Raw genomic sequence first — 447,932 nt, 5'->3', positions numbered from 1 at the left:
TCGGGGATGCGCGGCAGTCTCCTGCGCGCATCCCCGGTGCCCGTGCTCCTCACCCCGTCCGGCTTGTCGACCTTGGGATCGGTGGTCACGGCGGTCATGAAGAGTGCCTCACTACTGCTGCATCGTCTGCTGCGCCTTTTCCAGGCGCGCCTTGACTGACTCGGTCGTCACGGGCGTGCCGGCCGCGGCGTCCGCGAACAGCTCCTTGACGGCCGTACCCACCGCGGTCTCGAACTGCGACTCGTTCGGCACCTGCGGCAGCGGGGCCGCGCTGGTGGCGAGGGTGTCACGCAGGACCTTCAGCTCGGGAGCGGAGAACGCGGCGTCGGACTGGGCGGCCTTGACGGGCGGGATCGATCCGTAGGTCTTGCAGAGGATCTTCTGCTCGTCGTCGCTCGTCATGAACTTCACGAACTTCTTGGCACCGTCGATGTTCTTGGTGTTCTTGAACACCGCCATGTTGATGCCGGCCACCATGGAGTTGGTCTGCTTGCCCGTGCCGGGAGCACCCGACGGGACCGGGACGGGAGCGACGCCCCAGTCCTCCGGCTTCATGCCCTGGGCGGCGAAGGTGGTCGCGGCGGCCTGCCAGAGGACCATGGCCGTCCGGCCCTTGGCGAAGTCGGTCAGCGACTGGTTCTGGGCGTACTCGGCGTTGCCCGGGGCGATGATCTTGTCCTTGGCCATGAAGTCGACGTACTGCTTCACTGCCGCGACGGCGCCGTCGGACGTGAAGTCCGCCTTGCCCTGCTCGTCGAAGAAGTCGGCACCGTGCTGCTGCCCGAGGGCGAAGGCCTGGTGGATGTTGTTGGAGAGGTTGGCGCCCTCGGCGCCGAGGGCCCACTTGCCGTCCTTGGAGAGCTTCTTGCCGTCCGTGACGAGCTGCTCCCACGTGGCGGGCGGGGTGCTGATGCCCGCGTCCGCGAACATCTTCTTGTTGTAGTAGAGCGCGTACGACAGCGAGTAGAGGGGCACCGCCGCCGGCGGCTCGCCCTCCTTGCCGGCCGAGGCGACCGCCGAGTCGATGAAGCGGTCACGGCCGCCGATCGCCTCGAAGTTCTTGTCGTCCCAGGGGAGCAGTGCCCCGGTGGCCTGGAGCGACGCCGACCACGTGTTGCCTATGTTCAGCACGTCCGGGCCCTGTCCTGACGTGGTGGCGGCGAGGATCCGGTTCAGCAGGTCCGCCCAGGGGACGACCTCCAGCTTCACCTTGATCCCGGTCTCCTTCTCGAACTTCTTCAGTTCGGGGGTGAGGATCTTCTTGTCGGCCTCGATGCTCGGACCCTGGTTGGACGCCCAGTACGTCAGAGTCTTCGGGGACTCGTTGCTGCCTCCCGCCGACGACGTCCCGCCCCCGCAGCCGGTGACTCCGGCGGCGACGGACATGGCGAGGGTGACGGCTGCTGCGGCTCTGAGGTGACGCATGAAAGGTGGCCCCTTTCCGGGGAGGGCGGGGTCCGGGAGCCGAACCGCCCTTCCGCTCTTAATTTAAGATGTGATTTAAGAGGTGAGGAAAGTGCGCGTCAAGTGCTGGGGCCGGGGTATGTTGCCGGGACGAAGGGAGCACCATGGCTGAGCGCAGCAGACGGACCGTGCGTGACCTGCGAAGGGGCAATCGGGCGAGGGTATTGCAACGGTTGTATGTCGACGGCCCGTTGAGCCGTCAGGAGCTCGGCCCCGCGACGGGGCTGAGTTCGGGATCCATCAGCAACGTGGTCGCCGAGCTGGCGTCGGAGGGTCTCCTGGAAGAGGCCGGCATCGTGGACTCCGACGGTGGGCGCCCCCGCACCCTGCTGCGCATCGCCCCGGACAGCGGGCTGTTCGTGGGCATCGACATCGGTGAGACGCGGGTCCGCGTGGAGCTGTTCGACCTGTCGCTCACGGAACTCGCCCGGACCGACCGCCTGCTCGCCCAGCACGGGTACGACGTCGAGCGCATCGTCAGTCATGTCCGCACGGGCGTGTCCGACGTCCTGCGCGACGCCGGCGCCGACCCCCGCATGCTGCTGGGCATCGGGATCGGGGTGCCCGGCATCATCGAACGCGACGCCCCGGAGGCGATGGGAGGTCCCGGCGCCGTCGTGCACGGTCAGACCATCGGCTGGAGCGCCGTGCCCTTCGAGCGGATGCTCCGTGAGGCCGTGGACGTCCCGCCCGAGGTGCCGTTCTTCATCGACAACGGCGCCAAGACGCTCGGGCAGGCCGAGATGTGGTTCGGGGGAGGGCGGGGCGCCGGCGCTGCCGCGGTCGCACTCATCGGCTCCGGCGTGGGCGCGAGCGTCAACCGGGGGAACATCCTCGACGAGGACCTCTCCGACGCGGCCCTGGAGTGGGGCCACACCACCGTGCAGCTGAGAGGGCGGCGGTGCCGCTGCGGCTCCATCGGCTGCCTGGAGGCGTACGCGGGTGCCGAGGCGATGCGCGAGCGCTGGCAGGAGGCCGGCGGCCCACTGCCCGCCGACGCGGACGACGAGACGGCCCTCGCCGCCCTGCTCGCCGCTGCCTACCCGGACGCCGCCGAAGGTGTCCCGGACCCCGTCGCGGTCTCGATCCTGGACGAGACCGCGGAATGCCTCGGCGCGGCACTGGCCGACCTGGTCAACCTCTTCCTGCCCGAGCGCATCCTGCTCGGCGGCTGGGCCGGCCTGCTGATCGGCCCCCATCTCCTCCCGGACATCCGCCGGTACGCCCAGGAGTACGCCCTCCGCCACGCGGTCGCCCGCACCACGATCGACCTGGGGCACCTGGGCCCCGACGCGGTCACGGTGGGGGCCGCGACCCTGCCGCTGTCCGACTTCCTGGCACGCGGCGGAACCCGCCCCGCACCCGTCCACGTGGCGCCGGCGCCCGAGGCGCCCGAGCGCTCACCCGCCTCGATGATGCGGGCCCGCGGCCGTACGGCCACGAGCTGAGGGACATGAGGGCGTGAGGCCGCGGTGGGTGCCGACATCCCTCGCCTCCCGCGTGCCCGGGGGAGGCGGTGTGGCCTACGCGGAGTCCCGTACCACCAGCACCGGTTCGAAGACGACCGACGTCACGGGGCGGTCGGGTGCCGCCAGGCGGTCCAGCAGCAGCGCGCTCATCTCGGCCGCCATGTCCTCGACGGGCTGACGGATCGTCGTGAGCGGCGGCCTGCACGCGACGGCGGCGCTGCTGTCGTCGAAGCCGATCACCGCGACGTCCTCCGGCACCCGTCTGCCGTGATCCCGCAGCACGTGGCAGGCTCCGGTCGCCATCAGGTCGTTCCCGGCGAACACCCCGTCCACGTCCGGGTGTTCGGCGAGCAGCCGTTCCATGGCGGCCTCACCGCTCTCCTGGGTGAACTGCCCCTCGACGGAGGGCGCCGAACCGTGACCGTGGCGCTCCATCGCGTCCCGGAACCCCGCGAGCCGCTCCTGGGCCGCGAGTACGTTGAGCGGCCCGCTGATGGCCGCGATCCTGCGGCAGCCGCGTGCCACCAGGTGTTCGGCCGCGAGCCGGGCGCCCTCCCGATGGGCCAGATCCACATAGCTCATGCCCACCGGCCGTGCGGGGCGCGCGTACAGCACCGCGGACAGGCCCGCGTCCGTGATCATGCCCGGCAGCGGGTCCCGCGCGTGCGTCGACACGATCAGGGCGCCGTCCGCGCTGCCCTGACGCAGATACGACACCACTTCCTCCCTGGCGCGTGACGTCTCGGCGAACATCAGCACCGGATGCATCCCGCGAGGCCGGAGGTAGTTGACGACTCCCGTCACCACCCGGCCGAAGAACGGGTCGGCGAACACCTGGGCCGTGAAGGACCCCTCCGGGGCGGTCACGGCCCCGTCCTCGTCGTCCGGTTCGGCCCCCGCACCCGACACCACCAGGGCGATGGCGTCGGTGCGCCGGGTGACCAGGGAGCGGGCCGCGCGGTTGGGCGCGTAGCCAGTGACCGACACCGCCAGGCGCACCGCTTCCTGGATGGCCGGATCGACGTTCCGCACGCCGTTGATGACCCGAGAGACAGTGGCGCGCGAGACGCCCGCGGCCTTCGCCACGTCCTCCAGGGTGGGCGCCGCACCGGTCGGCCGCAGAGCATCCGTCATGAGCGCATTTATAGCATCGTGCGGGCACCCGGATAGAGCGCTCTCCCGCGAGGAGGTGTCCGCGATGACCTCGCGATCCCGGTCGGCCACCGGGTCGTGCGCCGGAGCGCGTGCGAGGCGGGTATGGGCCCTTCACTTGTCACCGGCCTTTGCCTGCCCATAAGTTGGCCGCTTGCGACGTGTCCTACTGCCAGTGGGGGAGCCTGATCATGGCCGCGAACGGACGGCACCGCAGATACCAGCCCAGCCGCATCAACCGTGCTTCGCTCACGGTGACGGCCGGAGGAGCGGGCATCGCGCTCCCGCTGCTCACCGCCGCCTCGGCCGGCGCCGGCTCCATCGACGTCTGGGAGAAGGTGGCCGCCTGCGAAGCAACCGGCAACTGGCACATCAACACGGGCAACGGCTACTACGGGGGACTGCAGTTCACCCGGTCGACCTGGGCCGCCTACGGCGGCACGGCCTACGCCCCCCGGGCCGATCTGGCCACCAAGGGCCAGCAGATCGCCGTCGCGGAGAAGGTGCTCGACGGGCAGGGCCCGGGGGCCTGGCCCACGTGTTCGGCGCGCGCGGGGCTGAAGCGGGGCGACGGCACGCCCGACGTCCTCCCCCAGTCGCGTCCCGGCGCCGAGCGCGTCGGGACCGCGCGCGACAAGACCTCCGGCGCGCCGAAGGGCACGGCCCGTGACGCGGCGGCCAGGACATCGCCGACGTCCGTGCCCGGCAAACGCGACTCGTACACGGTGGCGCACGGGGACTCCCTCTCCGGCATTGCCTCCGCCGAGCGGGTACGGGGCGGATGGCAGCGTCTGTACGCCGCCAACCGTGCGGTGGTCGGCTCCGATCCCGACCTCATCCTCCCGGGCCAGCGGCTGTCCCTCGATGCCGCCGCGACGCCGAAGACCGCTCCGAAGCCGGCCACGGCCGCCCCGCAGCGGAAGGCCGCACCGGAGAAGCCGGCCCCGAGGCAGAAGGCCACCGAGAAGACCGCACCCGGAACCACTGCTCCGAAGGCCGCGCGGAAAGCCGCCCCGGAGCCCGCCGCCCGCAGCGAGAAGAAGACGGCCCGTCCGCACTCCGGATTGACGGCCCCCGTGACGGCACGGACCGGGACCCCTTACCACCAGGCGGGTTCGTGGTCGAGCGGCTATCACACGGGCGTGGACTTCCCCGTACCCACCGGCACCTCCGTGAAGGCCGTCGCATCGGGAAAGGTCGTCTCGGCCGGCTGGGCGGGCGCGTACGGCTACGAGATCGTCATCCGGCACAGCGACGGCAGGTACAGCCAGTACGCCCACCTCTCCTCACTCCACGTCCGCGCCGGCCAGCAGGTGGGCGGCGGCCAGCGGATCGCGCGCTCGGGATCCACCGGCAACAGCACCGGGCCGCACCTGCACTTCGAGATCCGCACCGGTCCCGGCTACGGATCCGACGTCGACCCCCTCGCCTACCTCAGGGCGGGCGGCGTCAGCGTCTGAACGGCCCCTGTCCGGTCCGCTAAGTCGTCCCGGCGGGACCGGCCCCCGGTGGCGGGCTGTCTCCCGGTGAACTCCACACGCCCGCTGCCGTGGTCCAGGGGGAGGGTCAGCGGCAGGGAGAGCGCTGTGGGCGCCGGGAAGGGCGCCGGCAGACGCGTGCCCGAGCGGGCCGCAGGCTTCGCCGGTTCCGGCAGCTTCACCTCGGGAGGCGAGCCGGCCTCCTCCGCCCCGTCGACCGCGGGCTCCGGGTCACCCGTCCCGGTCTCCGGTGGCTCGGGGGTTCGAGCCAGGGTGCCGGCGGGCTCCGGCGAGCGCCGCTCCCGGCTCACCCGCTCGGTGGTCAGCAGTACCAGACCGGCCGCGGCCAGCGCCCCGCAGGCCAGGGCGAGCAGGGTTCCCGTCAGGCCGTAGCGGAACTGTTCCCCGAACAGGGTGATGCCCACCGCCGCGGCGACCACCGGGTTGACCACGGTGACCGTCGCGAGCGGCGCCGTGAGGCCCGCGCCCCGGTAAGCGGCCTGGGAGAGCAGCAGTCCCGCGGCAGCGAGTCCCGCGATCACGAGCAGGGTGGGGAGCCCGGAGCGCACCGACCCCGAGGTCCACTCCACCGCCACGGTCTTCGTGAACACCGATGCCATACCGAAGGTGATCCCCGCGCCGGTGGCGAGCACCACGCTGCGCGGCATGGGCCGGTGCAGCCCCTTGGCGAGGACGAGCACGACGACCACGGCGCCCGCCGTCCCTGTCGCCAGCATGAACTGCTCCCGCCCGGCCAGCGAGTGCGATCCCGCGCTCCCCGTCAGGGCCAGCAGCCCCGCCAGGCCCACCGTGGCCATCACCGCACCCCGCCACGCCGTGCGGCCCGCCCTGCGGTGCACGAAGACCGCGGCCATGGGCAGTGCGAAGACGATCGTGAGCGCGCCGAGGGGCTGTACGAGGCTGAGCGGTCCGTACGCCAGTGCCACCACGTGGAGGAGCGCCCCGACGCCGTTCAGGCCCACGGCCACCCACCACGCGCGGTTGCGCAAGGGCGCGTACGGGCGGGTGCCGTCGGCTGCGGCCACGCGCTCCTGGACGATCGCGCCGGCCGCGTAGGCGACCGCGGAGACCAGTGACAACAGCACGGAAAGCGCGAGGGAACTCATGTACACCACGATGTCCCGTCGGAGCCGCCGCGTCGTCGTCCCTGAGGCGGCGATTCGGCGTACTGCTCCAGTAGTACGTACATCACTCCTGGGTCCTCCTCCCGACGGTAGTCCTCCTGGCCCGAGGGCTCAGAAGTTCCCGCAGGAGGTGACGCCGTGCGGCCGCGCCGTAGCGCCAAGTATCCGAAAGCTATGCGAATCGCCCCGGCCGACGTGATCGGCAGGGGCGAGCGGAGGTGTGCGGCGCGCGCTCAGGTGCTGAGCTGGAACTCGGCGCGGATGCGCTTCCCCACGGGCACCCGCTCGGCGGTGAGACGGTCGCAGAGCGCGACCACTATCTCCATGCCGTGACCCCCGAGGCGGCCGGGGTCGGGGGAGTAGAGGACCGGGAGCGCCGTACTGGTGTCGTACACCGTGACGCTGATGCGCCGGGCGTTCCCCTCGAGCTCGAGCAGATAGGGGCCGTGGCTGTAGCGGTCCGCGTTGGTGATGAGCTCGCTGACCGCCAGCATCAGGTCGCTTCGCGTGTGTTCACCGAGGACGGCGAGCCACTCCGAGACGAGCCGCCCCAGGAAGCGGTCGGCGAGGGCGCGGGCCTGTGCGATGCACCCCGGCTCGCCGTCGAACACCTCGGCAATGAGCAGAACATCGGAGGACGACGACCCCTGACAGGTGTCGTCCGGCCGTGAAGTGGCCTGTTCGTTCATGTGCTCCAGCCAAGGCGCCGCAGGGGAGGTCAGGGACCTCTTCTCGCCGTTCGTCTACCCGCGTCGAGAGATCCCACTCCGGGGGATCTCTCCAGATCTTACGCACGCGGCGGAAGCCGTACCACGCTCACGAAGAAGTCGTCGATCTGGCGCACCGCGCCGATGAACTGCTCCAGGTCGACCGGCTTGGTGACATAGGCGTTGGCATGCAGCTTGTAGCTGCGCAGGATGTCCTCCTCCGCCGAGGACGTGGTGAGGACCACAACGGGGATCAGGGCGAGTTCGGGGTCGGTCTTGATCCGCTCGAGCACCTGCCTGCCGTCGTACCTCGGCAGATTGAGGTCGAGGAGCACCAGATCCGGACGCGGGGCGTCGGCGTACTCGCCCTGGCGGTAGAGGAAGTCCAGCGCCTCCTGACCGTCGCGCACCACGTGGAGGGTATTGCGGATCTTGTTGTCCTCGAAGGCCTCGCGGGTCATCAGTTCGTCGCCGGGGTCGTCCTCGACGAGCAGGACCTCGATGGGCTTCACGGCGTCGTTCACGGGGCGTCTCCCGACCGGGGGGTCAGTGCGGCGGGGGCCAGCAGCTCCGCCGTGGTGTGTGTGGGTGCCTCCGGAAGGACGGGCAGAGTGAAGTGGATCAGTGTGCCCTCGGAGGGTGCCGGGTCCAGCCAGATCCGGCCACCGTGGAATTCGACGATCTTACGGCAGAGCGACAGTCCGATCCCGGTGCCTTCGTACTCGTCCCTGCCGTGCAGCCGCTGGAAGATGATGAACACCTTGTCGGCGAACTCCGGCGCGATGCCGATGCCGTTGTCGGCCACCGTGAGGTGCCAGTTCTCGTCCTCCCGCACACAGCCGACGGTGATCCGGCACGGTACGTCGGGCCTGCGGAACTTGACCGCGTTGCCGATGAGGTTCTGCCAGACCATGGTGAGGGACGTGGAGTCCCCGAGCAGCTCCGGCAGGGCGTCCTCGCGGACCACGGTGGCCCCGGACTCCTCGACGGCCAGGGTCAGGTTGGACATCGCCCGGTCCAGGGAGCTGCCGAGGTCCACAGGCTTCCAGGTCTGCTGCACCCTGCCCACCCGCGAGAACGTCAGCAGGTCGTTGATGAGCACCTGCATCCGCTTGGCGCCGTCGACCGCGAAGTCGATGTACTGCCTGGCGCGGTCGTCCAGCTCGGCGCTGTAGCGCTTCTCCAGCAACTGGCAGAAGGACGCCACCTTCCGCAGCGGTTCCTGCAGGTCGTGGGAAGCGACGTAGGCGAACTGCTCCAGCTCGGAATTGGAGCGGCGCAGCTCCGCGGTCTGCTCGGCGAGCAGCGTCTCCCGCTCCTGGGACTCAGCCAGCTCGGCCACCAGGCGCCGGCGCATGTCCTCGGCCGCGGCGGCCACCGCCCTCACGTCCGACGGACCGCTCACCTCGATCCTGCTGGAGAAGGCACCCGACCGCACGCGGTTGGACGCGGCGGTCAGCGCGTGCAGCGGCCGGCCCACCACGCGGTGCAGCAGCAGGCTCAGCGACACGATGGTCAGCACGAAGCCGAGGACGAGAGCGACGAGGACCCGGTCGCGCGTCCTACGCGCGTCGCCGAGATCGGCACGGGCGTGGTCCCGTGCTTCGTCCAGATGACTCTGCTGGGCGGTGTAGAGGACGCGCAGGGCGTCGAACTCCGCCTTGCTGCGCAGGATCGGTCCGGACGACGCACCGGTGGGCCCGCTCGCGCGCACGGCGGCGATGAGCGGCTCCGCGTGCTGGGTGCGCCACTCCTGGGCCGCCTCGGCGATCCGGTCCAGGTCCTCGGCGTAGGGCTGCTGGTGGCCGATCAGCGTGCGGACCCTGTCCATCCGCTCCCGTTCCGCCTGCCTGCCCGCTTTGTAGGGCTCCAGGAACGACTGGTCGCCGGTGAGCGCGTAACCGCGCACCCCGGTCTCCTGGTCGAGCAGCGAGTTCTGCAGCTGGAAGGAGGAGGACCGGGCGGGCTGGATGCGGTCCACCAGGTCGGTGGTCCGGTCCGAGATGCGGGACAGTACGAGCCCGCCGACGACGAGGCACCCGCAGACGACCACCACGAAACCGGCGAGGATCAGATGGACCCAGTTCTGTACCGACAGCCGCGCTATCGGACCGGGCCGTACGGCCGATGTGTCTCCGGTGGTCATGACGTGGCCCTCCAGCCCAGATGGAGGACGGCGACGTCGTCCGCCAGTCCGCCGTACGGCGCCGCGCTCGCGGTGGCCTCCGCGACCAGTGAGTCCACGAACGCGCGCGGTTCCAGCGCTCCGTTCTTCGCTGCCATCGCCAGAAGTCCTTCCTCGCCCAGTCGTGACTTGGGCCCCGTACGCCCCTCGAAGAGGCCGTCGGTGAACAGGACCAGCTCGCTGTCGGGTGACAGCTCCAGCTCCGTGATCGTCCAGCGGCCCGCGCCGGGCAGTAGTCCGAGCGCCATGCCCATGTCGGGCTCCACCCAGCCGACGTCCGTGCCGCGCCGCCGGAGCAGTCCGGGGTGCCCGGCGCGCGCGATGTACACACGGTCCCTGCTCGGCGGGAACACCAGCGTCGTCACCGTGGCGAAGACATGGGGATCCGAACGCTCGGCGACGAGTATCTCCTCCAGGAGACCGATCTTCTCGAGCTGGTTCACGCCGGTCAGCACGGCGGTGCGCCACGCCACCCGGAGACAGACCCCGAGGGCGGCCTCCGCGGCACCGTGGCCCGACACGTCGCCGATCACCGCGTGCACCGCGCCGTCGGCGGTCTGCACCACGTCGTAGAAGTCACCGCTGAGCAGTCCGTGGGCGCGTCCGGCCTCGTAGCGGGCGGCGACCCGGAAGCTGTCGTCCAGCAGCAGCGGAATGGGCAGCAGGGCGCGTTCGAGCCGGGCGTTCTCCTGCTCGATCAGTCTGCTCGTCCGCATGGCGGCGGCCGAACGCTCGGCGCTCTTGCGCTGGAGGGCGTAGCGGACGGCACGGCTCAGGGACTCGGGATCGATCCGGCCCTTCACGAGGTAGTCCTGGGCGCCGTGCGCCACCGCGGACAGTCCGGTCTCGGACTCGGCCATGCCCGTCAGCACGACGATCGCGGCGTCCGGCGCCGATCCGACGAGCCGGCGGACGGCGTCGGGTCCGTTCACGTCCGGAAGGTGGAGGTCCAGCAGTACGCAGACCGGCGTGCGGCAGGCGAGCAGGAACTGCCGGGCCTCGGCGAGCGTCTTGCACCAGGTGAGCGGGGCGTCCAGGTCGCTGTCCGTGAGCATCTCCTCGACGAGGAGCGCGTCACCCGCGTCGTCCTCGACCAGGAGAAGAGTCGCGTCGATGTCCCAGACGGACATGTCGGCGGGGGTGAGCGGCCCGTGCTGCTCCGGGATCCGGCTGAGATCTGCCACGCGCGCAGGGGTGTCCAACGGCTCGGTCACACTCCACTCCCTCCGACGGACGGCTCGGGACACCCACGGCCGTTTCGGCAGGAAGCATATGTGACCGGGGCCCGGCATCAGGCCGGGCCTCGGTCATTCGGATACGTACGCTCTCGGGTCAGGCTTCGACGCTCATGCCGGCACGCAGCCGCGTCACGATCCGGCTGAGGAGCCGGGACACGTGCATCTGGGAGACGCCCAGCTCAGCACCGATCTGGGCCTGGGTCATCTCCATGCCGAAGCGCATCTGGACGATCTTGCGCTCACGGTCGTCCAGCTGCTGCAGCAGGGGGGCCAGTGTGTGCAGGTTCTCGACGCTCTCCATGGCCGGGTCGTCCTCGCCGAGCAGCTCGGCGTAGGCGCGCTGCTCGCTGCCCGACTCGCTGTCGGCGCTCGGGGTGTCCAGAGATCCGGCCGAGTAGCCGTTGGCGGCGACCAGACCCTCGATGATCTCTTCCTCGGAGAGGTCCAGGTGCGCGGCGAGCTCGGCGACCGTCGGGTCGCGGTCGAGCTTGCCCGACAGGAGCTCCTTGGCCTTGGCCAGTTCGACCCGCAGCTCCTGGAGCCGTCGCGGCACGTGCACGGACCAGGTGGTGTCCCGGAAGAAGCGCTTGATCTCACCCACGATGTAGGGCACCGCGAACGTGGCGAACTCCACCTCGCGCGACAGGTCGAAGCGGTCGATCGCCTTGATCAGGCCGATGGTGCCGACCTGGATGATGTCCTCGGTGTCGTCCCCGCCCCGGTTGCGGAACCGCGAGGCGGCGAAACGCACCAATGAGAGATTCATCTCGATCAGGGTGTTGCGCGCGTACTGGTACTCGTGGGTCCCCTCCTCCAGGGACTGGAGCCGGTCGAAGAACAGCTTCGACATCGCGCGCGCGTCCTGCGGGGCCACCTTGCCGGCGTCCTCGATCCACGGGAGAGCGGCCGCGCCGGAACCCTTGCCCGCCTCGTCGCACTGCGTCGCCGCCATGCCGATCGCTTCGGTGGTTCGCACTGCCGTCATGGTGTCGCCCTCCCTGGAACCCGATGTGGTGATCCGCGCATGCCCGGCTTCGCAGGTCTCATGCCTGCGCATCCCGAAGTTTTTCCACGCGCCCTCACATCCTCGGGCCGTCGGATGCCGGTGCCGCCATCGGTCGCAGGGATTCGACACGTTTAGGGGGGATTTGAGCACCCTCTTTCCCAGGGGCGTGTGAGGAGCGCCTCATTCCGGGCACGAGTGGTGTTCCCGGAGAACAGAAGGAGGGGCCGTGAGCGATATCGGCGCGGCAGGGCAGAGGACGGTCACGACCAGGATTCCCGCCCGGCTGGACCGGCTGCCCTGGTCCCGATGGCACTGGATGATCGTCATCGGGCTCGGCACCGTCTGGATCCTCGACGGACTCGAGGTGACGGTCGTCGGGAACATCGCCAGCAGGCTCTCGGAGGAGGGAAGCGGACTGGCCATCAGCGGTGCCCAGGTCACCGGCATCGCCGCCGCGCTCTACGTGGCGGGAGCCTGTAGCGGAGCGCTGGTCTTCGGCTGGCTCACCGACCGCTTCGGGCGCAAGAAGCTGTTCCTCATCACCCTCGCCGTCTACCTGGCGGCCACGGCGCTCACCGCGGTCTCCTTCTCGGCCTGGTGGTTCTTCCTCTTCCGCTTCCTCACCGGCTTCGGGATCGGCGGGGAGTACGCGGCCATCAACTCGGCCATCGACGAACTGATCCCCAGCAAGTACCGCGGGCGGGTCGACCTCATCATCAACGGCAGTTTCTGGCTCGGGGCGGTGGCCGGCTCCCTGCTCTCCGTTGTGGCGCTGGACAGCGACATCTTCCCGAAGGACATCGGCTGGCGGCTCACCTTCGCACTCGGCGTCGTCCTCGGCCTCGTCATCCTGCTGGTGCGCCGGCACGTGCCCGAAAGCCCGCGCTGGATGTTCATCCACGGGCGCGACGAGGAGGCGGAGAAGCTCGTCGACTCGGTGGAGCACGAGGTCGAGGAGGAGACCGGAACCCGCCTGCCGCAGGCGGAACCCGCCATCACCGTCCGGCAGCGCAAGAGCATCGGCTTCGGGCTCATCGCCCGGACGGTCTTCCGCTCCTACCCGAAGCGGGCGGTCCTCGGGCTCTCCCTCTTCGTGGGCCAGGCCTTCCTCTACAACGCCATCACCTTCGGGTTCGGCTCGATCCTGGTGACGTTCTTCGACGTGTCGAGCGGCACCACCGGCTACTACTTCGCGGTCATCGCGTTCTGCAACTTCCTTGGGCCGCTCCTCCTCGGCCGCCTCTTCGACACGGTCGGACGCAAGCCGATGATCGCGGGGACCTACATCCTGTCCGGTCTGCTGCTGTTCGGGACGGCGGCACTGTTCGGGGCCGGGTGGCTCACCGCCGTCACCATGACCGGCTGCTGGTGCCTCGTCCTCTTCGTCGCGTCCGCGGGGGCCAGTTCCGCCTACCTGACCGTCAGTGAGATCTTCCCCATGGAGACCAGGGCGATGGCCATCGCGTTCTTCTACGCCGTGGGCACGGCCGCCGGAGGCATCACCGGCCCCCTGGTCTTCGCCGACCTGACGGGCAGCGGCGAGGTGGGCGACACGGTCCTGGCGTTCTGCATCGGGGCCGCTCTCATGGTCGCCGCCGGACTGGTCGCCTCCTTCTTCGCGGTCGCGGCCGAGCAGAAGTCCCTTGAGGACATCGCGACCCCGCTGTCGGTCAGTGAGGACAAGGGATGACGGCCGAACGGGACTGGGGCCTCTCGTTTGGATCATGCCGGGCTCGCGTGCCCCGGCCCCGCACCTCGCGGCGTTGTCCTCGGTCCGAGTCATGGCAGACTTGACCGGGGCATTCGGCCCGTGGCGCGCCGGCCCCCACCGGCTCCCCGCCGGACCCCCTCCCCACCGAAGCCCCGCCGAAGCCCGGCGGCGGCGCGAGTGACGAGTGACAGAGGAACGGCAATGACGGTGACAGAGGACAGCCCGGAGCTCGCTCCCGGTACCGACGAGTTCGGTCCCGGTGTCGACCCGGAGAGGCTGGCCGTCTGCCTGAGCGTGCTGGACGAGCTGAACACCATCGAGGTGGACCACCCCGACGCCGTCGCCGTGCGCCGGGCCACCGCGGGTATCTACCGCACCGTGAAGCAGCGCCGGCGCCAGGAGCGGCGTGCCGCGAAGACGGCGCACGACAAGGCCGTCACCGAGGCCACGGCGACCGGTTCCGCCGAACGCATCGACGACGAGACGCAGGGGGTCCTCCCGTCCTCCTCGGCCACCGCCGAGATCGCGGGCATCCTCCAGCGCCCGCGGTCCTGCTACATCTGCAAGACCCGGTACGTCGAGGTGGACGCCTTCTACCACCAGCTCTGCCAGTCGTGCGCCAAGGAGAACCGGGACCGGCGCGACGCACGGACGGACCTCACGGGACGCCGCGCCCTGCTCACCGGCGGCCGGGCGAAGATCGGGATGTACATCGCGCTGCGGCTGCTGCGCGACGGCGCGCACACCACCATCACCACACGCTTCCCCAACGACGCGATCCGACGCTTCAAGGCGATGCCCGACAGCGACGACTGGATCCACCGCCTGAAGATCGTCGGCATAGACCTGCGCGACCCGGCCCAGGTCGTGGCCCTCGCCGACTCGGTCGCCGCGGAGGGCCCGCTGGACATCCTGATCAACAACGCCGCGCAGACCGTACGCCGCTCCCCGCAGGCCTACAGCGAGCTGCTCGGTGCCGAGTCCGCGCCGCTGCCCCCGGGGGAACTCCCCGCCGCCGAGGTCATCGGGACGTTCGGCAGCGGCACGGTCGACCGGGTGGCGGCCCTGCCCGCGGCGCGGCAGGAGAGCCAGGGGCTCAGCGCGCAGGACGTCACGGATCTCGCGCTGGTCACCGGGTCCGCCTCACCGGCGCGCATCGCCGCCGGCACCGCGATCGACGCGGGCGGCCTGGTCCCGGACCTGCACGACACCAACAGCTGGATCCAGACCGTCGAGGAGGTCGAGCCGATCGAGCTCCTCGAGGTCCAGCTCTGCAACTCGACGGCGCCCTTCATCCTGATCAGCCGGCTCCGCCCGGCGATGGCCAGGACAGCGTCGAAGCGTGCCTACGTGGTCAACGTCTCCGCGATGGAAGGCGTGTTCGGCCGTGGTTACAAGGGCGCGGGCCACCCGCACACGAACATGGCCAAGGCGGCGCTGAACATGCTGACCCGGACCAGCGCGCAGGAGATGTTCGAGAAGGACCGCATCCTGATGACGGCCGTGGACACCGGCTGGATCACGGACGAGCGCCCGCACCCCGACAAGATGCGCCTCGCGGAGGAGGGCTTCCACGCCCCCCTCGACCTCGTCGACGGCGCGGCGCGGGTCTACGACCCGATCGTCCGCGGCGAAGAGGGCGAGGAGCTGTACGGCTGCTTCCTCAAGGACTACGCGCCCGCCGGCTGGTGACCGCTGGTCCCCTCCGGCAGCTCTGATCCCTCCCGCTCCTCCCGCGTTTCGTGCCCCTCCCGCGCCCTCGGTGTCTTCAGCACCGCAGGTCACGCAGGTGCACCGGCACCACGGCGGCGGGCCCGAATTTGCGGGCCCGCCGCCGTTCCTGTTGGCTGAAAGTGATCCAGGCCACACGTTCTGTCGAGCGGGATGGCGCTCATTTGGTTAGTCTGAGATGAACGGACGCCACCAAGGAACCCACAAAACTTCCTCGGCCGTCCCGGGACAGGTCTTATGCAGTCCGACGTCCCGCCCCGTACCGGCGCCACCGCGACCGAACTGTTTCTGCCCCTGCCCTCAGAGGGCGGTCGACACGGTTCTCACAGCCGCAGCGTCGCCACCGCCCCGGGGATACGCGACACGAAGGAGTCCGCGGTGACACCTGAGATGACCAAGAGCGAGACGCGCCCGGCCGATCCGGCGCGGGAGCGGACCGGCCGGCCCGAGAAGCTTCGGAACATCGAGGTCTGGGCCCGGTCGGCCCCGATCAGGCTGGCCGGATACGAGGACGACCTCGCCGAGCCGCACATCCTGCCCGGCATCGACTGACGCTGCGGTCGCCCCGTACGGCGCTCGGCTCCGGCCCCCGTCTCCCGACGGGGGCCGGAGCCCTGTCGGGCCAGCCCGTGATCAGGCCGCCCCGTCGTCCGGCCGGAGCGGAAGCGGCCTTGCCATCGGTCGCATGAAGTCGCGCACGTAGGTCCGTTCCCACCAGCGGCCGGTCGCACGCAGTTCCCGCACGTCCGTGAAGCGGTAGTGGAAGACCCTGGCCCGGATGTGCGCGGGCGGCCCCTCGGGGAACGGGTTGTGGCCCAGGAGCCGCAGCGTGTCGCGGTCGCCCCGCAGCAGCCGCTCGACGAACGGCCCGAACCAGGGGCGCGCGTACGCGGGGGAGAGCGCCGCGAACCACATCATCCAGTCGAGCCGCAGGTGGTACGGGGCGAACTGGCGAGGAAGCCTGCGCGGGTCGCCGGGTTTTCCGCGGAAGCCGTATTCGAGCCAGCGCGTCCCCTCGTGGACCACGGGCTCACGGGTCCCCTCGACCACCACCTCCAGCCGCATCCTGCTGATGCTCCCGAAGGCCCCGTAGGTGTTGACCAGGTGCAGCGGGTCGAACGACCGGTTCATCGCCTGACGGCGGGAGGCGAGGTTGCGCGCCGGCCGGTAGCTGAGCAGCACGACCAGGGCGGTGACCCCGCACACCACCACCTCGTACCAGAGCGGTGGCGCGGCCTGCGCGGGTGGGGAGCCGGCGATCGGTGACCAGTCGACCGCGGCGAGGGCGAGCACGATCGTCAGCCAGTTCAGCCACGCGAAGTTCCCCGACAGGACCAGCCAGAGCTGGGTGGCCACCATCAGCCCCGCCGCGCCGCTCGCCACCGGCTGGGGGGTGAACAGCAGGAACGGCACCACCAGTTGGGTGACGTGGTTGGCCGCGACCTCCAGCCGGTGGACGGGTCTCGGCAGCCGGTGGAAGAACCAGCTCAGAGGGCCTGGCATGGGCTGCGTCTCGTGGTGGAAATCCAGACAGGTCAGCCGGCGCCAGCACTCGTCCCCCCGGATCTTGATGAGTCCCGCCCCGAACTCGACCCGGAAGAGCAGCCAGCGCAGGAGCCAGAGGACCAGCACCGGGGCAGCCGTGTCGGCGTTGCCGAGGAACACGGCGAGGAACCCGGTCTCCAGCAGGAGCGATTCCCATCCGAAGCCGTACCAGACCTGGCCGACCTGGACGATCGACAGATACAGCACCCAGGGCACCGCCCACAGGGCCATCGCGGCCCCCAGCGGAAGATGTGAGTCGGCCCCGGCCAGGAGGGCGAGCGACACCGCGGCGCCCGTCCACGCGACCAGGGCGAAGAAGCGGTCGGAGTAGTGCAGCCGGAACAGCCCCGGAGCCGCGCGCCAGGACGTGCTCCGCAGGAGATCAGGCACGGGCAGCATGCCCCGGGCGCCGATCAGCGCCCGGAACTGAAGCGCGGCGGCGACGAACGCGACCAGATACACGGCGGCCAGGGAGCGCTGGAAGACCAGCCTGCTCAGCCAGTAGCCCTCGGCGGTGAACCACTCCATCGCCTCCAGTATCCGGCGCGCGCCCTTCCGTCAGGCGGCCGACACGGAGCGGCGCAGCACGTTTCCGAGCCGGCGCGCGTACCACCGCTGGGCGAGCGGCACGAGTGGGCCGGCGAGCCGTGCGTACCACCGGGCGGGCCGCGAGAAGGCCGTCACGGTGAACCAGACGGTGCCGTCGTCCGCGAGCTCCACGACGAAGCTCTCCTCGCCGCGTTCGGGGTGCCGCGCGCGGGTGCCGTAGGCGAAGCCGGTGCGGTTGTCCTCGTACACAGCCCAGACGACCTCGCAGGGAGCGGTGACGCGGAACCGTCCGAACCCCGCCGATACCTCGACAAGGACTCCGGCCGCCGCCCGGGCCGCAGAGGCGCTCACACCTGCCCCGGCCGCCCGGTGCACGCGCCACTCGGTGACAGCGGTGCCCGCAGCCTCGAACTCCGCCCGTCCCCTGCCGACGGGGGCCCTGTGGTGCAGGTGGTGGTATCCCTCAGGGAGGGGGCCGAGCCGGGTGGCTCCGACCTCGGGGTAGGTGAGGGTGCTCATGCGGTTCCGCCTTCCGGCCGGGTGAGGTCCTGGAGCCGGCGCCGGGCGAGCAGCGCGCAGAGCGCGAAGCCCAGTGCGTTGCCGAGTCCGTGCGTGGCGGCCATCCAGGTCAGTGTGGGGTGGGGCAGCCCGGTGGCCTCGCCGAGCGCCCAGCTCAGCGCGAGCACCATCGTCGCCACGAGTACCGCGGCCGAGACGGCGAGCAGGACGCCCGTGGTGCGGTCGCGGCCGGGGGCACGTGCGGTGCGCCAGGTGAGAAGGGCGACGGTCCACATGCCGGCGGTGAGGACGACCGCCCCGGCCAGCTCGGTCCCGTCGCCGGTGAAGTAGCCGACGAGGACGAGCAGGGTGCCGGACGGCACGCTCAGGGCGGCGAAGCGGCCTGCCGGACCGTCCTCGGTCCGGCAGACGAGTCCGGCGACGAGGGCGGCGGCGAACCCGGCGAAGTGGAAGTGCGGCACCGTCAGCGCGAGGATGCCGAGCTCGAATCCGAACAGTGCGTGGCCGGAGCGCTCGGCCACGAGAGCGAGTGCGGCGACCGACGGGGTGACGAGCGCCGTGAGCAGTGCCACGTCCGCGGGACGCGCGCGGCGCGTGCGGGCCAGGCGCAGCGGGGCGTGGGCCGCGAGGGCCAGTGTCCCGAGTGCGTAGCAGAGGGCGAGTGCGCCGGCGGTGGTGCCGCGCGGGAGCCACAGGGACAGGGCTCCGGGGATCGCGAAGAGGGGCCACAGCCGTCGGATGCGGTCCAGTCCCGGGTCCCCGGCGAGCCGGAGGCCCAAGGGCACGATCACCAGCATGCCCAGCATCACGATGAGGCCGACCAGTACGGACACCGCGCCCACCCCCGTCTCGCGTCGGCGAACTGAATTGAACGCGTTCAGTTTCTGCTGTGCCGAGCATAGTGTTTGTTCTGAACGCGTTCAAGTGCGGTTCGGTCGAGGAATCGGGCAAATAATGGCAGAGTGGCGCATATGGATGATCGGGCGGGTGCCCTGTCACTCCCGGACGACTGGCCCGCCCACCCGGATCTCAGCCTCGCCCTGAACCGAATGGGCAGCTTCGACTGGGATCTGGACAGCGGCCTCATGCACATGGACGAGCCCGCCCTCGACGTGTTCGACCTGCGAGCCGACGAGTACGACGGCGACCCGGCGACGCTCGGACAGCGCGTGCCCACGGACGAGGCGGTCCGGCTCGACGCAATGGTCTCCCAGGCGCTGAAGAGCGGCCGGAGCAACTACGGCGCGTACTTCCGCCGCACGCGGCCCGACGGAACCCTGTGCTGGACCCACACCCAGGGGTTCATCCGCCGGGACGGCACCGGCCGGCCCCGCCGGATCATCGGCATCGTCCGCGACGCCACCCAGGAGCTGGCCGAGTCCACGGCGCGCCGGACGGTCGACGAGGAACGCCGGCGGCGCACCAGCCTCGTCGAGGGCACCACGGCCGCCCTGGCCCACGCGCGGACGGTCAAGGACGTCACCGAGGTCCTGAAGAGCTCCCGGGGTCTCGCGAACCTCGGGGCTACGAGCCTCGTCATGGGCCTGCTGGAGTCCGGCCGGATCCACCTCGTGGCCGACGGCCCCGAAGGGGCGTTCGTGCAGGGCACCCGCTACACCCGGGTGGACGAGCCGTACCCGATGAGCGAGGTGATCCGCACGCTCACCCCCCGCTTCATCGAGAGTGCCGACGACTTCGCCACCTCGTACCCGATCCTCTGGCCGAACATCAGCCACCTCGGGATCACCGCCGCCGCGTACATGCCGCTGATCGCGCAGGCCCGTCCGATCGGGGCACTCGGGCTCCTCTACGGCGACAAGGCCGGATTCACGGCCGACGAGCGGAATCTGCTCGTCGCCCTCGGCAGTTCGATCGCCCAGAGCCTCCAGCGGGCCATGCTCTACGAGCAGGAGCACGACCTCGCCGAGGGCCTCCAGCAGGCGATGCTGCCGCGCCGGATCCCGGAGGTGCCGGGGGCCCAGGTCGCCGTCCGCTACCGCTCCGCCCGGCTGGGCCGCGACATCGGCGGCGACTGGTACGACATCATCGCGCTTCCCGGCGGCCGGGTCGGTGCCGTCATCGGCGACGTGCAGGGGCACGACACGCACGCGGCGGCCGTCATGGGCCAGCTCAGGATCGTGCTGCGCGCCTACGCCGCCGAGGGCCACAGCCCGGCCACGGTGATGGCGCGGGCCTCCGTCTTCCTCCACGAACTCGACACCGACCGCTTCGCCACCTGCACCTACGCCGAGGCCGACCTGACCACCGGAGTGGTTCAGCTGGTCCGGGCCGGGCACGTCGACCCCGCTCTCAGGGACGTGGACGGCAGTTGTCGCAAGCTGCCCGTGGACGGCGGGCTGCCGCTGGGGCTCTCCGCCGAGTTCGGGCGGCTCGAGTACCCGGTCAGCACCGTCGACCTGGACCCGGGCCAGACGATGATCCTCTACACCGACGGCATGGTGGAACTCCCGGGAACGGACCTCGACGACGGCATGCGGCTGCTCGCCTCGACCGTGGCCGACGGTCCGGAGGACCTGCAGAGGCTGGCCGACAGACTCTGCGAGGTCGTCGACGAGCGCGGTGGCGAGGACGACATGGCGGTGCTGCTCCTGCGCCGTAACGCCGCCCACGCCCCGCACCCGGGCGGCCGGCTCCAGCAGCACGTGGCGCAGAACGACCCGGAGGCCCTCAGTTCGTGCCGCCACATGATCCGGGCCGCGGTACGCGCCTGGGGCGCCAAGGAGCGCGCGGACGAGGTCGAACTCGCCGCCGACGAGCTGATCACCAACGCGCTGATGCACACCGACGGAGGCGCCATCGTCACCATCCGGGTGCTCACCGGACCCGAACGGCGTCTCAGGGTCGACGTCGAGGACCGCTCCAGCGCGCTGCCGCGCCGCAGGGACGCGGGGGAGTCCGGGGTCTCGGGCCGCGGCCTCATGCTCGTCGACCGACTGGCCGATGTCTGGGGAGTGGAGTCCCGGGGCAACGGCAAGTGCGTGTGGTGCGAGTTCCTCATCCAAGGGCACCGGTAGCCCGCCGTCCGGGCGCCGAAAGACTGTAACAGTACGTAACATGCTCATGCTTGACCGTAACTGACCTGTGGGGATTGACTTCGATCCCGACGTTCCGTTGTCGACGACGCGAGGCCCCGTTGAGTACCGAGCTCCTGGCACCTCTTGATCTGGCTTTCTGGCACCTCGAAACCGATGCCCATCCGATGCACCTCGGCGCTCTGGCCGTGTTCGAGGCCGCGCCCGGTGCGCAGCCGCGCGAGCTGCTCGAACTGCTCGGAACCCGCGCCGCCGCCATCCCCCGGCTGCGCATGCGGGTGCGCGACGTCCTGCTCCCCGTCGGGGGCGCGGCGTGGTTCACCGACAAGGACTTCGACGTGCACCGGCACGTCAAGCGGATCGTGCTCAGCGGGGACGACTTCATGCCGCAGGCGACGCGGCTCGCCGGTGAGCTCATGGAGCAGCCGCTGGAAAGGGGCCTGCCCCCCTGGCAGATGTACCTGCTGGACAGCGTGGGCGACGGCCCGTTCGCCGTGCTCGTCAAGCTGCACCACGCCCTCGCCGACGGGATGCGGGCCGTTGCCATCGGCGCCGGCATCTTCGACCAGATCGCGTCCGCCGCGGCCGGCCGGGGTGCGGTGCGCCGCCTGAACCCGGTGCCGCCCCGTTCGTGGCTGCCCGGCCCGTACGAAGCCGCGGGGATGGCGCTGGACCGGCTCGGCGACGTACGCCGGGCGCTGGGAGTCGGGGCGTCCGTCGTCCGGGCCAGCCGGCTCGACCTCCGCGGATCGACGGCCCTGACGGCGCGCTCCAGCGGGACGCGCCGGCTGGCCACCGCCGAGCTCGACGCCGGCACGGTGCAGCGCATCCGCCGTACCGAGGGTGGCACGGCCAACGACGTCCTCCTCGCCCTGGTCGCCGGAGCGCTCCGCCGCTGGATGCTCGAACGGGGCGAGGCCCTCCCGGGCGTGGATCCGCGCGCCCTCGTGCCCGTGTCGCGCCGCCGGCCGGGTGGCGCGGCGACCGGCAACAGGCTCTCCGCCTACCTCCTCGGGCTTCCCGTCGGAGAACCCGACCCCCGCGAGCGTCTGCGACTCGTACGTACGGGGATGGACCGCAACAAGGCGGCCGGGCCCCTGCGCGGGGCGGGCGCGGTCGCCGTACTGGCCGATCAGCTGCCCGCGCTGGCACACCGGTTCGGTGCGCCGCTGGCCGGAAACGCGGCCCGGATGCTCTTCGACGTCCTCGTCACCAGCGTGCCGCTGCCGCGGTCGGCCCTCTCGCTCGGCGGCTGCCCCCTGCGCGCCGTCTATCCCATGGCGCCGCTGGCCTGTGGCCAGTCGCTCGCCGTCGCTCTCTCCACCTACGGCGGACGGGTACAGGTCGGACTCGTGGCCGACGGCAAGGCGCTCCCCGACCTCGACCGGCTGACCGCCGCGGTGCACGAAGAGCTCCGCGAACTGCACGCTCTCCTGCCGACGGTGCCCGCTCCCGCGTGACAGCACGCGGTCGCGGGGCCGGACCCGCGCCGGGACGCGCCCACGCCGACGCACCCCGCACGGCCCACGGGACGACGAGCGGCCCGGTGGGCGTCCGCGCGCCCGTTGCGGCAGGCTGGGGGCATGCCCGAACTGCCGGAAGTCGAAGCCCTGCGGGACTTCCTCGACGACCACCTGGTCGGCAAGGAGATCGCCCGCGTCCTCCCGCTCGCGATCAGCGTCCTGAAGACGTACGACCCGCCGCCGGCCGACCTGGAGGGATCCACCGTCACCTCCGTGACCCGGCACGGCAAGTTCCTCGACATCGCGGCCGGCCCCCTCCACCTGCTCATCCACCTCGCGCGCGCCGGCTGGCTGCAGTGGAAGGACAGCTTCCCCGCGACTCCGCCACGGCCCGGCAAGGGACCGCTCGCGCTGCGCGTGCAACTCGCCGGGGGCGACGGCTTCGACCTGACGGAGATGGGCACCACCAAGCGACTCGCCGTCCACCTGGTACGCGACCCCGCCGACGTCCCCGGGGTCGCACGACTCGGCCCCGACCCGCTCGCGGACTCCTTCGACCGGGACGCGTTCGCGACGCTGCTCGGCGGGGAACGCCGGCAGATCAAGGGAGCTCTGCGGGACCAGTCGCTGATCGCGGGCATCGGCAACGCCTACAGCGACGAGATCCTGCACGTCGCGAAGATGTCGCCCTTCAAACTCACCACGTCCCTCGGCGACAACGACATCACCCACCTCTACCACGCGATGCGCACGACGCTCCAGGAAGCCGTCGAACGCTCCCGGGGCGTCGCGGCGGGCCGGCTCAAGGCCGAGAAGAAGAGCAGCATGCGCGTCCACGGCCGTACCGGCCTGCCCTGCCCCGTCTGCGGTGACACCGTGCTGGAGGTGTCGTTCAGCGACTCCTCGCTGCAGTACTGCCCCACCTGCCAGACCGGGGGTAAACCCCTCGCCGACCGCAGGCTCTCCCGCCTGCTCAAGTAGCCCGCCCGGTCAGCCCCGCCGGCGTACCCGCTCCAGCCACCGGGGCCCCTGCGCACCGGCCGTCGAAGGTGCGGCGCCGGCCGGCATCCGGTGCGAGTAGGCCACCAGCCGGTCCACCACCTCGTCGAACTCACGCACCTGGATCACACACACGGAACACCACGTCAGGTGCTCCTCGAAACGAAAGGCGTCGGCAGCCCCGAGCACCCCGAGTGCGTAGGCTCCGGCGTCGCGGTGAGGTTCGATGGCGCGCATGCACTCAGGTACGCGACGGACCCGGGAATCACTCAAGCCGCAGCACCCGGACAGCACGTGGTCTCCTCCCCGCGGATCAGGGCTCCGGAACCGGGGGGTGCGAGCGCGGCGCGATTCGTACAAGAGGCCCTAAACTCCGGCCTCATGCTGCGCGTACTCGCCGTCGACGACGAAGAACCCGCCCTGGAAGAGCTCCTCTACCTCCTGCGCGCCGACCCCCGCATCCGCAGCGCCGAGGGCGCCACCGGCGCGACCGAGGCGCTGCGCCGCATCGGCGGAGCCGTCGACGCCGGACCGGACGATCCCTCGGCGATCGACGTCGTGTTCCTCGACATCCACATGGCGGGCCTGACCGGACTCGACGTGGCCCAGCTCCTGGCCGGTTTCGCCGCACCTCCGCTGATCGTCTTCGTCACCGCGCACGAGGGCTTCGCCGTGCACGCCTTCGACCTCAAGGCGGTCGACTACGTCCTCAAGCCGGTCCGCCGCGAGCGCCTGGCCGAAGCCGTACGCCGCGTCGCCGAACAGGTCGGCGAACGCACCGCCCCCGTCCACGACACCGCGGCCGGCCAGGTCGCGGTGGAACTCGGGGGAGTCATCCGCTTCGTGCCCGTCGACGACATCGCGTACGCCGAGGCGCAGGGCGACTACGCCCGTCTGCACACCGCCACCGGCAGCCACCTCGTCCGCATACCGCTCACCACCCTCGAGGAACGCTGGCGCTCCCGGGGATTCGTCCGCATCCACCGTCGCCACCTCGTGGCGCTGAACCGCATCGACGAACTCCGGCTCGACGCGGGCAGCATGAGCGTCCGCATCGGGGCGGCCGAACTCGCCGTCAGCCGTCGGCACACCAGGGCCCTGCGGGACCTCCTGATGCGGCAGACCGGCCGCTGACCTGGGCCTACCCGACCCCGGCCCCTTCCCAGCCGGCCCCCGCGCCGCCTACACTCCGGGCCCATGTCCGCAGAGAGCACGCCCCGGCGCGAGGTGGTCACGGGCGAGCCCCGGCGGGTGCGTCCGCTGCCCCGCTACCGCGCACAGTCGGAGATCGACGAGCAGACGGCGCTCGGCGGCGCCTACGTGCGTTCGCTGATGCGCAGCCAACTGCGGGCCGGACTGACCGCCTTCGCCGTGCTCGCGCTCGTCGCCGGCACACTGCCGCTCGTCTTCGAGGCGCTGCACAGCAACACCGTCGTCTGGGCGGTGCTCGGATTCGCCACCTACCCGCCCCTCACCCTGGCCGGCTGGTGGTACGTCCGCAGGGCGGAACGCAACGAGCGCGACTTCGCCCGGCTCGTGGAAGGACGCCCCGCACCGTGAGCACCCCGGGGCATCCGGCAGCGGTGGCCGCTGTCGCCCTCGTCGTCCTGGCCACCGTCCTCGTGGGCGGCTTCGGGCTGCGGATCTCCCGCACGACCTCCGACTTCTACGTCGCCTCGCGCACCGTGCGGCCGCGCCTCAACGCCGCGGCGATCAGCGGTGAGTACCTCTCCGCCGCGTCCTTCCTCGGTATCGCGGGCCTGGTCCTCGTGCACGGCCCCGACATGCTCTGGTACCCGGTCGGGTACACCGCCGGTTATCTGGTCCTGCTGGTCTTCGTCGCGGCGCCACTGCGCCGCTCGGGGGCGTACACCCTCCCCGACTTCGCGGAGGGGCGGCTCGAATCGCGGCAGGTCCGCCGGCTGGTGAGCGTGTTCGTCGTGGGTGCGGGCTGGGTGTACCTGGTGCCGCAGCTCCAGGGCGCCGGGCTCACCCTGAAGACCCTCACGGGCGCGCCCGGCTGGCTCGGCGACGTACTCGTCGCCTCCGTCGTCGTGATCGCCGTCGCGGCCGGGGGGATGCGGTCGATCACGTTCGTCCAGGTCTTCCAGTACTGGCTGAAGCTCACCGCGCTCCTGGTGCCCGCGATCTTCCTCGTCATCGCCTGGCAGGGCGACGGCCGCCCCCGTGTGACCTTCGACGAACAGATCTCCGTCTTCCGGGCCGACCATCCGCTCTACGCGACGTACGGGCTGATCGTGGCGACCTTCCTCGGCACGATGGGGCTGCCCCACGTCGTCGTCCGCTTCTACACCAGCCCCAACGGCCGCGACGCCCGCCGCACCACCGTCGCCGTCCTCGCCCTGGTCGGCCTGTTCTACCTGCTGCCCCCCGTCTACGGGGCCCTGGGGCGGCTGTACGCGCCCGAGCTCATGCACGGCGGTGACGCCGACGCCGCGGTGCTGCTGCTGCCCGCCCGGGTCATCGGCGGCCTCGGCGGCGATCTGCTCGGCGCGCTCCTGGCGGGCGGGGCGTTCGCGGCGTTCCTGTCCACGGCCTCCGGGCTCACCATGGCCGTCGCCGGTGTGATCACCCAGGACGTCCTGCCCTCCCGGGGGGTACGGCACTTCCGGCTGGCCACCGTCCTGGCCATCGCGGTCCCGCTGGCGGGCTCGCTGCTGGTCAGCCGCGTGCCCGTCGCCGACGCGGTGGGCATGGCCTTCGCGGTCTCCGCATCCTCCTTCTGCCCGTTGCTCGTCCTCGGCATCTGGTGGCGCCGCCTCACCCCGCCCGGCGCCATCGCCGGACTGCTGCTCGGGGGCGGCTCCGCCCTGCTCTCCGTGGCCATCACCGTCAGCGGGGCGGTGCGCCCGCCGGGCTGGCCGCACGCCCTGCTGGCCTGGCCGGCCGTGTGGTCCGTACCGGTCGGCTTCCTCGCCATGGTCCTGGTCTCCCTCGCCACCCCGGGCCGCATACCGCCGGGCACCAACGCCGCCATGACCCGCTTCCACCTGCCGGAGGCGCTCACGTCGGGGCGCGGCCGGTGACCGGGGCAGGGGTCGCCGCCATCGCGGTGCTGGCCCTGCTGCTGTTCGGCACTGGATTCCTGCTCGGGCGCACCGCCCGCCCCGTGCGCACCAGCGACGTGGGCACACCCGTCGAACACGCCACCTTCGAGACCCTGCACACCGCCTCTCTCGCCGCGCCCCCGCTGCGCGCCGGGCTCACGGAGGAGAGCGCGCGCCGCTCCGCGCGGGGGCTGCGCTCGCTGCTGGGCACGGACGCCCTCTGCCTGACCGACCGCGACCGGGTGCTCGTGTGGGACGGAGAGGGTGAGCACCACGGCAAGGACGTGATGCACCACGTCGAGGGCCTGCTGGCCAGCGGCCGCGACACCGCCTTCCACACCGACTGCGGTGACGTCGACTGCCCGCTGCGCTGGGCCGTCGCCGTGCCCCTGACGGTCGATCACCGTGTCCTCGGCACCCTCGTGGCCTACGCGCCCCGCGAGTCGGCGGTGCTCGCCAGAGCCGCGGGAGAGGTGGCCCGCTGGGTGTGCGTACAGCTGGAACTCGCCGAGCTCGACCGGTCCCGCACGCAGCTCATCGAGGCGGAGATCAAGGCGCTGCGGGCCCAGATCTCCCCGCACTTCATCTTCAACTCCCTCGCGGCCATCGCCTCGTTCGTCCGAACCGATCCCGAGCAGGCGCGTGAACTCCTGCTGGAGTTCGCCGACTTCACCCGCTATTCGTTCCGCCGGCACGGTGACTTCACCACCCTCGCCGACGAACTGCACTCCATCGACCAGTACCTCGCGCTGGTCCGGGCCCGATTCGGCGAGCGGCTGTCCGTCACCCTCCAGGTCGCCCCCGAGGTCCTCCCCGTCGCGCTGCCGTTCCTGTGCCTCCAGCCCCTGGTGGAGAACGCGGTCAAGCACGGTCTGGAGGGGGCCGTCACCCACCTGCGGGCACCCGGCACGATCCGGGGCGGAGACGCTCCGATCCGCATCACGATCAGTGCGCTGGACGCCGGTGCGGAGGCCGAGGTGGTCATCGAGGACGACGGGACGGGGATGGATCCCGAGCGCCTGAGGCAGATCCTGCGGGGCGAGGGCGGCACCTCCAGCGGTGTCGGCCTGCTCAACGTGGACGAGCGGCTGCGTCAGGTGTACGGCGACGACTACGGGCTCGTCATCGAGACGGGCGTCGGCGCGGGGATGCGGATCACGCTGCGGATCCCCAAGTACCGTGCGGGAGTGCACGGTTCGTGATCCGCCCGCGGCCACCCCCGCGCGCTTCCGGTGTCTCAGTACAGGTGGACGGCCAGATGACCGAGGGGCAGCCCGAGCTGCCACGCCGGCGTCCAGACCTGCGCCTCGCCGTCCTCGGTGCCCAGCGGCTCCCACTGCTGCGGACCGATGGCGTCGAGGTCCGCGGCCAGCAGTTCGGTCTCCTCCAGCCACCGCCAGGCCGCCCGCGCCATCACCAGGTCGGGATCGGTCCGCCCGTCGGCGGGGGTGGGCCGCTCCAGAGCCTCCAGCCGGGCGCAGACCCATCTGCGCCACGCCGCGCCGTACGCGGTGAGCAGCCGCAGCTCGTCCACCCGCACGGCGGGCAGTTCCTCGGCAGCCGCCCCGTCGGAGAGGAAGATCGTGAGGGCGAGCGCGTCGCGCCCCGCCCGGAACTCCAGGGTGGTCGGCTCCATGAGGTCACCGGTCACGAGCAGTTCGTCGGCGATGTACTCGGAGTACATCCATGCCATCGGGACCGGCAGCCCGCCCCCGCCGGTTTCGTCGCAGTAATCGGGACGCATCCCGTCTCGCCTCTTTCGTCTACTCGGCACCGGCCACACGCAGCATTGAACCGGGGGCGCGTGCCCCGCGTGGGCAGAAGGGCAGGATCCGTCGGGAGATTCGAGGTGTGATGACCGCCGACCGCGGCGACGACCCGCACGTACGGCAGTCGCTGGGCGCCTACGTGCTCGATGCCCTGGCCGCCGGCGAGAGCGCTCCGGTCGCCGCGCACCTCCAGAGGTGCGCCGCGTGCGCGGCCGCCTATGTGGAGGTCGCGGAGGCGGCGTCCCTGCTGGGGCTGGCGGACGAGGAGGACCTGCTCGAGTAGCCGGGAAGGTTGCGCGACAGGACGCGCAGCGCGTAGTACGAACGGGACTTCACGGTGCCGGCCGGTATCCCGAGTGCCAGCGCCGTCTCGCCCACGCTGAGCCCGCGGAAGTAGATCTGCACCAGCACCGCCCGGTGCTCCGGGCTCAGAGTCCGGACGGCTTCACGGACGTCCAGCGAGCGGGCCGCGGCCTCAGCGGTGTTGTCGCGGGCGGGCGCCGTCTCGAGGACCACGTCACTGACCTCGGCCGGCCGCGCCTGGCGGGACCGCCTCGCGTCGATGGCCAGGCGCCGTGCGACGGTGAACAGCCACGGCCGCATCGACTCGTAGGGGGCGTCGAACGCTTCGGGGTGCTGCCAGGCGCGTACGAGCGTCTCCTGCAGCAGGTCCTCGGCCCGCTGCCGGTCACCGAACGTCAGCCCCAGCAGGAAGTGGAGGAGTGCGGGGCCGTGTTCGCGCTGCATCCGGGCGAGGGCCCGTTCATCTGTCGTCGCGGTGATCATGGTGAACGTCCTTTCCCGAAGAGGCCCCTGACGCCTCGCTCCCGCCTGGCGTATACGAACGCATCAAGGCGCGGGGGAACAGGCGGTGCACCGAGGCGTGCGCCGAGCGGTCGCACGGAGCGGCGAATGGTGCGGTGAACGGTCACCCGACTCCGATACGGCCGATTCAGGTACTTCGTCATTTTTGTCCTTGACTCGGCGGTATGGATATATGTGTAGTCGGGTGGCTGAAACTGTCCGACCTGGGAGTCGTGCTGATGACGAAGCGCATCCGACCGAGTGCGGCGATCGCCGTCGCCGGCCTGCTCGCCACGGCGACGGCCTGCTCCGGCCCGCCCTCATCGCCCCCCGGCTTCGCGGGCCGTCATCTCACCGCCGTGCACGGCGCGAACGGTGCGGGCGGTGGCGGGGGAGGTGCCTTCACGCTGCTGGCCGCCGGGGGCATCCTGCCGGACACCCCGCTCATCGACCGGGCGGCACAGGACGCCGACGGACAGGGATACGACTTCCGCCCGATGCTGAAGGGTGCGGCCCGGGCCGTCTCGAAGGCGGATCTGGCCATCTGTCACATGGAGACGGTGTACGGACAGCAGGGAGGCCCGTACACGGGCGCTCCCGCCTTCATGTCGCCGCCCGAGGTCGCGACGGCACTGCGCGCCACAGGCTTCGACTCGTGCTCCACCGCGTCCGACCACAGCCTGGACGACGGCGCCAGGGGTATCGGACGGACGCTCGACGCCCTGGACGAGGCAGGCGTCGCCCATACCGGCTCAGCCCGTTCGGCGGCGGAGGCGTCCCGCCCCGCCCTGCTCGGAGCGGGCAAGGGCAAGGATGCGGCGAAGGTCGCCCATCTCGCCTACACCTATGGCACCTCAGGTGCCCAGATGCCGGCAGGACAGCCGTGGGCGGTCGGTCTGATCGACAGGGCGCGCATCGTCGCGGACGCGAGGAAGGCCCGTGAGGCCGGTGCGGACGTGGTGGTCGTCTCCCTGCACTGGGGCACCGAGTGGCAGGACGCACCCGACGGCGCCCAGCGCACCCTCGGCCGCGAACTGACGGCCTCCGCCACCGGCAGGCGTCCCGACATCGACCTGATCGTCGGCACCGCTCACGTCCCGCAGGCGTACGAGAAGGTCAACGGCACCTGGATCGTCTACGGCACGGGCAACCAGATCGCCGGTCCCACGGCCGATCACGACGGGGCTCAGGACCCGCGGGCCGGGGAGAGTTCCATGGGCCGCTTCACCTTCGCGCCGCCGGCGAAACCCGGGGAGCGCTGGACCGTGAGCAAGGCCGAATTCGTACCGCAGTGGTTCGACCCGGCGGCGGGCCGGATCGTCGGCCTCGCCCCGGCGTCGGTCGAGGCGGGTCCGGGAGGCGCTGACCTGCCCGGGATCCACGACCGCATCGAGCGCGTCGTGCTCAGTCGCGGCGCCGGCCAGGACGGACTCGTCGAAGGACGCTGATCTGCGGGCGGAGACGGGCCCTGCCGGCCGGAGGAGCCGCTAAGGCACCACGGTGACCGGCCAGCGCCCGGCCTTCACCAGGCGCACCGCGACGGAACCGACGAAGCGGTGCCCGGCGGACTCCGACGCGCCCACCACCACGGCGTCCGCCTTCAGTTCGTCGGCCGCCGTGACCAGTCCGTTGTACGGATCACCACGGAACGTGTGGAACTCCCAGCGGACGCTCCATATGTCCTTGAGCCGCTCGGTCGCGCTTCTGATCTCGTGCACCAGTCCCTCCGCGACCTCCCCGGTGGCGTCGCCGACCGGCGCTCCTAGGGCGGCGCCGGCCGCCATCACCGGCTGGACGTAGACGAGTGCGAGCATCGCGTTCTGCCGACGTGCCAGGCCCGCGGCATACGCGGCGGCCCGCATCGAGGACTCGGAACCGTCGAGGCCCGCGACGATCACCTTGGGGCCGTCCGTGCCGCGCTCGAAACGGTCTTCATGCTGCTCTTTCACGGCCCCGAGGGTAGCCGCTGCCCTCGCGCGCGCCGCCGCCGCCTCCACCGGGGGCGCGGCCCGCCGGAGCCACCGCGTGTGCACTGCATCCATCGGGTGCAAAACGTGACATCCCATGTGTCGGCGAGTGGTGCGGGCGCAACTCCGTGCGAGCAGTTGTTCATGAAGCATGATCAGATTTCAGCGGACCGTCGCACCCTGCTGCGTCTTGGCCTCGCCCTGGGCGCCACCACGGCCGTGCACATGATCGCGGCGGATCCGGCGGGCACCCCCGCGCGCCCGGGCGGCGAGCCGCCGCCGGCCCCGGCGGCGGGGCCTCCGGCCAGTGCCCAGGCGGGTCCGGGTGACTACCGGCTGCGGCCCATGACCGCGAGCACCCCGTCCCGCTTCCGGCCCGCCCCGCCGCCCATCCGCACCCGGCCGTTCGAGGAGCTGCCCGAACTGGGGGACGACGCCATGGTCCTCAGCTTCGACGACGGCCCCGACCCGCGGTACACCCCGGACATCCTGGCCGTCCTGCGCCGGTACGACGTCCGCGCGATGTTCTTCCTGTGCGGAGAGATGGCGGCCGACAACCGGGATCTGCTCCGCGAAATGGCCGACGACGGCCACGTGGTCGGAAACCACAGCTGGTCCCACCCGCTGATCCCGAAGCTCTCGAGGGCCGGCATCCGCAAGGAACTGGGCAGCACGAGCGAGGTGATCGAGAAGACACTCGGCGCACCGCCGCTCTGGTACCGGGCCCCCTACGGCGCGTGGAACCGCAACTCATTCGAGATCGGCGCCTCGATGGGCATGGAGCCGATGGCGTGGACGGTCGACACCCTGGACTGGACCGAGCCGGGTACCGACACCATCGTGCGCAGGGTCAAGAAGGGCGCGGCGCCGGGCGTGGTGGTCCTCTCGCACGACGCGGGCGGCAACCGGTCCCAGAGCGTCGCGGCCCTGCGGCGGTACCTGCCCGCGCTCATCGAGAGGGGGTATCGCCCGACGGTCCCGCGGCGGGTCTGAGTGCGGGGGAGTACGGCGGCGGGGCGTGCCGCGTGTCCGCCACCGCCCCGGGGCGGACTCGGGGCCCTGGGGCGGGCCCGGGCGGGGTGAGCACCCGGGCACCTGTCAGCGCGTCTCGACGAGCCGGGCGAACACCACCACGTTGCCGTCGTATCCGTTGGCCTTGGTGTAGCCTCCGCCGCACGTGATGACGCGCAGCTCGGCGTGCCCGGTGTCGCCGTACACCCGGGGGCCCGGGAAGTCGTTCTTGGCGAACACCTCGACGCCGTAGATCTCGAACACCGCGGTGCGGTTGTCGTAACGGGACACCTCGATGTGCTGCCCCTTGCCGAGCGAGCCGAGTCCGTAGAAGACGGCGGGGCCCGCCAGGTTGTCCACGTGGCCGACCAGGACGGAGGTTCCACGCTGGCCGGGTGCGATGCCGTTCTGGTACCAGCCGACGAGGTTGGGGTCCTGGGCGGGCGGTGCCTCGATCCAGCCGGCGGGGTCCAGACTGACGTCCACGATCGGGGCGTCGACCTGGATCGAGGGGATCTGTACGCGCTCGGCCGGGGCGTACGCCAGGGGCTGCACCGGCTCGCCGTCGGCCGGGCCGGACGGAGGCGTGTCCCGCGGGCCGGCCACCGAGGCCGCGGCGGCGGGTTGCGGTGGTCCGGGTGAGGTCTCGGCGCCGTTGCGCATCAGCGCGAGCCCGGTGAGCATCACCAGGGCGATCGCGCCCCACGGTGTGTACCTGATCCGCTCCCCGCCCCACTGGTCCCGGCCCATGGTTCTCCCTTCGTCGCGACATCGCCACGCTAGGCGGGGGCATTCGGGGCGGCTATCGGAGAAGGGCGAACGGGTGGGGCCCACCGCACCGTCTTCTCTTCGGAGTAATGAGCGCATAAAAGTTCTGACAGTCCGTGACCTGCGGGTCCGTCAGATTTCGGGTACATCCCGCGGCGTGTCGGCTGCCGACGTGGACCAGCGCCGACGTGCGTGGCTCGCGGCATGTGGTGAGGGTTCGTCATGGGATGCGTTCTCTTCGACAGATCCCGGAGAATCAGGACTCCGGGGCGCGCTTCCCGCTGGAGGTTCAACGATGCGTGCTTCACGCGCTCTCGCGGTGACCGCGACCGCCTTCGCGGCGGTCGGGCTGGCAGCCCCGCTGGCCGCCGCCGGCGGCGGCCCGGGCAGCAACCCGAGCAACTTCCCGACCAACGTCACCGTCAACCCGTCCTCGGTCCACCAGGGCGCCACGATGCAGGTCAGCGCGGAGGGCTGCGGCCGTTCCGGGGGCAAGGTGTGGTCGAACGCCTTCCCGACGGTGAACCTCTCCCCGGGCCGGGTCGGTTACGCCACGGCACACATCCGCAACGACGCGACGCCGGGGCAGTACAGCCTGTCGGTGCGGTGCAACAACAGTGACAACAACTTCGGTGGGGGCAACGGCGGCAACGGGGGTGACGGCGGCAACGGCAACGACCGCGGCAACGACCGGGGCAACGGCAACGGCAACGGCAGCGACCGCGGCGACCGCGGCAACGACTCCGGCAACCGCGGTGACCAGAACGACTCGGTCGCCACGGCCCGCTTCACCGTGCTCCCGTCCCGCGGCGCGCAGGGCGGCCTCGGTGGTTCGATGGGTCCCAGCTCGGTCGAGATGCAGGTGGGCGGCGGACTCGTCGCCGCGGCAGCCCTGGGTGGTGCCGTCTTCGTCGTCCGTCGCCGGATGAGCAATGCGGCGATCTGACGCGTCGAACCTCCTGCCCGGCCCGATACGCCCGTCGCCCCGAGTCCTGGACCAGGACCCGGGGCGACTGTCGTATGCGGGGAAGAGTGCCGTGCCGTCAGTGCTGACGGCCGGTGCGCCGCTTGCGCAGGACATGGAGCGCGCCGGCCGCAGCCGACGCCACCAGAGCCGACCCGGCGGCGATCTCCGCGGGGTCCATGGTGTCGACGCTGCCACCGAGGCCACCCAGCACCCCGTTGGGAGAGGCGGTGGAGCTGGTGGTGGGCGAGGTCGTGGGGGCGCTGGTCGAGCCCGAAATCGTCAGGTTCGCCGACCGGGTGGTCGTGCCGCAGCGGAAGGTCACCTCGTAGACAGCACCGCTCCTGGCCTCCCGGTCGACCGTGGCGGTCGCCGACCTGCCCCGCGGGATGGTCGTCGTGTCGAACACACCCGAGAACGCGGTCGCGTCACTGGTGCAGCCTACGGCGCCGAGGGTGACCGAGCCTCCCGGGGCGACCGTCGAGGGGGTGATGGTGGGAGTGAACGAGGTGGACGTGCCGCCGGTGAGCGAATGGGCCGATGCGGCAGGTGCCATCGACAGGAAGGCGGCGGCGCCCAGCAGGGCGACGGGTGCGACACGTATCGCGCGCATGGTGAATCCTCCGGGTCCCGAGGGGCAGCCGCGGAACGGGTTTCCGCGAGGTATGAGAAATGCACCTCGATTGCCGAAACGGTAGAAGCGCCGCATATCACCCGCGATCGGGGTCAGGCGAATGGGGCAGCCTTGTCCCCCGGCCGGCGGACCGGGCCGGGGGACCGGTGGGGCCCGATGCGTACCTATCCGCCCGTGGCGCGGGGGAACAGGTCGACGAACGGGGCGGTCGTCGCCGAGATGCCCCGGCCGAAGGGGGCGTCGAAGTCCCAGATCAGGAAGAGCAGGAAGGCGATGAGGACGCTGAAGAGGCCGGCCAGCAGCAGTTCGCGGAAGGTTCTGCGGATCTGGAGCGTGAAGATCAGTCCGACCGTGACCAGGGCTCCCGTGATCAGGCCGAACCAGACGACCCCCGGCATGGTCGCGCCCGCGTTCTGCCCCCGCGACCCCCGGGCGTCGTCGACGGCGGCCACCTGGTCCACCAGTGGCTGGTAGGCCTGCCCCTCGTGGTCCGTGCGGGGCTTGTACTCGGTGACGTCGGCACGCACCCGGTCGAGGAGCCTGGTGCCCTCCTCGGTGAGCGCCCCGTGATCCGTCATGTACCTCCATTCGTCACCCACGACATGTGCCACGTAGGCGTCGACGTCGCTGCGGATACGGTCGCGGACCTCGGCCGGGTAGACGGCCGACCGGGCGCTGACCTCGTGCAGGGCCTGTGCCTCCAGGCGTACGGACTCCTGGGCGGCGCTGCGGCCCTCCCAGACACCGGCGATGGCGAGGCCGAGGACGATCGCGTAGACCACGCCGATCATCATCGTCATGTACTCGATGACGTCGGGCGTCTCGGAGGGGTCGTCGTCCTCCGCGATCCGGCGGTTGCTGAGGACTGCGATGGTCAGGACGACGGCACACGCCGACGCCATGGCAATGGTCAGAACAAGCCATTCCGACATGGGATCCCTTCCTGGGTCAGCGGGACGAGCGGGGGCGCAGCACGGCCACGGCGAACACGGCCGGTGCGGTGATCAGAAGGGTGAGAGACACCAGTGACGGTCCGGACCGGGGTGTCTTGCGGGGTGGCTTGCGGTAGGTCGGCAGCGCCACGGGTGCCGGCGGTGCGGGGCGTGCGCTGGGCGGAGGCGGTGCGGGTTTCGGCTTTGGCGGAGGTGGCGGTGGCGCGGGTGGAGGGGGAGGTTCCGGCGCCGGTGCGGGCGGAGGTGGCGGCGGGGGTGGAGGCGGTGGCGGCGGGGGTGGAGGTGGCGGAGGGGGAGGGGGAGGGGGAGGCGGGGGCGGTGGGGGTGGAGGCGGCGGCGCCGGTTCGGGTTCGGGCTCGGCGATGACCGCCGTGCACCGCCCTTCGCCCGAGACGGCGATGGACGATCCGTCCTCCCCCTGCCCGATGGAGGCCACCGCGCAGTCGTCACCGAAGGCGGGCGGGGGGACGGCGAGCAGCACGAGCAGGGTGGTCGCTGTCAGCCGCCATATGCGTGATCCGTACACGCCGGGGAGCATGTTCCCCGCAGCCGCCGGACACGCGGCCGACGGAGGTGATTCGCCTGATGGTGGGGACATTCGGCGACTCGCGTTTGCGCCCGGCAAAAGTTTCTCGGTGAGGTATTGAACACCTGGACCCCACCCGCCCGTACCTAGGGCCACGAAAGGCGCGGACTCGCGTCCCGGACGGCAGAAGGACTACGGGAGTCGACATGAATACCTGGCGGAACGCCTCTCTCGCGGTGACCGCGGCGGCCCTGTTGGCGCTGACGACGGCGTGCGGTCAGGAGCAGGGCACCGCGTCGCCCAACGGCCAGTCGGTGGGCAACGCGGCCGCCCAGCAGCCGGCCGACAGCGGATACGGCTCGGACGGCGGCTACGGATCCGATGTGGGGGCCGACAGCGCACCCAAGGAGGCCGGCCAACTCGCGGTGTGGGACAGCAAGAAGCTCGGCGAGGTGCTGACCGACAGCGAGGGCTTCACGCTCTACCGCTTCGACAAGGACACCGCCGAGCCGCCCAAGTCGAATTGCGAGGGCGACTGTGCCAAGACGTGGCCGGTGGTCTCGGCGGGCAACGCCACGGCCGCCGCGGGAACCGATGCCGAGCTCATCGGGGAGGTGACGCGCGCCGACGGCACCAAGCAGCTCACCGTCGGCGGCTGGCCGATGTACCGCTACGCGAAGGACACCGGCCCCGGGGAGACCAACGGCCAGGGCGTCGGCGGCACGTGGTTCGTCTCGGCTCCCGACGGGAAGAAGGCGGTGGCCAACGCGGACGGAGCGGGTGCCGATCAGCCGGCCGATCTCGCGGGACTTTCGGTCCGAAAGGATCCGAAACTCGGCGACATCGTGGTGGACAAGCGGGGTATGACGGTTTACCGCTTCAAGAAGGACTCGGCGTGGCCGATGAAGTCCGCCTGCACAGGTGAGTGCCTCAAGAAGTGGCCGGTGGTCAGTCCCGTGTCGAAGAATGACGTCGACGGAGTCACCACGAAGGGATTCGTCACCTTCAACCGGCCCGACGGCATCAAGCAGCAGTCGATCGACTGCTGGCCGGTGTACACGTTCTCCGGTGACGCGAAGCCGGGGGACACCAACGGTCAAGGCGTCGGGGGCACATGGTACGCGGTCTCGCCCGAGGCGAAGCTCGTGGGAGCCCCGAAGTAGCCGCCGGAAGACCCCGCGGTGCCGGTCCGTCGCCGCATGCGCACGCGCAGCGACGGACCGGCCGCACATGCCTGCGGTGTGTGACCAATAACGGATCTCTAATTTCCGTTTCCACTCGCTCTCCTGGCGGTCGATCAGTAGCCTCTGGTCAACACTGACCATGAACATGGCCGGATCGCCGTGGCGACTTGTTGGAGACATCGATGGAGCGTCCCGCCTGGGCACCGCAGGGCATTGACATCTCGGTGCCGAGCGTGTCTCGCATGTACGACTTCTATCTGGGCGGTTCGCACAATTTCGAGGTGGACAGGGAAGCGGCCCGCAAGGCCATGGAGTTCATGCCGGGACTGCCCAAGGTCATGCAGGCGAATCGCGCGTTCATGCGGCGGGCCGTGCAGTACGCCACCGCTTCGGGCGTCCATCAGTTCCTGGACATAGGCTCCGGTATCCCGACCTTCGGCAATGTGCACGAGGTCGCCCAGGCCAACGACCCGGAATCCCGGATCGTCTACGTCGATCACGACCCGGTCGCGGTCGCGCACAGCCAGGCGGTCCTGGAGGGCAACGAGCGGGCGGTCGTCGTCGCCGCGGATCTCCGCGCGCCCAAGGAGATCCTGGAGAACCCGGAGATCAACGGCCTTCTCGATCTCGACAAGCCGGTGGCGTTGCTGCTGGTCGCGGTCCTCCACTTCATCGAGGACGCCGACGATCCCTACGGCGCGGTCGCGGAGCTGAGCGCGGCACTGGCCCCCGGCAGCCTGCTGGTCCTGACCCACGCCTCGTACGAGGGAATCCCCCTCTCCCAGGAGGAGGCGGGCGGGACGGTCGGCGTCTACCGCAACATCCGTAACCCGCTCGTCATGCGGACCCGCGCCGAGGGCGCCCGCTTCTTCGAGGGGTTCGAGATGGTCGAGCCCGGCCTGGTCTCCATGCCCGACTGGCGCCCCGAGTCCCCCGAGTCCCGTGCGCAGGAGGACCCCTTCGCCTTCTCGGGCTTCGCCGGGGTTGGACGCAAGGCGTGAGCATTCCCGCCCAGTCGTCCGGCGCGCCGGACGCGGAACCCGACGGCCCAGAAGGCCGCCTACGGAGATTCGCCACCATCTGGAGCCGGGCGATCTTCCCCTCCACGGCCACCTCCCTGACCCGGCCGGAGTTCGAGGAACACCTGCTGCCGCTCGCCCGGGAGCTGGACCGGGCCCTGCACGCGCGGGTCTTCGACGCCACGCCCGCACACGGTGTGGGGGCCTCCCTGGTCGCCGCACACTGCACGGACCCCGACGCGCTGAGTTCCACGCTCGGCGTCGTCGACTCCTACCTCGTGCTCTACTGCGGCGGCAACGGTCCGGTCGAGCTGTCGACGGAGGACAGCCGGGCACGCTGCGCGCGCATCCAGCACGCGCTCGCCGGCGGCTTCAGTCAGGCGCTTCGCGAGCGGACGCTCGCCGAACAGGAGGCGATCGCCCGCTCGGCCCTCACGGCCCGCTCGCACGCCGAGCAGGCCCTGCACGCCACCGAGGCACGCTTCCGCGCGGTCTTCAAGGACGCCGCCGTGGGGATCGGCATCGCCGATCTCGACGGGAACATCCTGGAGATCAACGACACCCTCACCAAGATGTTCGGCGGTCTGGAGAACCACGTCCGCAGCCACAAGGTGAACGAGTGGGTCCACCCCGAGGACTCGCCGCACGTCTGGAAGTACTACGAGGAACTGGTGCGTGGCGAGCGCGAGCACTACAGCGTCGAGAAGCCGTACTACCGCAACGACGGCACGGTGCTGTGGACCAACCTCACCGTGTCCCTGCTGCGGGACGCCGAGGGCCGGCCCGAGTACCAGCTCGCCCTGATGGAGGACACGACCGAGCGACGGCTGCTCAACCTGCGCCTGCGCTACGAGGCCACGCACGACGCGCTCACCGGTCTGCCCAACCGCACGCTGTTCTTCGAGCGGCTCGAGAAGGCGCTCGCACCGAGGGACGGCATGCGCTTCGGGCTCTGCTACCTCGACCTGGACGGCTTCAAGGCGATCAACGACAGCCTGGGCCACGCTGCCGGGGACCGGCTCCTGGTCGAGGTCGCCGACAGGCTGCAGAGCTGCGCGACCGCCCCCGGCGAGATGGTGGCCCGGCTCGGCGGCGACGAGTTCGTCGCCCTCACGACCGGACCGGGCACCCAGGACGAGGTCCACGAGCTCGCCGGCCGGATCCTCTCGGCGCTCGCCACGCCGGTCCGTCTCGACGGCCGGGAGCTGACGGTACGGGGATCCGTCGGCGTGGTCGAGGGTCCGTCGGGCGAACGCTCCGCGGCGGAGGTGCTGCGGAGCGCCGACATCACGATGTACCGGGCCAAGGCGGCGGGCGGAAACCGCTTCGCGCTCGCCGACGCCGAGGCCGACGCCCGCGCCATCACCCGGCACGGGCTCACCACAGCCCTGCCCACGGCGCTCGACCGCGGCGAGTTCTTCATCGAGTACCAGCCGCTGGTGCACCTCGGTGACGGAAGCGTGCACGGTGCGGAGGCGCTGGTCCGGTGGTGCCATCCCCAGCACGGGGTGCTCGGCCCGGACCGGTTCATCCCGCTCGCCGAGCACACCGGGCTGATCGTGCCGCTCGGCCGCTGGGTGCTGGAGGAGTCCGTACGGCAGGCGAACTTCTGGCAGGAACGTCACACCGACGGCGGCCCCCTGCGCATCAACGTCAACCTCTCACCGACGCAGCTGCACCATCCCCGGCTGGTCGCCGAGACCGTGGACGTCCTGGAGCGCTCGGGCCTGGAGCCGGGTGCCCTCTGCCTGGAGGTCACCGAGTCCGCGCTGATCGGTGCCGACGACGATCTGCTCAAGCCGCTGCGCCAGCTGGCCGAGATGGGTGTCGACATCGCGCTGGACGACTTCGGCACCGGTTACTCGAACCTGGCGAACCTGCGCCGTCTGCCGGTGAGCGTGCTGAAACTGGACCGTTCCTTCACCCAGGGCATGCAGCACCATCCCGCCGATCCCGTCGACCTGAAGATCGTCGAGGGCATCGTCTCCCTCGCGCACAGCCTGGACCTCGCCGTCACGGTCGAGGGTGTCGAGACCCGGGCCCAGGCGGAGCAGCTGCGACAGCTCGGCTGCGACACCGCCCAGGGCTGGTACTACGCGCGTCCGGGCGCCCCGGACGCGATCCACGCGCTGCTCCTGGCCGACGCGGTCTGACGGGTTCGTCCCTCAGCCGCCGGCCGGGTGCGCCCCGTCGGCGGCCGTGGGTGCGACGTGCGGTTTTGACCCCAGCAGCATCCGCTGCAACTCGCGGGCCGCACGCGGCGGTTCGACGTCGCTGCGGTGCGCGAGGGCGATCGTGCGCCGCAGCGACGGGGTGGCCAGCGGTGTCGTACGCAGGTCCTGGCCCGCCCGGACGGCGACCATGCTGGGCACCACGGCGATTCCTAGGCCGGCCCGGACGAAGCCCAGGACCGCGTCCATCTCGCCGCCCTCGACCGTGAACGTGGGCTCGAAACCTTCCGCGCGGCAGGCGGCGACCGTCAGCTCGCGGAGGTCGTAGCCGTGCCGGAACATCACCAGCGGTTCGTTCTCGAGGTCGGCGACCGTCACCGATCCCCTGCGCCCCGGTGCCGGGCGGGAGGCCGGCGAGACCACCACGAGGTCCTCCTGCAACAGCTCCACCGTGGTCAGCGCCGGTGAGCCGGCGGGCAGCGGCAGGACGAGCAGCGCGAGGTCCAGGGCGCCACGTGCCAGTTGCCGTACCAGGTCGTGGGACCCCCCCTCCTCGATGAGCAGCTGGATTCCGGGGTGGGCGCCGTGGAAGGAGCGGAGCACGTCCGGCAGCAGGCCCGTGCAGACACTCGGGGTGGCGCCGAGCCGGATCCGGCCCCGGCGCAGCTGCACGAGCTCCTGCACCTCGTGCCGCGCGGTGTCCGCGTCCGCGAGAATCCTGCGGGCCAGTGGCAGCAGGGCCTCTCCGGCGTCGGTCAGCGCGATGTTTCCCCGGGCCCGGCTGAAGAGTTCGGCGCCCAGTTCGTTCTCCAGGGCCTTGATCTGCTGCGAGAGCGAGGGCTGTGACACATGCACGTCCTCGGCGGCCCGGGTGAAGTGCCTGGCCTCGGCCACCGCGACGAAATAGGCGAGCTGCTGGAAGTGCATGAGGACGACCATAAGCCATCCCATAGGAAACACCTATGGACATGACTGGTTTCATGTCTTGGACTGATGGTGCCCTTTGGATCTAGCGTCGTGCCCATGGCATTGGCAACGCGGGCGGACCGACGGCCGTCCATGACGCGTACGCTCTGGGACTCGTCCGTCGGCAAGAAGACGATCATGGCTGTGAGCGGCCTGATCATGCTCGGTTATCTGGTCGTCCACATGCTGGGCAACCTGAAGATCTTCTTCGGATCCGACGAGTTCAACCACTACGCGCATTGGCTCAGGACCCTCGGCGAGCCCTTCCTGCATTACGAGTGGGCGCTCTGGATCATCCGCGTCGTGCTCGTCGCGGCCGTCGTCCTGCACGCCGTCTCCGCATACCAGCTGAGCCGCCGGGACCTCCGGGCCCGACCGACCGCCTATGTGCACAAAAGGGCGCGTGCGAGTTATGCCACGCGCACCATGCGCTACGGCGGGGTGATCCTCGCGCTCTTCATCGTGTGGCACATCCTCGACCTGACGACCGGCACCGTGCACTCCGGCGGATTCCAGTCCGGCCACCCGTACCAGAACGTGCTCGACACCTTCTCGACCTGGTGGGGCAACGTCGTCTACATCGTCGCCGTGCTCGCCCTCGGCCTGCACGTCCAGCACGGATTCTGGAGTGCGGCACAGACCCTGGGGGTGGGCAACGCGACCAGGGACCGCGTCCTGAAGACCCTCGCCAATGCCCTCGCAGTGGTGCTGACGGCCGGTTTCGTCTCCGTGCCCGTCGCCGTGATGACCGGAGTGGTGAGCTGACATGCGCGACTACACGAACTACACGACCGGCGAACCCGTCGTCGACGCCAAGGCGCCCGACGGTCCGGTCGCCGACCGCTGGGACACCCGCCGCTTCCAGGCGAAGCTCGTGAACCCGGCCAACCGCCGCAAGCACACCGTCATCGTCGTCGGCACCGGCCTGGCAGGCGGCTCGGCAGGCGCGACGCTCGCCGAACAGGGCTACCACGTCGTCCAGTTCTGCTTCCAGGACTCGCCGAGGCGGGCCCACTCCGTCGCCGCCCAGGGCGGTATCAACGCGGCCAAGAACTACCGCAACGACGGTGACTCGGTGCACCGGCTCTTCTACGACACCGTCAAGGGCGGCGACTTCCGCGCCAGGGAGTCCAACGTCCACCGTCTGGCGGAGATCTCCGTGGAGATCATCGACCAGTGCGTCGCCCAGGGCGTCCCCTTCGCCCGTGAGTACGGCGGCCTCCTCGACAACCGCTCCTTCGGCGGCGTCCAGGTCTCCCGCACCTTCTACGCCCGCGGCCAGACGGGGCAGCAGCTCCTCCTCGGCGCCTACCAGGCGCTCTCCCGGCAGATCGCGGCCGGCAACGTCGAGCTGCACGCCCGTACGGAGATGCTCGACCTGATCGTCGTCGACGGCAAGGCACGCGGCATCGTGGCCCGCGACCTCGTCACCGGCAAGATCGACACCTACTTCGCCGACGCGGTCGTCCTGGCCAGCGGCGGCTACGGCAACGTCTTCTACCTGTCGACGAACGCCATGAACTCCAACGCCACCGCCATCTGGCGGGCCCACCGCCGCGGCGCCTACTTCGCCAACCCCTGCTTCACCCAGATCCACCCCACGTGCATCCCGCGCACGGGCGACCACCAGTCGAAGCTGACGCTCATGAGCGAGTCGCTGCGCAACGACGGACGCATCTGGGTCCCGAAGGCCAAGGGCGACGACCGCCCGGCGAACGAGATCCCCGAGGACGAGCGCGACTACTACCTGGAGCGCATCTACCCGGCCTTCGGCAACCTCGTGCCCCGCGACATCGCCTCGCGCGCCGCCAAGAACGTCTGCGACGAGGGGCGGGGTGTCGGGCCCGGCGGCCAGGGCGTCTACCTCGACTTCGCGGAAGCCATCGCGCGGATGGGCCGGAAGAAGGTCGAGGAGAAGTACGGCAACCTCTTCGACATGTACGCCCGCATCACCGCGGAGAACCCGTACGAGACGCCCATGCGGATCTATCCGGCCGTCCACTACACGATGGGCGGGCTCTGGGTCGACTACGACCTCCAGACCACGATTCCCGGCCTCTTCGCGATCGGTGAGGCCAACTTCTCCGACCACGGCGCCAACCGGCTCGGGGCCTCGGCGCTGATGCAGGGACTCGCGGACGGCTACTTCGTCCTGCCGTCCACGATCAACGACTACCTGGCCCGCAACCCCCACGCCGAGGAGATCGACGCCGGCCACCCCGCCGTCACCGAGGCCGTCGCCGAGACCGAGGACCGGCTCAACCTGCTCCTCGCGGTCGACGGGGACCGTACCCCCGACTCCTTCCACCGCGAGATCGGCGAACTCATGTGGGAGTTCTGCGGAATGGCCCGGACCGAGGCAGGGCTGCGCAAGGCCCTCGACAGGATCCCGGAGATCCGCGAGGAGTTCTGGCGCCGCGTCAAGGTGCCCGGCACCGGCGAGCAGTTCAACCAGTCGCTGGAGAAGGCCAACCGCGTCGTGGACTACCTGGAGCTCGCCGAGCTGATGTGCCTCGACGCGCTGCACCGGGCCGAGTCCTGCGGCGGCCACTTCCGTGAGGAGTCCCAGACCCCGGACGGTGAGGCCGCCCGGCGCGACGAGGAGTTCTCCTACGCCGCGGCCTGGGAGTTCAGCGCCACCGGCGACGCCCCCGTCCTGCACAAGGAAGACCTCGTCTTCGAGTACGTCCACCCCACTCAGCGGAGCTACGCATGAAGCTCACCCTGCGCGTATGGCGCCAGCAGAACGCCGAGGCGCCCGGCGCCATGGCCACCTACGAAGTCGACGGCATCTCCCAGGACATGTCGTTCCTGGAGATGCTCGACACCCTCAACGAGGATCTCATCCTCAGCGGGGACGAGCCCGTCGCCTTCGACCACGACTGCCGCGAGGGAATCTGCGGCGCCTGCAGCCTCGTCATCAACGGCGACGCCCACGGACCGGAGCGGACCACCACCTGTCAGCTCCACATGCGGTCCTTCGACGACGGCGACACCATCGACATCGAGCCGTGGCGGGCCTCGGCCTTCCCCGTGGTCAAGGACCTGGTCGTCGACCGGTCCTCCTTCGACCGGATCATCCAGGCCGGCGGTTACATCTCCGCGCCCACCGGCACGGCGCCGGACGCGCACGCCACCCCGGTGCCCAAGCCGGACGCGGACTCCGCCTTCGAGCACGCCGAGTGCATCGGGTGCGGTGCCTGCGTGGCAGCCTGCCCGAACGGCTCGGCGATGCTCTTCACCTCGGCGAAGATCAACCACCTCAACGTCCTTCCGCAGGGTGCACCCGAACGCGAGACCCGTGTCCTCGACATGGTGGCGACCATGGACGACGAGGGCTTCGGCGGCTGCACCCTCACCGGTGAATGCGCCACGGCCTGCCCCAAGGGCATTCCGCTGCCGTCGATCACCGCGATGAACAAGGAGTGGCTGCGGGCCACCCGCAAGGTCCGCCGCTGATCCGCGGGACGGTTCCGAGTGGAACCGGACCCGTCAGGTCCCCTCGGGGAAGCCGTCCGTCCGCAGAGCCCTCGCCAGATATACGGCGGTACGGCTCCCCGCGGCACGGGCGACCTCCCGCGGGGAGCCGGTGGCGAGGATCCGTCCGCCCCGGTCCCCGCCGCCGGGCCCCAGATCGATCACATGGTCCGCTCCCGCCACCACCGCCATGTCGTGCTCCACGACGACCACGGTGCTGCCCGAGTCCACCAGGCCGTGCAACTGCCTCATCAGTACCTCCACATCGGCGGGATGCAGCCCGGTCGTCGGCTCGTCCAGCAGGTAGAGCGTGTGCCCCCGCCGGGCGCGCTGCAGTTCGGTGGCGAGTTTGATGCGCTGCGCCTCACCGCCCGACAGCTCCGTCGCAGGCTGGCCGAGCCGCAGATAGCCGAGTCCCACGTCGATCAGGGCCCGCAGGCCGCGCTCGGCCGCCGGAGTGCCGGAGAGGAACCCCGCCGCAGCCTCCACCGTCAGGTCCAGCACCTCGGCGATCGTCCGACCGTTCAGGGTGACCTCCAGGGTCTGCGGGTTGTAGCGCGCGCCATGACAGTCCGGGCAGGGCGCGTACGTGCTCGGCAGGAAAAGAAGTTCGACGGAGATGAAGCCCTCGCCCTGGCAGGTCTCGCACCGCCCCCCGGCCACGTTGAAGGAGAACCTGCCCGCCCGGTAGCCGCGGGCCCTGGCCGTCTCCGTACCCGCGAAGAGTCTGCGGACGACGTCGAAGAGCCCGGTGTACGTGGCCAGGTTGGACCTGGGCGTACGGCCGATGGGCTTCTGGTCGACCTGTACGAGCCGGTCCACCGCGTCCAGGCCCTCCGCCGACGCGCACCCCCGCCTGCCGGCGGTCATCTCGGAGGCGTCGGTCTCCTCCGCTCTCTCCGCCGGCCGCCGGTCGGCGAGCACGCCCGCCAGGACCTGGCCCACGAGGGTCGACTTGCCCGACCCGGACACCCCGGTGACCGCGGTCAGGACGCCGAGCGGGAACACGGCGTCGACGCCGCGCACATTGTTGAGGTCCACCCCGCGCAGCGTGATCCGTCCGGACGGGGTACGCGGCTCCCGTGCCGGCGCGGGGTCCTCGTCGAAGAGGAACCGCCGCGTCGCGGACTCGGCGATCCCGGCGAGGTCCGCCGGGGGGCCGCTGTGCAGCACCCGGCCACCGTGCTCGCCCGCGTGCGGACCCACGTCCACCAGCCAGTCGGCCTGCCGTACCACGTCCATCTGGTGCTCCACCACGAAAACCGAGTTGCCCGCCTCCTTGAGCCGGCCCAGTACGCCGAGCAGCGCCTCCGTATCGGCGGGATGGAGGCCTGCCGACGGCTCGTCCAGGACGTAGACGACCCCGAAGAGCCCCGAACGGAGCTGTGTGGCGAGCCGCAGCCGCTGCAACTCACCCGAGGACAGGGTGGGCGCCGTACGGTCGAGGCTGAGGTAGCCGAGGCCGAGTTCCGTGACGGGCCCGATCCTGGCCAGCAGGTCGGCGGTCAGCAGCCGGGCCGTGTCGTTCGCCCCGCCCGCGGCGAGCAGCACCTCGGTGAGGGCGGTGAGGGGGAGGGCGAAGAGGTCGGCGATCGTCCGGCCCGCGAAGGTGACCGCCATGGCCTCGGGGCGCAGCCGGCCGCCTCCGCACACAGGACACCGTGTGCTCGTCAGGAAGCGCTCGGCCTTCGCACGCAGTGTGCGGCTCCTCGAATCCGCGAACGTGTGCATCACGTAGCGACGGGCACTCATGTAGGTGCCCTGGTAGGGGCGTTGGATACGGCCCGCGTCGCGTACCGGATGGACCGTCACCACCGGTTGCTCGTCGGTGAAGAGGATCCATTCGCGTGCGTCCGGATCCAGCTCCCGCCACGGCCGGTCGACGTCGTGTCCGAGGGCGTCCAGCACATCGCGCAGGTTCTTGCCCTGCCAGGCGCCCGGCCAGGCGGCGACCGCCCCCTCCCGGATGGACAACGACGGGTCGGGTACCAGCAGTTGCTCAGTGGTCCGGTGGATCCTGCCGAGGCCGTGACACTCGGGGCACGCTCCGGCGGCCGTGTTGGGGGAGAAGGCGTCGGAGTCCAGCGGTTCGGCTCCCCGCGGATAGTCGCCCGCACGCGAGAACAGCATGCGCAGGGAGTTGGAGAGCGTGGTGACCGTACCCACCGAGGACCGTGAGCCCGGGGCGGACCGGCGCTGTTCCAGGGACACGGCCGGCGGCAGCCCGGTGATCTCACCGACGTCCGGGGCCCCGACCTGGTGGATCAGCCGACGGGCGTACGGGGCGACCGACTCGAAGTAGCGGCGCTGTGCCTCCGCGTAGATCGTCCCGAACGCCAAGGAGGACTTCCCCGACCCCGACACGCCCGTGAAGACCGCGAGCGTGTCACGCGGGATGTCGACGTCCACGTCGCGGAGGTTGTGCTCGCGCGCGCCGCGCACCCTGACGTACGGATCGTGGGGGGTGGACATCGGCGGCACGGCTCCGTCTGTTCGATGGGCTGGGTACGGCTCTGCCGGTGATCCTTCCGTACGCGCACGGGGAAGCCGACGCCGACGCGGGCCCGCGGAGCCGGGAGGCGGGCCCGGCGCCGGGTGCGGAGCGTTCCCGTCGCACCGGGCGCCGGCGGGAACACCGCCGGGAAGCGGAGGCCCGTCTACACCATCGGGTCCATCCCGCGGTCGGTCATGGCGCTCTCCTGCTCGCTCTGCTCCCGCAGGCGGCGGGCCTTCTCCTGGAGCCGCTGCCGCTGTTCCGGATCGGTGGCGCCATCCGCGGCTTCGTTGAGCTCCTGCGCCTTGGCCCGCAGCTGCCGGGCGCGGCCACCGGACTCTCCTGCACTGCTCATGATCACTCCTGGATCTGTTGGGGAGCGGACAGCATCAGGGAAGCAGCGCCCGCCCCCGTATGCATCTCGAGCGGCCACGTTCCGCGACCGGCAGGCGAGGGCGCCCGGCACCGCAGCCCCGTTCGGACCTCCCGCCCGGCAGGCGTGGGCACGAGGGTGTGGGGTAGTGGGTGCGGCGGTACACCATCGCCGTCCCGAGGCAGGGAGAGTGTCATGCCGGCAGGATCCAGCCCCAAGCGTGAACGCCAGTACGAGCACGTCAAGGAGAGTGCCGAGAAGCGAGGTACTTCCTCCGAGCGGGCCGAGGAGATCGCCGCCCGTACCGTCAACAAGGAGCGCGCCCGCTCCGGTGAGTCCAGGACCGCGAGCCGGGCGTCACTCCGGGACCCCAAGTCGGCCTCCGAGCGCGGGGGGCAGCGTTCGCACAGCGGAGCGCAGGGGCCCACCAGGGACCAGCTGTACGAGGAGGCCAGGAAGCGCAACGTCGAGGGCCGCTCCTCGATGAACAAGGAGCAGTTGCGCAAGGCCCTCGGACGCTGAGATCAGGAATCCACCGCCGCGAGTTCCTTGCCGATCACGCCGAGGAAGTCGTCCAGGTCGTCCGGGTCACGCGAGGTGATCAGGGCCCAGCCGCCGGTGTCGTCCCTGACGACGGATTCGTCGACCCAACTGCCGCCGGCGTTGCGGATGTCCGTCCGGAGCGATGCGTACGACGTGAGGGTCTTGTTCTTCAGGACATCCGATTCGACCAGTGCCCAGGGGCCGTGACAGATGGCCGCCACGGGCCTGCCTGTCGTGGTGAACGACCGGACGATCTCCCCGGTGGCGTCCTGCAGCCTGAGCGTGTCGGCGTTGAGGGTTCCGCCGGGCACGAGCAGCATGTCGTAGCCGGCCGGGTCCGCGTCGGTCAGGGTGAACGAGGGGCGGACGGTCTCTCCCGGATCCTTGTCGCCCACGAGCGTCCGGATGGGGTCCGTGGAGACCGCCGCGACGTCCACGGTCGCTCCCGCGTCCCGCAGCTTCCGTACGGGCACGACGAGTTCGTCCTGCTCGACGCCGTAGTTGGTCACGATCGCCAGTACGCGGCGCCCGTCGAGATCCTGGTCCGTCATCCGTCTGTCCTTTCGTCGTTCGTCCCGGTGCGCGTGCGTGACGGCACACCGGTGCCGGCCGTGACCGGTCCCGGTGGACTGCTCGCCGAACGGCGGTCACCGGCAGCACTTCTGCGGCTACCCACAGCGCGGCGTGCCACCCCCCGCGACTGAAGAACCCGGGGCGAACGGGGTTCCGAGGTGCGGGCGGTGGGTGGCACGCGGTCCGAGAACGGCGCCGGCACGCCGGAACGGCGCCGTCCTCAGCCGTCCCCGTCGAGCCGGAAGCCGACCTTGAGGCCCACCTGGTAGTGGGCGATGCGGCCGTTCTCGATGTGCCCGCGTACCTGCGTCATCTCGAACCAGTCGAGATTGTGCAAAGTCTCGGAGGCGCGTGCGACGCCGTTCCGGATCGCCGCGTCCAGCCCCTCCTCGGAGGTTCCTACGATCTCGGTGACCCGGTAAGTGTGATTGGACATCAATTGTCTCCTTTCCTGTTTCCACGGTGCCTCACTCCGTGTCCGCGCGCGAGGTGTCCACCTCCTGGCTCACGCGGGTCCGGGGCTTGACCGGGCCATTGGTACATACCAAACTCCGACGCACACACCCGTGCGAGCGTCGCCCGCAGTCCCCCCATCCGGGTCCTGTCGAGCTGTCGTGCCGTTTCGCAGAAGGTGGCCACCGTGAAGATCCGCAAACTGGCCGGAGCCGTCGCACTCGTTTCCTCCGTGGTGCTGAGCGGCTGCGGTCACCTCCCCGGCTCGGACGCCGGCAGCAGCGAGGTGACCGTGTGGCTGATGAAGGGCAGCGCTTCCGAGGAGTTCCTCGACGACTTCAAGGCGTCGTACGAGGCAGAGCATCCCTCGGTCGAACTGGAGTTCGTGCTCCAGGAGTGGGGCGGCATCGGCCCCAAGGTCCTGGAAACGCTCGACGGTGACGACGCCCCCGACGTCATCGAGGTCGGCAACACCCAGGTCGCCCAGTACGCGGAGACCGGCGAGCTGCGCGACCTCACCCTCGAGTCGATGCGTGACCTGGGGGGCGAGGACTGGCTGCCCGGACTCGCAGAGCCGGGCAAGGTCAGCGGCGGACAGTACGGAATCCCCTGGTACGCCGCCAACCGAGTCGTGATCTACAACAAGGAGCTCTTCGCGCAGGCCGGGATAACGGCTCTTCCCGAGACCCGCGAGGAGTGGGTGGACGTCAGTGAGAAGCTGGACACCGCGAGCGAGCAGGGCATCTACCTCGCCGGGCAGAACTGGTACGTCCTCGCCGGCTTCATCTGGGACGAGGGCGGGGAGCTGGCCGACGACAGCGGCGGTGACTGGCAGGGGGCACTCGACTCGCCCGCCGCCCTGCGGGGCATGGACTTCTACAAACGGCTCCAGGCCCTCGGCGACGGACCGAAGGACGCCGACGAACAGACACCCCCGGAGACCGACGTGTTCGCGGAGGGAGACGTGGCACAGATCGTATCCGTGCCCGGCAGCGCCGCCCTCATCGAGCAGCGGAACCCGGAACTCAAGGGGAAACTCGGCTATTTCCCGATCCCCGGAAAGACCACGGAGAAGCCGGGTGCCGTCTTCACCGGAGGCTCCGACCTCATCGTGCCGGACGGCGCGGACCAGCGCGGCGAGGGGGTCGAGGTCGTGAAGGCGCTCGCCGGAGAGAAGTGGCAGACGGAGCTCGCCCGCGCCATGAGCTACGTGCCCAACAAGCCCTCGCTCGCCCGGGCCGTCGCCGGGCAGGAGGGAACTTCCGTCATGGCCGAAGGCGCCACCGAGGGCCGTGCCACGCCCAATTCGCCCTACTGGGCGGCAGTGGAGGCGGACAATCCGATCAAGCCGTACATGACGGCCGTACTGCAGGGCGGCGACCCGGCCGAAGAGGCCAGGAAGGCGTCGGACCGCATCACCTCCAAACTGATCAGCGGCTGACCTCACAGCCCGTGCGGCGATCCGGGGATTCAGCCGTCGCACATCCCGGATCCCCACAGCGGTCACGTCGAATCCAGCCGGTCACGGAAGAAGTAGGGGGCCGGGCCGTCGCACCACCCGCGAAGGCCCGGCAGCCGCCCTCGCTGATCCGTCCCCCGGAGACCGCCATGACCGTGCTGCCCCTCTCCACGTCCGCGCACCTACCCACCGCCGAACCCGTACCGGCTCCCGCTGTCGTGCCCCCGCCCCGGCGGGCATCGGCCGACTCCGGTTACCGCGTCGCTCTGGCCACCGGCCCCGAGGACGTACGTGCCGCACAGCGCCTGCGCCACCTGGTGTTCGCCGGCGAGCTCGGAGCGCGCCTCGACAGCCTCGAACCGGGCCTGGACGCCGACGCCTTCGACGCCCACTGCGACCACCTGCTCGTGCGGGAGAACGCCACAGGGGAAGTCGTCGCCACCTACCGGCTGCTGCCCCCCGAGGGGGCCCGGCGCGCCGGCCGCCTCTACGCGGAGGGCGAGTTCGACCTCGGAAGGCTCCGGCCGATCCGTGACGACCTCGTCGAGGTGGGCAGGTCCTGCGTGCACCCAGCCCACCGGGACGGCGCCGTCATCGCCCTCATCTGGGCCGGACTCGCCCGCTACATGGAGCGCACCGGCCACAACTGGCTCGCGGGCTGCTGCTCCGTACCCCTCGCCGACGGGGGCGCGCTGGCCGCAAGGAGCTGGGACACGGTGCGGACCCACAACCTGGCGCCCGAGGAGTACTGGGTCACCCCTCACCGCCTCTGGGACACCTCCGGTCACCCCGGTGGCGGGCCCGCCGCCCGGGCGGCTCTCCCGCCGCTGCTGCGCGGCTACCTCCGGCTCGGCGCCTGGGTCTGCGGGGCGCCCGCGCACGATCCCGACTTCGACGTCGCGGACCTGTACGTCCTGCTCTCCATGCGCCGCACCGACCCCCGCTACCTGCGCCACTTCCTCTCGCTGGCCCCGCCGCGATGAGCGCCTGGCTGCCCGTCGCGCCGTGTACCCCGGGGGACTGCGCGCACCATGGGGACGCCGTACGGCCGCCTCTCGCCGCCGCCGGTCTGCTGGTCGCCGGTTGCGCCGTCACTCTCCTCGGTGTGCTGTGCGTGCCCGCCGCACTGCTGCTCGGGCAGACGCACCGGGACCGCCTGATCCGCCGGTGGGCGCACACCGTGGTGCGGGCCTTCGGCGTACGCATACGCGTGACCGGGGCCGCCGTGCCATCCGCGCGGCCTTCGAGAGGGGAGCTCGTGGTCGCCGACCACGTCTCCTGGCTGGACATCCCGCTGATCGCCGCCGTGCTCCCCGCCCGGATGCTGGCCAAGAGCGAGATACGGTCCTGGCCGCTCCTCGGGCCGGCCGCCACGCTCGGGGGCACGCTGTTCATCGAGCGTGACCGGCTGCGCGCCCTGCCGGACACGGTGCGCACGCTCGCCGGAGCGCTGGGTGCCGGATCACGGGTGGCGGTCTTTCCGCAGGGCAGCACCTGGTGCGGCCGCGGCGCCGGAGGCCGGTTCCGGCCCGCAGCCTTCCAGGCGGCGGTGGACGCGGGCGCCCTCGTCCGCCCTGTCCGGATCCGCTACCGGACCACGCGGTCGGATGCGGCGGGGGCCGTCGCGTTCGTCGGGGACGACCCGCTCGCCGCCTCCCTGTGGCGGGTGGTGACCGCCGCCGGGCTCACCGCGGAGATCCACGTCCTGCCGCAGATCTCCGCAGTCGACGAGCCCGACCGGCGGACACTGGCGCGTACAGCTCAGTCCGCGGTCGCCAATGAGAGCGCGAACCTGCCGCCCTCGTCCGTCCACCACTGATCCAGCCGCATGCCGGCGGCCGCCAACTCGGCGCGCACCCCCTCTTCGCGGAACTTCGCCGAGACCTCCGTGCGCAGTTCCTCGCCTTCCTCGAACTGCACCACGAGGTCCAGATCCCGGATCTTCACCGTCAGCGCCCTGCGCGCACGCAGCCTCATCTCGATCCACTCGTGCTCCGCGTCCCACAGGGCGACATGGGCGAAGTCGTCGGCCGGGAAGTCCGCCCCGAGCTCACGGTTGACCACGGTCAGGACGTTCTTGTTGAACGCGGCCGTCACCCCGGCCGCGTCGTCGTAGGCCGTCACCAGGGTCGCCTCGTCCTTGACCAGGTCCGTGCCGAGCAGCAGGCCGTCACCCGGTGCCAGCCGCTCCCGCACGGAGCGCAGGAACACGGCGCGCTCGCCGGGCAGGAGATTGCCGAGAGTTCCGCCCAGGAACACCACCAGCCGGGGGCCGGGGGTGTCGGGCAGGTCGATGGCATGGGTGAAGTCGGCGACGAGCGCGTGTACGGAGAGACCGGGGCGCTCGGCGAGCAGCGCCTCGGCGGCGCCGGTGAGGGCGCTCTCGCTCACATCGACGGGTACGTAGGTGTCGAGTCCGGGCAGTGCGTCCAGGAGGTGCCTGGTCTTCTCGGACGAGCCCGAGCCCAGTTCGACCAGTGTGCGGGCCCCGGAGGCGGCGGCGATCTCTCCGGCTCGGGCGATCAGGATCTCGCGTTCACAACGCGTCGGGTAGTACTCGTCCAGCCGGGTGATCTCCTCGAACAGGTCGCTGCCGTGCGCGTCGTAGAACCACTTCGGGGGCAGCGTCTTCGGGTGCGCGGTCAGGCCGCTGCGCACGTCGGCGCGCAGCGCCGCGTCCGTCGCGTCCGCCGGCAGGGTGCGGGTCAGCAGGAAGGGACTCACGCAGAGGGCTCCTTGAGCGGGGTCGTGAGGACATCGGTGCGGGTCGCGGCCAGCAGGGTCCGGTCCGGAACCTCACGCCAGTCGGGATCGTCGTCGTACGGCTCCGAGGCCACCACCGTGCGGCGGCCCGGGGCGTGGAGATACCAGAGGGAGTCGCCCCACGCGGTCCCCACGACGGTGGAGCCGTCGGTGACCAGCAGATTGAGGCGTGAGCCGGGGGCGGCGGCGGCGACGTCGAGAACCGTGTCGGCGACCGCCTGCCCTATCTCGTCGCCCCGGGACGTCCGGTGCAGCACGAGTGCCCAGAGCAGTGCCGAGTCGCTCCGGGCGGCCAGCGACAGCAGCCGCTCGGGCGGCAGGGTGGCGGCCAGCGGTGCCAGGGCGCCGGGCCACCCCAGGACCGCGCCGTTGTGGCTGAAGAGCAGGCGGCCTTCGGTGAAGGGCGCCGCGGCCGCCTCACCGTCGGCGCCGGCGAACGTCGCGTCACGGACGGCGGCGAGCAGCGCGGTGCTGCGCACCACACGGGCGAGATCGGCGAACGTCTCGTCGCCCCAGACGGGTCCGGCACGCCGGTAGCGGCCGGGGACGGGGTCCTCCTCCGCGTACCAGCCGACCCCGAAGCCGTCGGCGTTCACCGTCCCGGACCGCTGGCGCCGAGGCTCCCACGACTGGCGCACCAGCCCGTGCGAGGGCGCGACGAGTACCTCGCCCAGGGACACCGAGGGCCCCAGGTAAGCGATATGACGGCACATCAGGCGTCCCTCGCGGTGCGGAATCCGGAGAAGATCTGACGGCGCACGGGAAGGTCCCAGTTGCGGAACGTGCCGCGGACCGCGACCGGGTCCACGGCGAACGAACCGCCGCGCAGCACCTTGTGCCCGGGGCCGAAGAACACCTCGGAGTACTCGCGGTACGGGAACGCCACGAAACCGGGGTAGGGCAGGAAGTCGCTCGCCGTCCACTCCCACACGTCGCCGATCAGCTGGCCGGCGCCCGCCGGGGAACGGCCGGCCGCGTACGCTCCCGCGGCGGCCGGACGCAGGTGGCGCTGGCCCAGGTTGGCCCGCTCGGCGGTCGGGTCGTCGTCACCCCAGGGGTAGCGCAGCGAACGGCCCGAGGCGGGGTCGTGTCGGGCGGCCTTCTCCCACTCCGGCTCGGTCGGCAGCCGCCTGCCGGCCCAGCGTGCGTAAGCGTCGGCCTCGTACCAGCTGACATGGAGCACCGGCTCGTCCGCGGGCACCGGCTCGGTGACCCCGAAACGCCTGCGCAGCCACTGGCCGGCGTCCCGGTGCCAGAACAGGGGGGCTTCCAGACCGTGTTCGCGGACCATGGCCCAGCCGTCGGGCGCCCACCAGCGGGCGTCCCCGTAGCCGCCGTCCTCGACGAAGCGCTGATAGGCGCCACAGGTGACCGGCGCGGTGTCGATGTGGAACGCCGCCACCTCGCGCCGGTGAGCGGGCCTCTCGTTGTCCAGGGCCCACGGCTCGGTCGAGGTGCCCATGGTGAACGGGCCTCCCGGGACGAGGACCTCGGCCGGCAGGGAGGCGGCGTCCGTGGGGCCGGGGGGCTCCGGCGCGCTGAGCACCGCGGGCCCCGAACGCAGCTGATGAGTGATCAGCATCGTCTCGTCGTGCTGCTGTTCGTGCTGGGCGACCATGCCGAAGGCGAAGCCGGCCTGTTCGAGGGGGCGGCCCCCGCCGTGCAGCGGCGCACCGCCGAGGATGTCCAGGGCCCGGCCGCGCACGTCGGCGGCGTAGGTGCGGGCCTCGGCGGGTGCGAGGAGGGGCAGTGAAGGACGGCTGGCCCGGGAGTGCTCGAAGGCGTCGTACAGTCCGTCGATCTCCGGGCGCAGGGCCTCCCTGCCTCCCACGGCCCGCAGCAGCCACAGCTCCTCCTGGTTGCCGATGTGCGCCAGATCCCAGACCAGGGGCGACATCAGTGGGGAGTGCTGCGCCGTCAGTTCGTCGTCGTCGACGCTGTCAGTGAGGAGGGCGGTGCGCTCGCGGGCCGCGAGAAGGGCTGCCAGGGCGCGCTCGCGCAGTATCTCCGCGTCGTGCTCCCGGCCGGTGGACGGAGCGGGGGAGTCGGTCATCGGACCAGGCCCTTTCCGTGAGGTGCGTGTGAGGGGTCGGCCAGATCGTCGGCCGGACATCGGCCGCGGGCCGTATAGCGGTCGTCGAAGGCCGCCACCGTGTCGATGACGTGGGCGTCGGCACCGATCCGCGGCAGCGCCTCCAGCGCCGTCGCGAAGCAGGCAGCGGCGGCCGCGGCGAGTTCCGGGTCGCTCAGACCGTCGCGGGCCGCGGCGGTCCAGAGCGGATTGCGGGGCGCGGCCGTGAGGCCCGCCGTCTCGGCCAGGGGCTTCACGGTGCGGTACACCGTCTCCGCCGCCTCCGGGTCGTCGAACAGGGCGGTGGTGACGGCCAGCGGCACGAGCCAGCCGTCGGTGCCGGACTGGGCGTCGATCATGCGCAGCTCCAGGTGCCCGCGCGGGCGCACCGGCGGGAACAGGGTCGTGACGTGGTAGTCCAGGTCCGCCCGGACCGGGGGCCGGGGTCCGCCGCCCCGGATCCACTCCCGGAACGTCAGCCCGGCCGGTACGCCCCACGGGGCACCGTCCTCCCGGATGCACATCACGGGCGTGTCGAGCGCGTGCGCGGTCCAGGCGTGGCGCGGCCCGAGGCGGCTCTGCGGTGCCAGCGACCTGTGGGGGTCGAGATCCGCCCACAGGGCCTGCCGGGTCGAGCGCCAGCCGCTGCGCCGCCCCTCCCGGAAGGGCGAATTGGCGAAGGCCGCCACCAGCACGGCACCCAGCAGGTGCGCGAGCTGCCAGCGCCGCCCGTAGCCGAGCGGGCCGGGCTCCTCCTCGCCGGCGTCCAGGCAGACCTGGACCGACGCGGTGGTGCACATCATCGCCCGGCCGGACGGCCCCGACCGGTCGAGGGCCGCTTCCATGGCCGCGTAGCGGGGTTCCTGGAGCAGACGCCGCGGAGGGTGCCACGGGTCGACCCCGAGACCGGACAGGGTCAGTCCGGCGTGTCCCAGGGTGTCGCGTACGGAGACGAGGTCCGCTGCTGCGGCATCGACACACGCCATCAGCGAGCCGGCGGGCTGGGAGCTGAGCTCCAGCTGGCCGCCCGGCTCGAAGGTCAGCGCCGCGTCCAGCGGCGTGGCGCGCACGGCGTCGGCGGCGGCGCGGAGGCGCTCGGGTGAAACGGCTGCCTCGGGGTGCTCACGGTCGTGGATGAGCCATTCCAACTCCACGCCGACCGTCCGGGGCGGTCCCGTCTTGAAACATATGCCGCGGAGCAGATCCTCCGCCTCCTCCTCGCCGAGGGGCGTCGCCTCGGCGGGCGGGCCGGGCCGGCCGTGCGTTTCCGGGGGCATGCTGGGCCTCCTCTTCGGGTGCTTCCTTCCACCCAAACCCTTACTGGGGGTTCGCACAAGGGTGCCCCCGCGCCATGAAAACCGCTTGCCTCCATGCCGCCACCGCGTCCAGCATGCCCCGTATGCACCACACGGGGGCGCGCCCATGAGCGCACGGCTGCGCGGCATCGCGCGCGAGACCGAGAACATCGTCCTGGCCGGCCGCTATCGCACGCCCGGGGGCCGCGAGGTGTCCATCGAGCGCGCCCTGGCGGCCGCCCTCTCCGGCACGCGGCTCCACGGTCCGGAGCCGGTGCCCGTGGCCGTGGTGGACACCGACCGCGTCCCGGTCGTCGAGGTGACGGGGGAGACGAGCCTGCGGGCCGCCCGCCGGATGACGGCCGAGTCCCCGGCCAGGGTCGCCGTGCTGAACTACGCCTCCGCGCGCAACCCGGGCGGCGGCTACCTGAACGGCGCGCAGGCCCAGGAGGAGTCGCTGTGCCGTGGCTCAGCCCTCCACGCCACCCTGCTGCGGGCCCCGGAGTACTACGCGCACCATCGTGCCGAACGCAGCGCCTTCTACACCGACCGGGTCATCCACTCACCCGGTGTGCCGGTCTTCCGCGACGACCGAGGCCGACTCCTCGACACGCCGTACGCCGCCGGCTTCCTCACGTCGCCCGCGCCCAACGCCGGAGTCATCCGCCGCCGCGAACCGGAGTCGGCGGCCGGGATCCCCGCCGCGCTGGCGCGCCGTGCCGAACGGGTGTTCGAGGTCGCCGTTACGCGCGGCTACCGCCGGCTGGTGCTGGGCGCCTGGGCTGCGGTGTCTTCATGAACGACCCCGGTGAGGTGGCCCAGGCGTTCCACTCGCTGCTCGCCGACGGCGGACGGTTCGCGGGCCACTTCGAGCAGATCGTCTTCGGAATCCCGGACCGGGGCCCGGACTCGGCGACCCGGGACGCCTTCACCCGGGCCTTCGCGGGTCAGCTCCAGCCGTAACGCTCCCGCAGCCGCCCCGCGACCAGGTCGAACCTGTCCCGGTCCAGAGCGCACGCCTCGCGCCGCATCCCGTCCTCGTGCACCCGCAGCACGCGGTCCAGATCGGCCCAGGACGGCCGGCCGGAACTGTCCCAGGGGCCGGCGCCCAGCGCGACCCATTCGTGGTCCCGTTCGTGCTGCTTGCTCGACAGCTGCACCGCGAGGAGCGTGCCCCCCGCCTCGCGCGCCACGACGAGGACGGGCCGGTCCTTGCCGCGGCCGTCGTTCTCCTCGAACGGCACCCAGGTCCACACGATCTCGCCGGGGTCCGGATCGCCGTCGCGGTCGGGGGCGTACGAGGTGCGGACAGGCCCCGTGTCACGGGGGTCGGCCTCCGCCGTCGCGTTCGGGCCACTGCGGCCGGGGAAGTCGGTCGAGCTGTCGCTGCTGTGGTTGGCCTGCTGGAACGTCATCACCACACCGTAGAACCTGTACGGCCCAGTCCGCGGAGCGGGTCCGCGGACGGAGCCGCAGGCTCAGTCCCATGCTCACCTCTTCCGTCCTCCCGCGGCTCGCCCGCGCCGTCACCGCGACCGGGCTCCTGACGGCGGCCCTGCTGCAGGCGGTTCCTGTCGCCGCGTCAGCGCCGCCACCCCCCGCGACCTCGACCTCCGGTTCAGCTTCAGGGCCGGCCGGTGGATCCGCCGAGCCCGCGGCCCGTACGGTGTCCGGATGGCTTCCCTACTGGGACCAGGAGGGCGCCTACCAGGACGCCCTGCTCCATGCCGGTCAACTGCACACCGTCAGTCCCTTTTGGTACCAGGCGATTTCCGCCGGCCGGATCGACTCCCACCCGGGCGCCGGCGAGCGCCGCGTCATCGACGGACTGCACCGGGCCGGCATCAAAGTGGTCCCGACGGTCATGGAGACGATGAAGTCCGGCGCCCTGGCGGCGATCCTCACCAGCCCCGCGCGGCGCACGGAGCACGCCGACGCGCTGATGCGCACCGCCGCGACCCGCGACTACGACGGCCTCGACCTCGACTACGAATCCATCGCCACCACGGGCGACGCCACCTACGCCTCCGTGCGCGACGGGTTCACCGCCCTGGCCGCGGACCTCTGCGCCCGCCTGCACACGCTCGCCAAGGAATGCGTGATCACGGTCTTCCCCAGGACCGCGACGACCGGACGCATCTGGGACTACGCCGCCCTCGGGCGTGTCGCCGACCGGATCCGCATCATGGGCTACAACCTGCACTGGTCCGGCGGCGACCCCGGCCCGCTCGCAGACACCCGCTGGTACGACGACATCCTCACCCGTGCCACAGCCGTCGTCCCGGCCGGCAGACTGGAAATGGGGCTGCCCGCCTACGGATGGGACTGGCCCGCCGACAGCGCCAGTACGGCCCCCACGAAGCACGTCACGTGGAAGCAGGCCGAAGCACTGCGCGCCGAACAGGGCGCCCCCTACCGCCTCGACGCCGTATCGGGCACGCCGTACTTCACCTACGACGACGGCGACGAACCCCGGGAGGTCTGGTATCAGGACGCACTCGGGGTCGCCACCCACCTGCCCGTGCTGCGCAAGCACGGCGTCACCAACACGGCACTGTGGGCGCTGAACTTCGAGGACCCGGGAATCTGGCCGGTACTCGCCGGCCGCTGACACCCGCTTCCGCGCGGTGCCCCGGCCCGCCGCCGGGGCGGACCGGTCTGGAAGACTGCCGGACGCCATGAGCCGGTTACCCGAGAAGCCCGCCGGTACCTCCGTCCCGGCCAGCGCCGACGTGGCGCGGCTCGCCGGAGTCTCGCGGGCCACCGTGTCGTACGCGCTGAACGACAACACGACCGTGCGGATCAGCGAATCCACCCGCTGCCGGGTCAGGGAGGCGGCGGCCGCCGACCTCGGCTACGTCCCGCACGCGGCGGCCCACATCCGGCCACTGCCCCTGCGGTACGACGAGACATCGCCCGGCGACCTCGCCTCCCGCTGGGGCTGGACGCGGTGTTCGCCTACGACGACGAGTACGCGATGCTCCTGATGAGAGCCCTCCAGGACACGGGAGTGGACCTCCCCGCCGAGACGGCGGTGATCGGCGCCGACGACCTGATACTCGGCGGACACCTCCGGCCCCGGCTCGGCAGCGTCAGGACGTACCTGGCGACCACACAGCCGCTGGCGGAGATGATCGACCGGCTGGTCCAGAACCCCGGCGGGACACCGGAGCGCCATTTTCTCCTGCGGGCCGAGGCGGTGGCACGCGAGTCCACCTGACGGGGCGGGACGACGGCCGTGGCGCTGTGCACGAGGTGCGGGACCCGGCCCGGATGCCTAGCGTCATGCGCATGAGCCATCCGCAGAGCTACGAGATCCTGCTGTTCCCGGAACCGCAGGGATCCGCCGTCCGCGCTCCGGAGCCGGACACGGCCATCCGCTCCGCGGTCGTCGATGCCACGGGGGACACCGGGGAGTCCGGATACCCGCGCTACGAGGGAGAGGGTATGGCGGCGGACATCAACCCGGCGACCCACACCGTCGAGGCCCTGCTGGTCGACGGTTCGGAACTCGACTACGGGCTCACGGCCAGAATCGCGGAGCGGGCCCGCGGCACCGGAGGAACGGGCGAGGACGACCGGGCCGGGTAGCAGCCCTCCCACGGGTTCCCGGCCGCCACGGCCCTCAACCACAACCGGCGGTGGTCGTCCACGACGAAGGCCCGGCCGTCCGGCCGGGCCTTCATCACGTCTGCCGCACAGGCTCAAGGACTACTGCTGCTCCTGCTGCTGTGCCTGCTTCTGCTCCTCCACGGACTTGCGCACCTCGTCCATGTCCAGGTTGCGCGCCTGCCCGATGACGTCCTCCAGGGCGGCCTCGGGAAGGGCACCGGGCTGGGAGAAGACCGCGACGTTGTCGCGGACGATCATCAGCGTGGGGATGGAACGGATCTCGAAGGCCGCTGCCAGCTCCTGCTGCGCCTCCGTGTCGACCTTGGCGAAGACCAGGTCGGGGTGGCGCTCGGAAGCCGAGTCGTAGACCGGCGCGAACTGCCGACACGGACCACACCAGGAAGCCCAGAAGTCGATCAGCAGAAATTCGTTGTCGCTCACGACCTGATCGAAGTTTTCCTTGGTGAGCTCTACGGTGCTCATACTCTGTTACCTCTTCCTGGGACCGTTCGGACCTGTCCGGCTCAACGGTGGGTTCGCTCGAGCTATTCCGCCTGCCCATGTGGCTCCGGCGCACACCCGCCACCACACTGTTCCCATGACTGATGATGATGTTGCGAAGAGCATCGAATACGACGTCGTGGTCATCGGGGCGGGCCCCGTGGGGGAGAACGTGGCGGACCGCACCCGGGCCGCCGGACTCAGTACCGCCGTGATCGAGGCCGAGTTGATCGGCGGCGAGTGCTCGTACTGGGCCTGTATGCCCAGCAAGGCCCTGCTGCGGCCGATCGTGGCACGCGCCGACGCGCGCCGGGTGCCCGGGCTGAGCGGAGCGGTGCAGGGCCCGCTCGACGCGGACGCCGTCCTCGCGCACCGCGACGAGACGGCAGCGCACTGGAAGGACGACGGCCAGCTCGCATGGCTGGAATCCATCGGCGCGGACGTCTACCGCGGCACGGGCAGGCTGACCGGTGCCCGTCAGGTCTCCGTCACCGCCCCGGACGGGTCGGTGCGGCACCTCGGCGCGCGGCACGCCGTGGCCGTCTGCACCGGCAGCCGGGCCGTCGTCCCCGCTCTCCCGGGTATCGAGGACGTCCGGCCGTGGACAAGCCGCGAGGCGACCAGCGCGAAGAAGGTGCCCGGCCGGCTCGTCGTCGTGGGCGGGGGAGTGGTCGGCGTGGAGATGGCCACCGTCTGGCAGGGACTCGGTACCCAGGTCACGATGCTGATCCGCGGTGAACGGCTGCTGCCGAAGATGGAACCTTTCGCGGGTGAACTCGTCGCCGGCTCCCTGACCGAGGCCGGTGTCCGGATCATGACGGGGGTGTCGGCCACCGAAGTGCGGGGGAGGGGCCACGACGGTCCCGTCACCGTCGAACTCGACAACGGGGAGAGGCTGGAGACCGACGAGATCCTTTTCGCCACCGGCCGCGCCCCTCGCACCGACGACCTGGGCACCGGCACGGTGGGGATCGAGCCCGGCTCCTGGCTGACGGTCGACGACAGCTGCCGGGTGGCGGGCAGCGACTGGCTGTACGCGGTCGGCGACGTCAACCACCGCGCCCTGCTCACCCATCAGGGCAAGTACCAGGCACGCATCGCCGGAGCCGCGATCGCCGCCCGCGCGCAGGAGACACCCCTGCTGGAGACGGACCGCTGGGGGGCGCACGCGGCCACGGCCGACCACTCGGCCGTGCCCCAGGTCGTGTTCACCGACCCGGAGGCGGCGTCGGTCGGCCTCACCCTCGCCGAGGCGGAGGCGGCGGGCCACCGGGTCCGCGCCGTCGACTACGACCTGGCCTCCGTCGCCGGATCGGGTCTGTACGCCGACGGCTACACGGGCCGGGCCAGGATGGTCGTCGACCTCGACCGCGGGATCCTGCTCGGTGTGACCTTCGTGGGACCCGGCATCGGGGAACTGCTGCACTCCGCGACGGTCGCCGTCGCGGGCGAGGTTCCCATCGAACGCCTGTGGCACGCGGTGCCCGCCTACCCGACGATCAGCGAGATCTGGCTCAGGCTGCTGGAGACGTTCCGGGGCTGAGCGCCAAGCGAGACCGCTCTTGCCGGCGGCCCCGGCACTGGTGGCCGCCGGGTCCGTGGCGCGCGTGGTGCGGCAGCGTGGGAGAGGGGCAGGCAACTGGCCCCGTCCGGCGCGTCAGACCACCCCGCCTCCGCCGTCAGGGAACCAGCAGCGTCTTGATCATCCCGTCCCGCTTGTCCTGGAAGGTCCTGTACGCCTCCGGGCCCGCTTCGAGCGGCAGCCGGTGCGTCGCGAAGGTGTCGACGCCCAGCGGGTCCTCGTCGCTCAGCAGCGGCAGGATGTCGTCGACCCAGTGCTTGACGTTGGCCTGTCCCATCCTGAACTGGAGCTGCTTGTCGAACATGGTCAGCATCGGCAGCGGGTCGGCCGCCCCTCCGTACACGCCGGAGACCGAGACGGTGCCACCGCGCCGCACGATGTCGACCGCCGCCCGGAACGCGGCCAGCCGGTCGACCCCCATGGTCTCCATGAGGCGCTCGCCCACGGCATCGGGCAACAGCCCCACCGCCCAGTGAGCGGCCTTCGCGACGGGAGCCCCGTGTGCCTCCATGCCCACCGCGTCGATCACCGCGTCCGTTCCACGACCTTCCGTCAGATCCCGGATGACATCGCCGAGCTCCCTGCCGTGCCGGCGCAGGTCGAGGCACTTCACACCGTCCGCCTCGGAACGCGCCAGGCGCTCGGGGACGAGGTCGACGCCGACCACCATGCCGGCGCCGCGGTGCAGGGCGATGCGGGCCGCCATCGCGCCGATGGGTCCGAGCCCCAGGACGGTCACCGTCCCGCCGGGCGGGACCGACGCGTACTCCACGGCCTGCCACGCGGTGGGCAGCACGTCCGACAGGTAGACGAACCGGTCGTCCGCGGGCCCGTGGGGCACCTTGATCGGCAGACTGTTCCCGAACGGCACGCGCAGGAGCTCGGCCTGTCCACCGGGCACCTGGCCGTAGAGCTTGGTGTAGCCGAAGAGGGCGGCGCCCATCCCACGAGCGCGGACCTGCGTGGTCTCGCACTGTGACTGCAGGCCCCGGTCGCACATGAAGCAGTGCCCGCAGGAGTTGTTGAAGGGAATCACCACCCGGTCTCCGGGGACCAGGGAGGTCACCTCCGGGCCGATCTCCTCCACGATGCCCATCGGTTCGTGGCCGAGGATGTCGCCGGGGTCGAGGTAGGGGCCCAGGACCTCGTACAGGTGCAGATCCGAGCCGCAGATACCGGTGGACGTGATCCGGACGATGATGTCGGTCGGATCCTCGATCCTCGGGTCCGGGACGGTCTCCACCCGCACGTCCCTCTTGCCCTGCCACGTCAGTGCGCGCATGCTCCGACTCCTTCCACCGGACGTCCGGGCGGGTCTCGCGCTGCTCGGAGGCGACCCGCCGCGTCGGGTGACGCGTTCGGGGCCCGCCGCCCGGCGACCCGGCACGCTGTGGGAGTCCGGTGCGCTCCGGCCGGGCCTGCGCGGTTGCTCCTCACAGGTCCGGCCCCGCCACGGGCTTCTCCGCGACCGGACGCCGAAGCGGCCGGGCCTGTCCCTCACCCACTGTCCCGTCAGTCGTCGCTCACCGCACCTCGGTCCCCTGTCCGTGCGGTCGCCGCAGGTCAGCGATGTGAGGCAGGGCGTCGTCACCGCAGTGGGCGCCGGATCACGCCCGGCCGTCGAGGTCCGCCCGGCCGCCGGCGCCGAGGAGTCCCGTTCCCTCGAAGGACGTCTCCCGCTGCAGCCGGGGGATCTCGCGCTTGGACAGCGCTGTGACGACCGGCGGCATGGCGGCGCGCACGACTTGGGTGGCGCGCAGCCACGCGGGGGCGTACACGGCGGCTCGGCGGTTCTCGACGGCGCGCACCAGCCGCCCGGCCACGTACTCGACCGGGTAGACCCTGCGTGCGGGCCTGGGCATGTGCGCGCGCAGTTCCCGCAGCACCGGGTGTTCGTCCGCGCCGCGGATCATGTCCGTGTCCGTCCAGTTCAGATAGGCGATTCCCACGCCGACGCCCTCATGGGCCAGCTCGGCGCGCAGCGAATGGGCGAACGACTCCACGCCGGCCTTGGAGGCGCAGTACGCGCTCATCATGGGTGCCGCACCGATGGAGGCGAGGGAGGCGACCTGCAGGTAATACCCCCCGGTGGCCCGCAGCTGGGGCAGGAACGCTCGGGCGGTGATCGCGCTGCCGGTCAGATTGACCTCGATCACGCGCCGCCAGGTCGCCGGATCGGACTCGCCGAAGGGGCCGCCCTCCGCCAGTCCCGCGTTCGCGACGACGATCGAGGCGGGCCCCAGGCGATCCCTGACCTCGTCGGCGACCTGGCCCATCCGGGCGTCGTCGGTGATATCCACCTCCCAGCACCGGGCTCCTCCGGGAATCGTGTCCCGCACCTCGGCCAGCGTGGCTTCCTCCCGGCCGAGCAGGGCAACTCTGGCGCCTCGCCGCGCCAGTTCCCGTGCCATGCCCGCGCCCAGGCCCCTCGCCGCACCGGTGACGACGGCGACGCGGTCGTGCAGAGGACGATCTGTGCCGGTCACATGGGCCTCCTCGACGGGGTGCGGCCGCGGGAGTGCGCCGCACCGCCAGGTGTGCGGACCGGAGGGTCGACGACCGGAAGGTCCACATCTGCAGCACGGCCCATTCTGGGCATACGGGGCTCAAGGTGCATCCGCGAGATGTGCGCGAGGACGTGTGAGAGGGCCCGGGACGGTCGCAACCGCGGACGGACGCCGCCTCTGCGAACGTCCGTGCCTCGACTCAGGCGCCGATGCCGTCCTCCGGGGCGCCTTTCCTGCTCCTGCGGCCGAGTGCGCGCTGTGCCCGGCTGATGAGGTCGGCGGGGAATCCGGCGCGGAGCGCGGCGTGGGCCGCGTTCGCCCCCGGTGCCCCGTGCACACCACCACCGGGGTGGGCGGAGGCCGACGCGAGGTAGAGGCCCTTGACCGGGGTCTCCGGTCTGCCCGCGCCCGGCGTGGGCCGGAAGACCAGCTGCTGGTGCATCGATGCCGTACCGCCGTTGATCGCGCCCCCGCGCAGGTTGGCGTCGAGGTTCTGCAGGGTGGGCGGCGCCAGCAGCCGGCGGGCCACGACGCGGGAGCGGAATCCCGGTGCCCACCGTTCCACCTCGGCCTCGATCCGGTCGCCCATGGCTTCCCGCTCCCGGCGGTCCCAGAGGCCGGTCAGTCCGTCGTCCCCCGCGTCCCCTCCGATCCGGTGCGGCACGTGGGTGTAGGCCCAGGCCGACTCCGTGCCCATGGGCGAGCGGGTCGGGTCGGCGGTGGTCATCTGGCCGAACAGCAGGAAGGGGCGGTCGGGGACCTGCCCCATGCTGATCTGCGCGGCGAACCTCGTGAGGCCGTTCACGCCGTCGGCCAGGTGCACCGTGCCCGCACCTGATGCTTCGTGAGCGGTCCATGGCACGGGCCCGTCCAGCGCCCAGTCGACCTTGAACGTGGCGAAGTCCCACTGGAAGCGCCGCAGGTCGGCCAGCACCCGGGCAGGCAGGTGCTGCGGTTCGACCAGCTCTTCGTACAGTGCCGGAGCCGAAACGCCGGCGATCACCGCACGGGACGCGGGCACGTCCTCGCCTCCTGAAATCCGGACCCCCACAGCCCTGCCCCCACGCACCAGCACACGTGTCACCCGCTCCCCGCAGCGCACCGCACCGCCACGCCGCTCCAGCCGGCTGACCAGGGCCCGCGTGAGTGCCCCGGCACCACCGGCCGGTACGGGGAAGCCGTAGGTCTGGCCCAGCATCGACATGAGCCAGCCGTAACCGCCGCTCCCCGCCGCCTCCGGCGCGAGATCGGCGTGCAGCGCGTTGCCGGCCAGAAGCAGCTTCCCGGCCTCGCCGCTGAACTCCTCGTCGCCCAGTCGTCGCACGGGCAGCACCAGAGACCTGGCCAGCCGCAGTCCCCCCGCCGCCCGCAGCCGAACCGCGAGCCGGGCCACGGACCTGACGGGCGGGAACGGCGTGAACAGGGCTCCAACGATGTCCGGGCCGAGGCGGTTCCACACGTCGTGCAGGCCGAGCCAGGACTCCCCGTCACCCGGGGTCAGCGCGTCCAGCCCCGCGGCGGTGTCCGCGCACCGGCGCTCCAGGACCGCGCACCGGCCGTCCCGCAGGGGGTGTGCGAGCACGCGCGGCGCGTGGACCCACCGCAGCCCTTCCCGCTGGAGCTCCAGATCCGCCAGGATCGGGGAGGCGGCAGCCAGGGGGTAGAACGAGCTGAACACGTCGCTCACGTAGTCGGCATGCACCCCGCGATCGCTGCGGACCGCTCCGCCCGGTTCCGGCTGCGCCTCCAGAACCTCCACGCTCCAGCCGGCGTCTGCCAGCAGGTTCGCCGCGACCAGGCCGTTGGGACCCGCCCCGATCACCACTGCGTCCGGCACTGCGGCCTCCCTGTCCGTCTCTGCGTCGTCGCACCGGTGCCGGTCACGCGGGCAGGGCGAAGGGTGCGGGACGCCGGGCGGCGGGCCACGGCCCGGCCCCGGTTCCTCCGTACGGTGTACCGGACGGCCGGGCCGACCCCGGCCATCGGCTCCGGCAGTTCGGGAACGGGCCGATACTGCCACCCGGTCGCCGTAGCGCGGGCCGTCGTCGCGGCGCAGCCGGTCGCGGGGGAAGTCACGCGGCGACGGCAGCCGGCGGGGCGGCGGCGTCGGGCACCGGCGCGTGGCGGTGCCCTGGCGCCTTCCCCGCGGATGCAGCGTCAGTTCACGGTGGACTCGTGTGCCCGGATCGCTCTGAGGCCACGCCCCAGGCTGGTGAACTCGGCATCCAGGTCGTTCCCGCGCACGAGGTAGTTGTGCACCCGCCCGCCCTCCGGGCGCTCGATGGCCCGGTACAGGGTCCCGTTCACGGTGATCGTCCAGTCGTCGCCGTCCTGGGCCCACCCGACCGTCTTCTTCACAGTGCGTCTCCTCCGTCGTCGTCGCCGTAGCTCGGCGGCTGTGTATTGGCATGAAGAACGGCCTGCGGCGCTCCACGGTTCCGGGATCTCTGCGCCATTCGAATGGACCTGATGAATCGTCACGGAAGAGGCCTACAGGCTGACTTGAAGGGTTCAGGTAAGTAGGACAACCTGCCCGGCGCCCAGGGTCGGGCGCTCGGGTGGGGCAGCTCGGGCGGTGTCGGCCCGCCCGCCGACCCGGGGGCGGGCCGACACCGGAGGTCCGTCGTCGGCATACAGGGCGCGGCGTCGGGCACACGGCAGGTCCGACGTCGATGTGAGGAGTTCGTCATGGTGGTAGTCGGCATCGTTGCCGTATGCGTCGTCCTGGCCGTCCTGGCCTTCTTCGTCCCGCGGCTGTCCCGTCACCCGGAACGCGGTACGCAGCGCACCCTGGGACTTGGATCGCGTGCGGGCGGCAAGGCCCCCGGCGTGCTCGGCCGGATCTTCAGCAAGCCCTTCCGCAGCAGTTCCAAGGCCGTCGGCCACAGCGGCTCGGCCGGTCGCCGCGCCCGGGGCCGTATGCCCTTCTGACGGCGCGGCCGCCGGGTGTCCCCCGCAGCGAAGAGCCCCGGTGCACCGGACCGAACGCGATGACGGTCCGGGGCACCGGGGCTCCTTCGCTGCTCACCCGGGGCGGACCCGGGCGAGCCGCCGGCTCAGACGAAGGCGCCGATGCCGGTGATCGCGCGACCGGTGATGAGGGTGTTGATCTCCCGTGTCCCCTCGTAGGAGTAGAGCGCCTCCGCGTCGGCGACGAAACGGCCGATGCTGTAGTCGAGCACGATGCCGTTGCCCGCCAGCAGTTCACGGCCCCATCCGACGACCTCGCGCATCCTCGTGGTGCAGTGCGCCTTGGCCATCGCCGAGTGCTCGTCACGGAAGGTGCCCTCGTCCTCCAGCTGGGCCAGCCTCACGACCATGCCGAGACAGGACGTGGCATCGCTGAGCATGCGGACCAGCAGGTCCTGGACCAGCTGGAAGCGGGCGACGGGACCGCCGAACTGTTCGCGCTCGCGGGTGTAGTCCAGGGCGATGCGGTACGCCGCCAGCATCACGCCCACCGCCTCCCAGGCCACACCGCTCCTGGTGTGCCGCAGCACGTCGGCGGTGTCCCGGAACCCGTGTGCCTCCTGGAGCCTGTCCTCCTCCGGCACACGGCAGTCCTCCAGCACGATGTCGGCGTTCTCCACGGTGCGCAGAGCGATCTTGTTCTCGATGAGGCGGGCCGAGAACCCCGGGGTCGAACTGTCGACCACGAAGCCGAGCACACCGCCCTCCCCGCCCTCCTCCCTGGCCCAGACGACCACGAGATCGGCGAAGGTGGCGTTGCCGATCCACCGCTTCTCCCCGTTCAGCACCCAGGTGTCGCCCTCGCGCCGTGCGGTGGTCCGCAGACCCGCCGCCACATCGGACCCGCCCTGGGGTTCGGTCAGCGCGAACGCCCCGATCTGCTCCATCCGGCCCATGGCGGGCAGCCAGCGACGACGCTGCTCCTCGGAGCCGCAGCGGGCGATGCTGCCCATGGCGAGCCCCGCGTGCACCCCGTAGAACGTGGCCATCGAGGCGTCGACCCGCGCCATCTCCATCGCGATGAAGCCGCTCAGCAGGCTGCTCGCGGTGGTGGTGCCGCACTCCTCGTACGCCAGACCGGCGATGCCCAGCTCCCCGAAGCGCGGGATCAGATGGTGGGGGAACGACGCCTTGCCCCACCAGGTGTCCGCGTGCGGGGCGACTTCCTCGTGCAGGAACTCCCGGACGTGATGGAGCGTCTTGCGCTCTCCCTCGTCCAGCAGCGCCTCGAAACGGTACAGGTCCTCTTCCAGCATGCCGCCGGCCATCGCGTCCGCCCTCTCACCACATGTTCTGATCCCGCTCTTTCCAGAGCGACCGCCTACCCGCTGATCCACGGGGAATACCGACCGGGCCCTGCCGCGGAACCGGGCCGGCCCCCGCGCGCCCCCGCCGCGCCCGGGGAGAGCGCGCCGACCGGGCTGATGTGACCGTCACACGATTGGCTCGTTTGCCCCAGTGACGGTTTCCGCCCACGGCTCGGAAGGCACCCACCCATGCCGCTCCACCCCTCGCCGCTTCGCATCCTCGGCAACGGTGCGCGTCTCGACGTGAAGGAGGCAGAGGCCGCACTCGTCGAGCACTATCCGCGCCTCGTGCGTCTGGCCTACCTCACGCTGCCGCCGAGCCTCGGCAGGCACCGCAGGGTGCTCGCCGCGCACGCCGTGGTGCAACGCGCGCTGTACGGCGGCGCGCCCACGGCGCCCGGACAGGGCGAGGGAACCGTTCCCGCCCCCCGGACCGCCGGTTCCGCCGGCCACGGCGGCGGTCCGCAGGCGCCCGCGTACGCCGGAGTCCGCCTTCGGGTCGTACGCTCCGCGCTGGCCTACGACTCACGCCCCCGCTGGTGGCCCGCGCGCGTTCCGCCGCCCGCGACGCTGCGTCCCTCGATGCCGGTGGTGCGGGGGCTCCGGCTCTTCCCACGGGCGGGCGGGATCGAGGAGTTCACCCTGGACCGGGTGGTGGCGGAGGTGACGGGGCCCGCCCGTGCGGCCCTGGGGCTGCTGCTCCTGGAGTCCCTGTCCGAGGACAGCACGCGCACCTTGCTCGGCGAGGCGGGTGCCGCCGCTCCCGCCGACGCCGTGAGGGTGGCCGGAGAGATCGCGGGAAGCGACCACGACCGGGTGCGGACGCTGCTCCGGTCGCCGGAGTTCGATCCCTGCACGGTGCAGACCCGGCCCAGTGACCTGCTGCGGCGCCGGAACCGGAGACGAGCGGGGACGGCGGCGGTCGCCCTCTTCGCCGTGGCGGGAGGTCTCGCCCTCGACGCGGCCACCGGGCCCGGCCACTCCGGACCGCCCGCCGTCGCCCCGCGTGCGACGCCGGTCGTCGGAGCGCTGGATCCTGTCGCCCTGGCGCGGACGCCCGCCGGTCAGTGGGCCGACACCTCACGCGTGGACTTCAGTGCCTGGGCGCCGCGTGGCGGCCGCACCGACGACGAGGCCCTGCTCGCACGCGCACTCGGTGCCTGGGCCCGGCCTCCTGCGGGCGCCGCCGTCACCCGGGCCCCGGGCACCCCCGACGTACCGCCGGCACAGTCTCCGCGGCTGCTCTTCGCGGGTGATCTGGGCGGCGAGGCCGTGGTGCTGTTCCATGACGGAGGCGTACGGGTCGTCAGGTACGCCGAGCCACGGTCCCGGGGCGGGGTCCCCGAACTCGACTTCGCCAGGGTCGACGACGCGGATGTCACCACGGCCGCGGCGGTCGTCGTCAGCCGCTCGGGCGGCGCCGCCAGGTTTCTGCTGGCGCCGTGGATCGCGGAGTCCGCGACGCGCGACCTCCTCACCCCCGACAGTCCGGCACGACCGCTGGACGTCGACGAGGACGGGGTCACGGCGGCGGTGTCCGGTCCGGCGGGCGGCGGCGGATGCGGCTCCTGGCCGGTGATGCAGCTGCGGTCCTCGGAGAGGATCGTGGAGAAGCACGCGTTCCTCGTGACGGATCTCGGGGATCTCTCGCCCGTGCACCTGACCCACACACCGAAGCCCGGATCCGGCGCACCGGCGAGGCAGCCGCGCGAGGCGACGGGCACCGACGCGCTGGTCGGCTGGGCGCGCACCGCATGCTCGCTCCAGGGCCTGCGAGGCTCAGGGGTACGCGCGGTCAACCACTGGCAGTTCGCCGAGCAGTCGCTTCCCGGCATCCGCGCCGGCGCGAGCTGGGTGTGCACCAGGGCGGACACCTGGCGGGGACAGGGGCGGGTCCTCGTGCAGTTCGTCCCTCCCGCGACGTCCGCCACGGCTCCGGCGGAGGTCGTCGCCGACCGGCGGAACACCGCCCTGTGCAGCCGCTTCGGCCAGCACGTCGTGGCCGCAACCCGTTGGAGGTCGCCGACGGGTGCCTGGTACGTGCTGGCCGCGGGCAGCCGGGCGGCTACGGGCATCCAGGTGGCGGGCTCGGTGCGAGGAGCCTCCAAGGGCCGGACCCTGGCGGTCCCCGCCCCGCGCGACGCGGTGTTCCGGGCGAGCGCGAGGCTGCGCGGCGGAGGGACGATGCAGTCGGTACGGTGACCGGCACCCGGCTGCCGAACGCCCGGGGTTCCTTCCGCGGTCCTTCGCGCCCTGGTTCCGCGGTCCTTCCCGCGCCGGTGAGGATACGTCCGCGAGCACGGGCCGCCCATTGGCTCCGCGCACGGGCAGTCGCGGTGCGGGGAGCGCCGCCGAGTTCTGTCATGGCCGACCGGTGCGGGAAGGCTTGTCGCGACGCTCTCGCGGCAGGCGTCACAGCAAGCCGGGCGCACTCTCCTGGGCCGGGTCCTTGGATACCGGGTGATCCGGACCGACAGCCGGGGCGGCGGCTCGCAGCGCCGCTTCGACCCGCCGGTTGCCGGTCATGGACGCCGTGACGGCCGTCGTCGCCAGGAGGAGGCCTGCGGCGGCGTAGAGCGGGGTGCGGATGTCGTACGCGGTGGCCAGCCAGCCGGCGAGGAAGGCGCCGACGGGGGCCGCGCACATGGCCAGCATGCGGGAGGTCGAGGCGACCCGGCCCATCAGGCCGGTGGGGACGATCGCCTGCCGGAGGGAGGGCCCGAGCACCATCGTGGCGCCCATGCCGGCCCCGCAGACGGCGAGCGCCAGCCCCGCGACGTACGGGTTCCGGGCAACGGCCAGGCCCAGGACGGCAAGCCCTTCCACGGCGGCCGTGCAGGTCATGGCGGTGCCGGTGCCGAGTCGTCGGCCGAGGTGGGAGGCGATGCCCGCACCGAGCAGACCCCCTGTGGCCTCCGCCGTGAGGAGCAGTCCGAAGCCATAGGCGTCGATACCGAGGCGTTCGTGAGCGAAGAGCGCGAGGACGGTCTCCACCGCGATGAAGGCGATGTTCCCGACCGCCGGGCGGAGTGCGAGCCCGAGCAGTACCCGGTCCCGGAAGACGTACGAGGCCCCGGCCCGCGCCTGCCGAAGCAGCGACTCGCGGACCTCCGGCACCGGGCGGGGCATGGCGGGCAGCGTGCGGACGAGCAGCGCGGAGAGCAGGAACGACACCGCGTCGGCCAGCAGCGGAACCGTTCGCCCGAGCGCGAGCAGCACACTGCCCGCAGGCGGCCCCACGAAGCCGGACATGGCGGTCTGGGCGCCGCGCAGACGGGAGTTGGCGCGTTCCAGGAGCGCGGGGTCGCGGCGGAGCAGATCCGGCAGGTAGGCCGTGGCGGCCGTGTCGAAGAAAAGCCCGCCGAGGCCGAGCAGGAAGGCTGCGGCCGCGAGCAGCGGAATGCTCAGCACGTCGAGCGCGGCCGCCACCGCCGGTATCGCGAGCAGCGCCGCACGCACGGCGTCCGCGACCCACATCGTGCGCCGACGGTCCCAGCGATCCACCAGCGCACCGCCGAGCACCCCGAAGAGCAGCCACGGCAGCGTCCCCGCGGCCGTGACGACGGCGAGCGCCATCGGATCCCGCGTCAACGTCAACGCGATCAGGGGTAACGCGGCCTGGGTCACCCCGTCGCCGAGCGAGGACACCGTCTGCGCGGTCCACAACCGTCCGAACCCGTTCGGCAACGTGCCTGCGTTCGTGGTCACTTGGCACCCTCCTCGGTCTGCTTCGGCTGAGCCGGGCGGAACAGCGCGAAGACGAGTGACGCGTCCGGCAGCGAAGGATCGGACAGCTCCCGGAACTCGTCAGCCACTTCCTGCAGCCGCGCTCCCAGTTGGGCGAACTGCTCGTCGGTGAGCCGCAGGTGTGCCATCCGCACGTGCCGCTCGGCGCCCGCCGGCGCCGCCTCCAGGTCCGCCACCGCATGCCGCATCAGCATGTCCGGACCTCCCTCGCCCGGGTCCGGCAGCGCGATCGACCGGGCGGCCATGGCGTAGTACCGCTCGGTGACGCCCCGGACCTTCCGTGTCCGTACCACCTTCACCAGGCCGGCCCGCTCCAGCAGCCGCACGTGATAGCTGGAGCTCCCCTTCGCGAGGCCCACGCGCTCGGCGATCTGCGTGATCGTCGCGGGCTCGAAGCGGAGGACGGCCATGATCCGGTGGCGCGTGAGACTGGAGACGGCGCGCAGTTGCTCGTCCGTGGTGACGTGAAACGTCTCGGGGAGATCGGCGGTAGGCATGCGAGTAATGGTCAACGATTCTTGACCATTGGGCAAGGGGGTTCGCACGATCCTCCGGGCGAAAGAGGTCAGACGGGGAGCCGCCCCCGGCAGCGCCGTGAAGTCGGAGCCGGGCGGCAGGGTGCCGAACGCGAGGCCGTGGTCGCCCGCCAGACGCGACGCGCAGAAGGCGTCGGCGACGGCGTGCGGTGCGTGGCGGACGAGCAGGGACCCCTGCAGCACGAGAGCCGCGCTCGATCACGCGGCGGGCGCGCAGCGGGGCGTCCTCGGTAAGCGCGAACTCCCCCTGCAGTTCGCGCCAGGCCGCGTCGAGCCGCGCGTCCGCCCCCGCGGCGGCCTCGATCTCCGCACGGAAGGCGTGGAGGGACTCGGGCTCACGCGCCAGAGCGCGCAGCATGTCCAGGGCGTTGACGTTGCCCGAGCCCTCCCAGATGCCGTTGAGCGGGGCCTCGCGGTAGAGGCGGGGCATGCCGGACGCCTCGTCGTAGCCGTTGCCACCGAGGCATTCGAGGGCCTCCGCGACGGCGGCCGACTGGCGCTTGCACACCCAGTACTTGCCGATCGCCGTGGCGAGGCGGAGGAAGGCGCGCTCCTGGGTGTCACCGCGCTGCGCACGGTCCGTCGCCCCGGCCAGGCGCAGGGCGAGGGTGGTCGCCGCCTCGGACTCCAGACCGAGATCGGCGAGGACGTTGCGCATGAGCGGCTGGTCGGCGAGCTTCGCACCGGACACGGTCCGGTGGCGTGCGTGATGGGCGGCCTGCGCCAGCGCGGCGCGCGTGCCGGCGGCGGACCCCAGCACGCAGTCCAGCCGGGTCATCGTGACCATGTCGATGATGGTGCGCACACCCCTGCCCTCGTCCCCGACGAGCCAGGCCACGGTGTCGTCGAACTCGGGCTCGCTGCTGGCGTTGGAGCGGTTGCCGAGCTTGTCCTTCAGCCGTTGGATACGGAAGGTGTTGCGGCTCCCGTCCGGCAGGACGCGCGGGACCAGGAAGCACGAGAGCCCGGCCGGTGCCTGCGCGAGCACCAGGAACAGGTCGTTCATCGGCGCGCTGGTGAACCACTTGTGGCCACGCAGCCGCCAGGTGCCGTCGCGCTGTTCCGTCGCGGCGGTCGTGTTGGAGCGTACGTCGGTGCCGCCCTGCTTCTCGGTCATGCCCATGCCCGCGAGCAATCCGCGCTTCCCGGCCGGGGCGCGCAGGCCGGCGTCGCACGCACGGCTGGTCAGCAAGGGCTCGTACAGCTTCGCGAGACCGGGGGAGTGGCGCAGGGCCGGCACCGCCGCATAGGTCATGGAGACGGGGCAGCCGTGGCCCGCCTCGGCGCTGCTCCACACCATGAAGCCGGCCGCGCGCGCCACATGCGCTCCGGGACGCGCATCTGCCGCGCGCGCCACATGCGCTCCGGGACGCGCATCCCCCCAGGGGGCGCCGCCGAGCCCTTCCCCGATGGCCACGTCCATGAGGGAGTGATAGGCGGGGTGGAAGTCCACCTCGTCGACGCGGTGCCCGTAGCGGTCGTGGGTCCGCAGCACGGGCTCGTGGCGGTTGGCCTCATCCGCCCAGCGCTGCACCTCCGTGCAGGGCCTCCAGGCACCACTCCGCGCCCTCGCGGCGTACGCCGTCGAGCAGCACGGGGTCGTCGGCGACGTCATGGCCCGTCAGCGGCGGTGGCTGATTGGTCACCTCGTGCGTGGTCCCCGAGGGGCGGCTGTACGGGACGTGGGTCGCGGACATGGAGGCCCTCCGGTGCTGGGACGGACGGTGGTGGTGGAAGAGCGCGTGGGGCTCCCGCGCAGCGCAGCGCAGAGCAGAGCCATCGCGGTGAGGTCGGAGAGCAGTTCCGTGGTGTCGCCGCCCTCCGGGGCGCCGAGCGGCGCGACCAGGACTTCGCCGACCGCACCGGTGAGCGCCGCCGCGGTCACGTCGGCGTTCTGGGGTGGCAGTACCCCCTGTGCCATGCCTTCCGCGGTCACCTCGGCGAAGAGTTCGCGGTACCGGCGGCGGAATTCCAGGCGCTCGCCGCCGACGGACGGTTCGGCCGGGGCCGCGAGCAGTGCGTAGGCCAGCCCCCGGTTCTCCAGAGCGCGCCGGGCGAAGACCTGGACGCCGGCCGCGATGCGTTCGACGGGGGTGCCGGCACCGCCCAGGACCGCGCCCAGGACCTCCACCTCGCGTCGGCACACCGGTCCGGCTCAGCCGTGCGTGGGGTAGTCGGTGTATCCGACGGGCCCGCCGGTGTACATCGCGTACCTGGACCGTACGGCGTTGACGGGTGCACCGGTGCGCAGTCGTTCGACGAGGTCCGGATTGGCGAGGAACGGGCGGCCCAGCGCGATGAGGTCGGCGCCCGCGGCGAGCAGACGTTCGGCCGCCTCCCTGCCCCCGTCGGCGGGGATCCCGGCCGCGGGCAGCACCGGATTGGCGATGAGAGTGCCCGGCCAGATCTCGCGGAGGCGGGCGAAGAGCGGTTGTCCGGGGGAGGCGAAGGCGACGTGGAGGTAGGCCAGGCCCTTGTCCGCGTTGGCCGCGAGCAGCGCAGGGTAGAGGACGTCGGCGTCGGTGTCCGTGACGCCGTTGACTGCGTGGCCGGGGGAGATGCGCAGACCGGTCCGCTCGGCACCGATCGCTTCGACGACGGCGTCGGTCACCTCGGACGTGAAGCGGATGCGGTTCCCGACGCTGCCGCCGTAGGCGTCGCTACGGAGGTTGGTGTTCGGGGCCAGGAACTGGTGCAGCAGGTAGCCGTTGGCGCTGTGCACCTCGACCCCGGCGAAGCCGGCGTCGACGGCCCGGCGTGCTGTGGCGGCGAAGTCGCGGATGGTGGTCCGGATGTCCTCGGGAGTCATCTCCCGCGGGGTGACCGCCTCCTGGCGGCCCGTCGGTGTATGGATCGGTTCGGGCAGCGGGATCGGAGAGGGGGCGATCGGGGTGAAGCCGCTGGTGTCGGGGTGGCCGACACGTCCGCCGTGCTGGATCTGGAGGAACATCGGTCCGCCGCCGGCTGCCCGGACGGCCTCGGTGACCCGCCGCCAGCCGTCGGTGTGGGCGTCGGAGTGCAGGGCGGTGATGTTCGGGTAGGTCCGGCCGACCGGGCTGGGGGTCGACGCCTCGGCGATGATCATGCCCGCACCGGCGCGCTGGGCGTAGTACTCGGCCATCAGCGGGGTGGCGGTGCCGTCGGCCTCTGCACGGTTGCGGGTCATGGGCGCCATGACCAGGCGGTTGGCCAACTCGTGCCGGCCGAGGCGGGCGGGGGAGAGGAGGAGCGACGTCGTGGTCTCGGAGGTCATGCACGTACCGTAAAACCTGACACCGGTGTGAGAATCAAGGCGCACGGCGTGTTCCGCGTCGTGCGAATCGGCGAGCCGGCCCGGCGTACGGGCGTCAGCGAGCGCTCGCTGCCGCCGGGTACTTCGCCTCATTCGTGGCGGAGACCGAGCCGGACGGGGCGCCGGCCGAGACGGACGCCCGGCCGGTATCCGATCGCGGCCTGACCCACTGCGCGATCCTCTCGGGCGGCACGGAGACCGATTCCCCGCGCTTCCTGCGCCGGGCGACTACCAGTACTGCAACGACGGCACGACCTATCACCTCCACGGGGGAAGGAACCAGAGCGCCGGCGCGGACCTGGACCGGGATGTCTGGCGGATCCGCATCTGCGTTCCTTCCTCGGTGGGAGAAGGGGTGTCCTGGGTCTGCTCGAACTGGAGCTGATCGCGGATCGATCGAGGACGGTCTCGACGTGGCATCGAGGACGGCCCCGACGTGGAGACGTGGCGCGGGTCGCGCGGTTGCCGCCCCGAATTGTCCGCGGTCGGTTAGGTCGCCCGGCGCACCCGCTGCGGCGACTGTGAGGGGCGGGGCGGGCCCTGAACAGGCGAGATCGCATGCCCGCCGCGACGAATAAGAAACAGATAAATTCGCAGGCATGGGCGGGAGGTGCCGGGGCACCCGCCTTTTCGGAGGTTGATAACTATGGTTCCCCTGCTTCTCGTCCTGCTTCTCGCCCTGGTTCTCTTCGGAGCCGGGTTCGCACTGAAGGCCCTGTGGATCGTCGCCGTGATCGTGCTCGCCGTCTGGCTGCTCGGTTTCGTCATGCGTTCCGCCGGTACCGGTGGCCGACGTGGCCGTTGGTACCGCTGGTAACGCCTGTTCGTCCCCACGGTGCTGCGGGGCGGTCCCGGACCAGGAGGTCCGGGACCGCCCCGCAGTCATGTGCGGTTCGCGTGAAAATGCGGCGACCGGTGCGGGGGACGCGCACGCGCGGGGCAGGAGCACAGTGTGTCCGGGGGCCCGCCGGACGCGCAGGGGAACCGCGCACCTCCACCGGCGGGCCTCCCGGCCGCCTGCGCCTGTGAGTCCGGGGCTCCCTTACGATCGTCCCCGTGTGCGCACACGTCATAGTCGCGGAAGACGACGCGAAACAGGCCGAGCTGATCCGCCGCTACCTCGAACGCGAGGGGCACGCGGTCACCGTGGTGTCGGACGGCCTCGCCGCGCTGGAACAGGCCCGGCAGGGTTCGCCCGACCTGCTGGTACTCGACGTGATGATGCCCCGGGCCGACGGGCTCGACGTGGTCCGCATCCTCCGTGCCGAGGGACGGGAGACGGCCGTCCTCATGCTGACCGCACGGGCCACCGAGGACGACCTGCTGCTCGGGCTCGACCTCGGCGCCGACGACTACATGACGAAGCCGTACAGCCCGCGGGAACTCATGGCGCGCGTACGTACGCTCCTGCGCCGCACCCGGAGGGACGCCGACCGCGAGAACGGTCACGTCCTTGCCGTGGGCGCGCTGGCCGTCGACCCCCTGCGCCACGAGGTAGCGGTCGACGGCGTGGGGGTCGAGTGCACGCCGGGCGAATTCAGGCTCCTTTCGACGATGGCTGCCGAGCCGGACCGGGTGTTCACGCGGGAACAACTGCTCGCCGAACTCCATGGCTTCGACCGGTACATCAGCAGCCGTACCGTCGACGTCCACATCATGAACCTCCGTAAGAAGATCGAGCCCGCCCCCAGGCGTCCCGTGCGGCTGCTCACCGTCTTCGGCGTCGGCTACAAGCTCACGGATCCGCGGAAGGGCTCCGCACGTGCCGCGTCGCTCTGACCACGCCGGCCACAGGCTGCCCCTGCGAAAGAGCCTGCTGGGCCGGATGCTGGCTGTGTCTGCGCTCGTGGCGGCCTGTTCGGTGGCCGCGACTGCCTGGCTGGCCGTGCAGACGACATCCGGTGCCATCGAACAGGAGCAGGGGCGCAACCTCGCGGCGGACACCCGGGTCCTGGACACGCTGCTCGCCTACGCGGCCGAACACCCCGGCTGGCAAGGGGTGGGGGCCACCGTCGACGGTCTGGCCGACGAGTCCGACCGGCGGATCACCCTCACGACCCAGAGCCGGGCGATCATCGCCGACTCGGCCGGGTCCACACCGTCCCCGCCGCCACTGCCGCCCCAGGCGTCCGCGGTCGTGGACCCGCTGTCCGTGGCCGCCGTGACACCGGGGTCCGAAGCGGGGTCCGTGACCGTCGCGGCACCCGGAGCGGGCGGGGAGCCGCGCTCCACGAGCGACCGCGTCGACCCGCGGGCCGTCGGCCCGTTCCGGCTGCCCGAGGCCGAGCGTGTGTCGCTGAAGCGCGCCGCCGACGCGGCGGTGCTCTGCCTCAGCCGTTTCGGGATCGCCTCCGACGTCGTGGAGGGACCGAGCGGGCGCCCCCGCATAGCGGTGGTGGGCAACGATCCCGACCGCACACGGAGCACCCGGTGCTCCATGGACGCACTCGACCGCCCCACGACCACCGAGCGCAAGGCGCTCACGGCGCTGAACGAACTCGTGGACGCGTGCCTGGACCGGCAGGGGCGCGAAGCCGTGCGTCTCGACCTCGATCTCTCCTGGAACACGGCCGCGGAATCGCGCTCCTCGGCGGCCTACCGTGAGCCCACCCCCATGCCCGCCCCCGGCTTTCCCCGCACACCCGTCCCGACAGCCGCACCCGCCGACGGCGTCGACGGAGAGGCGCCGGTGCCGGCCGAGCGGTCCACCGCTCGGCCCCGCCAGGCCGCGACGCCGGTGCCCGGCCCGGCACTGCCACCCGACAGCGAGAACGACCGCGACATCGCCTCCTGCGTCGCCATCGCGCGTCAGGAGCAGCTCAGTTCGTACGTGGCGTCCCCGGCGCTGCTGTTCATCAGCGACCCCGGCGGCGGTGCCGTCCCGGGCTTCGAGCTGTCGTCGGCGAACACGGCGAAGATCACCGGCGTCGCCGCACTGGTCCTGGCACTCACCGTCGGGGCCTCGGTCCTCGCCGGTGCCCGGCTCGTACGGCCGCTCCACGCGCTCACCGGCGCCGCCCAGCGGATGCGCGACGGGGAGGACCCGTCACATGTGGTCGTCGCCGCCGACAACGAGATCGGCCGCCTGGCGGCCGCCTTCAACGACATGTCGGCCCACCGCGCCCGCCTGGAGGAACAGCGCAAGGTGATGGTGAGCGACGTCGCGCACGAACTGCGCACCCCGCTGAGCAACATCCGTGGGTGGCTGGAGGGGGCGCAGGACGGCATCGCCGACCCGGACGCGACGTTCGTCTCCTCGCTCCTGGAGGAGGCCGTGCAACTGCAGCACATCATCGACGACCTCCAGGACCTGGCCGCGGCCGACGCCGGAGCGCTGCGGCTTCACCCGCAAGCGGTGCGGATCGACGAACTGCTCGCCCACGTCGTCGCCGCCCACCAGGCGCCGGCCGAGGCCGCAGGTGTCACCCTGGACGTGGAACCGCACGCCGGGCATGACCCCGTCCCCGGGCTCGTCGCCGACCCGGTGAGGCTGCGTCAGGCGATCGGCAACCTGGTGACCAACGCCGTGCGCCACACCCCGGCGGGCGGACGGGTGGTTCTGCGGGTGTACGCGGACAGAGCCGGGAAGGCGGGCCAGGACGCGGTGGTGGAGGTCGCCGACACCGGCACGGGGATCGCGCCGGAGGACCTGCCCCACGTCTTCGACCGGTTCTGGCGTGCCGAGAAGTCACGTAGCCGCCGCACGGGCGGCAGCGGCCTGGGACTGGCGATCGTCCGCAAACTCGTCGAGGCACACGGAGGGACGGCCGACGTGGTCAGCACCGTGGGGGAGGGCTCCGTCTTCACCCTCCGGCTTCCTGCGGCAGGCCCTGATCCGACGAACACAGCGGCCTGACAGCTTCCTCACAACTCCACTCCACTCTGAGGGGACGCTCGGCCGCCCGGCGCGCACACGCGCACGGGCACCACAGAACGCCGAGCCGGAATCGGAGTCCTTCATGTCCCGTCCCATCGTGCGCACCGCCGTCCTCACCGCCCTGGCGGCCGGTGCGGTGCTCCTCCCGTCCGCCGCGGCCCTGGCCGACGGCACGCCCACCCCGGTGCCCGCCGAGCCCGCCACCGCCTCGGCGGCGCCCGCAGAGCGCACCGCCACGCCGGAGCCCAGGCAGGCGGCCCGCACCGGGAGGCCGACTCCCGCACCGGAGCCCATGCCCGCGAGCCGCATGCCCCGCGGCGGTGTCGACGCCGGGGAGCGCCCCGCCCAGGACGCCGCCGGCACGGCGCTGTACGGCACGGCGGCGGGAGCGGTGCTGCTCGCGGGCGCCGGGGTCCTCGTCGTACGCCGCCGGACCGCTGCTCAGCGCAACGGCTGATCCCGCACGATGGCGCCGTTCCCACCGGGAGCGGCGCCATCCGCCGTACGTCCCCCGCTCGTCCACCGCACCGGAGTACTCATGCCCCCCTTCACTCCGCGCCCGTCGCGGCGGTCCGCCGCGATCGCGGCAGCCGTCTGTCTGCTGATCGCCCCCGTCACCGCCTGCGGCGCGGCAGACGCGCCGCAGGCGTCCGGCGGTGCACTCCCGCGCCATTCCCCGGAGCCGCAGTCGCCGAAGGCTCCGGCACCGTCACGGCTGACCGTTCCGTCGCTCGGGATAGACAGCGGCCTGCTGAGACTGGGGCTGAACGAGGACGGCACGGTGGAGGTCCCGCCGGCCGAGAAGGGCATGACGGCCGGCTGGTACGCGGGCGGCGCCGTACCCGGCGAGCCGGGCGCCGCCGTGCTCATCGGGCACAACGACACACGGTTCGGCAAGGCCGTCTTCCACGACCTGCACCGGATAGACCGGGGCGCGGACATCGCCGTGTCCGACGCGGCGGGCAGGCAGACGCACTTCAGGGTCACCGGCACGCAGACCGTCAGCAAGAAGACCTTTCCCACCGACAAGGTCTACGGACCGACCGACGCGCGTGTTCTCCGTCTGATCACGTGCGACGGGGCCTTCGACGCCGACGGGCATCCCGTGGACAACCTCATCGTGTACGCCTCGCTGCGCTGAGGGTGCTTAAGCCCGCGCCTCTCGGTCCGCCGGGGGTGGGGGAGGTCCGGCTCTCGCGGACCGCAGCCGACGGGCGGCGATCCGCCGGCGCCCCGCGACGTCCGGAGGCCGGGGCGTCGGGCGGGTTCCGGTGACGCCGCCGTCAGGGCCGTGGGCACCCCTCGCCGCTCGTGGCCGACCGGTGGAGGTCCCTCACGGGCCCGGCCACAACTCTTGACGGGTACACGCATACAGGCCAAGAATGATCGCGCAGTGCGACCTGACAACGTTGTCTACGGCTGGAAAGAGGCGTTCTTCCCATGAGATGGACCCACTTGCTACGCGGTGCGGGGACGGCGGCCGCCACGGCCGCGCTCCTCGGCGGCGCCGTCGCCACGCCCGCCACGGCGGACGGAGGGGCGCACGCCGAGCACGGCCGGCTGACCGATCTCGTCAACCCGTTCATCGGAACCGAGAACGAGGGCAACACCTATCCCGGCGCGGCGGTTCCGTTCGGCATGGTGCAGTTCTCGCCCGACACCGGCCACAACACCGGGTACGACTATTCGGAGAACCACATCAGAGGCTTCTCCACCGTCCACATCTCCGGGGTGGGCTGCGGGCTCGGCGGAGACCTGCCGGTGCTGCCCACGACCGGTGACATCACGTCCACGGACAACGCCGCCTACGCGGCCGAGTTCAGCCACGACGACGAGAAGGCGAGCCCCGGCACGTACACCGTCGGCCTCAAGACCGGCATCAAGGCCGAACTGAGCGCCACCGAACGCACCGGCGTGCAGCGCTACACCTTTCCCGCCACCGACAAGGCCAACGTCCTCATCAACGCGGGCCAGTCGCTGCACAAGACGGTGAACACCGAGGTCGAGATCCTGGACAGGCGCACGGTGCGCACCGCCATCACCGGCAGCGGCTTCTGCCAGGACACCAAGCCGTACACGGTCTACACGATCACCCGCTTCGACCGGCCCTTCACCACCTCGGGCACGTGGAAGGGCGAGAAGGTCGCCGAGGGATCGAAGGCCTCAGCGGCCGGCAGCGAGCGCAACGGTGCCTACCTGCGCTTCGACACCACCAAGGACCGCACCGTCGAGGCGACCACGGCGATCTCGTACGTCGACGCGAAGGGCGCGGCCGGCAACCTCCGTGCCGAAGGCGGCCGTTCGTACGACAAGGTCGCGCGCGCCGCGCAGGCCGCGTGGGAGGACAGGCTCGGCGAGGTCAAGGCGCAGGGCGGCAGCGAGACCCTCCGCCGGACCTTCTACTCGTCCCTCTACCGCTCGTTCCTCGCACCGAACGTCGGCAGCGACGTCGACGGCCGCTACACCGGCTGGGACCAGAAGACCCACCGGGCCGAGGGCTTCACCTACTACCAGAACTGGTCGCTCTGGGACACCTACCGCACCCAGGCCCAGCTGCTGTCGCTCCTCGCGCCGAGTGAGTCCCGGGACATGGCGATCTCCGTCATCAAGATCGACGAGGACAGCGGCTGGCTGCCCAAATGGGGCTACGGCACGGTCGAGACGAACATCATGACGGGCGACCCCGTCACCCCGTTCCTCACCAACGCCTACCAGCAGGGTCTGCTCAAGGGATACGAGGAGCAGGCGTACCGCGCGCTCAGGAAGAACGCCGACGGTGTGCCCCCGGCCGGCTCCGCCCCCGTCGGCCGCGAGGCCAACAAGGAGTACCTGGCCGACGGTTTCGCTCCCTACATCAAGGGCCGCCCGCACGCGAAGCCCGGCGACTCCGACTACGACCACGGCGCGTCCGCGACCCTGGAGTACGCCCTGTCCGACGCGATGCTCGGACAGATGGCGAAGGAGCTGGGCCACGAGGACGACGCCGCGCGGTACACACAGCGCGCCCAGAACTACCGGAAGATCTTCGACAGTTCGACCGGCTTCTTCCGGGCCCGTGACGTGAGCGGCGACTTCACCGGACCCGCCGACCCGGCACAGAGCGAGGGCTTCCACGAGGGCACGTCCTGGCAGTACCAGTGGCTCGTGCCCCAGGACCTGCCCGGCATGGTCTCCCTGATCGGCGGGACGCAGGCCGCCAACGAGCGCCTCGACTCGTTCTTCGCCTACGACCAACTGGTGAAGGACCCGGCGAAGACCGCCCGCGAGGTGTGGGTGAACGGGCCGTACGACTACTACAACGCGGACAAGTACAACCCGCAGAACGAGCCCGACCTGATCGCCCCGTACACCTACCTCTCCACCGGCCGGCCGTCGAGGACGACCGACGTGGTGCACGCGGCGCTCACCCTCTTCACCGACGCCCCGACCGGCATGACCGGGAACGACGACCTCGGGACGATGTCGGCGTGGAACGTCCTGTCCTCCATCGGGATCTTCCCGGTCCAGCCGGGCACGGACACCTGGGGTCTCTCCACGCCCGTCTTCGAACGGGTGGACCTCACCCTCGACCGGCGCTACTACCCCAAGGGCCGTCTGACGGTGAAGGCCCCCGGTACCTCCGACTCGGCGCGCTACATACGGTCGGCGCGGACCGACGGGGCGGCATACGGGAAGACCTACCTGACCACCGAGGACATCCGCGGCACCCGCGACCTGTCCTTCGAGGTCGGCACGGCTCCCTCCGACTGGGGCACATCGGCGGACGCGGCGCCGCCGGCCCTCGACTGACCGCTGCGGCAACCAGGACCCGCCCCTCGGACGAGGGGCGGGTCCTTCCGCGCTCACCCTTCCGCGGGCACGCCCGGGTCCGGCAGGCCGGGCAGGAACGTCACCTGCGGCGCGCCCGTCAGGGGATGGACGGCGACCTCGCCGGTCACGCCGTACACCTCGGCCAGCAACACCGGTGTCAGCACGTCGGCGGGCGCGCCGGAGGCGACGACCTCGCCGTCGTCCAGGATGTACAGGCGGTCGCAGTGGCGGGCGGCGAGATTGAGGTCGTGCAGGGCGACCAGGACGGTCGCCGGCAGGCGCCGCAGCGTACCGAGGACCGACAACTGGTGCCGGATGTCGAGGTGGTTGGTCGGCTCGTCCAGGACCAGGAGCGTGGGCTCCTGGGCGAGGGCCCGCGCGATGAGGACACGCTGACGCTCACCGCCCGACAAGCGGTCGAAGGGGCGTCCCGCCAGTTCGGTGACGTCCACGGCGGCGAGGGCCGACGCGGTCAGCTCGGCGTCCTCGGCGGTGTCTCCCGCGAGCAGCCGTTTGTGCGGAGTACGCCCCATGGCCACCACTTCGCGCACCGTGAGGTCGAATTCGGCCCCCGACTCCTGCGTCACCGCCGCCACCGCGCGTGCCAGCCGGCGCACCGGCAGCGCCCAGGCGTCCTGTCCGTCGACCCGGACCTCGCCGGTGGCGGGACGCAGGACACGGTAGACGGCGCGCAGCAGGCTGGACTTGCCGCTGCCGTTGGGGCCCACGAGGCCGATCACCTCACCGGGCCGCGCGGTCAACGAGACGTCCCTGACCAGGCGACGGGCCCCGGCGGTGAGCGTGACCCCGTCGATGACGAGTGCGGTCGCGGTCATGCCACTCCTTCGCCGGTGCCGCGCCGCGCGTCGCGGCGCATGAGCCAGAGGAAGAAGGGCCCGCCGCACAGCGCGGTGAGCACCCCGACAGGGATCTCCATGGGCGCGGCCACGACGCGCCCGGCGATGTCCGCCCACACGAGGAAGACCGCCCCGCCGAGCGCGGCGGTGGGCAGCACGCGGCGGTGGTCACCGCCGACGAAAAGGCAAGGCGCACGATGTGGGGCAGCATCAGGCCGACGAAGCCGATGGGTCCCGACGCGGCGACCAGTACACCCGTGATGAGGGACAGCAGCACGAACATGCGGGAGCGGAAGCGGGCCACGTCCAGTCCCATGGTGGTGGCAGCCTCCTCGCCCGCCAGCAGCAGGTTCAGATTGCGCGACTGCACGGACAGGACGGCGATGCCCAGCAGCAGAGCCGCGCCGGGCAGCCAGAGCGTCGCCCAGCTGACCCCGCCGAGGCCGCCGAGGGTCCAGGCGAGCACCGCGCGGGCCTCGTTGCCCCGGTCCGTGGTCAGCAGGAGCAGGTCCAGCCCCGCGGTGAGCACCGCCGCGATCGCCACACCGGACAGCACCAGGCGTACGGAGCTGATCCGGCCCCCCGTACGAGCGGTGGCGTACACGAGCAGCAGGGCGCCCAGTGCTCCGGCGAACGCGGCGACCGACAGCGAGACCGGGCCGAACAGCGTCACCCCGAACAGCTGCTGTCTCTACTACCGCACTCCGGCCGGTTCGACGTGCGGGGACTGCTGCCTCGCCCGCTGAACCACCTCGCTGATGCGGACGCGGCCCACGAGGCGGGGGCACCGGCCGGGGCCCCCCGGGAACGCCCGGCCGGTACCCCCCCGGCGGCTCAGGACGCGGAGAGCTCGCCCCGCACGGTCCGTGCCGCCGCGACCAGGCTCTCCAGCGACGCCCTGGTCTCCGGCCAGCCCCGCGTCTTGAGACCGCAGTCCGGATTGACCCACAGTCGCTCCGCCGGGATCGCCCGCAGTCCGGCGCGCAGCAGGCCCGCCGCCTCCTCGGCGGTCGGCACGCGGGGCGAGTGGGTGTCGTACACCCCGGGCCCGGCCTCGCGCGGGTATCCGTGGGCGGCGAGTTCATGGGCGACCTGCATGTGGGAGCGGGCGGCCTCCAGGCTGATGACGTCGGCGTCGAGGTCGTCGATGGCCTGGACGATGTCGCCGAACTCGGCGTAGCACATGTGCGTGTGGACCTGCGTGTCCGGGCGTACCCCGCTGGTCGTCAGCCGGAACGCTTCGGTGGCCCAGTTCAGGTAGGCGGGCCGGTCCGCGCCGCGCAGGGGCAGCGTTTCCCGCAGTGCGGGCTCGTCCACCTGGATGACCGGCGTGCCCGCCGCCTCCAGGTCGTGGACCTCGTCGCGCAGGGCGAGCGCGACCTGGCGGGCGGTGTCCCCGAGCGGCTGGTCGTCACGCACGAAGGACCAGGCCAGCATGGTGACCGGACCGGTGAGCATGCCCTTGACCGGACGGTCGGTGAGGGACTGGGCGTACGCCGTCCAGCCCACGGTCATCGGCTCGGGGCGGGAGACGTCGCCGGCCAGCACCGGGGGGCGGACGTAGCGGGTGCCGTAGGACTGCACCCAGCCGTGCCGGGTGGCCAGGTAACCGGTCAGTTGCTCGGCGAAGTACTGCACCATGTCGTTGCGTTCGGGCTCGCCGTGGACCAGCACGTCCAGGCCGGCCTTCTCCTGATACGTGATCACCTCCTGGATCTCGGCCCTGATGCGCTCGTCGTACGCGGCCGCGTCGATGCGTCCGGCCCGCAGACCGGCCCGTGCGGCGCGCAGCTCGCCGGTCTGCGGGAACGAACCGATGGTGGTCGTCGGCAGCAGGGGCAGGCCGAGCCGGGCGCGCTGCGACGCGGCCCGTTTCCCGTAGGGCAGGGTGCGTCGGGCGTCCGCCCCGGTCACCCCGGCCGTACGGGCCCGCACGGCCGGATCGCGGGTGACGGGGGAGGTGTGGCGGGAAGCGAGGTCCGCCCGGTTGGCCGCCAGTGCGGCCGCGACGGCGCCGGTGCCCCGGGCCAGCCCCGCGGCGAGCGTCACGATCTCCTCGGTCTTCTGCCGGGCGAAGGCCAGCCAGCGCAGCACCTGCGGATCGATCTCCCGCTCGGCGGCGGCGTCGAGCGGGACGTGCAGCAGGGAGCACGAGGACGCCACGTCGACCCGGCCCGCCAGCCCCAGCAGGGTGCCGAGGGTCGACATGGACCTTTCCAGGTCGTTGATCCAGACGTTGCGGCCGTTCACGACCCCCGCGACCAGACGCTTCCCGGGCAGTCCGCCGACGGCGGCCAGGTCGTCCACCTGGACGGCGGCGGTCTCGGTGAAGTCGAGAGCGAGGCCGTCCACCGGTGCCTTGGCCAGCAGTGGCAGAGCCTCGCCGAGGCGGCCGAAATAGGAGGCGACGAGCAGCTTCGGCCGGTCGGTGAGCGAGCCGAGGGCGCGGTAGGCGCGCTCGCACGCGCCGAGTTCGGCCCGGGAGCGGTCCTGGACGAGGGCGGGCTCGTCGAGCTGCACCCACCCGGCCCCGGCCGCCCGCAGGTCGGCGAGGACTTCGGCGTACACCGGCAGCAGGCGGTCCAGGAGCGTGAGCGGGTCGAAGTCCTCGGCCACACCGGGGGCCGCCTTGGCGAGGAGCAGATAGGTGACCGGCCCGACGAGCACGGGCCGCGCGGTCAGGCCCAGGGCTACGGCCTCCGTGAGTTCGGCGACCTGCCTGGTGGAGTCGGCGGCGAAGACGGTGCCGGGGCCCAGCTCCGGCACCAGGTAGTGGTAGTTGGTGTCGAACCACTTGGTCATCTCGAGTGGTGCGACGTCCTGGGTGCCGCGCGCCATCGCGAAGTACCCGTCTAGCGGGTCGGCGGCAACCGTCTCCCGGTGGCGGTCGGGGATCGCTCCGACCATGACGCTGGTGTCGAGCACGTGGTCGTAGAGCGAGAAGTCACCGGTCGGGACCTCGTCGATGCCGGCCCCGGCGAGCTGCAGCCAGTTGCTGCGCCGCAGTCCGGCCGCGGTGGCGCGCAGGTCGTCAGCGGTGACGCCGCCCTTCCAGTAGCCTTCGACCGCCTTCTTCAGTTCCCGGTGCTGCCCCTGCCGGGGGTAGCCGTGCACGGTGGACCGCGCCGCCGCGGCTGTGGACTGGAGGGTCACGGAGATCTCCTTCGCGCGATGGATCCCTGAGATCCCGGGGACGGGACGAGAGCGCGAAGGGCTGCGGGGCAGTCCCGGATCCCCACCGGGTTCCCTCGTGCGACGCTCCCGCCCGGCGGGCGGGGCGGACCAGCTGCACCTTCCACCCTACGGGCCGGTCCGGGCCGGGCCGCGCATCCTTTCTGCTCTTCGGACGGAGTGAGGAGAGGTGCGGCAGAGGTCCCCGGCGGCCCCCCGCCCGCACCACGCCCCCCCGGCTCCCTGGCGAGCCGTGGATCCTGCGGCGTTACCGGTCCTTCGCCAGCGCGACGAGTTCGGCGAACAGGCCCCCCGCGTGGACGAGTTCGTCGTACGTCCCCTGCTCGGTCACGCGTCCCTCGCTCATGACGACGACGCGGTCGGCCAAGCGGGTGTTCTCGAGCTGGTGGGTGACGACGACAGTCATGCGTTCGGAGGCGATGCGCTTGATCTCCAGGAAGATCTGGTGCTCCCCGCGCGCGTCCATCTGCGAGGTGGGCTCGTCGAGGATGATCAGCGGGGTCTGCCGGTAGAGCGCCCGGCCGCACACCAGACGCTGCCACTGGCCCCCGGACAGCTCAGCCCCTCCCCACAGTTCCTTGGCCAGCAGGGTGTCGAGCCGCTGCGGCAGCTTCTCCACCGCCTCACGCATGCCCACGGCGTCGACGGCATCCCACACGGGGCCGTCGTCGTACGTCCTGGGCCGGCCGAGCGTGATGTTCTCGCGGGCGCGCAGCGGCCAGCAGGCGAAGTTCTGGGGGACGAGGGCGGTGCGTGTCCAGACCGAGTCGGGGTCGGCCTCGGCGAGATCGGTGCCGTCCCACATGACCCGCCCCTTGTCGGCGAGGAGAATGCCGGTGACGAGTTTCGCCAGTGTCGACTTGCCCGACCCGTTCTCGCCGACGACGGCCACGATCTCCCCGCGGCGCAGCGTGAGCGAGACGCCGGCGACGGCGGGTTCACTCTTCCCGGGATAGCGGTAGACGACCTCGTCGAGCCGGATCTCGTCCACCCGGTCGGGGATGGTCGCGGCGCCCCGCTCGGGGGCGCGCTCGGCGGCCAGGTCGAGGAAGGCGCGCATGTCCGCGAGGTACAACGAGGTGTGGAACATCGCGGCGCCGTGGATCACGAACTGCGACAGCGCGGCGAGCGCGGTCTGCACGGCGACGACCGCGGTCGCGGCGACCGGCAGGGCCACCCGCCCCGTGACGGCCAGCCAGGCGAGGACGGCCCAGGCGCAGAGCAGGAACACACCCCCCGTCGCGCTGGTCGTCAGGACGATCCGCAGCATGCGCGGGGCCGCGGTGAGTGTGCGGCGGTCGATCCGCTCGGACAGGGCGCGGTACCAGTGGACCAGGTAGCCGGTCATGCCGTTGGCCCGGACCTCGTCGCCGTATCGTGAGTAGGTGGCCCACCAGCGCATCATGGAACGCACGTTGCGGTCGCCGACGTTGGTGTAATGGGTTTCGTAGTCGACCCGCGCGGACAGCACGGCTCCGACGCCGGCCGGGAGCACCGCGAGCAGGAGCAGCGGGAGCATCATCCAGTGCAGGACCGTGATGACACCGGTCGCCGCGATCATGCGGACGACGGCCGCCATGAACCGCTGGGCGTCCTGCACCATCATGCGGGTCCTGGTGACGCCGACCTCGGCGGCCTCCTGACGGTCCGCGAACCCGTCCTCGCCGTACGCGGAGGACTCCACCCGGCACACCGCCGAGACCAGTGCGATATCCGCCTCGGTCGTCAGCAGCGGCGTGATCCGGGCATCCGCGTACGAGGCGAGGGCGCCGCAGGCGCGTCCGGTGCCGGCAGCCGCCGCCACGACGAGCAGGACGGGCAACGAGGCATGCAGGCGTTCGGACACCGGACCCGGCCCGAGGAGGTGCGTCATGGCCCGCGCGGTGCACGCGAGGACGACGGCGGCCGCCGCGCCCGTCAGTACCTGGCAGACGAGAAGCAGCGCGGCGCCGGTCCTGTCGACCGCCCACGCGCTTCGCGCAGTGTGCGCGAGGACGGCGGGAAGCCGTCCGCACATCGCGCCGAAACCCGCTTCCGCCAGCGGATTCCGTCCGTGCTTGCCCTCGAAGGTGATGGTGGCGGGAGGCGGCGGGGGAGGAGCCCCCGCGTCCGCGGCCGGAGTGTCGGTCACAGTCACCGTGCGTCTCTCCTCGGGTGGGTGCCGCACCCCAACGGCTCGGCAGTGCACGGCATAACGACGCCCCACGGGAATCGAACGCACTCGATTCCGGACGTACTGAAGCCGTTGGGCCGCAAGGCCCCCGGCGCGCGGTCGCTGTTCCGGGGCGTCCCCGGGTCATCGCCGGATTGGCTGAAACGCCGGTCTCCGAAACCCCTGGGACATACGGGATTTTCGAGGCTGGTGGGGCGCGCGAGGATCCCGCCGGCGTCACGGGGTGAGCCGCGGCCGGCCAGAGGCCCCGGCGGCCGCGGCCCGGTCCCCGCCGCACGGCCGGCGAGGACGGGCGCGCCGGCGGTCAGCGTGCCAGTGCGGTCTCCAGCCACTGCAGGACCTCGGGCGTGACGGGGTCGGTGATGTCGGCGAACTCCCCATGCTTCTTGAGGAACTTCGCCACGTAGGGGCAGACCGGCACGATGCGCCTGCCCGAGGTCCGTACGTCGTTCAGTGCCTCCCGCACGAGGACGGAGGCCAGTCCCTGACCGGCAAAGGCGTCGTCGATCTCGGTGTGGAAGAAGACGCGCTGTCCGTCACGGTCGCGGTAGGCGGTGAGACCGGCACGGACGCCGTCGACGTGTATCTCGTAGCGGTGCCGTTCGCCGACGCGCTGGACGGCCGGAGCGGCGGAGGGCCGGTTCATCGTGTGCCTTTCGAGTGCGGCGGGTTGCGACGCGGTGCGATGGTGGCGTTGGGGAGCGCGGGGGCGGGGATACGGGCCCCGGGGTAGCCCTCGACACGGCCGAACCGGTCGGAGGCGGCTTCCCAGTCGAGACGCGCCTCGACGATGTCCTGATGGCTGCGGCCGACGAAGTTCCACCACATGACGATCTCCTCGCCGAACGGGGTGCCGCCCACGAGCACGGCCCTGGCGGCGGTGTCCGTCTCGTTGGTGAGCGTCATCGTGCTGCTCCCCGGGGCCAGGTATCCGAGCTCGGCGGGACGCAGCACCGTGCCCGCGACCCGGATGTCCCCCCGGTCGACCAGCAGGCCGTGCTCGAAGGCCGGGTCGACGTCCAGCGTCGTGGTCGCGCGCGGCTGCAGGACGATCTCCGCGCCGAGCAGCGGTGTGAAGGCCGGGACGGGCGAGGTGGCCCCGGCGAGGGACCCGAGGAAGACCCGGACCACGGCCCCGTCGAGGCGGACGGGTCCCGGGGTGTGGCTGCGGAAGTCCCGGCCGGTGTGCCGGTGCGCGTCGGGAAGGGCGACCCAGAGCTGTACGCCGTGCAGGGACGTGGTGTCCGGGGTGGAGACCTCGGTGTGGCTGATCCCCCGGCCGCCGGTCATGAGGTTCAGTTCGCCGGGACGCACGAGGGCGTGGCTGCCCAGGCTGTCGCGGTGCTCGATCTCCCCGCTGAACAGCCAGCTCACCGTCTGCAGACCGATGTGCGGGTGTGGGGCCACGTCCATCCCGCCCGTCTCGGCGACGTCATCGGGGCCGAAGTGGTCGATGAAGCACCAGGCGCCGATGAGCGTGCGCGCCCTCTGGGGCAGCGTGCGGCGTACCGTCATCGCCCGAGGGCCGCCCAGGGGGACGTCACGGGCCGCAAGGACCTCCACGCGGGCGGCGGAGGCCGGCTCGCCGCCGGCGCTGGTCTCCGCCCCCGGCGCGGTGCGACCCGTGCCGCCGCCGCTCATCGGGGGACCCCCTGTGCGGCAAGGATGATTACATGTTCAACAATCATGCTCGATCATAAGCCGGGGCCCACGCGGGCGCACGGCCGGTACGAGGGACGCGGCGCGTCCCGGTGAGGAGTACGCAGTGAACGGCACGGAGGCGGCCCGCGCGGCCGGGCGGGTCTACATCGACAAGCAGAGTCCCCAGGCGTACCACGCCCTGTCCGCGACGGCCGAGGCCGTGCGCACCGTCGCCGCCGAGGCGGGACTGGACCGGGCGCTGGTCGAACTGGTCAATCTCCGGGTGTCCCAGATCAACGGCTGCGCCTACTGCCTGGACGTCCATACCAGGGCCGCTCTGCGCGCGGGCGAGACGTCGCAGCGCCTCGGGGTGCTGGCCGCGTGGCGCGACACCGAGCTCTTCAGCCTGCAGGAGCGGGCCGCCCTCGCCCTGGCGGAGGCGACCACCCAGCCGGCCGACGCGGCCCTGCAGGAGGACGCCTACGCAGCCGCGCGCGCGGCCCTCTCCGACGAGGGGATATCGGCCGTGATCTGGGTCGCCCTCACCATGAACGCCTTCAACCGTGTCTCGATCATGAGCAAACACCCGGTGCGCGCCGTCGCGCGGCACTGAGCCCGTGGGCCGTGGGCGCAATCGAGACTGTCCCCCGCGCGGCGCGTCGAACAAGCGCCTGGAACGGGCCCCCGCTCCGCCCTTTCCCCGGCATCCGGGTGAACTCCGCACCGACCGTGCCGTCCGCAGGGCAGGTATAGGCCTGACCGGGATCCCCGCGGCCGGAAGCGCCGGTGGACGCGGAAGCGGGCACCGGGCGAAAGGGGCTCTCCATGCTCGGTCCACGGGCGACGCCGACCGGCACCGCCGCAGGCACCGGCTCCGGCGGACCCCCGTACACGGCCGGCGAGGCCACCGGGGCCGTCGGAACCGTCCTGGCGGACCATCTGGCCACCAGGCTCCGGGAGGCCGGACTGCTGGACACGGTGTTCGCGGAGGAGGTCGCGGCCCGCGTCGCCGGGTTCGTCCTGAACGGCGGCAAGCGGCTGCGGACCGCATTCGTGTGGTGCGGATGGCTGGCCGCCGGCGGGACCGGCGACCCGGAGACGCCGCTGCGCGTCGCAGCGGCTCTGGAGCTGCTCCAGGGCTGCGCACTCATGCACGACGACGTCATGGACGGATCGCCGGTACGCAGAGGCGCACCGGCCGTGCACGAGGACTTCGCCCGTGTCCACCGGGCGGCCCGCATGGGCGGATCCGCCGCGTCCTTCTCGGCCACCGCCGCCGTGCTGGCCGGGGACCTGGCACTGGTGTGGGCCGACGACCTGCTCACCGAGACGGCGCTCGTCACCGCCTACGGCGGGGTGCTGCACCGGGAGTGGCAGGCGATGCGCGGTGAGATGGTCGCCGGGCAGTACCTCGACATGCGGGCGCAGGCGACCGGGGCGTGCGATCCGGGCCAGGCCCTGAACATCGCGACGCTGAAGAGCGCGCTCTACACCGTCGAGCGGCCGCTTGCCCTCGGCGCGTCCCTGGCGGGCGCCGACTCCCGCACCATGGGCGCCCTGCGGTCCGCCGGACGCTGCGCGGGGGTCGCCTTCCAGCTCCGCGACGACCTGCTGAGCGCCTTCGGGGACCCGGCCGTGACGGGTAAGCCGGCGGACGAGGACCTGCGAGGACGTAAGCCCACCTACCTGCTCGCCGTCGGCCTCCGCCGCGCCGCGGAGTCGGGGGACGCGGAGGCGCTGGACGCACTCGGCCCGGATGGCGCGGCGTCCGCGGACAGGGCCGACAGGATGCGCGCGGCCCTCGAACGCACGGGTGCGCGGGCGGAGGTGGAGGACGAGATCGCGGACCTGGCGTCAGCCGGTCTGCGGCACTTCGCGGATGCCGGCGCCGACGAGCCGGCCCGGCGCGAATTCGCGTCACTGGTGGCCGCAGCCGTGGGTACCGCGTCCGCCGGTGAGGTCCGGGACGGCCGCGAGATCCGCGAGGAGGACGCATGAGGGCCCTGCCCGGTCCCACGGACCATGTGGTGGTGGTGGGCGCCGGCCTGTCCGGACTCGCGGCCGCACTGCACCTTCTCGGCGCGGGGCGCCGGGTGACCGTCGTCGAACGCGACGCCGGACCCGGCGGCCGGGCGGGACGGCTCGAACTCGGCGGCTACCGCGTGGACACCGGGCCGACGGTCCTGACCATGCCGCACCTCGCCGACGAGGCCTTCGCCGCCGTCGGGGACAGTCTTCACCGGCGGGTCGAGCTCGTCGCGCTGCATCCCGCCTACCGGGCCCGCTTCGCGGACGGCAGCCAGGTGGACGTCCACACCGACGGCGAGGCCATGGAAGCCGAGGTGCGACGGTTCGCCGGCCCCGCGGAGGCCGCCGGATACCGTCGTCTGCGCGGCTGGCTGGAACGCCTCTACCGCGTCCAGATGCGCCGCTTCATCGACACCAACTTCGACTCACCCCTCCAGCTCCTGCACCCGGACCTGGCGCGGCTCGCCGCCTTGGGCGGCTTCGGCAGGCTGGATCCGCAGATCGGCCGCTTCCTCTCGGACCCCCGCCTCCGCCGGGTGTTCTCCTTCCAGGCGCTGTACGCGGGCGTGGCACCCGCCCGCGCCCTCGCCGCGTACGCCGTCATCGCCTACATGGACACCGTCGCGGGGGTCTGGTTCCCGAAGGGCGGCATGCACGCCCTTCCCCGGGCGATGGCGGACGCGGCCGCCGACGCCGGCGGACGCTTCCACTGGTCCGCCGAGGTCACCAGCCTCGAACGCTCGGCAGGCCGGGTGAAGGCGGTGCACCTGGCCTCGGGGGAACGCATCACCTGCGACGCGGTGGTCCTGACGCCGGACCTGCCCGTCGTCCACCGCCTCCTCGGCCGGGCACCGCGCCGCCCGGTGCGGCTGCGCCACTCGCCCTCCGCGGTGGTCCTGCACGCCGGCACGGACCGTACCTGGCCGGAGCTGGCCCACCACACGATCTCCTTCGGGGCCGCCTGGGAGAACACCTTCGACGAACTGACCCGCGCCGGGCGGCTCATGAGCGACCCGTCCCTCCTCATCACCCGGCCGACCACGCACGACCCGTCCCTCGCCCCTGAGGGCAAGCACCTCCACTACGTCCTCGCCCCCTGCCCCAACACCACGACCGGCCCGTCGGCAGGCACCTGGCGTGGACTGGGACCGCGCTACCGCGACAGCCTCCTGGCCGAACTGGAGCGCCGGGGGCTCGACGGATTCGAGGCGTCCATGGACCGGGAACTGCTGGTGACCCCGGTGGACTGGACGGCCCAGGGGCACGCGGCGGGCACACCGTTCTCCGTGTCCCACACCTTCGCGCAGACCGGCCCCTTCCGGCCCCGCAACCTCGTGCGCGGTGACGAGAACGTCGTGCTCGCCGGGTGCGGGACGACACCCGGGGTCGGCGTACCGACCGTCCTCGTGAGCGGCAAGCTCGCGGCGGCCCGCGTCACGGGCCTCCGCAGTGGGGCCCGCACGCGCCGCCGACCCGTCACAGAAGGGCAGCGCCGATGAACCGACGTGAACTGGACGCCGCCGGGATCACCGGCCCCGCCCTGCGGGCGGCCTACAGCCGGTGCCGCGTGCTCAACGCCCGGCACGGCCGGACGTACTTCCTGGCCACCCGTCTCCTGCCGGTGGAACGCCGGTGCGCCGTGCACGCGCTGTACGGCTTCGCCCGGTGGGCCGACGACATCGTCGACGACCTGGACCGCCAGGAGCCCCCCGAGGAGCGGGACCGCCTGCTGAGGCTGCTGGAGGACGACCTGGCCCACGGACTGCGAACCGGGGGCGGCGACGAACCCGTGGTCCGGGCCGTGGCGGACACCGCCGAGCGCTACGCCATCGACCACGGGCTCTTCGCGGACTTCCTCGTGTCCATGCGCAGCGATCTGAGCGTCACGGACTACCCGACGTACGCGGACCTGCGCGCCTACATGCACGGCTCGGCCGCGGTCATCGGGCTGCAGATGCTGCCGGTGCTCGGGACGGTCGTGGACCGTGCGGAGGCGGCGCCCCACGCGGCCGCCCTCGGTGTGGCCTTCCAGCTGACGAACTTCCTGAGGGACGTGGGGGAGGACCTGGACCGGGGCCGTGTCTACCTGCCGAAGGACATGCTCGCCGCGCACGGCGTGGACCAGGCCCTCCTGCGGTGGAGCCGGCGTACGGGACGGAACGACCCGCGCATCCGGGCGGCACTCGTCGACGCCGACGCCATGATCCGCACCGTGTACCGCGAGGCGGAGCCGGGCATCGACATGCTGGAAGCACGCGTACGGCCCTGCATCCGTACGGCGTTCACGCTGTACGGGGGAATCCTGGATGCGATCGCCGGCGGTGGTTACGCCGTGCTGCACCGGCGTGCCGCCGTATCCCGGCGGCGGCGGGCGGCCGTCGCGGCGGCGGGACTCGCGGGCATCCTGCGGGCACGCGCGCTGACACGTCCACCGATGCCCGTGCCGATCGCGGGGAAGGAGGGCGCCCCCAGATGAACGGACCGCGCACGAGGCCCGCATGGACCCCGCCCCTCCGCCTGCGACGCTCCCCCCGCTGGGAACGGCAGGCCCCGACCTGGCGCGAGGCCAGACCGGCGCTGATCGCCGAGGCGCTCGCCCGGGCCGCGGCACGTCCCTCGGGCAACTGGTATGTCGTCGGCGCCTCCCGGGAGACAGCCGCCCGGGACCGCCCCTACGGCCGCACGGTCGCGGGCCGGGAGATCGTCCTGTGGCGGGGCGGGGACGGCACACTGCGCGCCGGCCCCGGTGAGTGCCCCCACCTCGGAGCTCCGCTGCGCGACAGCCGGGTGGCGTGCGGGACGCTCCTGTGCCACTGGCACGGACTGGCGCTGGACGGTGGGGCGTTCGCCGGATGGCAGCCGTATCCCGTGCACGACGACGGGGTGCTGGTCTGGGTCAGGCTGGATGCCGAAGGCGGCGAACCACCGCTGGAGCGCCCGGTCGTCCCGGTGCGGCCCCGCACCGGGAGCGCGGTGGACGCGGTGTTCACCGCGGTGGGCCGCTGCGAACCCCAGGACGTGGTCGCGAACCGGCTCGACCCCTGGCACGGCTCGTGGTTCCATCCGTACGCCTTCGTCGGGCTGAAGGTCGTCCGCACGCCCGAGGACGGCGGTGACGACGGATTCGCCGTCGACGTCTCGTTCAAGGTGGCCGGGCGGCTGGTCGTGCCCGTACGGGCCGTCTTCACCGCGCCCGGACCGCGTACCGTCGTCATGCACATCACGGACGGCGAGGGGATGGGCTCGGTGGTGGAGACCCATGCCACGCCTCTCACCGCGCCGGGCGCCGCCCGGCCCAGGACGGCCGTGGTCGAGGCCGTCGTCGCGGCCTCCGGCCGGCGGGGCTTCGCCGTCGCGCGCGCCGCGGCCCCGGCCCTGCGTCCGCTGATGCGGCGGACGGCGGCCCGGCTCTGGCGCGACGACCTGGCGTACGCCGAACGCCGCTGGTCGCTGCGGAGCTCCGGGCGCTTCCCCGGCTGAGAGCCTGCCGGGTGACCCCCTGATCGGGCGGTCACGCCCCGGCACGCACGCTTCCCGATCGACGGCCACCCGACAGGCTCCGAGCGCCCGGCCGCTCGGGGCCTCAGCGGCGTGAGGCCGCGCCGGCCAGCGCGCTGAGCGTCCTGGAACGCCCCGCGCGTGGCACCGTCCACAGCACCTGCCCGCGGATGCCCCACCCGGCGAGCAGCTCGTTGGCGGCGAGGAACCCCGACGTCGCCGCGCGTTCCATCAGCGCGACGGGCAGGCCGGTGCGGACGAGGTCCCCCGCCAGCACGAGCCGCGCATGCGGCGTCCGCACGGCGGGCCGCCTGGGGTAGCCGCCGACGGAGAAGACCGGGCAGTCCGCCCGCCATTCGTGCCGCGCGTCGACGATCCGGGCGTCCGCCGTCTCGGGGTAGACCTCGTGGAGGCGGTCGAGGATCCGTCCCTGGACTTCCTTGCGTTCGGCGCGTTCGTCGACGGCGTAGGCATGGAGTTCGACCACGGAGCCTCCTGACCGCGCGGCCCAGCGTGCCGACTCGCCCTCCCAGCGGTCGAGGACACTGATGTTGTCGAGACCGTCGTAGCCACTGGTGCCGAGGAACCCGGCGCGGTCCCCGCGCACAGGCCGGTCCAGCCACAGACGTGAGACGAGGAACGGAGGCGCGGTGCGCAGCGCGGCGATGTCCGCACGCCATCCCGCGTCCCCCAACTCCTCGGACGCCCCGACGACATGGCGCAGCCCGCCGGTGTCCAGCGCGAGGACCACCGCCTGGTGGCGGGCAGCCGACCCGTCGGTCTCGACCGTGAAGTCCCCGCCCCCGGCCGGACGCACGCGGCGGACCGGGGTGCCGGTGCGCACCTCGCTGCCGAGCCCGCGCAGATAGCCGCCCAGCGGCTCCCAGAGCGCCTGGGGGAAGGGCTCGCTGGGCACGTCGAAGAGGAGGCCCTCCGACGAGCCCAGGAAGTAGATGTGGAACATCACCAGCAGTTCCGCGGCGGACAGCTCGCGCGGATCGGCGAAGAAGCTCCGGGAGAACACCTCGAAGGCCAGGTGGTGTGCGGCTTCGGGGAAGTTGATCCGGTGCAGGAAGTCGGATGCGCTGATCCCGTCGAATCGCTCGTACACCTCGGGGACCCGCACGTCGAGCAGGGGCAGGGCCGCCCGGGGATTCATCGCGGCGAGGTCACGCCACCCGAACGTCGGGCTGAGTGCGACGAACCCGAGGGCGCTCCAGGGCGGTGTCCTCGGCACCCGCGCGAAACCGTCCGTCATGCCGCTGCGGTGCCGCAGCGGGTAGTCCGGGAGCGGTGTGAGCGCGTCCAGCCCCGGGTCGGTACGACGCAGCAGACCGCGCAGGTTGTAGTACTGGCGGAAGAAGGCGTGGAAGCCACGGCTCATCGTCACCCCGGACCCGTCGGCGAGCCGCACGGGCCACCCGGCGAGCCGGCCGCCGAGTGCCGGCTCCCGCTCGTACAGGGTCACGCGGACACCCCGCTCCGCGAGCGCCGTCGCCGCAGCGAGCCCGGCGATCCCACCGCCGATCACCGCCGTGGACGGCGCGTCGCCGGTGAGACGCGCACGGCCCGGGGCCGGCAGGACGACCTCCGCCCGGCGGTCGCGCCCGTGCCGTGCCGCTCCCGCGCGGCCTCCCCGGCCGCTCATGACGACGCCCCCGCCGTGCCGCGCCCCGTACCGTTGCGGGCCAGGAAGGTGTGCACGATCCCGGTCTGCCAGCCGGCGCCGGGGAGGACCCGCACGAAGGGGAATCCGGCGCGGGAGATCCGGGCCGCGAAGTCGGCGGCCGTGTCGAACGCGAGGACGCTGTGCCACAGATGGCGGTAGAGCTCCCGGTCCCCGGTCAGGGTGCCCGCCGGGACGATGACGCCCCGGCAGACCGCGTTCCACAGGGCCCGGTGCGCGGGTGACCCGCTGAGGCTGTACTCGTGGGCCAGCATCCGGCCCCCGGGGATCAGCAGCGCGCGCGCGGCTTCGAGGACCGTCCCGGGGTCGGTGACGTTGCGGAAGAGGTAGGCGGCGAAGACCGCGTCGTACGTCCCGTCGTCGTCCGTGGTGGAGAGCTCCTCGGCGGACCGGTGCAGGAAGCGGACGTTCGGCGGCCAGCGTTTGGAGCGGGCCCGCTCCAGCATGCCCTCGGACGCGTCGATCGCGGTGATCCCCGCATACGGGGCGGCCCGCAGCAGCGCCCGTGTCGACGCGCCCGTTCCGCACCCCACGTCGAGCACCCGCAGCCCCTTGCCGCCGCGCTGCAGACGGAGGCGGTGCGCCGAGCGGAGGAGGCCGGAGCGGTATCCCGGGTTGAGCCCGGTGAGCCGGTCGTAGGTGTGCGACGCGTGGTCGAAGGCGCGGGCGAGATCGTGGTCACGCAACAGGGTCATCGAAGGCTCTCTTCGGATCGGCCGGCGGTCCGGCGGGCGAGGAAGGGCAGTTCGGCCGCGGTGCGGAGCATCGGCCCCACGGGCGTGCGCAGACCGATGCCGAACTCCTCCCACGGCGTGCTCCCGCCGTCGAGGAAGCGCAGCATCCGCTCCATCGGGACGCGGTGGAAGAGGTCGGTGAAGAAGCGCGGCCCGTCGACACGACCCGTGTCCAGGGCACGGAGCAGGACGGCGTCCATGGCGAGGGCCCTGCGGCCGTGAGGCGCCGGCAGCACGAACGGGCGGTCGCGGTCGCGGCTCAGCGCGGTGGCGATGGCGCCGCTCTGCCGCCGCACGGCCGCGAACGTGTAGCCGGTGGCCGGCCGGGTGGCGCCCCCGGCCGCCCCGATGCGGAAGACCGCGGACCCGGTCCTCCCCGGAAAACGCGCGTCGGTCATGGGGATGACGCCCTGCTCGGCCGACTCCACCGTCAGCGGGCCCAGCCTCAGCACGTCGGCGCAGTAGTGCCGCAGGGCCTGCTCGTACGCCGCCGTCGTCAGCGGACTGCGGGAGAACTCCGTGTACTCCACCAGCGCCCGGTCCGCCGCGAGCGGCAGCACATAGCCGAACGCGAGGCCGTGACGCGGCTGCGGGACCCGGAAGTCCATGAGGTCGGCCACGCCCGGATCGAACGCGGGAGCGGCGGTGCGCACGAACCAGCCGCGGAAGTGCTGCAGCAGCAGGGTGCGGTGCGGTGGTGCGGACGGCACGGGCCGGGAGTCGAAGACACGCCGGCCACGCAGCGTCAGTGGACGGCCGTCGGCCGTCGTGCAGCGCACCTCCGCGCCGCACGGCGCGTCGCGCACCTCGTGGGCGGTGGCACGCAGGACGCGGGCCCCGGGGGAGGCCCGCAGCCGCGCGTGGACCGCTTGCTCGAACGCCCCCGAGCGGACCATCCGGTAGCGCAGGGGCGCGGGGTCCGACTCGACGGTGCGGCCGTCGGGCCCGCGCACGCGCAGACGGCGCCACGAGGCGACGACCGCCTCCTCGCGGGCACCGGAGCCGGCCTCCCAGTAGCACCAGGTGCGCTCCGCCGGGCGCAGCGGTCCGTCGGGCGCCTCGACCAGGGTCACGCCGACCCCGGCCCCGGTGAGCCGGTCCGCCAGGCAGAGTCCCGCCGCGCCGCCGCCGACGACCACGGCGTCGTCCACCCGGTCCTGTCCGGCCGGCGAGGGGCTCACCGGGGGCACCGTCCGTACGGCCCCCCGGCCCGGCAGGGACCTCGCGAGGGCCCGGTCACGTCCTGGTGGCCCGCGCCGCCGCACGGTCGGCCATCACCTCGCGTGCGGCCCTGCTGCCCGAGGCGAGCGCCCCCTGCACCGATCCGGTGGCCCGGTGGTCCCCGCAGACGTAACGCCCCGGCACGAAACGCGTCGTACGGCTCAGTGGCCAGGGCGGCAGCATGGCGGGGAGGGCCCCCTCCACGGTGTACGAGGCGACCGGGTCCCAGACACTCGTGTCCGTGTCGTACAGCTCCGCCAGCCGGGCGCGGACCGTCGGCTCACCCCCGGCAGGCCCCGCACCGAGGACCGACGTGGACACCAGCGCGGTGCCCGGGGGAGCGTAGCCGGGAACGACCTCGGTGAGCACACAGCTGTTCAGGATGGCCAGACCGCCGTCGACCACCAGGGTCGGCTCGCTCAGCGGGGACCGTTCGGCCGCGTGGTAGTACGTCGTCACCGTCCTGCTGCCCGGAACGGGCAGGCCGGGCAGCAGGCGCGCCGCCGCGGCGGAATCCGTGGCCACGACAACGCGGGCTGCCGCCTGTTCGCGTCCGTCCGCGAGCAGCACCCCGGAGTCCGTGATCCCGGCGACGGGCGAACCGAGCCGCAGGACGCCGTCCGGCAGACGGGCCGCGAGCTGGGCCGGCACCGCCCCGATGCCTTGGGAAGGAAGGCAGAGCGTGCCCCGCGCCATGCTGCGCCAGACCAGGTGGAGGAAGCGCGCCGAGGTCTCCAGCCCCTCCTCCAGGAACACCCCTGACAGGAAAGGCCGCATCAGTTCGTCGATCGCCCGGGGCGAGAGCCCGGCGCGGACGAGCGCCTCCGCGGCGGTGCGGTCGGTCGTCCGGCCCAGACGCTTCGCCGGGAGCAGCACGTCACGCGCGGTGAGTGACGCCAGCGCGGCCAGGTCCCGGGCCGACAGGACACGGCCGGGCAGCAACTCCGCCGCGTCTCGGGGACGCCGGGTGGGGTCCGTGATACGCACCCGCCCCGACGGGGTCCGGGCGACGAGACCGGGGGTGAACGGCCGAAGGCGCAGTGCGCGCAGGTCGACACGGCGTTTCACCTGCGGGTACGAGGTGTTGAAGACCTGGAAACCGCGGTCCAGCAGGAAGCCGTCCTTGCGGTCCGTCCGCATCCGTCCGCCCACGCCGTCGGACGCCTCCAGCAGCTCGACGCGGAGACCCGCGCGGCTGAGGTCGAGTGCGCAGGCCAGTCCCGCGAGGCCGGCGCCGACGACGAGGGCGTCCGGCTGCGGGTGCTGTCGGTTCGTCATCCGTGTCCTTCGGCTTGGTTCCCGTAAGGCTGACGGGTTGTCAACCCGATCACGTTCGGGGCTCCGAAGCCAGCAGCCGCCACGGAGATCCCCTCATCGTGTGACCCGTGTGCCCGCGAAGCGGGCGGGTCATCAGCCGGCGGCGTGCCACCGCGCGGGCTCGGGTGCGCAGCGCGTCGCCATGCCGAAACCCGCGGAACGAGTGCCGGGCAGCGCCCCGGCCGGCCGGGGCTTCACTCCGCCGCGCTACGCGCGCGCCGCTTCGACGGTTTCGGACGCGTAGTCCCAGAGGCGGTCCGCCGCCCGCGGATCGAGTGCGTGCGCCGCGACGCCGCCCGGGGCCTCCTCCGGACCCACGACGAGCCGCGCCTCCTGGTTGTCCTCGAAATAGCGGCCGGTGACGCCCTTCAGCAGCGGGGAGGCGGCGAGGAGCACGGATGTGGAGGCTCCCTGGTGCGGCTCCTTGTAGTAGGGCTGGGGGATGATGTCGCCCTTCTCGTCGACGGCGCCCAGCGCACGCATGGTGTCGTCGTCGAGATGGCGCTGGAGCCGGGTGCTGATCCACCCCGGGTTGAGGGCGTTGGCGGTGATCCCGTCGGAGGTCCACCGCCGTGCACCCACCGCGAGGAGTACGTCGGCGGTCTTGGACTGGGCATAGGCCGTCCAGCGGTCGTACGGCCGTCGTTCGAACTGGGGGTCCTCGAAGTCGAAGGCCGCGGTGAGGTGCGCACCCGAGCTGACGATCACGATGCGCGCCGACCCCGCCGCGCGCAGACGGGGGTGCAGAGCCGTCGCCAGGGCGAAATGGCCGAGGTGGTTGGTCGCGAGCTGCAGCTCCCAGCCCTCTCGGCTGACCCGGCGCTCCGGCACGGCCATGACGCCCGCGTTGGCGACGAGTACGTCGAGTGGCCCCTGCCAGCTTCCGGCGAAGGCCTCGACGGACGTCAGGTCGGACAGGTCGAGCGCAGCGGCCCGCACCGACCCCGGGCCGGGAAGGGAGTCGAGTTCGCGGACCGTCGCCCCGGCGGAGACCGGGTCCCGGGTGGCGACGGTCACCTCCGCACCCGCGGTCGTCAGGGCCCGCACGGTTTCGGTGCCGATCCCGGAAGCTCCCCCGGTGACGACGGCACGGAGCCCGGTGAGGTCCGCGCCGTCGAGGACTTCGGCGGCCGTGGCATGGGAGTGGAACGGCGTGGTCAGTCGCTGGTGGTCTCGCACGGGAAACCCTTCCGTGTAGGAGGTGGGGAGTACCTGTCGCTTCCCGACGTTACCGATGGCGTTACGGAGTATCTATGATGTTGAGTCCGATGAACGTGCTCGATCGTCCAGAACGGGAGTGCTGATGGATCCCTTGGAGGACGTACTGGCATTGCTGGACACACGCAGTCACCTGTCGTCGAGCCTTGTCGCCGGAGGGCGGTGGGCCCTGCGCTTCGAAGCGCCGACCGGGGTGAAGTTCAACGCCGTACGGCGTGGCGCGTGCCACCTGGAGGTGGAAGGGGCCCACGAGGCGATCGCCCTCGCAGCCGGGGACTGCTACCTGCTCACCCAGCCACGGCGATTCACCCTGCGCAGCGACCCCGGAGCCTTCGCGGTCGACGCCGAGCACGTCTACTCCCGCACCGAGGGCGGGGTCGCGCGGACGGGCGACGGCTCGGACGAGGTCCTTCTCGTGGGCGGGCGCTTCTCCTTCGGCGACCGGGCGCGGTCACTGCTGCTCGAAGGCCTGCCCGCGGTCGTCCACGTGCCGGCGGGCACCGCCGGCGCCGACACCCTCCAGTGGGCGCTCGAGCAGATCGACCAGGAGCTCCGGCGAGGAGGGATGGCCTCGACACTGGTCGCCGAGCACCTGGCCGTCGTCATGCTCGTCCACGTCCTGCGTGTGCACCTCGCCCGCGAGCCGCACGCGGTGTCGGGCTGGCTGGCCGGCCTCACGGACCCGGCGGTGGCCGCCGCCCTGACGTCCATGCACCGGCGGCCCGAGTACCGGTGGACCGTGGCCGAGCTCGCAGAGGCGGGCGCGGTGTCCAGGTCCACCCTGGCCGCACGCTTCAAGGACATGGTCGGCTGCGGGCCGCTCGACTACCTCACCCGCTGGCGCGTCGAGCTCGCCTCCCGGCACCTGCGTGAGGACACGGGAACGGTCGCCACCATCGCCCGCGCGGTCGGCTACGGGTCCGAGAGCGCGCTCAGTACGGCCTTCAAACGGGTCACCGGATCGTCGCCCCGGGACTACCGCGCCACCTTCCGGCCGTCCCGGGGCGTGTGAACCGGGCCGCCCCTGAGCACGCCGTGCGGGCGACGACCCCGGGGCTGCCCCGAGCCGGCCGGTCAGGCCGTCAGACGCCCCAGCACGGCACGCACCGCCCGGTGCACGGCCTCGCGCGACGCGTCGGTGGGATCGACCGCCTCGAAGCTGTGGTGGCCGTCCGGCACGTCGACCACCTCGACGTTCGCCCCGTGCCGCTTCGCCGAGTCCAGGAACTCCTGCACGGTGACGGCGATCCCGTCGGTCTCCAGCCCGGCGCGCACCAGCACGACGGGCAGGTCACCGGCGTGGGCGACCGCGTCCGCCGGGCGGAACCGGCTTCCCACGCGGCCCCAGCCGGGCAGCGGCGCCATGACCGGGTAGCTGGCCGCCAGGCAGCGCAGCCACGGTGGGGGCGCCACCAGCCACTCGGCACTCATGAGGCCGCTGCCCGAGAAGAACCACAGTGCGATCCGGTCCGCGTCCACCCGGGGATCCGACCGGACCAGGTCCACCGCTGCCGCGACGTCCGCCGCGGCCCGCTCGTAGTCCGCCACGTCGTGCAGGCGGTGGTCGACCGTCACGCCCATCACCCCTTGTGAGGCCGCGTAACGGGCGTACCCCGTCATGCCCGGCCACTCCCTGGGGGCCGGGCGGACTCCCGCCGGGACCGGACCTCCGTGCACGATGAGGACCGCCGGACGGGGGCCCGGTGCGGAGGGCAGATGAAGATCGACGTGGGCGACCCGCTCGACGGGTGCCGTGGGCACGTCCAGCAGGAAAGGCCGCAGATGCGCCGGAGGCCCGGCGGCGTTCGCGGGAGTGAGCCGGTGCCCTTCGCCGGCGGCGGCCCGGAGCAGCGTCCGTGCCAGCTCGTCCGGGGTGGACAGCATCGGCCAGTGCCCGGTGGACAGTTCGAAGAACGTCACCCGGGGACCGGCCCATGCCTGCAGCGAGGGCTCTCCCAGATCCACGCGGGTCTGGACCAGTCCGATCCCCGCCCCGCCGGCCGTGCACAGTACGCCGGTGAGGGGGACCGGGGCGAGAGCCCCGGTCAGGCTCAGCGGCTGGAGCAGCGTGCCCAGCGGTTGAGGCCCGGCCAACTCGGTGAGCCGGTCCAGGGCCGCGTCCGGCACGCCGGCGACACTGCCCCAGAGCTGCCACTCCTCACGTGCCGGGGGCGGGAGTTCGGCTGCCGCGCCCCCGCCCCCGGCCGACCGCCGCATCACCTCTTCGCGCAACTGCCGGTCGGCGACGGCGGCCAGGGCGGGGACGCCGTCCCTCGGCAGCCCCGAGTCCAGGTGGACGATCCGGGCGATCGACGCGGCCCGACGATCGGCGGCGCCCAGCACGGGGTGGATGCCGTAGTCGTGGCCGACCAGGACGATGTCCGCGTGCGCATCCCGCTGGACCGAGTCGATCACCGCGACGACGTCCGCGATGTGCGACTCCAGATCGACGACCACACCCGGCGCGGCGGGGGTTCCACCGAGCCCGCCGAGCGTCACGGTACGGACGCCGGACCCCGCTGCGTTCAGCCGCGCAGCCGTGTCGTGCCACACGTGCGGTCCGGTGAACATGCCTGACACCAGGATGAACACGGTCATGGTCTCTCCTCGGTACGCCGTCGTCCGCGGACCGGCACGACCTCCGGCCGGCCCTTCTCGCCGGTACCGTAGGAACTCCCCCGGAGGGAGGTTCAAGTGTTCTCGTCGTGGGACGGTCTGTGCGGCATCGGCGAGCTCGCCCGGCGCGCGGCGGTCAGCGTCAAGACGGTCCGCTTCTACTCCGACCGCGGTCTCCTGCCCGAGGCGTCCCGCAGCCCCGGCGGGCACCGCCGCTACGGCCCCGACGCCCTGGAACGGCTGCGACTGATCCGCTCCCTGCGCACCCTGGACCTGCCCGTCTCCACCGTGCACCGCGTCCTCGAGGACGACGACGCGGGCCGGACCGGCGGAGCACTGGAGGACGCGGTCGCAGGGCAGTTGGCCGAGCTCGGTTCACAGCTCGCGGCCCTGCGCTGGAGAGAGGCCGCTCTCCGCGCCGTACAGGAGAGTCCGCCGTCCGACCGCCCCGGCCGTCTGCTTCTGGTCGGAGCCGTCGCCGCGCCCCCGAACACCGCTCCTCTCGCGAGGTTCTGGCGTGCGTGGCTGCCACCGCGGATGCCGGCGCGGTCTGTCAGCGCCTTCCTCGACGCGGCTGTCCCGCAGCCCCCCGAGGACCCCGGACCCGCCCAGGTGCTCGCCTTCGCCCGGCTGTACGCCATGGTGACCGGCCCTTGCGACGGCGACGCGCCCACCCAGCCCCACGCGCACCGATCGGCGGGCGCCCGCGAGTCGGCCGTGCTGTACGCGGGCCTTGCCGAGGCGTACGACCTCGCGGCCGTGCAGATGCGCCGGGGCAGCGGGCCGCACGCTGGGGAGGCACTGGAAGGGTTCGTGGACGCCTACGCGCGAGCGGGCGACGTCGCCGACACCCCGGGTTTCCGCCGCGCGCTCGCCGGGCGGCTGGCGGCGGACCCGCGCATCGACCGGTACTGGGAGCTGACGGCCGAGCTCGTCAGCCCACACGCCGACCGGCCCGAGCCGACACCCGGCACCGCGCACGACTGGCTGCTGGCCGCCCTGGAATCCGAGTCGCGGACGTCGGCGGCCGTTCAGCGCGACTGAGCGGGCCCGCACTCCCCCCCCCCCCGGCTGGTCGCTCCTGTGCCGGCGGACCTGCGGGAGCAGCTCTCATGGCGGGCCGTCAGATATGTTGGGTCAGCGTCGTCACGCCTGCCCCGGTGAGATCGTCCAGTGCCACCCGGCGGCCCGAGACAGCCAGCAAAAGGCCGAGTGCGGGGCCCGCGGCCTCCTGCCCGGTACCGATCACCAGATCCGCGTCGGTCGCTGTGAGGCGTACGCGCGCCACCAACTCCTTCGCTCCGCCGAACGACGCCGACGTGCGCGTCTGGAGCCGGAGCGCTCCGACGACGGCCCTCTGCGGATAGGCGCGCGTGAGTCCCAGGGGGCGGCGGATGTCCTCGCCGTGGACGATCTCCTCGACGAGGCGGCTGACGAGCGGCGCCGGAGGAGTGGACGTCCGGGGCGCCGCCCGGCGGAGCCGTCGCAGGGTCTCCTGCGGAGTGTCCCCGCGTTCGCGTTCCACACCGAGTGCGTTCTGCCCGTCGAAGTCGAACCGCGCCCGTGCCAGCGCGACCACGAATCCGAGTCGCGTCGTCCGGGCCGTGTCGACCAGATGGGCCACCACGTCGTGCACGGTCCACCCCTCGCACAGCGAGGGCGTCCGCCACCGGTCGTCGTCGAGGCCGGCCAGGTCCTCGATCAGTGCCGCGCGCTCCGCGTGCACCATGTCCCAGACGTCGTCCTTCTCCACGGCTCCTCCTTCGGCGGCGCTGCTGTCCGCCCTTGCAGACCCCGGGGAGCGCGCGAACTCATCGTCCGCCGGACGCGGCGTCCCCGCGACCTCCGTGCCTGCCCCCGCCACCTCCGGCAGGACCCACGGCAGGGGCGGAGCGGCCCCTAGGATGATCCTCATGCCGGACGCCGAGCCCCGCCCCGAGCCGTTCATCCAGCAGACCGCCCCCGCGGCGCTCGACGACCTGCGCGCACGGCTGCGCGGTACGCGCTGGCCCGACAGCCCCGAGGACGCGGGGTGGTCGCAGGGCACCGACCTCGCCTGGCTCCGCGAGCTCGTCGCCTACTGGGCCGAGGACTTCGACTGGCCCGCGCAGGAGGCGGCCCTCTCGCGGTTCCCCCGCTTCCGCGTCCTCCTGGGCGGCCTCGGGATCCACTACGTTCACGTGCGGGCGGCCGGACCCGCGCCGAACGCACTGCCGCTGATCCTCAGCCACGGATGGCCGGACTCCTTCTGGCGCTACACCAAGGTCATCCCGCTCCTCACCGACCCGGGGGCCCACGGCGCGGACCCCGCCGACGCCTTCGACGTGGTGGTGCCCGACGCGCCGGGCTTCGGATACTCCGACCGGCCCACGGACGAGCCCCTCGACTCCATCGCCGTAGCGGGTCTGTGGTCCGAGCTCATGACCGTTCTCGGATACACCCGCTTCGGTGCGGCCGGCGGGGACATCGGCAGCCACGTGAGCCGGTACCTGGCACTCGACCACCCCGACCGCGTCGTGGCCGTCCACCGGACAGACGGCGGCCTGCCCGCCTTCGGCGGCGACCCGGGCGGCCTCACGCCCGAGGAGCGTGCCTGGATGGAGGGCGTCGCCTCCTGGAGCGCCACCGAGGGCGCGTACGCCGCCATGCACCGCACCAAGCCCCAGACGGCGGCCGTGGGCCTGAACGACTCGCCGGCCGGCCTCGCCGCCTGGATCGTGGAGAAGCTTCAGGCGTGGAGCGACTGCGGCGGCGAGATCGAGCGGAGCTTCACGAAGGACGAGATCCTGACGAACGTGATGCTCTACTGGCTCACGGGGACGATCGGCTCGTCGATGCGCATGTACCGCGCGAACGCCGCCATTCCGCCCGCTCAGCTCGCCCGCCGGGTGGAGGTGCCGTCCGGCTTCTCACTCTTCGCCGGCGACGTCGTCCGCCCTCCGCGGGCATGGCTGGAACGTACGACGAACCTGGTGAGCCTCACCGAACCCGCCCGCGGTGGACACTTCGCCGCGTTCGAGGAGCCCGAGATCTACGCGGAGGAGCTCCGCACCTTCTTCCGCCCCTACCGGACGGCTCCGAAGGGCTGAGCGCCGCCGCGGTGACGGGGCAGGGTCCGCGGCGCTCGACGCACGGTCTCGGAACCGCCCTCCCGCAGCCCCTGGGATGTCGGGAGGGCGGCAGCGCTGCCCGCCGGGTGAGGGGCGTTCGGTGTGCGGACGAACGCGCCTGCACGCACTGGCGCTTCCCGGCCACGGCGCCGGCCCGGAGACGGGGCGGAGAGCGGCGGACCATAACGTCGCGCCCGGTGGCGGGGGCCACGCCTGCGGGCCTGACGTGCGCAGCAGGTGCCGGCCCCCCGCACCGCACGGACCGCCCCATCGTGTCCAGGACGAGGCGCGTGCCCGGGGGCATCGACGAAAGGACACACGTGGTGAAGACCCGGATTGCACGTGCGGGAGTCGCGCTCGCCGCCGCCGCGGCGGCCCTCGTCGCGACGACATCGGCCGCAGAGGCGAATTCCGGTTTCTCGGTCGGGAGATACGAGCAGATCCAGTTCGGCATGACCTTCGACGAGGTCTGGGAGATCGGCGGCGGCGAGCCGGCGTGCGACACCGGCGGCGTCATAGGTGACTCGATCCTCTGCTTCACCGAGTCGAGCGACTACGCCCCTTACGGAGGCTTCGACTTCACCGATGACGGCAAGCTGTACTCCAAGCGCAACGAGTTGCTGTACAAGCCGAAGACTCCGTCCATGAGGCTGTCCCACTACAACAAGACCGCTCTGGGAATGAGTGAGGCCCAGGTCTGGGCAGTCGTTCCCAAGGACTCCTGTGTCGTGCAGGGACAGAGTTATGCGAACTGGCCCGCCACCACGGGCTTCGTCGAGAAATACGCCTGCAAGGCGGCCACCGGGCTCTTCCCGCCCACCGCCTACTTCGACTTCACCGACGGCAGGCTGACCTACCGTTACCAGCGCAGCCTGACCTGACGGAGGCGGTCCGGCACCGGTGGCGGCCGCCGCGTCACCCGGCCCGCCCGGACGCCACCGGTGTGCGGGGCGCCACCCCGCCCGTACCCTGCCGGCCGGACGAGCCGCGGGCGGGGGCCGTGTCCGCGCACGGTCACTTGACACAGAGACAGAAGGGATGGCCCGCCGGGTCGGCGTACACCCGGAAGCCGCGCTCCCCGCCACGGTCGTCCAGGTCCAGGGGGCTCGCCCCGAGTGCGAGTACCTCTTCCTGCGCCCGGCCGATGTCGGTCACGTCGAGGTCGAGGTGCGCCTGCTGTGAACCGCGGTCGCCACGGGGCCAGTCCGGCGGTGAGTGATCCGGGGCCCTCTGGAAGGCGATGCGCGTGCCGTCCGGCGTGTGGAGGACGTACCAGTCGTCGCTGTCGTTCCTGATCTCACCGCCGAGGACGGCCTGGTAGAAGCCGGCCAGTGCTCGGGGGTCCGGGCAGTCGAGAGCGACGAGACAGTACGTGGCGATGGGCATGGCGGGTCCTTCCGTCGAGAACGGTCGCGTCGGTCTTCGCGCTCCGCCGAGGGGCGGGTGAGTCCGTGTTCCGGCCTGCACGCGTGAACGGCACCTGCCCTGCTGCCCGCCAGGCAATCACGGCCGGGGACCGGCATCCCGCCCATCATCCCGGCCGCACGGACGGAGAGCACGTCGAGCGAGGCGGTGCGGGGGAGATCCACCGAAGCGGTAAATTCGAACAATGAGTCCACTCAGTGACGTCCCCCGGACGCCGAAGGGGGAGGGGCGGCTCCTCGCCGTCAGCGACCTCCACGTCGGCATCGCGGACAACCGCCCGATCGCCGACCGGTTGCGCCCCACCTCCGACGCGGACTGGCTGATCGTCGCGGGAGACGTGGCGGAGCAGGCCGAAGAGGTCGAGAACGCGCTGGCAGTCCTGACCCGCCGCTTCGCCCGTGTGGTGTGGACGCCCGGGAACCACGAACTGTGGACCGTGGACAAGGACCCGGTACGCCTGAGGGGCCGAGCGCGGTACGAGCACCTCGTGCGGGTCTGCCGGGAGTTGGGGGTCACCACACCGGAGGACCCGTACCCGCACTGGCAGGGGGCGGAGGGTCCCGTCGCCGTGGCGCCCGTGTTCACCCTGTACGACTACACCTTCAGGGCCCCGGGGACGTCGACCAAGGAGGAGTCCCTGGCCCGGGCGCACGAGGCCGGCGTCGTCTGCACCGACGAGTACCTGCTCCACCCCGACCCCTACCCGGCCGTGGACGACTGGTGCCGGGACCGGGTGGCGTTCACCGAGGAGCGGCTGGCGGTGCACGACCCGTCCGTACCCCTCGTCATCGCGGGGCACTGGCCGCTGTTGCGCGAGCCGACCTCGGTCATGTGGTACCCGGAGTTCGCCCAGTGGTGCGGCACGGAACTCACCGCCGACTGGCACCGCCGTTTCAACGTCGCCGCCGTCGTGTACGGCCACCTCCACATCCCCCGGACGACGTGGTACGACGGCGTCCGCTTCGAGGAGGTCTCGATCGGCTACCCGAGGGAGTGGCGCGAGCGGGGCCACCCGCTCGGCCTCCTGCGGCAGATCCTCCCCTACGCCGGCGAGCGGGCCCCGGTCGAGCACGGAGACGGCGCATGATCGAACGCCTGCTCCCCTCGTACGTCGCCGGCGCGGACACGCACGTGGCGGAGGCGCCCCCCGGGAGCCTGTACCCCGAAGAGGCGCGCCTCGTGGCCCGGAGCGTGGACCGCCGCAAGCACGAGTTCGCGTCCGTACGCGTCTGCGCGCGACGGGCGATGGCCGCTCTCGGACTGCCGCCGGTGCCGGTGCTGACGGGTCACCGCGGGATGCCGCTGTGGCCCGACGGAGTGATCGGCAGCATGACGCACTGCGACGGCTACCGCGCCGCCGCCCTGGCCCGGACCTCTCGGGCACGTGCGATCGGTATCGACGCCGAACCGAACGAACCGCTGCCGTCCGACGTCTACGAGATCGTCTCGCTGCCCTCGGAACGCACGCGAATGCCGGGGACCGACGGAGCGGGCGTCCACTGGGACCGACTGCTGTTCAGCGCCAAGGAAAGCGTGTTCAAGACCTGGTTCCCGCTCACCCGCGTCGAACTCGACTTCACCGAGGCCGACATCACCTTCCACCGCAGCTCGGGAACCGCCACCGGGGGCACGTTCACCGCGGAACTGCTGCGCACGGCTCCCGGGATGCCCGCGTCGTACGAGGGGAACTGGCTGGTCGCGGAGGGACTCGCCGTCACGGCGATCGTGCTCCCGGCCGACAGGGGCGCCGCCGTGCCTCTCCGGGGTGGCGCCGCCGGGTGACCGCCTCAGCTCAGCGGCCGGCCGCACCGCAGGTTCCAGCGCCCCGAGCGGCCGCTGAGCTCCGTGAGGCTCAGGGGCGCGACGTCGAGCCGCCAGAATGCTTCCGCCGGAAGATTCAGGGCGTGGACGAGCGCGGCCCGTACGACCGCCGGTTCCACCACGGCCAGCAGTCGTCCGCCGGTGCTCTCCAGGGACTCCAGTGCTCTCCCTGTCCGGGTGATCAGATCCAGCAGGGATTCACCGCCGTGGGGTGCCGTCGAGGGGTCGGTCAGCCAGGCCGACACGGCGTCCGGCTCGACAGCGCCGACGTCATCCAGCCGTCGGCCCCGCCAGCGCCCCATGTCCCAGTCGGCGAGGACCGGTTCGGTGCGGGCTTCCAGCCCCAGCGCTTCAGCGGTCGTGCCGCACCGCTGGGAAGGACCGCGCAGGTGGCGGTCCGCGCCGGGTACCCCTCCGGCGGTCGCGACGGCAGCCGCCGTGCGCGCCCCCGCGTCGTCCAAGGGGGCGTCACCCTCGAACCGGGCCTCACGCAAAGCGGCGTTGACCGCAGGTGAGATCAACATCACCCGTACCGTCATTCTCCGACTCCACTCCCCGGACAGCGGGCCCGCCTCGTAGTCGCCCCATGGGAACACAGCGGTCCTGCGGGCCTGCAAGCTCCCCCTGCGCCATGGCGGTGACCAAAGGGCTAGCGGTATGGTCTCGGCAACCATGACGAAGGTGTGACGGAAGCCCGGTGAGAATCCGGCACGGTCGCGCCACTGTGTACCCGCCCCGCTGCGGGAAGTCAGACCCGGCACCTCGTCCAAGGCACCACGACAGGGACGCGTGTTCCCACAGGAGGTTCTGCCATGGCACACTCTGCCGCCCCCACCACCGTCGCACCGGTCATCGCGCCCATTTCGCTCAAGGCCATCGCGCCGTGGGCGGTCTTCTTCGGAATCCTGATGCTCGTGCTCCTCTACTTCGTCGGTGCGGAGCAGGGCGCCACAGCACTCATCTCGGGCGAAGGCGTGCACGAATGGGTGCACGACGGCCGTCACCTGCTCGGCTTCCCCTGCCACTGAGGGGCGGGAGAGCAGGAGAGCGTCTCATGTACTCCGTATCGGTCCGAGCTCTGCTCGTCCGCGGCATGCTGGCCGGCCTCGTGGCCGGCGTGCTCGCCCTTGCCGTGGCCTACTTCCTCGGGGAATCCCGGGTGGACGCCGCCATCGCGCTGGAAGAGGCCCACAGCCACGAGCACGGCGGCGAGGAACTCGTCAGCCGCACCATGCAGGCCACCGGTGGACTCGCCACCGGCGTCCTGGTGTTCGGTGTCGCAGCCGGTGGCATCGCCGCACTCGTCTTCTGTTACGCACTGGGCCGCATCGGCGCCTTCGGCCCCAGGGCCACCGCCGCGCTGGTCGCGGGGGCGGCACTGCTGACGGTGTACGTGGTGCCGTTCCTGAAGTATCCGGCGAACCCGCCCGCCGTCGGCAACCCCGACACCATCGGCCGGCGAACCGGCCTGTTCTTCCTCATGGTCGCGCTCAGCGTGCTGCTGGCCGTCGCCGCCGTCATCACGGGCAGACGGCTCGCGCAGCGGCTGGGCCACTGGAACGCGACGATCGCGGCGGCCGGGGGCTATGTAGTCCTGATCGGGCTCGCCTACGCCTTCCTGCCCTCGTTCAACGAAGTGGGTGCCGACTTCCCGGCGACGCTCCTCTGGGAGTTCAGGCTGTCCACGCTCGCCGTCCAGGCGACCCTCTGGACCGCGTTCGGCCTGGTCTTCGGGGTGCTCACGGAACGACTGCTCCTGCCGCGCACCGGCTCGGCGGCTGCTTCCGCGCCGACGGCTACGCGCTCGGTGGGGGCCGTGAACTGACCTTCACGCCCCACGGAACGGTCGACGGAACCCGCCGGACTCACCGGCGGGTTCCGTCGTGCCGGGGCCTTCGCCCGCCGCTCGGCGCTGCCGGGTCCGACGGCGCCTTCCGGCTCAGTAGAACGGCAGGTCGCAGACTCGAAGTCATCGCCGGTCCCCGCAGGCGCGTCGCAGCGGCCGTCCCGTCGTCTGGGGCGAGGAAGAACACCGAGCTGACGGGGTGCTGGGGAACCGTTCTCACTTCCCGCAGTTCAAGGCCGGCGGCCAACGGCGGGGCCCGCATCGGCCGCACATTCCCCGGGGTCCTGTGCCGGGGTGTCACGCCAGTCGACGCGGTAGTGCCTCAACCGGTCGTCCACCGCCACCAGTCGCATGCCTGCCGACGTCATGACGCGGTGGGACGCGACGTTGTCGAGATCGGCGTCGCCCTTCACGGACAGCACCCCCCGCGACCGCGCGAAGGACAGCAGTGCGCCGAGCGCCTCAGCCGCGTAACCGAACCCCCGCGCCGAGGCGATCAGGCCGTACCCGACGGTGAGCCGCCCCTCGGAATCCGGGGCGCCGTGGAAACCCGCGCCACCGATCGCCAGACCGTCCGTGCGCCGGCGTATCTCGAACGCACCGAAGGGCCCGGGGTCGCCGACGCTCGCGCAGGTCCGCAGGAGCCGGCCTGCCGCCCTCCGGTCGCCGTCATCGGGATAGCCGGGCGCCCAGTGCGCCGCCGACGGGCCCCCCGGCCCGCTCGCTTCTATGTCCGCGGCTTCCGCGGCACTCAGGGGATACAGCGCGAGCCGGGTGGTCATGAGGGTTTCCATCCGGCCTGGGTACCACCGCCGGCCTGCCGCGCGCACCTCGATTTCGTCTCCGCGACGGATGGCGAGAGGCGGCGACCGAAAGGCGTAGCGTTGCTACCGCATTGGTGTTAGCGTTGTTTCTCGTGTCTGGGCCGTGCCGGGGCGGTGGCGTCGTGGCCCGCCGCGTCGGCGGCATTCATCTCGTGAGGAGCACGTCATGACCGAGCAGAACCCCGTCCCCGCCCGCAAGGTCGCTCTTGTCACCGGTGGGTCGCGAGGGATCGGTCGCAAGAGCGCCGAGAGACTGGCGGCGGACGGGTTCGCGGTCGTCGTCGCCTACGCCGGAAACGAGGCGGATGCGCACGCGGCGGTCGAGGCCGTGGTCGCGTCGGGAGGCCGGGCCATCGCCCGCCGGGCGGACGTCGCCGACGAGGTGGCCGTGGCCGCACTCTTCGATGCCGCCGAGGAAACCTTCGGGGGAGTGGACGTCGTCGTGCACGCGGCGGGTGTGATGTCCCTCGCCCCCTTGGCCGACTTCGATCTGGACGTCCTCGACCAGATGCACCGCACCAACATCCGCGGCACCTTCGTCGTCGGCCAGCAGGCCGCGCGCCGGCTGCGTGACGGTGGAGCCGTCATCAACTTCTCCAGCTCCGTGCTGGCGCTGGCCCTCCCCGGATACAGCGGCTACGCCGCGTCCAAGGGTGCGGTGGAGGCGATCACGCTGATACTCGCACGTGAACTGCGCGGCCGGGACATCACTGTCAACGCCGTCGCTCCCGGGCCCACGGCCACGGCCCTCTTCCTGGACGGCAAGGACGAGGAGACGATCGCGAGGATGGCCGCACAGCCACCGCTGGAGCGGCTCGGCGTACCGGAGGATGTGGCGGAGGTCGTCTCGTTCCTGGCGGGCCCCGCCCGATGGATCAACGGTCAGGTGCTGCGGGCCAACGGCGGCATCGCCTGAAGGCCGGTCGGCGCTTGATAGCGTCCTGCCGGTGAGTACACGAGCACGCATCCTCGAAGTCGCGGCCGGGCTGGTCGCGGAGTCCCCGGACGGAGACATCTCCACGCGGGCCGTGTGTGAGGGTGCGCAGGTCGGGGCCCCGGCCCTCTACCGGCACTTCGGGGACAAGGCGGGACTCCTCTCGGCCGTCGTCGACCACGGATTCGACGCGTATCTGGCGACGAAGCGGGAGCGGGGAGACACCGGGGATCCTGTCGAGGACCTGCGCAACGGCTGGGACGGTCACATCGACTTCGCCCGGCGGAACCCGAACCTGTACCGCCTGATGAACTCGCCGGCGATGCGGACGCCCCCGGCCTCCGCGATCGAGGCCCATCGCATCCTGACCCGGGACCTGGAGCGCGCCGCGGAACAGGGGAAACTGCGCATCGCTCCTGACGCAGCGGCCCAGATGATCATGTCCGCCACCACCGGAGTGGCGCTGATGCTCGTGGCCCGCCCGGCGGCCTTCCCGGACGTGGCCACCTCGGTTCGCGTGCGGGACGCCGTGCACGCGGCCGTTTTCACGCCGGACGCGTGGCCGGTCAAGCCGGCGGACGCGGAGGTCCCTTCCGTGGCGGCCCGGCTCTCGGCGCTGTTGCGCCGCTCGCAGGGGTCCGGTCTCAGTTCGGCCGAATCGGCCCTGATGGCCGAGTGGCTGGACCGCGTGTCGAGCGCGGGGCCCGGGCGCGGCTGAGGGGGGCGGGGTCCGCGCACCTTCCGATGCGAGCCCCGCCCCCCTTCCCGTCAGGCCGACTCCGCAGGTCCGGACGGCCCGCTCAGGGGTGCCGGCCCGGAACCGGGCGGTACCGGCTCGAAGTCTCCCGCCATCGCCCGTGCCATCCGCAGGTGGGGTGCCGCCTCGGCCGGCCGGCCCTGGCGTTCGAGCGTGCGGCCCAGCATCAGGAGGGCGTAGTCCTCGACTGGGTTGCGCTTCAGCACCTCGCGCAGCTCCGTCTCGGCCTTGGTGAGCCGGGCGGAGTGATAGTAGGCCCGGGCCAGCAGCAGGCGCGGCGCCACCTGTTCCGGCGCCTCCTCGACCAGTCCGCCGAGGATCCGCGCCGCTGTCAGGTATTCCTTCGCTTCGAAGAACATCTGCGCACGGTCCCAGCGTTCGGCCGGTGTGCCGAACTCGTAGTAGGTCTCGTCCACTTCTCCTCCTCGGCCATGGTGTGGTGCATCGTGCTCAACACCCAGCGGTAGTTTAACATTCCACTAAATATTCGGCGTGGGACCGGCGCCCCGAACCCTCCCTGGCCATAGGTTGTGCGCCATGAGCAATCTGGATCGTCAGGCACCGCTCTCCGTCTGCGGAGGGCGGGGGTTCGTCGTGGCCGAGCCCGTGCGTGAACTTCTCACTCCGCGACGCGTCCAGCTCGGGGAGTCCACGGAGGTACGCAGGCTGCTGCCCAACCTCGGCCGCCGCATGGTCGGGGCCTGGGCCTTCGTGGACCACTACGGCCCCGACGACATCGCCGACGAGGCCGGAATGCAGGTCCCCCCGCACCCGCACATGGGGCTGCAGACGGTCAGCTGGCTGCACGAGGGCGAAGTCCTGCACCGTGACAGCCTGGGAAGCCTGCGGACCATCCGTCCGCGCGAGCTGGGTCTGATGACCTCCGGCAGGGCGATCAGCCACTCCGAGGAGAGCCCGAAGTCCCATGCCCGATACCTGCACGGTGCCCAGCTCTGGGTGGCCCTTCCCGACGCGCACCGGCACGTCGAGCCGCACTTCCAGCACCACACCGGCCTGCCCACCGTCACGGCGCCGGGCCTCACCGCGACCGTCATCCTCGGTGAGCTCGACGGGACGGCCTCACCCGGCACGGCGTACACCCCGATCGTCGGAGCCGACATCAAGCTGGACGCCGGCGCCGGGGCCCGGTTGCCGCTGGATCCGGATTTCGAGTACGCGGTGCTGTCGATGTCGGGCGAGGCCGAGGTGGACGGTGTGCCGGTGCTCCCGGGATCGATGCTCTACCTCGGCTGCGGGCGCACCGAACTGCCGCTCCGCGCGGCCTCCGACGCCGGACTGATGCTGCTGGGCGGCGAGCCGTTCGAGGAGGAGATCGTCATGTGGTGGAACTTCGTCGGACGGTCCCACGGGGAGGTCGAGGCGGCCCGCCTGGACTGGATGGAGGGCTCCCGCTTCGGTGAGGTGCGGGGCTACGGCGGCGGGCGCCTGCCCGCGCCGGCTCTCCCTCCGGGTGCGCTGAAGGCCCGGGGCCGGGTGCGCTGAGCGCCGGCGCCTGGGGCCCGGGCTCCTCGCCGGCGGCTGTGAGCAGGCTCCCGGGTCCCCCCGGTCACGGCTGTCGCCCGGACGCCGAGGGCCCCAGAGCTTCCTGGAGCGCCGCCGGAAGCTGCTCGGAGACCTCGTCCCCCAGCCGCTCGAACTCCCTCTTCAGGACGGGTGTGGCAAGTCGTGCGAGCCCGTGGAACTCGACCCGTGCCCGGTACGTGATGCGGGTGCCGCCGGAGTCCGGTTCGAAGTGCAGGTCGTCCGTCGACGTAGCCGTCCCGTTGCGTCCGACGAAGGTGAGCCGGTCGTCGTCCATCCGCGTCAGTTCGTAGCGGAGCTCGGTGCGGCGTCCGCGGAACGACGACACGTTCAGCCATGTGGTGCCCACCTCCACCGGAGCACCGGCATCCACCTGCCTGCAGCTGATGGTGCCCGGGTCCCACTGTTCGGTGTGGGAGAAGTCGGCCATGTAGGCCACGATCTCGTCGCGACATCGGCTCGAGTGCATGACGCGTTCGACCTTGATCACTGCGGCTCCTGGGGTCCCCTCGTGCTCCGTGCCCACGCTGGGCACGATGGTCCTCCTTCCCCGCGGGCGATGATCGGACGCAGGCCGATCCGCTCCGAGGAGTGGCGGGCGCACCGCGCCGTGAGGACCATGAGATGACGGCTGCCGGTTCCGTCCCGGACGCATCCGCCGGGCGGGCAGCCCGAGCCGGCTGTGCGAGCCGGCGGCAGAACCGCGAGGAGCGTCGATGGCCGTTCTCCCGAATGCACTCGACGCGTTGCGCAGGCGCGCCGGCGGGCTCCTGTTCGAGCGCGTGGCCGGTCCGGACGGCCCCCGTAACCGGGACGCGATCCACCACACGCCCGGCCCCCGCTGGTTCCCGCCGGACAGTCCCGTGCGCCGCGTCCACGGGGACAGCGCGATGTTCATCGGCGGACTGTCCGCGCTGCTCCTGCAGTCCCTTCAACCGCAGGCCATGGCCGCGGTGGCCGCCCACTCGGGGTTCAGGGGCGACCCCTGGGGGCGGCTCCAGCGCACGAGCACCTTCCTCGCCACCACGACGTACGGCACGGCCGACAGCGCACAGTCCGCCTGCGAGCGCGTCAAGGCCGTCCACGCGCGCATCCAGGGCGTGACCGACGAGGGCGTGCCGTACCGGGCCTCCGACCCTCATCTGCTGGAGTGGGTGCACATCGCGGAGACCCACAGTTTCCTGGAGGCGCACCAGACGTTCGGGGCGCACCCCCTCACGGACGGCGAATGTTCCCGCTACGTCGCGGAGACGGCGCGCATCGCCGAGGCCCTGGGGGTCACGTCCCCGCCCCGGTCGGCCGAGGCCCTCCGCGCCCGCCTGGAGAGGTACCGGCCGGAACTGCGAGGTACGCCGCAGGCGCGGGAGACCACCCGGTACCTGCTGCTGCGGCCGCCGATCCCGTTCTTCGTGATGCCGTTCTACGGGGCTCTGGCGGCCAACGCTGTCGCCCTCCTGCCCCGCTGGGCGACCGGCGAACTGGGCCTTCCGCGCTGGGAACCGGGGGAGCGGTGGATGCTGAAGCCGGCGGGGCGAGCGGCCACAGGTCTGATCGGGTGGGCCATGCGCGGGCCCGAGGACGTGGAACGGACCTAACGCCCCCGCAGGGCCGCGCCTTCTCCCCGTCCCTCCCTACCGGCCGCGCACGACGGTGTGTCCTGCTGTCGCGCGGCCGGGATGTCATGCGCGTGCGGTCACGACGCACGGCCGTCGTCATCCACGGGGAGCAGGAAGAGCTCGTCCTCGTAGCACCAGGCCCACACGTCACCGGGACGCAGGGAGCGGGCCAGAGGGTGACCGCAGGTCCGGGCATGGGCATAGGCGTGCTGACCGGGAGAACTGTCGCTGCACCCGACGTGCCCGCAGGCGATACAGCGCAGCAGGCCCACGAACGGGGCGCCTGTACGGCAGTCGTCGCAGGCCGGGGCACTCTCCCGCTCGGGCCGGTGCTCGTCCACGTCCGCGTGCGCGCAGTGTCTGCGGCCCAGCGCGCCTGCGTCCGGCGCCACCTTCCATGCGGCCATCGGCCCGTTCCTCCATCGTCGCTGCGGGGCGTCGGCGAGCGGTACCGACTGCCCATGCTGCGGACATGCTGCCCGATCGCCGGATCGAACGCTTCGGCCGGCCCGTCCGGGTCCACCGTTCGAGGGGGCCGGTACCGGCCAACAGGCGTGTCAGCGCAGACGGGCGGGCGGGCGTGCGCAGTGTAGGACGCAGTCCGCCGCCCCTCATGGGGCGGCGCCCACACGTCTGGAGACATCATGTTCAAGCTGGGAAGTGCGGCGGTCCTGACCGTGGCCGCGGGCGCCTTGGTTCTGGCCGGTTCGGGTGCGGCCAGCGCCGACGCCGGTGCGCAGGGCATCGCCTACGGTTCGCCGGGCGTGCTGTCCGGCAACGTCGTGCAGGTGCCCATCCACATCCCCATCAACGCGTGCGGCAACTCGGTGAACATCATCGGTCTGCTGAACCCGAGCGCCGGCAACACCTGCATCAACGGTGACTTCGGCGGCGAGGACTTCAACGAGCACAGCGACGGCAAGGGCGAGCACCACAGCGACGGCAAGGGCGGCCACCACGGCCACGGCGAGTAAGACCTCCTGAGCCGCCCTCACCTGTCCGGCTGAAGTGATCGGGGCACTTCAGCCGGACAGGGCGACTTCACCGGGCGTGCCCGGCACGCCGGATCCTCACCCCCACCGCCCATGAGCGGCCGGGCCTGCACCGCGAGGGGCGCAGCCGCCGCACGCCGGCCTTCATTCCTCCGCGAGATCCTCGTCGGCGTCCTCCCCACGGGCGGCGTCCAGCTCGGCGGCGCCCTTCGTCCAGCGTTCGCGCCGCTCCGCCAGGGACTGGTCCCACCACGGTGCGCCGCGCTCACCGAGCGCCACCTTCGCCATGTGCACCCTGCTGCGGGCCGTGCCCTCCGCCACCTCGTCCCCGGCCCGGCGTGCCGCACCCACCGCGCGCCGGGCCGACATGAGGTGACGGCGCAGGGCGGCGGCGACGTGCTCGGGAATCCTGGGGTCCGTCGCACGCCATCGGCGGCCGTTCACCACGATGTACCGGCCGTCGGGTGTCCGCTCCGGCTGTGTCGGGGATTCCATCCGGTCCATGCTGCCCCGTACCGGGCGGTGACGCCGTGCGGCCACGCGGACCGCCGGATAGGCGGCGCGCCGGTCACCTCACTCGTCGATCGACGCGCCGAAGAGCGCATCCGCGCCGGAAGCGGCGAGCGATCCCCCGCCGTACGACCACGAGCCCGTGCTGACGGTCCCGTTCGTCGACGCGGCGAGCCACCAGACCACTCCGTCCGACGTGTTCTCGCCCGGCGCGGCGGCCAGAAGCTCCGAGCGTCCGTCGGTGTCCGTGTCGGCGAGACGGACCTGCCCACCCCAGCGGTCCCCCTTCTCCGCGGTGCCCGGCACGCCCGCCGAGTTCTGGTCGAACGACGTGGCGCCGACCGCGGTCAGCCCCGTCGCCGATCCGCGCAGCAGCCGCACCCCACCGGCGTCCGCCACGGCACCGACGTCCTCGCCCGGCACCCCCACCGCGAGATCGGCGTGACCGTCCCCGTCGATGTCGGCGAGGGAGACGTCGGCGCCGAACGCGTCGCCGAGTTCGGCGGTGCCCGGCACACCGGCGGTGTCCTGGGTCCAGACCTGCGCGGGGGTGCCCAGTTCACCGACGTCCGCCATGCCGCGGGCCGTGCCGAGGAAGACGCCGACGATGCCGCCCGTGAGGGGTTCGTTCTCGTCCTCGGGCTTGTCGGGCCTTCCGAAGACCAGGTCGTCGTACCCGTCGTCGTTGATGTCCCCCGAGGCCGAGGCGGTGCCGCCGGTGAGGTCACGGGCGTACGCCGGCCCTTCGGCGCCGCCCATGTACACGGCCGACCAGCTCCGGCCGTCCTGCTCCAGGCCGAGACCGGACACGACCAGGTCGGCGTATCCGTCACCGTCGTAGTTGCCCGTGGTCAGGGAGGCCGGCCGGATCGACTCGCGCCCGGGTTCACCGGACGCGGGGAGGCGGCCCGCTCCGCGCAGTGAGCCCGCGGCGTAGGTGAACAGGTCGGTGCCCGTGCGATCGGCGACGGCGAGGTCGTCGCCCGGGGTCGCCCCGCTGAGGTGCGCCGCGGCGACCGCCGAGCCGAAGCGGGCGTTCGCCACGGGTGCGGCGGACCGCAGCGTGGCGCCGCGCGCGGAGGTCAATCCGCCCTTCGACCCGTAGAGGACGATCACCCTGCCGGCGTCGGCGACCGGGCCCTCGTCCTCACCGGGGGTGGCGATGACCGCGTCGTCGTACCCGTCGGCGTCGAGGTCCCCGGTGGCCACGGCGGTGCCGAATCCGTCACCGGCTTCGGGGGTGCCCGGCACGCCCGCGGTCGACTGGCCGAACACCGCGGTGCGGACGCGCGGGACGCTGGTCGCGGTGCCCACACCGCTGGCGGAGCCGTACTGGACGGTGACGTAACCCGCCCCCTTCCTGCCGCCGTCCGCGCCGCCCGGAGCGCCGGTGAGGACGTCGTCGTAGCCGTCTCCGTCGAAGTCGCAGTCGCGGTCGTCGGCGTAGGTGCCGCCCGGAGTGCCGGCGAACGCGGTAGGTGCGGCGGTGATCACGATGCCGCTCAGCAGCAGGAACGATGTGGCAGCTGCGGCCGTGGAACGCCTGTGGGTCATGTCTGCTCCCTGGTGCTGGTCGGTGGCGGGTCCGCCGGGCACTGGTTGGATGCGCGGCGCGCGGCGGAGGTTGCCGCCCGGCCCGCGTTCTGTGGCAGAGCAGTGACAAAAGAGGGGCGGGGAGCACCCGCGTCAGGACGCCGTGCTCCCCGCAGGCCGGTGGGCCGTCGCGTGACATGGCACGCGGGCGCCGGATCTGCCACGTCAGCCACGTCGGCCGGCGTACCTGTGCGCCACCAGCACGCCGGTCAGGGTCACCACCCCGGCGGCAGCGGCCCAGGCCTGCCAGTCGCCGGGGGAGTTCGGGCCGGCCGCGGCGGCACCACTGCCACCCGCTTGCACGGCCGCCGGTGTGGATTCCGCGGTGCTGAACGTCTGGGTCTTCAGCGCCAGGTTCTTGGCGTCGGCGCTGCCCCAGGCGTAGACGACGTTGCTGGTGCCTTCCTTGAGGTTCAGGTCGGCGGGGCCGATGGCCACGGTGTCGGTCCCGGCGAGCGTGACGTCGGTGCTGATCTTCCCCGCATCGACCTCGGTCGTCATCTCGTCCGGATTCACCAGTCCCGTGAAGACCGGCTGGCCGCCCGCCCGCACATCGACGGCAGGTGCGGCGGCGACATGACGTACTGTCAGCCGGGCCTTCCCGTCGTCGACCTTCGAGACGTCGTTGACGAACGCGGTCAGTTCGGGCTTGCCGTTCGCGGACAAGTGCGCGGCGATCGTCGCGTTCGCGTCCGCCGGCACCTTGATCTTCTTCTCGATCGCCGGTGTGCCGTCGGGTCCCTGTCCTGCCTTGAACACCTGGATGTCGTACGTACCCGGGTCGAGCGCCTGTGGTTCGGTCACCGTGCCGGGTTTGAAGTCACCGAGCAGCCGGTCGCCGTTGGCGTACACGTCGACGGTCATGCCGGGCACGCCGTGGAACACGGACACCATGGCCTTGTCCGCGTTCTGAGTGCCGGAGGACGCCACGGCGGGCGCGGTGAGGCCCAGGGTCAGGGCTCCGGCGCCGATGGCCGCTGCGGCTATGGCGAGGGGGGTCCGGGTGGTCATGGGGATCATTCCTTCGGTCGGACAGTCCGCCGGTTGCGGAGTCGCGTTCCTGCGTCGGTCTCGGGTGCCGCCGTACACCGATGGAGGCCGTGCCGTCGACGACGGCTGCGCCCGGGCCGGGAGTTGTGTGTGACCGCCCTGTCCGGGCGCCCGTCGATCGGTGCGTCCGTAAGCCGGTCACGTCACCGCGGACGGCGCATGGCGGCGCCGTGTCCGCTGTTCCCGCGCTGTGTGTGCGGCAGGCATCTCGTGTTTCCCAGTGTCGGGAGGCGAAGCGACGCGAACAACATGCGTCGTTTGTGCGTCGTATCCTGGCGGTGTGAGCGGCCACGCGAACGACGCGGCTCGCGGTCCCCTCCGGGAACCGCGGGAAAGCGGTGGTCTGTCCACGGGCGAGGTGGCACGGCGGCTCGGAGTGGCACCGACCACCGTCCGTTCATGGGACCGCCGCTACGGCCTCGGGCCTCCTGGACACACCGACGGCAGGCATCGCCGCTGGACCTCCGTCGACGTGGCCCGGTTGGAGCGGATGTGCGCCCTCGCGGCCACCGGGGTGCCCCCGGCCGAAGCCGCCCGCCAGGCGCGCGGAGAAGCGTCGCCGGATCCGCCGCCCCCTGACCAGGTGGGTGGCGCGGCAAAGGCGACCGGCCCCTCGACGGCACCCCCGCACCGAGGCCGCAGCAAAGCGGGCAGCGGCCTTCGGCTGGGCGACGTGCGGCGCGAGTGCAGAGGCGTCGCCCGCGCCGCGCTGCGCCTGGACCCCGCCGCTCTGGACGACCTCATGGCGGTCGCGATCGAGGAGCACGGCCTGGTCACGGCATGGTCCGAGGTGATCATGCCGGCACTGCAGGCGGCCGGCAGCAAGTGGGAGGGTTCGGGCGAGAGGTACGTCGAGGTCGAGCACTTCCTGTCCTGGCACATCTCCGGCGTGCTGCGGCGCCACGCCCCGCCCACGGCCGGCGGCCGCGACGGGGCGGTCACCGTCCTGGCCTGTGTGCCGGGGGAGCATCACACCCTGCCGCTGGAGGTCCTGGTCGCCGCACTCGCCGAACGGGGCCTCCCGGTCCGTATGTTCGGAGGCGCCCTGCCGGCGGAGTCCTTGGTCAGCGCGGTGCGCAGGACGGGGCCGGCGGCTGTCGGCCTGTGGGCCCAGTCGCGCGGCACGGCGAGCGGCCCCCTGGCGCAGCACGTGGCCGCGATGGAGTGGGGGGTGCGCGGGGCCCGCAGGAAGCCCGTGGTCCTGACCCTCGGACCGGGCTGGGCGGGCCGGTCCGTGCCAGGACTGCCGCACCCGCACGGCCTGGCGGAGGCCGTCGCCGCCGTGGAGGACGTCGCGCGCCGATGAGCGCCCCCGGCGTCGCCGCTGCCCCGGGACCGAAGCGGGCGCCGCGGGACGGCTACGGTGATCGCGCCGCATCGACGGGGTTCGGGTGCCGCCGTCGGGACGGCCGGAAGAGAGAGGTGGCAGGCATGCGGGTGACCATGACGTCCGTACCGGCCCGGCCGGGGCGCGTGAACGAGGACTTCATCGGCGCCGTGCCGGGGGCGGCGGTGCTGATCGACGGAGCCGGCATCCCGGGCACCGAAGCCGTCTGCCGTCATGGAGTGGCCTGGTACGCCGGGCGCCTGGGAGGCAGCCTCCTCGGTCTTCTGCCCCTCGCCCCCGGGCGCAGCCTCGCCGCACTTCTCGCGGAGGCCATCGAACGGGTGACGGAAGCACACCGGGACACCTGCGACGTCGCCGATCCCATCGCTCCGTCGGCAGCCGTGGCCGTCGTGCGCACGTCCGGCGGATACGTCGACCACCTGGTTCTGGGCGACGCGGTCCTCGTGCTCGACGTGCCGGACGGCACGCCGGTCGTGGTGTCGGACCCTCGGGAGGAAGCCGTCTGCCGCCCTTACCGGTCCGCGCTCGAAGCCCTCCCGGACGACGGCGAGGAGTACCGCCGGCTGCTCCGCGACATGCGCGCCCACCGGAACCGGCACGGGGGGTTCTGGGTGGCCAAGGACGACCCCCGGGCGGCGGACCAGGCGATCACCGGGAGCCGTCCGGTCTCCGAGGTCACCGGCGTCGCCCTGCTCAGCAACGGTGCGGCCCGGGTCGTAGACCCTTTCCGGCTCGCCGGCTGGCCGGAGGTCCTGGCCACCCTGGCGTCACGAGGCCCTGACGACATCGTCCGGAGGGTCCGGCAGGCGGAGTCGCGCCGTGGGGTGACGGCGGACGACGCGACCATCGCGTACTGCACCGGAGTCGACAAGGCGTGACCGCCTCCGCCGTGGCCCCGGGCACGTCCCCCGGTTACGCGGTGCTCAGTCCTCCGTCAGCATGCCCTCGCGCAGCTTCGCCACGATACGGCTGAGCAGCCGGGAGACGTGCATCTGGGAGAGCCCGAGATGTTCGCCGATCTGGGCCTGTGTCATCTCCTGGCCGAAGCGCATGCCGACGATCGCGCGCTCGCGTTTGTCCAGCGTCTCCAGCAGGGGCGCGAGGCTCTGGAGGTTGTCGACCAGTTCCATGCCGGGGTCGCAGTCGCCGGTGAGGTCGCTCTGGGTACGGCTCGCTGCTCCGGCGCTGTCGTTCTCGGTGCCGTCGACGGGCAGGTCGAGCGAGCCCGCGGTGTAGCCGTTCGACGCGACGAGCCCCTCGATGACCTCTTCCTCGCTGATGGCGAGGTGCTCCGCCAGTTCGCCCACGGTGGCGTCCCGGTCGAGGGCGGTGGCGAGGTGCTCCTTGGCCTTGGCCAAGGTGACGCGCAGCTCCTGCAGCCGCCTCGGCACGTGGACCGACCACGTGGTGTCGCGGAAGAAGCGTTTGATCTCACCGACGATGTAGGGAATGGCGAAGGAGGTGAACTCCACTTCGCGGGCGAGTTCGAAGCGGTCGATGGCCTTGATCAGGCCGATGGTCCCGACCTGCAGGATGTCCTCCATCTGGCCGTCGCCGCGATTGCGGTAGCGGCCGGCGGCGAACTGGACCAGCGAGAGGTTCATCTCGATCAGGGTGTTGCGGGCGTACTGATACTCGGCCGTGCCCTCGTCGAGGGCCTGCAGCCGGTCGAAGAACAGCCTGTTCAACGCGCGGGCGTCCTTCGGGGCGACCTTCCGCGGATCGGGGATCTCCGGGAGTGCCGTCGGTACACCGCTCTTCGCCATCGGTGCCTGTATGGATGTCGACATGGTGGTCGTACTCCTTCGGCCGGCAGCGTCTGCGAACCCGCACGCGCAGAGTTCGCCTACCCGGGTCCGTGCGGCTCACACCCCGAACCGAGCCAAAAGCCCTGACTCCGCCACTTTCTGACGAGGGGAGACCTCGGCGGCCGCTGCCCCCGAAGTCATCCGGCCGCCGCTCCGCCTCGGCTCCATCCCGCCCGCACGGCCCGCGGCGATGCGCCGAGTTCGCGGCGGCACACCTTGTTGAATGCCTGGAGGTCCGGGATGCCCACCGAAGCGGCGACCGCCGGGATGGAGAGGGTGGACTCCCGGAGCAGATGGCCGGCTCGCTCCAGCCTCCGGCGCCTGATGTAGGCGACGAGCGTGTCGCCCCGCTCCGCCCTGAAGAGCCTGGTGAGGTGGTTGTGCGACACACCGGCGGCCCTGGCGATCTCGGGGACGGTCAACGGCTGGGCCAGACGCGTCTCCATGTAGGCGACGGCGGCGGTGACCGCGGGATGAGGAACGACCTGTCGTACGACCGGTGGCAGCCGGACCACCCGCCACAACGCCGCCCAGATCTCGGCCGAGGCCTGAGCGGGCTCGACGGCCGCCGCGGCCGCGGCGGCCCGGCGCAGGAGTTCCGACAGCGCGGTGGCGTGAGCGCCCGCGTCCTGCATCACCGGCACCTGCCTGGGCTCGCCCGCCCCCGGGAGCGACAGGTGGGCGAAGAGGTGCTCCGAACGCCCGGCATAGCGGAACTCGACGGACGTGTCCGGCGGCACGAGACTCACGTGACCCGGTCTGATGGCGTGGACCTCACCGTCCACGGTCAACCGGCCTGCGTATCCGTACAGATGGAGCTGCCACAGACCGGGTAGCCGGAACACGTCGCGCGCGGAGGCCGTGCCGTGCACACCGACCCCTACGGCGGCGACCTCGGGCGGCTGGTCCAGACGGATCGACGGCACGGTGAGAATTTACCAGCAGTGGTGACGGAGGCCCACGCGGCGCAGGGCCCACGGCTCCTAGCGTGAGCGGCGGGGCGGGACAAGCGGACGCACGACGTCCGCCGGCGCCGGACGGAGGGACGTGCCCGATGGCCATGCAGAAGTGGTTCGGCGAAGCCAGGCTGGGGATCTTCGTGCACTGGGGGATCTACGCCGTGGACGGGGTGGCGGAGTCCTGGGCCTTCTACGACGGGACGGTCACCCACGAGCAGTACATGAACCAGTTGCACGGATTCACGGCCTCGCGGTACGACCCGCACGCGTGGGCCGAACTCTTCGCGCGCGCCGGTGCCGGGTACGCGGTGCTCACGGCCAAGCACCACGACGGCGTGGCGCTCTTCGACACCCGCCACTCGGATCTCTCGGTGGTCCGGCGCACACCCGCCGGCCGCGACCTGGTCGCCGGGTACGCGGACGCCCTCCGCGAACGCGGACTCAAAGTGGGCCTCTACTTCTCCCACTCCGACTGGTCCCACCCCGATTACGCCACGGTCCGGCACCCCGCGCCGCAGGAGGTGCCCGTCAACGACTCCCGGTTCAGCACGCCGCCGGAGGGCCGGGAGGACCCGGCGCGCTGGGACCGCTACCTCGACTTCCGCGCCGCCCAGGTCCGTGAGGTCGCCGAACTCTTCCGCCCCGACCTGCTCTGGTTCGACGGCGAGTGGGAGCGTTCCGAGGAGCAGTGGCAGATGGACGCGTTGGCGCGGGACGTGGTCTCCCTGCTGCCGGAGACCGTCCTGAACGCCCGGCTGACCGGTCACGGCGACTACGCGACACCGGAACAGGGCCTGCCCGTCGAGCCCCCGGAAGGACCGTGGGAACTGTGCCTGACGGTCAACGACTCCTGGGGACACCAGCACACCGACGACAACCACAAGTCGGTCGGCCAGCTGGTCCGCTGCTTCACGGAGACGATCGGGATGGGAGGCAACCTGCTGCTTGCCGTCGGCCCCAGGGAGGACGGCACGATCCCGCAGGCGCAGGCAGACCGGCTGCTCGGGCTCGGGACATGGATCACCCGGCACGCCGAGGCGGTCCACGGAACGGTGGCGGGCCTGCCGCCGGGCCACCACTACGGCCCGAGCACCCTGTCCGCCGACGGCCGGACGCTGTACCTGGTCTGCTTCGGCACCCCGCACGAGACCGTCTCGGTCCGTGGCCTGAGCACGCCGGTGAAACGCGTGACCGTGCTGGGCAACGGTGACGTGCTCGCGCACCGGGTGACGGGAGGACTCGGCCACGTGCCCGGAGTGCTCTGGATCGACGCGCCCACCGGCGGCCAGGTGGACCCGCACGCGACGGTGCTGGCGGTCGAACTCGACGCGGACCTCGACGTGTACCGGGGCAGGGGCCGGCAGTAGGCCGTCGCGCGACGACGGTCCCGGGGCGCCGCCGACCGGGCGAGCGGCGTCGCGCGGCGGTGGGGCCCGGCTCTCAGGCCGCGCGTCGGCCGGTGCGGAGAGGGGTTCCCCCCGCCAGGCCGCCGGGGTCCAGGGCCAGCGACACGGCGGCCGTCGCGCCGACGTCCGCCAGGCTGTCCGCGTCCGGCAGCAGTTCGACCCCGTCCGCCCCCGGCCGGTGGATGAGCACGGGGACGTACTCCCGGGTGTGGTGGGAGTGGCCGATCGTCGGGTCGTTGCCGTGGTCGCCGGTCACGATCAGCCGGTCGCCCGGCTCGGCGAGCAGCGCGACGAGGGCGGCGAGCCCGGCATCGACCTGTTCCAGCAGACGCCCGTAGCGCCCGGTGTCCTGCTGGTGCCCCGCGAGGTCGGTCTCCTGGACGTTGGCCACCACGAGCGCGTCGCCCCCCGCGCGTACGGCGTCCAGAGTGTGCGCCAGGACGTCGGCCGTCTCCACCGCCGGGTGACGCAGTGCCGGATCGCACACCAGGATGTCCGCGGCCTTCCCGACCAGGGTGACCGGAATGCCGGCGCGCGCGGCCAGTTCGGGGAGCTGGCGGGTGTGGTCGAGGGGGGCGCCCAGATGCCGCACCTGGAGGCCGGAGTTGCGGTAGAAGCCCGTCGCGGGGGTGTCCAGACCGACCGTCCCCCCGTCTCCCGGACGGACGTACGAGGGGAGTGGGCCGTCCGCGTGTCCGCCGACCGCGATGACCCGGGCAACGGGTGCGACGGCCCGCACCGTGCGCGCGACGGCGAGGATGCCGGCGGGCCCGTCGAAGGCGAGGTCGTCGAGACGGCCGGAGGCGTTCCAGTTGATCCCGGGGTCGGCCTCCAGGTTGTCGTGGACCAGGACCACACCGTCGACGACGAGCAGCGGCTGTCCTTCCAGCCGTTCGGTCCGGTGTCCCGCCGCGGTGAGCGCGCCCGCCACCTCGTCGATGTGGTCGGCGAGCCGTGCCACCGTCACCCTGCTGAAGTCGGCACCCATCATGGTCTGGTGGCCCGCGAAGGTGTCGGCCCCTGGGTAGCCGAGCGCGGCCCTGCCCGCGGCCACCGGCAGGTGTGTGCGGCGCGCCAGATCCGGGTGAGGGTGGACCAGCCCGAGCCCCAGCGCACCGAGAACCGGCAGCCGCAACGGCCGGCCCAGCGCGGTGCGCGCGTGGTCGAGCACGTGCCCGCAGGTGTCGGCGGCGAGGTCGCCGGGGCGCAGCGAGCCCGCGTCGGGCATCGCGCCGACGCCGAATCCGTCGACGACGACGATGACGGTCTTGGCCATGAGGTGCTCCTTACAGGGCTCGGCCCTGGGCGTCGTACAGCCCGTTCAGCCGGGGGGTGCCGGACGAGAGTCCGGAGACCACGGCGACGGTCGAACGCGTGACGAAGATCTGGGTGCGGAAGGCCAGCAGCGCGGTGTCCCCGACCCGGACGTCCGCCCCGTCGGCGGGGGCGTCGAGCAGGCGGTAGTAATCGATGTTCTCGGCGGGCGCCCCCTGCACTCCCAGACGTGTGCCGGTACGCGGCAGAAGGGCGCCGCGGATGTGCGAACGGGGGTAGAAGCCGCCGCCGTACAGCGCAGGACGGTTGTCCGCCAGGGTGTGGGCGACCTCGCTGACGTACACGTAGGCCGGCTTCTCGGGCTGAGCCGGGTCGACGGCGTGCAGTGGGGTCGTGCCGGTGAGGGCGTGGCCCGGTTCGCCGTGGGTGGCACCGAGCCGGGCCAGCAGCGGCAGCGAGGCCATCGAGGTGGCGCTGGGTGCGCTCAGCTTCAGGACGTGGTGCCCCCGCGCCTCCAGGAGTTCGCGTGCCTCCAGCACCAGACCGAAGGTGGGAGTGGCGGCCGGCAGGCCCGTCGCCGGATCGCACAGGACGCAGGGGAAGGCGGTGAGGCCCGCGATTCGGATGCCGTCCAGTGCCTCGGCGGCCTCGGCGAACGCGTCGAGCCGGTCGAGCGGCACACCGCCCTCCTGGCCGGGATAGACCGCGCCGTCCGAGCCCTCGACCCGGATCAGGACGTCCTGGACGAAGCCCAGTTGGCGTGCTGTGTCGGAAACCGCCCGGGCGTTGGCCAGGTCGAAGACCGTCACCGCCTCGGGGCGCCATGCCAGCACCTCGGGCAGCGCGCGCCGCGGGACCTGGACGAGGTGGCCGACGTTTCCGGGCAGTGTGCCGGCGGCGTGCAGGAGGCGCGCCTCGGCCGTGTCGATGGCGGCGGAGCGCGGGATGTGGCGGGCGACGGCTCGGATCAGTTCCGGGTTGCGGCCCAGTTGCTTGACGACGAACCACAGCCCGATCCCGAGGCGGTCGGCCTCGGCCGCCAGCAGCGCCGCGTTCGCTTCGACGGCGTCCAGGTCCATGACGTAGGTGTCGGGCGGGATCGCGCCGTCCCCATGCAGTGCGGCCGCGGCGTCGACGAGCCCGGGATTGCGGGTGAGAAGGGTGTCGAGGAACACGGTCAGTCGTCCTTCGGGTCGTCCAGTGCGGCGAGCGAGCTGCGCAGGATGTCGATGACGAGGTCCGCGCCCGCCCGCATCGGGTTGATGCGTACGGTCCAGTCGGCCAGTTCGGGGGAGTCGTCGAGGGCCGAACTGGACATGCGGTAGAAGAGGGGAGCGATCTCGTAGCGCGAGTTGGAGCCGACGGGGTAGGGGGCCGCTCCGAAGCGGGCCGCCACCGCCGGCAGATCACGGGCGACGGGCCGGTCGAGCCGGACGAGCAGGCAGCGGTCCTGGGCGTTGGCGATGCGTACCTCGGCCACACCGTCCACCTCGCCGGCCGCCAGGCGTTCCGCCACCTCCGCGCCCACGCGGGACTGCACGGACCACATGACCGGGACGTGGGTCAGGGCACGCAGGGCGTCGAGCGCCTGGTGGCCCTGGACCTGTCCGCCGCCGGAGTAGTTGTCGCGGCGCACGTCCGCGACCAGGTCGCCCGCCCCGACGACGAGTCCGACGCCCTCCGGCCCGTGCAGCTTGAAGAGGGAGAAGCACGAGGCGTCGGCGCCCAGCTCCACCCCTGCCGCGGGGGTGCGCATGACGGCGTAGTTGTCGTCGACGATCGTGCGGACCCCGGCCGCCCGGCACGCGGCGATCACCTCGGCCGGCTCGTAGGAGTCGGCGAGCCGCTGCCGGGTGTGCTGGATGTAGGCCCACCGGAAGACCCCTGACGACAGGGCCTCGCGGAGCTCCTTCGGGTCGTTGAAGTCCGCCTCGACGGTCCGGACGCCGATGCCGCCGAGCGTCACCTCGGTGGTGCGGTAGACAGGTGCCCTGTGGATGAGCAGCGGATCACCCGCACGGACGGCCGCGTTGAGGGCCGCCCGGATCGCCCCCGTACCGGCGCCCTGGACGAAGGCGGCGTCGTCGGCCCCGAAGAAGTCCGCGAGTACGGCCTCGACGCGGGCGGTGCTGCGGGGGCGGCCCAGCCCGGGGACCACTCCGGCGTCGGCCGCGAAGAGTTCGTGGCCCTCGAAGTGCGCGGCTGTGGCCTCGATCAGCCGGAACTGTGTCGCGACGGCGTTCTCGAGGGGAACCGTCGCCAGGGGGAACGTCCGGGGAAGTGCCGGGTTCATGTCAGTGCTCCTCGCCGGTCAGGAAACGCAGGGGATTGCGGCGGGTCAGCAGATCCACCAGGTCGTCGTCGGCGCCCGCGGCCCGGAGCTGCGGGAGGAAGTTCCGGAAGAGGTGCCCATAGCCCTGACCGCCCTCGTCCAGGAGGTACCCGTGACGGGAGATGTCGCAGCTGAGGAGCACCCGGTCTGCGTGACCCGCCTCCAGCAGGGCCAGCAGCAGCCGCAGCCGGGTCCGGTCGCTGCGGTAGGACGACTTGCCCACGGTGTCGAACGCGACGTACGCGCCGCTCGCCGCGAGCTCCCGGTGGACCTCGGGCTCGTCCAGCAGGTCCTGGTGGCCGATGCTGACGCGGTGGGCGGACAGGCCTTCACCGGTGAGCAGTTCCAGCTGGGCGAGGCCGCCCCGGCCGAGCTGCGCGTGCGTCGCCACGGAGAGCCCGGTCGCCCGCGCCGCCCTCGCGGCGGCCCGGAGCACCTTGGCCTCGGGGGCCGTCGGTACGTCGCCGTGACTGCCGATCTCGCCCAGGACACCGGGCCGGATGCCTGTCGTGCCGATCCCGTCCTCGATCTCGCGGACGAGCGTCCCGGCGAGCCCGTCCACGTCGTCTCCGTCGATCTCGGGAGTGTGGAAGGGCTCGTAGTACCAGCCGGTCGCGGCGACGACCGCGATCTGCGCCTCCTCTGCGATCCTGGCCAGGGTGCCGATGTCGCGGCCCATCCCGCGACAGGTCAGCTCGATGACGAGTGAGAGCCCGAACTCCTGCCGCAGGGAAGCCAGTTCGGCCGAGACGGCCGGGAAGTGGCGCCGCGGATCGAGGACGGCCGCGCCGTCGCCCCGGTGGTCCAGGTCGAGGACGAGGTGCTCGTGGGCGAGGACGGGGCCACGCACGGACCGGGGCGACAGCTCTCCGGTGACGGTGCGCAGGGTGGGCGCTGCGGGGCGGTTCATCGTGGGGGTTCTCTCTTTCGCGTACGGCCCGGGCTCCGGTCGCGGGGCGGCTCAGCCCTTGACCGGAGTGAACAGGTCGAGCCAGTACAGGACGTTCAGCAGGACGCCGCCGACGATGACGGCCGCGGGCGCTGCGGCCATCCTCACGACCGGCCGGCCCATCGACTCGTTCAGCAGGTAGAGCCCGCCCACGAGGAGGATGCCGAGCCCGCCGCCCATGGCGTTCGCGGCCATCAGCGACCCGAAGAGGATCGCGAGCTGCAGGGTGTCCCCGATGGCGCTGCGCAGGTGCTCCGAGGAGTCCCGGACACTGGGAAGCCTGCCGAGGACCTTGCCGATCCAGGTGAGGGCCAGTACCTCCGCGGCGAACACGAGCGCGCCGACGACGGCCGCGAGCCACGGGTTCGGCATCAGGTAGCCGATCGGGTACACCAGGGTGAATCCGGCGATGCCGTACGCACCGGAGGCCAGGGCGGTCGTGGCGATCAGCGGGATGAAGCCGAAGACCCGGTAGAAGTCGACCTGGGCGGCTTCGGAGTAGTGTCCCTTGGCGATCAGGAAGCTCGTCGCCTCGCCGCCGCCGAATATGTGCATCTGGGCGAGCACACACACCCCGGCCCCCAGCACCATGAACAGCGGCAGGAACCTGCGCAGACGGGCCGCGCTAGCGCTGAACAGCGACATCATCGGGTCGTCGTCCGCGAGGACGGGTTCGGCGGTGCCCGCCGCCCGGTCGGCACGCCGCTGCCGGAGGTCCTTGGAGACGGCCAGCCCGATCAGCAGCAGCACGCCGGCAGCCATGGCCAGCGCTCCGGCGAACATGTTCGGCCACAGCTTCATGGTCGTGACGACGAGGGCGACTTCGAGGGCCCCCGCGATGCCGCCCCACCTGCGTCCGAACTGCTTGGTGATGGCGAGCACCGGGAACAGCGTGAACAGGAACAGGATCGGCGTCGACATCTGCTGCATCGCCGTCAGGAAGTCGACCGGGAGATCGTGAGCGGCGTCGTTCGCGCCGTTCAGCCCGAAGACCACGACCGCTCCCCACGCGGCTCCGAGGATCGGGGCGATCCACTTCTTCGGCGCCAGCATTCCGAGGATGTCGGTGGGCAGGAAGACCAGCCACGGATTCAGCACACCGGTGGAAAGAGCCATCGGGGCGCCGAGTCCGAAGATGAATCCGGCGGACAGCCCGAACGAGACGGCCGTCGTCGCACTGCGGGTGGTGCGCCCCTGGACGAAGTCGAGCAGGAAGGGACGCACCCCGTCGTTGAAGACGGCCAGGGCCATGTGCGAGATGAGGGCGGTCAGCGCACAGAGCGCTATCACGGTCAGCTGCTGGGCCAGTGTGAAGTCGAGGCCGGCGCCGGCGGCGAGTGTGGTGCTCACAAGTCACTCCTAGGAGCCCGGGACGATGAGGAAGGGGGCGGTGGTCAGCCGCGGGCCGCGATGGAGCGGGCCAGGAGCGGGGCGATGACGTCGATCTGGTCCATCGAGAAGCCGAAGACCTTCTTGCCGGCCGTCAGCAGGGTCCCGACCTCCTCCTCGCTCGGCACGCTCCGTCCGAAGGTGTGACAGGCGGCGCTGCCCATGAGGCCGACGAGTACGCCGAGGGAGGCTCCGGCCCCCGTGTGACAGGTGCCCAGGAAGTAGTCGGCCTGGCCGGCCCTGAGCTTCATCGCGGCGTCCATGTCGCTGGACTGCACGATGTCGAGCGAGTCGATGCCGAGGCCGCCGATGGCCTTCGTGACCTCGACCTTGCCGACCCCTCCGGTGAGGATCTTCGTCATGGCTGTCCTTCTCTCTGTGTCGGTCTCTCTGTGTCGGTGCGGGGTGCGGCGGCAGGCCCGGCGGCCTGTGTGTCCGGTCAGCCGGGGGGTGCGGACGGGCCGTGCCCGCCGAGTACCGCCAGGTGCATACCGAGGAAGTTGACCTCGGACTCCGGCAGCGCCGCTCCCAGGTCCTGTTCGGCGCGGGCCGAGACGGCGCGGGCGCGCGCGACCGCCCCGGGGTGCCCGGCCAGTTCGGAGGCGACCTGGTCGTCGGTGAGGAACTGCTCGATCGGTTCGCCGTCGAGCAGCCGCCCGAGCGCCATCATCAGATGGCTGGTCAGCATGCCGGCCGACGCCTCGGTGACGACGTGCCCCTCGTCCTCGAGCGAGGAGAGTTCGGCGGCGACGAAGTCGACCACCTCGGACGGGACATGACCGCCCTCGCGGAAGAGCTGGATCCTTAGGGCGAGCTGGTCGTCCATGATGATCCTCCTTTAATCGACAGAAACCAGGATTCTGTATTCTCATGTCGGGGGGACTCTCGGGCCCCGGCGGCCCGGTCGTCGCGTCCGCCCCTCAGTACGACGGGATGCGATCACCCTTCAGTACGTCGCTCTGCAGCCGGGTCACCAGGGACAGGTCGAGCGTGTCGCGGATCGTGGCGAGCGCCTCCGCGCCGTCGGTGCGGCAGATGATCGCCGCGCTGGAGTTGCGCAGCGCCAGCTCCCGCGTGACCTCGTCACCGAGCGGCCGCACCTCGACGCCCTGGCCGATCCGGTGCTGCGCCTCGTCCAGGTTCCAGACGGTCGCGTCCACCTCGTCACGGGCGAAGAGGTCGTGCAGCTGCATGTACGACGCCTCCCGCCACACGATGTCGTCGCGGCCGGCGAAGACGCGCTCCACGAGCATCCGCAGGTCCTCCGAGGTGTGGTCGACGGCCACCCTCAGCCCCGGTGCGTCCAGGTCGGCGCCGTGGCGCACCAGCATGCCGTGCGCGCCGACGTAGGTGGCGGGTCCGAGGTCGGCCATCAGCTCCACGGGGTGCCGGCCGATCAGCTGGTCGGCGGCGAAGCGCGAGAGGACCACCAGGTCCACCTTGCCTTCCAGGAGCGCGGCGGTCCGGGCCCCGGCCCCGCGCATGAACGTGACCGCGAACGGGGCGCCCGCCTCCTCGAAGGCGCCGCGCAGTCCCGTCGCCAGCCCCTCGTAGCGGCGGGAGTAGGGCAGTGGCATCGCCGCGAGCAGGGTACCCAGGCCCGAGAGCCGCCACAGGATCGTACGGTCGGAGTGCGCCAGGAAGGTGCCGAGGTGGCCGCGTGCGGTCGTCGAGATCGCGCCGGAGTCCTCCAGTAGTCGGAGGGCCGCCTGGACGGTGCCGTTCCCGCAGCCCAGTTCCTCCGCGAAGTCGCGTACGCGGGGCAGTCGGGTGTCCGGCTCGTGGTGCAGGAGCAGGGCCGCGAGCTGCCGGGCGGCGAGGCCGTTGCGCGAGAGGAAGCGGGCGTCGAAGTCGTTCACGGCCCACACAGTAAACAGGATTCTGGATACTGACAAGGGTGCGGCCCGGCTCCGTCGACGAGCGCGGGCCGGGGCGGCCTTGTGCCGGATCTCCGACAGGCGCCAGTCCAGTCGGCGGGCCGGATACAGGGCGTCCTGCGGGTCATCGGGCCGGCACGTGATGCACCGGAACAGGCGTACCGCTTCGAGTGCCGCGCCTTCGCGGGCGAGTACGAAGACGAGCGTGAGGAACGCGGCCCGGGCGTTCCCGTCGTCAGAATACGTCGTGGCGGGGCCTCACCTCGGGCGCCGCCAAGGGCTGAACAGCCCATCACCCGCTATCGGAAGAAAGTTCCTCCATGAAGATCGTCGACGCGCAGGTCCTGGTCACCAACCCCGGCCGCAACTTCGTCACCCTCAAGCTGACGACCGACGCAGGCCTCACCGGCCTCGGCGACGCCACGCTGAACGGCCGCGAACTCGCGGTGGTCAGCTACCTCCAGGACCACGTCGTCCCGCTTCTCACGGGCCTCGACCCGCATCGCGTCGAGGACACCTGGCAGTCGCTCTACCGAGGCGCCTACTGGCGGCGCGGACCGGTGACGATGGCCGCGATCGCCGCGGTCGACGTCGCGCTGTGGGACATCAAGGCGAAGGCCGCCGGACTTCCGCTCTACCAGTTGCTCGGCGGAGCAAGCCGCGACCGCGTGGGCACCTACGGACACGCCAACGGCCGCGACATACCTGAACTCCTCGACTCGGTACGGGCCCGCCTCGCCCAGGGATACCCAGCGGTCCGCATCCAGTCCGGGATCCCCGGCCTGAAGGCGGTCTACGGCGTGTCGAGCACGGACGACCACGGCTCACCCGTCCTCCACCAGCAGGCCCGGCCACTGGTGGAGGACTGGGACACCGAGGCCTACCTCCGTCACACGCCGACCGTGTTCGAGGCGGTACGCGCCGAGTTCGGCCCCGAACTTCCCCTCCTGCACGACGCACACCACCGGCTCACCCCGCTCCAGGCCGCCCGGCTCGGCAAGGACCTCGAGCCCTACCGCCTCTTCTGGCTGGAGGACTGCACGCCTGCCGAGAACCAGGAGGCGCTGCGCATCGTCCGCCGGCACACCACCACACCCCTCGCCATCGGCGAGGTCTTCAACACGGTGTACGACTACCGGACCCTCATCACCGAGCAGCTGATCGACTACGTGCGTTCCGCGGTCACGCACTTCGGCGGCGTCAGCCCGCTCCGCAAGCTCTTCGACTTCGCCGCGCAGTACCAGATCAAGAGCGCCGTGCACGGGCCGGAGGACATCTCGCCGGTGGGTATGGCCGCAGCCGTGCATCTCGACCTGGCCGTGCACAACTTCGGCATCCAGGAGTACTCGGGCCACACCCCGCTCACCGACGAGGTGTTCCGCCACGCCTACACCTTCACGGACGGCTACCTCCACCCGGGGGAGGCACCCGGGATCGGCGTGGAACTCGACGAGGAGCTCGCGGCCGCGCACCCCTACGAAGCGGCGTACCTCCCGGTCAACCGGCTCCAGGACGGGACGGTGCACGACTGGTGAGCCGCCCGGGAAACCCCCTCGACCCGGATGCCACGCCCGCGAGATCCTCAGGCCATGGAGTTCCTCTGCTATCACCGTGACCGGCCGGATTCCCTGCCGCAGCGCCTCGAGCTCATGGAAGAGCACTGGTCCTACATGGACCGGTACGCGAAGGAGATGATCGCCAGGGGCCCGACCCTCGCAGCCGACGGGGACACACCCACCGGCAGTGTGCACCTCGTCGACCTGCCCGGTCCGGCCGCTGCTCGCGCATTCGCCTTCGACGAGCCGAACTACCAGGCAGGCGTCTACCGTGACGTGATGCTGCGACGGTGGCGGAACACGCTGGGGCGCACCATGTGGGACTTCCCCGGCGGCCTTGACGGTGGCCGCCGGTACCTGGTGCTCGGCCTCGGCGTGGGGCCGGCCGCCGACCTCGCGGTTCCGTCGGGCCGTGACGAGCTGATCGCCTACGGGCCGCTGCTCTCCGACGACGGCGGCGCCTGGCTGGGCACGGCGGCTCTGGTCCGGGCGCCGGACCCGGACACGGCGCGCGCCGTCCTGACAGCGGAGCGGTACGCCGCCATCGAGGTGCACAACTGGAGTCCGGGCGGGCGCCCGTCCTGAACCGGCCGGCCAGCGGATGAAGCTTACGCGGCGAGACTCCGCGTCACGGCAACGAGCGCGTGAGCCATACCACTTCACCGTTCTCCTCCGTGGAAACACGATCCCGCTCGAACCCGAGCTTCTCGAGGACGCGGAGCGACGGCGTGTTCCACGCTCCCACGGTCGACCAGAGACGCTTCCGGCCGGTCGCGACAGCGGCACCGAGCACCGCGGCGGCCGCCTCGGTGGCGTAGCCCTGCCCCTGCGCGTGCTGGAACAACTCGTACGCGATTTCGGGTTCCTCCACGGTGGAGCGGCCGATGATCAACCCGCAGTAGCCGATGAAGTCGCCCTCGGTGCGGCGCTGGACAGGCAGCAGGGCGATCCCGGTGGTCGCCGTCGCGGTGAGCAGTTCCGCTATCGCCGTCCGGATGTGCTCGACCGTCGGGGTCCCGTCGCCGCGTTCGGAGAGGAGGGCACAGAACTCGGCGGCATCCGACTCGGCCCAGGGCCGCAGGATCAGGCGCTCGGTCTCGAGGTGGAACGGCATCGTCTCGTACGTGGTCATGGACCCACCCTGCCGCACGGGCTGACGCGAACCACAGCCGGAGCGCGAGGGCTCTCTCCGGGATCGTGATCACTGGCAGTCCGGCCCCGTCCGTTCGCGGCGAGGGCCGGCCCGTCCGCCCACCCTCGGCGGCGGACGCGGCGGGTGGTCGTGAAAGGCTCAGGAGCGTTCCGGAGGACGCGAAGATCCTCCTCCGGGATCCCCGGCCCCTGGAGTATGTGTGACCATCCGTGCCCTGTCCCCGATTCTCAGCCGTCGGCGCGCGGCCGCCCGCACGGCGGCAGGCATCGTCTGCGCTCTCGGCGCGCTCGCGCAGGCCGGTTGCGCCGTGAAGGACGACCCTGGCCACGGCCCCGCGTCCGAGCGGCGGGCGGGGTCCCCCGCTGTGGTGCGGCCGACGGCGGGCATGGGCTTCGACTATCAGATCGGCGGCGGCTACGCGCCGCCGTCCGGGGTGGAGGCGGTGTCCCGCGACCGTGAGGACCAGCCCGCCGACGGCCACTACAACGTCTGCTACGTCAATGCCTTCCAGACCCAGCCCGGTGAACTCGAACGGTGGGAGGACACCGACCCCGACCTGCTCCTGCGGGACGGTGACGGTGAGCCCGTGATCGACGAGGGCTGGGACGAGGTGCTCCTCGACACCTCGACGGCCGCCAAACGGACCAGGCTCGCGGCGATCGTCGGCGGTTGGATCGACGGCTGCGCGAAGAGCGGGTTCCAGGCCGTTGAGCCTGACAACCTCGACTCGTACGAACGTTCACAGGGGAGGCTGACGCGGACTCACAACGCCGCGTTCGCGGCCATGCTGGCAGAACGGGCACACGCGTCCGGCCTCGCGATCGGGCAGAAGAACACGACGGACCTGCTTCCGCAGCACACCACCATCGGATTCGACTTCGCGGTGACGGAGGAATGCGCCCAGTTCGACGAGTGCGACGCGTACGCCGAGGCGTACGACGGCCGCGTCTTCGCCGTCGAGTACGAAGGGGAGGGCGACGTCGGCTTCGACGAGAGCTGCTCGACCTGGCAGGACCGCGTCTCCCTGGTGCTCCGCGACCTCGACGTCCTGCCGGCTACGGAAAAGGGATACGTCTACCGCTCGTGCTGAGAGCGTCCTGGCATCGAGCGGGCCCCTGCGGCACACGGTCCCAAAGAGGTTTTCGGGACCCGGGCCACGTGTCCGACCGGGAGGGAGCGGTTCACGGGGTGACGAGAACCTTCAGGGCCTCACGCCGGTCCATCGCCCGGTACCCCTCGGGCGTTTCGTCGAGGGTCACGCTCCGGTCGAACACGCGCCCCGGCTCGACCGCTCCGGACAGCACGCCCGGCAGCAGCTCGTCGATGTAGGCGCGTACGGGTGCCGGGCCACCCGTCAGTGTGATGTTCGGCCCGAAGAGGCTGCCGAAGCCGACGGGCGCGTCCTCGTACTGGGGTACGCCGACCCGGCTGATCACGCCTCCGGGGCGCACCACGCCCACAGCCGTCTCGTACGCAGGCATGTGTCCTACGGCTTCCAGTACCGTGTGCGTTCCCTGGCCCCCCGTCAACTGCCTCACCTTTTCGACGCCCTCCTCCCCGCGCTCCGCGACGATGTCACTCGCCCCGAAATAACGCCCCAGATCGGTACGGTCCTTGTGCCGGCCCATCAGGATGATCTGCTCCGCTCCCAGTTGCTTCGCCGACAGCACGGCCAGCAGTCCGACCGCGCCGTCGCCGATCACCGTCACGGTGGTCCGCTCGTCGACCCGGGCCTGCCGGGCCGCGTGGTAACCGGTGCCGTACACGTCGGCCAGGGTGAGCAGCGACGGCAGCAGGGCGGAGTCCTCACCGACCGGCAGTTTCACCAGCGTGCCCGAAGCCTGCGGCACGCGCACGGCCTCGGCCTGGGCGCCCCCGACACCGCCGGAGGCGAAGAACCCGCCGTTCGGACACGAGGTGTGCAGGCCCTCACGGCAGAGGGCACACGTGTTGTCCGCGAACGCGAACGGCGCCACGACCACGTCACCGCGCTTCAGCCCGGTCACCTCGCTGCCGAGTTCCTCGACGACGCCGAGGAACTCGTGCCCCATGGGCGCGGGGCCGTCGTCCTCGCTGAGGGAGTGGTACGGGTGCAGGTCGCTCCCGCAGACGCAGGACCGCACGATGCGCACGACGGCGTCGGTGGGCTGCTGGACGACCGGGTCGGGCGCGTGTTCCACGCGCACGTCGCCGGCCTTGTACATGAACGTTGCCCGCATGGGACAGCTCTCTTTCCGCGTAAGGGGCAAGGGGGTGGTGGCACCGGGGGGGACCCACCGAGGTGACGGGCTGCGGGCCGCTGTCAGTGGTCGCGGATACGGGCCGCCCCGTACACGTCGTCGGTCACCTTCTCGAGCCAGGTGGTCTCGGGCCGTCCGTCTCCCGGGCTCTCCCACAGTGCGAGGTGTTCCATGAACCGGTCGGGAGTGGCCCCGTGCCAGTGCTCCTCGCCGGGCGGACACGAGACGGTCTCCCCGGGGTGCGCTTCGAGGAGGGTGCCGTCACGCGTTCCGACGAGCGCCGTCCCCGACACGACGTGGAGGGTCTGGCCGACGGCGTGGTGATGCCAGGCCGTGCGAGCCCCGGGGGCGAAGCGCACCATGTTCGCGCGAAGCCGCGAGGGCTCCTCCCCGGCTTGGATGACGTCGAACCACACGTCACCCGTGAACCACTCGGCGGGCGCCTTCGTCGTGGGCAACGGCTTGACGAATTCCATCTTCTCCTCATTCTTCGAGCTTCGAGGTCGCTTCGAGCGAGGTCTGCCGGATTTTCCGACGTACTCTCCGCTGTTCCACGAATTCCAGGCTCGCACCTTTCACGGGGTGCGCAAAGAGGAGGGTTTCCTCCTCGGAGAGAAACATCCTGGGCGACCTGACTTCGACGCCTGCCGTCGTCATGGGCCGGCGAATGGACGTCATCGCCTGGAACTCCCTCGCCGCCGCACTCATCACCGATTTCGGGAAGATTCCGGAGAAGCACCGCAACTATATTCGCATTCTGTTCACGGATCCCGCGATGCATACCCTGTACGCCGACTGGAATTCGGTGGCCCGCACGTGCGTCGCGCAACTCCGCATGGAGGCCGCGAAATGCCCCGACGATCCCCGCCTCGCCGCCTCGTGGGGGAACTCTCCGTCCAGGACGCACACTTCCGCGAGTGGTGGGCCGCCCATCAGGTCGCGACCCTGGGCGTCGGCACCAAGGTCCTCCCCCACCCGGTCGCGGGCGAGCTGTCACTGGACTGGGACACCCTCACCGCGAGCACGGACCCGGATCAGCAGCTCGTCATCTGGACCGCCGAGGTGGGCACGCCCACGCACGACGGGCTGCGCAACCTCGCCTCCTGGGCCGCCGACCGGAACCTCGCGGCCGCTCCCGCCGAGGGCGACGCCGGGTGACGCCGGAGCCGGTCCCCGGAACCCGCTGAGCGGGCCCGGCCATGGCTCAGGTCCCGCGGGCGCGGGCCGGCCGGGAATCCCGGTGTGTCTGCGACGTTGACAGAGGGGTGAGCACTCTCATCGAATCGATCCGGATCTCCGTCCTCGACCGCTCGCGCACCCGCGAGGGGTACGACGCCCCCCAGGCATTGCGCGACACCGTCGCGCTGGCCAGGACGGCCGAAGAACTGGGCTACCACCGGTTCTGGGTCTCCGAGCACCACAGTGTGCCCGGAGTGGCCGGCTCGGCACCGACGGTGCTCGCCGCCGCGGTGGCCGCTGCCACCAGCACCATCAGGGTGGGGACCGGCGGTGTGATGCTCCCGAACCACCAGCCGTTCGTCGTCGCCGAGCAGTTCGGGGTGCTGGCCTCGCTTTTTCCCGGGCGGATCGACATGGGACTGGGGCGTTCCGTGGGATTCACCGACGGGATCCGCCGAGCCCTGGGAAGGGACAAGGACGACGCGCGGGCCTTCGGCGGACAGCTCGCCGAGCTCCTGGGCTGGATGGACGGAAGCCAGCAGGTTCACCCCCAGGTCCACGCACACCCCGCCGAGGGGCTGCGTGTGCCCCCGTTCGTCCTGGCGATCGGAGAGGGCGCCGAGATCGCCGCTGCGGCCGGGCTGCCCCTCGTCGTGGGCGATCTCAGGAACCGCGACAAACTGATGCGCGTCGTCGACGGGTACCGCAGCGGGTTCCGCCCATCGGCATGGGCTCCCGAGCCGTACGTGATCGTGTCGGGCACCGTCGCCGTCGCGGGGACCGGCGAGGAGGCCGGACGGCTGCTGGTGCCGGAGGCCTGGTCCATGGCTGTGGCGCGGACCAGGGGGTCGTTCCCTCCGCTGCTGCCGGCCGGGCGGATCGAAGCACTGGCCATGACGGAGAAGGAGCGCGGGTTGTTCGAGGAGGGCCTGCGCGGTCACCTGGCGGGCACACAGGAGACGGTGTCGGCCGGCCTGGAGCGCGTCATCGAGGAGACGGGCGCAGACGAACTGCTGGTCACCACGAGCACGTACGACCGTGAAGCCCTGAAGGACTCGATGCGCCGACTGGCCCGGCTGGCGGGTCTGCGGGCCGGGTAGCCGCCGCGTGCGCCGGCCGTGTCCCGACGCTTACCTGCTGCTGGGGTGGCCGAACAGGAGGTCGTAGCCCGGGGGGAGTTGGAGCAGCAGGCGCTCCAGAAGCTCGTCGCCCGCGGCGTCCGCCGCCACGCTGAGGACCGCGCTCGTGTCCCACGCCGCCGTTTGCTCGGTGGCCCCGTCGATCCAGGCGGCGGCCGCGCGCACGAACCGCTCGGAACTGAGGGGTTCGGCGGCCTGCAACGGGTTCAGGAGGATGAGCGCGAAGGTCTCGGGCAGCTTCGCGGCCAGTTCGTTGCGTTCCTCACCGACGATGTGTGCGCCCAGGAGTGCCAGCACCACACGTGAGGCCCGCTCCGCCTCCAGTGCCGACGCGTACTCCCCGCGTTCCTGGACGGCCTCCAGGAACGCCTGCCATCTCATGTAGGTCACCGGGCCCCCTTCGCGGAGCGCGGGCGGAGAGCGGGGCGGGGGAGGGGAAGCCCGTGCCCCGCCCTCCGCGTATCCACCGCATGTCACCTCACTCCGGTAGTAGCACGGTGTGCCACCGCCGGCAACCGGAAGGCCTCGTCGACCGCGCGGCGATGCGACGGCAGGACGGCACGGCGTCCTACTCGATGGGATAGATGTCCCCACTGGCCATGTCGCTGATCTGCTCACTCTGCGATTCGAGACGCCGCGCCTTCTCCTGCAGGCGCTGACGCTCTCCGGCGTCCGTGGCCTGTTCGGCCGCGTTCTCGAGTTCCTTCGCCTTGTCGTGCATCTTCCGTGCACGGCCCCGAAGGTCGTCCGACTCACTCATGATCACTCCCTGGCGGTGTGCGGGCGGAACACCTCCACCGAACCAGGCACCCGGGGGTGCGCGCATCTCGGCGGCTGCCGGAAACGCGGAGTGACCGTGACGGAGCTACTCGAAGCGGGAGAGGTCACCGGCCCCGCGGCGCACGATCTCCAGTTCGCCGGAGGAGAAGTCGATGACGGTGGTGGGCTCCGTACCGCAGTCGCCGGAGTCGAGCACGACGTCCACGACGTGGTCGAGGCGTTCCTTGATCTCCCAGCCCTGCGTCAGCGGTTCCTTCTCGTCGGGCAGGAGCAGGGTGCTGGACAGCAGTGGCTCGCCGAGCTCGGCGAGGAGCGCCTGCGTGACGGCGTGATCGGGGATCCGGACACCGACGGTCTTCTTCTTGGGGTGCAGCAGTTGCCGGGGCACCTCTTTGGTCGCCGGCAGGATGAAGGTGTAACTACCGGGTGTCGCCGCCTTGATGGAGCGGAAGACGTCGTTGTCCACCTGGACGAACTGCCCCAGCTGTGCGAAGTTCTGGCACACGAGGGTGAAGTGGTGCCGGTCGTCGAGGTTGCGGATCGACCGGATGCGGCCGATCCCGTCCCGGCTGCCGAGCTGACATCCCAGGGCGTAACAGGAGTCGGTCGGATACGCGACGAGGGCGCCGGAGCGGATGCTGTCGGCCACGTTGCTGATGGTGCGGCGCTGGGGATTCTCGGGGTGCACATCGAAGTACTTCGCCATCCGACGAGTCTACGGGTTCCAGACGGCTGCGTTCCGCTTGCGGCAGGTGCACGTCGACGTCGAACACGTCGCATCCGCAGAGCCGTCCGACCGGAGCGGAGGGGGGCGGGGGCGGAAAGAGCGAGAACCCACCTCTTTCCACTCTCAACTTATAGCGCACAGGGGGCCTTGCGGCAAGGCCCCCTCCCTGCCGCAGAATCATCGGCCGAAGCCCGGAAACCTGCGGAAATAGGTGCGTTGAATGCGTTTTTCGTCGGACCCCGTGACCACCAGTGCGTTCGAGCTCCCCGAGCGCCTTGCCCAGAAGGCCGTCCCGTCACTGATCGCCGGCGACGAACAGCACTTCGCAGCCATCGCGGAGTGTCTGGAGCAGACGATCGACGAGTTGTCCGACCGTCTCGCCGCCGAGCGGAGGGCGCCGGGCGGTGCGGGTCGGCAGGCGATGGACCGGGACGCCGAGATCCACCGGCTCACCGGCCGCCTGCGCGCACTGCGGCGGTTCGGCCTCGACCTCTGCCTCGGTCACATGGCCGGTGCGGACGGGTCCGGCCCCGTGTACGTCGGACGCCTCGGCCTCAAGGACAGCGCGGGACGTCGGCTGCTCGTCGACTGGCGCTCACCGGCGGCCGAGCCGTTCTTCGGAGCCACCCACGCCAACCCGATGGGCCTGTCGAGCCGTCGCCGTTACCGGTGGAGCGGCGGACGCATCAGCGACTACTGGGACGAGGTGTTCACACCGGACGGCCTCAGCGGGCACGCGGCGCTCGACGACCAGTCCGCCTTCATCGCCGGCCTGGCCGGAACCAGGTCGGCGCGGATGCGGGATGTGCTCGGGACCATCCAGGCCGACCAGGACGCCATCATCCGTGCGGGGTCCCGTGGCGCGCTCGTCGTCGACGGCGGTCCGGGCACCGGGAAGACGGTCGTCGCCCTGCACCGCTCGGCCTACCTCCTCTACGCCGATCCGCGCCTCGGCCACCGCAGGGGCGGCGTACTGTTCGTCGGTCCGCACCAGCCCTATCTGGGATACGTGGCAGATGTCCTGCCCAGCCTCGGGGAGGAGGGCGTGCGGACCTGCACCCTCCGGGATCTCGTCCCCGAGGGAGCCGCGGCGGCGGGTGAGCCCGATCCCGAGGTGGCCCGGCTGAAGTCCTCAGCGGACCTCGTGCGCGCGGTCGAGGCGGCCGTCAGGTTCTACGAGGAGGCGCCGTCCGAGGGGATGGTGGTCGAGACGCACTGGTCGGACATCCGGCTGAGCGCGGACGACTGGGCGCTGGCGTTCGAGGCGGCGGGGCCGGGCACACCGCACAACGAGGCACGCGACCATGTCTGGGAGGAACTCGTCACGATCCTCGTGGACAAGCACGCGGGCGATGCGCCCGCGGAACAGCTGCGGAGGTCGCTGGAGCGGAACAGGGAGCTGACCGCCGCCTTCGACCGCGCGTGGCCGCTGCTCGACGCCGCCGAGCTGGTCGGTGACCTGTGGTCGGTGCCCGCCTACCTGCGTACGTGCGCTCCTTGGCTCGCCCCGGACGAGGTGCGGCGGTTGCAGAGGGCGGACGCCCAGGCCTGGACGGTGCCCGACCTGCCGCTTCTCGACGCCGCACGGCAGAGGCTCGGTGACCCGGCGGCGTCCCGGCGCGCCGTACTGCACAGGGCGGCCCTGGCCGCCGAGCGGGAGCGGATGGCCCAGGTCGTCGACGCCCTGCTCGAAGCGGACGACGACGGTGAAGGGCTGGTGACGATGCTGAACGGGCAGGACATGAAGGACACGCTCGTCGACCCGACCGCCCCGCACGGTGCCGAGTCCGACCCGCTCGCGGGCCCTTTCGCGCACATCGTCGTCGACGAGGCACAGGAACTGACCGACGCCGAATGGCAGATGCTGCTGCTGCGGTGCCCCTCCAGGAGCTTCACCGTCGTCGGTGACCGCGCCCAGGCCAGACGCGGGTTCACGGAGTCGTGGCAGGACCGGCTCGGACGGATCGGGCTCGACCGGATCACCATGGCCTCGCTGAGCATCAACTACCGGACTCCGCAGGAGATCATGCGGGAGGCCGAGCCGGTCGTCCGGGCCGTCCTCCCGGACGCCAATGTGCCGACTTCGGTCCGCAGCGGCGGGCTCCCGGTCGTCCACGGAGCGGTCGCCGATCTGGGCGCGGTCCTCGGCACCTGGCTGACCGGCAACGCCGAAGGCACCGCCTGTGTCATCGGTGATCCCACGTTCCGGCCGACGCCCCGCGTGCGGTCGCTGACTCCGGAACTGTCGAAGGGACTCGAGTTCGACCTGGTCGTACTCATCGACCCGGAGGCGTTCGGCGAGGGAACCGAGGGGGCGGTCGACCGTTATGTCGCCATGACCCGGGCGACCCGCCAACTCGTCGTCCTCACGAGTCCGTGAAGTCCTGGGCGGGCCCTGGGCGGGCCGTCCACCACGAGCTCAGAGGAGTCACAGGGCTGTCGCGCGCGGCCGGGAAGCCGACGGCCCGCGCCCCCGGAACTCCGTGTCGGAGTCCGGGGGCGCGGGCCGTCGAGCGGTCGGTCAGGCTCCCGAGGCGTCCAGCATGGCCGCGCGCTCGACCACCTTGACGCGCTCACGGCCCTGCTCGGCGCCGAGCGCCTGCTCGTGGGCGTCGAGGCGGTGCCAGCCTTCCTTGGTGGTGTAGCGCACGCCGCGCTGCTCCAGGAAGTCCACGACCGCGTCGGCTTCGGGCCGGCCGGGGGCGGGCAGGCGGCCGGCGGCGTGGTCCTCCAGCAGGCAGGCCACCGTCTCGTTGGCGTCACCCTTGGTGTGTCCGATGAGGCCGATCGGGCCGCGCTTGATCCAGCCGGTCACGTACACCGAGGACATCGGTTCGCCGCCGGCCAGCACGCGTCCGGCGGCGTGCGGGACGGTGCCGGACACCACGTCGAAGGGCAGCTTCGGGAGCTCCTCCGAGTAGTAGCCCACCGCGCGGTAGACGCTCTGCACGTCCCAGTCGGTGAAGCGGCCGGTGCCCTTGACGTTGCCCGTGCCGTCGAGCTCGGTGCGCTCGGTACGCAGGCCGACGACACTGCCGTCCTCGCCGAGGACCTCGACGGGGGACTCGAAGAAGTGCAGGAACAGCTTGTGGGGGCGGTCGCCGACGTCCCGGATCGCCCAGTTCTCCAGGGTGGAGGCCACCATGTTGGCCTGCTTGTTCTCCCGGCGCGTGGCGATCGAGCCGTCGTCGTAGTCGATGTCCTCGGGGTTGACGATGACCTCGATGTTCGGAGAGTGGTCCAGCTCGCGGAGCTCCATCGGGCTGAACTTCGCCTGGGCCGGTCCGCGTCGTCCGAAGACGTGCACCTCCAGGGCCCTGTTCGCCTTGAGGCCGTCGTACACGTTGGCGGGAATCTCGGTCGGCAGGAGCTCGTCAGCCGTCTTCGCGAGGATGCGCGCGACGTCCAGGGCGACGTTGCCGACGCCGAGCACGGCGACCTTCTCGGCCTCCAGTGGCCAGGTACGCGGAACCTCCGGGTGGCCGTCGTACCAGGCGACGAAGTCGGCGGCGCCGTAGGACCCACCGAGCTCGATGCCCGGTATGTCGAGCGCGCGGTCGGCGTCGGCGCCGGTGGAGAAGATCACGGCATCGTAGAAGGACCGCAGGTCGTCCAGACCGATGTCGTCGGGGTAGTCGACATTGCCGAACAGCCGCAGCTGCGGCTTGTCCAGGACCTGGTGCAGCGCCTTGACGATGCCCTTGATCCTCGGGTGGTCGGGAGCCACTCCGTACCGGATCAGGCCGAAGGGGGCGGGCATGCGTTCGAAGAGGTCGATCGATACGCCCGGCTCCTGGGCGACCTCGGACTTGAGAAGCGCGTCCGCTGCGTAGATTCCGGCGGGACCGGCTCCGACGATGGCGACGCGGACGGGGCGTGTCATGGAGTGTTGTTCCTTTGGGCGGCGGTCGCGGGCAGAGGGGAGCGGGGTAAGGGTTGACTTACTCCGCTGCTCACCACGGTATGCCCTGTTCTCCAGCCCTCCTGGAGCGGGGCATGAGTATTTTAAGGAAATAAAAGGACGTACACGCGTGAACCGGACTCATTTCTGTGAGCAGATTCCGCTCGGGTCGTCTCATGTGGTTCCAGAGGCTGAGACGAAAGGCGGTGCGGGGCCGCATGGCCGGTGTCCCTGCGTGCCGCCGGTCGCGGGCGGAGACATGATGGGAGCACGACGCAGCACTCCGACGAGAGGACAGGTGCCATGCCGATCGAGGGTGAGTACGAGCCGAGCCCGACCGCATGGGTTCGTGAGCAGGTCGAGCTCATCGAGAGCTCCGGCGGGACGCAGGGCACCACCCTGCGGGGTATGCCCGTCATTCTCCTCACGACGCGAGGCGCCAAGAGCGGCAAGGTCCGCAAGTCGCCGCTCATGCGGGTCGAGCACGACGGACGGTACGCCGTCGTCGCCTCCCTCGGCGGCGCCCCCAAGCACCCCGTCTGGTACTACAACATCCTCGCCGACCCGAAGGTCGAGCTGAGGGACGGCACCGTCCAGCAGGACATGGTGGCCCGCGAGGTGTCGGGGGACGAGAAGGCGCTGTGGTGGGGCCGGGCCGTCGAGGCATTCCCCGACTACGCCGAGTACCAGAGGAAGACCGACCGCGAGATCCCGGTCTTCGTCCTCACTCCGGCGGATCAGGGCTGACACGACCGGGCGGGAGCCGCAGGCGGATCGGCCGGTACCCCGTGAACGCGGGGCCGGCCGGTCCGGGGCTCCGCCCTCTGCCCCGCGCTCTCGGACGGCGGCGCTCCGTCCCGCGTGCCCGGGCCTCGCGCCCACGGGTGAGGGGCCCGCGCCCTCGCCGCGAGGAAATCGCGTTGCCCCACTCGCTCGCGCCTGCGAGGCTCCCGGGATGCCCGATACGGAATCCCGCAGTTCGCACCAGGTGTCCTCCCTCTTCTCGGGGGGCCGCCTCACGGCGATCCCCCGTAGGACCGCGCGGCGTGATCAGTTGCTGGCGCACCTCGCGCAGACGCTGTTCGAGCCCGACCGCGTCTACAGCGAGCGTGAGGTCAACGAGGCGCTGCTCACCGTGCACGAGGACTGCCCCGCCCTGCGCCGCTTTCTCGTAGTGGCCGGGCTGCTGGAACGGACCAGGGACGGCGGGAGCTACCGGCGGGCCGGCTGACTGGTCACAGGCGTGCCGCCGCCGATGCCGACCGGCGCGGAGGCGGGTCCGGGCCCGTCGTGTGCCCGGCAGGTGGACGGGCCGCTGTGCGGGGTCAGTTGACGACGTCCGGGTCGGGGCCGGTCCGCATGCCACGGTCCAGGCCGGCGACGGCGTTCATGTCGGCGGCTGAGAGTTCGAAGTCGAACACGTCGATGTTCTGCCGGATCCGCGCGGGTGTGACCGACTTGGGGATCACGATGTTCCCGAGCTGGAGGTGCCAGCGCAGGACGACCTGTGCGGGTGTCCTCCCGTGGCGCTCCGCGAGCGAGGTGATCACCTCGTCGTCGAGCAGCGCCCCTTGGGCCAGCGGGCTCCACGCCTCGGTGGCGATGCCGGCCTCGGCGTGCACGGCGCGGAGTTCGCTCTGCTGGAGGCCGGGGTGCAGCTCGACCTGGTTGACGGCGGGCGCGAGTGAACTCTGCTCGCGCAGGCGGTTCAGGTGCGCGGGCTGGAAGTTGGAGACGCCCGCGGCCCGTATCCGGCCGTCTGCGTACAGCTTCTCCAGGGCGCGCCAGGTGTCGGTGTAGAGGTCGCGGGCGGGCGTCGGCCAGTGGATGAGGTAGAGGTCCACGTGGTCGAGGCCGAGCTCGGCCAGCGACGCGTCGAAGGCAGCGAGTGTGGCGTCGTAGCCCTGGTCCGCGTTCCAGAGTTTCGTCGTGACGAACAGCTCCTCCCGGGGGAGTCCGGACTCGGCCAGTGCCCGGCCCACGCCCGCCTCGTTGCCGTAGACGGTGGCCGTGTCGATGGAGCGGTAGCCCGCCTCCAGTGCGGTGGTGACCGCCGCGGTGGTCTCGTCGTCGGGCACCTGGAAGACGCCGAAGCCGAGCTGCGGAATCGTGACGCCGTTGTTGAGGGTGACGGTGGGGACCGTGGGCATGAGGGGACCTCTCGTAGCTCTGGGACAAACCGCTCCGCGTGCGGCGGTTGCAGGCGTCGACAATAGTTGCGCACGCGGGTTAATGGCAAACGCCGCCCATTCGTGTTCCGGGCCCGTCCGGCGCCCGCCGCCCGGACGCGACCGGGTTCACCGCGCCGGCCACCCCGGCCGCCGGTCATCCCGGACCGACCCCGGCGATGCCCCGGCCACCCGCCCGGATCCGTCCCGGCGGAGCTCGCGCGGCCCGCTCCCGGCCGGGTCGCGGCGATGTGCTGAACTGTCCGGGAACAACCCGATACAGGAGTCCCCTTGAACAGCTATCGCCAGCCCGGCCTCGTCCTCACGGACCGCCGGTTCACGGTTCCCCTCGACCACGACGATCCGGGCGGTGAGGCGATCGAGCTCTTCGCCCGCGAGGCCGTCGCCTCCGGGAAGTCGGGCGAGGACCTGCCCTGGCTGGTCTACCTGGAGGGCGGCCCGGGGTTCGGTGCCCGCCGCTTCGTCGGTGACGAGGCATGGCTGGGCCGGGCGGTACGGGAGTTCCGTGTGCTGCTCCTGGACCAGCGGGGGACGGGTCTCTCCACCCCGGCGACCCGGCAGACCCTCCCCTCGCGCGGCGGCCCGCGCGAACAGGCCGCCCACCTCGCGCACTTCCGCGCCGACAGCATCGTCCGCGACTGCGAGCTGATCCGGCCTCAGCTCACGGGCGGGGCCCCCTGGACGGTCCTCGGGCAGTCCTACGGCGGGTTCTGCGCCGTGCACTACCTGTCAGCCGCCCCGGAAGGGCTCGACACCGTCCTGATCACCGGCGGACTGCCGTCGCTGGACGCACACGCCGACGACGTCTACCGGGCCGCGTACCCGCGCATCGAGCGCAAGGTCGCGGCGCACTACGCCCGTTACCCGCAGGACGTCGCACGCGCCCGTGCCGTCGCCGCGCACCTCGCGGAGCACCGCCCCGACAGCGCGGGCCACCGGCTGACTCCCGAAGGCTTCCAGTCGCTGGGCATCATGCTCGGCGGCGGCACCGGCAGTCATCAGCTGCACTACCTCCTGGAGAACGCCTTCGTCGACGGCACCCACGGGCGCGAGCTCTCCGACGCCTTCCAGGAGGCCATGCGCACCGCCACGTCGTTCGCCGGGCACCCGCTGTACGCCCTCATGCACGAGTCGATCTACGGACAGGGCCCGCGGCCCACCGGCTGGGCGGCCGAACGTGTCCGCGCCGAGTTCCCGCAGTTCGACGCCGGCACCGCCCTCGCGGGCGACGGACCGGTGCTGTTCACCGGAGAGAGCATCCACCCCTGGCACTTCGACGTCGATCCCGCACTGCGTCCGCTGCGCGAGACGGCCGAACTGCTGGCGGCCCGCACCGACTGGCCCGTCCTGTACGACACCGAGCGGCTCGCGGCCAACGAGGTGCCGGTGGCCGCCGCCGTCTACCACGACGACATGTACGTCGACACGGAGCACGCGCTGCGCACGGCTGCCTCGATCCGCGGGCTGCGCACATGGGTGACCAGTGAGTTCGAGCACGACGGGGTGCGGGCGGGCGGGCCGCGTGTGCTCGACCGGCTGCTCGCGCTCGCGAGGGGCGAGAGCGACCGTTAGGGCCTCCGGCCCGGGGCCCGCGAGGCCCCGGCGCCGTCCGGGCTCAGCCCTGGAGTGCGTCCAGGGTCGCGACCAGGCCGGCCTCCGCCTGCGGCGCGCGGTTGTACGGGAGCTTCCCGAGGACCGCCGCCATGCCGCAGGTGTTGCTCGCCGCGGAATAGACGAGACCGGCGCCGACCCCGGCCGACAGCCAGCGCGCCGCGGGGAAGCGTCGGCCGGCCAGCAGGCCCGCCACCACCAGCGAACCGGCGGCGAGCCGCACCTGGCGCTCCATCGGCCACGTGGTCCGTGCTCCCGCGGGACGGTCGAGACCGCGCCCGTCGCCCTCCCAGGCCGAGGTGCCGCCGGTCAGGGTGGCGGCCGCGATGTCGGCGTCGGCGAGGATCTCGCAGGCGCGGACCGAGCGCACCCCGGAGGCGCACACCACCAGCAGGGAGCCGCGGGCCGAGGCCGACTTCAGGGCGGGCAGCGCCTCTGCGAGCCGGTCGAGCGGGATGTTCAGTGCGCCCGGCACGTGTCCCGAGGCGTACTCCCCGGGGGCCCTGACATCGATGACGGTGAACTCCTCCAGACGGGCCGCGGCCTGGGCGGGGGAGAGGGATGCGGGGCTGATCACGGGCGGATCTCCTTTCGGTCGCCGGAGCGGCCGGGTTCCTGCTCGTCCCGGTTCTCCGGACGCCAATAATACCCCTAGGGGTATTCGGTTCCCGGCTCGGTGCGGTTCGGTGCGGGGCGCGTCCGACCGGGGCGACTCCAGGGCCCCTGCCCCGAACCGCCTCCGGAATGCGCGGATCCGTGATCGCTTCCCGGATAGCCTTCCCGGCATGACACAGCAGCAGCTGGAACCCATGCCCGCGGACTGGCAGCGGGCGCTGGCGGTGGTCGCCCACCCCGACGACCTGGAGTACGGCTGCGCCGCCGCCGTGGCCGGCTGGACCGACGGAGGCCGGGAGATCACGTACCTCCTGGCGAGCCGCGGTGAGGCCGGGATCGACACGATCGCTCCCGAGGAGTGTGCGCCGTTGCGCGAGCGGGAGCAGCGGGCGAGCGCCGCGGCCGTGGGTGTCACCGGCGTGGAATTCCTGGACCACCGGGACGGCGTCATCGAGTACGGCACGGCTCTGCGCCGCGACATCGCGGCGGCCGTCCGCCGGTACCGGCCCGAACTGCTCATCACGCTCAACCACCGCGACACCTGGGGCGGCGTGGCGTGGAACACCCCCGACCACCGCGCGGTCGGCCGCGCCACCCTGGACGCCGCCGGTGACGCCGGCAACCGCTGGATCTTCCCCGAACTCCGGGAGCGGGGACTCGAACCGTGGGACGGCGTGCGCTGGGTCGCCGTGGCGGGTACCGACCGGCCCACCCACGCGGTCGACGCCACCCCGGGGTTCGAGCGCGCTGTCCGGTCGCTGCTCGCCCACCGCACCTACATCGAGGTGCTGACCGACGAGGCCCCGGAGGCGTACTGCCGCAGGTTCCTCGCCGGCACCACCGAGGCCGCTGCCGAGCGCTTCGGCGGCCGCCCCGCCGTCGCGTTCGAGGTCTTCAGCCGCTGAGCCGCGCCCGCGGACCCTCCGCCGTGGCCGCAGGTCGCTCGTGCCGGCGCGAGGCGAGCAGCCCGCCCCCCGGTACCGACGGCTTCCGGGACCGCTTCACGGGTGTGTTGGGGGCCGGCCCGTACGCGTACCGCGCGCTTTCCGTGGAGCGGCCCGACGCACCTGTTTGACACATGCGTTTGCCGATTCTGCAATGGACGCATGAAGGAACAGAGTCAGGAAGACCCCGAACTGGACGCCGTGCTCACCGGCGTCGGACCCCGGCTGCGGCGGCTGCGCAAGGATCGCGGGGTGACGCTCGCGGCACTGTCCGAGGCGACGGGTATCTCCGTCTCCACCCTGTCCCGCCTCGAATCCGGCGGCCGGCGGCCCAGTCTCGAACTGCTGCTCCCGATCGCGAGGGCCCACGAGGTGCCGCTCGACGACCTCGTGGGGGCCCCGCCGGTCGGTGATCCGAGGGTCCGGGCGAAACCGATCGTCCAGGGTACGAAGACCTCCCTGCCACTCACCGGCAGACCGGGGGGCCTCCAGGCGTACAAGGTGATCCAGGAGGCTCCCTGCCACGACGTGCCCGAGCAGCGGACCCACGAGGGCTACGAGTGGCTGTACGTGCTCAACGGGCGGCTGCGGCTCAAGCTCGCCGAACACGACCTCGTCCTGGTGCCGGGCGAGGCCGCCGAATTCGACACGCGGCTGCCGCACTGGTTCGGCCCCGCGGGCGACGAGCCGGTCGAGTTCCTCAGTCTCTTCGGGCCGCAGGGGGAGCGGATGCACGTGCGTGCCAAGCCGAAACGGCCGTGACGCGGGCCGTCCCGGTGTGCGCGAGGGTGTTCCCAGACGGACAAGCGACCGCTTAGTATGCGCCGGAGCAGTGGTAATGCCGACAGTGTTGTGGAGGCCCCTCATGCAGGCATGGCGAGTGCACCGGAACGGCGAGCCGAGCGAGGTGATGGAGCTCGAGGAGACGGACCGGCCCGTGCCCGGCGACGGTCAGGCGCTGATCGAGGTGCGCGCGGCGAACATCAACTTCCCCGACGCGCTCCTGTGCCGGGGTCAGTACCAGGTGCGGCCCCCACTCCCCTTCACCCCTGGCGTGGAGGTCTGCGGTACGACCGAGGACGGCCGCCGGGTGCTCGCCACCCCCGCCCTTCCGCGGGGAGGCTTCGCCGACTACGTCGTCGCGGACGAGGCGGCCCTGCTGCCGTCACCCGAGGCCCTCGACGACGCCGAGGCGGCCGCCCTGCACATCGGATACCAGACCGGCTGGTTCGGACTGCACCGGCGCGCACACCTACAGGCCGGCGAGACGCTGCTGGTGCACGCGGCGGCCGGCGGCGTCGGCAGTGCGGCCGTCCAGCTGGGCAAAGCGGCCGGAGCCACCGTCATCGGCGTGGCCGGCGGACCCGAGAAGGCCGCGATCGCCCGCGAACTGGGCTGCGACCTGGTCATCGACCGCAGGAGCGAGGACATCGTCGCTGCCGTGAAGGAGGCCACGGGAGGACGCGGCGCGGACGTGGTCTACGACCCCGTCGGCGGAGAGGCCTACGCCAAGTCCGTCAAGTGCGTCGCCTTCGAGGGCCGGGTCGTGGTCGTCGGCTTCGCGAGCGGCTCGATCCCCGCACCCGGGCTCAACCACGCCCTGGTGAAGAACTACTCGATCATGGGCCTCCACTGGGGTCTGTACAACACCAAGGACCCCGCCGCTGTCCGCGCCTGCCACGACGAACTCACCAAACTCGCCGAACAGGGCGCCGTCAAGCCGCTCATCAGTGAACGCGTCCCCATGGCCGACGCGGCGCGGGCCGTCCAGCGGGTCGCGGACGGCACCAGCACCGGTCGCATCGTCGTCATGCCGGCAGGAGGGGCCCGATGAGCGCCACCATCGACGCGCAACAGGTCCGCCGGCTCGCCCGGGAACTGCTGGCGGCCCACCCGCCGGCCACCACCGGCCGCACCGCGTTCCTCGAGGCGCGCTTCGACGCCGGCCTCGCATGGGTGCACTACCCCGTGGGCCTCGGCGGGCTCGACGCGCCGCGCTCTCTGCAGCCCGTCGTCGACGCCGAACTCGCCGCCGCCGGGGCCCCCGACAACGATCCGCGGCGCATCGGCATCGGACTCGGCATGGCCGCCCCGACGATCCTCGGTTTCGGCACCGACGAGCAGAAGAAGCGCTTCCTGCGCCCGCTGTGGGTCGGCGAGGAGGTGTGGTGCCAGCTCTTCAGCGAGCCCGGCGCGGGTTCCGACCTGGCCGCGCTCGCGACCCGGGCCGTCCGCGACGAGGACGGGTCGGGGGACTGGGTGGTCGACGGGCAGAAGGTCTGGACCTCCAGTGCCCACGTCGCCCGCTGGGCGATCCTGATCGCCCGCACCGACCCCGACGTCCCGAAGCACCGGGGGATCAGCTATTTCATCTGCGACATGACCGACCCGGGTGTCGAGGTGCGTCCCCTGCGCCAGATCACCGGCGAGGCCGAATTCAACGAGGTCTTCCTCACCGGCGTACGCATCCCGGACAGCAGGCGGCTCGGCCCGGTCGGCGACGGCTGGAAGGTCGCGCAGACCACCCTGATGAACGAGCGCGTCTCGATCGGCGGAGCCCGTATCCCCCGCGAAGGCGGCATGATCGGCACCGTCGCCAAGACCTGGCGCGAACAGCCCGCGCTGCGCACCCACGACCTCCACCGGCGGCTGCTCACCCTGTGGGTCGAGGCGGAGGTGGCCAGGCTCACCGGTGAGCGGCTGCGCCAGCAGCTCGTCGCCGGTCAGCCCGGCCCCGAGGGCTCGGGCATGAAGCTCGCGTTCGCCCGGCTGAACCAGGAGATCAGCGGGCTGGAGGTCGAACTCCTGGGTGATGAGGGTCTGTTGTACAGCGACTGGACCCTGCGGCGCCCCGAGCTCGTCGACTTCACCGGACGCGACGCCGGATACCGCTATCTGCGGTCGAAGGGGAACTCCATCGAAGGCGGTACGAGCGAGGTCCTGCTCAACATCGTCGCCGAACGCGTGCTCGGTCTCCCCGTCGAGCCGCGCAACGACAAGGACGCAGCCTGGAAGGACCTCGCCCGATGACCGCACAGACCGAAGCCCACGCGCCGGACCTGCTCTACTCGGAGGCGGAGGAGGACCTGCGGTCGGCGGTCCGCTCGCTGCTCGCGGACCGGGCCGACGCGCCGAAGGTGCTCGCGTCGATCGAGTCCGACACGCCGTACGACCAGCGGCTGTGGGATTCCCTTGCCTCCGGGATCGGGGCCGCGGGACTGCTGGTGCCCGAGAAGCTCGGCGGGCAGGGCGCGAGCCATCGCGAGGCTGCCGTGGTCATCGAGGAGCTCGGCCGGAGTGTCGCCCCGGCCCCCTATCTGACCAGCTCCGTGGTCGCCACCGAAGTGCTCCTCGCGCTCGTCACCGACGACGGGCCGGCCGGCGAGCTTCTCGCCGGCCTCGCGGCGGGGCGCAAGGTCGCCGTCCTCGCGCTGCCGTTCGCCACGGCACCGGCCGACAGCGCCCGGGCGCTGACGGGCACGCTCGACCGGACCGTGACCGGTGTGGCCGACGCGGTGGCCGCCGACGTACTGCTGGTGCCCACCGGCGAGGGGTTGTACGCGGTGGAGACCGGGGGCGACGGCGTCGGCGTCCAGCCGCTCGTCGCCCTCGACCTGACCCGACCGCTCGCCGCGGTCACGCTGAGCGGCGCCACCGGCACACGCCTCGCGGAGGCGGGGCCCGCCGCCGCGGCCGTGACGAGGGGTCTGCTGGCAGGCGCCGGCCTGCTCGCGTCCGAGCAGCTCGGCGTTGCGGAATGGTGCTTGACCGAGACGGTCCGGTACACCCGGGAGCGCCACCAGTTCAACAGGCCGGTCGGCTCGTTCCAGTCGCTCAAGCACCGGATGGCCCAGCTCTGGCTGGAGGTCGTCTCCGCGCGCGCCGCCGCGCGCAACGCCGCCGACGCGCTGGCAGCCGGAAGCCCCGACGCCCCGCTCGCCGTGGCCGTGGCGCAGGCGTACTGCTCGACGGTCGCCGTGCACGCCGCCGAGGAGTGCGTGCAGCTGCACGGCGGGATCGGGATGACGTGGGAGCACCCCGCGCACCTGTATCTGAAGCGGGCCAAGGCCGACTCGATCGCGTACGGCTCCGCCGGACGGCACCGTGACGCCGTCGCCGAACTGGTTGAGCTCGAGGCACCGTAGGCGCGACCGGCGGGATGACGTGGCCATGCGTCTTCCCGCCCGGTCGTGACCGGTACGGGCGCGGGGAACCGGCAGGCGCATCGCAGCCGACGGGCGGACGACGGCCCGTCCAACACTTGGCAGGTACCTGCCCGCGGAACGCCCGCGCGGCCATACTCGTCGCGTTCCCCCGCCCGACCGCTCGAGGGAGACCTCCCATGGCACACCTGACTCGTCGCAGCGTCGTCACCACCGCTCTAGCCACCACGGCCGCCGGCGTGTTCATCCCCGCCCAGACAGCAGCCGCGGCTCCCGCGGCGCAGGCCCGGCCCCGCGGCCCCCGCCCGCTCGCCCGGGCCCACGCCCACAACGACTACCTGCATCCGCGGCCGCTCCACGACGCGCTCGCGCACGGATTCACCAGCGTCGAGGCGGACATCTTCCTCGTCGACGGCGAGCTGCTCGTCGCCCACGAAGCCGGGAGCCTCGACCCCGCGCGCACCCTGACCGGCCTCTACCTCGACCCCCTGGCGGCCCGGGTGCGCGCCAACCACGGATCCGTCCACGCCGGGCACCGTGACCCGTTGCAGCTGCTGATCGACATCAAGACCGATGGCGCGGCGACCTACCTGGCGCTCGACCGCGTGCTCCGGCGTTACCGGCACATCCTCAGCCACTCCGTCCACGGGCAGGTCCGGACGGGGGCCGTCACCCCCGTCATCTCGGGCGACCGCGCAGCCCGTGTCCCCATGGAGGCGCAGACCACCCGCTACGCCTTCTACGACGGCAGGCCTGAGGATCTCGGTGGCCCGGCTCCCGCCTCCTTCGTCCCGCTGATCAGCGGCAACTGGACCCAGAGCTTCACCTGGCTGGGGACGGGACCCTTCCCCGCCGCCGAGCGTGACAGGCTTCGCACATTCGTCACGACAGCCCACGCCGCCGGTCAGCGGGTGCGCTTCTGGGGCACCCCGGACGTCCGGGGGCCTGAGCGTGACGCGGTCTGGACGGAACTCGTCGCCGCCGACGTCGACCACCTCAACAGCGACGATCTGGACGGGCTCGAATCCTTCCTCCGTCGGCGAGGGGACACCGGCCGCCGGAGCGGCTGACAGGCTCCGGCCGCCCCGTCCGGTCACGGTGCGTGAACACCCGTTCGGCGGACACGCCGGTCCGCCGAACGGCCCCCACGCTGCGCCACACTGGCCGCCGAATGCCGCAATTGCGGCGCGGCGGAGGAGGTTGGCCATGGCCATTTCGATCTCACTGGTACTGCTCATGCTGATTCTCGCAGTGATCTTCCTGCGCAACGGCGGGCTCAAGGTGTCGCACGCGATCGTCTGCGCGCTGCTCGGGTTCTTCCTCGCCGGTACGAGCATGGCCCCCACCATCCACGAGGGGATCAGCGCCACCGCGAACGTGGTCGGAGGTCTGAGGCCCTGACCTTCGCGCGGCCCCGGTACGGAAGAATGGGGCTCCGATCGGGACGCATGCGCGACGCGGGACCCGTACGGGGCGATACGGTCGTCCCCAGGGCCCCTGCGCGCGCTTCGTCGACATGGCTTGGACCTGACCGCTCCACGCCACGTACTGGAGAACGCCGCAATGTCATTCCCGCCCCCCGGACGGCACTCGGGAGCCGCCCACCACGAGTACTGCAACAACGCCCTGTGCTGCCGCTGCCAGCAGCGGCAGTGGACGACGAAGCTCGGCGACGAGCGGCTCTGCGGTCCCTGCGCCGCCTGCTGCCGTGACTGCGGACGGGCGCCCGCGCCCCACCTGGACGGGCTCGACGACGGACTCTGCGCGGAGTGCCGCGGCCGCTGCGGCCGGTGCCAGCGCGCCCTGCCCCCCGAGGGGCCCTGCACCTGCCGGAAGTGGCGCGAGCGGGCGGCCGGCGACCCGGTCGCCTACATCCTCCAGGCCCTTCCGCAACCGCTGGTCCAGGCGCTCGGCCACCGCCACCCCCGTACCGTCCACGACCTGCTCCACCAGGAGCTGGCCAGGCGCACCCCCGACCAGCTCCTGGAGCGGCTGGAGCGCCGGTGGAACGTCCGCTGGTCGCACGCCCTGCACGAGAAGGACGAGGACGGGCGACGCCGCTGGGCGCCCCAGGAGATCGCCGAGGCGCTCGTGGGTCCGAGCCGCTGTACGAACCCGCAGTGCGAGGACGGCTACCTGATCACCACGGACACGCCGTGCGACCGGTGCCTGCGGCCCACCCACCGCTTCGTCACGTCGGTCGCCGACCGTACGGCGACCTCCGAGCACGCGCGAGCGACCGCCGCCCGGATCAGGCGGGCCCTCGTGGAGGGCCGGTCCACCAAGCCCGGCAAACGACGGCCGAACGGCTGACCCCGCCGACGGGGGCGAGTACGGCCCGGCCCTTCTGCCTGCCGTGCTCGACGCACAGCGGGCAGAAGGGCCGGATCTCGTGGGGAGGACAACGGGCGCAGCCCCTGGACGGGGCGCGTCACGGCGAGCGTCGGTCAGCCGCGACCGGGGCGGGCGGTGGCGGAGTAGGCGTCGTGCCAAGCGGCTTTGGCGCCTGAGTCACCGATTCGGTAGACCTGCACGCACGCACCCACGCCGATGACGAGGGACAGCACAGCGGCGGCGAGGCGGAGCGGCGTGCCCACCGTGCTGGTGGATCCCTCCGCCCCGGGGATGCGGTGGGCGGCGCGGCGGTAGAACCACCACACAGCGGCGGACACCAGGAAGAGCCCGATGACCCAGGGGAGCAGTTCGTCCCCGAGTTCGGCGTGCCTGCGGACCAGGGGATCGCTGTCTGTGTGCCGTTCCAGCCACTCGCCGGCTTCGGTCGTCAGCGGCACGCTGACCAGGGACACCAGCGCGAGGACCGGCAGGGCGAGGCCGAACCGGCGCATGACGGAGGGGAAGGCGGCACACAGGATCAGGGCAAGGGCGGTAAGAGGTACCAGGATCACGACGACGTGCACGAGCAGGACGTGTGCGGGGATGCCGTTGATCAGGTCGAGTCCCACAAAGGGCTCCTTCGGAAGGCGGTGTTGCATGCTGGGCAGGGAGGAGTCGGGCTTCTGCGGCGGTTTCGGTGGCGCAGCCGCGGCGCGATGGGGAGGCGCCCGTTCCCTGCGCGCCGGAATGACGCCGTGGGGCACCTCATGACCCATAGCGGCTGAATCCTGGAGTTCGCCATTCCTGGCCGTCGGGCAGAACCGCGAGTGCTTCGTAGCCGTCCAGTGCTTCCACCCAGGCCCGGGCCCCGTGGCCGCGTGCGAACGCGGCGGTGGCGTAGGTGTCGGTCAGCGTCAGGCGGGGGCCGACGAGGGTGAGGGAGGCGAACGTGCCGGCAGGTCCGCCGGTGTGCGGGTCGACGATGTGATGGCCGCGTTCGGCGGTGCCGGAGGTGGCGACCGCCAGGTCGTGGCCGGCGGTGATGAGGGTGGCAAGTTCACGAGGGCGCAGCGGGTGGGCGATGCCGATGCGCCACGCGGTGCCGGGCCCCGCCTGGCCGCGCAGTTGCAGGTCACCTCCGCCGTTGACGCACGTGTGGTGCGCGCCCGCGTCGTAAAGGATCTGCGATACCGCTTCGGTGGCCCAGCCTTTGACGAGCCCCGAGGGGTCGAGGCTTCCCGCGGGGGTGATGCTGAACCAGCCGTCGCTGGCGTGGGCGGCCTGTCCGCACAGGGACAGGACTTCGTGGACTTCGGGCGGGCAGTCGGCCAGCCGGATCTCGCCGCGGTCGAGGCGGCTGATGTGGCTGTCGGGCCGGTAGGTGGAGAACACGGCATCGACCTGGTGGAGGTGGCGCACGGCCTCGGCGAGGGCGTCGCGGATGGCTGTGGTGGGCCGGTCGCGGATGTCGAAGGAGAAGACGGTGCCCATGACGTGCTCGACGTGGCGCAGCCCGGTCGCGGTGTCAGACATGGGCCTGGTCCAGTGCGCTCTGGAGGGACTGGACGTAACCCTGGCTGGTGTAGCTGGCACCGGAGACGGCGTCGATGTGCGCGCTCTGGGCTCCCAGTGCTTCCTGGGTGAGGCGGGGCAGGGCGTAGGAGGCGATCTGCCGGTCGCGGCCGTTCTGGTCCGGAGCCCGGAGGACCTTGACCTCGGTGATCTTTCCCTTGGTGAGGGTGGCGGCGACCTGCACGGTTCCGTATGGGGTGTCGATGGGATCCCCGGTGAACGTGCCCGTCCCGGCGGATGTGCCCTGCGACGTGCCCGCCGGAGTGTGCGATGTCGTGGGGGAACGGGGAGCCGCCCCGGCCGGCATGGGGAGTTCGTGGGGTTTGAGAGCGAGCAGGGCGATGGTCAGCGCGCTGACCCCGGTGGTGGCGAGGACGGCTCGGCGCATGGCGGTTCTCCTCAGAACGCGAAGGACTCGTGGTGGATGCGCCGACCCGGTACCCCGGCCTCGCGCAGGGCCCCGATCGCGGCCTCGGTCATGCCGGGCGGGCCGCAGAGGTAGACGTCGTGCGCGGCCAGATCCGGGACCAGGTTGCTCAGGGCCCCAGCGGTGAGGGAGCGGGAGTATCCGGCCGGCTCGTCGACGATGTAGTGCACGGTGGCCCGTCGGCGGGCGGCTATCGCGTCGAGTTCACCGCGCAGGGCGAGGTCGGCGGCGCGGCGGGCCCGGTAGACGAGTGTGACCTGGCCCGGCAGCGTCTCGAAGAGCGCACGCAGGGGGGTGATGCCGACCCCGCCGGCCAGGAGCAGGACCTTGGGGACGGTGCGGCGGTTCGCGGTGAAGGCACCGTAGGGACCCTCGGCCCACACCCGGGTGCCGGGCCTCAAGCGGGCGAGGGCGGCGCTGTGCCCGCCGGCGGTCTTCACCGTGATCCGCAGGTGGCCGGGGTGGGCGGGCGCGGAGAGGGAGTAGGGGTTCGCGGTCCACCACAGTCCGCGGGTCAGGAAACGCCAGCGCAGGAACTGCCCCGGCTCGCCCCCGAGGTCGTCGAGGTGCCGGCCGGTGAGGTGGACGGAGACCACGCCCGGTGCTTCGGGGTGGACCGCGGCCACGCGCAGGCGGTGGCGCAGCCCTCGCCGGACGGGGACGGCGAAGCGGTACCAGGCGAGCAGGGCCGCGACGCCGAGGAACAGCGTGTACCAGGCCGCCTGCGCGAGGTGGTTGCCGACGAAGTCGGCTCCGTTGGACAGCTGGTGGCCGAAGGTGAGGAAGACCGCCAGGTAGGTCGCGAAGTGCAGGTAGTGCCACGTCTCGTAACTCATCCTGCGGCGGGCGGCTCGGGCGGACACGATCCCCGTGGCCACGAACAGCAGGAATCCGGCCGTGCCCTTGAGCAGGTCGGGGTAGTGGAGGACGAGTGTGGACGTCTGGCCGACCACGTTCGTGTGGGAGGTCAGTGAGTAGCCCCAGATGATCAGCAGGGTGTGTGCGAGGGCGAGGGAGACGGTGCAGCGGCCCCCCCAGGCGTGCCAGCGGGCGAGCCGGTCGGTGCCGATGGTGTGGTCGAGAAGTGGCATCCGGGCCATGAGCGCCAGCAGTACCGCGCAGGCGTATCCGGCCAGGAGGCCGGTGATACGTCCCGCGCCGGTCAGCCAGGCCGCCGGGCCGACCACCGAGGCCGTGTCGCTCCACCACAGAGCCAGCACCCCCGCGACGCCACCCCAGATCACCAGCGGCACCAGGAACGGGACAGGGCTGCGGCGTGGGCGCCGGTGGCGCAGCCCGCGGCGGGCGTATGTTGTGGAACTGAACATGGTGGTCATGGGGCTCCTCCGGATATGACGCACGCTCCGGCGATGGGTAGCCAGCCTCACAGCCCAACCTCTGTGTACCTTCTGAAACAGCGCGGCGGATCGCTCTCAGCTCCGACTCAGAGAAAACTCAGAGGCACCCCTCACCCCTGACGTGGCCTGCGCCGGGGGATGCTGAAGGAATCATGGACGAGCCGCGTACGCCACCGCTTCTGCACCGCCCGGACGGAGATCCCGTACGGATCCTCGTCGTCGACGACGAACCCGACGTCACCGACGTCCTCGCCGGGGTCATGACCGGCGAGGGCTGGCAGGTGCGCACCGCGGGCGACGGTGCGACCGCGCTGGCGTCGGCCCGTGATTTCCGGCCCGACGCGGTGGTCCTGGACTGGATGCTGCCCGACCGGGACGGCCTGGAGGTCCTGCGTGCCCTCAGGAGGGAGATGCCCCAGGTGTGCGTATTGTTCCTGACCGCCCGTGACGCGGTCGAGGACCGCATCGCCGGGATCACCGCGGGAGGCGACGACTACGTCACCAAGCCGTACAGCCTGGAGGAAGTCCTCGCCCGGCTGCGGGGGCTGCTGCGGCGAGCCGGAATGACCGCAGGACCGGGCACCAACCGGCTCACCGTCGGAGACCTCACCATGGACGAGGAGGCCCGCGAGGTCCGGCGCGGCGGGGCCGACGTCGAGCTGTCCCGGACCGAGTTCGAACTCCTGCGCTTCCTCATGCGCAACCCGCGCCGGGTCCTGTCCAAGGCCCAGATCCTGGACCGGGTCTGGGCCTACGACTTCGGAGGCCGCGCCCACATCGTCGAGCTCTACATCAGCTACCTGCGCAAGAAGATCGACGCCGGCCGCACCCCGATGATCCACACCGTGCGCGGCGTCGGCTACGTCCTCAAGCCGGAAGCCTCGTGAGGCGCCTGCCACTCAGGAGTCTGCGCGGCCAGCTCACCGCCGGACTCGTCGTCCTGCTCGCCCTCGCCTGTCTCGCCGTCGGGGTCACCACCTCCCTTGCTCTGCGCGGCTTCCTGATGGGGCGCCTGGACCAGCAGCTCTCCGCGTCCGGCGGCCGGTTCGCAGCCAGCCTGGAACACGAGACCGAGCCCGACGCCGACAACAGCGCCGACACCAGGGGCCAGGCCGAGGCGACCTTCGGCGCGCGACTCCTGGACGGCACCGTCACCCAGGCTGCCGTCGTCGACGACGCCACCGACCGCCCCCTCCAGCTCACCCCGGAAGACCGCCACACCCTGGCGGGAATCCCTGTGGGCGGAGGTGGGTACAGCATCCGCCTCTCCGCTCTGGGAAAGTATTACCGCGTCACGGCGGTCCGGGGCGACGACCAGGACACACTGATCACGGGATTGCCCCTGCACCCCGTGGAAGAGACCGTCCACCGCCTCGAAGCGGTCGAAGCGGTGCTGTTCGGAGCCGCGCTCATGGCGACCGGCATCGCCGGAGCCGTGTGGGTGCGGATCTCCCTGCGTCCTCTCCAGAAGGTCACGGCCCGAGCGGCGGAGGTCGCCAGGCTGCCGCTCGCCAGCGGCGAGATCGCCATGCCAGGACCCCTCTCCGACACCGACCCCCGCACGGAGGTCGGCCAGGTCGCCACCGCCCTCAACCACATGCTCGGCCACGTCGAAGACGCCCTCACCCGCCGACAGGCCAGCGAGGAACGTCTGCGGCACTTCGCCGCCGACGCCAGCCACGAACTGCGCACTCCCGTCGCCAACATCCGCGGCCACGCCGAACTCGCCCTGCGGCACCACAGCCCCGTACCCGCCGAAGTCCGCCACGCCCTGGAACGCATCGACAGTGAGTCCGTGCGCATGACCCGCCTCGTCGATGACCTGCTGCTTCTCGCGCGTCTCGACGCCGGACGGCCCATCGAGCACGAACCGGTCGACCTGACCCTGCTGATCCTGAACGCGACGGACGACGCCCGCGCCGCCGGCCCCGGCCACCACTGGCTCCTGGACCTCCCCGAAGAACCGGTCACCGTCACGGGCGACGCCCACCGCCTCCAGCAGGCGATCGGCAATCTCCTGGCCAACGCCCGAACCCATACGCCGACCGGCACCGACGTGACCATTACCCTCACGAAGGAACGGACCACCGTCCTGGTGGACGTGAGTGACAACGGCCCCGGCATTCCCGAGGAACTCCAACCCGAAGTCTTCGGCCGTTTCGTCCGCGCCGACCACGCCCGCTCCCGCAGCACGGGAAGCACCGGGCTGGGCCTTGCCATCGTCCACGCCGTCATCGCCGCCCACGGCGGAACCGCCACCGTCACCAGCCGCCCCGGACACACCACCTTCCGCCTCGTACTCCCCGGCTGAACCGTCCTGCCTGTTCACTTCCGGCAGCACGCTCTCCCGGCGCGGGCGCGTCGCGGGCGCGATCCGCCCACCCCGCCGCGGCAGGACTGGGTGAGAGACGTCACGCGAACCCGAAGATGCGGGCGATGAAGTAACCGGCGAAGACGATCGAGCCCAGCACCACCACCCCCGCCCAGAAGAGGGGGTGCTCCCAGATGCCCCCGTCCGGGCGCTCGACGTGTGCCTCGCTTATGCAGCCCTCGGCGGGAGGGGTCTCCCCGGGCGGCGTGAGTGGAATAGCCATGCCTCCACCATCCCCCCATCGGTCCCGGAGCGCGCGGCCACAGCCGATGGGCGCACGAGTGCGTCCGTACGGAGTCCGGCGGGGCCCATAAGCGCTGCGGAGGCCCGGATCGGGGCACCGTCAAGGAATGCCTGCCGTTTCCACGCCCGCGCCCGTCGTCAAACTCGTCAAGCGGACCACCGAGCCGGCCGCGACACAGACGCTGCGGTCGACGGCGGCGGCCGTCATCGCCTTCGCGGTGGCCGAGTGGGTCCTGCCCGACCCTCACCCCTCGCCGCTCACCGCACCCCTCACCGCCCTGCTCGTGGTCCAGGTGACGCTCTACGCCACGCTCACCACCGGGATCCGGCGTGTGAACGCCGTCGTCGTCGGGGTGCTGATCGCCAGCGCGTTCAGCTCCCTCGTCGGACTGAGCTGGTGGAGCCTCGGGCTGACCATCTTCAGCGCCCTGCTGATCGGGCGGCTGGTACGGGTCAACGAGTTCGTGCCCGAGGTGGCGATCAGCGCGATGCTGGTCCTCGGCGTCGCGCAGGTCGCCAACACCGCCTGGGAGAGGGTCCTGGAGACACTGATCGGCGCCGGTGTCGGCCTGCTCTTCAACCTCCTGTTCGCTCCACCGGTCTGGGTCGAGTCCGCGGGCGCGTCCATCGGCGGCCTGGGGGAGCGCATGGGAAACATGTTCCGGACCCTGGGCGATGAGGTCTGCGGAAACATCCCCGTCCGGGAAGCCGCCGCGCGCCTGCACGAGGCACGCCGGCTGGACCACGACATCGTGGAGGTCGACGCGTCCCTGCGGCAGGCCGAGGACAGCCTGACGCTCAACCCCAGGGTCCGTCAGGGTCTGCTCTACCGCGTCGTGCTGCGCACCGGTCTCGACACGCTGGAGATCTGCGCCGTGGTCCTCCGCGTCCTGACCCGTACCCTGACGGACCTGGCCAAGGCCCGTACGGACGAGTCGCTGTTCCCCGAGGACGTGGCAGCGTGCCTCAAGGAACTCTTCACGCACATGTCCGACGCCATCGAGGGGTTCGCCGAACTGATCACCACGTCGATCGCCGAGAGCGGCGAAGAGGCCGAGGAGCGCCTGGCCGACGCGCTCGCCCACAGCCGGCGAGCGCGCGACCGGGTGGCGGACCTCCTGCTCGAGGACGTACAGGAGCACCCCCGGCAGTGGCAGCTGCACGGCGCACTGCTGGCCGAGGTCGACCGCATCCTCGACGAACTCGACATCGACAAGCGGACGGAACGCCTGGCCGAGGAACTGGACCGCCGCTCCGCCGAGATGCACGAACAGCACCGGCGGCTGCGGGCGGTCTCCCGGCGGCTGCGCGGGGCGACCCCCTCGCGGATCCGCTCCGGTGAGTGATTGGACGAGGCCGGTCAGTCCGCCGGGTCACCGGCCGGCCTGACTTCCGCCGGTCTGGTGCGACGCCGGTGGCTGGTGTCGCACCACGGGTACATCCGGCTGCGCCGGCACATGCAGACCGCCACGACGAAACGGTCCGAGACGGCGACCGAGCCGTCCGCACACGTGACCTCGACGGGCCCCTCCACCAGCAGGGGGCCGTCGTCCTCCAGGGTGATCCGACGGGGGTGTTCAGGGCTGCTGGGCACGAATGACCACCAGTTCCTCAGTCAAGTCGCCGTCGCCCATCAGACCCGCCCGGCGCAGCCACCGCAGCCGGGACCGCAGGACGGGCCCGAGAGGCACGTGGGCGCGGTCGCTGACATGGGCCCGCAGCCCGGCGGCCTCCAGCCGGCGCACCGTGGTGTCGCTGTCGCAGAGCCCGGAGTGAACCATCAGGAGCCTGCCACCGGGGCGCAGCGCGGCGGGAGCCGCGGCACAGACCCGGTCCAGGATCGCCCGCCCGTCCCGGCCCGCGTCCCAGGCGCGAGCCGCACTGTGGCCGGAGGGCGGGCCGACGGGGGACGGCACATAGGGCGGGTTGCAGATCACGAGGTCGTAGGAGCGGCCCGGCAGTGCCGAGAGGAGATCGCTGCGCTGCACCGTGATGCGGTGGCGCCGCATGAGCGCGTTCAGCCTGGCCGTCATCACCGACCGCCAAGCGATGTCCACGGCCGTCACGCGCGCGCCGAGCTGCGCCGCGTGCAGAGCGAGCGCGCCGCTGCCCGTCCCGAGATCCAGTACCTCGGTCCCGGCGTGTATCTCCTCCCGGTCGAGTGCCGCGACGAGCAGACGGGTGTCGTGCTGTGGCGCGTACACCCCCGGAAGTGTCATCAATCGGACGGAACGGGTGGCTTCGGCCGTGTCTGCGGACATCTGTGACTCCCTTCACTGCTGCGCCGTGCGGGTGATGCGGAGCGGAAAGCCGGATCAGGCCTGCCAGTCGGCCAGCAGCCGTTCTCCGAGCCGGTCCTCGAGGAACGAGGTGGCGGTGATGCCGAAGGCGATGTCCGCCGCCAGGCCCGGTTCGTCCGCGAGCAGGCCGCCGATGACGTCGCGGCGTACCACCTGCTCGTGGACCGCGTCGGCCTCGACGTGCTCGGTGTAGAAGAACTCCGCAGCCGGTCCGGCTCCCGTGCGCTTCATCGCGTGGGCGAGGCGCCGCGACGCGGGGGAGGAGGTGATCTCGACGGCCGCGAAATGCCCGACCAGCGCCCCGCGCAGCCGACGGTGCAGGCCGAACAAGGACATTATGTTGACCAGCGCCAGCATCGGCGCGCGGCCCTCGTCGAGGTAGTTGCCGTACGTGGTGTCGAGAGCGAGGTCGTCCATCAGGTCGGCGAACAGCCGGGCGTGGACGCGGTCCGCCCGGCCACCCCCGAACTCGTCGTACTCGATGGCCGCCATGCCGGCCTTGGCCCGTCCCGAGAGCCTCGGCAGGACCCAGGCGTGGGGGTCGGCTTCCTTGAGGTGGTAGAGGGACCGCTGGATCGCGTAGTCCCGCAGGTGGCGCAGCTCGCCCCGGTCCTGCAGGAACCACGAGACACCGCTCCCGCGGACCGGTTCCTCGAGAAGCCCGTCCAGCAGGTCGTCCAGATCCGCAGCTTCCGTGGCGTCGCGCCGCAGCGCCGTCAGGAAACGGTCCTCCAGCGCGGCACGCACCGCGAGCAGGGGCGGGTCCCATTCCAACTCGGGGCGCACGCCGTGGAACCCCCGGTAGTGCAGCTCGTAGCAGACGTAGAGGGCGAGCTGGAGGTCGTCACCGTAGGGATCGGCGTCGCCGGCCCCGGCAGGATCCGGCAGCGGGCTGCCGTCGCGCAGAAAGCCGACCAACCCTTCGGAGAGAGGGCCTCGGGTACGCGGAAGCAAGGGGCCTGTGCGGATACCTGACATGGGTTTCCTCCTGCCCCCTCATGCCCCGGAGTCACACGGACGACCGAGATCGACTGTACGCCGAACGGCGGTGACCGGCCCGTTCTGACCGTCGCACCCGGACCGGCCGCTCACTCAGGGGACCGCGAACCCCGAGCGGCGGCGGCCAGGGGTTCTCAGGCGCCCGCCCCGTCTCTCGTCCAGTCCAGCAGGCGCTCGGCCGACCACGTGGTGACGACTCGCTCCGCCGGCACCTCGCACTCCTCCGCGCGCGCGCAGCCGTAGGCCTGCCAGTCGAGCTGTCCCGGGGCATGGGCGTCGGTGTCGATGGAGAAAATAGCCCCAGAGGTGACCGCCTTCCGGAGCAGGCGGCGCGGCGGGTCGAGCCGCTCCGGACGGCAGTTGATCTCCACGGCCGTCCCGGACTCCGCACACGCCGCGAACACCCGGTCGGCGTCGAACGCGGACTCCGGACGCTTCTTCCCGCCCAGGAGCCGGCCCGTGCAGTGACCCAGGATGTCCGCGTGCGGGTTGCGTACTGCCGTGAGCATCCGTTCCGTCATCGACGTGGCGTCCATACGCAGCTTGGAGTGGACCGAGACGACCACCACGTCGAGGCGTTCCAGCACTTCGGGGTCCTGGTCGAGCGAGCCGTCGGCGAGGATGTCGCACTCGATGCCGGTGAGCAGACGGAAGGGCGCCCACTGCTCGTTGAGCTCCGCCACGACGGACAACTGCCGCAGGAGCCGCTCGGTCGTCAGCCCGTTGGCCACGGTCAGCCGGGGCGAGTGGTCGGTGAGCACGGCCCACTCGTGGCCCAGCTCCCCCGCCGTGCGCCCCATCTCCGGGATGGGGCTGCCGCCGTCGGACCAGTCCGAGTGCAGATGGCAGTCACCTCGGATCGCGGCGAGGAGGCTCTCGCCGCCGGACGCCAGCGGCCCCGACGCCTCGTCCTCCAGCCGTTCGAGATACCGGGGCGTCACCCCGTCCAATGCCTCCTTGATCACCTGGGCGGTTCTGGGGCCGATGCCGCGGACGGCTTCCAGCGATCCGTGAGCCGCTCGCTCCGCCACCTGGTCCCCGCCCAGTGAGCCGACGGCGTCCGCGGCCGTGCGAAAGGCCTTCACCCGGTACGTCGCCGCCTGGGAACGCTCCAGCAGGAACGCGATCCGCCGCAGGGCTGCCCCGGGATCCACGGTCAGGGCCTCGCGGTGTGGTGGGGGTGCCCGTGCGTACGGCGGGCCTCCTTCATTCCGGCCTCGTACAGGTGGCGCCGCCCGCCCGCGAGTTCCTGCCGCACCCGCTGCTCGACCTCGACGAACGGCCGGTAGTACGTGTCGTCGTACGCCTCGACCACCTGGAAGGTCCAGCGCCCCGGAAGGACGTTGCGGCCCAGGATCTCCCGCTCCACCAGATCGGCCTGCTCGGTGTGGCCCCCCATTCGGAGCAGTTCGACCGCCCGGTCCAGGGTCAGGTCAGCGCCACCTGTCAGCTGGTGGAAGTCGTACAGCCGGCCGCGGGCTCGCTCCACCGTCTCCAGCGCCTCGGACAGCGCTCCCAGCGCCTCGACCGCGATGTCGCCTACCCCGTGCGGCCGTACGTGCTCGTCGTCGGGCCCGGTCGGTTCAGAGGTGTCACTCATGACTACGACTCTGCACGCCCCATGGGAGATGCGTCCCGCCGGGAGGCCGAAAGGGTGAGCGCCTCCGCGCGCCTCACCGCCGACGCCGAGATGCGGTGCATCCGAACCTGACCAGACTGGATCCCATGGCAGAGAATCGTCGCGCCCGCTCCGGGAGCCCAGCGAAAACGGCAGCCCCCCGCACTTCGTCCCGGCGAGGTCCCGAACATGCCGCCCGTGCCGCTTGCGAGAGCCTGGAACGGCTGATCTCCCACACCGCCGAGGGTGTCTCGGCCGTACGCAGGAACGACGACGGATGGTGCGTGGTCGTCGACGTACTCGAAGTACCCCGCATCCCGGACACGACGAGTCTGCTGGCCTCCTACGAGGTGCAGATCGATGAACGGGGCGAGCTCATGGAATACAGCAGGGTCCGCCGTTACAGGCGGGGCTCCGCCGACGAGTGACCCGTTTCGCCCCTCACCCGGAAGGACGCCACATGACCACCATGTACGCCGACGAAGTCGCCCCGTGCCCGCCGAGGGCCGGCACCCTGTACGACGTCCTCGAACTCATCCTCGACCGAGGCATGGTCATCGACGTGTTCATCAGGGTGTCGCTGGTCGGCATCGAGATCCTCAAGATTGACGCGCGCATCGTGGTCGCGAGCGTGGACACCTACCTGCGCTTCGCCGAGGCGTGCAACCGGCTCGACCTGGAGCGTGACTCGGGCAGCACCACCATCCCCGAGCTGCTCGGTGGAGGCGTGGCCAAGTCCGTCGGCAAGCGCAAGGTCCGCAAGGCGGCGGAGTCCGTGGGCGACTCGGTGCGCAAGGCGGTCGGGAGCGGTGACGACGAGGACGACGACACGCAGGAGGAGCGTCCGAGGAAGCGCCGGGCACCCGCACGCGACAGTTCGAGCCGGCGCCGGCGTGCGGAGGCGTGAGTCGTGACGTCCAGCGGTGTGTACGTATACGCGATCGTCCCCGCAGGTACCGCGCTCCCGCCCGGCGCGGCCGGAGTGGGCGGCCCACCGGCAGCCTTGCGGCTTGTCGGAGCAGGGAAGGTCCGGGCTGTCGTGAGCGACGCGCCACCCCAACTTCGCGCCCGGAGAAGAGACTTGATGGCCCACCAGGAACTGCTGTTGCGGCTCTCCGACTCCGGCCCGGTCCTGCCCATGCGGTTCGGAGTGATCGCGCCGGACGAGGACTCCCTGCGGCATTCGCTGGGTGGCTCGCAGTCGGAGCACTTGGCGACACTCGCGCATCTCGCCGGCGGGGGCGAGTTCAACCTCAAGGCGCTGCCCGCGCGGGACGCGTTGGCAGCGGTGGTGGCCGAGGACAAGACGGTGCGGCGACTGCGTGAGGAAGTCCGCAGGCGCCCGGGTTACGAGGCGAACGTCCGGCTGGGCGAGGCGGTGGCCGCCGCCCTGTCACGCAGGGCATCGGAGGCGGGAACGAAACTGGTGCGCGAGCTCACCTCCACGGCCCGTGCGACGGCCCCCGGCCCGGAGGTGCACGGGTGCGTCCTGAACGTGTCCTTCCTCGTGGACCGGAGTGACAGCGACACCTTCGGGGCGACCGTGCGGCGGTTCGCGGACGCACACCGTCAGCGCGTCGATATCCGTGTCGCGGGGCCGCTGCCCTGCTACAGCTTCGTCCCCTCCCGCGCCCCGCGAGCCCCAGCGGTGGGGGTCTGACATGGGGCTGGTCTCCGGCCTCCTGCTGCTGCCGCTGGCACCGGTCCGAGGTGTGGTCTGGGTCGCCGAGAGGGTGAACGAAGCAGCTGACCGCGAGTTGCACGACCCGGGCATCATCCGGGCGCAACTTGCCGCTCTCAACCAGGATTTGGAGGACGGCGGTATCAGCCTGGAGGAGTTCGAACGGGAAGAGGAGAAGCTGCTCGACCGGCTGCACGCCGCACGAGCCCGCTCCGCGCCGAACCATCGAAGGTGACTTACTCATGGAAGACCAGACGAAGGCCACACTCGCGGCAGCCCTGGTGGGCGGGTACGTACTCGGCCGTACCAAGAAGGGCCGGCTCGCGCTCTCCATCGCGACCTATCTGGCGGGCAGGCGTTTCGGCCTGGAGCCGCGCCAACTCGCCGCGGAGGGCGTGCGCAGGCTGAGCGAGGTGCCACAGTTCGCCGAGCTCCAGGAACAGTTGCGCGGCGACGTGCTCGAGTCCGGCAAGAAGGCGCTCACAGCGGCAGCGGACCGTGGCATGAACTCGCTGGCCGATGCGCTCAGCGACCGGACGGCGCGGCTCGGCGAGCGGGGCGACGAGGAAGACGAGGGCGAGGAGTACGAGGAGTACGAGGAGGAAGAGGGCGAGCCCGGGGACGAGGAAGAGGGCGAGCCCGAGGAGGAGGAAGAGGAGGAGGAGGAGCCCGAGGACGAGGAGTACGACGAGGAGGAGGAAGAGGAGGAAGAGGAGCCCGAGGAGGAGGAAGAAGAAGAGCCGGAGGAGGAAGAAGAAGAGCCCGAGGAGCCGGAGGAGCCGGCACCGAGCAAGCGACGCGGGAGCCCCAGGAGGGCGGCTGCGAAGAAGTCGGCCCCCGCGAAGAAGTCGGCCCCCGCGAAGAAGGCCGCACCTGCGAAGAGGACGGCCGGGAAGAAGTCCGCCCCCGCGAAGAAGGCCACCGGCAAGAAGGCACCGGCGAAGGGGACGGCTGCGAAGAAGTCGGCCCCCGCGAAGAAGGCTGCCAAGAAGCCTGCCGCGAAGAAGGCGGCTCCCGCGAAGAAGGCTGCAAGCAAGAAGACCACTTCAGCCAAGAAGACATCGTCATCGAAGCGAGCCGCGTCCCGCGGCGGACGGCGGAGGTAGGCAGCCATGGCCAGGACGGACAAGGAAGAGCCCGAGGCGGAAGAGTCGGGCATGGACCGCCTCCGCGGGGAGTTCACGAACTTCCTCGGTGCGCAGACGGAGAAGCTGGCGCAGAAGGCGGGCGACAAACTGACCGGCCTCACGGGCCAGCTCACCGACATGGCCGAGAACGGCGGCTCCCTGCCTTCGGTTGCCTCCCGGGTCCTCAAGGGCGAATCACCGGTGAAGGCATTCGTCGCCGACAAGGCCGGGAGCGTCAAGGACAACATCGTGGGCAAGGCGAAGGACGCGTTCGGCGGGGGCAAGGGCAAGACCCAGTCCGGCGGCGGTAAGTCCATGAACATCGTCGAGTTCCTCGACGTCGGTGTGCCCCTGCGAACCGCCTACGACCACTGGACGCGGTACGACAAGTTCGGCAGCTTCACCAAGGGCGTTCAGTCGGTCTCCATGGGCGAGGAGATGGAGAGCGACTGGAAGGTCAAGATCGGCCCCTCCTCGCGCAGCTTCAAGGCGACGGTCCAGGAACAGGTGCCCGACGACCGCATCGTGTGGACGTCCGAGGGATCCAAGGGCTCCACGCGCGGCTGTGTGAGCTTCCATGAACTCGCACCGAGCCTGACCCGGATCGTCCTGGTGGTGGAGTACTACCCCTCCGGATTCTTCGAGAAGACCGGCAACCTGTGGCGTGTGCAGGGCCGTCGTATGCGACTCGACTTCAAGCACTTCCAGCGGTTCGTGACGCTCACCGACGAAGAGCCCGAGGGCTGGCGCGGTGAGATCCGCGAGGGTGAGGTCGTGCAGTCGCACGAAGAGGCCATGGAGGAGGAAGAGGCGGAGAACGAGGACACCGAATCGGACGACTCCGAACCCGAGGACGAGGACTCGGAGTACGAGGACGAGGAGGAGCCCGGGGAGGAGGACGAAGAGGAGGACGACGCGGAGTACGAGGAGGAGCCCGAGGAGGAAGAAGACGAAGACGAGGAAGAGGACGAAGACGAGGAGGAGCCGGAGGAGGAAGAAGAGGACAGCGCTCCCGGTAAGCGGCGCGGGCGGAGGGCGTCGCGGTGACCGACCTCGACGTCGGACGGGATGCCTACGCCATCCCGGGGCCTCCGAACACCAATCTCGCCGACATCCTCGAACGGGTCCTCGACAAGGGCATCGTCATCGCGGGCGACATCAAGATCGACCTTCTGGACATCGAGCTGCTCACCATCCGGCTCCGCCTCTTCGTCGCTTCCGTGGACACCGCGAAGAAGGCGGGAATCGACTGGTGGGAGACGGATCCGGCGCTGAGTTCGCGCGCCGCTCGCGACTCTCTCGAAGACGAGAACCGTGAATTGCGTGAGCGGCTGGAAGCTCTCGAATCGAAGCAGGACGAGATGCCGGCCGGCGACCGATGAGCAAGGAGAAGAGAGCCACATGACGGATCGGGGTCCCGAACCCACGGACGACAGCCTGACCTCGGACGACGCCAAAGCATCGGACGACAGTGCCCTTTACGTATTCGCGGTGTGCGATTCCCCGGCTGCGGACGGCCTCGCCGGCCTGCCGGGTGTCGCCGGGGGCGGCCCTCTGCGTCAGATGCGCTTCGGCGCGCTGGCCGCGGTCGTCCAGGACGTCCGGGCCGCGGACTTCACGGACGAGGTGTGGCAGGCTCGGATGTCCGACCATGCCGAGCTCGAACAGTACGCGCGCGCTCATCACCAGGTGGTTTCGGCGGCCGCTGCCTCCTGTCCGACCGTCCCGCTTCCGCTGGCCACCCTGTACCACGACGAGGAACGGGCCCGGGACGCACTGGTAGCCGAGACCCCTCGCTTCCGGACTGCCCTGGAACGCACGGCCGGTCGCTCCGAATGGGGTGTGAAGGTCTATGCGCCAGTTCTCCCGGCAGCTGCCGATGCCGCTCCGCGAGACGCGGCGGTTCCGGGAGGGCGGGGCCGCCCGGCGCCCGGGGCCGGCCTCGCCTATCTGGAACGCAAGCGCGGCGTGCAGGCACAGCGCGAACAGCGCCACGAGGAATCCCTCCGTCTCGCCGAATCGGTGGACGCCGCGTTCCACGGCGTCGCCACCGCGGGGCGCCGGCTGAGGTTGCATGCTCCGGAGCTCACGGAGAGCGGCCGGGTCCAGGTCCTCAACGCCACCTACCTGGTCGAAGAGCACCGGTTCGCCGAGCTCCACCGGCTCGCCCGGGCCCTGCGCGAGGCCACCGGTGCCCGGATCGAGGTCTCAGGACCCTGGGTGCCGTACTCCTTCGTCGGTGAGGTGTAGGGATGTCGCACGGCGTGGTGCCCTGGGACAACCCCGAACCGCTGAGCGGACCCATCGGGGTGCCACTGGTCGACCTGCTCGACCGGGTGCTGGCGACAGGCGTCGTGATCAGCGGTGACCTGGTCATCGCGATCGCGGACGTGCCGCTGGTACGGCTCTCCCTGCATGCCCTGCTCTCCTCCGTGAACGAACGCGTGCCCGCGCCGTGGGCGGACGGAGGGCCGTTGTGACGGACTCACGGATCGACGTCGACTCCGACCGGCTCGGCAGGGACCTCGTGGCGCTCGTGCTGACCGTGGTCGAGCTGCTGCGGCAGCTCATGGAACGGCAGGCGATCCGCCGGATCGACCAGGGCGACCTGTCCGAGAGCCAGGTGGACGAGATCGGGACCACGCTCATGATGCTCGACCAGCGAATGGCCGAGCTCTGTGAGCAGCACGGGGTGCGCCCGGAGGATCTCAACCTCGACCTCGGTCCGCTGGGTACGCTGCTGCCCCGCGACTGACCTCGTGGCGGGCAGGTGATCACCCCCGAGGACTCCGACCGACCTGTGACGACAGGTCAGGGCCCCGTCTGCGTTCGATTGGCGGACCTGTCCGGCCCGTTTTAACGTCAACGAGTGAACGATTCCGAGCAATGCCGACTCGTATGGCACGGAGCGCTATGACAAATCCCGGATCGAATTCCGCGACCGTCGCCGAATCCCCGAAGCGGGGACACGGCAACGGAATTGCGCTGCTCGTCATTGCCTCCTGTCAGCTGATGGTTGTTCTCGACATCACCATCGTGAACATCGCTCTGCCCCATATCCAGAGTTCGCTCGGCTTCTCGACCGAGAACCTCTCGTGGGTCGTGAACGCGTACACCCTTACCTTCGGCGGGCTGCTCCTGCTCGGCGGACGGCTGGGCGACATCCTCGGCCGCCGCAGGGTCTTCATCTTCGGTGTCCTCCTGTTCGTGCTGGCGTCGCTCCTCGGCGGCCTTTCGCAGGACGCCTGGCAACTGCTCGCCGCGCGCGCACTGCAGGGCGTGGGAGGCGCGATCGCCTCACCGACGGCCCTCTCCCTCATCACCACGACTTTCCGCGAAGGGCCCGAGCGCAACCGGGCGTTCGGGGTGTTCGCGGCGGTCTCGGCCGGCGGGAGCGCCATCGGGCTGCTCGCAGGCGGCGTGCTCGTGGAGTGGCTCGACTGGCGGTGGGTCTTCTTCGTCAACGTCCCCATCGGCCTGCTGATCGCGTTCGCGACGCCTCGTTACATCAAGGAGTCCGAACGCCACCCGGGTCACTTCGACCTCCTCGGCGCGCTCACCTCCACGCTCGGCATGGTGCTGCTCGTGTACGGGTTCATCCGGGCGTCGGAGGACGGCTGGACCGACTCGCTGACCATCGGGGCCTTCGTGGGCGCCGTGGTGTTCCTCGGGGTCTTCCTGGCGGTGGAGAGCCGGTCGAGACAGCCGATCACACCCCTGCACATGTTCCGCGACCGCAATCGCGCCGGCACCTACGGCATGATGCTCAGCCTTTCCGCGGCGATCTTCGGGATGTTCTTCTTCCTGACCCTCTTCGTGCAGAACATCCTCGACTTCAGCCCGCTCCAGGCGGGACTGGCGTTCCTGCCGGTGAGTGTGATCATCGCCATCAGTGCGGGAATCGCCTCGCAGCTGCTGCCGAAGTGGGGCCCCAAGCCCTTCCTGGTGGTGGGTGCGGTCTTCGCGGCGGCGGGACTGGGGTGGCTCACGCTGACGGACGTCGACAGCACCTACCTGGGGAGCATCCTCGGGCCCCTGCTGGTCTTCGGTTTCGGCATGGGCATGCAGTTCGTGTCGCTCACGCTGATGGCGGTCTCCGGCGTGGCGCCCAGAGAGGCCGGAGCCGCCTCCGGAGTCCTCAACGCCACCCAGCAGGTGGGCGGATCGCTGGGGCTCTCCATCCTGGTCACCGTGTTCGGCACCGCCAGCCGCAACGAGGCCAAGGATCAGATCCCCAGCTTCCTCGCCGAGTCGACTCCCGCCCAGCAACTGCAGTTCCGCAGGACGGGTGAACTCCCTTCGCCCTGGGGGGACCAGGTTCTCGCGTCGGGCGTCTCCCAGGCCTTCGTGGTCGCCGCCGTCTTCTCGGCCGTCGCCGCGCTGATCGCCCTGCTGGTCATCCAGGTGCGTAGCTCCGACCTCGAACGCCTGCGGGGCGGCGGGGCCATGGGGCCGCCGATGGCGGAAGAGGCCGGTACGGCGGTGGAGGAAGGCGCGTCGGGCGCGGGCCCCGGGGGCGGTGCGGCAGGGGGCGTCCGCGAGGGACCGCCGACGCGGAAGACGGACGGGGGCGACGGGCCCCCTTCACCTGGATAGCGCGCCGTAGCCCCCGGATTCCGCCGGGGGAAGCGACACGTCGATGCGTGATCGGCGGAACGACCGGGTCCGGCCCGGCTGCCGTCAGCGGACTCCGGATGCCAGGTTGACGAGGCGGATGTAGCGCCCCCAGTCCCAGTGGGCACCCGGATCCGTGTGGTCGCTGCCCGGTACTTCGTCATGGCCGATGATGTGCGCGCGGTCCTTGGGCAGGCCGTATCGGTCGCAGATGTCCGCGGTCAGGCGCGCCGACCGCTCGTACATCGTGGGAGTGAAGTACGAGGGCTGGTCCACCCAGCCCTCGTGCTCGATGCCGATGCTGCGGGTGTTGTAGTCCCAGTTGCCCGCGTGCCAGGCGATGTCCCGCTCGCGCACGCACTGGGCTACGAAGCCGTCCCCCGAACGCACCACGTAGTGGGCGGACACCCGCTGGGCCGGACCCTCGAAGATGCCGACGGTCTCGGTGAACGCCTGCTGGGCGACATGGATGACGATCCGGTCGACCGGATGGTCCGAAGGCCTGTTCGCGGACGTGCGGTTGGCCGGGGACGCGGGAAACCACTGCGCCTGTGGGTAGTCCGTGACCGCGGTCGGCGCCGCTCCCGCGCGGACCGACGCCGGGAGGAGTGCCGCCGTGGCCGCGACCGCGGCGCCCTGAAGGATCCTTCTGCGCTGCATCGGCACTCCTGTGGGTGGAACCTGATCATGGTGTACGGCTGAAGGACGCGCCGCCCCGGCCCACGGTTCCCCGTACCGGGACGACGCGACCACGCGTGCGGCAGGGGCTCAGTCGGAAGCCACGGCTGCCAGGGCGGCGGCGGGATCCGTGTCCGCGGGGCCCGCCGGTACCCACCGGCCCCGCACCTTGCCGTACGGCCACCAGCGACCGTCACGTCCGTAACGCAGTTGCGCACCTGAACCCTGCACGGTCCAGCGGTTGTTCACGGTGCGGAAGCGTGGAACCCCGCCCTCCTCCCATGCCGCCGCGAGCTGTACCTCGGCCCGCGCCAGGTCCTCCGGACCGGGCCGCCACTCCTCGTCGTGGACCGCCAGGGCCGCGCTCCCGCCGTAGTGCCACGCCCGCACGGCGTCGTCGAGTCCGGACGCCGGCCTGCCCGCGGCGGACGCGAGACGCTCCCGCATCGGAGGTGCGGCGGGCGGGCCCTCGGCTGCCAGGCGCACGGCGTCCTCACCGAGAGTCAGCTCCGCCACGGGAGGACGGAGCGCATGGCCTTCGGCAAGGGCGTCCGCCAGCATGGCGAAGGCCCGTGCGGCACTGTCCGCCGCCAGGAATCCCAGTGCGGCCGGATCGATGCCCCCGCCAGGCGCCGTCTCGGTGTCCAGCGACGGTGGCGTACCCGGCTCCTCCGGCACACCCGGTGGCGGGGGAAGAGGCGGCAGGATGTCGCGCGCAGCGAAGACCTCGTCGGCGCGCACCCCTTGCACCGGCCCGCCGGTGCGTTCCTCCGGGTCCGTCCCGGGCCCGGCCGCGCCGACCGCGCACGCCACGCTCCGGGCCTGCAGGTCGTCGAGCAGCCGCCGCTCGCCACGCCCCCGCAGGAGCAGCAGCACGAAGGGGTCCTCATCCAGGAGCCGTGCCACCTGGTAGCACAGGGCAGCCGAATGCGGGCAGTGGTCCCAGGCCTCGCAGCCGCACTCCGGGTCCAGGTCGCCGATGCCCGGCAGCAGGTCCACCCCGGCAGCGGCCGCGTCCTCCACCAGGTGCGTCGGCATCTCGCGGTCGAGCAGCGCCGCGATGTGCCCGGACCGCTCGGCGGCCATGTCCAGGAACCGGTCCCATTCCTCGTCGCCCAGCTCCTGGAGCAGCACATCACTCCGGTACGCCGTCGAGTCGCGGTCCTGTACGACTGCGGTCAGCCGGCCGGGCCGCACGGACACCGCGCCCACCCGTCCCTCCCGGGCCAGCCTGCGGCCTTTCTTGAGCTGCCCCCCGTCCAGAGCCGTGTCCTCCAGCGCCTTCAGCCATGCCCGCCCCCACCAGGACGCGGCGAAACCGCGGCCCTGCGCGGGCGGCAGCGCCGCGAACGTACGCTCCGGGTCGTTGCTCTCGTTCATCGTGCGCCCCCTCGCAGCTCGACCAGTTCGGCGAGCTCGGCATCGGTCAGTTCCGTCAGCGTGGCCTCGCCGCCGCCGAGCACCGCGTCCGCGAGTCCCTGCTTGCGGGCCAGCATGGCGGCGATCCGGTCCTCGATCGTCCCCTCGGCGATCAGCCTGTGCACCTGTACCGGCTGGGTCTGCCCGATCCGGTACGCACGGTCGGTGGCCTGCGCTTCGACCGCCGGGTTCCACCATCGGTCGAAGTGCACGACATGACCGGCCCGGGTGAGGTTGAGCCCCGTACCGGCGGCCTTGAGCGACAGCAGGAACACCGGTGCCGCGCCGGCCTGGAAGCGGTTCACCATGGCCTCACGCTCGGCGACCGGGGTCCCCCCGTGAAGGAACTGGGTCGGTACGCCCCTGGCGGCCAGATGCTGTTCCAGCAGGCGGGCCATCCGGACGTACTGGGTGAACACCAGGACGCTCGCTCCCTCGGAGAGGATCGTGTCGAGCAGTTCGTCGAGGAGCTCCACCTTCCCGGACCGGTCCACGATCCGGGGCCGCTCCTCCTTGAGGTACTGCGCGGGGTGGTTGCAGATCTGCTTGAGCGCGGTCAGCAGCTTCACGATCAGCCCGCGCCGCGCGAAGCCGTCGGCCCCGGAGATCTCGGCGAGCGTCTCGCGGACCACCGCCTCGTACAGCCCCGCCTGCTCCGGTGTGAGGGACACGGCGCGATCGGTCTCCGTCTTGGGGGGCAGCTCGGGGGCGATGCCCGGGTCGGACTTGCGGCGGCGCAGCAGGAACGGCCGGACCAACGTCGCGAGTTTCTCGGCTGCCGCGGGGTCGTTCCCGCTCTCGACCGCGCTCGCGTACCGGTCGCGGAACGTACCGAGCTTCCCGAGCAGTCCCGGCGTCGTCCAGTCGAGGATCGCCCACAGCTCGGACAGGTTGTTCTCCACCGGGGTCCCGGTGAGCGCGACGCGCGCACCCCCTTTGATGGTCCGGAGCTGCCTGGCGGTCGCCGAACGGGGGTTCTTGACGTGCTGAGCCTCGTCGGCGACGACCATGCCCCAGGATGCCTGTGCCAGCCGCGCCGCATCGAGGCGCATGGTGCCGTAGGTGGTGAGGACGAACTCGCCGACGGCGACTCCGTCCAGAGAGCGCGAAGGGCCGTGGAAGCGCCGGACCGGAGTACCCGGGGCGAACCGCTCGATCTCCCGCTGCCAGTTGCCCATCAGGGAGGTGGGACAGACGACGAGCGTGGGCCCCGCGGTCGATCCCGTCTCCTGCCGGTGCAGGTGGAGCGCGATGAGCGTGATGGTCTTGCCGAGCCCCATGTCGTCGGCGAGGCAGCAGCCGAGGCCGAGCGAGCTCATCGTCACCAGCCAGTTCAGGCCGCGCAGCTGGTAGTCGCGCAGGTCGGCGTCGAGCGCGGTCGGCTGTCCCACCGCCTGTGCCGTCGACGACTCGGGGTCCGCGATGCGCGCGCGCAGTTGTTCCAGCCAGCCCGTCGCGGACACCTCGATCCGGCGCCCGTCGACGTCCGTGGTCCCCGTCAGTACCGCCCCCAGGGCGTCGACCGGTGTGACCTTGCGGTCCTGCATCCGCCCCGCGAGGCGGGCCTCCTCCGGGTCGATGAGCATCCACCGGTCCCGCAGTCTGACCAGAGGTCTGCCGGCCTCCGCGAGCCGGTCCAACTCCTCCCGGGTCACCTTCTGGTCGCCCAGGGCGAACCACCAGTCGAACGCCAGCAGGGCCTCGGGCGACAGGAAGGACGCGGCTCCCGTACCGGGCCTCGTCTCCGTCACCCCGCTGCCCTCCGCCGGGCCGATCACCGCCCGGGTGGTGAGCTTCCGCTCCAGGTCCCTCGGCCAGTGCACCTGTACGCCCGTCGCGGCGAGCGCCCGGGCAGCCGGCCCCAGCAGCTCCGTGACCTCCTCGTCCGCCGGTTCGACCGCGTCCGGCACCGCGGCGGACAGAAGGGGTGCCAGCGGCGGCCACGCCCGTGCCGCCCGGCGCAGGGCGAGCAGGGCGTCCATCCGGGCGCGGGGGCCGAGAAGTGACGCGGCGTGGGAGCGGTCCGCCCATACGTCCGCCGCGTCGGCGACGAGCGAGGGATCCCGGACGCTGTGGATCTGCAGGACGGCACGGAAGGACGGTGCTTCGCCGGAACCGCCCTCTCCGGCTTCCGCCTCGGCGAGCCCCGAGATCTCGACCCGCAACGAGAGGCGTACACCGGCATCGTGACCGGCCGCCACGTCCGCCGCCCACGGCCGCAGCGAGAGCAGGTGCTGCACCTCTCGCGCCGCGAAGGCCGGGGTACCCGCGAGGGGTTCGGCCGCAGGGGTCCGTGGCAGCCCGTCCACCACCGCGTCGACGAACGCCCGCAGCAGCGAATCCGGTTCGGGCAGCAGGAGCGGATCGGCTGCCGCGTCCAGCGGAACCGCGTGCGCGGAAGGCGGCATCGAAGCCGCCAGCACCCGGATCCGTTCGAGGTCGTCCGCGGTCAGGGGACCGGCACGCCAGGCGTCGCGGTCCGTGGCGCTCAATCCCGGCAGCAGCAGTCCGCGCGCGACGAGTTGGAGCGCGAGCACGCCCGCGGCGCCCCAGAACGCGGCCGACGGCGAGGCATCGGCGCCGGCCCGCGCACGTGTCAGGACCGGTAGCGCGTCCCTCACCGGCACGAGCAACGCCGGTACCGCGTAAGGCCGGATGTCACTGCCGACGACCGTCAGTTCCTCAGGACTGCCATGATCGCCGGGAGGGGTGCTACCGTCCGGGTTCCAGAACGCGATCAGGCCGGTACGGGCAGGATCCGCGGGGAGGAAGACTGCGGAGCAGCGGGACAGTTCAGCGATCTCGTCGAGTGTTGCCGCAGGGAGCCTGTGCACAGCGATGTCGAATTCCTCAAAATTGACTAGTGAGCCCGGGGTCGCCGAGGGTACCCCACCTACGGCCCGTTCCGGGAGAAACGCACAGTGATCAACTCACCGGACTCTGCCTTCTGAGGCTCGGGGTACAGCTCGCCCCACCACCGGACACGGGGGATTCCCCCCGCACTGCCGGGGTGATGGCGCCATAGCTGCCATGAGCCCGCTCTCCGTACGTTTGGCCAGGTCAGAGCAGATGCCCAGAAACCGGAGACGTCATGCCCCAGGCGGTAGCAGCCACCGTTGCGCCACACCCCCGAGACGGATCTGAGGGTCCGGCGGTCCCGCAGGCCGCAGGCAGCGATTTCGCACCACTCCTCAAGACCGTCAAGGGGCAGGGTCTCCTCGAACGGCGGACCGGTTGGTACGCGAGGGGAATCGCCGCGAACCTGGCCGCCCTCGGTGTGGTGACCACCGGCATGGTGTTCCTCGGTGACACCTGGTGGAGCATGTTTCTCGCCCTGCCGCTGGCTGTCCTGTGGACCCGTACCGCCTTCTTCGGGCACGACGCGGGACACGCCCAGATATCCGGCGACCGCAAGGCCGCCCGGATCATCGGACTCGTGCACGCCAACCTGCTCCTGGGTATGAACGAGGCCTGGTGGAACGACAAACACGTACGCCACCACGCCAACCCCAACCACGTCGACAAGGACCCCGACGTCGGTGTCGGCGCCCTGGTGTGGACCCAGAAGCAGGCCGCGCAGCGCGAGGGCCTCGCCCGGTGGCTCACCCGTAACCAGGCACGCCTCTTCTTCCCGATGCTGCTGCTCGAAGGCATCGCCCTCAAGATCTACGGCTTCCAGTTCCTGCGGCGCCGGCCCGTCCGCGAACGCGTCCTCTCCGGCCTCCTCCTCACCGGCCACCTCGCCCTCTACGCCACGCTGCTGCTGAGCACGATGTCCCCCGGCAAGGCCGTCGTCTTCGCCCTCGTGCACCACGCGCTCTTCGGCCTCCACCTCGGCATGGCCTTCGCCCCCAACCACAAGGGCATGGAGATGCCCGACCCCGACGGCGACCGGTGGGGTCACCTGCAGCGCCAGGTCCTCACCTCGCGCAACGTGCGCGGCGCCGTCCTCACGGACTGGTTCCTCGGCGGCCTCAACTACCAGATAGAGCACCATCTCTTCCCGAGCATGCCCCGTCCCCACCTGCGACTGGCCCAGCCCCTGGTGAAGGCCCACTGCGCGTCCATCGGGATGCCCTACGCGGAGACCGGTCTCGTCGAGTCCTACCGGCAGGCCCTCCGGCACATGCACGAGGTCGGAGAGCCACTGCGCTGATGCCGGAACGGGCGTCCAGGACCCGGAACCGACGGGCGCGCACGCGCGTTCACACATCAGGAGCGGCTCCGGCCGCGAAGGAGGCACGGATCATGTCGAACGGTGCAAAGATCGCCATCGGGGGAGTCGTCGCGGCAGTCGTCCTGATTCCGTTCATCGGTTTCTGGTGGTCGCTGCTGGTGCTCATCGGGGTGCCCACCGTGGGCTACCTGATGCTCGACCCGTCGCAGAGGCGCAGGCTCCGCAGGATCGGCCGCAAGGAGATAGGACGCTGAAGACCAAGGTCGCGGCAGTGAGCAGCAACGGCGTGTACTCGTTCACCAAGCCGAACAGGGACAGCATCACGCTGCTGGCCGGGCTCGGCGTGGAGGGTGACGTCCACGCCGGTGTCACGGTCAGACACCGCTCGCGCGTCGCGCAGGACCCGACGCAGCCCAACCTGCGCCAGGTCCACTTCATCCACCAGGAGCTCTTCGGTGAGCTGCGGGATGCCGGGTTCGAGGTCACCGCGGGCGATCTCGGGGAGAACGTCACCACCAGCGGGATCGATCTGCTCTCGCTTCCGGTGGGGACTCTGCTCCGGCTCGGAGAGGAGGCGGTCGTCGAGGTGACGGGGCTGCGGAATCCGTGCCTGCAGATCGACATCTTCCGGGACGGACTGCTCAAGCAGGTCGTCGGCCGGGCGGACGACGGCACTGTGGTCCGCAAGGCAGGGATCATGGGCGTCGTCGTGACGGGTGGGATCGTGCGGCCCGGCGACGAGGTCCGGGCCGAGCTCCCCGCCGGGCCGCACCGACCGCTCGAGCGCGTGTAGGACGCACAGGCAGCTCCGGGCCGCGCGTCGATGGAGGCGCGCGGCCCGGAGGCTGCCTTGGTGCTCCCGGGTCCGGCGTCACCGTGTGTGTTGTCGTGTCTGCTTCGCCACTGCGCCGGACGGGCGCGGGAAGCGGCCGCCTCGGCGGCCACGTGAGCGATCGGGCCCCACGGTGGATCGTTCCACGAGCATTCGGCGTCCTTCGATGTTCAAGGGAGCGTTCTGTTCAAGGGCCGCTCGCCCAGAGCGGACCGAGGTCCCCGGTCTTCGTGCCGAGGGTGGTCTCGGCGATGAGAGGGCCGGCGGCGGCGCCTGCATCGAGTGCGGCAGTCGCATACCGGCCGGCCGTGGTGGGAGCTTGCGCCGCCTCGTGGAGGACCCGCGTGACCAGCGTGCTGCCCAGTGCGAACGACAGCGCGCCGTGCACGAAGACCGGGGTTTCACCGGCAGTGGCCCGTGCCGCCAAGTCACGTCCCGCACCATCATCGGCGGGGTGCCAAGGCGGCTCCGACCAGAGCTCGTGCCAGGTCGATGCTCTCGGGAAGGCTGTCGAGCGAGAGGGGCTGCATGGCGAGAGCACCCTCGTGCAGCACGAGGAGTTGGGTGGCGAGGGTGGCCGGGCGCGAACAGCCGGCCGTGGTGGCGAGTTCGGTGAACAGCGCCAGCAACCAGAGCTTCTGGTTCGCCGCGATGCGGTACGCGGGGTGCGAGGGGTCCGGGAGTTCGGCCAGTGCGTTGATGAAGGCGCAACCGCGGGTGTTGGTCCCGCTCCAGGTCCGTAGCGCCTCGAAGGGTGCGGTGACCTTCTCCGCGGGAGTTCCGCCGGCGTCGACGGTGGCACGGACGAGTGATCGCCAGCGCTGGTCACGGTGTGCGAGGTAAGTCGCCACGAGGTGGTCTTTCGAGCCGAACTGGTTGTACAGGGTCCGCTTGGTCACCCCGGAGTGCTCAGCGATCAGATCCACGCCGACCGCTGTGATTCCGCGGTGGTAGAACAGCTCCTCCGCGGCCGCCACGATGCGTCGGCCTGCCGGCGTCATGGGCCGCGTCTCCTGCACCCTGAGCCCCTTTACTGATCGGTGTACCGTGGACGATATTCACCGATCAGTATACCTTCAGGAGGCCCCAGCGATGAGTGCGTCCCAGTTCATGCGAGCGGTGCGGATCACAGGGCACGGAGGACCGGATGTTCTGAGGCTGACGGAGGTGGCCGTCCCTGCCCCGCGGGCCGGAGAGGTGCTGGTCAAGGTCAGCGCCGTAGCCCTGAACAACACCGACCTGTGGACCCGGGAGGGCGCCTACGGCGTTCCGGGAGACCCGGATGCGCGGTCGGGCTGGCGGGGCCCGATCGGCTTCCCGCGCATCCAGGGCGCCGATGTGGCCGGCCGCGTCGTGGCCGTCGGGACCGGCGCGAAGGCGAGCCTGGTGGGGCGCCGCGTGGTCGTCGACCCCGCGACCTACGACACCGCTGGGCCGGACGCCAACCCGGTGGGACTGATGGGGAGCGAACGCGACGGTGGCTACGCCGAGTTCGTGACAGCGCCGGCAGAGCGTGTTCATGACATGACCGATTCGCCGCTCACCGACGACCAGCTCGCGGCGCTGCCGACCGCCTACGGCACCGCGCTGGGCATGATCGAGCGAGGCCGGCTGCGGAAGGGGGAGACCGCCCTGGTCTCGGGGGCGTCGGGCGGCGTCGGCCTCGCGCTGGTGCAGATCGCCCGTGCGCGGGGAGCGAAGGTGCTCGCCATCAGCAGCGGAACCAAGATCGAGGCGGTGCGCGAAGCAGGCGCGCACGCAGTCGTCGACCGCGCGGGGGACATCGCAGAGCAGGTCCGGGCCGCCGCCCCGCAGGGCATCGACGTCGCACTCGACGTCGTGGCCGGTGATCTGGTGAGCAAGGGGCTTTCGCTGCTGTGCGAAGGGGGCCGGTGGGTCATCGCCGGCGCACTCGGTGGACACGAGGTGGCTTTCGACGTGCGCCGTCTCTACCTGCGCAACGCCCAGGTCATCGGGTCCGCGATGCACACGCCCGCGCACTTCGACCTCCTCATGGACCTGGCCCGTCGGGCGGAGGTCCAGCCCGTCATCGCGGCGACCTTCCCGCTGGAGCGGGCAGCCCAGGCGCAGGAGGAACTCTCCCGCCGGGCACACGTGGGAAAGATCGTCATGCACCCCTGAGCTCCAGCGGACGGATCGCCGGCGGAGCCGAGCGTGGGTCGCGCGACGGTGGCGTCGCCGCGGAGGACCCCGTCCGGTCCGCCGGGCCCGCGGTCCGGCGTCAGTTCGGCCGCACCGCGAGTTCGTCGAGCGACTTCAGCAGCCCCGGGAGTTCCGGGCCGCGTCCCACGGTCATGATCTCGCCCGGTTCCTCGTCCAGCAGGATGAACGCGATGTCGTCGGTCCTGGCGACCAGGGACCAGCCGGGCCCGTCGACCCGCAGGGTGCGCGCACCGCCGGGAGCGAAGGCGGACCTGATCCGGCCGGGCGGCGGCGGGGAGGTGACGTAGGCGCGGGCCGCCTCAAGTGCCGCGCGTACGCCGGGGTGCTGCCCGCTCCCGGTACCGGGGGACTCGCCGTCGTCAGCGGCCGTCCCTTCCCCGGCCCCACCCTCCGCGGCCGGAGCCCCGTCGGATACCCCGGGCACGGCGGAGCGGCGGCCGAAGGCGGTGTCGTCGTCGATCTGGTCCCGCCAGGCCGACCACTGCAGGGCTATCTCGTCCGCGCCCAGCCGCCGCTGTGGAGCGCCCCATGCCTCCGTGTCAGGGGGCGTCAGCGGAGCAGGCCCCTCCGCCTCCGGGTCGTGCGGTTCGGGCACGCCGGGAGCGGCCACCGCCAGTGCGAGCGGCCAGCCCGGCAGGGCGCAGACCACTGAGCGGTCGTCGGGGGACAGGTCGTACTCCATGCCGCAGTCCCACGAGGCGATGGCGACAGCGACCAGCGACACATCGTCGACGACCACCGTCCAGCGGGCGCCCCCGCTGTCCTGACCGAGCACGAGGCCGTAACCCTCCGCGTAGGGTTCCAGTCCAAGCTCCGCGCACGCGGCCACATAGTCGTCGCCGAGCACACTGGGGAACTGTGCGGGGGTCAGCAGCACCGCCGTCAGTACGAACAGTGCGTCGTCGTCGGCGGCCGTCTCGTCCGTCCCTGCCACAGCACCCACCCTCATCCCTCGTCGCTCGGCCCGTCGGCGCACCTTAACTACTCGGTAACCCTGTCGTCGAGGCCCTGACAAGTGGGAACGGGCACGTTCCTCGCCTGCACCGGACCCGGTGGGGACGCGCCGCGAAACCCTCATGCCCTGGCGGCGGGCGGCCCGGCACCCATAGGGTTCTGGCCAGGGCCGACGAGGGGACTGCACGGTGAACCGGTACGAACGTCTTGCGGCCATCCGGCGTCTGGACCCGGAGCGGGACTTCCTGGAGATCTACCGCCTCACCGTCACGTACGAGTTCCCCTGGGACATCACCCGAGCCCTCGAACTCGCCCTGTACCGAACCTACGCCGTCCCCGGCATCGGCCGGCTCCTCGCGGAGACCGGGGAGCTGACGGAACGTTCGCAGAGGAGGTACGACGACACCTCGCTTCTCCTGGACACCATCGTCGAGCACGGCTTCGACAGCGAACCCGGGCGTACGGCCGTCCGCCGGATCAATCGCATGCACCGCAGTTACGACATCGGCAACGACGACATGCGCTACGTGCTGTGCACCTTCGTCGTCACCCCCAAACGCTGGCTCGACGCCTACGGCTGGCGCCGGCTTTCCGGGCACGAACTGCGGGCCTTCGCCGCGTACTACCGAACGCTCGGTGCCCATATGGGCATCAAGGACCTGCCGCAGACCTACGACGACTTCGAGCGCGTCCTCGACGCTTATGAGGACGAGCACTTCGGCTGGGACGACGGGGCGCGCGAGGTCTCCGACGCGACGCTCGCCCTGGTGGGTTCCTGGTACCCGCGCCCGCTCGCTCCCGTCGTGCGCAGGGCCACCCTGGCTTTGCTCGACGACACGCTGCTGCGGGCATTCCGGTATGAGCGGCCCGGCCCCCTGGCCCGCGGCGTGACCCGGGGGGCGCTGCGTCTGAGGGCCCGCACCGTACGGTTCATGCCGCCGCGTACCGCCCCCCACCATGCCCGGCAGAACCCCGAGATCAAGGGGTACCCGAACGGCTACGAGGTGGCCCGGCTCGGTACGTTCCCCACGCCAGGACTGCGGGGCTGCCCCGTGGCCCCCGTCCGGCCGCCGGATGCGGTGCCCGAGTGAGAGAACGGGCCGCGGGCGACGCCTGCGCGACGAAGCGCCTGTTCAGCCGGTTCGTACGGCCAGCGCGAGGAAGCGGTCGTCCTCGTCGGTGTACGACTCCAGACGCCACCCGGACGCCGCCAGGAGAGGCGCGAGGCGCGGCTCGGCACGGAGGTCGTCGTCCGAGAGCACACGGCCGTGCCGAGCGGCCAGCGCCGCCCGGCCGATCGGATGGAACAGGGCGAGACGGCCACCCGGCCGCACCGCACGGGCCAGCTCCGACAGCCCCTGCCCCGGGTCCGTGAAGTGTGAGATCAACCCTGCGGCGAACACTCCGTCGAGGCTCGCGGGGCGCAGTGGCAGTCGTGCGGCGTCGGCCTGGAGCAGTGCTCCGCTCGTCGCCCGGCCCGCCCGCAGCGCCGTTCGCAGCATGGCGGGTGTCAGATCGGCTCCGAGGACGGTGCCACCGGGTCCTACCTCGGAGCGCAGAGCGGGGAGGGCCCGTCCCGTACCGCAGCCCGCGTCGAGCACCGCGTCGCCCGGCCGAAGGCCGAGCTCACCGACGGCGGCGGCGTAGGCCGGGCCGTCGTCGGGGAAGCGGCTGTCCCAGTCCGCCGCCCGGACGGTGAAGAACTCCTGCACGTGTGTGTGGTCGTCGGCCATACGAACATGGTCGCGTACGCCGCAGCCGAACGAAACGATTCGTGGCGGTGCGCATGTTCGAACGCTGCCTGATCGCCCAGGAACATTTCCTTGTCATATTTCAGCACCTTTCGAAATGAGCGCCCGGCGTGCGCCCTGAGGGGGACTAGCGTCCCCGGTTCATGGGACACCTGGACCACGCCACCTTCGGCTGGCTGACACCTGTGCTGTCGTACGCGATGGCGTGCGTCGGCGCCGCGCTGGGCCTCCGCTGCACCGTGCGCGCACTCGGCACCAGCGGCCGCTCGCGCCGGAACTGGCTGCTCACGGCTGCATCCGCGATCGGAACGGGCATCTGGACGATGCACTTCGTCGCCATGCTCGGCTTCGGGGTCACCGGCACGGACATCCGGTACGACGTACCGCTCACCCTGCTCAGCCTGTTGGTCGCCATGCTCGTCGTGGGAGCCGGCGTCTTCACCGTGGGCTACGGCCGCGACCGGGCCGGCGCTCTCTTCGCCGGCGGGCTCACCACCGGACTCGGCGTCGCGAGCATGCACTACCTCGGCATGGCGGCGCTGCGGCTCCACGGGACCGTCGTGTTCGACCCGCTGCTGGTGGCGGTCTCCGTCGTCATCGCTGTCGTCGCCGCCACCGCGGCGCTCTGGGCCGCTCTCCACATCAGGTCGCCCGGAGCGGTGGCCATCGCGTCGCTGGTCATGGGCGCGGCGGTGAGCAGCATGCACTACACGGGCATGCTGGCGGTCGGCGTCCGCGTCGCTCCGTCGGTGTCGGAACTCCCCGGAGCCACGGTCATGCAGTTCATCTTCCCTCTCGCGGTCGGCCTCGGGTCCTACCTCTTCCTCACCTCGGCGTTCGTGGCCCTCTCACCTCCCGCCCGTGAACACCCGGTCCGTACCTCCGTCTTCGACGAGGCCGTCGCCGAACGGCCCGCGGCGGCGGCCCCCTGACCGCGTCTCGCCGCCCACTCCGCGGTTCCCGCCCACCCATCGCTCGAGACGATCGGGCCCCGACCTCTCCACCCGGAACGAGGAGGCCATGCGCACACCCCGCCCGACCAACCCGGAGCCGGGTCCGGACACCGGCCGGCCCGCGACTCCGCCGCGCGGAAGGCGCGCACACGCCGGCCGGCCCGCGGACGAACCCCCGGAGCGGGCGGCCAGGCCGCCGGCGGCCACCAGGCCCGGGGGAGCGCGCGCATCCCTGCGACCCCGGACGGTTCGTGCCAAGATCATCTCCTTGCTCATGGTGCCCGTCGTGTCGCTCCTCGCCCTCTGGGGATTCGCCACCGTCACCACGGCACAGGACCTGGCGCGGGCGCGCGATATCCAGCGCATGGACAGCACCGTGCGCGTCCCGGTCGCCGGGGTCGTCGGCGCACTGCAGGACGAACGCACCGCGGCGCTGCGGCAGCTGGCAGCCCCCGGCACGGGGCATGCGGCAGCGCTCCAGCAGCGCGCCGAGCGCACCGACGCCGCGCTGGGAGAGCTGAGTCTGGGTGAGGGCCACACCGTGGCCGACGCCGGAGTGCTGCCCCCCGGAGCCGCCGCACGGCTCACCGAGTTCCTGGACCGTGCCCAGCGTCTGACCGCAGTGCGCACCGGCATCATGGATCCCACCGGTCCCAAGACTTCCCGGGCTGCCGACGCCTTCACGCCGTACACCGAGACCATTGCCGCAGGCTTCGGCGTCGCCGGTGCCCTGACCGGGGTCCAGGACGCCGAACTCGGATCCGAGACCCGTGTCCTGCTGGAACTCGCGCACAGCGAAGAGATGCTCGCCCGTGAGGAAGCCCTGGTGGCACAGGCCGGGCTGACCGGAACGCTCAGCGGTGAGCACCTGCGCCTGTTCACCGGGGCGGTGGCGACACGCCGTACCCTGGCCGCGGCCGCCGGTACCGACCTGCCGGTCGCCGGACGCCAGGCCTGGCGAAAGCTCTCCGGACAGGCCGCGTACCGCCGGATCACGGCGGCCGAGGACTCCGTGCTGGGCGCACCTCCCGGCCGCCGCGCGGCGAAGGCGGTGCCGGCGGCCGCCTGGGAGCGGGACGCGGCCGAGGTGCGCAAGGGAATGCACGCCATCGGCACCGACGCGGGCGGCCGCGCCGCCGACGGGGCCGGCTCCTTCGCACGCGCGCTGTCGAGCCCGGCAGGGGCGGCCGTGCTCCTGGGGTTCCTCGCCGTCGTCGCCTCACTGGTCATCTCCGTACGCATCGGCCGTGCACTCGTCGTCGAGCTCGTCGGTCTGAGGGACGGCGCCCTGGATATCGCCCGGCGCAAGCTGCCCCAGGCCATGCAGCGTCTGCGGGCCGGCGAGGAGATCGACGTGCGGGCCGAGGCACCCCGGGGCCGTCCGTCGTACGACGAGATCGGACAGGTGGGCGAAGCCCTCGACACCGTGCACCGTGCTGCGCTCGACGCGGCCGTGGAACGCGCGGAGCTGGCCAGCGGGATCTCGGGGGTGTTCGTCAACCTGGCCCGCCGCAGCCAGGTCCTCGTCCACCGCCAGCTCGCCCTCCTCGACGGGATGGAGCGCCGGGCGGACGACCCGGGCGAGCTCGGCGACCTGTTCCGCCTCGACCACCTGACCACCCGCATGAGGCGGCACGCCGAGAGCCTGATCATCCTGTCCGGGGCCGCCCCCGGGCGTGCCTGGCGGATGCCCGTGCCCCTCACCAACGTGGTGCGCGCGGCCGTTTCGGAGATCGAGGACTACGCCCGCGTGGAGGTACGGTCGCTGCCCGCGGCCGGGGTGAAGGGTGCGGCGGTGGCCGACCTCACCCACCTGCTCGCCGAACTCGTCGAGAACGCGGCCCAGTTCTCGCCGCCGCACACCAAGGTCCGGATCAGCGGGGAACCCGTCGGCAACGGCTACGCCCTGGAGATCGAGGACCGCGGACTCGGCATGGGGGAGGAACTGCTCGACGAGGCGAACCGGCGCATCGAGCAGTCCGAGACGCTCGATCTCTTCGACAGCGACCGGCTCGGCCTGTTCGTGGTCAGCAGGCTCTCAGCCCGTCACCGCATCAAGGTCCAGCTCCGCCCGTCCCCGTACGGGGGTACGACCGCTGTGGTACTCCTGCCGACGGCGCTGCTCCAGGGCGGGCTGCCACCGGGTTCGGCCGCGGGTCCTGCGGATGCCGGGGCGGAGAGGACGACGGTGGCGAGGGATGACGACGGTCGCAGGGGCCCGGTTCCTCACCGGCCTCACACGGGCCCCTCCGCCTTCCCGGCCCCCGTCGCCGTGCCTGCCCTCGAACCGCGGGCGTCGTCCGGGCCGCGGTCCGGTCCCGCTCCGCTGACCACGCCGCACCGGCGGGTGCGTGCCGCCGACGAGGACGGCGAGCTCCCGCGGCGCGTCCGCCAGGCCAGCCTCGTGCCCCAACTTCGCGAGCAGCCCGGGGCCGAGCCCCCTGGGACCGCGCCCCCGGCCGGACGAAGCCCCGAACAGGCCCGTGACCGCATGACCGCCTACCGCGACGGATGGCTCCGTGGCGGCGGGACCGCGCCCGGGAGCAACGACCGGGACCGCGTGGCCGGCAGGCCCGTATCCCCGTTCCGGCAGCACACCGAAGGAGACGAGACATGATCGTGAACGAGAGGTCCGGAAGGTCCTCGCGCCGCTCCGGCGAACTCGACTGGCTGCTGGACGACCTCGTCGCGCGGATCGCGGAGATCCGGCACGCCGTCGTGCTGTCGAGCGACGGTCTGGCGGTCGGGGCGTCACAGGCTCTGAGCCGTGAGGACGCGGAACATCTGGCGGCGGTCGCATCGGGCTTCCACAGTCTCGCGAAGGGTGCTGGGCGGCACTTCCGTGCCGGCGGCGTCCGCCAGACCATGGTCGAGATGGACGAGGGTTTCCTGTTCGTCGTGGCAGCCGGGGACGGTTCGTGCCTCACTGTCCTCGGCACCGCGTTCGCGGACATCGGCCTCGTGGCGTACGAGATGGCCCGCCTGGTCAAGCGGGTGGGTGAGCACCTCGCCAGCCCGGCGAGGCTCGCCGGTCCGCCGGCGACGGGCTGAGGCCGGCCGGATGCGGACGGACGAGGCCGGGGCGGGACCGGGCGGCGGCCACCGAGCGCTGCCCGGTGACGGGTACGGAGCCTCCCGGGTCGGAACGCCCGGCACATCGACGGCCCCCCCGCCCGGCGGGTGGTCCGCCACGTCACGCGGCGCCCCGCCCGCCGGTACGACCGGCACCACGCCGGGCAGCCAGTGGTACGACGCCGAGGCGGGTCCGCTGGTGCGCCCCTACGCGGTCACCGGAGGAAGGACCGAGCCAGGACCCAGCGGGGTCCGTTTCGATCTGATAGCTCTCGTGGTGGCGAACGGCGCGGGGCCCGTTCGGGGCGACTCGCTTCTCGGCCCGGAGCACAGGGCTCTGCTCGTGCTGTGCCACGAGGAGACCCAGTCGGTGGCGGAACTCTCCGCAGTGGCCGATCTTCCCGTGGGTGTGGTGCGCGTGCTCCTCGGCGATCTGCTCGAAGCCGGCTGTGTGCGGGTCAGCAGGCCCGTGCCCCCCGCGCAGCTGCCCGACGAACACATTCTGCGTGAGGTGATCGACGGTCTCAGGGCTCTGTGAGCGCCCGTTGTGGTCGTTCGCGCCGCACACACCGGACGAGATGCGACCTGGTTCGGACGGGGGAGAAGCGCCCCGGACAGATAAGTGAAAAATCTGCTCACCTTCATCGGCGACAGCCCCCGGACGTCATGCTGTCGCCCCTACTGACGGCACTCGCGAGAGAAGTGATCGATGGCCTCCGAGCACGTGGACAGCACGGTTGGGGAAGAAGCCGGGGACTCCACAGCCCTCGCCCTCAAGATATTGGTCGCCGGCGGATTCGGAGTCGGCAAGACCACCCTGGTCGGCGCGGTCAGCGAGATCCGGCCCCTGCGGACCGAGGAACTCCTCAGCGAGGCCGGACAGTCCGTCGACGACACCGACGGGGTCGACCGGAAGACCACCACGACTGTCGCCATGGACTTCGGACGGATCACCATCCGCTCCGGCCTGTCCCTGTACCTGTTCGGCACCCCTGGGCAGGACAGGTTCTGGTTTCTCTGGGACGAGCTGTCGCAGGGTGCCCTCGGGGCCGTCGTCCTCGCCGACACGCGGCGGCTCGAGGACTGTTTCCCGGCCGTCGACTACTTCGAGCACCGCCGCATCCCCTTCGTGGTCGCCGTCAACTGCTTCACGGGGGCCCGGACCTACGGCGAGGAGGACGTCTCGCGTGCCCTCGATCTCGACCGGGGCACCCCCGTGGTCCTGTGCGACGCCCGCGACCGCGCCTCCGGCAAGGAGGTACTGATCCGCATGGTCGAGTACGCCGGCCGAGTGCACACTGCCCGGCTGCTCGAATCGGTCGGCCAGGGGTCCGGCCCGGAGTGACACCCGGGCGGGGCGCGCGCGCCCGGTCCTGTCCGTAGTCACGCCCGGACCGGGGGCACGCACCTCGGACCCCGACGGCGCGCTTTACGCCCGTTGCGGGAACACGTGGGCCGGCCATGGCGCGAAGCCGCACCTCCGGGGTCAAGGGGCGCTTGCCCGCAAGGAAGCCGTGAGCGAGGCTTGCGCAGGACGCGGGGACCGTATGAACGGGGAGGACGAACACATGGCGCTGGACCGGGGACTTGACTGGCTTCTCGACGAACTCACCGGCCGGGTGGAGCACATAGAGCACGCCCTCGTGCTGTCGAACGACGGGCTGGTGACCGGGGCCAGCACCAGTCTGGCACGTGAGGACGCGGAGCATCTGGCGGCGGTTTCGTCCGGCCTGCAGAGTCTGGCCAGGGGCTCGGGACGCCACTTCGGAGCGGGAAGGGCACGCCAGACCATGGTCGAGTTCGACGAGGCGATGCTCTTCGTGACGGCGGCGGGGGACGGCAGTTGCCTGTGCGTGCTGAGCGCGGCCGAGGCCGACGTCGGCCAGGTCGCCTACGAGATGACGTTGATGGTCAACCGGGTGGGTGAGCACCTCGGTGTGACGGTGCGGCATGAGAACGAGAGCGTCAACCGCTTCTGAGCTGCGCCTTCTCCGGACGGGCCGGAGTTGTCCACAGGCTCGCCCGCGATCTGTCTCCTCCGGCTAGCGTGGTCACGCAGAGTATTCGACCTCAAGGGGGAGGACGGTCATGACCGTAACGGAAGACGCGCGCGCCGCCACCGCGGACGGTGCACCGTCGGCGTGGGTGCCGGCGGCACGGGCGGCTCAGGAACTGGCGCTGAAGCGCGGCGAATTCGATCTCGCCGTCCATCTGGGACTGATCACCACCGGGCCGGTCACCGGTAGCGCGCGACCGAGGGTCGGCGTGTGGGAGATCGAGCGCCTCCGCGCGCAGCCGGGGTTTCCCGCCGCCTTGCGGGAGAAGGTGCGGACAGCGGGCACGGCAGAAGGCGCGGCGCTGCTCGGCGTCACCCAGGTCCGTTTCACCGCGCTGGCCCGTGTCGGGTGCGTCTCGCCCGTGGCGTTCTACCTGAACCGCTATCGCGCGGTCGTCTGGGTCTATCTCGTCGAAGAGCTCCTGGCGTTCGCCGCGCAGGAGCCGGATCTCCTCTCGGGGAGGACACCGGCGGGGATGCGGACCATGCTGGAGGCGGGCACCGACCGCCGTGCGCGTAACTGGCGCACACGCAGGATCGACCGGCTGCTGAAGCAGACGAGGGACCCCTGGGGCCGGGCGGCGCTCGAGGCGTCCGCTCTGGACCCGGTGCAGCTCGCTGAGGTGGTGGACGACCCCTACGAGCGTGCCTATCTCGCCCGCATGCAGCACGCACCCGCTTTCGGGCGGCCAGGATCCGTGTCCGGCAGGGAGGTCATGGCACGGTTGGCGCTCGCCGACGATCCGGACGAAATCCTCTGGCGGCGCGTCAATCTGACGTTGGAACTCGACCGGGCCCGGGACATCCGGCCGGCTCCGCGCCCGGGCCACGACCCGGTTCCGGAGTCTGACCTGCAGCGTTTCCCGCGTCGCCGTAATGCCCTGCGGACGGAAGCATACGGCGACCCGGGCTCCGTGGGCGGGCCGTACGCCGCCGGGGCGGGCCGGGGCACCGGTCGCGCCGGGGCCGCCACGCGCCCCGTCGGCGTGAGGCCTACCCGCCGTCCTCGCCCGGGTCCCGGTCGCGGACGGAGAATCCTCGCCCGGATCGGATGGCGGAGCGCCGCGCGGTAAAAAGTGCTAAAAGGTTTGCGCGCGGGCGTCCGTGCAGGCATCTTGACTCGCATGTTGATCAGAGAAGCCACCGGCGAGGACTGGCCCGTCATCTGGCCGTTCTTCCGTGACATCGTCGCCGCGGGCGAGACCTTCACCTTTCCGCTGGAACTGGCCGAGGAGCAGGCCAAGGACGAGGCGAGGGGCTGGTGGCTCCTGGCGGATCCGGCCCGTACGGTCGTCGCGGTCGACGACACCGGGACGGTACTCGGCACGGCCAAGATGAACCGGAACCACATGGGCAACGGCTCGCACATCGCCAGCGCCAGCTACATGGTCGCGCCCGAGCACTCCCGCAAGGGTGTGGGCCGGGCGCTCTGCGCGTACACGGTGGACTGGGCGCGCGCGGCGGGTTACCGGGCGATGCAGTTCAACGCCGTGGTGGAGACGAACGTCCACGCCGTACGGCTGTACCGTTCCCTGGGCTTCGATGTCATCGGGACTCTTCCCGAGGGGTTCAACCATCCCGCGGAGGGATACGTGGGACTGCACATCATGCACAAGGCGCTCTGAGAGCCCTCCCGATGGGTCTTCCAGGAGCCGGTGGCCACAGTGGCTTCAAGCCATCTTCGGCTGATGCGAGGACCGCTCCCGGTGCGGACGGAATTCCTTCCGAAACATGACGAACCGACACCCGAATCGCGACGGTTCATCACCGGCCGGGCCGATTTCCCTCGTACTTCGCGGATGCCGCGCGGGTCGTCCCCGCGTGTCGTCGTGCCGGTTCGGAATGGCATCGTCCGGATTCCGCTGTGTCCGGCATGTCGCAAGTAGCGGCGATATGGGTGCCGTTGAGAAGTGGGTGATGCATGGGGCGCGTGCGCACACCGTCCCGCAGGGCAGTACTGTGCGCCCCATCGCTAATCAGCGATGAACTCATATGGAGGAAGAATCCATGACCATACCCAGGAGATCGTTGCGGGGCGCGGGAGTAGTCGCGGCCGCTGCGGTTGTCGGCCTGGCAGGCGGAGTCCTCTCCGCCGCACCGGCCGCAGCTCACACCCCCACCTGGGCCGTGACCTGCTCCGAGGTGACGCTCAACCTGACTGCCTACTCGGACAAGGTCACCAACGAGGTGACCGTTTCCGTGGTGGACGGTAAGGAGCTGCTCGCGACGACCAAGTTCGGCCGTAGCTTCAGCACCCAGACTCCGCTGGCGCTCCCTGCGCACGACAAGGAGCTGACAGTCCGCCTGGTCGTCAAGGCCGGCGACAGCGACAAGTACTCGGTCGACGAGACGAAGCAGGCCCCCGTATGTGAGGGCAGCACCCCGTCGCAGACGCCGACCGAGACCGCGCCCACCGAGCCGCCGGCCACCAAGCCGCCGGTCGCCGAGACGCCCGAGCCGAGCGCCACCCCGAGCGAGACCGCCACTGAGGCCGCGCCCGCTCCGGCCGAGTCCAGCAGCACCGCTCCGGACCTGGCCGAGACCGGTTCGTCGTCCGCCACTCCCGTCATCGGTGGAGCCGCTCTCGCGGTCCTGCTCGCCGGCGGTGGCATCCTGTGGTCCGTCCGCAAGCGCCGCACCGCGCAGAACTGACGTACTCCAGCACCGCGGTCCGAGGGCGGACATAACGCCTGGGGCCGGACGGGGGCGCACCGCATCGATCGTGATGCGGTGCGCCCCCCTCGCGTTCCGTCGGAGGCCGCGGAGGCGGCCAGGGGGCGTCAGAGGCCGGGTTGCTGACCGATCTCGCACCAGACGGCCTTGCCCTCCCCCCGAGGTTCGATGCCCCAGCGTTCCGCCACGGCGTCGAGGAGCAGCAGACCGCGCCCGGTGGTCGACGTCTCTCCGGGTGCGCGGCGCCGCGGCCAGACGCTCGAGCGGTCCTGGACCGAGAGCCTGATGCGCCGCACCGGCTCGGGCAGGACCTCCAGCGTGAGCACCGCCCCGCCCTCCGTGTGAAGAAGGACGTTCACCAGCAACTCGCCGGTGACCAGCACCGCGTCGTCCGCGAGCACGGCGAGCCCCCAGTCCGCCAGTGCCTGGCGCACGATGGACCGGGCCTCCGAGAGCCCCTCGGGATCGGCCTGGTGGATGTACTGATGCAGCCGCGGAGCACGTGGGGACCCCAGGTCGGGGCTGCGCCTCAGGACCAGCAGAGCCACATCGTCCCCGGAGCCCCAGCGCTCCCACAACCGGTCCGACAGGTGGTCGGCCAGCGCTTCGGCGCCGTCGGGTCCCTCGCTCACTTCATGGATCAGGGCCGCGATCCCTGAATCCACATCGGCCCCCGGTTCCTCCACGAGCCCGTCCGTGTAGAGGACGAATGTCTCGCCAGGCACCAGGTCGAGGCGGGTCTCGGGGAACTCCTCGTCCCAGAACTCCGACGAGATGCCCAGCGGCAGCCCTCCGCGCACCTGCGGGACTCCCACCCTCCCGTCGGTGTGTCTGATCAGCGGACCGAAGTGCCCTGCGCGTGCCACGCGCACCGCGCCCGTCGCGAGGTCCACCTGGGCGTAGGTGCAGGTGGCGAACCGGTCGGTGTCCAGCTCGGAGAGGAACCGCGAGGCCCTGGCCAGTACGGTCGCCGGAGGATGGCCCTCGGCGGCGTAGGCGCGCAGTGCGATGCGCAGCTGCCCCATGATCGCGGCGGCGTGCGTGTCGTGCCCCTGGACGTCGCCCACCATGACGCCGTACCGGTTCCTGGGGAGAGTGATCACGTCGTACCAGTCGCCTCCGACCTCACGTCCGCTCCACGCCGCGTGGTAGCGGACCGCGATCTCCCCGCCCTCGATCTCCTGGATGCGGCGCGGGAGCATGGCCGACTGGAGGCCCGTGGCGAATTCACGTTCCTCGTCGAAGAGGATGGCCCTCTGCAGTGACTGGGCGACGATGGCGGCCAGGCCCAGGCAGAGGATGCGCTCGTCCTGGCTGAACACTGTGCGATCGCGGTAGAACAGGGCGAGGCCGCCGAGGGGGCGGGCCTGGGCGACCAGGGGGAGGTAGGCCGCGGCGCGGAAGTTCAGTTCACCGATGTGTGGCTGGAGCACCGGGTAGCGCTGGGCCAGCGAAGCGAGCGAGGTGATGAACCGGGGGCGTCCGCTGAGGATCGTGTCGCCCAGGGGGAGTGTGGCGTCCAGCTGCCCCGAGCCCAGCCCCTCCAGGACCTCGACAGAGTCTCCGCTCAGCGCGATGATCCGGAGCGTGGAATTGTCCACCAGGCCCAGAGCCAGCCCGTCCGCACCGATTCCGACCAGGCCGCCCGGGCCGGTGAGTGCGGCGGTGACGTCGTCCACCGTTACCGCACGTGACAGGGCTGTGGTGGTGCTCTCGACGATGTTGGTCTGGCGCCTGCGCCGCTTTTCGAGATCCAGCACGAAGGCCGAATGGGTGACTTCGGCCGTCGCGTCCCGCACCACACCGATGACGCGGTGGGCCCGGCCGTTCTCGTCCCGCAGGATCCGCGCCTGCACATGCGTCCACTGGAGGGTCCCGTCCTCCAGCGGTACCTGGAAGTGGATGCTGTAGGAACCGCTTCCGCCGGCGATGGCCTCCTCGATGGAGAGGTCGAGGCGGGCACGTTCCGTGGCGTCCAGCCGGTCGATCACGGTCGACGGCCGCGCGTCGAACGTCGCGGGGTCCAGGCCGAAGACCAGGAGGCCGGAATCGTCGATGTCCAGGGTCCTGGCGTCCAGATCCCATTCGAAGCTGCCCGTACGGTTCAGGGCGAGACGCTCCTCGGTCCCCGTCTCGCCGACGTGGCGCCCGTCGAAACGGAGCCGCGACGTGGAGTCCTCTGCTCGCCGTGAAGAGTCGGTCATGCGCGCTCCGGAGGTTGTCCGGCGGGGCTGCCGGACGTCGCGGCCCGTAGAAGTCAATTGTCGAGCCCGTGGTGCGTGAGTGCCACAGCGGTTTCACAGGCGACCCGGCGCATGAGCCCTGCGGGCGCCGTCGCAGAATGGCACGCAGAGATCGTCCACGGCCGACCGGAGCGCACACATGAACGACGACGAGCCCGTCCTGCTGCATACCGAGGGCCGCGTTCTGCACATCACCCTCAACCGTCCCCGCGCACTGAACGCACTCACCCACAGCATGGTGTGCCACATCGACGACGCGCTCACCGGCGCGGCCGGTGACGAAGCCGTCGTCGCCGTCGTCATCAGGGGCGCCGGTGACCGCGGTCTCTGCGCAGGCGGTGACATCCGTTCGATCTACGAGGACGCCCGCGCGGGCCGTCGTGCCTCCGTGGACTTCTGGCGGGACGAGTACCGGCTCAACGCCCGGATCGCCCGGTTCCCGAAGCCGTACGTCGCCCTCATGGACGGGATCGTGATGGGCGGCGGGGTCGGGGTGTCGGCGCACGGGGGCGTACGCGTCGTCACCGAGCGCTCACGTGTCGCCATGCCGGAGACAGGCATCGGGTTCGTCCCGGATGTAGGCGGTACCTACCTTCTGTCCAGGGCTCCGGGCGAGCTGGGTACGCATCTGGCGCTCACGGGGCGCGCCGTCGGCGCCGCCGACGCCATCCTGTGCGGGCTGGCCGACCACTTCGTCCCGTCGCACAGCCTCGCCGGCGTCACCGAGGCGCTGTCGCGGTGCACCACGCCCGACGAGGTCACGGAAGCGGTGCACCGGTACGCCACCGACGCCCCGGAAGGGGAGCTGGCGGCCCAGCGTGAGTGGATCGACGCCTGCTACGCGGCGGACACGGTGGAGGGGATCATCGACCGGCTGACGGACTGCGGGCTGCCCGCGGCCAAGGAGGCCGCCGCCATCCTGCACGCCGTGTCACCCACTGCTCTCAAGGTGACCCTGGCCGCCGTACGCCGTGCGAAGCACCTGAACAGCCTCGAAGCCGCTCTCGACCAGGAGTTCCGTGTCTCCTGCAGGGCGTTCGCGGGACCCGATCTGGTGGAAGGCGTACGGGCCCGGATCGTCGACAAGGACCGCAATCCGCAGTGGAGCCCCGCAGCGCCCGGTGACGTCGCCGAGGCCGACGTCGCCCGGTACTTCGAGCCGCTGGGCGATCAGGAACTCGGGCTCTCCGCCTCCTGACCGGGGCGGCCGTTCGACGCGCACGGCGCCCCGGGACCGCGCCGCGCGCGTCGAAGCGCGGGCCCGTGTTCGGCGGCCGAAGTGGCACGCGTGACCGGAGAGACCGGTCACCCGCGTGCCACCACCGGCCGCCTCGTACGCGCGCGCCACCACCCCGCCGCCACGCACGCCTACCACTGACCCATCGGCTCACCTGCGTACGGGCGGTCAGCCGGCCTACACGCGTGCCACCAGCCCGTCAGCTCACACGTACCGGCAGCCGGTCGGCCGCTTCGTCCCAGGCCGCGACGTCCCCTTGCGGGGCGTAGTGGCGCAGTTCCTGGGTGCGGGCGACCAGCCGCCTCATGTCAGCCGGTCCGCCCACCAGTCCGTGCGCCCGCGCCTGGAGCAGCACGTTGCCGAGCGCGGTCGCCTCGGCGGGGCCCGCGGTGACCGGCAGCCCGGTGGCGTCGGCGGTCCACTGGCACAGCAGTTCATTGCGTGAGCCACCCCCGACCAGGTGGATCCGGGTCAGGTCCCGGCCCGCCAGCTGTGCCGCCTCGTGCAGCGTCCTGCGGTGCGCCAGCGCCAGACTCTCCAGGACGCATCGCACGTAGCCGCCCCGGCCTTCCGGCAGATTCTGTCCGGTCCGGATGAGAGCGGCGTCGATCCGTGAGGGCATGTCACCCGGCGAGAGGAAGAGGGGGTCGTCGGGGTCGATCACCGCGGCGAACGGCCGGGCACGTGCCGCGTCCGCGAGCAGACCGGAAAACGACGTCGCCGCACCGTCCCGTTCCCACGTACGGCGGCACTCCTCCAGCAGCCACATACCCATGATGTTGCGGAGATAGCGCACCGTTCCGTCGATCCCGCGCTCGTTGGTGAAGTTCGCCGCCCTCGACGCCTCGGTGAGCACGGGCGCGTCCAGTTCGAGACCCGCCAGCGACCAGGTGCCGCACGACACGTACGCGAACCCCGGCTCCGTGGCCGGGACCGCGGCGACCGCCGACGCGGTGTCGTGCGAGGCGACCGTGGTCACGGGTGTGCCGTGGGGGAGTCCGGCGAGTTCGGCGACATGGGGCAGCAGGGTGCCCGCACTCTCACCCGGCTCACGAAGCGGTGGGAACAGCGACCGGTCCAGGCCGAGCCGCTGGATCAGCGCGTCCGACCAGGTGCCGGATCGCGCGTCGAACAGACCGGTCGTGGACGCGTTGGTCACCTCCGCGCCCACCGTCCCGGTCAGCCAGTACACCAGCAGGTCGGGCATCAGGAGGATCGTCCGGGCCGCTTCCCACTGGGCTGTCGCGCGGTGTGCGGCGAGCTGGAAGACGGTGTTGAAGGGGAGGTGCTGCAGACCACCGATCCCGTACAGTTCCCGCGCACCGATGTGCGTGAGCACCTGCTCGGCGGCGGGAGTGTTGCGCCCGTCGCGGTAGTGGAACGGGACTCCAAGGAGCGCTCCGTCGGAATCCAGGACGCCGTAGTCGACCGCCCACGTGTCGATGCCCACCGAGGCCACGGGACCCGTTCGGGCCGCGGCCCGCAGCCCCTCCAGCACGCCCTGGTACAGGGCGAGTACGTCCCAGCGGAGCCCGTCGGGGAGCCGCACGGGGGTGTTGGCGAAGCGGTGTGTCTCCGTCAGCACCAGCTCGTCGGCGCCGACCCTGCCGGTGATGACCCGGCCGCTGGTGGCCCCCAGGTCCACCGCGGCGAAGACCGGGTCGTGTCGTGAAGTCGCAGGCATGGAATCTCATCCGATCCGAACTGAAGCCGCGCCCCGGATGCGTCGAACAAGCACCGGGACGCGGCGGAGTGACACCGGGTCAGCGCAGGAACGCCGCTGCCACACCGGCGTCGACGGGAACATGGAGGCCGGTGGTGTGGGTGAGTTCCCCGCCCGTCAGGGCGAAGACCGCGTTGGCGACGTGCTCCGGCAGTACCTCGCGCTTGAGGATCGTGCGCTGGGCGTAGAACTCACCCAGCTTCTCCTCCTCGATGCCGTACGTCGCGGCGCGCTGGGCTCCCCAGCCCGCCGCGAAGATGCCGGATCCACGCACCACGCCATCCGGATTCACACCGTTGACCCTGATTCCGTGTTCGCCCAGCTCGGCGGCCAGCAGGCGGACCTGGTGTGCCTGGTCCGCCTTCGTGGCCGAGTAGGCGATGTTGTTCGGGCCCGCGAACACGGCGTTCTTCGAAGCGATGTACACGATGTCGCCGCCGAGCCCCTGCGCCGTCATGACCCGTGCTGCCTCGCGGGAGACCAGGAACGAACCCCGCGCCATGATGTCGTGCTGCAGGTCCCAGTCCCGGGCCGTCGTCTCCAGGAGCGGCTTGGAGATGGAGATCCCGGCGTTGTTGACGACCAGGTCCACCCCGCCGAAGGCGAGGGCCGCGGCTTTGAAGGCATCAGCGATCTGCTCCTCGGCTGTGACATCGACCGTCACGGCGACGGCCTTGTCCGCGCCTCCGAGCTCCTCGGCCACGACTGCGGCGCTCTCGCCGTTCACGTCCGCCACGACGACGCATGCGCCTTCCGCGACCAGCCGGAGAGCGATGGCCTTGCCGATGCCCGATCCGGCGCCCGTGACCAGCGCGACCCTCGTGGCCAGCGCCTTCGGCTTCGGCATCCGGCGGAGTTTCGCCTCCTCCAGCTCCCAGTACTCGATGCGGAACTTCTCGGACTCCTCGATCGGTGCGTAGGCGGAGACGGACTCGGCGCCCCGCATCACGTTGACGGCGTTGAGGTAGAACTCCGCGGCGACTCGGGCCGTCTGCTTGTCCTTGCCGTACGAGAACATCCCGACACCGGGCACCAGCACGATGGCCGGGTCCGCTCCGCGCATCGCGGGTGAGTCCGGCGAGGCATGGCGCTCGTAGTACGCCCTGTAGGCCTCCCGGTACTCCCCGTGGAGCACCTCCAGCCGGGCAACCGCCTCCTCCAGTGGGGTATCCGCCGGCAGGTCGAGGACGAGTGGGCTCACCTTCGTGCGGAGGAAGTGGTCAGGGCAGGAGGTGCCGAGGGCGGCCAGCCTCGGGTGTTCCGCGCGTGACAGGAAGTCCAGCACCGGCGGCGCGTCGGTGAAGTGCCCCACCTGCGGGCGGTCCGTGGAGGCCAGACCCCGGATCACCGGGGCGAGTGCGGCGGCCCGTTCCCGGCGGGCCTGCTCGTCCAGGGCCCCGTATCCCTCCAGCACGGGACCGAACGGTTCGGCCCTGCCGTGCTCCTCGAGGAACGTCTCCGCCGTGCGGATCATCCAGAGGGCGTTGCGTTCGCATTCCTGCGAGGTGTCGCCCCAGGCGGTGATGCCGTGCCCGCCCAGGACGACGCCTACGGCCTGCGGGTTGGCCTCCTTGACGGCGGCGATGTCGAGACCGAGCTGGAAGCCGGGCCGGCGCCACCCCACCCAGGCCACCTTGTCGCCGAAGCAGTCGGCCGTCAGCTTCTCGCCGTCGGCGGCGCACGCGAGGGCGATGCCGGAATCCGGGTGCAGGTGGTCGACGTGGGCCGCCTCTACCAGCGCGTGCATCGCCGTGTCGATGGACGGAGCGGCGCCGCCCTTCCCGTGCAGGCAGTAGTCGAACGCATGGACCATCTCGTCCTCGCGTTCCACCCCCGGGTAGACGGCCTTCAGCGCACGCACGCGGTCGAGCCGGAGCACGGCCAGACCGGCCTCGGTCAGCGTCCCGAGATCGCCGCCCGATCCCTTGACCCAGAGGAGTTCGGCCTCGCCGCCGGTGACGGGGTCGGTCGCCGTCGCCTTGGCCGAGGCATTTCCACCGGCGTAGTTGGTGTTGCGGGGATCGGAGCCGATCCGGTGGGCGCGCTCCAGGAGCGCGGCGACTTCGGAGTGCGTCGCGGACGTCATGAGGTTTCCTTCGGAAGACGGGACGGGCGGCGGGTGCGGCAGGCCGGCAGGGAACGGGACTCAGGCACCCCAGCCGGCCTGCCGCCCTCCGACACGGTCGGCGGCGATGCGCTCCTGGTTGCCGGAGGCGAGGTAGGCCGCGAACGGATCCCGCGCCAGGCCGAGTTCCTCGCGTACGTCGGCGAGCAGCGGACGGACGTCCGTGTTGAAGGCATCCATCAGCACACCGTTGGAGGCGAGCACATCACCGGATCGCTGAGCCGTGGCCAGCGCCTCGGCATCGATCAGCAGTGCCTTCGCGGTCGCCTCCTGCACATTGGTGACCGAGCGGATGACAGCGGGGATCTTGGCCTCGATGTTGTGGCACTGGTCGAGCATGAAGTTGACGTTGGTCTCGGGCCGGAGGCCGCCGTTCTTGACCACCTCGTGCATGATCCGGAACAGCTGGAAGGGATCCGCGGCTCCGGCCATGAGGTCGTCATCGGCGTAGAAGCGGGAGTTGAAGTCGAACGCGCCGAGCTTTCCCTCCCGCAGGAGGAAGGCGACGATGAACTCGATGTTGGTGCCGGGCGCGTGGTGTCCGGTGTCCACGACCACCTGGGCCTTCGGGCCCAGCTTCAGGCAGTGCGCGTACGAGGTGCCCCAGTCCGGGACGTCGGTCGTGTAGAAGGCGGGTTCGAAGAGCTTGTACTCCAGCAGCATCCGCTGGTCGGCTCCGAGCCGGGCGTAGACCTCGGCCAGCGCTTCGGCCAGCCGGTCCTGGCGGCCCACGATGTCGTCCTGGCCCGGATAGTTGGTGCCGTCCGAGAACCACAGCTTGAGGTCGCGTGAGCCGGTGGCGTCCATGATGTCCACGCACTCGAGCAGGTGGTCGGTCGCCTTGCGCCGGACCTTCGCATCGGGATGGGTGACCGAGCCCAGCTTGAAGTCGTCGTCCTGGAAGACGTTGGAGTTGATCGCGCCGATGCGCAGCCCCAGCTCGTCGGCGTAGCGCGTCAGCGCCGCGTAGTCCTCGACCCTGTCCCACGGAATGTGCAGCGAGACCTTCGGGGCTACCCCGGTGCAGGCGTGCACCTGCGCCGCGTCCGCCAGCTTCTCGAACGGGTCGCGGGGGACTCCGGGCTGGGCGAAGACCTTGAAGCGCGTTCCGGAGTTGCCGTAACCCCAGGACGGCGTCTCGATGACCTGAGACTTCAGAGCTGCCTTGACGGCCGACACATCAGACATGAACACCTCGTAAGCAGAGTCATCCGGCGACCGGTCAGGATCGGGATGTGAATCGTTTCATCCGCAACGTACGCTAGGTTTGGGCCTCGCTGCTAGTCAAGCTGCTGAGCAACTTTCTTCCTGATTTGAATCAATTCATCGCGCCTCGTCCGGGGCCTCGCGGGCCCGCCCGGATTGACAGGTGACCAAAAGGTCACATATTTTGGGACGCATGGACGCAGTGTTCAAGGCTCTGGCGGATCCCACGAGGCGCGGGCTGCTCGACGAGCTGTTCCGCGAGGACGGACAGACACTGGGTGCGCTGGAGGCCCGCTTCGAGATCACGCGATTCGCTGTGATGAAGCACCTCAAGCTGCTGGAGGCGGCGGGGCTGGTCGTCACGCGAAGGCGGGGCCGGGAAAAGCTCCACTTCCTGAACCCGGTGCCCATCCGGCTCGTCCACGACCGGTGGGTGAGCAAGTACGCGGAGCCCTGGGCCGCCGGGCTCAGCGGTCTCAAGAGTCGACTGGAGAATCCCATGGAGAAGGTCTTCGAGATCTACATCCGCACGACGCCCGAACGCCTCTGGGAGGCGATCACCGATCCCGAGATCAGAAGCCAGTACAACTTCGGGGCGCGCATCACCTCGGACTGGACCGAGGGATCGACCTTCGAGATGAGCGCACCCGGTGCGCCCGGACCGCTCGGAGAAGGGCGGAACCTGGAGGTCGACCCGCCGCGCAGACTCGTCCAGAGCATGGTCGCGCTCTGGAGCGACGACGTGAGGAGTGAGGGCCCCACCCGCGTCACGTGGGAGATCGAGCCCGTCGGCGACTCCTGCCGTCTCACCGTCACCCATGACGAGCTGCGCGAGGGCGCCAACGACGAGCTGTACGGCGGTTGGCCGATGATCCTCTCCGGCCTGAAGACCTGGCTGGAGACCGGTGAACGGCTCACCACACCCGGGTCCCTCATGTACACCGGCCAATAGGTACGCGCACGGGCGCACACCCGGCCCCGCTCCCGTCGGGAGCGGGGCCGGTGCCCGGACCCGTCAGCGGTCCGAACCGGTCAGGCTCGGCAGGAGCTCCCGGACGAGAGCGAAGAACCTGCCCTCGTTGCCCGCGAGGCCGGCGCTGTGCAGGGCCTCGTCCGCCTCCTGTATCGGCGAGGCGAGCAGCGGCATGTACAGCGGACCGTCGGCCGGGTCGGCGAGCGCGGCGCGGGTGGCGGCCAGTAAACGGATGTAGGCCTGGGCAGCGGCCCTTTCTGCTTCCTGCATCTCAGCATCTCCCGGTCAGAGGTGTCGGACCGTCAAGCATCCCCCATGGGTCTGACAGTGCAGCTGTAGGCGGCATCGCGCGGGGGTATGACACCGGTGTTGCAGGTGACGATGGAGGAGTTCGACTTCACTGCTTCCAAGCTCCGGGCGCCCAGCGACTGGGATCCCCTCTTTTCCCGCCCTGTCGTCGCCGAAGCGCTCCTGGACGGGCCGACCGACATCAGCCGCCGGAGCCGAAAGCCGGCCCCCTCTACGAACGTTCGGAAGTCCGCAGCCGGCAGGAGCTCCGTACCGTCGCCCACGTCGAACCACGTCACGACGGTGGTTCGACTTCGAGGAAGCGCCGCCCGCGCGGCCCTCGGTAGAGCAGGGCCGTCCAGCCGAGTCGCCGCAGCACGTCGGTGCAGCCGGCCAGCGCCTCCGCCTCGGCGTGCGCGGCTCCGCCACCCGATGGCCCCACCCAGTCCACTCGCACAAAGCCGGGTCGGCCGTTCTCGCACACGCGATAGCCCGTCGCCGTCCGCTCGCCGGACGGCCCGACCGCGGACGGGGCTGTTCCGGCGGCTTCCAGTGCCAACGCCACGGCCCGGACCGGCCGGTGAAGCTCCCACGGGGCCGGCGCGCCTTCGGGGTCCGCGAGTCCGCTGTTGGTCAGACGCCTGATCTGGAGCATCCCCTCGTACGCCGTCCGTACCTCCCCGGCGCGCGTGCCCCCAAGATCCGCTGCCGCCGGGCCGTCCCCGGTCGCGGGCTCAAAAACCCGCTCCTGCGCAGTGCCCATGTCCCGCCCTCTCACCGGTGACGACCTCCGGGGCCAAGTGTGCGCCCGCCCACTGACATCGGTCTCCCGCACCTGGCACCTCAGCCAGGTCCAGCTGAACGCGGCGAAGGGGAACGGAGCCACCCGGCTGCCCCCTCGCTGACCCGCCCCGCGCACTGGGCCTCGGGCAGGTCCTGAGCGGGCACGGGCACGCGGGTCAGCCCGTGGACTCCCGGTGGTCCGCGTCGACGTAGCCCAGCATCCGGTTCATGGCGATGGCCTTCGTGTTGGCGGCGTGATGCACCGTGCGTACGCGGTGTACGCCACACAGCCCGGCGAAGCCGATTCCGTGGACCTTCATGGCGACGGCGGCTCCCGTACGCCGGTGCTCCCGGCGCACCCCCGTCATCTCGTTGTACACATATCCCGACGCCCGCCGGTCCGAGGTGGCAGCCATGCCCGCCCATGCGCCGTCAGGCGTGAGAGCCAGCACGATTCCGCGCGGATCGAACGCGGGCACGTCGACGCGCTCCCGTACGTACGCCTCGTACGTGTAGAAGGGTCCCCGGCCCGGGATGTCCGCGGCACAGTCCCTGTTGAGCTCGTACAGACGACGACGGTTCGCTGCGCTGTCACCCACCTCTGCGTACGTCGTCAGTCTCAGTCCGGCCGACCGGCAGCGGTCCGTGTACGGCGCCCAGCGGTCCACGTCGAAGAGACGTACGTCCAGTTCCAGAGCAACCCACGTCTCAGCCACCGTGCGGGCCCTCCGGGGCGAGCCCGGCGTCCTGCTCCAGGGCCGCCTTGAGCCGGATCAGCGTCGTTCGGATGTTTCCGCGCTGGAACTCGGCGAACGTGTGGCCCCGCGTCGCGACCCGGTCGAACGCGTCGGCGAGGAAGTCCGGCCACGCACGCCGGTTGTCCGTCCACGTCTCCGTGACCCGTGTGGCACCGTCGACCGCCTCGAAGCGGTACTCCCACAGAGCGATGGGCGCCCGGAGCCGCGGGCGTCGTGCCCCGATCGCGTGCACGCGGAAGGCGAACCGCCTGCCCGGGTCGGCGGCGGTGACCGTGCACCGGGTCGTCCAGCGGAAGGAACCGCGCTTGTTCCGGCCTTCGAAGACCATCCCGACATACGAGCCCCGACGCTCGCCGAGCACCCGTGCGCCCCTGTTCTCGGGGCTCCAGCGACCCATCGCGGTGGGATCGCTGAGCTGTTCGTACACGACGGAGGGCTCGGCCCGGATCAGGATGCTGTCCGACACGGACATGGTGCGGGGCATGGGGTCACTCCTGTCCTCGGCCGGCGTGACCCGAAGGGAGCCGGACGGATCATCTGCGAACGCGTGACGGTGCTGGTTCGTCGGACAGTGTGGCCTACAGCAGCAGTGTCCATGACACCGGACCCGAGGAGCCCGTACATGCCAAGCCCCGCCGACCCCGGCTCCACCCGCCCCGCCGCCGTCACGGGCGAGCGGACACGCCTGGTGGAAGGGCTCATGGAGCGCTTCCCCCACGTGCCGAGAGAAGCCGTCATCAAGGAGGACCTGCTGCGCGGCGGCATGGCGTTCGACGAATCCGCGCTCAGCGACAACGAGAACGGGGACGTGAAGCCGAAGTCGTACTTCATCTTCTCCTTCGACCACGGCACCCTGCCCGAGCTCGGAGCCGCCGCCCTGCGGAGGCCCCCCGAGGAGATCGTGCTCACCGGCGGCCCGTGCGACCTGCGCCGCACCGTGGTGTCGGTGCGCGTCAACCCTGCCTCGCCCTACCGCGTGGCGGCCGGACCCGACGGCATCCTGGGCCTCTGCCTCGACGGAGCCCGCATCTCGGACGTGGGGCTGCCCCCGATGCCCGACTACTACCGGCACACACTCTCCAGCGGCAAGTCCGTGATGGAGGTGGCCCCCACCATCCAGTGGGGCTACCTGGTCTATCTCACCGTCTTCCGCGTCTGCCAGTACTCCGGTGCCAAGGAGGAGTGCCAGTACTGCGACATCAACCACAACTGGCGTCAGCACAAGGCGGCGGGCCGCCCCTGCACCGGGGTGAAGGACGTGGAGGAGGTGTTGGAGGCGCTGGACATCATCGACCGTCACGACACCGCGCGGACGACCACCGCCTACACGCTCACCGGGGGCGCGATCACCTCCCACCTCCAGGGAAAGGACGAGGCCGACTTCTACGGTCAGTACGCCCGGGCCATCGAGGAGCGTTTCCCAGGACGCTGGATCGGCAAGGTGGTCGCCCAGGCGCTCCCCAAGGACGACGTCCAGCGCTTCCACGATCACGGCGTGCAGATCTACCACCCCAACTACGAGGTGTGGGACCGCCGTCTGTTCGAGCTCTACTGCCCCGGCAAGGAGCGTTACGTCGGACGCGACGAGTGGCACCGTCGCATTCTCGACTCCGCGGACGTGTTCGGCGCCAGAAACGTGATCCCCAACTTCGTCGCCGGCGTGGAGATGGCCGAGCCCTTCGGCTTCGCCACCGTCGACGAAGCCATCGCGTCGACCACCGAAGGCCTTCGCTTCTTCATGTCGCACGGCATCACCCCGCGCTTCACCACCTGGTGCCCTGAACCCACCACACCCCTCGGCAGGACGAATCCCGACGGCGCACCCCTCGGGTACCACATCAGGCTGCTCGACGCGTACCGCTCGACCATGGAGGAGTACGGCTTGTCCTCACCGCCCGGCTACGGCCCGGCGGGAGCGGGCCGCGCGGTGTTCTCGGTCAGCTCGTTCATGGACAGCCTCCCTCCCCAGGGCTGAGGCCGGCCGGCTCGTCCGAGATCCGACCGTGTCGGATGTTCTCCGGCCCGGCGCACGGGCAAGGGCGACGGCGTGGGTGCCCGGACCCGGCTCTTTGCGGGTACGGGCACCCTGTCCGCGCAGGGGTTGCGGGACCTCAGGCGCGCCACTCGGCAGTGCGCTCCGGAGAGGCTTCCGCCAGTGCCTTGGTGATGGCCTCGACGTCGCCCCGGTTTCCGTAGACGGGGGTACCGGGCTGCTGACGCCACGACTCGTCCAGGCCACCCGCGTCCACGGTGTCGAAACCGAGTGCGTCGATCAGGTCCCGGACCACCTGCTTGGCCGCCGGGTCGTCACCGGAGACCGGAAGCGCCTGCCGGCCCGGAGTGCCGTGCGGGACGGCATTGTCGAGGATGTCCTGTGCGTACGTCCCGTTGAACGCCTTGATCACCGGACGGCCTAGCTGCTGTTCGGTCCACCGGCTCTCCGGCAGCCCGTCCTCGATGGCGGGGATCCGCCCGTCGCGCTGCTGCGGGTAGTAGTTGCCCGTGTCGATGAACACCGCGCCGTCCGCCGCTCCGTCGAGGATGCCCGAGGGCAGGCCGGGGACGGACTTGAGCGGAACGGTCACCACCACGATGTCCGCGCCGCGCGCGGCTTCGGTGGAACGGACGGCCGTGGCTCCCGTCTCCTCGGCGAGCGCTTCGAGCGTCTCCGGCCCGCGGGAGTTGGCGACGGCGACGTCGTGACCCAGCGCGGTCAGCCGCCGGGTGAGATTGCCGCCGATGTTGCCCGCCCCGATGATGCCGATCTTCATGATTCCGACCTTCCGATGCCGAGTGCGTGAGGTGAAAGGGTCTCGCCGGTTCACCAACCCGGAGTGACCGGACACTATTCCGTGCCGCTGAATCGGTTCTGCGGCTGTGCGGTGGATGGTGGCTCCGCGGGCGGGCACGTATGGACGAGACAAGCGGAATTAGCGTCCCCCACTTGGAGGTGGTGCCCGTGCTGCACGGGGTCGACGTCAGCGCCTATCAGACCGACTTCGACACGGACGACGTGGATTTCGTGTTCGTGAAGGCGACCGAGGGCCGCACCTATGTGAATCCGAGACTGAAGGGTCAGGTGAAGCGCGCCCGTGACGCCGACTGCATTGTGGGTTTCTATCATTTCCTGTGGCCCGGACACGCCAAGGAGCAGGCCGCGCATTTCGTCGAGGGTGCTCCGGACAAGGCCGGCGACCTCCTCGCGGTCGACTGGGAGGAGACGGGCGAGGGCACGCGGGCGAGCAGCGCGGACAAGGACCGTTTCATCCGTGAGGTGAAGAGGCTGAAGCCGAACCACCGTGTCCTCCTCTACTGCAACCGCTCCTTCTGGCGCACCCACGACACAAGCTCGTACGCCGGTGACGGGCTGTGGATCGCGGACTACGGCACGGCCGGCGAACCGCGGGTGGAGGCCGCCTGGCGTATCCACCAGTACACCGACCACCCGCTCGACAGGAACGTGGCCGACTTCCGCTCGCGGGAGGCGATGCGCGCCTGGGCGGAGGGCTGAGGGCGCCCGGAGCGTCAACAGCGGCATCGTGGCTGTCGGCCAGTGGAGTGTCCTTTGCCAGCCACTGGTGCAGTGCGCAGGGAGATGACCTGCGCTGCCGCCGCGGGGAGTCCATCCTGGTCGCCGAGTCAGCAATCGGCCGTCGACCGAAGGAGTGCCGCAGTGACGACGAGGGGCCCCTCAGCATCGCTGGAAGCCGATGCCGCCTATCAGGACGAACTTCCTGTGCGGCGTCGGCAGCCGGGGAACGTGGTCATCCGGTGGCTGACGACCACCGACCACAAGACGATCGGAACGCTCTACCTGATCACGTCGTTCGCGTTCTTCCTCGTCGGCGGTGTGCTGGCCCTGGTGATGCGTGCCGAACTGGCCCGGCCGGGTATCCAGATCGTGTCGAACGAGCAGTACAACCAGGCGTTCACGATGCACGGCACGATCATGCTGCTGATGTTCGCGACGCCGCTGTTCGCCGGATTCACGAACTGGATCATGCCGCTGCAGATCGGCGCGCCCGACGTGGCGTTCCCCCGGCTGAACATGTTCGCGTACTGGCTCTACCTCTTCGGCTCGCTCATCGCGATGGCCGGCTTCCTCACCCCGCAGGGTGCCGCCGACTTCGGCTGGTTCGCCTACTCCCCGCTCACCGACACCGTCCACTCGCCCGGGGTCGGAGCGGATCTGTGGATCATGGGTCTGGCCTTCTCCGGATTCGGTACGATCCTCGGCTCGGTCAACTTCGTGACCACGATCATCTGCATGCGTGCGCCCGGCATGACGATGTTCCGCATGCCGATCTTCGTGTGGAACGTCCTGCTGACCGCCGTCCTGGTCCTGCTGGCCTTCCCGGTCCTGGCCGCCGCACTCTTCGCCCTGGAGGTCGACCGTAAGTTCGGCGCCCACGTATTCGACGCCGCTAACGGCGGCGCGTTGCTGTGGCAGCACCTCTTCTGGTTCTTCGGCCATCCAGAGGTCTACATCATCGCCCTGCCGTTCTTCGGAATCGTCACCGAGATCATCCCGGTGTTCAGCCGCAAGCCCATTTTCGGTTACGTCGGACTGATCAGCGCCACGATCGCCATCGCGGGGCTCTCCGTCACCGTCTGGGCGCACCACATGTATGTGACGGGCGGCGTACTCCTGCCGTTCTTCTCCTTCATGACCTTCCTCATCGCGGTCCCCACCGGTGTGAAGTTCTTCAACTGGATCGGCACCATGTGGAAGGGCTCGCTGTCCTTCGAGACACCGATGCTCTGGTCGATCGGATTCCTGGTGACGTTCCTCTTCGGCGGTCTCACCGGGGTGATCCTCGCGTCCCCCCCGCTCGACTTCCACGTCTCGGACTCGTATTTCGTGGTGGCGCACTTCCACTACGTCGTCTTCGGCACCGTGGTCTTCGCGATGTTCGCCGGATTCCACTTCTGGTGGCCGAAGTTCACCGGCAAGATGCTGGACGAACGGCTCGGCAAGATGACCTTCTGGACGCTGTTCCTGGGATTCCACGGAACCTTCCTGGTGCAGCACTGGCTCGGCGCGGAAGGCATGCCGCGTCGTTACGCCGACTACCTCGCGGCCGACGGCTTCACCGCCCTGAACACGGTCTCCACGATCGCCTCGTTCGTGCTGGGCCTGTCGATGCTGCCCTTCCTCTACAACGTGTGGAAGACGGCCAAGTACGGCAAGCAGGTCGAGGTCGACGACCCCTGGGGCTTCGGCCGCTCCCTCGAATGGGCGACGTCCTGCCCGCCGCCGCGTCACAACTTCCTGACGCTTCCGCGGATCCGGTCCGAATCGCCGGCGTTCGACCTGCACTACCCGGGGATCCGGGCCATCGAGGACGCGACGAACCTCCCCTCCGAGTCCGTCACGGTCGCTCCCGGGGACAAGCAGGAATAGAGACCGGGGATCCGGCCCGTGGAGAGGAGGAGGGTGTGAAACCCGACAAGGAGAGTGCGCGGGGCCTGGCCCAGGTGGAGGGCTACCTCCTCTGGAACGCCGAGGTCGACGAGGCGCGCCGACAGGCCCGACGTTTCACCGACGCACTGCCCTGGCTCACCACCGCCCAGCGTGAGGACGTCGAGCGCGTCTACGTCACGGACAGGGTGGCGGTCTGCCGGGACACGCTCACGAGGATCGCCGGCCGCGCCGTCGAACTCCGGGGCGAGTACGCCGCCCGATACGACCGGCTCAGGGCCCGTTGCGTGGCCCTGTCCGTCCTCACCGTCGGCGCGGTGGGGGGCACCTGCGCCGCGCTGACGGTCATCAGCCGCTGACGCCGCGCCATCGGGCGCCCGGTTCCGCACCGGGCGCCCGAACGCCGCCCCGTGAGCTCAGTGGCGCAGCAGACAGAACGGATGCCCCGCCGGATCCGCGAAGATCCGCCAGCCGCGCGAGTCCGCCCCCCTGTCGAGCGGTGTCGCCCCGAGACCGAGGACGAGCTCTTCCGCGCGGTCCAGGTCGGGGACACCGAAGTCCAGGTGGAACTGTTGCGGGCGGGCGGGGTCCGGCCACTGCGGGGGCCGGTGGTCCTGGACCCGCTGGAAGCAGAGGACGAACCCGGTCGGGGTGTGGACCGTCGCCCAGTCGTCGCTCAGGGCCCACCGCTCGTCGGGCCGGTCGGCCACTCCGCCGAGCAACTCCGCGTAGAAGCCGGCCAGCAGGCCCGGGTCGGAACAGTCCAGCACCACGCACTGCAGTTCAGCGGACATGCGCCGGATTGCAGGTTCACCTGGAGCTGCGGTCACCGCGCGGGAAGCGCCCGCGCCAGGTCGAGTTCGCACAGCCGGCGTTCCAGCAGTTCCGCGTGCGAAGGGGGAAGTTTTGACGGCGTGTGGTCCAGTTGCACCGCACAGGCCGTCGTCGTGTCGATCAGGCGCTCCAGGGCTTCCGCCACACTTTCGGACCCGGCGGAGTGCCGTGCCACCGCCGGGAACTCGGCTGCCGACAGGTCGATGGCCGTACGCGCAGCCGCCAGCGAGCGGTAGGCGTCGCGGCGCAGATCCCCCTTCTCGCCCTGCTCCCGGGGCGAGTTCAGCACATACCCGAGATACCGGTGGGCGGCGCCCGCAGCCGTGTCGAGCGCGGCCCGCACGGAGTGGCCCCGGCTTCCCGGAAGCGGGAGGTGCCCGACCAGCAGCACCGTCGCGCAGGCGAGAAGGGACTCAACCACCCGCCCCCAGCCGGCGGCGGGTCCCCCGCCCAACGGGACCAGTGAGAGCACGAGGACGGTGACGACCGATGTCTGGAGCGCGAAATGGCGGGTCGCCACGGGAAGCAGCGCGCCGCAGAGCGCCACCACCGCGACGAGGGGGAGCGGCCCCGACACGACCAGTGCGAGCAGGCCGAACACCGCCGCGCCCACGACCGTACCCGCGGCGCGGCACAACACCCGCGAGGCCAGAGGACCCAAGTCGGGCTTGACGAGGAACACGGTGGTGGCGGGCAGCCAGTACCAGTGCTCGTGGTGCAGAAGTTGCGCGACGACTGTGCTCGTCGCGCAGCACACCGCGACCCGCAGCCCGTACTCCCGTCCCGCACCGCTGCCGGCCCGCCGCAGAGCGGCGGAGAAGGAGAGCCTTCTCGGCGTACCCGGGGGAGCCCCGGCGGGGTGGTCGAAGACCGTCGCGGCCCGGAGCAAGGCATCGTCCAGAGCGCGCAGCCCGGCGTCCGTCCGCGCCGGTGCGGGGAGCGGGCCGCACGGCTTACCGGTGCGCACGGCGGCTGCCAGCCTGCGAGGGCCCTCCGCGATCCGGGCAGGCAGCGGAATCCCGGCCCAGGCCAGCGCGGTCGCGGCCTCGGCCAGGGGAAACGCAGCCGCGTACCGGGCGTGCAGCCGACGCTCGGCGGCCGAGCTCGCACCACGCCGCAGCCGGGGCCCCGCCAGCGCGTCCTGAGCCTGATCCAGTGCGCCGCTCAGCGCGGCGCGCGCGGCGAGGGCCCCCGGCCCGCCGACCGCCCGCAGGAGCCGTGCCGCGGCTTCGTACACCGCCGCAACAGCCTCGCGTTCACCGTCCAGGTGATACGGCCCGTTACGCAGACCACCCGGCGACGGCAGGAGCAGCCGGAGCAGAAGGAGCCAGCCGGCCCCGGCCAGGAACAGCAGCGCGCGCACCGGCCCCGGTTCCGGCAACGGCATGCCCGCCCCGATCACGGCCGCGACCAGCAGCTGAGTGCCGCACGCCGACGCGACGGGGCCCGTCGAGCTGACGGCACCCGCGACCATCCCCAGGAGCCCGAACACCAGCGGCAGGACGACCAGGGACCTGCCGTCCCCCTCCGCGGCCGTGATCATGGCGCCCAGCAGCAGGCCGGCCGAGCCCGACAGGGCCGGGAGCCCCAGCCGGGTGACCGAGGTCCGGCGGCTGCCGGGACGGTCGTTGATGCCCGCCAGCATGGCGCCGAGTGCGGCCGGGACGCCTGCGGTGGGTCGCTCGGCGAGTACCGCTACGAGCAACGGCAGGGCGGCCGGACCCCCGCGCATGACCGCACTCCACGGGACGGGTCCGCGCTGGGCCCGGAGCACGTGAGCGAGCCAAGGAGGCAGAGGACGGCAGGGAGCAGGGAAGGCGGGCAACCGGTCTCCTGAGTGCGAGGGCAAGACGTCGTACTGCCGGCGGACGCCTTCGGCCTGGGCACTCGCCCAGCGTAGATCCTTCAGGTGCCGGAGGTGCTACCCGCTCGTTTCAGCCACGTGACGGCCGCCCGGTCGCACGCTGCGCGTCAGAGTGCGGCACCGAAGTTCTGTGTCCAGACCGGGCCCCCGGACGAGTCCTCCCTGCCGATCCCGATCTCCTTGAAGGCGCAGTTGAGGATGTTGGCCCGGTGCCCCTCGCTGTTCATCCAGGCATCCATCACCGCCTCCGGGGTCTGCTGGCCCTTCGCGATGTTCTCGCCGTACGTGCTCCACCGGTACCCTGCCGCGGTGATCCGGGCACCCGGGTCCGTGCCGTCCGGCGAGGTGTGGGAGAAGTAGTCCCGCGCCACCATGTCGGCCGAATGCCGGGACGCGGCTGTCGTGAGCTTGCTGTTGCTGCTCACCGGCGAACAACCCGCCTTGGATCGCTCGGAGTTGACCAGCGCGATGACCTCGTCAGCGACCGAGGGCGCGGCCGGGGGCGGCTTCGGTGCGGCCGCGGGCGCGGAGGGCGGCGTGCGCGGCTTCGGCACCTTCCGGGGGGTCGGCGACGCGCTGCGGCTCCTGGACGCGGACGGTTTCACGGACGGGGACGGCGACGGCGAGGCCGACGAGGGCGTCGGCGAGGGCGGAGCCGGAGGGGATTCCGGAGCCGTGGCCGCATCGGACGGGCCGCTGAGAGGGGAGACGGCGGTCGCCGGCCCTTCATCGTCGTCGTCCGTGTAGAGGTGGACGGCCGCCCCGCCCGCCCCGAGCACGCTGACCGCCACCAGCCCGGCGACGACGGTGGTGCGCCGGCGCCGCCGCGCCCCGGTCCGGCGCCGTTCCGCCCGCCCGGGGCCCGAAACGGCGGTGGCCCCGGCCACCGGCAGGAAGGCCGTCGCCAGGGTGTCGCCCGCGGTGCCCGCGACGGACGCCGCCACGGGCACCAGCGCGAGCCCGACCAGAAGACCTTCCGCCGGAACCAGGCCCGACCGGTGCCCCGCGCACACCGTGCACTCACGTGCGTGACGGGCCAGACGCTTGCGCCAGAGGGCGGACGGTGTTCCGTCCCACCGGGCCGTGAGGTCCTCGAGGAGGACACAGCGTGGTTCGGCCGTGAGGGCGCGGACCACGACCCGGGCGGCCTCGAGCCGCTCCTTCATCCGCTGGACGCGCACAGCGGTGTGCTGGGGTGACAGGTCGAGGGCGCACGCGACCTCGGCCCGGGTCAGCTCGCCGGCCGTCTCCAGCCACCAGAGCGACACCAGCTCCCGGTCCTCGTCGTCAAGCCACCGGGTTGCCTGGGCGGCCTCACGGCGCTGTCCCGTCAGGCCCAGCCGGACGATCGTCAGCTCGACGAAATCGGCGGCGGGGTCGACGACGTCGTAGGCGTCCTCCATGGGGTCCGCGGATATGTCCCCGGACCTGCGCTGACGCCAGTGCCCGCGTATCTCGTTCATGGTGATGGCCACGAACCAGGACCGGAAGCTCTTGGGGGAGCGGAGTGAGGGCAGGCCGTGGAGCATGCGCAGCACGCTCTCCTGGACCACGTCGTCGACATCGGTGTGCCCGTTGAGCGCGCGGCCCACGATGTTGTAGACGAGCGGCAGGTAGGACGCGACGAGCGCGTCCTGTGCCTGCGGGTCCCCTTTCTGGGCCGCCTTGATCAACGCCGTCTCGCGTGCCTCGCCCATGCTGTGCTCACTCTTCCGGGGTCCTGTTCCGTCACTTCCCACACTCGGGAGACGCTGTGCGGCGGGGACGATAACAGTAATCCGGTCACATGCTCGAGATCCGCTCCCGGTTCCGTGCTCGCGCGGACCCGCCGGCCCCGCCCCCCCCGTGATGCCGGCGGCCGTCGGACCCGGCATCGCGGATCGCCGGGCAGCGAAAGCGCCGCCCTGCCGGAGCGGGCGGCGCCTGGGCCGGTCGGGAAAGGATCAGGAACGAGGCGGGTTGTCCCTGTCGGCGTCGCTGCCGAGCTGCTGATTGAGCTTGTCCTGGCCGGTGTCGACGTGCTTGGCGTACTTGCCCCCGGTCCGGTCGTCGACCATGTCGCCGGATTTGTCGACACCCTTCCCGGCCTGGTCCTCGTGGCCCTTCAGCATCTTCTTGATCTTGTCCATCGCGGACATGGCGCGTCCTCCTCGGCTCGGCTTCCCCCACCCGTCCAGGGTCACCGCACATCGCCCTACCCGCATCCGCGAGCCCGCCGTCGCGGTCCCGAGAGCGCCCCGACGTGTGAAGGGTCGCTGGCTGGGCACATACCGGGTTACCTGGAGGAGGTGGTGGCCGTGGGCCGCATCCAGATCGTCCGCCGTCCGCAGCCCCCCACGGGGCCGCCCCCGCTCGACCTGCGCACACCGTCCGGCCGGCCCCTGCCGTACTGACCGCCCGCTGTCCCGGACGCGTACCGGCTCCTCGCGGACGAGGTGTGCGTGAGGGGCCGACATGAGCGATGACCGACACCAGTCCCCCGACCGGCTGCAAACGGACCGTGCGCACTCCGCCCGCGTCTGGAACTACCTGCTGGGCGGCAAGGACAACTACCCCGCCGATGCCGAGGCCGGCGAGATGATCATCGACGCCTTTCCCGGCATCGCGGGCATCGCGCGCGATCAGCGGGCCTTCCTCGCACGCGCCGTGCGCCACCTGGCCGGCGAGGCGGGAGTCCGGCAGTTCCTCGACATCGGAACCGGCCTGCCCACCGCGAACAACACCCACGAGGTCGCGCAGTGGATGGCCCCCGAGTCGAGGGTCGTCTACGTCGACAACGACCCGCTGGTGCTGACCCATGCCAGGGCGCTCCTGACCAGCACCCCTGAGGGCGCGTGCGCCTACGTGGACGCCGACGTACGCGACACCGCCCTCGTCCTGCGGGAATCGGCCAGGACCCTCGACCTCGGCAGACCGGTGGGCCTGACACTGCTCGGGATCATGGGACAGCTGCCCGACGAAGCGGATCCGTGGGCCCTGGCCAGGCGCCTGCTGGCGGCACTTCCGTCCGGAAGCTACCTCGTCCTCGCCGACGGCACCGACACGAGTGACACGATGGCGCGGGCGATCGAGGCGTACAACGCCCGTTCCGCGAGCTCCTACCACCTGCGGAGCCCGGCCCGGATCGCCGAGTTCTTCCACGGACTGGACATGGTCGAGCCGGGTGTCGTCCGGACGTCGGAGTGGCGGCCCGACCCGGGCCGGGGGACGGACCCGCGGCCGAGTCACGCGGTCAGCGGCGTCGGACGCAAGCCCTGAGACGCCCGACCGGCGGAGCGTAAGCTCCGGAGGCATGATCGACCAATCGGCGCACGCCCCGGCAGCCCGGCAGACCAACTGGGCCGGCAACATCACCTTCGGCGCGAAGCGGCTGCACACACCTGCCACGGTGGCCGAGCTCCAGGACATCGTGGCCGCCGCAACCACGGTGCGGGCGCTGGGCACGGGCCACTCCTTCAACACGGTCGCCGACACCACGGGCGACCTCGTCTCCGTGGCAGGGCTGCCCCGTTCCGTCGAGATCGACGGTGACGCCGCGACGGCGACCGTGAGCGCCGGGCTGCGCTTCGGGGAACTCACGGCCGATCTGCACCGCAGCGGGTTCGCCCTGCACAACCTGGGCTCGCTGCCCCACATCTCCGTGGCCGGTGCATGCGCCACCGGCACACACGGCTCAGGGGTGGGCAACCGCGCCCTCGGCGGCGCGGTGAAGGCGCTGGAACTCGTCACCGCCGACGGAAGCCTCGTCTCCCTGGAGCGGGGAGACGCCGACTTCGCGGGCGCCGTGGTCTCTCTCGGAGCACTGGGGGTGGTGACCCGCCTGACCCTGGACCTCGTGCCCGCGTTCGATGTCCAGCAGTGGGTGTACGAAGGGCTCCCGCAGGACGGGCTCCTGAGCCGGTTCGACGAGGTGATGTCCGAGGCCTACAGCGTCAGCCTGTTCACCGGATGGCACGGCGGGGCCATCGACCAGGTGTGGCTCAAGCGGCGGGTCGACGACCACGGGCCCCGCCCCGCCCCGCAGACGTGGCACGGAGCGGAACTCGCCGGCAGTCCCAGGCATCCGGTGCCCGGCATGGCAGCCGGACACTGCACGCAGCAGCAGGGCGTCCCCGGTCCCTGGCACGCGCGCCTGCCCCACTTCCGGCTCGAATTCACCCCCAGCAACGGCGACGAACTGCAGTCCGAGTACTTCGTCGACCGGCAGGACGCCGTGGCGGCCTACGAGGCCCTGGACGGGGTCCGGGAACGCTTCTCGCATCTGCTCCAGATCGGTGAGATACGTACCGTGGCCCGCGACGATCTGTGGCTCAGTCCGGCCGAGGGCCGGGACTCGGTGGCCTTCCACTTCACCTGGGTGCCGGACACCGCCGCGGTGACGCCCGTCCTCGGGATCATCGAGGAAGCTCTCGCTCCCTACCGGGCCAGGCCGCACTGGGGCAAGGTGTTCACGACTCCGCCCGGCACGCTGCGGGAGCTGTACGGCCATCATGCGGACTTCGAGCGGCTGACCGGCCGTTTCGACCCCGCCGGCACGTTCCGGAACGATTTCCTGGCGCGCCACTTCCCCCGCGCCACCTGAGGTTCCGGCGGAACCCCGACGGCGTTCAGCCGGGCTCGCCCTGCGGCGCTCCCGGCCGGCCCTGCTTCGCGGGCCCCGGTGCGAGTTCCTCCACGAGGGCGGCCAGCTCCTCGCACGCGACCTCCGTCTCGTGCCGGATGTTGTTGTGCTCCGTGACGATCGCGGCCAGCAACAGTGCGGTGAGGGCCACGCAGCCGTTGAGGATGCACAGGTTGAACATGACCTCGAGCACCGAATGACGGGCGAACGGCCCGGCCGAATCGGTGCCGGCGATGATCGCCACGACGGAGATCAGGAGTGCGCACGGGGCGCTGCCGGGCAACTGGAAACGCAGGGCCGCCCAGATGAGCACCGGAAAGACGAGGTAGAGCATGGACAACGTGCTCATGGTCGCGACGACCGTCGTCACGACCGTCACGACCGCGAGTGCGGTGGCCTCCGTCCACCTGTCGCCCAGCCGGGGCCGGCGCACTCTCCGCAGGACCAGCAGCAGGGGGGTGACCGTGAGCACACCCATCGCGTCACCCGCCCACCAGGCCGACCAGACCTGCCAGAACTGGTCAACGGGGAGACCACCACTGAGCCACTGGACCCCCGTGCCCACCGTGGCGCTGATGGTCATGCCACCGAGGGCGCCGAGGAAGACGAGGGCCACCCCGTCGCGCAGGCGGTCCAGTTCCGGACGGAACCCCACGGCGCGCAGCGCCAGGAACGAGCACAGCGGGGCCAGCGCGCTGCCCGCCGCGACGGCGACCCCCCAGAAAGTGGGGCCGTCGCTCATCGAGAGCACCGTGACCAGGGCGCCGATGGCGATCCCGGGCCAGATGCGGGCACCCAGATACAGCAGGGCCGCGACGGCGATTCCGGACGGCGGCCACAGCGGGGTGACCACCGAGCTCTGCACCTCGACCTGGCGGAGCAGTCCGAGCTGTCCGGACGCGTAGTAGACGGCGGCGATGCCCAGCATCTGCGCGACGATCACGGCACGGCGTCTGGTCTTCTCGCTGCGGATCACGCACCTCATCAGACACCGCGCGCGGCGGCAGGCCCTCGTGACACGCCCTGTCCGGTCGCCGACGCAGTCAGCCCGCGGCGGCGCCGTGCCGCAGTACGAGGACGGCGGCGTCGTCCTCGTGACCGGTGAACTCGGCCGCCTGAAGCACGCGGTCCGCCAGCTCCTCGGCGTCGGCGAGCGAGTGGTCGCTGACCAGGCGCCTGACGCGTTCCAGGCCGGCGTCGATCGTCAGTGACGGGCCCTCGACGACCCCATCGGTGAGCAGGACGAACGCGCCGTCCACATTCAGGTCGCGCCGGGTCACGGGGTAGTGCTGATGCGGCTCTATGCCCAGCGGGAGGCCCCCCGCGTCCGCGGTGATCCCCGAACGGCCGTCGGCGGTCGCCCACACGCAGGCGACGTGGCCGGCGCGGGCGCTGCGCAGTTCCCGGGTTCCGGGGTCGAGGCGGAGGAACGAGCAGGTGGCGAAGAGTGTGGAGTCCATGGACATGATCAGGTCGTTCGTGCGACGCATGACCTCTCCCGGATCGGGGGCCGAGCTGGCGACGGCGCGCATGGCGATCCGGATCTGCCCCATGAAGGCGGCTGCCTCGACGTCATGCCCCTGGACGTCGCCGATGGCGAGCCCGAGTGTCCCGTCCGGGAGCAGGAATCCGTCGTACCAGTCGCCGCCGATGTCCAGCCCGTCGCGGGCGGGGGCGTAGCGGGCGGCGGTCCGGAGGCCGGGGAAGGAGGGAAGCGTCGCGGGCAGCATCTTGCGCTGCAGGGCCTGCGCCAGCTCGACGCGCGCCTGGTGCAGTTCCACTTCCTGCCGGGCGCGGGCAGTCAGATGCTGCAGGGTGCTGAGCAGGTCCTCGGCGCTCGCCGACCGGGGAGTTCGACGCCGGTTCATGGGCCGCTCCGCGTTGCGATAGTCCCTGCATCATATTTCGGAGGCGAAACTCCGGCGAGTGCTGCCCGGATGTCCCGGCCCCAGGGCGTCGCGAGCCGGGTCAGCCCGCGCGTCCGAGCGATGCGGTGAGCCGCCCCAGGGTGTCCTGCAGGGCGAGCACCTCCTGCACCGACAGGCCCGTGGCTCTCAGGATCGACCGGGGGACCGGCAGGGCCCGCTCGCGCAGGAGGACGCCGGCGTCGGTGAGGTGGACCGTCACGGAGCGTTCGTCCTCGGCGCTGCGCTCGCGTCTGACGAGACCGGCTGCTTCCAGGCGCTTCAGCAGAGGTGACAGCGTGCCGGAATCCAGGTGCAGCCGCTCACCGATCGCCTTGACCGGCAGCGGTCCGCGCTCCCACAGGACCATCATCGCGAGGTACTGCGGATAGGTGAGCCCCAACTCCTTCAGGGCTTCCCGGTAGACGCCGCCGAAGGCGCGGGAGGCGGCCTGCAGCGAGAAGCACACCTGGTGGTCCAGGCGCAGCATGTCGGCGTCCGGCAGGTCGGGAGCAGGGGCGGCGGGTGGTGGCGTCATGGCCCCAGGATAGCGCGCTGCCCATCATTTACTTGTGCACAATTGAATTGTGTGTCACTCTCATGCGGGTGATCGGTCCGCGGTCACCGTCGTACGAGAGAGAGGTCTCCCCATGGACGCGCTGTACACCGCTGTCGCAACCGCCAACGGCCGCGAGGGCCGGGCAGTGAGCTCGGACGGCCGCATCGACATGGCGCTGGCGATGCCTCCGGCCCTCGGGGGCAACGGCGAGGGCACCAACCCGGAGCAGCTTTTCGCCGCCGGTTACGCAGCATGCTTCGCCAGCGCGATGAAAGAGGTCGCCCGCGAGATGAAGGTCGACACCAAGGACGTCTCCGTGACGTCCGAGGTCTCGATCGGCAAGGACGAGACCGGTTTCGGCCTGGCGGTCGTCATGCGTGTCGAGCTGCCCGAAGCTCTCGAGGGCGAGACCGGCCGCCGTCTGGTCGAGGCGACGCACGCCTTCTGCCCCTACTCCAAGGCCACGCGCGGCAACATCGAGGTCGAGCTCGTCATCGAGTGATCGAGCAGCGGACCCCGGTTCCCCCGCCCGTCCCGGGCGGGGGAACCGATCGTGCAGGGGAGACAGGAGTCGAACCTGCGGCATCCGGTTTTGGAGACCGGCGCTCTGGCCTCTGAGCTACACCCCTTCGGTGCGGACAGCCTCGCAGTCGCCGCCCCCGGCGACAACCGAGTTCTTCGCCGGCCGGGGCCGGTCGCCGGGGTCCGCCCTGAGGCGGCAGGCGGACGACGCGTACACTCGACTCCCGTTTCCGCTGATTGGCGGGCATAACCGATCGATAGGCAGTTTCACGTGAGTTTCGCAGAGGCAACCGACGCGCCGATCTACGACGGGCTGGTCGAGGAGCAGGGCGACGTCCCGGCCGAGGTGCGGCGGGTGGCCGAGGAGACCCTGCTGGAGGTCGACCGCGTGCTCGACTTCAGCACGATGCGGGTCGCGGCCACCACGCGTTAGGCCTGGTCCGGGCTGCGGCGGGCAGAATCAACCGTGGTATCCACTGGTTCCCACCGTACGGAGCGTCGCGTGACCATCAGCCTGCACGGCTCGGCAGTCGTTCTGTTCCAGGGGGACAGCATCACCGACGTGGGCCGGCTGATGGACCCGGGCGAACCTCTCGGCCGCGGTTACGTCCGCACGGCGGCCGACCTTGTGCGATCCGCCCGCCCGGACGACGCCATCACGTTTCTCAACCGGGGTGTCTCCGGCGACCGCGTCTCGGATCTGCGCGCCCGGTGGCGTGAGGACGCAACGGATCTCGAGCCGGATGTGGTGTCCGTCCTGATCGGCGTGAACGACACCTGGCGCCGCTACGACTCCGGCGAGATCAGCACGCCTCAGGCGTACGAGGACGACTACCGCGACATTCTCACCCAGGTGCGGGAGAGGCCGGACACACAGCTCATCCTCATCGAGCCGTTCCTGATCCCGGTGCGGGAGGAACAGTGGGCATGGCGCGAGGACCTCGATCCCAGGATTCGGACGGTCCGCAGGCTGGCCGAGGAGTTCGACGCGGCGCTGCTGGCCGCCGACGGGCTGCTCAACCAGGCGGCGCGCGCCGCGGGCGGCCCCGAACACATCGCCGGTGACGGAGTCCATCCGACCCCGCTCGGGCACGCGCTGCTGGCCGAGGCATGGGTGGCGCTTGTCGGACTGTGACCGTCGGACGCGGGGCGGACGACGTGCTGGAGCGTGGCCGAGGCATGCGCGTCACCGATGCCCTGAGCAGTTCGTGGGGCTGGTGGGGGCCCGACGGCCACTAGTATCCTCGCCGTCCGTGCAACCGCGTGCAATTGCATCTGAAATTGCATCCGAGGATGTCAGCAGGAGACATCTGTTCACCCCGCGCGGGCGGGCGCCGACAGTCGCGCCAGCGAGGAACCGAGCAGACGGCCGAGAAGGAATGAACCGCATGCAGCACATCGACAACGGCGTTCCCGCCAACTCCCTGACCGGCGTGGTGTGGAGGAAGAGCCATCACAGCAACCCCAGCGGCAATTGTGTCGAGATGGCCCTGCTGCCCGGCGGCGAGGTCGCGGTACGCAACTCCCGGTACCCGGAAGGTCCGGCACTCGTGTACACCGGTGACGAGGTGCGCGCCTTCCTCGCCGGCGTACGGGACGGCGACTTCGACAGCATGGCCGGCTGACGGACCGACGACTGCGGGGGAGGGCTCCGCGGAGTCGTCGGCCGAAACCAGGCAGCGCGGACAGGCCGAAAAACAACCGCACTTCGCGCGACCGACCCCCTCCATGAGCTCCTGATGGCAGACTGGCGCCATACGTCCGCCTTCAGGAGCCCGCATGCCCGGCATCGAACCGCTGCAGCCGTCACGGAGGCCCACGCTCGCGTCGGCCTCGGGGGCGAGTCCCACCGCACTGCGTCTGGTCCTGGGCGCCCAACTGCGGCGGCTGCGAGGCGAGGCGGGCCTCACGCCCGAGGCCGCGGCCGGCCGGATCCGGTGCTCCACAGCCAAGATCAGCCGCATGGAGACCGGGCACTCGCCGTGCAAGGAGCGCGACGCCGTCGATCTCCTGACGCTCTACGGCGTGACCGACCCGGCCATGACCGACGAGTTCATCGGCCTCGTCCGCAGGGCCGGGCAGCGCGGATGGTGGCGTACCTACGCCGATGTGCTCCCTGACTGGTTCGAGCCCCTGGTGGGCCTGGAAGAGGCCGCGGCGTCCATCCGTACGTACGAGGGCCACTACATTCCGGGTCTCCTGCAGACCGCCGCCTACGCCCACGCCGTGGTGCGTTCCGGGCACGCCCTCGAATCCGAGGAGCTAACCCACCGCCGGGTCGAACTACGCCTCAGAAGGCAGGAGTTGCTCCACCGGCCGGATGCGCCGAAGCTCTGGGTGCTGCTGGACGAGGCTGTGCTGATGCGCCCGACGGGCGGCGCCGCCGTGATGCGGGAGCAACTGGTCCATCTGCTGGAGATGACGGAGCTGCCCCACGTGATCGTGCAGGTGGCTCCCTTCGACGTGACCGCCCACACCTCTCCGGGCAACGGAATCACGTACCTGCGCTTCGCGATGGAGGGGCTCCCCGATGTCGCGTACATCGAGCACCTGACCAATGCCACGTCCGTCAACAAGCAGGAGAGCACGGACGAGTACCGGTGGATCCTGGACTCCCTGAGTGCCCAGTCCCCGAGTCCGGCGGTGAGCAGGGAACTGCTGAGGCGGGCGCTCGAACGGTACACCTGAGCGCCCGCCTCACCCCCGGCGCATCGTCCGGAGGGACGTCACCACTTGCGGCCGACGCCGCCGTACTCGATCCACTCCCGGGTCTCCTGCTTCGGTGCGAGGTCCGAGTCCGGCCGCCACGTGGAGACTTCGACCAAACCGGGTTCCAGCACGTCCAGGCCTTCGAGGAATCCCCGTACGTCGTCCTCGCGGCGCACGCGCCCCCACTGGTTCCCGGTGCTCCTGGCCATGAAGTCCGTGACGAAGTCGCGCGTCGCCGCATCCTCGCTCACCAGCTGACATACCACCAGGAAGCTTCCCGGCGCGAGACGTTCCGCCACACGGCGGATCAGTCCCGCCGGATCGTCCTCGTCCGGGATGCAGTGCAGCACGGACACGAACAGCGCGGCCACCGGTTCGTCGAAGTCGATCAGCCGGGTCACCTCTGGGTGGCCGAGGATCCCCTCGGTGTCACGCATGTCCGCCTGGATGACCGCCGTCCGGTCGTTCTCCTCCAGTATGGCCCTGCCGTGGGCCAGGACGATGGGGTCGCTGTCGATGTAGACGACCCGGGCGCCGGGATCCACCAGCTGGGCGACCTCGTGGACGTTGTCCTGGGTCGGCAGGCCGGATCCGTGGTCGATGAACTGGCGGATCCCGTAGTCGGAGGCCAGATGGCGCACGATACGGCGCAGGAACCGCCGGTTGTTCACCGCGAGGACCTTGGTACTCGGCACCACCTCGAGCAGCTGCTCGCACGCGACCCGGTCGGCGGGGTAGTTGTCCTTTCCGCCCAGGTAGTAGTCGTACATCCGCGCGACGCTCGGCACGTTCACATCGATGTTCTTCGGAATGGAGGTGTCCCCGTTGCTCATCCAGTTCCCCGCGGTTCAAAGAGAAGAAGTCGGTGTCCGTGAGCGCCCATGCTAGGTACCCCGTCGAGCGGCTGACAGCCCACGGGGGAGTGAGGCAAGACCCCAGGGCGGGGAATCAGCCAGCCGGTATGCGTGCAGGACACCCGCCCGATCCGGACAACCGGTGCCGAACGGAAGCCCAGAAGTCGCTCCCGGAGCAGGGCCCCGGCAACTCTGCCTGATAGACGGCTTTTTGCCGTACGGGGACAGGGGTGCCGCACGAAGGCGGCAGTCGCTGGGGCGGAAGTTCAACGCGGCTGGAAATCGACGTCCGCATCCTTTTCGCCCCGGCCGTCACAACCGAGAGCGGGCAACCGGGCTCCGCGTCGGACGATCGGCGCTCGAGTCCGGCCCACTATCGTGGGCACCATGTCCGCCCCTGAGCTGATCCGTATCGTGTCGCGCGACTCACCCATGGCCCTGGCCCAGGTCGAGCGTGTCCGGGCCGAACTGGCCGCACTCCACCCCGCCACCGCCACGGAGGTGGTTCCCGTCCGGACCACCGGCGACAAATGGCTCGGGGATCTCTCGAAGGTCGAGGGCAAGGGAGCCTTCACCAAGGAGGTCGACGCGGCCCTGCTCGCCGGGGACGCGGACCTCGCGGTCCACTGCGTCAAGGACATCCCGGCCGACCGCCCGCTGCCGGCCGGGACGACGTTCGCCGCCTTTCTCGAGCGCGACGACATCCGCGACGCCTTGATCCATCCCGGAGGCCTTACGCTCGACCAGCTCACCGACGGCACGCGGATCGGTACCTCTTCCGTCCGCCGCGTGGCCCAACTGGCCGCCTCGCACCCGCATCTGGAGTGCGTCCCGTTCCGCGGCAACGCCAACCGCCGACTGGCGAAGCTCGCCGAGGGCGAGGTCGACGCGCTTCTCCTGGCAGCGGCCGGCCTGCACCGCATCGGTCGCCCCGACGTGATCAGCGACCTCCTCGACGTCGAGACGATGTGTCCGCCGATCGGGGCCGGAGTCCTCGCCCTGCAGTGCCGGGAGGACGACACGGCGACCATCGAGGCCGTGACCGGGCTGAACCATCCCGGTACCTACCGGGAGATCACAGCCGAGCGCATGTTCCTCCACGTGCTTCAGGGCCACTGCAACTCCCCGATCGCGGGCTACGCCACGGCCCACCGCAACGGTGACCTCTCCCTGAGGGCCTGTGTGTTCACGCCGGACGGCAAGACGGTGCTCAACGCCCACGAATGGGCCGGCCCGCTCGATCCCGCCACGCTCGGTACCTCGGTAGCCGTCGCCCTGCTGCGCCAGGGGGCACGGGAGCTGATCGACGGTATCGCCCACTGAGAGGCGCCACGGCTGCGGGGGAGGCTCATCGGCCACACGGGGCGCCCGGCCGCTGCCCCGACGGACCGTCCGGGCCGACAGGGGATCCTGGCCGGTAACGGGTGCCGTCCACCGCGCCGGCCGTGGCCGGCGGCGCGGCTCTCGAGCCGCAGCGCTTGGCCCCGGAATCCGGCCAGGAGCGGTTCGCGGCGGCCGGAGCCGGGCCGGAGACACCCGATTGCAGGATCAATTCGCCTGACCGGCTGCCGGGAGGCCGGCGAGCACGGATTCTGGGAGGCAGCGCCATCACGGGTTGGCCGCACCGCGTCCGCACCCGTCATGTGAAAGGAGAACCCATGGCCCGGTTCGAGGCGACGGTGGAGATCGACCGCCCTGTCGGTGAGGTGTACGCCTTTCTCGCCGACGGTGAGAACGACAAGAGGTTCAGCCCGCGTGTGCAGAGCATCTCCAAGACACCGACCGGCCCGACGACGGCGGGCACCGTCTTCCGGAGCACGGTGAAGGACGCGGGGATGACGACGCAGCGGGAATTCCGGATCAGTGAACTCGCCGCGCCGACGCGGATCCGCTGGCAGGAGCAGTCGTCGAACCTCGTCACGGTCAAGGAGGGCGGCTACGACCTCGAGTCCTTGACAGATGGTCGAACGAAGGTGCGAATCTTCAATGACCTGGAGGGCCACGGTCTGGGCAAACTCCTGGTCGGTTTCGCCGCCTCCGCCGCGCGTAAGGACGCTCCCGCGTTCGGGCAGCGGATCAAGGCGGCGGTGGAGGCGTCGTGAGCGACCGTTGCGTCCAGGTGCGCGCAAGGCAGAGATCCGGCGGAAGCAGGGTCGCGCCATGCACGTACTGAGCAGTCGTATTCTGCTGAGGCCCCGCGATCCGGAGGTTTCCCGCGAGTTCTACGGGCGCACCCTCGGGCTCGCCGTCTACCGGGAGTTCGGCACCGGTCCCGAGCGTGGGACCGTGTACTTCCTCGGCGGCGGTTTTCTCGAGGTGTCGGGCAGCTCGGACACCCCGCCGACCGACACGCTGCGGCTGTGGCTGCAGGTCGCCGACTGTGCCGCAGCGCACGAGGAACTGTCACGGGGCGGGGCGCACATCCTCCGTCCGCCGGTCCAGGAACCCTGGGGGCTGATCGAGATGTGGATCGCGGACCCGGACGGGCACCGCATCGTGCTGACCGAAGTCCCCGCGGATCACCCGTTGCGCTTTCGCCCGTGACTGCGGCGTCATCTTCCGCCCCGACCCGTAGTCCGGACGGACCCCGCGCGTCGGGACGTGTGGGTGGTCGCTGCGTCCCTCATGTCGACGTCGGCTCGGCGCGCGGCAGTTCGGCCTGACGTACCGCCGCGGACCCGAGTGCGATGAGTGCGCCGAGACCGGCGAACGCCCCGCACCCCATGAATACGGGAGCGGCCCCCCAGGCCCCGATGGCCGCACCGACAAGGGGGTAGCTCAGTGGTGCCAGGCCGAGGACGCTGAGCATCACGACCGATGTCACCCGGCCCAGATAGGCGGGGTCGGCCGCAGCCTGCACGAGGGCGCTGCCCAGAGTTCCGCAGATGCCCATGGCCACGCCCACGGTCGTGGCCAGCGCCACGGCGAATGGCAAGCTCGGTACCAGTGCGATGGCGGCCCCGCCCACGCACCCCACGGGTAGCGTACCGATGAAGAGCATCCCGGCCCGCGGCAGGCTTCCGGCGATGGTGAGCAGCGCCGCGGCGGCCGCGGCGCCTGTCCCGAAACCGCTGATGATCCAGCCGTAGCCCGAAGGCCCCCAGCCGCGCTCGCTGTTGAGCAGCACCATGCCGACGTTGAGCGTTCCGGTGAGCCCCAGTTCGCTGATGGCGGTGACCGCGACAAGGGGGCCGATCAGACGATGGCGGCGCACATAGCGCAGCCCGTCCATGAGGCCCGTACCCGTGGTGCTTGCCGGTGCCTCCGCGTCGTCGCGCCCCGCGAGCGGACGGAGCCGCATCGTCAGCAGGAGTGGCAGCGACAGCGCGAAGAGCAGTCCGGCGACGGCGAAGGTGACAGCCGGGCCGCCCAACCCCATGGCCAGACCGCCCATCGGCGGTCCTACGATCTGACTGAACCGCATCGACAGTGATCTCATGCCGGTCACGCGTGTGAGCTGGTCCGGCGTCGTTATCCGCGGTGGCAGGGCCCCCACCGCGGGCACGAACAACGCATCGACCGCGCCGAACACCAGGGCCAGCGTCACCAGGATCCAGACCGTGGGTGCGGCCGTCGCCACGAAGGCCGCTACGAGGAGAATGAACAGGCACCGCACGGCGTCACCGGCGATCACCACCCGGCGCAGGCCCCATCGGTCGGCCGCCACCCCGCCGCCCAGCATGAGCAGGGCCCTCGGCAGTGCGCCGGCGGCCATCACCAGGCCGACCTCGGTCGGCCCCGCCACCTTCTGGGCCGACCAGCCGAGTGCCACGAAGTACACGCCGTCGCCGACGAGGGAAAGCGTGAACGCCGTCAGCCATCGAAGGACATTGCCGTCGCGGTATGCGGGCCGGAGTTCGGTGGGCCGTTCGTGAGCGGTCATGTCCAGGGAAGTCATCAGCTTCTCCTTTGAGTCGGGGTCGGAGGAGGTTCAGGGCCGGAACGGGAAGCCGTACATGTGCACAGCCACCCGCTCTCGCCCGTCGGTCTCGCCGGCGGTCTCCGCTGCCTTGCCGCGCTCCCGCCAGCGCCGGGACAGCTCCATCAACTCACTGTTCATATCGGCCAGTTCGGAGGGAGTGAGGGCGAACAAGTACTCCGAGCTGAAGGCGGCGTCCGACCATTCCCCGCCCCAGGCGCCCGCCTGGTCCAGATAGGTGCGGTACAGGGCGGTGCGGCTGTCCATGATGCTTCGGGTCACCGCGCCCAGGACGGCTGTGCCCTCCGGCGTCTGCCTGAAGTCCGAGTCCCGGAAGCCCCAGCCCTCCTCGGACGCCACCTGCCACCACCGCTCGCGCCCGTCGGTACTGCCGACGGCGGCCCCGGCGACGAAGCCGTGTTCCGCCAGCTTGCGCAAGTGATAGCTGACCAGGGACGGAGCCTGGTCGACCTGTTCCGCGAGCTGCGAGGCGGTTGCGGTCCCGGCTGCATAGAGGAGTCGGTAGAGCTGCATCCTCAGAGGGTTCGTGAAGGCCTTCAGTCGGGAGAGGTCGGTGATCTGCTCAGGCGTGGGCTTCGGCTGCATGGCGTCAGCGTAGGTATGCAAGTTAATTTGCGCAATAAAAATTTCACAGTTGGAGCCCGGGATGGGACGGGTGAACTCGGCTGTACGGACGTAGATGTGACGCTTAGTCGGCTTTTGGCGGTATGACGGTCTCGTGCGGGGTGAGGTACGGAGAGAGGAGGCGGCCGGCTGTGGCAGCTGGGTGCCTCCCGACAGCGCTCACGTGCCGCGCGCCGACCGCGTGCCGGCCATCACCGTTCAGCCGGGGCCCGGACGCAGCCTGCGGTCGGCCCCGGACCGGCCGATGCCCAGGTTCAGGAGCGTGGAGAGCTCGGAACCGCCTGACGTATCCGGGAAGGGTCCCTCGGCGGTCTTCATCACGGCTCTCCGTGCCGTGGACGTATCACCCCAGCAGAATCTCCGAGTTGGGCCTGAACCGAGACAGGTTCTCCTGGGCGCAGGTCTGGTCGGGGTCTTCAGGGCCGGAGAAGTAGAGCGAGTCCGCCGTGCCCGTCATCACGTCCAGGAGATACCTGCTGCACGAAACAGGAGCCGCTTCCCAGAGGGGGCCTCGTCCCTCATTGAGGATGACAGTCCACTCCTCGGGTTCGACGCCCTCTCGGACCAGCCAGTACAGAAAGTGCCCCGCGCCCTCCACATACGCCCACGGAATCAGCCGCACGCCGCTCTCATCGAGTTCCGCCGGCCTCCTCTCGCCCGCTTCCCAGAGCTCGTCGAGGATTTCCTCCCGCTCCGCGACCTGGGCGATCAGGTCGTACATCGAATCCGGGCAGTCCGGTTCCAGCAGCCAGATCGTCTCGGCGAACTGACCGCCGCCGTACGTTTCGACCAGCCGCTTGTAGTCGGCAGGCAGGGTGACACCCAGCTCCCCCTCGACGGCCTCCCACCGGACGATGCGGTGCCCCCCGGGAGGCGGCGGACACAGGCGCGTCAGCGGCTCCGTGTGGCGCAAGGTGCGCGCAACGCGCATGTCACTCGGCAGCGCGCTGAACCGAGCCGGTCTCCTGGTGGCATCCAGCACGACTGCCCGCATCCGGTCCCCGACCTGCGCGTGCGGTGTGCCGTCCGACCACCCGGAGGGGTGCTTGGCCTGATCGATGAAGCCTTCGTGGCCTTCGGCAAGGACAGTTGCGCCCACGGGCGCCACTCCCGTGACCACGACGTCGTATTACTGATGTGCTGCAAACATGGCGTACACCTTGCCCGAGCCCCGGACGAGGGCGGTGACCGGGGCCGGAGCCGGTCGGTCGTGGGTGGCCGCTGCCGGGTGGGGAAGTGACGCCCGTGCCGGAGGCCGGCGCGGACAGGGGGCGTGCAGGCGCGGCGCCGCTCTGTCGACTCGCGGCCGAGGCCCCCGTCGCGTGCGCGTGCCTCAGGCGGGGCGTCAGTGGGTGTTCTGCGGTTCCGTGCCGTACGGGCCCTGTCGCTGCGCCGCGGGCACCGCGCACGCCGGTGTACCGCCCGGCATCCTGTCGCGGTGGTCGGCCACGAGCCGGTAGACGCCGTGGGCGAGCCATCGGACCGGGGGAAGGGTGAGCAGTGCGCCCAGGACGCTCCACGCCCCGCCGGCGCTCAGCAGCAGCTTGGCGACTGCTTGGGCGCCGCCGTGGACCGAGCCGGTCGGGGTGGTCCACAGGAGTTCGTACTCGGCCCGCCCCTGTGTGACACCGAGAGACTCCAGATCCGCGAACTGCCAGGGCGTGATCTCGCAGCGGGGCCGCACATGGCGTTCGGCGAAAACGACCGAGGACGTGCAGAAGGCACAGTCTCCGTCGTAGATGAGCACAGGTCGGGTCCGCATGAGCCCATGATGCCGCATGTTCCCGAGGCTCCGGAGGAGGCCCGGCGGCGGTGCGCGGGTGCGGAGGATGCGTCCCGCGCCGTCGGGACCCTCCGTAGCCCCGCCGAGGTCCTACTCGCTGTGCACGATCTGGATGAGGTTGCCGCACGTGTCGTCGAACACCGCAGTGGTGACGGGTCCCATCTCGAGGGGCTCCTGGGTGAAGCGGACGCCCAGGTCGCGCAGCCGGCCGAACTCCGCGTGCACGTCGTCCACGGCGAAGGAGGCTGCCGGGATGCCGTCGTCGACCAGCGCCGTCTTGTAGGGCTTCACCGCGGGGTGGCCGTCGGGTTCCAGGAGCAGCTCGGTTCCGTCAGGCGCTTCCGGAGAGACGAGGGTCAGCCATCTGTGCTCGCCCAGTGGCACTTCGGTCTTCTTCGCGAACCCCAGGACGTCCGTGTAGAAACGCAGTGCCTTGTCCTGGTCGTCCACGAAGACACTGGACAGGTGGATCCTCATGGGGCGCTCTCCGTCGTATCGGGTCGGAGCCATCGGTTCAGGATGTGCTCAAGGGGTTCGGTGTTCAGGTCGTGGAACTTGTAGCGGCCCTCGCGCCGCGAACGGACCAGGCCCGCCGATTCCAGCACGGCCAGATGCTGGCTGACTGCCTGGCGTGACAGCTCCAGCCCGTGTCCGGACACCAGTCGTGCGCAGATCTCGAACAGGGTCTGACCACCCCGCTCCGCCAGCCCGTCGAGGATGTGCCGACGGGTCGGGTCGGCCAGAGCCCTGAAAACATCCTCCGCCACAGGGACACCATAGGCAAGTACCCACTTGCCTATCAAGGGAGTGTGTGTCCGGTGGGTATCACTGGGTAAGCGGACCGGTGGCCGGCCAGTCCGGTGGGCCGTGATGCGCCCGGCTTGCTGGGAAGTTACCGTTTCGCGGGTGTTCACACTGTTCTCATGTCCGGTCTGCGTCGCGGTCGATCTCCCCGGATTGGCTTCCCGGCGTCCGGTAAGACGAACGTAACGAGGCACACATGTCCCTGAGGCACACAGCGACCGTCCTGGCCCTTCTTCCCGCATTCGCCGTCCCGGCGGTTGCCCAGGCCGACACGCTCCACCACGACCACAAACCGCCTCGCGGAGCCTCATTCGACCTCCAAGCCCACCGAGGCGGCCTCGGGCTGACCACCGAGGAGTCCCTCGAAGGCTTCGGGAAGGCGATACGCCTGGGGGTCAGCACCCTGGAGCTGGACACCCAGATCACCAAGGACCAGAAGGTCGTCGTGAACCACGACCGTCAGATCAGTGCCCAGAAGTGCCAGGACACCGGTCCGGTCACCCCGGGCGACCCCATGTACCCGTACGTCCGCAAGTACATCAAGGACCTGACGCTCGAGCAGATCAAGAGCATGGACTGCGGTTACCAGCAACTGCCCGGCTTCCCCGAGCAGGAGCAGATCAAGGGCTTCCGCATGGTGGAGCTCAAGGACGTGCTCAACCTGGTCAAGCACTACCGCGCGAAGCACATCAAGCTGAACATCGAGACGAAGGTGGAGGCCGGGGCGCCCGAGCAGACCGCGCCCCGCGAGCTGTTCGTGCGACGTGTCTTCGAGGAGATCCACCGCTCGGGCATCGAGAAGCAGGTCACCGTCCAGTCCTTCGACTGGGGGGCGCTGAAGGCGATGCACAAGCTCGCGCCCCGCTACCCCCTGGTCGCCCTGACGAACTACGACTTCCTGCAGGTGGGCAAGCCCGGAGCGTCACCCTGGCTCGGTGGCATCGACGCCGACGACTACGACGGCGACTTCGTGAAGGCGGCCGCATCGATCAGCGGCGTCACCGCACTGTCCCCGAACTACGGCTTCCCCCAGAACGGCACCATCGCGGATCCGGACTTCCGGTTCTACCCGGACAAGAAGATGATCTCCGACGCTCACCGGCGCGGCCTCAAGGTCATCCCGTGGACGTGTGACGACCCCGCCACGATCGAGGCACTCATGGACATGGGCATCGACGGGCTCATCACCGACTACCCGAACCGTGTACGGGACATCATGGCCGACCGTGGCATGCGCCTCCCCAAGGCGTACCCGGCGCCGCGCCACTGACGAGCGACCGACCGCGAGCGCCGGGCGTCGTGGCAGCGGCAGATCCAAGGATCCGTTGCCGGGCACGTGGAACGCCATGACGTACGGGTCGGTGCTGTCGCCGGTATGCACCATCGGGATGTGCGGTTGCCCGACCACCGGGCCCATGGGTGACGCTGCTGCCGCCGTCCCCCGGACATGAACGAGTCGGGCAGTCCCCGACGCAGTTGTCGCGAGCCCCACCGGGGCATTGCACGACTGCGCGGAGACTGTCCGACTCGGTCCGGCTCAGGCGGACATCACCGTCTGCCGACTCGCCGGCCATGGCCGATGCCGGCGACGTGAAGAGCGAGCAGACCCAGCCCGATCAGCATCACATTGACCGAGGAGAAGACATCGTTGGTCGTGATGTCGGCGGCGTTGATCAGGAAGGATATGAAGAACAGTACTGCCGCTGCGATTGCCAGCATGACGTAGCTCCTTAGTCGGTTGGAACCCGTGTGCCCCGGCGTGCGAGATGCAGACCTGGCAGTGCGAAGGTCGGTCCGGGCGGCCGAACTTCCCGTGGAGATGCTCCGGGTCCGACAGCTCCGACGACTTGTCAGACACCGCTGCTACGTTGACGCGAGGATCTTGCTTCGACGTCTTGAGAGGTCGCATGTACGACGATCGGCTCGCCGGGTTCTCCCGCGACCGGCTGGACGGCCGGCCGATATCCGACGATCTGCGCGTGCTGCTGGTGGCTCAGCGGGAGGACCGCACCGACCTCACCCGTCTTCTCGACCTCGACTTCTTCGGGGCGGGAGAGGTTCACCCGCTCCTGGACACCAGCTATCTGAGCGAGGAAGAACGCGCGGATGTTCTTGGCCGAGCGGGCCGGGTGAGGACGTGGCCTGCCTGCTGCATCCCATCGACGTGAGCGGCTCAGCCGGTCGTGCCGGTCCCAGCCTCACCCACCGGCGGGGTCTCCTCACCCCGCAGCCAGATCCGCAGAGGCCCGATCGGCTCGAAGCCGTGGCGTACCGCGGCCGCCAGGGCGTCGCCGTGTTCGTATCCGACGAGCGGCAGGGCCGGGAACAGGCTGTGCACCGCTGTGAGCACGAAGGGCCAGGCCGCGTCCGGGCCGCCCTCCGATGCGAAGACGTTGGAGATGCCGACGGCCTTCTCGCTGAGACTTGCCACGGCGCCGGCTGTGATCCGGCCTTCGGGCGATCGCCCGGCGAGTACGAAGGTGGCGGGGTCGTCCAGCAGTTCCGACCGGAAGAGATCCGCATGGCCGTCCCCCTCGTCCCAGGCGTCCGCCCAGGCGCGCAGCGCGGCAGGGCTGTCAGCCACTTCCCACGCGTGACTGTAACGGGCGGCCGGCACACCTGCCGGACGGTGTATCCACTGAGCCTCGAACAGGATCCGGTAGCCGACGGCCGACAGGTCGACGTCGGAGAAACTGTCCTTGACCGACGCGCCTGGCGTCATGGCGTCCACGCCGTCCGTCACCGTGGCCGGGGCGGTGCCCGGTGTGAGGGTCACGGCATCCGGATAGAAGAGCGGGGTCCGAGTCGGAGCGCGCCAGACCTGCGCGCCGAACTCGCTCTCGACGCCGTGGGAGCGGCTCATCGCCGCACACCACTCGGCGTTGTTGCGGGCGGCCGTCCGGACCAGGAGTTGCTTCGGTGTCGTCACGAGAGCGGATCATGGCCGGTCCGGCAGTTCCTGTCGAAGGGTTTTCGCTGTGATAGGTTCCGTGCCGCCCAGTTCTGTGAACCGAGGAGGTGAGTCCGATCAACGCTGTGACAGGTCGGGACTCCCTCATGCGCACAGGCTGAGGGAGTGCCCGCACAAGGCGCTCCGAAAGGCCCGAAAAGCATGCGCTTCCTCTCTCATTCCCTGTCCGACGGTGTTTCCGAGCAGCTCTTCTTCCTCGGTGACCTTCCCGGTGTGCTGTGGACACGCGAGGGTGCTGTCGGCACCCGCCCCCTGATCCTCATGGGACACGGCGGTGGTCAGCACAAGAAGGCTCCCGACATCGTGGAGAGGGCCCGCCGCTTCGTGTGCGAGGGCGACTTCGCAGTGGTCGCGGTCGACGTGCCCGGGCACGGCGACCGGCCGACGGACGAAGTGCTCGACCGGATCGCGACGGCGAACCGGGCGCGCATCGACGCGGGCGAAGAGCCGGCTCCGCTCGTCGCAGGTTTCCAGGCGCTGGTGGCCCGCCGAACCGTACCCGAGTGGCGGGAGGTTCTGGACGCGGTCCAGCGGCTGGATCACGTGGGCGCCGGTCCCGTCGGTTACTGGGGCGTGTCGTTGGGCTGCGGACTCGGCGTGCCTTTCGTCGCCGCCGAGCCCCGCGTCCGGGCTGCGGTACTCGGCCTCGGCGGACTGTCGGTCCCGGGGGACGACACTGCCTCCCGGATCACCGTTCCCGTCGACTTCCTTCTGCAGTGGGACGACGAGCGGGTGCCGCGGGCGGACGGCTTGGCCCTGTTCGATGCCTTGGCCTCGGTCGACAAGACGCTGCACGCCAATCCCGGCAAGCACGCCGAGATCCCGGAACTCGAGCCGGCCGACGCACTGAGATTCTTCTCCCGGCACCTCCGCTGACGCGCCCTGGCACCCACGCGCCGATCGAGACGGTTGCGACGGACGCGCTCGGGAGGGGCAGGCGCGGAGCGCTGCGACGTCTGAGCAGCCATCAGGTTCCGCTCGTAGGGATGGACTGCCGGGGGACGCGGGGCCGCACGCCCCGGCGTGTCGCGCCCGGTGGGCCGTCTGATCGCCGACGGCCGGTAATCTCGGCTGACCAGCGAAGACGTGAGCAACCAAAGGGAGTCAGGATGACCGACAGCGCCCGCACCGTGCTGGCAGGCCTCGACCGCATCCGCGACGACATCGAGGATCTCTACAAGGATCTCCACCGAAACCCCGAGCTGGGTCTGGAGGAGCACCGTACGGCGCGAAAGGCGGCTGACCTTCTGCGCGGCCTCGGTTGCCGGGTCGTGGAGGGCATCGGCGGTACCGGTGTGGTCGGGGTCCTGACCAACGGTGACGGCCCGACGGTCATGGTCCGGGCCGACATGGACGCGCTGCCCGTCCGGGAGCAGACCGGGCTGCCCTACGCATCCACCGTGACGGTGGCCGGGCGGGACGGCACGGAGCAGCCGGTGATGCATGCCTGCGGGCACGACGTCCACATCGCCTCGCTGATCGGCTGTGTGCGCCTGCTGGCCGAGTCCACGGGCGCCTGGAAGGGCACGTTCGTGGCGCTTCTCCAGCCCTCCGAGGAACGGGGCGACGGCGCCGACGCGATGGTCGCGGACGGCCTCACGGCCAAGGCGCCACGCCCCGACGTGGTGCTCGCCCAGCACGTCCTGCCCTATCCGGCAGGTTATGTCGGCACCCGGGCCGGATCGTTCATGTCCGCCGCGGACAGTCTGCGGATCACCGTCCATGGCCGGGGAGGACACGGCGCCATGCCGCAGACCGCGGTCGATCCCGTGGTGATGGCCGCGATGATCGTCGTGCGACTCCAGACGATCGTCTCCCGGGAGATCGCGGCGCTCACCCCGGTGGTGGTCACGGTGGGCAGCATCCACGCCGGGACCGGCCCCAACATTATCCCTGACCGTGCGGTCATCCAGGTCAACGTGCGCACGTACGACGACCACACCCGCACCCACGTGCTGCAGGCCATCGAGCGCATCGTCACGGCCGAGTGCCAGGCCTCCGGGGCACCGAAGCCACCCGAGATCGAGAAGATCGTCTCCTTTCCCCCCACGGTCAACGACGCCGAGACGACCCGGCGCGTCGCCGAGGTGTTCGCCGAGCACTTCGGCTCCGACGCGCACACCATCGACCTCCAGACCGCGAGTGAGGACATGAGCAAGATCCCCGACGCGTTCGGTGTCCCGTTCACCTATTGGGGCATCGGCGGTGGCGACCCGGAACCGCACGGGGGCGACGGGGCGGACGGCACGACCGCCGCCCCGGGTCCGGTCAACCACAGCCCGCACTTCGCCCCGGTCCTCCAGCCCACCCTGGACACCGGTGTGAGCGCGCTCGTGGTCGCTTCGCTCGCCTGGCTGGCGGTCTGAGAGCGACCCCGCCACGAGTGCGTGTCCTGTCGAGCCCGGTAGACGTCCGGCCCAGCCGTAGCGCGGACCTGATCGCGGAGGGCCGGTCACCGCTGCCCGGCTGCGACAATCTGCGTCATGCGCCTGCCTTCCCGTACCGTTCGGTGGCCGGTCAGCCTGGCCACGAACCGGCTGCTCCTCCGCCCGATCGAGCGTGCCGACGTAGCCACACTGTCGCTCGTGTGGACCGATCCCGACGTGCGCCGCTACCTGGGCGGGCCTGTGAGCGGGGCGGCGCTGAGCACCCGCGAGGAGGCGTGCGTCGGGCATTTCGGTGCTTTCGGCGTCGTCCGCAGCACGGACCGGGCTGTGCTCGGCCTGGTCTCCGTCGAACCCCGCTCCCGTTGGCAGGGACGCACCGAGGTGTCGTACCAACTACTGCCCGCACACTGGGGCCGGGGATACGGCAGAGAAGCAGTCGGAGCGGTAGTGGCCTGGGCTCTTGGTGAAGCTGATTTCGAGCCTGCGGGTGTGGTGGCGGTCACCCAGGAGGCGAATCACCGTTCGCGTCGCCTGCTCGAATCCGTGGGCATGAGCTTGATCGACCACGTTGTCGAGTGGGACGCGCGGCAAGTCGTGTACGCCCTGGACCGCGCAAGTACACAGGCCGACCTGCCCGCTGTCAGGTCCGGCACGGCGGGGCGCCTCACATCACGGTTCGATCCAGATGTCCGGATCGGACACGGCCGCATCGTAGCCCTGGAGAATCACCACTCCGATCAAGGCGATGACCGCCGTGACGACGAGGAAGACGCAGAAGGCGGCGTGTAGTTGCAGTGACTCGGTGAGACCGTTCCCCGTTTCGCCGACGCGCACGATCCGTCGGCGTCGGGCCTGCTCCACCAGGACGCCACCCATCAGGTGGCAACCCCAGGAGAGCGACGAGCCCCGCGAGCACGAGGAACACCACACCGAGTGCATCGAGCATGGCCGCGGAGGTGCGTGTTGCCCGCCCTCGACCGGGCGGATCGCAGCCCGTTCAGCCGAAGCCGGGGCGGGCGAATCCGGGGCCGATTGCCTGTCGCGTCCGTCCTGACGCCGGGAGTCGGCGTCAGCACTCCGTAGAGTGCGCACATGGCGGACGACGAGGGTGAGCAAGCGGTTCGGGCGGCGATCGAAGGGGAGCTTCGGCTGCTGGATCCCGAGGTGCGGGCTTCGCCGCACCTCGTCACGCAGCTTCTCGACCCGGAGTTCGCCGAGATCGGAGCGTCCGGCAGGCGTTGGGACGCCGCATCGGTTCTTGCCGTGACCGGCGACGGATCGGTGAATTCCCGGCATCCGGTCGACGTCAGTGCCATGACCGGAGCCGTGCTCGCTCCGGGCGTCGTCCACCTGACGTACCGCACCGACCACGACGGGCGCCGGGCGTGGCGCAGTTCGTTGTGGCGGAGGGCGGAGACCGGCTGGCGCATGTACTTCCACCAGGGGACCCCGGCGAGCTGAGCCGGGGACGCGGTGGTCAAGCCGGCGTTGCCGGTGGTGAACCCCGTTCGGGTGGCCGCCCTGCCGGGGTCGTGCCCGTGCCGAAGGACGGAATGCGGCCGGAGACAGCGGTGTTCCGGCCGGTCCTGGTGCGGACCGCACCCCGAACGGCGCGCTCCGGGAGCGTGCCGCCGGACTCTAGGCTCTGTTCGCCGGGTTGTACGCGCGGTGACGAGACCGCGTCCCGGGTCAGTCGCGTCCTGCCACCACCCCGCAAAGGAGCGAGCGTTGGCGTCGTTCGAGGTGACCACAGCAAGTGTCGCGGGCATGTCCAGGTTCACCGACTGGGCGGAGGACGAGGGATGGAACCCGGGGCTTTCCGATGCCCTGCTCCTCCACTCCGCGGACCCCCGGGGGTTCTTCCTCGGGCAGCTCGACGGCGAACCCGTGGCCTCTGTCTCCGCCGTGCGATACGGCCCGGACTTCGGCTTCCTCGGGTTCTACATCGCCCGCCCCGCAGTCCGCGGGCAGGGGTACGGCATCCGCATGTGGCACGCCGCGATGGACCACCTCGCCGGCCGGAACGTCGGCCTCGACGGAGTGGTGGAGCAGCAGGAGAACTACCGCAGGTCCGGCTTCCGGCGGGTGTGGACCCATGTGCGCCATGCGGGCGTGCCGACCGGCGCCGGGGTGGCGCCGGGCGTCCGGCTGACGGACGGACGTGAGGTGCCCTTCGGGCTGCTCGCGGACTACGACCGGCGCTTCTTCCCCGCGGACCGCCAGGCGTTCCTCTCCCAGTGGATCGGCCACCGCTCACACACCTCGGTGGCCGCGGTGCGTGACGGGAAGCTGGAGGGATTCGCCGTCATGCGGCCGGCCGTGGCCGGATCGCGCATCGGCCCGCTCTACGCCTCGTCGCAGGACATCGCGTCCTCCCTCGTCCACGAACTCGCCGGCCGGACGCCCGGCGACCCGGTGGCTCTCGACGTGCCCGACATCAACTCGGCTTCCATGAAGCTGATGGAGCGCCTCGGGCTGGAGGCCACCTTCGAGTGCGCCCGTATGTACACGGGGCCCACCCCGGACGTCGACACCGGCGGGATGTTCGCCGCGACGACGATCGAACTCGGCTGACTCCGCCCGCAGACGCCGGTGGCCGCGGCAGGTCTCCGGCCCCGCGCCGCGCACCGGCGCTCGGGCCCCGCCCGCCGGTCATCAGGGGGGTGCGGTGACGGTAGGCGTTAGGTGAGGCTAACCTAATGCCCATGAGAGCTGGTGAGAGCACTTCTGGTGCTACGCATGCCCTGATGGACGGGGGTATGCCGCTGACGCGTGGGCACGGTCTGTCCGCCGACGGGGTGACCGTGGCCTACGGAGAGGTCGATGTCGTCCACGGGGCGGCCATAGCCCTGCGGCCTGCCGAGGTGACCGTCCTCGTCGGGCCCAACGGCAGCGGGAAGTCCACGCTGCTGAGGACGCTCGCCCGCCTGCAGAGCGTTCGCTCCGGCTCGCTCACCGTCGACCCGGACACGGACGAGGCGGCGGACGGCTTCGCCCTGAACGCCCGCGAGTTCGCGCGATGCGTCGCGCTCCTGACCCAGTCCCGGTCCACGCCGGGCGGGCTCACGGTCCGGGACGTCGTCGACTTCGGCCGCTACCCGTACCGGGGCCGGTGGGGGCGTCCCGACCCCCGCGGGACCGCTGCGGTCGACCGTGCGCTCGGACTGACCGGCGTCGAGGAGTTGGCGGGGCGTGGCGTCGATCAGCTCTCCGGCGGACAGCTCCAGCGCGTGTGGCTCGCGAGCTGTCTCGCCCAGGAGACGGGTGTCCTCCTCCTGGACGAACCCACCACCTACCTCGATCTCCGCTATCAGGTCGAACTCCTCGACCTGATACGCGATCTCGCCGACGACCACGGAATCGCCGTCGGCGTCGTCCTCCACGACCTCGACCAGGCGGCCGCGGTCGCCGACCGTGTCGCGCTGCTGAACGCGGGGCGCATCGTCGCCGACGGAACCCCCGAAGACGTGTTCACGCCGGAACTGCTCTCGGATGTCTACGGCATCCGCATCGACGTCGGCACCGATCCGTCGACCGGCCGCCTGCGCACCCGCGCGATCGGCCGTCACCACTCCAGATCCGAAAGGCCCAGCACCTCCCGATGAGACGCAACCTTCTCGCCACGGCCGCCGTCGCCGTCGCCGCACTTTCCCTGGCCGCCTGCGGGACCACCGAGCCGTCCTCGGACACCCCCGCCGCAGCGGACAAGCCGGCCGGGAAGATCACCCTCACCGACCACACCGGCGTGAAGGTGACCCTCGACGGCCCCGCCAAGAAGGTCGTCGCGACCGAGTGGAACGTGATCGAGGACCTGGTCGCCCTCGGCGTGGCCCCCGTCGGAGTCGCCGACGTGAAGGGCTACACCGCTTGGAACACCGCCGCCCCGCTCACCGGTGACCCCAAGGACATCGGGACCCGCGGCGAGCCGAGTATCGACACCGTCGCAGCCCTCGCGCCGGACCTCGTGGTGGCCACCACCGACCTCTCGCCCGCCGTCGTGAAGCAACTCCGCAAAGTCGCACCCGTCCTGGAGGTGACCGCAGCCGACGCCGCCGACCAGATCGGCACGATGAACGACAGCATCGACCTCATCGCGAAGGCCACCGGCACGGAGACAAAGGCCGCCGGCCTCAAGAAGGACTTCGAGGCGAGCGTCGCCGAGGGCAAGAAGGCCCTCGAGGACGCCGGCCTCGGCGGCGCGAAGATCGCGTCGGCCGACGGCTACGTCCAGGCGAACCAGGTGTCCGTCCGCGCCTACACCGGCGGCTCCCTCCTCGGCGCCGTCAACGAGCGGCTCGGCCTGAAGAACGCCTGGACCGTCGAGGGGGACAAGGACTACGGCCTCGCCACCACTGACGTCGAAGGTCTCACCGGCCTCGGTGACGTCCAGTTCACGTACGTCGCGAACGACGCCGACGGCGACGCGTTCAGCGGCCTGGCGAAGAACGCCGTGTGGAAGTCGCTTCCCTTCGTGAAGAACGGCAACGTGCACCGGCTGCCCGACGGCGTCTGGATGTTCGGCGGCCCCCGCTCGATGGAGGCGTACATCGACTCCCTCGTCGACGCCCTGACGAAGAAGTAGTCCGCGGTGGCCGTCATCGAGAACACCGCGGTCGGCCGTGACCGCACCGCCGCGGCCACGACGGGCGCGGTCGCGGTGGCGGCCGCGCTCGCCCTGCTGGTCGTGGTGCTCGCCGCGGTGGACATCACCCAGGGGACCGCCGACGTGGGCGCGGCGGAGGTCTGGCACGCACTCACCGGCACCGCCGAGGCGGGGGACGCCTCCGTCGTCGTCGCGTCCCGGCTGCCGAGGATGGTCGCGGCCGTCCTCGTCGGAGTGGCGCTCGGCATGTCAGGCGCCGCCCTCCAGGCGGTCAGCCGGAACGTGCTCGCGTCACCGGACACCCTCGCGGTCAACGCCGGTTCGTACCTGGCGCTGGGCGTCGTCGCCGCCACCGGGACGACGCTGCCGCTCCTCGCCTCCTCGGGCGCCGCGTTCGTCGGGGGACTCGCGGCCACAGCCGTCGTGCTCGGACTGTCCGGGCTCGGCAAGGGCACCGTCCGCCTGGTCCTCGCCGGCAGCGCGCTCGCCCTGGGGCTCAACGCGGTGACCGAGGCGCTGCTCCTCCTGTTCCCCCAGCAGACCGAGGGCCTCTACAGGTGGGGGCAAGGGGGCGTCGGACAGAACGGGTTCGACGGAGTCGCACAGATGGCCCCGGTCATTGCCGTCGCCTTCGTCGGGCTGCTGCTCGTCGCCCGCCGCGTCGACGCCCTGGCCCTCGGCGACGACGCGGCCCGGGGACTCGGCGTACCCGTGAGGGGCACCCGGATCACCACCGTCGTGCTCGCCACCCTGCTCGCAGCGGCGGCGGTGACCCTCGCGGGCCCGATCGGCTTCGTCGGCCTGTGCGCTCCGGCGCTCGTGCGGCCCCTGCCCCGTCGGTTCCGGGGGCTCTCGCGCTCCCGGGTGAGTCTGCCGGTCACCGGGCTCGTCGGTGCGGTGCTCGTGCTCGGCTCGGACGTCCTGCTGCGTGCCGTGGTCCCGGCGGACCTGGCGGTGGAGGTTCCTACCGGAGTCGTCACGACCGTGGTGGGTGGGGTGTTCCTCGTCGTGATGGCACTCCGTACCCGTGACACGGCCGGCGCGGACGCCCCCGACCGGCTCCGGATACCGGGCAGTACGGCGTTCCTGACCACCGTGGTCGTGCTCGGCGTCGTGCTGGCCGGCGTGACCGTCGGGGCAGTGCTGCTCGGCGACTCGAAGCTCCTGCTCGGCGATGTCGTGAACTGGGCGCAAGGACACTCCGGACGGGTCGTCACCTATGTACTCGACACCCGCGTGCCCCGGGTGACCGCCGCGCTCCTCGCGGGTGCGGGGCTGGCCCTGTCCGGCACGCTCGTGCAGGCCGTGACGCGTAACCCGCTCGCGGAGCCGGGTGTCCTCGGCGTCTCCGGAGGCGCGGGTCTGGGCGCCGTACTGCTCGTCACGAGCGTGCAGGCCCCCGGCTCGTGGGCGATCGCCGCGGCCGCGTTCGGCGGGGCGGCCGTAGCATCGTCGATCGTCTTCGGACTGGCCGCGCGCGGTGGTTTCGGTCAGAACAGGCTGGTCCTGCTCGGTGTCGGGGTGTCGGCCGCGGCTGCGGCACTGATCAGCCTGGTCATCGTGCTGAGCGACCCGTTCGACACGACGCGGGCACTCACCTGGCTGTCCGGATCGACGTACGGACGGACCATGCCGGATACCGTCCCGGTCGCCCTGGTCCTCGCCGTCGGCGTGGTCGTGGCCGTAACGCGCCGCAGGGAGCTGGATCTCGTCGCGCTCGACGAGGACACGCCGAGGCTCCTCGGCCTCGGTCTCACCCGGGCGCGTCTCGGCTTCCTCGTGCTGGCGGTGCTGCTCGGCGCCACCTCGGTGGCGGCGGCCGGCACGATCGGGTTCGTCGGGCTCGTCGCCCCGCACGCGGCACGCGCCCTCGTCGGACGGCGGCACGTGCGGGTGGTCCCGGTCGCGCTCCTGCTCGGGGCCCTGCTGGTCTGCCTCGCGGATCTCGTCGGCCGTACGGTGATCGCTCCGGCCCAGCTCGGGGCGGGCCTGATGACCGCCGTCATCGGAACCCCGTACTTCTTCTACCTGCTGGTCCGCACACGGCGCTGACGCGGTGCGAGGGCGGGGCGCCGGTCGTCGGACCAGGGCCCCACCCTTCGGGGTTCCCGCCCACCTGCGGTCAGAGCAGCACGAGGCCGCTCACGACTGCCGTCGCTCCGGCGACGAACATGAGGACGATCATCCTGACCGCTACCGCGTTGTCGTGGCGGTCGGCCGCCGGGTCCGGTGTGCAGACAGCCGGGTCGGAGGGGACGTAGTGCATGGTGAGCTCGCGCCCGAGGGAGCGGGCCGGGGCTGGGATGCCGTGGAGCGCCAGGGCGGTGACGCGGGTTCCCTCGTGCGTGGTGAAGACGACGACGGGGGGCGTGGTTCACGATCTCGCTGCCCTCTCCGTCCCGGCCGACGTCCTTGGTGACGGCAACGACGCGGGCCGGGACGGCCTCGGCGGACGCCAGCAGGGCGTCCCGGGTGCGCGCCAGCCGGATATCGGGGCTCGCCACCGCGAGAGCGGCGAGCAGCGCGCCGAAGCCGAGCAGTGCCCACGGGTAGCCGCGGACGACGGTCAGGTGGACGACCAGCCCGATCATGAGCAGCAGCACCGCGCAGTTGGGACCGAGCCTGCCGTCCCGTTCTCCTGCCGCATCGAGGACGATCCGGAAGGCGTGCGGTCGTCCCTGCGGGTAGCGCACGGCGACCTCGCGCCCTACCCAGGCTTGCTTGAGCACGTCGCCGTGCTTTCCGGTGTTCGGCAGGACGAAGTCCTGCCGGGTGGACGGATCCCGGAACCGGAGGGCCACCGGGATCCCTGGGTCCTTGGACCCGCCGTGAGCGGGACGCGCCAGCCGGACGATGCGCGCGGTCACCCAGACCGCTCGCTGTGCCCGGCTCAGCCCGGCGAACGCCAGGGCGTAGCCGAGCAGCGCCAGGCCGGTGGGTACCACCCACCAGAGCTCCAGGACCTGATACACACTCAACCCGTACTCCTCACGGACCTGCGTCCTCACGTGTGCGGTTCGTGCACGGACATGGTGCGGGTGATCAGGAATCCCGGCGCTCCGACAGAGCCCGCCCCACCAGGTCCGCCAGCAAGCGCAGGCCCGGAAGCCGGTCGGCGTCGTAGGGAATGCTCTGGCGCCGGCCACTCCTCACCGTGATCGTCATCCTGCGGAACCGGCCGGTGCCGAACTCCAGACGGGGCTCCTCCCAGATGTGGTAGCGGGCGGCATCGACGTATCCGAAGACCTCCAACACCCGCCCGTCGAAGGTCAGCAGCACCGAATCGGAGGCCGTCGCTTCGTGCGAGGGCATGGACGTCACCGGGTCACCCCGTCCCCGGCGTAGAGGTAGCTGCCCGGACAGGTGGGGTCCGCGACCAGCAGCACCCGGTCGCCGGCCCGGGGGCTCCGCAGCTTGGACACGATGGTCCGGAGCGATATCCGCTCGGCGTCTCCGGTCGGTCCACTCACGCGGTCGACGACCATGTCGACGACCGGGTCGAAGTTCACCAGTTCGCCGGTGTCGACGACCGATACGACGACGGCGCAGTGAGCCGGTGCGCCGGAGGCCAGCAACTGCTGAGCGGCGATACCCGAGTTGTACGTCCCCATCGACTGCTGCACCCTGGCGAAGTCCCCCTTGCCGAGGAACGCGCGCGTGGTCCGGCCGTAGAAGCCCCTCCCTTCGGCCACCTGGCCGGCGATCTCGGCGGCCCGCTCCTCGCGGGTCCTGCGCTTTCCGAAGATTCCCATGATGTGTCCCTTCCGGTTGCGGCCGGTGCACGGACCGGACTCGTCGTACGGGGCCCCGAAGGCGGCGGCGCCGAGCCGGCCGGCCTTTGCTCCGGTCGCGGCCCGCCCCGCCGCCTTCAGCCCCCGCCGACGACGTTAGGTCCCGCAGGTCACCTACCGATCCCAGGTTCGCCCGCGCCTCTTCGCCCGGCGTACTCTCCTCACATGCCGCCCCCCAGCCGTCAGACCGGCGAGCAACGACCACGTGCCCTGGTCATCGACCATGCCTGGCGCGCGCTCGGGCCGGGGCTCGAATCGCTGTCCGGCCCGGGCGGGGCACCGCTGACGAGGGCGGTGAAACTCATCGTCCTGCCGCTGATCGTCAGACCGGCGGCACACCCCGGACTGGCTGTGGACTTCCTCGGGCCCGGGCAGGCCGCGCAACTCGACAGCCTGATCGAGGAGTCCGGAACGCGCCTGATGGCGACCGCGCAGTGGTTCACCCTGCTGAAGAGGACCCGCCGGACGCTGGGCATCGTCGCCGGCAATCCCCAGGACCTCTACTTCTCACGCTGTTTCGAGCTGGCCACCGTCCACGGAGCGCCCTCCGGCGGATCGGAGGTGACGGCCCGCGCCGTCGTCGCGGAGCTGGCCGAGACGGCCGGCGGACGCACCGTGGAAGCGCTCAGGACACACCTGTCCGACCCTGTCCGCCGTTTACACCTCGACGGCGAACTTGCAACCGCCTGGAAGAACCGTTCGCCCGCACCGCCCGGACGCGCGGTCGCGGTGATCACGCAGGCGGGCGAGGTGCTGGAAGCCTGCGGGAGCCCGGGCCGCCCGGCCGTCTCGGCCGGGTACACCTCCATGGTCGACGCGCGGCACGGAGAACTGTTCGGCCGGGTGCTCTGGTCACACACCGACGCCGTCTGGGGTCCTGACGGCCCTCCCGCGCATCTCGGCCTCACAGCAAGGAAGTTGCCGCCCCGCCCGGAGGTCGGCAGCGGAGCCTCGACGGCGACGCTTCCCGCACCCCTGGACCGGACGCTCTTCGAACGGCTCTTCGCCGTCGTGCGGTCGTCGGCCCGCCGGGACGATCTGCCGACGGTGCCCGACCTCATCGGCCTCGAGGCCGCGCGTAGTTGTGCTCCGCTCGGGCTGCACGACGAGACCCTGCGCGTGAGCGTCGTCCTGGGAGGCGGACTGGCATCGGGTCTCGATCCGCTGGGCACGCGCGAAGCCGCAGTCGGACGGACGGCGGCCCACCGGGCGGTCAACGGGCGTTGGCGGCGGGAGGCATCGGTCCTTCGTGCCCGCAGGATGACCGTCTCACCCCGCCCCGATCCGGACGGCGGTGTCCTGGACGCCCTCGCCCAGGACCTTCGCACCCCGTGGGTCACCTACATGCGGAGGCTGTGGGTGCGCCTGCACGGACGGGATGTCCGCGGTGCGCCTCTCGGCGACCTGGCGTCGGCCTGGGAGGTGCTCGACGGTGTCGCCCGGTCGGTGATGATGGACCATCGGACCAGGGTCCGGTCCGCTCTGCGCGCCCTGTCGGGGGTTCCGGCACGTACGACCGGACAGAGGGGCGCGTGAGGGTGGCCGCGCATTCCGACGTCCGCGTGGAGCGGGACGAGGACGGCACGATACGCATCACCACCGCCGCGCCGCCCACGGGCAGCGGCGGCCCCGTTCATGCCCACGCCGACGAGGTCGAGGGCGGCCTCGACTTCACGCGGGCCGTGCTCGATGTCGCCGGCGCCGTACTGGAGTGGCCCGTCCTCGCTGTGCCCCGTCCGCCGGCGGCCCACGTCCACGACGCGCGACGGGCCCAGCAGTGGCTGTGGGCGTTCTACGGAGAGCGCGTGGCCGCCGCCGTCCACGACACCATGGCCGGGGACGGGCCGGATCGCATCCTGGTGGGAGCCGACGCGACCCCCCTCGCTGACAGCGCCGCCAGGCTCGCTCTCGGGCACTGGGCGGCCCGATGGTGGCCCGCTTCGTACACGGACGGGATACCCGTGCTCGATCCGGACGTGCTGGGCCTGGAACTGGCCGCGCTCACGCACGTGTGCCAGCAGCTCTTCGACGACCGCGACGACCAGCCGGACGACTGCGCCGCCGACCTCGTCGGGGAACACCGTGCCGCACTCGACCTGCTGATCCGCTGGTGGCGCGCGGAATCGAGGCAGACCGGCACCGCCGAGCGTCTCGAGGACGTCCTGCGCCTGATCGACGACGTGGCGGACCGCGCCGGACTGGTGGGTCCGGACCTGCGAGGTCTCCGCTCCGCTCTGGACCTCCCCGGCCCGGCCGCCGCGCCCGCGGATCCGGGCCCACTCTTCGCGCGGAAGGACGCTTACGCCCTCGCGGCGGGTGAGCACCGTACCGGGGGAGGCCGGGTCATCACCCGGGGCTCGGGAACGAACGACTGGCGCCGCTACCCGCCCGGTTTCGTCGACTCGGCCGAGGACGCGGTGTCCTGGACGACCCGCGCCCTCGGCGCGCGCCGGCAGATCGAGGTCGAGGTGGTCGCACACGTCGCGGCACCTGGCTCGGGCACCCCCCTCATGGCGGAGTTCTGTGTGGACGGAGGCCGCCCGGACCGCATGCCCCTGGCCAGACGGGACGACGTGTGGACCGGCACGGCGGACCTGGAACTGCCGTCCGAGGCGGTGGCCGCGTCCCTCGATGTCGGCGTTCTGCTGCCCGGGTTCGATCCGGACGCCGGGGGCGCCGGCGAGGGGGCGGTCCGCGCAGGGCGCGACGCGATCCGCGCCCTGGCCCGGCGGCGGCTGGCCGCAGCCAGGCCGTACGACTCGGAGCGCCGAGGCGTTCCGGAGCCGTTTCTCGCCGAGACCGCCGCTGCGACGGCGGCCGGTGAGGACTACTGACGGATGCCGGAGGACGACGGGAGCGAAGCGGTCATGAGTCTCTACGGGGAGCCCTTCGACAGCGGATTCGCGCTGGCCGAGCAGCATCAGCTGGCCGCTGACCTCACGGCCGCGTGCACCGTGCGCGAGGACCTGCTGAGCCTGGCCGAGTCCTTCGAGGATGCGCCCGACGTGCGCTTCCTCCGGGCGCATCTCCTGTCCGACCTCGCGAGCGTCCGGCTGACCGCCACGGACCTGGGCGGTGCCCGGGAAGCCGTCGAGCAGTCCCGCGCACTGCTGGACTCCGTCGCATCGGTGCCCATGGGGCCGCGTGGCCGGCAGCTGTGGCTGGAGGTCCGGCTGAAGACCCTGCTGGCACGGGCCGATCTCCACCGCAGGACCGGGCAGTTGGACGAGGCACTGGCCGACCTGGACGAGGCTGCACTCGGCTTCCCCGAGTTCGACGACCCCGAGGGCCTGCGGGGCGCGGAACTCGGACTCAACCGGGTGCACCTGCTGGTCGAACGTGGCGAGTGGGGCGCCGCGGAGGAGCAGGCCGCCGCATTGCTGTCCAACCTGCCCGGGACCGCAGCGGAGGCCGGGCCCAGGCTGCTGACCGCCCTCGGGGTGATCTGCGCCTCGACCGGCCGGTTCGACCAGGCCGAGGACCACCTCGCCCGCGCGGAGGAAGGCCTTCGGGCGATGGGGGACGCCGGAGAGCAACAAGCGCTGCTCGCGCACCGGGCGTACGTCGCGATGCGACGGGGTGACCACCGGCGCGCGGAGGAACTGTACGCCGAGGCGTCCGCGTTCTTCGAACGGCAGCGACGCTTCGGTGATCTGGCGACCTGCGAGCAGGCGCGCGCCCACCTCGCAGGCCGACGCGGTGACCGTGTCGGTGCCCTCGACCTGACGAACGCGAGCCTGGCCCGGTTCGAACGGATCGGGGCGGCCGTCGCAGCGGCCGACACCAGACTTCTCGCCGCCCAGCACGCCTACGACCGGGGCGACATCACCGAGATGAAGCGGCTGGCCCAGGAAGCCCGCGACGTGTACCAGGAGCGGGAGGTGCACGAGCGGTGTGCTCAGGTCGACCTCATGCTCGCCACGACCCTCGAGGACAACCTCAGCAGGACGGACCACGGCGACCACGAGAGGGCGTCCGTCGACACGGCACTCTCCCTCGCCCTCCCCGCGGCCCTCGCCCTGGAGGCGGCGCGCCACGACTTCGTCACCGCCCACGCTCGCAGCCAGTGGCGACAGCTTGCCGACGAAGCCATGCGACTCGCCTTCCGTCTCGCCGTACGCCGCCAGGACCAGGGGCTGATCTTCGAGCTGGTGGAACACCGATGCGCGGGCGCCGCCCTGGCGGTGGACCCCGCGCCGTCGCCCCCGGGCCCTCGGGAGCCAGTAGATCCCCCGGGGACCGCACCCGTCTCCCCCGACGCCGAAGCCTCCGCGCCGGTGTTTCCTAGTGCGGCGATGAAGAGGTACGCCGATGGCGCGGCCGCGCTCGGCGGTGTGGCTGCGGAGGCTGCCGCCACCGCCGGCCTGCGCGTCGCACCGCCGCCGAAGGTGCGGATGTCCGCAGAATCGGGTCGGGCAGCGCTCCAGGAGTACATCGCAGCGGCCGAGTTCCGCTACCGGCGGCGGATCGTGGACGACCACGAAGTGCCCTTCCGTGCCACTGACGATCTGACGGGCCCGCCGGAGGTGCAGGTCCGCCTCGCCGATGCCGGAGACCTGTTCATGACCTGGACATGGACTCGTGGCGCCCGGGGATTCGGCACCGGACACGCACCGGCCGAGGAGGTCGACCAGGCGGTCCGCTCGCTCGGCAGGGCGCTCCCTGCCCGGGGAGCGGACGGCATGAAGCAGGCCCTCGTCTCCGGGGCGATGGCCGACCGGACCGCCGAACGCCGTCTCGCACGCCACCTCGCGGGAGCGCTCTGGCCGGAGGGGCTGACGGCGCAGATACGGCACGTGTCGGCGCGCGCGGGCCGCCCGCTCGTACGGATCCAGCCGTCGCCCCGCGTCGCCCAGGTCCCCTGGGAGCTGCTCGCCGTCGGCGACGAGGACGAACGGCTCATCGATCTGGCAGACGTGGTGACCATCGCGCCCGCCTCCCTGCGACGCCACCGCCGCGCGGCGCGTCCGGCGGCGGACGCGGACGCCGTGGTGCTGGTCCTGGACCCCCGGGTGCCGGGGTTCCGCGCCGACTCCCCGCTCGGATCCGTCCTGGGGCCGCCGGGCGAGGATCCCCGACTGCTGTCGCTGGTCAGGGACCGTCTCGGCGCCGGTGCCACCGTGCCGCGCGTCAGCGATCCGGCGCAGGCCTTCCGCCGGACCGATCAGGACCGGAACTGGCTCAGCGGCGCACTCCGCGAGGGGGCGCGGCGCCTCATGTACGTCGGACACGTGAGCGGCGCGCCGGTCGAGAGCGGTCGGAGCGAGGACGGCGCGCTCCACCTGTGCTGCGGAACAGGTGCTACGGGCCTGGCCGATCCCGTGCGTACGCACCGGCCGCTCTCGGCCAAGGACCTCCTGCTCGGCACGCTCCCCCTGCGTGCCGACGGAGAGCCCGGCGCGCTGATCTGGCCCGCACCGCCGCGCGTGGCCCTCATCGGCTGCGAGAGCGGTGGCGAATTCCGGTTCGCCGAGTCGTTCGGCCTGGCGACAGCGATGATCCACAACGGCGCCGAACTCGTCACCGCCACCCGATGGGCGCTGCCGACCAGCTTCGCCTTCCACCGGCTGGCCGGCCTGCCCGCCGGCGTACGCCCGTTGTCCGATGTGGTCGTGGCCGTCGACACCGCCCATGAGCACAGCGATCCCGTGGGACGGCTCGGCCGGTGGCAGCGTGAGCAGCTCGGCCGCTGGCGGGCCGGAGGCCGGATCGAGCACTCGCCCCTGCTGTGGGCGGCCGTGACCAGCATCGTCGTCTGAGGACGGGCCCGGGACCAGAGGCCGGACCGAGGTGGGCCGGGCTCGCCGCCCGGCCCACTCCCGGCGCATCACCCCAGAGGCGTGGTGCACTTCGTCGTCGCGCCGTCCGAGATGCACGCACGGACCGCACGGCCGTCCGTCGCCTTCATCGTGCCGGCGTCGGCCACCTTCGTGTACGAACCGCCGGGCTGACGGTCCTCCAGCCACGCGGTGACACCGGGGGAGTCCGTACGCGCCCAGGCGTAGTAGTCGGACACGGACCACCGTGGCCGCGAGCCCGCCAGGGTGACCCGGGCGCCGCCGGGCAGCGCCACCGTCGCCCAGTCGGTCGCCACCGACGCCCACGCGGCGACGCTGCCAGGGAGGACGCCTTCGCACCTCTGGCCGGGTGCGCACGGGCCGACCGGGCCCGTCGTCCACGACTTGTCGATGTTGTTGCCCTGCTGGGTGGCGAACGCCCATTCCTTGCCGTCCACGACCAGCCCGGCGATCTCGTCCTTCGACAGCGGGTCGAGTGCGACCATCCTCGTCGTGCCCGAGGCGGTCAGCCGGGCGCCCGGCAGGGGCTCCGGCCGGGTGGTGCGCGAGTCGGCGCCACCGGACGGGTGCCGCATGAGGGTGGCGGAGACGTCGTCGCGGCCCGGCGGGAGTTCGGCCTCACCCCAGTAGTACATGTGGTGCGGATCCCAGGCCGGGCGGCCCTGGTAGATCTTCAGCCGGCCGCCCTGGAAGATGTTGGCGTCCTCCACCACGGTGGGTTTGTAGCTCGGCATCCACTCGGTGACGCTCGCCGGGTCGATGTCCGTGCACGGGAGCTCCGCGCACGGTGCCGCGGCCGGAGCCGTGGCCGCGGTGTCCTCGTCCCGCGTGCACAGGGTGCCCGTCCCGTCGCTGACACAGGCGCGCAGTTCCGGCAGCCAGGAGTACGCGCGGGTCGAGCCCGTCGTCGTCCGGGAGGCGCCCGCGGGTGCGAACGCGGTGTACACCGGCCCCCAACGGCCCTCGCCCTGCCACGCCTCCAGCCAGAACCTTCCACCCGCCGGCAGTCCGCCTTCGGCCCAGCCCAGATAACTGCCCTGCTTCAGGCGTCCGTCCACCTGCTGCACGAACGCGCCCGACGGCAGCTCGGCCCGGTCGTAGTCCGGGCGGTCCACGTACGACCAGTCGGACGCCGGGATCGCGTCCGGGTCGGCGTCAGAACACCATCCCTCGCACGGTCCGGCAGGGACCACGTCGGCACCGTAGGAGGCGACACAGCCGCGCTGGGCGCCGTCCGTCACGCAGGCGCTGTTGGTGTACGCGCCCTGAGGGATCGAGGTCGAGTACGGGAACATGCCGGTGGTGCCGGTGGTGTCACGGTACGAACGCGGGTGCTCCAGCGTCGTCGTGATGTTGATGCCGTCGCCCCAGTTCTCCTCGGCGCGCAGCCACACGCGCCCCTTCGTGACCCCGGCGCCGAACTGCACCTCCGCCCAGCCGTAGGTGCGGCTCGTGTCCCAGGCCGGCTTGCCCGTGTACAGGGTGATGTGGGTGCCCGAGGCGAGCGTCGTCTCCTTCAGGACCTTGGGCGCGCCGCCCGACTGCCAGGCCGTCACCTGGCCGGGATCTGCTCCCTCACAGGGGAGTTGCGGACAGGGTGCCGACGGGGCGGCGGGCGCGGCGGTCGCCGCAGGCGCCGTCAGCAGGGCTGCGGTCACGGCGGCCGCCACCGCTGAGGCACAGCGTGCCCACCAGCGCAGCCGAGACCCTGTGTCCGCTAGCCTCCGTCCACCACTTCCCGGTCTGTGGCCGCTTGTCGCGAGTAAGCCTGTCGCGCTGTCCATCGCACCTCCAGTGCGTCGCATCCCTGCCATGACGGGAACCTGGCCCGGGGCGATGGAACCGGTGGCCGCTCTCCGGCCCGTCTCGCCCACGTCTCCGTGAGCCGGCGCTCTGCGGCTGCCGGACTTGATGAAGCAGCGCCAGGGAAAAGGCAGAGGCCGAGGTCCCTCCACCACGTGCGGTGGAGGGACCTCGGCCTCTGCCCTGTGCACATCGGCAACAGGGACTGAAACCTCCCTGCTTGCGGATTCCGGACTCCGGGGCGCGGGCTCTAAAGCTCGTCGGCGAACACGGAGGCCAGTTCGCGCCATTCGCGCATCGGCAGACCGGAGCCGCCCTCGTCGGCGGTCAGCACCTGGAACGCGATGTGGTCCGCACCCGCGTCGTAGTACTCCCTCGCACGGGCCCGCACCTGTCCGGCGTCTCCCAGGGCGAAGAGGGCGTCGAGCAGACGGACGCTCCCGCCGCCCTCGAAGTCGCTCTCCGCGAAGCCCAGGCGCAGCAGGTTGTCGGTGTAGTTCGGGAGCTGGAGGTACATCGCCAGCATGGTCCTCGCGGTCGTACGGGCTCGCTCGATGTCCGTGTCGAGTACGACCGACAACTCCGGGGCGAGCAACGCGTCGGGCCCCAGTGCCTGGCGTGCCTCCGCGGTGTGCTCGGCAGTGACGAGATACGGGTGTGCGCCGAGAGCGCGGTCGGCCGCGAGCTTCAGCATCTTCGGGCCGAGCGCTGCCAGAACCCGCCGCCCGGAGTCGACAGCCGGGCCTGCCGCGTCGAGTGCGTCGAGGTAGGACACCATGGCGCTGTACGGCTTCGCGTACTGCGGCACCATGGGGCCGTGGCTGACGCCCAGGCCGAGGACGAACCGGCGTCGCACTGCCGGGTCGAGCGCCTCGATGCCGGCCGCCGCCTCCTCCGCCGTGTGGTCCCAGATGCTCAGGATGCCTGTGGCCACCGTGACCTTGGAGGTGGCGGAGACGAGGGCGGCCGCGTCGTCGGGGGAGGGACTGCCCCCGATCCACAGGGTGCCGTACCCCAGATCCTCGAGTTCGGCCACCGCATCCGCGATCGCCCGCCTGCCCGATTCGTCGGTCCGCGACCCGTGCAGGGCGCCGCTCCAGATGCCGACCCGTCCGAATGCCGTGCGCGTCTCAGAAGTCATGGTCTGATCAACAGCGCTCTGCCGCCGCTATTCCCGGGCCGGATGTGGTTCATCCGAAGGGGTGACTCTCTCTCCCCACCACGCCCTGGGTGCGACGCGGACCACCTTTCAGTCCGTGAGTCGGCGTGCCGCACGTTCTCGTGATGAAGTGCGTAACGCGTCCCGGACGCCCTGACCGCCATCGCTCAGAACAGAGCTGCGCGGTGACAGGGCGTCCCGGACGTCGTTGCGTCGTCGTGCTGTCGCCCACCGAGGGAGCGAGCCGACGGGTTCGAGGGCTATCGCGCGTGCGCCTCGGCTGCCTCGGGAACGGCATCGGTGGACGCGCCGGGCGAGGCGAGGCCGTAGAAGACCGAGCGTCCCTGCTTGTGGCGCTCCAACAGGCCCTGTGCGACCCCCTGTTCCAGAGTGTTGCGCACCACTGCGACCTGTACGCCTCGTTTCGGCTGCTCCTCCGTCAGCGCGGCAGCGACCTCGGCCGACGACTTCGGTTCCCGCTGGCTCGACAGGTATTTTCCGACCAGTTCGCGCCATGTCGGCTCGCCGGCGGTCTTCGGTGCCCCGGCCTTCACGGCGGCGGACTTCGGCTTCGCCGGCTCGGACGTGGATTTTCCCGCCCGCTTGCGGGCCGCCGGCTTGCTCTTGGACCGGCGGGCGGGAGGGACCGAGGCGGTTGCCCGCGTGTCGGCGGCCGGAGCGGCCGGCTCCGCCGTGCTGTCCAGCACTGCCTGCATCTTGATCAGGACCTGCTCACCGCTTTCGAGGTGAACGAGTTGTTCCTGAAGGTCCGTCAAGTCCGCACGTACTCGTTCCTGTGCACTGCGGTTCGCCGACAGATCGTCGGAGATTCGCTGTGCGTAATCCGCGCTGATGCCGGCTGGTGGAGAATTTTTGGCCATGTGATCCTCGTCGTTGGCTGAGCTTCAAGGTGTGTGGTCGCTGATGCTACTCACACCGGCAAGGTCACGGAGGCATTCTTTTACGCAAAGTGTGACCGACTCGAACAGGAGGCTGCTCCTGTGTCGGGCCCTCCACAGAGTTCGCCCATCGATTTGCCTGCCTTGATCCGCCGTATCGCCGTCGAGGAACGGGTGACGTCGCTTCCGGATCACCAGGAACAGCGGAGGTGCCGGATTCAGCCAATGGTGCGGATGTGATGGTGCTGTGAAGTCCGCTGTTCGAACCCGGCGCACCGCAGTTGAGCCGAACGGGACGACCGCCGTCGGTACGGGCACGAGGTCGGCCAGGACGGGCGCCGGTGCACCGGCGACGACCCGGAGTCCGGGCCGGGCTTCGTCAACTCACTCTCCAGGCATCACACATGACTGCTGGTCGGCCGAAGCGTTCCGCGCCGGCTCCGCCGAACGACCCCGCCCGGCGCGACCGCGCGACACCTCGGAGTGATTGCCGCACAACCATCTGTGCGCGTCGTGGGTCACATCAGGCAGGAGCAAACAGCTCTCAGGGACACAAGGGGGAAATAATGGGAATCAGGCGCAATATCGCGACTGCCGGAGCGGTGACCGCACTGGTGGTGGGGGCCACGACCGCGTTCAGCGCGACCGCCTCCGCAGCGCCCAACGTCACGCCGCAGGGTGTCTGCGGCAGTGCCTACAAGACCGTCAACTCCGTGCCCGTCGGTTCGCTCGGGACCGTCTACCTGACGTACAACTCCACGAACGGCAAGAACTGCGTCGCGACCATCCGGACGAGCCCCGGCAAGGTCAAGGCCATGTCCACGTACATCTACGTCCCCGCCACCGACGAGTACGCCGGGGACAACGGGAACTACACGTCGTACGCCGGCCCCGCCCGCGTCTACGGCAAGGGCTACTGCGTGAGCTGGGGCGGCAGCATCGACAACGTGTACGTGTCGGTGGAGAACTCCAACTGCGCTTCCCTGAAGGAGCGCCGGACCGTCGAGGTCCGCTGACCCCGACATCGACCGGCCGAGGGTTCCCGTGCCACCTCGCGTGATCCGACAGGCGGTCCCGGTCGTCCGAGGGCCGTCGGAAGGTCTGCATGAGCCGCAGACGGCTCGGGAACCCGCGGTGGGCCGGCGGGTGGTCGCCACTCAGTGGATGGTGGCCTCCACCTCCGGCTCGTCGCCCCGGGTGCGTTCGGCGCGAGCCGGCGGGTCGCCCAAGCCGCAGCGGCGATCGGGCGGGTCGCAAGCCGCACCGGTGATGATCACCGCCATGACGGCCAGGGCGGTTGGGGCGAGGGGCCTCGACGGTCTCAGCGGAGCAGAGTCTCGAAGCCCGCGTCCCCGCAGTACGTCACGACACGACCCTCCGCCTCCGAGTCGCTGCTGTTCATCGCCGCAGCCGTCGCCTCACCCAGCGTTCGGCCCCCGCCGACGGGCTCGTCCCGGAGCGCACGCATCGCGAGGAAGGTGTCCTGAGCGGTTGCCCCCACCTCGTCGAACCCTGACGCCGTCGGCGCTTCCGTGCCTGCCGCGTTCCGTGCCTTCTGCCATGTCCCCAACTGCGTGCAGTAGTTCTTCCGCTGCTCGGTCAGCCACTGCTCGTCCCCGCCCGCGGGCGAGGAACATCCCACCACCGTCGCCACCAGCGCGAGAGTGGGGACCGCCGTCCTGAACGCCCGCGTCATTCTGCCCCCAGCCGATGCTCCGTCCGCTCGACGTTGTCATCCGCGGCCCGGCAGGAGACTACTCCCTCCGTGTGTCTCCCGGCGGCGCGCACGTGGGCCGGCCGGCATCAGCTGATGCCGGCCGGCCCGTCGTTGTCACGAGGCGCCCATGCGGACCACCCCGGTATTCGCTGGACCCTGGGGTCAGGGAACCTTCACCCAGTCGAGGGTGCGCTCCACGGCCTTCTTCCAGCCCGCGTACCCTTCCGCGCGCTGCTCCTCGGACCACTCGGGTGACCAGCGCTTGGACTCGGCCCAGTGTGTGCGCAGTTCGTCCGTGTTCTGCCAGAAGCCCGTGGCGAGTCCGGCCGCGTAGGCCGCACCGAGCGCGGTCGTCTCCGCGACCACGGGCCGGCTGACCGGGACGCCGAGCACGTCGGACTGGATCTGCATGCAGAGGTCGTTGGCCGTGACACCGCCGTCGACCTTGAGCACGTCGAGGTGGACACCGGAGTCCCGCTCCATGGCCTCGACCACATCGCGGCTCTGGTAGCAGATGGCTTCCAGGGTCGCGCGCGCCAGGTGCGCGTTGTCGTTGTACCGGGCCAGGCCGACGATCGCTCCGCGGGCGTCCGAGCGCCAGTACGGCGCGAACAGACCCGAGAACGCGGGGACGAAGTACATCCCGCCGTTGTCCTCGACGGTGCGCGCCAGTTCCTCGCTCTCCGGCGCCGTCTTGATGATCTTCATCTGGTCGCGCAGCCACTGCACCGCGGACCCGGTGACCGCGATGGATCCCTCCAGCGCGTACACCACCGGCTCGTCACCGAACTGGTAGGCCACCGTGGTGAGCAGCCCGTGTTCGGAGCGGACCAGGTCGTTGCCGGTGTTGAGCACGAGGAAGTTGCCCGTACCGTAGGTGTTCTTGGCCTCGCCGGGGGCGAAGCAGACCTGTCCGACGGTGGCCGCCTGCTGGTCACCGAGGACGCCGCCGATGGGGATGGCGGCGCGCAGCGGCCGCGACGTGCGGGTCGCTCCGTACGCCTCCGGGTGCGACGAGGGATTGATCTTGGGAAGCATGCTCCGGGGGATGTTGAAGAAGCCCAGGAGCTCGTCGTCCCAGTCGAGGGTCTCCAGGTCCATGAGCATGGTGCGGCTCGCGTTGGTCACGTCGGTGGCGTGGATGCCGCCGTCGGGACCACCGGTCAGGTTCCACAGGACCCAGGCGTCGGTGTTGCCGAAGACGGCGTGGCCGGCCTCGGCCGCTTCCCGTACGCCGTCGACGTTCTCCAGGATCCACTGGATCTTTCCGCCGGAGAAGTATGTCGCCGGCGGGAGGCCCGCCTTGCGGCGGATGACGTCGCCCTTGCCGGAGCGTTCGAGGTTCGCCGCGATGGCGTCCGTACGCGTGTCCTGCCACACGATGGCGTTGTAGTAGGGCCGCCCGTTGCGACGGTCCCAGACCACCGTGGTCTCGCGCTGGTTGGTGATTCCGATGGCAGCCAGGTCGGTCGGTGACAGACCGCCGTACCGCAGGGCGTTCTGGATCACCGAGTTGGTGCGTTCCCAGATCTCCACGGGATCGTGCTCCACCCAGCCGGAGCGGGGGAGGATCTGGGCGTGTTCGAGCTGGTGCTTGGCGACCTCGTTGCCGCCGTGATCGAAGATCATGAATCGGGTGCTGGTGGTGCCTTGGTCCACCGCGCCGATGAAGTCCGCCATGATGTCCCGCCTCTCCGGCCGGTGCCGTCAGTCCTGGGGTGCCGGGACGCGTCCCGGAGGCTCGGGTTCGGCGGCCGGCAGGAACCGGCCGATGAAGCCCTTGTACAGACCCCCGCCGAGCAGGGCGCCGACGATCGGGCCCGCGATGGGGACCCAGAAGTAGAGATTCCCGTACTGGTCCCGCCAGGCTCCGCCGTAACCCGTGATGAAGCTCGCGAGCCGGGGACCGAAGTCACGGGCGGGGTTGATCGCGTATCCCGCGTTGGTTCCCCAGGCCATGCCGATCGCCACCACGACCAGGCCGATGATGAACGGAGCCAGGTTCGCGCCGGGCGGTGTGTTCAGCATGTCGGTGATGGCCATGACCAGCAGCAGCAGGATGGCCGTACCGATGACCTGGTCGCGGAACGCGCCCCACTCGTGCACCGGCAGAGCGGTGTTGCCGTTGGCGGGCAGGGTGGAGAAGACGATCTGCGTCTTCTCGGTGTGTCCGGGGTCGGCCTTCGCCAGTGCCTCGGTGTAGTTCCAGCGGACGAGGAGGGCGGCCACGAAGGCGCCGGCCGTCTGGGCCAGCGCGTAAGGGGCGACCTTCTTCCAGGGGAACCCCCTGAACGTCGCAAGGGCGATGGTCAGAGCGGGGTTGAGATGAGCACCGCTCAGCCGAGCCGCCACGTAGACGCCCAGGGTGACACCCAGTCCCCACGCCCAGGAGATGCTGTCGTGGTTCCCGAGTCCGCCGGGCGGATCTGTCAGGGCGCCGCCCGCCACTACTTGGGCCACCACACCGCACCCGAAAAGGATGAGGATCATGGTGCCCGCGAACTCGGCCGACATTTCGCCGACCAGTCCGAGTTTCTTCACTCGCTCAGCCATGGAAGCTCGCCCTCCGCCGGCTGGACCGGCCGTCGATTATGTGAGCAGTGTCAGTAGGCTATGGCGGCTCGCAGAAGACCGCATATCAGGACGAACCGTGCGTCAGGTTCAGGCACGCGGTGCGTGTCACACCAAGGAAGCGGCGTGGGCGTAGGGGTGTCCGGCGGCTTGGGGGCGGATGCGCGGGGTGAGGAATCGGCCGTCACGTAGGGGCGGCATGCTGCACCGATCGGGTGAGAGGGCCCGTCCCGCAGGGCCGGTCGAGTGGGGCGAGGACGGTGCCCGGTCGCAGGCGCCCGCCCGGCGCGGCCGGGGTCCCGGTGGGCCCGGACCCACGGGGGAGGTGCGTTCGGATGGCGGTCGGCAGCGCGCCAACGTCCATGGGCGAGAGCGGCGTTCACCGGTTCGTGCGTACCGGTGACCGGGCCCGGACCCCGGCGCTACCGTGAGAAGGACGTCGTACACACGCCAGGAGTCCTCGATGAGCGATCAGCCCGCCCCCGACGCGGTCCGCGCGCAGTTGGAGCCCTCGGCGGCCGACGCGGTCCGGGCGTACGCGGCGAAGACCCGCGCCGATGCCGACCGCCTCGCCGCCGTCCTGGAGGACATCGCGGCCAACGGGCTGCCGCCCGTCGACGCGTGCACACCGTGGGAGGATCTCCGCGACGCCCGCCTCGCCCACCTCGCCGCCCAGCGCCCCGCGGTGGCCTGATGGCCTCCAGGCGTGCCCGCATCGCCTTCAGTGACTCGGCGGCCAAGCAACTCGAAGAGCTCTCCGAGAGTGCCGTGCACGCCCTGGACCGGACCCTTGTGGTCATCAGCGTCGACCCGGACATCGGCCAGCCCATCCCCGCCACCGGTGCCGAGCCGCCCCTGCGCCAGTACGCCGACGCGATCGAAGAGGTCCGGGTCCTGTACTTCGTCACAGCGCTGCGCACGGTGGTCGTCGTCGCGTACATCGAGGCCTGATCCGAGAGCCTTGCCCGGCATCGCGGAGGGCAGGGGCGGCTCTCACCCGGTCCGTTCCACGTGTTGCCGGTGCTCGGCCGCTGCGGACGCCGAGGAGCACGTGGCCGTCTTCCGCGCTTCCCCCGCGGTCGGGGGGCAGGCCGATGCGTGCGGAGGGGCGGGCGCGCGGGACGGCCGCCCTCCTCTCAGCCCAGCACGGTGGCCCGTGCCCTCGCGATGCGTACGGCGGTGGACAGGCTGTCGATGTCGTAGGCGCCCTGGTGCCGGAGCCCGTTGACGAAGAAGGTCGGTGTCCCGGCCACGCCGCTGAGGTCGGCCGACTCCACGTCCTCGGCCACGTGGGCCATGCCGGCGTGGGCGCGCATGTCCCGCTGGAAGCGCTCGGTGTCCAGCCCGATGTCCCGGGCGTATCCCATGAGGTGGTCGAAACGGAGAGCCCCCTGGTGGTCCATCAGCATGCTGTGCATCTCCCAGTAACTCCCCTGCGAAGCCGCTGCCTCGGCCGCCTCCGCTGCGATCTGGGCGTGCACGTGGACATCGGTCAGGGGGAGGTGCCGCCATACGTAGCGCACGTCCCCGAAGTCCCTGAGCAGTTCCCGCAGGACCGGCTCGGCCTCGCCGCAGTACGGGCACTCGTAGTCGCCGTACTCCACGACGGTGACCGGCGCGTGGTGCGGTCCCCGCACATGGTCGCGCGCGGGATCCACGGGTACGGCGAGGTCGACGATCGTCTCCGCCCTGCCGAGCAGGGTCCGCACCCGCAGCCGGCGGGGGAGCAGGGCGATGACAGCTGTGGTGAGCCGGCTGACCAGGAAGGCGCAGATCACCGCGCTCAGGATGCCGATCTTCGCGTCGGTGAGCCGGGGGCCGTCGAATGCGAGGGATGCGATGAGGAGGGACACCGTGAAGCCGACCCCGGAGAGTGTTCCTCCGACGAGGATGGCCCCCCAGCCGACGGGGGGCCTGATCCGTCCGCGGCTGAGTGCGGTGGTCAGAGCCGACGCCCCGAGAACCCCCACGGGCTTGCCGGCCACGTACCCGATGAGGATACCGAGGGTCACGGGTGAGGAGAAGGACCGCGCCAACTCGTCGCCGGTGACGTGGATACCGGCGTTGGCCAGGGCGAAAAGCGGGACGATCACATAGCTGGTCCACGGGTGGAACAGACTCTGCAGGCGCTCGTTCGGGGAGACGGCCGATGCGAGGCCCGCGCGCACGGACCTCTCGAGTTCGGGCGTCGGCTGCTCCCGGAAGAGCCGGAACAGCCCCGTCGCGCGCTCCAGGTCCTCGCGTGCCGCCGGATACGCGCAGGTCACAAGGCCCATGGCGAGGCCGATCACCACGGGCTCCACGCCGGACTCGAGGAAGGCCACCCAGATGACCAGGGCCAGGACCGCGTACACCACGCCACGGCGCACCCACAGCCGCCAGGAGAGGAGGATCACGCCCAGGGCGATGAGGGCGCAGACGAGCACGGGCACCCGGACACTGTCGCTGTAGACGACGGTGATGACCGCCAGGGCCAGGAAATCGTCCACCACCGACATGGTGAGGATGAAGACCCGCAGTCCCGGGGGCGTCCGGCGCCCGATGATGGCGAGCATGCCCAGGGCGAAGGCGGTGTCGGTCGACATCGCCGCTCCCCAGCCCCCTGCCGCACCGCTACCGGCGTTGAAGGCGATATAGACCGCGACGGGGACGAGCATGCCGCCTGTGCCCGCAGCCAGTGGCAGTACGGTCCTTCGCCGGTCGCGGAGTTCTCCCATGTCGAACTCGCGGCGCGCCTCCAGTCCGACGACGAGGAAGAAGAACGTCATCAGCCCGCTGTTCACCCACGAACGCAGGGACAGCCGCATCTCGTACGCGCCGATCCGGACGGACAGGTCCGTCAGCCAGAACGCCTCGTAGCCGGCGGCCGCGACGTTGGCCCAGACGAGGGCCGCGAGCGTCGCCGCCACGAGGGCCACCGCACTGCCGGACTCCGTCCGCAGGAACGTCCGCAACGGTGAGGGTGAGGTGGCGCCGACCTTCGTCTGCCGCGTGAAGTCGGAACTCCCGATAGACATACCCAACCGCTCATGAGGCGCCGCGACGTGATCCAGGCGAATGTAGCATTCCGCCTTTATCGGTCGGCCTCGCTGACCCGGCAGGGGCACGGGGTACGTCTCCGGGGCGCGGCGTGCGCGTCCGGGATGCCGGCCGGACGAGAGTTCTTGTTCCCGCTCGGACCCACTCGGTTCCGCATCGCCACATCGAGCCCGGTGAGCAGCGGCACCGGGTCAAGGGGGCGGCGCGCCGGTCCGCCGTCAGCGGTCCAGGCCGTCGAGGACACTCACGGTCACCCACGCGTAAGCCAGGTGCGGGACGATGTCCGAGACCCAGTCCGAAGCCGCCCACGTCCGTGGATCGGTCACTCCGAGCACCGTCATCGGTCCGTTCGTCCCGATCAGAGCGCCGATCGAGGCGGCGGCGTACTGAGTGGCCGTGGACGGGCGCCATCCGGCGGAGCGCGCGACGGCCAGTGCGACACCCATGCCGAGCCCGGCGGCGAACCCCGTCATCGGCGCGAGTCCGGCGATACGGTTCTCCAGCGTCCGGCCCTCACCGGGGATGCGCACATGGAGTTTCTCGGCCAGCCTGCGCAGGGTCACTTCCGGCGTGTTGCTGGCGGCGCGGCCCCGGATCGCCATGTCGGCGTAGCTGACGATGTTGAGCGCGGTCGTCCCTGCCGCTCCGGCTGCCGCCCCGTACAGAAGGGGTCGCATCAAACGGATCATGACGATCCTTCCGTCGCGCGATCAGATGAGTCCTGGCACACGGCTCCGCTCCCGGGCGCACAGCAAGCGTCGCATCCCCGCACCTGCCCCGCATCATCGGCGAGGCGGGAGCCGTCGCCCGTGGCACCTGCGTACCGGCGCGCAGGGACTTCCGACGGCACCCGACGCGGCGCGTGACCGGTTGCCGACCTTGCGCCCAGCCATCAGCCTGGAAGAGACGTCGCACGGCCGGGGCGCCGATGCCCATCCGCGGGAGAAGGGCTGTGCGGGGAGGTGCCGACGATGGCACACGACACTTCATTCACCCTGGACGACAGCGGGAACGTCGCCGAATGGCACGACGGTGCGGGAAGGTATCCGTCGCTTTCCGCGGCGGACACCGTGGGAATGAGCGCGGGGCTGCTGCTCCTTACCCTGCTGGAGCACTCCGCGGGCGGCGGCGAACCTGCCGGACAGGTCGCCCTGTTGCTCGACGCCGGCCGCGACGGAGCGCAGGCGCTCGTCACCGTGAAGGGCGGCGCGCCCGGTCCCGACGCGGCGCAGCTGGAAGCGGCCTTCGAGTTCTCGGCCTTCGAGCAGTCCACCGCGGGACTGGAGATGTACGATGCCGGATCACGTGTCGTACGCAGCAACTCGGCAGCCCTCGCGATGCGCGGACGCACCGCGGACCAGGTGCTCGGGAACCGGGTGGCGGACCTCGGTTCGCGTCTCCCGATGGCGGACTTCCTGCAGCAGGTGCTGGACGGCGGCGATCCGGCCGTGCGGGGGAAGGTCAACGGCCACGACGGGCGAGGACAGGCGAAGGTCTTCGCGGTCACGGCGTTCCGGCTGAAGGACGGCCGTCGGACCATCGGCGCGGGGTCGGTGATCCACGATGTCACCGCACAGGACCGTGCCCAGGGCGCCGCACGGCTCCTCGCCCGCGCGCACGAGACGATCGGCACCACGCTGGACGCGATGCTGACCGCGCGGGAACTCGCGTCGGCGGCCACCGAGGACTTCGCCGACGCGGTCTCGGTCGACCTCATCGACGCCGTGCTGCAGGGGTCGGAGGCGCCGCCGCCGCCGGTCGGCACGGACATCGCCCTGCGGCGAGCCGCCTTCGAAGCCCCCGGGAACCTGCGGGCCGTCTACGCCGTGGGGGAAATGAGCTACTTCACCTCGCCCACGCCGTACACACAAGCGATGGCTGACCTCACACCGCGGCTGCTGGCCCCCGACACCTCGCCGTCCGACTGGCTGATGCACGACGTCGCACGCACCGGGGCCCTGAAGGACGCGCGGATCCACTCGATGATCGTTCTGCCCCTGTCGTTCCACGGGCGGGTTCTGGGACTGGCCAGCTTCTACCGGGGGCCGCGCCACCCCGTGCCGTTCGACCCGCACGACGTGGATCTCGCCGAGCAGGTGAGTGCCACGGCGAGCATCCACATCGAGAACGCGCGCCGCTACACGAGGGAACACACCACAGCGGTCACCCTGCAACGAAAGCTGCTCCCCAAGACGTTCCCCGAGCTGTCCGCCGTGAGTACGGCACACTTCTACACGCCGGGAAGGCGGCACACGGTCTGGTTCGACGTCATCGCCCTGTCCGCGGCACGCGTCGGTCTCGCCATCGGCCAGGTCCCCCAACAGGGCCTCGACGCGTCGGTGACCATGGGGCGCTTCCGGACGGCGCTCGGTACGCTCGCCGCACTCGAACTTCCTCCCGACGAGCTGCTGGCCCATCTGGACGACGTCACCGGCCGGATCCTTCCCGGCAGCCCTGCCCCCTGGCCCTCTCCGGCGGACGCCCCCCGTTGTCTGTACGCCGTCTACGACCCCGTGGGCGGAGAGCTCACCGCCGCGTCCGCCGGCTGGCCCTCCCCGCTCGTCACCTCCGTGACCGGCGAGGTGAAGACCGTGGACGTGCCGGTCGGCGCACCGCTCGGTCAGGGCGCCAGCTACGAGCTGGGCCGCATGACCGTCGCCCCGGAGAGCATGCTCACCCTGTACTCCGAGTCGATCCTGGAGTCGGGCGGGCGCGGGGAGGACCGCATGGCCGAGCTCCGGGGAGCCGCCGCCTGCGCCGGTCACGATCCCAAGGCCACCTGCGACAGCATCGTCCAGACCCTCCTCGGCCGGCAGGCGGCCGACGGCGCGGCCATCCTCGCCGTGCACACCCACCGGCTGCCCGACGACCGGGTGGCCACGTGGACGGGGGACCGGGACCCCGCCGCCGTCGCGGACTTCAGGGAGCGGGTCGGCCACCAACTGGAGGCGTGGGGTCTCGAATCGCACGCGTTCACCGCCGAGATGGTCGTGAGCGAACTGGTGACCAACGTGATCCGTCACGCGAGCGGGAATCCGACGATACGCCTCGTACGCGACCGGTCTCTGACGATCGAGGTCTCGGACGAAGCGTCCACCGCCCCGCACCTGCGCCACGCACGCGTCCAGGACGAGGACGGGAGGGGTCTGATGATCGTCGCCGCTCTGGCAAGGCGTTGGGGTACCCGCTACACCGCGAACGGCAAAGTCATCTGGGTCGAGGAGTCCCTCGACGAGGAGATCGCCGCGTAGGAGCGCCGAACGCGGCTCAGTGCCGGGTCGACGGGGCCTCGCGACGCCGTTTCGCGGCTGCCGGGAGTGGCTGCACCGCGCGGCGGCTTCACCGGTCGGTCGAGCTGCCGCGCGGTGCTTCACCGGGCGGCGGCCCGACCCCCGTACCGGCCGGGAAGCCGAGGGTGCGGGGTGGTCAGGCCAGCATCCCCGATCGGAGCTTGGCGAGCGTGCGGGTGAGCAGACGGGAGACGTGCATCTGGGACACGTCCAGCTCGGCCCCGATCTGCGACTGCGTCATCTCCTGGCCGAAGCGCATCTCGATGATGCGACGCTCCCGGTCGTCGAGCTGTTCGAGGAGCGGGGCCAGGGCGTGCAGGTTCTCCACCGTCTCCATGGCGGAGTCCGGCTCGCCCAGGATGTCGGCGAATGTCCGGGATCCCGTGCCGGTGGTCTCGCCGGTGTCCGTCGGCAGGTCCAGGGAGCCGGCCGTGTAGCCGTTCGACGCGATGATGCCCTCGATGACCTCGTCCTCGGTGAGGTCCAGGAAGGCCGCCAGTTCCTTGGCCGTGGGGTCACGGTCCATCCGGGTGGCGAGTTCGTCCTTGGCCTTCGCCAGCTCCACACGCAGTTCCTGAAGACGGCGGGGGACGTGGACGGCCCAGGTGGTGTCACGGAAGAAGCGCTTGATCTCACCCACGATGTAGGGGACGGCGAACGTCGTGAACTCCACCTCCCTGGACAGCTCGAACCGGTCGATGGCCTTGATGAGTCCGATCGTTCCGACCTGCGTGATGTCCTCCATGTCGCCGCTGCCCCGGTTTCGGAAGCGGCGCGCGGCGAACCGGACCAGCGAGATGTTCATCTCGATGAGGGTGTTGCGCGCGTACTGGTACTCCCTCGTCCCTTCCTCCAGGACCCGCAGCTGCTCGAAGAACAGGGTCGACAGAGCGCGTGCGTCCTTCGGGGCGACCTTGCCCGCGTCCTCGATCCAGGGCAGCTCGCCGATGCGCTGGGGCGACGGCGCCGAAGTCGACATACCGTCAGTCGGTATGGTGCCTGCGGTCTGTTCAGTGATCATCGTTCTTTCCCACCCTTGCTCGTGCCGAGAGCGCTTCGTGCCGAGCCCCTGCCCTGCCTGGGAACGCCCATGCGCGAGATGACGCACTTTTTCTTGCTGTGTGGAAACTGTTGTCTCAGGACATCGTAGGATGAGCAGCGCCGGCCACCGGCGCGACCCTGCGGGCGCGCCGCGCTGGATCGGGACAGGCCCCTTACGCTGGAGGCCGAGGCCGGGGCCCCACAGGCGAACCGGGGTCGGCGCAGCACGACGAGAAACAGGACCACGTGGACAGATTCGCTGCCGTCGAGCGGGAGCTGCGCAAGGCCGCCCCCCATCTCCTCGCCGATGTCGTCACGGCGGCTCTGCGGGAGCACTACGACGTGCAGAGTGTCGAGTTGCGGCTCGCGGACTACGGGATGACCACGCTTCAGGTGGTGGCCGAGGCGCCGCTCGCCGAACCCGTGCACGTCCACGACAGTCCGCAGGGGCGCGCCTTCGGCGCCCAGGAGCCGTACGTGGAACCACGGACCACGCCGGGTCCCGTCACCGCGCACCTACCGGTGACCGTCCGCGGCGACCGGTTGGGGGTCCTCTCCGTCATGATGCCGGAGGGTGGCTGCTCCGCCGAGGACCTCACGGAGATGCAGCAGATCGGTGAGGCGCTGGGCCACGAGATCCTCGTCGCCGAGAGGGACACCGACCTCTACCTCCTGGCACGCCGCGCCACCCGGCTGACCCTCGCCGCGGAGATGCAGTGGCAACTGCTCCCGGGCCGTTCCGTGAGGCGGCCCGAGTTCTCGCTCGGTGCCCACCTGGAGCCGGCCTACGCGATCTACGGCGACAACTTCGACTGGTCCGTGTCGGCCCACCACCTCACGCTCACCGTCACCAACGGCATGGGCAAGGGCATGGAGGCGGCCCTGCTGACCAATCTCGTCGTCAACGCACTGCGCAACGCGCGGCGCGCCGGCCTGGACCTTCCCGGCCAGGCCAGCCTCGCCGACCAGGCGGTCTACGCCGAGTACCGGGGCACCCTCCACGCCGCAGTCCTGCTGCTGCGCTTCGATCTGGCGACGGGCGAGGTCGAGGCCGTGGACGCCGGATCGCCCCGCATGTGGCGGCTGAGGGACCGCAACGTCGAGTCGCTCGGATTCGACGCCCAGCTTCCGCTCGGCATGTTCGAGGAGACGGAGTACGTGACGGAGCGTCTGCGGGTCGAACCGGGCGACCGGCTGCTCATCGGCAGCGACGGGGTCTACGACAGCGCTTCGGCGGCGGGTGAGCGCTACGGGGAACGCGCCCTCGCGCGGTCGCTGTCCGCGCACCGCCTGCTGCCGTCGGAGCAGGTGCCGCTGGCTGTGCTCCGCGATCTGCGCTCCTACCGAGGCGACACACCGCTGGACGATGACGCTCTGGTCGTCTGTATGGACTGGTTCGGCAGGCAGCCGTCGGGTGAGGCGTCCGCCTGACCTGTGGCTGCGGCCCTAGCCGGTCGACCGCAAGGGTCTCGCGCCGCCGGTGTCCTGCCCCGAGGCCGCGTTGCGGAAGGCCCGGAGCCCTTCCAGCAGGGCCCGGCGCGACTTGGCGGGCATGGCGTCGATCGTGGACATCAGTACCTCTTCCCTGCGCATCCGCAGATCGACGAGGTACGCCTTGCCGTGGCCGGTCAGGCGCAGTTCCAGCTCCCGACGGCTCACCGGGCTGGGGGCGCGCTCCACGAATCCCGTGGCCTGCAACCGGTCGCACAGCCTGCTGACCGAAGGGGAGGCCGAGCCCAGGGCTTCGGCGAGCATCCGCAGGTTGATGCCTTCCTCCCGGTCCAGGATGTACAGCACGCGGAGCTGGGAGGGGGACACCGGGCCCGTGGGTACGGCTTCGCGCCCGTGTTCCCACAGGACTTCCAGGAGTTCGACGAATTCGGAACCCTCGCGGGCCGCTTCCCGGGACCGCTGGTCGGGTTCGGGGTTCAGGCCCATGGTGATGACACTCCGATCCGGCTAAGCCTCACTCGTCCGTCTGGCCACCGGACCGGGCAAGCGAGCCGGGCATTCATCGCGCTCGTATGGAAAGCCAGGAGATAGGTTCCGGGGCACGCGCGGGGCCCCGGACATCGTACCCCCGTCATCCACGGGTTCTGAGGTCCTGGCGAACCCCGGTATGTTTCCCTATGACAACAGTTGCCATGGAGACGGTTCATTGGCCGACATTCGAAGTGTGAACTTCGGCGGTCGACGCCGCTCCTGCCGCGACGGCTATCGTTCCCCGGCCTGGAGTACCGACACCCATGACGCACAGCCCGAACCTCGTCCTCACCGTCCTGCACCCGGCGGACTCCGTCGCGGTGCTCACCGTGGCCGGGGAGATCGACGTGGACAGCGCGCCCGCCCTGCGGACGAAGGCCATGGAGCTGATCAGGCGCGGGAGACCGCACATCGTGCTGGACCTCGCACCCCTGGAATTCTGCGACTCCTCCGGCCTCAACACGATGATCGGCATCCTGCGCTACGCGAAGGACCGACACGGTTCCCTGACGCTGGTGGCGGCCCCGCCCCACGTCGCGAGGCTGCTGGACGTCACGGGAGTGGGTGTTCTGATGCCGGTACTTCCCACCGCTTCCGAGGCCCTGGAACGCCTCGTGGCGCCCGGCGGGGCGAGCGAGGGGCGCGGAACGTCCTGAGATCCCGGTCCTCCCCGATCCGCCGGCGGGATACCCGGACGGCACGCACGCGCTGAGGTCAGGGGTGCTCGAACGCCTGGAGCACCCCCGCGACGGAGAAGCAGAGTGCCCCAGCGAGCGTGCCCCAGTCCGCGATGTCGACGTTCACGGCGCTTCCCGTGGCGGGACGGGTGAACGCGGCCAGCGCCGACACGAGGAAGAGGGCGGATCCGAGCTGGTTGACCGCGACGATCCACCAGCCGAGGTCGCGGGGGAGGGCCCGCGGGCGTCCGTGGCAGACCTCGACCAGGGCGAGGTGCCCCGAGACGAGGAACAGAACGCACCCGACCACGTCCGGCGCCCAGACCAGCGTGTCCACCTGCTGCACGGAGAGGCCCTGCAGCAGGGAACTCACCAGGTCGACGCCGAAGACGAGCGTCCCGACGAACAGCACGAACGTGCTCAGCCAGTCGATGCGCGAGGGCTCGTAGCTCCACCATCTCCACCTGGGTGAGACCAGCCCCGCCGTCCCGGTGTCCTGGCGGGGAGCGTTGACCGACTGGAGCAGGGAGGTGTAGCCGCCGGTGTTGAAGAACAGACCCCCGACGAAGTAGATCCAGGCACCCGTCGCGTCTCCCGGACCGAACACGGCCACCCCGGCGCCGAGGGCGAAGAAGCCCCCACCGATCGTGAACGCGCTCGCGGCGATGGCGTTGAGCCTGCGGAGACGGCCGACCGACACGCCGTCGGCCGGCCGGGAACGTGCTTCCCGCTCATCGGCGGCCCGCACGCCGAGCAGGCCCCGCTTGCGCGCCCTCCGCGACTCCCAGACGGCAGCGCCGCCGTCCGCGAGTCGCCAGGTCAGGCGGGTCGTGAACGGGCCCGCGCCTTCGGCGATCTCCTCGGTTCGGCTCACCCGGCGACCCTAACCGCCCGCTGTCGCACCGGCGCGGCCATCCGCCGCGCGCCGAAAGGACCGGCCGCCGCCCCACGCCGGGGCTCACCGACCGACGAGCCGCGCGGACGACTCGGTGGTCCCGTCGTTCAGAGGTCGTCGCCCAGGCGGCGAGGAAGGGTCGTGGCCGTGTCGAAGAAGAAGGAATCGATGCTCTGCACGGTCTCGATGAAGTCGTCGAGGTTGACGGGCTTGGTGACGTAGGCGTTGGCGTGCTGGCGGTAGGCGTCGTCGATGTCGTCCGGCGCGGCGGACGTGGTCAGCACGACGATCGGGATGCTCGACAGGTCCGGGTCGTTCTTGAGGACGTTGAGCAGCTCGCGGCCGTTCATCCGGGGCATGTTCAGGTCGAGCACGATCAGATCGGGCCGGTCGGTCCGAGGGTCGCGGAGGTACTCCAGGGCCGCGACACCGTCGTCGGCCCGCTGGATCCCGCGCGCCATGCCCTGCTCGGTCAGGGCCTCCTCGATGAGCATGGCGTCGGCCATGTCGTCCTCGACGAGCAGAACGGTGTAGGTGCGGGGGGCGAGGCCGTTCATGAGGGGGCTCCGGGTCTGGTCGTGGGGTAGCGGTCGTGATGCGGGGCGGGCGGTGAAGACGAGTCCGGGCCAGCGCTTGCGGGCGCCCTGGCGGCTGACACCCCAGGCCCTGCCCAGCTGCGGATAGCCGGCACCCTCCTGTGCGGCGGCTCGCGCCGCCAGGGCCGCGCACTCCTCCACGGCGCGGCCGAGGTAGGCCAGGGCCTGCAGTGAGGCCAGCGCGTCGTTCCGGAGCCCGTCGGGGCCCTGCGCGTCGGCATCCGCCACCGGCGTGCGCAGGACGAGCTGCCGGGCGGCTTCGGCGACGGCCTGTCGTGCCCGTTCGGCCAGCTCCTCCTGCTCCGGAGTCATCTGCGTCTCTACTGCCATGGGAGCACCGTAGACGCCTAGCCATCCCGGGGACAACCATGGTTGTCTCCGGGGGTAGGGTAACGCCGCCCAGGTGTGCCGCCGGGGACGAGGAGGAGGGACCCGACGTGCAGACCGACGCAGCGCAGCAGCCCGATGTGCAGACCGACGCGGCGCAGCAGCAGGCCCCCGCAGCACCGTCCGCGGGAGCGGGCTGGACCACCCGCGGCTGGCTGGGCGTTTGCTCGGCGGCGGCGCTGGTCGTCCTTCTCGCCCTGGCCGGGTGCGGGGTCTGGGTCCTCGCCCACGCCACCGACGTCAACAAGCAGCTCACCGAACGCTGGTCGCCCGCCTTGATCGCCTCCGTCCGTATGGAGAGTGCCCTGATCAATCAGGAGACGGGCATCCGGGGATACGGCATGACGGGCAAACGGGAATTCCTCGGCCCCTATCAGGACGGCCTCGCCCAGCAGTCGGCCGCGACCGCTGAATTGTCACGTCTGCTGCGGGGCAACGAACGGGCCATGGCCGACCTGGCCACCGTGCGGGAGCGCTCCGAGCAGTGGCAGACCACCACGGCCCGGCCCATCAGCGAGTCGGGCGATCCCGTGGGCTCCGCACTGCGGTACATCGAGTCGGGCAAGGACACGTTCGACGCACTCCGCACAGCGCTGTCCGTACAGCAGACCCGCATCGAGGCCGAGAGGGACCGGTCCCGCGACGACCTGCAGCAGGCGCGTGACCTCCGCAACACGGTGTTCACCGCCATCGGCGGCGTGGTCCTCGCCCTCATCGCACTCGCCTTCGCAGGGCTGCGCCGGGGTGTCCAGCTACCGCTGGACCGGCTGCGCACCGACGTGCGGAAGATCGCGGACGGCAGGTTCGACCATTCCATCGTCCCCTCCGGCCCCGCCGATCTTCGTGCGCTGGCGACGGACGTGGACGGAATGCGCCGGCGCCTGGCCGGTGAGCTGGAGTTCAGCGACCGTGCCCGCTCCGAACTCGCCGAGGGAGCGACGGAACTGCGGCGCTCCAACGAGGAACTGGAGCAGTTCGCCTACGTCGCCTCCCACGACCTGCAGGAGCCGCTCCGCAAGGTCGCCAGCTTCTGCCAGTTGCTGGAGCGCCGCTACGCGGACCAGCTCGACGACCGCGCCAAGCAGTACATCGCGTTCGCCGTCGACGGTGCCAACCGCATGCAGACGCTCATCAACGACCTCCTCACCTTCTCCCGTGTCGGGCGCCTGCACGCACAGGACGCCGACGTCAGCCTCGAGAGCCTGCTGCGGCGTACCACCAACTCGCTGGGCGTCGCGGTGGAAGAGACCGGGGCCGTCATCACACACGACCCGCTTCCCGCCGTACACGGCGATCCGACCCAGCTCGGGGTCCTCCTGCAGAACCTGATCTCCAATGCCATCAAGTTCCGCGCCCCCGGTGCCGTGCCTCAGGTGCACATCAGTGCCGTGGAGGTCACGGAAGCCAGGGACGCGGCCTCGGACCCCTCCGGGGAGACCGGCGGTCCCCGTTGGGAGATCGCGGTGAGCGACAACGGCATCGGGATCGGTCCGGAGTACGCGGAGAGGATCTTCGTGATCTTCCAGCGCCTCCACACACGCGACAGTTACCCGGGCAACGGCATCGGCCTCGCCCTCTGCAAGAAGATCGTCGAATACCACGGCGGCACGATCGCCCTCGACACCACCCACACCCCCGGGACCCGCTTCGTCTTCACCCTTCCGCCGGCCCGTTCGGACGTGCCGGAGACGGACAGTTTCTAGGGTCTTCGCCATGCGCGGGGCCTGCCCCGGTTGCCGCCCGCTCCCACCTGGTACTACTTCCACGAGGCGTGGACGAACTCGATGGCGGGGGCCGGATGTTGCTGGGACGCGGTGCGGAGCAGGACCGGATCGAGCGGATCCTGACCGACTGCAGGCAGGGGAGGGGCGCCGGTCTTCGACGTGCAGTGGCTCGACCAGCCGACCGTGGACGCACTCACCTTCGCGGCCCGCCGGCTCGGCGCCGAGGCCGCCGCCCTGCTCTTCGCCGCGCGCGACGGCGCTCACGGCAGCGTGGCCCCGGGGCTTCCCACGCTGCACATCAGGGGTCTCGACCGGACGGCGGCCGCCTCGCTGGTCACCGGGTTGCTGCCGCCCGTCGCGGAGACGATCATCGAGCGGGCGCACGGCAACCCGCTCGCCCTTCTCGATCTGCCGGGCGCTCTGACCCCGGCCCAGCGGGCGGGGCAGCTCGGCCCGCTCGCGTTGCCCGAAGGGCCGTCCGCGCTGCCCGGCCGGTTGCAGGACTCCTTCGCCCGCCAGATCGGCCGGCTGCCCGAAGCGACCCAGGTGGTGCTTCTGGTCTCCGCCGCGGACGACACCGGGGAACTGTCCCTCGTGCTGGGTGCCGCGGGCCGGCTGGGGGCCGCGGTCGAGGACCTGGAACCCGCCGAGCGTGCGGGGCTGGTCTCCGTGTCCAGCCGCACTCCGCGCTTCCGGCACCCGCTGGTGCGGAACGCCGCCTATCAGGGAGCCCCCCTGGTCAGGCGGATCGCCGCCCACGAAGCGCTGGCGGCGACGCTGGACACCGACCGGCACGGGCACCGGCGGGCCTGGCACCTCGCAGCGGCGGCGACAGGACCCGACGAACGGGTGGCGGCCGAGCTGGAGCACGTCGCCGGGTGGGCCGGAAGCAGGCAGGCGATGGCGTCCGCGTCGGCCGCGTACGAGCGGGCCGCCCAGCTCACGGAGGACCCGCACAAGCGGGCGCGACGACTGATCGGGGCGGCCCAGAAGGCCGCCGAAGCGGGCCAGGACGTACGCGCCGGCCTCCTCGCCGACCAGGTGCCGCTCCCCCTGACCGATCCCGGAACAGAGGCCGATCTCGCCCGCGTCCGGGCCGTGGTCGAGCTCGGTCACGGCAGCCCGGCGACTGCCGGACGCATGCTGATGGACGGCACGGAAGCCGTCTCGCGCAGTCGTCCCGACAAGCTCGCCTCCCTGCTGACCGACGCCGTGCACGCGGCCCTCTCCTCGGCGGACACCGACCTCATTCGCCGGATCGCGGACCGCGACCCGGACCTTCCCGTGCCGGCAGTGCCCGCCCTCCTGCTCAGTGGCCGGGTTCCCGAGGCCCTGGACGTGTTGCGCACGCTCGTCAGGGCCTGCGGACTTCCCCGGACCGGGCTCATGGACCGCCTGATGACCGGTATCTACTGTCAATTGACCGGAGCCCACGAAACCGCGAACGAGATCGCCACCGCCGTTGTGGAGCTCTGCCGTGGCCAGGGCATCAGCGGGTGGCTGCCCACCACGCTGCACCTGCTGGTGGTGGCGGAGCTCTCGCTCGGCAGGTTCGACGAGGCGCGGACGCACGCGTCCGAAGCGCTTCAGCTCGCCGACCACTACGACCTCGATCACAGGGCAGCCCATCTCCGCTCCGTCCTGGCCGTTCCGGACGCGGTCCGGGGAGATGAGGAGACCACCCGTTCCCTGGCGGAGCAGGCGCTGGCCTACGCCCGCCCCCGCGGCGTCGGGCAGGCTACGGCGACCGCCCCGTGGGCCCTGGGCTTGCTCGAGCTCGGACTCGGCCGGGCCGAGGAGGCACTCGAGCACCTCGGCGCGGCACTCGCGGCAGCCGGGCACCCCGTACTCGCCCACCACTTGCTGCCCGACCTCGTCGAAGCCGCCGTGCGCGCAGGCTGCCCGGAACGGGCGGTGGAGCCCGCCCGTCGGCTCGCGGACTGGGCCGTGGCCACGGGGCACCCCGCCACGACCGCCTCGGCCCACCGCTGCACGGCCCTGACCAGCACCGACGACGATGCCGAGCACCACTTCGAGTCGGCCCTGCGGGCTCACGCGAGCGGCAGCGGATTCGAGCGGGCCCGGACCGAACTCGCCTACGGCGAATGGCTGCGCCGGATGCGGCGCCGGATCGACGCCCGCGACCACCTCCACGAGGCGCTGACCACCTTCGAGCAGTTGGACGCCCACCCCTGGGCCCGACGGGCCCGTGCCGAGCTGCGGGCAGCGGGCGGGAACCAGGACCCGTCCGGGGGCGGTGCCGACATCCGGATCAGCCGGCTGAGCCCGCAGGAACGGGAGGTCGTGCGACTCGCCGCCACGGGGGCGACCAACCGTGAGATCGCCACACAGCTGTTCCTCAGTCCGCGCACCGTGGGGCATCACCTCTACCGTGCCTTCCCCAAGCTCGGCGTCGGTTCCCGGACCGAACTGGCCTCGCTCCTTTCGTCATGACACGGGCGCCGAGTAGATCATCCGGATCTCGGTCGTGCGATAGCCGGCCCGGGCGAACGCCGCTGCCATCGGGGCGTTGCCCGTATCCGTGGTGGCGGTGATCAGTTCGGCGCCGGACTCCGCCTGTACCCGCGTGATCTCGGCGAGCACGTCGTCGACGTACCCGCGACCGCGGAACTCCGGTACGACGCCCAGGTAGCCGACGTTACGGTTGTACGGCGTGGCCGAGGGGACCGCGAGGCCTGCGATCTCGCCCTCGGGGGTGCGGGCCAGCCGCCACCAGTCCCGCTTGCCGGGGCAGCTGAGGTAGAAGTCCATCTCCTCCCGCGCGGTGGCCTCGGGGCCGCGGATCGCCAGATTCCGTCGGGTCTCACCGTCCAGGCTGCCTTCGGCGATCCGCCGGAACACCTCCAGGAACTCCTCGTCGGTCGCCTGGGTGAAGGTGAGCCTGCCGCGGGACCGAGGCACTCCGGCTTCGGGGCGCCACTCCAGCCTCAGGCGCTCCACCTCGTCCGTCAGCCCGGCGGCCAGTGCCGCTGTGCGGCGCCAGGCGAGGGCGCCTGCCGCGGCCGGATCCGAGCGCCAGTCGGGCCGCAGCGTCAGGTTGTACAGCGGGAGCCTGGATGCGCCCCGCGAGGCGAACGCCCCCAGGCCGGCGCTCAGGAGCGCGGTGGCGAGTGCCGACGGATCGGTGACCGAGCCGTCCACGTGCAGACAGTCAAGGGCGATCGGGTGCGTGCTGGAGGCCTGCCCCCACCACAGCGCCCGGGCCACGACCCGGTCGTCCTCCTCGGCGATCCAGGTCCATTCCGGCCGGTACATACCCTGGCCGAGTTCGTCGACATAGCGATCGGCCTCGATCCAGCCGACGGGTTCGTCGACGGTGACGGCGACGACACGCTCGAGGTCGACCTCGGTCGTAGGGCGAATGATCATGTACTTCCTTCGTGTTCGGCGTACGTGGTGACGACGCGCCGGGGTTGAAGCGGGAGACGGCGCGACAGTGGGAACACTAGACGGGGCGACCGCCACCGGCATCGGTCGTCACGACTTAACGTGGCCGGTCACGCCCGGACGGCGCGGGTGCACGGATCGGGACGCGCGCGCCGGAACCTGCCGGGCCCGGCGCGCGAACGACGTCTCCGGTGACCGACTACTCGCTGAGGACGCGTTCCCACAGCAGCCCGTCGCGCCAGCTCCCGTCGAGAAGGTCGAGGAATGTGCGACGCCGTACGGGCTGAACCCGTTGCGGCGCAGCACCCGTTGTGAGGGCAGATTCGCCGGATTCGCGGACGCCTCGGCGCGGTGCAGCCCGAGTTCGTCCGTCATCGACTCGGGCGATTGGGCAGGATCCCGCGTCCGGAAAGCCTCGACGTCCCGCACGGGTCGCCCGGACGGGTCCGTGGTGGGCGCAAACGGGTGTGACGTGAATCCCACCGAGCCATCGGGTCGTTGACGGAGTAGGACGGAAGGAGATCTGCCATGCCGACACACGGATCCCGCAAGCAGCAGCCCACCACCGAACTCGACGCCCGCTACAGCTCGGCGCTCCAGGCCCGCCCGGGCGCCGAGGACGTCACGGCCACCGCGTGGGCGGACGCGCAGAAGCAGTTGCAGTCCGCTGAGATCTTCTGGGTGTCCACCGTGCGGCCGGACGGGCGCCTGCACGTCACTCCCGTGATCGCGGCCTGGCACGACGGGGTGCTGTACTTCTCCACCGGAACCGCGGAGCAGAAGGCGAAGAACCTCGCGCATGACGGGCACTGCGCACTGACCACGGGGAGGAACTCGCTCACCGAGGGGCTCGACGTCGTCGTCGAGGGAAAGGCGGATCCGGTCGCCGACCCCGCGATCCTGGACGAGGTGGCCGCCGCGTACGAGACGAAGTACGGAGCGCACATCACCTCACCCGAGGGCACCTTCCACGGGATCGGGGACGCCTTCCGGCGCGGGGACGTGCTGGTCTTCGCGGTGTCCCCGGACACGGCGTACGGATTCGGCCGGGACGACGGGGTCTACTCCCACACCCGATGGTCCTTCTGAGCCGCCGTTGCCGACGGCATCCCGCGCCGCAGCCCCAGACCGGAGTGGCCCCGCCCCGCGCGGTGGTCACCGGCCGGCGGTCTGTTCAGGACGCGCCGTGGTGCCCGCCGTCGAAAGGCCAGGCCTCGATGTCGCGGTAGCGGATCGGCTCCCGACTGCGCCCGGCGTTGCTGCCGACCAGGTGCAGACGCTCGGCGAGCCACGGAGTACCGCTGAATCCGGCGAACCCCGTGGCGATCTCCGCCGTCGAGGTCAGATCTCCTCGGCGGGCCCGGGCCAGCGTCAGATGGGGCCGCAGCGGTCGCTCCTCGAAGACGATGCCGCACCGCTTGACCACGCTGCGCACGTCGGCGGCGAGCATGTGCAGCTCGTCGAGGTCTCCGTCGACACCGCTCCACAGCACCCGGTCGTCGAAGTGTCCGCTGCCCCGCAGCGCCAGCCGCGGTGCAGGCTGCGCCGCCGCGAGGCCGGCCAGTGGCTGCCGAAGGAGCGGAACGCTCGCGACCGGCAGCTCTCCCAGGAACGCCAGAGTGATGTGCCAGTCCTCGATCCGGTTCCACCGCATCCGGGAGTGCGTGCCGTAAGCGGGGCGCAGTACTCGCGCGAGCTCCTCCTTCGCGTGGTCGGGCGGGGCGAGGGCGATGAACACGCGCACGGTCGCGGGTCGGGTCTCTTCGTTCACACCGGACTTCGTACCCCATGAGGGCGGCCGGCGCGAAGCCCGGCCCGTCCGATGCGAGATGTGCGTTCGCGTCGCGGGCGGAGGGAGAGGGGTCCGGCGCCGCACGCGAGTGGCCGGGCGGGTAGCCCTCGGCGACGTACCGTCCCGGCTTGGGCGGGTTCCTCGGTGACTTCTGAAAATGTGGGCAGTCGGAACGAGACGCAAGACGTTTGCGCACCGGACGTGAGGAGCTGCCATGACCACCTTTGTCATCACCGTGCCCGGAACTTTCGTCACCGGCATCACGGACACCTCCCGTGCCGCGCTGGAGGGCAAGCTCGCCGCGCAGCACACGGACGTGAGTGAGAGCGAAGGGCTGGACCTGCTCACCCTCAACGACGACGGCACCTTCTCCATCCGGCTCGAAGTCGATGCCTCCGACCGGTACGAGGCGGAACTGGAGGCCGTGGGGCTCGTCTCCAGCGCGCTTCAGGAGACCGGGTACTCGGAGACGGACGCGCCGCTCGGATCACCCGCGGTCACCGGGATCGACAGCGACCTCTGACCGGCTCCGAGCCTCGCCGGCGGAGACGGCCGGCAGTGGACAGCCGTGCGTGGGGGGCGATGCCCTGCACCGCCGGCATCGCCCCCCACGAGCGGTGCGGCCCGTCGCTGCGCCGTTCGGGCAGCGCGGGGCCGTCAGTGGTATGCGTGGACGACCGCGTGACCCTTGCCGCGGCCGATCATCCACTTGTTGACGGGGGTCGTGATCACGAAGGCGACGGCCAGGCCACCCAGCAGGGCCCACCAGAACAGTCCGTCCGCCAGCTGTGCCTCCATCGCGCCCGGCACCAGCGCGATGATGCCGTTGTCCACGAGTTCCATCACCGCGATGGAAACGGTGTCGGCCGCCAGGGCCACCTTCAGGGCGGCCCTCACGTCCAGGCCGGCCCCGCGGATCGCGAACAGGGTGAAGGAATACCCGAAGACGAACGCAAGGGTGATCGCAAGGATCATGGTGGGTGCGTTGCCCCACGCCAGGGCGGTGCCGATGACCATCCCGAGGATCTCGCCGACGGCGCAGCCGGTCAAGCAGTGCAGGGTGGCCTTCGCTGCGGAGCCCCAGGTGACCCCACCTCTCGGATGTCCTTCGTGCGCCGTGTGGCCGTGTGCGATTCCGGTGTGGTGCGCGCTGTCGTCCATGACCGTCTCCCATCGTGAGCTCGTCCTGCGCCGCTCCGGCGGATACACAGAGGTGAACCATATACCCCAGGGGGGTATTCCCCGCTCTGGTGGTGACCTGCTCGGCGCGGCCTGCCCGGCGCGGTCCGGCCGACGTCACGCCCGGTCGCCGGAGGGGGCGGCCCTGCGCCGCCCGCCCGTGTCCCCGCGGCGGGGCTCCGGTGCAGCCCCGCTGTCCCGGTCCGCGCGGAGCCGGATCTCGGCCCGCCCGGTCAATCGAACCAATCCGTAAGGCCGTTGAGTCCGAATACCCTGGAGGAGACGATCGGCCCGGCGGCGTTGCAGGACCCCTTCGGTGCACGCGGGGTGCGGACCCCGGCAATGGACGAGCCCTGCCGACGACCCGTTCGGCAGGCCGACACAGGTGGAGAACCAGGTGGGCATACGCGGCGCGACAGCCGGTGACGTACAGGGCGAAGGGGCGGAGGACACAGGCGACGGCCGGCCGGCCGTCCACCACCGGAGCGCCGACGCCGCGCAGACCCTCCGGCGTTCCGTCGAGAGCGCGGAGTGCGCTGCTGCGGCTGTGCCTGGTGACGGAGTGAGCGCGCCGGACGCCGTGCGCTCCGGCCGGCCGGTCTTCGTCGACGCCACCGGGCGGCGCAGCCGGACCTGGCGCCTCGCGGGAACAGCAACCGCGCTCTACTGCGCCTGCTACGCCACGACCGTGGGCATCGCCCTGATCGGAGGGGACTCCAGCGCTCCGTTCCTGCAGCTGCCGCGGGCGATGGGTCTGGAACGCGGCGGAGGCGAGAAGCCGGCCGCGAGCGAGGACGAGGGCCGTGCCGCGCCGGCCGGGGATCCCGTGCCGCGCGCGTCCACACCGGCGGCACGGGATCGGGCGCATCCCTCCGCTGCCGGCCGGTCCGCCGATCCGCTTCGCGTCGAGGCTTCCTCCGACCCGGCGGACATCCGCGTCGCCGACGCGCGGCCGGCCGTTCCGCCCGCCGGTCCGCGGGACTCCGCCATGCCCTCCGACGGAGGTGCGCAGGACGGCACGGGTGGCACGGAGCCCGCGAGTAACTCGCCCTCGCCGGCTCCGGGGACCGGCGGCCAGTCGGGACCCGGAGTTCCGCCCGCCGACGGGGGCGGCGGCACGCCGGACCCCGAAGACGACGGCGACGCGTCTGCCTCCGGTGGTCCGATCGGGGATCTCCTGGGAGGACTTCTCGGCGGGCTGCTGGGCCGCGGTTGACCGGCAGCGGGGGCAGGGCGTCCGCACCTCGGGTACAGAGCCGGCCCGGCCCGGAGGGATGCCCCCGCAGCCCGGACCGCGGGGGCATTCCTCCTCTCCTCCCGGGAGGGGGGGTCAGGACGGGTTGTCGCCGTGGGTCAGGGTCTCCCAGGCCACGAAGAGGTTGTTGCTGCCGGCAGGCCGGCTCTGCTCGGTCAGCCGCTGGGTGTTGGTCATCGCGATTCCGAGACGGTTGTGCAGAGCGTTGTAGCCCACCTCGGTGACGGGTCCGAGGCCCAGGTGCAGCGATCCACCGCACAGCGAGCCGGGGACCGGTTCGCCGAGCTGGTACTTGGACTGGAAGCCGAGCGCCTGCCGAAGCCGCTCGCCCACGTCCGTGCCGTAGAGGTCCTGCCCCTGGATCCGGCTGGTCTCGGCCACGTGGGCGATGGCCGAAATGCCGTAGCCCGTGTGCGTGAAGTCGCGGCAGGTCTCCTGGGTGAGTCCGGTGACGAAGGTGGACTGCCCCTGCCAGTAGCTGACGATCTTGGCCGTGGTGTCGAGGTTCTGGCTCGGGACGGTCCTGGGCAGGGCGCCGTCGGAGGCGAGGTAGACGTAAGCCGCCGTGCGCGTCCGGAACTTCGCCATGGCCTTGTCGTACGACGTCCTGTCCTCGAGGAAGACGGAGATGCCGACAGCGGCTTCCATCATCGACAGTTCCCAATTGCCGTTGGAGTTGGAGCCGTTGATGACCTTGGGCAGGTAGACGTCACGCAGCATGGTCGAGAAGCGGCCGGAGTTGGCCCACGTCCCGGTATAGGTGTACTTGATGATTTCGGCCGCCTTGGGCCACGAGGAGCCGGCCCATCCGGTCTGCAGCGGGGCATTGCTGTTGGTGTGGCTCTTGATGACCGCCGACCAGGCGTCCATCAGCTGGATGGACTTCTTCGCGTACCGCTCGTCGCGCGTGATGTACCAGGCGAGCGCGTCGGTGTACGCGGCTATCGCGTCCTCCCGCTCGTCCGTGCAGCCGTAGTTGGGGTTGGAGTACGAGCCGCACTCCACGGTCGCGCGAGGCGCGGGGGTCCGGTTCAGGTCGGCGTACCTGCTCGCCATCATCTGGTCGTACGCGCCCTTCCAGGGCTGGGCGCCGGAGTTCACCTTGCCCCGTACGAAGTCCAGTTGGCCCTGGGAGACGGTGACTCCCGGGTGCGCGAAAGCAGCGGGCGCGGCCTCGGCGCGGTCGGCGCCGGGCCAGGAGAGGAAGCCTGCGATCAGAGCGACGAGAGCGCCCGCCGCGACGGCGATGAGGCCGGGACGCCGTCGGTGGCGGTGCACTGCGGGGGTGTCAGGCATGTGGGGGGCCATCCGTTCTTCTATGTGAACGATGCACTGGCTGATGAACACGCGTGCTGATCGGTGACCATAGGTATGGACCAGAACCCCGTCAAGAGAACGAACTGGATGCGCCGCACAACCGCCGTTCAAGGATGAGAACCCACAGTCCTGAGGGTCGGTGCAAGCGAATCGGCAGCTCCCGAAATCCGGACAGGGCGCCGCGTCCTGACGGCCCTTCACCGCCCAGCCCCTGACGGGGCACCCGCAGGGCGGGACCGCGGCGGACCACTGGCCGACACCGCCGAACGCAACCCTTTGCCGGCGCGCGGCTGGGCGGTTCTGCGCGCCTTCAGCGGCAGTCACATCGGCGACGCGGGCGTCCACGGCCGCCCCGGCGGCGAGACCACTTGGGGCCCGCCCGCCCAGGCCGCTCTGCGCCGCCTCACCGCCACCGTCCGCCGGTGATCGTGCTGATCGGTGGCAGCCGCCCTGCGGGCACGCCCACGTTCGACCGCTTCTCACCGGCGATGACGGTCTCACCGAGGGCACCGATGTCACGCCACCCGTGAGCCGGCCATGTACGAGAAGGCCAAAGCGCCCCACGGGCCGGGAATCCGATGGCTCCTCGTGAGGTGAACCGTTACCCTCCGCCGGAGCGCGTTACCGCGCGAGACGCGACCGCGAGGGGGATACGGCGTGGACGCCGAGGATGTGCGGACCGATCGCCTGGGCCTGCTTCTCGACCAGTTCGACAAGGCCAGGGAGATGGCCCGGGTGCGGCTGACGGGGCTCGGTGACGAGGAGTACCTCTGGGAGCCGGTGGCCGGCTGCTGGTCGGTCCGGCGCCGTGGCGAGGCGGTGACCCCCAGAGCGTACGGACCCGGTGAATGGGTGCTCGACCAGGGTGCGCCGGACATTCCGTCCAACGAGTACGCCGAGGTCGCCAGGCAGGCCGCCGCCGGTATGACGGTCGCCAGGATCGCCGAGGACTGGAGCGTGAGCAGCGAGCGGGTCCAGGAGGTGCTCGCCCACACCGGCGAGGCGGAACCCGACCACGTGCCGGTCACCACCATCGCGTGGCGACTGGGCCACCTGCACTCGTGCTTCGCCGGCCAATGGGAGTGGACGTTCGGCGGCCGGCGGCAGGAACCGAAGCTGCTCGTCGACTTCACTCCCTCCGCGGCCCTGGCACTCGACCGCTTCTGGGCGCTGATCGACCGCTGGCGCGCCGACGTCGCGGCCGTCACGGAGGAACAGCTCGACACCGTCGGCTTCTCCCAGTACCCCTACGGCTCCGATCCCTACGACCCGTTCGTCGCGGTGCTGGCGGGTGCCAACCTCGAGTTCATCCACCACATGGCGGAGATCGCCCTGCTACGCGATCTCGCGCGGACTCGCTTCGGTCCGCACGGATGAGCCCGGTCGAGGGAGCCGCCCGTGACGGCGCCCTCGCCCGGGCTCCTGGCCTCCGGTCCCGGTTCCGACGGCCGGGCGACCCCGCGGCCCGGCCGTCACGGCCCGGCATTGCCCGCAAGCCTGCTGTTCTGTTCAGACCGCGCGCTTGCGGGCCCCCGGCTTCTTGGCGGCGCGCTTGCTGTTCGCCGTCTGCTTCGCGGGGATGGAGCGCGACGGCCCCGCAGCCGCCGCGGCCTTCTCCTCGCTGCCCGAGTCGGCCGTGCTGAGGGCGCCGGCGCTGTTCTCCAGGTGCGCACGCACGAACCACTGGAACTGTTCCAGGGAACGCAGGTGCTCGATCAGCAGGTCCTCCGTCACGGGGTCGACGGACGCGGCCTTCGCAGCCGCCTTCCTGTGGTCCTCGATGATGCCGGTGTAGACGAGGTTCAGTGCACCGAGGTGGGCGATGGCGTCGGCCCTGCCCACGCTGTAGTCGTCCCATGTCCGCTCGGCGACCAGGACGCCCGCCGTTCCCTGCGGCACCCCGCCCAGGGCCGAGATGCGCTCCGCGGTGGCGTCCGCCATGCCCCGCACGGCAAGCGTCTGCGGGTCGAGCATCTCGTGCACGGCGATGAAGTGCGGCCCCGTCACGTTCCAGTGGATGTGCTTGAGGGTGAGCGCCAGGTCGTTGAGGGAGTGCAGGCGCATGCTCAGCAGGTCGATGACCTGTCCGCCCTCCCTCGTGGTGAGGCCGGGAACGGTGTAACGCGGTGTGGGATTCTTCGGCGACATGATGCTCCTGGGTGGATGGGACGCTCTGCCGTCGTTCATCTCCCACCGGCACCGCAGGCGTCACGCCCATCGACGTCGATACCACTTGACCGGCCCTGCCGAAAATTCGCGGGCGATGCCGCCGGAGGGGTGCGACAGAGTGAGCGAGCGGCCGCGCGGGCTCTCAGGCGCCGAGGAGCGAGTCGTCCTCCGTGCGTGCGCCGGGCAGCCGGTGGCGTGCCGCGACGAGAGCCGACTCGGCTTCACCCAGGTGATTCGCCGAGCCGTCTACCCGGCGTCCTCCCCGCCATACCTGCGGGCACATCCAGCACAGGTGCCCCGCCGGACCGCGTCCGCCGCTGCCGACCCGCGCAGGAGGACGCTCGATCCGGAGGGGCACCCACCTCCATGCCGGCATCGCGGCAACGGCTGCCTTCAGGGAGCCCGCCAGACGTTCGCGAACGCCGAACTCTCGATGGACCGACGCTGACGTACGGCCTCCAGTTCCATCACCGCGTCGTTCACCGCCGCCAGGACGGTGGTCACGGCCTCGTCGTCGAGGCCCGGCTCCTCGTCGGCCTGCTCGCCCGGGATACCGACGGCCGCTGCGAGGGCGGCGAGGACCGGCTCCTCGGCCTCCCACCTGTTCAGGGCTCGGCGACGGGAAGGCGTGTCGGCGAGTTCCAGGCGTTCCGCGCCGAACGACAACCGTCCGCGGTGCTCGCGTGTCAGTTCACCGGCGTCCTCGAGGGCGGCCTGGTACGACGCCGCGAGATCGCGACCCCGTCGCCACAGCCAGTCCTCGACCTGTTCGTGGGGGGCCTGCCCGGTGAGCGCGGCCGACGCCTCACCCAGGAGGGGATCGTCCAGCCGTCCCTGTCCGGCTGGGACGATGCGATCGCCGTCCAGGGCGACCGCGCGGGCCGCGATGAGATCGACCAGTTCGGCTCCCGCGAGCGCGAGCGACAGGTCACCCTGCCCGACGGAGTGCTTCGACCCCAGGTCCAAGGCGATGATGAAAAGGTCCTTCGCCGTAGTCATGCACGGCTCCCCTCGGATTCGTCGGTGGTGTCACATCACCACCTGGTCGGCTTCCGCGTACGGAACGCCCGGCGTCGGAGCCGACGGCCACCGCGCGTGCCGGGCACGTGTGGATCGACAACCGGCCGGGCAGGCGTGGGATTCCCGCGGTGCCACCGTTCGTACGTCGCCCCAGTATTCCCGCTGACGGCCGACGACGGGGCGGCCGACGACGGGGTGCCCGATGACGGGTCGGCCCGGCACGGTCCCGGGGGATACCCCGGGGCCGACGGCCGGTGGCCCCCCGCCGGCGCCCTGAGGCGTGTCGCGGGGGGCCACCGGTGCGGCCGGAATGCGGACCTGTCCGGTGCGAGCCGGTGCGTCAGGCCTTATCCTGCATGGACCGGCGCGCCGGATTGCCCTGCTCCGAGGCCTTGGGGTCCTTCTCGCCGGCCTTGGCGCGCACGCCCTCCTCGATGCGCCGGCCGATCGACGCGTCGATGTTCGACCAGTACTCGAAGGCCCTGCGCAGGATGGGCTCGGTGACGCCGTTGAGGAGGTGTCCGACGACGTTGTCCACCAGCCGGTCCCGCGCCGCGTCGTCCAGGACTTCACGCACCAACGTGCCCGGCTGGCCCCAGTCGTCGTCCTCCGAGTGGTCGACGTAGGCCGCCCGGGTGATGTCCCCGTCGGCGTGCCAGCTCGGCGGGGACCCGTAGCGGGCGGTGTCGGCCGCCGGACCGCCCTTCGAGTTCGGGGCGTAGACGGGGTCGGTGGTCTTCCGGTACGCCATGGCTCCGTCCTTGGAGTACGTGCGTACCGGCGAGACGGGTGCGTTGACCGGGAGCTGCTGGTAGTTGGCGCCGATGCGGTAGCGGTGTGCGTCCGCGTAGGAGAACAGCCGCGCCAGCAGCATGCGGTCCGGGCTCGGGCCGATGCCCGGGACCAGGTTGTTGGGCTGGAAGGCGGCCTGCTCGATCTCCGCGTGGTTGTCGGTGGGGTTGCGGTCCAGGGTCATCCGCCCCACCTGGATCAGCGGGTAGTCGCCGTGCGGCCAGACCTTGGTGAGGTCGAACGGGTTGAAGCGGTAGTTCACCGCGTCGTCGTACGGCATGACCTGGACGTGCAGCGTCCAGCTGGGGAACTTGCCGTCGCGGATGTGCTCGAAGAGATCACGCGTGTGGTAGTCGGTGTCCGCCGAGGCCATCTGGTCACCCTCGTGCTGGGTGAACGTCTCGACGCCCTGGTCCGTCTTGAAGTGGTACTTCACCCAGAAGCGCTCGCCCTGCGCGTTGATCCACATGTACGTGTGGGAGGTGTAGCCGTTCATGTGGCGCCAGCTGCGCGGGATGCCGCGGTCGCCCATCAGCCAGGTGACCTGGTGGGCCGATTCGGGTGACAGGGTCCAGAAGTCCCACTGCATGTCGTGGTCGCGGAGGTTGCTGTCCGCGCGGCGCTTCTGCGACCGGATGAAGTGCTGAAACTTCATCGGGTCCTTCACGAAGAACACGGGGGTGTTGTTACCCACCATGTCGTAGTTGCCTTCGGTGGTGTAGAACTTCACGGCGAAGCCACGCGGGTCGCGCCAGGTGTCGGGGCTGCCCCGCTCGCCGGCGACGGTGGAGAACCTGACCACGAGTTCGGTCTTGGTCTTGGGCTGGAAGAGCGCCGCCTTGGTGTAGCGGCTGACATCGTTGGTCACCTCGAAGTGCCCGAAGGCGCCGCTGCCCTTGGCGTGCGGCTGACGTTCGGGGATCCGCTCCCGGTTGAACTGGGCCATCTGCTCGATCAGGTAGGAGTCCTGCAGCAGGATGGGTCCGCCCGGGCCGACGGTGAGCGAGTGTTCGTCGCTCTCCACCGGGATGCCGGAGTCAGTGGTGGTCGGCTCGTGCGAGGTGTCGGTCACTTTCGTTCCCCTTCGCGGTGGGAATGGTGAGAGCGAAACGTCGAGAGGGACGGCGCGCGCCGAGCCTGTCGAAAATCTGTCCGTATCGACGTCGGCGTCGGGCGTGGACTCCCGAACGAGACGCTACGCCGACAGGTGGCCCTTCGCTCTCCGAACATGGCCGCACTTGTAACCCGGTATCAACACAGCCAAACGTGGAGAAGCGGGTCATCGGAAACGGAGATTCCGGATCCCCTTCCGTGGGTGGCCGCCGCTCGTGCCCCTGCCGTGAGAACAGGCAGGCGGCCGTCCGGGTCGGCGCGGGCCGGCGTGGACGACGAGGCCCGGAACGTGCGGCAGGGGCCCCGGTCGGGCCGCCGGTGGTGCGGAGGCTTCGCGGCTGACGTTCCGGGAGCCGGTGGTCAGCCGAGCAGCCTTACTCGCTCCGCCAGCCGGCGCAGGTCCCGAGCGTATCCGTCGTCGGCGCGTGCCGTGAGCCTCGCGGATGTGAGCACGGGGAACCGCCTTGTCCGCAGGACGCGGCGGCCGCTCCTCAGAAGGGCTGCGACCAGCGCGTGGTCCTCGCCCGTCGCCAGCGCCGGGTAGCCGCCGCAGTGCAGGTACGCCTCCGCCCGCACACCGAGGTTGGCTCCGTGCACATGAGGGTGCGCGTCCGGTCTCCCCGGATACCGTCCCGCGGCGTCGTACTCCCTGATGTGATCGTGGATCGCCTCCCCGAGGACGGGCGGCCATCCGTGGGGGCGGACGGTGCCCACCACCGCGTCCCAGCTCTGTTCGGCGCAGGCCCGCTGATGGGCGAGCCAGCGGGGCGGGACCTCGCTGTCGGCGTCGGTCGAGGCGATCCACACACCGCTGGGATCCAGGCCCAGCGTGCGCAACGCCAGCGACACTCCCGCGGCCCTGGCCTGTCCAGGGCTGCGGGAGTCGAGCGACGCGATCAGTGCGCCCGCGCGACGGGCGATCGCCCGTGTGCCGTCCGTGCAGGCGTCGGCGGCGACCACGGTGAGCACTCTGGTGGATGCGACGGCGGGGTGTCGGGCTGCGCGGGTCACTGCTTCGAGAGCGGCAGGGAGCAGTGCCTCCTCGTTGTGCGCGGGTATCACCACGGCGATGGCCGCTGTCCTGGTCATACGAGCCCCTCGAAACGGGCGGGTGAGAGGGGCGCGGGCTCGCCGGGCGTGATCCGGCTGAAGGTCTGGAGGACGAAGTCCTCCTCCCTGTGATCGGCCTGCAGCAGAAGCCCGGGTTCACGAGCCAGCCGTTCCGCCAGTTGTGCACCGGTGTGGAGGTGTTCGGGCACTGGGTGGTTCCAATGCACCGTGACCAGGGTTCCTCCGGGCTCGAGCGAGGCGGTGGTACGTGCCAGCAGATCGTCGAGCCGCGCCTCGTCGAAGTAGTAGAGCAGTTCGGAGAGCACGACCAGGTCGAAGCGCTCCGCAGGCCACTCCTCCGGAACGACGAGCCGTGCGACCTTCACCCGGTCGAGGTCGGCGGTACGGCTCCGGGCGGTGTCGACAGCGGAGGCGACCCGGTCGACGGCGAGCAGCCGCTCGCACCGCGGAGCGAGGAGCCTTGTCAGCTCGCCCACCGAACAGGCGGGTTCGAAGGCGCTACGGAACCTGGCCCTTGGCAGCGAGGCGAGCGTCAACGCGTACTTGCGCTGTTCGTACCAGCGCTCCTTCAGGTGCCAGGGGTCGTCGTCGCCCTGGTACATGCCCTCGAAGTAGCCCGCCGGGGTGCTCACAGGAACACCACTTCGCAAGGTCGCCGATGGTGGGCCAGTTCCTCGGGCGGGAGGACGGCCGCCTCGGCGGGGCCCGGGCCCAGAGGCTGGATCTGGGAGGCGAACGCATCCACGGCATGCCGCTTGCGGGCCTGGACGCCCTCGGAAAGAGAGATCCGGGCGGCCCGGTGCCAGGGGACACGGGGGTCGTCTGGGTGCGCCCAGTGCCACAGCCACACCGGGTACTCGGCGAAGGACGCGCCGGCTTCACGGGCCGCGTCCCGTGCGGCACGGCCCGCCGCCTCGTGGTCGCAGTGCAGGTCGGCCGTCCATGGTGCCGCCACGAGAACAGCGTCGGCGAAGAGGGGGACGAGAGCCTCCCGTACCGCCTGTTCGTGGTCCTGCACGCGGGAGTCGGGAACGTGCAGGCGGACGATGTCCGGGTTCTCGGTTCCGAGCCGATCGAGGGCGGTCCGGATCTCCCGTGCGCGGACCTCGGCGAGTTCGTTCGGGCCGAGTACCTCGCTGTCCGGGTGAGATCCCTCGCCGTCGGTCACGGACACGAAGGTGAGGCTGAGGCCCGCGTCGGCGAGCCGGGCGAGTGCGCCACCCAGTCCGAGCACCTCGTCGTCCGGGTGGGCGGCCACGACGACGACCCTGCCGCGTGAGGGGAGTGGGAACTCGGCCATGCTCTCCCAGCCGCTCCACGCCCGCCAGACGCTCTCGGCGGTGCCGGGGGCCTGGATGGCGTCGGCGTAGGGCGTCCCGTCGCCCGTGCCGGTGATCACTGCTTCTCCCGGCCGCTGACGAGCGCGCCCAGTTCGGCGAGATTGCGCTCGGCGTGGTGCTGGCGGGTGTACACGGTGAGGTCGGCGACGTTGCGCGCGTGACGTGTGTCGTGACAGAGAGGCCCCGCACCGGTGGCCCGGCCCACATGGCCGAGTACGCGGTCGCACACGGCCTCGACCAGGCCCCGTACCCGCAGGCTGCGCAGTCGGGCCCCGCCCTTGAGGTCCAGGGGGTCGGCGTCGATGTCGACGGCAGCGGACTTCAGGAGCAGGTCGGCCACGTGCAGATCGATGTCCACGGTCCCCAGGTGGGCGTCGGTGTGCGGACCTCCGCCCCGGCCGGCCGCCGTGCGCAGGGGCCGCGCCACGGCATGCGCTCCTCCGAGCCAGCAGGCGGCCACACCGATGCCGCCGTGCTGAAAGCCCGGCCGGTTGACGTACCCCTCGACGTCTCCTACCGGTTCGGCCGCAGCCGAGCGGAATCGCACGTTCGGGGTGTCGGAGCCGGCCATGCCGAGCGCCTGCCAGGTGCCCTCGACAGGCTGGAACGTCTCGTCGGTCAGCGGTACGGCGAAGAGACGCCGACCGTCCTCCGCATGAGCGGTGACCAGCGCGTGAGTGCAGCTGTGCGCGCCCGAGCAGTACTGTTTGACACCGCTCACGCTCCACCGTCCCTCGGCGTCCCGTGTGGCGGAGAGGCGCTCGCCGGGAGGCTCCGCCGCCCACACGCCCCAGCGGCTCCCGGGCACGGGGGCGGGACCGTCCAGCTCGGCGAGGATCGCGAGTGCGTCAGCGTGCCCCTCCACGAGCCGGGCGAGGCACAGATCGTCCTCGGCGGTGGCCTGCAGAGAGGCGAAGCGCTCGGCGGTTGCCCCGCCCCCGGGCAGCGGGAAGCGCAACTCACCCGCCTCGATCGCGGCCACGGCAGCGGTGAAGCGGGCCGAGGTCTCCGCACGCAGGGTGCGGGCATCGAAGTCGTCGGCAGCGCGGAGTTCCGGCGTGGCCTCGGGCACCACGGGGCGTCGTACGGCGTGCTCAGTCATTCACTCGTCCTCTCTCCTTCCGGCCGGGCGGCCGCCCTCGCACCCTGTGCCCGGCGACGAGCGATCGATGCCGGACCACCCGTGACGTTTCCTGCGGCACGTGATGTCGCCCGACCTCGCTCGTGAAGATGAGATGAACATGTCGAGCATGCGGGCCGCCGATCCGGCTCGCGCCTGCGAGTGCCGCGTCGGCTCCCGGCAGGTACGACACGCGCCCGTGCCATCCGGCGAGTCGGAGCCGGAACGAGGGTGTCCGCTCCGGGCTGAGTGCCGTCAAGACCCGGGGGTCGCGAGGGGTGGCCTGCGGGCGCGCGTCGGCCAGGACGAGGCGGATGACTGCCGGTGCCGCGCATGGGTCCACGATCGCTCCTGCGCGCTCCGTCGGCACGCGGGGGAGTCCGGACGAGGGCATGCGGCGGCAGTACCCCCGGCAGCGGCGGTCGGCGGCGCCTGCGGACCGGGAATCGATCAAACGCCGTCGGCGCACATCCGGGCGGTCACGCAGCCGGTCCTTCTGTCATGGACGCCGGACGCTTCGGGGCGGCAGGGCTCGGGACGAGCGAGCTGTGGGCCCACCCGCCGGACGGGCGGGCTGACCGGAAGGGCGCGGCGGGTGGCCCGGATCATCCCCTGCCGATCCGCCATGCCGGCGCGGGCGGCGGGACCCCTGGCCGGAGCTCGTCATCGCCCCGGCCCGGCCGGTGACTTCGACGAGCATCAGTGCCGCCCGTACGGGCAGATGGGGGGTGTGTCCAGAAGGCTTCCGGGCACTCGGGACGAGCAGCCTTGCGGCAGGCGAACGACACGCCGACGATCGCCGAAGGCTTGACGTTGTCGCCTGCCGATGCAGCACTGCTGGGGGGTGGGCTTGACGGTGGCTCAGATCAATGTGAGAGATTGTCAATCCTCTTGTGAAGAACCGATCGCCGGATCGGTTGCGAGAGGGGCTGCGGATGGCAGCTGCGGGGCCGAATAGGCATGTCAACCTGCGGCTGCGACAGCTGCGTTGGGCGTTCGGGACGTCGTGACGGGCGTCCGGGGAGGCGAAGCTCCGGTGATAGCATCCCGGCATCTGTGATCTTGATCCACTTGACGCAGATGCTGATTTGCGATCGGCGGCACGCTATCCGCGTAACAGCGGGTGAACCGTGCCGATCGGCTGTGCTGCGGATCCTTGCGAGGCGTATCCGCAGCCGTCCGCATGCCATGCGCCGGGAAAGGTTTCCATGAATCGAGACGCACTTGTGTGGTGCTTGGTTGCGGTGGCGGCGATAGCCGTTGTCGTGATCGGGGCACTCGTCGCCCGTAACAGAGCACTGGGGGCGAAGAAGAAGCATACCGAGGACGAGCTCAGGCAGCAGCTACTCACGGCGGACAGTCACCTGCACGCGTCACGCGCCGAGCTGCAGAGGTTCCGGAACGAGCAGGAAGCCACGCTCCGCGAGGCCAAGGAGGCGGCGGAGGAGAACACCAAGGCCGTCCTCAAGGGTGCGGCCAGCTTCCTGCAGAGCCTCGCCGCCGAGCAGACGACACTGCTCGACGGCATTCAGCGCACGTACGGCGGACACGCGGTCCTCAGCGACCTCCTCGACGTCAACCACGCCAACGCCCAGATGGCGCGCAAGGCTCAGGGCATCGCGGTCATGTGCGGTGCGCCCCTCGGCCGTCGCAACAGGCCTGCCAGCGTCTACGACGTGGTGCGCAGTGCCCAGGGCCAGATCCGTAACTTCCACCGGGTCGCGATCATGCAGCAGACCGGTCTCGCGCTGAAGGCGTCCGCCGTCGCGCCCGTCGCCCTCGCCGTGGCGGAGCTGCTCGACAACGCCGCCAGCTTCTCGCAGCAGGACGCACCGATCGAGGTGACGTTCCAGCGCGTCCAGAACAACCTGTGCATCGTCATCGACGACGCCGGTGTCAGCATGAACGACGAGGAGCGGCAGCGGGCCACCACGCTGTTGTCCGGAGAGGTTGCCCCCCGGCTGTCACAGCTCGGGACGCAGCCCAAGTTCGGCTTCCCGGTCGTCGGCCTGATCGCACGTCAGCACGGCTTCAAGGTCGACGTCACCGGAGTCTCCCGATACGGCGGCGTCAGAGCTGTCGTCCTCTTGCCCGAGGAGCTGTGGACCATGGAGGAGATACCGCCCGCCCAGGAGGCCCCGGTCAGCAACATCCGGCGCACCTCCGAGAGCCGGCCCCAGAGTGCGACGACGCGCACGATGCACGGCCTGCCCAAGCGCGGAGCACGCCAGGCGCCCATCGCGAGCGTTCCCGACCCCGACGCCACCGCGCCGGCGCCGCGGAACTCGGGGGAGACGGGCCGTACTTCCGGGCGCAGCCTGGGGGCCTTCCAGCGCGGCACCCTCTCCGGCCGCAACCTTGACGCCACCTCGCTCGAAGGGTCCGAAGACGCATGACCGCAGACCTGTCGTGGATGCTCGAGGACATCGTGCACAACGTGCCCCGTGCACGGCACGCGGTCCTGCTGTCCGCGGACGGCCTTCCCCGCGGCGCGACGGAGGGCCTGGCCGAGAAGGACGTGCGCACCATCTCCGCCGCCATGGCCGGGATGCAGTCGCTCAGCCGGGCGACGGCCCACTTCGCCGGACCGGAGGAGGACCGGCAGTGGAACCAGACCATCATCGAGTTCTCGCACGGCTGGAGCTTCCTCATCGGGGCGGGGCAGGGCGCTTACCTCGCCGCAGCGGCCGCGCCCGATGTGGACATGCAGCAGATCTCCTTCCGGATGCACCGCCTCGTCGCCCGGCTCGGCAACAACCTCACCTCGCCGCCGAGACTGAGCGGCGAGGAGGCCGGAGGAGCCCGGGGGGGCGCCCCCCGGCGGCAGAGTTCAGGTGACACGGGATTCACCCTCGGCGAGCTCGACAAGGTGATGTCCGAGGTCAAGGGTGCCCGCCACGCGGTGCTGCTGGGAGCCGACGGACTTCCCCGCGGCGCGACCAACGGGATGAGCCGCGACCTTGCGGACACGATCTCCGCGGCCATGACGGGCATTCACGCCTACAGCCGGGTCACTTCTCAGTTCGCGGGGGTCCTGGAGGACGCGGAGTGGCGCCAGACGGTCATCGAGTTCCAGCACGGATGGATCTTCCTGATGGCGGCCGGCCCCGGCGCCTTCCTGGCTGCTGCCGCTGAACACGACTGTGACATAGAGGAGTTCACCACACGGCTGCACGAGGTGGTTCCCAGACTCACCGCGGCGGCGACACCGGCGAAGGGGACAGGCCATGCCTGACGGGCCCGAGCAGGACGAAGAGCTGGAACTGACGTCGCCGTTAGTCCCCCTCTTCGTGATCACGAACGGACGAGCGCTGCCCCCGGACCACGAGTACGAGCACACGACGCTCGTGACGGCGGCCGCGGAGGACGGACCGGTGGCGGCGCACACGCTGTCCCCGGAGGCGGGGCAGGTCATGGACCTGGTCGCCGACGGCTTCCTGTCCGTGGCCGAGGTGGCAGGGCACACGCACCTGCCCCTGGGCATCGTCCGCATCCTGCTGGCGCAGTTGGAGGAGGACAGTCTCATCCTCGTGAGGAGACCGATTCCGCGCGCCGAACGTGTCGACAGAGAACTGGTCAGCGCCGTGCTCGAAGGCCTGAAGAATCGATTCGGAGCGTAACGCGTGTACCTGGATCCAGACGTCTCCCACGCGGTGAAGATCCTCATAGTGGGGCACTTCGGGGTCGGCAAGACCACCTGTATCGGCAGTCTCTCCGAGATCGAACCCCTGCGGACCGAGGAAGAGATCACCGAGGCCAGCGTGGGCTTCGATGACCTGTCGGGCGTGCCCGACAAGAAGACCACCACGGTCGCCATGGACTTCGGGCGGCTGACCCTCAGCGACACCCTGGTGCTCTACCTCTTCGGCACGCCCGGCCAGGAGCGCTTCAAGGAGATGTGGGAGGAGCTCTCCCGCGGCGCTCTGGGCGCGCTGGTACTCGTCGACCCGGAGCGTCTGCACGAATCCTTCCCCGTCCTCGACCTCGTCGAGCGTTTCGGTCTGACGTACGCCATCGCCGTGAATCACTTCGAAGGCACCGTGGACTACCCGCTCGAAGAGGTGAGTGAGGCCCTGAACCTCACCTCCGACACCCCGGTCGTGAAGTGCGACGTGCGGGACGAGACCTCCTCGGCGCAGGCCCTCATCACCCTCGTGCAACACCTCATGTCCCAACTCGCCTAGGAGCGCAGGAATGCAACAGCCACTCGACTCACAGATACCCCCCGGCTGCCCCGCGCACGGGAACGTCCAGATGTACGGCCCCTCGTTCGGAGCCGACCCCGAGGGCCACTACGCACAGCTCCGGTCCTTCGGCCCCAGCGCACCCGTGGACATCGCCCCCGACGTCCAGGCCGAGCTCGTCACCAGCTACGACGCCGCACTGTACGTCCTGCAGAACCCCGCCTCCTTCGTACGCGACTCGCGCCGCTGGAACGCCCTCAACGAAGGGCGCGTCCCGGCCGACAGCCCTGCGCTGCCCATGATGGGATACCGCCCCAACGCGCTCTTCAGTGACGGCGCGGCACATGCCCGTCTGCGCCAGGCTGTGACGGACAGTCTCGCCACGGTCAACGAGCACCAGCTCATCAGGCAGACCCAGCAGTCCGCCAACTACCTGATCAGCCAGTTCAGTACGGACATCCGCGGCCAGGCCGAGCTCATGGCCGAATACGCGCAGCCGCTGCCCCTGCTGGTCTTCAGCGACCTGTTCGGCTGCCCGCCCGAGATCGGCGACCGGGTCATCGCCGGGATCAGCGGCATCTTCGAGGGCACCCCCGGGGCGGACGAGGTCCTCGGCGGAGCGCTCACCGAGCTGATCGCTCTCAAACGACGCAGGCCCGCAGCGGACCTGACGACGCGTCTGATGGAGCACTCGGCCCAGCTGAGCGACGAGGAGGTGCTGCACCAGCTGGTGACCCTGCTCTCCGGCGGCACCGCGCCGCTGGCCGCGGCCATCGGCACCAGCAGCGCGCTGTACCTCGGCGAGGACTGGCAGGTCGGCCTCCCGGTCGAGGACGCCGTCTCCCAGACGCTCTGGAACTACGCGCCGATCGCCAACTACGCCGCGCACTACCCGACTCATGACGTCGAGCTCGGTGGCAGAGTGGTCCGGGCCAATGACCCGATCCTGGTCTCGTTCGCCGCGGCCAACACGGACCCCAAGCTGACCGAGCACCGCGAACAGCTGAGTGCCAAGGCGCACTTGGCGTTCGGTGCCGGCCCACACGCCTGCCCGGCCAAGGACCCGGCGTTCATGATCGCCGTGACCGCCGTCGAAGCACTGCTCAACCGGCTTCCCGATGTCGAGATGCGTGTTCCGTTCAAGGCTCTCACCTGGGCGCCGAGCCCGTGGAGCCGATCGCTGGTCACCCTGCCGATCCGCTTCTCCCCGAGGGCTGTTCCGCAGGCGGCCGAGCCGGCGGCATCGAACCCGGGCCAGGCGCCGCAGCAGCAGGCAGTCCCCTCCTCGTCTCCCACCACCGGACCTGCGCGTACGGGCACGAGTGTCGCACCGCAGTCCAAGGGCGGCCTCTTCACCCGCTTCCTCGCGTGGACCAGGGGCGAGTGAGGCAAGAGTGATTTTAGTAACCTCCTGAGTACTCAGTGACAGTGGATGCTTTAACGATCATGTGGGTATGCATGGCGGCTGGTTCTCAGAAAGGAGCCGCCATATGGGGGTTGCCACATCTCCGTCGTACGACCGCCGGGCGTCCGCCTCCCTCTTCTCCCGTCTGCGGACGGTCAGAGGGCAGGCCGACCCCTTCCCGATATACGCCGAACTCCTCGCGCGGGGAGAGGTGGTGCCCGCACCCTGGGGCGGCTCGCTCGTCACGGGCTACGCCGCCTGCGACCAGGTTCTGCGCAGTCGTCAGTGGCTGGAGCCGGACCGGAGCTGGCGGGAACGCCAGGGGCCCGGGACGCGCTGGAACGCGCCCTCCTCGCGCGAGATGAGCCACACGCTCGCCGCGCTCAACCCTCCGGACCACACCAGGGTGCGACGGGCCGCGGGCACCTTCGACCGAGCCACCGTGGAGCACATCGGCCGCAACGTGAGCCGGACCGCGGATCAGCTCCTCGACGCCTTCACGGAGCGAATACGCACCGGCGAGGCGGACTTCTCGGAGCTGGTCTGCGAGGAGCTGCCGGTCGCCACCATAGGTGACTGGCTCGGGCTGCCACAGGCCGACTGGCCTCGGCTGCGACAGCTGACCCACGATCAGGTCTTCACCCAGGAACTGCTGCCCTCGGCCAGCCAGCTGGCACTGTCCGACACGGCCACGGCGGAGCTCCGCACCTACTTCATGGAAGTGGTGCGCGATCGGCGCTCCCGTCCGGGTGACGATCCCGTCACCCGGTGGATCCAGGCATGGGACGCGATCGAACCCGACCAGGACAAGGCCGACGAGGCGGTCTACTTCCTGGTGCTGTTCGTCCTGCTGGCGGCTCTGGAGACCACCGCGACCCTCCTCTCGACGATGACACTCCGGCTCGTCGAGAGCCCGGACCGCTGGGACATGATCGCCGACAACCCCGACCTCGTGGTCGGCTTCGTCGAGGAGACGCTCCGCTACGACCCGCCCACCCACGTGATCAGCAGGGTCGCCTCGCAGGACACCGTGCTGGGAGGCATCGAGGTGCGCCGCGACGAGATGGTCCACCTCATGATCGGAGCGGCGCACCGGGACCCTGCCAGACACAGTGACCCGGACCTGTTCGACCCCGCACGCACCCCGGGCCACCTCGCGTTCAGCGGCGGTATCCACTACTGCCTCGGCGCCCCGCTGGCCCGCCTCGAAGCTCAGACCCTCCTCCGCCAACTCATCCGGCGCCTTCCCCGCCTCACCCTCGTACGCCCCCCGTCGATGGCGCCCCGCGTGGCGTTCCGGCGCCTGCTGAACCTGGACGTAGCCCTCGCATGACCGAAACCACCCCCACCCCCACCCCCACCACCGCACGCGCCCGTACCGTCCCCAAGGCGGTACTCGCCGAGCAGGACGGTCCCGTGCTGCACGTCCGCCTCAACCCCTGGGGGCAGGACGACACGCTGGGCGCCGCGGTACTCGACGACCTCGCCGCCCTGCTCGACGACCTCCACGAGAGACCCGATGTCCGGATCCTGACGCTGTCGTCACTGGGTACGGACTTCAGCCTGGGTGCGGACCGCGCCGAGTATCAGGAGGCACTGGCCGCCGATCCGTCCGGAGCGGCGCTGCGGCGCATCGCCGACAAGGCCCACCGCCTGTGCCAGGCACTGGAGAACACGCACGCGGTCACCATCGCCCGGCTGCACGGGCGGGTCATCGGCGCCGGCCTCGCGCTCGCCTCCTTCTGCGATCTGCGCGCCGGAGCCGACACCAGCTGCTTCCGCATGCCGGAGGTCGGCATCGGGCTGCCGCCTGCGTGGGGCGGCGCGATGGGACGCCTGGTCTCCGAGGCGGGAGCAGCCAGGATTCGCGAGCTGATGCTCACCTGCGAGGTCTTCGACGCCGGTACGGCCCACAGCATCGGGTTGCTCCACCGGACCGCGCCCCTCGATCAGCTGGACAAGGTGATCGCATCCTGGACGAGACCTCTCGTCCGACGCTCGCCGGAAGCACTCGTCCTGACCAAACGGATGCTGTCGGGCTTCGCGCGGGCGGACCGGACGGCGGACGTCTCCCTGCTCGACTCCCACCTGCTTGCGGCCTCTCTCCACCAGCGCGCGAGGGGCTGACCCTCCCGGACCGGTGCGAGCGTCCGGCGCGCCGCAGGCCGCCGAGACGCGGGCGGCGCCGGGCGCCTCGGTGCGTCGCACAGCACCGTGCGCGCGACGAGGTGCCCGATCGCCCAGGACGGCGTCGGGCACCTCGCGCCGTGCTCCTCGTGCCGGCTAGTTCGCGTCCACGAGCACACGGCCGTCGGCCGGTACGCGTGAGGCGAGGCCGTTGGCGTAGGCGGACTCCACGCGGCTCTGCTCGGAGGCGTTGGGAACCGCGTTACGGCAAGCGGTGCCGGCGCTGGAGCCGGACATCAGCTGGGAGCAGGGGCCCGGTTTGGTGTCCGGCAGGCCGAGGCTGTGTCCCATCTCGTGAGCGGCGATGCGGGTCTTGTCGTACCCCTGTGAGACCGCCTGGCTTCCGAGTTCGACGCGCACCTGGCCGCCCGCGCGTACCGGACCGAGCGTCGCCTGGGGCCAGCCACTGGTGGCGACGATCACGATCTCGGCCCGGGTGCCGGGCGCGGCTTCGACCAGCTTCACGTTGTCGACGTTCAGGTTCCACGAGGCGACTCCGGCGCTGATCGCCGCTTCCCAGCCCGCGGCCCGGCTGTCGTCGTAGTGGAGCGTCACCACCGCCGCCGCATTCGAGGCGGCGGCCTCTTCGGATGCCGGAGCGGCGTGTGCTGCCGTTGCTGCGGCCAAGGTGAGTGCTGCGGCGGTCCCGGCTGCCTTCAGCCATAAGGAGTGCGGCATTGCTGTCCCTTCACTCGTGGGGGCCCGGCTCCTCGGAGCCGGGAGCGCGGGAGTGGAGCCGCACCGGTGGGTCAGCTGTCCGGTCTCCCGAGGTCCCCGGAACTATGCCCGGGCTCCACGGTTGGTCATGCCCCTGTCAGTCAAGAAGGGCCGGAAAAGGCCCTGTACCCCCGGTCTCACCGCCACGCCCGGAGAGCCGGGACCCGTACGGCTCACAGCCGCTCCGCGACTCCCGGAGCGGCGCCTCCGGCCCCGGGCGCCCCGCGTTGCCCAGCCGTCCGGCGGGGCGATTCGGCGCCCGGGACGCAGTTGAGGCACCGGCTCACCCGACTGGACGCGTGCGTCGTGTTGTTGCTCCCTGGTGGGGGCCGGTTCCGCGATGTAGCGTCTCTGCCAGATGTCGTGGTCCGCTTCGCTTGCCCGCGCTTTGGTGCGGGCGTTTTGCTGTGTCGGCGCGGACCACTACACCCCGGGACCGCGAGGTGCGGGTCCGGATATGAACAGGAAGGCACAAGCATGGCCAGCGGGACTGTGAAGTGGTTCAACGCCGAGAAGGGCTTCGGTTTCATCCAGCAGGACGGCGGTGGACCGGACGTCTTCGCGCACTACTCCGCCATCAACGCCACCGGCTTCCGGGAGCTCCAGGAAGGCCAGGCCGTCACCTTTGACATCACGCAGGGCCAGAAGGGCCCGCAGGCGGAGAACATCACTTCCGCCTGACCTCGCGGGGCGGAGCACGCCCAGGGCCCCCCGGACGCGTGCCGGGGGGCCGGGTGACCGGGTCCCCCTCACACCGGCGCGTGCAGGCCGTCGAGCCGCTACCGGGCCACGGTCATCAGGACCTGCCCTCCTCGTCATGCAAGGCCTCCGGCTTGTGCACTGCGGAGCGGCCGGACTTGTCGCTCCTCACCTCGTACTGAGGCTCGTCGCGGGAGGCGTCCACGGTGCGGCCTGCCGCCTCCGTGCGGTCGGTGATCTTCTTCTTCACCTTCCCCGTCGTCCTGTGACCGTGGCTCTCCCAGGAGACCTTGTCGCCCTTGCTCGGATCACTCTTCTTCGACATGCATACCTCCTCGCGCGGTCCCGGCCGGTAGGCCGGAACGACGGGCGGTTCCTGCGGCCCTCGGCGCGACAGACACCCGCCGGCCGCCGCCTCGGCGGACCGTCTCCACGGTGGACGTGGGAGGGCGACGAGCTCTCCCAGCCTCACGCCTGCGCCGTGCCACCGCATCCCCCCGGTTCCGGGGCGCGCTCTCACGGGCCGAGCCGTACGGCCCATGGCCGCAGGTTGCACCGGGCCCCGGCCGGGTGGATCGTGAAACCACGGGTCGGGCCCGAGGAAGAGGCCGCCGCGCTCCATGTCTCGGCACCGCGCGGCGCGGGCCACGACGACGCCGGCCCGGGAAGGGCGCGCTCGCCATGGATGAGCTAGGTCTGCCGGCTCGTATACAGGCTTGTCTTTTCGACATGGACGGTGTGATCACGAAAACGGCTGTGGTCCACGCCGCCGCATGGAAACAGGCCTTCGACGAATTCCTCCAGCGGCGCTACGGGGACGGCTTCACACCGTTCGACCCCGAGCGCGACTACAACGAATACGTGGACGGCAAACCCCGGGCGGACGGCGTCCGAAGCTTCCTCGCGTCACGGGACATCCGCCTTCCCGAAGGATCGCCGGACGACTCCGGGGAGCTCGAGACGGTCCGGGGCCTGGGGAACAGGAAGAATGCCCTGCTGCTCGAAAAGATTCGTACGAGCGGCGTCGAGGCCTACCCGAGCACCCTGCGCTACGTCAGGGCCGCGCGGCAGCGGGGGCTCAGGACGGGGGTCGTGTCCTCGAGTGTCAACTGCCGCGCGATTCTGCAGTCCGTGCACGCGGAGAACCTGTTCGACGTCCGCGTCGACGGGCTGGTCGCCGCGGAGCGCGGGCTGGCCGGAAAACCGCATCCGGACACCTTCCTCGCGGCTGCCGACGAACTCGGTGTGACGGCCTCGGTGTCAGCGGTCTTCGAGGACGCGCTGGCCGGCATGGACGCAGGGCGCTCGGGACACTTCGGATACGTCGTGGGCCTGGACCGGGTCGGACAGGCCGACGCTCTGCGGGCCCATGGCGCGGACATCGTGGTGCCGGACCTGGCGGACCTCGGGGGCCGGACATGATCACGGCCAACTGCTTCGCGGTGGACCCCTGGATCCTGCGGGAGGCGCCACTGAACATGGATCTGCTGCCGCAGAGCGAATCCGTTTTCGCACTGTCCAACGGCCACGTCGGCTGGCGCGGAAACCTCGACGAGGGCGAGCCGCACGGGCTGCCCGGCTCCTACCTCAACGGAGTGCACGAGGTGCATCCCCTGCCGTACGCGGAGGGCGCGTACGGCAACCCCGAGTCCGGCCAGACGGCGATCAACGTGACCAACGGGAAGGTCATCCGGCTCCTGGTCGACGACGAGCCGTTCGACCTGCGCTACGGCCGCCTGCGCAGTCACGAGCGAGTCCTCGACCTCCGCGCCGGGCTGCTGCGGCGCACCTGCGAGTGGACCTCCCCCGCGGGCTGCAGCGTACGGGTGCGATCGACCCGGATGGTCTCCTTCGCCCAGCGCTCGATAGGGGCCATCGCCTACGAGGTCGAAGCCGTCGACACCACGGTGCGTGTGGTGGTGCAGTCGGAACTCATCGCCAACGAGCAACTGCCGACCCCCAAAGGGGATCCACGTGCCGCTGTCGCACTGCAGTCGCCGCTGGACGCCGAAGAGGCCGCCGCCTCGGGAACGCGCCTGAGACTGATCCACTGCACCCACAACAGTGGCCTGAGAGTGGCGGCGGCGGCCGACCACACCGTGGACGGGCCCGCGAGGACGAGAACCAGCAGCGAGAGCAACGCCGACGTCGCCCGGCTCACCGTCACGTCGGAACTCGCCCCGGGCGAAAGGCTCCGGGTCGAGAAGACGGTCGGCTACGGCTGGTCCGGCGTCCGGTCGCTCCCAGCGATGCGGGACCAGGTCGAAGCCGCGCTCGCCGCGGCTGCCACCACGGGCTGGCAGGGTCTGATCGACGAGCAGCGGGAGTACCTGGACGACTTCTGGGCCAGGTCCGACGTCGAGGTACAGGGTGACGAGGAACTGCAACAGGCCGTGCGATTCGCCCTGTTCCACGTGCTGCAGGCCGGCGCCCGCGCCGAGCAGCGTGCCATTCCCAGCAAGGGGCTGACAGGTACGGGGTATGACGGCCACTCCTTCTGGGACACCGAGACCTTCGTGCTGCCGCTGCTCACCTACACCTCGCCCAACGCGGTCGTCGAGGCGCTGAACTGGCGGCACAGCACCCTGCCCCAGGCGCGCGACCGAGCACGGCAACTCGGCCTGCGCGGGGCGGCCTTCCCCTGGCGCACCATCGAAGGTTCGGAGTGCAGCGCTTACTGGCCGGCGGGCACCGCAGCCTTCCACGTCAATGCCGACATCGCGGACGCCGTGATCCGCTACGTCTCCGCCACCGGTGACGCGGAGTTCGAGCGGGGGTGCGGACTTGAGCTCCTGGTGGAGACGGCTCGCCTGTGGATGTCCCTCGGGCATCACGACAGCGGCGGGACGTTCCACATCGACGGTGTGACCGGGCCGGACGAGTACAGTGCGATCGCGGACGACAACACCTACACGAATCTCATGGCGGGCAGGAACCTCCGCTGGGGTGCCGAGACAGCCGAACGCAACCCCCACGAGGCAGCCGCGCTGGGGGTGGACCACGAGGAGACGGCGTCGTGGCGAGAGGCTGCTGCGGAGATGCACCTGCCGTACGACGACGAGCTGGGAGTGCACGAGCAGCATGCGGGGTTCACGCGGCACCAGCCGTGGGACTTCTCCTCCACCCGGATCGACCAGTACCCCCTGCTGCTGCACTTCCCCTACTTCGACATCTACCGCAAGCAGGTGGTGAAGCAGGCGGACCTGGTGCTGGCGATGTACACGTGCGGGGAGTCCTTCGACGCGGAGCACAAGGCACGCAACTTCGCCTACTACGAATCCTGCACCGTGCGTGACTCCTCGCTCTCCGCCTGCTGCCAGGCAGTGATCGCGGCCGAGGTCGGCCACTCACAGCTCGCCTACGACTATGCCGTCGAGGCAGCGATGATGGACCTGAACGACCTTGAGAACAACACTCGCGACGGATTGCACATCGCGTCCCTCGCGGGCACCTGGATGGCTCTCGTCTGCGGTTTCGGCGGGATGCGCCACGACGGTGACGACCTGTCGTTCATGCCCCGCCTGCCGGAGAGGCTGAGCCGGCTCGCTTTCCATATCAGGATCTGGGGCCGCTGCGTCCGCGTCGAGATCGACGCCCGCTCGGCCACCTACACGTTGCTCGACGGACCGCCGTTGACGATCCGTCATCACGGCGAGGTGCTCACGCTCACCACCGGATCAGCGACGAGCCGTCCGGTGCCGGACGGTCGCCGCCGCCGCCCACCGGAGCAGCCACCGGGCCGCTATCCGGGGCGTCCCGGGCAGCAACTCGACGAACAGCTCTGACCTCTGACACGGCCGCGAACGGGATCGCACGGAGGCAGCCGGCCCGATGTGCGGGCCGGCTGCCTCCGTGCGACGCGTGGCGATGGCGGCGTCAGCTCACGGTGTCACCTCCCGGGGAGGCGCTTCGTGATCTCCTGCACCGTCCAGCCGTTGCCGTCCGGGTCGGTGAACGAGACGAACGATCCGTAGCTCGTCCGCTCGGGGTCCGGGCCGGGGAGCCGGGCCTTCGTGCCCGCGTGGTGGAACACTCCGCCGGCGTCGTGGAAGATCTCGCTCACCGCGACATCGTTCCCCGCCAGTTCGGCCCGTGCCGCCTCGATGTCCGATACGACGAGGTGCAGGCCCTCGGCCGATCCGGGTGCTGCCGAGCTGACTCCATCGCCGAAGATCACCGAGCAGGGTGAGCCCGGAGGCGTCAGCTGTACCACCCGGAAGCCGTCGTCGCCGGCGACGTCGGCGTCCAGCCGCCACCCCAATCCGGAGTAGAAGCTCTTCGCCCGGTCGACGTCCGCAACCGGGATCACTACGACTTCGAGTTTCATGTCCACGGTGGAGCCTTTCTGTCCCGCCTGCGACTATTGCACCTGTGAATGGCCGAACGAAAACGCACATCGCTTTGCGGGCGCTCGAAAGCACCCATGGTGAAATGGGTCGGTCGGCCACGAATCACCACGATACTGCCCGGCCGTAACGCCGCCACTCGTAAGCCGAATTGCGACATACCGGCCGACATGACGGGACCGTGAGGGAATAACTATTCCTCTGAACCGATTCGGTCAGTTCGGCAACAGCTGCTGGCCACCGTCGATGTCGTAGGTCGCGCCCGTCAATGCTTCGTTGCACATGATGTGTACGGCGAGAGACGCGACGTCCTGAGGGCCGACGACCCGCCGGATGGGGAGCGAGGCACGCAGTTCCGCACGTCGCGCCTCGATCTGATCGCCCAGGAGCGAGGCCGACAGGGGCGTGTCCACGAAGCCTGCGGCGATGAGATTCACCCGGACCGGCGCCAGTTCGAGCGCGAGGTTCGCGGTGAGAGCCGGGAGCGCCGCGGTCAGGGCCGCGGTGACCGACCTGCCGATACCCGGCCTCCGGCCCCCTGTGCCGCCGATGAACAACAGCGTTCCCCCGTCCCGCATTCTGCCCTGGCTGTACTTCGCCAGACCCAGCGTCATCGCCAGGCGCTCGCCGAAGTGCTGGCTGGTCTCGGTCAGGTCCATGTCGGCCAGAGGCGCGTAGGACGGTCCGCCTGCCGTCGATATGACGTGGTCGACCGTGTGGGGTAGTTCGTCGAAGAAGCGCCGGACGCGGTCGGTGTCACCGGCGTCGAGCGTTGCCGTGCTCAGGGGCTGGATCTCCGCCGCGGCCCGGTCCAGACGCTCTCGGTCGCGTCCGACCATCACCACCTGGCCTCCGGCCGCCCGGACTTGGCGCGCGGTCTCGAGGCCCATCCCCGAACTCGCGCCGATCACCACGACGATCTGGTCGGCGAGATCCTGGGATCGGTCCGGCTTGCTGCCCATCAGTGCCTCCGGTGATCGAGGCGGCAAGGAGGTGGGGGAGGGCCGTTCCGAGTGGGCGTCTCCGGCGTGGACCGACACCGCATCCGCAGCCGGACCACTCCCCAGTCCTCGATCGGCGCCCTGACAGGCGCGGTCGACCCGTCGATCTTGAGCGGCACAACACCTCGCGAACCGCACAGTTGCCGGGCCCGCCACGGCGTGTCCGGCTTTTCTCGAACGTACCTCGCGAGGCGAGGCGCCACCAGCCGGAGCGATGTGGCATCGTGCCACCCCTTTCGCGCCGATCGTGGACACCCTTCGCGGAACAGGAGGCTTTTCGCGAGCCCGAGGTCCCTTTGCCGCGCGGTAAAGGGGACCTCGGGCAGCATCTGTTGCCCGGTGGACCATGCGGTGGTGGTATGGAGATGCTCTCGTTTCGAACCCGAGGGAGGGGGCGATTGCCCGCGCGAAGGGCCGCCGCCCGATAGTCGGCGGTCGAGAGCCACGGTGGTCCGGATTCGATTCCGGCCCCGCCTTCTCGTCATCGGCCTGCGGCCGCCCCGCGGGCCGCCGCAGCCGGAGTTCGGAGACATTCATGAATACCTATCGAGCCGCGCAGGTCCTCACCCCGAACGGCAATTTCGAGATCGTGGACCGCGAGACTCCGCATCCGGGCCCTGGGCACGTACGGCTGGCCGTCGAAGCGTGCGGGATCTGCCACAGCGACGACGTGTTCGTCACCGGCGGCCTCCCCGGGGTGCAGTTCCCGCTGGTTCCGGGGCACGAGGTCGCCGGTCGCATCGCGGAGCTGGGGGAGGGGGCGCAGGAACAGAAATGGAACGTGGGAGACCGCGTGACAGTGGGGTGGTTCGGAGGGAGCTGCGGATACTGCGTTCCGTGTCGGCAGGGCGACTTCATGGTCTGCGACAACATCAAGATCCCCGGCTGGGCATACGACGGAGGGTACGCCGAGAGCATGATCGCGCCGATCGACGCCCTGGCGCGCATCCCCGACGCTCTCTCGGCCGCCGAGGCGGGACCCATGGCCTGTGCCGGCGTCACGACCTACGACGGGCTGCGGCGCAGTTCCGCCGACCCCGGTGACCTGGTGGCGGTCCTGGGACTCGGTGGGCTCGGCCACCTCGGTGTGCAGTTCGCGAGGGCCATGGGCTTCGAGACCGTGGCCATCGCCCGAGGCGCCGAGAAGGGCGACCTGGCCAGGGAACTAGGGGCCCATCACTACATCGACAGCACGGCCGGAACACCGGTCGCCGACGCCCTGCAGGCTCTGGGAGGCGCGAAGGTCGTCCTCGCCACCGCCGGCAGTTCGGAGGCCATCTCGGCGACGGTCGAGGGCCTGAGCCACCGAGGCGAGCTCACGGTCATCGGAGTCTCGCCGGAAAACTTCGACATCAGTCCGCTTCAGATCATTCTGCGCGGCCGCGTCCTGCGGGGGCACCCCTCCGGGACCGCGCGGTCCGTGCAGGACGCGATGGAGTTCAGCGCACTGCACGGCATTCGTCCCGTGGTCGAGACGATGCCACTGGCCGAGACCGACGCGGCCTACCGCAAGATGCTCTCGGGTTCAGCCCGCTTCCGGATGGTGCTGACCACCGGCTGACCTGTACGTCGCCGTGCGCCGTACCCCCGCATGCGGCGGGGGCGCCCGTCAGTCCTGCGCCGAGATGCGCGAGACGTGGTACTGACGGATCTTCCAGCCCTCGTCGCCGTGCTGCACGACCAGGGACATGCGCATCCTCACCTCGGGCTTCGAGGCGCCGGTGACGGAGACATCGGCGAAGCCGCCGGTGATGTCCGCGGCGATCGTGTAGCTGTGGAGGACGACGACATCGGCACGTCGGCCGTCCGCGACGGTCCGGTAGTACGAGCGCACGGCGTCGCGGCCGGTGACAACGGACGGGCCGAAGCCCTGGAACAGGGCGTCCGGGGTGAACAGGTCCGCCATCTGGTCCGGCCGATGGCTGTCGAACGCGGTTTTCCAACGTGCGAGGACTTCCTCGACGACATCGCTCACTGCCGGACTCCTGTTCTCTGCGAGGCACCTCCGCGCCTTCAGCGGCACGTCCCGCGCCGCTGAAGGCGCGGACGCGCACGGATGAGAGGAAGGCGGGGGGCGTCGACAGCGAGTGGAGCGTCGCCCGGTGGCCCCTGAGTCACTCTAGCCAGGATCTGCGGGCCCGGCCGTGTACGCGTGACGGGGCGTCGCTTACGGGCGCCGGTACAGCGTGGCGGTCGCCGTACGAACGAGGAACTCCTCGGTGCGGTCCCACGACCAGCCGTTCTCGACCACGAGCGAGCGCCAGCCACCGGGGCCGAACCAGAACCACAGGAGGTCCGCGGTCTCCGGCTCGGCGCTGGACGGCGCGGGAGTCAGCCCGTGAAGGTGGCGTGCGACGGCGAGCAGGGCGTCACGGTAGGCAGCGGTGGCACGCCGCCGAAGGGCGTCTCCGTTCTCGTGGACGGGGAGAGCCTTGTGGATCGCCTCGTGCACGCAGAAGTGCTCCTCGTTGCCGGCCCGGGTGCCGCGGGCCAGGACCTCGAGCACCGCTCTCGGTGACCGCTGTTCGAGTATCTCCCGGACGGCCTGTTCGTAGCCGGACGCCGCCACACCCTGATCGACGATCCGGTCCAGGATGTCGCCCTTGCTGCCCGTGCTGGCGAACACCGTTTTGGGGGACACCCCGGCGGCGGACGCGATGTCCGCGACGGTCACCAGCCCATATCCGCGTTCTGCGAACAGCTCTGTCGCTCGCAGCAGGATCTGCTCGCGAGTTCGTGCGGCCGCCTGTTCCCGCAGGGGGGAGGCGTAAGGACGCTTGGTGGGCATTGGGGCATTCTATGCCGGGCCATGTAATCCGTATGGGTCAAGGCATGACCGGCAATGCCGGGACGGAGCGCGACGCCGTCGGGCACTGACGGGGCATGCCGGAGCGCCCGCCCCCTCGGTGGCGGTCCTTCAAGACCGGACCGGGAGGAGATGCCTCCCGAAATGTACTTGACTGTGCAAGCATGTCGCGTTATGTTTCATGGAGAAGCGCGTTGCACAATGCGCTTCGGCAATGATTCACGAAGGGTATTCGCATGCTCAAGATCGGTATCATCCTTGGTAGCACCCGCCCGGGCCGGAACGGCGAGGCGGTGGCGCGTTGGGTGTACGACGTCGCTTCGCAGCGCACGGACGTCGAGTTCGAGCTGGTTGATCTGCTGGACTACAAGCTGCCGCACCTCGACGAGATGATGCCGCCGTCGATGGGGCAGTACGCGCAGCAGCACACGCAGGAGTGGGCCCGCAAGATCGCGTCCTTCGACGGTTTCGTCATGGTGACGCCGGAGTACAACCACTCGACGTCGGGCGCGCTGAAGAACGCGATCGACTTCCTGTACGCGGAGTGGAACAACAAGGCCGTCGGGTTCGTGGGCTACGGCTCGCTGGGTGGTTCGCGTGCCGTGGAGCACCTGCGTCTGATCTCGGCCGAGCTGCAGATGGCGGACGTGCGTGCGCAGGTCGCCCTGTCGCTGTTCACCGACTTCGAGAACTTCAGCACGTTCAAGCCGGGTGCGCACCAGGTCGACGCGCTGAACGCCACGCTGGACCAGGTCCAGGCATGGAGTGCGGCGCTCGCCCCGCTCCGCGCTGTCTGACCGTTCACGCGTCGGCTCGATCGTTCCAACGGCCTGTGGGGGCCGCCTCTCCAGGCGGCCCCCACAGGCGAGTCAGCCCCCCCCACTGAGCGTGATCATGCGCGGCGGCCCGGCCCGGCCCGGCCGAGGCGCGTAAATCAGAGGTTCGCGAGCGATCAAATTCTTCGTTGAGCAAGTAAAGTGGGACCATGTCACATATCGCACAGCATTCGAACCCCGCTGAGCGGGCGCCCCAGCCCCTCAACGCAGAAGAGGAGGCCGTCGTACGGTCGCTGAACCGGGTCATCTACGCGCTGCCTCGTGCGATCGACGCCGACATGCTGCGGGAACAGCGGATCTCCCTCGTGGAGTACCTGGCACTGGCGAACCTGTCCGAGGCTCCCGAACAGCAGTTGCGTATGAGTGATCTCGCCGCCGCGGTCGAGATGTCGCTGAGCGGCATGACGCGGCTGGCTACCAGGCTGGAGAGCCAAGGGCTGCTCGAGCGGGTCAGGGCGACGAACGACGCCCGCGGGTGGAACGCCATCCTGACCCCGGCGGGCCTCGAACGCCTGGAGGGGGCGTGGCCGACCAATCTGGCCGCCGTCCGCCGTCACTTCCTCGATCACCTGACCGGCCTCGATCTCACGAAGCTCGCGGTGGCCCTGCGTGAGATCGCCACATGACGCAGCGGCACGACCCTCTGCGCGAGCCGCGGTCGGCCGGGGCCCGGGAAGCCGAGCCGGCGCGCGGCCCGGCGACAGGTCGCTCGGTCCGAGCGACCCTCGGATACGGCCGACATGACGGCAACGGACGGCGGGACTAACCTGTTGGGGTGAACCCGCGCCCGGCGCTTCGGCCCGCTCGCGAGGCCCACGTCGCAACCGGGCCGTCGCGGAACCGTATTCTTCCGATTCCTGCTTCGTTCGGGGACGGGGGTGGTGGACTCCCGTATTCGATGGAGTGCAACTCGGGGCCATGCGCATCTACGGGGTCGTGTGACGCGTCTGTCTCATCTGCCCACGGGTGAACGCCGGGCACCGGGCGCGGAATATTCGGCGCCTCCCGGGCTTTGACCGGAGAGCAGTCCGATCACGGCTTCTCGTGCGATGCCGGTTCGGAGGGACTGGTCGCAGATGTGGTGCTTGCGAAGCCGCCCCCAGGGCGCCCGCTCCGTGTCACCGCCGGGCGAACACCCCATGGGCCAACGGACTGCGGGAGTATTTTGGATCCGCGCGGACGGGGGAGACGGGTGGGCCGACCCCGGCCTCGTGCTTGCCTGGGCGGAGACGATGGTGTCGTTCGGGTACGGCCCCGGGGTCACGGACTTCGTCCCCGGTGCTCCAGCGACGTCACCGTGAAGCGTGACCACGGTCCGAGCTGATCCGGCGGGGTCGGCTCTTCGTGCTGTCCACCATCGATTGTCCTGAGTTGAAAGAGAGATACAGGCTATGAGCGACGTTGAACAGAAGGCATGGCTGGCCGGGGGCTGCTTCTGGGGAATGCAGGACCTGATTCGCGCGCTCCCCGGCGTCACCGCAACCCGCGTGGGATACAGCGGCGGCGATGTGCCGAACGCGACGTACCGCAATCACGGGAACCACGCCGAGGCGATCGAGATCGTCTTCGACCCCGCGGTGACCGACTACCGCAACATCCTGGAGTACTTCTTCCAGATTCACGACCCGAGCACCAAGGACCGGCAGGGCGGCGACATCGGCGCGAGCTACCGTTCCGCCATCTTCTATCTCGACGACGAGCAGCGAAGCATCGCCGAGGACACCATCGCCGATGTGGATGCCTCGGGTCTGTGGCCCGGCAAGGTAGTGACCGAGGTCGTACCGGCCGGTGACTTCTGGGAAGCCGAGACGGAGCACCAGGACTACCTGCAGAAGTACCCGGAGGGGTACACCTGCCACTTCCCCCGCCCCGGGTGGAAGCTGCCGAAGCGCGCGGAAGCGTGACGGGGCGCTGAACGGCGGGTAAGGGCTGTCCCGTACTCCCTTGCGGGCGCGGGACGGCAGCCACGCCTCCTCGGCGCGTCGTCGGAAGGGCCTCTCGTTCGGATCATGCTGGGCTCGCCGGGTCTGATCCAGACGAAAGGCTCGAACCGCCCGGACTTCCAGGGGCGGCCGGGGTGTCCGACCGGTCGCCGTGGCGGGCCAGATAGGTGATCACTGTGTTGGCCACGGCCACGAGCGGCACCGCGACGACGGCGCCGCCGATGCCCGCCACGAAGCCACCGGCGGCCACCGAGAGGATGACTGCCAGAGGGTGCACGCGTACCGCGTGGCCGAGGATGAACGGCTGGAGGATGTGACCCTCGAGCTGTTGCACGGCGAGCACGATGAGCAGGACCAGGAGCGCCTTGAACACGCCCTCGGCGACAAGGGCGACAACGACGGCCAGCGCTCCCGACACCACCGCTCCCACCAGCGGTACGAACGCGGCGGCGAAGATGATGACGGCGAGCGGCAGGGCGAGCGGGACTCCGAGGATGTAGATTCCCAGGCCGATACAGGCCGCGTCGATGAACGCGATGGCGGCGGTGCCGTGGACGTACGCGGTCAGGGTGTGCCAGGCAAGCGGTCCGGCACCGTGGAGCGCCGGGCGGGTAGCGGCGGGAGCCAGCCTGAGGCTCCAGGCCCAGATGCGTGCCCCGTCGTAGAGCAGGAACAACGTGGAGAACAGGGTCAGCAGGACTCCGGCGAGCAGTTCCAGGACAAGAGTGAAGCCCTGGATGCCGGCGTCGGTCAGTTGCCCGGTTCTGGAACTGATGCTCTTGCCGATTCTGTCCGTGGCGCTGTCGATCTGCTTTTCCGTGATGTGGAAAGGGCTGTCGACCAGCCAGCGCTTGAGGTTGTCGACGCCGTCCTCGAGCCGACCGGACAGATCGTCGAAGTTGTCCATCACCTGCCAGACGACGAACCATCCCACCAGGGCCAGCAGGACGAAACCGCAGAGCGCCGTCAGAGCCGTGGCGAATCCCTGGGGCACGCCGTGTCGGTTGAGGCGGGCCACCGTCGGCTGGAGAAGCGCTGTGATGAGGATCGCTGCGACCAGCGCGAGTGCGATGACGTGGACAGCGCTGATGACCTGACCGAGCACCCACAGGCCCGCCGCGATGATGAGAAGGCGCCACCCGGCCTCCGCCGCCACGCGAAGCCCCCACGGGATCACGGTCGCTGCGGGCTCAGGCCTGACACGCGCACGAGGTGCGGGATACGGCGACTGCGCAGTGGCTCTCAGGTCGGCGGCCGGTCCGGCCTCCGGCCGCTCCCGCGATTCCTTCTCCTTGGTACGGAGGCGCTCGAACCATTTCCTGAACCGCACGGCCGCACCTGTTTCTCAGATGAGGAGCTCTCTCGCGACAGGTGCTCCGCTCCTGCGGGTGGGTAACCCAGTCATCTTCTGTAAGTAGGAAGAAATTCAATACCAGGCGGTGGCCGACATGCCCGCTCCCTGCGCCGTAAGGCCGGTGGACCACTCCTTTGGGTCATCAGTGAACACGTGCCGTCTTCCGGGGATGTGGGCATCGGCGGCCTCGGTCACCGCGCTGCCGGATAGGTCGGCATCGCCAGGTGTGCCAGATCCGGGGGTGGAGGCGTCGTCTGTGGCCACAGCGGAGCAGCCTCCCCGTCGGCGAGAGCGGCGGGAGCGTCGGTGAGGTTCATCCGCTCGCGCAGACGCCCGTAGAAGTCCATCGGTCCCAGTCGCACGGAGCGAAGCCGTTGAGGGGCGGCATAGACGCCGATCCAGTCGCCCGGATCGAGTACGCCGCGCAGCTGTCCGTCGACACTGACCGCGGCCTGGCCCGAGCGTTCGAGCAGCCGCAGGGCGATGGGCTCATCCGGGGCAGCCACGACCGACCTGTTGAAGGCCATGTGCGGAGCGACCGGTGTGAAGATCAGCCCCTCGGCGCGGGGTGAGACGACGGGGCCGCCCGCGGCGAAACTGTAGGCGGTCGAACCCGTCGGTGTGGCGACCAGCAGTGCGTCGGCGGAGTACGACGCCAGAAGCCGGCCGGCCAGGTAGACGCCGACCGAGACCTGCCGGTCCCGGGCGAGCTTCTCCAGGACGACGTCGTTGAGCGCGGTGACGTTCAGCGCGACTCCCCACTCGTTGCCGGTCTCGCAGTCGTCGCGCACCCGGGGCGGAGGCAGGAGAGGGCCTCGGCCGTAACAGAGGAGCGTGTCCATCTCCGGCGGGATCTCCAGCGGCCGGGAAGCACGCAGAGTCAGCAGCATGCGCCGCTCGATCTCGAGGTCACCGTCGCGGACCGCGTCGAGCGCCGAGCGCACGGCCGCGGCCGACACCTCCGTCAGGAACCCGACGCGGCCCAGATCGATCCCCAGTACGAGCGCATCGTTCTCGGAGGCCAGTCGCGCACCGCGCAGGAAGGTGCCGTCGCCCCCCAGGGTGACGATCAGGTCGGGGTCGCCGGCGGCTTCGATCTCCTCCCGGGCGCTGTGCCGGCCGCTGTCCTGCCACACATCGATGTCGGTGCACTGCACGGCTTGTTCCGTGCACCAGGCGCGAACGCTCCGACAGGCGGCCACGGCCTCCTTGCGTCCCGCGTGCACGACCATCCCGATTCGGCCGACTGTCATAGGTCCCTCCATTGCCGACTGGCGACGGGTCACCCTCTCCTCCGGGCGCTACGTCTGTCAGGCGACGCGCGCGCACCGGGCCACGGGCCACCCCATCAGCCCGACCGGGGGCCGCTCCCGGCTGAGTGCCGGAGCGGCGAGAGAAGCGACGGCCGGGGTGGCGAAGCGGGCGGGCCACACGGTCTGCGCAGTCGGATGACCGGACGCGCAGACCCGGCGTACTCGGTGCAAGGTCGGTTCCTTGAGCTGTGTGTCTCCCGGTTTAGTGCTGCTCCGCGTTAGTTCGTGGAGGGGTGTTGGTCAGGCTGCTTCCTTGAGTGGGGTGCCCTCGTAGGTCCAGCGGAAGGGCTTCGCGGTCTCGTTGCGGTTGATGACGTAGGTGTCGAGCTTGTCGATGAGGTCGTCGCGGCTGGTGAAGTCGCCATGTCGCAGGACGCTGCGGGTCAGGGCGGAGAAGACCAGTTCGATCTGGTTGAGCCAGGAGGCGTGGGGCGGGGTGAAGTGCGCTGTCCAGCGCGGATGGGCCTTGAACCACACCTTGGTGTGCTTGGCGGTGTGCGAGGAGCCGTTGTCCAGCACGTCCGACCTGGGAAGGCGAAATCGCCGCTAAGACGGCGCTCGCGACCCGCTCGGCGATCGCCCGGTGGGTCCAGGTGGCCGCCGGGCGCGTCGGCGCGCTGGTTGCGGCGGCCACGATCGCCTCGCGGACCCGGTCGTCGCAGATCTTGGGGCGGCCCGGGCGCCCGGCGTTCTTCAGGCCTTCTGCGCCGTGCTCGGCGAAGCGGCCGCGCCACTTGCGCACCGTGTTGACGGCAAGGTCCAGCTCGCGCGCTATCTCCGCGTTGGCCAGGCCGTCGGCGGCAGCGAGCACGATCCGGGCCCGCAGGACTTCACGGACCTGCGCCTTCGCTGACGCGACCAGCCGCTCCAGCGGCCTACGCACGGTCTCCTCCAAGGTCAGGGCAACCGCCGCGACCGCTCCGCCCGGTTGCTTGCGTACGTCCATGATCGATGATCATGGCGGCTCGGCTGTGAACCGAGCAGGATGGGGTCGTGCATCCGGACGCGCCTGGCCGAGGCCGGCTGCGATCCCGTTCCGGGAGTGCAGCCCACACTTCGTCGAGAAGATCCCGGTATGCCTCACCGAAAGTGGTGATTCCGCTGGACACGGCGCGGAGGGCGGCTCTGAGCGGATCCTCTTGCGCCGCGGCGAACACGACGGCAAGAGCCAAGTGAGGCTGGAATATCACGCTCTGGTCCGAACTGGGCCGCTGAGACGGAGGAACGGCCTCACGCGCCGTGCGCCATGGGACACGCCGGTCCGTGCGAACCAGTTCCCACGCTCCTTCGTCGTCGTCGAAGGGCGCCGACAACGGCCGGACCTGTTCCAGGTCCTTGAGCGCTGGCGCGACCCAGTCCAGCTCCGCGATGCCGGCCACGGTACAGGCGCTCCGGGCCACCAGCCCGGCCACGGCACGCTGACATTCGGCTCCTGCCACGTCGATTGCGTGCACCAACGTCGGATCAAACCTCAGAACACCGTCGCGGACTTCCCTCTCGATACGCCGAAGGGCCTCGCTCGGCGGCCGGCCACCCCACTCTGCTTCCTCGCAGGCCAGGCGCTCCGCCTCCTCCTGTTCCTCGGACAGTCCCTGCCTCATTCGGTGCCAGCGGGCGGCCACCTCGGTGGTCTGCTTGACCACCCGGGCAGGCTGCGGCGGAGCCGGCCAGAATTGGAGGAGGTAACGGTCCAGCGGTGGTTCGTCGTCCCCCCGGTCGTCTGCCGCCGCCGCTTCCTCCATCCCGGAGGCGCAGTATCGGACCCGGTAGTCGATCTGTTGGAGGCCGAGGTCGCACACCGTTTCTCCCGACCAGGTCAGAAGCTCGGTGCGTGGCGACAACGGCCGAAAGGAGACCTCCACGATCTCCTCCCACGACAGATCCAACAGTGGTGATCCTTCGTGTACTTCGACCGTGAACCCCACGTCGCCATAGCGGAGACCCGTCGTGAGGAACATGAATCCCGGCGTGACCGCGCCGCACAACCCGGCCTGCTGGCCTGCGAAAGCGTCGTGAAGACCGACGTCGAACCTGTCCGGATCACTCTCCACGTACAATTGACGGTGATCAATCAAAACCTCGCCGCTGAACGGTATCCGCGTCATCGCTATTTCCCTGCTCAAGTGACCCAAGACCATCCGGATGTTTCAACTTCCGGCCAGTGGACGGTACAACGCGCCTGCCGCCGGGGGTGAGCCGGTGGTCCCGAGGCCCGGGTTGAGGTACGCGCAGACGTGTCGTCGGGGTTCGGCGCCGTCAGGTTCGTCCGGTCGGTTCTGCTCGGGTTGTCGCCAGGGACGTAGGCGGGTAGGCAGGGAGTCGCCGCGCCGGTTGTAGTGGCTTACGGTGGCCCGGGTCTGGTGCAGGCTCGTCAGTGGTGCTGTGGTGCTGTGGTGCTGTGGTGCTGTGGTGCTGTGGGGCGGCCCGGGCGCCCGGCGTCCTTCAGGCCTTCTGCGCCGTGCTCGGCGAAGCGGCCGCGCCACTTGCGCACCGTGTTGACGGCAAGGTCCAGCTCGCGCGCTATCTCCGCGTTGGCCAGGCCGTCGGCGGCAGCGAGCACGATCCGGGCCCGCAGGACTTCACGGACCTGCGCCTTCGCTGACGCGACCAGCCGCTCCAGCGGCCTGCGCACGGTCTCCCCCAAGGTCAGGGCAACCGCCGCGACCGCTCCGCCCGGTTGTCTGCCTACGTCCATGATCGATGATCATGGCGGCTCGGCTGCGAACCGGGCAGGATGGGGTCGTGCCGAAGAACCCACCCGACTCGATGCAGCACCACCTGCACGTTCGCCTGAACGCCCGCACGAAGGACCGCTGGCCGCACCTGGCCCGCGTGGAGGTCCGCTTCCGCACCGGATTCGCCTACGTGAGAGGCGAACTGAAGGACGGCGAGCAGATCCCTCTCTGCCGCCTGCGCTTCACCGGCGTGCTGCACACCTGGGGCTTCGCCCTGTACCTGGCCAGCCGAGACAAGTACGAGGACAACTTCCTGCCCACCGGACTGCCCTTCGGCAGCCCAGAAGACTGCCTCGACTGCGCCTGCTACCTCTACCTCGGCGACCAGCCCGCCTGACCAACACCCCTCCACGAATTAACGCGGAGCAGCACTAGCGGGTGGGCGCATCCTGGACGAAATCGCGGACCGCGCGCGTGAACGACGCTGTTTCCCCGATGTGCTCCACGCGCGCGCTGTCCTCCAGCACCAACAGCCGCGCGTCCGGTATCACCTCGGCGACCTCCCTGCCCCAGCCAGGACCACGGCTGACGTCCGGGCTGCCCACGATGACCAGCGCCGGAACCGTCAGGCCCTTCAGGGAGACGCGATCGTCGGTGGTGTCCGGGGTGAGGTCCTCGTCGAGCCCGGAGACGCAGGTGGTCCGCACCGCGTCGCTCGCGGAGGCCGGCGCTCCCTCGTGGAGCACCACGCCCGCCAGCCGCGCGGGACGGTGCACCGCGTGATGGGCGGCGACGAGCGCACCGTGCGCGTGCCCCAGGAGGTGTACCCGCCGTACGCCCAGATTGTTGATCAGCAGCTCAAGGAACCGGCTGTAGCGGTCTCGGGTGTATCCGTGCGGGTGGGACGGGAGACGCCCCGAAGCTCCTGTCCCGATCGGCTCCACGTAGACCATGGTCAGGTGCCTCTCCAGGGCGGGTGCACGCAGATAGGCCCAGTGCATGCCGGGCCCTCCGGGGTGGGCCACACACACCGGGCCGCTGCCGTGCACGTGATAGCGCTGGGTGATGCCACCGACATCGAAGGAGTGGGTGCCGGGAGAGAGCGGGTCGGGAGAGGCCGGAATCGCATCGGTGCTCATGGAGGGCTCCGCATCGTGTAGAAGGGGCTTCTACAACGACACGAGACTGCCGGGGCGTGGAAGTTCGCCGTTCGGGCGTGATCCATGTCATGCGCGCCGAATCCGCGCGGCACACCGGCCCGTTTCTCCGGGACGCGTCGCGGAGAATCCTTCTCACGCGCGGTCGACGCACAGAGACACCCTGGCCGGAATCGCACGGCGTCGGGTGCGTGTGCGCAGTCGGCTCTCCCGTGCGGACCCCGGGAAGGCGCAGGCCGAATGGCTCCGCGCCGAGATTGTGCGTGAATCCTTCGGGGAACTCGGCCGACCCCGGCGAGGCGAGAGGCAAGGACACCCCCAACGCCATGGCCGGGAGCCGGCCGTCGCCTCAATCCGCAGGCAAATGCACGTGCAACGTCAGCTCTTGTCCGCGGACGGGTTCGCCGCGATCTTTCGCGGGGCCCGCTCGACGAGGGAATACATCACGGATCGCTTCTGCTTGTGGCGCTGGATGCGGCCCTTCGCGACAAGGGACTCCAGTGTGTTGCGCACGACCTGAGGAGTCGGCGTCCGATCCGGATGCTTCTCCAGGAGTTCGTCACGCAACTCCTTTGCGAGACGCGGTTCGTCGTGCGTCCCGAGGAGATCCATCAGGACACGTCCGAGAAGAGGCTGACGGGAATTTCCCCGCCCGGCAGCCTTCGGTTCGGCACTGCGCGGCCGGCTCTCCGCGTCCGTCGCGGGACGCCCGGTCGCACCACCGAGCGGCTCGGCGGCTTCGGACACGGGCCCGGTTCCGGCGCGGGCGGTGTCCGCCTGCGCCTGTCCGGGCAACGACGGCGCGTCCGACGACCGCTCGAAACGCTTGGCCAGGTTCAGGATGTCGACCAGGAGACTCTCCTCCTGCTGCAACATCTTGATTTTCTCGCTCAGTTCCTGCTGTCGGCGGCGATTCTGCTCCAGGTCCGACGCGGCTTGTTCTACGTACCGCGAGCGGAGCGTGGCGGCTGATTGGCTGGGCACAACCGTTCACTCCCTATAAATGTGGATGATGTTGCGCATGGTACCCACGTCAGTGGCGTGTACCGAAGCCCGCTATCGCCTCCAAGCCGCTCAGCGGGGTGGAGCATGCTGCTTTCATGTGAATTCCGTCGTGTGTCCGTCAGCGGGACGAGACATATGCACAAGGCCGAAACGGCTCCAGGTGTGCGCGGCGCACGTAGGCGCTCTCGGCGTTCGTTCCCGGGGTCAATGCCTCGGGCGTCCGATCGGATCGCGTCACCGGTGCACGTGATGCGGTCATCCCGGCACCCATTTCGGATACATATTCTCCGCGTGACCATGGTACTCGTCGGGCGGTCCGGGCGGCCGGGAACAGGCTGCCCGTTCCTCTGCCCCGCCTTCCCGGGAACCCGGTTCCGGCGAGCGGAGGCACGGTCGCCGCTTCCGGGCCGAGGTGTGCCGCACCGAGTGACGGACGGCCTCACGGGCGCCGCGGCACGGTGCGGAACTTGCGACATCGCGGCGACACAAAAGCGGCAGTTTTCTGGCACCAGCCTCTGTCTAGGGTGCGGATGCGGGGGCTGCACCGGCCTCCGTTCGCGGCACGACAGAGAACCAGAATGGCTCAGACAATGGCTACACCCCCCACGCCAGCTAACCAGTCGGACCAGCTCGGGACCATCATGAGAGAGCATCGGGACGGGCTGGTGTCCTACGCCGAGAGAATGCTCGGCGACCGCGGTCTCGCGGAGGACGTCGTACAGGAAACCGCCATACGAGCCTGGCGCAACGTCGATCGTCTGCTCGGTACCGAGGGATCGGTCCGGGGATGGCTCTTCACCGTGACACGTCACCTGGTCATCGACCTCGTGCGCAAGCCGCACGCGCGCAAGGAGGTCGTGGGTGGGACCTACAACGACCCGGCCTTCGTGCGCGACGGCACGGACGCCGTGCACAACTCGCTCGTCGCGAAGCCACTGCTGCTTCGGCTCTCCCCGGAGCACCGGGCCGTGCTGGTGCACATATACCTGTGCGACCGCACCATCCAGGAGACCGCCGGCATCCTGGGAGTGCCGACGGGAACAGTGAAGTCCCGCCAGCACAACGCGCTGCGCAAACTGCGCAGCGTGGCCGGTGTCGAGGCCGCCTGAGCCGGACCGGGGGCCCGAGACGGCCAGGGGCGGGCGTCAGTGCGAAGCGGCGGCCTGTCCGCTCTTCTTGCGGGCGCGATAGGCGGCTGCCTTGATCTTGTTGCCGCAGGAGTCCATGCCGCACCACTGCCGGCGTACCCCCCGGGAACGGTCGACGTAGATGCGGGTGCACTGAGGGTTTCCGCACTCCTTGAGCAGCGGTACATCCGGCCCGCTGAGCAGTTCGACCGCCTGCCGCGCGATCGTGGAGAGGGCTTGCTGGGGTGTCGCCTCCGTCCAGCGGCCGGAAGGGGTGAGCTGAGGTGCGGCGGCCGGCTTGCGAGCCGTCGCGTTGACCGCCGTCAGTGCTTCGGCGGGGAATTCCTCCTCGAGGCGACGGGCGGTGACCAGTTCGTAGACCGCCTCACGCAGCTCCTTTGCCTCCTCGACGTCCGCCTGCTCGGCCGGGGAGATCGCGTCCACGATGCCGGACTCCAGGAACCAGGCATCCAGCCTGTCGGGTGCCACGAACATCTCGAAGCGCAACGACCGGCGGGCGCGAAGCGTGGCGGCGAAGTCCAGGGCCGGGCTTCCGCAGACGAATACATGGTCGAGATTCATATCACCATTTTGGCAGGTGACTTATCGACCCGCAAGAAGCGTCAGCGTGTATGCGTGCAGGAGTTCCGGTATCCCTGGCTCTCGGGCGAAAGTGACGGCCCGAGTCGGCGGACGTCACGCGGCATCTCGCGTGAACGGGTCGGTCGAGGTCGTGCCCCCTTGGAGGTCGCACCCGTTCTCGGTTCCCGCGCGGTGACCCTCGCGCGGTGCATCACCTTCTTGACTGGTTATGAGTGACCATGCAACTATCGTCACCACTCAAAGAGGTGATGAGGTGGCGCGCTGCGGCCGCTCGCGAGCTCCGCGGCAGTCGCACCCGTGATCCGCCCTCGTCCCACTCCGCCCGGCCCGCCGCCACGCCCGTACGGGTGGCTGTCCTGCGGCCTCGCGGAGCGGACGGTCGAGAACGTCACTGCACCACCAGAAAAGGGGCTGGACATGGCAAGGAAGGCGGACAAGTCCGCTGATGGTGCGCCTGTGGGCCGACGGGCGGTGCTCGGCATGCTCGGTGCCGGTGCCGCGGCGCTGGCCACCGCGCCGTATCTGCAGCGGGGCTGGGAAGGCGCTCTCGCCAAGGCATCCCAGGTCGACGCGACCGGGATCACCGGTCTGCTGCCCAGTCCTGGGGGTTTCCGGTACTACAGCATCGTCGGTTCGGTGCCGCGCAAGGACGAGACGAGCTACGAGCTGAGGATCGACGGCCTGGTGGACAGGCCGAAGACCTATTCGCTGGCGGAGCTGCGCGCGCTGCCACGCACGCGCGTCGTGCACGACGTGCTGTGCACGGACGGATGGCGCGTGGAGAACACGCCCTTCGACGGGGTGAAGCTGGCGGACCTCCTGGATGCGGCCGGCGTCCGGGCGGAAGGCAAGGCCATCAGGTTCACCTGCTTCGACGGCGCCTATTCGGAGAGCCTGACGCTGGAACAGGCGAGGCGGTCCGACGTCATGGTGGCGCTGAACATGCAGGACAAGCCGATCAGTCATGAGCACGGCGGACCGGTCCGCCTGTACGTGGCTCCGATGTACTTCTACAAGTCGGCCAAGTGGCTTTCCGGTATCTCGGTCACCGACAAGGTCGTACCCGGCTACTGGGAGGAACGCGGATATGCGGTGGACGGCTGGCTCGACGGAGAGGACCGGCGCGGTGGCCAGGCAGCCTGAACGCCCCGACAGGGTTGCCAGGTTCAGCGGTGCCGAGAGGCTGGTGCACCGGGCCACCGGGTGGCTGATGCTGCTGTGCCTGGTGTCCGCGGCGTGCCTGTACCTCGGTCCTGTCGCCCAGTTGGTGGGCCGGCGGCACCTCATGATCACTGTCCACGAGTGGTCCGGCATCCTGCTGCCGGCGCCCTTCCTCCTCGGCCTGCTCTCCCCGGCGTTCCGCGCGGACCTGCGCAGAATCAACCGTTGGGCCGCGTACGACGGGCGCTGGCTCCGCGCGGTCCGCACACGGCTCACCGACCCGGCTTCCCGCCCCGCGGGCAAGTTCAACGCGGGCCAGAAGATCTACGCGGGATGGATCGCGGGGGCGGTGCTGGTCATGATGTTCACCGGTCTGCTGATGTGGTTCATGGGGCTGCTGCCCCTCATCTCCCGAACCAGTGCGATCTTCGTTCACGACATCCTGGCCTGGGCGATCACCGTCGTCCTGATCGGCCACATGCGGAAGGCGTACGGGGATCCGGTGGCCAGGGCGGGTATGCGCACGGGCTACGTCGACCGGAAGTGGGCGATGACGCACCATGCGAAGTGGCTCACGGAGGAGGGCCGGGACCGGAGCCGGGCGGGGAGCGACCACAGCTGACCACCTGGTCACGCGGGCTGGTGCCGACACCGGGAAGTGACCGGGCTGCGGACCGGGCCCCGGACGGTGCGGTGGGCCCTGGAGCAGTCGATGTGCGCCGCGCGCGTGGGTCGGAAACGGGGCTGCTCAGCTCGACCAGCGTGTCCAACCAGCCGATGCGGCGGTTGCTCCGCCGGGCCGGACGGGGCCCGGCGGACCTTCTTCACGGCCTTGGCTCGGGCGACCCCGAACGGTTCTACGTCTGCCGTACGCCGACCGGACGGATGCGTGTCTGACCCGTGGCCGAACACGCCGGTGCCGTCTCCCGGTCGGTATCACCGGGAGACGGCACGGGGCTTGAACAGCGGCCGCCATCGCGAGGCGGGGGACCAAGCGATAGCGGCCGCCCAACCTGCCGCCAAGCCCAGCCAATACGCCAGGCGGCAGGAGTCTCTCATCATGGGAACGGGTGGGGACGCCCGAAGGGTTCACGATCGGTGCGAGAAAATCTGACGCGGGACGAAACGCCGCCCATCCGCCGCTCCCGGCGCCCGTCGGTCGTCGAGCGGGGCGGAGCTGCGGCTGCGAGCTTCAGAGGCCCAGATCCACCGCGAGGCAGGAGAAGAAATTCCACGAACCCTCGGGGTTGTACGAACTGCCTGCCCTGCCAACCGGCTCGGCCGGCTTCGCCTCGACCATGTCCTCGTAGCGCATGCGCTCGGGCAGTTGGCCGAACCGGGCCTGACGTACCGCCGCTGAGCTGTCCGTCGTTCCTTCGGTGCTCACAGTCAACCTCCGCTGGGTCAGTGGCAGAACGCGCCGTACTGCTTGACTGGTGCAACAATGCACCGCAGAGTGTCACCAGTCAAGGCGGTGATGCGTTTGTCACCTACTTGACCGGTGATGAAGGTCCGTGCGAGAGTCATTGTCCGCGCAAGATGTGCAGCGCGGACCCGACGGGCGCGGTTCGTGTGGCACGTGGGTGACCTGTGACGGGCCGACGCCGGGTTCCGGGCGAAGTGCCGACAGGTGTGACGCTGCACCGGGCCGACTCCTCGGCGCGAAAGGTCCCACATCATCTGCGGCGGTCCTCGGTGGATCCGCCCAGGACACCGAAGTGTGACCTCGACCGGTCTCCTCGCACGCAGGAAAGGCGATGAACGATGTACGTGGAGGAACAGCGTTCGTTGACGAGCAGCAATCCCGTGCTCTCGCGTCAGGAGTTCCGCCGAGAGCGCGGGCGGAAGGTGACAGCAAGGGGCCCGGTCGGCGAGATGTCGACTCGTCGGCGGGAGGGAGCCCGTCCCGGCGGTGGGCCGGCTCCCGGCCGGGAACTCTCGGACGGCCTCCTGGCGCAGCCGGTCGGCGCCCTGATGACGATGGACGCCGTCATCGGGCGTACCGCCCTGGCCCTGATGACCGTGATGCTTACGGCCGTCCTGTCGTGGACGGTGCCGCCGGTCGCCCCCACGAACCTGGGAGTGTCGTACGGCATCGCCGGCATGGCTGCTCTGGTGGCCTGCGCCCTGACGCTCCTCCAGGCCCGCACGGTCCGGGTCCCGTCCGTCCTGGTCCTCGCCTATGCGGCTGTTCAGGGTGTCTTCCTCGGCGTCGTCTCCAACACCGTCTCCACGCACATGTCGGCCGGGGTTGTGGTCCAGACCGTGCTCGGAACGATGACCGCCTTCGCCGGTGTGCTGATCGCATACCGGCTGCACTGGATCCGTATGACGCGGCGATTCCACGGGTTCGCCGGTGGCGCCGCTCTGGGCCTCGTCCTGCTCGCTGCGGTTGATCTCCTGTTCTCCATGTGCACGAGTGCCGATGGTCTGGGCTTCCGGAGCGGTGTTCTCGGCATCGCTCTCGGTGTCCTCGGCGTCGTCATGGGGGCCTGTTTCCTTGCCCTGCATGTCAGGCAGGTCGAGGACGGGGTCACCTTCGGCGTCGCCGCCGAGGAGTCCTGGCGAGCAGCCTTCGGCCTGACCCTGACTCTGGTGTGGCTCTACGTCGAAGCCGGGCGTCTGTTCACGCTGGTGCGGGAGGACGACGTCTACTGACGGGTGTTCGAAAGCGGCGTGATCCGTGACCGGTGTCCCCTGAGCGGCCCCGATGCTTCCGGGGCTCGCGTTGTGGGCTCGCTGGCCACCGAGTCCGGGGACCGCCGCGATCTGCGGGCCGCCCCGGGGCGATCGGCACCGGCTGCGGGGAAGTCGCCTCCCACCTGGTGCGGACACGTCTCAGGCGCGGCGGACCCGCCAGAGCCATGCTGCCGTGCCGACCAGCAGTGCGAGCATCGCCAGGTTGGCCAGGAGAGCTGTGGTGTCACCGGCCGGGCCGCCGCTGGAAAGGTTCCAGGTGGCGATGACAGCGCTCGGGACGACTGCGGTGAGCAGTACGCCGGTGGTCTTCTGCACGGCGGTCCAGTGCACCGAGGTGCAGAGAAGCACCGCGCCGGCGATGCGGAACAGGACGCCGATCAGCGGCCCTGGGAGGTCGGGGAAGATCACGACGAAGGGCAGCGAGAGGGTGAGCATCAGAAGCGGCACCAAGGGATGCACCTTGCCGCGCCGGGTGGCTGTGCCGGCACCGCTCGTGGCCGATGCCCCGGCGACCCCGGCCCCTGTCTCGGCCAGCGCCGTCGCTGCGATCGTGCGGGGGTCCCCCAGTTCTCTGAGTATCTCGATGATCGAGGCGTCGGGGCGCTCGGCCCGTGTCACCTCGATGTGTTCGGCGAGGTCGGCGAGGAGCTCCTGGCGGCGGTCGGCGGGCAGGGCGGAGGCTTCGCGCTCCACGGCGGTGAGGTAGTCGCGTACGGGGTCGGCAGAGGTCTTCATACGGGGTCTCCGGTGGAGGGGGGCGGAGTGGTCAGGAAGGTGTCGACGGCGTTGCGGAAGCCGGGCCAGACGCGGGTGAACTCGTCGAGAGCGGCACGGCCACTGTCGGTGAGCGCGTAGTAGCGACGAGGTGGTCCGGAGGTGGACTCCTGCCAGGTGGTCGTGACCAGGTCGTCGCGGCGGAGCCGGGAGAGCAGCGGGTAGACCGTTCCCTGACTGGTCGCCAGGGCGCCGGAGTCCTCCAGGGCGCGGAGGAGTTCCACGCCGTAGCGGGGCCGGTCCCGCATCAGCGCGAGTACGCAGTACTCCAGGACGCCCTTGCGCAGTTGGGCGGCTGCCCGGGCCTGCTTGGTCGAATCACCTGGTTCCATGCGATGCAAGATACCTGGTCGGGCGAGAAAACGCTCCCGCTTCCCCTGCGCCGCTTACATGAGAGGGCGATTGGGCGACGTGTTCTCATCGGCGACGTTGAAGACCCGGCACGCCGTGGGCATTCCGTCTGGCCGAAGAGCCAACGGCTCGGTCCGCGATTGATGGTGGGTGCAACTCCGTCTCGGGGGCAGTTGATCGGGGGTGTTGCGACGACCGTTGACCAGTCCGGGGGTGTGGTGATGGGCGGTGCCCGGTCTGGATATTCGCTGGTCGCCGCTTGTTGATGGAGGTCATACTGCCGCGATGGATCCAGTGACTCTTGATACTGACCGTCTGGTGCTGCGGGCCTTCACCTCTGCCGACGTGGATGCGGTGTACGAAGCCTGCCAGGACGAGGACATCCAGTTCTATACGCCGGTGCCGGTGCCGTACCGGCGTGCGGACGCGGAGAAGCTCGTCGGCGAGAAGCTGCCCGCCCAGTGGGCCGAGGACAAGGACTACACGCTCGGCGCGTTCCGCAAGGACACCGCCGCCCTGGTCGGCTCGTACTGCCTGACCCTCATCAGCCGCGGCGTCTGGGAGCTCGGTTACTGGGCGGTCAAGGAGCAGCGCGGACGTGGGTACTCGGTGGAGGCCGCTCGGGCCCTGTGCGACTGGGGCTGGGCCACGCTCGACGTCCACCGCATCGAGTGGTGGGCCATGGCCGGGAACACCGGCTCGCGTGCCGTCGCCGAGAAGCTCGGCTTCACCGTCGAAGGGACACTGCGCAATCGCGGCATCGCCAACGATGGCAAGCCGCACGACTGGTGGGTAGGCGGACTGCCGAGGCCCTGATGCTCGGGCCGGTGCTTCGCCGGCTGCGTTTGCTCTTCGGCAGGGAAGTTCCCAGCTCGGACAATTCCCGCAGAAGAACCACACCCATTGATCATCGGCGGGCAGCCATGACGTGGCTATGGCCGCAGGTTCTTCGAGTGTGACCAAGAAGTGGGCCCGTGCGGCCTTGACCCTTACTGCCTTCTGCGGCGTCTCGCGTGCACATCTCGGCGATTTGATCGAAGAGTTGTCCGATCTTTGGCTCGCCCGGTGCGAGTCGGAGCTTCGTGAGCGGCGTGGTGCCGAGCGGCAACGGGAGGCCGGTGCCGGCCCGAAGCACCACCTGGTCTTCACCGACCGCCTGCTCGTCACCCTCGTCCACCTACGCACCGGGCTCCCGCACGCCGCGCTCGCAGAGCTGTTCGGCATCGCCCGCTCCACGATCTCCCGTGCCATCGGGGAGATCCGCCCGTTGCCGGCCATGCGTGGCTTCGCAGTCCCCGACCACTCCGGCGTGCGACGTCGGACCCTGGCGGACGTGTTCGCCTACGCCGAGGCCGCGGGGATCCGGTTGCGGATCGACGGCGCCGAGACCCAGGTGCGCCGCCCGAAGGCAGGCGGGCCCGGACGGCGGGCCTTCGTCTCCGGCAAGAAGAAGCAGAACACCACCTGGGCATTCGCCCCCTGGGGCCGCCGGGGCGATTCCGCCGCCTGGGGGCGGCGGTCCGGCACCGGGCGGCCCTGGGGCGGCGACCTGTCGAGCGGCCGCCAGCCTCGAGTGGGCGACGGTGCGCCCCGACCGGCACTCAGGAGTGGCGCAACAGTTCGGCCGCTCGTTCGGCGATGGCGTAGACCGTGGCGTTGATGTTGTTGGACGGAATCGACGGCATCACGGAGGCGTCGGCCACACGCAAACCGTCGAGACCCCTGACGCGCAGTTCGGAATCCACCACGGACACCTCGTCCTCACCCATCGCGCAGGTGCCGACCGGGTGGCAGTAGGAGCTGAAATGCCTCCGGGCGTAGTCGCTGATCGACTGTTCGTCCACGGCGCCGAGTCCGGGACCGACCTCCTCCACGCCCCACTCGGCGAGCGACGACGACCGCGCGATGCCGCGCGCTGTCGCGATTCCGGAGAGGACCGTCCGGACATCCTCTTCCTCGGCGAAGTAGTTGGGGTCGAGCAGGGGCGCGGCGTACGGATCGGCCGAGGTGATCCGCAGGGAACCGCGGCTGCCCGGCCGCATGGGCGAGACGCCGATGGTGAAGCCGTTCTCCACGGGTGCTATCGGGTTGGGCACGGGGATGTCGATGAAGATGATCTGCAGATCGGGCCCTTCGGTATCCGGGGTGCTGCGCAGCAGACCGAGGATCTCGCCGTGGTTGTTGCGCGCCGGCGGCACCTGCCGGCGCGTGCGGTAGACGAGATTGGCCCGCGGGTGGTCGTGGAGGTTCCGGCCCACGCCCGGCAGGGGGTGGAAGACGTCCACGCCTGCCTGACGCAGGTCGTCCTCGGGGCCGATGCCCGAACGCAGCAGCAGGTGGGCAGAGCCTATGGTGCCTGCCGCGAGGACCACTTCGCGACCTGCCCTGGCGGTGTGGACCCGGCCGCCGACGCCGTACTCGACGCCTGTGCATCGCTTGCCGCTGAACAGCAGCCGGTGTGCGAGGGCGTCCGTGACGACGTGGAGATTCGGGCGGTCGAGGGCCTGCGCCAGATAGGCGTCCGCCGCGCTCTGCCGACGTCCGTCGACGATGTTGAGGTCCACAGCCGCGAAGCCTTCTTCGAGGCCGCCGCTGATGTCGTGGGCGTGCCGGTGCCCCGCTTCGACTGCTCCGTCCAGGCAGGCGAGCAGGACGTCGTTCGGCCGTGAGGCGGGGCTGACGACCAGGGGACCGGCCGTACCCCTGCTCTCGGCGCCGCTGACGGCGGTCTCGGTGCGCTGGAAGTAGGGCAGCAGGTCGTCGAACGCCCAGCGCTTGGCTCCGTGTTCGCTCCAGCTGTCGTAACTGGAGCGGTGTCCGCGGGCGAACACCATGGCGTTGATCGCCGACGAGCCGCCGAGACCGCGGCCGCGGGGGAGGCCGACCTGTGCGCCGGAAGCGCGCTGGGGCACTGTCCTGTCACCCCAGCTGGCAGGTGTGGCCGCGAGGCGTGGCCAGGCCGACGGCTCCGTCACCGCGTCCGGCAGGGAGGCGGTCGAGGTCCCGGCCTCCAACAGCAGGACCCGTACCTCCCGGTCCTCGGAGAGGCGCGAAGCCAACACGCAGCCGGCCGTTCCGCCTCCGACGACGATCACGTCGTACGCCGCATGCTCACTGGTCATGTGGTTCCCCTGTTCCTCTTCGCGGCTGCTCGAATCATCGATTCAGAAATAACCGTACCACTGACCGAATCGATGGTTCGCTTAAATTGCTATCACTGAATCAAAGCGGATTTGAGTCGATGATTATGGATGTGGAAAATGAATCCTGTCGACCATCCGAGTATCTCTGACCTGCTGAAATGTCGAGAGCGAGATGGTGTGGAGGTGCTGTGACGCTCGCGTGGCGGTGTTTGTGTATTCCGTCTGCGGTCGGCTTCTGGGCCTTTGGAGTGAATGGCTGTCTGCTGTCGATGTGGTTTCGGCCCCTGCGAAGCGCGGGCATGGGCCAAGGGCTGTCCCGCCACCCCCGGCAGGCGAGCGACGACAGCCACGGCACCTGGCCGCGTTGTCGGATCACCCGAGAGCGTCCTCGAGGCGGACGCCCCTCCGTCTTGCGACGCACTCGGACGTCGCGCGCGCTGATCCGCCGGGGACCACGCGACAGCCCTTGGCCGAGCCCTGCGAACCGCGCGGGTCACACGTCGCGGAAGAGGGCTCGGCACGGGGCGTTGTCAGTCCAGCCTGCTCCAGGTGAGTTCGGCTGTGCGTTCCGCGCCCCACAGGCGGACGGGTGTGGAGACGCCGAGCTTGAGGAGCGAGTCGGCGAAGGTCACCGTGCGTACCTGGGAACGTCCCACCCAGTTCGGGAAGAGACTGGTCGTGACATGGTGTTCGACCGTCGTCGGGTCGACGACCTCGAAAGGCCCTCCGTAGGCGAGGTAGCTGACCGAGGCCCGGGCCAGTTCGTCGGTCGCCGCGTCCTCGAGCCGTGCCGAGATCATGAGAGGGCGATCGCCGCGCCCCAGCTGGGCCGACATGTATCCCTGAGCGGTGTACAGGATCAGGCCCTGCGGCCTGGGACCGAGAGGATGGATGACCTCCCCGTCGGTGCTCCTGGCGGTGTACGACACGAGCTGCCACGCTCCGAGCAGCCTCTGCCGCACCGCTTCGCGAGCCGCCCGTTCGTCCTTCGCGGAGGGGTGGGCGGTTGTGTCGATGGCCATGGGTCGGCACTCCTTTCATACAACGAGGGCGAGTGGATGGAGCTTTCGCGCCGAGCGGGAGCGGCGGTCAGTCCTTGGTGAGCTCTCCGTCGACGAGCCGCCACAGGTCCAGCTCGTTGGTCTCGCGCAGCGGCTGCGGGAGGAGTTCGTCGGGGAAGTTCTGGTAGGTGACCGGACGGACGAACCGCTCGATCGCACCCATGCCGACGGACGTGAAGCGGCTGTCCGAGGTGGCGGGGAAGGGACCCCCGTGGGTGGAGGCGTAGCTGACCTCCTGCGGGATGGAGAACGCGTTGAACACGATTCGTCCTGTGCGCCGCTCCAGCACGGGCAGCAGCTGCTCCGCGACGGAGTGGTCGGTGCTCTCGGCGTGCATGGTGGCGGAGAGCTGGCCGCGGAAGGCGCGGGCCACTTCGAGCAGCTGCTCGGTGCCGGTCAGCCTGACCAGCAGGAGGGTGGGGCCGAAGACCTCTTCACGCAGGGCCGGCTCGGCCAGGATCTGCTCACCGGTGACTTCGAGGAGGAGCGACTGTCCGTCAGCCGCGCGGACCGGGGCCTCCCCGGAACCGAGGCGGGCGGCGCCGTGGTCCTCCATCCTCTGCACATTGCGGGTGTAGGCGTCGTGGATGCCCATCGTGAGCATGGGACGCGCGTCCACCTTCTCCACCTCGGCGACGGCCGCGTCCCGCAGCTCGGCGTAGCCGGGACCGTCGACGGCGAAGAGGATGGCGGGCTTGAGGCAAGCCTGCCCGACGTTGTACATGCCGCGCTGGACCAGCCCCGTGCCGATCTCGGCCCCCCGGGCCGCCAGGGCGGCGGACAGGACGAACGTGGGGTTGACGCTCGTCATCTCGGTGAACACCGGGATGGGGTCGGGGCGCTTCTGAGCGCGGCGGTAGAGGGCCATCCCGCCGGCTTCGGATCCGGTGAAGGTGACCGCGCGTACCAGTGGGTGGTCGACCAGTGCCTCGCCGATCTCGTTGCCTTCCCCGCGGACGAGCGAGAAGACACCCTCGTGCAGTCCCGCCTCGGCCACGGCCTGCTGGATGATGCGGCCCTGTATCTCCGAGGCGCCGGGGTGTGCGTTGTGGGCCTTGAGGACGACAGGGCAGCCTGCGGCGAGAGCCGAGGCGGTGTCATTGCCCGCGACCGAGTAGGAGATGGGGAAATTGCTGGCACCGAAGATCACCACGGGGCCGAGGGCCACCTTCTGCAGCCGGTGATCCATCCGCGGTGACGGCAGGCGGTCCGGCTGGGCGGTGTCGATGGCCGTCTGCAGGAAGCGCCCCTGTCGGACCACGGTCGCGAACTTGCGGAACACTCCGGCGGCCCGAACCGTCTCACCCTCGAACTGGGCGGCCGGCAGACCGGTCTCCAGTGCCGTACGAGCGGCTATCTCGTCCTTGGCCGCCTCGAGCTTGTCCGCGATGAGGTCGAGGAACGCCGCGCGCTCGGCCAGCCCGGTGTGGCTGTAGCTGTCGAAGGCGCTGTCGGCGAGGTGAAGGGCACGGTCGACCTCGGCTCGGCCACCGAAGGCGAACTCCGGCTCGATGAGCTCTCCGGTGGCAGGGTTGAAGGCCTTCATGACCCCCGCGGTGGCGGGCACCCGGCTCGCACCGATCAGCAGTTCTCCGGTCAACGTCATGACTGTGCTCCCTTGAGTGCGGCGGTGAGGCCGTCCGTGGTGGTGATGGCGTGGGCGTACGTGGGACCGTTCAGCTCGTGAGCGGCGTGCATCATCTCGGGCAGGAACGCCGCGGTCGCATCGCGAACCAGCGTCACGTGATAGCCGAGTTCCATCGCGAAACGGCCCGTGGACTCGATGCAGGTGTTGGCCAGCAGGCCTACGAGCACCACGTGGGTGATGCCGTGCTGCTTGAGCTGGAAGTCCAGGTCGGTGTTGGCGAACCCGCTCTGGGCCCAGTGCTCGGCGACGACGACGTCTCCGGACTGCGGCTGGAAGTCGGGGTGGAACTCCCCGCCCCAGGTCCCGCGAGCGAAGCTGTGCCGCTCCATGATGCCGAGCTGGGTGGGGTTGGGGTGGTTCCACGTCTCGTAGTCACCCGGCTCCCAGCGGCGGTGGGGGACGTACGTGACGAGCGCACCGGTGTCGCGTGCGACGCTGACCACGGAGCGCAGGTGATCCAGCAGGCCCACCTCGTCGGCCAGGGGCTTCAGACGTGGCCAGATCTTCCCCCCCTCGGACAGGAAGTCGTTGTAAGGGTCGACGAGCAGCACGGCTGTGTGACGGGGGTCATACGACTGGGACATGGAACGCTCCGTTCTGGATGACGGTGAACATCTACGTTGAAGATTACTTGCGTCATCCAGAAAGTCAAGCACCTGCCGTTCGAGTGATAGAAGACGACAATCCCGTATGATGGGCGTCATCCAGCTTTGCGAAATGAGTACTGCTTGAAGGAGGTGGTCGGCATGGGACGTTCACAGGCCGAGAAGGTGTTGACCCACGAGCGCATCCTGCGCATCGCAGCTCGCAAGGTCCGTGAAGAGGGTGTGACCCGTCCCGGCGTGGCGGACCTCATGAAGGAGGCCGGTCTGACGCACGGCGGCTTCTACAAGCACTTCACCTCGCGCGACGACCTGATCACCCAGGCTTCGGCCGCAGCCCTGGCCGAGGGCTCGGCGAAGATGAAGCGCTCCGCCGGGAAGAACGAGCAGGACCCGCGCGCGGGGCTGATCGACGCCTATCTGGCGAAGCCGCACCGCGACACGCCTGCCACCGGCTGCGCGCTGGTCCCGCTGGGTGCCGACGCGGGACGTGACCCGAGTCTTCAGGACGCGTACGAGAAGCAGGTCCGTACGTACCTCGAACTGCTCGAGGGCCTCGACGAGCCCGCGGGTGACGCTCGCGCCGAGGCGATGCTCACGCTGAGCGCCCTGGTCGGCGCCGTGCTCATGTCCCGGGCCGTGGCCGACAAGGACCTGTCCGACGAACTGCTGGAGACCGTCACCGACGAACTCAAGCGATACGCGGCCGGGGCGTCGTCGCCGACCGGGTGACAGCCGGCCGCTGACGGCAAGGGGCTGTGAGTCAGGTGTCTGCCTCAGGATCGACGTTCCAGGCCCCGGGCAGATCGCTGCCGCAGAAGACGCAGACGAAGTCGTCCTCGCGCACGATGTTGTGCTCCTGGCAGCCGGGGCAGCGCCGGAAGACCACTTCGCATGTGAAGCCCGACGGTCCTTCGAGCTCCGCGCGCTCCAGTGCGAGGGCGACCGCGGGCCAGGAGCAGACGTCCGGGCAGTACCCGGTCGAATGGTTGCTGACGTCGTCCACGATCCATCGGTCCGTCTCGCGGGTGAAGTGGATCTCTCCCGCGCTCAGGACCGCTGCCCCACCGGCGCACGCGACGTGTTCGCTCCGGCGGGGCGCCAGTCGCAACGCGCCGTCCATGCCGACCACAAAGGTGAACGGCTCGATCAGCTCGGCCCCCGTGCGCTCAGCGGCCCAGTCGGCGAAACCGGCTGCCGAGCCGATCCGGCGGCTGCCGCTGCCGGGCGGGACGGCGGTCAACAGGTCGGCCGGTCCGACGTATCGGTACCTTCGTCCCCGCACACTCATGGAGCCTCCGCCGGGACGCGCCCGGCGCGTGTCCTGGTGCCGGGCGGGCGACTCCCGCCGATCCGGAGCATGCCGGGCTCGGGGTGCCGGAGCGGACGACCGTGTGCTGTGACCGCACCCCGGCCCGAGCACGCCTCGCCGCCCCAGGGGGTGTCGGTGGGCTTCGGCCCGCGCGGTCTCGGCGCGGCCCAGGACTTCACGCCTGGGGCGAGTGAGCCGCTGAGCGGTCCCCCTCGCCCGCCGCCTGCGCATTCATGATCATGAGTACCTCGCTGTCCGGCACTTCGCGGCCCTCGTCGTCGAGGAACCCCACGTGCACGGGGCGGCCGTCGCGGCGGGTGCGACGGAGGGCGGAGGGACCCGAGGGGCGTGTGCGATGGCTGTCGCCCCACTGCTGTAGCGCGGCGAGGGTCACGCGGAGTTCGCGGCCCGCTTCCGTCAGGTGGTAGCTCTGCCGAGGCCTGTTGCCCGGCTCCTGGTAGGTCTGCGTGCACAGCACGCCTGACTCGACCAACAGCTTCAGGCGGGTGCTGAGCAGATTGGAGGCGATGCCCAGGGACGCCTGGATCTCGGCGAACCTGTGTCGGCCGGCGAAGATCTCGCGGAGTACCAGCAAGGTCCAGCGTTCACCGAGGATCTGCAGGCTGCGTTCGATGGAGCAGGCCGGGTCGTCGTCCGTGGCACCGGACCACTGCCGTCTGTTCGGCACCGCCCACCTCCTGTAATCGCGGAGTCACCCGCTGCATCCCGTCGCACGCCTTCACCGCCACGAGCCTACCTCTTGGCTTTCTCTTTGCAAGCGAGGATCGTCGATTCCGGGACACGCCGTTGTCCGGTCGCTCGCGCGTGGGCCTCGATTGCGGGGCCCGTGTTCGGGGGAGAACCTGTTGTCGGGGCGCATGACCCGCGAGCGTGCCCGTGGTCGACCCCGAACCGGGCGGTGTGGTGCGGAGGCCCGGCCGTGGCGCGCGTTCGCGCTCCGTGTCCGCTCGACGCCTTCGATCCGAACCCTGAATTGAAATATGAGAGTCAAGTGTCTAGCCTCGCCTCGTCGAGATGCGGTGAGAGCAACTCGAACCCGCGGAAGTCTCCTTCGGGGGAGCCGTCCTGTCGGCACCCGGCACCTGGCGGCTCACCAGCCGACGGCGCGCCTGTGGGCGATCGCATTCGGCGTCGCTCCAGCAATTCAGCAGATCACAAGCGTGGCGGGCATCCCTTACCGGTGCCTGCCGTGAAAGGAAAGTGCCATGGACATCAAGGGATCGATCGCACTCGTGACGGGCGCCAACCGCGGCATCGGCCGCGCGTTCGCGCGCGAACTGCTCAATCGGGGCGCCGCGAAGGTCTACGCCGGCGTACGGGACCCGTCCACTGTGACGGATCCCGACCTCGTCCCCCTCCGCCTCGACGTGACCGACGAGGAGAGTGTGGCCGCTGCAGCGGCCGTCGCGGGAGACGCTTCCATCGTGATCAACAACGCGGGCATCGGCGGCGCCGGCACGCAACTGCTGGAGGGGGCCTTCGACGGCGCCCGGCAGGCGATGGACGTGAACTACTTCGGGACCTGGGCGGTGTCGCGGGCCTTCGCTCCCGTTCTGGCCCGCAACGGCGGCGGGGCCCTGGTCAACATGCTGTCGGTGGCGTCATGGGTCGGCCAGCCGCAGTTCGCCGGATACGCGGCGTCCAAGGCCGCGCAGTGGTCACTGACGGATGCACTGCGGAAGGGGTTGCGGGACCAGGGGACCCTCGTGGTCGGCGTGCATGCCGGATTCGTCGACACGGACCTCAGTGCCTGGACCGACGCACCGAAGATCAGCGCTGCGACGGTCGCCGAACTCACCATGGATGCCGTGATCCGTGGTGAGTTGGAGGTCCTGGCCGATGAGCAGACACGCGCGGCCAAGGCCGCCCTGTCGGACCCGCCCAGCCTTCCCTCGGGGCTCTGAGCCCGCGGCGCGCCTGACTCGGACACCCGGCGGCGGCCAATGGCTCCCTGCACCGCGGCGTTCGGTGCAGTGGGCGGGCGCACCGGGCGAGCCCGGTGGAGCTGCGTGATCGCGCGCCTCGGGATGCAACACGGTCGCGGTTCGACGCGTCTCGGAGGCAGCGCCCTCCTGCGCCCCGGGTCTCTCCACCCGGTACGAGTCGTGGCTGTGGGTGCCGGTGTTCAACCGGCGCCCACAGCCCGCGCTCGGCACTGTGTCTCGTCGGGGCCCGGGTTGCGGTCCCTCGCGTGGCGCTGCTCCGAACCCGCGGCGGCTCGGCCCCGTCCTCGAGCCGTGGCCCTGATGAGAGCTTCCGCGGAGCGGTGTCGTCGATACCGGCGGGAGGCGACACGTCTCAGGAGATATGTGTGCAGGCGTGTGAAGAGTCCACGCAGGTGTGCACACCCCCTCTCTTCGCCGGTGATGGCGTGAAGAGGGCGGAGCGTGCCCGACTCGGCGGCAGCCGTTCCGTGGGACTGCGGTTCCGGCGTCGCCCGCGTGCGGCGGGCACAGTTGACCGGCCGTCAGTAAGGCGGGCACAGTTGACCGGCCGTCAGTAATTCGTGCCGCGCGACAGTGTCTTCCGGATTTGAAGCGAGTGCGGGCCTCGAGCACGGCGCCCGAGACCCGCGGAGCTGTCCCCTCCGTCGACGCAAGAGGGTCGCGAACCGCGTCTACGCCCGGCGCCTGCCGCCGGCCTGTGCCGCAGCGTGGCGCAACGACCGGCCCCCTACCGCGATCCAGGCAGCGACGAGCAAGCCGTAGAGGACGGCTGCGGCCCAGCCGAACAGTTGCGAGCCGCTGCGTAGACCCACCGCGCTCGTGGCGGTGACGTAAGCGCCGAGGGGAAAGATGAACGACCACCAAGCGGGGGAGAAGGGCAGCCCCGCGCGGAACTCCCGGACCGTGAGAGCCGAGGCGAGTGCCAGCCACAGCAGTGCGAAACCCCACAACCCCACCCCGCCCACCAGCGCGAGGACTGCCGCGCCCCGTGCGTACGAAGCGGACAGCACGCTCGGCACGGCGCCGGCCAGCAGGCTCAGCCCTGTCACGGCCTGGCTCAGTGCCCCCAGGCCGATCCACACCGTGGGCACCGTCGCCCCGGTGGGCGCGGCATGGTGCACCAGACGGCTGTAGACCATGCTCAGGACGAGCAGTACGGCGAGCAGCCCCAGCCCGAACATCGCGCAGCAGCCCAGCAGCAGAGCGAGTCGCGGCTCGCCGGCGGGCGTGTGCGGGACGAGCAGCGCGCCCGTCGCGGCGGAGACCAGTGGCGGTACCACCGGCAGCAGCCAGCCGCCGAAAGCGGCGTCCGGTGCGAAGCTGTGCCTCGTGATCATCAGGTACGGCACGGTGCATGCGGTGACGCACCCGAGCAGGGTGCCGAGCGACCACAGTGCCCAGCCCACACCCAGCGCGGCCTGCGCTCCGATCACCTGCGGTCCGAGCTGAAGGGCTCCGGCGCCCACGGTGAGCAGCGCCACGGCGGGGGCGCCGAAGAACTGCACCTGCATCGGATCGGCGGCGTGCAGTCGCAGTGCTCGCTGCCGCCCGTATCCGGCGGTCAGTGCCACGAGCAGCAGGACGGCCACCACCCAGATCGCGGTGGCGCCGGTGCGCAGACCGGGAAAGCGGTGGGGCAGGGTGACCGCCGCGTTGGCGACGATCCCGGTGCCCATGACGGCCGCGAACCAACTGGGTGCGAGCGCGGGGCGTCGAACTCGTCCGTCCGTTGGACGCGGAGGAAGCCCGGAGAGCGCGGGGACCGCCGGATTCGCGCCGCCCTCGCTAGGAATGGTGCGCGTACTGCTGAGGTGGGGTGTCACGGCGTGCAACGCCTCTTTCGTGGTCTCGGGTACGCCGCTGTCGGCCGACCCAGGACAGGCACGAACCCTTCGGACGCGGGGGTGCGGCCGAGCGGGTCGGCCCACCGGCCGTTTCAGGCTAGGGCGGCGCGGCGTCCGCGCCGCATAGCGGCGTGCGCCACAACACCCTCGGATCGGGACGCGCGGGGCGTGCCCGGGGAAGGCGCCGGATTGTGCGGAGGCATCCCCGGGGCCTCCTGTCCCGCTTCTCGGCTGAGCCCGCCGGTGCGTACCTCGGGGGCCCGGCCGTACCGTGCCCCGAGGCAGCCGCTGAACGGGAGCTCAGCGGTTCCTGGAGCCGGTCGGGCGTGTGCGTCCGCGAACCGCGGGGACCGCCACTCACCGTACGTGCACGGTGTCCGGACCTCCTGATCCGGTGCTGCGAAAGCGTGCCCGGAACGCGCCCGGAGTCACCTGGAGGTTCCTCACGAACGCCCTGCGCAGCGATTCGGGGGAGCCGAACCCCGTGCGGCGGGCGATCGCGGTCATCGGATCGTCACCGGTCTCCAGCATCGCCTGTGCGGCCTCCAGCCGGATCTGTTCCACGTATCGTGCGGGTGTCGTCCCCAACTCGTCGCGGAACAACCGGGTGATGTGGCGCGCACTGATTCCGGCCCTGCGCGCCATGGCGGCCAGGGTGTGATCGGTGCCCGGGGCCTCCGCGATGGCGTCGAGGACCCGGCGGAGCGCTTCCTGGCGCGTGTGCGGTGCGCGGGCGCGGACGCTGAACTGGGACTGGCCGCCGGGTCGTTGCATGAAGACCACGAGGTCCTTGGCCACCGCCCGGGCGACTTCCGCCCCCGAGTGTTCCTCCACGACGGCCAGGGACAGGTCGATGCCGGCGCTCACTCCGGCCGAGGTGGTCACCTTGCCGTCCCGTACGAAGATCGCGTCGTGCTCGACCCGCACGCCGGGGAAAAGCTGGGCGAGCCGCAGTGAGTGGCGCCAGTGCGTGGCGGCGCGACGGCCCTCCAGCAGGCCGGCCGCGGCCAGCAGAAAGGCTCCGGTGCAGACGGAGACCGTGCGCCGGGCACGGGCGTCGAGTGTGCGCACGGCACCCAGCAGCGCCTCGTCCCTGATCATGCGGTCCCAGTCCGGGCCTCCGGGGATCACCAGCACGTCGCTGGTCCCGTGCGCGTCCGCCACCGCCGCGTCGACGCCGAGGCGGGTGCCGGCGGCGGTCCGCACCTCGTCGCCGTCGGCGGACACGATGGTCAGCCGGTAGCGTCCACCGAATTCGTTCGCCGAGGTGAACACCTCGATCGGACCGGTCACGTCCAGCAGCCGGACTCCCGGAAACACGAAGACCGTCACCAGGAGAGTGCCACCATCGGCGTGTTTGCGGTTCATCGGGAGCCTTCGTACGTGCCACACGGACGCCGTCGATGCTAGGCGTAGTGAGTTTGCAAAACAAACCGACTAGGATCGCCGGTATGACCGAAGCCCAGCCGCGCGCGTGTCCCATCACGGGGACCCTCGATCTCGTAGGAGAGCGCTGGTCGCTCCTCGTCCTGCGGGAGGTGTTCATGGGGGTCCGGCGGTACGCCGGCATCCACGCCAACACGGGAGCCCCGCGGGACGTTCTCACGAAGCGGCTGAGATCCCTGGAGGCCTCGGGGATTCTGGAGCGCCGCCGGTACCAGGACCGACCTCCTCGTTTCGAGTACCACATGACCCCTGCGGGGCAGGCCCTGGAACCCGTGCTGATCGGACTCCGCGAGTGGGGACTCCGGCACCTGGAGAACCCGCCGCCCGCACCCCGGTTCCTGCACACGTGCGGCGCCGACGTGGAGACGCGGGTCGTCTGCGCCGAGTGCGGCGACCCTTTGGAGGGAGGCGGCCTCGTGACCGTTGTGGAGGGTACGGACCGTCCCGGAACCCTTACGTGTTAACTACACCAGTCCGCTCCGGTACACCAGCAGCGCGATCTGCACCCGGTTGTTCAGATCCAGTTTGGTCAGGATGTGGGACACGTGCGCCTTGACGGTGGGGACACTCATGTAGAGCGTGGCGGCGATCGCCGCGTTCGTCATGCCCTCTCCGATGGCGACAGCGACCTCGCGCTCCCGGGCCCCCAACTGGTCGAGCAGGGCCCGGGCGGTCTCCGCGCGGGCCTGGTCCGTGCGTGGCGCGTCCGAGCCGGGCGCCGAGGGGACGGTGGTCGTCACGACGTCGATGAGCCGGCGAAGTGCGTCGGGGGAGAGCACCGCCTCACCGGCGGCCGCCCTGCGCAGCGCGGACACGATGTCCTCGGGCACCGTGTGCTTCAGCAGGAAGCCGGTCGCGCCGGCCTGCAGGGCCCGCAGGACGTAGGTGTCGGTGGTGAACGTCGTGAGCATGATGACGTCGGGCGGGTTCGCACGCGCCCGGAGCAGGCGGGTGGCCTCGATGCCGTCCATGGTGGGCATGCGGATGTCCATGAGGACCAGGTCGGGAGCGTGCGCGTCGACCAGGGCGGGGACCTCCTGGCCGTCGGATGCCTCGGCGACCACCAGGATGTCCTCCGCGGCCCCCAGCATCATGCGGAGTCCCGCACGGACCAGGGGATCGTCGTCGGCCAGGAGTACCCGGATCACACTGTCCTCCGTCATTCTCACGTGCTCCACGGCAGGCGTGCCGTGACCACGTGTGATCCCGAACCGCGCCCGTATGTCAGCTGCCCACCGGCCAGGGCGGCGCGCTCGGCCAGCCCGATGAGGCCCAGCCCGGCGCCGATGGGCGGCACGAGGGGCGGGGGGTCCGGAAGCGCATTGACCACCTCCAGACGGATTCCGCTGCCGGGCGACCCGGTGAGAACGACCCGCACGTCCTCCTGCGGGGCGTGCTTCCGGGCGTTCGTCAGGGCCTCCTGAACGATCCGGTAGACGGTGCGGCTGGTGAAATCGTCCAGCGACTGCGCCTGGGCGAGCCGCGTCTCCATGGCGATCTCCATACCGGCTGCACGGTTCTCCGATATCAGCGAGTTCAGGTCTCGGAGTGTGGGCTGGGGCGGTTCCGTTCTGACGCCGTCCGGGGTGAGCGGGGTGCGCAGTACACCGAGCACCTGCTGCAGATCCTCCATGGCCTGGCGGGCGCTGTGCGCGACCACCTCGGCCGCCTGCTTGATCTGGTCGGGCGGCGCATGCGGATTGAACACCAGTGCCCCGGCGTGCACGCTCAGGAGGGAGAGCCGGTGGGCCAGCACGTCGTGCATCTCGCGGGCGATCACCTCACGCTCGCGGCGACGGGCCTCCTCCGCGCTGAGGAGCTGCTCCCGCTCGGCTCGTGCGGCGCGTTCGCGGAGCCCTCGCACGAAGAGCCCCCAGCCGACCGATCCCGTCACCAGCAGGGTGCCCGTCACCGCGGCAGCGACATGCGAGGAGTCGAGCCTTCCCTGCGCCGCCAGACAGACCGGAATCGGCAGGAGGCCCACGGCGATCACCCGGCGTGTCGCACGCGTGTCGCAGACGGCTGCGACGGTGAACAGCGCGATCGCGGCGGCGGGAGCCACCGGGAGCAGGGTGCACAGGAGGGTCAGCGTCATCGCGACGGCCACCGGCCTGACGCGTCGCCACCACAACAACAGGCACGCCGCCACGGGCAGCAGCAGCCCGCCGAGGTCGATGGCTGACAAGCCGGGTGCGGCGGCCAGGCTGCGGCGGGCCGTGATCCGGGGATACAGCCACAGCCCTGATCGCTGTGCGTACAGGGCGCCGACCACGGTCATCGCGGCCGCGACGCCGACGGCCACCGCGTCACGCAGCAGGGTTCGCCTGTCGCGGCGCCGGGTCGTCTGATTCACAGTGATGCAACCTACGCCGTACGAGGGGACAGGAGCCACTCCTGCCGTGCCGTCCGCCGCAGACCTAGACCAAGGTATATGCGCACCCTTCGCAAGGGCCTTCCGCACCGACCGTTCCTCGACCTTCCGCCGAAGCGGGGGCCGGACGGGCATGCCCTCGCGCCCACTCAGCTTTCCTGGACAGGGGTGAATTCGCGTGCCGCGCCCTGCAGTGCGGGCCGTCGGGGGCCGCCCGACGCCACGATCGCCGACGCGGCCGGCAGGGCACGGTTTCGACGGCGGGCCAGGATCTTCGCGACGATCAGTGCCGGCACGCCCACCGCCGCGAGCGCGCCGGCGCCGGCCAGTCCGGTCGAGTGGACGAACTCGATCGCGGCCGCGCCCGCGTAGTAGCCGAGGAGCACGCTCCCCGTGCCCCACACCACCGACGCCGCGGTGCTGTAGAGAACGTAACGACGGTAGGGCATGCCCGAGAAGCCCGCCGCGTACGGCAGGAACGTACGCACGAAGCCGACGAACTTCCCGGTGAACACCGCGGCTCCACCGTGACGCCGCAGGAAGGCGGAGGTGCGGCCGCTCCGGGTGCCGCCCGAGAACGCCCGGCCCCGGCCCCGGGCGGGCCGCCGCGCGCAGCGGCGGCCCAGTGCGAAGCCGAGATGGTCGCCGGTCACGGCCCCGGCGACGACGACGACCGCCAGAAGGGGGCCGTTCAGATCCCCCCGCCCCGCGATGGCGGCGGCGATGAGCACAGCGGTCTCGCCGGGAATCAGCAGCCCGACGAAGGCACTGGTCTCGGCGGCGGTCAGGAGGAACACCACCGCGTACGACCACCATCCGGCGGCCTCGATCAAACTGTTCGGCTGCACGGCCGTCAACCCGCCTGTCGTAGCGGTACGAACGTGCGGGCAGACCGTTCCCCGGCCGCCTGCGGGAGGGGTCGTGACGGAATCGCCTGCTCCGGCGGATCCCAGGGCCCTGGTGCGGGCAGGCTCCAGAGGCTTCTCCGCTGGAGGCATCCCGCCACGAACCAGCTGCACAGCGGGACGACGGCGCCCCACACCGCAGCGAGCTCGTGGTGGGGGAGGATCAGGACGGACGAGGCGACACCGGTCAGCGCGCCCACGACGACGGCGATGCGCAGGCGTATCGCCGAGACGCAGGCGACCGCCGCCAGGGCCATCAACAGGTACCAGCCCGTGTAGACGCCCGGCAGTGCCACGTACTCGTGGAGCAGCCTCCCCTCCCGCGCCGGGAGATCCTGCATGGCGGAGGAGCCCGCGTAGACCAGCCCGGCCGCGCTGGACAGGAGCAGCGCGATCGCTGCACGGGCATACACGGACGGCCGTCGGCGGGCGAGCCACAGGAGGGTCAGCGCGACGACGGGCCAGGGCGCGACGGCGGAGATCTCGTCCATCACGCGCGCCGTGCCCGCTGGGCTGCTGTGGTGCCGGACGGGAGCTCCGTGCCGAGGGGGTCCCGGACGCGTGCCGGTCGGGGGAGCGTGATCGCGGCCATGGCGTTCCCCGACCCCCGCGGACGCCTGCCTATGGTCCGTCCGCACTCCCTGTGTACGGCGGCGACGGAACGCCGGTCCCGGAAAGCAGACTCGTACATGGAAGCCTGTGCCTGTGTGGCGTGGTTACCCACGACTGATCACCCCACTTGGTTGATGTCTCAACGATACGCTATTTGCTTGACGAGGCAAATACGTTTGTCGACATCGCTCCGCCCATCCGCGCGACTGGTTCGCCTGGTCCGGTCCGGGGGGCCGATGGTGCGCCGAGGCCGACGTGGAGCGTTGTGACGGCACTCGTGAGCGGCGCGGGCCGTCGCCTGGCGACGGGGTGGAACCTCTGCACCCGTGGCGCCTGCTCGGGGTCGCCGGGCCCCTGCGGCGTCGCTGTCGTCTCGCTAGTTGACGTGTCAATCACGTGAGGCATACTTGCAATGGCAAGTAAATGGCGTTCCGGGGCGTACGCCACCCTGGGGCCCGCAAAGGAGGAGATCATGACGGCCAGTACCTTCGAGTTCGGACTGAACTCGTTCGGAGATGTCGCCACGGACGGTGGCAGTCGTGTGCTCAGCGACGCAGAGACCGTGCGACTGCTCGTCGAGGAGGCGAAACTCGCCGAGAACTCGGGAGTGGACGTCTTCAGCTCGGGGAGCACTACAGGCCCGGGCACGTGGACAGCGCCGCACCTGTACTGCTCTCCGCCATGGCCGTGGCGACCGAACGCATACGTCTCGGAACCTCGGTGACGGTTCTGAGCACCAACGATCCTGTTCGGCTCTACCACGACTTCTCCACGCTCGACGCAGTGTCGGACGGCCGCGCACAGCTCGTGCTCGGCCGAGCCTCGGCAACGGAGTCGTTCTCACTGTTCGGCTACGACCTCGCCGACTACGAGCAGCTCTTCGAGGAGAAGCTCGAACTGTTCACGCGTCTGCAGAGGGAGGAAGCCGTCACGTGGACAGGTAACACGCGCAGCCCTCTCGTCGAGCAACTGCTTCGCCCCCGGATGCGCCCCGGTGGTATTCCCACCTGGATCGGAGTGGGCGGCAGTCCCCACTCCGTCGTCCGGGCCGGCCGCTACGGACTGCCCCTGATGCTTGCCATCATCGGCGGACGCCCCCAGCGCTTCGCCGGTCACGTCGACCTCTTCCAGAAGACGCTCAAGCAGGCCGGGCACGCCCCGCAACCGGTCGGTCAGCACTCGCTGGGACTCATCGCCGACACCGACGAAGAGGCGGCAGACACCTGGTGGACGTACTGGGAACCCGTCTCGCGGGCGCTCGCGGAGGAGCGAGGCTTCTACAGGACGACCCGTGACCGGTACGAGTCCGAGCGCAAGACCGGCGGGCTCTTCGTGGGGTCTCCGGACACTGTCGCGCGGAAGATCGCCACGGTGGCCCGCGACCTGCACCTCAGCCGTTTCGACCTCAAATACGACATCATGCACCTCCCGCTCCAGGCCCGTGCTCGCACGATCGAGCTGCTGGGACAGGAAGTGGCCCCCCGGGTGCGTGCCATTCTCAGCAAGGAGTCCGCGCATGTCTGATCTCGTTCTCGGCCTGGACACGTTCGGCGACCTGCCCGAAGACGACAACGGTGTGCCCGTCACCCATGCGAGGTCGATCCGTCAGACCGTCGAGGAAGCCGTCCTCGCGGACGACATCGGCGTCGACGTCCTCGCACTGGGTGAGCACCACCGTCCCGAGTACTCGGTGACCACGCCGGAGACCGTCCTCGCCGGAATCGCCACCCGCACCAAGCGCATCCGTCTGTCCTCCGGCGTGACCGTGCTGAGCTCCGACGACCCCGTCCGGGTGTTCCAGCGCTTCGCGACGGTCGACGCGCTCTCCGACGGGCGCGCCGAGGTCATCCTCGGCCGGGGCTCCTTCACCGAATCCTTCCCGCTGTTCGGCTACGACCTCGCCGACTACGACGTGCTCTTCGAGGAGAAGCTCGACCTCTTCGTGCAGCTGCTCCAGGAGAAGCCCGTCACGTGGAAGGGCACCGTCCGAGCCGCTCTGGACAACGTGGAGGTGTTCCCTCCGACCGAGTCCGGCCACCTGCCCACCTGGGTCGGCGTAGGCGGTTCCCCTCAGTCGGTCGTCCGCACCGCGCGGCACGGACTCCCGCTGATGCTCGCCATCATCGGCGGATCCTCCGAGCGCTTCGCCCCCTACATCGACCTGTACGAGCGGGCGGCGGCGCAGTTCGGGACCACCGCGCACCCGGTCGGGATGCACTCACCCGGTTTCGTGGCCGACACGGACGAACAGGCCCGAGAGGTGCACTGGCCCGGCTACCGCGCCATTCGCGACCGCATCGGCGCGCTCCGCGGCTGGCCCCCGCTGCGCCGTGAGGAGTACGAAGCGGAGATCGAGCACGGCTCCCTGTACATCGGCTCGCCGGAGACGGTCGCACGAAAGATCGCCAACTCGGTCCGCGGGCTCGGCGTCGGCAGGTTCGACCTCATCTACACCGCCGGATCCCAGCCGATCAGTGCCCGCCTTCGTGCCGTCGAGCTCTACGGCACCAAGGTCATCCCCATGGTCCGCGACATCCTCGCCGACTGAATTCGTGACAGGAGACGTCATGGACATCGAAAGCGTCCGCACCATCGGCATCCTCGGAGCCGGAAAAGTGGGAACCGTGCTGGCCAGACTCGCCCTGGCCGCCGGTTACCGGGTACTCGTCGCAGGGTCGGGCTCACCCGACGACATCGCTCTGACCGTCGATGTCCTGGCCACCGGCGCGGTGGCCGTCACCGCGGCGGAGGCCGCCGCCGAGGCGGACGTCGCGATCCTCGCGCTTCCTCTCGGGAAGTACAGGAGCATCCCCGGCGCGGAGCTGCGGAACAAGCTGGTCATCGACGCGATGAACTACTGGTGGGAAGTCGACGGCATACGCGACGACTTCACCGGCCCTCACGTCTCGACCAGCGAGATCGTCCAGGAGTTCCTGCCGGAGTCCCGGGTGGTCAAGGCGTTCAACCACATGGGTTACCACGATCTGGAGGACGAGGCCCGCGCCCTCGGTGAGCCGGGACGCAAGGCGATCGCCGTCGCGGGTGACGACCTCGACGACAGGGCCGTCGCCGCTCTGATCGTGAACAACCTGGGCTTCGACCCGGTCACCGCGGGCTCCCTCGCCGACGGCATCCGGCTGCAGCCGGGGACCGAGGCCTTCGGCGCCAACGTCAGCGCGGAGGAACTGCGTGCCATGGTCGACCGCTTCTCCACGGCGGAGCACGGGCAGGCCGGTCTCGGCGACGCCGAGCCCGCCGCGCGCGTGGGCAACTGACGCACCCGCTTCGCGACTCCCCTCCTTCTGGGGGGGCCGGCCGAAGTGGCGAGACCGGTGGTGCCTCGCCCCGTCGCGCAGGGTTCCGGGCGCGGGCGGGATCAACCAGCCGCGTCCGCAGCCGGTTCCGACGCCAGGGAGTGGATACGGGGTATGGGTGACGGCAGTAGCCAGAGCAGCGACAGGACTCCGCCGAGCGCGGCGACGAAGAGGGTGGCCCTCAGCCCGATGACGGTGGCCAGGACGCCGCCCACGACGGCGCCCACGGGCCGTATCCCGTAGTTGATCGTGCTGAACGCGCCGGCGGTGCGACTGCGCAGGCCGTCGGGGATCACCGTGGTCTGAAGGGCGTTGAGGTTGACGTCGAACAGCATGACTCCGACGCCGGACAGGAATTCGGAGGCGGCCAGGGCTCCGGCGCGGAGCCAGAGGGGCCCGCCCGCGGCGGCGGCGATGGCGATCGGCGCGGGGAAGGCCACCGCGCCCACGGCGATGCTGCGCCCGACGCCGATCCGTCGTGACACGCCCGGAGCGAGCAGGGCGCCGAGCAGGGAGCCCGTCGCACCGATGCCGAACGCGAGACCGATGACGCCTGCGGGCAGTCCGAGGTTCCTGCTGGCGAACAGCACGACCAGCCCGCCGCCTGCGAGGAAGGTGAAGAAGTTGACGGTCGCGGCACACCCGAGGCAGGCCCGGAGCACCGGGTGACTGACGACGAGAGCCAGTCCCTCCCTCGCCCGCCGCAGAAGTGTGGATGCCGTGCTGTCAGCCGCCACAGGAGGCCCGTCGACCGACACCCGGCCGATCAGGATCGCCGAGGCCAGAAAGGTCAGGGCGTCGACGACCAAGGTCACAGGAGCGGTGAGGATCTGGACCAGAACGCCGCCGATGGCCGGGCCGGCGACGTACGAGGCGGATCTGCTGGCGCTCAGTCTGCTGTTCGCGTCCACGTAGGACGCGCGGGGGACGAGGCTCACGAAGAACGGCGGATAGGCCGTGTTGAACAGCACTCCGGCCGCGCCCGTGAGCAGGGCGACGGCGTACAACTGAACGAGCGTCACCGCTCCCCACACGTAGGCCGCCGGGACGCTGAGCAGCACTGCGGCGCGCACCAGGTCGGCGAGGATCATCAGACGGCGTTTGCGCGGCCGGTGATCGACCCAGGCTCCCAGAAGGACTGCGAGCAGGTTCGGTGTCCAGACGAGCGCCGTCAGCCACGCGACCTGGTCGGCCGAAGCGTGCAGGGCGCCGACGGCGATCAGGGGCAGGGCCAGTTCGGTGATCCGGTCACCGAACTGTGAGACCGCGTGACCGGCCCAGAAGCGGCGGAACCGGTTATCTCGCCACAGTGATGTCGCGGCGGTCGTCTCCGGGGCGTTCACAGGGTCTGCCCGGGCTGCTCCGCCGGGCCCTCAGGCAGGACGTAGCGCAGCAGCCGTACGCCGCGCGCGTCGGCCTGCCGCTCAGCGGGGTCGCGGGTGACGTACGGCGCTAGGACGCGCTCGATCCCGTCCTCGATGGCTGCGAGTTCTTCAGCGGACACGACGAGGCGGGTGCTGGCCAGTCCGGCCGACCTGCGCCATGCCGGATCGAGTTCGGGCTCCACCTCGACGGCCCACCGGCTCGGCAGGTCCGCATGGCGCAGGAACATCTGCTGGGACAACACCCGCGCGGCCGACCGGCCCTCCTCGTCGGCCGGATCCTGGGGCGCCACGAACCGGAAGCCGCGGGCCACTGCTTCCCACCTGCGTTGTCGGCCGTCCGAGCCGCGCTCGCTGTCGCGGACCAGTCCGAAGCCGGCCAGGTGCCGCAGATGCCAGCTGGTCACCGAAGGCGTCGCTCCCACGTCGGGTGCGAGCTGCGTCGCGGTCGCAGGACCGTGCCGCCCCAGCCGGTCAAGGATCGCCAGCCGCACCGGATGCGCCAAGGCCCGCATCGCATGCGGGTCACTGATCTCGATATCGCCCAGGCGATTGGGGGAGTCCATGACGTGAGAGTGTCCTCTCGCAATATGCGAGAGTCAAGTCTCATATCGCCAGGAGTGCGCGGCCCCTGGTGCTCACGGGTGAACCGACACGGATGAGACATGTTTGCTTGACTGGACAAACACGTGTTTCATGGGTTCCGGCTTCCGGAACCGAGATCCGGGATCGGAAGGATCGGTGCGCCTCGGCCGGTCAACCGGCCGGGAAGGCCGGAACCGACACCCCAGGGCGGTGCCTCCTGGTGCCAACCGAGCACCGCCGACTGCCGACTGCCAACTGCCAAGTGGAGTTGAAGATCATGAGTTTCTCGCTGACAGACGTGGACGCCGACGATCCCATCTGGACCAAGCGTGGCGCGGTCTACGTGCCGTCGGGCCGTGGCCCGACGGTGTGGGGCGCCAATGACGTCTACACCGTCAAGATCACGGGTGAGCAGACCAAGGGGCGGCTCGGGTTCATCGAGGCGACCGTTCCCGCGGGCGGCGGCCCCGACCCGCACGCCCACACACGGGAGGACGAGTCGTTCTACCTGATCGACGGTGAACTCGAGTTCGTGGACGGCGACCACGTCTTCACCGCCGTCGCGGGAGACTTCATCTACGTGCCCGAGGGAATCCGTCACGGCTTCAAGAACCGGGGCAATCACGCGGCGAAGCTGCTGTTCATGTACACACCTGCCGGTCTCGAACAGCTGATGCTCGACAACAGCACACCGGCCCGCCCAGGAGAGACGCCGCCCCCGATCGACGACGAGATGACCGCAAGGGCGGTGCAGGTGATCCGCCAGTCGGAGACCATCTGGCTGTCGCAGCCCTGATCGGTAGTCGGCGACATTCGGGGACCCGCTGCCGTGGACCGGCTGCGGGTCCACGGCTCCTCCGGCGCACCCGCACACCAGCTCCCGCCGCGACAGCCGCACGTGCTGCGCGGCGGGTCCGCCATTTCGTGGGCCTTGGCACGTGCCCGGGCGCGGGAGCGCTCGTACGTCAATGCGCGGGTCGGGCCTCCGCGTGGATGCAGCCGCATGGGTGGCGGCGTCCCGCTGCCCGCCCGGAGGCGTGGGGCGAGCCGGGCCGTCCCCTGTGCCCCTCTCGGCATGTCTGCCCAGGTGTATTGATCACGAGCGTTGTTGGCGCGGGGGTCTTGGTCAAAGGCGAAGACCTCCGGTGTGGTGGAGCTCTCCAGGAACACACCACACGGAGGTCGTCGTGTCCCACCGTATTGCCTGGCTGACGGTCTTCGGGAAGCGTCTGCTGGTCGAACGTGTCGAGTCAGGCCGTCCGGTCGCCCATGTCGCTGCCGAGATGGGCATTTCGCAGGCGACCGCCCATAATGGGTCCGGCGGTGGCGGGCCGAGGGCGAGGCGGGCCTGGCCGACCGCTCCAGCAGGCCGTTGACAACGCCGCACCTCACTCCGGCCGCGCTCGAGGACCGCGTCTGCGAGCTGCACCGGTCCCGCAAGCTCGGACCCGCGCGGATCGGCCCGGTCCTCGGCCTGCCGAAATCCACGGCGGAGAAAGTCGCGACCTGCGCAGCCTTCCTGACCAGGGCGGCCGCGTTCTTCGCCGATCTGGGGATCACCCGGGCCAAAGCGCGTCCTGACGGACAATGCGTGGTCCTACCGCAAGGGCCGGCACGAGAACGATGAGGCCCTCGCTCACCGCAGGCCGGGACGGGGCACCGCTGTCCTCACGGTCGCGCAGCGGCTTCCCAAGCGGCGGTGACACACCCTTCCTCCCAGTGCCACCACTCCTTCGTCTCGCCGTGCTCCAGCAACTCGCGGATTTTCAGCAGGTCTGCCTGCGGCGGGACATCCAAGGCCACCATCCTGAACCGCTCGATGCCTTCGCCCGTCGTGCCGAGGCGATGGAAAACCTCCAGCACGCTCTGCCGGGCGGCGGCAGAGCCGTCGTCTTTCAGCACGATGAGCCGGATGGTGCAGTTCTGTGAAGGCAGCACCGTTTCCCCGGCCCAGAGAACACCATCATCGTCCGGTTGAACCCTGATGATGTCTCCGCTGGCGACTCCGCGGACGAACCAGGGAGTGTTGTCCAGCCGCACCGTGCCGTCGCCGAGGTCCACAGCCCACAGGCCCTCGACACTCGCCGGCGGCCAGCCGTCCTCGTCCATGTCCATGCGGAAATGGACCTTCACGTGGTCGTCAATGATGTTCGTCACCGAGCCATCATCCACTTCGCGTCCACCAGACCGGACCGCGGAGCACGGGGGTGCGTGTTTCTGGATCGTCGAACGCTGCTTCAGCCGGCTCAAGCAGTTCCGCGCCGTCGCGATACGGTTCGACAAACTCGCCGCCCGATACCGGGCCGGACTCCACCTCGCAGCGCTCGTCCTCTGGCTCCGCGAACCCACCCGGTGATCATTACCAGCGGACTGAACCCGGCCCGTTGCCGAGATCCGTCACCTCTGCTCCAGCAAGAACAGCCGGGACCCCGATGAGCCGGTCGTTCCGGAACAGCACTCGGTCCGGGCGCGGGCCCACCGGCGGTCGGCCATACAGGGCCAGCGCGTCAGCGTCCTCACCCGCTGTTTCGCCGCCCAGATCGACGAGCAGCGCGACAGTCCTGTCCAACTCCCGCTGGACCAGCCGCTGAACCGCATCGGTGGCCTGCTCACGTTCGTTCTCGGTCAACCCGTCGAGCACGAAGGTGAGGACCTGGGTGTCCGGCGCGACGTACCTGACATCGCACACCACGTCTGTGTCAGCAGACAGCCAGAACCAGGCCCGCACCGCCGATCCGAGGGCAGGACGTGCAATTCGCAGTTCGGGACGGTCGGATGGCCCCGTGACAGCGGCCAGCCGGACTTCCCCGAGTACGGCCAGCGCAGAGGTGACGCTCGGTAGCGATGTGGCGGGACGAGCCGGCACCGCTGATCATGGTGTCCGATGCGGTAGTGATTCGTTTCTTCCCTAGTGGCGGTCGTGGGGATCGCCGGTCATGGAAAGAGCACTCCCCGATGACGCAGCCAGTTCGTATCGTGTTCCGCTCCGCACTCCGCGATGCGCCCGCCGTCGGCGAGGGCCTGCGGGTGGCGCTTTATCAGGGCCAGGGGCCGGTCGGCAGCCGGGAGGCGGTGCGGCAGAACATGGACCGGCTGGCCGAGGTCTCCGCTCTGGCCGCGGCCTACGACTGCCAGGTGGTGGTGTTCCCGGAGAAGTACACCACTGGCTATGCCATCGACCCTGGCCAGTGCCGGGAGCTGGCAGAGCACCGCGAGGGGTCCTCGATCGACCGGGCCCGCCTGGCCGCCAAGGAGAACGGTTTGGCCGTGGTCCTGCCCTACCCCGAACGCGACGGGAGCGACTTCTACGACTCCATCAGCGTGATCGCCGCCGACGGGCAGGTGGCCGCCAACTACCGCAAGACCCACCTCTACGGAGCGGCGGAGCGACGCAACTACTCCTTCGGCCAGGAACTGCCGCCCCTCGTCACGATCAACGGCATCACGGTGGGCGTGCTGAACTGCTACGAGTGCGAGTTCCCGCCGCTGTACCAGTACCTCGCCGAGCGCGGCGCACAGATCGTGCTGGGCCCCACCGCCGCCGACGGCCACTTCCGTCTGGCCGACGGCACCATGAGCCGCGTTCCGTACCAGGACGCCACCCGGCACATCATCCCCGCCATGGCCAGCGTCTGGCGTCTGTTCGTCGCCTACGCCAACCGCCGCGGCTGGGAACAGGTCCCTGCCGGCGCCTGGCAGTACCAGGGAAACTCCGGCATCTGGGGACCTGACGGCGAACCCCTGGTAGCCGCCACCGCCGAGGACCGCCACCAGGACTGCCTCCTGATCGCCGACTGCCTGCCCGCGACCATCCCGCCCTTCAGCCCCGAAGGCCACCACCCCACCGACAACCGCCTCGCCCTCAACCCGGTCCTACTCCCCGCCCGCTGAGAAAAGAAGCCAACCACCAGGCGATCCGCACAGCGTCACCATCCCAGGTGCCCCCCGCTGACTGGCCCCCAGTGGGGGATCCAACTGGCCACCATCAACGGCTGACGAAGCTCTCCCACCTAACGAGCTCGTGCACGGTTAGCGGTGCGACGTCGGCGGCGTCGGTGGGGCCTTGGTGCTCACGTCTGCCGAGTCGGGATCCGGTCTGCGGTCTGTTGTTGGGACAGTAGGCCGGCGATCGCTTGGACGGTGTCGTCCATGTGCTCGCGGCGGCCGAGGTGACGGGCCAGCGCCCGCCAGTTCTTCAGGTGGGCGATGCCGTGCTCGACCCGGATGCGGCGTGAGGAATGCGCCTTGCGCTGGCGCTCGTGCATCTCCTCGTACCAGTCCGGGGCATTCTTCTTGAACTTGCGGTGCGGCGGCGTCACGACGCGTCCGCCGGTCTGTGCTCCGAGTCCCTGATAGCCGGCATCGGCAAGGATCTCGACCCCTGCACCGTCGGCCAAGAGCTTGACCAGCCCTAACTCCCGGGCGTGGGTGATGTCCGCGCAGCTTCCGGGCTTGGTCGGGCTGCAGAACAGCAGCCGCCCGTCCCCGTCGGTGAACACCATGGCCTTCACGGCGTTCTGCTTGTTCTTGCCGGAGATGAACCTGTCCCGGTCCTTGCGGCCGACAGCCGGGCGGCGGACACGGATCTCGGTGCCGTCGATGATCCCGGTCTTCCCGGCCTGGCCGAGATGGTGAACAACCTCAGCCAGGGTTCGCAGCCGCACGCCGGGGCTGATGGTGCATCCCCGCTCCGCGAGCAGGGGCCGCACCTTGCCGATCGCCCGTGTGACGGTCGAGCGGTCCACGCCGAACCAGCAGGCCAGCACGTCATGAGTGACCCCGTGGCGAAGGTGCACCAGCGTGGCCAGGAGCCGGTCGACGAAAACCATGCGGTGCTTCGCACCGGCGCCCACGGCACGCGTCCGCGGCCTGGACGTGCGCCTGGCCTGGTGCCGCTCATGCCACAACGGTCCCACCTCAGCGACCAGTTCGGCGATCACAGAGGCTGACAAGCCCGTGATCCTCCGGTCACTGATGATCGCTGTGCGCGTCACATTCCCCACCACGCAGCCATGATCGCCGATCCAAGCTCGACGTCGCACCGCTAACCGTGCACGAGCTCGTTAGGCGTCGGTGTGACCCAGCAGCTTCTTCATGGTGGGCACCGCCAGCGTTCTGCTCTTCAGTGCCACGGTGGCCCTGTTGCCGAGCACGACCACATCGCGTCCGAGCGTCGGCAGCAGCGTGGTGCCGCCCTCGGACCCGAAGGGCACGGAGAAGATGCGCACCGGCGCCGGCTTGTAGGGGCGTGGACTGTTCCCGTGCTTGCTGTTGTCCAGGTAGGCACGGATGTTGTGAGCTGCGGCCTCGCCCTGCGCGATGGCCGACGGGCTGAGCTTTGCTTCGGACACATCGTTGACGTCGCCGATCGCGAAGATGTCCCGCTGTCCCAGTACCCGCAGGTGTGTGTCCACCATGATGTGGCCGCTCTGGTCGAGCCACGCCCCGAGGCCCGCGAGCCGGAGCCACAGCGTGTTGGGGGTGGTACCCGTCGTCCAGAACACGACATCGGCGCCGAGAGGGCTGCCGGCCTGGTCGCGCAACCGCATGCCGACGCCGCCGGCGGAGGAGACGACGGTGTTGAGCAGGACACTCACGTCGCGCTGCTCCAGCCAGGCCCTTGCCCGACGGCCCATCCGGCCGGTGCCGTGATTGGAGAGCAGTCTGGGGCCGGAATGTGCGAGGGTCACCGTGGCACCGGGGTTGGCCTTGCGCAGTTCCGCAGTCAGTTCCACCCCTGAGGGGCCGCCCCCGATGACCAGCATGCTGCGCGCCTGTGCGACGCGGCGCTGGTGGTTCCGGAACGAGGCGGCCGCCTCCTCGACGCTGTATCCGGTGAAGCGTGCGGGCTCCTGGTAGTCGGCGCCTGTCGCGAGCACCAGTACGTCGTACGGCACTCGGTGCCCCGTGGCGAGGACGACGTGGCGCTCTGCCGTCGCTATGCCGACGGCCTTGTTCCGTACGACGCGGCCGTTGGCCAGGAGCGAGTCGTACGGGATGAAGGGGGCATACGTCCAGTCCTCGTCGGTGCTCGCGCGAAGTGAGGCGACGCGGTGGAAGAACGCTTCCTTGAGGTCGATCAGTGTGACGTCGACGTCCGCGTCCAGTTGGCGGGCCAAGCGAATCCCGGCGTACCCCCCGCCGATGATGACGGCCCGTCGCGTGGTCGTGGCCATGGCCATGATCAGCTCACTTCTTTCCGCTGGTGCTGACTGCTCGTGATCCGGAGGGGCGGGGCCGTCGCGAACCGATGGCGCCCCTCATTGCACGCCTGACGAGGGCTTTTAGGTTCAAGGCCGGGGCCTTTGCAGCTCCGAACCCCCACCACATGGAAGAAGGGTGAAGATTTCGTGTTTTTCGGTCATGTGGGATAGATGTGACGGGGGCTGTGTGTGATCCGCGACGGGGTGATCCTCGCGGGCCGTCACCGTCGAATCACCCTCGAAGCGAGTGTGCGCACGGCAGGCGCGCTCGCGGAATGGAAAGGGCACGGTGGGCGTTCTCCAGCAAGACGGCCGGTCGTCTATTGTTCTCGACGTAGGTCACCGACACATCGGCCGTACAGCAGACGTCAGCCGTCGCGATCAGGCGACCGGGCGCCTTACCCAGCAGCGGATTCCGCAGGGACCGCACCCTCGAAGACCAGGAGATCAAATCATGCGTGTCGAAATGTGGACCGATGTCGCCTGCCCGTGGTGCTACGTCGGCCGGGAGCACTTCAACAAGGGGCTCGCCGACTTCGCGCATCGTGACCAGGTAGAGGTGGTGCACCGGTCGTTCGAGCTCAACCCGACGGCCGAGAACGGCACCGTGCCGATCATCGACGCGGTCGCGGCGCAGTACGGGCGCACCCACCAGCAGCAGGTCGACAGGGAGCACCAGGCGGCCTCCATGGCGAACGCGGTGGGCCTCGAGTTCCGTATCGGGGGACGTGTCTTCGGTAACACTTTCGACCTGCACCGTCTCGGCCACTTCGCCAAGACCCGCGGTCTGCAGGGCGAGTTCCTGGATCGCGCGTTCCGGGCCAACTTCGCGCAGGAGCGCTCTGTCTACGACAGGGAGACCGTGGTGGACCTGGCCGTCGAGGCGGGGCTGGAGGAGTCCGAGGTGCGAGAGGTCCTCGCCGACCCCAAGCGATTCGCCGAGGATGTGCGAGCCGACGAGCGACTCGCCTCGGAGATGGGTGTGAGCGGAGTGCCCTTCTTCGTGCTCGGCGGTCGTTACGGGGTGAACGGTGTCCAGTCGCCGGCGTCCTTCACCCGGGCGCTGGAGCAGGCGTGGGCGGATCAGCCGGCGGCTTAGGGGCCTCGGGGCCGGCTGTCGGCCGGGTGCGCGGGAGCGCACCCGCTCCGCTCCGCCCCGCGGGCGCCACTCGGCGTGATCGCGGACGGCACACGTTCCTTCTGCCGGCAGTACGGCGGCGTAGGCGCTGCGGTGACCGGCTGGGCAGATCCACCGGAAGCCGTGCCTCCCGGACGCCTTGGCCAGGACTGCCGGCGCGGAGGCGGCTCGCGCATCACCGCGTACCGCCGGCCGGTGGGCTGCGCGGCGGTTCCCCGGCGCCTCGGCGCGCGAGGGGTCGCTGCCGTCGCTCACCCGAAGCTCGGGTGGCAGGACATCTCCATCGTGGAGGTGAGTTGCCGTCGGAACGCTGCCGCCCGGGGATAGTGGTCCAGGGCCCGGACGAGGGCCGGCAGGAGGTGGCGCTCGGCGCTCACCCATTCCGCGGCGTCTGCACACCCCCGGAACTCCTGGGGATGCACGCCAGGGCGCGGAGGCGGCAGGATCAGCGTCCTGCGGTGCGGTGCGAGCAGGGCGGTCGCGGCGTCGGCGCTGTACACGTAGTGCTCGAACATCCTGGCGCGGGTCTCGGAGCGGGCGCTGCTCGGGTCCAGCGCCGAGCTCAGTTCGTCCGCGAACGCGCGCAGCAACTCGTGGCAGGTGTACCTGCCCGGGACGTGCTCGACGAGCAGGTGGTGGTCGGCGAGTTCGGCCAGGTTCCTACGCGTGACCTGCAGATCGGTGTCGGCGAGGCTGGCCGCGGCCCTCAGAGTGATCTCGGGTGAGGGGTGCTGGCTCAGCGACCGGAACAATTGGGCCCCACCCACGCTGAGGGCTTCGTACGAGCGCTGGAACGCACTTCGGGCGTCTGTCCGGGGGTCGCCGCTGAAGAGGGCGAGAAGACCGTCCCGCAACTCGGCCGCAAGTGTGGCGAGGGAGGGGCGCGGTCCCGTCAGCGCGCGGGTGGCCACCACGGCCAGCGCCAGCGGCAGCCCCCCGCACAGCTCGACGATCTCGTCGGCGCAGGCCATCTCGGTCCTGATCCGGGCGGAGCCGAGGCGGCGCTCGAGCAGTTGCATGCTCTCCCGCGGGGCCATGGGGTTGAGCGTGAAGAGCTCGGCGTAGTGAGTGACGGCGAGCCCTTCCAGCTTCCTGCGGCTGGTGACGATCACCAGGGACCCCGGAGTCGCCGGGAGCAGAGGTCTGACCTGCTCGCAGTGCGCCGCGTCGTCGAGCACCAGGAGCAGACGGCGTCCCGCCAGAGCACTCCGGTAGACGGAGCCGAGCGCGGCGGCATCGAGGTCCCCTCCGCCCCGCCCCACTCCCAGCGCGTCCAGCACCGCGGTCATCGCCTGCGCCGAGTCGAGGCGCGGCCGATCCGGATGGTGCCCCCGCAGATCCACGTAGATCTGTCCGTCGGGGAAACGGTCTGCGACCCGGTGGGCGCAGCGCACGGCCAACGTCGTCTTCCCGACTCCGGCCATTCCGCTGATCGCGACGGTCGCCGCCGACGCTTCGCCACCGCCGTCCCTGGTGACCAGGTCCAGGATCCGGTTCGACACCTCGTGGCGGCCCACGAACGCGGTGGGACTGGCGGGCAGATGGGGCGGAACCTGTGGTGGCTTCGCCCGCGTCGTCAGGTCCTTGCCACGCTGAGCGCAGCCGCGTTGCAGGAAGCGCCGCCTCGCGGCGCGCAGGCCGGGACCGGGCTCGACGCCGAGTTCATCGGCGAGTGTGCGGCGGATGTCTTCGAACTGTTTCAACGCCTCGGCCTGGCGGCCGGTGGCGGCCAGGGCGGCGATGATGCGGGAGTGGATCGCTTCGTCGAAGGGGTGACCCTCCACTGCGCACCGCAGGACGGACAGGACCTCTTCCGTCAGGGCGGGTGCCGCCCTCAGGACGACGTCGGTCGCCTCCTTGGCCGTTGCGACGAACTCGTGTCCGACGGACGTGAAGACGGGATGCCACGCGACGGGGGTGCCGTCGGCGACCACGGGACTGCGCCACAGCCGAAGGGCCTCGATGAAGTCCGTCGCTGCTTGTGCGGGGTTGCCGCTCTCCACCGCGAGCCGCGCTCGCGCACGAACGTCGCGGAAGCGCAGGAGGTCGGAAGTCGACGCGTCGGCCAGGAGGCGGTAGCCGTCTGCGGCCCGTGACAGATGTTCCGCGTCGGTCCGGCTGCGCAGGCCGGGTTCCAGCAGCTTCCGCAGCGCACCGATATGACGGTGCACCACGTTCACGGCACTGGCCGGCGGCTCGTCGTCCCACAGGACGTCGACGGCGTCGCTCAGGGAAACCGGGCCGGGCGCGCGCAGCAGCAGGAGCGACAGCAGCGCCAGCCGCTTGGGGGGCCCGACGTCGAGCTCACTGTCCCCGCGCACGGCCCGTACCGTGCCGAGGATCGAATAGCGCACCGTCGCATCCGTGGTTCCGTGGCCGCCCTTCACCTGGCACCGCCTCCCGCCCCTGCGGAGTGTCCGTCGTCGTCCCCGAAGGCCGAAGGTGACGTGGAGAGAGGCGGCCACGCACACATGGGCCCGCGCTCAACCGCCGAAACGGGCGTCGCCGCGGATCGGAGCGGAGGGCGAACCGGGCTCGTGGGGCCCGCACGGTCGGTCGGGGTACGGCGATGTGCCGGCCAAGGCCGGATGGTGTGGCTCACTGAGTCATCAGCTTCCGGACTCGCGGGGCCACCTCGTTGCCGAAGAGTTCGATGCTGGTCATGAGAGCCTCGTGCGGAAGCCCCTGCATCCCGTACTTCAGATCGAAACGACTGGCATCGAGCTCCCGGAGTGTGGTGACCACCTTCCGCGCCACCGTCTCCGGCGAGCCGACGTAGAGGGCTCCCCCTGGACCGACGTCGTGCATGAAGTGCTCGAAGGCCGGGGGGCGGAAACCCCGTTGCCGCGCCATCGCGCGGACGGCCTTCTCGTAGTACGGCCAGTACTCCTCGACGGCCTGCTCGTCGGTCTCGGCGACGTGACCGGGGCTGTGCACACCGACGGGCCGGTCAGGCATGCCGAACCGGCTCAGAGCCTCGCGGAAGAGCTGCCCGAGAGGTGCGAACCGCGCCGTCTGGCCGCCGATGACGGCGAGCATGAGCGGGAAGCCGTAGCGGGCAGCGCGTACGACGGACTGCGGATTCCCGCCGACGCCGATCCACGTCGGAATCGCACCGGTCTCACTGCGCGGATAGACGGGCTGGTCGTCGAGCGGGGGCCGGGTGCTGCCCTTCCACGTGACGGGCTGTTCCTTGCGGAGCTCGGCGAAGAGGTTGACCTTCTCCTCGAACAGGACGTCGTAGTCGGCCAGGTCGTAGCCGAACAGGGGGAACGATTCCGTACTCGACCCTCTTCCGAGGATGAGTTCGGCGCGGCCGTTCGATACAGCGTCGAGCGTCGCGTAGCGCTGGTAGACCCGGACGGGGTCGTCCGAGCTTATGACGGTCACGCCGGATCCGAGCCGTATACGAGTGGTCCTCGAGGCGATGGCTCCGAGGATCACGTCCGCCGCCGATATGGGCATCCAGTCGGTGTGGTGCTCACCGATGGCGAAGTGATCGAGGCCTGTCGCATCGGCGAGCACCCCCTGGTCGACGAGGTTGCGGATCGACTGGCCGTGAGTCAGCGCTCGCCCTTCGGCATCGTCGGAGACGTCGCCGAAGGTATCGAGGCCGAGCGTGATCGGATGCTCGCCCGCAGGCGGGGGGCCCTGACTGGTCATTGAGAGGTTTCTCGTCCGAACTGACAGCGAAGGGGTCCGGCCGATGATGGATCGGCGGGCAGGCTGAATGCTGAATGACAAGTCAAGTAAACGGCAGCAGTAATTGTTCTGTCAAGGAGGGGTCTGTGGGTGTTATGTCCCGGGTGGCGGATGGCCGGTCTGCGTCAGGACGGCAGATCCACCCATGTTCCGTGCGGTGCCACGCTGAGGAGTGACGACAGCCCGGCCTCGTCGAAGGCCAGCTCGAGGTCGGACAGGCCCTCCGAGAAATGCGTCCAGCCGTCGTAGTGGGCGGGCATCACGAGCTTCGCGTCCAGGACTGCCGCTGCCGCCGCGGTCCGCCTGCTGTCCATGGACAGAGGCCGGCCGCCGAACTTCGCCGGGACCCGCGCCGCCCCCGCGTGGAGCAGCGCCGCATCGATGCCCGGAACGCGCCGTGACACGTCCGCCACAGTACGGATGGAAGCGTTGTCGCCGCTGACATAGAGCGTCGGCAGCCCCTGGCCGGACAGGACGAACCCGGTGACCTCGCAGTTGACGTAGCCGTCGGCGTCGCGCTCGGCGTCCTCCGGGCCGTGCACCGCGGGCACCGCGAGGACGGCTAGATCCCCGCCCCCGTCCCGTCGCGGCACAAAGTGGCTGGACCAGGGTGCAAGGCCCATCGCCGGCGGGCCGATCCGCCCGGCCGAGAGGGGGCCGGAGATGACCAGCGGCGCCGTCCCCGCGAACGCGCGCCCCCGCTCGTCGAAGTTGTCGGGATGGAGGTCATGGCTGACCAGCACAAGGTCGACCGGCCCCAGAGCGCTCTCGGCGACAGCCGGGCCCGTCGTCTTGGTGAGATAGCCGTGGGGACCGGGCTCGTCGAACGTCGGATCACTGACGATGCGCAGGCCGCCCATGTCGATGACGGCTGTCGGGCCGCCCAGCACGGTCACCGCGCAATTCTGCCGTGCCAGTTCGGTGGTCGTCATGTGCATCCTCACATTCGGGGTTCTCGACTGCTCCGTGTGTGCGCCGTACGTCGATGCTGCCCGGACGGCGGGTCACATGCCCGTCGAGCGGGATCTCCCCGTGCCGGTTCGGCGCACGATCGGCACCCTACTGCCGAGCGGGGTCGTGTGGGACGTTCGCAGGCGCGTCGTCGCCCGCCCGGCGGCTGCCCGGAACCATGTGCGGGCTCGGCAGCCGGTAGGCGTGACGAGACGCGCGGAAGCGGTGCCGGGCGGCAGAGCCACCCGGCACCCGCGCTGTCTCAGGCCGCGGCGTCGAGCACGACGCGGAAGCGGGCCGCACCCGACAGCATGCGCTCGTACGCCTCGGGCGCCTTGGCGAAAGGCATGACCTCGACGCTGGGACGGATGCCGTGGGCGAGGCTGAACGCGAGATTGTCCTCGTTCTCGATGGAGGAACCCGTCAGGCTTCCGACGACCGAGTGGGTACCGAAGATCAGGTCGGGGGTGGCAATGGTCAGGGGGTCGGGAGCCGCACCGACCACGACCAGCTTGCCGTTCGGGGCGAGACCGCGGACCAGCGGGTTCATGGAGGCACCGCTGGTGGCCGTGGCGACGATGATGGAGGCGCCGCCCAGCTCGCTCAGTGCGGCCCCGGGGTCCGTGCTGTTGCTGTCGATGTAGACGTGGGCGCCGAGCTGCCGCGCATACGCCTCCTTGTCCTTGCCCCGGGCTATGGCGGCGACCTGGTAGCCGAGGCTGCGTGCGTACTGCACGGCCACGTGGCCCAGCCCGCCGATGCCCTGCACCGCGACGAGGGCGCCGGCCCTGGTGGGGCCCTGCTGCAGCGCGATGAAGGTGGTCAGGCCGGCACACAGGAGCGGGGCCGCGTCGATCGCCGAGATGCCCTCGGGGATGCGGACCAGGCCGCTGGCGCGGGCGTAGGCCACCTCGGCGTAACCGCCGTCGACGGTGGTGCCCGTCTGCTCCTGGGCGGCGCAGTTCACGAAGTCACCGCGGCGGCACGACTGGCACTCTCCGCACTGTCCGTTCAGGAAGCCGACTCCGACGCGCTCGCCCGGCTGCCATGCGGTGACGCCGGCGCCGACGGCATCGATCACGCCGACGATCTCGTGCCCGGGAACCAGCGGCTGGGAGGGGTCGCTGCGCAGGCCCTCGATGGTCAGCACGTCGGTGTGGCAGATCCCGCAGGCCTCCACCCTAAGGCGTACGTGCCCCGGTGCGGGCTCGACCAGCTCGCGCTCCACCAGCTGGAGGTTGTGGACACCTGTTGCCTCGAAAGCTCGGTACGTGGACATGACTTCTCCTGGGGGTCGTTCGGCGCACGAATGCGGGGGAGGAAAGGGCCGGTCCGGATGCGATGGCTTCGTTGCGCATCGCGTCCGTGACGGAGGCATGCCTCGGCACGGAGCGGAGTCCGTTTGTCAAAATGACCGGTCGACTTAAACGAGCGTAACCCATCGCAGGCGCACTCCGCCCTCGGTGTCCTCGCATGTCTCGCGGGTTTGTGTGGGGAGCACCTGAAAACAGGTGAATTCCCGCGGGGGACGTACGTGCTGCCGGCGTATCCCGACCCAGGAAACGCGCGCCGCCGCGTCCGTGCGTGAGGGTCAGCGGGACGGGGAGGGGTGACCGCCGACCCGGCTCTGCACTCGGCGCAGGGCCGCATGAGGGGCGGACCGCGTGCGCCGGCCGCGGGCGCGCCCTGTGCGGGCGCCGCGGAAAAGGAGCGGATCGGTATAATATGGTCAGTCGTTTTGACGTGCCGTAGCCTCAGGACTCGCCACCGCGCCGACTCCCGTTCTGCCGTGCGGAGTGGGCCGGCGCGGTGGAGCATCGCAGGGCGGCCGGTTGACGTACGAGGAGGCGAGTGAGTTGGGGCGAGCATCGAAGCGCGAGCAGATCGCGCAGGCGGCCTTCGAGCAATTCCATGAGCGCGGCTTCAACGCCACGGGCATCAGTGACATCACCACGGCCGCCGGCGTGCCCAAGGGCTCGTTCTACAACCACTTCCCCAGCAAGGAGGCGGGGGCTCTGGAGGCGTTGAGCCGGTACGCCGACACCTTGCGGTTCGATCTGCTCACGACGCCGGGGCAGGCTCCGCTCGAGCGCCTCAGGGCGCACTTCGAGTACCTGAGCAGGGACACGGTGGACAACGGGTTCGTCCGAGGCTGTCTGGTGGGCAATTTCGGGGCCGAGGTCGCTGACCACAACGACGAGATCCGGTCCGCGGTCAGCAACGGGTTCGCGCAGTGGGCCTCCCGGCTCGGACAGGTGCTCGCCGAAGCGAAGGAAGCGGGCGACGTGGACGGCTCCCTTGACGTGGACGCCACCGCGCTGTTCATCCTCAGCGCCTGGGAGGGAACGCTGATCGCGGCGCGGGCCGACAAGTCGGCGGCGCCCGTGGACGCGTTCTTCCACACCGTCTTCGACGTGGTCCTGCGCTAAGGGCCCACTCGTGGCCACGTTCTGCGCCGGCCGTTTCCGCGGCGGCCCGCGACCCGGTTGCCCCTCATCGCAGGTGGACGTTCTCCGCATGGCATGAGCAGGCCGCTCACGCTCTCGTGGCGGCCCCGTGTGGTCGTTCGGGCCGGCGTGCCGCACGTCACAGGCCGGGTTCGATTGACGCAAGACGACCGGTCGTCTATATTCGAACCCAGGTCGAGCTGATCGGCCTTCGCCACAAACCCTCTCTGAACGGAGCAATCCCATGGCTACTCCCGTCAAGCTCGCGGTCATCTACTACTCGTCCACCGGCACGATCACCGAGATCGCCAAGGAACTCCACGACGCCGGCGTCAAGGCCGGCGCCGAGGTCCGCCTCCTCAAGGTCGCCGAGCTGGCCCCGCAGGCGGCCATCGAGTCGAACCCGGCCTGGGCCGCCAACCACGCCGCCACCGTGCAGATCCCCGAGGCCACCCCCGCGGACGTCGAGTGGGCCGACGCTGTCATCTTCGGTACGCCGACCCGCTTCGGTAACGTATCCGCGCAGCTGAAGCAGTTCATCGACACGCTTGGCGGCCTGTGGGCCGAGGGCAAGCTCGCCGACAAGGTCTACAGCGGCTTCGTCTCCTCCGCCACGGCCCACGCCGGGCAGGAGGGCACGCTCCTCGCGCTCTACAACTCGGTGCACCACTTCGGCGGCCTCACCGTGACGCCGGGCTTCACCCAGCCCCACAAGTTCGTGGACGGCAACCCCTACGGCACCTCGCACGTCGACGGCCAGGGCAGCAAGCCGGTCGACGACATCACCCGCACCGCCGCTGGTATCCAGGCGGAGCGCGTCATTCGGATAGCCGCCGCGATCAAGGCCGCTGCCTGATAGTCCGCTTGTCGGCGCCGCCCGGCGGTTCCGTGCCCCCGAAGCGCAGGTGCGGACGCGCGGGCGCCGCGTAGGCGGCGCCCGCCGGCACCGGACCCGCCCCGATGCCGTCACGTCGGCATGCGTCCACCTCGCAGGTCGGCGCCGGGAGGATGACGATATGTGTATCGGGCCGGGCGGGAGTCCGTGGCAGCGAACGGTGTCCTCCCGGACGGGGCGCAGCAGTGCGCCCCGGGGGAGCCAAGAAAGGAAGACATCATGAAGGAATTCCTGGTCGAGCTCACCACTACGGTGCCCGAGGGCACCGACCCGGCAGAGGTCGACCGCCGTCGCGCGGTGGAGTCCACACGTGCGGCCGAGCTCGCGGCGGAGGGGCGCTTGTTCCGCCTGTGGCGTCCTGTGGGAGAACTTCGCAGCATCGGCGTATGGCGTGCCGAGGACGAGTCGGAGTTGCGCGAGCAGGTCCTCGGAAGCCTCCCCCTGTGGCCCTGGATGACTGCTGTGATCACCCCCCTCCAGTCGCACCCCAACGATCCGGGCCGGACCGTCTGAGTACAGCCGCGCGGCGCCTTTCCGTGCCGTGACGCCAGCTACGGCAAAGCCGTGGGCAGAGTGAACCTGAGCGAGATGAGGAACTCCTGATGGAGAGTGCAGAAGCACAGCGAACCGCCCTGCGCGGGGTCATGGACGGATGGAAAGCAGCGGTAGACGCGCACGAACCGGAGAAGGTGGCCTCGTACTTCACCGGCGACGCGATCTTTCAGGGACTGCACCCTTACAGTGTCGGCCGCGCGGGTGTCGCACAGTATTACGACTCGCAGCCCATCGGGCTGAAAGCGGAATACGAGGTGCTCGAAACCCGGCTGCTCTCGGAGGACGTCCTGCTCGGATATCTGAGCGTCGACTTCTCATTCGTGGACCGGCCGACGATCGGCGTCGTCCTGAGCGTCGTGCTCACGCGCGTCGAAGGCGAATGGCGCATCGCTCACTATCAGGTGTCCAAGACCGGCTGACGATTCTGTCGGAATGGCGCCGACCTAATGCAATGTGGCGTGGTGGATATCCACCACGCCACATTGCATTAGGTCGGCGCCATTCGTCATGCCGGCGCGCACGGTCGGCCGCCGCGAGGCCCACCACGTCGACAGGCCCCCGCCGGATCCGGTCCGGCGGGGGCCTTGGGTCGTTCGAGATGCACCGCGGGGTGCACCCGCCTCGCCTCGAAACGTATCGGTGAAGCGGGCGCGACGGGCTCAGAGGTGGTCGACGTCGACGACCGCCTGGGCGAAGGCGGTGGGTGCCTCCTGCGGCAGGTTGTGACCGATGCCGGTGAGCGTTCGGTGGGCGTACTTGCCCGTGAACCGGTCGCGGTACGAGGCCCCGTCACCGGGTGCGGTGAAGGGGTCCAGCTCGGCGTCGAGGGTGATGGTGGGTACGCCGATGAGAGGCCGGGTGGCCAGCCGCCTCTCGTACCTGTCGAAGCGCGGCTCGCCATCGGCCAGGCCCAGCCGCCAGCGGTAGTTGTGGATGACGATCGCGGCGTAATCGGGGTTCTCGAACGCGGCTGCCGTGCGCTCGAACGTGGCGTCGTCGAAGCCCCAGGTGGGGGAGACGGTGTCCCACACGAGGCGGCCCATGTCGTGGCGGCCGGCCTTGTCCTCCATCGCGAGACGGCCCCGCTCCGTGGCGAAGTAGTACTGATACCACCAGGCGTGCTCCGCCTTCGGGGGCAGCGGCATCTTCTGCGCCTCGACGTTGGTGATGAGGTACCCGCTCACCGAGACCAGGGCCTTGACCCGCTCCGGCCAGAGCGCGGCGACGATGTCCGCGGTACGGGACCCCCAGTCGAAGCCGGCCAGCAGGGCCTTCTCGATCTTGAGAGCGTCCATGAGGGCGATGATGTCCAGGGCGATCGCGGATTGCTGGGCGTTGCGGAACGTACGGGAGGAGAGGAACCGGGTGGAACCGTGGCCCCGGAGGTACGGCACGATGACCCGGTAGCCCTGGTCGGCCAGCAGGGGGGCGACGTCGACGAAGCTGTGGATGTCGTAGGGCCAGCCGTGGAGGCAGATGACGACGGGCCCGTGCGCGGGTCCGACTTCGGCGTAGCCCACATCCAGAACGCCGGCCCGAACCTGCTTGAGCCCGGAGAAAGAGGTGTGGGTGCCGGGTGTCAGGGCGGGCACCGTAGGCGTCCCGGCCCTGCCGGTGGAGGCGGCCGAAGCGGCTGCCGAAACGCCCTGCAGACCCGTCAGCGACACCGCCGCCGCTCCCGTGCCGAGGCCCACGACCTGGGTGAAAGTACGCCTGTTGATCATGTGACATCTCCGTCGTGCGGTTCTCAAGTGTGTGTACAGAAGCCTGTGATGACTGATCGTCCAGCCATCGTGGTGCGACTGCGCGATGACTGTTCCACAAGAAAAGTCACCAGTCAAACAGGTGACGATTCGTATCCTCCGCACACCGAAAGGGGCGGGCGGCGTCATTCGCGATCGAGCGGAGTGTCCCCGCGAAACGTATGTCGGCAGCTTCACACGTATGTCGAGTCAATCACCCGGTGTGTCTTCCGGCCGCAGGGGGTGCGCCGGGCCGCTCGGCGGTGGTGCCTGCCACACGTCGCCCGCCGGTTCCGAGAATCTGCGGCAGCGCGGGTCGACGCCCCCGGAAGGCCGGTGGGCGCTCCTCGCCGGGCACCCTCGCCGTCCGACCACGCACGCCCGACGGTTCCGCCGTCCGTAGGAGGTTCGAGGTCCCACCAGTGAGGATGCCGGTCCTGGTGCCCTTCGGTGCGGTGGCCACAGACTTGTCGCCATGGGAAGTGTGCGAAACAACGACCTCGCGTTCCCCGGCGTCGGCCCGGGAACCGCCACCGGCCACGCACCGGGCCCGGCCTCCGGTGCTGCGGACGCATCGCGCTCTCCCTGGGTGCACGTCGCACAGGCAGCAGCGGCACTCGCCACAGGAATGGGTGTCGGCCGCTTCGTCTACACCCCCATTCTCCCGCTGATGCACGCGCAGGCCGGGCTCTCGGCCGGGGCCGGGGCGAACCTCGCGACCGGGAACTACGTCGGATACCTGATCGGGGCCCTCGCCGGCACATTCCTTCCGCGACTCGGCCGCTCGTCGGCCGTCCTGCGAGGCTGCCTGCTGGCGTTGGTCGTCAGCCTGGCCGCGATGCCGCTGACCCACAGCACCGTCCTCTGGCTGCTGCTCCGCTTCGGTGCGGGAGCCTTCAGCGCGATGATCTTCGTGATCGCCGCGAGTTCCCTGCTGAGCCGCCTGCGCGACCAGCCGGCCCACTTGCCCGGCTGGGCGTTCGGCGGCGTCGGGGCCGGTATCGCACTGTCCGGTCTGCTGGTCCTCCTCCTCCGTAATGTCGGTGACTGGCGGGCCGCGTGGTGGGCCTCCGCCGCGCTGGCCGCGGTGCTCACGGTCCCCGCCTGGGGCCTTCGCCCCGAACCCGCTCCTCCGGCGGCCCCCGCCACCTCGGGGCCGGAGAAGCGCACCGGCGGACCGCGCACGCACCGATGGTTCACCGCCCTGTTCGCGTCCTACACGCTGGAAGGAATCGGCTACATCATCGCGGGCACCTTCCTCGTCGCGGCGATCGAGCAGAGCTCTCCCGGCTGGATCGGCAGCGGTGCGTGGGTCCTGGTCGGTCTGGCGGCCGTACCCTCGGCGGCGTTGTGGGCCTGGCTGGGACGCCGCTGGTCCCGGCCGGATCTGCTGCTGGCCGCGCTGGCCGTTCAAGCTGTGGGCATCGCACTGCCCGGCCTGGTGGGCGGGGTCTCAGCCGCGCTCATCAGCGCGGTGCTGTTCGGATCCACCTTCATCGGCGTCAGCACCCTGGCACTCGCCACCGGAACGCACCTGCGGGTGCCGCGCGCCGTGGCCATGCTGACCGCCGGGTATTCGGTCGGTCAGATCCTCGGGCCGTTGGTGGCCACCCCTCTCCTGCGCCACAGCTACCACCAGGCTCTGTTCCTGGCAGCGGTCGTCGTCCTCGGGGCGGCCCTGACCGCATTCGTTCTCCGCATCGGATTTCCGCACAGCATGCCGCCGGCCGCCCCTGTCGCTCATGCGGCGACAGCGGGTGGCCGCGACCTGACCTCCACCGGGTCCGGAGTGCGAGAAGAAAAGTAAGGATTGTCGTCGCGCGATCTCCGGTGGATCGGACCGGATGAATAGGCGGCTCGAAGTGGCGGAATGGATTCCGGTTGTGGGCTAGGACTACGCGCGTGACCTACTCCGGCGCGTCGCCATCTACACTGCGCTTATGGCAGACGCGACGACGATCGAACCCCTCAACCCGGACGAGGAGGCCTTCCTCCGGGCTCTTGGCAAAGTGATGGCCTTTTTGCCTCGAACTGTCGACGCGGACATGTTCGACGAACATCCCATCTCCAGTACCGAGTACATGGTCCTGGTGCACCTTTCGGAGGCGCGGGACAACCAGATGCGGATGAGCGAGCTGGCCAATATGTGCGGCCTCTCGCTGAGCGGCATGACCAGGGTCGTCAAGCGGCTGGAACTGCAGTCGCTGGTCATTCGGGAGAAGTGCCCGGACGACGGGAGGGCGTGGCTCGCCGGCCTCACCCCCGACGGGTGGGCACAGTTGAGGGCGGCCTGGCCGTCGAACCTCGCGAGTGTCCGGCGTCACGTCTTCTCCCGCATGGAGGGATGCAACATCGCCGCGGCGGCTGAAGCGCTGGAGCGCATAGTCGCACCGTGACGCCTCGGCGTACCGAGGCATGAAGAGACGGCCGCCGACAGGCGGACCGGCACGAGGCGCCCCGCCCGACAGACCGTCGGGCGGGGCGCCTCGCGTATGCGGGGGTTCTCGTCGTGTATCGGCTCCCTGCGTTACGTGGAGCTGATCCCCTCCTGCCGCCTTGTCGGCGGGGATGGGGCAGGTGCAGGGGGAGGTGAGGGGGTCTGTCTGCGCGGCCACGTCGCCATGTGCGCCGTCACCTGTTTGACAGGTGACGGCTGAACTGTAAAGCTGTCACCTGTTCAGGCGGTGACGAGCCGCTCGGTGTCAGTTCATCTCTGTGGGAGTGCAGACGATTATGGATCTGAAGCTCGAAGTCTTGGTTCTGCCCGTTTCCGACGTCGACCGGGCCAAGGCGTTCTACGAGGCGGCCGGCTTCCGTCTCGACGTCGACTACGTGGCCGATGAGAACTACCGGGTGGTACACCTCACGCCGCCGGGGTCACAGGCCTCGATCCTCTTCGGCACCGGCGTCACCACCGCTGCGCCGGGATCGGTGCAGGGTCTGCATCTCATCGTCTCCGACATCGAAGAGGCTCACGCCGAGCTGTCCGCACGTGGCGTCGCGATGGGCGAGGTCTTCCACGACGCCGGCGGCGTCTTCCACCGAGGCACGGACGTGGCCCGGGTCTCCGGCCCGCACCCGGAGCGCGCGAGCTACGGCTCGTTCGCCGCTTTCAGCGACCCGGACGGGAACGGCTGGGTGCTCCAGGAGGTGACGACGCGGCTGCCGGGCCGCTGACCGCGTCCTGCGGAACCGACGCGCGTTGACCCGCGCACGAGCAGGTGTGCGCACAGCGACGCGGACCGCCCTCGTCACAGCTGACGTGAATCCAGCCGTCCGCCACCGGACCCGAGGCGGCGTCACCGACGGTGCGCCATCCCGGGTGGTGGAAGGCGGCCCTCGGGTCCGATCTCGGTGTGGGCGGGGGAGTGGTGACTTCGGGCGTTGTCCGCCCGCGCCTCTCCTGTGCCGTGTGCGTGACCAACGGACTCGGGCGCCGAGCGGCACGTCGGCGCGGATACGCGCCGGGGTAGCATGGCGGACGTGGAGTTGCGTCAATTGCGGTACTTCGTTGCCGTCGCCGAAGAGCTGAACTTCGGCCGGGCTGCCGAGCGCCTGTTGATCGCAGGCCCTTCCCTGTCGCAGCAGATCAAGGCCCTCGAACGCGACTTGGGCGTCCGCCTCTTCGACCGGGACCGCCGCTCGGTGTCTCTGACACCTGCCGGTACGGCGCTGCTGCCGCACGTCCGCGCGCTGCTGGCACGTGCCGAGGACCTGCGGCTCCGCGCCGGTCGGATGTCCGGATCGGAACCGGTCCGGCTTGGTTACGTCAGCTGGCTCCCACCTCACCTGACCGCTCGCACCGCGGCGGTGGCCCAGCTTCACGTCGATCCGTGGGTCGCCCCCTCGCACACCCAGGCCGCACGGGTGGCCGACGGGAGCCTGGACCTCGCCGTGTGCTGGGTAAGGACCGAGGACCTCGAGCAACACGGCCTGAGCGCCAGACTTCTCGGCGCCGACCGACTGTACGCCGTCGCCGCCGGGGACGACGCGAGTGGCGTACCTGCCCGGGACACCGCCGTACTGCTCGACGACGACACGACCTCCTGGTCGTCCTGGAACACCTACGCCGAACTGCTCGCCCGGGACACCGGGGCCCAGCTGGTGCACGTGGCGCACGGGGGCACCAGCGGTTCCGCGTTCTTCGACCACGTTCGCCGCAGCGACCGGCCGGTCATCAACAACCCGAAGGGCCAGAACGGCGTCATGCCGCCCGGCCTCACCCAACGGCCCGTCATTTCACCGGAGATCTACTGGACCTGGTCGCTGGTCCGGCGCCGGAGCGACATCCGCCCCGAGGTCCTCGCCGTCGTCGACGCCCTGTGCCACGACGTGGGAGACCTCGGTCTCGGGGAGGCCAGGACCTGGATCCCTGACGGGGACCCGCACAAGCGATAGGGGCGCACCGATCGCCCAGGACGCCGAGCGCCCCACGCGACCGGTCGCTCCTGCCGCTCCGGATCAGGTGTTCTTCTCGCCCCTGTCGCGGTAGGTCTCGAGGATGCGCAGCCAGACCTCGCTGATCGTCGGGAAGGCAGGGACGGCGTGCCACAACCGATTGATGTTCACCTCACTGGTGATCGCGACGGTCGCCGAGTACAGGAGCTCCTGGGTTCCGGGGCCGACGAACGTCGCGCCGACGACATTTCCGCGCTCGGCATCGATCAGCACGCGGGCCGTTCCGCGGTAACCGTCGGCATACTGCACCGCGCCGGCGATGCGGCCCATGTCGTAGTCCACGACATCGACCCGGCGCCCGGCGCTCGCCGCTTCCTTCGCCGTCAGGCCCACACTGGTCACTTCCGGTTCGGAGAAGACCACTTGCGGCACGGCGGCGATGTCGGCTGTCGAGGCGTGCGCCCCCCACCTGCCGTCGTCGAGCTTCTCGCCCTTGGCGCGTGCCCCGATGACGCCGCCCGCGATCCGTGCCTGGTACTTCCCCTGGTGTGTCATCAACGCCCGGTGGTTGACGTCGCCCACCGCGTAGAGCCACCCCTCGGGCACATCCGTCACCCGGTAGGAATCGTCCACGGTCAGCCAGTCGCCGGGGGTCAGCCCGACGGTCTCCAGGCCGATGTCCGCAGTGTGCGGGGAGCGGCCCGTCGCGAACAGGATCTCGTCGGCCGTCAGGGAACCCCCGTCGGACAGTGTGATCCGCACAGGACTTGACGGCCCGTCCTCCCGGACGACGCCGCTGACGGACGTGCCGAAGCGTACGTCCACGCCGGCTGCGCGAAGCGAGTCCGCCACCATCTCCCCGGCGAACGGCTCCATCCGATGCAGAAGCCCCTTGTCGCCCCGTACCAGCATGGTCACCTGGGAACCGAGCGCCTGGAACGCCGTGGCCATCTCCACGGCCACCACGCCACCCCCCACGACGGCGAGCCGATCAGGCACGTGCCGGGCCGCGGTGGCATCACGGTTGGTCCAGGGACGGGCCTCCGCCAGACCGGGGAGATCAGGGAAGGCAGTGACCGTCCCTGTGGCCACGGCGACAACGTGCCGCGCGGTCAGGCGCACCGTCTCGCCGTCAGCGGTCGTGACCACCACCTGGCGCGGGCCTTCCAGCCGGCCGTGACCGCGCACCAGATCCACGGACACGGAATTCAGCCACTCGACCTGGTCCTCGTCCTGCCAGTAGGCGGACATCTTGTCACGATGGGCGAACACCGCGGCGACGTCCAAAGGACCCTGGACAGCGGCCCTGATCCCGGGTACCCGGCGGGCGTCGGCCCGCGCGACGACAGGCCGGAGCAGCGCCTTGCTGGGTTCACATGCCCAGAACGAGCACTCTCCGCCGAGCAACTCGTTCTCGACGATCACCGACGTGAGTCCGGCGGCACGGGTGCGGTCCGCCAGGTTCTCGCCGGCAGGCCCGGCGCCGAGAACCACCACATCGTAGACGCGAGAAGTGCTGTTCATTCCCCAGCTCCGTCCTTCGTTCGAGTCGTAACCGCTGCGCCGCGCCCCATGGTCGAGGCGCCTGCGTGAGTCGGCGGCAACGGGTGACGCAGCGCTACTCCATCTTGCTCCAGTTGCGGAGACATCGCCTGGTGGGTACCGGGCTCAAGGACGGAGCCCTGAAAGGTGCGCCGGGCTCCGGGTGGGAGAGCCGTGATCAAACGTACGTGTCCGAGGGGCATGACCGGGCACGAAGGTCCCCACACACGTTTGCGAGCCGCCACCGGAGCACCGGTGGCGGCTCGCAGGGTCCGTGTTACCCGTCAGAGAGCGGAAGCCAGTTCCTGAAGGATTCGGGCCGTGGATTCGGCGCGGGCGTGGCGGTAACCGGTACCGGCCCACAGATTGATCCGTTCCGGATCCTGGGCGGCGGTTGCCGCTTTGCGCATCGGGCTGGTCAGGTGGTGCACGGCGGGGTAGCCGTGCGGCGCGACATCGCTGTAGCTGTCGGTGAACCGGTTGCGCAGCGCCCTTGCCGGCCTGCCCGTGAAGGCCCGGGTGACGGTGGTACCCCGGCTGTTCGGGGCGGTGAGCGCGGTCCGGTGGGGGAGTGAGGTCCCGGCTTCGTCGGCACGCAGAAGTGCGGTCCCGACCATGGCCGCACTGGCTCCGGCCCGAAGTGTCTCGGCGACCTGGTCCGGTGTTGCCAGACCTCCCGCGCCGATGAGGGGCAGGTCCACGCTGTGCCGTACCTCGGCCAGGAGCTGGGGGAGGGGAACGGCGGCCGGCGTGTGTTTCGGGGTGAAGGTGCCGGAGTGCCCTCCCGCTGCCGAGGCCTGGACGATCAGCATGTCGACGCCGGCCTCAGCGGCCTCCGCCGCCTCCGCGGATGAGGTGACCGTCTGTATGACGAGTGTTCCTGCCGCGCGCAGAGACCTGATGACCGCCGCCTCGGGCAGGGCGAAGGTGAAGCTGACCGCCGGGACGGGCTGCTCCAGCAGCAACTCGATCTTCTCGCGCCAGCGGTCGTCGTCCTCGACGATTCCGAGGCTGCCGAGGTCGAGACCGTGTGCCAGGGCCTCGGGCGTGATCGCTCGGGCATAGTCCTGGAACGCCGTCGGATCTACCGGATGGGGGCCGGGTGCGAAGAGATTGACGCCGAAGGGGACACCAGCGGCGCGCACCTCCGTGATCTGCTCGGTCAGTGCGGCGACGTCCTTGTAGCCGGCTGCGAGGAAACCCAGACTGTCCGCACGTGCCGCGGCGACGACCAGTGCGGGTGTGCCGGGGCCACCGGCCATCGGTGCGGCCAGGACGGGGGTACGCACTCCGAGATCGGCCAGTGGCGCATTCATGTCTGTCTACTCTCCTGGCGGTGGCAGCGGAGGCCGCTCCTCGGAGCGGCCACGCTCCTTGTGGTCGGTGCCTGGTCAGTGCCCGGCGGTCTGGCCGCCGTCGACGGGCAGGATCACACCCGTGACGAACGGGGCGTTCTCCAGATAGATCACCGCGTCGCTGATGTCACTGATCTCGCCGATGCGGCCCACCGGGTGCAGCTCGCCAAGCGCCTCGTGCGTTTCCTCGGCATGCATAGGAGTCTTGATCGTACCCGCGGCGATCGCGTTCGAACGGATGCCCTTGGAGGCATATTCGATCGCCAGTGCCTTGGTGACAGCCTGCAGCCCGCCCTTGGACAGGGAGGCGAGAACGGCGGGCACGTTCGAGTTGGGGTGTTCGACGAGACTGGTGGTGATCTGCACGACGTGACCGCCACCCTGCTTGAGCATTTCAGCGATCGCGAGCTGGCTCACACGGAAGAAGCCGGCGACGTTGACCGCGAGAACCGCCTCGTAGTCCTCTTCGGTGTACTCGGTGAACGGCTTGGAGATGAAGATTCCCGCGTTGTTGACGAGGGAGTCGATGCGACCGAACCGCTCCACGCCCGCCGAGATCACGCGCTCGGCAGTGGCGCGGTCGGAGATGTCGCCCTGGATGGTCAGGATGTCCGGGTCCTGCGACTCGGCGATATTGCGCGAAGTGGCTACGACGGCGTAGCCGAGCTCCCGGTACGCGCTGACGATGCCCGCGCCGATGCCCTGCGAGGCACCGGTGACGACGACGACCTTCTGATCCTTGTTGCTCATGACGGCCTCCTGCGACTGAAACGGAGCCGATCGCTAGCCGACCGGCCTCCTGAAAGATAGACGATCGGTCGTCTAAGTTCAATCACCCGCCCACGGTGTGTCGCGGGGTGTGGCGCCCGTGAGCGGTCACCCATCTGGCGCGCGCGGCAGGACCTGTGGAGTCGGCTTTCCCTCTGTGGATGCAGGCGCCGCGAGTCGAGAACGATGTCATCGGTGAGTCACCGCATAACGGATGGGTGAACGAACGGAGGTTACTAGTCGAATGGTCGTATACTAGCTACATGGGCCGTACGAGCGATGCCAGAAGCAAGATCCTCACCGCTGCGCAGTCTCTCATCGAACTGCGCGGATACTCGGCGCTGGGCGTGGCGGAGATCTGTAAGACCGCCGGTGTGCCCAAGGGTAGTTTCTACTACTTCTTCGAGTCCAAGGAAGTCCTGGCGCTCGCTGTGATCGACGAGCACTGGGCCGCGCAGCAGCGTGACTGGGACCGCATTCTGCTCACCGACCAGGAGCCTCTCCAGAGGCTGAAGCAGCTGTTCGAGGAGACCAAGGCCGCTCAGCACGCCGGCCAGGCCACGTGCGGATCGGTTTCCGGGTGCATGTTCGGCAACCTCACCCTGGAGATGAGCACCCAGACCGAAGCGATTCGCCTGCGGCTGCAGCAGATCTTCGAGGCTCAGGTCGACATGGTCGAAACCACGATCCTGGAAGCGCTGGGGCGCGACGACGTGATGGTGGCGGATGCCCGCGAGGCCGCTCGTTCCGTCGTCGCGCAACTGGAGGGGCAGGTGCTCCTCGCGAAGCTGTACAACAACACCTCCCAGCTCGACGCGCTCTGGCTGAACTGCCTGGCGCTGCTGGGGGCACGCTCCGAGCAGAGAGTCCCGGCGGTTTGACTCTTCGGTAACCCGCTGCAACCTGATGTATCCAGCGGGCACTGTTGAGGCGTCATCATGACGCTGCGCCCGGGGGACTCGGCCGCGTACGGCATCGTTCAAGCGATCGTGCCACGGCGGGGCAGTTGGCTCGGCGTTCGCTGTCGGCGCATGCCGCCGGTCGCTCCCGGGGTGTTGTCCTCGGGGCGATTCGTCGTCCGCCAGGTGCGTCCGCTCGGCCGTGGATCGTTCGCGGCCGTCAGTCGGGAGTCCGCCTCCGCGCGCGTGACCGAGGCCCGGCCGGGGGGGTGTCCGGCCGGGCGCCTTCGAGGGCCCTGACTCGGTGGCGTGGTCAACCTCGGTGTCGCGTCGAGTGTCAGACCCACGGGCTGTCGGTGCCGTCGACCGGCCGCGGCGACGAGGTGCGAGAGATCTTGCGATGCCGCCCGTGGCCCGCGATCGTCTCGTTCCCTGTGCGCCGCTGATCGTCGTCGGCCTGCGGCCCGCGGTGCCGACCGGTTCCGTAGATGGTGAAGGTCGTTCCAGACCAGACGAGCTCGGTCTGTACGTCGATGGTGGAGTGAGCCATGGGATTTTCCCCTCCGAGTGGGTTTGTTCTCGTCTGCGTGCGAGGTGGAGACCGGACGATGGTGGAGGCCGTCCGGCCGCGAGGCTGCGCGCCCGCCATGGGCGCCTACGACAGGCGGCCGGGCGCACCCGTACGATGCTGACCGGGTGGGGTCGGTGATCCGTTCGCAGCGGGTGGGGCGGTGCCGGGGTGTGGGCGACTGGCATGATCGACACCAGCGCTTGCCGGTGATCACTCATCGCTTGGCCCTGGGAGTGTGTGACACACCTAGTTGCTGCGCGCAGCAACTATAGAGGTGTTTCTGTATGCGGGCAAGCAGCGTGCGCAGCTGGTGTCGCTCGCTGCCACCGCTGCCGCGAGGTTGCTGCCGAGTGTCGTGTTCGCGGTCGGTGCCTCGGTGTGCCGCTGCCCGGGCTGGGGGCGGTTGAGTGGGTGACGGTGGGGCGCCTTTCCGCTCCCGACCTCCTCTGTGCACACGTTTCACTGTCTGTGGGCGGCTACTTGCCCCCTCGGGCGCGGGGGGGTGTGGGTCATATTGATTAGGTACCCTGTAACCTTAATTACTCGGCATCTGCCCCACGTGGATGCAAGCGACGAGAGGTAAGACCCATGGGAACCGACGCCGTCGAACTGGCCCGAGCGCTGTTCCGCATCCTCGAGACCGGTGACGCGACTCTCGCCGCTCAGGTGGTGGCCGACGACTTCCACAACCGCGAGGCTTCGGTCGCGCCTGCGGCCTGCTCGATCCCGGGACCTGCCGGTGTACTCGCCTCGGGTGCGTGGATGCGCTCGGCCTTCAGCGACCTGCGCTTCCCGATCCTGGAGGCGGTGGAGGGCGACGGGCAGGTCTGGGTACGGCTGCGAATGCAGGGCCGCCACACCGGGGCCTTCGTGCGGTTCGACGAGGGTTCGCTCGACCAGGCCATCCCTCCGACCGGGCACGAGATCGACTTCGAGCAGATCCACGTGCTGGATCTGCGTGACGGCAAGGTGTTCCGGCACGAGGCCGTGCGCGATGACATCACGATGCTCGGACAGCTCGGTGTCTTTCCGCCCGCCCCGGCGACAGCGTTGCGCATGGTGGGCTGGAAGGTGAGCGGGCGCGCGTCCCGGGCGGCGGCGCAGGTCACGGCGCAGGCGGCCGAAGCGGCTGCGCTGGTGAACCGGGTCAGCTGAACCGACGCGAGCGGGCGCCGGAGCGGGCAGCTGTCAGGCGTCCGCCGGCGCACCCCGCGCCCCTCTTCCGCCCAGTCGCCCGGAGCAAGCGGCCTTTACTTGTTCCGGGCCTTCGTGTGTCCGCCGTGCGGAAAGGGGGGCTGGACTGGGCCGTTCCGCCGCAATCGGGGCTGTGCGCAGGCGGGTTGTCCGGAAGGGCGTAGCGCCTGCGCCGTAGTGTCCGCCCTGTGCGGTACTCGCCCTGCCTTTTTGATGCCCGTCGCGCGCCTTACAGTCCGAGAGTCGGCGTGTGCTCTCCACCGGCGGCGACGCCCACCCTGCTGCCTCCGGCGCCGTCGATCGGGCCGATTGCGGGCGGGTTCGAGTGGGCCCGCGTAGCAGGGAGTGCCGCGCAGGTACGGGATTGCGACCCGCTTCGACGTGAGGCACCAGTCAGGATCCAAATACTTGACGAAGCAACTGTTCGTGTTATGTTGCTTGTCGGGGCAAGGTTCCTACCTGCTTCGAGAGTGTCTTCACGAAGGGTATTCGCATGGTCAAGATCGGTATCATCCTTGGTAGCACCCGCCCGGGCCGCAATGGCGAGGCGGTGGCGCGCTGGGTGCACGACGTCGCTTCGCAGCGCACGGACGTCGAGTTCGAGCTTGTCGATCTGCTGGACTACAAGCTGCCGCACCTTGACGAGGCGATCCCGCCGTCGATGGGTCAGTACCAGCAGCCGCACACCCGTGAGTGGGCGAGCAAGATCGCTTCGTTCGACGGTTTCGTCATGGTGACGCCGGAGTACAACCACTCGACGTCGGGCGCGCTGAAGAACGCGATCGACTTCCTGTACGCGGAGTGGAACAACAAGGCCGTCGGGTTCGTCGGTTACGGTTCGCTGGGTGGCGCCCGTGCGATCGAGCACCTGCGTCTGATCTCCGCCGAGCTGCAGCTGGCGGACGTGCGTGCGCAGGTCTCGCTGTCGCTGTTCACCGACTTCGAGAACTTCAGCACGTTCAAGCCCGGCGAGCACCAGGTCGAGGCGCTGAACGCCACGCTGGACCAGGTCCAGGCCTGGAGCGCGGCGCTCGCCCCGCTCCGCGCTGTCTGACGTTCACGCGTCGGCTCGATCGTTCCAACGGCCTGTGGGGGCCGCCTCTCCAGGCGGCCCCCACAGGCGAACCGCCGCGCAGCGGCGGTGACCCCCGGCGCGACCGATGCGCGCTCGGCGTCAATGGCGCCGCCGAACAGCCCATCGGTCCGCCCGGGGATGCGTCCGACCCCATACGGCGCGCGGAGCAGGACACTGCCTTACCCGGCGGTTTCCGTACGGAGGATCGCCGCGCCGGCCTGTCGGCGGACCTGGTTGAGCGACCCGGCTCCCGTACGTCCGCCCGGCCCGTGACCTGTGGGCGAAGCAGCTTGATCCACCTGCTTCAGCCCGCAACCCGGCGTCCGCTCGTGAAACCACCGAGCTGCGCCACGCGTACCGACTTCCGCCGGACCGGACATGCGTCCGGGGTTTCGGCACGTCAGGATGGTCGGGTGGCCCTTCTCGGCGAAAACCCATCAGTACCAAGGACAGCAGGACACTAGGAGCCAATCGCATGAGTACCTCAGCTCAGATCGGCGTGACCGGCCTCGCAGTCATGGGGCGCAACCTCGCCCGGAACTTTGCTCGCAACGGCTACACGGTGGCGCTCCACAACCGGACCGTCGCCCGGACGAAGGCCCTCGCGGAGGAGTTCGGTCACGAAGGCGACTTCGTTGTGGCCACATCCGCGGAAGAGTTCGTCGCGGCGCTGGAGCGACCCCGCCGTCTGGTGATCATGGTCAAGGCGGGGGATCCGACCGATGCGGTGATCCAGGAGTTCGCCCCGCTCCTCGAGCCCGGCGACATGATCATCGACGGCGGCAACGCCCATTTCGCGGACACCCGCCGGCGTGAGCACGCACTGCGCGAACAGGGCATTCACTTCGTCGGCACGGGTGTCTCCGGTGGCGAGGAGGGCGCGCTCAACGGACCGAGCATCATGCCCGGTGGTTCGAAGGAGTCCTACGAGTCCCTGGGCCCCATGCTGGAGAAGATCTCCGCGAAGGCCAAGGACGGCTCGCCCTGCGTGACGCATGTGGGACCGGACGGCGCCGGGCACTTCGTGAAGATGGTGCACAACGGTATCGAGTACGCCGACATGCAACTGATCGGTGAGGCATACGAGCTGCTGCGCGACGTCGCAGGGTATTCGCCCTCACAGATCGCGGACATCTTCCGCACCTGGAACACCGGCCGCCTCGACTCCTATCTGATCGAGATCACCGCCGAAGTCCTGTCCCACGTGGACGAGGCGACGGGCAAGCCGTTCGTGGACGTGGTGCAGGACCGTGCCGAGCAGAAGGGCACCGGCCGCTGGACCGTGCAGATCGCGCTCGACCTGGGCGTTCCGGTCTCGGGCATCGCGGAGGCCGTCTTCGCGCGCTCGCTGTCCGGGCACGCCGAGCTGCGCGAGGCTTCGCGGGGGCTCGCCGGGCCGAAGGCCGAGCAGCTCGGAGCGTCGGAGGCCGCGGCCTTCGCCGACCGCGTCGAGCAGGCCCTGTACGCGTCGAAGATCGTGTCGTACACGCAGGGATTCCACGAGATCGCCGCAGGCAGCGACGAGTACGGCTGGGACGTCGACCTCGGCGCCATCGCGTCCATCTGGCGCGGCGGCTGCATCATCCGCGCGGCGTTCCTCGACCGTATCCGCGCTGCCTATGACGGTCGTCCCGACCTGCCGAGCCTGCTTTCCGACGACACGTTCGGTCAGGAGATCGCCGAGGCCCAGGACGACTGGCGTGAGGTGCTGGTCGCGGCGACCCGCCAAGGCGTCCCCGCACCGGGCTTCGCGGCGGCCCTCGCCTACTACGACGCCCTGCGTGCGGAGCGGCTGCCTGCCGCGCTCACCCAGGCGCAGAGGGACTTCTTCGGCGCGCACACCTATCGGCGCACGGACCGCGACGGTTCGTTCCACACGTTGTGGGGCGGAGACCGGTCCGAGGTATCGGCGTAGGCGGCACGCCCATCGGACGAAGGTACACCCGGCTGCGCCCATCGGTGCGGCCGGGTGGCTGCGTCGCGGCCCGTCCACCGTCCGACGCAACGCACAAGGTGGGGCGACGGAGTCAACCCGTGACGATCCCCGTCTCGCGGTGACCCGGCTCCGCGTCTGAGGGGATCGCTGCCTCTGAGGCGAGCGGTGCCGCGTCCAGCAGGATGCTTGCCGCGGCGCGCGCGGTGGTGGCGGCGGCGGGGTCGTGGTCCATCCGAGCGGACTGCGACGCTCCGTCGTACAGGAGGTGCAACTGGCGGGCCACTTCCTCGGGCGCCGCATATCCGGACTCCGTGGCGAGTGCCGTGAGCAGGTCGCGAAGCCAGGTCCTGTTGCTCTCGGCGGCGCGTCTGATGGAGCTGTCCTCCGGCGCTTCGGCAGTGGCCCGGGCGAAAGCGCAGCCGTTGTAACCGGTTTCGGTGAACGCCTCGCCCTGGGCGTCGAAGACTCCGAGCAACTGCTCGCGCGGGGTCCGGAAGCGCGTCAGCGTGCGGGTGATCCGATCCCGGATGCGGACACTCCGGTGGTCGAGATAGGCGCAGACAAGACCTTCCTTGTTGCCGAAGGTGTTGTAGAGGGATGCCTTGGCGACGCCCGCATGCTCGATCACCCGGTCGATCCCGACGGTCTGAACGCCCTCGCGGTAGAAGAGCTCGTCGGCAGCTTCGAGCAGACGCTCGCGCGCCGGCAGCTTGGCTCCACTTCTGGGTGCCATGACCATCACTCCCTCAGACAGTTCTGTCTACTCTATCTCTGCGGCGACTGCGAGTCGATGGTCCTCGACTCCGGACACGCTCTCGGAGGGGACACCGGCCGGAGCCGCCGTTCCTGTCGCCGCTTCCGCCCGACGATCGCCGCGCAACAGCCCGGGAAGCGCTACGAGAGCGAGCACGATGACCGCCGCGCCGTACTCCCTGGCGGTCTGCACCAGCCCGCCGTGCACCACGAGGACGCCACCGATCACGGCCGGCAGGCCCAGACCCAGGTAGCACACCACGTAGAGCAGGGACAGCACGCCGGCGCGTTCGTGGAGCTCGACCTGCGGCATCACGAGTCGGATGCCGCCCTGGAATCCGCCTCCGAAGCCGAACCCCGAGACGGCGGCGCCGACGAAGAAGCCGATCACGGAGACGGTGCCGCCGTTCCCGGCGGCTATGGACACGAGAGTGATCACCACGCCGATGACCAGGGTGCTCACCCCGATCAGCATGACCCGTCGCGTTGCCTTGGTCCGTAGGACCAGTACGGACAGCCCGGCGGATCCGGCCAGGACGAACAGGGGCAGGCCACCCCACACCACGGAGCTGGAGTGCACCAGGGTCCGGGTGATGGCCGGTCCCAGCGCTCCGTACAGACCGGTCAGCGCCCACACCGCGAACAGGACGGGTGCCGCGATCACCACGGAGGCGCGCGCGGACTTCGGCAGTTTGATCTCGGGAACCAGGCTGGCGAGCGCCCCCGGCTTGCGGCTCGCGGTTTCATGCAGGCGGAGCACGGCGACTGCCTGGAGCACGAACACGCCGAGCAGGACGAAGTACACGAGGCGGGTCGGCCCGGGCAGGTACTGCACGATCAGCCCGGACACCAAGGCGCCGCTGGCCGTGCCCAGTGTGGGCGCCAGGGAGTTCAGGAAGCCACCCTTGCGAGGGTTGATGTCGAGCATTCCGGCACCCAGGGCCCCGACGGCGGCCCCGGTGCTCACGCCCTGGATGACGCGGGCGACGAGGAGTGAGCCCACCCCGTCGGCGGTGGCGAACACGATCATCGCGAGGGCCTGCCCGATGAGGCTGACCAGCAGAACGGGCCGTCGGCCCACGTGGTCGGAGAACTTTCCGAAGACCAGGAGCGATGCCAGCACGGCCACCGCGTACACGCCGAACACGACGGTGATGGTGATCGGTGAGAAGCCCCAGTGGGCCTGGTAGATCGCGTAGAGCGGAGTGGGCGCGCTCGACGCGGCCAGCAGCGACACGAGGATCGAGGCGAGCAGGGCCAGGGACGCGGCCGGTCCCATGGCCCGGCGGCCCTGCGCGGCATGCGCCGGAGCGCGCCTGGCAGGGCTGGTGGAAGGGGCCGCTTGAGGAGCGACGGACGCGGTTCTCATGGATCACCCTCGGGGCTCGACGGAAAGGATGGCTCCATAGTAGACAGGTCTGTCTAGTGGTGAGTCTCCTCAGGCTGTGAGTCGTGTCGCACGGCGAGCGGCACCCCCGCTCCCGTCGCTCCCTGCATCCGGTCCCGTTCGTTCCGTCATGCCAGTGAGCCCGACGGTGAACGTCTGCCGCGCGGTCGAGACGTGCCTACCGGTGCACCGCGTGTCCGGCGGCCCGTGGGTGCGGCACACCGGATGGTGTGCCGCACCCACGGGCGTTCCTGCGTCGGTCAAGGACGACCCGCAGAGGCCTTGCGGAAGCTGCTGCTGAACCCGTTGCCGACCCACCAGGCCGAGACGGCGATGAGGACGACCGACAGCACCAGGCAGATGCCCGTCGTCGACCACTGCAGAGGCCAGAGGTCCGAGACGGGGTGGTAATCGGCCCAGCGTCCCGAGATGCCGTGTGAGCTGAGGCACGGCCCGGGGTCCTTGGCGGTGAAGCAGTCCCAGGCTTCGGGTACGTGCCGGCCGGTCGGTGACAGCGGACCGTCCGCCACGAGCCACGCGTCGTCGGGGACCGGGGGCGTGGAGGTGTGCTGGGCAGTGGCCGTGTGGCGCGGCGGGAGATAGGGACGGGCCCACTCGATCATCGCGAAGAGCCCGCCGCCGAGGGCGAGTGTGGCACCCATGGCGAGGACGGTGCGGCGCAGGAGGAGACCCAAGGTCATTCCTACCAGGTAGAGCAGGACACTCAGGCCGACGACGACGGGCCCGATCCCGTAGAAGGGGTACCAGTACTGCCACTGCTGGTACCCGGCCGTTTCGACGATCGGGTGCCACCACCAGGTCATCGCGGCTGCCATCACGCCGCTGATGACCACGACCATGGCGAGGGGCACACAGAGCTTCGCCATGAACCAGCGCATGCGGGTGACGGACTGGGTGGCGACCGTGCGGTACGTGCCGGACTCCAGCTCCTGCGCGATCTGTGGGCCACCGAGGAACAGACCGAACAGGAAGGGAAGCAGGAGCATGGCCTGCAGAGGGCGCCGGATCGGGTTCTGGTGGTCGTGCTGGAACGCCACCAGGTCTCGTACGCAATCGACGGAGCCCGCGTGGGCGCGGCAGGCCCGCAGGTGCTGCGCGCCGGCCGCCGCAGCCACACTCTGGTGCTGGATGACGGCGTAGACCGTGAGTGCGGCCGCGGCTGCCAGGCCGATCCAGAAGGCTGTGCGGTTCTGTCGCCAGATCAGCCAGGTCAGTCCGCTCAGCCGCAGGCGGCGGGCGGGCCGGACTCGTGTCAGCGGGGCACCGGCGCTCATGCCGCTACCTCGCTGTCGCCGGCGATCTGCGCGCTCGGAGCGAGCAGTGTCGGTGCGTCGGGCGTGCGGAGGTAGCCGATCACGAGTTCCTCGAGCGTGGGAGGGAGAAGGCCGAGCTCATTCGACAGTGCCGGACCGGTTCGGACGAGTGAGGTGATCCGGCCGTCCGCGCTGGACGTCGCGATCACCGTGTGCCCTTCGAGATCCTTCCGGTGGCGCGCGTGATCAACGGAGTCCGTGGTGAGCCGGCGGTGCTGGGCGAGGAGGGTGTCCACCTCGCCGGCGAGGCGCACGGTGCCGCTGTTGACCAGCACGAGGTAGTCGCAGGCGCTCTCCAGCTCGGAGACCAGGTGCGAGGACATCACGACGGTCGAGCCGTTCCTCCTGGCTTCCTGCTGCAGGAGATCTGTCATCTGATGGCGGACCAGGGGGTCCAGGTCGGCCATGGGCTCGTCCAGGAGCATCAGCCGGGGCTGTTTGCCCAGGGCCAGGGCGAAGGCGACGCGGGTGGACTGTCCGCCCGAAAGAGTGCCGACGCGGGCGCTCATGGGAATGTTGCCGGCCTCGACGACCGACTCGGCCGTCTCCTGGTGCCAGGTGGGGTTGAGCTCTCGTCCCATCCGGAGGATCTCGTGGACGCGGAAACGTGAGTAGAGGGCCTTCTGCTGGCTGAGGAAGGCGGTGCCCTGGCGTGCTTCAGCGGTGCCCGGATGGTGTCCGGACAGCGTGATCGTGCCGGTGGTGGGCTCGATCAGATGGGCGGCCATGGACAGAAGGGTGGTCTTACCGGCGCCGTTGGGACCGACCAGTGCGCAGATGCGGCCGGCGGGAAGGCGGAAGGAGGTGTCGCGCAGTGCCCACCCGCGTCGGTAGCGCCTTCCGAGGCCGACGGCCTCGATCGCGGGTACTCGAGGGGCCTCGTGGCCCCTGGGGGAATCGGTCATGACGTACTGGCCTGTGCTCTTTCCGTAGGTGATGGCGTGCGTGGTGAGGCGGGAGCCGCGCAGCGGATGCGGCTCACCGGACGAGGCGAAGGTCGGTTCTGCCGCCTTCGGCCGGCCGGGCAGTGCCGGCCGGCGACGTGACCGGCGAAAGAGGGGACGATCGAGATGTGATGGAAGGCGGGTGACGCGCCGGAATTCGTGTGTATTCGGCGAAATTCCGCTCATTGGAATGGATGGTGCATGCCGATCAGGACACGACCGCGTTTCATGCCATAGCCCAAGCCGACCCGGGCCGGGATTCCGGCCGAGACCGATGCGCGGCTCGACCCGCGTCGGAAGGCGCCCGTCCGGCGGCCGCTCGTGCTCAGCTCATGGCGTGTGTCCGTGTGCAGGCACCCGCCCGCACACGGACGAGAACGCGGGCCGGCCGCCCACCGGCGCTCCCAACTCCTCACCTCACCCGCGTGCTTGCGTACGCCCGGTTGACGCGTGCCGGTGGATCAGTGCAGCGACCACGAGGAAGGCGCCGCCGACGAGCAGTGCGGCCACCGCGCCGAGCCCGGGGACGTTCGGCAGGTTCAGTGCCACGTGGGCCCAGACCCGATCGAGGATCTGTACAGCCGCGAATACGGTGACGAACAATCCCGTAACGGTGAACAGAACTGCGGGGATTCCTGCCCGCATGAAATCTTCGGAAAGCTTCTTGAGGTTCATGTTCATCACGCTAACGATCTGGAGAAACTGCGGCTTCGGCCATAGGTACGCCTAGTTCGCAGACCAAGGAAGCATGGGGATGCGGGATCTCTGTACTTTGGTATGTCCGCTGAACCGGACTGCCGGATTCGTGAACGGCACTGCGTGACGGTGGCAGCCCACGCGCACGAGCGGATGCGCAGCCTGGCCGCTCGCGCTCCAGGCGACGGCGTGGGCGTTCGTGTGCGACTACTCCTGTGCCGAGGGCCTTGAACGTCGCGTCGGTCGGCTTATGTGTTTGACAACGCAACTACATGGAGATTTACTTTCCTAGACAAGCACTGCCGACGGGGCGCGGTCACGATCGGTGATTGGCCCGCAACGGCCAACCCGGCGGCCGCACGGCCACCACCAGGCGTAGGAGTGAAGGTGGCTGAATCGCCCGTCGCCGTGTTCGACAGACTTGTCCGGCAGGACGTGCCGGAGTCCACGCCGGTCCTGTTCGACACGGCCTGTGTGCTCGGCGGCAGCATTGCCGGCCTCCTGGCCGCCCGTGTGCTCGCCGACTACGCCCGTGAGGTGCTGGTCATCGAGCGCGACGAGGTGGACGTGACCGGGCAGCCACGGGCCGGTGTACCGCACGATCAGCAGGCCCACGCTCTGATGCCTGGCGGGCTCGCACTGATGGAAGGCTGGCTGCCCGGCATCACGGACGAGATGCGTGATGACGGTGGAGTCCTGCTCACGCCGGACGCGATGGACTTTTACGTCGACGGCGTGGAGCAGTTGCGCACCGGCGACACGCACATGCTTCTGTCCAGCCGCCCCTTCCTCGAATCGGCGTTGCGCCGCCGCGTACTCGACCTGCCCAACGTCTCGACCATCACGGCGCAGGTGACGGGCCTCGTGTACCAGGACGACGCGGTGAGTGCCGTCCGGTACCTGGAGGTGGACGGCGAGGACATCCTGCCCGTCGACTTCGTCGTGGACGCGATGGGTCGTTCCAGTAACCTTTCGGACTGGCTGGACGAGGCGGGCTACAGCCGGCCTCACCAGCAGCGCATGGAGACCGGCATCCACTACACGACCGCCGTGTTCGGCGGAGCCGGCACAGGCGCAGACCGGCGGTTCACGACACTCCAGTACCCGCAGTTCGCAGGTCCGGGTGGATTGGCCGCGGGCCTGGTCGTTCCGGTCGAGAACGACCAGCGAATGGTTTGCCTGCTCGTCTACGGAGGCAACAAGCCTCCCGGGTCGATGGAGGAATTCCGTGCGCTCTGTGACAGGCTTCCGGCGTCCTTCAGCAGGGCTGCCGACGGTGTCGTCGTCCGCGATGTGATGAGATTCCGTCAGGCCACCAGCAGGCGCCGCGACTTCGTCGGGCTCGCGCACTTCCCGGCCCGCATCGTGAGCGTCGGGGACGCGGCGGTGTCCCTCAACGCGAAGTACGCCCAAGGTGTGTCCTCAGCCGCTCTGCACGCGGCCTGTCTGTCCGACTACCTCGCCAGTGACCCCGATCTCGCCCTTCCCGGACAGCGCTTCTTCGCTTCGCAGAAGGTCGCGACGGACGCTGCATGGGGACTCTCCGCGAGCGCGGACGCCGTGCGGACGGACATCCTCCAGGGAGTCGAGAGGAGTGAAGAACTTCAACGGCAGCGGTCCGCGATGGAGCAGCTCATGCAGGCTGCCCGGACCGACGCGACGATTGCCGAGGCGTGCCAGGCGGTTCGGTTCATGTTCGCCCACCCCGACACCCTGGCCGACCCGGCGCTGATCGAGCGGGCCGTTGCCGTGAACCAGCGGGCGGGCAGGCTGTGATGAGGCACGAACCACGTTGTCCGCCTTGACACCTGCGCAGTCGCAGTCGCCACGAGCCGACGCGCCGGTTAGGAAGAACTCACCCGGACGCAATCCTCACTCAGGACAAGTCCGGTGGGCTCGCGCAAAGTCCCCAGAAGCACAACATCCACATCTGTCTTCAGACATTACGAGAAGGAATGATCATGTACATTGCAGCCGTTGTCCTCAGCATCCTGCTGGCCCTCGCAACTCTCGCCGCCGGCGCCCCCAAGGCGCAGCTCAAGGGTGATGTGCCTGACGGTCTGATCCAGAAGGGCCTCAGCGCCACCATGGTCCGCCTGATAGGCCTGGCCGAAGTGGCCGCGGGTATCGGCCTCGTCGTCGGCATCTGGTGGCAGCCGCTGGGTATCGCGGCTGCGGCCGGCCTGGCCGTCGTGTTCCTCGGGGCGATCAGCTTCCACACGAAGTGGGGCGACTACCGGGACAGCGCCGCCCGCAACGCAGCTATGGCCCCGGTCATCTTCCTTGTTCTTGCGGTAGCCTCCGCCATCACCCTGGCCGCTTCTTTGTGACGGAACAGCCGTTGAACGCGGATGAGAAGCGGCGCGTCGGGTCCAGGAAGAAGGAAGCCTTGTGAAGGAACAGCGGATCAGCATCGACGGGCAGCGCGTCAGCTACACCGCCTCGGAAGGAACCGGGCGGACGGTCGTCCTGGTGCACGGGAACTCCTCCTCCAGCCGTGTCTGGCGGCACCTGCTCAACGGCCCCTTCGGTGAGCGGTACCGCTGCCTCGCACCGGACCTGCCCGGCCACGGCGGGTCAGCACACTTCGGGCGGGCCGACGACTACTCACTGCGGTCCTACGCTTCCGTTCTCGCCGGCTTCGTCAGGGAACTGCAGGCTGAGGACGCGGTGATGGTCGGCTGGAGCCTGGGAGGACACATAGCCCTTGAAGCAGCCTCCGTACTGCCCGAGGCCGCAGGGTTCGTCCTCTTCGGTACCCCGCCCGTCGGCAGCCCGGCCGATGTCGGCCGGGCCTTCCTGCCGAACCCCGCCATGGGCGTCGGATTCTCCCCGGAAGTGGACGCCGAAGCAGCTTTGTCCTACGCCAGGAGTTTCCTGGCCCCTGGATCGAAGCTGCCGACCGAAGAGCTCGTCGCGGACGTGCTCGCCACCGACGGGGCGGCTCGCGCCGGCCTCCTGGCGAGTCTCCAGGCTGGGGCCTTCGCCGACGAGAGGGCTGTCGTGGAACACCTGACGCAGCCCCTTGCGGTGCTGCACGGTGAGGGCGAACAGCTGGTCAGTTCGGAGTACCTGAACGGAATCAGCATGCCGACGCTCTGGCGCGGTGCCGTGCAAATCCTGCCGGGCGTCGGACACGCTCCTCATCTGGAGGCCCCGGAGGACTTCGCGCACATTCTCACCCGGTTCATCACCGACCTGGGCTGACCCCATGGCGCGCACCACGGCAGAGCGTCGGTGTTCCGGCCGGATCCCTCGGCCGGGGCGCTGAGGGCCTGCGAGCCCGGTCCCTGGTGCCTTCGGATCACGCCTGACGGGTCTGTCGCAGGCGCGATCACGTGCCGAAAGCCGACGAGCGTCCGCTCGTCGGCTTTCGGCGCTTCAGCAGATGCGGCCCGCCTCCTCAGGCGGCGGCTCCGGAGTCACGCCGGTCAGGAGCCTCGGAGGCCCCCGGTGTCCCGGCCGTGCCGGGCCGGCTTCCCAGGAAGCCGGCCCACCCTTCCGTCGGCTGCCGGCCGACATCCAGCCCACGCAGCGCGGCCAGCACTTCGGGCCGCTGAACATCGAGCCAGTCGGTGAACTGGCGGAAGGAGACGAGGCGCACGTCGCCGCCGTTGTCCCTCTCCTGAGCTATGTGCTCAAGCGCCTTTTCGACGGCGTCCATGTAGATACCGCCGTTCCACTCCTCGAAGTGGTTGCCGATGAAGAACGGCGCCCGATTCGACTCGTAGGCCCGCTGGAAGCCGGATATGTAGGCCTGGGTGGCCTGGTCCCGCCAGCCGGGGTAGTTGTAGGCGGGAGCCCGCGTCGAGTTGACCGACTGGTTGGCGAGCATGTTGTAGTCCATCGACAGGACCTCGAAGGAGTGTCCGGGGAAGGGAATCTGCTGCAACGGCAGGTCCCAGACCCCCTCCCTCTTCACGGGCCAGACCTGACGGCCTCCGGGTGAGGAGGCGTCGTAGCGCCATCCGAGCTCGAGCGCCGTGGGGAGCAGACTGTCCTGACCGAGCAGGCACGGGGTCCGACCGCCCACCAGTTCCTTGTCGTAGTCGAAGGGCAGAGGCGGCTCGTCGGTCCAGCCGGTGTTGGTCCGCCACTCCTTCACGAACGACTTGGCCTGGTCTATCTCCGTCCGCCACTGCTGGGGCGTCCAGTTGCCGACGCTGCCACGACCGCCACAGAAGTGGCCGTTGAAGTGCGTGCCGATCTCATGGCCCTCCAGCCAGGCCCGGCGCACGTTCGCGAGGGTGGCCTGGACGTGCTCGTCGGTGAGATAGCCGATGTCCGAGGCGCCGCGCGGATTGTTCGGAGGGTCGTACAGCCGCTTCTTCGACTCGGGCAGCAGATACAGGCCCGAGAGGAAGAAGGTCATGTACGCCCCGTGCTGCTGAGCCAGGTCGAGAAAACGGGGGAAGAGCCCGTTGCCGACCTCGCCCGCGCCGTCCCAGGAGAAGACGACGAACTGAGGAGGGGTCTGGCTGGGCTCCAGTGGCACGGGTGCGGCAGGCTGGTGCGGCTGCTTCCCGGTGTACGAGGTCGAACCGTCTCCGATGAGCCGGACGGTGGGTTCGGCGGGTCCGGTGGTACCGGGGGCGGCGGGGGTGCCGCTCGGGCCGTCGACCGCGTGCGCACTTTTCGGCGATGCGAGGGAGTGGCACGCCGCGAGTCCTACGGCGGCTGCTGCGCCCGCGCTCAGGCCGAGAATGCCCCTGCGGGTGAAAGTGCGCATGAACGCCCCATTCGTCATTTCTCCTGCGTGTACGCCTTGCTTGACGTATCAAGGTACGACGGTTTCGACGTATATGTGTATCCGGCGTTAGTAATGTCACGGCCCATGATGCGGGTCTGTGCCGGCCGGTCGGATCCGCTGGGTGCCTCTGCGGTCACGATGCGTTCGCGGCGCTTCCTGCTTCCTGCTTCCTGCTTCTGTGCCGACCATCGGCGTCGTTGTGGAGACGGGTGGGCCGCTCTACCGGTTCGGTGAAGTCCATCGTGGTGCGGAGGTGCACCGGTCCGCGCGAAGCACGGCGGGCGCCCGCCGTGCGCGTCGGCCAGGCCGTGAACGAGCCATGGCCGTAGGCGGCCCTCACCGACTCCTGCCGCCGCGCGCGTCGCCACTTCCCCTTCGCTCCACCCGGTAGTCCGTCATCCTGATGCGCCGGGTGCGGCGCCGGAAGGCCAGCGCGGTGCCGGGCCACAGGACGGTGTTACGGCCCGAACGCGGATCCTGGTACCAACTGCGGCAACCGCCGGACTGCCAGACGGTGCCGGCCATGCGCCCGTCCATCCACTCGTTGAAGGCGCCCTGGACATCCGGACGCACCTCGAGCGAGTCCGCACGGCGGCGGCGCAACCGGCGCAGGAGGGAGACGACGTAGCGGGCCTGCGACTCGATCATGAAGATCTGCGAGTTGTGCCCGAGTCCGGTGTTCGGCCCGACCATAAGGAACATGTTGGGGAATCCGGCGACGGTGGTCCCGAGGTAGGCCTGATTGCCGTCCTCCCAGGCTTCGGCGAGTGTCACACCGCCTCGTCCCGTGATGTCGATGCGTACGGTGTTCTGGGAGTCGAATCCGGTTCCGTAGACGAGGACGTCGGCCGCGACCTCGACTCCGTCGTCACCGACGACGCCACCCGGCCGCACCTCACCGACCCCGCCGCGCCGCACCTGGACATGGGGTCTGGCCAGAGCGGGATACCAGTCGTTCGAGACGAGGAGCCGTTTGCAGCCGACGGCGTAGTCAGGAGTGACCGCCGTGCGCATGTCCGGGTCGGGTACCTGCCTCTCGATCAGCCTGCGCGCCAGCGCCTCGGTCTTCGCCATGGCCCTGCGGTCGCTCACGAACCCGGCAGCCCGCTCCTCGTGGATCCGGAACAGCCGCTCACGTACCCACCAGCGGTAGGGAGGGAACCACCGGGCGAGCAGACGGTGGCGCCTGTCGAAAGGGCGGTCGGCCTTGGGGACTATCCACGGCGGAGTGCGCTGGAAGACGGTGAGCGCCGCGACTTCGTCCACGATCGCCGGAACGAACTGGATCGCGCTGGCGCCTGCGCCGATGACCGCCACCCGCTTGCCGCGCAGGTCGACGTCGTGCCGCCAGGCCGCGGAGTGGAAGGCCGGCCCGTCGAACGAATCGATCCCGGGCAGATCCGGGTAGGCGGGATGATGCAGCGGACCCACCGCGGAGACGAGGAACCGCGCGCGATACGTCTCGCCGGCTGAAGTCATCACCTCCCAGCGGGCCTCTGCCCCGATCCACCGGGCGCTGTCGACCCGCCGGCCGAAGCGGGCCCGGCCGACGAGCCGTCGCCGGTGGGCGACATCACGCAGATAGCCCAGGATCTCCGGCTGCCTGGCGAAAAGCCTGCTCCAGTCAGCCTTCTGATCGAAGGAGTACGAGTACAGCGGGGACGGGATGTCACAACCGCACCCCGGATACGTGTTGTCGCGCCAGGCGCCGCCGAGGTCGTCGGCGGCCTCGAGGATCACGAACGACGCGAAACCCGCCCTGTCGAGCATGGCTGCGACGCCCAGCCCGCTGAACCCCGCGCCCACGATCACGACGTCGACGACGGTGTGGGGGTCGGATTGCCCGGTGACCGGTTCAGAGGGGGAGCGCATCATTCTCCTCGGTGACGTCGCCCGCGCGAGGCCGGTCGTCGTCGGGAGCGGTGAGCGCGATCTCCACGAGACTGCGCTTCAGGACCTTGCCGGACGCGTTGCGCGGCAGTTCCTCCACGAAGAGGAACTCGGAAGGCACCTTGTAGTCGGCCAGCGAGGCCGCGGCGTGCCTGCGCAGAGACTCCACGTCGGGGGAGCAGCCGGAGCGCGGCACGACCACCGCGCGCACCCGTTCGTCCAGAATCGGGTCACTCACGCCGACCACGGCGACATCGGCGACGTCGGGATGCGTGTTCAGCGCGTTCTCGACCTCCAGGCAGTAGACGTTCTCCCCGCCACGGATGATCATGTCCTTGAGACGGTCGAGCACGCGCACGAAGCCCTGGCCGTCCACGCTGCCGACATCTCCGGTGTGCAGCCACCCGTCGACGAAGGTCGCGGCTGTGGCGTCCGGGTTGTTCCAGTAGCCAGCGCTCACCGCGGGGCCGCGCATGCACAACTCGCCCACGGTGTCCCGCAGGTCCTCCGGCCGGCCACCGCCGGCCGAGACCGCGACCTCGAGTCCCGCCACGGGCAGTCCCACTGTTCCGGCATGCGCGGAGTACTCCTCGCCCTCGGTGTACGTGGTGATCGAGGTGCCCTCGGTCAGCCCCCACACATTGGCGAGGGTCAGACCGGGCAGACGCTTTGCGACCTCGCCCGGGAAGTCCTCCGGAACCGGGGAGCCGCCCATGACGAAGAGGCGCAGGCTGGACAGATCGGGGGCGGTGTGTTCGGCTTCGAGGAGGATCAGGCGGAGCATCGCGGCGACGCCGGCGAAGAACGTGATCCGCTCGCGGGCCATCAGCTCCACCACGGTCTTCGCCTTGAACTCCGGCGTGAAGACGCAGCAGCCGCCGGCTGTGACGAATCCGACGAACTGCGACACCACGCCGACCGCGTGGAACATCGGAGCAGCGATGAGCGTGCGTTCGTCCGGCCCTGCCCCGAGGCGCTCGCGGACGGTGCGTGCGTTGAAGAGCAGGTTCGCGTGCGTGTGCATCGCACCCTTGGGCCTGCCGGTGGTGCCCGAGGTGTAGAGCAGGTGCGCCACGTCGGACGCGTCCCGCTCGCAGCCGGGCAGCGAACTCGGGTCCACGTCCGGAACTCCGGGGTCCGGGGCGGCCAGCAGTGTTTCCACCGGGACGACGAGCTCGGCGAATTCTCCCGGGATCCGGGAGCCCAGCATGCCCTGCCTGCCATCCGTGACGATCACCGTGGCACCGCTGTCGCTGAAGACATGGGTGAGCTCAGGACCGGCGAGCCGGGTGTTCACGAGTACGGCGATGGCGCCGGTGAGTTGCACGCCCATATAAGTGACGGCGTACTCCCAGCAGTTCGGCAGGAGGATCGCCACCCGATCGCCGGGCCCGACCCCCAGGTGCCTCAACCGGACTGCGACGGCGGTGGCCCGGCGCAGCACCTCGCCGTGGTGCAGACGCACGGGCCCGTCCACCAGTGCCTCGCGTCCACCGTGCTCGGCACCAATCTCGATGAATCTGCGAGCAAGTGTTTTCGCGCGCATCACAGCTCCTTGGCGTGCGTCGGAAGGAGGAAGGACGGGGCCATGGCCGGATGCCGGACATCTTTGGCCTCGTGCGTGACCGGGAAACGGCCCATACGTGTCTGCGAACACCGGTAGCAATGACCGGAACCGGCACACGTGTCGCCAATGATCGTACAACGCCCCGTCAGGCAGGCCGTCGCGAAGACGCGAGGGCTGCAGGACGACCGCTCAGGACCGCGGGTGGCGCCAGCGGTCGGCAGTGAACCCGTTCGGCGCATCTGGACACGGATCGCGGGGCCGGCCCTGATCGCCTTGTCGGCTCAGCATGTGATGTCGTCTGCGGCGAGGGCGGCGGGAATGCCGTGAGCCCGCGGCCGCGGTCAGGTCGTGTGTGGTTCCGGGCATTGCTTCGTGGTCCAGATCAGGCGTCCTGCGGGAACGGTGAGGTCTTGTGTCGGCGTACGAGTTGAAGTGCAAAGGTAAGTACGAGTGAACGTGCAGAGCTGAGTGCAGGGGCCGGGACGTGATGCCATGGCGGCTCATCGTGAGGAACAATGCTTCGCATGACGATTTGAAGAGCGCCCGGCGAACGGTGGCGATGGCTCAAGGTCGCGGCCTGGAAGACGGTGCCTGATGGGGATCGGCGGATCTGTGCGACCTGCGGGACGCCTGCCCGCTCGTACCAGTACCGCTTCTCTCCGCCTGAGTCCTCCATGTTTGAGCGGTGCATCGGGTTCGCGTGGTGTTCCGGCTGCCGGATCTACTCCGGCGCGATGGTTCACGTTCCCCGTAAGCGAGTTCTCATTGATGCGCTGGCATCGCTGCCCGACGATCAGCGGGAGCGTATTAAGCGGAGCGAAACCAGGTTGATCGAGTACCTGGACAGGCAGGCCCGGGGCAAGAGTTCACCATCCGGTCTTTGATGGTGCGGCAGTCTCACACGCCGGCCGACCCTGTAGCCGGGCCTCCGGCTGGGGCGGTGGTGCGACAGGGACACACCTCTGCCCGGCGGCCGCCCGTAGAACGAGCTCCGCCATGCTCCATCCGAGGACGGCGAAACCGGACCTGACGGCTCGGCGGGATGCGGAGTCGACCCCCGACCACTGAGCAGCCGACCCGCTCGGCGAAGGCAGGGCGGCTGAGCCGTCTGCAGCATCCGGCCCCGGGCGCCGTCAGCGGACGAGCAGCATTGCCGTACAGACACCGGCTTCCCGTGCCGGCAGATCTCGCCAGGGACCCCCGGTGGAACCTGAAACAGTGAGCTGTTTCCCACTACCCGTCAGGTCGGGTACGGCCCAGTGACCAATGTGCTTGACGTGACAAGTGAATGCGTTAGGCTGACTTCCCGAGTGAACGATGGGGTCCGAGTGATCTCGGTGGTGCTCCCGGTTCCGGTCGGCGTTCGATCGATCGTGAACTCAGGCACAGGCTTGCTTGCCCAGGGATGAGCGGAAAGTGAATATCGGGTGCCGTGCAGGATGTGCGTGCATTAATTCGGGGAGCGCCGTCGGTAGGTCTGCTTTCGCTCGCAGAATCTGATCTGCAGCCGTGAGCGGATGAAACTCCGTGAGGGTGCGATTACGCGTGCCGCGATGTGGCTGCCGGGTGGTTCCGCGCCGTTAGGGATTCTGGTTTCGGTGGCTCACGGGCGGGCCGTTCCGGTGAACGCGGCTGTGCGGAATCTGCCGGTGATTGAGCGACTTGCCGACCTGTGCACACGACTGCTTTTCCCGCACTGAAGCGAATGGCGCGCCACGGGTGACGACTCCGTGGTGGGCGGTGTGCAATCGCGACGGTGGCGCGAGCGGCGCCCGGAGCCAGTTTTTGGTGGCCCCGGGCGCCTGGCGTGGGCGGGTTCCGTCCCCACGAACTCCCGCCCAGTCCCCTGGTGCCATGACTTCACCGGGGGAGTCTCTGTGATTGTGGTCTTGCTTTCGGCCCTGCAGGGCCGAGTGATGTGCGTCAGCCGCCCCACGGGGCGGTGTCGCCTGCCTTGAACCCGCATGATTCTGCCGGGATCGAGGGGGGTGTCTCCCGGGCCGTTCGTCCGTCGCCACCATGGGTGAGGTGGCCCGGCGAAGCCGACGCGCGGAGGGGTTTGTGGGTGAGTTGGAATAGGCAGCCTCTTGAAGCAGCCCATTGCGCAAACTCTCCAGTCGTCGAGCGTTCGGCCGACGACTGAATACGTGCACTGTAACAGTAACTTGAGGTGTAAAGATATGTCTGCCGTTACCAGTGATCCAGGAAGCGCGTGGAACGACAGTTCACCTTCGGGAGGAATGTGACAGGAGTCACGGCCCGGTGAGGGGCAAGGGATGGTCGAAAACCTTGGGGTGATCAGCGTCATATCACCGGTACCCGAGTTCTGTTTTCATGGGTTCACGTCACCAGTAAGGTGACTTGTGGATGGCGGCGAGCTGGTCGTCCAGTTCGATCCGAAGCCGCGCTTAACACTGCATGGGCCGGACGAGGCGGTCCCCTTCGGGGAATTCGAGAGCTGAGGTGACGGTGTCATGAGTCGGACCTCCGCGGCGGCTCCGAGGAAACCGGATCTTCCCGTGGGTTCCCGGGCGCCCTACGTGGTCAGACGTACTCCCCTCCTTCACCTTCTGTGGAAGGCCGGCGTTTTCGTTGTCGGTACGGTGGTCGTCGGAACCGGCATCGTCCTGCTGCCGTTGCCCGGGCCTGGCTGGCTGGTGATCTTCGGTGGCATGGCAGTCTGGGCGACCGAGTTCGTGTGGGCGCAGCTTGCGCTGCGCTGGACCAGACGAAAGGTCGCCGAGGCGACTCGCCGGGCGCTCGACCCCAGGGTGCGGCGCCGCAACGCGGTCATCGCGGCGATCGGGCTCGTGCTCGCGGCCGGAGCGGTGGGCGTATATGTCTGGAGGTTCGGTGTCTTCACGCTCTAAGGGTTGTCCCGCCAGGGATGGCGGGACAACCCTTTGCGGAACGGGTGCAGGCGTGACCTCGAGCCAGGCCCGGTCGGCTGCCGCGCAGGCAGGCGGGTTCGCCCGGCCTTCGGCCCGGCGGCTGCCCGCGCGGACGCACGGAACGTCTGCTTACCGCCGGTGGGGGGCCCTTGCGGCTTGTCGGGTTGCTGATCGAGGCCGGCCACTCGAATATGGTGCGTGTCTGTCGCAGCTGTCCTGCAAGTGCCGGGAAGGTGGGTACACAAGGTGCTCGATACCTTGCTGGTGCGCGACCCGGTCCGGCCTGCCGCTGGAGCCGACGGCCTCAGGACGCGGCCACCCGTGACGGTGGCGGGCGGGCGGATAGGTGCCCCGGGGTGAACTCAAGCCCCGCTGAGACGGGAAGCCCGTAAGTCAGCGGGCCGGCTGTGGAGCAGTGCGGGAGTCCCGCGCGCGGTCCCTCCCGATTCACGGCAGGTGCTCTTCCATACGTGCGGCGCTCGGCGTCGCGCTCACAAGAACAGAACGACGGTCCTCCTCGACACGCACGCGGCTCTCCATCGCCGCGGTGGTCGTGAGCACCGCGAGGGCAGTGAACCCCGGATGCCGTGTGCGGTTCCGGTGCCGCGGTCCTCATTTGAGAAGTGACCTCTGACGCGCCGGCGCGGGGGCGAAGGAGGAACCATTGCTAAGCGCGTTCGCTCGGGTGTTCAAGAGCCCTGATCTTCGAAAAAAACTGTTGTTCACGCTCGGCCTGATCATCATCTACCGATTGGGGTCGCACGTTCCGATCCCTGGCGTGAGTTACCAGAATGTCCAGACATGTGTTGATTCTGCCTCTGACAGTGGAGGCCTGCTCGGGCTGGTGAATCTGTTCAGCGGCGGTGCTCTGCTCCAGATCACCGTTTTCGCGCTCGGCATCCTGCCCTACATCACGGCGAGCATCATCCTTCAGCTGCTGACGGTGGTCATCCCGAGGCTCGACGCGCTGAAGAAGGAGGGCGCGTCGGGGCAGGCGAAGATCACTCAGTACACGCGCTACCTGACCGTGGCGCTGGCCGTACTGCAGGGCACGGGCCTGGTCGCGACGGCGCGCAGCGGCTCCCTCTTCCCGAACTGTTCTGTTGCTTCCGACATCGTCCCCAATGATTCGATCCTGACCACCGCAGTGATGGTCCTGACGGTCACCGCGGGGACGGCGTGCGTGATGTGGATGGGTGAGTTGATCACCGATCGCGGAATCGGCAACGGCATGTCGATGCTCATCTTCATCTCCATCGCGTCCACGCTCCCGGGCGCGCTGTGGACGGTGAAGCAGGAGGGCAAGATCGCCGACGGATGGCTCGCTTTCCTCAGTGTCATTCTCATCGGGTTCGTGATGGTCGCGCTGGTCGTCTTCGTCGAGCAGGCGCAGCGTCGTGTCCCGGTCCAGTACGCGAAGCGGGTGATCGGGCGTAAGTCGTACGGGGGAACGGCGACCTACATTCCGCTCAAGATCAACCAGGCGGGTGTGGTGCCGGTCATCTTCGCCTCGTCGATCCTGTACGTACCGGCGCTGATCGCCCAGTTCGCGGACCCGACCGCCCCGTGGGCTGTCTGGATCACACAGAACCTGGTCAAGGGGGACCATCCGTACTACGTGGCGGCGTACTTCCTGCTGACCGTGTTCTTCGCGTTCTTCTACGTGGCGATCACCTTCAACCCGGACGAGGTGGCGGACAACATCAAGCAGGCCGGCGGTTTCATCCCCGGTATCCGTGCCGGCCGCCCGACCGCCGGCTACCTGCGTTACGTACTCAACCGACTGACGTGGCCCGGGTCGCTGTACCTGGGCCTGATCGCACTCGTACCGACCGTGGCGTTCGCGAGTTACGGCGGAGCCAATCAGCTCACGGGGACGAGCATCCTGATCATCGTGAGCGTGGGCCTGGAGACGGTGAAGCAGATCAACAGCCAGATCGAACAGCAGAGCTACGAGGGCTTTCTTCGCTGACGAAGTCTGTACCGCCGAGGCAGGACCTGCCCGGTCGGTGGTCGGCCGGGATGCCCGGCCGGCCACCGGGCGCCGTGACTCGTTCGCGATGGCTGTGAAGCGACCGGCCTCGCATGGCGCACCAGGCTCGGGCCTCTCGTCGGATCATGCTGGGCTCGCGTGCCCTGGCACCGGGCACGGACGACCCCAGGGGAAGGGGCGGTCCCGCGGGAGGTCAGCCCGTGTCGGCGTCCGCCAGGCGGTTGAGCCACTCGGTCAGCAGGATCCGCTCACCGTCGCTGAGTACCGATGCGCCGGAGCCCTGCAAGGACTCCCGCAGGGCCGTCGCCCGGTGGCCGATGCCGCTGGCGGGTCGTTCCGCGTGCCGAACACCGCCTGTGATAGCGGCCAGGACGTTGTCGCGGGCCGCAGCGGACAGCCCGGGGTCCCGTTCTTCCGGTGGTGTTCCGAGCATCGAGAAGACGACGCCCGTGCCGTTGGCATGCATCAGCGCGGTGGCGCGTTCCACGCTCATCCGGAGAAGACCGGCGTCGGCCGCACGCTTCATGATCTGCTGAAGTCCCGCGACCGCCTCGCGGCCGGCGGCGGTCACGTGCCCGGGCCGCGACTGCCCGAATGCCAGGGCGTAGAAGACCGGCTGACGGAGGCCGAACTCCACGTGCAGATCCCATGCCCTGGTGAGGTCGGCAAGTGGATCATCCGTGGCCTCGAGCAGTTTTTTGGCAGGGAGGTACTTGCTCAGGCCGAAGGCGGCCACCGCTTCCATCAGGCCGTCCTTGTCGCCGAACAAGCGGAAGATCGTCGGCGGTTGGATTCCGGCAGCGGCGGCGACGGCCCGGGTGGAGACAGCCTCCGGGCCCTCCCTCGCGAGGAGTGCTGCGGCCGCTCGAATGACCCTGTCCCGCGCCCCCTCGCGCGACTGCTGTCCTTCGGCTGTCACCATGTACGAATGATAACAGCAGTGAGTGAACGAGCGTTCACTCACTGCGGTCTCTGGGCTCCGGGGGAAAGGGCAGGTCCGGTCCTGTGCCGAGGACGCCCCAACCGACGCCACGGGTCACGCACCGCGACCGGCGGAGGTGTCTTGCCCGACGAACACCATGCAGTCGGGGGCCTGGCAAGATGATCCGGTGCCGTCCACAGAAGCGTTGAGAGGAAGGGCCGCGATGACCCCGGAAAGCCACCCCACCGAGCGTGTGCTCCTCGGGACCTGGCCGACCCCTCTGGAACCCATGCCGCGACTGGGCCGCGCCCTCGGCCTGGGGGCCGACGACCTCTGGATCAAGCGAGATGACCTCGCGGGCCTCGGGGGCGGCGGGAACAAGGTCCGAAAACTTGAGTGGACCTGCGGCGCGGCACGTGCCGAAGGTGCAACGGTCCTCGTCACCACCGGTGCGCCGCAGAGCAACCACGCGCGCCTGACCGCTGCCGCCGGAGCGCGGCTGGGACTGGAGGTGGTGCTCGTGCTCGCCGGGACACCCGGTTCCTCGTCGTCCGGCAACCTGGCGCTCGACGGGCTCTTCGGCGCCACCGTCGTCTGGGCCGGTGACGTCGGTGACCGTGAACTGTCCACGGCGGCAGAGGACGTGGTCGCACAGTTGCGCCTGCGGGGTGCCGAGCCCGCCCTGATTCCCTTCGGCGGTTCGAGCGTGCCCGGGGCGCGTGGATACGAGGAGTGCGGGCGTGAACTCCTCGTGCAGGCCCCTGATCTGTCGACCGTCGTCGTGGCCGTCGGGTCCGGCGGTACGATGGCCGGCCTCGTCGCCGCCCTCGGCGAGACACGTGTGATGGGAGTCCACTGCGGCGCTGTCACGGACCCCGGCGGCACGGTCGCCGAACTGGCAACCGGCCTCCTGGGCAGGGACTGCCCGGCCGAGTCCTTGCGGATTCGCCTCGATCAGGTGGGCGAAGGGTACGGGTCGCTGACGCAAGGCGCCCTTGCCGCCCTCACCTTGACGGCCCGCACCGAGGGCATCGTGCTGGATCCGGTCTACACCGGACGAGCGATGGCCGGCCTCGTCGCAGCGGTCGAGGAAGGCGTCGTCAAGCCGGGACGGCGCACGGTCTTCCTGCACTCGGGCGGGATGGCCGGTCTCTTCGGCCACCAGGTGACGGTTGCCAAGCTGGAAGCGGCGTTGACACCGTCCGCATAGAAGACCGGCGGTGCCTTCGGCCCGGTGGAGCGGGACTTCGGTCCGGGCCCCGGCGCTCGCGCCGCTGACACCGCGGCTTCGGCAGGAGGGGACCGCCCGGGAGGCCGGACGTGCCGTCGACCCCGCCGTCCGGGGCCTCACACGGACCGGCCCATGACGGTCATCGGTCAGGACCGCCCCGGACGGACATCGGTCAGCGCAGGGACCTGAAGGCCTGACGGATCTCCTGGGACAGCAGCTGCGGCTGCTCCCAAGCGGCGAAGTGGCCGCCCTTGTCGACCTCGTTCCAGTGGACGAGGTTGCCGAACGCGCGTTCACCCCAGCTTCGCGGTGCGCGGTAGATCTCACCCGGGAACACGGTGACCGCGACGGGGAGGGACGGGATGTCGAAGGCGTCGAACGGGCCGCCGCCGGCCTGGGCACCTTCCCAGTACAGCCGGGAGGAGGAGGTCCCGGTCCGGGTGAACCAGTAGAGGGAGATGGCATCGAGCATCTCGTCGTAGGTGAGCACCTTCTCCGGCTTGCCGTCGGAGTCGGTCCACTCGGCGAACTTGTCGTAGTAGTACGCGGCCATCGCGACCGGCGAGTCGGCCAGCGCGTAACCGATCGTCTGAGGGCTCTGGTTCATCATCGCGGCGTAGCCGAAGCCGTCCCGGTAGAAGTGCAGCAGGCGGTCGTACGCCGCCTTCTCGCGGGCGGACAGGCCCACGGGTGCGGGGTCGAAATTGCGCAGGTGGCGCAGCACGTCCGGGGGCACGGTGCCGGGCATGTTGATGTGAATGCCGAGGAGTCCGTCCGGGCGCTGCGTTGCCAGCAGTTCCGAGATGATGGCACCCCAGTCACCGCCCTGGGAGACGTATCGCTGGTAGCCCAGGCGATGCATGAGCTCGTGGAAGGCCTTGGCGACCCTGGCGGGATTCCACCCCGCCGCAGTCGGCTTGCCCGAGAAGCCGTATCCGGGCAGCGTCGGGAGTACGAGGTGGAAGGCGTCCTCCGCACGGCCACCGTGGGCGGTCGGGTTGGTGAGAGGCCCGATGACCTTCAGCAACTCGATGATCGATCCCGGCCAGCCGTGGGTCATCAGCAGCGGCATCGCGTCCGCGTGCGGCGAGCGGATGTGTGCGAACTGGATGTCCAGGCCGTCGAGTTCGGTGATGAACTGCGGCAGTGAGTTGAGCGTCGCCTCGACCTTGCGCCAGTTGTAGCCGCTGCCCCAGTACTCGACGAGCGGTCGGAGCTTCGCCAACTGCGCACCCTGGGACCTGTCGCCGACCGTTTCCCGGTCGGGCCAGCGCGTCGCCTTCACACGGCGGCGGAGTTCGTTGATGTCCCGCTGCGGGATCTTGATGCGGAAGGGCCGGACCCCGGCGATCGGCTTCGCGGAGTCGAATGCCGTCGCGCCGGGCGTCGCTGCGACGGGCTCTGCCGCCTGTGCCTGGCCGGGCAGGCCGATCTGGGTGGCGGCGACGGCGCCTGCGGCCAGGCCGAGGAACCGTCGCCGGCCCGTGTTGTGCGGCTGACCGGCGTTTTCGGTGGTGGTCATCGTGAACTCCATCTCTCGACTGCGAGCGTGGCTCGTGTCAGGGCGGGTGTGATGCGGGGCGAATGAGAGTGCGGACCTGAGCGCTCACCCCGGGCACCCGCTGACGGCATGTGCGATCTGGCTCGTGAGCCCGTGGCCGGCGGACTGCCGAAGGCGACGTGAGGGGGGCCGCTGTCCGTGTGGGCCTGCTGCTGGCTGCGGCATGTCCGTCGGCCGTGGGAGCGCGCCCTTGCGAGGCTCGTCGCCCTCACTTGCTTCTCCCTCTCTCGATGTCCCTCCTGCCGCGAGAGGTATCCGCATGAAAACACCGCGAGGGCGTCACCGGTTCGCATGGTGACGATCATGGCGATAATTTCGTCACCGGTCAAGTAGGTGACTTCGACTGTCTCCACGGGTGGGGTGACGGCGTGCACTCGGAACCGGCTTGCGTGCCGACCCGTCTGACGGGAAGTCAATCAGATACATGTTTGACGAAGCAAGTATTGTCCCCTGATCGTCTGCCGGATCAGGTCGTGGTCAGCGGCTCGGCACTCCGTGACCACGCGATGTTCCCGCAGCTGCCGCAAGCCCCGGCCGGCCCTGAACTGCCCCCCCCGCAGTCCTCAGAAGCCGAAGTCGCTCAGACCGGGGTGATCGTCCGGCCGGCGCCCGAGCGGCCAGCGAAAAGCGCGCTCCGCCTCCTGGATCGGGACGTCGTTGATGCACGCATGCCGCACGGTCATCAGCCCGGCTTCATTGAACTCCCAGTTCTCGTTGCCGAAGGAGCGCCACCACTTCCCGTCCGCGTCGTGCGACTCGTACGCGAACCGCACGGCGATACGGCTGCCGTCGAAGGCCCAGAGTTCCTTGACCAATCGATAGTCCAGCTCCCTCGACCACTTGCGAGTCAGGAATCCGACGATCTCCGCACGCCCGGTGACCCACTCGCTTCGATTCCGCCAGCGCGAGTCCTCGGCGTACACCTGGGACACCCTGTGAGGATCCCTGCTGTTCCAGCCGTCCTCGGCCAGACGGACCTTCACCGTCGCGGACTCCCGCGTGAAGGGAGGGAGGGGAGGGAGATCTGCCACTGCTGCTCCTCAGGTGCGGCGGCCCTCGCTGCGGGGCCGGACGGTCCGGCCGTCACTGTCAGGCGACTGCGCCGGCCGTTGAACGGTATAGCGGGGCCAGGGGAGTTGCCAGACGCCGTCCGGTGCCGACGGCGGCGACGTCCAGTGAGTCGACGTCCTCCACGGGCGCGACGTTGGCGTATCCCGGATTGTTCACCAGGACGTCGAGACGTCCGAACCGGTCGGGCGCGGTGCGCACGGCAGCGGTCGCATGAGCGGTTTTGGTGACGTCAAGAGGGACGACAGCGATCTGCTCGCCGTATTCAGCGACGAGATCATCCAGCGCCTCGGGTCTGCGCGCACCGGCCACGACCTGGTGCCCCGCGTGCACGGCCTGCCGGCAGCCCCCGGGATGCTCCACTGACGAGGAATACGGAGGACATGGAGACTCCTGTTCGTCGTCCGCCTGCGGCAGTGCTCGCGTGCGTGACGGATCCGGGCCCGCGGTGTCGTGCTCCGGCCCGCATGGCCCTGAGCGCGGGCTGTCAGCCTCCGGGCGACGTGATCCACCGGGCAGGCCCGGCCTTCGACCACCGTAGCCGAGGATCAAGCCCTCGGCGCGCCCGCCGCCCCGTCGGCCGCACGGGGCAGGTGCGCGCGTCCTTCGCCCACCTCATGCCGCGATCCGCGCACGTATGTCGGCCAGCGACCGGCGCTGGCGACCGTCGTCATCGAAGTTGGCGGGATCGAGCCAGGAGTCGAACGCGTGCCTGAGTGTGGGCCACTCGCCGTTGATGATCGAGAACCACGCCGTGTCGCGGCTGCGTCCCTTGTACACGACGGCTTGACGGAAGGTGCCCTCGTAACCGAATCCGAGGCGCTCCGCCGCTCTGCGCGAGGGGGCGTTGCGACTGTCGCACTTCCACTCGTAGCGCCGGTAGCCGAGATCGTCGAAAGCGTGGGCCATGAGGAGGACCTGGGCCTCTGTGGCGAGGGTGGTGCGCTTCAGCAGTGGGGAGAACATCACATTGCCGACCTCGATGACCCCGTTCGCGGGGTCCTGCCGCATCAGCGAGAGAGTGCCCACGGCGCGGCCGGACCGCTGGTCGACGACGGCGTAGTGCCGGGGGTCCGTCCTGGACGCGGCTTCGCGGATCCAGGCGTCGAACTCCACCTCTGAGGGGAAGGGACCGACGGCCATGTACGTCCAGTCGCGATCGTCCCGGGCCGAGCGAAGCGCGGCGAACACCTCCTGGGCGTGCCGGGCGGGATCCAGCGCCTCCAGCCGGCAGTAGCGGCCGGCCAGCGTGCCGCCGGGAGTCAGTGGACGGGGAGCCCAACCGGGCATCGGCTCGCCGATGGGCTGACCGAATTCGTTCATGTGCTCAGGCATGGCTCTCTCCGTACGTGACGTCGCCCGGCCACGGTACGACCGCACGGACCTTCAGGAATCATCACCCCTGGCCGTTCCGGTTCCCTGCCGCTGTCGTCCGGCAGCCCTCGGTGACGGTGACAGCGAAATGCCCCGCCCGTGGGGGCGGGGCATTCCTGTCTGCGCTCAGCCTTGGCGCGCCTTGTTTCGGGGTGTCTTCTTGTTGAGTACGAAGGTCACGCCGCGGCGGCGCACCACCTGGGCTCCGGGCTGTGACTTCAGCGAGCGCAGGGATTTACGCACCTTCATCGTTGTCTCCTTCCCGGACCGACCCCACGGATGAGAGGTCCATGACAATGTCGATGTGTGCAACCGGCTGACCGGCCGGAACATTCCCGGCCTTCAGCCACCCGCCGACCGGCAGGAGACGGTACGGCGGCGTGCGCGGGCTGATCGTACGGGTGCCGTGTGCACGGGGTCACGATCGGAGGGGTGGCGCCTGCCGGTGCGCAGGCGCCACCCTGCGATCGCTGTCGAGGGCCTCGCCGGCCCCCGCGTAAACGCGTCAGGCGTCCTGCCTCGCCTGTGCCATCCGGTGCACCCGCCCCCGGACCAGGAACCACCCGCCGACGAGCGCCGCCGCGATCAGAGGAAGGAACATGACTGTCGTCCGGCCCACGCCGCCGCCCCACCACATCAGGAAGGCCACGCCGGCGAGGAAGAGGAGCGTGACGAGCTGGGTGTAGGGCGCCCAGGGCAAGCGGTAGGCAGGCCTCGTGACCCGGCCGTCCTGCGAGCGGTGCCAGAACACCAGGGAGCAGAGCATGATCATCCCCCAGGTCCCGAGGATCCCGATCGACGCCAGGTTCAGCACGATCTCGAACGCCTGGCCCGGCACCACGTAGTTCAGCCCGACGCCCAGGACGCCGAAGCCGGCCGTCAGGAGGATGCCCCCGTAGGGCACCTGCCCCTTGTTCATCAGGCCGGTGAAACGGGGTGCCGAACCCGACAGGGCCATGGAGCGCAGGATGCGGCCGGTGGAGTAGAGGCCGGAGTTCAGGCTGGACAGCGCGGCGGTCAGCACGACGAGGTTCATCACGCCGGCGGCGCCCGGTACACCGAGCTTGTCCATGACCGTGACGAACGGGCTCTGGTCCCCGGAGTAGGCGGTGTAGGGCAGCAGCAGCGCGAGTAGCACCACCGAGCCGACGTAGAACAGTCCGACCCGCCACATGATGGAGTTGATCGCACGCGGCATGATCTTCTCGGGGTTCTCGGTCTCGCCGGCGGCGACGCCGCACAGTTCGACGGACGCGTAGGCGAAGACGACGCCCTGGATCACGAGCAGCATGGGAAGCGTGCCGACGGGGAAGACGCCGCTCTCGGACACGGTCGACAGGCCGGGGGTGTGGCCGTCCACCGGATGCTGGGTGACGACGAGGAAGATTCCGATCAGCATGAAGGCGACCAGCGCCGCGACCTTGATGATCGCGAACCAGAACTCCATCTCGCCGAAGTACTTCACCGAGATGAGGTTGGCCGTGAGGACCACGGAGAGGGCGATCAACGCCAGGATCCACTGCGGGATGTCGCTGAACACACCCCAGAAGTGCGCGTACGTCGCGGCCGCGGTGATGTCCGCGATCGCGGTCGTCGACCAGTTGAGGAAGTACAGCCACCCGGCCGCGAACGCGCCCTTCTCGCCCATGAACTCACGGGCATAGGAGACGAAGGCACCGGACGACGGCCGGTAGAGGATGAGCTCGCCCAGGGCGCGTACGACGAAGAACGCGAAGACGCCACAGACGGCGTAGGCGATGGCGAGCGAAGGTCCCGCGTCGGCGAGGCGCCCGCCCGCGCCCAGGAAGAGTCCGGTGCCGATCGCGCCACCGATGGCGATCATGTTGATGTGGCGGGACTTGAGGTCCTTGCTGTATCCGGCGTCGCCGGCGTCCACGTGGGGGGAACTCGCCGCCGGTGCGTCGGCGGCGCGCTGACCGGCTGCTGAGATGCTGCCGTCACTCATGGAGGGGGGTCGCCTTTGTGAGGGGAAGATGGTCGGTCCCGGCCGGGCCCCGTGGGGGAGGCGTCCGGCGATGGCTCGAAGGCGCATGATCAGGAACCCTGTGATTCTGGCAGTGTGCCCAGCCGGACGAAAACAAATCTGAGGTGTTTCAGAGCTTTCGACGCAGTAAGGAATGTGGCTGGGGAGTGAGGGTCCGGTGTCCTCGGACTCCCCGGGCGCGGCCCCGTGAGCCCGGAGCGCAGCGGCTGCGGGGCCTGACCGGCGGGCACAGGCTCTGCCTGCGACGGCGGAATCCAAACGTGTTGCCGCCGGACATGAAGGACGGCATCCTGTCCGTCGGCACGCCCCCGCGGGTCGCTGTCCCACCCCGGTCGGCGCGCTCGCGGGCTGCGCGCCATCGCCATCGCCCTCACCGGGAGGGATGGATGTGCGGGACTCCGTGCCCGCGATCGAACGAAGAGGTGCACGGCGTGAACGACATGTGGACCGGCGAGCGGATTCGTCTGCGGGGCGTGGAACCCGACGACTGGCGAGGCTTCCGGGACCTGTCCCGGAACACCGTCGACGTACGGAACGCCGACATGATCGAACCTCCTCGCTCCGAGGAGAGCTTTCGGTCCTGGACCGCCGAGCGCGCGGGGCGGACGCCGCACGGCGGATCGTACTGCCTCGTGGTCGAGACGCTGGGTGAGCGGGCCTTCGCGGGCGCCGTGACGGTCGGGGAGACCGACAGCCGTGCGGGGCGGTTCAGGACGGGTATCGAGATCTCTCGCGACCACCGAAGGAACGGGTACGCCAGGGAGGCCACCGAGCTGATCCTCACCTACATGTTCGCGGAACAGCGCCACAACAAGTGTGAGGTGGAGGTGTACGCCTTCAACGAGGCGTCTCTCGCCCTCTACCGTCGGCTGGACTTCGTCGAGGAAGGGCGGCTCCGGCAGCACGAGTACTTCGCAGGTGAGCACCACGACGTGGTGCTGCTCGGAATGACCGCGGCCGAGCACTGGGCCCGGCACCGGCGCCCCTCGGTGCGCTGATCGCCGGTCGCGCTGCGGGAGCACGTCGGCCGGCGGTCCACCCGAAGGCGTACAACCGTACGGATCAGGTCCGAAGCGCATCGAGAAACGGCGGTCCCGGCATGGGCGAGCAGGTCCGATGCCTGACCCTCCGGGCCGGGGCGCTGCCCCGCATCCCGCAAGCCTCCGCGTGTCAGGCGGACTCCGCGGCCCCTTCGACGGCGGGGATGCCCAGCCGGCCGGCCACGGTGACCAGTGCCGGTCCCAACGAGAGCGCGACGCGGGTGAGGGCGTGCCGGTCGCCCCGGGTCGGGTCGCGGTTGATGATGAGCACCGGCTTCCCGTCCTCGGCTGCCTGACGGACGAAGCGGAGACCCGACATCACCGTGAGTGAGGACCCCAGGACCAGCAGCGAGGATGCCGCGCGGACCAGTTCGCGGCAGTGCTCGACCCGCTGCGGGGGCACCGCCTCGCCGAAGAACACCACGTCCGGTTTGAGGACCCCGCCGCATACCGTGCACGGCACCACGCAGAAGTCCCCGACCTGCTCGTCGGTCAGGTCGGCGTCACCGTCGGGGTTGATCGCGGCGGCCACCGGTGCGAAGCCCGCATTCGCCTCCTCCAGTCGCCGCGCGAGCTCACGGCGGGCACTGAGGTCGCCGCAGGAGAGGCACACGACGCGATTCAGACTGCCGTGGAGTTCCACGACCGCTTCGGCACCGGCGGCCTGGTGCAGACCGTCGACGTTCTGGGTGATCACACCGGAGAGCAGACCACGTCGCTCGAACGCGGCTACGGCCCGGTGGCCGGCGTTGGGGCGGGCGCGGCCGAACGTGCGCCAGCCGAGATGGCTCCGCGCCCAGTAGCGGCGCCGGGCCTGAGCCTCGGCGGTGAAGTCCTGGTACGTCATCGGGGTGTGCCGGCTCAGGCTTCCGCCCTCTCCCCGGTAGTCGGGAATGCCCGACTCGGTGGAGATGCCCGCTCCGCTGAGGACCAGTACTCCGCCGGTGCTCAGCGCATCCTCCACCGGCCGCAGGTCGGTGGTGCCCGGCGACGGGTTCTCGGTGGGGGTCCAGCTCAGTGTGGGGCGCATCCGCATCCTCCCAGGGTACGGAACGGCTCACGCCCACCGCCGCGAGGCCGCGCAGACCGCTCGTCGGGGGCGGTCGCCGCGCCGCCGCCGCACCTTGTCCTCCATGCCCGCGGGTGCCCGGTCTGCGGCTCAGGACGGGCTGTCGTCGGAGCCCTCGGAGCCCTCGGCGTCGTCCGCGGTGAGCGGGAGCAGTACCTGGAAACGAGTGTCGCCAGGTTCGGATTCCACCTGGAGTGTGCCGTGGTGTTTGTCCACCACGATCCGCCAGGAGATGTCGAGGCCGAGCCCTGTGCCTTCCCCCACCGGTTTGGTGGTGAAGAACGGGTCGAAGACGCGTCCGCGGATCTCTTCCGGGATTCCGGTTCCGGTGTCGCGGAACTCCACCAGCAACCGGTCGTGCTGGAGTGCCGTCCGGACGGTCAGGGTCCCCGGCCCGTCCGCATCGCGCATGGCCGCCACCGCGTTGTCGATCAGGTTGGTCCACACCTGGTTGAGCTCCGCCGGATAGGCCGGGACCTGGGGCGCCGTACGGTCGTAATCCTTGACGACCGAGATATGCGAGCTGATCTTGGCCGAGAGCATCACCAGTGTGCTGTCGAGGAGTTCGTGGACGTCGACGGTGCGGTACGGCGCCCGGTCGAGCTGGGCGTATTGCTTGGCGGCGTCGACCAGGTGGGAGACCCGGGCGGTGGAGTCCGCGATCTCGTTCAACAACAGTTCCGTCTCGACGGTGTAGTTGAGCCACCCGACTGCCCCCGGGAGGATCTCCTCGTCCACGGTGAGCGCGATCCGATCCAGCCATTCGGTGTCCAGGCCCGCCTGCACGAACGTGGGCGCGATCTGCCAGCTCTGCTCGATGCCGTGCCCCTCGAGCCAGTCCGCAAGGGCGTCCTCGCGGTCGGCTGCCTCCATCGCGCTGAGCGAGGGTGCTTTGGCGATCCGCTCGGCCGTGCGTTCCTGGATGTCGATCAGGCCGGCAAGGGTGTCGCGGGAGAAGGAGCCCTCGGCGATGACTCCGAGCTTGCGGCGCATTTTCGCCACCCGCTCCCGCAATGCCGAGGTCGCGCGGACGGCTGCGGCAGCCGGGTTGTTGAGCTCGTGCGTCAGCCCCGCGGACAGCGAGCCGAGTGCCAGCAGCCGTTCCCGCTGTCCGACGGCCCGCTGCGTGCTCTTGGAACCGAAGAAGAGCCCTTCCAGCAGGTGCACGGCCATCGGGAACCACTCGCGCATGACGTTGGCGAAGGTCTCCGCGGGCAGGACGAAGAAGCGCGACGGCTCGGTGACGCGCATGGAGTTGTTGTAGATCTGCGGAACGCGGTCGCCGACGTACGCCTGCATGGCTCCGGCGTACACACCCGGCTGGGAGGTGCGGGTGACCTCGACGTCGTCCCCGCCGACCCGACGGGACAGCACGACCGTACCGTCGAGCATGACGTAGAAACAGGAGGCGGGCTCTCCCTCGGTGTAGACGGGTCCCGGCTGGAACTGCTTCACCCCTCCCTCGGCGCACAGGCGGCCCACCTGGTCGGGGTGCAGTTTCTCGAAGAGGAACAGGCTCGCGATCTCGTCGGGGTTGCATGTCAGCGGCACGCCACTCATGTCTGCTCCAGGTAGCGGTGGACGAGCATCACGGCCATGGCTCCCTCTCCGACTGCGGACGCGACCCGCTTCGCTGACTCGGCGCGCGCGTCGCCCGCCACGAACACCCCGGGGACACTGGTCTCCAGGTGGTACGGCGGTCGTTCCAGTTCCCAATCGGCCGGTGGCCGCCCGTCGGGCGTCATGTCCGGCCCGGCCAGGATGAACCCCTTCCTGTCGCGGAGTACCGTGCCGTCCAGCCAGTCGGTCAGCGGGGCGGCGCCGATGAAGACGAACAGCCATTGCGCGTCGACGAGTTCGGTCCCACCGCTCCCGACCTCACGCAGGGTCAGATGCTCCAGGTGGCCGTCACCGTGTGCGGTGTCGACGACGGTGCCGCACTTCACCCGGATGTTCGGCGTCTCCTCGACCTGCTGGATCAGGTAGTACGACATCGACGCGGCGATCGACTCTCCGCGCACCAGCAGCGTCACCGACTTGGCGGTCCGTGAGAGGTACATCGCCGCCTGCCCGGCCGAGTTGGCGCCACCGACGATGTACACGTCATGGCCTTGGCAGGAGGCCGCCTCCGTCAGGGCCGAGCCGTAGAACACGCCACGGCCCGTCAGCTCGTCCGCGCCTCCCGAGGGGAGCTGGCGGTACGACACACCGGTGGCCAGGATGACACTGTGTGCGGCGATCTCCGAGCCGTCCGAGAACCGCACGATCCGCGCCGACCCGTGGGCCTCGAGGCCGGTCACCTCCCGCGTCGTGAGGACCTCGGCGCCGAACCTTCCCGCCTGCCGCATGGCGCGCTCCGTGAGCTGCCCGCCCGAGACGCCGTCCGGAAAACCCAGGTAGTTCTCGATCCGGGAGCTCTGGCCGGCCTGTCCGCCGGTCGCCGACCGCTCCACCAGCACCGTCCGCAGCCCTTCCGATGCGCCGTACACGGCCGCGCCCAGTCCGGCCGGACCACCGCCGACCACCACCAGGTCGTAGAAGTCCGCCGTCGGCGTGGTGGCGAGACCCACGTGGACGGCGAGTTCGGTGGCCTCGGGCTCCACGAGTGGCGTTCCGTCCGGGGTGATCACCACGGGCAGCCGGAGCCCGTCCTGCCCGGCGGCGGACAGCAACCGCTGCCCTTCCGGCTCGTCGGATGAGTACCAGCGGTACGGCACCTGATTGCGGGCCAGGAACTCCCGGGTCTCCGAGGACCGTGCCGACCAGCGGTGCCCGACGACCTTGGTGCTCGGGTGCGCCCGGTGGTGGCCGGCCCGCCACGCCTGGAGCAGGTCGTCCAGCACCGGGTAGAGCTTTTCCTCCGGAGGGTCCCACGGTTTCAGCAGGTAGTGGTCGAGGTCCACGACGTTGATCGCGTCGATCGCCGCTCCTGTGTCCGCGTATGCGGTCAACAGGACCCGACGGGCCTCGGGGTAGACGTCCAGGGCCTGTTCGAGGAACTCGATGCCGTTCATCTGCGGCATCCGGTAGTCGGCGAGGATCACCGCGACCAGATCGCCGCGCAGTTTCAGCTCCCGCAGTGCCTGGAGCGCCGAGTCGCCCGATTCCGCGCGGACAACGCGGTAGGCGGCGCCGTAGCGTCGTCTGAGGTCACGGGCAACGGCGCGGGAGACACCCGGATCGTCATCCACGGTCACGATGACGGTCCGCTTCCTGTCTGCGGCCTCTGCCATACGTCCCCTACGTCGCAGGCCGGAACCACGGCAGGGCGGCCCCGCTACCGCTACGGCCTCCGCCCATCGTAGGGGCGATCGCGGCGAGGCGCGCAGTCGGCGGAAGTGCCCTCGAGTCGGCCGAATCCCCCCGGCGCGGGCGTCGCCGCCCGCGGGCTGCTTCTCATGCGTCCCGACATCTTGACGGGCACTGGTTCAGACCTTTAGGTTCACCGACCAAAGCCTCCTCATGCATGCGACCCGCGTTCATAAGTATGAACGCGGATGTGTGTGGGCCGACGTACGGCGCACCCCACCCCCACCCGCCGAGTACGAAAGGCCGTGACACCTATGGCCGCAATCCCCCACCTCGATCGCATCAGGCGGTCCCGACTGCTGCGCACCGTCCTCACTGTCGGAGTTCTCACCACGGCCGCGGGTGCCCTTGCGGTGACCCCGGCCTCGGCGGCCGCCGGGCAGATCACCGGCCTGGGCGGAAAGTGCATGGACGTCGCCGGCGCGAGCAGCGCCAACGGGGCCGCTGTCCAGCTGTACGACTGCAACTCCACCGGTGCCCAGCAATGGACGGTCGGCTCGGACGGCAGCGTCAGCGCGCTGGGAAAGTGCCTGGACATCGTCGACAGGTCCACCGCGAACGGCGCCACCCTCCAACTGTGGGACTGCACCGGCGGGGCGAACCAGAAGTGGACGGTGACCGCTGCGGGGACCATCGTCAACCCGCAGTCGAACAAGTGCGTCGACGTCACCGGCAGTTCCTCGGCGAACGGCACCCGGCTCCAGATCTGGAGCTGTACCGGCGCCGCCAACCAGACATGGAACGCATCGGGCGGCGGTGACACCCCAGGCGGCGACGCGCCGATGGCCGTCGCTCCCTACCTGTACAACGGGTGGGGGAACCCGCCGAGCCCGACCACCGTCACCAACGCCACCGGCGTCAAGTGGTACACACTCGCCTTCGTCCTCAGCAACGGCTACTGCAACCCCCAGTGGGACGGCAGCCGTCCCCTGACCGGCGGCGTCGACCAGCAGACGGTGAACACCGTGCGCGGCAACGGCGGCGACGTCATCCCGTCCTTCGGCGGCTGGAGCGGCAACAAACTGGAGAGCTCCTGCTCCAGTGCCGGTGAACTGGCGGCGGCGTACCAGAAGGTCATCAACGCCTACGGGCTCAAGGCCATCGACATCGACATCGAGGCCGCGGCCTACGACAGCCCCACCGTCCAGCAGCGCACCGTGGACGCCCTGAAGACGGTGAAGGCCAACAACCCCGGTATCAAGACGTACGTCACCTTCGGCACCGGACAGAGCGGACCGGACACCGGCCTGATCAACCGGGCGGCGTCGGCGGGCCTGACCGTGGACAGCTGGACCATCATGCCGTTCAACTTCGGCGGAAACGGCCAGAACATGGGGACGCTCACCACACGCGCGGCCGAGGGGCTGAAGACCGCGGTGAAGAACGCGTACGGATACAGCGACGACCAGGCCTACCGGCACACGGGCATCTCGTCGATGAACGGCGTCACCGACGTGGGCGAAACCATCACCGTCGCCGACTTCCGCACCATCCTCGCCTACGCGCAGCAGCACCATCTCGCACGACTGACGTTCTGGTCGGTCAACCGCGACCGGCCGTGTACCGGGGGAGGAGCTGACACCTGCTCCGAGGTGAGCCAGCAGCCCTGGGACTTCACCCGGGTCCTGGCGCAGTACCGCGGCTGATCGCCCTCCCGTGTCGCACCCCCCGTCCGCTCCCGGACCCAGACGTGCAGGAGATCTCGTGCCCACGACGACAGCACACCGCCCCCCGCACCGCTTACTGCGGTCGCTGCTGACAGCCCTGACCCTGTTGGCCGCACTGCTCTCCCTGACAGTGACCCCGTCCACCGCCGGTCCGGCGGAACGCGGGGCCGCCGCAGCACCGTTCAAGGTGCTGGGGCTCTACAGCGGCACCTACGACCAGGCCCACATCAGCTTCGCCCGGGAGGCCAACACCTGGTTCCCGCAGGCCGGCGCCTCGAACGGCTTCACCTACACCGCGAGCACAGACTGGAACCTGCTCGCCAACGGAGGCGTGGACGCCTACGACGTTGTCCTGTTCCTCGACGACGGTCCGCAGAGTGCCGCGCAGCGTTCGGGCTTCGAGCGGTACATGCGGGCGGGCGGTGGCTGGCTGGGCTTCCATGTCTCGGCCTTCACGACCGATGCCCAGAGCTGGCCCTGGTACTACAACCAGTTCCTCGGCAGTGGCAACTTCAAGTCCAACACGTGGGGGCCGACCACGGCCGTACTGCGGGTCGAGGACAGGGCCCACCCGTCGACAGTGAGCCTGCCCCAGACGTTCACCTCGTCGGTCAGCGAGTGGTACAGCTGGTCGAACGATCTCCGCAACAACCCCGACATCGACATCCTCGCCTCGGTCGACCCCACCAGCTTCCCCCTCGGGACGAGCGCCGGTGAGATCTGGTACAGCGGTTACTACCCCATCCTCTGGACCAACCGCCAGTACAAGATGCTCTACGCCAACTTCGGGCACAACGCCATGAACTACGACACGAACACTCCGACTTCCTCCACGTTCGCCAGCGCCACCCAGAACCGGTTCCTTCTGGACGGGCTCAAATGGCTCGCGGGCGCCGGCTCCACCGAGCCGCCCGCCGAGGGCATCCCGGAGACCACCTGGTACGCGATGGAGAACCGTGCCAACGGGAAGTGCGCCGATGCCAGGGGAGCGAGCACGGCCAACGGGACGGTCGTGCAGCAGTACGCGTGCAACGGCACCGTCGCCCAGCAGTTCCAGTTCAGGCGCACCGACGGCGGCTACGTACGCATCGCGGCGCGCGGCAACCCGCAACAGGTCGTGGACGTCACCGACCGGTCCACCGCACAGGGCGCGCCCCTGCAGCTGTGGTCGTACTCCGGCGGCCTCAACCAGCAGTGGCAGCCGGTCCGGGAAACCTCGGGCGGCTATCACTTCTCGGCCAGGCACAGCGGTCAGTGCCTCACGGCTTCCTCGACGGCGACCGATTCCGTGCAACTGACCCAGCGTCCCTGTGACGGCTCCACTGCACAGAGCTTCGGTCTCACCGCCCAACCGTGAGCCGCTCCCGTCACTGAGACCGGCCAGGCGGCCGGGTACGCACCGGTACACCACCGGTGTGCACCCGGCCGCCGGCACGTGAGGGGACCGTGTCCCCGAAGCGCCGTGCCGGCCGCTTCACGTGGTCGGTGAGGGGGCGACCCCGTCGCAGGGCGCCCGAGGCTGTCACGCCGCAGAATGGGATCAGGAACAGCGGACTCCCGTCCGGGGTCTCACGGCCGGGGGACTGTCGCCTCCTCTTCCGTCTGGAGCCGGGATGAACGACCAGCAGCCAGAACTCGACGGCCGGCACGCCGTTGTCACAGGGGCCAGCAAAGGGATCGGCCTCGCGGTCACGACGGCCCTGGCCGAGGCCGGAGCCCATGTCCTGGCCGTGGCCCGGACGTCCACCGACGAGCTGCGGACTCTGGCCGACCGTGGAGCCGTGACCTGGGTCCAGGTGGATCTGACCTCGCCCGACGGAGCACAGCAGGTGGCAGCCGCGGCCGCCGGCCGGCACGTCGACGTGCTGGTCAACAACGTGGGATCGGCCCCGGCGCGCCCGGGCGGATTCCTCAGTGTCACCGATGCCCAGTGGCGGCAGACCATCGAGCTGAACCTGATGACCGCCGTGTCCGTCACCCGGGCGGTACTTCCCGGCATGATCGATGCGGGGGACGGCTCGATCATCAACATCGCCTCGGTCAACGCACGCCTGCCCGAGTCCGTGGTCGTCGACTACAGCGCATCCAAAGCCGCTGTGTCCAGTCTGTCCAAAGCACTGTCGAAGGAGTTCGGTGGTCGAGGGATCCGGGTGAACAGCGTCAGTCCCGGGCCGGTCGAGACCGAGCTGTGGACGGGTGACGGCGGAGTGGCCGCCACGGTTTCCCAGGCGGCCGGGGTATCGGCGGACGACGTGAAGGCACAGGCGGCCTCATCGACTGCCTCGGGACGCTTCTCCCGGCCTTCGGAAGTGGCTGACCTGGTCGTTTACCTCGCCGGGGACCGGGCTCGCAACATCATGGGCAGTGATTTCGTCATTGACGGCGGATACGTGCCGACGCTGTGAGTCCCCTGGCTGTCACCCGATGGGACCGTTCGTCCGTCACCACACCTGCATGGAGGACACGGCATGCAAGCCATCACTGTGATTGACCGCGAGGCCGGAACCGCGGGATTGTCGCTGACGGAGATCCCCTACCCACATGCCGCCGAGAACGACGTGATCGTGCAGGTGCACGCGGCCGGTTTCACACCGGGGGAGCTTGCCTGGCCGGCCACCTGGACGGATCGGGCGGGCCGCGATCGCACACCCAGCGTGCCGGGACACGAACTTTCAGGTGTCGTAGTGGAGTTGGGTTACGGGACCACCGGCCTGAGTGTCGGTCAGCGCGTGTTCGGGATGGCGGACTGGGCGCGTGACGGATCACTCGCCGAGTACGCCGCCGTGGAGGCCCGCAACCTGGCTCCTCTGCCGGCCGACGTCGACCACACGATGGCTGCGGCCCTGCCCATCTCCGGACTGACGGCATGGCAAGGACTGTTCGACCACGGTCGCCTTGCCGCGGGCCGGACGGTCCTGATCCACGGCTCGGCCGGCGGGGTCGGATCCGTCGCCGTACAGCTCGCCCGCGAGGCCGGGGCGCGCGTCATCGGGACCGGCCGGTCCGCCGACCGGGAGCGGGCCGCAGCAATCGGGGTCGACGTCTTCGTGGACCTGGAAACCGAGGCGCTGGAGGATGCCGGCGAAGTCGACGTCGTCCTCGACGTGATCGGAGGAGAGATCCTGGACCGCTCAGCCGCCCTCGTGCGGGACGGTGGCACGCTGGTCACCATCGCTCACCCCGTGAACGTCCGGCCCCGGAGCGGGCGGGCGGTGTTCTTCGTCGTCGAACCCGACCGTGCCACGCTCGCCCGCCTCGCCGCGCGGCTGAGGGACGGGCGGCTCGAGCCGGTGGTGGGCACGGTACGCCCGTTGGACGAGGCGCCGCAGGCGTTCGCCCCGGGCGCGCGGCGTGCTCACGGGAAAACGATCATCCGTGTCGCCCGCGGTGACAGCAGGCCGTAAGGGACTTCGTCCGGATCAGGCCACCGCCGAGATTCAGCGCGGGCCCGCCCGCCCGGCCGAGGATCACTTCCCGCGGCGCGCGGCCCAGACACTGCGCTCCGTGCGGACTACGAGGTCGCCACGCCGCAGGATGCTGTGAGGACCGTCCACGTCGAGCAGCCGGTCGAGTGCCGCGCGGTCACGAGGTGAGAGCGAGTCCACGGCACTGTGGCGCAGACGCTGAAGGGTGCCGAGCGCGTAGCGCCCGATGGCCGCGTCCTGGGAACCGTCGATGTTCACGGTGATGGTGCGTTCGCCCTCGATCGCGAAACCGGCGGCCGTCAGCATGGGACCCCAGTCGGCTCCGCGGTGAGACACGTGTTCGGCGTGGTAGCGCTCGCTCGCGTCGTGGCATCGGGCTTCCAGGCCCGGCTGCTCCTCCGGGGCACTCTCCGGCAGGAAGCGGGGGAAGCCGGCCAGTTCGACGACGGCGAACAGGCCGCCGGGCGCGAGAAGGCCGTGGACCGAGCGCAGCGTACGGTCGGGTTCGGACATGTGGTGCATCGACGCCGAGGCCCATACGAGGTCCGGAGTGCCGAGGTCCGGCCAGTCGGCTGCGTCGAGGTCGGCCTGGACGGTGTGCACACGCTCCCGCACGCCCGCGTCACACGCTTTGTCCCGAAGGCGCCGAAGGTGCTCGGCCGACGAGTCGACGGCGGTGACGTGCGCTTCGGGATAGCGCTCGAGAAGGGCGAAGGTGCCCGTTCCCGTCCCGCAGCCCAGATCCACGACTTCGCGGGGCTCCCTCTCGACGGGGAGCCACGCGGTGATCGCGGAGATGTGCTCGGCCAGTACCTCGGCGTCGAGGTCGAGAATCTCGGCCTGACCGTCCGGGTCGGCGTCGTGCCGGGGGCTGTGCTGCGCCCCGTGGTGGGAAGCATGCGGGTGTGCGTGAGTCATGTCCCCCACGCTAACGGGACCATGCGCCTGAAGCGGGTTCGCTTCCTGTACGCGCAAGAAGATGGCCCCTGGTCATGCCGGGCGCGCAAAGCTCCTCCCGGGTCCTCGGTCAGAGCCCCCGCCTCGCGAGGCGGAGTGGGGCAGCCCCGTCATTCCCGGTCCGAACCGTCGCGGCGGCCGTCACGCTGGTGGCCGCGCCGGGCGTCGCGGTCGAAGATCCCGAGGATCTCGCAGGGGCCGCCATCCGCGCCGATGGCGTGGGGGAGCATGGTGGGGAACTCCGCGGCCTGATTCGTCTCGACCCGCACACGGCGATGGCCCAGCATGAGGACCGCGGTGCCGGAGAGCACCACGAGCCACTCATGGCCCGGGTGCGCCCGCATGCGGGAGGGGTTGTCGGGGGGTGGCTCGGTCAACCGCTGACGCACGACGCTCATGCCCGGCTCCGCTCTCATCGGCCAGCGCGTCTGCCCGTGGGCTCCGTCGATCACCGGATTGATGACGACGTCGTCCGCGGCCGTCTCGACCAGTTGATCCAGTGACGTGTCGAGGGCCCGGGCGAGGGTGACCAGCTGATCGAGTGCGAGGCGACGCTGTCCGTTCTCGATGCGGGAGAGCGTGGACTGACTGACGTGGGCCCGTCCTGCCAGTTCCTCCAGGGACAGACCCTGTGCCACGCGCAGCGCCCGGATGCGTTTACGTACGAGGCTGTCCAGTTCGCCGTTCTCATGCGCCATGAGCAACAGCATATGCCCTCGCCGCAACACGGATCGGGAGGCCGGTGCGAGGGGCCAGGTCGCCTCCACCGGACGCGCACCCCTGTGAGATCCACACCCGGGGCATCCGTGGAAGCCGCTGCGCGTCTCCCGCACGGAAACCCCAAGTGGCGGTGTTCGCGGATGACTTGGGGGTATGCGAGGGATGAGCCGATCCGTCTGGGATCGGCTACCGGGAGATCGCCCGAAGGAGCGGCAGATGACGACACAGTACGGCAACCAACCGACCGGGCAGCAGCCTCACGGCGCACCGCAGCGTGCGACGGCCGGCAACGTGCTCAGCATCATCGCGATGGTGCTGGGCGTGATCTCGCTCATCTTCCTGCCGATCGTGTTCGGTGTGATCGGCCTGGTGCTGGCCATCATCGCGAAGACGGTCAGACACGAGCGGCTGGCCGTACCCGCCATCGTCGTCAGCGCCGTCGGCCTGATCGGCGGGATGGTTCTCGGCGCCCTGCTGGCCGGCTGACGGACCGAGCGGGGTGGAGAGGACCTCGGCCGGCTGCCGCGCCCCACGCATGGACGGGGCCCGGCAGCCGGCCGAGGTGTGCCCGGGCGGCGACCGCCGGCGGGTCGGGCGGGCCGCTCGCGACGGGCGGGCGAGCTCAGGAGACGGTCGAGGGCGGGGGACTCCACCGGCTGTTCCTCGGCACCGCGTCCGAGACGTCGTAGTCCTTCCGGAGCTGTTCGGGAATGGCGTAGTGCATGACCCGTCCGCGCGTCAGTGAGGACAGCTCGAGATGGGTGGTCAGGTGACCGAGGCGGTCCAGCGCCCAGGCGCCGAGGGGTGAGCTGTCCTCGACGGACTCCAGGACGCCGAGGACGTGGGGCATGGCCTTGACGACGGTGTCCCACGAAGTCCTGGGCACCTCCAGCCAGTTGGCGCAGGTGTCGCCGACGAGGTAGCGGATGAGCGAGGACACGATCGGGTCGAAGAAGGTACCCGGCACGACCTCCTCGTAGAGGTCGATGAGCTGGCGCGTGAGGTGGGCGCCCTCCGCGGACGGCCCCATGTGCCGGACCATGTACAGGTCGAGGAACCGGCGGGCCTCCACGGTGTTTCCGGGCACGGCGTCCTGGTCGATACCGAGCATCGCGCCGACCACGCGCCAGGCGTAGTAGTACGACTCGGCCCCCTCCGTGGACATGTGGATGCCCAGGCGGTGCAGGCTGTCCAGGACCAGCAGGCTGAAGAACATCTGCCCGCCGATCATGTCCTCCTGGCAGATCGGCGTACCGAGGGCATCGGTGTCCCACCGGCCCTCACGCTCCAGGTGGTGCCGGATGGACGCGTGCAGGAGCCGGACCTTCTGGGCGGCCGGGATGAACCGGCTGCCCGCCTCGAAGGCGCCCGGTTGCATCAGGTAGACGGTGAACTGCCCCGTCTCCGCCATCCGCTTGGAGGGGTACTTGAGTCCGTGGGTGGCCGACAGCAGCCTGGCCACGTGCGGGACGACGTAGCAGGCCGGCATCGAGGCGAAGGACAGGGCGGTCGAGATGTGCACGTTGTTGTCCATGAAGAACAGGCGCGCCTTCTCCATCTCCTCCCAGTCCACCCAGGCCGGCGGCGCGCTCGTGGCCGCGAGGTACTCCCGGGCGACGTCGGGCAGCCCGTCCGGCAGGGGGGCTCCCGCGGTGGAGACGTAACGCATGAGTGTGTTGAACTTCCCGACCTCCCCGCGTTCGAAAAGCGCGGCGACAGTGGCGTCGGCGAGTTCGTCCCCCGCCCGGCGCAGCGAGTCCAGGGATTCTTCGGTACAGGTCATGGCCGAGCTCCTTGCACGACGTTCGCCCGCGAGAGGGCGAGAGGGGTCCGGTATCGGGGGCGGCGCCGGTCCGAGGGGGTCAGGACAGACGGGTCGTCACCGAGTGCGCCAGGGCGGTGAGGGCCGTGGCCGCGGGGCGCGGCACATCGAGTTCGTGCAGTGCGGCGAGGGCTTCCTCGATCCGCACTTTGATCATCTCCTCGATGCGGTCGGGGGCCTCGAGGCGGCGCATCATCGCTCGTACGGTGTGCATGCCCTCCTCGTCGAGATCCCGCCTGCCCAGGAGCGAGCGGAGCTGTCGGCGCTCGTCCTCGCCGGCGGCCCTCCAGGTCTCCGCCAGCAGGGCCGTCGGCCGGTGACCGCGCAGGTCGTCGGCGCAGGCCTTGCCGGTGTGGGCGGTACTGCCGAACACACCGAGCAGGTCGTCCCGCAGCTGGAACGCCTCGCCCAGGGGAAGCCCGTACGCCGAGTAGCCCTCGCGCAGTCGCTCACCCGCCCCGGCCAGCACGCCGCCGATCAACAGGGGCTGTTCGACGGTGTACTTGGCGGTCTTGTACCGGATCACCTTGAGCGAGCCCCGGGTGTCCGGATCCGATCCGGTCCGCAGGATTTCCAGGCATTCACCCGCGATCAGTTCACGGGCCAGCGCCGACCACAACGGGCGGGCCCGGCCGAGGTACGCCGCGGGCAGTCCACTGGTGGTGAACAGCTGCCCGGCGAGCTCCATCAACAGATCCCCCACCAGCATCGCGAGCGACCTGGCGGCTGCGGCGGCGCGCCGTCGGCCGCGTACGGCCCCGCGCAGGGCGATGTGCGCGGTCGGCCGACCGTGCCGCAACGGACTTTCGTCGATGAGGTCGTCGTGGACGACCGCTGCGGCGTGCACCAGCTCCATCGATGCCGCCGCCCGCACGAGTGCGTCGTCGTCCGGCTGCCCCACCGCTCGCCAGCCCCAATAGCAGAACGCCGCCCGCAGCCGCTTCCCCTGCGCGACTGTCGCCTCCAGCTGTTCGGCCACCGGGTGCAGAGCCGGATCGATCGAGGCGAACCTGTCCGCCTCCCCGGCGACGAACCGCTGCAGTACGTCGTCCACGCGCGCTTTGAACGCGGCCGGATCCCACAGGTCACCTGCCATCGGCAGCCCGCCGAGCCAGTGCTTCCCTGGCGAGGACCTCCAGGTGTGCGGGCGGCAGGACGGTGTGCCGCTCCAGCATCAGCCGGCCCCGCGCCAGCAGTTCCCGCTCCGCTTCGGCGGCCAGTTCCGAGGCGTCCGACCGGCGGAGCAGTCCTCGCACCGAGCCCAGGGCCGAGCCCAGCGTGGTCACCGCCAGATCCGCCAGGCCCGCCATCAGAAGGACCGCCTGCCTGTCGGGTCCCAGGTGTCTTCTCGCGTCCTGCGTCATCGCCGTCTCCCCACGACCGTGCAATAGCCGTGCGGCGCCGGTCGTGCGCCGCTCTCACAGGGTCACGTCGAGCGGGACGCGATGGCGGACGAACTCACCATCGAGTGAGCACCTCGCCCGGTCGTGCGGATCGGGGTGGCAGCCTTCCGCTGCTGGTCAAACATCCGGCCACGGGATTTCGGGCCCGCTTCAGCGGCCCGTGGGCGAGCGGTCCCGCTCCGCCCACCGATACGAACGTGTTCGTTACGATCGCGGAGTGACTGTGAGAAGAGAGCCGACGAGCCGCCGGGAGCGTCCTGCCAAGCCGGCCCTGTCCCGGCCGGGAATCGTGGACACCGCCGTACGGATCATGCGTGCCGAGGGGCTGGACAAGGTCACCATGCGCCGGCTCGCGCAGGAGCTGGACACGGGTCCGGCTTCGCTCTACGTCTACGTGTCCAGCACCGCCGAACTGCACGCGGCCGTGCTCGACGCGCTGCTCGGTGAGGTCGACCTGGCCGCCGAGGGCGCCGAGGGCGACTGGCGCGAGCAACTGGTGGCGGTGCTGACGTCCTACACGATGGTGCTGTTCCAGCATCCGCAGCTCGCCCGCTCTGCCCTCGTGGCCCGGCCCAGCGGCAAGAACTACCTTCGCCTGTTGAACCGCGTCCTGGACCTGCTCTCGCGCAGCGGGGCCGCCGTGGAGCAGGTCGCGTGGGGGGTCGACAAGCTGCTCCAGACGGCTACCGCCACCGCCGCCGAGCACTCGGCCAGGAGGGGCGATCCGTCCGCCCAGGAGGACTGGGACGCGCTCACGGGCGCCTTGCGCACCGTGGACGCGAGCACGCACCCGGCCGTGCGGGCCCACATGCCCGCTCTCATCACCGGCGCGGGCGGGCGGTTGAGGTGGGGTTTCGACGTCCTGATCAACGGCATCACCGTCACTCCGGTGCCCCGCACCGACTCCTGACTCCTCCACTCCGCTGAGCCCGGCCGCCCTGGATGCCACCGGGCTCCGAGGGCTGCCCCGACCGCGCCCCGGACCGCCGCCGGCACCGGGCGCCAGGCTGTGACGAACTTGTTCGTAACGAACATGTTCGTTACGCTCGGGGGGCAACCGGGCGTGCGAAAGCGGCGCGGTCCTCGACGGGGCCGCGAGCAGCCCCGCCGCCGGCCCCGGTGCGATTCACCGCACGCGGACGCCGACAACAGGAGGTCCTGATGAGTACCCACGTCCCCCTTGCGATCATCGGGGCGGGCCTGGGCGGTCTGACCGCTGCCCGGGTCCTGTACGCCAACGGCATCGAGGCGGCCGTGTTCGACCTGGAGGCGTCGGCTGACGCCCGCACCCAGGGCGGCATGCTCGACATCCACGAGGAGAACGGCCAGAAGGCACTGCATGCCGCCGGACTCTTCGAGGGGTTCCGCGAGATCATCCACGAGGGCGGTGAGGCGATGCGGCTACTCGGCCCGGACGGCACCGTCCACATCGACGAGGGCGGCGAGGAGAGCCGCGGACGGCCCGAGGTGGACCGGGGAGACCTGCGTGAACTGCTGCTGAACTCCCTTCCGGACGGCATGATCCGCTGGGGCAGGAAGGTGACCGGAACCCGCGCCCTGGGCGGCGCACAGCACGAAGTGACCTTCGCCGACGGCTCCTCCGTCACCACCGGCCTCCTTATCGGTGCCGACGGCGCATGGTCGAGGGTCCGGCCGCTCCTCTCGGACGCCGAGCCCGCCTATGCCGGCATCTCCTTCGTGGAGACCGACCTCCTGGACGCGGACGTACGTCACCCGCGCAGCGCCGGGATCATCGGCGCCGGATCCTTCTTCTGCCTCGGCGACAGGCGCGCCCTCCTCGCCCACCGGGAGACCGACGGAAGCCTGCACGTCTACACCGCGCTCCGGGTCGACGAGGACTGGCTCGACACTGTCGACTTCGGAGACACCGCCGTCGCCAAGGCGTCGGTACTCACCCAGTTCGAGGGATGGGACGACGGCCTGCGCGCACTGGTCGCGGACGCCGACGGCGCGCTGATCCCCCGGCGTATCCACGCCCTGCCGATCGGCCACCGCTGGGACCGCGTCCCGGGCGTGACCCTGCTCGGCGACGCCGCTCACCTGATGTCCCCGTTCGCGGGGGAGGGGGCCAACCTCGCCATGTTCGACGGAGCCGAACTCGGGCTGGCGATCGCCGCCCTTCCCGGCGACATCGAAGCCGCGCTGGCTTCCTACGAGGAAGCGCTCTTCCCGCGCAGTGAGGCAGCGGCCACCGAGTCCGCCGCCGGCCTGGAGACCATGTTCGGCGACGACGGCCTGGAGCGCATGACCGGGTTCTTCACCGCCGGACCTGGCGACGCACAGGGCCGTTCGCCAGGTCCGCACAGCTCGTCATGCCTGCGACACGGGGCAGAACGCCCCGGTTGCGGTCAGCAGTTCGGGACGCCCGGCAGCCATGCCTCGGCCACGTCGATGAAGATGTTGGAGACGTATCCGCCGTAGTCCGGGAGGTAGGACCAGGCGTCGTTGCTGTGGCCGTCGGCCTGGACGAGCTGGCCGTGCACCTGGCACTGCACGCGCACCGTCGTGGGGCCGGGGAGCTGTGCGACCCGCGTCGACGCGCTGGTCGGCTGCTGACGGATGTTGACGTCGGTGCCCCAGGTGGGGAAGGACGTGGTCGGCGCACCGCTGCCGGTCCACAGATAGGTGACGGTGACCCAGCCGTTGTTGTTCAGGCCGACGTTGTAGAACGTGCCGTCCGCGAGGTCGATGCCCGCCGGATTGAGCACACGGCGACCGGACCCGTCCAGCCCGCCGTTGTAGCCGCTCTGGTAGGCCGCCTGTGCCTCGGGCCTGCCCTGTGGCAGGTCCTTGAACGTCTCGCGGACCGAGGACGGGTTCCAGTAGTCGTCGCGGGTGTTCCAGGGCCCGACGTCCCACACCGGAGCGGTTTCGCAGCGGACGGGACCGCAGACGCGGACCGAGTACTGGCCGCTGCCCTTCGGGGAGAGGCCGCGACGGGAAGGAAGCGCCACGAAGTGGTCGTTGGCGACGATCACGTGCCCGTTGGCCGTGGTGCCGCCGACCAGACCCTCCCGTGTCGCGTAGACACTGGTCGTGAAGGCTTCCGCGGCCACGGCCCCCTGGGGCGCGTCACCGAGTTCGCCGGTCAGGCCCAGGGCCCGGACGGCCGGCGCGGTGCCGTCGGGCGCGGAGACCAGGGTGATCCGCGTCTGCACACGGGTGACCGCCCGGGGCAGCCGGGCCGGGGTACCGGCACGTGCCTCACGCCACTCGGTCCACCGGCCCAGCCCGTCCTGCCCCCTTACGTCGACGGCGACCTCGGCTCCGGCGGGGACAGTGGCGTCGAGGTCCGGGGTGATCAGGTTCACCGCGCGTCCGAGATCCCGCACGGGTGACATGACCGTGCCCTGCCCGCGGGCGGTGCGGGAGGAGGCGGGCCGCAGGCCGGCGTCCCGAAGGCGCAGCGCGCCGTCGGTGCGACTGATGTTGCTCTCGCTCCCGGCGGGTGTGGACAGGTCGGCCCGCCAGCTGATGGCTCCGAGCGGAGCGGACCCCGCAGCCGCGTCACGGGCGGCTGCGGGGTCCGACGTGAGCGTGAGCGCGGCGACGGCCAGCACGGAGACCGTGATGGCCGGCCCCCGGCGGGCGGGTATGGCGTGGGAGTTCGATCTCTGGTTGCGTCGCACGAAAAGCCTCCTGGTCGGCGGGGGGGAGGAGGAGGGGAACTACGGGCAACGGCCCACGCCCGGGAGCGTGTTGCCGGGGGAGTTGACGTAGATGTTCGTGATCCAGCCGCCGTACTGCGGCAGATAGGCCCACCAGTCGTTGGTGTACGGCGGCACGGACACGAGGCCGCCCTGCTGCTGGCATCCCACGAGGACGTCCACTCCGGCGGGCAGCGTCGTGAGGGCGGCGGACGCGGTGGTGGGAGCCGAACGGACACGGACGCCGCTGCCCCAGGTGGTGAACCGGGTGCCGGAGGGGCGTACGGCTCCGGGGACGTCCAGGGAGCCGGTGAGCGTGGTGACCTTGCTGTACGCGGTTCCGTACGGTGTGCCGTCCGGATGGAGGGTGAGGACGGCGACGACGGTCCGGTCGTCGGGGCCGACGGTGCCCGTCGTGTGCAGCGCCTCGGACGTCAGGTCGAGCGAGGGTGCGGCGGCAGGGGCCGAGGACGGCGCCGACCGCTCGGCGACTTCGGTGGGAGCCACTGGTTCTCCGGAGCCCGTGGCCGTGTCCGTCGGCTCGTGCGCGCCGGCGGCAGCACCGGACGAAGGGCCGTAACGTCCGGCCGGGGCCGGGGTGCAGCCGCCCGAAGTGAAGCCCGACCAGCCCTGCTTGACCGCACCCGGCGCCTCGAACGCCGAGGGCAGACCGAAGTTCTGGTCGAAGCCGTCCGTCGCGCAGCGGGTGGACCGGTGCAGCGCCCCCAGGACTATTTCCCGTACGGGCAACGGCGCCGTGTCGAGGAGGTAGCGGTACACGCGGACGGTGTCCGCGGCGGTGGTCGCCGTGTAACCCCAATAGCCGGGGTAGGCCGCCGGCGGCGGGAGGGTCCCGGTGAGCGCCAGCCGGGGCACCATGCGGGCGATCACCGCACTGCCGCCGCCCGTTGACCAGTAGTGGCTCGCGGCGGCGTCGTCACTGCTGCTCAGCATCGCCGCGAGCCGGTCCCGGTCCGCCTGCGGAGGGTCGTAGGCGGGGCCCCGGTTCCACAGGAAGTCCAGAGCCAGCAGCAGCTTGACCACCGACGCGGAGCGGAAGGCGCGGTCCGGCTCACGCGATTCGGTGAAGCGTCCGGTGAGCCGGTCGAACACGGCGACGCCCGCGGTGACGTCCGCCGGGATGGTCATGGCCGTCCGGGTGTCAGGACGGGACGCCTCCGGCCCGGCGCCGGAGTGCGTCACCCCCGGCACACGCGACGTGAGGGCGGCGTCGCCTGCGACGGAGGAAGGGTGCCCAAGCGGCGCGGCAACCGCGTGCCCGGTGCACGCGACGATCAGCAGGCCGACGGTCGTCAGGGCGGCAACGAGCAGCGAGAAGCGGCGAGCCGGGTGTGGGGGTGGCATGGGAGTGGGGGCTCCTAGGGGCACGGGCGCACCGGCCGGGCGGCCTGGCGGCGCTGTGGCGTATGGCCGCCACGGTGGTGCTCCCCGGCCGGAGGCGCAAGCAATTCGTTCCTGGTCGAAGAAGACCCTCCCGTGCTTGTCAGGGGCGCGGCTCACCGTTACGTTCCCGACGTCTCACCGCGCCTTCGCCCGGATCCGGTCCGGGCCCCTTCCCCTAGGAGCATTCGTGAGGTTCCTCAGACGTCTTCCGGCTCTGCTCGCTGTGGCACTCCTGGCGATGGCCGGAATGTCGGCCGTCCCGGCCCAGGCCGCCGAGTCGGGCGCGACGGCCGCGCCCGTCTTCAAGGCGCCCTTCCCGTGCGGTCAGCGCTGGACGTACAGCCACCACTCGGCCGAGGTGCGCCGGGCACTGGACTTCGTGCGCTCCGACGGCGGCGCCACGGCCGGCACACCGGTGCTGGCCTCGGCCGCCGGAACGGCCACTCGGTACTCACAGCCGAGTGGCGCCGGAAACTACATAGCCATCGACCACGGCGGCGGCTGGACGACGTACTACTTCCACCTCTCCGCCTACTCCGTGCCGAGCGGCGCGTCCGTCGCCCAGGGGCAGCAGATCGGTGTCACGGGCAGCACGGGCAACTCCTCCGGGGCGCACATCCACTACGAGCAGCTCCTGAACGGCGTGGGCCAGAACATCGTCATCAACGGCGCGGGCCTGTCCTACCCCGGCAGCTACAACCAGGCGTACCTGACCAGCGACAACGGCTGCGGTGGCAGCGGCTATCCGTTCAACACCTGGGGCAGCGGAGTCAACGTCCGCGCCGACGCCCGTGTGAGCGCTCCCGTCGTCACGACGCTCGCCGGTCCCACAGCCGTGCGGGTCCTGTGCCAGAAGCAGGGCGACACCGTCAATGCCGAGGGATACAGCAACAACTGGTGGAGCAAGCTGCGCGATCAGAACGGTTTCATCAGCAACATCTACATCGACCACCCTGCCGCGCAACTGCCCGGGGTGCCGCTCTGCTGAGCCCGCACGGCGAACAGACGCGGCCCGGCCGGGGATTTCCGGCCGGGCCGCCTCACATTCCGGCCGAACCTGTGGTGCGCCGCACACGGAAATCTGGCATGCATGCGTCATTTCTGTGATGCGCGTAGAGTGCCCGGTGGGCAGGCGCCTGTGAGCGTCTGTGACCACCGGGGGTGCGCTGTGCTGCGGGTGGAATTCACGAGCCGGGAACTGGCCGGCTTACGCGTCGCGCCTCGTGTGGACCCGCTCTGGGAGACAGCGCTGAGTCTCCACCTCCTCCAGAACCGGCAGGCGCCCCTCACGTTCGGAGCCTGGCGCCGCGAAGTCGGCGCGGCCCTGCGGCTGGCCGGTCTCGTGTCCGTGACCCGCGCACTGACGCGGCTCTGTCCGGACGGCTCGTACTTCCCCGACTTCCTGACACCCGGCCGCGGGGACGCCGATCTCGACGCGGGCCTCGACCGGTTGTTGTCCACGCCCCGGCGCAGACTGCGCGCCGAACTCACCCGGCTGCACGCCCATACAAGCCGCCCCGTCCCCGCCGGCGTACGGCCGCTCGCCGATGGGTGCCCGAAAGCGCTGCAGCGCCTCGGCTCGGCCCTGCGTGCCTATCACCGGGTGGCCGTCGAGCCCTACCTGCCCGCGATCGGCGCACAGGCGGCAGCGGACCGGACCGTACGGGCCCAAGCCGTCCTCACCCACGGCGCCGAGGGACTCCTCACCGGATACGACCAACTGCCCGGCTGGCGCTACAGCGACCGGCTGCTAAGCGCCCCGTACCCGATGGACCGCGAACTGTTGCTGCACGGGCGGGCGTTGACGCTCGTCCCGGCCTTCTTCTGCGTACGGGCCCCGCTCGCCCTCGTCGACGAGGAACTGCCTCCTGTCCTCGTCCACCCGCTCTCACCCGCTCCGGGCTGGTTCGAACGCCGACACGGCGGCGGGGACGCCCCGGTGGCCCAGCTGATCGGCGCCTCGCGGGCCGAACTCCTGCGCATGCTGGACCGTCCGATGACGACGATGGACATCGCCGCGGCACTGCGGCTGGCGCCGTCCACGGCCAGCCGGCACGCCACCGTGCTCCGCGAGGCGGGGCTACTGCTCTCACAGCGCCAGGGCGTGCGGGTGCTGCACCACAGAACCCGGCTCGGCCGCGCCGTCCTGGAGGGATCCCTGCGGTGAGCGTCCGGCACCGACGGTCCGTCCGGAGGGGGGCCGCCGGTGCCGGGTCCCTCGTGCCCGGGCGGTCCCCCCGGAGGCGCTCAGCTGCGCCGCGTCCTCAGAAGCCGGTGAGCGTGATCTTGCCGATGGCCTTTCCGGATTCGAGGACACCGTGGGCCTCACGCAGGTGAGCGGCGTTGATGGTCCCCAGATCGGTCGTGGCCGTGGTGGCGAGGATGCCCGCGTCCACGAGCCGGGCGATCTGCGTGAGGATGTGGTGCTGCGTCACCAGGTCCGGGGTCCGGTACAACGAGCGGGTGAACATCAGCTCCCAGTGGAAGGAGATGCTCTTCGACTTCAGCACACCGATCTCCACGGCACCGAAGTCGTCGATCGCGACGATCTGTCCGTGCGGATTCAGCACCTCGGCGTACGCGGCAAGGTTGCGGTCGGTGCCCGCCGTGCTGAAGACGTAGTCCACTCCGTCCGGGACCACCTCCGCCAACTGGCCGGGCAGCGGGCGGTGATGGTCGACCACGTGGTTCACGCCCATCCGGCGGGCGAAGTCGGCGCTGTCGGGACGCGAAGCGGTGCCGACGACCGTCAGGCTGGTGAGGGCCCGTGCCAGCTGCGCGACCATGGCACCGACACCACCCGCCGCCGCGGTCACCAGGAGCGCGCCGCGCTGCTCCATGGCCCCCTCGCGCAAGCCCAAGCGCTCGAACAGGCCCTCCCAGGCGGTGAGCGAGGTCAGCGGCAGCGCCGCCGCCTCCGTGAAGGACAGGGTGGCGGGCTTGCGACCCACGATCCGCTCGTCGACCACCTGGTACTGGGCGTTCGAGCCGGGACGGTCGATGGCTCCCGCGTAGAACACGTCGTCGCCGACCCGGAAGCGTTCCACCGCCTCGCCCACCGCCACCACGGTGCCCGCCGCGTCCCAGCCCAGGACCTTCGCCTCCCCGCCGGGGTCGCTGTTCTGCCGCACCTTGTAGTCCACCGGGTTGACTGCGACCGCTTCGACCTCGACCAGGAGGTCGTGCGGGCCGGGGCGGGGGACCGGCAATTCGGCATCCAGCAGGCTCTCGTGGTCCTGGACGGGCAGGCTCTTGCGGTACACGACCGCGCGCATCGTCGTGTCTTCTGCTGGGCTCATGGTTCCTCTGCTCCTTCTGCGGGCCGGGCTGTTCCTGCGGCCGACTGCCCCGGGGCGACCCCGGAAGGCCCGTCGTGCCGTGCGATCAGGCGCGACCACGGGACGAGCCGGCTCGGTGGTGATCGACGGATTCACGCTATCTCTGAGGCGGCAGTAACCTGCAAGGGCACATACTTCCCAATGGGAAGTATGGAGAGGCCCGCACCGAGGACGAGGACTGCCCGATGGCCATGACCTGCAGCAACGACGCGCACGAGCACCATGATGTGTACGCGGCGCAATGCCCGTGCCGTGAGGTGCTCGACCTGCTGGCCAACAAGTGGTCCGCCTTGGCCATCGGGGCGATGGAGGGCGGCCCTCAACGATTCGGCGCGCTCCAGCGCCGCCTGCAGGGCGTCAGTCCCAAAGTGCTGACCAGCACGCTGCGGCGCCTGGAGGAGAAGGGACTCGTCACCCGGACCGTCTATCCGGCGGTTCCCCTTCACGTCGAGTACGACCTGACCGCGCTCGGCGAGAGTGTGGCCGAACCCCTCGGGCAGTTGCGGCTGTGGGTCGAGAACCATCTCGACGACATCCAGGCAGCGACCTCGTGACCCCAGCTCTCCCCATCGGCAGCCCCCGGAGTCACTCCGCTCGATCCGCATCGTGGGACGGCTGAGGGAAGGCGCGGGTCCTGGGGGTGGCGGGTCCGTCGCTCCTCCACCCCCAGGCGGTGAGCATGCCGGCCGACACCGCGGCGCACTCATCGCTCCCCAGATACCGGACCGCCTCGTCGACGGCCTCGTCGTCGACGAGACCCGTGGCGGTCATGGCCGCTCGGCTGCGTTTCCAGGTGTCGGCCCAGAAGCGGCTGATGGCGCTGCCCGGCAGCAGCGGCGGCACGTGGATCTCGGCGGCGACGGATCCCAGACCCGCCTCACGCAGAAGCCTCGGGTACGACGGCACCCAGGTGACGTCGGTGCCGATGGTGGCCCGCAGCCCCTTCCACATGGCCCGCATCGCCGTCGCGTAGGGCGTGCTCGGCGCGCTGTCGCTCGTGAGGTCGACGGCATCGCTGAGGACCAGCACGCCACCGGGCGCGACGAGTTCGGCGAGCGCTGTGATCAGACGGTCGCGTTCCGGCAGGTGCATGAGCACGAAGCGCGCGTGGACGAGCCGGAACCGCCCCGAGACGAAGCCCGGGGCGGTGACGTCGGCTTCCAGTACCTCGAGCCCGGGCACCGGCCGCCCACCGATGAACCGTACGTCGCGGTCCACGGCGAGCACACTCGCCACCCCGGCATCCTGCAGCAGCCGACGGGAGACCGTTCCGGTGCCGGCACCCACATCGAGGCAGCGCCACCCGGGGCCCGCCCCGACGGCGCGTAGCCGGGCCATGGTGACATCGTCGTAGGCGAGGGCACCGAAGTCGATTCGTCGTCCCTCTCCGGCCTGTTCGGGGCGGAAGAAGGACTCACCGTAGCGGCCGCCGCCCGCGCCACTCGCGCCCGTACCGGCGCTCACGGCGCGAGCGGTGCGCAACAGGGGCTTCCGTCGCCGACGAGGCTTCCGGCCCGGTCGGCGGCGGGCCGGAACAGCGGGTCGTCGCTCAGTCCCATGACAGAACCTTCCACGTCGCGGTGCGGTGCCGGGCGGAACGCCTCGGTGCGCTGCCCACCGATCCTCCACCGTGCCCGGCCGTGGGGCCGAGGGGCGCGCCGTACCCGAGCCCGGTCGGCCCAGGTGTGGGCCTGTGAAGGCCGGATCGTCGGAGGGCGGGGATCGGGGGCAGCACGTAAGGGCCGTCCCGCAATCCGTGCGATATCGAATCGGTCGAAATCGGACAGTGTGTGGCACGCTGGAGTGGGCATCGGGTCCACCGTGAACCAAGCGGTGGGATCGCGTCCCAGCCGCACATACACGTACACGGGAGAGATCGATGAGCAGGACGGCGGCGATCGTCGCGCACAGGATCCGGCAGCTGGTCGGGATGAAGAAGAGGGCCGACGGAATCGCTCTGAGCGACGACAGGCTGAGGAGCGAAGGCGACCGGACGCTCGCGCACGAGCGGGCGTGGGAATCGCCCGCTCGGCCGGGCGGGCGATCGCGGTCGTGACCGGAACACTTCAGCGTCGCCCGACCGGATCGCCCACGGTGGTCCCGGACGCGCGCTGCGAGCGGTCCAGGAGCCTTACGGTCAAGCAGGTCGGAAGACTCGCCTGACGAAGCGGCTGTCCCGTTGCGACAGGTGTTCCGCCGGTCCGGCGGCCCTGAGCACCACATCCAGCGCGCGGTCCGGATCGCAGGCGTAACACCCGCTGGCCCAGGCGGCGTTGGCCTCGACTACCGCCCACCGGCCCGGCCCGATGACGCCGATGTCGACGACGATCGCGGACGGCAGGGTGTCCCTGGCGGCGGCGAGCAGCTCCGAGCCGAACGCGTGCGCGGAGGCGGAGAGCGGGGCGAGGTCCAGACGTCCGGCCACGGCGTACCGGCTGCCGGTGTGCACCTGCCCGTCGAGCAGATGAAGACGGTACTCCGCCTCGAAGGCGACGACATCGCTCACCAGCACGATCGTCTCCGGATCGACGGCGTCGGGTCCCGGGAGCCGGGACCCGTCCGTGTAGACCAGAGCCGGAATGCTCTTGTCGTTGGGCGACTTCACGAATGCCGGACGCCGCAGGCCGTACGCCTCACGGATGGGCATCGCGCGGATCTCGCGATGCACGAACGCCGCCGGCAGGTGTGCCAGCCAGTCGGCCGGAGCTTCGAGCGGTGCGATGCCCAGAGCGGGCGCCACGGCGTCGGCGAAGGCGGGTCCCGCGTGCAGATACGCCCGTCCGTCGCGCAATCCGTCCGGAACCTCCCGGTCAGGCAGGTGCACGGTACGCAGACCGCGCCGCCGGGCGGCGTCGCCGAGCATGCGGGCGGAGGCGGTGAGGCGGGGCGGGAGTATCAGAGGCACGGGCCCGATCCTGCCGTGGAGCGGGACGGGCTTACCACCGGATTACGTCCAGCGCTACGAGCACGGACCGACGCCCGCCGGCCGGACGCGCCCCGGCTGGACGACGTACCTACACCGGCTGCCCCGGCAAGGACCGTCCGGGGCAGCCGGTCACCGCCCGTCCTGTGGAACAGCGATCTGCCCGTGGCGAATCTGCTGCGGGCAGAGACAGGTGACTCCGCGGGCCGGGACGGACAAGTGTGGAGGGACCGCGGCCGAAACGGCCGCCCACCACCAGGAGGCCCGCATGCCGCCGTACCTCGCCCACCGCCCACGCGCCGCCGACGAGGACACGCCCGCGACACGTTACGACGACCATCTCGCGGCCCAGCTCCTCGCCCAGCGGATCGTCTTCCTCGGCACCCAGGTGGACGAGGTCTCCGCCAACCGGGTCTGCGCGCAGCTGCTGCTCCTCTCGGCCGAGGACCCCCGTACCGACATCAGCCTCTACATCAACAGCCCGGGCGGGTCCGTGACGGCCGGGCTGGCCATCTACGACACGATGCAGCTCGTCCCGAACGACGTCTCGACCCTCGCCATGGGCTTCGCCGCGTCCATGGGCCAGTTCCTGCTCACCGTCGGCGCGAAAGGCAAGCGCTTCGTCCTGCCGAACGCGAGGATCATGATGCACCAGCCGTCGGCCGGAATCGGCGGCACCGCCTCCGACATCGCGATCCAGGCGGAGAACCTGGAGTTCACGAAGCGGGCGGTCGAGCGGATCACCGCGACGCACACCGGGCAGTCCGCGGAGACGATCTCCCGGGACGGCGACCGGGACCGGTGGTTCACGGCGGAGGAGGCCAAGAGCTACGGCATGGTCGACCACGTCGTCGTATCGCTCGACACCGTCCGACCGGCCGCTTCACGACGACGGATGGGACTCTGACATGGGCCAGTACACGATTCCGAACGTCGTCGAGCGCACGCCCCAGGGGGAACGGTCCTACGACGTCTTCAGCCGCCTCCTGTCCGAGCGGATCATCTTCATCGGCACGGAGATCGACGACGGGGTCGCCAACGTGGTCATCGCCCAGCTGCTCCACCTTGAGTCGGCGAACCCCGGTGCCGAGATCGCGATCTATCTCAACTCCCCGGGCGGATCGTCCACCTCGCTCATGGCGATCTACGACACCATGTGCTTCGTGTCGGCCCCCATCGCGACGTTCTGCGTCGGCCAGGCCGCCTCGACCGCGGCGGTGCTGCTCGCCGGCGGGGACCCCGGCCGGCGGTTCGTCCTGGAGCACTCCCGTGTGCTCCTGGGGCAGCCGGCGAGCGGCGGGCAGCAGGGCACCGTCTCCGATCTGCGGCTCCACGCCGCGGAGATGCAGAGGGTCCGCTCGCAGGTCGAAGAGGTCCTGGCCCGGCACACCCCGCACGACGCCGCCACGCTCCGCGCCGACACAGACCGGGACAGGATCCTCACCGCGCAGGAGGCGGTGGCGTACGGGCTGGCCGACGAGGTCCTCAGCCGCCGCCTGGTGACCACCGCCTGAACGGCTCCTGGTGCGCCCGGGCACTGGACGGGCTGCCCGGCGGATTTCCGTCCGTCGGGCGTTGTACCGGCGGGGTCGTGGTCGGGGCTCGGGTCCGGAAACGTCACCCGAGCGCACCGACGGCTCATCTCCGCCGCCCCAGCGCGTTCGACACCCGAGGGAACTCCTCATGGAGGATGCGTCCGACCAGCGCCCCTCCGAACACGACGACGCCCACGCCGACCAGCCAGGACTGGAGGATCAGGACGGTTCCCACCGGGCCGTAGCTGGCGGTGCTGGAAGCGATCAACGGACTGAAGACAATCCTGGAGAAGACGCGAAGGCCGAGCAGTCCGATCACCGTGAGTACGGAGCCGGGCAACAACGCAACCCAGCGGACCCTCCCGCCCAGCAGCAGGCGCTGCGACCACCAGAAGAAGAGGACAGCGCTCACCGACGCGAGGACCCCGCCCAGAGGGGTGTGCAGCAGCCTGGTCGTGGCGGACACGAAGACGTATCCGGCGAAAACTCCGAGCCACGCCAGATGACGCCATGTCGCCCACCAGCGAGCCGGTACCAGGTCCCAGACCTTCTCGTAGCCGGTCTGTACTGCGGACCCGAAGCTCAGCCCGAACGCCGCGAGCGCGGCGAGGCCGAAGGCGGTCGTTGTCTGCAGTGCCTGGCCGGGCAGTGCGAACAACTTCTCGACGTGCTTCTGGGAGGCGGCGGACACGCCGAGCGCCTGGCCCAGCCACTGGGCGAACCCCTGCCCGCGCCGGTCCGCCGCAGAGACGATGATCAGGAGGGGGATGAGTGTGAGGAATCCGAGCGCGGCGAAGCTCAGAGCTCGCTGCCCAAGTTCGAGCTCGCGGCCCCTCCGCCATCCGCGCCCTGGCGCGGAGTGGCTGATCATGCGGTGCAGCCGGCCGAACCGTGATGGCCGGTTCGCGGCACTTGAGGGATTCATTCGCATCTCTGTCGATTACCACGGTCCGGGCGCCTGCCGCGTGAGGGCGCGGCGCCGGACACTCACGGAGACGGGACCGGCCGACCGTCCGCTCGTCCGCGGTCGGCGAGAACCGGTCTTGCCGACCGAGTGGCCACTTCGCTCCGCCGGGGACGTCGCGACGTCGGCGCAGCTCGTCACCGAACGCGTCAAATGAGCACAAACATGTGCATAGGATGCTGCCCATGACTACGTCCTCCCCGTTCAGGGTGGTGCAGCGGTCCGCGTCGTACTGGCGTGTGACCTTCGACAGTCCGCCGATCAACCTGGTGTCCTTCGATACGTTCGCAGCGCTCGCCGACCTGGTTGACCGGATGGAAGCGGATCAAGACCTGAAGGTCGTGGTCTTCGACAGCGCGAATCCCGACTACTTCCTCGCGCACTTCGACCTGGTGCCACCGAAGGAGCCCTACACGGGCCCGCCTTGGCTCGAAACCGCGGCGCGGATGGCTCGTTCTCGGGTCATCAGCATCGCCTCGATCCGTGGCCGTGCGCGTGGGGTCGGCAACGAGTTCACGCTGGCCTGCGACATGCGTTTCGCCAGCAAGGAGAAGGCCGTCCTGGGGCAGCCGGAAGTGGGCGCAGGGATCACTCCGGGCGGCGGGGCCACGGAGCGGCTCCCCCTTCTGGTGGGACGTGGGCGTGCTCTGGAGATCATCGCGGCGGCAGACGACTTCGACGCGGAGACGGCCGAGCGGTACGGCTGGATCAACCGTGCACTGCCCGACGCCGAACTGGACGCCTACGTGGACCGGGTCGCCACGCGCATCGCGTCCTTCGACCGGCGGCCGCTGGCCGAGGTGAAGGCCCTGATCGACCGGTCCACCCTGCCCGCCGAGGATGATCTGCTGGCCGGTCAGAACACCTTCCGCGCGTCCCTGACCTGGCCGGAAGCGGCTGAACGGATCCGTCGCCTGCTCGAGCGCGGGATGCAGCAGCCGGGCGAACTCGAATTGCGCCTGGGAGAACACATCGCGGAACGCTGAGCAGATGCGGTACGCGGAGCTCCGGGCCGGCCGGCCTGGCATGCCGGCGGCCCGGACTCCGCCGGACATCCGCGACACCGCACCGGTCGTATCCGGTGCACCCCCCAGCAGGTCACGGTGAAGGCACTCACGCCACGAACCCTGCGCACGGAGCGCGAGCAGAGCCCTGCGTCACTCCGGTCCCGAACGGGCGACCGCAGTTCAGGTGCTCGAGGCGGCCGGAGCGGGGATGGCCGCCTGAGGCGGCTGCACAGCCAACCGGACACCGCGGCCATCGCGGTCAGCGGCGGACTGCTCGTCGGGATGCGGCAACTGCTGCCCGTGCTCGCGCCGGAAGAGGCGGGCGAGGTCTGACGGGAGCCTGCCGTGTTCCGGCGGAACGTTGCGCACTGAACTTTCGGCGGACGTGTCTCGTGGTCTGTGTGGACCGATTCGCCGGGGTAAGCGGTGGTACGAGCGAGCTGCCGGCAGGCGCGATCCAGGGGCCGGCACGGCGCCGATCGACCACGCTCACGCGTCCGCGTGGCTCCGGCCGCACCTTGCCGTTCTCGACCGCTGCCGAAGGGTGACCTGCTGTGAGCAGTCCTCGCATTCTGATCGTCGGAGCCGGAATCTCCGGCATGGCTCTGGCCAAGGCGCTCCTCGACAGGGGGTTCTCGGCGGACGTCGTCGAGCGGCGTGCGGAGTCGGCCCAGGCCCTCGGTGCGGGGATCTACCTCCCCGCGAACGCCGTCCGTGCCCTCAGGACCATCGGTGTGGGGGACGAGGTCGCCGATCTGGCATCCCCCGTGGGGCGGCAGCGGCTCCTCGACCACCGCGGTCGCCCGCTCGCCGAGTTCGACGTGACCCGGATCTGGGGTGAGGTCGGTCCCTGCCTGGCCATCACCCGCGCCGAGCTGCACCAGGTGCTGCGCGGTGCCGTCGACGGCGCGATCGTGCGTCACGACACCGCCGTGACCGAGGTGGGCCACGACGGGACCGTGACGTTCACTGACGGCGCCACCCGCTCGTACGATCTGGTGGTCGGCGCGGACGGAATCAGCTCCGCTGTACGGCGTACCCGCTTCGGTGGTCCGGAGCCGCGCTTCCTGGGGCAGGTGTGCTGGCGGTTCATCGCCGACGACACCACGATTCCCGGCATCACGGACTGGACCGCGCGCCTGGGCGACCGAGGCCGGACATTCCTGACGGTGCAGCTGGGAGCCGGCCGGGTCTATTGCTACGCCGACATCAACAGCGCGGCCGCGACCGCTCCGGTAGGTGACTGGCGCACGCTGTTCTCGGACTTCGCCGGCCCGGTCCCACGCCTGCTGGAACAGGGGGCGGACGCTCACTTCGCCGCATTGCGCGAGAGCGCGAACACGGTCTGGACGCAGCCGGGCGTTGTCCTGATCGGCGACGCGGCCCATACCTTCTCCCCGAGCATGGCCCAGGGCGGCGCGATGGCCATCGAAGACGCCGTGGTCCTCGCCGACTCGCTCGGGACGACGCAGGATGTCGCCGCGGCACTCGACGCGTTCCAGACCCGTCGAGGCGAGCGAGTCGCCTGGGTGGTCTCGCAGAACCATCGCCGTGACAAGGCCCGCAACCTGCCCACCTTCCTGCGCGACTTCACTCTTCGCCGTGCGGGGGAACGCATGTTCAAGGCCAATCACGCCCCGCTGCACGCACTTCCGTAGCCGGAGCGGTGCGCGGCCCCCTCCGGGGGGTCAGGCCACCCAGGTGCTGGTCATGCCGAGGACGCGAGAGCCGTCGGGGTCGGCCAGCTTCGGCGTGATGAACGTGCGCGCGGCGTCCGAGGTCTGGGCCCGTACCGGCGGCTCGTCCGAGTCGAGCGCCGCGACGATCGCCGCCGCGGCGTCCGCCGCCGGCTGCGCATGCGCGAATGCTCCGGCGGTACGGATCAGATAGGCGTCCAGAGCCGGGGCGTACGGGCCCATGCGCTCCAGCAGCTCGTTCCGGTCGTCGGGAATGCCGACGTTGGCGACGAACTCGCTGGCGACGGCGGCCGGCTCGATCAGTGTCACTCGCACGCCCACGGTCGCCGCGACGGGCGCCAGGGACTCCATGTACCCCTCGACCGCGAACTTGGCCGCGCAGTACGCCTCATTGAAGGGCTGTCCCACCACGCCGCCGACACTCGTGACGGTGAGCACGCGGCCGCCGGAGGCGCGAAGATGGGGCATGGCAGCGGCGGTCGCATTCAGTACGCCGAAGAAGTTCACCTCCATCACCCGCCTGGCCGCGTCGACTCCGTCGATCTCCAGCGTGCCCACGTGACCGGAGCCCGCGTTGTTGACCAGTGCGTGCAGGGCTCCGTGATCGGAGACAACCGCTGCCAGGCACTCCGCCGCCGAGCCGGGGTCGGTCACGTCGAGGCGACGGACCTCGACGCGTTCGGTCACGCCCGCTGCCGCTGCCGCCGCCCTCAGCGCGTCCGCCTTGCCCAGATCGCGCATGGTGGCGACGACACGCCATCCGGAGCGAGCGGAGCGGACGGCCGTCTCCAGGCCGATTCCGCTGGAGGTGCCGGTGATCACTACGGTCTTGTCTGTCATGAGAACACTCGCATTCGTCAGCGCGGCCTGGGCCGCTCGGGAGGACCGCACCTCCGGCACGATGCCGGAGCAGCGATGTCCGATGGTCCCCCTTCGAGTGCGCTCCAGCGCAAATCGGTCGGCCGCCACGTCCTGCCGGGACCGTAGCGCCGAGGGCGCGGTTGTGCATCCCGAGGCGGTGACCGGTTCGGACAGGCGGTCACCCGAGCCGGAGCGGGTAGGGGTAGTGGCATGAGGCTGATGAGAGAGGGCGAGCGGCAGCCGTCGTCGGGCCGCTGGAAGACCTACGCGGGCTCCGCGGCGGCAGTGACGGTGGCCGCTGTCGCCGGGAGCTGGGCGGTCGCTCCGGACACGCACTGGTACCGCTCGTTGTCCAAGCCCTCCTGGCAGCCGCCCGCCTGGGCGTTCGGGGCGGTGTGGACTCCGCTCTACGCGAGTATCGCCTGGGCCGGTGGTCGAGCCCTCCTCGCGGCCCGCGCCGAGGAGCGCAAGACCCTGGCCATGAGTCTCGGGGTCAACCTCACGCTGAACACGACATGGAACGTCCTGTTCTTCCGTCTGCGCAGCACGAAGGCAGGACTGATGGGGACCGCACTCCTCGACGTGAGCAACGCCGAGCTGATCGCCCGTACGGCGAGGGTCGACCGCGCATCCGCTCTGGCGCTGATCCCCTACGCGGCCTGGTGCGGATTCGCCACGTGTCTCAACGCGTCCATCGCACGGAAGAACAGGCGTTGACCGGGAAGCTTTCCCGCCCGGTCGAACGGCCCTCCCGCGGTCAGTCGGCACCGCGGCGGAGCGACGTCACTTGACCTCAGCGGGAAGGTCGGACTTCTGTGGCGCCTGGGCACCGCGCTCGTGGAGGTGTGCGGTCGGAGTGCGGTCGATCTGCAGGCTGAGCAGTTCCGGGCGGCTGTAGTGGCCACGCCCGTCCATGAGGCGCTTGCGCGCATCGATCAGGGAGAAGTCCAGGTCGGCTATCACTTCTCCCTCACCGGACGTCAGCGGCTCACCGATGATGCGGCCCTCCGGGTCGACGATGGCCGTGAAGAACCCTCCGGATACGGCACCGGCCGGCCCGCCGGTGTCCTTGGCGATCTGCGCCTGCTGGTCGGCATCGAGCCATGCGGTGGCGTTGACGACGAAGGCGGCCGATTCCAGGGCGTGCTGGCGGATGCTGATCTCCATCTGCTCGGCGAAGAGGGGACCGCCGAAGGCGCCGGGGTACATCGCGGCGTGGATCTGCTCGCCGTCGGCGATCAGGGCATGCCGTGCCAGAGGCAGGTAGTGCTCCCAGCAGGCGAGCTGCCCGATGCGACCGACGGTGCTTTCCACCGCTCGCAGGCCCGACGCGTCGCCCTGTCCCCAGACCATCCGCTCGTGATAGGTCGGCGTGATCTTGCGGCGGCGCTGGATCAGTGTGCCGTCCGCGTCGAACAGCAGCTGCGTGTTGTAGATGCTGCCACCGTCGCGTTCGTTGACGCCGATCGAGACGACCATGTGTGCTTGGCGTGCGGCTTCGGCGATCGCGTGGGTCTCGGCGGACGGGACGGTCACCGACTCCTCGAGCAGACGCAGGTGTTCCTTGGCCATGGTGTACGGCGCCTGGAGGAACGAGAAGTAGGGGTAGTAGGGGACGACTGTCTCGGGGAATACCGCGAACTCGACGCCCATACGGCCGAGTTCGCCGATCTTCTTCACAACCTTGTCGATCGTGCCGGCGCGGCTGTACAGCACGGGGCTGATCTGGACAGCGGCAGCTTTCACACTGGTCATGGTGGTGCTCCTGTTCTCGATGCGTGATCCACGCAAGGTGATGGGTGGTGCTGATGCGCGATTGCCGGACCCACGCGCACCGGGGATGGCGCCGACGGTCGTCCGTGTGCTTGATGAATCGGTCCGGCTCGGCGGGGCCCTCGCGTCGCGACGGTCACCCCGGCTCTCGCCTTCCGGGAAAGGCGAGACGAACAGCATCCGGTAAATAGGAGCATATGCTCCTATTTACCGGTCGTCAAGGATCCCAGCCTGGGGGAGTGCTGTCCGGTCATCGCCGCCGGTGGGCGAGCGGCCAGGATGAGCAGGTGAGAAGTGCTGTCGTCGGCGTCCGTCGATCCCCGGGTCCCCCGACCCTCCACCTGAGCTTTACGGCGAGGCGCACGTGTCGCGTGCGGCCCCGCTCGGCGGCTACGGAGTCGCCTGAAGGGCAAGAGGTCCGGAGCTCATGCCGCCCAGGTGGTCAGGCTGTCGTCGCCCGGTCATCGGCGGGCGGATCTGGGGTGGCTCCGGTCGACTGCCACGGCGGCGTCACGCTGCGTCGTTCTTGGCGCGGCGCCGCGTCAGGCGGGGGTGCAGGCCGATGAGGAGTGCCGCCGACGCGGCCCACAGGGCCAGAGTGATCGCGGGTCCGGCTATGTGCGCTCCGTTGAAGTAGCTCAGGTCGGTGATGGCCCGGACGGCCGCGCCGGGCGGCAGGAGCGCCGACACGGACCGGGCGGCTGCCGGCAGCAGATCGGCACCGATGACGGCGCCGCTGGTCGCGTTCCCGACCGTGAGTATGAGGAGCGTGGTGATCGGGAGCCCGACCGGCCCGAGG

General features: G+C 70.5%; 432 protein-coding genes, 1 tRNA gene and 11 pseudogenes (2 of these 444 cut by a window edge). 216 read left to right on the top strand and 228 right to left on the bottom strand.

Annotated elements, in window-relative coordinates; all coding sequences use genetic code 11:
- Positions 1-98: the start of a carbohydrate ABC transporter permease gene (locus tag OG206_RS03595; RefSeq protein ID WP_327112073.1), read on the bottom strand. Its footprint begins 910 nt before the window's first position; 98 of the gene's 1,008 nt are visible here — the first part of the coding sequence; the start codon lies at positions 96-98; its stop codon lies off the left edge, out of view.
- Positions 99-111: 13 nt separating this feature from the next.
- Positions 112-1,425 (bottom strand): ABC transporter substrate-binding protein, encoded by a 1,314-nt coding sequence (locus OG206_RS03590; RefSeq protein WP_327112071.1) that lies wholly within the window; start codon positions 1,423-1,425, stop codon positions 112-114.
- A 143-nt stretch (positions 1,426-1,568) separates the two neighbouring features.
- Here OG206_RS03590 and OG206_RS03585 point away from each other — a divergent pair, with 143 nt between their 5' ends.
- A complete protein-coding gene (locus tag OG206_RS03585) occupies positions 1,569-2,912 on the top strand; it encodes an ROK family transcriptional regulator (protein WP_327112069.1) in 1,344 nt (447 codons plus the stop codon).
- Positions 2,913-2,987: 75 nt separating this feature from the next.
- On the opposite strand, the gene OG206_RS03580 is transcribed toward OG206_RS03585, so the two are convergent.
- The gene (locus OG206_RS03580) at positions 2,988-4,067 is read right to left on the bottom strand and encodes a LacI family DNA-binding transcriptional regulator (protein WP_327112067.1); all 1,080 of its coding nucleotides are present in this window, start codon (positions 4,065-4,067) and stop codon (positions 2,988-2,990) included.
- A 209-nt stretch (positions 4,068-4,276) separates the two neighbouring features.
- Between OG206_RS03580 and OG206_RS03575 the strand changes: the two genes are divergently transcribed.
- The gene (locus OG206_RS03575; protein ID WP_327112064.1) at positions 4,277-5,545 is read left to right on the top strand and encodes a transglycosylase family protein; all 1,269 of its coding nucleotides are present in this window, start codon (positions 4,277-4,279) and stop codon (positions 5,543-5,545) included.
- Here OG206_RS03575 and OG206_RS03570 read toward each other — a convergent pair.
- From OG206_RS03570 to OG206_RS03545, 6 genes are all read right to left on the bottom strand, one after another.
- Positions 5,515-6,690, bottom strand: coding sequence for a DMT family transporter (locus OG206_RS03570; RefSeq protein ID WP_327112062.1), 1,176 nt, complete (start codon positions 6,688-6,690; stop codon positions 5,515-5,517). The two genes, OG206_RS03575 and OG206_RS03570, sit on opposite strands and share 31 nt — an antisense overlap.
- A 251-nt stretch (positions 6,691-6,941) precedes the next feature.
- Positions 6,942-7,397 (bottom strand): ATP-binding protein, encoded by a 456-nt coding sequence (locus tag OG206_RS03565; protein WP_327112060.1) that lies wholly within the window; start codon positions 7,395-7,397, stop codon positions 6,942-6,944.
- Between the two features lie 98 nt (positions 7,398-7,495).
- Positions 7,496-7,939, bottom strand: coding sequence for a response regulator (locus OG206_RS03560; RefSeq protein ID WP_327112058.1), 444 nt, complete (start codon positions 7,937-7,939; stop codon positions 7,496-7,498).
- A complete protein-coding gene (locus tag OG206_RS03555) occupies positions 7,936-9,561 on the bottom strand; it encodes a sensor histidine kinase (RefSeq protein ID WP_327112056.1) in 1,626 nt (541 codons plus the stop codon). Before OG206_RS03555 ends, OG206_RS03560 begins: the two co-directional genes overlap by 4 nt.
- Positions 9,558-10,730: a PP2C family protein-serine/threonine phosphatase gene (locus OG206_RS03550; RefSeq protein ID WP_327122170.1), complete on the bottom strand. Its 1,173-nt coding sequence runs from the start codon at positions 10,728-10,730 to the stop codon at positions 9,558-9,560. The genes OG206_RS03555 and OG206_RS03550 overlap by 4 nt, the downstream gene beginning before the upstream one ends.
- A gap of 202 nt (positions 10,731-10,932) precedes the next feature.
- The gene (locus OG206_RS03545; RefSeq protein WP_327122169.1) at positions 10,933-11,790 is read right to left on the bottom strand and encodes an RNA polymerase sigma factor SigF; all 858 of its coding nucleotides are present in this window, start codon (positions 11,788-11,790) and stop codon (positions 10,933-10,935) included.
- A 280-nt stretch (positions 11,791-12,070) separates the two neighbouring features.
- Between OG206_RS03545 and OG206_RS03540 the strand changes: the two genes are divergently transcribed.
- From OG206_RS03540 to OG206_RS03530, 3 genes are all read left to right on the top strand, one after another.
- Positions 12,071-13,534, top strand: coding sequence for an MFS transporter (locus tag OG206_RS03540; RefSeq protein ID WP_327112054.1), 1,464 nt, complete (start codon positions 12,071-12,073; stop codon positions 13,532-13,534).
- 222 nt (positions 13,535-13,756) lie between these two features.
- Complete coding sequence (locus OG206_RS03535) at positions 13,757-15,247, top strand: SDR family NAD(P)-dependent oxidoreductase (RefSeq protein WP_327112052.1); 1,491 nt, start codon at positions 13,757-13,759, stop codon at positions 15,245-15,247.
- 417 nt (positions 15,248-15,664) lie between these two features.
- The gene (locus tag OG206_RS03530) at positions 15,665-15,838 is read left to right on the top strand and encodes a hypothetical protein (protein ID WP_327122467.1); all 174 of its coding nucleotides are present in this window, start codon (positions 15,665-15,667) and stop codon (positions 15,836-15,838) included.
- Positions 15,839-15,919: 81 nt separating this feature from the next.
- On the opposite strand, the gene OG206_RS03525 is transcribed toward OG206_RS03530, so the two are convergent.
- The 3 genes from OG206_RS03525 to OG206_RS03515 are packed head-to-tail and all read right to left on the bottom strand — an operon-like array spanning position 15,920 to position 18,732.
- Positions 15,920-17,359, bottom strand: coding sequence for a lipase maturation factor family protein (locus OG206_RS03525; RefSeq protein ID WP_327112050.1), 1,440 nt, complete (start codon positions 17,357-17,359; stop codon positions 15,920-15,922).
- Positions 17,360-17,389: 30 nt separating this feature from the next.
- Positions 17,390-17,899 carry a DUF1990 family protein gene (locus tag OG206_RS03520; RefSeq protein ID WP_327112048.1) on the bottom strand — a complete coding sequence of 170 codons (510 nt, stop codon included), beginning with the start codon at positions 17,897-17,899 and terminating at the stop codon, positions 17,390-17,392.
- Complete coding sequence (locus OG206_RS03515) at positions 17,896-18,732, bottom strand: YndJ family protein (RefSeq protein WP_327112046.1); 837 nt, start codon at positions 18,730-18,732, stop codon at positions 17,896-17,898. Before OG206_RS03515 ends, OG206_RS03520 begins: the two co-directional genes overlap by 4 nt.
- A 138-nt stretch (positions 18,733-18,870) precedes the next feature.
- On the opposite strand from OG206_RS03515, the gene OG206_RS03510 reads away from it, so the two are divergent.
- The 3 genes from OG206_RS03510 (at position 18,871) to OG206_RS03500 (ending at position 23,396) form a co-directional block, all read left to right on the top strand.
- Positions 18,871-20,934, top strand: coding sequence for a SpoIIE family protein phosphatase (locus OG206_RS03510; RefSeq protein WP_327112045.1), 2,064 nt, complete (start codon positions 18,871-18,873; stop codon positions 20,932-20,934).
- 119 nt (positions 20,935-21,053) lie between these two features.
- On the top strand, positions 21,054-22,412 hold the full coding sequence (locus OG206_RS03505) for a wax ester/triacylglycerol synthase family O-acyltransferase (RefSeq protein WP_327112042.1): 1,359 nt from the start codon (positions 21,054-21,056) through the stop codon (positions 22,410-22,412).
- 123 nt (positions 22,413-22,535) lie between these two features.
- Entirely contained in the window at positions 22,536-23,396 is an 861-nt protein-coding gene (locus OG206_RS03500; protein WP_327112040.1) for an Fpg/Nei family DNA glycosylase, read from the top strand.
- Positions 23,397-23,405: 9 nt separating this feature from the next.
- On the opposite strand, the gene OG206_RS32565 is transcribed toward OG206_RS03500, so the two are convergent.
- Entirely contained in the window at positions 23,406-23,651 is a 246-nt protein-coding gene (locus OG206_RS32565; protein WP_442805791.1) for a zf-HC2 domain-containing protein, read from the bottom strand.
- A gap of 144 nt (positions 23,652-23,795) precedes the next feature.
- Here OG206_RS32565 and OG206_RS03490 point away from each other — a divergent pair, with 144 nt between their 5' ends.
- The 4 genes from OG206_RS03490 to OG206_RS03475 all read left to right on the top strand — a co-directional run bounded on the left by OG206_RS03490 (position 23,796) and on the right by OG206_RS03475 (position 27,684).
- Entirely contained in the window at positions 23,796-24,548 is a 753-nt protein-coding gene (locus tag OG206_RS03490) for a LytR/AlgR family response regulator transcription factor (RefSeq protein WP_327112038.1), read from the top strand.
- A 63-nt stretch (positions 24,549-24,611) separates the two neighbouring features.
- Positions 24,612-24,974 (top strand): hypothetical protein, encoded by a 363-nt coding sequence (locus tag OG206_RS03485; protein WP_327112036.1) that lies wholly within the window; start codon positions 24,612-24,614, stop codon positions 24,972-24,974.
- The gene (locus tag OG206_RS03480) at positions 24,971-26,461 is read left to right on the top strand and encodes a sodium/solute symporter (protein WP_327112034.1); all 1,491 of its coding nucleotides are present in this window, start codon (positions 24,971-24,973) and stop codon (positions 26,459-26,461) included. Before OG206_RS03485 ends, OG206_RS03480 begins: the two co-directional genes overlap by 4 nt.
- Entirely contained in the window at positions 26,458-27,684 is a 1,227-nt protein-coding gene (locus OG206_RS03475; RefSeq protein ID WP_327112032.1) for a sensor histidine kinase, read from the top strand. The genes OG206_RS03480 and OG206_RS03475 overlap by 4 nt, the downstream gene beginning before the upstream one ends.
- 35 nt (positions 27,685-27,719) lie before the next feature.
- On the opposite strand, the gene OG206_RS03470 is transcribed toward OG206_RS03475, so the two are convergent.
- A complete protein-coding gene (locus OG206_RS03470; protein WP_327112030.1) occupies positions 27,720-28,226 on the bottom strand; it encodes a hypothetical protein in 507 nt (168 codons plus the stop codon).
- Positions 28,227-28,336: 110 nt separating this feature from the next.
- On the opposite strand from OG206_RS03470, the gene OG206_RS03465 reads away from it, so the two are divergent.
- Positions 28,337-28,534: a zf-HC2 domain-containing protein gene (locus OG206_RS03465; RefSeq protein ID WP_327112028.1), complete on the top strand. Its 198-nt coding sequence runs from the start codon at positions 28,337-28,339 to the stop codon at positions 28,532-28,534.
- On the opposite strand, the gene OG206_RS03460 is transcribed toward OG206_RS03465, so the two are convergent.
- Positions 28,468-29,037, bottom strand: a complete 570-nt coding sequence (locus tag OG206_RS03460; RefSeq protein ID WP_327112026.1) for a sigma-70 family RNA polymerase sigma factor — start codon at positions 29,035-29,037, stop codon at positions 28,468-28,470. The two genes, OG206_RS03465 and OG206_RS03460, sit on opposite strands and share 67 nt — an antisense overlap.
- A 257-nt stretch (positions 29,038-29,294) precedes the next feature.
- Between OG206_RS03460 and OG206_RS03455 the strand changes: the two genes are divergently transcribed.
- Complete coding sequence (locus OG206_RS03455) at positions 29,295-30,503, top strand: CapA family protein (RefSeq protein ID WP_327122168.1); 1,209 nt, start codon at positions 29,295-29,297, stop codon at positions 30,501-30,503.
- Positions 30,504-30,542: 39 nt separating this feature from the next.
- Here OG206_RS03455 and OG206_RS03450 read toward each other — a convergent pair whose 3' ends face one another.
- Positions 30,543-31,004, bottom strand: coding sequence for a universal stress protein (locus OG206_RS03450; RefSeq protein ID WP_442805790.1), 462 nt, complete (start codon positions 31,002-31,004; stop codon positions 30,543-30,545).
- 162 nt (positions 31,005-31,166) lie between these two features.
- On the opposite strand from OG206_RS03450, the gene OG206_RS03445 reads away from it, so the two are divergent.
- Positions 31,167-32,015 carry a polysaccharide deacetylase family protein gene (locus OG206_RS03445; RefSeq protein ID WP_327112024.1) on the top strand — a complete coding sequence of 283 codons (849 nt, stop codon included), beginning with the start codon at positions 31,167-31,169 and terminating at the stop codon, positions 32,013-32,015.
- A 105-nt stretch (positions 32,016-32,120) separates the two neighbouring features.
- Here OG206_RS03445 and OG206_RS03440 read toward each other — a convergent pair whose 3' ends face one another.
- Positions 32,121-32,783 (bottom strand): class F sortase, encoded by a 663-nt coding sequence (locus OG206_RS03440; RefSeq protein WP_327112022.1) that lies wholly within the window; start codon positions 32,781-32,783, stop codon positions 32,121-32,123.
- A 313-nt stretch (positions 32,784-33,096) separates the two neighbouring features.
- Here OG206_RS03440 and OG206_RS03435 point away from each other — a divergent pair, with 313 nt between their 5' ends.
- The gene (locus OG206_RS03435) at positions 33,097-33,747 is read left to right on the top strand and encodes a hypothetical protein (RefSeq protein WP_327112020.1); all 651 of its coding nucleotides are present in this window, start codon (positions 33,097-33,099) and stop codon (positions 33,745-33,747) included.
- 97 nt (positions 33,748-33,844) lie between these two features.
- Here the strand turns inward: OG206_RS03435 and OG206_RS03430 are convergent, their stop codons facing one another.
- Together OG206_RS03430 and OG206_RS03425 are read right to left on the bottom strand one after the other, a co-directional pair.
- Complete coding sequence (locus tag OG206_RS03430) at positions 33,845-34,378, bottom strand: hypothetical protein (protein WP_327112018.1); 534 nt, start codon at positions 34,376-34,378, stop codon at positions 33,845-33,847.
- A gap of 185 nt (positions 34,379-34,563) precedes the next feature.
- Complete coding sequence (locus OG206_RS03425) at positions 34,564-35,331, bottom strand: bestrophin-like domain (protein WP_327112016.1); 768 nt, start codon at positions 35,329-35,331, stop codon at positions 34,564-34,566.
- Positions 35,332-36,084: 753 nt separating this feature from the next.
- Between OG206_RS03425 and OG206_RS03420 the strand changes: the two genes are divergently transcribed.
- The 3 genes from OG206_RS03420 (at position 36,085) to OG206_RS03410 (ending at position 40,234) form a co-directional block, all read left to right on the top strand.
- A complete protein-coding gene (locus tag OG206_RS03420) occupies positions 36,085-37,041 on the top strand; it encodes an SCO0930 family lipoprotein (RefSeq protein ID WP_327112014.1) in 957 nt (318 codons plus the stop codon).
- 203 nt (positions 37,042-37,244) lie between these two features.
- Complete coding sequence (locus tag OG206_RS03415) at positions 37,245-38,063, top strand: SAM-dependent methyltransferase (RefSeq protein WP_327112012.1); 819 nt, start codon at positions 37,245-37,247, stop codon at positions 38,061-38,063.
- Positions 38,060-40,234, top strand: coding sequence for a putative bifunctional diguanylate cyclase/phosphodiesterase (locus OG206_RS03410; protein WP_327112010.1), 2,175 nt, complete (start codon positions 38,060-38,062; stop codon positions 40,232-40,234). Before OG206_RS03415 ends, OG206_RS03410 begins: the two co-directional genes overlap by 4 nt.
- Positions 40,235-40,246: 12 nt before the next feature.
- On the opposite strand, the gene OG206_RS03405 is transcribed toward OG206_RS03410, so the two are convergent.
- Positions 40,247-41,179, bottom strand: a complete 933-nt coding sequence (locus OG206_RS03405; protein ID WP_327122166.1) for a LysR family transcriptional regulator — start codon at positions 41,177-41,179, stop codon at positions 40,247-40,249.
- Between the two features lie 96 nt (positions 41,180-41,275).
- Between OG206_RS03405 and OG206_RS03400 the strand changes: the two genes are divergently transcribed.
- Genes OG206_RS03400 through OG206_RS03390 form a run of 3 tightly spaced genes read left to right on the top strand, consistent with a single transcriptional unit; the run spans position 41,276 to position 44,677 of the window.
- Positions 41,276-41,983, top strand: a complete 708-nt coding sequence (locus OG206_RS03400; RefSeq protein ID WP_327112008.1) for a succinate dehydrogenase — start codon at positions 41,276-41,278, stop codon at positions 41,981-41,983.
- A gap of 1 nt (position 41,984) precedes the next feature.
- Positions 41,985-43,934: a fumarate reductase/succinate dehydrogenase flavoprotein subunit gene (locus OG206_RS03395; RefSeq protein ID WP_327112006.1), complete on the top strand. Its 1,950-nt coding sequence runs from the start codon at positions 41,985-41,987 to the stop codon at positions 43,932-43,934.
- On the top strand, positions 43,931-44,677 hold the full coding sequence (locus tag OG206_RS03390; RefSeq protein ID WP_327112004.1) for a succinate dehydrogenase/fumarate reductase iron-sulfur subunit: 747 nt from the start codon (positions 43,931-43,933) through the stop codon (positions 44,675-44,677). Before OG206_RS03395 ends, OG206_RS03390 begins: the two co-directional genes overlap by 4 nt.
- 33 nt (positions 44,678-44,710) lie before the next feature.
- Here the strand turns inward: OG206_RS03390 and OG206_RS03385 are convergent, their stop codons facing one another.
- Positions 44,711-47,167, bottom strand: a complete 2,457-nt coding sequence (locus OG206_RS03385) for an excinuclease ABC subunit UvrA (RefSeq protein ID WP_327112002.1) — start codon at positions 47,165-47,167, stop codon at positions 44,711-44,713.
- 185 nt (positions 47,168-47,352) lie between these two features.
- Complete coding sequence (locus OG206_RS03380; RefSeq protein ID WP_327112000.1) at positions 47,353-47,544, bottom strand: DUF6381 family protein; 192 nt, start codon at positions 47,542-47,544, stop codon at positions 47,353-47,355.
- A gap of 213 nt (positions 47,545-47,757) precedes the next feature.
- Between OG206_RS03380 and OG206_RS03375 the strand changes: the two genes are divergently transcribed.
- Positions 47,758-48,084 (top strand): plasmid stabilization protein, encoded by a 327-nt coding sequence (locus OG206_RS03375; RefSeq protein WP_327111998.1) that lies wholly within the window; start codon positions 47,758-47,760, stop codon positions 48,082-48,084.
- A 2-nt stretch (positions 48,085-48,086) separates the two neighbouring features.
- Here the strand turns inward: OG206_RS03375 and OG206_RS03370 are convergent, their stop codons facing one another.
- Together OG206_RS03370 and OG206_RS03365 are read right to left on the bottom strand one after the other, a co-directional pair.
- On the bottom strand, positions 48,087-48,656 hold the full coding sequence (locus OG206_RS03370; RefSeq protein WP_327111996.1) for a type 1 glutamine amidotransferase domain-containing protein: 570 nt from the start codon (positions 48,654-48,656) through the stop codon (positions 48,087-48,089).
- Positions 48,657-48,898: 242 nt separating this feature from the next.
- Complete coding sequence (locus tag OG206_RS03365) at positions 48,899-49,114, bottom strand: dodecin (RefSeq protein WP_327111993.1); 216 nt, start codon at positions 49,112-49,114, stop codon at positions 48,899-48,901.
- A gap of 204 nt (positions 49,115-49,318) precedes the next feature.
- Between OG206_RS03365 and OG206_RS03360 the strand changes: the two genes are divergently transcribed.
- The 3 genes from OG206_RS03360 (at position 49,319) to OG206_RS03350 (ending at position 52,409) form a co-directional block, all read left to right on the top strand.
- Positions 49,319-50,572, top strand: coding sequence for an extracellular solute-binding protein (locus tag OG206_RS03360; protein WP_327111991.1), 1,254 nt, complete (start codon positions 49,319-49,321; stop codon positions 50,570-50,572).
- A gap of 167 nt (positions 50,573-50,739) precedes the next feature.
- Positions 50,740-51,573: a GNAT family N-acetyltransferase gene (locus OG206_RS03355; RefSeq protein ID WP_327111989.1), complete on the top strand. Its 834-nt coding sequence runs from the start codon at positions 50,740-50,742 to the stop codon at positions 51,571-51,573.
- A complete protein-coding gene (locus OG206_RS03350; protein WP_327111987.1) occupies positions 51,570-52,409 on the top strand; it encodes a lysophospholipid acyltransferase family protein in 840 nt (279 codons plus the stop codon). The genes OG206_RS03355 and OG206_RS03350 overlap by 4 nt, the downstream gene beginning before the upstream one ends.
- Here OG206_RS03350 and egtD read toward each other — a convergent pair.
- From egtD to egtA, 4 genes are read right to left on the bottom strand one after another with little or no spacing between them, the layout of a single operon-like run.
- Positions 52,352-53,314: an L-histidine N(alpha)-methyltransferase gene (egtD, locus tag OG206_RS03345; RefSeq protein WP_327111984.1), complete on the bottom strand. Its 963-nt coding sequence runs from the start codon at positions 53,312-53,314 to the stop codon at positions 52,352-52,354. The genes OG206_RS03350 and egtD overlap by 58 nt on opposite strands.
- A complete protein-coding gene (gene egtC, locus OG206_RS03340) occupies positions 53,311-54,066 on the bottom strand; it encodes an ergothioneine biosynthesis protein EgtC (RefSeq protein WP_327111982.1) in 756 nt (251 codons plus the stop codon). The genes egtD and egtC overlap by 4 nt, the downstream gene beginning before the upstream one ends.
- Positions 54,066-55,406 (bottom strand): ergothioneine biosynthesis protein EgtB, encoded by a 1,341-nt coding sequence (gene egtB / locus OG206_RS03335; RefSeq protein WP_327111980.1) that lies wholly within the window; start codon positions 55,404-55,406, stop codon positions 54,066-54,068. Before egtB ends, egtC begins: the two co-directional genes overlap by 1 nt.
- The gene (gene egtA, locus OG206_RS03330) at positions 55,403-56,701 is read right to left on the bottom strand and encodes an ergothioneine biosynthesis glutamate--cysteine ligase EgtA (protein ID WP_327111978.1); all 1,299 of its coding nucleotides are present in this window, start codon (positions 56,699-56,701) and stop codon (positions 55,403-55,405) included. The genes egtB and egtA overlap by 4 nt, the downstream gene beginning before the upstream one ends.
- Positions 56,702-56,846: 145 nt before the next feature.
- Here egtA and OG206_RS03325 point away from each other — a divergent pair.
- Positions 56,847-57,682: pseudogene (locus tag OG206_RS03325) on the top strand (TIGR02452 family protein).
- On the opposite strand, the gene OG206_RS03320 reads toward OG206_RS03325, so the two are convergent.
- Entirely contained in the window at positions 57,667-58,134 is a 468-nt protein-coding gene (locus OG206_RS03320; RefSeq protein WP_327111976.1) for a type II toxin-antitoxin system PemK/MazF family toxin, read from the bottom strand. The pseudogene OG206_RS03325 and the gene OG206_RS03320 overlap by 16 nt on opposite strands.
- Before the next feature lie 71 nt (positions 58,135-58,205).
- On the opposite strand from OG206_RS03320, the gene OG206_RS03315 reads away from it, so the two are divergent.
- From OG206_RS03315 to OG206_RS03305, 4 genes and pseudogenes are all read left to right on the top strand, one after another.
- Positions 58,206-59,330, top strand: coding sequence for a glycosyl hydrolase family 18 protein (locus OG206_RS03315; protein WP_327111974.1), 1,125 nt, complete (start codon positions 58,206-58,208; stop codon positions 59,328-59,330).
- 67 nt (positions 59,331-59,397) lie between these two features.
- Positions 59,398-59,523: pseudogene (locus tag OG206_RS32560) on the top strand (LacI family DNA-binding transcriptional regulator); the annotation flags it as partial.
- Between the two features lie 63 nt (positions 59,524-59,586).
- Positions 59,587-59,939, top strand: a pseudogene (locus OG206_RS03310) (substrate-binding domain-containing protein); the annotation flags it as partial.
- Between the two features lie 71 nt (positions 59,940-60,010).
- On the top strand, positions 60,011-60,310 hold the full coding sequence (locus OG206_RS03305; protein WP_327111972.1) for a hypothetical protein: 300 nt from the start codon (positions 60,011-60,013) through the stop codon (positions 60,308-60,310).
- Positions 60,311-60,430: 120 nt separating this feature from the next.
- Here the strand turns inward: OG206_RS03305 and trxA are convergent, their stop codons facing one another.
- Positions 60,431-60,814 carry a thioredoxin gene (gene trxA, locus OG206_RS03300; protein WP_327111971.1) on the bottom strand — a complete coding sequence of 128 codons (384 nt, stop codon included), beginning with the start codon at positions 60,812-60,814 and terminating at the stop codon, positions 60,431-60,433.
- Positions 60,815-60,929: 115 nt separating this feature from the next.
- On the opposite strand from trxA, the gene OG206_RS03295 reads away from it, so the two are divergent.
- Entirely contained in the window at positions 60,930-62,375 is a 1,446-nt protein-coding gene (locus OG206_RS03295) for a dihydrolipoyl dehydrogenase family protein (protein ID WP_327111969.1), read from the top strand.
- Positions 62,376-62,511: 136 nt separating this feature from the next.
- Here the strand turns inward: OG206_RS03295 and OG206_RS03290 are convergent, their stop codons facing one another.
- The 4 genes from OG206_RS03290 to OG206_RS03275 all read right to left on the bottom strand — a co-directional run bounded on the left by OG206_RS03290 (position 62,512) and on the right by OG206_RS03275 (position 67,279).
- On the bottom strand, positions 62,512-63,696 hold the full coding sequence (locus OG206_RS03290; protein ID WP_327111967.1) for an alcohol dehydrogenase catalytic domain-containing protein: 1,185 nt from the start codon (positions 63,694-63,696) through the stop codon (positions 62,512-62,514).
- Between the two features lie 325 nt (positions 63,697-64,021).
- Complete coding sequence (locus tag OG206_RS03285) at positions 64,022-64,900, bottom strand: SDR family oxidoreductase (protein WP_327111965.1); 879 nt, start codon at positions 64,898-64,900, stop codon at positions 64,022-64,024.
- Between the two features lie 220 nt (positions 64,901-65,120).
- Complete coding sequence (locus tag OG206_RS03280) at positions 65,121-66,758, bottom strand: phytoene desaturase family protein (protein WP_327111963.1); 1,638 nt, start codon at positions 66,756-66,758, stop codon at positions 65,121-65,123.
- A 320-nt stretch (positions 66,759-67,078) separates the two neighbouring features.
- Positions 67,079-67,279, bottom strand: a complete 201-nt coding sequence (locus tag OG206_RS03275; protein ID WP_327111961.1) for a hypothetical protein — start codon at positions 67,277-67,279, stop codon at positions 67,079-67,081.
- Positions 67,280-67,609: 330 nt separating this feature from the next.
- Here OG206_RS03275 and OG206_RS03270 point away from each other — a divergent pair, with 330 nt between their 5' ends.
- The gene (locus OG206_RS03270; protein ID WP_327111959.1) at positions 67,610-67,852 is read left to right on the top strand and encodes a DUF6411 family protein; all 243 of its coding nucleotides are present in this window, start codon (positions 67,610-67,612) and stop codon (positions 67,850-67,852) included.
- A 125-nt stretch (positions 67,853-67,977) separates the two neighbouring features.
- Here the strand turns inward: OG206_RS03270 and OG206_RS03265 are convergent, their stop codons facing one another.
- The gene (locus OG206_RS03265; protein WP_327111957.1) at positions 67,978-69,159 is read right to left on the bottom strand and encodes an acyl-CoA dehydrogenase family protein; all 1,182 of its coding nucleotides are present in this window, start codon (positions 69,157-69,159) and stop codon (positions 67,978-67,980) included.
- Between the two features lie 228 nt (positions 69,160-69,387).
- Here OG206_RS03265 and OG206_RS03260 point away from each other — a divergent pair, with 228 nt between their 5' ends.
- A complete protein-coding gene (locus OG206_RS03260; RefSeq protein ID WP_327111955.1) occupies positions 69,388-71,400 on the top strand; it encodes a hypothetical protein in 2,013 nt (670 codons plus the stop codon).
- Positions 71,401-71,610: 210 nt separating this feature from the next.
- On the opposite strand, the gene OG206_RS03255 is transcribed toward OG206_RS03260, so the two are convergent.
- From OG206_RS03255 to OG206_RS03235, 5 genes and pseudogenes are all read right to left on the bottom strand, one after another.
- On the bottom strand, positions 71,611-72,885 hold the full coding sequence (locus OG206_RS03255; RefSeq protein ID WP_442805935.1) for an MFS transporter: 1,275 nt from the start codon (positions 72,883-72,885) through the stop codon (positions 71,611-71,613).
- A gap of 17 nt (positions 72,886-72,902) precedes the next feature.
- Entirely contained in the window at positions 72,903-73,442 is a 540-nt protein-coding gene (locus OG206_RS03250; protein WP_327122165.1) for an ArsR/SmtB family transcription factor, read from the bottom strand.
- Between the two features lie 72 nt (positions 73,443-73,514).
- Positions 73,515-75,178 (bottom strand): annotated as a pseudogene (locus OG206_RS03245) (acyl-CoA dehydrogenase family protein); the annotation flags it as partial.
- Positions 75,179-75,243: 65 nt separating this feature from the next.
- Positions 75,244-75,618 (bottom strand): annotated as a pseudogene (locus OG206_RS03240) (TetR/AcrR family transcriptional regulator); the annotation flags it as partial.
- Positions 75,619-75,636: 18 nt separating this feature from the next.
- Positions 75,637-76,734, bottom strand: a complete 1,098-nt coding sequence (locus OG206_RS03235; RefSeq protein ID WP_327111951.1) for an alkene reductase — start codon at positions 76,732-76,734, stop codon at positions 75,637-75,639.
- 685 nt (positions 76,735-77,419) lie between these two features.
- Here OG206_RS03235 and OG206_RS03230 point away from each other — a divergent pair.
- The 6 genes from OG206_RS03230 to OG206_RS03205 all read left to right on the top strand — a co-directional run bounded on the left by OG206_RS03230 (position 77,420) and on the right by OG206_RS03205 (position 84,439).
- Complete coding sequence (locus OG206_RS03230) at positions 77,420-77,590, top strand: hydrophobic protein (protein ID WP_327111949.1); 171 nt, start codon at positions 77,420-77,422, stop codon at positions 77,588-77,590.
- A 239-nt stretch (positions 77,591-77,829) separates the two neighbouring features.
- Positions 77,830-78,552 carry a response regulator transcription factor gene (locus OG206_RS03225; RefSeq protein WP_327111947.1) on the top strand — a complete coding sequence of 241 codons (723 nt, stop codon included), beginning with the start codon at positions 77,830-77,832 and terminating at the stop codon, positions 78,550-78,552.
- Positions 78,536-80,629 (top strand): ATP-binding protein, encoded by a 2,094-nt coding sequence (locus OG206_RS03220; RefSeq protein ID WP_442805789.1) that lies wholly within the window; start codon positions 78,536-78,538, stop codon positions 80,627-80,629. The genes OG206_RS03225 and OG206_RS03220 overlap by 17 nt, the downstream gene beginning before the upstream one ends.
- A 103-nt stretch (positions 80,630-80,732) precedes the next feature.
- Positions 80,733-81,107 carry a hypothetical protein gene (locus tag OG206_RS03215; RefSeq protein WP_327111943.1) on the top strand — a complete coding sequence of 125 codons (375 nt, stop codon included), beginning with the start codon at positions 80,733-80,735 and terminating at the stop codon, positions 81,105-81,107.
- A gap of 81 nt (positions 81,108-81,188) precedes the next feature.
- Entirely contained in the window at positions 81,189-81,791 is a 603-nt protein-coding gene (locus OG206_RS03210) for a class F sortase (protein WP_327111941.1), read from the top strand.
- Between the two features lie 299 nt (positions 81,792-82,090).
- A complete protein-coding gene (locus tag OG206_RS03205) occupies positions 82,091-84,439 on the top strand; it encodes a GH92 family glycosyl hydrolase (RefSeq protein ID WP_327111939.1) in 2,349 nt (782 codons plus the stop codon).
- A gap of 53 nt (positions 84,440-84,492) precedes the next feature.
- Here OG206_RS03205 and OG206_RS03200 read toward each other — a convergent pair whose 3' ends face one another.
- From OG206_RS03200 to OG206_RS03175, 6 genes and pseudogenes are all read right to left on the bottom strand, one after another.
- The gene (locus OG206_RS03200) at positions 84,493-85,296 is read right to left on the bottom strand and encodes an ABC transporter ATP-binding protein (protein ID WP_327111937.1); all 804 of its coding nucleotides are present in this window, start codon (positions 85,294-85,296) and stop codon (positions 84,493-84,495) included.
- A pseudogene (locus tag OG206_RS03195) lies at positions 85,293-85,999 on the bottom strand (FecCD family ABC transporter permease); the annotation flags it as partial. The pseudogene OG206_RS03195 and the gene OG206_RS03200, both read right to left, overlap by 4 nt.
- Before the next feature lie 152 nt (positions 86,000-86,151).
- Entirely contained in the window at positions 86,152-88,470 is a 2,319-nt protein-coding gene (metE, locus tag OG206_RS03190; RefSeq protein ID WP_327111935.1) for a 5-methyltetrahydropteroyltriglutamate--homocysteine S-methyltransferase, read from the bottom strand.
- A gap of 286 nt (positions 88,471-88,756) precedes the next feature.
- Positions 88,757-90,646, bottom strand: coding sequence for an ATP-binding cassette domain-containing protein (locus OG206_RS03185; protein ID WP_327111933.1), 1,890 nt, complete (start codon positions 90,644-90,646; stop codon positions 88,757-88,759).
- A 340-nt stretch (positions 90,647-90,986) separates the two neighbouring features.
- On the bottom strand, positions 90,987-91,328 hold the full coding sequence (locus OG206_RS03180) for a GNAT family N-acetyltransferase (RefSeq protein ID WP_327111931.1): 342 nt from the start codon (positions 91,326-91,328) through the stop codon (positions 90,987-90,989).
- Positions 91,325-92,323, bottom strand: coding sequence for a pirin family protein (locus tag OG206_RS03175; RefSeq protein WP_327111929.1), 999 nt, complete (start codon positions 92,321-92,323; stop codon positions 91,325-91,327). The genes OG206_RS03180 and OG206_RS03175 overlap by 4 nt, the downstream gene beginning before the upstream one ends.
- 124 nt (positions 92,324-92,447) lie before the next feature.
- Between OG206_RS03175 and OG206_RS03170 the strand changes: the two genes are divergently transcribed.
- The 5 genes from OG206_RS03170 to OG206_RS03150 all read left to right on the top strand — a co-directional run bounded on the left by OG206_RS03170 (position 92,448) and on the right by OG206_RS03150 (position 97,831).
- Positions 92,448-92,936: a carboxymuconolactone decarboxylase family protein gene (locus OG206_RS03170; RefSeq protein ID WP_327111927.1), complete on the top strand. Its 489-nt coding sequence runs from the start codon at positions 92,448-92,450 to the stop codon at positions 92,934-92,936.
- Between the two features lie 212 nt (positions 92,937-93,148).
- Positions 93,149-94,321 (top strand): polyprenyl synthetase family protein, encoded by a 1,173-nt coding sequence (locus OG206_RS03165; protein WP_327111925.1) that lies wholly within the window; start codon positions 93,149-93,151, stop codon positions 94,319-94,321.
- Positions 94,318-95,850, top strand: a complete 1,533-nt coding sequence (gene crtI, locus OG206_RS03160; RefSeq protein WP_327111923.1) for a phytoene desaturase family protein — start codon at positions 94,318-94,320, stop codon at positions 95,848-95,850. The genes OG206_RS03165 and crtI overlap by 4 nt, the downstream gene beginning before the upstream one ends.
- Positions 95,847-96,827 (top strand): phytoene/squalene synthase family protein, encoded by a 981-nt coding sequence (locus OG206_RS03155; RefSeq protein WP_327111921.1) that lies wholly within the window; start codon positions 95,847-95,849, stop codon positions 96,825-96,827. Before crtI ends, OG206_RS03155 begins: the two co-directional genes overlap by 4 nt.
- On the top strand, positions 96,824-97,831 hold the full coding sequence (locus OG206_RS03150) for a DUF5914 domain-containing protein (protein ID WP_327111919.1): 1,008 nt from the start codon (positions 96,824-96,826) through the stop codon (positions 97,829-97,831). Before OG206_RS03155 ends, OG206_RS03150 begins: the two co-directional genes overlap by 4 nt.
- A 103-nt stretch (positions 97,832-97,934) precedes the next feature.
- Here OG206_RS03150 and OG206_RS03145 read toward each other — a convergent pair whose 3' ends face one another.
- The 5 genes from OG206_RS03145 to OG206_RS03125 all read right to left on the bottom strand — a co-directional run bounded on the left by OG206_RS03145 (position 97,935) and on the right by OG206_RS03125 (position 103,987).
- The gene (locus OG206_RS03145; protein WP_327111918.1) at positions 97,935-99,497 is read right to left on the bottom strand and encodes an FAD-dependent oxidoreductase; all 1,563 of its coding nucleotides are present in this window, start codon (positions 99,495-99,497) and stop codon (positions 97,935-97,937) included.
- A complete protein-coding gene (locus OG206_RS03140) occupies positions 99,494-100,231 on the bottom strand; it encodes a class I SAM-dependent methyltransferase (RefSeq protein WP_327111917.1) in 738 nt (245 codons plus the stop codon). Before OG206_RS03140 ends, OG206_RS03145 begins: the two co-directional genes overlap by 4 nt.
- Complete coding sequence (locus tag OG206_RS03135) at positions 100,228-101,451, bottom strand: lycopene cyclase family protein (RefSeq protein WP_327111916.1); 1,224 nt, start codon at positions 101,449-101,451, stop codon at positions 100,228-100,230. The genes OG206_RS03140 and OG206_RS03135 overlap by 4 nt, the downstream gene beginning before the upstream one ends.
- 55 nt (positions 101,452-101,506) lie before the next feature.
- Positions 101,507-102,769 (bottom strand): NAD(P)/FAD-dependent oxidoreductase, encoded by a 1,263-nt coding sequence (locus OG206_RS03130; RefSeq protein ID WP_327111914.1) that lies wholly within the window; start codon positions 102,767-102,769, stop codon positions 101,507-101,509.
- Positions 102,770-103,015: 246 nt separating this feature from the next.
- Positions 103,016-103,987, bottom strand: coding sequence for an SDR family NAD(P)-dependent oxidoreductase (locus tag OG206_RS03125; RefSeq protein ID WP_327111912.1), 972 nt, complete (start codon positions 103,985-103,987; stop codon positions 103,016-103,018).
- 124 nt (positions 103,988-104,111) lie between these two features.
- Here OG206_RS03125 and OG206_RS03120 point away from each other — a divergent pair, with 124 nt between their 5' ends.
- Entirely contained in the window at positions 104,112-105,038 is a 927-nt protein-coding gene (locus OG206_RS03120) for an AraC family transcriptional regulator (RefSeq protein ID WP_327111910.1), read from the top strand.
- A 62-nt stretch (positions 105,039-105,100) separates the two neighbouring features.
- Here OG206_RS03120 and OG206_RS03115 read toward each other — a convergent pair whose 3' ends face one another.
- The gene (locus tag OG206_RS03115) at positions 105,101-106,624 is read right to left on the bottom strand and encodes an alpha/beta hydrolase (protein ID WP_327111908.1); all 1,524 of its coding nucleotides are present in this window, start codon (positions 106,622-106,624) and stop codon (positions 105,101-105,103) included.
- A 96-nt stretch (positions 106,625-106,720) separates the two neighbouring features.
- On the opposite strand from OG206_RS03115, the gene OG206_RS03110 reads away from it, so the two are divergent.
- Complete coding sequence (locus OG206_RS03110) at positions 106,721-107,686, top strand: MerR family transcriptional regulator (RefSeq protein ID WP_327111906.1); 966 nt, start codon at positions 106,721-106,723, stop codon at positions 107,684-107,686.
- A gap of 79 nt (positions 107,687-107,765) precedes the next feature.
- On the opposite strand, the gene OG206_RS03105 is transcribed toward OG206_RS03110, so the two are convergent.
- Positions 107,766-108,371 carry a maleylpyruvate isomerase family mycothiol-dependent enzyme gene (locus OG206_RS03105; RefSeq protein ID WP_327122164.1) on the bottom strand — a complete coding sequence of 202 codons (606 nt, stop codon included), beginning with the start codon at positions 108,369-108,371 and terminating at the stop codon, positions 107,766-107,768.
- Between the two features lie 184 nt (positions 108,372-108,555).
- On the opposite strand from OG206_RS03105, the gene OG206_RS03100 reads away from it, so the two are divergent.
- On the top strand, positions 108,556-109,731 hold the full coding sequence (locus tag OG206_RS03100) for an epoxide hydrolase family protein (protein ID WP_327111903.1): 1,176 nt from the start codon (positions 108,556-108,558) through the stop codon (positions 109,729-109,731).
- Between the two features lie 344 nt (positions 109,732-110,075).
- Positions 110,076-110,633 (top strand): BLIP family protein, encoded by a 558-nt coding sequence (locus tag OG206_RS03095; RefSeq protein ID WP_327111902.1) that lies wholly within the window; start codon positions 110,076-110,078, stop codon positions 110,631-110,633.
- 133 nt (positions 110,634-110,766) lie between these two features.
- Here the strand turns inward: OG206_RS03095 and OG206_RS03090 are convergent, their stop codons facing one another.
- Entirely contained in the window at positions 110,767-111,138 is a 372-nt protein-coding gene (locus OG206_RS03090) for a VOC family protein (RefSeq protein ID WP_327111900.1), read from the bottom strand.
- Positions 111,139-111,361: 223 nt separating this feature from the next.
- Here OG206_RS03090 and OG206_RS03085 point away from each other — a divergent pair, with 223 nt between their 5' ends.
- Together OG206_RS03085 and OG206_RS03080 are read left to right on the top strand one after the other, a co-directional pair.
- On the top strand, positions 111,362-112,264 hold the full coding sequence (locus OG206_RS03085) for a metallophosphoesterase family protein (protein ID WP_327111898.1): 903 nt from the start codon (positions 111,362-111,364) through the stop codon (positions 112,262-112,264).
- Positions 112,261-112,959, top strand: coding sequence for a 4'-phosphopantetheinyl transferase family protein (locus tag OG206_RS03080; RefSeq protein ID WP_327111896.1), 699 nt, complete (start codon positions 112,261-112,263; stop codon positions 112,957-112,959). Before OG206_RS03085 ends, OG206_RS03080 begins: the two co-directional genes overlap by 4 nt.
- Positions 112,960-112,964: 5 nt before the next feature.
- Here OG206_RS03080 and OG206_RS03075 read toward each other — a convergent pair whose 3' ends face one another.
- Positions 112,965-113,537: a histidine phosphatase family protein gene (locus OG206_RS03075; protein ID WP_327111894.1), complete on the bottom strand. Its 573-nt coding sequence runs from the start codon at positions 113,535-113,537 to the stop codon at positions 112,965-112,967.
- Positions 113,538-113,810: 273 nt separating this feature from the next.
- Between OG206_RS03075 and OG206_RS03070 the strand changes: the two genes are divergently transcribed.
- Positions 113,811-114,026, top strand: coding sequence for a CbtB domain-containing protein (locus tag OG206_RS03070; RefSeq protein WP_327111892.1), 216 nt, complete (start codon positions 113,811-113,813; stop codon positions 114,024-114,026).
- 26 nt (positions 114,027-114,052) lie between these two features.
- Positions 114,053-114,823 carry a CbtA family protein gene (locus OG206_RS03065; protein WP_327111890.1) on the top strand — a complete coding sequence of 257 codons (771 nt, stop codon included), beginning with the start codon at positions 114,053-114,055 and terminating at the stop codon, positions 114,821-114,823.
- Between the two features lie 251 nt (positions 114,824-115,074).
- Here OG206_RS03065 and OG206_RS03060 read toward each other — a convergent pair whose 3' ends face one another.
- Positions 115,075-115,626 (bottom strand): GNAT family N-acetyltransferase, encoded by a 552-nt coding sequence (locus OG206_RS03060; protein WP_327111888.1) that lies wholly within the window; start codon positions 115,624-115,626, stop codon positions 115,075-115,077.
- 208 nt (positions 115,627-115,834) lie between these two features.
- Between OG206_RS03060 and OG206_RS03055 the strand changes: the two genes are divergently transcribed.
- Together OG206_RS03055 and OG206_RS03050 are read left to right on the top strand one after the other, a co-directional pair.
- Positions 115,835-116,584 carry an SDR family oxidoreductase gene (locus OG206_RS03055; RefSeq protein ID WP_327111886.1) on the top strand — a complete coding sequence of 250 codons (750 nt, stop codon included), beginning with the start codon at positions 115,835-115,837 and terminating at the stop codon, positions 116,582-116,584.
- A gap of 31 nt (positions 116,585-116,615) precedes the next feature.
- A complete protein-coding gene (locus OG206_RS03050; protein ID WP_327111884.1) occupies positions 116,616-117,320 on the top strand; it encodes a TetR/AcrR family transcriptional regulator in 705 nt (234 codons plus the stop codon).
- Between the two features lie 50 nt (positions 117,321-117,370).
- Here OG206_RS03050 and OG206_RS03045 read toward each other — a convergent pair whose 3' ends face one another.
- Entirely contained in the window at positions 117,371-117,775 is a 405-nt protein-coding gene (locus tag OG206_RS03045; protein WP_327111882.1) for a tetratricopeptide repeat protein, read from the bottom strand.
- 121 nt (positions 117,776-117,896) lie between these two features.
- On the opposite strand from OG206_RS03045, the gene OG206_RS03040 reads away from it, so the two are divergent.
- Complete coding sequence (locus OG206_RS03040) at positions 117,897-118,862, top strand: pirin family protein (protein ID WP_327111880.1); 966 nt, start codon at positions 117,897-117,899, stop codon at positions 118,860-118,862.
- A 64-nt stretch (positions 118,863-118,926) separates the two neighbouring features.
- Here OG206_RS03040 and OG206_RS03035 read toward each other — a convergent pair whose 3' ends face one another.
- A complete protein-coding gene (locus OG206_RS03035; RefSeq protein WP_442805788.1) occupies positions 118,927-119,436 on the bottom strand; it encodes an SRPBCC family protein in 510 nt (169 codons plus the stop codon).
- A 181-nt stretch (positions 119,437-119,617) separates the two neighbouring features.
- On the opposite strand from OG206_RS03035, the gene OG206_RS03030 reads away from it, so the two are divergent.
- The gene (locus tag OG206_RS03030) at positions 119,618-120,496 is read left to right on the top strand and encodes an oxygenase MpaB family protein (RefSeq protein ID WP_327111878.1); all 879 of its coding nucleotides are present in this window, start codon (positions 119,618-119,620) and stop codon (positions 120,494-120,496) included.
- Positions 120,497-120,594: 98 nt separating this feature from the next.
- On the opposite strand, the gene OG206_RS03025 is transcribed toward OG206_RS03030, so the two are convergent.
- Positions 120,595-120,924 (bottom strand): UBP-type zinc finger domain-containing protein, encoded by a 330-nt coding sequence (locus tag OG206_RS03025; RefSeq protein WP_327111876.1) that lies wholly within the window; start codon positions 120,922-120,924, stop codon positions 120,595-120,597.
- 237 nt (positions 120,925-121,161) lie between these two features.
- On the opposite strand from OG206_RS03025, the gene OG206_RS03020 reads away from it, so the two are divergent.
- Positions 121,162-121,491, top strand: coding sequence for a chaplin (locus tag OG206_RS03020; RefSeq protein WP_327111874.1), 330 nt, complete (start codon positions 121,162-121,164; stop codon positions 121,489-121,491).
- 162 nt (positions 121,492-121,653) lie between these two features.
- Here the strand turns inward: OG206_RS03020 and OG206_RS03015 are convergent, their stop codons facing one another.
- The 3 genes from OG206_RS03015 to OG206_RS03005 form a co-directional block, all read right to left on the bottom strand.
- A complete protein-coding gene (locus OG206_RS03015) occupies positions 121,654-122,004 on the bottom strand; it encodes a hypothetical protein (RefSeq protein WP_327111872.1) in 351 nt (116 codons plus the stop codon).
- Positions 122,005-122,082: 78 nt separating this feature from the next.
- A complete protein-coding gene (locus OG206_RS03010; protein ID WP_327111870.1) occupies positions 122,083-123,573 on the bottom strand; it encodes an FG-GAP repeat protein in 1,491 nt (496 codons plus the stop codon).
- A 204-nt stretch (positions 123,574-123,777) separates the two neighbouring features.
- The gene (locus OG206_RS03005; RefSeq protein WP_327111868.1) at positions 123,778-124,623 is read right to left on the bottom strand and encodes a DUF4397 domain-containing protein; all 846 of its coding nucleotides are present in this window, start codon (positions 124,621-124,623) and stop codon (positions 123,778-123,780) included.
- A gap of 319 nt (positions 124,624-124,942) precedes the next feature.
- On the opposite strand from OG206_RS03005, the gene OG206_RS03000 reads away from it, so the two are divergent.
- Both OG206_RS03000 and OG206_RS02995 read left to right on the top strand, forming a co-directional pair.
- Positions 124,943-125,968: a MerR family transcriptional regulator gene (locus OG206_RS03000; RefSeq protein ID WP_327111866.1), complete on the top strand. Its 1,026-nt coding sequence runs from the start codon at positions 124,943-124,945 to the stop codon at positions 125,966-125,968.
- A 125-nt stretch (positions 125,969-126,093) separates the two neighbouring features.
- Positions 126,094-126,888 (top strand): integrase, encoded by a 795-nt coding sequence (locus OG206_RS02995; RefSeq protein ID WP_327111864.1) that lies wholly within the window; start codon positions 126,094-126,096, stop codon positions 126,886-126,888.
- Between the two features lie 45 nt (positions 126,889-126,933).
- On the opposite strand, the gene OG206_RS02990 is transcribed toward OG206_RS02995, so the two are convergent.
- Positions 126,934-127,800: a SigB/SigF/SigG family RNA polymerase sigma factor gene (locus tag OG206_RS02990; protein WP_442805787.1), complete on the bottom strand. Its 867-nt coding sequence runs from the start codon at positions 127,798-127,800 to the stop codon at positions 126,934-126,936.
- A 155-nt stretch (positions 127,801-127,955) separates the two neighbouring features.
- Entirely contained in the window at positions 127,956-128,744 is a 789-nt protein-coding gene (locus OG206_RS02985) for an AraC family transcriptional regulator (protein WP_327111862.1), read from the bottom strand.
- Positions 128,745-128,872: 128 nt separating this feature from the next.
- Between OG206_RS02985 and OG206_RS02980 the strand changes: the two genes are divergently transcribed.
- Entirely contained in the window at positions 128,873-130,144 is a 1,272-nt protein-coding gene (locus tag OG206_RS02980) for an alpha-L-fucosidase (RefSeq protein WP_327111860.1), read from the top strand.
- A 73-nt stretch (positions 130,145-130,217) separates the two neighbouring features.
- Here the strand turns inward: OG206_RS02980 and OG206_RS02975 are convergent, their stop codons facing one another.
- From OG206_RS02975 to yhfZ, 8 genes are all read right to left on the bottom strand, one after another.
- A complete protein-coding gene (locus OG206_RS02975; RefSeq protein WP_327111858.1) occupies positions 130,218-131,459 on the bottom strand; it encodes a phosphopentomutase in 1,242 nt (413 codons plus the stop codon).
- A gap of 10 nt (positions 131,460-131,469) precedes the next feature.
- A complete protein-coding gene (locus OG206_RS02970; protein ID WP_327111856.1) occupies positions 131,470-132,633 on the bottom strand; it encodes an alanine racemase in 1,164 nt (387 codons plus the stop codon).
- A gap of 2 nt (positions 132,634-132,635) precedes the next feature.
- On the bottom strand, positions 132,636-133,751 hold the full coding sequence (locus OG206_RS02965) for an aminotransferase class V-fold PLP-dependent enzyme (RefSeq protein WP_327111854.1): 1,116 nt from the start codon (positions 133,749-133,751) through the stop codon (positions 132,636-132,638).
- A 1-nt stretch (position 133,752) separates the two neighbouring features.
- A complete protein-coding gene (locus OG206_RS02960) occupies positions 133,753-134,700 on the bottom strand; it encodes a phosphotriesterase family protein (protein ID WP_327111852.1) in 948 nt (315 codons plus the stop codon).
- Between the two features lie 51 nt (positions 134,701-134,751).
- A complete protein-coding gene (locus OG206_RS02955) occupies positions 134,752-136,089 on the bottom strand; it encodes a YhfT family protein (RefSeq protein WP_327111850.1) in 1,338 nt (445 codons plus the stop codon).
- 44 nt (positions 136,090-136,133) lie between these two features.
- Positions 136,134-136,490, bottom strand: a complete 357-nt coding sequence (locus OG206_RS02950; RefSeq protein ID WP_327111848.1) for a DUF2620 domain-containing protein — start codon at positions 136,488-136,490, stop codon at positions 136,134-136,136.
- Between the two features lie 77 nt (positions 136,491-136,567).
- Positions 136,568-136,954 carry a transcriptional antiterminator gene (locus OG206_RS02945; RefSeq protein WP_327111846.1) on the bottom strand — a complete coding sequence of 129 codons (387 nt, stop codon included), beginning with the start codon at positions 136,952-136,954 and terminating at the stop codon, positions 136,568-136,570.
- A gap of 94 nt (positions 136,955-137,048) precedes the next feature.
- Positions 137,049-137,987 (bottom strand): GntR family transcriptional regulator YhfZ, encoded by a 939-nt coding sequence (gene yhfZ, locus OG206_RS02940; RefSeq protein ID WP_327111844.1) that lies wholly within the window; start codon positions 137,985-137,987, stop codon positions 137,049-137,051.
- 338 nt (positions 137,988-138,325) lie between these two features.
- Between yhfZ and manD the strand changes: the two genes are divergently transcribed.
- Positions 138,326-139,540, top strand: coding sequence for a D-mannonate dehydratase ManD (gene manD, locus OG206_RS02935; protein WP_327111842.1), 1,215 nt, complete (start codon positions 138,326-138,328; stop codon positions 139,538-139,540).
- 54 nt (positions 139,541-139,594) lie between these two features.
- A complete protein-coding gene (locus OG206_RS02930; protein WP_327111840.1) occupies positions 139,595-140,146 on the top strand; it encodes a YciI family protein in 552 nt (183 codons plus the stop codon).
- 43 nt (positions 140,147-140,189) lie between these two features.
- Here OG206_RS02930 and OG206_RS02925 read toward each other — a convergent pair whose 3' ends face one another.
- Complete coding sequence (locus OG206_RS02925; RefSeq protein ID WP_327111838.1) at positions 140,190-140,693, bottom strand: GNAT family N-acetyltransferase; 504 nt, start codon at positions 140,691-140,693, stop codon at positions 140,190-140,192.
- 220 nt (positions 140,694-140,913) lie between these two features.
- On the opposite strand from OG206_RS02925, the gene OG206_RS02920 reads away from it, so the two are divergent.
- Positions 140,914-141,804 carry an endo alpha-1,4 polygalactosaminidase gene (locus OG206_RS02920; protein ID WP_327111836.1) on the top strand — a complete coding sequence of 297 codons (891 nt, stop codon included), beginning with the start codon at positions 140,914-140,916 and terminating at the stop codon, positions 141,802-141,804.
- A 91-nt stretch (positions 141,805-141,895) separates the two neighbouring features.
- On the opposite strand, the gene OG206_RS02915 is transcribed toward OG206_RS02920, so the two are convergent.
- Positions 141,896-142,933 carry an alcohol dehydrogenase catalytic domain-containing protein gene (locus OG206_RS02915; RefSeq protein WP_327111834.1) on the bottom strand — a complete coding sequence of 346 codons (1,038 nt, stop codon included), beginning with the start codon at positions 142,931-142,933 and terminating at the stop codon, positions 141,896-141,898.
- 83 nt (positions 142,934-143,016) lie between these two features.
- Positions 143,017-143,430 carry a (R)-mandelonitrile lyase gene (locus OG206_RS02910; protein WP_327111832.1) on the bottom strand — a complete coding sequence of 138 codons (414 nt, stop codon included), beginning with the start codon at positions 143,428-143,430 and terminating at the stop codon, positions 143,017-143,019.
- A gap of 143 nt (positions 143,431-143,573) precedes the next feature.
- Between OG206_RS02910 and OG206_RS02905 the strand changes: the two are divergent.
- Both OG206_RS02905 and OG206_RS02900 read left to right on the top strand, forming a co-directional pair.
- Positions 143,574-144,112: pseudogene (locus OG206_RS02905) on the top strand (MmyB family transcriptional regulator); the annotation flags it as partial.
- A gap of 107 nt (positions 144,113-144,219) precedes the next feature.
- Positions 144,220-145,233, top strand: a complete 1,014-nt coding sequence (locus OG206_RS02900; RefSeq protein ID WP_327111830.1) for an MsnO8 family LLM class oxidoreductase — start codon at positions 144,220-144,222, stop codon at positions 145,231-145,233.
- A gap of 30 nt (positions 145,234-145,263) precedes the next feature.
- On the opposite strand, the gene OG206_RS02895 is transcribed toward OG206_RS02900, so the two are convergent.
- The 3 genes from OG206_RS02895 to OG206_RS02885 form a co-directional block, all read right to left on the bottom strand.
- Positions 145,264-145,653 (bottom strand): DUF2267 domain-containing protein, encoded by a 390-nt coding sequence (locus OG206_RS02895; protein WP_327122161.1) that lies wholly within the window; start codon positions 145,651-145,653, stop codon positions 145,264-145,266.
- Positions 145,654-145,840: 187 nt separating this feature from the next.
- A complete protein-coding gene (locus tag OG206_RS02890; protein ID WP_327111828.1) occupies positions 145,841-146,032 on the bottom strand; it encodes a DUF6381 family protein in 192 nt (63 codons plus the stop codon).
- A gap of 105 nt (positions 146,033-146,137) precedes the next feature.
- Positions 146,138-146,758, bottom strand: coding sequence for an L-threonylcarbamoyladenylate synthase (locus OG206_RS02885; RefSeq protein ID WP_327111826.1), 621 nt, complete (start codon positions 146,756-146,758; stop codon positions 146,138-146,140).
- A 241-nt stretch (positions 146,759-146,999) separates the two neighbouring features.
- Here OG206_RS02885 and helR point away from each other — a divergent pair, with 241 nt between their 5' ends.
- Positions 147,000-149,159, top strand: coding sequence for an RNA polymerase recycling motor ATPase HelR (gene helR / locus OG206_RS02880; RefSeq protein ID WP_327111823.1), 2,160 nt, complete (start codon positions 147,000-147,002; stop codon positions 149,157-149,159).
- 141 nt (positions 149,160-149,300) lie between these two features.
- Here helR and OG206_RS02875 read toward each other — a convergent pair whose 3' ends face one another.
- A complete protein-coding gene (locus OG206_RS02875; RefSeq protein WP_327111821.1) occupies positions 149,301-150,662 on the bottom strand; it encodes an FAD-dependent oxidoreductase in 1,362 nt (453 codons plus the stop codon).
- A 321-nt stretch (positions 150,663-150,983) separates the two neighbouring features.
- On the opposite strand from OG206_RS02875, the gene OG206_RS02870 reads away from it, so the two are divergent.
- Positions 150,984-151,427 carry a nitroreductase family deazaflavin-dependent oxidoreductase gene (locus OG206_RS02870; protein ID WP_327111819.1) on the top strand — a complete coding sequence of 148 codons (444 nt, stop codon included), beginning with the start codon at positions 150,984-150,986 and terminating at the stop codon, positions 151,425-151,427.
- Between the two features lie 208 nt (positions 151,428-151,635).
- Complete coding sequence (locus tag OG206_RS02865) at positions 151,636-151,911, top strand: DUF2087 domain-containing protein (RefSeq protein WP_327111817.1); 276 nt, start codon at positions 151,636-151,638, stop codon at positions 151,909-151,911.
- A 94-nt stretch (positions 151,912-152,005) separates the two neighbouring features.
- Here OG206_RS02865 and OG206_RS02860 read toward each other — a convergent pair whose 3' ends face one another.
- The gene (locus OG206_RS02860; protein WP_327111815.1) at positions 152,006-152,830 is read right to left on the bottom strand and encodes an aldo/keto reductase; all 825 of its coding nucleotides are present in this window, start codon (positions 152,828-152,830) and stop codon (positions 152,006-152,008) included.
- 309 nt (positions 152,831-153,139) lie between these two features.
- Between OG206_RS02860 and OG206_RS02855 the strand changes: the two genes are divergently transcribed.
- Positions 153,140-154,441, top strand: coding sequence for an alpha/beta fold hydrolase (locus OG206_RS02855; protein WP_327111813.1), 1,302 nt, complete (start codon positions 153,140-153,142; stop codon positions 154,439-154,441).
- A gap of 43 nt (positions 154,442-154,484) precedes the next feature.
- On the opposite strand, the gene OG206_RS02850 is transcribed toward OG206_RS02855, so the two are convergent.
- Positions 154,485-155,057, bottom strand: coding sequence for a rhodanese-like domain-containing protein (locus tag OG206_RS02850; RefSeq protein WP_327111811.1), 573 nt, complete (start codon positions 155,055-155,057; stop codon positions 154,485-154,487).
- Positions 155,058-155,265: 208 nt separating this feature from the next.
- Here OG206_RS02850 and OG206_RS02845 point away from each other — a divergent pair, with 208 nt between their 5' ends.
- The 8 genes from OG206_RS02845 (at position 155,266) to OG206_RS02810 (ending at position 162,515) form a co-directional block, all read left to right on the top strand.
- Positions 155,266-156,000, top strand: a complete 735-nt coding sequence (locus tag OG206_RS02845) for a PIG-L deacetylase family protein (RefSeq protein ID WP_327111808.1) — start codon at positions 155,266-155,268, stop codon at positions 155,998-156,000.
- 201 nt (positions 156,001-156,201) lie between these two features.
- On the top strand, positions 156,202-156,801 hold the full coding sequence (locus OG206_RS02840) for a helix-turn-helix domain-containing protein (protein ID WP_327111806.1): 600 nt from the start codon (positions 156,202-156,204) through the stop codon (positions 156,799-156,801).
- 103 nt (positions 156,802-156,904) lie between these two features.
- Positions 156,905-157,873 (top strand): NADPH:quinone oxidoreductase family protein, encoded by a 969-nt coding sequence (locus tag OG206_RS02835; RefSeq protein WP_327111804.1) that lies wholly within the window; start codon positions 156,905-156,907, stop codon positions 157,871-157,873.
- Entirely contained in the window at positions 157,870-159,069 is a 1,200-nt protein-coding gene (locus tag OG206_RS02830; protein ID WP_327111802.1) for an acyl-CoA dehydrogenase family protein, read from the top strand. Before OG206_RS02835 ends, OG206_RS02830 begins: the two co-directional genes overlap by 4 nt.
- Positions 159,066-160,184 (top strand): acyl-CoA dehydrogenase family protein, encoded by a 1,119-nt coding sequence (locus OG206_RS02825; protein WP_327111800.1) that lies wholly within the window; start codon positions 159,066-159,068, stop codon positions 160,182-160,184. The genes OG206_RS02830 and OG206_RS02825 overlap by 4 nt, the downstream gene beginning before the upstream one ends.
- 197 nt (positions 160,185-160,381) lie before the next feature.
- Positions 160,382-161,272 (top strand): phosphatidylinositol-specific phospholipase C/glycerophosphodiester phosphodiesterase family protein, encoded by an 891-nt coding sequence (locus OG206_RS02820; RefSeq protein WP_327111799.1) that lies wholly within the window; start codon positions 160,382-160,384, stop codon positions 161,270-161,272.
- A 136-nt stretch (positions 161,273-161,408) separates the two neighbouring features.
- Positions 161,409-161,603: a hypothetical protein gene (locus OG206_RS02815; protein WP_327111797.1), complete on the top strand. Its 195-nt coding sequence runs from the start codon at positions 161,409-161,411 to the stop codon at positions 161,601-161,603.
- Positions 161,604-161,765: 162 nt separating this feature from the next.
- Complete coding sequence (locus tag OG206_RS02810) at positions 161,766-162,515, top strand: hypothetical protein (RefSeq protein ID WP_327111795.1); 750 nt, start codon at positions 161,766-161,768, stop codon at positions 162,513-162,515.
- A gap of 134 nt (positions 162,516-162,649) precedes the next feature.
- Here the strand turns inward: OG206_RS02810 and OG206_RS02805 are convergent, their stop codons facing one another.
- From OG206_RS02805 to OG206_RS02790, 4 genes are all read right to left on the bottom strand, one after another.
- Complete coding sequence (locus OG206_RS02805) at positions 162,650-163,165, bottom strand: DUF2231 domain-containing protein (RefSeq protein WP_327111793.1); 516 nt, start codon at positions 163,163-163,165, stop codon at positions 162,650-162,652.
- A 136-nt stretch (positions 163,166-163,301) separates the two neighbouring features.
- Complete coding sequence (locus tag OG206_RS02800; RefSeq protein ID WP_327111791.1) at positions 163,302-164,069, bottom strand: FAD:protein FMN transferase; 768 nt, start codon at positions 164,067-164,069, stop codon at positions 163,302-163,304.
- Positions 164,062-164,496 (bottom strand): FMN-binding protein, encoded by a 435-nt coding sequence (locus tag OG206_RS02795; protein ID WP_327111789.1) that lies wholly within the window; start codon positions 164,494-164,496, stop codon positions 164,062-164,064. Before OG206_RS02795 ends, OG206_RS02800 begins: the two co-directional genes overlap by 8 nt.
- Positions 164,497-164,507: 11 nt before the next feature.
- On the bottom strand, positions 164,508-165,872 hold the full coding sequence (locus tag OG206_RS02790) for a ferredoxin reductase family protein (RefSeq protein ID WP_327111787.1): 1,365 nt from the start codon (positions 165,870-165,872) through the stop codon (positions 164,508-164,510).
- Positions 165,873-166,045: 173 nt separating this feature from the next.
- Here OG206_RS02790 and OG206_RS02785 point away from each other — a divergent pair, with 173 nt between their 5' ends.
- On the top strand, positions 166,046-166,780 hold the full coding sequence (locus OG206_RS02785) for a response regulator transcription factor (RefSeq protein ID WP_327111784.1): 735 nt from the start codon (positions 166,046-166,048) through the stop codon (positions 166,778-166,780).
- Positions 166,777-168,204: a sensor histidine kinase gene (locus tag OG206_RS02780; protein WP_327111782.1), complete on the top strand. Its 1,428-nt coding sequence runs from the start codon at positions 166,777-166,779 to the stop codon at positions 168,202-168,204. The genes OG206_RS02785 and OG206_RS02780 overlap by 4 nt, the downstream gene beginning before the upstream one ends.
- A gap of 100 nt (positions 168,205-168,304) precedes the next feature.
- Here the strand turns inward: OG206_RS02780 and OG206_RS02775 are convergent, their stop codons facing one another.
- The gene (locus OG206_RS02775) at positions 168,305-168,487 is read right to left on the bottom strand and encodes a DUF6480 family protein (protein ID WP_327111780.1); all 183 of its coding nucleotides are present in this window, start codon (positions 168,485-168,487) and stop codon (positions 168,305-168,307) included.
- 127 nt (positions 168,488-168,614) lie between these two features.
- Between OG206_RS02775 and OG206_RS02770 the strand changes: the two genes are divergently transcribed.
- Positions 168,615-169,853, top strand: coding sequence for an FUSC family protein (locus OG206_RS02770; protein WP_327111778.1), 1,239 nt, complete (start codon positions 168,615-168,617; stop codon positions 169,851-169,853).
- Positions 169,854-169,867: 14 nt separating this feature from the next.
- Here OG206_RS02770 and OG206_RS02765 read toward each other — a convergent pair whose 3' ends face one another.
- The 5 genes from OG206_RS02765 to OG206_RS02745 form a co-directional block, all read right to left on the bottom strand.
- Positions 169,868-170,101: a CDGSH iron-sulfur domain-containing protein gene (locus OG206_RS02765; protein ID WP_327111776.1), complete on the bottom strand. Its 234-nt coding sequence runs from the start codon at positions 170,099-170,101 to the stop codon at positions 169,868-169,870.
- A complete protein-coding gene (locus OG206_RS02760; protein WP_327111775.1) occupies positions 170,085-170,768 on the bottom strand; it encodes a HemK2/MTQ2 family protein methyltransferase in 684 nt (227 codons plus the stop codon). The genes OG206_RS02765 and OG206_RS02760 overlap by 17 nt, the downstream gene beginning before the upstream one ends.
- Before the next feature lie 54 nt (positions 170,769-170,822).
- Positions 170,823-171,785 carry an iron-containing redox enzyme family protein gene (locus OG206_RS02755; protein WP_327111774.1) on the bottom strand — a complete coding sequence of 321 codons (963 nt, stop codon included), beginning with the start codon at positions 171,783-171,785 and terminating at the stop codon, positions 170,823-170,825.
- A 155-nt stretch (positions 171,786-171,940) separates the two neighbouring features.
- A complete protein-coding gene (locus OG206_RS02750) occupies positions 171,941-172,960 on the bottom strand; it encodes a PHP domain-containing protein (protein ID WP_327111773.1) in 1,020 nt (339 codons plus the stop codon).
- Positions 172,961-172,962: 2 nt separating this feature from the next.
- A complete protein-coding gene (locus OG206_RS02745; protein WP_327111772.1) occupies positions 172,963-173,406 on the bottom strand; it encodes a hypothetical protein in 444 nt (147 codons plus the stop codon).
- Positions 173,407-173,531: 125 nt separating this feature from the next.
- Between OG206_RS02745 and OG206_RS02740 the strand changes: the two genes are divergently transcribed.
- The 11 genes from OG206_RS02740 to OG206_RS02690 all read left to right on the top strand — a co-directional run bounded on the left by OG206_RS02740 (position 173,532) and on the right by OG206_RS02690 (position 180,828).
- A complete protein-coding gene (locus OG206_RS02740) occupies positions 173,532-173,852 on the top strand; it encodes a gas vesicle protein GvpO (RefSeq protein ID WP_327111771.1) in 321 nt (106 codons plus the stop codon).
- A gap of 32 nt (positions 173,853-173,884) precedes the next feature.
- Positions 173,885-174,331, top strand: coding sequence for a gas vesicle protein GvpJ (gene gvpJ / locus OG206_RS02735; RefSeq protein ID WP_327111770.1), 447 nt, complete (start codon positions 173,885-173,887; stop codon positions 174,329-174,331).
- A 3-nt stretch (positions 174,332-174,334) separates the two neighbouring features.
- Positions 174,335-175,084 (top strand): GvpL/GvpF family gas vesicle protein, encoded by a 750-nt coding sequence (locus OG206_RS02730; RefSeq protein ID WP_327111769.1) that lies wholly within the window; start codon positions 174,335-174,337, stop codon positions 175,082-175,084.
- A 1-nt stretch (position 175,085) separates the two neighbouring features.
- Positions 175,086-175,340: a gas vesicle protein GvpG gene (locus tag OG206_RS02725; RefSeq protein ID WP_327111768.1), complete on the top strand. Its 255-nt coding sequence runs from the start codon at positions 175,086-175,088 to the stop codon at positions 175,338-175,340.
- 7 nt (positions 175,341-175,347) lie between these two features.
- Positions 175,348-176,211, top strand: coding sequence for a histone protein (locus tag OG206_RS02720; protein ID WP_327111767.1), 864 nt, complete (start codon positions 175,348-175,350; stop codon positions 176,209-176,211).
- Positions 176,212-176,217: 6 nt separating this feature from the next.
- Entirely contained in the window at positions 176,218-177,279 is a 1,062-nt protein-coding gene (locus OG206_RS02715; protein WP_327111766.1) for an SRPBCC family protein, read from the top strand.
- Positions 177,276-177,614 (top strand): gas vesicle protein, encoded by a 339-nt coding sequence (locus OG206_RS02710; protein ID WP_327111765.1) that lies wholly within the window; start codon positions 177,276-177,278, stop codon positions 177,612-177,614. The genes OG206_RS02715 and OG206_RS02710 overlap by 4 nt, the downstream gene beginning before the upstream one ends.
- Before the next feature lie 19 nt (positions 177,615-177,633).
- Positions 177,634-178,482 carry a GvpL/GvpF family gas vesicle protein gene (locus OG206_RS02705; protein WP_327111764.1) on the top strand — a complete coding sequence of 283 codons (849 nt, stop codon included), beginning with the start codon at positions 177,634-177,636 and terminating at the stop codon, positions 178,480-178,482.
- Positions 178,483-178,484: 2 nt separating this feature from the next.
- The gene (locus tag OG206_RS02700) at positions 178,485-178,712 is read left to right on the top strand and encodes a gas vesicle protein (RefSeq protein WP_327111763.1); all 228 of its coding nucleotides are present in this window, start codon (positions 178,485-178,487) and stop codon (positions 178,710-178,712) included.
- Entirely contained in the window at positions 178,709-178,987 is a 279-nt protein-coding gene (locus OG206_RS02695; protein ID WP_327111762.1) for a gas vesicle protein K, read from the top strand. Before OG206_RS02700 ends, OG206_RS02695 begins: the two co-directional genes overlap by 4 nt.
- 158 nt (positions 178,988-179,145) lie before the next feature.
- Entirely contained in the window at positions 179,146-180,828 is a 1,683-nt protein-coding gene (locus OG206_RS02690) for an MFS transporter (RefSeq protein ID WP_327111761.1), read from the top strand.
- Between the two features lie 84 nt (positions 180,829-180,912).
- Here OG206_RS02690 and OG206_RS02685 read toward each other — a convergent pair whose 3' ends face one another.
- The 3 genes from OG206_RS02685 to OG206_RS02675 all read right to left on the bottom strand — a co-directional run bounded on the left by OG206_RS02685 (position 180,913) and on the right by OG206_RS02675 (position 185,777).
- Positions 180,913-181,506: an N-acetylmuramoyl-L-alanine amidase gene (locus OG206_RS02685; protein ID WP_327111759.1), complete on the bottom strand. Its 594-nt coding sequence runs from the start codon at positions 181,504-181,506 to the stop codon at positions 180,913-180,915.
- 108 nt (positions 181,507-181,614) lie between these two features.
- The gene (locus OG206_RS02680; RefSeq protein WP_327111757.1) at positions 181,615-182,904 is read right to left on the bottom strand and encodes an SWIM zinc finger family protein; all 1,290 of its coding nucleotides are present in this window, start codon (positions 182,902-182,904) and stop codon (positions 181,615-181,617) included.
- The gene (locus OG206_RS02675; RefSeq protein ID WP_327111755.1) at positions 182,901-185,777 is read right to left on the bottom strand and encodes a DEAD/DEAH box helicase; all 2,877 of its coding nucleotides are present in this window, start codon (positions 185,775-185,777) and stop codon (positions 182,901-182,903) included. The genes OG206_RS02680 and OG206_RS02675 overlap by 4 nt, the downstream gene beginning before the upstream one ends.
- 257 nt (positions 185,778-186,034) lie before the next feature.
- Here OG206_RS02675 and OG206_RS02670 point away from each other — a divergent pair, with 257 nt between their 5' ends.
- The 3 genes from OG206_RS02670 to OG206_RS02660 all read left to right on the top strand — a co-directional run bounded on the left by OG206_RS02670 (position 186,035) and on the right by OG206_RS02660 (position 187,913).
- Positions 186,035-187,099 carry a fatty acid desaturase family protein gene (locus OG206_RS02670; protein WP_327111753.1) on the top strand — a complete coding sequence of 355 codons (1,065 nt, stop codon included), beginning with the start codon at positions 186,035-186,037 and terminating at the stop codon, positions 187,097-187,099.
- Between the two features lie 92 nt (positions 187,100-187,191).
- Positions 187,192-187,374, top strand: a complete 183-nt coding sequence (locus OG206_RS02665) for a hypothetical protein (RefSeq protein ID WP_327111752.1) — start codon at positions 187,192-187,194, stop codon at positions 187,372-187,374.
- A gap of 17 nt (positions 187,375-187,391) precedes the next feature.
- Positions 187,392-187,913: an MOSC domain-containing protein gene (locus OG206_RS02660; protein WP_327111751.1), complete on the top strand. Its 522-nt coding sequence runs from the start codon at positions 187,392-187,394 to the stop codon at positions 187,911-187,913.
- 232 nt (positions 187,914-188,145) lie between these two features.
- On the opposite strand, the pseudogene OG206_RS02655 reads toward OG206_RS02660, so the two are convergent.
- Positions 188,146-188,379 (bottom strand): annotated as a pseudogene (locus OG206_RS02655) (chloramphenicol efflux MFS transporter); the annotation flags it as partial.
- Positions 188,380-188,395: 16 nt separating this feature from the next.
- Positions 188,396-188,953: a TetR/AcrR family transcriptional regulator gene (locus OG206_RS02650; protein WP_327111750.1), complete on the bottom strand. Its 558-nt coding sequence runs from the start codon at positions 188,951-188,953 to the stop codon at positions 188,396-188,398.
- A 91-nt stretch (positions 188,954-189,044) separates the two neighbouring features.
- Here OG206_RS02650 and OG206_RS02645 point away from each other — a divergent pair, with 91 nt between their 5' ends.
- A complete protein-coding gene (locus tag OG206_RS02645) occupies positions 189,045-190,094 on the top strand; it encodes a zinc-binding dehydrogenase (protein ID WP_327111748.1) in 1,050 nt (349 codons plus the stop codon).
- A gap of 100 nt (positions 190,095-190,194) precedes the next feature.
- Here OG206_RS02645 and OG206_RS02640 read toward each other — a convergent pair whose 3' ends face one another.
- Positions 190,195-191,070, bottom strand: coding sequence for a hypothetical protein (locus OG206_RS02640; RefSeq protein WP_327111746.1), 876 nt, complete (start codon positions 191,068-191,070; stop codon positions 190,195-190,197).
- A 208-nt stretch (positions 191,071-191,278) separates the two neighbouring features.
- Here OG206_RS02640 and OG206_RS02635 point away from each other — a divergent pair, with 208 nt between their 5' ends.
- A complete protein-coding gene (locus OG206_RS02635) occupies positions 191,279-192,181 on the top strand; it encodes an oxygenase MpaB family protein (protein ID WP_327111744.1) in 903 nt (300 codons plus the stop codon).
- Between the two features lie 42 nt (positions 192,182-192,223).
- Here OG206_RS02635 and OG206_RS02630 read toward each other — a convergent pair whose 3' ends face one another.
- A complete protein-coding gene (locus OG206_RS02630) occupies positions 192,224-192,823 on the bottom strand; it encodes a class I SAM-dependent methyltransferase (RefSeq protein WP_327111742.1) in 600 nt (199 codons plus the stop codon).
- Between the two features lie 161 nt (positions 192,824-192,984).
- Here OG206_RS02630 and OG206_RS02625 point away from each other — a divergent pair, with 161 nt between their 5' ends.
- From OG206_RS02625 to OG206_RS02585, 9 genes are all read left to right on the top strand, one after another.
- Complete coding sequence (locus OG206_RS02625) at positions 192,985-193,773, top strand: MHYT domain-containing protein (protein WP_327111740.1); 789 nt, start codon at positions 192,985-192,987, stop codon at positions 193,771-193,773.
- An 88-nt stretch (positions 193,774-193,861) separates the two neighbouring features.
- Positions 193,862-196,411: a nitrate- and nitrite sensing domain-containing protein gene (locus OG206_RS02620; RefSeq protein ID WP_327111738.1), complete on the top strand. Its 2,550-nt coding sequence runs from the start codon at positions 193,862-193,864 to the stop codon at positions 196,409-196,411.
- Entirely contained in the window at positions 196,408-196,845 is a 438-nt protein-coding gene (locus tag OG206_RS02615) for a roadblock/LC7 domain-containing protein (RefSeq protein ID WP_442805786.1), read from the top strand. Before OG206_RS02620 ends, OG206_RS02615 begins: the two co-directional genes overlap by 4 nt.
- Before the next feature lie 217 nt (positions 196,846-197,062).
- Entirely contained in the window at positions 197,063-197,404 is a 342-nt protein-coding gene (locus OG206_RS02610) for a DUF742 domain-containing protein (protein WP_327122159.1), read from the top strand.
- Between the two features lie 171 nt (positions 197,405-197,575).
- Entirely contained in the window at positions 197,576-198,211 is a 636-nt protein-coding gene (locus OG206_RS02605; RefSeq protein WP_327111736.1) for a GTP-binding protein, read from the top strand.
- A 223-nt stretch (positions 198,212-198,434) separates the two neighbouring features.
- The gene (locus OG206_RS02600) at positions 198,435-198,845 is read left to right on the top strand and encodes a roadblock/LC7 domain-containing protein (protein ID WP_327122158.1); all 411 of its coding nucleotides are present in this window, start codon (positions 198,435-198,437) and stop codon (positions 198,843-198,845) included.
- A 109-nt stretch (positions 198,846-198,954) separates the two neighbouring features.
- The gene (locus OG206_RS02595; RefSeq protein ID WP_327111734.1) at positions 198,955-199,995 is read left to right on the top strand and encodes a DUF6397 family protein; all 1,041 of its coding nucleotides are present in this window, start codon (positions 198,955-198,957) and stop codon (positions 199,993-199,995) included.
- Between the two features lie 51 nt (positions 199,996-200,046).
- Positions 200,047-200,547, top strand: coding sequence for a GNAT family N-acetyltransferase (locus OG206_RS02590; RefSeq protein ID WP_327111732.1), 501 nt, complete (start codon positions 200,047-200,049; stop codon positions 200,545-200,547).
- Between the two features lie 382 nt (positions 200,548-200,929).
- Entirely contained in the window at positions 200,930-201,574 is a 645-nt protein-coding gene (locus OG206_RS02585; protein WP_327111730.1) for an LAETG motif-containing sortase-dependent surface protein, read from the top strand.
- 128 nt (positions 201,575-201,702) lie between these two features.
- Here OG206_RS02585 and OG206_RS02580 read toward each other — a convergent pair whose 3' ends face one another.
- Entirely contained in the window at positions 201,703-203,799 is a 2,097-nt protein-coding gene (locus OG206_RS02580; RefSeq protein ID WP_327111727.1) for a SpoIIE family protein phosphatase, read from the bottom strand.
- Between the two features lie 178 nt (positions 203,800-203,977).
- Between OG206_RS02580 and OG206_RS02575 the strand changes: the two genes are divergently transcribed.
- The gene (locus tag OG206_RS02575) at positions 203,978-205,036 is read left to right on the top strand and encodes an enoyl-CoA hydratase/isomerase family protein (protein ID WP_327111725.1); all 1,059 of its coding nucleotides are present in this window, start codon (positions 203,978-203,980) and stop codon (positions 205,034-205,036) included.
- 238 nt (positions 205,037-205,274) lie between these two features.
- On the opposite strand, the gene OG206_RS02570 is transcribed toward OG206_RS02575, so the two are convergent.
- From OG206_RS02570 to rhaI, 3 genes are all read right to left on the bottom strand, one after another.
- Positions 205,275-206,759: a rhamnulokinase gene (locus tag OG206_RS02570; RefSeq protein WP_327111723.1), complete on the bottom strand. Its 1,485-nt coding sequence runs from the start codon at positions 206,757-206,759 to the stop codon at positions 205,275-205,277.
- Between the two features lie 79 nt (positions 206,760-206,838).
- The gene (locus tag OG206_RS02565; RefSeq protein WP_327111721.1) at positions 206,839-208,884 is read right to left on the bottom strand and encodes a bifunctional aldolase/short-chain dehydrogenase; all 2,046 of its coding nucleotides are present in this window, start codon (positions 208,882-208,884) and stop codon (positions 206,839-206,841) included.
- A gap of 60 nt (positions 208,885-208,944) precedes the next feature.
- Positions 208,945-210,111: an L-rhamnose isomerase gene (gene rhaI / locus OG206_RS02560; protein WP_327111719.1), complete on the bottom strand. Its 1,167-nt coding sequence runs from the start codon at positions 210,109-210,111 to the stop codon at positions 208,945-208,947.
- A gap of 211 nt (positions 210,112-210,322) precedes the next feature.
- On the opposite strand from rhaI, the gene OG206_RS02555 reads away from it, so the two are divergent.
- Positions 210,323-211,081: an ArsR/SmtB family transcription factor gene (locus OG206_RS02555; protein ID WP_327111717.1), complete on the top strand. Its 759-nt coding sequence runs from the start codon at positions 210,323-210,325 to the stop codon at positions 211,079-211,081.
- Positions 211,082-211,144: 63 nt separating this feature from the next.
- Here the strand turns inward: OG206_RS02555 and OG206_RS02550 are convergent, their stop codons facing one another.
- From OG206_RS02550 to OG206_RS02535, 4 genes are all read right to left on the bottom strand, one after another.
- Entirely contained in the window at positions 211,145-211,372 is a 228-nt protein-coding gene (locus OG206_RS02550; RefSeq protein ID WP_327111715.1) for a hypothetical protein, read from the bottom strand.
- 313 nt (positions 211,373-211,685) lie between these two features.
- The gene (locus OG206_RS02545; protein ID WP_327111713.1) at positions 211,686-212,153 is read right to left on the bottom strand and encodes a hypothetical protein; all 468 of its coding nucleotides are present in this window, start codon (positions 212,151-212,153) and stop codon (positions 211,686-211,688) included.
- Between the two features lie 196 nt (positions 212,154-212,349).
- A complete protein-coding gene (locus OG206_RS02540) occupies positions 212,350-212,889 on the bottom strand; it encodes a GNAT family N-acetyltransferase (protein ID WP_327111711.1) in 540 nt (179 codons plus the stop codon).
- Positions 212,882-213,415: an SRPBCC family protein gene (locus OG206_RS02535; protein ID WP_327111709.1), complete on the bottom strand. Its 534-nt coding sequence runs from the start codon at positions 213,413-213,415 to the stop codon at positions 212,882-212,884. Before OG206_RS02535 ends, OG206_RS02540 begins: the two co-directional genes overlap by 8 nt.
- Before the next feature lie 138 nt (positions 213,416-213,553).
- Between OG206_RS02535 and OG206_RS02530 the strand changes: the two genes are divergently transcribed.
- Entirely contained in the window at positions 213,554-214,906 is a 1,353-nt protein-coding gene (locus tag OG206_RS02530) for a radical SAM protein (protein WP_327111707.1), read from the top strand.
- A gap of 136 nt (positions 214,907-215,042) precedes the next feature.
- Here the strand turns inward: OG206_RS02530 and OG206_RS02525 are convergent, their stop codons facing one another.
- Positions 215,043-215,756 carry an NADPH-dependent F420 reductase gene (locus OG206_RS02525; RefSeq protein WP_327111705.1) on the bottom strand — a complete coding sequence of 238 codons (714 nt, stop codon included), beginning with the start codon at positions 215,754-215,756 and terminating at the stop codon, positions 215,043-215,045.
- A 134-nt stretch (positions 215,757-215,890) separates the two neighbouring features.
- On the opposite strand from OG206_RS02525, the gene OG206_RS02520 reads away from it, so the two are divergent.
- From OG206_RS02520 to OG206_RS02510, 3 genes are all read left to right on the top strand, one after another.
- On the top strand, positions 215,891-216,442 hold the full coding sequence (locus tag OG206_RS02520; protein ID WP_327122157.1) for a GH25 family lysozyme: 552 nt from the start codon (positions 215,891-215,893) through the stop codon (positions 216,440-216,442).
- Positions 216,443-216,604: 162 nt separating this feature from the next.
- A complete protein-coding gene (gene ctaD, locus OG206_RS02515) occupies positions 216,605-218,335 on the top strand; it encodes an aa3-type cytochrome oxidase subunit I (RefSeq protein ID WP_327111703.1) in 1,731 nt (576 codons plus the stop codon).
- 35 nt (positions 218,336-218,370) lie between these two features.
- Positions 218,371-218,712 (top strand): hypothetical protein, encoded by a 342-nt coding sequence (locus OG206_RS02510; protein ID WP_327111701.1) that lies wholly within the window; start codon positions 218,371-218,373, stop codon positions 218,710-218,712.
- Positions 218,713-218,769: 57 nt separating this feature from the next.
- Here the strand turns inward: OG206_RS02510 and OG206_RS02505 are convergent, their stop codons facing one another.
- From OG206_RS02505 to OG206_RS02490, 4 genes are all read right to left on the bottom strand, one after another.
- On the bottom strand, positions 218,770-219,147 hold the full coding sequence (locus OG206_RS02505) for a VOC family protein (RefSeq protein WP_327111699.1): 378 nt from the start codon (positions 219,145-219,147) through the stop codon (positions 218,770-218,772).
- 32 nt (positions 219,148-219,179) lie between these two features.
- Entirely contained in the window at positions 219,180-220,919 is a 1,740-nt protein-coding gene (locus OG206_RS02500) for an FUSC family protein (RefSeq protein WP_327111697.1), read from the bottom strand.
- Between the two features lie 239 nt (positions 220,920-221,158).
- Positions 221,159-222,748: a sigma-70 family RNA polymerase sigma factor gene (locus OG206_RS02495; RefSeq protein ID WP_327111695.1), complete on the bottom strand. Its 1,590-nt coding sequence runs from the start codon at positions 222,746-222,748 to the stop codon at positions 221,159-221,161.
- Between the two features lie 246 nt (positions 222,749-222,994).
- A complete protein-coding gene (locus OG206_RS02490) occupies positions 222,995-223,189 on the bottom strand; it encodes an antitoxin (protein WP_327111693.1) in 195 nt (64 codons plus the stop codon).
- Positions 223,190-223,505: 316 nt separating this feature from the next.
- Here OG206_RS02490 and OG206_RS02485 point away from each other — a divergent pair, with 316 nt between their 5' ends.
- Both OG206_RS02485 and OG206_RS02480 read left to right on the top strand, forming a co-directional pair.
- The gene (locus tag OG206_RS02485) at positions 223,506-224,309 is read left to right on the top strand and encodes an SAM-dependent methyltransferase (protein ID WP_327111691.1); all 804 of its coding nucleotides are present in this window, start codon (positions 223,506-223,508) and stop codon (positions 224,307-224,309) included.
- Between the two features lie 34 nt (positions 224,310-224,343).
- Positions 224,344-225,633: an FAD-binding protein gene (locus OG206_RS02480; protein WP_327111689.1), complete on the top strand. Its 1,290-nt coding sequence runs from the start codon at positions 224,344-224,346 to the stop codon at positions 225,631-225,633.
- Between the two features lie 25 nt (positions 225,634-225,658).
- On the opposite strand, the gene OG206_RS02475 is transcribed toward OG206_RS02480, so the two are convergent.
- The 3 genes from OG206_RS02475 to OG206_RS02465 all read right to left on the bottom strand — a co-directional run bounded on the left by OG206_RS02475 (position 225,659) and on the right by OG206_RS02465 (position 228,114).
- Entirely contained in the window at positions 225,659-226,648 is a 990-nt protein-coding gene (locus OG206_RS02475) for an MASE1 domain-containing protein (protein ID WP_327111687.1), read from the bottom strand.
- Between the two features lie 67 nt (positions 226,649-226,715).
- Positions 226,716-227,540: a PP2C family protein-serine/threonine phosphatase gene (locus OG206_RS02470; RefSeq protein ID WP_327111685.1), complete on the bottom strand. Its 825-nt coding sequence runs from the start codon at positions 227,538-227,540 to the stop codon at positions 226,716-226,718.
- 100 nt (positions 227,541-227,640) lie between these two features.
- Entirely contained in the window at positions 227,641-228,114 is a 474-nt protein-coding gene (locus OG206_RS02465) for a MarR family winged helix-turn-helix transcriptional regulator (protein ID WP_327111683.1), read from the bottom strand.
- A 112-nt stretch (positions 228,115-228,226) separates the two neighbouring features.
- Between OG206_RS02465 and OG206_RS02460 the strand changes: the two genes are divergently transcribed.
- Positions 228,227-228,637: an organic hydroperoxide resistance protein gene (locus tag OG206_RS02460; protein ID WP_327111681.1), complete on the top strand. Its 411-nt coding sequence runs from the start codon at positions 228,227-228,229 to the stop codon at positions 228,635-228,637.
- 54 nt (positions 228,638-228,691) lie between these two features.
- Here the strand turns inward: OG206_RS02460 and OG206_RS02455 are convergent.
- Positions 228,692-228,764 (bottom strand) — tRNA-Trp (locus OG206_RS02455).
- A 164-nt stretch (positions 228,765-228,928) separates the two neighbouring features.
- Between OG206_RS02455 and OG206_RS02450 the strand changes: the two genes are divergently transcribed.
- The 4 genes from OG206_RS02450 (at position 228,929) to OG206_RS02435 (ending at position 231,345) form a co-directional block, all read left to right on the top strand.
- Complete coding sequence (locus tag OG206_RS02450) at positions 228,929-229,090, top strand: hypothetical protein (protein WP_327111679.1); 162 nt, start codon at positions 228,929-228,931, stop codon at positions 229,088-229,090.
- Between the two features lie 69 nt (positions 229,091-229,159).
- Positions 229,160-229,792, top strand: a complete 633-nt coding sequence (locus tag OG206_RS02445) for an SGNH/GDSL hydrolase family protein (protein ID WP_327111677.1) — start codon at positions 229,160-229,162, stop codon at positions 229,790-229,792.
- A 253-nt stretch (positions 229,793-230,045) separates the two neighbouring features.
- Positions 230,046-230,282, top strand: coding sequence for a DUF397 domain-containing protein (locus tag OG206_RS02440; RefSeq protein WP_327111675.1), 237 nt, complete (start codon positions 230,046-230,048; stop codon positions 230,280-230,282).
- A 154-nt stretch (positions 230,283-230,436) separates the two neighbouring features.
- On the top strand, positions 230,437-231,345 hold the full coding sequence (locus tag OG206_RS02435; protein WP_327111673.1) for a helix-turn-helix domain-containing protein: 909 nt from the start codon (positions 230,437-230,439) through the stop codon (positions 231,343-231,345).
- Positions 231,346-231,383: 38 nt separating this feature from the next.
- On the opposite strand, the gene OG206_RS02430 is transcribed toward OG206_RS02435, so the two are convergent.
- Positions 231,384-232,199 carry an SAM-dependent methyltransferase gene (locus OG206_RS02430; protein ID WP_327111670.1) on the bottom strand — a complete coding sequence of 272 codons (816 nt, stop codon included), beginning with the start codon at positions 232,197-232,199 and terminating at the stop codon, positions 231,384-231,386.
- Between the two features lie 408 nt (positions 232,200-232,607).
- Here OG206_RS02430 and hemC point away from each other — a divergent pair, with 408 nt between their 5' ends.
- The 3 genes from hemC to OG206_RS02415 all read left to right on the top strand — a co-directional run bounded on the left by hemC (position 232,608) and on the right by OG206_RS02415 (position 234,764).
- Entirely contained in the window at positions 232,608-233,543 is a 936-nt protein-coding gene (gene hemC, locus OG206_RS02425; RefSeq protein ID WP_327111668.1) for a hydroxymethylbilane synthase, read from the top strand.
- Positions 233,544-233,878: 335 nt separating this feature from the next.
- Positions 233,879-234,322 (top strand): SRPBCC family protein, encoded by a 444-nt coding sequence (locus OG206_RS02420; protein ID WP_327111666.1) that lies wholly within the window; start codon positions 233,879-233,881, stop codon positions 234,320-234,322.
- A gap of 58 nt (positions 234,323-234,380) precedes the next feature.
- Positions 234,381-234,764, top strand: coding sequence for a VOC family protein (locus tag OG206_RS02415; RefSeq protein ID WP_327111663.1), 384 nt, complete (start codon positions 234,381-234,383; stop codon positions 234,762-234,764).
- Between the two features lie 79 nt (positions 234,765-234,843).
- Here OG206_RS02415 and OG206_RS02410 read toward each other — a convergent pair whose 3' ends face one another.
- The 6 genes from OG206_RS02410 to OG206_RS02385 all read right to left on the bottom strand — a co-directional run bounded on the left by OG206_RS02410 (position 234,844) and on the right by OG206_RS02385 (position 239,334).
- Positions 234,844-236,118: an MFS transporter gene (locus tag OG206_RS02410; protein ID WP_327111661.1), complete on the bottom strand. Its 1,275-nt coding sequence runs from the start codon at positions 236,116-236,118 to the stop codon at positions 234,844-234,846.
- 33 nt (positions 236,119-236,151) lie between these two features.
- Complete coding sequence (locus tag OG206_RS02405) at positions 236,152-236,745, bottom strand: ArsR/SmtB family transcription factor (RefSeq protein ID WP_327111659.1); 594 nt, start codon at positions 236,743-236,745, stop codon at positions 236,152-236,154.
- A 382-nt stretch (positions 236,746-237,127) separates the two neighbouring features.
- Positions 237,128-237,883, bottom strand: coding sequence for an SMI1/KNR4 family protein (locus OG206_RS02400; RefSeq protein WP_327111657.1), 756 nt, complete (start codon positions 237,881-237,883; stop codon positions 237,128-237,130).
- Between the two features lie 246 nt (positions 237,884-238,129).
- Positions 238,130-238,546: a thiol-disulfide oxidoreductase DCC family protein gene (locus OG206_RS02395; protein ID WP_327111655.1), complete on the bottom strand. Its 417-nt coding sequence runs from the start codon at positions 238,544-238,546 to the stop codon at positions 238,130-238,132.
- A 111-nt stretch (positions 238,547-238,657) separates the two neighbouring features.
- The gene (locus tag OG206_RS02390; RefSeq protein WP_327111653.1) at positions 238,658-239,044 is read right to left on the bottom strand and encodes a VOC family protein; all 387 of its coding nucleotides are present in this window, start codon (positions 239,042-239,044) and stop codon (positions 238,658-238,660) included.
- Positions 239,041-239,334, bottom strand: a complete 294-nt coding sequence (locus tag OG206_RS02385) for an ArsR/SmtB family transcription factor (RefSeq protein WP_327111651.1) — start codon at positions 239,332-239,334, stop codon at positions 239,041-239,043. Before OG206_RS02385 ends, OG206_RS02390 begins: the two co-directional genes overlap by 4 nt.
- A 233-nt stretch (positions 239,335-239,567) precedes the next feature.
- Between OG206_RS02385 and OG206_RS02380 the strand changes: the two genes are divergently transcribed.
- The gene (locus tag OG206_RS02380) at positions 239,568-240,641 is read left to right on the top strand and encodes a glycerophosphodiester phosphodiesterase family protein (protein WP_327111649.1); all 1,074 of its coding nucleotides are present in this window, start codon (positions 239,568-239,570) and stop codon (positions 240,639-240,641) included.
- A 278-nt stretch (positions 240,642-240,919) separates the two neighbouring features.
- On the opposite strand, the gene OG206_RS02375 is transcribed toward OG206_RS02380, so the two are convergent.
- Positions 240,920-241,090 (bottom strand): hypothetical protein, encoded by a 171-nt coding sequence (locus OG206_RS02375; protein WP_327111647.1) that lies wholly within the window; start codon positions 241,088-241,090, stop codon positions 240,920-240,922.
- Between the two features lie 188 nt (positions 241,091-241,278).
- On the opposite strand from OG206_RS02375, the gene OG206_RS02370 reads away from it, so the two are divergent.
- Entirely contained in the window at positions 241,279-241,539 is a 261-nt protein-coding gene (locus tag OG206_RS02370) for a hypothetical protein (RefSeq protein ID WP_327111645.1), read from the top strand.
- A gap of 5 nt (positions 241,540-241,544) precedes the next feature.
- Here OG206_RS02370 and OG206_RS02365 read toward each other — a convergent pair whose 3' ends face one another.
- Positions 241,545-242,300 carry a hypothetical protein gene (locus tag OG206_RS02365; protein WP_327111643.1) on the bottom strand — a complete coding sequence of 252 codons (756 nt, stop codon included), beginning with the start codon at positions 242,298-242,300 and terminating at the stop codon, positions 241,545-241,547.
- 183 nt (positions 242,301-242,483) lie between these two features.
- Between OG206_RS02365 and OG206_RS02360 the strand changes: the two genes are divergently transcribed.
- The 8 genes from OG206_RS02360 (at position 242,484) to OG206_RS02325 (ending at position 251,384) form a co-directional block, all read left to right on the top strand.
- Positions 242,484-243,218 carry a dienelactone hydrolase family protein gene (locus OG206_RS02360; RefSeq protein ID WP_327111641.1) on the top strand — a complete coding sequence of 245 codons (735 nt, stop codon included), beginning with the start codon at positions 242,484-242,486 and terminating at the stop codon, positions 243,216-243,218.
- A 233-nt stretch (positions 243,219-243,451) separates the two neighbouring features.
- The gene (locus OG206_RS02355) at positions 243,452-244,708 is read left to right on the top strand and encodes an amidohydrolase (protein ID WP_327111639.1); all 1,257 of its coding nucleotides are present in this window, start codon (positions 243,452-243,454) and stop codon (positions 244,706-244,708) included.
- A gap of 219 nt (positions 244,709-244,927) precedes the next feature.
- Complete coding sequence (locus OG206_RS02350) at positions 244,928-245,518, top strand: GNAT family N-acetyltransferase (RefSeq protein WP_442805785.1); 591 nt, start codon at positions 244,928-244,930, stop codon at positions 245,516-245,518.
- A gap of 303 nt (positions 245,519-245,821) precedes the next feature.
- A complete protein-coding gene (locus OG206_RS02345) occupies positions 245,822-246,190 on the top strand; it encodes a nuclear transport factor 2 family protein (protein WP_327111635.1) in 369 nt (122 codons plus the stop codon).
- 267 nt (positions 246,191-246,457) lie between these two features.
- Entirely contained in the window at positions 246,458-247,303 is an 846-nt protein-coding gene (locus OG206_RS02340) for a GNAT family N-acetyltransferase (protein ID WP_327111632.1), read from the top strand.
- A 131-nt stretch (positions 247,304-247,434) separates the two neighbouring features.
- Complete coding sequence (locus OG206_RS02335; RefSeq protein ID WP_442805784.1) at positions 247,435-248,334, top strand: ABC transporter ATP-binding protein; 900 nt, start codon at positions 247,435-247,437, stop codon at positions 248,332-248,334.
- A complete protein-coding gene (locus OG206_RS02330; RefSeq protein WP_327111630.1) occupies positions 248,331-249,311 on the top strand; it encodes an iron-siderophore ABC transporter substrate-binding protein in 981 nt (326 codons plus the stop codon). The genes OG206_RS02335 and OG206_RS02330 overlap by 4 nt, the downstream gene beginning before the upstream one ends.
- Before the next feature lie 6 nt (positions 249,312-249,317).
- Complete coding sequence (locus OG206_RS02325; protein WP_327111628.1) at positions 249,318-251,384, top strand: iron ABC transporter permease; 2,067 nt, start codon at positions 249,318-249,320, stop codon at positions 251,382-251,384.
- Here OG206_RS02325 and OG206_RS02320 read toward each other — a convergent pair.
- The 3 genes from OG206_RS02320 to OG206_RS02310 all read right to left on the bottom strand — a co-directional run bounded on the left by OG206_RS02320 (position 251,357) and on the right by OG206_RS02310 (position 253,084).
- Entirely contained in the window at positions 251,357-252,310 is a 954-nt protein-coding gene (locus tag OG206_RS02320) for a hypothetical protein (RefSeq protein ID WP_327111626.1), read from the bottom strand. The two genes, OG206_RS02325 and OG206_RS02320, sit on opposite strands and share 28 nt — an antisense overlap.
- Before the next feature lie 64 nt (positions 252,311-252,374).
- Positions 252,375-252,644, bottom strand: a complete 270-nt coding sequence (locus OG206_RS02315; RefSeq protein ID WP_327111625.1) for a hypothetical protein — start codon at positions 252,642-252,644, stop codon at positions 252,375-252,377.
- Positions 252,645-252,649: 5 nt separating this feature from the next.
- Complete coding sequence (locus OG206_RS02310) at positions 252,650-253,084, bottom strand: hypothetical protein (RefSeq protein ID WP_327111623.1); 435 nt, start codon at positions 253,082-253,084, stop codon at positions 252,650-252,652.
- A gap of 204 nt (positions 253,085-253,288) precedes the next feature.
- Here OG206_RS02310 and OG206_RS02305 point away from each other — a divergent pair, with 204 nt between their 5' ends.
- Genes OG206_RS02305 through OG206_RS02295 form a run of 3 tightly spaced genes read left to right on the top strand, consistent with a single transcriptional unit; the run spans position 253,289 to position 258,882 of the window.
- Positions 253,289-254,659: a hypothetical protein gene (locus OG206_RS02305; RefSeq protein WP_327111621.1), complete on the top strand. Its 1,371-nt coding sequence runs from the start codon at positions 253,289-253,291 to the stop codon at positions 254,657-254,659.
- 2 nt (positions 254,660-254,661) lie between these two features.
- Positions 254,662-255,957, top strand: coding sequence for a hypothetical protein (locus OG206_RS02300; protein WP_327111619.1), 1,296 nt, complete (start codon positions 254,662-254,664; stop codon positions 255,955-255,957).
- Positions 255,958-255,990: 33 nt separating this feature from the next.
- The gene (locus OG206_RS02295; RefSeq protein ID WP_327111617.1) at positions 255,991-258,882 is read left to right on the top strand and encodes a hypothetical protein; all 2,892 of its coding nucleotides are present in this window, start codon (positions 255,991-255,993) and stop codon (positions 258,880-258,882) included.
- A gap of 68 nt (positions 258,883-258,950) precedes the next feature.
- Here the strand turns inward: OG206_RS02295 and OG206_RS02290 are convergent, their stop codons facing one another.
- From OG206_RS02290 to OG206_RS02280, 3 genes are all read right to left on the bottom strand, one after another.
- Positions 258,951-260,477 carry a hypothetical protein gene (locus tag OG206_RS02290; RefSeq protein WP_327111615.1) on the bottom strand — a complete coding sequence of 509 codons (1,527 nt, stop codon included), beginning with the start codon at positions 260,475-260,477 and terminating at the stop codon, positions 258,951-258,953.
- A 497-nt stretch (positions 260,478-260,974) separates the two neighbouring features.
- A complete protein-coding gene (locus OG206_RS02285) occupies positions 260,975-261,865 on the bottom strand; it encodes an LLM class F420-dependent oxidoreductase (protein ID WP_327111613.1) in 891 nt (296 codons plus the stop codon).
- A gap of 278 nt (positions 261,866-262,143) precedes the next feature.
- Complete coding sequence (locus OG206_RS02280; RefSeq protein ID WP_327111611.1) at positions 262,144-262,659, bottom strand: hypothetical protein; 516 nt, start codon at positions 262,657-262,659, stop codon at positions 262,144-262,146.
- A gap of 689 nt (positions 262,660-263,348) precedes the next feature.
- Here OG206_RS02280 and OG206_RS02275 point away from each other — a divergent pair.
- Positions 263,349-263,798, top strand: coding sequence for a spore-associated protein (locus OG206_RS02275; RefSeq protein WP_327111609.1), 450 nt, complete (start codon positions 263,349-263,351; stop codon positions 263,796-263,798).
- 141 nt (positions 263,799-263,939) lie between these two features.
- On the opposite strand, the gene OG206_RS02270 is transcribed toward OG206_RS02275, so the two are convergent.
- The 4 genes from OG206_RS02270 to OG206_RS02255 form a co-directional block, all read right to left on the bottom strand.
- Complete coding sequence (locus tag OG206_RS02270) at positions 263,940-264,065, bottom strand: hypothetical protein (RefSeq protein ID WP_327111607.1); 126 nt, start codon at positions 264,063-264,065, stop codon at positions 263,940-263,942.
- Positions 264,066-264,103: 38 nt separating this feature from the next.
- Positions 264,104-264,478: a hypothetical protein gene (locus OG206_RS02265; protein WP_327111605.1), complete on the bottom strand. Its 375-nt coding sequence runs from the start codon at positions 264,476-264,478 to the stop codon at positions 264,104-264,106.
- A 183-nt stretch (positions 264,479-264,661) separates the two neighbouring features.
- Positions 264,662-266,179 carry a glycerol kinase GlpK gene (gene glpK / locus OG206_RS02260; RefSeq protein WP_327111603.1) on the bottom strand — a complete coding sequence of 506 codons (1,518 nt, stop codon included), beginning with the start codon at positions 266,177-266,179 and terminating at the stop codon, positions 264,662-264,664.
- Positions 266,180-266,206: 27 nt separating this feature from the next.
- Entirely contained in the window at positions 266,207-267,052 is an 846-nt protein-coding gene (locus tag OG206_RS02255) for an MIP/aquaporin family protein (RefSeq protein WP_327111601.1), read from the bottom strand.
- A gap of 481 nt (positions 267,053-267,533) precedes the next feature.
- Here OG206_RS02255 and OG206_RS02250 point away from each other — a divergent pair, with 481 nt between their 5' ends.
- Positions 267,534-267,764, top strand: a complete 231-nt coding sequence (locus OG206_RS02250; protein ID WP_327111599.1) for a hypothetical protein — start codon at positions 267,534-267,536, stop codon at positions 267,762-267,764.
- Complete coding sequence (locus OG206_RS02245; RefSeq protein WP_327111597.1) at positions 267,764-268,021, top strand: hypothetical protein; 258 nt, start codon at positions 267,764-267,766, stop codon at positions 268,019-268,021. Before OG206_RS02250 ends, OG206_RS02245 begins: the two co-directional genes overlap by 1 nt.
- Before the next feature lie 185 nt (positions 268,022-268,206).
- Here OG206_RS02245 and nhaA read toward each other — a convergent pair whose 3' ends face one another.
- Together nhaA and OG206_RS02235 are read right to left on the bottom strand one after the other, a co-directional pair.
- Positions 268,207-270,087, bottom strand: coding sequence for a Na+/H+ antiporter NhaA (gene nhaA / locus OG206_RS02240; protein WP_327111595.1), 1,881 nt, complete (start codon positions 270,085-270,087; stop codon positions 268,207-268,209).
- 240 nt (positions 270,088-270,327) lie between these two features.
- Complete coding sequence (locus OG206_RS02235) at positions 270,328-270,786, bottom strand: hypothetical protein (protein WP_327111593.1); 459 nt, start codon at positions 270,784-270,786, stop codon at positions 270,328-270,330.
- Between the two features lie 294 nt (positions 270,787-271,080).
- On the opposite strand from OG206_RS02235, the gene OG206_RS02230 reads away from it, so the two are divergent.
- Positions 271,081-273,360, top strand: a complete 2,280-nt coding sequence (locus tag OG206_RS02230; protein WP_327111591.1) for a SpoIIE family protein phosphatase — start codon at positions 271,081-271,083, stop codon at positions 273,358-273,360.
- Between the two features lie 175 nt (positions 273,361-273,535).
- On the opposite strand, the gene OG206_RS02225 is transcribed toward OG206_RS02230, so the two are convergent.
- Positions 273,536-274,378 carry a SigB/SigF/SigG family RNA polymerase sigma factor gene (locus OG206_RS02225; RefSeq protein WP_327111589.1) on the bottom strand — a complete coding sequence of 281 codons (843 nt, stop codon included), beginning with the start codon at positions 274,376-274,378 and terminating at the stop codon, positions 273,536-273,538.
- A 308-nt stretch (positions 274,379-274,686) separates the two neighbouring features.
- Here OG206_RS02225 and OG206_RS02220 point away from each other — a divergent pair, with 308 nt between their 5' ends.
- Positions 274,687-275,871 carry a PP2C family protein-serine/threonine phosphatase gene (locus tag OG206_RS02220; RefSeq protein ID WP_327111587.1) on the top strand — a complete coding sequence of 395 codons (1,185 nt, stop codon included), beginning with the start codon at positions 274,687-274,689 and terminating at the stop codon, positions 275,869-275,871.
- A 15-nt stretch (positions 275,872-275,886) separates the two neighbouring features.
- On the opposite strand, the gene OG206_RS02215 is transcribed toward OG206_RS02220, so the two are convergent.
- Positions 275,887-276,378, bottom strand: coding sequence for a MarR family winged helix-turn-helix transcriptional regulator (locus OG206_RS02215; RefSeq protein ID WP_327111585.1), 492 nt, complete (start codon positions 276,376-276,378; stop codon positions 275,887-275,889).
- A gap of 308 nt (positions 276,379-276,686) precedes the next feature.
- Here OG206_RS02215 and OG206_RS02210 point away from each other — a divergent pair, with 308 nt between their 5' ends.
- Positions 276,687-277,079 carry an STAS domain-containing protein gene (locus tag OG206_RS02210; RefSeq protein WP_327111583.1) on the top strand — a complete coding sequence of 131 codons (393 nt, stop codon included), beginning with the start codon at positions 276,687-276,689 and terminating at the stop codon, positions 277,077-277,079.
- A 58-nt stretch (positions 277,080-277,137) separates the two neighbouring features.
- Here OG206_RS02210 and OG206_RS02205 read toward each other — a convergent pair whose 3' ends face one another.
- Positions 277,138-277,974, bottom strand: coding sequence for a hypothetical protein (locus OG206_RS02205; RefSeq protein WP_327111581.1), 837 nt, complete (start codon positions 277,972-277,974; stop codon positions 277,138-277,140).
- Positions 277,975-278,102: 128 nt separating this feature from the next.
- The gene (locus tag OG206_RS02200; protein ID WP_327111579.1) at positions 278,103-278,921 is read right to left on the bottom strand and encodes a response regulator; all 819 of its coding nucleotides are present in this window, start codon (positions 278,919-278,921) and stop codon (positions 278,103-278,105) included.
- A gap of 137 nt (positions 278,922-279,058) precedes the next feature.
- Here OG206_RS02200 and OG206_RS02195 point away from each other — a divergent pair, with 137 nt between their 5' ends.
- Positions 279,059-280,681, top strand: coding sequence for a sensor histidine kinase (locus OG206_RS02195; protein WP_327122155.1), 1,623 nt, complete (start codon positions 279,059-279,061; stop codon positions 280,679-280,681).
- A 180-nt stretch (positions 280,682-280,861) separates the two neighbouring features.
- Entirely contained in the window at positions 280,862-283,156 is a 2,295-nt protein-coding gene (locus OG206_RS02190; protein WP_327111577.1) for a helix-turn-helix transcriptional regulator, read from the top strand.
- On the opposite strand, the gene OG206_RS02185 is transcribed toward OG206_RS02190, so the two are convergent.
- Positions 283,151-284,092, bottom strand: a complete 942-nt coding sequence (locus OG206_RS02185; protein WP_327111575.1) for a GNAT family N-acetyltransferase — start codon at positions 284,090-284,092, stop codon at positions 283,151-283,153. The genes OG206_RS02190 and OG206_RS02185 overlap by 6 nt on opposite strands.
- A gap of 546 nt (positions 284,093-284,638) precedes the next feature.
- Here OG206_RS02185 and OG206_RS02175 point away from each other — a divergent pair.
- Complete coding sequence (locus tag OG206_RS02175) at positions 284,639-285,199, top strand: pyridoxamine 5'-phosphate oxidase family protein (RefSeq protein ID WP_327111573.1); 561 nt, start codon at positions 284,639-284,641, stop codon at positions 285,197-285,199.
- An 85-nt stretch (positions 285,200-285,284) separates the two neighbouring features.
- Here the strand turns inward: OG206_RS02175 and thpR are convergent, their stop codons facing one another.
- Positions 285,285-285,881: an RNA 2',3'-cyclic phosphodiesterase gene (gene thpR / locus OG206_RS02170; RefSeq protein ID WP_327111571.1), complete on the bottom strand. Its 597-nt coding sequence runs from the start codon at positions 285,879-285,881 to the stop codon at positions 285,285-285,287.
- Between the two features lie 235 nt (positions 285,882-286,116).
- Here thpR and OG206_RS02165 point away from each other — a divergent pair, with 235 nt between their 5' ends.
- A complete protein-coding gene (locus tag OG206_RS02165; protein ID WP_327111569.1) occupies positions 286,117-286,425 on the top strand; it encodes a hypothetical protein in 309 nt (102 codons plus the stop codon).
- A 134-nt stretch (positions 286,426-286,559) separates the two neighbouring features.
- On the opposite strand, the gene OG206_RS02160 is transcribed toward OG206_RS02165, so the two are convergent.
- Positions 286,560-287,063 carry a DUF4396 domain-containing protein gene (locus tag OG206_RS02160; protein ID WP_327111567.1) on the bottom strand — a complete coding sequence of 168 codons (504 nt, stop codon included), beginning with the start codon at positions 287,061-287,063 and terminating at the stop codon, positions 286,560-286,562.
- 415 nt (positions 287,064-287,478) lie between these two features.
- Here OG206_RS02160 and OG206_RS02155 point away from each other — a divergent pair, with 415 nt between their 5' ends.
- The gene (locus tag OG206_RS02155) at positions 287,479-288,297 is read left to right on the top strand and encodes a hypothetical protein (RefSeq protein ID WP_327111565.1); all 819 of its coding nucleotides are present in this window, start codon (positions 287,479-287,481) and stop codon (positions 288,295-288,297) included.
- Between the two features lie 114 nt (positions 288,298-288,411).
- On the opposite strand, the gene OG206_RS02150 is transcribed toward OG206_RS02155, so the two are convergent.
- A complete protein-coding gene (locus OG206_RS02150; protein WP_327111563.1) occupies positions 288,412-289,632 on the bottom strand; it encodes an alginate lyase family protein in 1,221 nt (406 codons plus the stop codon).
- Between the two features lie 297 nt (positions 289,633-289,929).
- On the opposite strand from OG206_RS02150, the gene OG206_RS32555 reads away from it, so the two are divergent.
- Both OG206_RS32555 and OG206_RS02140 read left to right on the top strand, forming a co-directional pair.
- Entirely contained in the window at positions 289,930-290,079 is a 150-nt protein-coding gene (locus tag OG206_RS32555) for a hypothetical protein (protein ID WP_442805783.1), read from the top strand.
- Between the two features lie 231 nt (positions 290,080-290,310).
- The gene (locus OG206_RS02140; RefSeq protein WP_327111561.1) at positions 290,311-291,030 is read left to right on the top strand and encodes a DinB family protein; all 720 of its coding nucleotides are present in this window, start codon (positions 290,311-290,313) and stop codon (positions 291,028-291,030) included.
- A gap of 132 nt (positions 291,031-291,162) precedes the next feature.
- On the opposite strand, the gene OG206_RS02135 is transcribed toward OG206_RS02140, so the two are convergent.
- From OG206_RS02135 to OG206_RS02105, 7 genes are all read right to left on the bottom strand, one after another.
- Positions 291,163-291,801, bottom strand: coding sequence for a Dps family protein (locus OG206_RS02135; protein WP_327111559.1), 639 nt, complete (start codon positions 291,799-291,801; stop codon positions 291,163-291,165).
- Between the two features lie 414 nt (positions 291,802-292,215).
- Positions 292,216-292,821: a GOLPH3/VPS74 family protein gene (locus OG206_RS02130; protein ID WP_327111557.1), complete on the bottom strand. Its 606-nt coding sequence runs from the start codon at positions 292,819-292,821 to the stop codon at positions 292,216-292,218.
- Positions 292,822-293,182: 361 nt separating this feature from the next.
- Complete coding sequence (locus tag OG206_RS02125; RefSeq protein WP_327111555.1) at positions 293,183-294,706, bottom strand: catalase; 1,524 nt, start codon at positions 294,704-294,706, stop codon at positions 293,183-293,185.
- A gap of 401 nt (positions 294,707-295,107) precedes the next feature.
- A complete protein-coding gene (locus OG206_RS02120) occupies positions 295,108-295,836 on the bottom strand; it encodes a glycosyltransferase (protein ID WP_327111553.1) in 729 nt (242 codons plus the stop codon).
- Positions 295,833-296,450, bottom strand: coding sequence for an SAM-dependent methyltransferase (locus OG206_RS02115; protein ID WP_327111551.1), 618 nt, complete (start codon positions 296,448-296,450; stop codon positions 295,833-295,835). Before OG206_RS02115 ends, OG206_RS02120 begins: the two co-directional genes overlap by 4 nt.
- Positions 296,447-297,214, bottom strand: a complete 768-nt coding sequence (locus tag OG206_RS02110) for a PIG-L deacetylase family protein (RefSeq protein WP_327122154.1) — start codon at positions 297,212-297,214, stop codon at positions 296,447-296,449. Before OG206_RS02110 ends, OG206_RS02115 begins: the two co-directional genes overlap by 4 nt.
- A complete protein-coding gene (locus OG206_RS02105) occupies positions 297,214-298,260 on the bottom strand; it encodes an acyl-CoA dehydrogenase (RefSeq protein WP_327111549.1) in 1,047 nt (348 codons plus the stop codon). The genes OG206_RS02110 and OG206_RS02105 overlap by 1 nt, the downstream gene beginning before the upstream one ends.
- A 1,226-nt stretch (positions 298,261-299,486) precedes the next feature.
- On the opposite strand from OG206_RS02105, the gene OG206_RS02100 reads away from it, so the two are divergent.
- From OG206_RS02100 to OG206_RS02070, 7 genes are all read left to right on the top strand, one after another.
- Positions 299,487-300,674, top strand: coding sequence for an ATP-binding protein (locus OG206_RS02100; RefSeq protein ID WP_327111548.1), 1,188 nt, complete (start codon positions 299,487-299,489; stop codon positions 300,672-300,674).
- Positions 300,671-301,513, top strand: a complete 843-nt coding sequence (locus OG206_RS02095; RefSeq protein ID WP_327111546.1) for a roadblock/LC7 domain-containing protein — start codon at positions 300,671-300,673, stop codon at positions 301,511-301,513. The genes OG206_RS02100 and OG206_RS02095 overlap by 4 nt, the downstream gene beginning before the upstream one ends.
- The gene (locus tag OG206_RS02090; protein ID WP_327111544.1) at positions 301,506-301,898 is read left to right on the top strand and encodes a DUF742 domain-containing protein; all 393 of its coding nucleotides are present in this window, start codon (positions 301,506-301,508) and stop codon (positions 301,896-301,898) included. The genes OG206_RS02095 and OG206_RS02090 overlap by 8 nt, the downstream gene beginning before the upstream one ends.
- A 3-nt stretch (positions 301,899-301,901) precedes the next feature.
- Positions 301,902-302,462 (top strand): GTP-binding protein, encoded by a 561-nt coding sequence (locus tag OG206_RS02085; protein WP_327111542.1) that lies wholly within the window; start codon positions 301,902-301,904, stop codon positions 302,460-302,462.
- Between the two features lie 10 nt (positions 302,463-302,472).
- A complete protein-coding gene (locus OG206_RS02080) occupies positions 302,473-303,849 on the top strand; it encodes a cytochrome P450 (RefSeq protein WP_327111540.1) in 1,377 nt (458 codons plus the stop codon).
- Between the two features lie 103 nt (positions 303,850-303,952).
- Complete coding sequence (locus tag OG206_RS02075) at positions 303,953-305,200, top strand: cytochrome P450 (RefSeq protein WP_327111539.1); 1,248 nt, start codon at positions 303,953-303,955, stop codon at positions 305,198-305,200.
- Positions 305,197-305,994 carry an enoyl-CoA hydratase/isomerase family protein gene (locus OG206_RS02070; protein WP_327111537.1) on the top strand — a complete coding sequence of 266 codons (798 nt, stop codon included), beginning with the start codon at positions 305,197-305,199 and terminating at the stop codon, positions 305,992-305,994. Before OG206_RS02075 ends, OG206_RS02070 begins: the two co-directional genes overlap by 4 nt.
- 156 nt (positions 305,995-306,150) lie before the next feature.
- Here OG206_RS02070 and OG206_RS02065 read toward each other — a convergent pair whose 3' ends face one another.
- Complete coding sequence (locus tag OG206_RS02065; RefSeq protein ID WP_327111535.1) at positions 306,151-306,732, bottom strand: snapalysin family zinc-dependent metalloprotease; 582 nt, start codon at positions 306,730-306,732, stop codon at positions 306,151-306,153.
- A 516-nt stretch (positions 306,733-307,248) separates the two neighbouring features.
- Between OG206_RS02065 and OG206_RS02060 the strand changes: the two genes are divergently transcribed.
- Entirely contained in the window at positions 307,249-307,452 is a 204-nt protein-coding gene (locus tag OG206_RS02060) for a cold-shock protein (RefSeq protein WP_327111533.1), read from the top strand.
- A 115-nt stretch (positions 307,453-307,567) separates the two neighbouring features.
- Here the strand turns inward: OG206_RS02060 and OG206_RS02055 are convergent, their stop codons facing one another.
- A complete protein-coding gene (locus tag OG206_RS02055; protein WP_327111531.1) occupies positions 307,568-307,795 on the bottom strand; it encodes a DUF2945 domain-containing protein in 228 nt (75 codons plus the stop codon).
- 356 nt (positions 307,796-308,151) lie between these two features.
- Between OG206_RS02055 and OG206_RS02050 the strand changes: the two genes are divergently transcribed.
- Positions 308,152-308,892: an HAD family hydrolase gene (locus tag OG206_RS02050; RefSeq protein WP_327111529.1), complete on the top strand. Its 741-nt coding sequence runs from the start codon at positions 308,152-308,154 to the stop codon at positions 308,890-308,892.
- On the top strand, positions 308,889-311,255 hold the full coding sequence (locus OG206_RS02045; protein WP_327111527.1) for a glycoside hydrolase family 65 protein: 2,367 nt from the start codon (positions 308,889-308,891) through the stop codon (positions 311,253-311,255). The genes OG206_RS02050 and OG206_RS02045 overlap by 4 nt, the downstream gene beginning before the upstream one ends.
- 104 nt (positions 311,256-311,359) lie before the next feature.
- Here the strand turns inward: OG206_RS02045 and OG206_RS02040 are convergent, their stop codons facing one another.
- Positions 311,360-311,803 (bottom strand): VOC family protein, encoded by a 444-nt coding sequence (locus OG206_RS02040; RefSeq protein WP_327111525.1) that lies wholly within the window; start codon positions 311,801-311,803, stop codon positions 311,360-311,362.
- Between the two features lie 228 nt (positions 311,804-312,031).
- Complete coding sequence (locus tag OG206_RS02035) at positions 312,032-312,778, bottom strand: SDR family oxidoreductase (protein ID WP_327111523.1); 747 nt, start codon at positions 312,776-312,778, stop codon at positions 312,032-312,034.
- Positions 312,779-313,352: 574 nt separating this feature from the next.
- Between OG206_RS02035 and OG206_RS02030 the strand changes: the two genes are divergently transcribed.
- The gene (locus OG206_RS02030; protein WP_327111521.1) at positions 313,353-314,378 is read left to right on the top strand and encodes an alcohol dehydrogenase catalytic domain-containing protein; all 1,026 of its coding nucleotides are present in this window, start codon (positions 313,353-313,355) and stop codon (positions 314,376-314,378) included.
- Positions 314,379-314,426: 48 nt separating this feature from the next.
- Here OG206_RS02030 and OG206_RS02025 read toward each other — a convergent pair whose 3' ends face one another.
- Both OG206_RS02025 and OG206_RS02020 read right to left on the bottom strand, forming a co-directional pair.
- Positions 314,427-314,792 carry an SgcJ/EcaC family oxidoreductase gene (locus OG206_RS02025; protein WP_327111519.1) on the bottom strand — a complete coding sequence of 122 codons (366 nt, stop codon included), beginning with the start codon at positions 314,790-314,792 and terminating at the stop codon, positions 314,427-314,429.
- Between the two features lie 192 nt (positions 314,793-314,984).
- Positions 314,985-315,605: a TetR/AcrR family transcriptional regulator gene (locus OG206_RS02020; RefSeq protein ID WP_327111517.1), complete on the bottom strand. Its 621-nt coding sequence runs from the start codon at positions 315,603-315,605 to the stop codon at positions 314,985-314,987.
- Positions 315,606-315,859: 254 nt separating this feature from the next.
- Here OG206_RS02020 and OG206_RS02015 point away from each other — a divergent pair, with 254 nt between their 5' ends.
- The 3 genes from OG206_RS02015 to msrA all read left to right on the top strand — a co-directional run bounded on the left by OG206_RS02015 (position 315,860) and on the right by msrA (position 318,363).
- Positions 315,860-316,420, top strand: a complete 561-nt coding sequence (locus OG206_RS02015) for an NADPH-dependent FMN reductase (RefSeq protein WP_327111515.1) — start codon at positions 315,860-315,862, stop codon at positions 316,418-316,420.
- Between the two features lie 188 nt (positions 316,421-316,608).
- Entirely contained in the window at positions 316,609-317,085 is a 477-nt protein-coding gene (locus OG206_RS02010; RefSeq protein WP_327111513.1) for a MarR family winged helix-turn-helix transcriptional regulator, read from the top strand.
- Between the two features lie 765 nt (positions 317,086-317,850).
- Entirely contained in the window at positions 317,851-318,363 is a 513-nt protein-coding gene (gene msrA, locus OG206_RS02005; protein WP_327111511.1) for a peptide-methionine (S)-S-oxide reductase MsrA, read from the top strand.
- Positions 318,364-318,466: 103 nt separating this feature from the next.
- Here the strand turns inward: msrA and OG206_RS02000 are convergent, their stop codons facing one another.
- From OG206_RS02000 to OG206_RS32550, 6 genes and pseudogenes are all read right to left on the bottom strand, one after another.
- A complete protein-coding gene (locus OG206_RS02000; RefSeq protein ID WP_327111508.1) occupies positions 318,467-319,732 on the bottom strand; it encodes an AI-2E family transporter in 1,266 nt (421 codons plus the stop codon).
- A gap of 215 nt (positions 319,733-319,947) precedes the next feature.
- A complete protein-coding gene (locus OG206_RS01995; protein WP_327111506.1) occupies positions 319,948-321,009 on the bottom strand; it encodes an NAD(+)/NADH kinase in 1,062 nt (353 codons plus the stop codon).
- Positions 321,010-321,309: 300 nt separating this feature from the next.
- The gene (locus OG206_RS01990) at positions 321,310-321,588 is read right to left on the bottom strand and encodes a transposase (protein ID WP_327111504.1); all 279 of its coding nucleotides are present in this window, start codon (positions 321,586-321,588) and stop codon (positions 321,310-321,312) included.
- Between the two features lie 58 nt (positions 321,589-321,646).
- A pseudogene (locus tag OG206_RS01985) lies at positions 321,647-322,015 on the bottom strand (helix-turn-helix domain-containing protein); the annotation flags it as partial.
- Positions 321,945-323,174, bottom strand: a complete 1,230-nt coding sequence (locus OG206_RS01980) for a hypothetical protein (protein ID WP_327111502.1) — start codon at positions 323,172-323,174, stop codon at positions 321,945-321,947. The gene OG206_RS01980 and the pseudogene OG206_RS01985, both read right to left, overlap by 71 nt.
- 266 nt (positions 323,175-323,440) lie before the next feature.
- On the bottom strand, positions 323,441-323,764 hold the full coding sequence (locus tag OG206_RS32550) for a helix-turn-helix domain-containing protein (protein WP_442805782.1): 324 nt from the start codon (positions 323,762-323,764) through the stop codon (positions 323,441-323,443).
- Positions 323,765-323,811: 47 nt separating this feature from the next.
- Here OG206_RS32550 and OG206_RS01970 point away from each other — a divergent pair, with 47 nt between their 5' ends.
- Positions 323,812-324,141, top strand: coding sequence for a hypothetical protein (locus tag OG206_RS01970; RefSeq protein ID WP_327111500.1), 330 nt, complete (start codon positions 323,812-323,814; stop codon positions 324,139-324,141).
- Between the two features lie 34 nt (positions 324,142-324,175).
- Here OG206_RS01970 and OG206_RS01965 read toward each other — a convergent pair whose 3' ends face one another.
- Positions 324,176-324,883, bottom strand: coding sequence for an alpha/beta fold hydrolase (locus OG206_RS01965; RefSeq protein WP_327111498.1), 708 nt, complete (start codon positions 324,881-324,883; stop codon positions 324,176-324,178).
- A 396-nt stretch (positions 324,884-325,279) separates the two neighbouring features.
- Positions 325,280-325,885, bottom strand: a complete 606-nt coding sequence (locus OG206_RS01960; protein WP_327111496.1) for a hypothetical protein — start codon at positions 325,883-325,885, stop codon at positions 325,280-325,282.
- A gap of 662 nt (positions 325,886-326,547) precedes the next feature.
- Here OG206_RS01960 and OG206_RS01955 point away from each other — a divergent pair.
- Positions 326,548-327,015: a sigma-70 family RNA polymerase sigma factor gene (locus OG206_RS01955; protein WP_327111494.1), complete on the top strand. Its 468-nt coding sequence runs from the start codon at positions 326,548-326,550 to the stop codon at positions 327,013-327,015.
- A gap of 36 nt (positions 327,016-327,051) precedes the next feature.
- On the opposite strand, the gene OG206_RS01950 is transcribed toward OG206_RS01955, so the two are convergent.
- Complete coding sequence (locus tag OG206_RS01950; protein ID WP_327111492.1) at positions 327,052-327,615, bottom strand: CGNR zinc finger domain-containing protein; 564 nt, start codon at positions 327,613-327,615, stop codon at positions 327,052-327,054.
- A gap of 438 nt (positions 327,616-328,053) precedes the next feature.
- On the opposite strand from OG206_RS01950, the gene OG206_RS01945 reads away from it, so the two are divergent.
- The gene (locus OG206_RS01945; RefSeq protein WP_327111490.1) at positions 328,054-328,779 is read left to right on the top strand and encodes a molybdopterin-dependent oxidoreductase; all 726 of its coding nucleotides are present in this window, start codon (positions 328,054-328,056) and stop codon (positions 328,777-328,779) included.
- Entirely contained in the window at positions 328,724-329,419 is a 696-nt protein-coding gene (locus OG206_RS01940) for a cytochrome b/b6 domain-containing protein (protein WP_327111488.1), read from the top strand. Before OG206_RS01945 ends, OG206_RS01940 begins: the two co-directional genes overlap by 56 nt.
- Before the next feature lie 570 nt (positions 329,420-329,989).
- Here the strand turns inward: OG206_RS01940 and OG206_RS01935 are convergent.
- Complete coding sequence (locus OG206_RS01935) at positions 329,990-330,184, bottom strand: hypothetical protein (RefSeq protein ID WP_327111487.1); 195 nt, start codon at positions 330,182-330,184, stop codon at positions 329,990-329,992.
- A gap of 401 nt (positions 330,185-330,585) precedes the next feature.
- Here OG206_RS01935 and OG206_RS01930 point away from each other — a divergent pair, with 401 nt between their 5' ends.
- A complete protein-coding gene (locus tag OG206_RS01930) occupies positions 330,586-331,455 on the top strand; it encodes a Bax inhibitor-1/YccA family protein (RefSeq protein WP_327111485.1) in 870 nt (289 codons plus the stop codon).
- Between the two features lie 180 nt (positions 331,456-331,635).
- Here OG206_RS01930 and OG206_RS01925 read toward each other — a convergent pair whose 3' ends face one another.
- Both OG206_RS01925 and OG206_RS01920 read right to left on the bottom strand, forming a co-directional pair.
- The gene (locus OG206_RS01925; protein ID WP_327111483.1) at positions 331,636-332,232 is read right to left on the bottom strand and encodes a DUF1700 domain-containing protein; all 597 of its coding nucleotides are present in this window, start codon (positions 332,230-332,232) and stop codon (positions 331,636-331,638) included.
- A complete protein-coding gene (locus tag OG206_RS01920; RefSeq protein ID WP_327111481.1) occupies positions 332,229-332,603 on the bottom strand; it encodes a PadR family transcriptional regulator in 375 nt (124 codons plus the stop codon). Before OG206_RS01920 ends, OG206_RS01925 begins: the two co-directional genes overlap by 4 nt.
- Before the next feature lie 304 nt (positions 332,604-332,907).
- Between OG206_RS01920 and OG206_RS01915 the strand changes: the two genes are divergently transcribed.
- Both OG206_RS01915 and OG206_RS01910 read left to right on the top strand, forming a co-directional pair.
- The gene (locus OG206_RS01915; protein WP_327111479.1) at positions 332,908-333,438 is read left to right on the top strand and encodes a GNAT family N-acetyltransferase; all 531 of its coding nucleotides are present in this window, start codon (positions 332,908-332,910) and stop codon (positions 333,436-333,438) included.
- A 226-nt stretch (positions 333,439-333,664) separates the two neighbouring features.
- Entirely contained in the window at positions 333,665-334,282 is a 618-nt protein-coding gene (locus OG206_RS01910) for a helix-turn-helix domain-containing protein (RefSeq protein ID WP_442805781.1), read from the top strand.
- Here the strand turns inward: OG206_RS01910 and OG206_RS01905 are convergent.
- From OG206_RS01905 to OG206_RS01890, 4 genes are all read right to left on the bottom strand, one after another.
- Complete coding sequence (locus tag OG206_RS01905; RefSeq protein WP_327111477.1) at positions 334,224-335,744, bottom strand: GMC family oxidoreductase; 1,521 nt, start codon at positions 335,742-335,744, stop codon at positions 334,224-334,226. The genes OG206_RS01910 and OG206_RS01905 overlap by 59 nt on opposite strands.
- A 551-nt stretch (positions 335,745-336,295) precedes the next feature.
- Positions 336,296-336,787, bottom strand: a complete 492-nt coding sequence (locus tag OG206_RS01900) for a lipocalin-like domain-containing protein (RefSeq protein ID WP_327111475.1) — start codon at positions 336,785-336,787, stop codon at positions 336,296-336,298.
- Between the two features lie 67 nt (positions 336,788-336,854).
- Complete coding sequence (locus OG206_RS01895; RefSeq protein WP_327111473.1) at positions 336,855-338,432, bottom strand: aldehyde dehydrogenase (NADP(+)); 1,578 nt, start codon at positions 338,430-338,432, stop codon at positions 336,855-336,857.
- Positions 338,429-339,058: an isochorismatase family cysteine hydrolase gene (locus OG206_RS01890; protein WP_327111471.1), complete on the bottom strand. Its 630-nt coding sequence runs from the start codon at positions 339,056-339,058 to the stop codon at positions 338,429-338,431. The genes OG206_RS01895 and OG206_RS01890 overlap by 4 nt, the downstream gene beginning before the upstream one ends.
- A gap of 162 nt (positions 339,059-339,220) precedes the next feature.
- Between OG206_RS01890 and OG206_RS01885 the strand changes: the two genes are divergently transcribed.
- The gene (locus OG206_RS01885; protein ID WP_327111469.1) at positions 339,221-339,808 is read left to right on the top strand and encodes a TetR/AcrR family transcriptional regulator; all 588 of its coding nucleotides are present in this window, start codon (positions 339,221-339,223) and stop codon (positions 339,806-339,808) included.
- A 31-nt stretch (positions 339,809-339,839) separates the two neighbouring features.
- Here OG206_RS01885 and OG206_RS01880 read toward each other — a convergent pair whose 3' ends face one another.
- Both OG206_RS01880 and OG206_RS01875 read right to left on the bottom strand, forming a co-directional pair.
- The gene (locus OG206_RS01880; protein ID WP_327111467.1) at positions 339,840-340,367 is read right to left on the bottom strand and encodes a hypothetical protein; all 528 of its coding nucleotides are present in this window, start codon (positions 340,365-340,367) and stop codon (positions 339,840-339,842) included.
- A 196-nt stretch (positions 340,368-340,563) separates the two neighbouring features.
- Positions 340,564-341,076, bottom strand: coding sequence for a winged helix-turn-helix transcriptional regulator (locus OG206_RS01875; protein WP_327111465.1), 513 nt, complete (start codon positions 341,074-341,076; stop codon positions 340,564-340,566).
- A gap of 538 nt (positions 341,077-341,614) precedes the next feature.
- On the opposite strand from OG206_RS01875, the gene OG206_RS01870 reads away from it, so the two are divergent.
- Positions 341,615-342,313: an SDR family oxidoreductase gene (locus tag OG206_RS01870; protein WP_327111463.1), complete on the top strand. Its 699-nt coding sequence runs from the start codon at positions 341,615-341,617 to the stop codon at positions 342,311-342,313.
- Between the two features lie 713 nt (positions 342,314-343,026).
- Here the strand turns inward: OG206_RS01870 and OG206_RS01865 are convergent.
- Both OG206_RS01865 and OG206_RS01860 read right to left on the bottom strand, forming a co-directional pair.
- Complete coding sequence (locus OG206_RS01865) at positions 343,027-344,178, bottom strand: TDT family transporter (protein ID WP_327111461.1); 1,152 nt, start codon at positions 344,176-344,178, stop codon at positions 343,027-343,029.
- Positions 344,179-344,556: 378 nt separating this feature from the next.
- The gene (locus OG206_RS01860; protein WP_327111459.1) at positions 344,557-345,567 is read right to left on the bottom strand and encodes a GlxA family transcriptional regulator; all 1,011 of its coding nucleotides are present in this window, start codon (positions 345,565-345,567) and stop codon (positions 344,557-344,559) included.
- An 83-nt stretch (positions 345,568-345,650) separates the two neighbouring features.
- Here OG206_RS01860 and OG206_RS01855 point away from each other — a divergent pair, with 83 nt between their 5' ends.
- Entirely contained in the window at positions 345,651-346,109 is a 459-nt protein-coding gene (locus tag OG206_RS01855; protein ID WP_327111457.1) for a winged helix-turn-helix transcriptional regulator, read from the top strand.
- Here the strand turns inward: OG206_RS01855 and OG206_RS01850 are convergent, their stop codons facing one another.
- From OG206_RS01850 to OG206_RS01835, 4 genes are all read right to left on the bottom strand, one after another.
- On the bottom strand, positions 346,110-346,808 hold the full coding sequence (locus OG206_RS01850) for a response regulator transcription factor (protein WP_327111455.1): 699 nt from the start codon (positions 346,806-346,808) through the stop codon (positions 346,110-346,112).
- A 2-nt stretch (positions 346,809-346,810) separates the two neighbouring features.
- Positions 346,811-347,998: a sensor histidine kinase gene (locus tag OG206_RS01845; protein WP_327111453.1), complete on the bottom strand. Its 1,188-nt coding sequence runs from the start codon at positions 347,996-347,998 to the stop codon at positions 346,811-346,813.
- A 167-nt stretch (positions 347,999-348,165) separates the two neighbouring features.
- Positions 348,166-348,864: a DedA family protein gene (locus OG206_RS01840; protein ID WP_327111451.1), complete on the bottom strand. Its 699-nt coding sequence runs from the start codon at positions 348,862-348,864 to the stop codon at positions 348,166-348,168.
- Positions 348,865-348,869: 5 nt separating this feature from the next.
- The gene (locus OG206_RS01835; protein ID WP_327111449.1) at positions 348,870-349,412 is read right to left on the bottom strand and encodes a hypothetical protein; all 543 of its coding nucleotides are present in this window, start codon (positions 349,410-349,412) and stop codon (positions 348,870-348,872) included.
- Positions 349,413-350,005: 593 nt separating this feature from the next.
- Here OG206_RS01835 and OG206_RS01830 point away from each other — a divergent pair.
- The 4 genes from OG206_RS01830 to OG206_RS01815 are packed head-to-tail and all read left to right on the top strand — an operon-like array spanning position 350,006 to position 352,808.
- A complete protein-coding gene (locus OG206_RS01830) occupies positions 350,006-350,257 on the top strand; it encodes a hypothetical protein (RefSeq protein WP_327122466.1) in 252 nt (83 codons plus the stop codon).
- Complete coding sequence (locus OG206_RS01825) at positions 350,182-351,057, top strand: LLM class flavin-dependent oxidoreductase (RefSeq protein WP_327111447.1); 876 nt, start codon at positions 350,182-350,184, stop codon at positions 351,055-351,057. The genes OG206_RS01830 and OG206_RS01825 overlap by 76 nt, the downstream gene beginning before the upstream one ends.
- A complete protein-coding gene (locus OG206_RS01820; RefSeq protein ID WP_327111445.1) occupies positions 351,050-352,081 on the top strand; it encodes an LLM class flavin-dependent oxidoreductase in 1,032 nt (343 codons plus the stop codon). The genes OG206_RS01825 and OG206_RS01820 overlap by 8 nt, the downstream gene beginning before the upstream one ends.
- Positions 352,082-352,100: 19 nt before the next feature.
- Positions 352,101-352,808 (top strand): NADPH-dependent F420 reductase, encoded by a 708-nt coding sequence (locus OG206_RS01815; protein WP_327111443.1) that lies wholly within the window; start codon positions 352,101-352,103, stop codon positions 352,806-352,808.
- A gap of 101 nt (positions 352,809-352,909) precedes the next feature.
- Here the strand turns inward: OG206_RS01815 and OG206_RS01810 are convergent, their stop codons facing one another.
- Both OG206_RS01810 and OG206_RS01805 read right to left on the bottom strand, forming a co-directional pair.
- Positions 352,910-354,190 (bottom strand): MFS transporter, encoded by a 1,281-nt coding sequence (locus tag OG206_RS01810; RefSeq protein WP_327111441.1) that lies wholly within the window; start codon positions 354,188-354,190, stop codon positions 352,910-352,912.
- Positions 354,187-354,795 carry an ArsR/SmtB family transcription factor gene (locus OG206_RS01805; RefSeq protein WP_327111439.1) on the bottom strand — a complete coding sequence of 203 codons (609 nt, stop codon included), beginning with the start codon at positions 354,793-354,795 and terminating at the stop codon, positions 354,187-354,189. Before OG206_RS01805 ends, OG206_RS01810 begins: the two co-directional genes overlap by 4 nt.
- 296 nt (positions 354,796-355,091) lie before the next feature.
- On the opposite strand from OG206_RS01805, the gene OG206_RS01800 reads away from it, so the two are divergent.
- Both OG206_RS01800 and OG206_RS01795 read left to right on the top strand, forming a co-directional pair.
- Positions 355,092-355,610 (top strand): cupin domain-containing protein, encoded by a 519-nt coding sequence (locus tag OG206_RS01800; protein ID WP_327111437.1) that lies wholly within the window; start codon positions 355,092-355,094, stop codon positions 355,608-355,610.
- A gap of 391 nt (positions 355,611-356,001) precedes the next feature.
- Positions 356,002-356,321, top strand: a pseudogene (locus OG206_RS01795) (helix-turn-helix domain-containing protein); the annotation flags it as partial.
- A gap of 161 nt (positions 356,322-356,482) precedes the next feature.
- Here OG206_RS01795 and OG206_RS01790 read toward each other — a convergent pair.
- Positions 356,483-356,971: a DUF4265 domain-containing protein gene (locus OG206_RS01790; RefSeq protein WP_327111435.1), complete on the bottom strand. Its 489-nt coding sequence runs from the start codon at positions 356,969-356,971 to the stop codon at positions 356,483-356,485.
- A gap of 64 nt (positions 356,972-357,035) precedes the next feature.
- Here OG206_RS01790 and OG206_RS01785 point away from each other — a divergent pair.
- Positions 357,036-357,170 (top strand): annotated as a pseudogene (locus tag OG206_RS01785) (IS5/IS1182 family transposase); the annotation flags it as partial.
- Between the two features lie 3 nt (positions 357,171-357,173).
- Here the strand turns inward: OG206_RS01785 and OG206_RS01780 are convergent.
- Positions 357,174-357,542 (bottom strand): hypothetical protein, encoded by a 369-nt coding sequence (locus tag OG206_RS01780; RefSeq protein WP_327111433.1) that lies wholly within the window; start codon positions 357,540-357,542, stop codon positions 357,174-357,176.
- Positions 357,543-357,769: 227 nt separating this feature from the next.
- Between OG206_RS01780 and OG206_RS01775 the strand changes: the two genes are divergently transcribed.
- Positions 357,770-358,705 carry a nitrilase-related carbon-nitrogen hydrolase gene (locus tag OG206_RS01775; protein WP_327111431.1) on the top strand — a complete coding sequence of 312 codons (936 nt, stop codon included), beginning with the start codon at positions 357,770-357,772 and terminating at the stop codon, positions 358,703-358,705.
- 179 nt (positions 358,706-358,884) lie between these two features.
- Here OG206_RS01775 and OG206_RS01770 read toward each other — a convergent pair whose 3' ends face one another.
- Positions 358,885-359,766 (bottom strand): transposase family protein, encoded by an 882-nt coding sequence (locus OG206_RS01770; RefSeq protein WP_327111429.1) that lies wholly within the window; start codon positions 359,764-359,766, stop codon positions 358,885-358,887.
- Positions 359,767-359,877: 111 nt separating this feature from the next.
- A complete protein-coding gene (locus OG206_RS01765; protein WP_327111427.1) occupies positions 359,878-360,996 on the bottom strand; it encodes an NAD(P)/FAD-dependent oxidoreductase in 1,119 nt (372 codons plus the stop codon).
- A gap of 475 nt (positions 360,997-361,471) precedes the next feature.
- Between OG206_RS01765 and OG206_RS01760 the strand changes: the two genes are divergently transcribed.
- Positions 361,472-362,116: a DsbA family oxidoreductase gene (locus tag OG206_RS01760; protein WP_327111425.1), complete on the top strand. Its 645-nt coding sequence runs from the start codon at positions 361,472-361,474 to the stop codon at positions 362,114-362,116.
- Positions 362,117-362,406: 290 nt separating this feature from the next.
- Here the strand turns inward: OG206_RS01760 and OG206_RS01755 are convergent, their stop codons facing one another.
- From OG206_RS01755 to OG206_RS01740, 4 genes are all read right to left on the bottom strand, one after another.
- Positions 362,407-364,509 (bottom strand): AfsR/SARP family transcriptional regulator, encoded by a 2,103-nt coding sequence (locus OG206_RS01755; RefSeq protein ID WP_327111423.1) that lies wholly within the window; start codon positions 364,507-364,509, stop codon positions 362,407-362,409.
- Positions 364,510-364,753: 244 nt separating this feature from the next.
- Positions 364,754-365,818: an LLM class flavin-dependent oxidoreductase gene (locus tag OG206_RS01750; RefSeq protein ID WP_327111421.1), complete on the bottom strand. Its 1,065-nt coding sequence runs from the start codon at positions 365,816-365,818 to the stop codon at positions 364,754-364,756.
- Between the two features lie 164 nt (positions 365,819-365,982).
- Positions 365,983-366,789 (bottom strand): MBL fold metallo-hydrolase, encoded by an 807-nt coding sequence (locus tag OG206_RS01745; RefSeq protein ID WP_327111419.1) that lies wholly within the window; start codon positions 366,787-366,789, stop codon positions 365,983-365,985.
- A 281-nt stretch (positions 366,790-367,070) separates the two neighbouring features.
- The gene (locus OG206_RS01740; RefSeq protein ID WP_327111417.1) at positions 367,071-368,087 is read right to left on the bottom strand and encodes an alcohol dehydrogenase catalytic domain-containing protein; all 1,017 of its coding nucleotides are present in this window, start codon (positions 368,085-368,087) and stop codon (positions 367,071-367,073) included.
- Between the two features lie 577 nt (positions 368,088-368,664).
- On the opposite strand from OG206_RS01740, the gene OG206_RS01735 reads away from it, so the two are divergent.
- The 4 genes from OG206_RS01735 to OG206_RS01720 all read left to right on the top strand — a co-directional run bounded on the left by OG206_RS01735 (position 368,665) and on the right by OG206_RS01720 (position 371,124).
- Complete coding sequence (locus tag OG206_RS01735; RefSeq protein WP_327111415.1) at positions 368,665-369,237, top strand: TetR/AcrR family transcriptional regulator; 573 nt, start codon at positions 368,665-368,667, stop codon at positions 369,235-369,237.
- A gap of 262 nt (positions 369,238-369,499) precedes the next feature.
- Positions 369,500-370,111: an NAD(P)H:quinone oxidoreductase gene (gene wrbA, locus OG206_RS01730; protein ID WP_327111413.1), complete on the top strand. Its 612-nt coding sequence runs from the start codon at positions 369,500-369,502 to the stop codon at positions 370,109-370,111.
- A gap of 258 nt (positions 370,112-370,369) precedes the next feature.
- Positions 370,370-370,663, top strand: a complete 294-nt coding sequence (locus tag OG206_RS01725) for a muconolactone Delta-isomerase family protein (RefSeq protein ID WP_327111411.1) — start codon at positions 370,370-370,372, stop codon at positions 370,661-370,663.
- 89 nt (positions 370,664-370,752) lie between these two features.
- Positions 370,753-371,124, top strand: coding sequence for an SgcJ/EcaC family oxidoreductase (locus OG206_RS01720; protein ID WP_327111409.1), 372 nt, complete (start codon positions 370,753-370,755; stop codon positions 371,122-371,124).
- A gap of 240 nt (positions 371,125-371,364) precedes the next feature.
- Here OG206_RS01720 and OG206_RS01715 read toward each other — a convergent pair whose 3' ends face one another.
- Positions 371,365-372,429 (bottom strand): alpha/beta fold hydrolase, encoded by a 1,065-nt coding sequence (locus tag OG206_RS01715; protein WP_327111407.1) that lies wholly within the window; start codon positions 372,427-372,429, stop codon positions 371,365-371,367.
- Positions 372,430-373,075: 646 nt separating this feature from the next.
- Here OG206_RS01715 and OG206_RS01710 point away from each other — a divergent pair.
- The 4 genes from OG206_RS01710 (at position 373,076) to OG206_RS01695 (ending at position 376,845) form a co-directional block, all read left to right on the top strand.
- Entirely contained in the window at positions 373,076-374,254 is a 1,179-nt protein-coding gene (locus tag OG206_RS01710) for a YbfB/YjiJ family MFS transporter (protein WP_327122153.1), read from the top strand.
- Positions 374,255-374,387: 133 nt separating this feature from the next.
- Complete coding sequence (locus OG206_RS01705) at positions 374,388-374,843, top strand: MarR family winged helix-turn-helix transcriptional regulator (protein ID WP_327111405.1); 456 nt, start codon at positions 374,388-374,390, stop codon at positions 374,841-374,843.
- A 337-nt stretch (positions 374,844-375,180) separates the two neighbouring features.
- Positions 375,181-375,624: a VOC family protein gene (locus OG206_RS01700; RefSeq protein ID WP_327111403.1), complete on the top strand. Its 444-nt coding sequence runs from the start codon at positions 375,181-375,183 to the stop codon at positions 375,622-375,624.
- Between the two features lie 297 nt (positions 375,625-375,921).
- The gene (locus tag OG206_RS01695; protein WP_327111401.1) at positions 375,922-376,845 is read left to right on the top strand and encodes a LysR family transcriptional regulator; all 924 of its coding nucleotides are present in this window, start codon (positions 375,922-375,924) and stop codon (positions 376,843-376,845) included.
- A 63-nt stretch (positions 376,846-376,908) separates the two neighbouring features.
- On the opposite strand, the gene OG206_RS01690 is transcribed toward OG206_RS01695, so the two are convergent.
- The 3 genes from OG206_RS01690 to OG206_RS01680 all read right to left on the bottom strand — a co-directional run bounded on the left by OG206_RS01690 (position 376,909) and on the right by OG206_RS01680 (position 380,492).
- A complete protein-coding gene (locus tag OG206_RS01690; protein ID WP_327111399.1) occupies positions 376,909-378,369 on the bottom strand; it encodes a dihydrolipoyl dehydrogenase family protein in 1,461 nt (486 codons plus the stop codon).
- Between the two features lie 302 nt (positions 378,370-378,671).
- Positions 378,672-379,703, bottom strand: coding sequence for a nitronate monooxygenase (locus OG206_RS01685; RefSeq protein ID WP_327111397.1), 1,032 nt, complete (start codon positions 379,701-379,703; stop codon positions 378,672-378,674).
- Positions 379,704-379,778: 75 nt separating this feature from the next.
- Entirely contained in the window at positions 379,779-380,492 is a 714-nt protein-coding gene (locus tag OG206_RS01680) for an SDR family NAD(P)-dependent oxidoreductase (protein WP_327111395.1), read from the bottom strand.
- A gap of 281 nt (positions 380,493-380,773) precedes the next feature.
- Here OG206_RS01680 and OG206_RS01675 point away from each other — a divergent pair, with 281 nt between their 5' ends.
- Positions 380,774-381,391 (top strand): TetR/AcrR family transcriptional regulator, encoded by a 618-nt coding sequence (locus OG206_RS01675; protein WP_327111393.1) that lies wholly within the window; start codon positions 380,774-380,776, stop codon positions 381,389-381,391.
- 355 nt (positions 381,392-381,746) lie between these two features.
- Here OG206_RS01675 and OG206_RS01670 read toward each other — a convergent pair whose 3' ends face one another.
- On the bottom strand, positions 381,747-381,959 hold the full coding sequence (locus OG206_RS01670) for a hypothetical protein (protein ID WP_327111391.1): 213 nt from the start codon (positions 381,957-381,959) through the stop codon (positions 381,747-381,749).
- 609 nt (positions 381,960-382,568) lie between these two features.
- Between OG206_RS01670 and OG206_RS01665 the strand changes: the two genes are divergently transcribed.
- The 3 genes from OG206_RS01665 (at position 382,569) to gndA (ending at position 386,164) form a co-directional block, all read left to right on the top strand.
- Positions 382,569-383,135, top strand: a complete 567-nt coding sequence (locus OG206_RS01665) for an ester cyclase (RefSeq protein ID WP_327111389.1) — start codon at positions 382,569-382,571, stop codon at positions 383,133-383,135.
- Positions 383,136-383,667: 532 nt separating this feature from the next.
- Positions 383,668-384,228: an NADPH-dependent FMN reductase gene (locus OG206_RS01660; RefSeq protein ID WP_327111387.1), complete on the top strand. Its 561-nt coding sequence runs from the start codon at positions 383,668-383,670 to the stop codon at positions 384,226-384,228.
- A 496-nt stretch (positions 384,229-384,724) separates the two neighbouring features.
- On the top strand, positions 384,725-386,164 hold the full coding sequence (gene gndA, locus OG206_RS01655) for an NADP-dependent phosphogluconate dehydrogenase (RefSeq protein WP_327111385.1): 1,440 nt from the start codon (positions 384,725-384,727) through the stop codon (positions 386,162-386,164).
- Between the two features lie 112 nt (positions 386,165-386,276).
- Here the strand turns inward: gndA and OG206_RS01650 are convergent, their stop codons facing one another.
- From OG206_RS01650 to OG206_RS01630, 5 genes are all read right to left on the bottom strand, one after another.
- Entirely contained in the window at positions 386,277-386,918 is a 642-nt protein-coding gene (locus OG206_RS01650) for a TetR/AcrR family transcriptional regulator (protein ID WP_327111383.1), read from the bottom strand.
- A 27-nt stretch (positions 386,919-386,945) separates the two neighbouring features.
- Positions 386,946-388,307 carry an MFS transporter gene (locus OG206_RS01645; protein WP_327111381.1) on the bottom strand — a complete coding sequence of 454 codons (1,362 nt, stop codon included), beginning with the start codon at positions 388,305-388,307 and terminating at the stop codon, positions 386,946-386,948.
- Between the two features lie 278 nt (positions 388,308-388,585).
- Positions 388,586-389,620, bottom strand: coding sequence for an ABC transporter permease (locus OG206_RS01640; protein WP_327111379.1), 1,035 nt, complete (start codon positions 389,618-389,620; stop codon positions 388,586-388,588).
- Positions 389,617-390,564, bottom strand: coding sequence for an ABC transporter ATP-binding protein (locus tag OG206_RS01635; protein WP_327111377.1), 948 nt, complete (start codon positions 390,562-390,564; stop codon positions 389,617-389,619). Before OG206_RS01635 ends, OG206_RS01640 begins: the two co-directional genes overlap by 4 nt.
- Positions 390,565-391,020: 456 nt before the next feature.
- The gene (locus OG206_RS01630; RefSeq protein WP_327111375.1) at positions 391,021-391,278 is read right to left on the bottom strand and encodes a hypothetical protein; all 258 of its coding nucleotides are present in this window, start codon (positions 391,276-391,278) and stop codon (positions 391,021-391,023) included.
- 408 nt (positions 391,279-391,686) lie between these two features.
- On the opposite strand from OG206_RS01630, the gene OG206_RS01625 reads away from it, so the two are divergent.
- The 3 genes from OG206_RS01625 to OG206_RS01615 all read left to right on the top strand — a co-directional run bounded on the left by OG206_RS01625 (position 391,687) and on the right by OG206_RS01615 (position 394,506).
- On the top strand, positions 391,687-393,075 hold the full coding sequence (locus OG206_RS01625) for an FAD-dependent oxidoreductase (RefSeq protein WP_327111373.1): 1,389 nt from the start codon (positions 391,687-391,689) through the stop codon (positions 393,073-393,075).
- 185 nt (positions 393,076-393,260) lie between these two features.
- Positions 393,261-393,629 carry a DoxX family protein gene (locus OG206_RS01620; RefSeq protein ID WP_327111371.1) on the top strand — a complete coding sequence of 123 codons (369 nt, stop codon included), beginning with the start codon at positions 393,261-393,263 and terminating at the stop codon, positions 393,627-393,629.
- A gap of 61 nt (positions 393,630-393,690) precedes the next feature.
- Complete coding sequence (locus OG206_RS01615; RefSeq protein ID WP_327111369.1) at positions 393,691-394,506, top strand: alpha/beta fold hydrolase; 816 nt, start codon at positions 393,691-393,693, stop codon at positions 394,504-394,506.
- Between the two features lie 196 nt (positions 394,507-394,702).
- Here OG206_RS01615 and OG206_RS01610 read toward each other — a convergent pair whose 3' ends face one another.
- From OG206_RS01610 to OG206_RS01600, 3 genes are all read right to left on the bottom strand, one after another.
- Positions 394,703-396,028, bottom strand: coding sequence for a hypothetical protein (locus tag OG206_RS01610; protein WP_327111367.1), 1,326 nt, complete (start codon positions 396,026-396,028; stop codon positions 394,703-394,705).
- Positions 396,029-396,385: 357 nt separating this feature from the next.
- On the bottom strand, positions 396,386-397,921 hold the full coding sequence (locus OG206_RS01605; RefSeq protein ID WP_327111365.1) for a flavin-containing monooxygenase: 1,536 nt from the start codon (positions 397,919-397,921) through the stop codon (positions 396,386-396,388).
- Positions 397,905-399,485: a class I adenylate-forming enzyme family protein gene (locus OG206_RS01600; RefSeq protein WP_327111363.1), complete on the bottom strand. Its 1,581-nt coding sequence runs from the start codon at positions 399,483-399,485 to the stop codon at positions 397,905-397,907. Before OG206_RS01600 ends, OG206_RS01605 begins: the two co-directional genes overlap by 17 nt.
- Positions 399,486-401,980: 2,495 nt before the next feature.
- On the opposite strand from OG206_RS01600, the gene OG206_RS01595 reads away from it, so the two are divergent.
- Positions 401,981-402,376, top strand: a complete 396-nt coding sequence (locus OG206_RS01595; RefSeq protein ID WP_327111361.1) for a TIGR02611 family protein — start codon at positions 401,981-401,983, stop codon at positions 402,374-402,376.
- A 685-nt stretch (positions 402,377-403,061) separates the two neighbouring features.
- Positions 403,062-404,369, top strand: coding sequence for a preprotein translocase subunit SecY (gene secY / locus OG206_RS01590; RefSeq protein WP_327111359.1), 1,308 nt, complete (start codon positions 403,062-403,064; stop codon positions 404,367-404,369).
- Between the two features lie 214 nt (positions 404,370-404,583).
- Here the strand turns inward: secY and OG206_RS01585 are convergent, their stop codons facing one another.
- Complete coding sequence (locus tag OG206_RS01585; protein ID WP_327111357.1) at positions 404,584-405,312, bottom strand: TetR/AcrR family transcriptional regulator; 729 nt, start codon at positions 405,310-405,312, stop codon at positions 404,584-404,586.
- A 223-nt stretch (positions 405,313-405,535) separates the two neighbouring features.
- Between OG206_RS01585 and OG206_RS01580 the strand changes: the two genes are divergently transcribed.
- Entirely contained in the window at positions 405,536-406,522 is a 987-nt protein-coding gene (locus OG206_RS01580; protein WP_327111355.1) for a D-cysteine desulfhydrase family protein, read from the top strand.
- Between the two features lie 193 nt (positions 406,523-406,715).
- Here the strand turns inward: OG206_RS01580 and OG206_RS01575 are convergent, their stop codons facing one another.
- From OG206_RS01575 to OG206_RS01550, 6 genes are all read right to left on the bottom strand, one after another.
- Entirely contained in the window at positions 406,716-408,065 is a 1,350-nt protein-coding gene (locus OG206_RS01575) for an epoxide hydrolase family protein (RefSeq protein ID WP_327111353.1), read from the bottom strand.
- Positions 408,066-408,667: 602 nt separating this feature from the next.
- Positions 408,668-409,135, bottom strand: coding sequence for a nuclear transport factor 2 family protein (locus OG206_RS01570; protein WP_327111351.1), 468 nt, complete (start codon positions 409,133-409,135; stop codon positions 408,668-408,670).
- Positions 409,136-409,193: 58 nt separating this feature from the next.
- A complete protein-coding gene (locus OG206_RS01565; protein ID WP_327111349.1) occupies positions 409,194-409,535 on the bottom strand; it encodes an SDR family oxidoreductase in 342 nt (113 codons plus the stop codon).
- A 252-nt stretch (positions 409,536-409,787) separates the two neighbouring features.
- Positions 409,788-410,507, bottom strand: coding sequence for a GNAT family N-acetyltransferase (locus tag OG206_RS01560; RefSeq protein ID WP_327111347.1), 720 nt, complete (start codon positions 410,505-410,507; stop codon positions 409,788-409,790).
- A gap of 165 nt (positions 410,508-410,672) precedes the next feature.
- On the bottom strand, positions 410,673-410,795 hold the full coding sequence (locus OG206_RS01555; RefSeq protein ID WP_327111345.1) for a ribosomal protein bL36: 123 nt from the start codon (positions 410,793-410,795) through the stop codon (positions 410,673-410,675).
- A 256-nt stretch (positions 410,796-411,051) separates the two neighbouring features.
- Positions 411,052-412,512, bottom strand: coding sequence for an amino acid permease (locus OG206_RS01550; protein ID WP_327111343.1), 1,461 nt, complete (start codon positions 412,510-412,512; stop codon positions 411,052-411,054).
- Between the two features lie 470 nt (positions 412,513-412,982).
- Here OG206_RS01550 and OG206_RS01545 point away from each other — a divergent pair, with 470 nt between their 5' ends.
- Entirely contained in the window at positions 412,983-413,549 is a 567-nt protein-coding gene (locus OG206_RS01545) for a GNAT family N-acetyltransferase (protein WP_327111341.1), read from the top strand.
- A 172-nt stretch (positions 413,550-413,721) separates the two neighbouring features.
- Here OG206_RS01545 and OG206_RS01540 read toward each other — a convergent pair whose 3' ends face one another.
- The 3 genes from OG206_RS01540 to OG206_RS01530 form a co-directional block, all read right to left on the bottom strand.
- Positions 413,722-414,627 (bottom strand): NAD-dependent protein deacetylase, encoded by a 906-nt coding sequence (locus OG206_RS01540; protein WP_327111339.1) that lies wholly within the window; start codon positions 414,625-414,627, stop codon positions 413,722-413,724.
- Between the two features lie 123 nt (positions 414,628-414,750).
- Complete coding sequence (locus OG206_RS01535) at positions 414,751-416,220, bottom strand: ATP-binding protein (RefSeq protein ID WP_327111337.1); 1,470 nt, start codon at positions 416,218-416,220, stop codon at positions 414,751-414,753.
- Positions 416,217-417,893, bottom strand: a complete 1,677-nt coding sequence (locus tag OG206_RS01530; protein ID WP_327111335.1) for an FAD-dependent oxidoreductase — start codon at positions 417,891-417,893, stop codon at positions 416,217-416,219. Before OG206_RS01530 ends, OG206_RS01535 begins: the two co-directional genes overlap by 4 nt.
- Before the next feature lie 330 nt (positions 417,894-418,223).
- Here OG206_RS01530 and OG206_RS01525 point away from each other — a divergent pair, with 330 nt between their 5' ends.
- The 4 genes from OG206_RS01525 (at position 418,224) to OG206_RS01510 (ending at position 423,040) form a co-directional block, all read left to right on the top strand.
- On the top strand, positions 418,224-419,615 hold the full coding sequence (locus tag OG206_RS01525; RefSeq protein ID WP_327111333.1) for a ricin-type beta-trefoil lectin domain protein: 1,392 nt from the start codon (positions 418,224-418,226) through the stop codon (positions 419,613-419,615).
- A 58-nt stretch (positions 419,616-419,673) separates the two neighbouring features.
- Positions 419,674-420,993, top strand: a complete 1,320-nt coding sequence (locus OG206_RS01520) for a ThuA domain-containing protein (RefSeq protein ID WP_442805780.1) — start codon at positions 419,674-419,676, stop codon at positions 420,991-420,993.
- Between the two features lie 256 nt (positions 420,994-421,249).
- Positions 421,250-422,041, top strand: coding sequence for an oxidoreductase (locus OG206_RS01515; protein WP_327111331.1), 792 nt, complete (start codon positions 421,250-421,252; stop codon positions 422,039-422,041).
- Positions 422,042-422,104: 63 nt separating this feature from the next.
- Complete coding sequence (locus OG206_RS01510; protein ID WP_327111329.1) at positions 422,105-423,040, top strand: NADP-dependent oxidoreductase; 936 nt, start codon at positions 422,105-422,107, stop codon at positions 423,038-423,040.
- 63 nt (positions 423,041-423,103) lie between these two features.
- Here the strand turns inward: OG206_RS01510 and OG206_RS01505 are convergent, their stop codons facing one another.
- On the bottom strand, positions 423,104-423,979 hold the full coding sequence (locus tag OG206_RS01505; protein ID WP_327111327.1) for a class I SAM-dependent methyltransferase: 876 nt from the start codon (positions 423,977-423,979) through the stop codon (positions 423,104-423,106).
- Positions 423,980-424,128: 149 nt separating this feature from the next.
- Entirely contained in the window at positions 424,129-424,716 is a 588-nt protein-coding gene (locus OG206_RS01500; RefSeq protein WP_327111325.1) for a helix-turn-helix domain-containing protein, read from the bottom strand.
- A gap of 238 nt (positions 424,717-424,954) precedes the next feature.
- Here OG206_RS01500 and OG206_RS01495 point away from each other — a divergent pair, with 238 nt between their 5' ends.
- Positions 424,955-425,224, top strand: a complete 270-nt coding sequence (locus tag OG206_RS01495; protein WP_327111323.1) for a hypothetical protein — start codon at positions 424,955-424,957, stop codon at positions 425,222-425,224.
- 136 nt (positions 425,225-425,360) lie between these two features.
- Here OG206_RS01495 and OG206_RS01490 read toward each other — a convergent pair whose 3' ends face one another.
- The 3 genes from OG206_RS01490 to OG206_RS01480 form a co-directional block, all read right to left on the bottom strand.
- Positions 425,361-426,521, bottom strand: coding sequence for an oxygenase MpaB family protein (locus OG206_RS01490; protein ID WP_327111321.1), 1,161 nt, complete (start codon positions 426,519-426,521; stop codon positions 425,361-425,363).
- 79 nt (positions 426,522-426,600) lie between these two features.
- Complete coding sequence (locus tag OG206_RS01485) at positions 426,601-427,656, bottom strand: polyprenyl synthetase family protein (RefSeq protein WP_327111319.1); 1,056 nt, start codon at positions 427,654-427,656, stop codon at positions 426,601-426,603.
- Positions 427,646-427,924, bottom strand: coding sequence for a polyprenyl synthetase (locus OG206_RS01480; RefSeq protein WP_327111317.1), 279 nt, complete (start codon positions 427,922-427,924; stop codon positions 427,646-427,648). Before OG206_RS01480 ends, OG206_RS01485 begins: the two co-directional genes overlap by 11 nt.
- 256 nt (positions 427,925-428,180) lie before the next feature.
- On the opposite strand from OG206_RS01480, the gene OG206_RS01475 reads away from it, so the two are divergent.
- Both OG206_RS01475 and OG206_RS01470 read left to right on the top strand, forming a co-directional pair.
- Positions 428,181-428,873 carry a TetR/AcrR family transcriptional regulator gene (locus OG206_RS01475; RefSeq protein ID WP_327111315.1) on the top strand — a complete coding sequence of 231 codons (693 nt, stop codon included), beginning with the start codon at positions 428,181-428,183 and terminating at the stop codon, positions 428,871-428,873.
- Positions 428,874-429,124: 251 nt separating this feature from the next.
- Positions 429,125-430,405: an FAD-dependent oxidoreductase gene (locus OG206_RS01470; protein WP_327111313.1), complete on the top strand. Its 1,281-nt coding sequence runs from the start codon at positions 429,125-429,127 to the stop codon at positions 430,403-430,405.
- Here OG206_RS01470 and OG206_RS01465 read toward each other — a convergent pair.
- Positions 430,333-431,613 (bottom strand): hypothetical protein, encoded by a 1,281-nt coding sequence (locus OG206_RS01465; protein WP_327111312.1) that lies wholly within the window; start codon positions 431,611-431,613, stop codon positions 430,333-430,335. The two genes, OG206_RS01470 and OG206_RS01465, sit on opposite strands and share 73 nt — an antisense overlap.
- A gap of 39 nt (positions 431,614-431,652) precedes the next feature.
- Positions 431,653-432,780, bottom strand: a complete 1,128-nt coding sequence (locus tag OG206_RS01460; protein ID WP_327122151.1) for a hypothetical protein — start codon at positions 432,778-432,780, stop codon at positions 431,653-431,655.
- A 442-nt stretch (positions 432,781-433,222) separates the two neighbouring features.
- On the opposite strand from OG206_RS01460, the gene OG206_RS01455 reads away from it, so the two are divergent.
- The gene (locus OG206_RS01455) at positions 433,223-434,023 is read left to right on the top strand and encodes a M23 family metallopeptidase (protein WP_327111311.1); all 801 of its coding nucleotides are present in this window, start codon (positions 433,223-433,225) and stop codon (positions 434,021-434,023) included.
- Positions 434,024-434,203: 180 nt separating this feature from the next.
- Positions 434,204-435,202: a helix-turn-helix domain-containing protein gene (locus OG206_RS01450; protein WP_327111309.1), complete on the top strand. Its 999-nt coding sequence runs from the start codon at positions 434,204-434,206 to the stop codon at positions 435,200-435,202.
- 97 nt (positions 435,203-435,299) lie between these two features.
- Here the strand turns inward: OG206_RS01450 and OG206_RS01445 are convergent, their stop codons facing one another.
- A complete protein-coding gene (locus tag OG206_RS01445) occupies positions 435,300-436,334 on the bottom strand; it encodes a zinc-binding alcohol dehydrogenase family protein (protein WP_327111307.1) in 1,035 nt (344 codons plus the stop codon).
- A 224-nt stretch (positions 436,335-436,558) separates the two neighbouring features.
- Between OG206_RS01445 and OG206_RS01440 the strand changes: the two genes are divergently transcribed.
- Positions 436,559-436,927 carry a winged helix-turn-helix transcriptional regulator gene (locus tag OG206_RS01440; RefSeq protein WP_327111305.1) on the top strand — a complete coding sequence of 123 codons (369 nt, stop codon included), beginning with the start codon at positions 436,559-436,561 and terminating at the stop codon, positions 436,925-436,927.
- 31 nt (positions 436,928-436,958) lie between these two features.
- On the opposite strand, the gene OG206_RS01435 is transcribed toward OG206_RS01440, so the two are convergent.
- Complete coding sequence (locus OG206_RS01435) at positions 436,959-437,855, bottom strand: class I SAM-dependent methyltransferase (protein ID WP_327111303.1); 897 nt, start codon at positions 437,853-437,855, stop codon at positions 436,959-436,961.
- A gap of 397 nt (positions 437,856-438,252) precedes the next feature.
- Between OG206_RS01435 and OG206_RS01430 the strand changes: the two genes are divergently transcribed.
- Positions 438,253-438,429 (top strand): hypothetical protein, encoded by a 177-nt coding sequence (locus OG206_RS01430; RefSeq protein WP_327111301.1) that lies wholly within the window; start codon positions 438,253-438,255, stop codon positions 438,427-438,429.
- A gap of 81 nt (positions 438,430-438,510) precedes the next feature.
- Here OG206_RS01430 and OG206_RS01425 read toward each other — a convergent pair whose 3' ends face one another.
- Positions 438,511-439,278, bottom strand: a complete 768-nt coding sequence (locus OG206_RS01425) for an ATP-grasp domain-containing protein (protein WP_327111299.1) — start codon at positions 439,276-439,278, stop codon at positions 438,511-438,513.
- A 286-nt stretch (positions 439,279-439,564) separates the two neighbouring features.
- Between OG206_RS01425 and OG206_RS01420 the strand changes: the two genes are divergently transcribed.
- Both OG206_RS01420 and OG206_RS01415 read left to right on the top strand, forming a co-directional pair.
- Positions 439,565-440,203 (top strand): ATP-dependent Clp protease proteolytic subunit, encoded by a 639-nt coding sequence (locus OG206_RS01420; protein WP_327111297.1) that lies wholly within the window; start codon positions 439,565-439,567, stop codon positions 440,201-440,203.
- A 1-nt stretch (position 440,204) separates the two neighbouring features.
- Positions 440,205-440,810: a ClpP family protease gene (locus OG206_RS01415; protein WP_327111295.1), complete on the top strand. Its 606-nt coding sequence runs from the start codon at positions 440,205-440,207 to the stop codon at positions 440,808-440,810.
- Positions 440,811-440,934: 124 nt separating this feature from the next.
- Here OG206_RS01415 and OG206_RS01410 read toward each other — a convergent pair whose 3' ends face one another.
- The gene (locus OG206_RS01410; protein WP_327111293.1) at positions 440,935-441,702 is read right to left on the bottom strand and encodes a ribonuclease BN; all 768 of its coding nucleotides are present in this window, start codon (positions 441,700-441,702) and stop codon (positions 440,935-440,937) included.
- Positions 441,703-441,980: 278 nt separating this feature from the next.
- Here OG206_RS01410 and OG206_RS01405 point away from each other — a divergent pair, with 278 nt between their 5' ends.
- Both OG206_RS01405 and OG206_RS01400 read left to right on the top strand, forming a co-directional pair.
- Positions 441,981-442,781, top strand: coding sequence for an enoyl-CoA hydratase/isomerase family protein (locus tag OG206_RS01405; RefSeq protein WP_327111291.1), 801 nt, complete (start codon positions 441,981-441,983; stop codon positions 442,779-442,781).
- A 575-nt stretch (positions 442,782-443,356) separates the two neighbouring features.
- On the top strand, positions 443,357-444,460 hold the full coding sequence (locus OG206_RS01400) for an FAD-dependent monooxygenase (protein ID WP_327111289.1): 1,104 nt from the start codon (positions 443,357-443,359) through the stop codon (positions 444,458-444,460).
- A gap of 30 nt (positions 444,461-444,490) precedes the next feature.
- Here the strand turns inward: OG206_RS01400 and OG206_RS01395 are convergent, their stop codons facing one another.
- Complete coding sequence (locus tag OG206_RS01395) at positions 444,491-445,339, bottom strand: SDR family NAD(P)-dependent oxidoreductase (RefSeq protein WP_327111287.1); 849 nt, start codon at positions 445,337-445,339, stop codon at positions 444,491-444,493.
- 231 nt (positions 445,340-445,570) lie between these two features.
- On the opposite strand from OG206_RS01395, the gene OG206_RS01390 reads away from it, so the two are divergent.
- The gene (locus OG206_RS01390; protein WP_327111285.1) at positions 445,571-446,077 is read left to right on the top strand and encodes a TspO/MBR family protein; all 507 of its coding nucleotides are present in this window, start codon (positions 445,571-445,573) and stop codon (positions 446,075-446,077) included.
- A 66-nt stretch (positions 446,078-446,143) separates the two neighbouring features.
- On the opposite strand, the gene OG206_RS01385 is transcribed toward OG206_RS01390, so the two are convergent.
- Both OG206_RS01385 and OG206_RS01380 read right to left on the bottom strand, forming a co-directional pair.
- Positions 446,144-447,115, bottom strand: coding sequence for a nitrilase-related carbon-nitrogen hydrolase (locus OG206_RS01385; protein ID WP_327111283.1), 972 nt, complete (start codon positions 447,113-447,115; stop codon positions 446,144-446,146).
- A 528-nt stretch (positions 447,116-447,643) separates the two neighbouring features.
- Positions 447,644-447,932, bottom strand: partial view of a hypothetical protein gene (locus OG206_RS01380; protein ID WP_327111281.1) — the end only. Its footprint extends 764 nt past the window's final position; 289 of the gene's 1,053 nt are visible here — the last part of the coding sequence; the start codon falls outside the window, past its right edge — the gene reads right to left on this strand; it ends in the stop codon at positions 447,644-447,646.

This window comes from Streptomyces sp. NBC_01341, from assembly GCF_035946055.1.
GTDB lineage: Bacteria > Actinomycetota > Actinomycetes > Streptomycetales > Streptomycetaceae > Streptomyces.
Note: the sequence above shows the minus strand (reverse complement) of the source record. Positions and strands in the feature narration are given on the sequence as shown.

Coding starts and splice junctions, on each gene's coding strand:
- OG206_RS03305 (WP_327111972.1), top strand. CDS start 60,011: ATGAGCCATCCGCAGAGCTACGAGATCCTGCTGTTCCCGGAACCGCAG.
- OG206_RS02755 (WP_327111774.1), bottom strand. CDS start 171,785: ATGTCAGGTATCCGCACAGGCCCCTTGCTTCCGCGTACCCGAGGCCCT.
- OG206_RS03315 (WP_327111974.1), top strand. CDS start 58,206: ATGCTCACCTCTTCCGTCCTCCCGCGGCTCGCCCGCGCCGTCACCGCG.
- OG206_RS02245 (WP_327111597.1), top strand. CDS start 267,764: ATGGCCTCCAGGCGTGCCCGCATCGCCTTCAGTGACTCGGCGGCCAAG.
- OG206_RS03020 (WP_327111874.1), top strand. CDS start 121,162: ATGTTCAAGCTGGGAAGTGCGGCGGTCCTGACCGTGGCCGCGGGCGCC.
- OG206_RS01915 (WP_327111479.1), top strand. CDS start 332,908: ATGGATCCAGTGACTCTTGATACTGACCGTCTGGTGCTGCGGGCCTTC.
- OG206_RS03385 (WP_327112002.1), bottom strand. CDS start 47,167: ATGTCCACCCCCCACGATCCGTACGTCAGGGTGCGCGGCGCGCGCGAG.
- OG206_RS01895 (WP_327111473.1), bottom strand. CDS start 338,432: ATGACGTTGACCGGAGAACTGCTGATCGGTGCGAGCCGGGTGCCCGCC.
- OG206_RS03445 (WP_327112024.1), top strand. CDS start 31,167: ATGAAGCATGATCAGATTTCAGCGGACCGTCGCACCCTGCTGCGTCTT.
- OG206_RS02315 (WP_327111625.1), bottom strand. CDS start 252,644: ATGCCCTCGCACGAAGCGACGGCCTCCGATTCGGTGCTGCTGACCTTC.
- OG206_RS03490 (WP_327112038.1), top strand. CDS start 23,796: ATGCTGCGCGTACTCGCCGTCGACGACGAAGAACCCGCCCTGGAAGAG.
- OG206_RS01575 (WP_327111353.1), bottom strand. CDS start 408,065: ATGACCACCACCGAAAACGCCGGTCAGCCGCACAACACGGGCCGGCGA.
- OG206_RS01515 (WP_327111331.1), top strand. CDS start 421,250: ATGAACGACCAGCAGCCAGAACTCGACGGCCGGCACGCCGTTGTCACA.
- OG206_RS03425 (WP_327112016.1), bottom strand. CDS start 35,331: ATGTCGGAATGGCTTGTTCTGACCATTGCCATGGCGTCGGCGTGTGCC.
- OG206_RS01410 (WP_327111293.1), bottom strand. CDS start 441,702: ATGATCAGCCACTCCGCGCCAGGGCGCGGATGGCGGAGGGGCCGCGAG.
- OG206_RS01885 (WP_327111469.1), top strand. CDS start 339,221: ATGGGACGTTCACAGGCCGAGAAGGTGTTGACCCACGAGCGCATCCTG.
- OG206_RS32565 (WP_442805791.1), bottom strand. CDS start 23,651: ATGCGCGCCATCGAACCTCACCGCGACGCCGGAGCCTACGCACTCGGG.
- OG206_RS02700 (WP_327111763.1), top strand. CDS start 178,485: ATGTCGCACGGCGTGGTGCCCTGGGACAACCCCGAACCGCTGAGCGGA.
- OG206_RS02720 (WP_327111767.1), top strand. CDS start 175,348: ATGGAAGACCAGACGAAGGCCACACTCGCGGCAGCCCTGGTGGGCGGG.
- OG206_RS02020 (WP_327111517.1), bottom strand. CDS start 315,605: ATGCCCACCAAGCGTCCTTACGCCTCCCCCCTGCGGGAACAGGCGGCC.
- OG206_RS02275 (WP_327111609.1), top strand. CDS start 263,349: ATGGGAATCAGGCGCAATATCGCGACTGCCGGAGCGGTGACCGCACTG.
- OG206_RS02945 (WP_327111846.1), bottom strand. CDS start 136,954: ATGGACGACCAGCTCGCCCTAAGGATCCAGCTCTTCCGCGAGGGCGGT.
- OG206_RS01745 (WP_327111419.1), bottom strand. CDS start 366,789: ATGACGACCACCGAACTGGCACGGCAGAATTGCGCGGTGACCGTGCTG.
- OG206_RS03270 (WP_327111959.1), top strand. CDS start 67,610: ATGGTGGTAGTCGGCATCGTTGCCGTATGCGTCGTCCTGGCCGTCCTG.
- OG206_RS32550 (WP_442805782.1), bottom strand. CDS start 323,764: ATGGACGTAGGCAGACAACCGGGCGGAGCGGTCGCGGCGGTTGCCCTG.
- OG206_RS01600 (WP_327111363.1), bottom strand. CDS start 399,485: ATGCGCGCGAAAACACTTGCTCGCAGATTCATCGAGATTGGTGCCGAG.
- OG206_RS02885 (WP_327111826.1), bottom strand. CDS start 146,758: ATGGCGAAGTACTTCGATGTGCACCCCGAGAATCCCCAGCGCCGCACC.
- OG206_RS02625 (WP_327111740.1), top strand. CDS start 192,985: ATGGGACACCTGGACCACGCCACCTTCGGCTGGCTGACACCTGTGCTG.
- OG206_RS02010 (WP_327111513.1), top strand. CDS start 316,609: ATGTCACATATCGCACAGCATTCGAACCCCGCTGAGCGGGCGCCCCAG.
- OG206_RS02055 (WP_327111531.1), bottom strand. CDS start 307,795: ATGTCGAAGAAGAGTGATCCGAGCAAGGGCGACAAGGTCTCCTGGGAG.
- OG206_RS01405 (WP_327111291.1), top strand. CDS start 441,981: ATGACTACGTCCTCCCCGTTCAGGGTGGTGCAGCGGTCCGCGTCGTAC.
- OG206_RS02875 (WP_327111821.1), bottom strand. CDS start 150,662: ATGACACGCCCCGTCCGCGTCGCCATCGTCGGAGCCGGTCCCGCCGGA.
- OG206_RS02160 (WP_327111567.1), bottom strand. CDS start 287,063: ATGGACGACAGCGCGCACCACACCGGAATCGCACACGGCCACACGGCG.
- OG206_RS03455 (WP_327122168.1), top strand. CDS start 29,295: ATGACGAAGCGCATCCGACCGAGTGCGGCGATCGCCGTCGCCGGCCTG.
- OG206_RS03250 (WP_327122165.1), bottom strand. CDS start 73,442: ATGCCTACCGCCGATCTCCCCGAGACGTTTCACGTCACCACGGACGAG.
- OG206_RS02370 (WP_327111645.1), top strand. CDS start 241,279: ATGTACGACGATCGGCTCGCCGGGTTCTCCCGCGACCGGCTGGACGGC.
- OG206_RS01690 (WP_327111399.1), bottom strand. CDS start 378,369: ATGAACAGCACTTCTCGCGTCTACGATGTGGTGGTTCTCGGCGCCGGG.
- OG206_RS02665 (WP_327111752.1), top strand. CDS start 187,192: ATGTCGAACGGTGCAAAGATCGCCATCGGGGGAGTCGTCGCGGCAGTC.
- OG206_RS01660 (WP_327111387.1), top strand. CDS start 383,668: ATGGTCAAGATCGGTATCATCCTTGGTAGCACCCGCCCGGGCCGCAAT.
- OG206_RS02745 (WP_327111772.1), bottom strand. CDS start 173,406: ATGAGTGACACCTCTGAACCGACCGGGCCCGACGACGAGCACGTACGG.
- OG206_RS02590 (WP_327111732.1), top strand. CDS start 200,047: ATGTTGATCAGAGAAGCCACCGGCGAGGACTGGCCCGTCATCTGGCCG.
- OG206_RS02930 (WP_327111840.1), top strand. CDS start 139,595: ATGGAGTTCCTCTGCTATCACCGTGACCGGCCGGATTCCCTGCCGCAG.
- OG206_RS01505 (WP_327111327.1), bottom strand. CDS start 423,979: ATGACTCACGCACACCCGCATGCTTCCCACCACGGGGCGCAGCACAGC.
- OG206_RS01540 (WP_327111339.1), bottom strand. CDS start 414,627: ATGCGGATGCGCCCCACACTGAGCTGGACCCCCACCGAGAACCCGTCG.
- OG206_RS02460 (WP_327111681.1), top strand. CDS start 228,227: ATGGACGCGCTGTACACCGCTGTCGCAACCGCCAACGGCCGCGAGGGC.
- OG206_RS03130 (WP_327111914.1), bottom strand. CDS start 102,769: ATGACGAACCGACAGCACCCGCAGCCGGACGCCCTCGTCGTCGGCGCC.
- OG206_RS02565 (WP_327111721.1), bottom strand. CDS start 208,884: ATGACGTCCGCGACGCACTCCGAAGTCGCCGCGCTCCTGGAGCGCGCC.
- OG206_RS03060 (WP_327111888.1), bottom strand. CDS start 115,626: ATGACCACCCGGCTCGCGCTGTATCCCCTGAGTGCCGCGGAAGCCGCG.
- OG206_RS01470 (WP_327111313.1), top strand. CDS start 429,125: ATGAGTACCCACGTCCCCCTTGCGATCATCGGGGCGGGCCTGGGCGGT.
- OG206_RS02395 (WP_327111655.1), bottom strand. CDS start 238,546: ATGCGGACCCGACCTGTGCTCATCTACGACGGAGACTGTGCCTTCTGC.
- OG206_RS03390 (WP_327112004.1), top strand. CDS start 43,931: ATGAAGCTCACCCTGCGCGTATGGCGCCAGCAGAACGCCGAGGCGCCC.
- OG206_RS01595 (WP_327111361.1), top strand. CDS start 401,981: ATGAGTCGGACCTCCGCGGCGGCTCCGAGGAAACCGGATCTTCCCGTG.
- OG206_RS02995 (WP_327111864.1), top strand. CDS start 126,094: ATGCGGGTGACCATGACGTCCGTACCGGCCCGGCCGGGGCGCGTGAAC.
- OG206_RS02095 (WP_327111546.1), top strand. CDS start 300,671: ATGACCGCAGACCTGTCGTGGATGCTCGAGGACATCGTGCACAACGTG.
- OG206_RS02965 (WP_327111854.1), bottom strand. CDS start 133,751: ATGAACCCGGCACTTCCCCGGACGTTCCCCCTGGCGACGGTTCCCCTC.
- OG206_RS03295 (WP_327111969.1), top strand. CDS start 60,930: ATGACTGATGATGATGTTGCGAAGAGCATCGAATACGACGTCGTGGTC.
- OG206_RS01955 (WP_327111494.1), top strand. CDS start 326,548: ATGAGAGAGCATCGGGACGGGCTGGTGTCCTACGCCGAGAGAATGCTC.
- OG206_RS01965 (WP_327111498.1), bottom strand. CDS start 324,883: ATGAGCACCGATGCGATTCCGGCCTCTCCCGACCCGCTCTCTCCCGGC.
- OG206_RS02770 (WP_327111778.1), top strand. CDS start 168,615: ATGCCTGCCGTTTCCACGCCCGCGCCCGTCGTCAAACTCGTCAAGCGG.
- OG206_RS03065 (WP_327111890.1), top strand. CDS start 114,053: ATGTACTCCGTATCGGTCCGAGCTCTGCTCGTCCGCGGCATGCTGGCC.
- OG206_RS01760 (WP_327111425.1), top strand. CDS start 361,472: ATGCGTGTCGAAATGTGGACCGATGTCGCCTGCCCGTGGTGCTACGTC.
- OG206_RS02895 (WP_327122161.1), bottom strand. CDS start 145,653: ATGAGATGGCAGGCGTTCCTGGAGGCCGTCCAGGAACGCGGGGAGTAC.
- OG206_RS03200 (WP_327111937.1), bottom strand. CDS start 85,296: ATGACCGCGACCGCACTCGTCATCGACGGGGTCACGCTCACCGCCGGG.
- OG206_RS02835 (WP_327111804.1), top strand. CDS start 156,905: ATGCAGGCATGGCGAGTGCACCGGAACGGCGAGCCGAGCGAGGTGATG.
- OG206_RS01870 (WP_327111463.1), top strand. CDS start 341,615: ATGGACATCAAGGGATCGATCGCACTCGTGACGGGCGCCAACCGCGGC.
- OG206_RS03400 (WP_327112008.1), top strand. CDS start 41,276: ATGGCATTGGCAACGCGGGCGGACCGACGGCCGTCCATGACGCGTACG.
- OG206_RS02550 (WP_327111715.1), bottom strand. CDS start 211,372: ATGCAGGAAGCAGAAAGGGCCGCTGCCCAGGCCTACATCCGTTTACTG.
- OG206_RS01555 (WP_327111345.1), bottom strand. CDS start 410,795: ATGAAGGTGCGTAAATCCCTGCGCTCGCTGAAGTCACAGCCCGGAGCC.
- helR (WP_327111823.1), top strand. CDS start 147,000: ATGCGTTTTTCGTCGGACCCCGTGACCACCAGTGCGTTCGAGCTCCCC.
- OG206_RS01630 (WP_327111375.1), bottom strand. CDS start 391,278: ATGAACCTCAAGAAGCTTTCCGAAGATTTCATGCGGGCAGGAATCCCC.
- OG206_RS01560 (WP_327111347.1), bottom strand. CDS start 410,507: ATGCCTGAGCACATGAACGAATTCGGTCAGCCCATCGGCGAGCCGATG.
- OG206_RS02785 (WP_327111784.1), top strand. CDS start 166,046: ATGGACGAGCCGCGTACGCCACCGCTTCTGCACCGCCCGGACGGAGAT.
- manD (WP_327111842.1), top strand. CDS start 138,326: ATGAAGATCGTCGACGCGCAGGTCCTGGTCACCAACCCCGGCCGCAAC.
- OG206_RS02650 (WP_327111750.1), bottom strand. CDS start 188,953: ATGACGCCGGCAGGCCGACGCATCGTGGCGGCCGCGGAGGAGCTGTTC.
- OG206_RS03405 (WP_327122166.1), bottom strand. CDS start 41,179: ATGCACTTCCAGCAGCTCGCCTATTTCGTCGCGGTGGCCGAGGCCAGG.
- OG206_RS03365 (WP_327111993.1), bottom strand. CDS start 49,114: ATGTCCAATCACACTTACCGGGTCACCGAGATCGTAGGAACCTCCGAG.
- OG206_RS02200 (WP_327111579.1), bottom strand. CDS start 278,921: ATGGCAGTAGAGACGCAGATGACTCCGGAGCAGGAGGAGCTGGCCGAA.
- OG206_RS03575 (WP_327112064.1), top strand. CDS start 4,277: ATGGCCGCGAACGGACGGCACCGCAGATACCAGCCCAGCCGCATCAAC.
- OG206_RS02915 (WP_327111834.1), bottom strand. CDS start 142,933: ATGCGGGCAACGTTCATGTACAAGGCCGGCGACGTGCGCGTGGAACAC.
- OG206_RS02795 (WP_327111789.1), bottom strand. CDS start 164,496: ATGCGCCGAGCCGTCCTCGCCACCACCGGGGTCAGCGCGCTGACCATC.
- OG206_RS02330 (WP_327111630.1), top strand. CDS start 248,331: ATGAGACGCAACCTTCTCGCCACGGCCGCCGTCGCCGTCGCCGCACTT.
- OG206_RS01835 (WP_327111449.1), bottom strand. CDS start 349,412: ATGGACGAGATCTCCGCCGTCGCGCCCTGGCCCGTCGTCGCGCTGACC.
- OG206_RS01395 (WP_327111287.1), bottom strand. CDS start 445,339: ATGACAGACAAGACCGTAGTGATCACCGGCACCTCCAGCGGAATCGGC.
- OG206_RS01815 (WP_327111443.1), top strand. CDS start 352,101: ATGGACATCGAAAGCGTCCGCACCATCGGCATCCTCGGAGCCGGAAAA.
- OG206_RS02790 (WP_327111787.1), bottom strand. CDS start 165,872: ATGACCACCATGTTCAGTTCCACAACATACGCCCGCCGCGGGCTGCGC.
- OG206_RS02360 (WP_327111641.1), top strand. CDS start 242,484: ATGCGCTTCCTCTCTCATTCCCTGTCCGACGGTGTTTCCGAGCAGCTC.
- OG206_RS02435 (WP_327111673.1), top strand. CDS start 230,437: ATGCCCGGCATCGAACCGCTGCAGCCGTCACGGAGGCCCACGCTCGCG.
- OG206_RS02830 (WP_327111802.1), top strand. CDS start 157,870: ATGAGCGCCACCATCGACGCGCAACAGGTCCGCCGGCTCGCCCGGGAA.
- OG206_RS03235 (WP_327111951.1), bottom strand. CDS start 76,734: ATGACCTCCGAGACCACGACGTCGCTCCTCCTCTCCCCCGCCCGCCTC.
- OG206_RS03510 (WP_327112045.1), top strand. CDS start 18,871: ATGGATGATCGGGCGGGTGCCCTGTCACTCCCGGACGACTGGCCCGCC.
- OG206_RS02670 (WP_327111753.1), top strand. CDS start 186,035: ATGCCCCAGGCGGTAGCAGCCACCGTTGCGCCACACCCCCGAGACGGA.
- OG206_RS02535 (WP_327111709.1), bottom strand. CDS start 213,415: ATGCCCCGCACCATGTCCGTGTCGGACAGCATCCTGATCCGGGCCGAG.
- OG206_RS03230 (WP_327111949.1), top strand. CDS start 77,420: ATGGTTCCCCTGCTTCTCGTCCTGCTTCTCGCCCTGGTTCTCTTCGGA.
- OG206_RS03375 (WP_327111998.1), top strand. CDS start 47,758: ATGCCGGCAGGATCCAGCCCCAAGCGTGAACGCCAGTACGAGCACGTC.
- OG206_RS02075 (WP_327111539.1), top strand. CDS start 303,953: ATGGGGGTTGCCACATCTCCGTCGTACGACCGCCGGGCGTCCGCCTCC.
- OG206_RS03040 (WP_327111880.1), top strand. CDS start 117,897: ATGAGCAATCTGGATCGTCAGGCACCGCTCTCCGTCTGCGGAGGGCGG.
- OG206_RS02975 (WP_327111858.1), bottom strand. CDS start 131,459: ATGGCCAAGACCGTCATCGTCGTCGTCGACGGATTCGGCGTCGGCGCG.
- crtI (WP_327111923.1), top strand. CDS start 94,318: ATGAGGGCCCTGCCCGGTCCCACGGACCATGTGGTGGTGGTGGGCGCC.
- OG206_RS02255 (WP_327111601.1), bottom strand. CDS start 267,052: ATGGCTGAGCGAGTGAAGAAACTCGGACTGGTCGGCGAAATGTCGGCC.
- OG206_RS01430 (WP_327111301.1), top strand. CDS start 438,253: ATGAGCAGGACGGCGGCGATCGTCGCGCACAGGATCCGGCAGCTGGTC.
- OG206_RS02495 (WP_327111695.1), bottom strand. CDS start 222,748: ATGGGCGAGGCACGCGAGACGGCGTTGATCAAGGCGGCCCAGAAAGGG.
- OG206_RS03155 (WP_327111921.1), top strand. CDS start 95,847: ATGAACCGACGTGAACTGGACGCCGCCGGGATCACCGGCCCCGCCCTG.
- OG206_RS01860 (WP_327111459.1), bottom strand. CDS start 345,567: ATGAACCGCAAACACGCCGATGGTGGCACTCTCCTGGTGACGGTCTTC.
- OG206_RS03520 (WP_327112048.1), bottom strand. CDS start 17,899: ATGAGCACCCTCACCTACCCCGAGGTCGGAGCCACCCGGCTCGGCCCC.
- OG206_RS03460 (WP_327112026.1), bottom strand. CDS start 29,037: ATGATCACCGCGACGACAGATGAACGGGCCCTCGCCCGGATGCAGCGC.
- OG206_RS02065 (WP_327111535.1), bottom strand. CDS start 306,732: ATGCCGCACTCCTTATGGCTGAAGGCAGCCGGGACCGCCGCAGCACTC.
- OG206_RS03215 (WP_327111943.1), top strand. CDS start 80,733: ATGTCCCGTCCCATCGTGCGCACCGCCGTCCTCACCGCCCTGGCGGCC.
- OG206_RS02390 (WP_327111653.1), bottom strand. CDS start 239,044: ATGAGGATCCACCTGTCCAGTGTCTTCGTGGACGACCAGGACAAGGCA.
- gvpJ (WP_327111770.1), top strand. CDS start 173,885: ATGACCACCATGTACGCCGACGAAGTCGCCCCGTGCCCGCCGAGGGCC.
- OG206_RS02305 (WP_327111621.1), top strand. CDS start 253,289: ATGCCGCCCCCCAGCCGTCAGACCGGCGAGCAACGACCACGTGCCCTG.
- OG206_RS03105 (WP_327122164.1), bottom strand. CDS start 108,371: ATGGTGCACGCGGAGCGCGCGGCACTGATCGAGGACCTGGCCGGCCTC.
- OG206_RS01460 (WP_327122151.1), bottom strand. CDS start 432,780: ATGACCATCCCGGCGGACGTCACCGCGGGCGTCGCCGTGTTCGACCGG.
- OG206_RS02235 (WP_327111593.1), bottom strand. CDS start 270,786: ATGCGACCCCTTCTGTACGGGGCGGCAGCCGGAGCGGCAGGGACGACC.
- OG206_RS01670 (WP_327111391.1), bottom strand. CDS start 381,959: ATGGCTCACTCCACCATCGACGTACAGACCGAGCTCGTCTGGTCTGGA.
- OG206_RS02690 (WP_327111761.1), top strand. CDS start 179,146: ATGACAAATCCCGGATCGAATTCCGCGACCGTCGCCGAATCCCCGAAG.
- OG206_RS02015 (WP_327111515.1), top strand. CDS start 315,860: ATGCTCAAGATCGGTATCATCCTTGGTAGCACCCGCCCGGGCCGGAAC.
- OG206_RS03005 (WP_327111868.1), bottom strand. CDS start 124,623: ATGACCACCCGGACCCCCCTCGCCATAGCCGCAGCGGCCATCGGCGCC.
- OG206_RS03205 (WP_327111939.1), top strand. CDS start 82,091: ATGAGATGGACCCACTTGCTACGCGGTGCGGGGACGGCGGCCGCCACG.
- OG206_RS01905 (WP_327111477.1), bottom strand. CDS start 335,744: ATGACCAGTGAGCATGCGGCGTACGACGTGATCGTCGTCGGAGGCGGA.
- OG206_RS03010 (WP_327111870.1), bottom strand. CDS start 123,573: ATGACCCACAGGCGTTCCACGGCCGCAGCTGCCACATCGTTCCTGCTG.
- OG206_RS03395 (WP_327112006.1), top strand. CDS start 41,985: ATGCGCGACTACACGAACTACACGACCGGCGAACCCGTCGTCGACGCC.
- OG206_RS03145 (WP_327111918.1), bottom strand. CDS start 99,497: ATGAGCGGCCGGGGAGGCCGCGCGGGAGCGGCACGGCACGGGCGCGAC.
- OG206_RS01850 (WP_327111455.1), bottom strand. CDS start 346,808: ATGACGGAGGACAGTGTGATCCGGGTACTCCTGGCCGACGACGATCCC.
- OG206_RS02405 (WP_327111659.1), bottom strand. CDS start 236,745: ATGCAGCCGAAGCCCACGCCTGAGCAGATCACCGACCTCTCCCGACTG.
- OG206_RS02530 (WP_327111707.1), top strand. CDS start 213,554: ATGCCAAGCCCCGCCGACCCCGGCTCCACCCGCCCCGCCGCCGTCACG.
- OG206_RS02545 (WP_327111713.1), bottom strand. CDS start 212,153: ATGGGCACTGCGCAGGAGCGGGTTTTTGAGCCCGCGACCGGGGACGGC.
- OG206_RS02990 (WP_442805787.1), bottom strand. CDS start 127,800: ATGTCGACATCCATACAGGCACCGATGGCGAAGAGCGGTGTACCGACG.
- OG206_RS01510 (WP_327111329.1), top strand. CDS start 422,105: ATGCAAGCCATCACTGTGATTGACCGCGAGGCCGGAACCGCGGGATTG.
- OG206_RS02555 (WP_327111717.1), top strand. CDS start 210,323: ATGGACGCAGTGTTCAAGGCTCTGGCGGATCCCACGAGGCGCGGGCTG.
- OG206_RS02310 (WP_327111623.1), bottom strand. CDS start 253,084: ATGGGAATCTTCGGAAAGCGCAGGACCCGCGAGGAGCGGGCCGCCGAG.
- OG206_RS03260 (WP_327111955.1), top strand. CDS start 69,388: ATGCCGCTCCACCCCTCGCCGCTTCGCATCCTCGGCAACGGTGCGCGT.
- OG206_RS01620 (WP_327111371.1), top strand. CDS start 393,261: ATGTACATTGCAGCCGTTGTCCTCAGCATCCTGCTGGCCCTCGCAACT.
- OG206_RS03380 (WP_327112000.1), bottom strand. CDS start 47,544: ATGAGCAGTGCAGGAGAGTCCGGTGGCCGCGCCCGGCAGCTGCGGGCC.
- OG206_RS02925 (WP_327111838.1), bottom strand. CDS start 140,693: ATGACCACGTACGAGACGATGCCGTTCCACCTCGAGACCGAGCGCCTG.
- OG206_RS03415 (WP_327112012.1), top strand. CDS start 37,245: ATGGAGCGTCCCGCCTGGGCACCGCAGGGCATTGACATCTCGGTGCCG.
- OG206_RS01855 (WP_327111457.1), top strand. CDS start 345,651: ATGACCGAAGCCCAGCCGCGCGCGTGTCCCATCACGGGGACCCTCGAT.
- OG206_RS02375 (WP_327111647.1), bottom strand. CDS start 241,090: ATGCTGGCAATCGCAGCGGCAGTACTGTTCTTCATATCCTTCCTGATC.
- OG206_RS01635 (WP_327111377.1), bottom strand. CDS start 390,564: ATGACCGATTCCCCCAGGGGCCACGAGGCCCCTCGAGTACCCGCGATC.
- OG206_RS03015 (WP_327111872.1), bottom strand. CDS start 122,004: ATGGAATCCCCGACACAGCCGGAGCGGACACCCGACGGCCGGTACATC.
- OG206_RS01880 (WP_327111467.1), bottom strand. CDS start 340,367: ATGAGTGTGCGGGGACGAAGGTACCGATACGTCGGACCGGCCGACCTG.
- OG206_RS03025 (WP_327111876.1), bottom strand. CDS start 120,924: ATGGCCGCATGGAAGGTGGCGCCGGACGCAGGCGCGCTGGGCCGCAGA.
- OG206_RS01530 (WP_327111335.1), bottom strand. CDS start 417,893: ATGGCAGAGGCCGCAGACAGGAAGCGGACCGTCATCGTGACCGTGGAT.
- OG206_RS01610 (WP_327111367.1), bottom strand. CDS start 396,028: ATGCGCACTTTCACCCGCAGGGGCATTCTCGGCCTGAGCGCGGGCGCA.
- OG206_RS02810 (WP_327111795.1), top strand. CDS start 161,766: ATGTCATTCCCGCCCCCCGGACGGCACTCGGGAGCCGCCCACCACGAG.
- OG206_RS01800 (WP_327111437.1), top strand. CDS start 355,092: ATGAGTTTCTCGCTGACAGACGTGGACGCCGACGATCCCATCTGGACC.
- OG206_RS02210 (WP_327111583.1), top strand. CDS start 276,687: ATGACGCACAGCCCGAACCTCGTCCTCACCGTCCTGCACCCGGCGGAC.
- OG206_RS01710 (WP_327122153.1), top strand. CDS start 373,076: ATGGGTGTCGGCCGCTTCGTCTACACCCCCATTCTCCCGCTGATGCAC.
- OG206_RS01715 (WP_327111407.1), bottom strand. CDS start 372,429: ATGATCAACAGGCGTACTTTCACCCAGGTCGTGGGCCTCGGCACGGGA.
- rhaI (WP_327111719.1), bottom strand. CDS start 210,111: ATGTCTGATGTGTCGGCCGTCAAGGCAGCTCTGAAGTCTCAGGTCATC.
- OG206_RS02500 (WP_327111697.1), bottom strand. CDS start 220,919: ATGCGCGGGGGTCCGGCCGCCCTGCCGTTGCTCGTAGCGGTACTCGCC.
- OG206_RS03150 (WP_327111919.1), top strand. CDS start 96,824: ATGAACGGACCGCGCACGAGGCCCGCATGGACCCCGCCCCTCCGCCTG.
- OG206_RS01390 (WP_327111285.1), top strand. CDS start 445,571: ATGAGGCTGATGAGAGAGGGCGAGCGGCAGCCGTCGTCGGGCCGCTGG.
- egtA (WP_327111978.1), bottom strand. CDS start 56,701: ATGCCCCCGGAAACGCACGGCCGGCCCGGCCCGCCCGCCGAGGCGACG.
- OG206_RS02175 (WP_327111573.1), top strand. CDS start 284,639: ATGCCGACACACGGATCCCGCAAGCAGCAGCCCACCACCGAACTCGAC.
- OG206_RS02580 (WP_327111727.1), bottom strand. CDS start 203,799: ATGACCGACTCTTCACGGCGAGCAGAGGACTCCACGTCGCGGCTCCGT.
- OG206_RS01385 (WP_327111283.1), bottom strand. CDS start 447,115: ATGACCAGTGTGAAAGCTGCCGCTGTCCAGATCAGCCCCGTGCTGTAC.
- OG206_RS02050 (WP_327111529.1), top strand. CDS start 308,152: ATGGATGAGCTAGGTCTGCCGGCTCGTATACAGGCTTGTCTTTTCGAC.
- OG206_RS03570 (WP_327112062.1), bottom strand. CDS start 6,690: ATGAGTTCCCTCGCGCTTTCCGTGCTGTTGTCACTGGTCTCCGCGGTC.
- OG206_RS01995 (WP_327111506.1), bottom strand. CDS start 321,009: ATGACAGTCGGCCGAATCGGGATGGTCGTGCACGCGGGACGCAAGGAG.
- OG206_RS01580 (WP_327111355.1), top strand. CDS start 405,536: ATGACCCCGGAAAGCCACCCCACCGAGCGTGTGCTCCTCGGGACCTGG.
- OG206_RS03320 (WP_327111976.1), bottom strand. CDS start 58,134: ATGACGTTCCAGCAGGCCAACCACAGCAGCGACAGCTCGACCGACTTC.
- OG206_RS03165 (WP_327111925.1), top strand. CDS start 93,149: ATGCTCGGTCCACGGGCGACGCCGACCGGCACCGCCGCAGGCACCGGC.
- nhaA (WP_327111595.1), bottom strand. CDS start 270,087: ATGTCTATCGGGAGTTCCGACTTCACGCGGCAGACGAAGGTCGGCGCC.
- OG206_RS02595 (WP_327111734.1), top strand. CDS start 198,955: ATGACCGTAACGGAAGACGCGCGCGCCGCCACCGCGGACGGTGCACCG.
- OG206_RS03090 (WP_327111900.1), bottom strand. CDS start 111,138: ATGCCCATCGCCACGTACTGTCTCGTCGCTCTCGACTGCCCGGACCCC.
- OG206_RS02215 (WP_327111585.1), bottom strand. CDS start 276,378: ATGGGCCTGAACCCCGAACCCGACCAGCGGTCCCGGGAAGCGGCCCGC.
- OG206_RS02335 (WP_442805784.1), top strand. CDS start 247,435: ATGAGAGCTGGTGAGAGCACTTCTGGTGCTACGCATGCCCTGATGGAC.
- OG206_RS03435 (WP_327112020.1), top strand. CDS start 33,097: ATGCGTGCTTCACGCGCTCTCGCGGTGACCGCGACCGCCTTCGCGGCG.
- msrA (WP_327111511.1), top strand. CDS start 317,851: ATGAGCGACGTTGAACAGAAGGCATGGCTGGCCGGGGGCTGCTTCTGG.
- OG206_RS02775 (WP_327111780.1), bottom strand. CDS start 168,487: ATGGCTATTCCACTCACGCCGCCCGGGGAGACCCCTCCCGCCGAGGGC.
- OG206_RS01480 (WP_327111317.1), bottom strand. CDS start 427,924: ATGACGCAGGACGCGAGAAGACACCTGGGACCCGACAGGCAGGCGGTC.
- OG206_RS03115 (WP_327111908.1), bottom strand. CDS start 106,624: ATGACCGTGTTCATCCTGGTGTCAGGCATGTTCACCGGACCGCACGTG.
- OG206_RS02135 (WP_327111559.1), bottom strand. CDS start 291,801: ATGTCGCCGAAGAATCCCACACCGCGTTACACCGTTCCCGGCCTCACC.
- OG206_RS02100 (WP_327111548.1), top strand. CDS start 299,487: ATGAATCGAGACGCACTTGTGTGGTGCTTGGTTGCGGTGGCGGCGATA.
- OG206_RS02225 (WP_327111589.1), bottom strand. CDS start 274,378: ATGTCGACTTCGGCGCCGTCGCCCCAGCGCATCGGCGAGCTGCCCTGG.
- OG206_RS02090 (WP_327111544.1), top strand. CDS start 301,506: ATGCCTGACGGGCCCGAGCAGGACGAAGAGCTGGAACTGACGTCGCCG.
- OG206_RS01765 (WP_327111427.1), bottom strand. CDS start 360,996: ATGGCCATGGCCACGACCACGCGACGGGCCGTCATCATCGGCGGGGGG.
- OG206_RS02820 (WP_327111799.1), top strand. CDS start 160,382: ATGGCACACCTGACTCGTCGCAGCGTCGTCACCACCGCTCTAGCCACC.
- OG206_RS03100 (WP_327111903.1), top strand. CDS start 108,556: ATGCCGGACGCCGAGCCCCGCCCCGAGCCGTTCATCCAGCAGACCGCC.
- OG206_RS02685 (WP_327111759.1), bottom strand. CDS start 181,506: ATGCAGCGCAGAAGGATCCTTCAGGGCGCCGCGGTCGCGGCCACGGCG.
- OG206_RS02410 (WP_327111661.1), bottom strand. CDS start 236,118: ATGACTTCCCTGGACATGACCGCTCACGAACGGCCCACCGAACTCCGG.
- OG206_RS02645 (WP_327111748.1), top strand. CDS start 189,045: ATGAGTGCGTCCCAGTTCATGCGAGCGGTGCGGATCACAGGGCACGGA.
- OG206_RS01700 (WP_327111403.1), top strand. CDS start 375,181: ATGGATCTGAAGCTCGAAGTCTTGGTTCTGCCCGTTTCCGACGTCGAC.
- OG206_RS03535 (WP_327112052.1), top strand. CDS start 13,757: ATGACGGTGACAGAGGACAGCCCGGAGCTCGCTCCCGGTACCGACGAG.
- OG206_RS02295 (WP_327111617.1), top strand. CDS start 255,991: ATGAGTCTCTACGGGGAGCCCTTCGACAGCGGATTCGCGCTGGCCGAG.
- OG206_RS02045 (WP_327111527.1), top strand. CDS start 308,889: ATGATCACGGCCAACTGCTTCGCGGTGGACCCCTGGATCCTGCGGGAG.
- OG206_RS02415 (WP_327111663.1), top strand. CDS start 234,381: ATGCACGTACTGAGCAGTCGTATTCTGCTGAGGCCCCGCGATCCGGAG.
- OG206_RS02705 (WP_327111764.1), top strand. CDS start 177,634: ATGACGGATCGGGGTCCCGAACCCACGGACGACAGCCTGACCTCGGAC.
- OG206_RS02485 (WP_327111691.1), top strand. CDS start 223,506: ATGAGCGATGACCGACACCAGTCCCCCGACCGGCTGCAAACGGACCGT.
- OG206_RS02440 (WP_327111675.1), top strand. CDS start 230,046: ATGCAGCACATCGACAACGGCGTTCCCGCCAACTCCCTGACCGGCGTG.
- OG206_RS02575 (WP_327111725.1), top strand. CDS start 203,978: ATGAACGACGACGAGCCCGTCCTGCTGCATACCGAGGGCCGCGTTCTG.
- OG206_RS02355 (WP_327111639.1), top strand. CDS start 243,452: ATGACCGACAGCGCCCGCACCGTGCTGGCAGGCCTCGACCGCATCCGC.
- trxA (WP_327111971.1), bottom strand. CDS start 60,814: ATGAGCACCGTAGAGCTCACCAAGGAAAACTTCGATCAGGTCGTGAGC.
- OG206_RS02035 (WP_327111523.1), bottom strand. CDS start 312,778: ATGGGCAGCAAGCCGGACCGATCCCAGGATCTCGCCGACCAGATCGTC.
- OG206_RS03485 (WP_327112036.1), top strand. CDS start 24,612: ATGTCCGCAGAGAGCACGCCCCGGCGCGAGGTGGTCACGGGCGAGCCC.
- OG206_RS03140 (WP_327111917.1), bottom strand. CDS start 100,231: ATGACCCTGTTGCGTGACCACGATCTCGCCCGCGCCTTCGACCACGCG.
- OG206_RS02715 (WP_327111766.1), top strand. CDS start 176,218: ATGGCCAGGACGGACAAGGAAGAGCCCGAGGCGGAAGAGTCGGGCATG.
- OG206_RS01650 (WP_327111383.1), bottom strand. CDS start 386,918: ATGGCACCCAGAAGTGGAGCCAAGCTGCCGGCGCGCGAGCGTCTGCTC.
- OG206_RS02860 (WP_327111815.1), bottom strand. CDS start 152,830: ATGCCCACGGTCCCCACCGTCACCCTCAACAACGGCGTCACGATTCCG.
- OG206_RS01665 (WP_327111389.1), top strand. CDS start 382,569: ATGGGAACCGACGCCGTCGAACTGGCCCGAGCGCTGTTCCGCATCCTC.
- OG206_RS02165 (WP_327111569.1), top strand. CDS start 286,117: ATGACCACCTTTGTCATCACCGTGCCCGGAACTTTCGTCACCGGCATC.
- OG206_RS03085 (WP_327111898.1), top strand. CDS start 111,362: ATGAGTCCACTCAGTGACGTCCCCCGGACGCCGAAGGGGGAGGGGCGG.
- OG206_RS02570 (WP_327111723.1), bottom strand. CDS start 206,759: ATGCCTGCGACTTCACGACACGACCCGGTCTTCGCCGCGGTGGACCTG.
- OG206_RS02800 (WP_327111791.1), bottom strand. CDS start 164,069: ATGTCTGACACCGCGACCGGGCTGCGCCACGTCGAGCACGTCATGGGC.
- OG206_RS03210 (WP_327111941.1), top strand. CDS start 81,189: ATGCCCCCCTTCACTCCGCGCCCGTCGCGGCGGTCCGCCGCGATCGCG.
- OG206_RS03430 (WP_327112018.1), bottom strand. CDS start 34,378: ATGCGCGCGATACGTGTCGCACCCGTCGCCCTGCTGGGCGCCGCCGCC.
- OG206_RS03070 (WP_327111892.1), top strand. CDS start 113,811: ATGGCACACTCTGCCGCCCCCACCACCGTCGCACCGGTCATCGCGCCC.
- OG206_RS01675 (WP_327111393.1), top strand. CDS start 380,774: ATGGGCCGTACGAGCGATGCCAGAAGCAAGATCCTCACCGCTGCGCAG.
- OG206_RS02080 (WP_327111540.1), top strand. CDS start 302,473: ATGCAACAGCCACTCGACTCACAGATACCCCCCGGCTGCCCCGCGCAC.
- OG206_RS02185 (WP_327111575.1), bottom strand. CDS start 284,092: ATGATCATTCGCCCTACGACCGAGGTCGACCTCGAGCGTGTCGTCGCC.
- OG206_RS03290 (WP_327111967.1), bottom strand. CDS start 63,696: ATGCGCGCACTGACGTGGCAGGGCAAGAGGGACGTGCGGGTGGAGACC.
- OG206_RS01750 (WP_327111421.1), bottom strand. CDS start 365,818: ATGACCAGTCAGGGCCCCCCGCCTGCGGGCGAGCATCCGATCACGCTC.
- OG206_RS01605 (WP_327111365.1), bottom strand. CDS start 397,921: ATGCGCTCCCCCTCTGAACCGGTCACCGGGCAATCCGACCCCCACACC.
- OG206_RS01725 (WP_327111411.1), top strand. CDS start 370,370: ATGAAGGAATTCCTGGTCGAGCTCACCACTACGGTGCCCGAGGGCACC.
- OG206_RS02600 (WP_327122158.1), top strand. CDS start 198,435: ATGGCGCTGGACCGGGGACTTGACTGGCTTCTCGACGAACTCACCGGC.
- OG206_RS01925 (WP_327111483.1), bottom strand. CDS start 332,232: ATGAAGACCTCTGCCGACCCCGTACGCGACTACCTCACCGCCGTGGAG.
- OG206_RS02760 (WP_327111775.1), bottom strand. CDS start 170,768: ATGTCCGCAGACACGGCCGAAGCCACCCGTTCCGTCCGATTGATGACA.
- OG206_RS03525 (WP_327112050.1), bottom strand. CDS start 17,359: ATGGAGTGGTTCACCGCCGAGGGCTACTGGCTGAGCAGGCTGGTCTTC.
- OG206_RS02815 (WP_327111797.1), top strand. CDS start 161,409: ATGGCCATTTCGATCTCACTGGTACTGCTCATGCTGATTCTCGCAGTG.
- OG206_RS03470 (WP_327112030.1), bottom strand. CDS start 28,226: ATGCGTCCCGATTACTGCGACGAAACCGGCGGGGGCGGGCTGCCGGTC.
- gndA (WP_327111385.1), top strand. CDS start 384,725: ATGAGTACCTCAGCTCAGATCGGCGTGACCGGCCTCGCAGTCATGGGG.
- OG206_RS01645 (WP_327111381.1), bottom strand. CDS start 388,307: ATGAGAACCGCGTCCGTCGCTCCTCAAGCGGCCCCTTCCACCAGCCCT.
- OG206_RS03585 (WP_327112069.1), top strand. CDS start 1,569: ATGGCTGAGCGCAGCAGACGGACCGTGCGTGACCTGCGAAGGGGCAAT.
- egtB (WP_327111980.1), bottom strand. CDS start 55,406: ATGACCGACTCCCCCGCTCCGTCCACCGGCCGGGAGCACGACGCGGAG.
- OG206_RS02505 (WP_327111699.1), bottom strand. CDS start 219,147: ATGTCCGCTGAACTGCAGTGCGTGGTGCTGGACTGTTCCGACCCGGGC.
- OG206_RS02615 (WP_442805786.1), top strand. CDS start 196,408: ATGATCGTGAACGAGAGGTCCGGAAGGTCCTCGCGCCGCTCCGGCGAA.
- OG206_RS02725 (WP_327111768.1), top strand. CDS start 175,086: ATGGGGCTGGTCTCCGGCCTCCTGCTGCTGCCGCTGGCACCGGTCCGA.
- OG206_RS03440 (WP_327112022.1), bottom strand. CDS start 32,783: ATGGGCCGGGACCAGTGGGGCGGGGAGCGGATCAGGTACACACCGTGG.
- OG206_RS02960 (WP_327111852.1), bottom strand. CDS start 134,700: ATGAACCGCCCCGCAGCGCCCACCCTGCGCACCGTCACCGGAGAGCTG.
- OG206_RS03580 (WP_327112067.1), bottom strand. CDS start 4,067: ATGACGGATGCTCTGCGGCCGACCGGTGCGGCGCCCACCCTGGAGGAC.
- OG206_RS03350 (WP_327111987.1), top strand. CDS start 51,570: ATGAGCGCCTGGCTGCCCGTCGCGCCGTGTACCCCGGGGGACTGCGCG.
- OG206_RS02430 (WP_327111670.1), bottom strand. CDS start 232,199: ATGAGCAACGGGGACACCTCCATTCCGAAGAACATCGATGTGAACGTG.
- OG206_RS02265 (WP_327111605.1), bottom strand. CDS start 264,478: ATGACGCGGGCGTTCAGGACGGCGGTCCCCACTCTCGCGCTGGTGGCG.
- OG206_RS03265 (WP_327111957.1), bottom strand. CDS start 69,159: ATGGCCGGCGGCATGCTGGAAGAGGACCTGTACCGTTTCGAGGCGCTG.
- OG206_RS02470 (WP_327111685.1), bottom strand. CDS start 227,540: ATGAACCGGCGTCGAACTCCCCGGTCGGCGAGCGCCGAGGACCTGCTC.
- OG206_RS01585 (WP_327111357.1), bottom strand. CDS start 405,312: ATGGTGACAGCCGAAGGACAGCAGTCGCGCGAGGGGGCGCGGGACAGG.
- OG206_RS01685 (WP_327111397.1), bottom strand. CDS start 379,703: ATGAATGCGCCACTGGCCGATCTCGGAGTGCGTACCCCCGTCCTGGCC.
- OG206_RS01525 (WP_327111333.1), top strand. CDS start 418,224: ATGGCCGCAATCCCCCACCTCGATCGCATCAGGCGGTCCCGACTGCTG.
- OG206_RS02130 (WP_327111557.1), bottom strand. CDS start 292,821: ATGACTACGGCGAAGGACCTTTTCATCATCGCCTTGGACCTGGGGTCG.
- OG206_RS02630 (WP_327111742.1), bottom strand. CDS start 192,823: ATGGCCGACGACCACACACACGTGCAGGAGTTCTTCACCGTCCGGGCG.
- OG206_RS03080 (WP_327111896.1), top strand. CDS start 112,261: ATGATCGAACGCCTGCTCCCCTCGTACGTCGCCGGCGCGGACACGCAC.
- OG206_RS03055 (WP_327111886.1), top strand. CDS start 115,835: ATGACCGAGCAGAACCCCGTCCCCGCCCGCAAGGTCGCTCTTGTCACC.
- OG206_RS03180 (WP_327111931.1), bottom strand. CDS start 91,328: ATGAACCGGCCCTCCGCCGCTCCGGCCGTCCAGCGCGTCGGCGAACGG.
- OG206_RS01980 (WP_327111502.1), bottom strand. CDS start 323,174: ATGACGCGGATACCGTTCAGCGGCGAGGTTTTGATTGATCACCGTCAA.
- OG206_RS02030 (WP_327111521.1), top strand. CDS start 313,353: ATGAATACCTATCGAGCCGCGCAGGTCCTCACCCCGAACGGCAATTTC.
- OG206_RS01680 (WP_327111395.1), bottom strand. CDS start 380,492: ATGAGCAACAAGGATCAGAAGGTCGTCGTCGTCACCGGTGCCTCGCAG.
- OG206_RS01890 (WP_327111471.1), bottom strand. CDS start 339,058: ATGTCCCAGTCGTATGACCCCCGTCACACAGCCGTGCTGCTCGTCGAC.
- OG206_RS01440 (WP_327111305.1), top strand. CDS start 436,559: ATGGCCATGACCTGCAGCAACGACGCGCACGAGCACCATGATGTGTAC.
- OG206_RS02420 (WP_327111666.1), top strand. CDS start 233,879: ATGGCCCGGTTCGAGGCGACGGTGGAGATCGACCGCCCTGTCGGTGAG.
- OG206_RS02585 (WP_327111730.1), top strand. CDS start 200,930: ATGACCATACCCAGGAGATCGTTGCGGGGCGCGGGAGTAGTCGCGGCC.
- OG206_RS01490 (WP_327111321.1), bottom strand. CDS start 426,521: ATGACCTGTACCGAAGAATCCCTGGACTCGCTGCGCCGGGCGGGGGAC.
- OG206_RS03590 (WP_327112071.1), bottom strand. CDS start 1,425: ATGCGTCACCTCAGAGCCGCAGCAGCCGTCACCCTCGCCATGTCCGTC.
- OG206_RS03355 (WP_327111989.1), top strand. CDS start 50,740: ATGACCGTGCTGCCCCTCTCCACGTCCGCGCACCTACCCACCGCCGAA.
- OG206_RS03550 (WP_327122170.1), bottom strand. CDS start 10,730: ATGTCCGTCTGGGACATCGACGCGACTCTTCTCCTGGTCGAGGACGAC.
- OG206_RS02910 (WP_327111832.1), bottom strand. CDS start 143,430: ATGGAATTCGTCAAGCCGTTGCCCACGACGAAGGCGCCCGCCGAGTGG.
- OG206_RS03030 (WP_327111878.1), top strand. CDS start 119,618: ATGGCCGTTCTCCCGAATGCACTCGACGCGTTGCGCAGGCGCGCCGGC.
- OG206_RS02950 (WP_327111848.1), bottom strand. CDS start 136,490: ATGACGAAGATCCTCACCGGAGGGGTCGGCAAGGTCGAGGTCACGAAG.
- OG206_RS02870 (WP_327111819.1), top strand. CDS start 150,984: ATGCCGATCGAGGGTGAGTACGAGCCGAGCCCGACCGCATGGGTTCGT.
- OG206_RS01415 (WP_327111295.1), top strand. CDS start 440,205: ATGGGCCAGTACACGATTCCGAACGTCGTCGAGCGCACGCCCCAGGGG.
- OG206_RS02605 (WP_327111736.1), top strand. CDS start 197,576: ATGGCCTCCGAGCACGTGGACAGCACGGTTGGGGAAGAAGCCGGGGAC.
- OG206_RS02345 (WP_327111635.1), top strand. CDS start 245,822: ATGGCGGACGACGAGGGTGAGCAAGCGGTTCGGGCGGCGATCGAAGGG.
- OG206_RS01495 (WP_327111323.1), top strand. CDS start 424,955: ATGACGACACAGTACGGCAACCAACCGACCGGGCAGCAGCCTCACGGC.
- OG206_RS01485 (WP_327111319.1), bottom strand. CDS start 427,656: ATGGCAGGTGACCTGTGGGATCCGGCCGCGTTCAAAGCGCGCGTGGAC.
- OG206_RS03545 (WP_327122169.1), bottom strand. CDS start 11,790: ATGGCGGCGACGCAGTGCGACGAGGCGGGCAAGGGTTCCGGCGCGGCC.
- OG206_RS03120 (WP_327111910.1), top strand. CDS start 104,112: ATGGATCCCTTGGAGGACGTACTGGCATTGCTGGACACACGCAGTCAC.
- OG206_RS01775 (WP_327111431.1), top strand. CDS start 357,770: ATGACGCAGCCAGTTCGTATCGTGTTCCGCTCCGCACTCCGCGATGCG.
- OG206_RS01535 (WP_327111337.1), bottom strand. CDS start 416,220: ATGAGTGGCGTGCCGCTGACATGCAACCCCGACGAGATCGCGAGCCTG.
- glpK (WP_327111603.1), bottom strand. CDS start 266,179: ATGGCGGACTTCATCGGCGCGGTGGACCAAGGCACCACCAGCACCCGA.
- hemC (WP_327111668.1), top strand. CDS start 232,608: ATGTCCGCCCCTGAGCTGATCCGTATCGTGTCGCGCGACTCACCCATG.
- OG206_RS02845 (WP_327111808.1), top strand. CDS start 155,266: ATGACACAGCAGCAGCTGGAACCCATGCCCGCGGACTGGCAGCGGGCG.
- OG206_RS02825 (WP_327111800.1), top strand. CDS start 159,066: ATGACCGCACAGACCGAAGCCCACGCGCCGGACCTGCTCTACTCGGAG.
- OG206_RS02980 (WP_327111860.1), top strand. CDS start 128,873: ATGGCCATGCAGAAGTGGTTCGGCGAAGCCAGGCTGGGGATCTTCGTG.
- OG206_RS01940 (WP_327111488.1), top strand. CDS start 328,724: ATGCGGTGGACGGCTGGCTCGACGGAGAGGACCGGCGCGGTGGCCAGG.
- OG206_RS01420 (WP_327111297.1), top strand. CDS start 439,565: ATGCCGCCGTACCTCGCCCACCGCCCACGCGCCGCCGACGAGGACACG.
- OG206_RS03420 (WP_327112014.1), top strand. CDS start 36,085: ATGAATACCTGGCGGAACGCCTCTCTCGCGGTGACCGCGGCGGCCCTG.
- OG206_RS02380 (WP_327111649.1), top strand. CDS start 239,568: ATGTCCCTGAGGCACACAGCGACCGTCCTGGCCCTTCTTCCCGCATTC.
- OG206_RS01945 (WP_327111490.1), top strand. CDS start 328,054: ATGGCAAGGAAGGCGGACAAGTCCGCTGATGGTGCGCCTGTGGGCCGA.
- OG206_RS03175 (WP_327111929.1), bottom strand. CDS start 92,323: ATGAGCGGCGGCGGCACGGGTCGCACCGCGCCGGGGGCGGAGACCAGC.
- OG206_RS02150 (WP_327111563.1), bottom strand. CDS start 289,632: ATGCCTGACACCCCCGCAGTGCACCGCCACCGACGGCGTCCCGGCCTC.
- OG206_RS03565 (WP_327112060.1), bottom strand. CDS start 7,397: ATGAACGAACAGGCCACTTCACGGCCGGACGACACCTGTCAGGGGTCG.
- OG206_RS02120 (WP_327111553.1), bottom strand. CDS start 295,836: ATGACCAGGACAGCGGCCATCGCCGTGGTGATACCCGCGCACAACGAG.
- OG206_RS03555 (WP_327112056.1), bottom strand. CDS start 9,561: ATGACCACCGGAGACACATCGGCCGTACGGCCCGGTCCGATAGCGCGG.
- OG206_RS03075 (WP_327111894.1), bottom strand. CDS start 113,537: ATGACGGTACGGGTGATGTTGATCTCACCTGCGGTCAACGCCGCTTTG.
- OG206_RS01705 (WP_327111405.1), top strand. CDS start 374,388: ATGGCAGACGCGACGACGATCGAACCCCTCAACCCGGACGAGGAGGCC.
- OG206_RS01500 (WP_327111325.1), bottom strand. CDS start 424,716: ATGGCGCATGAGAACGGCGAACTGGACAGCCTCGTACGTAAACGCATC.
- OG206_RS02620 (WP_327111738.1), top strand. CDS start 193,862: ATGCGCACACCCCGCCCGACCAACCCGGAGCCGGGTCCGGACACCGGC.
- OG206_RS03500 (WP_327112040.1), top strand. CDS start 22,536: ATGCCCGAACTGCCGGAAGTCGAAGCCCTGCGGGACTTCCTCGACGAC.
- egtC (WP_327111982.1), bottom strand. CDS start 54,066: ATGTGCCGTCATATCGCTTACCTGGGGCCCTCGGTGTCCCTGGGCGAG.
- OG206_RS02270 (WP_327111607.1), bottom strand. CDS start 264,065: ATGGCGGTGATCATCACCGGTGCGGCTTGCGACCCGCCCGATCGCCGC.
- OG206_RS02480 (WP_327111689.1), top strand. CDS start 224,344: ATGATCGACCAATCGGCGCACGCCCCGGCAGCCCGGCAGACCAACTGG.
- OG206_RS01830 (WP_327122466.1), top strand. CDS start 350,006: ATGACGGCCAGTACCTTCGAGTTCGGACTGAACTCGTTCGGAGATGTC.
- OG206_RS02680 (WP_327111757.1), bottom strand. CDS start 182,904: ATGAACGAGAGCAACGACCCGGAGCGTACGTTCGCGGCGCTGCCGCCC.
- OG206_RS01740 (WP_327111417.1), bottom strand. CDS start 368,087: ATGTCCACGTACCGAGCTTTCGAGGCAACAGGTGTCCACAACCTCCAG.
- OG206_RS01920 (WP_327111481.1), bottom strand. CDS start 332,603: ATGGAACCAGGTGATTCGACCAAGCAGGCCCGGGCAGCCGCCCAACTG.
- OG206_RS01445 (WP_327111307.1), bottom strand. CDS start 436,334: ATGAGCCCAGCAGAAGACACGACGATGCGCGCGGTCGTGTACCGCAAG.
- OG206_RS02250 (WP_327111599.1), top strand. CDS start 267,534: ATGAGCGATCAGCCCGCCCCCGACGCGGTCCGCGCGCAGTTGGAGCCC.
- OG206_RS02865 (WP_327111817.1), top strand. CDS start 151,636: ATGCCCGATACGGAATCCCGCAGTTCGCACCAGGTGTCCTCCCTCTTC.
- OG206_RS03370 (WP_327111996.1), bottom strand. CDS start 48,656: ATGACGGACCAGGATCTCGACGGGCGCCGCGTACTGGCGATCGTGACC.
- OG206_RS02105 (WP_327111549.1), bottom strand. CDS start 298,260: ATGACTGAGCACGCCGTACGACGCCCCGTGGTGCCCGAGGCCACGCCG.
- OG206_RS02740 (WP_327111771.1), top strand. CDS start 173,532: ATGGCAGAGAATCGTCGCGCCCGCTCCGGGAGCCCAGCGAAAACGGCA.
- OG206_RS01950 (WP_327111492.1), bottom strand. CDS start 327,615: ATGAATCTCGACCATGTATTCGTCTGCGGAAGCCCGGCCCTGGACTTC.
- OG206_RS02285 (WP_327111613.1), bottom strand. CDS start 261,865: ATGACTTCTGAGACGCGCACGGCATTCGGACGGGTCGGCATCTGGAGC.
- OG206_RS01550 (WP_327111343.1), bottom strand. CDS start 412,512: ATGAGTGACGGCAGCATCTCAGCAGCCGGTCAGCGCGCCGCCGACGCA.
- OG206_RS01820 (WP_327111445.1), top strand. CDS start 351,050: ATGTCTGATCTCGTTCTCGGCCTGGACACGTTCGGCGACCTGCCCGAA.
- OG206_RS02070 (WP_327111537.1), top strand. CDS start 305,197: ATGACCGAAACCACCCCCACCCCCACCCCCACCACCGCACGCGCCCGT.
- OG206_RS01805 (WP_327111439.1), bottom strand. CDS start 354,795: ATGGACTCCCCCAATCGCCTGGGCGATATCGAGATCAGTGACCCGCAT.
- OG206_RS02465 (WP_327111683.1), bottom strand. CDS start 228,114: ATGACGCCACCACCCGCCGCCCCTGCTCCCGACCTGCCGGACGCCGAC.
- OG206_RS02230 (WP_327111591.1), top strand. CDS start 271,081: ATGGCACACGACACTTCATTCACCCTGGACGACAGCGGGAACGTCGCC.
- OG206_RS02840 (WP_327111806.1), top strand. CDS start 156,202: ATGAAGGAACAGAGTCAGGAAGACCCCGAACTGGACGCCGTGCTCACC.
- OG206_RS02490 (WP_327111693.1), bottom strand. CDS start 223,189: ATGTCCGCGATGGACAAGATCAAGAAGATGCTGAAGGGCCACGAGGAC.
- OG206_RS02060 (WP_327111533.1), top strand. CDS start 307,249: ATGGCCAGCGGGACTGTGAAGTGGTTCAACGCCGAGAAGGGCTTCGGT.
- OG206_RS01900 (WP_327111475.1), bottom strand. CDS start 336,787: ATGGCCATCGACACAACCGCCCACCCCTCCGCGAAGGACGAACGGGCG.
- OG206_RS01720 (WP_327111409.1), top strand. CDS start 370,753: ATGGAGAGTGCAGAAGCACAGCGAACCGCCCTGCGCGGGGTCATGGAC.
- wrbA (WP_327111413.1), top strand. CDS start 369,500: ATGGCTACTCCCGTCAAGCTCGCGGTCATCTACTACTCGTCCACCGGC.
- OG206_RS03465 (WP_327112028.1), top strand. CDS start 28,337: ATGACCGCCGACCGCGGCGACGACCCGCACGTACGGCAGTCGCTGGGC.
- OG206_RS01695 (WP_327111401.1), top strand. CDS start 375,922: ATGGCGGACGTGGAGTTGCGTCAATTGCGGTACTTCGTTGCCGTCGCC.
- OG206_RS02890 (WP_327111828.1), bottom strand. CDS start 146,032: ATGAGTGAGTCGGACGACCTTCGGGGCCGTGCACGGAAGATGCACGAC.
- OG206_RS01640 (WP_327111379.1), bottom strand. CDS start 389,620: ATGAGCGCCGGTGCCCCGCTGACACGAGTCCGGCCCGCCCGCCGCCTG.